Here is a 461,373-nt window from a genome sequence, read left to right as displayed (position 1 = left end):
AACGAACAACGGGGAACCAACATTTCCATTAAGCGATCCGGCATGCGGATGCTCGTAAAAGGCAAGAAAATCCTGATCAAGAAACGGAATAATTAAAGCATCTGCGCCGAAAAACCGTCGAGGTAGCGGCTATCATCATTTTCAACAACCTCAAAAAGGCTATCGATATTGAAGGCCAGCGCGCCAAACAGTTCCAGGTTACTCTGTTTATCCGCACCCACTGATGCTAAAACCTGCTGATGGATGTTGAGTGTTTTGGTGAATGCGATGCGATATTTTTCGCTAATCGGTTCGGATGGCGGGAATACCTGCGCTAGCGCGTCCACCTGCTTACCATGCTTCCAGAACCGATAGCATACGTGCGGTCCGGTAGCCAAGCCCGTGCTTCCCACGTATCCGATTACCTGTCCCTGGCTTACCCGCTGCCCTTTTTTCACGGCACGTTTGCTCATGTGCAGGTACTGGGTAGTATACACGTTGTCGTGTTGGACCTTCACGTAATTACCATTTCCCGAACCATAGCTCGATTCGGTCACTACGCCCGCGGCGGTAGCCACAATGGGGGTTCCATGCGGAGCAGCAAAGTCCGTCCCCAAGTGAGCTTTCCACCGACGCTGTACAGGGTGGAATCTCCGCATGGTATAACGTGATGATATCCGGCTGTACTTGAGGGGTGCCTTCAGAAACGTCCTCCGGAGGCTTTTCCCGTTTTCGTCATAATACGCACCCGGTTGCCCGTCATCGGGCTCAAAATAGTATGCTTCATATTCCTTCCCATTGTGGCCGAATACCGCAGATTCTATCCTCCCCGGTCCAACCGGCAGACCATCCACATACTTGCGCTCGTATACCAGCTTAAACCAGTCGCCCTTGTTGATGCGGTAGAAGTTGACCGCCCACCCGTAGATCTCCGCCAATTGCACGGCTAAATCAGGGCTTGCCCCATTTGCCTCTAGCGTTTCGTACAGCGAGCTCTGAATCGTACCGGCCACCGTCTCGATCCGCGTATCCACGGGCTTCTGTTCTTTGTACACGGTGATGCTGTCTCGGAGGTCATAGACCACGTAGTCAATCGCATTAGGTTGATAAACAAAATATGCAGCCCTTCCGGACCGATCTTTAAACACGGTATAATCATGGCCAGCGGCAATCTTGCGCACATCAAAAATTGGCTTCGATTTGTCGGCAAGTACCGCGATGCGTTGCAGGTCTATTTGGTAACGCTGCAAAATCCCCGAAAGGAACTCATTGCGAGCCACGGTTTTGGTTTCGATGTCATAACCGGCTATCGCCAATCCATAAAGCGTTTCGGAGGCATCCACGGTTCCCGCCGCTGATGCGTCGGGTGATATCCGTTCAGGTGTAGCGTCAAAAGAAGAAAGGAAAATGAAACTGGATCCCAAAGCAAGCACACCGAGCACCACCAGTGCAAGCACATTCTTTTTCAATGTCATTCGTTATTGTAGGTAGTAAGAAAATTCAACAGTTGACCCAATGTTATTCTAGTTAGTTGGCGACTTATCGCAGTGACCAAATAGCCCTCACATTTAGTAAAAACGCAAATAACGTATTTTTATTGAAAAAGTTTTAAAATTTAACATTTTTTTACACTTTCCATTCACCAGGTTTTCAATTGCTTCCGGTGACAAAACGGTAGATGCACGTACTCCGGTACGTTTCGCCGGGCTCCAGTACGGTAGACGGCCAATCCGGCTTGTTCGGCGCGTCGGGGAAATGCTGGGTTTCTAGACAAATTGCAGTCTGTTTGTCGAAGGACTGGCCATTCTTTCCTGTTTGCGAGCCATCCAGCATATTTCCCGTGTAAACCTGTAAGCCGGGCTCATCGGTATATACCTCCAAGGCGATGCCCCGCGCCGGCGAATACAGGCGGGCCGCCAGCTTGCTCATGTCGCCATCGGTATTCAATACCAAGTTATGGTCGATACCTTGCGCTATGTCCAGCTGCGCATGCATGCTATCCCGGGCCATGGCTTTGCCAATCGGTATCGGGGTTCTAAAATCAAGCGGCGTACCGGCTACGGGGAGCAATTCGCCGGTGGTAATGAGTGTCGTATCTAATGGCGTATATCGATCGGCGTTAACGTAGAGTACATCCGCCAAAATCGTGTTGCCCACATCGCCGGAAAGATTGAAGAAGCTGTGGTTGGTCATATTGATTACCGTCTTTTCAGTCGTGCTCGCCTCGTATGCGATGGCCAGTTCATTGCGCTGATTTACCACGAAAGTTACGGCTACGGTTACCTCACCCGGAAAGCCTCCTTCGCCATCCGGGGAACGGTAAGCCAACATCAGTGTGCTATCGTTCGGCTGGTCGGCCTTAAACACCTGCTGCCGCCATCCCGCCGCACCGCCGTGAATGGTATGGGCACCATTATTCCGGTCGAGCTGTATGGTATCGCCGTCCAGTACAAACCGACCCTGGTTGATCCGGTTGGTCACCCGTCCCATTGTTGCACCGAAAGACGAGGGCTGCGACACATAAGCATCGATGTTATCGAAGCCCAACACCACATCGTGGAATTCACCCGTGGTATCGGGCACCATCAGCGACACCACGCGCCCGCCATAGTTAGTGATGCAAGCCTCCATCCCAGCGGCGTTGGTGAGCACATACAAGTCGGTCAAGTCGCCATTAACTACCGTCTGGAAGTCATGCCTATTTAGCCCAGATTTGGTCGATTGCCCTGCGGGCTGGGGGGCGCAAGCAGCCCAAATTGCCAACCCGATGATCCCCCCAGTTATTGCTTTTTTTATGGTCCTCATCAATTTTCAGTTTACCTTGGAAGTACCAAAAGTACAAAAAAAACTAAGATTCCAGCTGCTTGGGTTAGACCTAAACCACAACTATCGATAATTAAATATATATAATTGATTATTAATAAATTATTAAGTTCACCTAAAGTTTGTGCCGTCCGCTTTATGACAACACCAAAACAACTTAAAAACCAATCATTTACGGCAGGAAAAACCTATTAATCATGCCACAACGGCAGGTGCAAAAAAAAACGCTTAGTATCGTATCCGGAAGTTTGATTTGGCCAAGGAAACGAGAGGCCGCCATCGCTAAATGATTTACAAGAATGCGTTCGTCAAAAACTATTCTAGCTATAATTGCTTATCTATTTAAACGGATTTCGAACCTGAATATGAAAACGACAAAACAAGTCAAAAACCTAATCATTGGTTTTGGCAAAGCTGGAAAAACGCTTGCAGCATTCCTCGCGAAGCAAAACGAATCCGTGGCAATCAACGGGGAATTCTTAAAGCGATAATTGACACTAAAACCAATAGGATTCTTGGATGCACACTTCTCTGTGCGGCATCGCATGAGGTGATAAACACCGTCCAATTGGCTATCGATGCGGGATGTTCTTATGATAGATTGAGAGACATGGTTTGTACCCATCCAAGCATGACAGAAGCGTTGAATAATCTGTTTTCTGACACATAACGTATTCAACAAAAAGAAACGAACGACAGCAATTAGCTAAACCATTGCTTTGGAAATGACTTCAAATCGCCTACTTTTGGCACATGACAATAGATCGTTTAAAGCTGAACAGAGCGCGTATCGCAACGATGTTAATTTTCCTCGTTTGCGGTATCGGGTTGGCCAGTTGGGCTCCGATGGTGCCTTATGCCAAGGATCGTATGGCATTGCATGAGGCACACTTGGGACTGCTCTTGCTTTTTTTGGGGTGTGGCGCATTGGTAACGATGCCCGTTGCGGGCATGCTGATCAACAGGCTAGGCACACGGATTGTTATCGTAGCTGCCGCGCTGGTCATAGCAACCATGCTCCCGTTGCTATTGTTGGTTTCGTCTGCCGCCGTGATGGCTCTGGTGCTTTTTGTCTTCGGTGCCGGTGTGGGCTCGATAGATGTAGCAATGAATGCCCATGGCGTACAGGTACAGAACCTGCATGGGCGTCCGATCATGTCTTCGCTCCATGGATTATTTAGTGTTGGTGGGCTGTTCGGTGCATTGGGCTTAGGTTTTTTGGTTAAGCTGGGGTTAGAGCCCTTGCATGCATCGTTGGGCATTGCAATATTGATAATTGGTATTGCGTTGAGCCAATACCGCTATTTCCTCGACCGGCGGACAGAACGGGCAGCCATTTCGGCATTTACGCCGATATCCGCCCACCGAGCAAAAAGCAGCCAATTCCCATGGTTGCGAGGGAATGTATTGTTTCTCGGATTTATGTGTTTCGCGGTCTTTTTGGCCGAAGGCGCTATGTTAGACTGGAGCGCTGTTTTCCTACGCGACGTCAAGGGTGTGTCTCCTGAATTCTCAGGAGTTGGATTTGCTGCATTTTCCATTGCGATGGCCTCCATGCGATTGATGGGAGACAGTCTCGTGGAACGATGGAGCGGTAATTTGGTCGTGCTGACTGGCAGCATGGTGGCTGCTGCGGGACTAGCCATTGCTGTGATGAGTCCTTGGATATACCTCGCACTTTTGGGATATGTCTTATTGGGAGTTGGGGCGGCCAACATTGTCCCGATTTTTTTTAGTGATGGTGGTCGACTGCCAGGCATATCCCCAACGGTAAGTATCCCCGCAATCACGACCATGGGATACGCTGGCCAACTGGTGGGGCCAGCGGCACTGGGTTTCATCGCCCACCACTACACCCTATCGGCAGCTTTGGGGCTTACCGCCGTATTGCTGGCTGTGGTCGGGATAGCCTACTTCAATTTTTCTGCAAGGTTATGGCAAAAGAATGAGCTTGCTACGCAGCCAACCATTCAGGACAAAGCCGACAGTACCGGAAAAACTAGCGTTTAAAAGCCCGCAAATTCGTTCAATTTACGGGCTTTTACTTTACTTCATGTACGTATTGTCGGGGTGGCGGGATTCGAACCCACGGCCTCTTCGTCCCGAACGAAGCGCGCTACCGGGCTGCGCTACACCCCGCTGACTAGGTTGATTCGTGGCGGACACAAAAATATCATTTCTCTTTGAAAAGAAAAAACGTATTGAATAATGTACTTACGCGGGCCTATTTCATCGAAGAAGCCCTTGCAAAACAAGGGCTCCATTTTAGTTGGTCGGGTTGGCGGGATTCGAACCCACGACCTCCAGCACCCCATGCTGGCGCGATACCTGGCTACGCTACAACCCGATTGAGGTGTGCAAAGATAAGAAAAATTATATGGATGTATCTAACCGAATTATGCATTTTTATCGCCAATATATTTATAAAATGTATCACGGTAGGTATCGCCTACCGGAATAACCTTATCCGCGATAAATATACGGCCACGCTCGATGCTGGCAATCTTATCGAGCGCCACGATATACGAACGATGTACCCGCACAAAACGATTGGTCGGAAGAATTTCTTCCATTTTCTTCATGTTCTGAAGGGTGACAATACGTTCGGAAAGTGTAAAGATAGAAATGTAATCTTTCAATCCTTCGATATACAGGATTTCATCAAGGTCCACTCGTTGGATTTTGTGTTCGGTCTTCACAAAAATGAAGTCTACAGCATCACTCTGCAGAGCTGCCAAAGTAGGCTGCTGGACTTTCTGTATTTTGTTATTCAGCACCTTCTGAACAGAGCGATAAAAACGATCAAAGGCAATGGGCTTCAATAAGTAGTCCACCACATTGAGCTCATAACCATCCAATGCATACTGCGGATAGGCGGTGGTAAGGATTACGTCGCATTTGCCATTGATAATCTTGAGGAACTGGATTCCGGTCAGTTCCGGCATCTGGACGTCCAGAAACACCAAATCGACATCACCATTCTGCACCAAAGTCAGTGCCTCTATCGCATTGGTCGTACTGGCCAAAAGTGTCAGTTCAGGCACTTTGGCCACGTAATCTGCAATGATATCCAATGCCAGCGGTTCGTCGTCTACTGCTATACATCTTACCATGGGCATATTCTTTAGGGCTATAAATATATGAAAAGTTCGCTACTGTAGTAGTTCTCCGATTCGACGATATTGATTGTATGCTTGCCGGGATAGCCCAACTGAAGCCTCCGCCTCAGGTTGGTAAGGCCCACCCCTTTCGTCTGATCTTTATTTAACTGGCTTTTGGCATTTTCGGCTTTGAAGTGCAAGCGACCATTTTGCACCTTTATATCGATACGAATTGGCTTAACTCCATCGGTAGACACCCCATGCTTGAACGCATTTTCGAGAAATGAGATTAATAGCAAGGGCATGATACGATGTTCTTTTTCATCCATCTCCACGTGTAGGTCTACGTATACTTTTTCCTTGAAACGCAATTTTTGTAATTCGATGTAATTTTTCAGATAATTGATCTCCTCCTCCAACAATACGACCTCTTCATTGCTTTCGTAAAGCATATATCGCATGATGTCGGATAGTTTGAGAATGGCTTCCGGAGTCTTTTCGGATTTCTGATAAGCCAGCGAATAAATGTTGTTTAGGGAATTGAATAAAAAATGCGGATTAATCTGTGATTTTAAGAATGCGAGCTCGGCGTTGAGCTTTTCGTTTTCCAGGCTTTTGCGATCTTGACGGGTTTTGAAATTGAAAGAAATAACGTATACGGAAGTACTCAGTAACATAAAAAACAATCCAGTAATCGATGCAGCAACGATATATTGAAGTGGGGTAAGCACTTGCTCTTTATTGTCGGCATCACGATATTGCAAAATGACATCCTCATAGTATAAAGCAATTCCATATTTGACAACGATAGAGACGATCAGTACAGCCGCCATGTAAAGCGCAGCACGCCAATAGTGACCCGTACCAATGAGCAGTGGATTGATTAAGAAATAATGCACATAAAAAATAATGATATTTATTGCGCCGTAAAACACGATGATTATGGCTGCATCTTCGGCATGATCCCTTACATTTACCAGCCATAAAACAGCAAGCAAAACCATCCACACCAAGATATGGATCCAAACAGCTCTATTTTTAAGCATAATTACAAATATAGGATTAGCTCCTCAATACCATCGACGCTTATAGACCAACAACCTGCTTCCATCGGCCAATCCTCTCTTTTGGCAGACGAATCTCGAAATCTCGTTGGTCTACAAAATCGCACCGTTGGTCTAAAATTTTTTTATTAAAAAATGGTATTCGGTTTCTTTGTACTGTGCATTTGGAATCGGTGTGATTGTATAACCTTGCAAACATAATGAAAATGAAAAAATTTATCGGCAACATTTCACCATTCTTATTACTTACCATTCCCTTTTTTGTAGGTTTGATTTTAGTGGCAGGCCATGCCGAAAGCGGGGTTATCCAGGAACGCATCCAAGTGAATGCCTCGTTCATCTCGCTGCCCGATATGAATGTTTTTAAGGCATTGCTTTGGCGATAATGTGGCGACTTGCTTACCTTTGCCCCTATGCAAAGCCCACTTCTGTCTCTACACAGCATATTTGACGCACTGGACCTCGATGTAGTATACATCCCTTTGTTCGAGCAGTCTCCTACACATGCCGATTTAATATCCGCAAACACCCCTGAAACCGTGTATAATGCGATCCAGGAAATAGGCAACACATTGAATGCGTCGCAAAAAGCCAATCAACTAGTTGAAAACCTTGAAGAGCGAATCAACATCATTTCCCATAAACTGAAATTCATTTTGGAAGAAAACAAGCCAAATGTACTTTTCTTGAATGATGTATCACCAGCGAAAACGATTTATAATGAATATCTTGGAAACATGGTCCAAGTTGCCGGAGGCCGTATTCAGCCTGGTACACGGGATAACCAAGTGGGGAATCCCGACATATTAATTATTGTCAACGACAAACCCATCCCTCAATTGTTAAATGAATTACCTAATGCACTTTCCACACCGGATTGGTCGCAAACCGCCGCGATAAGCAACGGTAACGTGTATATCATTCGGCATAGCGGGTTCCTGCGTCAACCCGGCGCCACCATTGCCGATGATGCGGAGATACTGGCAGAAATTATCAACCCCAAATACTTCGTCTTTGGGCGTGACGAAGATGCCTGGATGAAGTTTGAATGGCAATAAATTATCGGTTTCTCAACAAATAGCTTTTAAAGCTTTCGAAATCCGTTCCCAAAGCCGTCACCTGTTTTTCACGGCCTTCCAATAGGCTTACCTGTTGCGGCGTAACGATCCGCGCCGCGATATCCCGGGGAAATACTTCAGGAAATTTGCAGGGATGAGCGGTAGCGAGGAAAACCGCCGCATATTCTCCGGGGTTTTGTTTCCGGTAGTTCGCTGTAGCTAACCAGGCAATGGCCGTATGCGGACATGCGGTATAATCATACTGGTCCGATAATGTACGGATTGCTTCCCGGGTTTCGGCATCGGTAACTGTGTAGGATGAAACGACCTGTTTCAAAATCTCCTCGTTTCCATCGAACAAATCCATGATACGCACCCAATTGCTTGGATTCCCCACATCCATCGCGTTAGCCAAGGTCTGTACTGACGGTCGAGGTTCATAACGACCACTTTGGAGAAAACGAGGCACGGTATCATTGACATTGGTAGCTGCAATGAACTGCTTCACTGGCAGGCCCATTTTGTAGGCCAGCAGGCCGGCCCCAATGTTGCCAAAATTACCACTTGGCACGGAAAAGACCACCTCTCTAATGCCCTGCGCCTGCAATTGCGCATACGCATAGAAATAATAAAATGTTTGAGGAATGAGACGAGCTATATTGATTGAGTTTGCTGACGTAAGCCGAAATATCGATTTCAGCTCTTGATCATTAAATGCTTCTTTAACCAATGCCTGGCAATCATCAAATGTACCGTCCACCTCGACAGCCCGTATGTTATGACCGTTGGTGGTCAATTGCATTTCCTGAACGGGGCTTACTTTACCCTTAGGATAGAGTATCGTTACCCTTGTACCCGGCACACCCAAAAAGCCCAATGCTACCGCACCACCGGTATCCCCCGACGTAGCCACCAACACGTCCAGTACACGGTCGTCGTCTTGAGATAGAAAGGCCATGATCCTGCTCATGAAGCGGGCGCCAAAATCCTTGAAAGCTAAAGAAGGTCCATGAAATAGCTCCAATACTGCTGTTCCGCTATCCAACGGGCGGACGGGCGCTTCGAAGTCTATCGCTCCATTGACGATCTTGCGCAAATCATCTTCCGGCACATCGTCACCGATCAGTGCCGATGCTATTTTAAACGCAATCTCCTGCAAGGTATACTGCTGTAGATGCTGAATGAAGTAAGTGTCCAACACGGGGATTGTAACCGGCATATATAACCCTTTGTCTGCAGGCAAACTATTGAAAACAGCCTGTCTAAAAGATACACGTAGATCCTTATTGCTTGTACTATATAATTGCATTGCTTATAATTAGTCGTTTGTATCGCTATTTTTTATCACATGCGGACCGCCCGCATTTATACCGGAAACATATCCATTGCTGTCGATGCCTTGCTGTGTTAGCTGCGCTTGAATCACCGATGTAATTTTCCTGGCCGTTTCCTGACTTGTTGAGAAGGCGAAAACTGATGGCCCCGATCCCGAAATACCAAAGCCAAGTGCTCCGGAATCGATGGCGATACGGCGCATCTCGCGGAATTCAGGTATAAGAATCGCACGTGTAGGTTCAATAAGCACATCGTGCATGCTACGTCCGATAAGTTCGTAATCACTGCTAAAAAGCCCAGCCACTAAGCCAGCGATGTTGCCCCATTGGGTAACGGCATCCTTGAGGGCAACTTTCGAGCGGATCATCTGCCGCGCATCACGTGTAGGCACGTCTACATGTGGGAATACCACGGAGGCATATAACGACTGTGGGACAGGTATTGCCACGACATCGAGCGGATCGTAACCTCTGATCAACGTGATGCCCCCCAACAATGCCGGAGCCACGTTATCGGCATGACCATGCCCACACGCCAACTCTTCGCCTTGAATGGCAAACGGCAATAGTTCGCGCCGCGAAAGTGGATTACCCAATAACGTATTGACGGCAAACAAACCAGCCACGGTACTTGCTGCGCTTGAACCTAAGCCGCTACCAATGGGCATTTGCTTATGCAACGCTATTTCTACACCGATGTCTGCTTGCCCAATATGATTAAGAAAAGACATTACACTTGCACTTACTGTATTTTTTGAAGCCTCGCGGGGTAACCTCCCATTATCGCCGCTCACATTCACCAAATGAACCCCCGGCCTATCCACCTTTCGGATGAATACCTCATCGCCCGGCTCGTCGAGCGCAAATCCCAATACATCGAATCCACAAACCATATTGGCGACAGTAGCGGGCGCAAATACATGTACACAATCTTTTTCCATAGAATAGCTATTTAAGCATTAAGCACCAACATTAACCAAATCGGCAAAAACACCGGCTGCCGTCACCTCAGCACCAGCTCCGGGGCCTTTTACAACTAGTGGACGTTCACTATACCTTTCCGTCGTAAATGAGATGATATTGTCGCTTCCCGAAAGCGCAAAAAACGGGTGGTCATTACCCACCATTTCCAAAGCGATGTTTACTTGCCCCGCTTCCAATTTGCCCACATATCGGAGCACTTTATTCTCCTGTTGCGCCTTGGCTTTCAAGGCGTTGAAATAATCGTCTGCTGCTTGAAGTTCGCGGTAGAAATCATCTACAGACGTTGCCTGAACGCATGCATCAGGCAATATAGCGTCCAATTGCACATTTTCAGGCTCAAGTGCATAGCCCGCGTCTCTAGCCAGTATCAACATCTTACGCATAAAATCGGTGCCTTTCAGGTCGTCCCGGGGATCCGGTTCGGTATATCCTAATTGTTGGGCGGACTTGACGACATCATAGAATGATGCAGCACCTACGAAATTATTAAAAATATAAGAAATCGTACCTGAAAGGATCGCTTCGATACGGATTATCCGATCACCACTCAACATCAGGTCGCGAAGCACACGCACGATGGGTAAGCCCGCACCCACATTCGTTTCGTAGAAAAAGTCGACACCATGCTTGCGAGCGGTCTCCTTTAATGTTTTGTATTGATTGAAACGGCCCGAATTAGCAATTTTGTTACAGGTGACAACAGATATGTTGGATTGAAATATTTCTTCATAATAGCGAATAGGGTGCTCGCTTGCGGTATTATCAACAAATACACAATTAGGCAGGTTCATCAACTTCATCCGCGATACAAACGATGCCAAATCGGCTTCCTCGCCCGACTGTTGCAGTTGTTCTTTCCAATCTCCCAATGCGATGCCATCGCTATTAAACAACATCTTGCGCGAATTGCCAATTCCAACAATTTTAATTTCAATGTCATTATGATCCAATAGGAAACCGTGTTGTTCCCGAATCTGCCGAAACAACGTGGAACCAATGTTGCCCGTACCTACGTTGAAGACATGCAGCGTTTTATTCAGTTGAGCAAAAAAGGCATCGTGCACGGCATTCAAGGCTTTAGAGAGGTCCGATTGGGAAATAATCACCGAAATATTATATTCCGAAGAGCCTTGTGCAATTGCACGCACATTAATGCCGTTTCTGCCCAGTGAATGAAATAATTTACCAGATATGCCTGGTGTCTGTTTCATGTTTTCTCCCACAATAGCCAGCACGGATAGATTCTCCTCGATTTCCGGTTGTACTAATTTATTAGCGTGTAACTCCAGTTCGAATTCGCTTTCGATTAACGCCTTCGCCCTTGACGCTTCGGTGGGATGCACGGCAAACGTGATGCTGTGCTCGGATGATGATTGGGTGATCAATACCACGTTGATTTGTTCCCTTGCCAATAAGGTAAATAGCCGGCCGCTGAAACCAGCCCGGCCTATCATGCCGCCACCAACAAGATTGATGACACTGATTTCCGAAATGGAAGATATACCTTTTATGGGAAATGTTGTCCCGCCGCTATCGTATTGAATCATTGTACCTGAAAACTCAGGATTGAATGTGTTGCGGATGACAATGGGAATCTTCTTCAGAAAGGCAGGAATCATCGTGGGCGGGTAGATGACCTTAGCTCCAAAATAAGAAAGTTCCATTGCTTCGGTATAAGAGAGCACAGGTAGCGAAAATGCTTTCTTGACAATACGTGGATCGGCAGTAAGCATCCCATCCACATCGGTCCATATTTCGATAGCATCAGCGCCCACCGCCGCGCCTATGAGCGCCGCCGTGTAATCGCTCCCTCCTCTACCCAATGTGGTCACCCTCCCCTTCTCGTTGGCGGCGATGAATCCGGTAACAAACAACAACTTTGCTGGGTTTTCGGCTACGTATGTCCAGATACGCTGTTCAGAAAGTGCCTGATAAACGTGCGCGCTCCCAAAGTGGCTATCTGTCTGAATGAGCTGTGTGGCATCCACAAATAACACGTTGGGAAAATACTGCTCAGCGATTTTGCTAACCAAAAAGGTCGAGCACCGCTCGCCGTAGCTCAGTATCAAATCTCTACTTTGCGCGCTCAATTCACGGAGGTTAAAAACACCCTGCAAAAGATCATCCAGTTCATTAAGGTAAATTTTCAGTCTGGTGAACACCGGATTTTGATACTTTATTGCCATCAGTTGCTTCACGACCGAAAAATGGCGCGCTTCGATCTCTTCCATGCCCCCTGTAAAGTCTCTTCCTTCGGCGGCATCTGCCGCAAGTCGAGTAAGCAAATTAGTTATACCCGCCATAGCAGATAAAACAATGACCGGTTGCTCACCGGAATCTTGGGATTTTCGCACGATTTCAAGCACCGCGCGGATGCTATCGACAGAACCTACGGATGTACCGCCAAATTTGAGTATCTTCATTTGTCTAAATTAGCTTCAATTCAAATCCTATGAAACCAAAAACGCCTCCCTGTATTCGAGGAAGGCGCTTTATGGTTTTATCGTGATGACTACAACATAAATTACTTCCTCCGTGCTTTATCCCCGGTGGTAATAATTGTTGTAGTCGTCGTATATTTACTCACTTCTATTGATATTTCCGCGACAAAGGAAAGGGTTTATTTTGAAATTAGCAAGAAAAAAGTCCCATTTTTGCGATTACTATACTTTTTGAGTTTTTCAAAACAAAATTAACTTTCTTGCATTTTTTAACTTGCACTAATGGATTTTTTAACATAGCTTTGCCAGCTATCGGTCGTAAAACATGATATGCCGATAACAATCAACGTCTGCATGTTTTATTTAAAGGCAATTTAATGAAGAAAAAAACATCAATAGCTTGTATGCTATTTGCCTGCCTATTTGCCATATCGCAAGCTCAGACTTCATCAACCGACCAACCCGCCTCAAGTCCGTCAGACCCGGATAATCTAGCCAAAGATTACTTCTCGCAAATAATGGGTGTTGCCGTATCCGCATCCACTAACACGAAGCTGTATCAGTTCGTTTATGAATGGATTGGCACTCCTTATCGCTTGGGCGGGAAGACAAAGAAAGGTGTTGACTGTTCTAAATTTGCTTACGAGGTTTACCAAAATGTCTTCAACACCACGCTTGGCCACAATAGCCGTAATATCTACACACAGGTGGATCCTATCCGGAAGGATGAGCTGAAACCCGGGGATTTGGTTTTTTTCAAAATAAGAAGCCGTAATATCACTCACGTAGGCGTCTATATTGGCGATGATAAATTTGCCCATGCGTCGTCGAGTCGCGGAGTGATGATAAGCGATTTGAATGAAGCTTACTGGAAACGTTACTATTATAATGGCGGCAGGATGCTTACAGCAGCTACCCAAAATGCATCCGAGGATGAAGAAGGCCATCTAAGTTCAACCCCGGCACCGCCGATAAATTGAGTCGGGAAAAAAGTACCTGCAAACTGCATTTTCAAATCCGTGCTACGTAAATCGAATGCGCGTTTTTTTTTTTGCCGAATGGGTATTCATTTGCACTTGAAGGCTTGATGAATATTTCTTACTTTTACCAAACCGATTCACTACGAATTAAGTATGTCTGCAAAAAAAGTTTTAATCCTTAATCAGGAACAAATCGAGAAAAAGACCATTCGCATTGCTTACCAACTGGTGGAAGATAATTTCGAAGAGACATCATTGGTATTGGTGGGAATCGCGGATCGGGGCTATGTATTTGCGCAACGACTGAAGGCGTTGCTGGAAAAAATCTCCGTACTCGACATCCTGCTTATCCGTGTAACGCTGGATAAAACCAGCAGCATACTAAATGCGAAAACGGATATTCCTGTCGAACAGGCAAAAGGGAAAGTAGTGATATTAGTAGACGACGTATTGAATAGCGGACGTACACTGGCGTACGGCATGGGCGTATTTTTCGATGTACCACTTAAAAAGATGCGCTCCGTTGTATTGATAGATCGTAGTCATCATAAGTTCCCTATTTTCAGCGATTTCTCCGGGCTAAAACTTTCAACCATCCTGAAGGAACATGTTTCCGTAAACCTTCACGAATGTGATGGTGGCGAAGACGCGGCTTGGCTGGTGTAGTATAATAGGACAGGGTTTTGTTTTAAACTCAGTTCACCTTGATTTTCAGCATCATACCCGGCTTAATACTACTATTATTCAATCCGTTATCCGATTTAATTGCTGATACACTTGCACTACGATGGCGTTTTGCAATGCCCGACAATGTATCTCCTTTTTTTACTCGATAGGTAATATAGGAGTCCGATATCGTTTGGGACGGCCTGCTTGAATTGGCGTTATCACTCGGACTAAAGACTCGAAGGCGCTGGCCAGGAACGATCGTATTGTTCTTGATGCCATTCCAAGCGCGCAGGTCTTGTACCGTAACCTGATGCCGCTTAGCTATGATACCTAATGTTTCTCCCTTACGTACGCGGTGAGTAGTAACGTGAGCTGACGCGGGAGCAGCAGTCGCATTATTATTATCTCCGCCATTTACGGCGTTGACTACTGACGGTGCCGTATTAGAGGTATTCAACACCGCATACAAAGCTGGATACGTGCGTGGGGCTGCTTCGGGCAGTACCAACCTTTTCGGGAACTCCGGGCTACCATTAACGACACCTCTTTTGTACGCTGGATTTAGCGATTTGATCAACTCTTCTTCGACTTCAAGCGCTTTGGCAACACCACTTAACGGCACGAATTTTTGAACGGACACTGTTTCGGTTTCCGTCAATATTCCTGAATCCGCAGGCATTATTCCATGCTCTTCATGATAACCCAACATATAAGTGACAGCGATAAAAGCGGGCACATAGTTGCGGGTCTCGCGCGGCAGATAAGGGCTAATCGCCCAATAATCCGGACTACTTAGCCCAGATCGCTGAATAGCCCGCAATATGTTTCCCTTACCACAATTGTAAGAAGCTATGGCCAATAACCAGTCACCAAAATCATTATAAGCATCCATTAAATAGGCGGCAGCGGCATAACTTGCCGCCACAGGATCCTTGCGTTCATCGATATAATTATCGATAGCTAAATCATACATCCGGGCCGTCGCAAACATAAATTGCCACAAGCCTGTCGCCCCTACCCTAGATACCGCGTGAGGATTCAGTGCAGATTCTACAATAGATAGGTATTTGATTTCGTCTGGAATCCCCTGCTCCGCAAATACACGCTCATAAATCGGGAAGTAATATTGCCCCAACCCCATCATACGCGAAAGGTGTTTTTTATAACGATCCGTACTGTATACATCAATATAGGATTGTACTTGGGCATTGTAGGTAAGCGGGACGGTCTTTTGCAGGTATACTAACCGTCCTTCAACAGTCTCTGGCACAAATTCAAAAATCGGAGAATTGCCAAGTTCTTCTTCTAGGTATACAAAATCAATACTATCTGCAATCAACTCAAGCTGTATATCGATATGATTTGCGATGCTGTTTTCGCTGGTTAAGGTATCCAAAAGCGAATCACTGGGCGTAGTTTTCGAAAGCGCCAATTGGGCACACAACATACTACTCACGGCTATCGCCGAAACTTTCTTTAACACCATGTTTTCGTTAGTCGGTATGTATTTGCCATAAACCTACCTAACAGCTATAACCTTAGCTTGCTAGTGTAATCGATTAAATTTATTGTGGTTAAGTCTATCCTACGTTGAATAACGTAGCTATCAGATTATTATTGCATAGTATGCAAACAAAAAGGTGTGATTTACGCACAACATAATAGAACTCATACCAAATGGTAATTGATTTGGCATAAAGTTCTATCCACTATCTAACTAAGTCTATTGTTTGTTCTCTTCTAATTCTTCCTTCGGGCTTTCCTTGGGATTCTCTTTCTGACCCTCTTTGAATTCCCTGATGCCACGCCCCATACCGCGCATCAATTCGGGGATTTTCCGGCCGCCAAACAACAAAAGAAGCGCCAAAACAATCAGAATAATCTCTTGCGCACCGAGAAATAACAACACTGAATCTAACATAATCGTTGTTTTAATTTTAGTTACCCCCCTACTCCATTAGACGGGGCTATTTTACAAATGTACGTATAATATTTTATTTGCGTAATTATTTTGCCAACCAAGGTTCGGGATTTATCGGCGCCGCGCCCTCCCAAATTTCAAGATGCACTTCGGAGGTTCCGTCTTCTGGATCCACCAATGCGGTTCCCAATACCTGTCCTGGCTGTACGACCTGTCCACGTTTTACCGTTGGGCTACCTAATTTGGTATAAACAGAAAAATATTTACCATGTTGGATAATAATAGATATGTTCCCCTGCATATTTAAGACTGTATGTACGGTTCCATCAAAAATTGCCCGGACCGGCGCATTATTACCTGTCCGGATATCAATGCCGTCATTCTGCACGGTTACCCCCCTGCCTATTGTATGCCGGCCAAACCCCTGTGTAATGACACCCTGCTGGACAGGCCATGGAAGTCGACCCCGATTGCTGGCAAAGTCAGCCGAAAGCTTCGCTGCTGCGGGGGTATTGGCTAGTACTTCCGTATCACTCTTACGGACAGCGGGCTTCTCCGCCTCCACTTCCTTCACGGTTTTTCCCGTTCGTTCAGCTTCCAGCGCCAACGCTGCCTGACGGGCTTCCTCTTCAAGGCGCCGTTGCTCCGCTATTTCCCGTTGAATGGCTGTTCGTATTGCCCTCGCCAGACGTTCGTCTTCTTGCTGCTTCTTTTGAAGTTCTTGCTTGAATTGCTTTTCTTGATGAGTAAGCGCTTGCAAGACCTTAGATTGTGAGCCTTGCTCCTGTGCAATGACTTTACGTTCTTCCTGTTGTTCAGCGAGCAATACCGCCTGTTCCTTCTTGCTCGCCTCCAACTGTGCAACTTTAAGGGCAATTGCCTGCTGCGTATCCTCAATTTCAGTTGCACGTTCTTTTCGGGATTCATTGAATTGTTGTAAATACTTAACCCGCTTGAATGCTTGATTGAAATCCTTAGAGGCAAAGATAAACATCATTTTATTGTACGCATTTTTATTGCGGAAGGCAAACATAATCATGCTTTCGTAGTCCTTACGCAACTTTTCCAATTGGCTACGGAGGTTTTGGATGGTTTTGTTGTGGGATGCAATCTGATTGTTAATGAGCCTAATTTCACTGTTGATTGTACTGATTTTCTGCTCCCGTAGGCGCAGTTGGGTGTTTAACGCACTCACTTGCTTAAGCGAGAGGCTCCGGTCACTCGATGTAGTTTTAAGGCTTTGGTTGAGTTGTTCGATTTCCCTATTCAGGCGCTCCCGTTGTTTCTTGAGCTCAGCACTGCTTTGGGCATAACAGGAAACCAATGCCAAAAAAAACGCGACTACGCTTAACGTAACTCTAATAAAACTCATCAATATGCTACTTTATCTGACAAAGACGCTAATCAACCCCTTCACGTCCGGATCGCGCTACCGAGCCATTTATTGTCTGCGAAAGTAATAAATCTACGTCGATAATCATGCATCCTTTAGTATTATTGGATTTCCTTGTACCTCGAGGGCACACTGAACGGCATTTCCACTTCTTCGTTATAGACTACCCGACTATAATTCATATCAGACCGCAAATCCAAGTCTTGAGCAGTTATTGAGATTTTCACATGATGTGGAAAATCATATCCTACAGCTTTCCGATAATCGGAATAAAAAGCTTGCAGCCGCTGACCACGTCGGGTTTCATCCATCGAGGTATACATGGTACGATAACTGGTATCCAGAGCAGCTACATATAACAAATCATTTGAATCTCCTCGTAAAACGTAGCCCTCGTCATTTTTAAAAACCGCGGTATCCTCTTGATTCTCTTGCCCCATCACATTTCCAACCAGCAAATGTTGCAAGCTCGAAAAATCCAACCCATCGCTTGTAAAATTATAGAGGTACTCAAATGGTTTCTGCATATATTCGAATTGCAAACGATTAATGATCTTAATGCTATCAGGTGTAATCAATACCCGCCCCACTTCGATACCCATAAGCGCTGTTATGGAAATCCAAATTGCCTTGCTATGTTCAATACGCACATTAGCTGTTACGTCATAGCTGTCCTTATTAAGGACAATGCGGCTTTTGGCTCGGCCGCTGAATGTCGCATAATGCAACTGACGCTGAGCAATATTGCCGAGAATATTCAATCTTTCAGTACGCGACACACGTTTCTCCATACCCTCCGTCGGAGCCAGCCGCTTTTTGGAAGCGCATGAAAACAATACGGCCACTATTATACAGAAAATTGATCCCCTAATCAATGTAGCGCTTCGCATCAATTTTTTTTGATAACTTATCAATATTCTTGCCAACCGCCTGGGACATGGTCTTGGCCTTCTTCCACTGCACGATGGCCGACTCAATGTCCCCTACCTTGGCCAGGATATCACCATAGTGTTCCAATAGTGTATCCGAAACCGTATCGGAGCCCTTAATGGCCTTTTCGATCCAAAACAGTGCATCCTGGTACTCCCCTTGCTGAAAGCGTATCCACGCATACGTATCTTGGTAGGACGGGTAGTCCGGCGCTAATTCATTCGATCTCTTTGACATTTCGGCGGCTAGTGGCAATTTCTGTTTACGCAACGCCAGATAGTATGCATAGTTATTTAGTGCGTAAGCATTTGTGCTATCCAATGCGATAGCTTCCTCATACGCCACGTCGGATTCAGCATACATTCCCAACGTATTGTAAACATCACCAAGGTTACTATACAACTGTGTAAGCAACGGAGTATGCTCCTCACTCGCGTTGTTCAAAGAAGCCTCCAAATACTTCCGGGCCTCCTGGTAGCGCTGGTTACCCATGAAACCATGCCCGGTAAAGAAGAGAATTATTGGGTGGTTCGGAAATAGGGCCAACGCCTCTTTTCCATGCGCTTCGGCATCGTCATACTTTCCCAATTGGAGCTCTACTTGCAACAACTGTTGCCAAATGACATCAATATACCGATTAATATCTAAGGCTTTCAGATAGGCTTCACGGGCCTTGTCCAACTGGTTCAATTGCATGTAAATGTCACCCCTTACTGCATGTGCTTTTGTCTCCAAGGGATATGTCTCGGTGAGTAAATCCGCCAAACCCGTCAGGGAATTTGCAACAAGGGGGTGTTTGCGATTCGCAATGGCAGCGTATAATATGCCGGCTTTGGCATCGATATCCAATTTGTCGCTTCTGAACGCCTGCTGAAGAAAATCATTTGCATGTCGCTGTTTACCCATTGCCAAATAAGCATCTGATTTACTGAGTAAAACAAGCGGATCGTCCGGAAAAAGATCCGCCGCTTCATCCAACAAGGAGATTGCTTTTCTGCTCTCACCAATATCGGTATATAGCTCGGCCAGTAAGATATATCCTTTGCTCTCCATCGGCTTTTCGGAAATCAATAGCCGCAATTGTTCTATCGCTGAGTCCTTGTCGCCTTTCGCCAAATAAACTTGATACTTGAAAAGGTACTGATCGTCAGCTTCCCCAAACCGCGCACTTATCGTATCATACACAGCTAGCGATGCGTCGTATTGTTTATCTAAGTATAATACATGCGCCTTATCATGATAATAGCTTACACTATCCGGACGGAGCCTGATCAGCTCATCGAATATGACCGGAATTGCCTTCAAATTCCCAGTTTTTCGATAGGTATCCAACAACATGGACCAATACCATTCGTTATCCCCGTCGAGTTGAGTAGCACGTAACGCCGACTGTTCCGCCCGCTTGTAATCCTCGTTTTCGAGATAAATTCGGGCCAGTTCGAAATGGGCTGCATCGTTATCTGGCTGCAACAATATCAACCTATCAAACGTCTTTTCGGCGGCTGCCAACTGGCCAGAAGTTTTCTGCTGAATCCCTTTAAAATATAAATCCTTGATTAACAAGCTATCTCCCGCACTAAGCATCTTTGGCGCCCCACTTTTTTCCTGGGCAAAGGTGACGTTTCCAACCATCACTAGCCCGCCTACCATAACAACCCGCCAAAACGGAAGTATCTTAATCATTACTTGCCACATAACTTTGAAAAATCAATTTTATTATTGTACCTTTGCAGTCCCTTAAAATCAAGGGGCTAAATATATTTATTAATTATTTCAAAACAAAGCAAGTGAATACGTTAAGTTACAAAACTGTCTCTGCCAACAAAAACACCGTCACCAAGGAGTGGATTGTTGTTGACGCTGAAGGCGAGATTTTGGGGCGCTTGTCATCCCAGATTGCTAAGGTAATCCGGGGGAAACACAAGCCGTCGTACACCCCACACGTAGACTGCGGTGACAATGTGATTGTGATCAATGCAGACAAGGTTAAGTTGACTGGCAATAAGCTCAATGACAAGGTATATCAGCGATATACCGGCTATCCGGGCGGCCAGCGTTTCGAATCTCCTAAGCAGTTGCTGGCCAAGCATCCAACGCGTATCTTGGAAAAGGCGGTGCGTGGTATGCTGCCAAAAAACCGGCTGGGAAGCGCATTATTCAAGAACCTGTACGTATATGCAGGTAACGAACATCCGCATGCAGCGCAGAATCCAACAACTGTTAAATTCTAAGGAGCAAAGAAATGTCAACAACTAACACTTCAGGAAGAAGAAAAACCGCAGTTGCCCGCATTTACTTAACTGCTGGCGGCGGCAACATTACCGTAAACGGTAAGGATTTCAAAGAATATTTCCCAACATTGCCATTGCAATATATTGTAACCCAAAGCACAGAAGTAGCCGGCGCAACCGGTAACTATGATGTGAAAGTTAACGTAGCCGGGGGCGGCATCAAAGGACAGGCAGAAGCCGTTCGTCTGGCGATAGCCAAAGCGCTCATCACGCTCGACCCGGAAGTGAAACCTGCCCTGCGGGCGAAGGGATTGGTAACGCGCGACGACCGAATGGTTGAGCGTAAGAAACCAGGACGTCGTAAAGCGCGCAGGAAATTCCAATTCAGTAAACGTTAATCTTTTAAGGAGAACAAAAAAATGGCAAGAACAACATATCAGGAATTATTGGATGCGGGTGTGCATTTTGGACACCTTACCCGCAAGTGGGACCCGAAAATGGCCAAGTACATTTTCATGGAGCGCAACGGCATTCATATCATTGATTTAAATAAAACCCTCACCAAATTGGAGGAGGCTGCCTCCGCAATTAAACAGGTGGTAAAATCCGGCCGGAAAGTACTCTTTGTGGCCACGAAAAAACAAGCAAAAGATATCGTCTCGGATCAAGCCAAAGCGGTAAATATGCCTTTCGTGACCGAACGCTGGCTCGGAGGCATGCTTACTAACTTTGCTACTGTTCGTAAATCAATCAAAAAGATGTCGAACATCGACAAAATGACAAAGGACGGCACCTACGATGTATTATCGAAGAAAGAAAAATTGATGATACAACGTGAGCGCATCAAATTGGAAAGCCTCTTGGGAGGTATTGCTGACTTGAACCGTTTGCCTGCGGCACTTTTTATTATCGATGTTAAGAAAGAGCATATTGCGGTAAGCGAAGCGTTGAAACTGAATATCCCTACGTTTGCAATGGTAGATACGAATTCTGATCCTACCAACATCGACTTTCCCATCCCATCCAATGATGACGCGACCAAATCCATCAGCCTCATCACGGCAATAATAGGGAAAGCCATCCAAGAGGGACTTGAAGAACGCAAACGCGACAAAGAGGAAGAAGCTGAAAAAGAAGCCGCCGCTGCAAAAGCAAAAATCGATAGCGGGGAAGAAGTAGAAGCGGAAGTAAAAGACGCAAAAGCTGATTTCGATGCCTCAGGAAAACGCCCGCGTAAAGCGAAGGCCGAAGCGACAGCCGAAGCAGAAGGCACTCAAGACGGAGAATAACCGTCTATACGAAACCGGATGGTAAATGTGGGGCTTCGGAAGGACTGACTTTCCGCCAACCGATTGCCATCCGGTTTTTTCATCACTTGCCGGCGATCTTTGCAACAGGCAGAAAGGAAAGTAGATTCCACGTCATTTTTAGGGAGCTTTCCTAACGGAAAATACAAGTGACGGAATTCGAAAACAATACAATTGCAAATTACAAAATAAGGAAAATAAAATGTCCACAGTACAAATTTCAGCATCAGACGTAAACAAACTGCGACAACAAACCGGCGCAGGTATGATGGATTGCAAAAAAGCATTGATCGAAGCGAATGGCAATTTTGAAGCGGCTATCGATTATCTTCGAAAAAAGGGGGCGAAAGTGGCCGCTAGCCGTCAAGACCGCGATTCAAACGAAGGGGTAGTTATCGCTAAAACAACCGATGACGGTAAAACCGGCGTTATCATAGAGCTAAACTGCGAAACCGATTTTGTAGCGAAAAATGCGGATTTTATCGCATTTGGGGAAGGTATTGCGGACGTTGCGGTAAACCATGTTCCTTCTTCACTTGAAGCGTTGAAGCAACTTGAAATAAACGGCGTAAAAATCGCGGACTTATTACTCGACCAAACCGGTAAAATCGGCGAAAAAATAGATGTGTCCAAATATGAAATCGTAGCGGCGGAAAAAGTAGTAGCCTACATACATGGCAACTATCGATTGGGCGTATTGGTTGGTCTTAATCATGCGGTAGACAATGCCGATGAGGTCGGCAAAGACGTCGCCATGCAAATTGCGGCAATGAACCCCGCAGCCATCGACAAGAGTGATTTGGATGCCCATACCATTGAGCGAGAGTTGGAAATTGCCAAGGAGCAAATCCGGGCAGAAGGTAAGCCTGAGGAAATGGTAGAGAAAATTGCACAAGGAAAGCTCAATAAATTCTATAAAGAATCTACCCTACTGAATCAAGAGTTTGTAAAAGACTCATCTAAGAACATTGCACAGTTTTTAGATAGTGTTTCCAAAGGGCTCACTGTTACCGTTTTTAAGCGGGTACAATTGGGCGCTTAAGAGCTTAGCTTTCTTCGGAAAATCTTTAACGTAATTAGTCAGAATCATTGATAACGAACCACCCCCTTAGAATCCCAACTTCTAACGGGGTGGTCTCTGCAGTGCAATCAACCATCATTCATCTATTGCGCAATAAATATTGCTATTAGGATAATTGAGTCCGGGCATCCTGTCATTTTAATACAAAAAACTGATTTTCTCACGGTTTTAGCTCGAAATATTAATTATTGTTGTCCGATTAATAATAAAATCAGTAACTTGGAATCTGCGATTAAAGCGCTCACTTATTAGCGCCTAAAATCGAATCTTGCAAGGATGTGTCTGTTGGTGTCATAAATAAGAACACATTTACAAGGCTTAAAAAATCACCGAAATATGGAGACGAAAATTTCAGTTTTGTATGTGGATGATGAAGAGAATAATTTAATCTCTTTCAGAGCTACCTTTCGCCTAAAATATAAAATTTATACAGCGCTGAATGGCACCGATGCTATTCAAACTGTCAAGAATAATCCCATTGACATCATCATCACCGATCAACGGATGCCGCAAATGACCGGAGTTGAATTTCTCGAAGAAATCATTAAGGTGGATCCGGATCCTGTACGTATTCTACTCACCGGTTACGCAGATATGGGTGCTGTAGTCGATGCCGTAAATAAAGGCAAGATTTTCCATTATTTGAGCAAGCCATGGAGCGAGGAAGAGTTAGACGAGACCATTCAACGAGCTTATGATATTTATTCCGAAAGAAAAAAAATAAAGGAATCATTTTCGCAACTTGAAGTAACTAATGAGCAACTTGAGTTTCTCCTCAGGCAAAAACTACTTTCCTAACCATACCAAACTTTGCTATTTACCCGGTATTGTTACAGCAAACGTAGTCCCTTCTCCTTCTGTTGAGCTGACTTCAATTTCACCTCGTAATTTAGCCAACGCGCTTTTTACATTATACAACCCGAAACCCGTACCTTCCGCTTGATCACTTCCCCTAAAAAAGAGCTTAAAAATCTCTCCAATATCCTGCTCAGCAATACCGATTCCCGTATCGCTCACCTGTATGGTTGCTTTGCCGTTGTCTACAACTACCGATAGTTTCACGATTTTACCGTCGCCATCCTTTTTTTGATACTTGAAAGCATTTGATAGCAGATTGTGCAAGATAAGCTTTAAGGTCGTTTCGTCACTTTTGAATTCTTCCTTTTGACTACTATCGATCGTAAATTCAACGTTATTACTTTGCGTATAGACACTGTAAAAACTCCTCAAATACTCAAATAACGACTGAAAATCAATTTCAGAAATCGTAAGCTCACCCCGCTTTAACAAGTAATAGTCGTGTAGGCTGTTGATATAAGCGTTCAGCCTTAATACCGAACTCTCCATCAATGCCAGAATCTCGTGAATTCGCTCAACGGAATCAAACTCCAGCCCCAGTTTTATAGCAGATAGCACCCCGGTCAACGGATCACGTAAGTCATGGCTCACGCTGTAAGCAAACTTGTCCAGTTCATCGTATGCCTTTTGGAGTTCGACATTCCGAATATCCAACATGGAATTTGTGATATAGAACTTGTTGGCCTCTTCGATCGACGAGATAATCTCTTCTTCTACCCAAGGTTTACGTACGAACCTGAAAATATGCCCTTTATTTACCGCATCTACAACCGTTTCCATATCTGCATAGGCTGTTAATAGAATCCGCACAGGTCTTGGAAAATCGAGTTTTATATGGTGCAAAAAATCTATTCCGGTTTCTCCAGGCATCCGTTGGTCACAAAAGATAATCCTTATATTCGGATTTGAACGCAGTATATCACGGGCTTCATCCGTACTGATTGCGGTATATATTGGATATCGATACCTGAACGTAGCCTTAAAACTGACCAGGTTGTTGGCCTCGTCATCAATGTAAAGTATTTCCGGATACTGGAGCATCGTGAAGGAAAGTTTATAGGGCCAATGGACTAAAAAGCAAAATTAATATAAATGATTTAATAAAGAACACTTATTGTGTTTGTTGTTTGCGCGGCAGGACTATCAAAAACTTTACGCCTTCGCCTACCGAGGATTCGATCTTAATTTCCCCTTGGTGCTTCTTTATCGTATTGTAAGCAATTGACATCCCTAGCCCTGTTCCCTCTCCCACTTCCTTTGTTGTGAAGAACGGTTCAAATATTTTTTCCTTCACTTCGGTCGGCATACCAATGCCATTGTCCCTGATGGAAATATAGATATTTTCAGTGTCAGCTTCCGTCTTGATTTCAAGTATTCCACCGGAATTTCCATCGAATTTTTTGTTAATTGCGTACAGTGCGTTGGTAATGATATTCAAAAACACCTGATTGAGCTTTCCCGGGTAACATTCTACCAATGGTAATTCACCGTATTTTTTGTCTACGGCTACCCCCTCCTTCACCACGCTGTTAAGAATTACCAATGTCGACTCCAGTCCTTCATTGATATCTGCGAATTTCAATGAGTCCTCATCTACCCTTGAGAAAATACGGAGGCTTTTTACGATTTCGGCAGTCCGATATGCTCCTTCATGCATACCCTTTAACAGAAAATCTACCTCTACTTTAAGATACTCAAGATCAAGTTCTTCTTTATAGGCATTGATGCGCTGTTTTTTTTCCGACAACGATAAATCTGACAGTGCAATATTTTCAATCTCATCCATGGCATTCCAAACCATATCGACATCTCGTTTTAATGGCGCAACGTTGGAAGTGACAAAATTGATCGGATTGTTTATTTCATGCGCAACACCTGCCGTCAATTGGCCGAGAGAAGCCATTTTTTCGGCTTCCACCAGTTGTGCTTGTGTTTCCTTCAAATGGGTTAATGTGTTTTGCAGCGATTCATTCGATTCCTGCAATGCATGGGTACGTTCCTCCACTCGCTGTTCAAGGATAATATTTTGCTCGCGAATTAGCTTTTCGTTTTCTTTGGAAATTAATAAAGCCTCAGCTTGGGATTCTTCCTTCTCCTTTTTGTAAATATTTATTTTGTCAGCCAAAGCAAATGACAGCAGGGCAGCTTCCAGCGCCGACCCTATTAAAATCGAATTATTGGTAAAACTATTAAAGGGTAGGACACCCGCATCTTTCATTATATATATAATTACTCCGCCTAGAAAAAAAGACCAGGCTATGCAGAAAAATAATGCAGGTTTATACTTCTTTTTATAGAATATATAAAATCCGCTAAGTAAAACCAAAGCTGAGCTAAGGGCGGTATTTACCTGTAATATTTGCTGACCAATGATGTAATGCCCAAAAAGGTATAGAACAGCAGATATAACATAAATAGCAATTGTGGCGCATAAAGCGGCATAGACAGCCTTGAAAAAATGCTTGACATGTAAAAAATTAAACGTGAATAGAATTGAAAAAACCCCGGCTAAAACTGTAATAACATGGTTAGCCTTAACAATAAGCCACGTAGAATCAGGCCATAGAAATTTAGCAGCGTACCCCTTTAAGCAAGCTTGGGTAAGTCCAACTACTAAAATATACAAAACATAATATAGATATTGCCTATCGTTAGTTGATAAATAAAGAAAAAAATTATAAAGGAACATGACCGCGATAATCCCTGAATAAATACCAAAGTACAACTGGTCATTGGCTACCCATTCCAAAATAGTTGCACTCTTACCAATGGTAATGGGAATTTCCATTACACCATCTCCAGAGGCTTGAAAGAAGAACGCCGTACTAGAGTCAGGAAGAAGCTTAACTCTGAAAATAGGATATTGCGTATTAAACTCCCGCTGATAAACGGGGGTTGTATTTGGCAACTTTTGAACGCCAATTTGGCCATTTGTAATGCTGTAGAAAACCAAATTATTAATATTTGCATTTTGGACTTTAAGCAAAAAAACGCTGTCCCTACCGCGATTTACGGCCTCCACTTTAAACCAAAAGACGGATTCGCTTAATCCATAATTTGGAGAATGGTTTGATAGAGTTTCAAAATCTCTATGAATAAGGTCTGCAATTTTAAATTGACGATGCCGGTCTTCAATAACGCCTATTGTGAAGGAAACGTCGTCCCCATCCGCTAAAGCAGAGTCAATTTGAGCCGTTAAAATGCCAAAAGCAAAAAAAAAGATATATGAGAAGAACATCTTATATTATATTCAAATATTCTTATAATTTTCGCAAGAGTAAAATTATCTTACAAGAATAGTAATTTTTTATTTTATACTTTATCCAATGACAGGTCATACGCTATCATGATCTCGCCTTTCGGGCCTCTTTCTATTCTATCTTGGGTAGGGTTCTTGTCAAATTCCTTTACAAACAATTGATTATCTTCTGTAGCATGTGATAGCTCATTAACATCCCTGATGACCATCGCAGTAGCAACCAAATCCAGTTTGGGATAATTAAAAAAACCATCATTACCTAAAGCGCGTTCGATAACAAAACCAGCGCGCCCGCCCATTCTTACCGTCGCCGGGGCACAAAGTGCAAACAATGTTTTAACATTCAGTTTTCTTGCTAATACGATAATTGCTTTAGTTAAGTGAGCGCTACCTATCCCATATCCAGCAACCTCCCTTGAGTTCCATAAACCACATAGCTCCGCAGTCAGATGTTTTTCACTATGCTGCTTGACCAAATCATGTATCTTAGTATCAACTTTGCCTACCGCTTCTTCAATGGGCAACATTAACTCTTCATCAGCTATCTGGAGTCGCGCTCCACCAAAGAGCCGACCATCAATTTTAGATTCAACCAATACAACATAGGTGTTTTTATGATTGGTCCACAATGGCTTATTAGAGGTAATCATCGTAATTCCATAAATTTCTAGCACCTTCCGGTGTCCTTCTATAAAGCTTGCACATGACTTAGGTTCATCTACTGCACGAAAAGCTCGGAATGTAGCAGAAATCATATTCATTTGTCTCTCTGAAAAAAAACTTCCTCCAAATTTAACCTTAGTGAATTCACAGTTGGATCCTCGCCTTTGAACAGTCTGAAGAAGAATAAAGGCACTTCTTCTGTTAAGTTAATACTAAATATTGAATTAAACTCATCATCTAGTTGGGCAAACTGATTCTGAACGCTAGTAGGCATATCTTTACCCTTTCCAAACCTTAGCCTTGTAAAGTGCAATATAGGTGCTAGTAATGGCTGCAATGAAATATTATTTTTACTCGTAGTCATCCAAATCCGTTCTAGCGCCTTACCTGCTTCGAGACAATTGATTGCATCAAAGGTCGGCATAGTGATAAGTCCAACCGATGAAGAGGTTCTTATGAGGTTTGCTGTCATATTTTCCAGCGCCTTACCTAAACCCCAATCCGCAACTAGCTTTATCGCTTCCGGATCTCTGGCCACCCTAAAACCTATTGTATCTTTGGCACTCAACTCAAGTGTTCGCACATCTAATCCATCTTTCGTTTTTTCTGTCTCCTCCGTCGTCCATCTTAACTCCTTCTCAAATAATTCGTAATGGCCTTGCGGTATAAAAAGTCGCAATTTCTCAGATTTACCAGCAATTTCTGCCAATTGCTGTAAACCTTCCGCATCATCGATAAACCTAAGCGATGCTCCTTCAATTGGCTCTATCGATTGCTGTATTTCAACGAGATCTCTGAACTCCAATTTCAGTCCATTACCTTGATGTCTATTGGTACATCGTGTGTGAATATAGGGTGCCAGATTGTTATCGACTGGTTGAGAAGGCACAAATGAAATAACAGCTATCAGAAGAGGTACATCCGGTAATGGGAAAAATTTTTCTGCCACACCCACCCCTATAGCACTCGCTTTCAGGCTTAGATTTTCCATTGCGGCCCCAAATGTCATATAGGATGCCATGTTCTCAAAATCCCCGAACGATTCAGAACGCTCGATATCGTGAAATAGGTACAGTCTTACTCCATCAAAATACCATTTCCATGGTTGGTTATTTCCTGGAGAAGGCGCAACTATTGCTGCCTCAACCAACACTTTAAGCGTCTGTTTACTGATTGAATATGCTGTTTTTTCCTCAAACTTCGGCACCAGGTTAGCAATTCGAATCATTTCATCCTTGGTCAATGATTTCTTTGTATATGCAAAGCCGGGTGTCTGCATCTTAGGCTCACCAATCAATTCTTCTAAATCAATAAAATACCTCCCTGATTGATAGAATTGGTTTAATAGCACCCTTCTACATACGTCCGCTGTAATTCCTCCCCCCATGGTAACGGCACTGGCTAATTGCGGCCAAGTAGATATCGTTTGCCCTACTTCAATAGCCGATGCCTTCATTCTCACTGACAAAGTTTCCACACCGGCAAACGCAAGTATATATGGAAGTTTCTGTTCATTGGTTTTGAGATTCTTAAAATTTGAAACATCTAAATGTTCCACAAACCCATGCAATATTGGTCTATTTGGTTCCAAATCAAAGCGTTCTATATCAACTGTCCCTCTATCACTGGCTTCCATAAGTACCGGAATAGCGTGCTTCTTAGCCGCAATTCTACAGTTAATCTTAATATCCACGCCATCACATTCGTCGATAAGTAAATCGAGCTTACCACCCTGCAACAAGAAGCTGTCCAAGTTTTCAGCTGTTATGCCTTCATGGAAGCAGGTCACTTTCAAAAACGGGTCAATCTCAGCGATCTCTCGGGCAACAATAACGGTTTTTTTCAACCCCATATTTTGAACGCCGCTCCTTAGCCTATTTAAGTTGGTGATTTCCAACTCATCAAAATCCGCAATCCTCAATTCTCCGCAACCGCGCTCCATACAAAGCGTGAGCGACACCGATTGTCCTACAGACAGGCCAATAACTCCCACTTTCTTTTGCATCAACAGTAACTGCTCATCATCTGTAATTTTGTAACGATTGCGGTTGGTGCGCATGGCTATAAATTCGTCTTCATCCAGAATATGCACCAATGTTTCATTCCACGGATAATATACCCAGACTCCGTATTCCAGCTTGGGAATACCCGTTAGATGATCATTCACCAAACGCTCGATTTCGTCCGCCACCAATGTTTTTTTGGGATAAAACGACTTTACCAATTCTCGCAATTGCTGGTCTATCGTGTCAAAAATTCGGATGAAAGGTTTCTGTTGAAGCAAATTACGCAGATCGCTGCGGTCAACCTCATTCCCTAATCTAAAAAACAGCGGTACCACCACATCGTCTAGCAATGGGGTAACCGACGCCTTCTTCAAAATATCCTGCAGCAAAGCTTTGGTTGTCATATATCAAAATTAATCATTCAAATTAGAAGAAAAACGCTAGTTTATTAATATGTCGTTAGGTCTTTATAGTACATTAAATTACCAAATACCTTTGGTACATTCAGTGCATAAAGTTAAAGAAATAACCCTTTAGTTCAAATTCTTCACCGTCAATTTTGAAGCTGGTTCCCATTAAATATAATACACTGAAAACAAATTATTTGCAGCACATGTCGTTTCGAAAATCCCCCAACCTTCGGGCCGTAGCATCTTTATCTTATCTTTGTATTATCAGGAATTCGGGATTCAGGCGTGCTTACTCCCCGAACTTGTGCGGCTTCTGCAGAGCAACAGCCCTTAGGAGTTAGCTACTGCTAACGAAGCAATACTCTGCCAGCCGAAGGATGAAGCCAGGTAATAGGATAGCACGAAAGAACGGAAAGAAAAAGAGAATCCCTTAATCTAAAATCAGCAATAATGAAAAAAATAAAAAAACATCAACATACCAAATTGCAAGTGCTCGCGGTATCGCTGGGAATCCTACTGCAGACAAACGGCGCCTTTGCTCAAACACTCTTCTTTGAGCGGGTATTTGACGAAAGCCTTGCACAGGCAAGTTATGTAATTGGCAGTCTGAAAACACGTGAGGCAATCGTGATAGACCCCAAGCGGGATATTGACACTTACCTAAAAATCGCCGAATCGAACAACCTCCAGATTACCCGCGTCGCCGAAACGCATATCCATGCGGATTTCCTGAGCGGATCTCAGGAACTGGCAACCGCAACAGGCGCCGAATTGCTCCTTTCAGCAGCGGGCGGCAAGGAATGGCAGTACGAATTTGACCATATTCCGTTGAATGATGGCGATAGGATAGACATGGGTAAACTGCTACTGCAAGTCATGCATACACCGGGGCATACCCCCGAAAGCATCACCTTCCTGCTGATCGATCCGGCGATATCCGAAAAACCGCAAAAGGCCCTGACAGGCGATTTTGTTTTCGTGGGCGACGTGGGCCGCCCCGACCTTCTGGAAATGGCAAGTGGACAAATAGGCACAGCCGAAGAGGGTGCGAAACAGCTATATCGGTCAATCCAACGTTTTTCTGAATTGCCAGATGGGTTGGAAATCTGGCCAGGGCATAGCGCAGGGTCTTTCTGCGGTAGGTCGCTGAGCGACATCCCGCAATCGACATTGGAACAGGAAAAGTTACTAAACAAAGCATTTCAATACCATGGCGACGAAGGGGGCTTCGTGGATTATGTGCTTGATGGCCAACCCAGCGTGCCAACGTATTTTGCAGTGATGAAACAATTGAATAAGGCACGTCACCCACTACTGATCGAAATTCCAAATTATCCGAAATTAAGTGACGAAGCATTTCTCAGGGCTTGGAAAAACGGGCTACAGGTTGTCGATACCCGTAACAAGGACGAAGTGGCCAATGGATTCATCCCCGGTAGTGTCCACATCGAGGGAAGTAAATCGTTCGCTACGTGGGTGGGATCACTGTTGGATTACCAACAGCAACTTATTTTGGTGGTGGAGGATGAAAGGCTTGAGGCGATCACCCGCCAACTCATGCGTATCGGAATGGACAACATATATGGCTACGTATCTGAAATCGAGCGTCTGGGCATAGCATTGGAAAGACCGGATATTATCGATCTCCACACATTTAAGGCACTGAAGAACAAAAACAACGTTCAAGTCATTGACGTCCGTACCGAGGCCGAATATCAAGCAGGCCATATCCAAGGAGCGGAGAATATTCCCTTGCCAATGCTAGAAGCCAACCTCAACAAGGTGAGTAAGGAAAAGCAAATCATCGTCCATTGCCAAAGTGGTGCTCGATCAGCTGTTGCCTATTCCATACTAAGAAAGCACGGTTTCGAAAACATCAGCAATTTTTCGGGCGGCATGAATGCATGGCTAGCGAAAGACAAAGAGCGACTCCATCAATAGCAATACCCCAATACCGATCAGGCCAATATAAACGTAGGTAAAAAAAGAGGTGCCGTTCATTCGGCGGTTGACCGCCCTCCCCAAAAAAGTAGCCAAGAAGACAGCCGGTAGGCTCCAAAGGAAAAGCGAGGTAACCTCGGCCACCCATAGTCCGTTTATCCAATAGCCAATCATGCCCATTAGACTCGCCGGAAGAAAGTAGCCTTGCAGTGTAGCTCTGAAATGCTGTGCAGACCAACGCCGCATGGCACCATAGACAACCAAAGGAGGTCCATTAAGCCCGTACGCACCGCCAAACACACCTGCTAATAGCCCGCAAAGGAATAGTCCAAATTTAGTATCGGTTTCGAGCGTTATGCCCCGTCCAAATAGCGAGTAAAGTGAAAATCCGATGATGACCACTGCCAGTAATGCTTTTACCCATTGCTCTTCCACACTTGTCAGCAACCAAAGTCCCACTGGTATACCCAACATGGAAAAAAGCACCAACCATCCAGCGCTCTTGTAATGAATCTTTCGCCAATCTTGGGCAACAACAACCCCTGCTACCGCAACGGATACTAACACCGAAACTGGCACCGCAATTTCAATGGGCAGGTAAAACGCTAACAGTGGTACCGCGATAAGCGATTCACCGAATCCGAAAATAGACCGGACCAAGGTCGCCAAGAAAATAACTAATACCGTATATATTGTGATAAAGTCGATTACTGCTTAGTTTAACCCGTTGCCAACGGTAACACCTCCCTTTCAGCCATCCAATAGTTGCTGGATAACCTGGGCAAAAATAAGGTTTATGTGGCGGCAAACCTAACGCTACTAAATAGAAAAACCGACACATTATGTGCCGGTCTCGTAGCGGGGAGCAGGATCGAACTGCCGACCTTAGGGTTATGAATCCTACGCTCTAACCATCTGAGCTACCCCGCCAAAAAATTAGTTTGCAAATATAGTTTATTTTCCCTTTCTTTAGAAAAAAAGTTAATAAAGAACAACAAACGCAAATTATTACTATCTTCATTGGCATGGCAGAAAAAATCAAATTCCATTTGGAATACGAAATCAAGTCCTCACCAAAAATCTTATTTTCCTTCTTGCATGAGCCCAATGCATTGGCGCAATGGTTTGCAGACGATGTAACATACAAGGATGGCATTTATGAGTTTAGTTGGGACGACGAACAACATACTGCCAAGCTTATCAGCCTGAAAGAAAATAAATTGGTGAAATACAAATGGCTCGATGACGAACCCTATCATTTTGAGATGGAAATCGTACAGGATGAGCTCACCAATGACGTAGCCTTGGCAATCACTGATTTTGCGCGAGAGGAAATCCTCGGCGACCGCAGGTTAATCTGGGATAACCAGATAGAATACCTCCAAAGCGTGATAGGTGCCTAAAAAATACTACCTTTGTACATAAGGTAGTTTTGCGGTACTTGTCGATGAAAAAAATCCATATTCTTATCCTGAAATCATTTATCAGGCCGTTCATCGTCACCTTTTTCATTGTGATGTTCGTGCTCCTTATGCTTTTCCTCTTCAAGTATATCGATGATTTGATAGGGAAAGGGTTCGAGTGGTACGTTATCTTGGAATTACTGGCCTACCAATCCGCGGTGCAGATATCCATGGCTATGCCGCTATCCATGTTGCTTTCATCGATTATGACCTTTGGCAATTTGGGCGAAAGCTATGAATTGGTGGCCATCAAAGCCGCAGGGGTCTCCCTACGGAAAGCCATGTCTCCGTTGTTCATCCTTGTCGGATTATTTAGTGGCGGAGCATTCCTTTTCAGCGATTATATTCTGCCCGTGGTCAATCTCAAAATGGGTTCTCTATTATACGATGTTCGAATAAAACAGGCAGATTTCCTTATCAAACCCGGTATCTTCAACAATACCATTCCGGGATATTCCATCCGGGCAAAGGGAAAAAGCAAGGATGGAAAAATCCTTTATGACCTTATGATCTATGATCATAAATCAAGTACTACAGCGAATAATGTGTTATTAGCTGAAGAAGGATTCATTTATAACTCTCCCGACAACAACACCATGATACTTAAGCTTAAAGATGGTGTACGTTACGAGGACAGCAGGGCCCGAAACGCCCGTGTATATAACCCCCGACAGCAGTTCACGCGGTTTTATTTCGAGGAGACCGAACAGAAGTTCGACATGTCGGCCTTCCAAATGAAGCGCACAGACGAGAATTTGTTTAAGAGTCATCACGCCATGCTCAACTTGAAGCAGCTAAGGCATTACACCGATTCCAATGCCATTCAGATGGATAGCCTCCGAAACACCGTGCTCCGCGAAATAAAATCCTATTATTACTATTTCAATGACTATTACAAAGTAAAGGATAGTACTATTGCGATTGGGAATGCCATCACGTACAATCAGAATTTCACCGCAGCAATACCCAAAGAAAAACGGACAACAGCAATAAGCAACGCCATGAACCAAGTGCGTTATATCAAAGATGTACTTAACCTAAAAGCCAATGAGGACGAGTTTTATCGCAATAAGGACATACTCTATAACGTCGAATTCCAACGCAAATTTACGCTAGCTGTCTCCTGCCTTTTACTATTTTGCATCGGCGCGCCATTAGGGGCAATTATCCGTAAGGGGGGGCTGGGATTGCCCGTCGTTGTCGCCATTATCTTTTTCCTCATTTACCATATCATCTCCACCGTTAGCGAGAAGTCTGCAAAGGAGGGCAATATCGATACATTTTGGGGCATGTGGATGGCCATTTTTATTCTGTCGCCGCTAGCTATCTTCCTTACTTATAAAGCCGCCACAGACTCTGCGCTGTTCGATATTGAGCAGTATCGGATCAAGGCTGAAAAAACGTTGAATTGGATAAAGGCCCGATTTGGCATCGGTAATAAGAAGGCTACGCATCCAAGTAAATCTTTACATGACGATTATACGTTGTCTTCATAAGTAGTGTACCTTTGCATTGTGATATAAAAGCCTGTTAAATGAGCGTGAAATTAAATACGATTGAAGAAGCGATTAGGGATATAAAGTTGGGAAAGGTAGTTATCGTAGTAGACGATGAAGACCGCGAAAATGAAGGCGACTTCGTAACGGCCGCACGTAACGCGACACCCGAAATAATCAACTTTATGGCCAGTCATGGCCGTGGATTGGTTTGTGTCCCCCTTACCGAAGAGCGATGCAAAGCGCTCGATCTAAACCTGATGGTGGGAAACAATACGGCTGTCTACGAAACCAACTTTACGGTATCCGTAGACCTGCAAGGCTATGGTACTACCACTGGGATTTCGGCTTCGGATCGATCAAAAACCATCAAAGCACTCATCAATCCCGACATCAAGCCTGAGGAGCTTGGACGGCCAGGGCATATCTTCCCGTTAATTGCCAAAGATGGCGGGGTACTTCGGCGCGCTGGGCACACGGAGGCTGCGGTTGATCTCGCTCGGCTTGCGGGCTTCGAATCTGCTGGCGTTTTGGTTGAAATCCTCAAAGACGATGGAGAAATGGCGCGACTACCCGACCTGATGCAGGTGGCCAGTCATTTTGATCTGAAAATTATCTCCATTCAGGATCTGATTGAATACCGACTCGCCAAGGACACCTTGATTACTAGGGAAGTATCGGTAAATCTACCAACGAAATGGGGTCAATTTAATTTAATGGCCTATACGCAGAAAAACACAGGTGAACAACATATTGCCCTTTACAAAGGCGAATGGGCTCAGGACGAACCCATATTGGTACGAGTACATAGCTCCTGCGTTACGGGAGATATATTTGGGTCCTGCCGTTGCGATTGCGGACCCCAACTCCATCGCGCTATGCAGATGATCGAAGAGGAAGGAAAGGGAGTCGTTGTTTATATGAATCAGGAAGGCAGGGGTATCGGGCTCGTTAATAAACTGCATGCCTATAACTTGCAGGAAAATGGCTTGGATACCGTAGATGCAAATTTGGAATTGGGCTTTAAACCGGATCATCGCGACTATGGTATTGGGGCTCAAATATTAAGGGATCTTGGCGTCACCAAAATGCGCTTGATGAGCAACAATCCCACCAAGCGCGCAGGCTTAGTTGGCTATGGTCTGGAAATCGTCGAAAATGTCCCTATCGAAATCGAGTCAAACCCTTACAATGAACAGTATTTGCGTGCCAAGCGAGATCGGATGGGACATACCATCATGAAGGATCCGCGTCCATGACCTGGCGTAAAAGCCGCTTCACCAATAGTACCAAACAAATCAAGAAACCACCCAATAGACCACCGATTACAATGGCTTTGGCTTTCCCAAGGCGGTCATTTTCAAGGGGTAGAATAGGTCTGTCCAACACTTGTATTACCGGCTTCTCGTTCCGTAAGGTAATTTTGGCCAACTCCTGATTCTTCACCAGTTCTGTTAATATGGCGGTATTTGCCTGTACATCCACGGTCCGCAATTGCGATCCGACACGGAGACTTTGGAATGCCTTGTTGGGGCTCGGATTGGCATCCGTGGCTGCAGCCACCCCACTTATGGCTTGATTAAGTTCCTTGCGCACCGAATCAACCTGGTGGGTAAGTACTGCCAAATTTTCCTGGGCCTTTTGCGTTCGCGTCTGGATGTAGAAATCAGATGCATTTCTGATCAACGTTTCGGCAAAAGCTTTAGAAAAAACCTCGTCCCGCGTTTCCATCTTAATCGCGATAATATTAAGTTTCTTATCTGGTTTTTCAATTACCAAATTACCGTCTAAAATGTTTCTATAGAACCTTGCCATCAAACTATCCTGTAAAAAAAAACCGGTCGTGTCGCTAAATTGGATATTCGCCAGATGCTCTTTTTCGGCCCATTTTTCCCTAAGGTTATTATATTCGATATAGCGATTAACCAATAGCTCCTGCTTTCCGTCAATTTCCATTTCAGTAAGCAATGTTTTATCAATCATGGAACGGGATTTAAGGAATTCCATAATGTTGTCGCCTTGAAAGAACCCTCCTGACCCGCCAATACCACCCAGATTGAATCCGAATTGTGCCGCTATGCCCATGGCAGCTCCTAGCCCGCCTGATGGTGTGCTCTGCTCTTCCATCACAAAGCTCAGCGTGGCTGTATAGTTTATTTTCTTAAATATTGAATAAAAAAGGCCGAGGCTGGCGCCTAAAAGCGCAACGATCAATATAATCACCCATTTACTCCATAGATACCGAACCCATTCGGCTATCTTTACAATCACATCCTTTAAACTGACTCCCTCATCTTGCTTCCGGACAGTCCTGATATTGTTATCCACCATGTTATCTTCAGACTAGTTAACGCAGCATTGTCAATATAATCGCTGCGAGAGAAGCGGCACCCGTACTGATCCCCAGCCACTGTTGAGGACTCATCGGTATCCTTACTTCCCTTTGAGGTACAAAAATTTCTGCGCCCGGCTTAATTGGTGGATAGTTATTGAAAAACAGAAATCGATTCGTGCTTTTCACCGATCCATTTGCATACAATACGTAAGCACTTTTTCGCAATGCGCGTGATGAAAAACCTCCTGCCTGCGAAATATATTGCTTAAACCCTTTTGAAGGTCCATATACAGCTGTAGAAGGCGCCAGCACTTCACCTGAAATTTTGACGGTCTGTAATTCTTTGGGTATCCGAATAATATCCCCATCTGCTAAAATCAGGTCGCCTCGTCGCCCCGGCCTTTTAATAATGCGTTCCAGATTTATCCCTACGAATTCATTGTTGATGTTTCTACTTATGTTCACTTCATTAAACGTATTTGCGTCACTCTGCAATTGTCTTAATGCAAGCATCCGATTGTATTCATCCTGTTTACGGAGTTCTTTCTCGGCTTTTTCCGCACCTGTTTCTGCGGCTTTCGTTGAATCCAGCGTCCCCCCTCGCTTCAGCGATGCACCCTCCACGTAGGCAAACGGAGTAAAACCACCTGCCCGTTTGACAATGTCCGATATCCGCTCGTCTTTACTGACGATGGTATAGAGACCGGGATAAAGCACCTCTCCTTCTATCCGTATTGTCTTTTGTGTTTCATACCCTGTAGCGGTGCGTACCACCACTTTATCAAATGGCATCAATACAAAATCCTGATCCTCCTTGCTTAGTCCCTTATCGGCAAAAACCTGAAATACATCGGCGATTTGAGCAGATTGTGAAAGCACATCGGCGTTCTGTACACGCCTTGAAACCTCAATACGATTGCCCGTGGCACTCTCCCTAAATCCGCCCGCCTGCATAATGAGATCCTGCAATGTCATGCCTTCTGCATAAGTAAATTGCCCCGGCGACCGAATCTCTCCATCAATGTCTACGGTATATTGCTCGCGCAAATCGAAAATCGAAGAAATGGTGATAATATCCTCTCGCTTCAACTCCACATCCGGTGTCGTACCTGCAACGATGCCGGATACATTGAATGATAATTGCTCTTTCTGCATGTCATCCTTCAAACGGAGGATATAACCCCGGCTTAAAAAGGCGTCCTCTTTTAATCCATCTGCCTTTTTGATCAACATGGATAAGGTCAGTCCGGGACTCAGCTCGTACTCGCCCGGGCGAAACACGGCCCCTTCGATAACCACCCTATTTTCAAACCGGTTTAAGACGCGGCCCACTTTGTATTTATCCCCCGTTTGCGGTTCATAGTGCGCATACTGGCTACTTAAAACATCCTCAATCCGTTGTTCTTTAGCTGTCCGCTTGGTGACTTTGATCCGAGCTCGGTAAGCATCCTCCGTGAAACCACCAGCATACGTTAACAGCTTTTCGAAAGACTCGCCATCCTTCAATTCAAAAATAGCCGGACGTTTTACTTCCCCACTGATTTCTACCCGATTCTGGTAGGGTGGAATCATCAGAATATCCTGATCTTCCAAACGGACATTTTCTGAAAAGAACCCATTCATCAAGATATCATAAATATCAAGGGTCGCGATTACTTTGCCATTCCGAATTAGGTTGATCGCTCTAAATGAACCGTTTTCCGTAGGACCACCTGAAGAATACAATGCATTGAACACGGTGGCAACAGAAGGCAATGTGTACGAGCCCGGTTGGGTAACTTCGCCCGTTATGGTCACCTGGATGCTACGAATATTTCCCAATGCCACACTTACTTTCGTATCTCCGCTCCGTATTGCCGAGTAAACCGTCGATAGGCGTGACTCGATACGCGCCGTAGCTTGTTCAATGGTCATCCCTGCCAGTGGGACAATGCCAATATACGGGATATTGATGGTACCTTCGGGAGTAACGGATAAGGTGTGTGCCTCTTCAGATTTTCCATAAATATCAATTAAAATCTGGTCGCCGGGCCCAATTATATAATTACGGGGCGTCGCAATGCGCAAATCAGGTTGGAATACCGGAGTTGCGCCTTGAAACAAAGCGGACCCAAATACGCGCAAAGGAGCGTCGCTCGACGAGTCGGAAGTTGTCGTATCGCTTTTACTAGGGGCAAACAGCGTATCAACCACACGCCGCTCGGTGTCTCTCCTCGTAAACGGGGTCGTGCTTTGCCGTTCTGCGGTTCCATTCAAGCGCGCTATCCTTTCCCTTAGTTTTTGGATTTCAGCCTGAGGCATCCCCCGCTCCAACGCAACAATTTCCATTTGACTCTCACTTAGTCCTGAGGACTCAGCCTGCTGAAGATAAGTACGGATCTGATCGTCTGACAAGTCATCTACACGGATCGTGGAGAGGTCTGAAGAATTAATGCTTTGTCCCAAACTTGGGCTTCCAAGCAAACCAACAAAAACCAATACAAGAATACTGGCAAAATAAAAAAATCTATACTTCATCAACCCGATATGCATTCAATTAAATCCTTAAAATAATATTCATTATTCTTAGTTACCACAAATAAACTGTTTTTTTCTTACTTTGCATATAAGAGTCTCGCTATTTCCCACACCTATTTGAGCTATTACTGGGGACGGTCTTTAAACCGTGAGATTTCCGCGATCGTTTCACTGTAAATGGAAATAACCCGGGCAATCGAATATTCCGCTATCATTTTGTCTCTCCCGTTTTGCCCCATCGACTGCCGCTCGGTCGGTGTGAGATTAATCATCCGCTCCATACACGACACCAGACTGTCAACATCTTTTACGTGACATAAAAAACCACTCCTTCCATCATCAATCAATTCTTTGCACCCAGCTATATTAGTTGCTATCAAAGGCTTAGACATAGCCGCACTCTCCTGCAAAGTAGTAGACATCCCTTCCCGATACGATGGAAGTACAACACAATCACAATTTGCTATAACCGGGCGAACATCCGTCACGGCACCTAGATAGCTTACCCATCCTTCCTGCACCCAAGTATCCAATTCTGACTCTTGCACCGCGGTAGGATTATCTACGTTTAAGTACCCCACAATAGAGAATGTTACATTTGGGTACTTCATTTTAATCTGCCTACCCGCAGCGACATATTCCGCTATTCCCTTGTCGTACAGCAGCCTGCCGATAAATAAGAACTTGAATGTCAATGAACCCTCGCCATCCACCGTAACCAATTCGGGATTAAAGGTATCCAAACAATTTATCCCTTCACCAGGAATTATCAACGCTTTCTGCCGATTTACCAATCTACGCGTTACAAAAAAATCGAAATCATCATGATTGAGGAACCAAACTCGGTTTGCCTTACGAAAAGCCGATCGATACAGTTTCCGAGCTACAAAGGTAACGAACCCCTTATTAATGAACGCATATCCAAGCCCCGTCACGACAGCGATGGTAGGTATCTTGTAATGCCGCGCAGCCAAAGTGCTGTAGATATTTGGCTTGATAGTATATTGTATGATCACGTCAGGTTTTTCCGTCGCATAGATACGCCTGAATTCCCAATAAAGCATCATATCCTTTACCGGGTTGAGCCCTTTACGGGACAGCGATTTCAATAGAATGACCCGCGCACCCAACGATACCAGTTGCCCGGCAAACTCGTCTTCAGGTGCCAATAATAACACCTCATGATTCGCCTTTACCAGTGAAGTGATAACATCTGTTCGAAAGCGCACGAAACTCCACGCAGTGTTTGAAACAAGGCAAATTTTAAGCGCATTCATACACATACTATTTTGTCCTCCATTTCCTGACCATCTTAATCAATATATTATGCCCTTGTTGCCCAAACACCAATATAACGGACCTATGAATTAGATATTTGATGGTTAACAACGGTGTCTTTTCCACCCATTTTCCTTCAAAATGGTGAACACAAACAGTTTCTTCCTTAATATCATAACTCTTGGAAAATATGCTTTTGGGTGAAAAATAATAAAAAGGAAAAACGGCAATCTCATCATTGCTATGAGGTGTTCCCCTGTTGTTGTTAGCGATATTGAAACGCTCCTCGAATACCTTGCCAATCAAAAGCGGCACCGTGGACATATTGAGATGCTGGATCTCCGCTAAAAAACTTCTATCCTTATAAGCATCTAAGCAATTTTTAACCCACTCAGTACCCTTTTCTGCACCTATTACCGCTGCTTCAATATCACCCACATAATCATATCCGATAAAGGATCTATTAACTAATAATGAATCAAAAGACTTAAAGACCTCCACATCAGCATCCAAATAAATTCCGCCGACATGGTATAACGCATAAAATCTAACATAATCGGCAGCAAAAGCATATTTTTTGCTTTCATATGCCTCACTTATCCAAGGAACTTTCGGCGATGTTTCGATATCCCAACGACATAATTCATAGTCAACCAATTTTTCTTTCCAGCTATCCAAACACTTCTGGATGAGATCGGGATAGGGATCATCACTTAGCCAGCAATAATGTATTATCTTGGGTATTATATTTTTTTCTTCCGTCATCGTTAGCGTCTAAATAGTCAAAATACGGAATAAGGTCGCATAAGGTTGATATCAATCATATTCATCCCGTAATAAAAGACAAACACGAGAAAGGTAAAACGCAATAATAACGCTAAAGACTGCTCTTCTCGCTTTTGCTCCCATACCCTGAAAAGATAAGGCATGGCAAAAAGCATCGCACCAAACAGAAGCGAAGATAACCGTTGCATAATTGCAAACGAAATGAACATCAGATTTATAAAAGACGCCCAAGCCAAGCAAGCGTATAACACATCTATCGCCCGATTCGAATAATAACTGGCCAGGTTCTCTCTAAAAACCAGCAAACCCAACATAACCAACTGCGCCAAAATAGAAACAAGGTATCCGCCACGACCAAACTCATCTTGCATAACGTAATTGGATAGTGTCGGCGGTAGCCCCCCCAATTCGAATAGCTTCATTGTCGGATTGTAAAAGCCCAACACCAAACCCGCAATCGGCAGAAAAAACAAAAACCATCCGTTCCTCACAACAAGATAAGCCAACATGAAAAAAATCACAACAAGTACCGCACTATGGAAAAACACTGCAAAAAACACCAAAAGCAGGCATTTGACGTACTTCGCCTCAATAAACATAAAAATTGCCCAAAGCCCTATTCCAGCCGAAAGTGCATATCGGATTTGCGTAAAATCACGATAAAAGTAAAAAAAGCACACATAGATCAACAGTGAAGTAAATGGGAATGGACTCTTCTGGAAAATCAAGGTGAAATTGACAAATCCGGTTAATATCGCCATGATTAGAAAAACCACATGCACATTCCCATCCGTAGCGTAAATTACTTTATTGAGTAAAAGATACCCTCGTTCCATGGATTCATCATAATTGCCCGTGAGTAAATCAATCCATGGTATACTTCCTGCAATATCAAACGCATCTTCGTAATTTCTGCTATCATTGTCAACTCCAATTGACCGCAAACCGACGAATAGCACCAAAAACAAACAAAAACTCGAATAAACCGAGAGACGGATTACCTTGCCGTTTACAAAATCAAACGCGCAAAGTAAAAATGCTATGGATACAAGTAAATAGTATACCGCCATTCGATTCGATGAAGCTTTACTTTTTCAAACTTTCAAGACAATATAAAAAATAACTAGCAGGAAGAAAACACAATGCCCAAAGCTGCCTTATTTGGCGTTGCTTTTCAATCAACGAATGCCTCCGGTCATAAATCGCAAACCTCCAAAAATTCAAAGCTGCCCGTAGTTTATAACGCAACGATATACCCGGTGTATTCAGTAGTTCCGAATAAAAAAGCATCGCATAAGTCGGACTTTTTTTACGAAGTTGAAATGATTTGGCACTCAATCCGTCATTAAGGTACTCGGTAACATACAGCCCTTTATTGATAAACCTCATCTTGTAAGATCGGCCAATTCTGTTCCAAACTAGTCCTTCCGTACAAAAAGTTTCGCCAGTTAAGGCTGGAAAGGGGTAGCGCGACAGAATATTCGTAATAAAAACCTCCGCTTTATCCCCTTTATACCCGTATCGGTACCTATAGTCCAACATCGAAACATCTAACGTTTGGTACGCTACCTCACCACCGATTACTTTGCCGTTTTGAAAACAACGCAATCCGCAAATACCCGCAAATCCCTTAGCCTTATTCGCCGCATACAGCTCCCGCCAAGCTTCATTGATGATTTGCAATGAATCCGCCATCAAGAGGTCATCGCTATCAACAATGAAAAATAATTCTCCCTTCGCCGCCTTTACTCCCCTGTTGATTGCTATATGCTTCCCGGCGTTTTGCTGGAAAAAATACTGTATTTCAACCTTTCCTTCAGCTTGGAAGCCTTCCACTAATTTGCCGGTGCCATCCTCACTCCCATCATCCACTATTATCCATTCAAATCCATGGTAACGCTGTTGCTTGATACTTTCATACAACTTTGCGAGATGTGATCCTCTGTTATACGTGGGGGTAAAAATGGTAATCACGGTCGTTTCCATCAGTAATAGCCTATCCTTTCAGCCCATCGGTTTACGGATGAGCGTCTTCAAAAATAGCACACCTTTCTTATTTCCTAAGGAAAATCCATATTTTAGAATGATGAAAGCCCTCTTCAAACGCGAATTACTTTCACCATATTGGAAATATGCCCGAAATATCGATCTGCTCCTCGGCTCCAGCTTTTCGAAATAACGTTCATAAAATGCTCGATTTGCTTTGTAATGATATTGGCTCATCACGGGCTTGCCCCGTTTGAAGAAACTCGCTATCCGCGCATAAATGCCCAGCTGTTGATGTCCTGAAACATTCCCTTTATGTTGCCTATACCACATCAAAATTTCATCTACATAAAAGATCTTACCCAATGATATGGCGCCAAGTGTAAACAAATGATCATGCATTGCCAGAACTGACGGAAACGGGCGCAATAGGTCTACCAATTGCGCATTCATGATTATGGAACAACCCTGTATGCCTGAATTGAAAAACAGAAAATTGCGTAATGTACTTGGATGTATCAATGTTGCCTTTTGCTTTACAACGGAGCCGTCTTTATAAAAATAGGCATTTGCGTAAACCAGCATCGGCCCCTCGCGGTCTTTAATGGCCTCCACCATAACCGCCACTTTATTTTCCAACCAGATATCATCTTGATCACAGAACATGTATAGCGCTCCATGAGCACGGTTTATAAGATGGAGAAAGTTACCCGTTGCTCCCAAACCACTCACGGCGTCTGCCATCACTACAATCCGGGAATCTAAGGTTTGGTATTCCGAAAGTATAGCTAACGTGTGGTCCGTCGAACCATCATCATGAACGATGAGCTGCCAAGATTTGTAAGTCTGCCCAATCAACGAATCAAGCTGCGCTTTCAAGTAGGCTTCGCCATTGAAGGTGGCCATCAATATAGTTACTAACGGGCTAGCGTTCACGACCAATTAATTTCTTGAAATCCAAACCTGTGGTTTCTGCCATATACCGCGATACCAGCTCGGCGTTGATGTGGCTTTTCCTTGCCGGTAAACCATCGGATAAATTCTCACAGCTAACATACTCATATCCCATTTCTTTAAAATCGCCTATTTTACTGCTCTTCACAATAGGAATAATTCCGTAATAAAGGTACTCGACTAATTTGGTCGGACAGGCAACGCGATTGATCAACATATCATCCCGCAATATAAAGCCATAATGCGCCTTTCGATAATAGCGTTGTAATTCATTGGGCGACACGGTTAACACGGCTATCCCGTCACCTACACGAATACCTTCTGCGGCCAACCGCGCTGTCATTTCGACCGGTTGCCCTGTCATAATGGTATATTGTATACCGGCTGAACGGTTATTTTTGATAAGACGAATCATCAAGTCTATATTTTGCCACGCTTGGAGATTACCACTATATAACACATGCGTTTGTTCATCTCCAAGCTCCCTTATATTTGACAAGTCGGCTACACTGATATGTGAGGGTAATATTGGATACTTCAGGTAAGACTTATCCCATCTGGGGTATTTACGGCTAAAATGTACCGCCATCGCATCGGACACCGTAATTACCTTATTGACACGACCGAAAATCGAGCGTTCCGCAAGTTGATATAATTTACCCTTCATCGTCTTCCCTGTATGCAGAAGCTCTTCGGGCACCACTCCATGAGCATCAAGCACCACCTGTGATTGCTTCCGGATAAAGCACAAAAACGGCAAGAGGGGCAATACATTGATTACAGAATGGAAATATAGGATATCCGCCTGCCTCAATAGTCTGCTGATCAGGAAAAAGTGTTTGAACATGTTACATCGATATTGTGTCGCGTTGTGGGAGATACGGCGCGTTTCCATACGCCAGTACAACCTATAGGAAACAAAGAGGTAAGTACGATGCTCTTGTTCGCATAAGCTATCTATGGCGATCATTCGCTGGGACATCCCTTCGTGACGCCTGCTTTCATCAGGAAAATCGGCTAAAAACAACATCGAAAATCCGCTACAAATTCAAAATGATTTCGGCAATGCGCTCAGCGCTTTTTCCATCGCCATAAACATGCGACCTCGTGGCCATCCGTTGATAGCCTTCTCCCCCATCAAGTAAATCTTTTACCGCTCGGTAAATAACCTCGTTGTCAGTTCCCACCAACTTTACTGAGCCGGCTTCTATGGCTTCTGGCCGTTCGGAGAAATCCCGCATCACCAGCACGGGTTTTCCCAGTCCTGGTGCTTCTTCTTGTATCCCCCCACTATCGGTTATAATCAAATAGGAGTTGAGCATCAGCCATGTGAAGGCAGGATATCCCAGCGGCTCGATCAGCGTAATTTTTTCGTTGCCTCCCAGATATTGATGTACCGTCTGTCGCACTACAGGATTCAGATGTACTGGAAATATGATTTGAACATCGGGATATGAGGCAATCTGAAGCAATGCCTTACAAATATTTCGCAATCCTTCTCCAAGGTTTTCCCGGCGATGTGCCGTTACTAAAATATTTTTCTTCCCAGGAATTACCAAAGTCTGCAACATCGAAATCTCCGAATCCCTGTAATCGGTTAGCATTTCCTTAGCCCAATACAACGCGTCAATTACGGTATTTCCCGTCACAAAAACGGAGTCATCGGACACAGATTCGCTCAATAGGTTTTCTCTTGCTGTTTCAGTTGGTGCAAAATGATAAGATGCGATTCTGCTCGTCAATTGCCGGTTTACTTCTTCAGGAAAAGGTTCATATCGATGATACGTTCGAAGACCGGCTTCTACGTGCCCCACCGGAATCTGGGCATAAAAGGCAGCTAACGACGCTGCCAATGATGTCGTCGTATCGCCATGCACCAACACGAAATGTGGACAGAAAGTCTTTAAGATTTGCTCCATCCCCACAATGATATCCGCAGTCAGTCTAAACAAGCTCTGACCTTCACGCATTACATTAAGATCAAATTGAGGCTTTATCGAAAAAAAATCCAGCACCTTATCCAGCATTTGACGGTGCTGAGCCGTCACACAAATCCCTACCTCAACAGATGAGCTGTATTGAGCGAAGGCTTTAATAACAGGTGCCATTTTGATAGCTTCAGGACGGGTACCGAATACCAACAGAATTCTCTTCATGCCATTAATAACTCAGGATCTTACAATTATACGAAATAGTTTAAGGTAATGACTATCCCAATGCAGGCAAGCTCTACCGATGGCTTGTGATGCCAACAGCGTCTTGACCAACATTGCCGTTGCGCTGCCTTTGGTCTTTTTGAAAAATTTAAGTCGACTAGATTCAAAGTATTTCGACTTTCCAAGGTTTATACGTCCGGTTATTTGGTGAGATCCCCCTTCGAGATGTATAATTTGAACTTCAGGTAAAAGTACCGAATAATAACCAGCCTCTTTCATCCGATACGCAAACTCTGTTTCTTCAAAGTAAAGGAAAAAATCTTCATCAAATCCCCCAAGCTGTTTGAACACTTCCCTTCTAACAAACATATCGGCACCTGATATATAATCGACCACTTTCATCTCACCGCCCTCGTTTTTAACCCCTATCGAAAGCTGTTTTTCGAAATTCCGCCGAAAGAAACGATGAAGGCCCAGCTCAAAAATCACTCCTCGAAGTGAGGGGAAATTACCGTAAGAAACCTGCCTTTCCATCGCTTCGTCCAACAAATCCCCTCCACAACAACCCACTCCAATATTCGCCGAGTCATTCATAAAATCGGTGAAATAACGCGCAGCATCAGTCAATAGTAACGTATCCGGATTGAGGAAAAAGAAATACCTACCACGCGCAAATTTTGCACCTTGATTGTTAGCACCACCAAAACCCACATTGTTCGGATTTGCGATAAATGTAATTCCCGGCAAGTCACCAAGTTTTTCCGCGGAATCGTCGCCAGAGGCATTGTCTACCACGATAACCTCGTAGGAAAGTTCCTTGGTATGTTTCCGAATAGATTGGATACAACGAAGCACCAGATCCGCAGTACGGAAATTGACAATGATAAAGGACACCGATACACGCTCCATAAAACGTCAATCCTCCCTTGCATTTGATTTGTGCTTTCTCACTACTCGAAGCAATTTTCGCCAATACGTACTAATAAATAACCGTTCCTCCAAACGCAATACGAACAAAAATATCAACATAAGCATCACGATCAAACAGCCATTTACCGCTAGGGTAATGAATTCGTTTGGGTGATCAGCTAGAAGATCATCGAGCAAATAAATCCCGGTGATCACAAGCGCTAAATAAAACGCATATTTCACTGTGGTGACCAAAAGTATGCGTCGATTATAGGGAAAGCAGCTAAATAATGCAATAGCCGAAAAACTATGCGCTATAATGAAAGAAAGCGGAAAGGTAAAAGCGCCGAACGAACGATAGTATATGAAATTCAATCCAATCATGATCAGTTGAGCAATCACGCCAAAAAAAGCATATATCTTTCCCTTATTTGTAGCCAGCAGTGCCAAGCCAAAGATGATATAAATAAACGTGATTAATGCAGACCAGGCGTAATAATTGGATAACGTGCTGATTCTGACTATTGCGTCATGAGATAGCTGCCCTTTATGGTACAGAATCAATCCGATCAGTTCTACGCCGGATGAACAGAAAAAAGCGATCAGTGCGGTCACGATCAATAATCCGAATTGATATATCTGCCTAAAATCCCGCAAAAAGCCGGCCGTGTCCCGTTTCGCATAATGAGCGGAAAGCACGGGTACAAGCATAGTAAGCAGCACGCTGGTCAATACGTTTATGGGTATATCTACAAATTTACGTGAATAGTCCAAAATGGAAACGACGCCCTCCCCCAAGATATTACCCAATGACTTCTCAACAAGAAAATTGACCTGAATAAAAAAATAAGGGATGAAGAATGGCAATGCATAGACGAAAAAAGGCTTAAAATCAGCCAAATTGATATGGCGGAAGCTAAAAAAAACAGGAATCTTCCGCGAGCGGATTTGGTATGCGATAAGTGAAAGCATCAATACCAGTCCAATATAGTAAGACACCGCCAACGCATAGATACCGATATGGGGTGCCAATAATACCATGCTTAGTATATTCACCAATGCAGCTATGCAATTCGATATTTCGGGAACGAAAAAAGAGTCATAGGCATTGAGGATGCTGATGCCCAATTGGCTGAATTGATCAAACAGCAGAGAGGGAGCGACAATCAAAAGCATCATTACCAATGCGTTTATCTGGTCTGTATTATAGGCAGGGGCCAGCAAACGGGCTATTGGATACGGGAAAGCAACAATACAACCAACCAAAAACAACGAGATGACCATCGTAACGGCCAAAAGGGATCGAGCCCTGGCCAGTACCTTTGTCTCACCTTGCTCTTCCCGGAGTATGACAAACTTTGCTCTGAATGTCTCATTGATCGGCCCCCAAATCGCCAAATTCACCACCACAATGCAGTTCAGGGCGATTAGCCACATATCGCGATCAAGCGAAATACCAAAATACTTGGCCGCGAGCGATAACCCCACTACCGAAAAAGCCAATTTGGTAAATCGAAGAATGAATAATATGACCGTTTTACGTTTCAATACGTGGGCTTAAAGACTAAAAGTTCTGCAAAGAAAACGTTTATTTTGTTAAATTTGAGTATTGCAGGCATTCCCAGCGGAAAACATTCGCTGGGATAGACTGTTAATTCACAACATGCCATTACATACGTCCATATGAATAAAAATCTGATCCTGCGACAGGCTTACCTCAACGGCAAATTCATTAAAGGCCGCAAGACCTTCAATGTCATCAATCCCGCCACAGGAGAAACCATCGCTTCCGTAGCCGATCTCGGCGTAGCGGAGTGCCGCAAAGCGATCAACCACGCCCATAAAGCATGGCCGGCATGGCGAGATACCGAAGTAACCACAAGGAGCGATAAGGTACGCAAGTGGTATGATCTCATCATCGCGAACAAACAGGATATCGCCCGCATCATGACCATGGAGAGCGGCAAACCGCTGGCAGAAAGCCTGGCCGAAGTGGATTACGGTGCTTCCTTCGTAGCATGGTTTGCCGAAGAGGCCAAGCGGGCATATGGCGAGACCATACCGGCACCAAAGACAAGCCAGCGGCTCGTCACCATCCGTCAGCCTGTGGGAGTGGTGGCCGCAATAACACCATGGAATTTTCCGCTCGCCATGATCACCCGCAAAGTAGCACCCGCGCTGGCTATTGGTTGCACAGTCATTTTGCGGCCAGCGTCCCAGACACCCCTTACCGCATTAGCGGTAGCCAAGCTAGCCCATGAGGCGGGTTTTCCTCCCGGTGTGTTCAATGTGATTACGGGAAAAGACAGCAAAGGTATGGGAGAAGAGCTTGCAACCAACGATCGGGTACGCAAAATCTCGTTCACAGGATCTACGGAAGTCGGGCGCTCACTGATGGCCCAAGCGGCCACTACTATCAAAAGGGTATCGTTCGAACTGGGTGGAAATGCCCCGTTTATCGTTTTCGACGATGCCGATATTAACGCTGCCGTCGCGGGAGCGATAACCGGTAAATTCCGCAATTCAGGTCAAACCTGCGTGGCTGTCAACCGCTTTTTCATACAGGATAAGGTATTCGATAGTTTCGCCAAAAAACTGACGTCGGCAGTAAAGAAACTGAAAATAGGGAACGGCCTTGATGAAGGCGTACAGGTGGGGCCGCTGATTAATCAAGACGGACTGGACAAGGTAATCGTACACGTAAAAGATGCAATCGCAAATGGCGCAAAACTGCTCGCCGGTGGCAAGGCAAAAAAAGGGTTGTTCTATCAGCCGACCGTTTTGGCAGACGTTAACCCCTCATCATTGATTGCCCGTGAAGAGACATTCGGCCCGATATGCGCCCTATTCCGCTTCCAAAGGGAAGACGAAGGCATCGCAATGGCCAATGATACCGAGTTTGGCTTGGCCTCCTATTTTTACAGTACCGATGTGAATCGATGCTGGCGGGTATCCGAGCAACTCGAAGCCGGCATGGTTGGGATCAATACCGGACTCGTCTCAAACGCCATGGCGCCATTCGGTGGCATCAAACAATCCGGTATTGGTCGCGAAGGATCAAAACATGGGCTTGACGAATATACGGAACTGAAATACCTATGTTTCGGCGGTTAGGTGCGCTCCCTGACTTTCTTATACCATTTTACGGCAACCATAAGCATCACAGAAAACAGGATGAGACCGAGCACCCCATAAACCCAATTCACCGCATTCTTTAACACGACCAAAAAGACAATAGCAAACATCAACACGGTAGCCAATTCATTCCAAAGCCTTAATTGAATCGAGGTCCATTTATTCCCTCCCCCCTTCAGCGTGTACATGATTCGCTGGCAAATAAAATGGTACACGATCAGCCCGAGCACAAACATCAGCTTCACATGCATCCACGGAGCTTGCAGCCACGCTGGGTTAATATAGAGCATTACCGCCCCAGCAGCAACGGCCAGGTACATGGACGGCGTTGCGATGATCCACCAGAGCAGTCGTTCATTTTTGATATATTCTTCGTGCAAGATCTGATAGACCTCAGCAGGTCGCCGCCTCGCTTCCGTATGGTAGATAAATAACCGCACCATATAAAACAGCCCCGCCATCCACGTAATGACGAAGATGATGTGCAGTGCCTTGGCGTAGAGATAAAGCATCTTAATAATTAAATTCCTTCACTACCTCGATAGCATGCTTTACATTATCAAAAGGTATATCCGGCATAATACCGTGCCCCAAATTGAAGACAAAGCCTTCCTGCCCCCGCATACGCTCAAATAAATACAGGATTTTCTCTTTGATTACCTTTTTGTCAGCGTAAAGCACAAAGGGATCCAGGTTGCCTTGCACCGCTACCCCATGCGGCAGGCTATCTTTGATGTTGCGCAAATCCGCATTCCAATCTACAGACACTACGTCAGGGCCGGCCTCCGCCATCAGTGGAGCGAATACCGAACTTCCCTTACAGAATGAAATGACAGGGATATCCTTTCTATGGAGTTTGGAAATAATTTGGGTATTATAGGTATGGGCAAATGTCCGATAGTCATTCCACGACAGTGCCTGTGCCCAGCTATCGAACAGCTGAATTGCATTAACCCCGGCAGTTATCTGCATATTGAGGTAATCGATCGTTACATCGGCGATTTTCTGCAAAATAAGATGCGCCATTTCGGGTTCGTTGTTGAGCAACAACTTTGTACGTTTAAAATCACGCGAAGAACCGCCTTCTACAAGGTAGCTCAACACGGTGAACGGTGCACCTGCAAACCCGATGAGTGGAATACGCCCCTGCAAACGTTGTTGAATGACACGAATAGCATCACCTACATATTGCAGCTCACCCAACACATCGGTACGCAATGCTTCGGCGTCATCCCATGTGCGTACCGGATTGGCAAACAAAGGCCCAACGCCTTGTTCGAAGCTCAGCTTCCCGCCCATTGCCTCGGCAGTGACCAGGATATCCGAAAATAGAATCGCCGCATCCACGCCCAACAAATCCACGGGAAGCATGGTCACATCCGCAGCGATTTCTGGGGTCTTACACATTTCGAGAAATGAGTATTTGTTTTTGATGGCCCAGTATTCTTTCATAAACCGGCCAGCCTGGCGCATCATCCACACCGGGGGGCGCGGGATCGGCTGCGAAAATGCAGCACGGATCAGCAAATCGTTTTGTAAATTGTTAGTCACTCGTTACTTCTTAGGTATTTCGTTTTCAATTTTATTAATAATCTGTGCCACGCGAGACGTTACTTCTAATTTACGGGCAAGGGCGATATAAGCCCGTACGCGTTCAAAATCCTGCTTCCGGAGATTGATATTAGCCAAGTTCACCAAAACGATGGCCTTATCATTCGGCCTCCGGAACGGCAATCGAGACGCAATCTGGAAATGCCGTTCGGCTGCGTCATAGTCTTCAGCCTTCAACGCGAGGTTACCGCTCATAAACTCATAATAGTTACGCCGTCCCTTACGGAGGTAGTCGGGCTTCTTGATATCCGCAAGCAACTTCCTCACACGATCATAGTCTTTTTTCTGAAAAGCTTGGGTAGCAAGGAAGATGGTGCCTTCGCGGTAGTGACTCCATACCAAGTACCCTATCGCGCCCCCAACCAACACTGCAATCTGGTAAGCTTGTATATAAACCGCCCATACCAGTGAAATAAATGCAAGCACCAATACAATGGCACGTGCTTTGGAAGTCATCATGAAGCGTGGTTGTCCGTAAATTTATAACCTACACCACGGATCGAATGAAAGTATACCGGATGTTTTTGATCGGGTTCAAAGTACTTTCTGAAAGTTAGGATAAAGTTGTCAATGGTACGTGTAGATGGGTACACATCGTAATTCCAGACCGTCTCCAAAATCTGTTCCCGCGAGACGGCCTCATTGCGCCGTTCAACGAGCAGCTTAAGCAGCATGGTTTCCTTCTTTGTCAACGAAGTCACCGAGCCATCTGCATGGTGTAATTCAAAAGAATTAAAGTAGATGGTTTTGTCACCTATCTGGTAGGAATTGAGTTCCTTGAGATCATCTCCCTTCATCCCCCGGCGCACCAGTATTCCCACGCGGAGAATCAGCTCTTCCAGATTGAAGGGCTTAACAAGGTAGTCATCTGCCCCTTTTTTGAGACCGGTGATACGGTCCTCACTACTGTTTTTGGCCGTCAGGAACATGATAGGCACTTCGGTATTTTGCAACCGTATGGTTTCCGCCACTTGAAATCCATCGATTTCCGGTATCATCACATCCAGTATCACCAGATTGAATCGTTCTTCCTTAAATATTTTTAAGGCCTTTTTTCCATCAGTCGCGGTCGATACCCGATAACCCTCCAGTTCGAGGTTGAGTTTAATCGCATCCAGCAGGTGCTCCTCATCCTCTACCAATAAAATGCGTTGCTTAGTTTGTTGCATAATAGTTATTAAACTTAGATAAAGTTACTTTATCGATCTCTCCGCTGCCGCCAAAAAAGCGGTATTGGTTAACGGAAATACAACTTCAAAAATACTTCCCGAAGGGATATTGTCTTTTACCCTGATCTGTGCACGATGTCTTTCCAATACCGTTTTTACAATATACAACCCCAGACCAGTTCCCTTGGTTTTTCGGGTATCTTCATTGCCCACCCGATAAAATTTATTGAAGATCAACCTTTTTTCATTATCCGCTATCCCGATGCCATGGTCAGCCACGCTAAATACGATATTGCCCTGCTCGCTGGCGAGCTTTATCACCACATGCGCACATGGCGGGGAATATTTCACCGCGTTTTCAATTAAATTCGTCACCACATTAGTAATCGCAAAACGATCTCCTTCTATCTGAATGGCCGGTTGCAGCTCGGTTTTGATTACCTGCGTTGTACAGGAATGGATTTGCAGCCTTCCAGCGACGCTTTTCACTAATTCGCTTAAATCAATATTCTCTTTTGGAAAATTATAACGCAAATTTTCCAATTTCGTTGCAATCAATACATTGCCCACCAAATCATCCAACCGCTCGATATCCTTCAGGGAGTTGGAAAGGAATTGATTACGCTGCTCTTCGCGCAAATCTCTTTTGAGGATGGTTTGGATCGCCAACTTAATGGAAGCAAGCGGCGATTTGAGCTCATGGGTTACAGCCAAAAGAAAATTCTGCTGCTGTTGCTGTATTTTGTGTTCGCGTACAAATGCCTTTTTCAACTTTAGCGCTCCCACCACAAAGATAAGCATGAAGAAAATGCCCTCACCGATAATCATCACCTTCCTATCAGGCTGAGCCTCAATAAGCAATACTCCCCACCATATCAATTGCGCAGTGGCGTAAAAAACAAGGAAATAAAACAGCACTAAAGGCTTCCGCATACCATAAAATCAATAATCATACAAAAGTACCAATTTCAACGGATTGACGGATAGGCTTCTGGACATTTTGACCAAGGCATGAGAATGCAGCTAAATATACACCCTTGCCCCAGAGAAATTGTCACGGAACTCCTTAGGTGTACAGTTCTTTTTCCGTTTGAATATCCTATTGAAATTCGAAATGTTATTAAATCCACAGCCATAAGCGATTTCCGCAATGGTTTGACTGGTATCTATCAGTAGCCGCGTAGCATGTCCCAAACGGATTTCGTTCAAACTGTCGATGAATGTCTTGCCGGTACTTTTCTTCACAAATCTACTGAATGATGCCTCGTGCATGTTGGCAGCTGCAGCTATATCCGCCAACGTAATCGGCTCTTGGTAGTGCGCGTTCAAGTATTCAAAAACTTTCACAATACGACGGCTATTCGATTGTGCATGATGGTCGTCAAACCCCACGCTGCTCAGCATTCGGATCCCATCAGACTGCGAGAGTCGATGCAGGATCGCCATTAATTCCAGAACTGAATCAAAACCCACTTTGTCCTTAAGGTCAATAAGCCGGTCTTTAAGTGCAAGAACCGTTTCACGAGTAAATAGGATACCTTGTTGCGATTTATCGAACATATTACGGATAAAATTCAGCTGGTTTTTATGGAGAAACTCCTCGCCAAACAGCTTACGGTGGAATTGGATCGTCACTTCGGTGATTTGCCTATTGTCGCATGCATCGTCAAACCAACCGTGGTAGAGGTTCGATCCTACCAGCACCAATTCCACATCATCGATGCGAGCTACGTGGTCGCCCACTATACGTTTTGCACCTTTGGCGTTGAGTATCAGGTTGAGCTCATATTCATCGTGATAATGCAAGGGAAAATCAAAATGGTTCTTCACCCGCCAGAATAAGGTGAAGCAATCGCTATCGGTAAGCGGTGTTACTTCTCTCGTGATTCGCTGGTTCATGGCGTATTTCTGATAATCGGTAATACAAACTTACAAACAAAAAGACGAAATGTAAAAATAATACTATACAACAACAAAAAAACAATCGACCAATAAATGAAATGAATGGTGTAATTGAAGTCGTCCTGCAGCCAACTGCAAGAAGTTCATTATAAAATGCTAAAAAAGTATTACTTTCGAAAGACGGACATCCCGTATGTTTGCTTTTGTACATAAACCATTGTTGACCGATTATGAAGATCACCGAAAAAGCTCGTTTTTCGCTTATTGTTTGTTGCATGGTTGCGCAAGCTGCAGTAGCTGACCTGACACCACAGACAGCGGCTTTGCTAAATGCCCTTAAAACGATAAGTGGAAAGCACATCCTCTTGGGGCATCAGGATGCCACGGCCTATGGGGTCGACTGGTCTGCCGAACCGGGGAAGTCCGACGTAAAAAGCACGACAGGTTCATACCCGGCGGTGTACGGCTGGGATGTGGGGCATCTCGAAATCGGTAAAAGCTCTAATTTAGATAACGTCTCCTTCGATTCGATGCGCACTCGCATGATCGAAGCTTACGAACGTGGGGGCATCAATACCGTCAGTTGGCATTCAACCAATCCGGTCAATGGAAGCAGCGCTTGGGATACAACAAGATACAGTGTCAGCGAAATACTCCCCGGCGGCAAACATCACGACACGCTCAATGACTATCTGCGTCGTTTGGCTGTTTTTTTCAGCAGCCTAAAAACAGCAGACGGAACGCCGGTACCAATCATTTTCAGGCCGTTCCACGAACATACAGGCAGTTGGTTTTGGTGGGGCGCAGCTTTCTGTACGCCACAAGAGTATATTGCATTGTGGCAGTATACCGCCGACTATCTGAGAAACGAAAGCGGGTTGAAAAACCTGCTTATGGCCTATTCCAGCAGCACCATCGTTACCGAAGCAAATTATCTGGAACGCTACCCAGGAGACGACTACGTAGATATTGTTGGGTTTGACGATTATTGTATGGGTAACGAATTGTCATATAAGGACCGCATGGTTAGTAGTCTGCGTATCCTTACCAAGATTGCTGCAGACCGAAACAAAGTTCCCGCCATTACCGAAACTGGATACGAGCAAATCCCCAACCCCAAATGGTTCACACAAGTGCTCTATCCAACGATAAAAGAATATCCTATTGCTTGGGTGCTGTTGTGGCGTAATGCCATCAATCGCCCCAACCATTATTATGTGCCCTATCCCACACACCCGGCAGCAGAAGATTTCAGGGAATTCTACAGGCTGCAAACTATACTGTTTGAGGATGGGTTGACGTCACTGCACATTTATCAACCAACCAAACCATAGCCTTATATGAAGCTCCAGACCATTGACATTGTTGTCATCCTCGTTTATCTGATTGCGATGATTGTATTGGGGATTTTGCTTAAAAACCGGGCCCAACGCGATAAAGAATCCTATTTACTAGGAGGTAAAAAATTGCCCTGGTATATGTTAGGCATGTCAAATGCCTCAGATATGTTCGATATATCGGGTACGATGTGGATGGTTACACTTGCGTTCGTATACGGCATGAAAAGCATTTGGATTCCCTGGTTGTGGCCCGTATTTAACCAGATTTTTCTGATGATGTATTTATCGGTATGGCTGCGGCGAAGCAATGTAACCACCGGCGCTGAATGGCTGGCTACCCGCTTTGGCACCAAGGGATCTGGTGTAATGGCCTCACACACGATCGTAGTCATATTTGCATTGATCAGTTGCTTTGGGTTCCTGGCATATGGATTTGTGGGGCTGGGCAAATTTGTAGAAATATTCATCCCGTGGGCTAGTATCGAACCATACCTTCCATTTACGGTCGCTCCACCCTACGTACCCCATTTTTATGGCGTGGTCTTTTGCGTACTTACGATGTTCTATGCCATCTTGGGTGGCATGACCAGTATCGTCATCGGTGACGTCATTAAATACATCATCATGTCGGCCGCGGCCATCGTTGTGGCCGTCATTGCTTCGCAACACTTAGCTATCACACCGCTTCATGTTCCCGATGGTTGGTTCTCACCCTTTTTCGGACAGACTCTAGATGACTTGAACTGGACGGGCATCATCGACGAGGTAAATGACAAGATCCGTAGCGACGGGTTTGACCTGTTTACCGTGTTTTTCATGATGATGCTCTTCAAGGGTATTTTTGCCAGCCTCGCCGGACCGGCACCCAATTATGACATGCAAAAAATCCTATCGACAAAATCTCCGAAGGATGCGGCGAAGATGAGTGGGTTAGTGTCGGTCGTCTTGCTGCCTATCCGGTATGCCATGGTCATCGGCTTTGCTGTATTGGGTCTTTTATATTACGAACAACTCGATCTGGCTTCTTCATCCGGTGTCGACTTCGAAAAAATACTACCTTCGGCCATCCTCCAGTTTGTCCCAGTCGGATTGATGGGACTCCTGCTAGCCGGATTGATGGCCGCTTTCATGGGCACGTTCGCTGGTACACTCAATGCTGCTCAAGCCTACTTCACCAACGATATCTATCTCAAATACGTCAAACCTAACGCGTCAAATAGGGCCATCCGAAACACCAATTATATGGCAGGTGTCATCATCGCAATGATTGGCATCACACTTGGCTTTTTTGCTGAGGATGTCAACAGCGTATTGCAGTGGATTGTATCCGCGCTATATGGCGGGTATATAGCAGCCAACATGCTGAAATGGTACTGGTGGCGGTTCAATGCATCCGGCTTTTTCTGGGGAATGCTAGCCGGCATCATACCAGCACTGGTTTTCCCGCTGCTATTCGATTTTTTGGATTTATATTACTTCCCTTTGCTTTTTGTACTTTCATTGGCCGGCGCGATCATCGGCTCGCTATGCACCAAACCCACCGATACCGAAGTGCTCAAGAAATTTTACCGTACGGTAAAACCTTGGGGATTTTGGAAACCCATCCAACTGATGGTCCTTGCAGAAACGCCTGGTTTTACGCCAAATAAAAATCTCCCCAGGGACCTGTTCAACGTCATATTGGGTATTATCGGGCAGTTGTGCCTCACCATTTTGCCGATGTACCTCGTATTGATGATGGAAACCGAACTACTGGTTACCCTATTGATTTTAGTTGCCGTAGTCATTACCCTCAAAAAAACATGGTGGAACAAACTAGAAAATTAACGATCTCAAGATAACAATTGTGTCACTGTCAATAACCGATTTCGAGGCAAAAAAAACTGCACTCATGAAGCAGCACGAGGCGCTGCTTGTTCAGAAGAATGAAGCCGTGTGGCCAGATAACGGCGTATTTACGCGATTCAGACATCCTGTACTTACCGCCGCGCATGCGCCCTTGACATGGCAATATGATTTCGATCCGCACACCAACCCCTTTCTCATGCAGCGTATCGGTATCAATGCCACATTCAATGCAGGTGCGATCAAATGGGAGGGTCGCTACCTCCTGATGGTCCGGGTAGAAGCTACAGACCGTAAATCTTTTTTTGCAATTGCCGAAAGTCCGAACGGCATCGACAACTTCCGCTTTTGGAAATATCCCATCAGCATCCCGCAAATCGAAGAACCTGACACCAATGTGTATGATGTCCGACTTACCAGCCACCAAGACGGCTGGGTGTACGGCCTTTTCTGCACCGAACGGCGCGACACAACAGTACCCGAATCCGACCAATCTGCAGCAATAGCACAATGCGGGATCATGCGCTCCCGAGACATCGTCCATTGGGAACGCCTCCCCGACCTGAAAACCAAGTCTCCGCAGCAACGCAATGTCGTACTTCATCCCGAATTCGTTGATGGAAAATATGCGCTCTATACTCGCCCCCAGGATGGTTTCATTGAAACCGGGAAAGGCGGTGGCATTGCCTTCGCGCTAACCCACAGTATGGAAAATGCGATTGTGGACGAAGAGCTGCTGATACACGCCAAAAAGTATCACACCGTTTATGAAGCCAAGAACGGTCAGGGCCCCACACCACTAAAAACAGCGGAAGGCTGGCTGCACCTGGCACACGGTGTACGGCATACAGCAGCGGGTTTACGGTATGTACTTTACCTATTTATGACCGATTTGGCAGATGTTACCAAAATCACCCATAAGCCGGCCGGATATTTCTTGGCTCCCGAGGGTGACGAACGCATCGGCGACGTATCCAATGTAGTTTTCTGCAATGGCTGGGTGGCAGATGACGATGGAAAGGTATATATTTACTATGCATCATCAGATACCCGTATGCATGTAGCCCTGAGTTCCATAGCACAATTGTTGGATTACGTTAAAAACACACCTGAAGACGGGTTCTACTCTGCTTTATCTGTGGAAAAAATCAAAAAACTGACTGAAAAAAATGAACGTATCGAGCGACAAGATAAAGCCGTACCAGCTCAAGGGCGTGGAATTTGAAACGGAACTCCATCGTATCCTAGCGTATTGGGGTAGGGTCGTCTTCGACAACACCAACGCTCGCTTTCACCCGAAAGTAGACGTTGCAAATCGAGCGTATAACGAGGCCCCCGCTGGCTCAGTCATGTATGCGCGAATCCTCTGGGCCTTTTCTGCGGGCTATCTTCACGCAGCTACGCCGCATTACCTAAAAATGGCCAATACCGCCTACAGGTACATCCGGCAGCATTTTGTCGATCCGGAGTATGGTGGTGTATATTGGTCGCTACAACCCGATGGAAGCGCTGCAGACAGCCGCAAGCAAATCTATGCCATTGCATTCACCATTTATGGATTGGCCGAGTATTACAAAATCAATGCGGATCCTACCGTGCTGGCGCAGGCCAAGCAGTTATACCAATGCATCGAGCAATATAGCCTGGATAGGCAGCACGGCGGATATATCGAAGCATTCCATAGGGATTGGACCCCAACGAATCAATTGAGGCTGAGTGCGAAGGACGACAACGAAAAGAAGACACTCAACACCCACCTCCATATCCTGGAGGCTTATACCAATCTATACACGATATGGCCAAATGATACGTTGAAACAACGGATTGCCGGCATTTTACAGCTTTTCGAACAACATTTTATAACTGATCACGGTCATCTGCGCTTATTTTTTGATGAGCAGTGGCAATCAAAATCATCGCTCCAATCTTTTGGTCACGATATTGAAGCATCTTGGCTGATTTGCGAAGCATCGCAGGCTATCCATGGCGGGCAGGTTACGGACACCGTGCGCAGCTTATGCCTACGGTTAGCCCATGCAAGCCTGGAGTGGGTTGATGAATCCGGCGCGTTGCCCTACGAATTGAATCCCATCACCAACCAGCTGAACGCGGAAAAACATTGGTGGGTCCAAGCTGAGGCTGTGGTAGGATTCTACCGTGCGGGGTTATTGTCGGGGGATAACCGATATATAGCGTCTGCCGCGCGCTCGTGGCAATACATCACCGATTACCTCATCGACCATCAGCATGGCGAATGGCACTGGGGGCGGGATGAAACCGGGCAAATCATCGTATATGAAGACAAAGCGGGGTTTTGGAAATGCCCGTACCACAACAGTAGGTGCTGTCTACAGCTCATGCAATTAATGGGCTAACCGCAATAGGATGAATTTCATAACAATATGTTAAAAAAGTATTAATATATTTTCAGCGACCCGACTACTTTTGATGTTGTTTAACGACCAATTTTTAACCTTATGATTCCACATTTATTAAAAAAGGCAAAGCTACTTGTCTTGATCCTTAGTATCGCCCACCATACAATGGGGCAAGGAAATAATCAACGGCAGGTAAGCGGAAGGGTGACAAGCGAAGCCGGAGCGGCCCTATCCGGCGTTTCGGTCAACGTAAAAGGCCAAACACAATCAACTTCCACAGCGGACGACGGCAGTTACCGGCTGGCGGTACCGCCTGGAGACGTCACACTTGTATTCTCCTACCTGGGTATGGAAACCATGGAAGAAGCGGTGAGAGACCGCAATATCGTTAATGTGATATTGCTCAGCGCAACATCTTCTTTGGAAGAGGTGGTTGTCGTAGGATACGGCACCAATAAACGCGGTAATCTCACCAGTGCACAAACCACGGTTACCGCAGAAGACATCGGAAAAACGATAAACACTACAATTGAGCAAGCCATCCAAGGCCGAGCAGCGGGCGTTTACATTACTCAAAATTCGGGTCAGCCGGGAGGCGGGATATCGGTGAATATCAGAGGCATAAACTCCATCAATGGCACCAATGAACCGCTGTATGTCATCGATGGTGTACAAATTGCGGGTCAGGCGGTGGCCTTTGGTGAACAAAGCTCCTCCAATCCTCTCGCAGGCCTAAATCCTGCCGATATTGAGGATATCCAAGTATTACAAGGACCTTCCGCCACCGCCATTTATGGATCAAGAGCTACCAACGGGGTACTATTGATCACTACCAAGCGCGGCAAAGCAGGGCAGACAAAGATTGATTACGGCGGGCAATATACCATCCAAACCGGCCCACCGCGAATGGCAGTTATGAACTTGCGTCAGTACGCGCAGATGGTCAACGAGTACCATGATATTGCTGGCGGTGAAACGCCCCTCGAGTTCCTCGACCCCTCGCTATTGGGCACGGGTACGGACTGGCAGGGGGAATTGTTCAACAATGCACCGATGCACAAACACCAATTGAGCCTCAGCGGTGGAAATGAGAAGACCACCTATTACCTTTCGGGCGAATACCTCAATCAACAAGGCGTTGCTGCAGGGTCCGGATTCGATCGCTACGGCACGCGACTAAATATCGACACCAAACCCCGGGACTGGCTTTCACTAGGCACCAACCTTAGCTTCAGTCAGACGGACGAAAACCTCACCACCAGTCAAGAAAATATCATTTCGAATGCGTTGCAATTGACTCCGCAAATCCCGGTCAAGAACCTGGATGGTTCTTGGGGAGGTGGCGACGAAAACAACGGTGCCAATATTTTCGCTCCGGTAAATCCCTTAGCTATCGCCAGTCTGACCACCAATAACCTGATCAGGAGACAATTTATCGGCGGAATCAATTTGGGCATCAAAATTATCGAAGGACTCGAATTCAGGTCATCATTTAACACTAATTTCGGTTTTTCCAATTCGGCATATTACATTCCCGTCTATAAAATCGGCTGGGCTGAAAATGCCACCGCTTCCCTGCAAAGCAGGGCCAATCTCAACACCTATTGGAATTGGAATCAACTACTCGAATACAACAAGCAACTGGGCAAGCATCAAATCAACGTGATGGTTACCCATGAGTCGCAGGCATCCAACTGGAAGAACCTGGGCGGAAGACGAACCGGCTTCCTCACCAATGACATCCTCGACCTGGAAGCGGGGGATCCGTTGACGGCATCGGCCAACGGCGGCTCGGGCGAATGGGCAATGGAGTCATACTTGGGTAGGATCAATTACAACTATGCCGATCGGTACATCATTTCCGGCACCATTCGAAGCGATGGCTCTGTTAATTTCGGTCAGGATAATAAATGGGGTATATTTCCTTCCATATCCGCAGCTTGGCGGGTATCCCAAGAAGAATTTTTCAATATCCCCGGAATCAGCGAATTAAAATTAAGGTTTGAAACCGGAACCACCGGAAACCAAGGCGGGAGCGGATACATCTACTCCCCCATGTCGCCTGGGGCAACACCTACAGGTACCGGCTTCTTACCCAGCAGGTATAACAATCCGGCCTTGCAGTGGGAGGAAACACTCACTTACAACTTCGGATTAAATCTTGGCTTCCTTCAAAATCGCATTCAGCTGGAAGCAGACTATTACATCAAAAACACCGACAACCTATTGATGGAGAATCCATTGCCCTGGTATATGGGTACCAATGGCACAGGCGCCGTAGCCGCACCGCAAGTGAATATTGGCGCGTTGCAGAACAAAGGATGGGGGGTTACGATAAACACAACGAATATCAGAAACGAACACTTTACGTGGGAAACCAATTTCAATGTTTCCGGATTTAAGACGACGATCGAAAAATTCTATTCCGATGCCGCTCAAATAAACCGGACTTCCTGGTGGATGCAGGATTGGACGCAGCAGTCGGTGGTCGGCGTCGCGCCTTGGCAATTCCTTGGCTACATGGAGGACGGCATCTTCCAATCGGTGGATGAGATCAACGACAGCGCCGTACCAGCAGACAACAATGGTAACCGGTTGCCAACCAATGAAGCTAATATCTGGGTAGGTGATGTCAAATTCAAAGATATCAGTGGTCCCGAAGGGACACCCGACGGCATCATTGATGTCCACGATCAGACTTATATCGGCAATCCGTACCCCAAACTCTTTGCAGGTTTCACGAACTCATTTTCTTACAAGGGATTCGACCTGAGCTTTCTACTTACCGGCGCATTCGGAAACGACATCTATAACTACATTGCCCGAGTAAACTCCAATCCAAACAACATTAATCTCAGCCGGAACCTGATGTTGCACGCCATGGATTATGCTCGGCCTACCACAGGTGATGACGGCGCTGTGAGGCTCGAAAATCCAAACACCAATGTAGCACGGATTTCACTCGGCCCCAATGGGAACTATGCACGCCATACCGACAAATGGGTGGAAGACGGCTCCTATATCCGTATCAAAAACATCACCTTCGGCTACAATCTGCCAGCCTCGCTACTCGCCAAGCAGAAGGTTCTGCAAAGTGTACGGGTTTCCTTTAGTGCCCAAAACGTGGCTACGTTTACTCGATATTCCGGATTTGACCCTGAGGTTGGTGCGTATATCGGTCGGGATGCGAGCAATGCAAACCAAGCTATCGGCTTGGATTACGGCCGTTATCCCCTCACCCCCATCTACTCATTCAGTTTAGGGTTAAGTTTTTAAACACAACGATCATGATACACACCAAACATATTCCTATAGCACTGATTATCTTCCTATCGGCGCTTTCTTCATGCAACAAGAACTTCCTAGAAAAACCACCTACTGACGCCATTGTTGATGCCAACTTTTATCAGACAGACGACCAAGTGCTGGCTGCTACCGCGCTGCTCTACAGCAAAGTATGGTTTGATTACAACGACAAAGCTTCGTATAACCTGGGCGATTTCCGTGCCGGAACCGCATATTCGGCTTACAATGACCGGGGCAACGTGCTTTTTAACACGACGGGAGATACACCTGAGAACGGCGCGGCATGGCGTGCCTTCTTTATTGTAGTTGGCCAGTCCAATCTGGCCATTCAAAATATCCAAACTTATGCAGGTTCAGCGGTTTCGCCCTCTATAAAAAGCTTTGCTATTGCAGAGGCCCGGTTTATGCGGGCACTCGCCTACCGTTTCTTGGTCATGAATTGGGGGGCTGTGCCGATTATAGAGAACAATCTCACGCTCCTGTCAGATACCACTATCCAGCGAAATACGCCCGAAAGCGTATGGAAATTCATTACCGACGAAATGCGGGCTGTCGCGTTAGACCTTCCAGACGAACCCCTCCGTCCCGGAAGAATCACCAAATGGTCGGCAGAAGGGATGTTAGCCCGCTTTTACTTGACCCGTGCTGGTGTAGGGTCTGGAGGGTCAGGCAATCGCAACCAGGTTTTTCTCGATAGCGCAAAATACTATGCCGATCGCGTAATCAGCCTCAGTGGTGCGTCGTTGCTGACCAACTACGCCGATTTGTTTCTTTATCCCTACGATAACAATGCCGAGTCGCTATTTTCACTGCAATGGGCATTCTCGCCCGGTGCCTGGGGCACACAAAATTCCACCCCGGCATACCTGGCTTACAGCGGTGATATCGCCAATGGAGACGGCTGGGGTGGTGATAAGGGTGCTACGTGGTGGATGATGTCTTTATATGACGGTATAACAATTACTGAAACGGGTATGGAGGGTCGAACTCTCGACCAACGGCTGAAGGCAACCTTCATGTTGCCGGGAGCACATTATCCCGAAATCACGCAGAGTATACCGGGCGGCTCGCAAGAACTCGTATTTCCGCTCACTGGCACGGACGTCAATTTCATTTCTATCAAGAAATACGTTACCGGCAAAGCAGAAGATACGGACGGCCAAGCAGCATCCCAGAACTACGGACATGACACCTATATGCAACGCTTGGCAGAAATGTACCTCATTTATGCCGAAGCCGTACTAGGCAACAACGCCGCTACCACAGACGCTACCGCACTCGAATATTTCAATAAAGTACACACCCGGTCAGGATTACCGGCCTTCGAAGATCCGCTCACCTCGGATGTGATTTTCAAGGAACGCATCATCGAGTTTGCCATGGAAGGCATGGCTTGGTACGATTTGGTCAGCCTCCATTATTACAATGCTGCCAAAGCCTATGAGATCCTGAATGAGCAAGACCGCGAGAAATTCTTTGTCGGGCCCGACCAATTCCCGAATCCCACTTCGTGGACATTTACGAAAACGCCATGGGTTGATTCCGATACAAGAAACATCGATGCCAATTCCGGAAACTTTCTCTTGCCAATCCCTACCGCCGAGTTGAGCCAGGCGCCCAACTTGCGGAAACCACCCGTGGATTATGTCAAAAAGTAAAGACTATTAAACCGAAAGAAAATGAAATCGATATATAAACAACTACTGTTTCTTACGCTTGCTACTGCAATGACAGGGAGCTATACGTCATGTTCTGAAGACATCCTTCCCAATAACGGTAACCCCCGGATCAGGTACGTACGGATCACTGATCCGCTATCCGCAGATTCGCTTTTGATCGGCGCCGGGCAAGGCAATCTCATTGCCATCATTGGAGAGAATCTCGGCGATGCCCGCGAAATCTGGTTTAATGACCAGCAAGCCGTGTTGACCACCACATACATTACCAACACAACGATACTGGTCAGTGTGCCTAGTCAGGTTCCATTGGATATCACCAACCGAATGAAAATTGTTTTTGCTAAAGGGAATACCTTGGAACATGAATTTGAAGTGCAGATTAGCGAACCCTTTGTTAATTCCATCAACAATGAGTATGCCTTGCCGGGCGAAGTCGCCATCATAAGGGGTAACTATTTCTACGAGCCCCTCACCGTTACGTTTACCGGTGGCGCAATTGGCGAACTGGTTTCCGTTGAAGACGATATCCTCCAAGTGCGGGTCCCGTCGGGTGCTGAACCAGGCCCCATCACCGTGGCCAGTAATTTTGGGCAGACCCCGTCTGATTTCTGGTTTAGAGACAACCGCAACATCATCCTTAGCAGTGATCCGTTTACCGGTTGGTGGAATGCCGCCTTCGTAGTCAGTCAACCGGCAGCGGGTGATCCGCCAACCATCAACGGCAACTACATCCGTGTCACCCGTACCATTGGCGCTTGGGCATGGACAGAGGTGGCCGGTGGCCCTGCCGATGCCATGGGCGACATCAGTAAAAACATACCCGATGAAGCCATCCTTAAACCGGAGAATTACTACTTGAAATTCGAAGTCAATACCCTCAAACCTTACAACAACAACATGATCAAGTTCAACTTCGGTCTCCCAAGTGAAGTCAACGACGCTTATCAATGGGCCCCGCCTTTCGATACCAAGGGCCAATGGCAGACGGTAAGCATACCCTATGAAGCCATCAGCAAAAGCTACAAAGACTTGGGGGTCACACCGACAGTCAATCCCAATGGCTATTGGACACGGATTTTGATTCATGGTCCGGGCGATTGGGAGTGTGATATCGCATTCGACAATTTCAGGATTGTGCCCAAAGTGGACGAAAATAAAAATTGAAATAGGCCTAAAACAAAAAGACAATGAAACTGAAATCTGATATCAGGCTTACATTTGCGGTGCTGGCAAGTTACACCCTGCTTATTGCGTTCGTTTCCTGCAAGAAAACTGAAGCGCCTTCAACCACAGTTGAACTGCTGAGTTTCGGTCCGGCGGGCGCAACGCATGGTGAACAGATCCGCTTTATCGGCAACAACCTGGATAAGGTAACTGCCATCGACCTCACTGGTGCCAGTGTAGCGAGCAGTGCTTTTATCGAGCAGACCACCGAACTGATCGTAATTACTGTTCCCATCGATGCCGAACATGGCCCCGTTACGCTGAAAACGCCAACCGGGGATATTGTGTCGAAGTCGCCCCTTAATCTCGAGGTACCGGTTGAAATCTCCTCGATTACCGAAACGGTCAAACCCGGCGCAACGATCACCATCGTTGGCGAATACCTCAACTGGATATCTGCGGTAACCTTTGAAGGCGGCGCAATCATGGAAACCTTTGAAAGTCAATCGCGCACGGAGTTGGTCGTCCGTGTACCGCTTGAAGCAAAGACTGGCCCGCTTGTCTTCTCATGCGGAGGCACCGAACCTATCGAACTGGAAAGTGAAGAACCACTAACTGTTATATTGCCCACGATATCCGCACTCACGCCCATTCCGGTGCGACACGGCAGTGAACTGACGATTACCGGCAGCGACTTGGATCTCGTGGAAGGCGTAACATTTACTGGACTTGACGAGGCCGTTACCGAATTTGTCAGTCAATCCGAAACACAACTTGTTATTACGGTACCGAACGGCGCCAACAACGGCAATATTGCGGTGATGTCGTTCTCAGGAGTATCTGTAGCGAGCGAAGAAGCTTTGGCTGTTGTACTGCCTACAGTCACCGCCTTTAACCCCAATCCCGTAGCACGTGGTGCTGAGTTGACAATCGTCGGCACCGAATTAAATCTCGTCAAGGGCGTATTGTTTAAAGGAACGGATAACGCAATCACCGAATTCATCAAGCAATCCGACACCGAATTGGTATTAGCTGTCCCCGAGACCACAAATAAAGGTACCGTCACCCTTGTCACTCATCCATTGATTGACGTTGAATCGACAATCAGCTTGAACATTGTTGGTGATTTACCGCCCTTGGCCCCACTTGGTTACGCAATCTATGCAGATGCCATTGTAAATAGCTGGGGAGATTGGGGTTGGAACGGAACGGTCGACTTCAATAATACTGAAAACGTGCGCGATGGTTCCATGACAATCAAAAAGGGGTACGACGGCACGTACGGTGGTTTGCGATTTGGCGGCGGTAGTGTGTCCACATTGCCCTATACCGAGATTGTCTTCTCTATTTTCGGTACACCCGGCACAGGCGGACTAAAGATTAACGTTATTGCAAACGAACAATGGGGAGCACCGCATACCATCACGATTGTAGAAGGGGAATGGGTGGAGTTTAAACTATCCAAAGCTGACCTGGGCATTTCAGACGAGTTGAAGGATCTAATATTCCAGGATCAAGGTTGGTCCGGCACCATATATGTAGATCATGTCGGGCTAAGGTAGGACAATACATATGGCACGAAAACACGACTATCTTTTGTATATCGGATTTACATGGCTACTCCTTGTTGGTTTGGCATGCAACAAAGATTCAGTCGTAGCAGAAGAACAGACACCGCCAGCTCCGGAAGTGCCTCCCCCTACACTGGATGAAATCAGGCAGGGCTTGGCAGACAAAAGCGCGACCGACGCAACTACGGCGCTCTTCTATAACTTGAAAAAAATAGCGGAAGAGCATACGCTCTTCGGCCACCAAGACGCCACAAAGCGGGGAGTCGATGATAACGCCACGGAATGGGCCAATGAACAGCATTTGGCCATGGTTTCAAATGAAAAATCAGATGTCAAGACCGTTACTGGCGCTTATCCCTCGGTGTATGGACATGATTTCAACCACATCGCGGGGTTCTTTGAGCCCGACCATGGGTGGTTCGTCTATGAAAAAGAAATCGCCCGGCAACTGACGATTGATGCGTACAATAGAGGCGGCGTCAACACGTATAGCTGGCACTATGACAATCCCGTGTCCAAAGGCTCCTTCTATTGGGATGATTCGCCTGTCAAAGCCGTGTACAATATACTACCGGGAGGTAGCAATCATGACGTGTATAAAATGTCCTTACGAACAATTGCTGACTATGCAAAAACACTCGTCGGGACTGATGGTAAATTGGTTCCCGTTATTTTTCGGCCGTTCCATGAATTTGACGGGGATTGGTTTTGGTGGGGCCGTGCACACTGTACCGTTGCGGAATACAAGCAACTTTACCAATTTACGGTCACCTATTTACGAGACGAGCTTGGTGTCCATAATTTCCTGTATGCGTGGTCACCCGATCGTAATTTCAATTCCGAACCGGAGCTTCTACAGCGGTATCCGGGCGATGAATACGTTGATTTGATCGGCACCGATAATTATTGGGATCTCCAATCAGCTTCGACCGTAGTCGAGGCGGCCAATAAGTTCAAAATCATCTCCGATTATGCCAAAAAGAGAAATAAACTTGCCGCAGTAACAGAAACCGGACTGTTAAACCTGACACAAAATGACTGGTACACCCAAGTATTACTAAAGGCACTCCAACATCACGAACTGGCGGTTGCCTATGTGCTCGTATGGGCCAACCGAAAAGATGGCTTTTGGACGCCACACAAAGGGCATCCTGCCGAAGCAGACTTTGTTTCTTTCAAAAACAATGATTATATACTTTTCGGCGACGAAATGCCGGAGATCTATAAAATTCCATAAATGACCAAAATAACCATTCAATTCCGCTAATCATGAAAGCCTTATATCTCCTAATTTATCTGATGTGCTGTGTTACAGTGTCCACCTGTCAAACTGGTAGTCAAGAGTTCCACACACCAGTTGAACGGCACGGGTTCTTGAAAACAATGGGCAATCGCATAGTCGACCAGCACGGTGCCCCCCCGCAGCTGCGTGGAATCAGCTTCTCATGGAGCATATGGGGTGGAAAGAAATATTATAATAGCGAGGTAGTCGACTGGTTGGTAGATGATTTCAACGTTTCTCTTATCCGGTTATCGATGGCCATTGAGCCCGATGGGGGATACCTGCAACAGCCGGATGAGCAGGCTGCATTGGTCAGGCAGCTTACCGCACGCGCCATAAAAAGAGGGATTTATGTGATTATCGACTGGCATGATCACAATGCCGATAAAAACCTCGCACAAGCCAAGGACTTCTTTGCACATATGGCTCGTCTGTATGCCGGCACACCGAATGTGATCTACGAAATATGGAATGAGCCCGAACAGCAATCCTGGCCTATCATCAAAGCCTATTCCTTAGCCGTCATTGAAGAAATCCGAAAATACGATACCGAAAACCTCATTGTAGTGGGAAGCCCTCATTGGTGTCAAGATGTCGATCTGACGGCCAACGATCCCATCACGGACTACGACAACATTGCCTATTCCTTCCATTTTTACGCCAGCGATCCACATCATCAGGAAAATCTCCGGAAAAAAGCAGAGACTGCCCTCAAAAACGGACTTCCATTGTTCGTCACGGAATGGGGTGTCGGTGAGTCGAATGGCGATGGCGTATTCGACACCGAAAAAACAGCAGCCTGGATGACCTGGATGGAAGAACGCAAACTAAGCTGGGCAAACTGGAACATTACCGATAAAAAAGAGACAACGGCAATCCTCAAGCCCGGTGCACCCGACACCGGAAACTGGAGACAAGATCAGTTGACGCCGGCCGGAAAATATATCCGCCATCAATTACGGAAACTCAATACTCCCCCAAAATAGCTATCTTTGCCCCGATGCATTGCACCGGCAAAAAAGACATCTTCTTTGATTTGGATCACACCATCTGGGACTTCGAAAAAAACGCCTCGGAAACCCTGATGGAACTGTTTGACACGTACCGATTCAGCAATTTCGGGATCGGTTCCGCGGCGCTGTTCATCGAAACGTACAATCGCAACAACCACCGCCTATGGGCACTCTACCATCACGGCCAAATCACAAAATCCGAACTCCGCGAGGCCCGCTTTGCTGATACTTTCCGGGAATTGGGGATAGACCCAAAGTGGTTTCCTACGGCTTTTGAAGAAGACTATTTGCGGTTATGCCCACAAAAGACGCACCTCTTTCCCCATGCGCACGAGACGCTCGGCTATTTACAGGAAAAATACGTGTTGCATCTCATTTCAAACGGGTTTGGTGACGCGGCTGAATGCAAGGTTACGAAATGCGATCTGAAAAAGTACTTTTCTACCATCGTAATCTCCGAAGTGGTGGGTTTCCACAAGCCCCATCCGCAGATTTTCCACTATGCCGTTGCCAACGCCAATACCGCAATCTCACATAGCGTAATGATTGGCGATAGCCTCGATGCAGATATCCGGGGCGCACAGCAGGTAGGCATGGATGCCATCTATTTCAACCCCAATGAAACCGATATACCGCCTGACGTCAAGCGAAGTATCCGTACATTGGACGAGCTCCGGCGACTATTCTAAACAGGGCGCTATAGGTCAAAAGCTAGTATTGCTGTTCGCCGCCGCCCTCATACCCCTCTGTTCCCTGGTTTTGCTTTCTATCCTCGCGCTTCAGGCTCTGATTGCCGAAACGATAGTTGAAAGATAGCATAAATGTTCTACGCATCCAACGATGCTCAAAATATCGGTATACACCATTACTGGTCGTATAGCCCCCGAAACGCCGTTGGTTCAAGAGGTCACGGGCGTTGAACATCACGCTGCCCTTTCGGTTCAATACATCCAACTTCAGCCCGGCATCGATCACATAATTTTCGATTCCCTTGCCTTGTGCCCAGATGCGCGGCGCTTGATACTCAAACCGGGCTTGTAATGACAGTAACGGCGTAAAACGATAGTTCGTCGTTGCGTTGGCGTTCCAGCTAAATCCCTTGGATGCCGCGATATCAAACGCTTCACTGCCCTGAAAACGCGTATGGAAAGCATTCAGATTGGCCATGACATCCCATTTCTTTGACAGATCAATCCGCGAAATCAACTCCAAACCAGTCGATTCGTTGCGGCTGATATTTTGCCACTGCATCAGCGTAACGCCGGTGTTTTCATCCACTTCCTGGATAATGGGCTGGGCAACGTCGTTAACGATGCGATGGTAAACGGAAGAAGTAATTAATAAGGAAGGCCAAGTTTTCGTATAGCCTAGCTCAAACGAATGGATATCTTCCGGTAGTAGGTTTGGATTACCTTGTCGATGGTTCAGGTTGTCCGAAACATCCACAAAGGGGTTGACCTGCCAACCCCGTGGACGGCTCACCCGCCGTGTGTAACTCAATTGAAGCTGGTTCTTATTTCCAAATTCTTGCGTAAGAAACACACTGGGATATAAGCGAAAATAATCCAACCTCCCGGTTACATTACGCTCGTCTTCCGGCAGCCCCGGAGTAAGCAATCCCAGCTCGGTATCGAGATAAGCCTGTTCGGCACGAAGCCCTACCTGATAACCCAATTTGTCCGTCAATTTATTTTGATAGTTAGCATACAGGGCATGTACACTGCTGGTCATATCGAAGTCATTGCTCACCTGATAGTCCGGGAGGAGTCCATTGGTCGAATCTACCTGTGAATATTGACTCTCTAAACTGCCGCGGATAATGGTCCGATAACCGGCCTCAAACTTGTGATTATCGCCAAATGGCCGAACATAGTCCAGCTGAATATTGATATTCCGACCATCTTCCTCCGTATCATTCAGTCTCATACGCTCGTACAGTCCCGTAGGTGGTGTTGTATAATCTTGGTTAAACCTATTTACTCCCTCTTCACCGTCATATCCGAAAGCAATGTTAGCCAGCAGTTCTTCTCCTTCACGTTGGAAGCTGCGTTTTATATCTAGCGCCACCTCATAGCCAAGATCATCTTCATCCTGCCTGGAATATCGACTGCTATTTCCTGACAGTTGTGGATGGTTGATGTAGCGGTAAAATAGATCTTCGTTGCGTTCATTGCCGCGGAGGCTAAGGTTACCGGCTATCCCGATAAGCGTCTTCTCGCCAAGATAATAGTCTGCGCCAAGCTGTATACTGTGGTTAAGGCCAAGCCTTTCGCTTTCACTGACGTTGTTGGTCAGGCTATTATTGCTCAACAATTCGGTGTTGTTCACGCCATCACCAACCATATTCCGCCGATTGAACGTATAACCACCATAATAGTTGAAGTTTCGATTGCGAAAATTCAGGTTAGCGCCAGCCATGTAGTTGTTGTATGAACCTCCAGAGACATTAACCGATCCATTAAAGCCCAAGTAGGTATTTTTCTTCAATACGATATTGATGATGCCTGATTGCCCTTCGGCGTCATATTTTGATGAAGGGTTTGTCACTACCTCTATACGCTCCACTGCATTGGCGGGTAAAGACTGAAGAAACTGGGTCACATCACTTCCAGCCAGCGCCGACTCCCGACCATTGATTAAAATACGTACACTACTAGATCCGCGCAAACTCACCGTACCGTCCATATCAACCTGTAAAGAAGGAACGTTGGCCAACAGGTCGGTAGCTGTCCCACCAACACTCAATGTACTTTGTGCCACATTGAAAATTTTGCGGTCGATACCCATTTCCATTGCGGGCGGAGTCCCCTCTACAACGACTTCCTCAAGCAGCTCGCCCGAAGGTTCGAGCAAGATTTCATCTATGCTCATGTTCTTACCCGCTTCCACGACGATGTGTTCCTTCAAATAGCTTTCGTAACCCACATAGGTAACCCGGATCGCATACACACCGGGTGCCACATCCGTAAACAATATCTTCCCGTCATCTACAGTCTGCATTCCTTTGATGTAAGATTTAGATGCTTGATCTAACAGCGCGGCACTGGCAAACCCAACAGGTTCTTTTGACACTTCATCGACAACCACGGTCGATATCGATATCCCCTTTTCTTGCGCCCATGTACCCAGGGGCAACACCAAAGCCATTAATAAAACAACGTATCCAATCCTTACCTGCCGTATAAAACTCATCGGTTTGCTCTTAATAAATAGTATCTGAATATTTGGCCGCAAAGATTGTGCTTTTATTGCAATCGTTTATCGATGGTAACCGCTTTATTACAGCCTGGGCGCTGCTTCGCGTACATTGTTACCTTCATCGGCCATTTTTAGTCCACACTCACTGTAAGCCCTTCGGATTTAAGTATCTTCCGGTACACCTCCACCTCGGTATAGCTTCCTTCCAATACCGCACACTTTCCTTTTGTATGTACCTTCCATGCAATATCCTCCGCTTCATCCGCCGTATATTGGAGGTGCTTCATCAGGCAGTTGATCACATGTTCAAATGTATTGGTATCGTCGTTCCAAAGAATCAATCGGTGGCCCGGTGTGGCTGCGGCCAATACTTCGTCAATCGTATAGGTTTCTTCCTGCGTTTCGACCGTCATAACCGCAAAATTAGATAAACTTGCATATAAAAGCAAGTTATCGATCACTCATCGGCCGTTGAATGACAAGCTTCAAAGACGAAACTTACGTCCTTATCTAAAATTTCCGTACAATTGCATAAGGTACCATAGGGTGCCCCGACTTAAAAATTTTTGTATGTACCAATCCAAGATAGCAGGCATCGGATATTACGTTCCCGATCGCGTATACACCAATACGGATTTAACCCGGTTTATGGATACCAGCGATGAATGGATTCAGGAGCGGACAGGTATACGTGAGCGTCGCTTTGCCGACCGCAATGAAGAGACCACTACCACGATGGCCATCGAAGCGGCGAACATTGCCATTGAGCGGGCAGGCACTACGGCCCGGGATATCGACTTTATTGTATTTGCCACATTAAGTCCCGATTATTATTTCCCGGGATGCGGCGTATTGCTGCAGCGTGAAATGGACATGAATGAAATCGGCGCCTTGGATGTACGCAACCAGTGCTCTGGATTTATCTATGCATTGTCCGTAGCCGACCAGTTTATCAAAACCGGCATGTACAAGAACATATTGGTTGTAGGCAGCGAAAAGCACTCTTTCGCCATGGACTTCGAGACGCGCAGTCGTAACGTATCGGTTATTTTTGGTGATGGCGCGGGTGCAGTGGTACTCCAACCCACACAAGAAAAAGGCAACGGCATTCTTAGCACCCATCTTCACAGCAACGGTGCGGATGCTGAGCTACTGGCTATGTACTATCCAGGCGCACACGCCAACAAATGGATAAAAGATAAACCCGCTTTTCCAGACCAGGAGCTGGGCGGTCTTTTCCTGACTAGCGAGCAATTGGAAAGTGGTGCTGCATTGCCCTATATGGACGGCCCGGCGGTATTCAAAAAGGCTGTCGTCAAATTCCCAGAAGTCATTAAAGAAGCACTGGCTGCCAACGGCCTTTCGGAGAAAGACATTGATTTACTGATCCCACATCAAGCCAACTTACGCATTAGCCAATATGTTCAAAAATTACTGGGACTAACGGACAATCAAGTGTTCAACAATATCCAAAAATATGGAAACACTACGGCTGCATCGGTTCCGATTGCGTTATGTGAGGCGTGGGAAGCAGGAAAAATCAAAGACAATGATCTTGTCTGCCTTGCCGCATTCGGTTCGGGGTTTACTTGGGCGAGCGCATTGATCAGGTGGTAGCTAACCAACCGAATCCAATGCTTCGAACGGCGAGTTTTTACTGACAAACTCAGGAACGATTTCCTTCATTTTACGGACCACCCCGCTGCTGTTTTTTCGTTCATTCAACGCGACCAACTCATAGATCACGCGTTTTGCATACTCATAGTCCATCGAATTGACGCGGGCAATGTGGATCTTATCATGGTGCGTAGGCAGCACCTTTTCACCATCATTCAGCAATTCCTCAAACAACTTTTCACCACTGCGTAAACCGGTATAGGTAATCTCTACATCCTTATCCGGCTTCAACCCAGCTAGCTGAATCATCTTCCTGGCTAAATCCACAATTTTCACGGGCTTACCCATGTCAAACACATAAATCTCACCACCATTGCCCATGGTGCCCGCCTCCAGCACCAACTGCACAGCCTCGGGTATGGTCATGAAGTAGCGGGTGATTTCTGGATGTGTTACCGTCAATGGCCCACCCTTTTCAATCTGCGCCCTGAAACGCGGTATCACCGAGCCGTTGGACCCCAGCACGTTGCCGAACCGTGTAGTAATAAAACGCGTCCCCTTCACCATTTTACTCGTTCCGGTGGCAGTATCGATCAATTGTACGGACTGTTGACCATCAAGGCTCTGCGTATAAATCTCTGCGATACGCTTCGATGCCCCCATCACATTGGTCGGGTTCACCGCCTTATCCGTGGAAATCATGACAAATTTCTTCACTCCGAAAAGAACGGACAGGTCAGCGACATTCTTCGTACCCCCAACATTGGTACTTACCGCTTCACCGGGGTTACGCTCCATCATTGGTACGTGCTTATATGCCGCCGCATGGTACACCAATTCGGGTCGATAGTCATTGAAAATCTGGTGCATCCGCTCCAGGTTACGGATATCGGCAATGGCCACTACCGCATGGCAATTGGGGAATTTCTCTTCTATCTCCAATTGTATCTCGTGCATGGGTGATTCCGCCTGATCGCAAAGCACCAGCATCTGAGGCTCGTAACGCAATATCTGACGCACAATCTCAGAGCCGATTGAACCAGCGGCACCCGTAATCAAAATGCGTTTACCACAAAGGTCGTCACAGATTTTATCATTGTTAATCTTAATCGGTGCACGCTGCAACAGATCCTCGATGCGGAGGTTCTTGATCTGCTGCAAACGCAACCTGCCCGAGATCCACTCCGACGCGGGCGGTACGGTCAATACCTTAATCCCCAACCGCAGACAACGTTCAACGATCACTTTCTTATCCCTGCTGCCCAAATGGTCTTTTACGAATATCATTTGATCGATGGAATATCGGTCCTTCAAAGCCGGAAGATCCTTCACGTGGTACACCCGCTTCCGTTCGATATAACTATTCAACTTGCTCCGATTCGTATCAATGAAGCCGATGATAATGAATTTAGACTCTGTACTGTTCTCCAGTGCCTGCTTAGCCATGACCGCGTTCTGATCTGCTCCATAAATCAATACCCGCACCGTATCCACGTCGCGTGCTTTCCGCATCAGCATGAAATAGATACTTTTCACCGTGATGCGCAACATAATCAGCAGCGATGTCGCAATAAAAAAATTGATCAGCATCACCAGGCCCAATTCACCATCCCTGATATTCACAAGAGGCCCAAGGATTAAATAGGCTACCATGATATACGCTACGGAAGTAATGACCATAGCGGAGAATATCTTTAACATGTCGCGCGTATCCGAATAACGGATCAATCCGGTATGTATGCGCATCAAGAAAAACACCGGCAGGGCGATACCACTGTAAATTGCGGTATAGATAAAAAAATGACCGCGGATGATTTCGTGAAAATTAAATTGCTTGGCTATAAAATACGAAAGCGTAAAGGACCAAGTTAATATGAACAAATCCAACAATAGTATTGCCCACCGAGGTACTGTTTTGAAGCGAAGTATAAGTTCTTTCATGTAAGCTAGATAATGTAGCCGCATCCACCAACAACTAATCAAACGGGTTCAATCCACCTTTTGCTACAGTCAGGTGTTTGACAATTGACAATCACAGACCAAAACAGTCACCAACACGCTATGATTCCAACCACTCAATAACCTTGCCAAAGGGCCATTATCAGCCCTGTGATATAAACAACACAAATATAGGGGATTTGTTTATCAAAAACACATACCTAGTGATAGGTATTTTAACTGCCGGTAATGTCTATAAAAACAAAAAGGACAACAAGTGTCCTTTTTAACTGATATCAGTGACTAATCTATCCATTGGACAACGCCGCCGCCCCGCTTACAATTTCAGTAAGTTCGGTCGTGATAGCGGCCTGCCTAGCCTGGTTGTAAGATAATTTAAGTGATTTCAACAATTCCCCGGCATTGTCGGTGGCCTTATCCATTGCCGTCATCCGTGCGCCATGTTCGGATGCATGTGAATCCAATACTGCCTTATACAACTGTACCTTGATAGCCTTGGGGATCAACTCTTCGATAATCTTCTCCTTGGTGGGCTCAATGATGTAATCCACTTCAACACTAAGTTGCTCGGCTTCCACTTTAGTCGGAAGCAGAGGCAATAATTGTTCGGTAGTCAAAATTTGTACTGCGGCATTCCGGAATCGGTTATAAACCAATTCCACCCGATCATACGTGCCATCGGCAAATGCCGTCATGATAGCCTCGGTAACTTTCGACGTATTTTCGAAGTTGAGCGCTGCGAACAGTTCACTATTGTCGCCTATTACCTGATATTGCCGTCTAAGGTAGTAGTCTTGTGCTCTTTTTCCGATACCTACGATACTCACGTTCCCAGCGCGCAGCTGTTCGCCATACCGTTCAGCAATCAGCTGATTGGCCGCTTTAATCACGTTTGCATTAAATGCCCCAGCCAGTCCCCGATTGGAGGCGATCACCACCACCAACACCTTGTTAGGTTTACGGTCGACAATATAAGGGGAAGCACCGCCTTCCACACTGGCAGATACATTGGCCAAAATTTCGCGCAGCTTTTCCGCGTATGGGCGTAATTGCACAATGGCATTCGTTGCCCGCTTAAGCTTGGCTGCCGAAACCATTTTCATGGCTTTCGTTATTTGCTGTGTAGAAGTAACCGATGCAATCCGGTTCCTTACCTCTTTTAAATTTGCCATTCTTTAGACACTAGACTTTAGACACGCAGTTGTCCAACGATTAATACTTATCTGCCAATTCCTTCGCAACCTTGTCCAGTACACCCGTAAGTTCGTCATTGAATTTCCCTTCCTTCAAGGCCTTCAATACTTCCGGATGACGCTGTTCCAATTGCTGGAGGTACTCGGCTTCAAACGCTTTCACTTGGTTTACCGGAACACTGCGGAATAACCCTTTTACGCCGGCGTAAATAATTGCAACCTGCTTTTCAACAGACACGGGTGAAAACTGAAGCTGTTTCAGGATTTCCACGTTACGTACGCCCTTATCCAGCACGGCTTTGGTAGCCGCATCGAGATCGGAACCGAACTTAGAGAACGCTTCCAATTCGCGGTATTGTGCCTGATCCAACTTCAGCGTACCGGCAACTTTTTTCATGGATTTGATTTGTGCGTTACCGCCCACACGCGATACCGAGATGCCCACGTTGATCGCCGGTCGCACCCCAGCGTTGAACAGGTTGGACTCCAAAAATATCTGTCCGTCCGTAATGGAAATTACGTTGGTCGGAATATAAGCCGATACGTCCCCAGCTTGCGTCTCGATGATAGGCAGTGCCGTCAATGATCCGCCCCCCTTGACAAGTCCTTTGATGGATTCCGGCAAATCGTTCATCTTCTGGGCAATGGCATCAGATCCATTGATTTTAGCGGCACGCTCCAATAGGCGGCTGTGCAGGTAAAATACGTCACCCGGATAAGCCTCGCGACCCGGCGGCCGGCGGAGCAGCAACGATACTTCGCGATAAGCGACCGCCTGCTTCGATAAGTCATCATAAATAATCAATGCCGGGCGACCTGTATCCCTAAAAAACTCCCCAATGGCGGCACCCGCCATCGGCGCATAGAATTGCATAGGTGCTGGATCGGCAGCGGAGGCCGCTACCACAATGGTATAAGGCATCGCTCCGTTTTCCTCCAAAGTACGGACGATATTGGCGACGGTCGAATTTTTTTGCCCAACGGCCACATAAATACAAAATACTGGCTCTCCAGCATCGTAAAATTCCTTTTGGTTGATGATGGTATCGATACAAACGGCTGTCTTTCCCGTTTGGCGGTCACCGATTACCAACTCCCGCTGGCCTCGACCAATCGGGATCATCGCATCAATCGCTTTAATACCTGTCTGCAACGGCTCGTTTACTGGCTGACGGTAAATTACCCCCGGTGCCTTGCGCTCAATCGGCATCTCGTAGGTCTCGCCAATGATAGGCCCCTTGCCATCTATAGGCTGACCTAGCGTATTCACCACGCGGCCCAGCATGCCCTCGCCTACTTTGATGGAAGCGATACGGCGGGTACGTTTGATGGTGTCTCCCTCCTTAATCTCATCAGACTGCCCGAGCAATACCACACCCACGTTATCTTCTTCAAGATTCAATACGATGCCTTGCAATCCGTTATCAAATTCAACCAGCTCGCCAGACTGGACTTTCGTTAAGCCGTATATCCGCGCAATACCGTCGCCTATCTGCAATACGGTACCTACTTCTTCAAGCTCAGCTTCTGATTTGAAGCCCGACAATTGTTCTCTTAAAATTGCCGATACTTCATCGGGTCTTACCTCTATCATTTTATCTGTATTAGGGGTTTCTTTTATTATTTGCTATACTCAATTCACCACCTGCGTTTCAAAGTGACGCTCCAGCTTCTTCAGCTTACCTGTTATACTGGCATCAACTTGCTTATCGCCCACCTTTACAATGAATCCACCGATCAGCGATGGATCTACCGTATTTTGTAGGATCACCGCCGCATTGATCTCGCTCGCTATCACGCGCTGCAGGGCATCTAGATTTTTCGGGGAAAGCGCAACTGCTGAAACGACCGTAGCATGTACGATGCCTTTCACTTCGTTGTATTCCCGGACGAATTCGCGCGCAGTTGCGTACAGGATACCAGCACGTCCCTTTCGCACCATGATGTGGAAAAAAGCCGTGATGGACGGATGGATTCGTTGCGCAAACAACGCATCCAGGATATTACGCTTTTTATCCTGCTTCATAATGGGATTCTTGAGCACGGCTTGCAGTTCCTTGTTGGCATACAAAACGGCTACAAATTGATCCATATCCTGTTTCACCACTTCCAGGTTTCCCTGCTCCTGTGCCAAATCGATCAGTGACTTGGCATATCGCGACGCAACTTTAAACTCCGACATATCGTTATGCAGTTAGTTTCCGGGCAAGTTAATTCAACTTCACGTCCTTCAGCAAGTCAGCCACCAATGCCTCCTGCTTCTGTTCGCTTTCAAACTCTTTTTGGAGCACCTTACGGGCTATCTCCAATGAAAGTGACGAAACCTGGCTTTTCACTTCAGCCAATGCCCTTTTCTTTTGGTCCTCAATTTCGCTTCGGGCCTGTTCAATTAGTTTCGCACCTTCGGTTTGGGCGAGCACTTTGGCATCCGCTACCAATTGATCCTTCAGTTCCTTCGCTTCCTTCAGGATGACATCACGTTCGGCACGGGCTTGCTTCAGCAACTGCTCGTTCTCGTTGGTGAGGCGTGCCATTTCTTCCTTCGCCTTCTCAGCGGACGCCAACGCGTCTTCGATGGATCGTTCCCGTTCGCCGATGGCCTCCATGATGGGCTTCCATGCAAATTTCTTCAAAAGAACCAACAGCAGCAAAAATGCAATCAGTGTCCAAAATACCAATCCGTAACTCGGATTACCAATATCAAAATTCATATACGTATGTTGTCTTAAATCTGATTTCGTGTTAAAGAAGGCCGGACACCAGACCAACCGTCAGGCGTCCAGCCTTTTTTTCAGTAAACCTTAAGAAGGGTTGTTACCCATCAAGGCCACAACGATCGCAAACAGTGCAGCACCTTCGATAAGGGCCGCTGCGATGATCATCGCGGTCTGAATTTTTGAAGCAGCCTCAGGTTGACGAGCGATACCTTCCATCGCCTTTCCACCTACCTGTCCGATACCGATACCAGCACCGATTACTGCTAATCCGGCACCAATTGCCGCAATTGAACCTACCATAACAAATTTAATTTAATGTATATTAATATTATATTGCTGTACAACTCAATGATGTTCCTCTACCGCCATACCGATAAACAGGGCAGTAAGTAGGGTAAAAATAAAAGCCTGCAATGCAGCCACCAATAATTCCAGCACATTCATAAACAATACGAATGCCAGTGAAATCGGAGCTATCGCCAAAGACTGGAATACGAATATCAACGAAATCAAGCTCAAGATAATGATGTGCCCCGCCGTAATATTGGCAAACAAACGAATCATCAACGCAAATGGCTTCGATATCACGCCGACCAGCTCTACTGGAATCATGATCGGGTACAGCCACCACGGCACGTCAGGCAATAGGATATGTTTCCAATAATACTTGTTGCCATTGATATTGACTACGATCAAGACGACAAACGCCAACACGAACGTAACGGCTATGTTTCCCGTAACATTCGCCGCGCCCGGAAAAATTGGGATAAGCCCCAACAGGTTGTTAAACCAAATGAAAAAGAAAATTGTCAACAGCAGCGGCATGAAACGCGCATAGGTATGCCCGATATTAGGGCGGGCAATATCATCCCGCACAAAAAGGATAATCGGTTCGATAAACGACTGAAACCCCTTGGGTGCCTTGCCATCCCGCTTTTTGTATGCGCGGGCCACTGACGAAAAAAGCAACACCAATATAATCACGGATAGGAACATGGATGCCACATTTTTCGTGATAGAAAAATCCCATACTTTTTTCGATGCAGCTTCATCTACTGCCCCAGCTGCATTCACAACCTGGATTTTCTTTTTATCTACCAACCGGTAGGTATAGTATTTACCTACGTAATCCTGCTCACCATGATGAAATTGGGAAGAGAGGAAAAATTCCAGTCCGTTATCCGTGTACAGGATAATAGGGAGTGGTATGGAGGTATGCCCCCAAAGGTGCCAGTCGTGCGCATCGCTGATGTGCTCCATGATCACTTTAGTGGGCTCAAATTTTTCGTCACCATGTGCCCCATGGCTTGCTGCTGCGGTAGCAACAGTAGCGGAATCTGCAGTTTGCGCAACAGAAAAGGTTGTTAAAACGGCGAAAATTGCAATGAAGCTGATTTTTTTTGAGTCGAAAAAGTGCCTAAAATCCATCTATTCCCAATTTTTTACGTCTGATTTTGGTCGCGCAAGTTACGCAACAAACATATAACTTCAAAGACCGTAAACAAGAAATATAACGAAAAAAAGTTAATAGCCGTAAGCATCTTATTTTCAGGATATTTTATTATCAGTATCGCAACTACGGCCAAACAGCCAAACAGCTTGAGGAAAAGCCCTCCAATCAGGCTAAAAATGGACAGTTCGCCCCCCCGCCGGATACCCAGGTCGCTCAATAGGTAAGCGACAAACGTAGTGATTGCAATCACTACGAAAAGTAACCAGAAATAAGGGCTCAGTACTGGCTGACCAGCCAAAAAAAATTGCAGCACAATGGCCGAGCATGCCACCAGCGATGCAAATCCGAGAAAATATACGGAAAAACGAAGTAACGTCATCAACTACCAAGCTATTTCGCCCTTGAAAACAAATGTTGCAGGTCCCTCCAAAAAAACACGGGTAAAGCGCATTCCCTCCTTGACGAAACGAATAGTGAGGTTCCCCCCTTGCACTCGGATGGGCGTCTGGAATACGCCATCTACGCCATTGTGCCACGCCACGGCCAACGCAGCGGCTGTCGCTCCGGTACCGCAAGCCAATGTTTCGTCCTCAACCCCTCGTTCGTAAGTGCGCAAGTGATAGCCGTCCCCATCCACTTCCACAAAATTCACATTGATTCCTCCGTCACGATAAGCATGACTATAACGTATTTTTCGGCCTTCCTCCACTACCGCGAAATTTACAAGGGTATTCTTACTTACCAGTTTTACATAATGCGGTGAGCCGGTGTTCAATATATACGCATCACCATCCTGTTCGATCAGGTCGACGTCGTTCATCTGCAGGCTTATCCAGCCTGCCTGGCCGTGCACCTGGGCATGGTGTACGCCGTCCACTGCCAAAAAGTCAGCCTCTCTGTCTATAATTTTCAGGTCGCGCGCGAAGGCCACGATACACCGCCCACCATTGCCACACATGCTCCCTTGGCGGCCATCCGCGTTGAAGTATACCATTTCAAAATCATGGTCAGCCACATCCTGCAACAACATCAAACCATCAGCGCCGATTCCAAACCGCCTGTCACAGAGATGCTCCACTAAATCCACATTCCCACTGTCAAACAGCCCGTTGCGGTTGTCAATGACAACGAAATCATTGCCTGCTCCCTGGTATTTATAAAATGTATGCGTTACCATATCTTCCCCCATTAACGCCCCAAAGGTAATGATATCCTTTCAATAATTCAGCACGGGAATCCTGCACCGCTCACCTGCTTACTTTAACATTATTTAACAGAAAAACGGGCCTTTCCATTTGCTTTAGCAGGTTAAATGGTATTACATTTGAACAATCTTTTCACAGTAAAGATTGCTCGACTTATAACGATTGGAAATTATCATGAAAAAATTAGGATTAACATTACTGACCGCGCTGGTAGGCGGCTTGATAGCTGTAGGCGGTTATAAACTGTTTGAAAGCAAACAGGAGCAGAAAATGTCATTCGAGGAAAGGCAACAACTGCATTACGCAAATAATCCAGTGCCTGAAGTCGTATCCTCAACCGGAAATCCGGATTTCACCCAAGCGGCGGCTATGGTAGCGCCGGCGGTGGTCCACATCACCACTACTTATCCGGGACGATCCGGTTCAAGGGGCTATGGTGGTGGGAGCCCCATGGATTTATTTGAGGAGTTTTTTGGGATGCCTCGGCAGCAACAGCCGCAGCGTTCGCAACCGCCTGCACAGGCCACCGGGTCTGGCGTCATCATTTCGGAAGACGGCTATATCGTTACGAACAACCATGTTGTCGTAGACGCGAACAAAATAGAAGTGCAACTGACAAACAAACGTGTCGTTGAAGCTAAAATCATAGGGCGTGATCCAAACACCGACCTTGCCTTAATCAAAATCAACGAAAAAGGCCTTCCCTTCGTGCGATTTGGCAATTCCGACGAAGTGCGTATCGGCGAGTGGGTACTAGCCGTTGGCTACCCCCTGGGCTTGGAATCGACCGTAACCGCGGGCATTGTCAGCGCAACCGGGCGTTCCACGGGCATCATTGCGCGCGAATTGCAGCAAAGGCAATACCAACAACGTGGTGGCGGTTATCCGCAGTCGGATGAGGAACCGATGGTTAATACCGCCGTTGAATCATTTATCCAAACAGATGCCGTCATCAATAAGGGAAACAGCGGTGGTCCATTGGTCAATGCAAGCGGTGAGCTTATTGGCATCAATTCCAATATTATGACGCCAACGGGCACCTACGCAGGTTATGGTTTCGCTGTGCCTGTCAATCTAGTAAAAAAGATTGCCGATGATTTCATCAAATTCGGCCGGGTTAAACGCGGCCTGATTGGCATTACGTTCAGGGAACTCAGCCCTGCAGCGGCCAAGGAACTGGAAATAAACGATGTAAACGGCCTGTATGTAATTGATGTGGTTGACGGAGGCGCTGCAAAAGAGGCCGGACTCAAAGAAGGCGACATCATCACGAAGTTGGATGGCCGCCTCATCGCCTCCTCATCGGATCTACAAGAACGTATTTACAGGTTGCGGCCAGGCGATAAGGTAAAATTGACCTACAAACGCGAAGGTAAGGAACGCGATGTAACCGTCACCCTGAAAGAAGACACGAGTTCAGCTGAGAAGGCAGATGAAGCCGATAGCGAAGCAAAACGTAGTGCCACCGAAATCTACAACAAATTGGGTGCTGGTTTTGTACCGGCAGATAATGCTAAGAAGAAGGAATTGGGAATTTCTTCCGGTGTGGTAGTTACTCAAGTGCACCAAGGCGGATTGTTTGACTACTTTAATGTACAACGCGGATTGGTTATCACACACATTAATGGGCAGGCAGTAAACAGCGCCGATGATGTGGAATCCGCACTCGCCAATTCCGAACGGGGAATCATACATGTGGTGGGTGTACCGCAGCGTGGTAGCCGAGTGGAACTGCGGATACCAATTGAGTATTGATCTTGTTTTGCCTTCAGGCCAAAAAGAAAGCCGGTGCAATGTGCACCGGCTTTCTTTTTGGAATTAAAAAATCAAAAATTAGCAATACTCGTCAAATGCAGCCAATAAATTATCGGCAATCATTTGGGCAGGACGTCCTTCGATCTGGTGCCGTTCAATCATGTGCACCAATTTTCCGTCTTTAAACAAGGCCATAGCCGGCGACGAAGGCGGGTAAGGCAGCATATAGGCACGAGCCTTGTCAACCGCATCTTTTTCCATACCAGCAAAAACGGTAACGATCTTATCCGGATGCTTTTCATTTTTTACCGCCGCGACTGCAGCCGGGCGAGCATTGGCAGCAGCACAACCGCATACGGAATTAACCACTACAAACACAGTTCCCGGCTGTTTGATTATTGTATCAACTTCTTCGGGGGTTTTTAGTTCTTCAAAACCAACGTCAGTCAGTTCTTTGCGCATCGGCGCTACAAGGTATTCGGGATACATGGTATTAGTCCTTTCTGTTTGTTTAATTAAAATTTCAGCAAAGATACAGCAATATAGCGCGCTTCGCAAATGTAGCGCCTCACTGAAATGTCAGAATTCTATGAAACCACCTAGTTTAAAATTTTCCTAAAGGTCGCGATGAATCCCAAGAATGCGCTGCATCGCTGATGTAGTTCCTGCCCTCTACTCATCCTGTTCGTATCCAGTATATCTCCAGTATATACCCAGTATATCTTCAGTATTTATCCAGCTTTTAGTACTGTATAGATACTGGATATTAATTGAAGGACAACTTGATATCACTCGTATCTTAGGGGACTATCCTCCGGTTTTTCCCTGTAATACGGTAGGAGAAGAACCTGCGCAGCCAATCCAAGCGTTGCTGACCGAACAATATCACGGCCAGCCAAATATCCCGATTTGGAAAATCCGCTGCTAAAGCTGTATCTTTGTCGTCGATTTATTCATATAAGTTTATTATACCATGTCATCAATAGACACCGCTTACACTCCGTATAAAGTAAAGGATATCAGCCTCGCCGAATGGGGCCGTAAGGAAATTGAACTGGCCGAAGCCGAAATGCCCGGCCTCATGGCCCTGCGGGAAGAGTTTGGGGCCTCAAAGCCTTTGAAGGGAGCCCGCATTGCAGGCTGCCTGCACATGACCATTCAAACGGCCGTGCTCATCGAAACACTTATTGAACTGGGTGCCGACGTTACTTGGTCTTCCTGCAATATCTTTTCCACGCAAGACCACGCTGCTGCAGCGATTGCCGCTGCAGGCATACCGGTATATGCTTGGAAGGGCATGAGTGAGGACGAGTTTAACTGGTGTATCGAGCAGACACTGTTCTTCGGCGAAGAGCGCCAGCCGCTCAATATGATCTTAGACGATGGTGGCGACCTCACCAACATGGTCTTTGATAAATACCCCGAATTGATCGACGGAATCAAAGGGCTTTCCGAAGAAACCACAACCGGCGTGCACCGGCTGTATGAGCGCATGAAAAACGGCACCTTGCATCTTCCGGCTATCAATGTGAATGACTCGGTCACCAAATCCAAATTTGACAACAAGTATGGATGCCGCGAATCGCTGGTTGACGCCATCCGCCGGGCTACGGATCTCATGCTAGCTGGAAAGGTTGCCGTAGTTGCGGGATATGGAGACGTAGGCAAAGGTTCCGCCGAATCGCTAAGCAGCGCCGGCGTACGTGTCATCGTTACCGAAATCGATCCAATCTGCGCATTACAAGCTGCCATGGAAGGCTATGAAGTGAAGAAATTCGCTACGGCGGTCAAAGAAGCCGACATTGTCGTAACGACTACTGGTAACCGAGACATCGTTCGCGGCGACCACTTCAAAGCCATGAAAGACAAAGCCGTGGTCTGCAACATTGGCCATTTCGACAATGAGATCGACGTGGCCTGGCTCAACAACAATTACGGGCACACCAAAGTGGAAATCAAACCTCAGGTAGATAAATATACCATTGATGGCAAAGACGTCATCCTATTGGCGGAGGGTCGTTTGGTTAACTTGGGTTGCGCCACCGGACATCCCTCTTTCGTAATGAGTAATTCGTTCACCAACCAGACGCTTGCTCAAATTGAGTTGTGGGCCAACAGCGAAAACTACGAGAATAAAGTATATACGCTTCCCAAATTCCTCGACGAAAAAGTAGCCCGGCTGCACCTCGCCAAAATTGGTGTGGAGTTGGATACACTGGATAGTCATCAAGCCGAATATATCGGCGTTCCGGTAGAAGGTCCGTACAAGCCGGAGCACTACCGGTATTAAGCCCCAGATACTGGCTGCAAAATTTAATGAGAGAGCCGCTATCCGCGGCTTTTTTTACTTGACAGGTATTGCTGAACGGCTCCCAAAGCGTTCTGAAATCTATCCGCTCCCAACCCGGATATGACTTCATACTTGGCATCGATTGCCTGTAATTCGTGATGCCATACCTGCATGAAATGCTTCCTCAACTGCGGAAAATCACGCATGGGGTCATCCTCCCAAGGCAGGTCAATGTCCATCAATAGAAAAAAATCATATTGCTGTATTTTCAATGCCTCATGTACCTCTTCGGGCGTGTATCCAAAGAGGTGATCGCACCAAATCTTGATGGTAAGGAACATCGTGTCGCAGATCAGGAGGTTATGCTGAGCCAGGGGCATGAGGCTCCGCTCTAGTGCCAATTGCCCATAAAACATATTCATTTCATCCTGTTGCGTATATTCCCGATTGAGGTTGCGGCAATATTCACGCGCATATTCCGGTACGCATACGGTGTCGTAATCCCGGGCTAAGCGTTCGCCGACAGTCGATTTACCCGTCGACTCGGGGCCCACAACCGCTATTTTGATCAACTGATTTTCACGTTTCACCATCTACAAACATAAAAATTGCCATTGGCTTCTTCAACCAATGGCAATTACTTTACGGAATAAACCGCTTACTAAAATACGTAGCGAGCCGTTAAGCCACCGTTCGCATAGAAGCTATTGTAGTAGTCATAGCCACTTACAATCGTTATTGTAGGCCGGATATCAGCCGAAAAAGCAAAAGGTGCGTTTTTCAACTTGTAATCCACACCTCCTGTAGGGAAAATACCAGCATTAAATCCGCTCCTGTCATCAAAATCAGAAAACGTGTTAGATAAGACGAGACCACCGCCTACGAACCATTTGAATCCTTCAATATCACCAATAGGGAAATGGTGTTGATAAGCTCCAGACAAGGAAAGGTTTGTCCATTTCATTCCACCTACGGAATAGGGACGGACACCTAAATCAAACTCCAACGCGGCCGGTTGGCTGATAAATGTCTTGAAAGCAGCAGCAACAACATCATAATAACCGGAACCGAGACGCAGACCGATGGAGTTTTTGTAATCAGTCTGTGCAGACGCTGTCAATGCGAATGCCGCAAATACAGCCATTAATGTCAATTTAATTTTCATAGTTTTATCTTTTTGATTTTTCAACGCCCAAAAGTAAAACATTCCTTGGTTAGCAAAAAATTATTTAAACAAATAAGAAAAAATACCTAAAAACAGGTAGTGGAAAAAGGGCTTAATACAGATTAAACTGTTATCTGAAATTATTAACCAATTATTACATGAAAAAAACATACCTTTGCACTCCGACAAAACAGTCGGAATATCCTCCCGATTTATCCCAGGCTTTCCCGCTGTTTTGACATCAAGCGTATCGTTGAAAATTATTAACGTTTTTCACCATATAATGCCCAGAAACACTTCCATCAATTCGGTTTTAATTATCGGTTCAGGTCCCATCGTCATCGGACAGGCCTGTGAATTTGACTATTCGGGGTCACAGGCTGCCCTCTCGCTCAAGGAGGAAGGGATCGAAGTATCCATCATCAACTCCAATCCGGCGACCATCATGACCGACAAGGTGATTGCCGACCATGTGTACTTACTGCCTTTGACTTGCGAAAGTATTGAACAAATCCTACAGGAACAGCAAATAGATGCTGTACTTCCCACCATGGGTGGGCAGACCGCACTTAACTTGTGCATTGAGGCATCCGAACGGGGAATTTGGGAAAAATACAATGTCCAGGTTATCGGTGTGGATGTGGCCGCCATTGAAAAAACCGAAAACCGGGAAGCATTCCGTCAATTGATGGTCGATATCGGTGTCGGCGTAGCTCCTTCAAAAATAGCGAACTCATTCCTTGAGGGCAAAGAGGCGGCCCAGAATATCGGATTTCCATTGGTGATCCGCCCATCGTACACCCTGGGTGGTACCGGCGGCGGCTTTGTGCATAAAAAAGAAGATTTCGAAGCCGCGCTCAGTCGCGGGTTGCAGGCATCGCCTACCCACGAAGTGTTGGTAGAACAAGCGGTATTAGGCTGGAAAGAATTCGAGTTGGAGTTGCTGCGTGATGGTAATGACAATGTCATCATCATCTGTACCATCGAAAACTTTGATCCGATGGGTATCCATACTGGCGACTCCATTACCGTAGCACCCGGTATGACCTTGAGCGACCGCTGCTACCAGGAGATGCGCAACCAAGCCATTAAAATGATGCGCGCTATCGGTAATTTCGCCGGTGGATGCAACGTACAGTTTTCCGTCAACCCGGAAAATGAAGATATTATCGCCATCGAAATCAACCCACGGGTGTCACGCTCATCTGCATTGGCTTCCAAAGCAACCGGGTACCCTATCGCCAAGATTGCATCGAAGCTCGCGATCGGCTACAACTTGGATGAAATCGAAAATCAGATTACGAAAACCACGTCGGCCTATTTTGAGCCCACGCTCGATTATGTGATTGTGAAAGTGCCCCGTTGGAATTTTGCAAAGTTCAAGGGTGCCAACCGCGAACTCGGGCTACAGATGAAGTCGGTCGGCGAAGTGATGGCCATCGGCCGTACCTTCATCGAAGCATTGCAGAAGGCCTGCCAGAGCTTAGAAATCGGTCGCCATGGCCTCGGCGCCGACGGCAAACAATTACGCAATCTGGAGGAAATCATGTATAGCCTCGAACACCCGAGCAGTGATCGCCTCTTCCACATCAAGGATGCGTTTGAGCTTGGCGTCCCACTGGAATCTATTCGCAAAGCAACCCACATCGATAAATGGTTCTTACAGCAAATCCAGGAGTTGGTAACCTTAGAAACTGAATTACGGCGTTATCAACTGAACAACATCCCCAAGGATTTCTTCATTACATTGAAACAAAAGGGGTACTCCGATGAACAAATAGCGTGGCTGCTCGGCAATGTAACCGAAGATGAGGTTTATAACCGACGCAAGGAGCTGGGTATCCGAAGGGTATACAAGATGGTAGATACCTGCGCTGCCGAGTTTCCAGCGCAAACACCCTACTACTACTCGACTTTTGAAGAAGAAAACGAATCGATCGCATCCGATAGGAAGAAAATCATTGTACTCGGATCGGGTCCCAACCGGATTGGCCAAGGCATCGAATTCGACTATTCCTGTGTACATGGCCTGTTAGCTGCTAAAGAAGCCGGCTACGAGTCCATCATGGTCAATTGCAATCCTGAAACGGTATCCACCGATTTCAACATGGCCGACAAGCTCTATTTCGAGCCGGTCTATTGGGAGCACGTACGTGAAATCATCGAACTGGAAAAACCGGTGGGGGTAATCGTTCAACTGGGTGGACAGACCGCATTGAAGATGGCTGAGCAGCTCGAATCCAACGGTATCCGGATTATCGGTACGTCCTTCCAGGATATGGATCTAGCGGAAGACCGCGGCCGTTTCTCCGACCTGCTTAAATCACTGGATATCCCCTACCCAAAATACGGCGTAGCGGAAAGTGCCGAAGAAGCGCTCGAGGTGGCCAAGAATGTAGGTTATCCTGTGCTCGTACGGCCAAGCTATGTACTTGGCGGCGAACGCATGAGCATCGTTATCAATGACGAAGAACTCGAGACGGCGGTTGTGAAACTGCTGCGCAACCTGCCGGGTAACCGCGTGCTCATCGATCATTTCCTCGACCGCGCCGAAGAGGCCGAATCTGATTCTATCAGTGACGGTGACGATGTGCACATCATTGGAATGATGGAGCATATCGAACCTGCGGGAATCCATTCCGGCGACTCAAGTGCCGTGCTCCCACCATTCAGTCTGTCTGAAAATGTGCAGGAAAAAATGGCGGAATATACCATCAAGCTTGCCAAGGCACTTAACGTACGTGGTCTACTCAACATCCAGTTTGCCATAAAGGATGAAAAGGTATACGTCATCGAGGCCAATCCAAGGGCTTCCCGGACCGTTCCCTTCATTGCCAAGGCCTATGATGTCCCCTACGTAAATATCGCCACCAAGGTCATGCTCGGTACCAATAAGCTGAAAGACTTTACCATCGCGCGTAAACTGAAAGGCTATGCTATTAAAGAGCCGATATTTTCGTTCGATAAATTCCCGGATGTTGATAAACAGCTCGGTCCCGAGATGAAATCCACTGGGGAGGCCATTCGTTTCATCAAGGATTTGGACGACCCGTTTTTCAGGGAAATGGTTGCAAAGAAGTCAATGTACCTGAGCAAGTAAAAGCCCATCTTAACAATATAAACAGCCCCAGCACCCTAAAGGTAGTTGGGGCTTTTTTTTTAGCCGCGCTCCACCACCGCTATGCCATCGACCGATAGCTCCGAAAAATGCGCATATTTTATGGACCGACATAACTTGCCAAGCACAGGCACGCCGTTTACATAATGCTGTATATAATATGGGCCGCTATATGCATGCTGCTGTAGGAAGCCGACCATCGCCCGCAGGTCATCGCGTGTAATCAATTCACTGTGTACCGTGGTACGTAGCTCAAACGGCACGCTGGAGCAATTGAGCAACGACAGGCTCTCGGCGAATTCGGGAAATAGCGTCGATTCGGTAATTGCCTGATAGCGATGTTCCAGCGCCTTGAAATCAAGGGCGATGTAATCGACAAGTCGGCGGGCAATCAGCCTTTCCAGCACCTTTGGCCGCGAACCGTTTGTGTCTATCTTCACGTCAAAACCATATTCCTTGGCCGTTTCAAGCAACGGGAAAACCGTGGGATGCAAGGTACATTCCCCCCCACTCAACACTATACCCTGCAATAATCCTTTGCGCGACCGGAGAAACGTTAGTGCCTCCATTATGGACACAACGCCTTTACCCAACACGATATCCGGATTGTAACAATATGTACAACGCATATTACAGCCTGCAAACCAAAGAATGCAGGCTGTTTTGCCTGGGTAATCCAATAATGTAAACGGGGTAATGCTATAGATGGGCGTTGGCACTTCTTTCGGTAAAATGCGTGCGTTGCCGATGCTCCCCTTTCTTTCCGACATTGAAACTCTCTACGGGGCGGTGGTAGCCCATCACCCGGGTGTAAACCAAACATTTGTTACGTTTTTCCTGATATTGCTGCAATATCAGGTCATGTTGCTGTTGTATATTCATCACATACTAAATTTTGATAAGTTGTTAAAATCAAGTCATCGCATTTCGGGCAATACGTATGCTCGCCATCGAGATACCCGTGTTTAGGACAAATACTGAATACCGGCGTAACGGTGATATAAGGCAGTTTGAAGTTATTGATTACTGTACGCACGAAATTCCGACAGGCTTCCGGCGAGCTGATGCGCTCACTCATATACAAGTGCAACACCGTGCCTCCGGTGTACTTGCATTGCAAATCGTCCTGCAAAAGCAGGGCTTCAAACGGGTCTTCGGTATAGTCTACGGGCAACTGCGAACTATTGGTATAGTAAATGTTCTCGCCTTGCCCCGCTTGCAGGATCTCCCGAAAGCGCTTCTTGTCTTCCTTGGCAAAACGGTATGTTGTGCCTTCGGCTGGCGTGGCCTCCAGGTTATACAGATTGCCCGTATCTTCCTGGAATTCCCGCATGCGCATGCGGATATGTTCGAGGATGGCAGTGGCGAAAGTGATTCCGCCTTCGGAGACAATATCGGCGCGATCCGCTGAAAAATTCCGGATCATTTCATTCGTACCATTGACACCGATCGTGGAGAAATGGTTACGGAAATGCGACAAATAACGCTTGGTATAGGGATACAAGCCACGATCATACAAATCCTGGACAAATTTCCGCTTCTTCTCCAACGTCGATTTCGCGATAGCCAACCAATGGTCCAATCGCCGGTACAATCCGGTCTCATCGCCTTTGTACAGGTAGCCCAGACGCGCCATATTGATCGTCACAACGCCGATGCTTCCAGTCATTTCAGCACTGCCGAACAATCCGTTTCCCCGCTTCAACAATTCCCGCAAATCGAGCTGCAACCGACAGCACATGCTTCGTACTGCGTTGGGCTTATACGCCTCGGGATTTTCCACTCGGTTGCCCGACGCGTCCAGCAAATACTGGCTTCCGACGAAGTTCTGGAAATAAGAAGACCCGATTTTGGCCGTATTCTCAAAGAGCAACAGCGCATTTTCACTCTCCCAGTCGAAATCTTCGGTAATGTTGACTGTTGGAATGGGAAACGTAAACGGTTGCCCGTTGGCGTCGCCTTCTGTCATGACGATATAATACGCCTTGTTTATCATGTCCATTTCCGGCTGAAAATGTTTATAGCATAGGTCTTCCAACGCAGTCACGCCGCGCTGTTGGGCAAGTTGGATCAATTCCTCGTCCTTCAAACCCGTGAAGAGGTGGGCATCCCCTTTTGTCGGTACCTGTTCCTTCAGATCCTCCGGCACATTCCAATCCAGCGTAATATTCGTGAATGGCGACTGGCCCCAGCGCGCCGGCACATTGACATTATATACGAAACTGCGGATGGCCTTCAATACCTCGCGAAAGGGTAATTGATCCTTAAACACGTAGGGCGCCAAGTACGTATCAAACGAACTAAATGCCTGTGCCCCGGCCCATTCACTCTGTAAGATGCCTAGGAAATTAGCTAGCTGCCCCAATGCCGCGCGAAAATGGGATGGCGGCCGGCTTTCTACCCGTCCGCGTACGCCGTTGAAACCCTCATTGAGCAATACGCGCAGGCTCCATCCGGCACAATAGCCCGTCAGGCAATCCAAATCGTGGATATGGATATCGCCATTCCGATGTGCATACCCCTCCTCCTTGCTATACACCTTGTCTAACCAATAATTGGCTATTACTTTTCCCGCGGTATTGTTCACGAGCCCGGCACTGGAGTAAGAAACGTTCGCGTTAGCATTGATGCGCCAATCGGTCCTGCCGATATACTCTTCAATGGTTTGCGAGCTATCGATATACGTCGTGGCTTCACTTAACCCATACAGGTGTTCGCGCTGGAGTTTCCGCGTATGCCGATACAGCATGAAGGAACGCATCACTTCAAAGTGCTGCCGATGGTGGAGCACTTTCTCGATATAATCCTGTATTTCCTCCACGGCCCACGTATCTTGATGTGCCAGCAACTCCATCACGGCGTTGTACACCGCTCCCTCCGGCTGCTGGGATACACTTTCGAATGCCTTTTTTATGGCATCGCTTATCTTGTAAGGCTTGAACGACTCATAGGCCCCGCTTCGTTTGATGACATATTTTTCCATATATAAAACATTTGCATATACAAAACTAGCTCCCATCTTCGCTAGGCGTTATGACCATACGCACAATCCGCAAGGAATAGATATCCACAATACAGCCGCCGTGTGAATAACTTATGGTGGACCGATCGATAATACCATTGTCAAAATGCGCATTCGCCATTAACATCAAGCGAATTAACACTACTTTCGCCGGCACAGCATCGGGAGATATGTGATATGACGAAAGAAGAAACAGCAGGGACGACACGTTTGGGTAAGTTTATTTTGCTTACTGGCATTGTCTTCCTGGCAACCAACCTACGAGCGCCCATTACCAGCGTAGGTCCCGTGGTTCCGCAGATTCAGGGCGCACTTCATCTTTCCAATACGCTGACCGGCCTGATCACTACCATCCCGCTATTGGCTTTCGCGGTGCTCTCCCCGATTGCGCCCAAGCTGGCGGAAAAGTGGAATATCGAAATCGTACTTTGGGTAGCTATTTGGGCCATTGCCATCGGGCTACTGGTTAGGATGTCATCCACAATTGCGTTGCTATTTGGCGGAACCGCACTCGTAGGCGGCGGCATTGCCTTCGGCAACGTCCTTGTTCCCCCATTTATCAAGAAATGGTTTCCTCAAAAAATCGGATTGGTCACCGGCCTATACAGCGTAGCGATGAACATTACAGCATCATTGGCTTCGGGCTTTAGCATAGCAATTGGTCATTGGACCGGTATGGGTTGGCAGGGCTCCATCGGTGTATGGTTGGTTTTCGCGCTCATCGCCATCATCATTTGGATCCCACAGCTGATGCGGAGCAAGGCAAAATCACGGAGCGACGAGACCGCGGCCCAGCGCCAAAAGGACACCTCCATGCTGCGGTCTAGGCTTGCTTGGCATATCACCGTGTTCATGGGGCTTCAATCGCTACTCTTCTACTGCGCCGTAGCGTGGCTGCCAGTCGTACTGCAAGATTGGGGTATGGCCTCCGAAACATCGGGTTGGGTGCTCTCGTTCATCCAGTTTACCCAGCTCCCCGTTGTCTTTATAGCACCTATCGTTGCGGGGCGATTAAAGAACCACACCCCCCTACTTTGGTTTGTCGGGGGCACGCTGGCTCTCAGTCTATTGCTGATCATCGGGTGGCGGACGCAGTTCATCATACCGGCCGTCATCCTCTTTGGCCTGGGCACGGGCCTTGCGTTCAGTCTGGTGATGATGTGGTTCGTACTCCGCACGGGAACCACGCGGGATGCCGCTCGGATATCGGGCATGGCCCAATCCTTCGGATACGCGCTCGCTGCCGCGGGTCCGCCGCTATTCGGCGCATTGCACGACTGGGCTGGAGATTGGGAAACACCTTTCTTTCTACTTGTTGCAACTACGCTGATCTTGCATATCACAGGCATGAAAATTACCAAACCACAAATCATCACGGGTTAGGAACCGATAGATCAGGTTCAGCTGGCCGAAGTTGTATCTATCGGACAGGTTTGCGGCTGCACGATTGGCTTTTAACGTAAAAAACAGGCAGCTGAAGCAAGATGCGCTCCGCGTCGGCAATGGCCGCCTTCATGTCGTCTATGTTCGTTTCGGCATACGGTTGCATCGAAGGCATGATGGATCGGTAGTATTCGATGCCGAGCAGGAGATTATCCCGGAACGTCCGGAAGTAAGCATCTCGCTTTTCGGTAAAGTCGTGCTGGTGCTTCTCGATTTCCTTTTTTAGGTACGTGATGTACAACCGCAACTCATTGACGAACAGGTTTGAACGGAAACGATTGTTCAAGAGATTGATTTTGCCATAGATATGCCCTACCATTTCCTTCAGGGATACTATTTTCGAGAAGTAGGCCAAGTTGGGGCCCGGGCATATCGTTACCGCCCTAAGGTTGTGCTTGGGTGGCATATCGTTGACGAGCACCGCCGGCGCAGCGAGCCCCTCACATAGGCAGTCTTTTTCCACAATAGCGGCAGCGGCTTCTTGGTACGCCTGCTCATCGGTACTGTTAATCCGCGCTTCGTTGAGCTTCAGGTTTTGATACTGCCGGGAAGCTGTGCAGATAGGCCTGTCGGTAAACTCTGTATTGAAAGACAGGAACTTCTTATGGCACGGGCTGCCGGGGCGGTTTTTGGCGATCCGAAATTTACGCTGCTCCTCGGAACTGCTCGGCCGGAAGTTATGGAACGGCACGCCCAACGGTGAGGCATTACTGAGGTAAAAATCACTGGGCTGCGCATTCGCTAACTGCTGGAGCGTATCTTCATCGACATTGGTGGCCTCGGGCACCAACAGGAAGGGGCTACCCCAGCCGGTCCCATCCAACTGATAATAATCCAACAAGAAGCGGTCTTCGCCAGCTGTACCGATTCCGCCCTGCACCGTGATGCGCTGTTGGGGATCCGTTTTGAACCCCGGCCGGCTTTTACCGGCAAGCGCAGCCTCGCATAGCCGCTTTAATTCTCCATACAGGGCATCACGCTGCGTTTTGAACGCCTCCATGATTGGTCCCAACAATACGCCGTCGCTAACGAACGCATGCCCGCCACAGTTTAGGCCAGACTCGATCCGGAATTCCGACACCCAGAGCCCCTTTTTCGCCAACAGTTTACCTTGGATCAATGCCGATCGGTAATCACTGACCTTCAAAATGATCCGCTTGGCAAGCCTGCCGTCTTCATCCGGAAAGAAATCGTCGAAATTTTCAAAATAACTGTACAGCCGGGGATTCAATCCTGCCGACAAAATGACGGCCGAGCGAAGCCTGCTCCTGGCGAACCCCCGCAATGCGGCCGATGCATCCGAATACGCTGGCGGCAATGGTGTACCATCCGGAGCGTAATTGGTTTTGTCTACCTTAGTCATGATATTCACATCGATCGCCCCAGCCCTCACAGCGGCGCGAAGGCCCATGGCTAGTCGGTCGCGCGCTTCGCCGCTGCTGGCGCACATGGTAAGGTATTCGCTTCTCAATGGCGATCCTTCCGGTAGCAATTCGAAATAGCGGGTGAGATCGCTACCCGCCTCAAATCGGTTGCTACGTAGCTGGCACACCTGCTGATCCACAATATCGTATAGCAGGTTGAGGTATGCCGTGATCCGCTTAGCCCGATAGTCTTCGGATTTAGGTGAAATGGGACTAAAGGGACGATCGAATGCCCTTGCGTGGCATTCACGCATCTGTTCCACCAAGTGGTCGTCCGCCAAGGACAGCGCGGACGATATCCCAAACCGCGCCACTTTCAAAGGCGTATCGATCGTGAATCCCAACCCCATTACGGGTATATGAAAGGTATGTTGATTGGCTGTATTCATTTGTGTTTTTTCAATAGTTGACTCCGTCATGCATTCGATTCGATGCGTCCGTACAAATTTAGCGGTTCCATACCCAGGCAAGATGACGTTGGTCATCAGCAGAAATGACGGACGTCATAAATCGAAAAACCGGACCCTATTCCAGTCCCAATTGCGCTTTTCCTTCATCGGTAATCATGTGGTAGTTCCACCGAGGCTCCCACACGACCTCGACCTCCGTTTCGCGGTCGGAGAAGGCGGCCGTGAGCGCATTTTTCACGCCGCCGGTAATCGCTTCTCCCATGGGGCAGCCCGGCGTAGATAGGGTCATTGTCACCTTCACCTTCGTTGCATCGGTAAAATCGACGCCATAGACCAAGCCCAGGTCGACGACGTTGACGTACAGTTCGGGGTCAATCACCTGCATCAGTGCCGTCTGCGCTTTAACCAATTCCGCAGCAAACGGATCATTGAGTTTTATTTCCATCTGTAATCATGGGTTTGTGAAAAATTGTCTTGGCCACATTAGCGACATACACCGCCGCCAAAATCATCCACAAAATCAGCGCAACGCGGACTACCGGCGCACAGTCGGCGATCAGCCCGATAATCAGCGATACGAATGCCGATAGATACAGGTAAAACTGGTAGCCGATAAGCCGCTCATTATACAATTGCTTCGGCAGGGGTACGATCACTTTGCCCGTGAGGTGCCGGTAATGGCTGGTCCAAACAATGAAGGGCAATGTTTTGAAGGTCGTGCCCAAGATAATGGCCGTGATCCAACCTAAGAACAGGAACGTACCATACAGCGATACCCAACGGCTATCCGAGAAGTAGAAGGCCACCGGTAGTAGCACAAACCCCACCGCCAAGTTGAGGAACGATATAGCCGTATGCTTCATCAACGGCTCTATTTTCCGACGCAGGCGGTTGCGGTACACGTCGGCCAGGTAAATCAGCCACGCCAACGTACCCAACGCGACAATACCTGCATAAATCAGCATTTTTGCCGTGATGGGATTGAAGTAACCATCGGCGAGGAACAAGATCAATCCGATATTCTGTAGTACCAATGCGGTATAAAGTAGCCATTCCCGTTTCGACTTACCCAATAGGAACATCGGTACCAACTTGGTACTCACGCCGGTTATCAACTGAAGGAACCACCCTGCAAGCCCTGCATGCGCATGAAGTTTCAGCATATCGAGGTGATTGCGCGGAATGAACGTATGGCTTAGGTTGATAGTCAGTAACAGCCCGATGATGACGGTAATAAACAGCCACAAAGCCGAACTCACCAGGAATACCTGCTGGACGTTGACCCGTTGTTGCCGCGCTGCGGTCGCACAGGTATTGATGGCATAGAGCACGGCGGCAACTACGACCAGTGCACCACCGGTAATCATCAATACGCCGACTTCAAATACCCAAAATGACCAGACTAACAGCAGGGCACCAACGGTGAGCATGACGTACGAAGCGACAGCAAACGGTACGCTATACAAATCACGTTCGCAGATAACTGGCAGTAACTGATAGGCTGCCCCGAAGATGATCATGGTACCCCAACCCAATGCTGCGGCGTGGACAATCGCCAGCAAATGGGGACTGAAGTGATGCCCGGTCAATTCACCGGCAGCCACGAAAAGCAGCACGGTCAGCAAGGCAAAAAACAAGGCTCCCGTGCCATAAAACGGCAATACAGCCACGCGGTGAGGGGCCCTTCCGATATTGAGCGCTACCATGTCGATGTGTGATTAACGATCCCGTACTAAAGGCTAGCTACGCCTTACAATCAGCAGTTTTACGTCTCCCTCCCCCGCTTCGTGGATATGCGTCCGATAAGCCATATCGGTAAGTTCTTCCAACAGGTGCAGCGGTACCCGCTTATGCAGCACATAGAGCGCTTGGCCGGCCACCAGCGTAGGCAATGTCTCGAGGATAGTCTCCATCGGTTGCGGCATCGACAGGTGTCGGACATCGAGCCAAACAAGTTGTGTCTCGTTATACGCTGCCAGTACCCGGCCGAACGATGGGCTGTCGTGCATCATTACGCGATCCGATTGAGGCGCTTCCAACTTCCTCTCCGATACACCCTGCTTGAAAAACCATGTATGATACACCTGATCAGCCACGGTTTCCACGAATGTTTCAGCCCCTTGCTTTCCCAGCAAATTAATCAAGGGATAGGGAATAAACGTGTTGATGATGCACAGCAGGTTACCCATCGGCAATGCGCGGTAACGCTGCACAATCGCCTTCAATGGATCATTGCCCGATTCAATCAGCTCACGTACATCAAAAACAGCAACCGAAGCTTCATCCCCCGCAGCCAACCAGTCCGGACGCTGCTCTTTTCCCTCCTCCTTACGGTTATCGGCTAATTCCTCCTCTACAAACTGAAAGCCCAAAGGCTCCAACGCTGCCCGGATCGCTGCCAGGGAGCAGCCGCCAATCGCAGCTGCTTCAGCCAACGTGACCCGCGGGGCCATCACCCGGCGCAACAACGGATTCTTCAATTTGCGTAAGGGTTTCGCCAGCGCTGCAATTGCCGCGATGCTATCTGCGTTCGCCCTGATGACTTCAGCGACCCGGGTGTTTTTGTTGATCACCATTGCTTTTCCTCCTTACCAGGTTCCCGCACCGCTAAAGCGTTCCTTTTCAAGCTTCAAGGCTTTTGGAAACAGGATGTTGTTTTCCAAGTGGATATGCTGGAACAAGTCGCTTTCGAATTCCTTGATCTTCTGGAAAAGATAGGTATATGAATTGCAGGCATCGGCCGGAAGCTCGTAGTCTTTTGTCAGTTTCCGCAGCGTCTTGAGCTCATCGCCGGCCGACCCGTGCTCGGCTTCCATCATGTGAATGGGGCCTTTGATGTCAATACTTGTTTGTCCGCTCCCGCTACTTGCCAGCTCTTTAATTGCCGGAAACAGTACCCCTTCTTCCTTCTGTACATGGCTATACAATTCGTCCATGAGCCCCTTTAAGCCATTTGCCAATCCAACAAGTTCGGGATGCGAAGTGCCATGACGCGAAGCGACTTTCTCGGCAAGCTGTTCGATGATCGGCCCGCTTTCCCGGATATACTTGTGGTGGACATTGTAGATGTAGTCCGCCAAGAAACTCAAATCCCAGGAATCAAAATCGTGTGTAACTTGCCCTCCGGCCACCGATTCCGATCGGTCCAAAGCCGCTTGCACCTGCTCCTCCGTCAATCCCGCTTGATCGATTGCTTCCTTGAGGGTTTGCTTACCCCCACAACAAAAGTCGATACCCAGCCGCTTGAAAACCTCAGCCTTCCGCATGTCTTTGGCGGCAATCTCGCCTACAGTTTCTTCCGCGGCCGCGGGCTTGGCTAGCTGCACTTGCCAATGCCGGGGCCCTGCCTCCAGGTATTCCCATGTGAAGCTATTGCCCCGTTCTCCCAATAACTGGTAATAAAGCGGCTTCGGATCATGGTCGTTATGGATAATGAAGCTTTCTCCTTGCTCCAACGCGTCGAAGTGCTCAAAAATCGTCGGATGTTTCAGCCGAGGTTCAATCCGGGTAACATCTAATATTGCTGTTTTTATCATGATTATAATGTTTATTGTTAATGATTTACTAATATCGGATATTTTTGTCCTTTATTTACAATCAACGTTATTTTTGACATTCCGTTGTTAATTCATTCGAATTTGATTCGAGGATAATCTGTCCTTATCCTAAAGGTCCCGTCGATCAAAAAACCTCAGCGAAAACCACATCGGGGCAACCAGCCAAAGGAGCAGGACGACGCCAGTGATTGCCATCCCCCATCCGGTGCCAAAGAAATTCCGGAATACGGCACCGGTGTATCCCATCATCGCGGATAAATCGACCTGTAACAAAATCAATATCCTGCTGATATCAATAGGATTGAGCATGGATACGGCAATCATTCCATTTTCAATCGGATAGTCTGAAAACTGGAATAGGATGAAGAGTACCAAGGCATCAAACAGCAGTGCAAAATACAACCACAGCAGCATCGATAGCCCGATGCCTTTCGCCTTGTCGCGAATGCGTACCGCAGCCCACATGGCTATCGATACAAAGACGAGCGATAGCAGGACACCGCACGCCAATAGCACCATACCCGAAACTGTGAATGCATACAGGACAATGGGAATCCCTACGCCGATCAAAAAAGCCAATCCCAAGGCGCCGGCAAGCCCCGCGAAGACACTCATCCATATCATTCCTCGCTTCAACGGCTGGCTCACCAATAACTCAATGAACTCCGCACTATTATACAAGTATACCGTGGAAAAGACAATGCTCACCAAGGGCACGACAAACAACATGATATTCAACAGGCTAATCACCCCTTTGTCCGCATTGTCTTCGATATTGAACACGCTAAACGACAACACCAACAGCACCACCGCATATACCAAGACTGCCCGGCTCCGGAGCAAGTCAGCGATGACATATTTCATGATTTTGTTCATGCGATTACCTCTTTCATCATTTCTTGATTAGCCATGACCTTCGCGATCGCTTTGGCTAGTCGATCTGCCCCGGTTTCCTCCTTGAGGGTCTCCAACGACTTGTGAAAGAGCGGCCGGCCTTCGTGCATATAGATGACTTCCGTCGCCAAGTCATCCAAATCGCTCAGTACATGCGACGTGATGACGATCAATCGGTTTTTGCTTTTCTCGGCCAGGATCTTATCCTTCAATAATTCCGTAGCCACCGGATCAAGACCTGCGGTAGGCTCATCCAAGATGAGCACCTCCGGGTTGAACATAAATGCCAGACAGGCACTGACCTTCTGCCTCGTCCCCCCCGATAGCGTGCCCATGCGTTTTTGCAGCATCGCTTGCAGCCCGAAGACTTCGAACAGGTCACGGTCCAAGGTTTCTTCCGGAACTTTACGGATATCTTTCATCATGTCCAATACCTGGCCGATGGTCATATTCTCCGGATACCGACCGATTTGTGGCATATAGCCTATTCCGCGACGGTACTCCCACTGCCGGCCGACCGATTCGCCCTTGAAGAGCACCGTACCAGACTGCGGCATCACCATGCCCAATATGGCTTTGATCAAGGTGGTCTTCCCGCTTCCGTTAGGTCCGATCAACGCTACGCACTGTCCACCTCGCAAGTTGAGCGACACATCGCGAAGTACCTGAAAGTTTCCAAACCGCTTGGATATGTGTTGGATGGTAATCATAATCTACACGTCTATGGGTTTCATCAACGGAAAATCGTCCTTTAAGTTTTCGGGCGTGAGGCTGGGTATTACGCGCTCGGTACGATCAAGCAACATGACGATAAAACTCCGGAACAACAACATGGCCATCGGGAATTTCTCCACCACCATGGAATACAAGCTAACCGGCCGAAAAGGCACATCCCCCTCGTGGTCCTTATCCAAATCGTAGCCTTCATATTTATCCCAGTAGTTACGCGCGAACGTATTGAGTACCAATGAACCGTTGGTGGCGACATCGAAGGTGTTCTGCACGAAATTATTTTCCGTAACAACGTTATCCATACAGCTGGCCTGCATCTTCAATGCCCAGCCGTTCCCTTCGAACTGGTTGCGCTGCATCTGAACCCGATTACTGCCTTCCATCAATATCGCCGTCGTATTGCGGGAAAACACATTGTGCTCGATGTGACTATCGGTAATATCCTTGAGCAACAACCCATATGCCGCGTCACCCCAGTTTTCATTGAATGTATTATGCGCCATGCGAACGTGCTTGGTGTACATGACCGCTACCCCTGCGCCGTTTCCGGTGAAGGTATTGGCATAGTAGCCATTGTCGTGCGAAAACATGAAATGAAGCCCATAACGGCGATTATGCAATGCATGGTTATCCCGCACTTCGGTACGTGTCACAAACTCCAGGTATATGCCATCCCGATGACCAACTATGGTATTACCGGCAATGTAGAGACTGTCACTTTTCCAGCTGTGTATCCCGTTGCCGGTCAGCTGTTCGGTTTCTCCATATGCTGTAAGCTGGTTATTGCGTACGGTACACTGTTTGGCGTTCTGCATATAAATACCAAAGAAGTTGTCGTCGAGGATATTATCCGCAATCGTTGCATGGCGGGTGTCGTAAATTTTTATCGCGGCGATATCTCGTATCGACGATCGGCCTGATGCCTTAATCGTAAATCCCCTGATTGTCACGTTTGGCGCAAAAACAGAAAACGGCTCATGCTGCTTTTCACCGTCTATCACCGGATTACCCACACCAATAAGCACCACACGTTTCCGGATAGCAATATTGCCTTCACGGTAGACACCTGCGTGCACACGAATAGTGTCCCCATCAGCGACTAAGCCCAACGCATGGTTGATGGATTTGATGTGATACGATGCGCCCACCTGGATGGTAGCGGCATAGGACATGCCGCTTACCGCCAGGCAAACAAACACACAGAAAACAACATAAAAATACCTGGTCATGTTTATCCGTCACTTACTTCCAGAGATCTTCCCAGGGCAAACGCTCGCCGCCATGGACTTCCCATACTTTTTCCAGATCTGCTTCATTCGCAAATGCGGCCACATCTCCCCGCATGGGGCTTTTCAACGATTCGCTCCTCAACAGGAAAAGCCCTTCCGCCGGCAACAACTTATTTTCATTGGCGTAATCCGGCACGTAATAACGCGACACGTCTTCCGGTGCAATCGAGCCGGCTTTTACGAAAGCAACCATACATTGCACATCGTCGAAGTGGTACGGACGCCCTTTGGTCGTTACCAACTGGCTACCGAAGCGCGCGTCGCTGATGGTCATTTTACAATGAGCGCATTGATCTTTTCCGTAATTGATGGGCTTTGGCCCGTCACTTCCGCAAGCTTGCATGGTGAGCACCAGCGCCACACCCAAAATCAGCAGCCTTACTAATCCAATGTTTTTCATGATCCTTGTTTTACGTTTCCGATGCGCCATTCAGTGACCGAACAGTATGCCAATAACAAGCCGCAGGCAATGAATACCCACCCTCCGATATCCGGTATTGAAAACGCACCGAAATTGAGGAGCTGCTTGAATCCAATCATCGGCGGTTGATAGGCCATACCAGGCACCTTGATCGGTGCCGAAGGATCCAAGTCGTGGCCGTAGTTGTATAACCACTGCCAGAAATCGACCATGGATACGATCCCGAAAAGCAGGAATGCCCCAAGCAACACATACAGCCATTTCCGCCGGCCCAAGAGTCCTACGGCAATGAATGCCAACCCGTAAATTCCGATGAGATAGGGTAGCACCGTGAATTCGATGAAATCTTCGGCATGAAGCGTTTTCATCCCAATGTAATGGTTCAACCCATTGATTACATCGACCTGCCCATCCAGTTTATAGCTGTAAATCAACAATTCTAGACCTTCGGGGTACTGTGCCGCATCCAGCTCAATGCGCCATATCGGCAATGCGATGACGGCAAGCAGCGCCATACCACCGATGAGGAGTATGGCCCTGTGCAATGACTTTATGCGCTGATGATTCTCCATTAGAACAACTTTTACTAAGGCAATAAAGCCCTATTTATTACCTGTGTAGGATGTAAGGGCTACGTTACTTCCTTTGGGCGATACCCTAACATATCCCGACATCTCTTGGTGTAAGGCCGAACAGAAATCAGTACAATAGAATGGGAAAATGCCTACCCGGTCAGGTACCCATTTGATTGTTTGCGTTTCACCGGGCATAACCAGCAATTCCGAATTACCCGCACCTTTGATCGCAAATCCGTGTGGCATATCCCAATCTTGCTCAATATTGGTTATATGGAAGTACACCTCATCGCCCTGGTGTATACCTTCGATGACATCGGGAGTCAAGTGAGAACGGATTGTCGTCATGTATACACGTACAATATTTCCATCACGCTCTACACGCGCCTCAGCCTCACCATTCGTCTTGAAGGGGTGGTTGTTGTTATTGATATCGTATATCTTCAACGATTTATCCTTAATCAAATCAGCTGGTAATGACTGTGCATAATGTGGCTCGCCGATGGTCGGGAAGTCGAGCAACAGCTCCATTTTGTCACCACTGATATCAAACAGTTGCGCACTGTGGGCGAGCTCCGGTCCGGTAGGCAGGAATCGGTCTTTGGTGATTTTGTTGTAAGCAACCAAATACTTGCCATAAGGTTTTTTCGAATTTCCTCCAGCTACCATCAGGTGACCAACGGAATAGTAGGTGGGCTGCCTATCGAGGACTTCCAGTGTTTTGATGTCCCATTTCACCACTTCTGAAGAGACGAAGAACGAGGTATAGGCGTTTCCTTTGTCGTCAAACTCCGTGTGCAACGGGCCCAACCCGGGTTTTTCCACTTCACCGTGCAAGGCAGATTCGTACTTCATAACCGGAATGCCATCGTAGCGCTCGCTTTCAAAGTCACTATTGCCGATGGCGTTCTGCAGTTTCTCAAAGCTAAATACCGGAATCAACGCTGCTAATTTCCCACTACCTACGATATACTCGCCTGTTGGACTCACGTCAGCGCCATGGGGTGATTTCGGGCAAGGTATCAAATACGCCAAGTCATCAAAATCGGCGACGTCCAGTACGGTGACTTCGGTTTTGATTTCATGGGTAGCTGTGTGGGTATGTTCGTCATACTTATTGTGTGCGTAACGTACATTGGTTTGCTTTGTACCTTTTCCGGCTTTGAAATATTCTTCGGCTTTTTTCCAGTTGATAGCCATGATGAAGTCCTTGTCATTCTGAGATGCGTTGACTTCCAACAACGTGTGGGACTGCTCCGAGTTGTAGCAGCTGATAAAGAGCCAGCCATTGGACACGCCTTTTCCGGCACTGGACAAGTCGAAGTTCAGCCCTGGGGTTTTTAACTGGAAAGCGATATCAAACTCGCCTGTCTCTTTATCCACGCTCACAAAACTAATATGTCCCTTAAAATTTTCCTTGTAGGAGTCGATCGGCACATCACTGGCTGGTCCATCCGGTGGAACACTGAAGCGAGTTGCCGCAATGACATATTCCGAATTTTCAGTGGTAAATGGTGAACAGTGATTACCGCCCGTGTTGGGAATCTCAATAATCTCAGATGTCCGGTAAGTTGTGAGGTCTATCCTCGCCAAACGTGGGGTATTGTTGGAATTGGCAAATATCCACTTGCCATCGGGCATTCCGTCGGTAAAAGATGATTCGATGTGGTGCAGGTCATCCCAAGGAACGAAACCATGGGATGTCATCAACATAGGTTTCGTTTCCTCGCTGAATCCCCATGCTTTCTCGGGATCTACCGAGAAGACGGGAATCACGCGGAACAGGCGACCACTGGGCAGTCCATACACACTCATCTGCCCGCTGAATCCGCCCGAGGTGAACGTATAAAATTCGTCATACTGCCCGGGAGGTACATACGTCCGTTGTGCCGCATTTCCAGAGACAGCGCTTCCCGCACCTTTGGGTCTACATGCACTGAAGGATAGCGATACCGCGGTTGCGGCAGCCATCCATAGGAGATATTGTTTTGGTTTCATTATACGATATATTGAAGGTAATTAATAAAAAAGTATCGCTATTTAACACCATCGTTCTCACGCATGAATTCGAGGATCTTGCGAGCATCCTCGTCCGAAAGGTTCTGATTTGGCATACGCACCAAACAGATTTCAAGCTGGGCCTGCAATTCAGGATCCTTGTCAATCATGGGATCGGGGTTGGTAATGAAGTTCATGATCCATGCCGGTTGGTGTTTCGCGGTCACACCGGACCAACCCGGTCCAACCAAGCGTTCATCGGTATATTTATGGCAGCTTGCGCATTTCAGGTCAGCGATCACCTTTCCATCCTTAGCCATCGCGACATCCAACTTGTCTCCTACTTCCACGTTGTCAAACTTTCCCAACCCACGATTAGGATCATAATCCGACGGTTGTTGCTCAATCGAAGCCCTTGAATTATTTTCCGAACCTTGCTTTCCGCTTTGGGAGCATGCATACAGCGCTATCCCCAGCGTAAGTAAAACCAGTAACTTTTTCATTTTTGTTTGCCCATTTTGTTTGATATGTCGTTGATTTTCATCCTAGGCAAAACTACCCGGTACGGAGCGTCGATTTTATGCGTGTAGTCACAAAGTCACATGCGCCTTTGCCTACGGTCGTCCCGAAGAAATAAATCACTCTGACTTGCAACTAGTTAAATAGCAATATATGAATTTATGATCGTCGTCACCTGTAAGGATGACCAGGATCATACGACGCCTGCCCTTAGGCCGCTACCTTTGTGAAGAATTGGTTTACAATCAATATATTGTCACTGCTATCTTGATAAGTCATGATCGACATCAATCTACTGCTGAAAAAAGGGGCGACTTACCGACATGCCGAAGCAGGCGAAACCATCTTCAACGAAGGTGCACCGGCGGCATTCTACTATCAATTGGTTGCGGGTAGGGTCAGGTGGTCAAATTTCGACGATAATGGAAAGGAAATACTCCACAAGATTGTCGAACCCGGCGAAAGTTTCGGTGAATTTCCCCTCTTCGATGGGGAGCCCTACGCAGCCAGTGCCGTGGCCGACTCACCTTGTACGATATTACGGTTATGCACCGCATCCTTCCATGAATTATTGACCGAACGGCCTGATATCCACCTCGCATTCACCAAGGCGCTGGTTGCACACCTGCGCTTCAAATTCTTCGTGCTTCACGCCCTGTCCAAAAACCATCCACAGGCCGTTCTTTCAGCCCTCATCGATTACTTCAATCGGCAGGGTAAACTCATCTGCAAGGACTGCAACCGGCTGATGGTTACCCGCCAACAGCTGGCCAATATGGCCGGCCTGCGGGTAGAAACCGTTATTCGGGCAATCAAGCAGATGCAACAGGAAGACAAATTATGTATCGTGAAAGGGAAAGTTTTTATTCCGGCCGATGGCATATGATTGCCAGGCTCCGACATATCACGGTACGGCAATGGATGATATTGGCGTTATCCAACCTCTTATTGGTTGCCGCACTGGGCATGTTGATGCGGCTGAAAATGCTGCTTCCCCTACCCGCGATCAATCAAAAATTTCTACTTCACGCGCATTCCCACTTTGCCTTTTCAGGCTGGGTATCCCATGCGCTGATGGTATTGATGGCCGCCGTTATTGCTAACCGTAAAAGCCATGAAAACCTTTCCTTGAAGTACCAAGTCTTTCTCGTAGCCAACCTGCTCGCGAGCTACGGCATGCTGGTTGGCTTCTTTTTTCAGGGCTACGGCCCATTTTCCATCTTCACCTCATCTGTTTCGGTTGTAATCTCGTATGGTTTCGCGGTCTTATCGTGGCGGGATATGACAAAGGCCGATCGCAAATCAAGCGGCTATCGTTGGTTTCGGGCAGCGCTAGTCTTTCTTGTGCTCTCATCAATCGGCACCTTTTTTCTGGCCTACTTAATGGCGTCCAACAATACGGATTCCCGGTTACAGCTTGCCTCGGTATACTTTTACCTGCATTTCCAGTACAATGGCTGGTTCTTCTTCGCGTGTATGGGGTTGATACAGCATTGGCTTATTCAAAAGAAAGTAACCCTAACCCATACGAGGATGGTATACTGGCTGTTTGCATGGACTTGTCCCGTCACCTACCTGCTTTCCATACTTTGGTGGGATATGCCCGGCTGGTTGTACGCGATTGCCGTGGCCGCGGTAGTTGGGCAAGGCACCGCATGGATTGCCTGGATACGTGCTTGGGCGATTAAATTGCCTTTATTCCGGCACCACATCCCGATGGTTTCCAAATGGCTGTTTCTCGGAGTCGTTACCGCAGCGACCATCAAATTCACGCTCCAAGGGCTTTCGGTCATTCCATCCCTGAGTCAGTTGAGTTACGGTTTTCGCCCCATTGTCATCGGTTATTTGCACCTGGTACTGTTGGTTATCATCAGTCTATTTATCATCGCTTATGCCTATCTGAACCGGTCGCTGACAAGCAATCGGCCAGCCTTCGTTTCGACATTCATCTTGGTGGCAGGCATCGTATTGAATGAGCTGTTGCTGATGGCACAAGGGATTGCAGGATTGACGTACGTCTACATCAAGCATATCCCATTACTCCTCGCCTTCGCCGCCGCCATTATCCTGATCGGCCTGACTGGCCTGCTTTGGAGCCAGCGTAGCGAATAAGCCCCTTATTATTCCATTATATTTCCCTACATCTCCCATATCTTCTTAACTTTGCCTTGTAATCAAAAACAACGATTTCATGTCATATCGAATAGAACACGATACCATGGGTGAGGTACAAGTACCTGCCGACAAATATTGGGGCGCACAAACCGAGCGTTCGCGCAACAATTTCAAGATCGGTCCCGCAGCTTCCATGCCCCGGGAAATCATCGAAGCATTTGCCTACCTTAAAAAGGCCGCGGCTTACACCAATATGGACGCGGGTATATTACCTACGGAAAAACGCGATCTGATTGCGCAAGCGTGTGATGAAATCCTGGCGGGCCAGTTGGATGACCAATTCCCTTTGGTAATCTGGCAAACCGGATCGGGTACCCAATCTAACATGAACGTCAATGAAGTCGTATCCAACCGGGCGCATGTGCTGCAGGGCCATAAACTGGGTGAAGGGAAACCCTTTATTCACCCCAATGACGATGTCAACAAATCACAATCATCGAACGACACCTATCCCACGGCCATGCATATCGCGGCATATAAACGATTGGTGGAAACGACTATACCCGGTGTTGAAAAACTGCGCGATACACTGAAAGCAAAATCGGAAGCATTCGCCAACGTCGTAAAAATCGGCCGTACGCATTTGATGGATGCCACACCGCTGACACTCGGACAGGAGTTTTCGGGGTACGTAGCGCAACTCAATTACGGCCTCAAAGCGCTTAACAATACGTTGGCACATCTCGCGGAGTTGGCATTGGGCGGCACTGCCGTAGGAACTGGCATCAATACGCCAAAGGGCTATGCCGAAAACGTGGCCCAATATATTGCTGACTTTACTGGACTGCCTTTCCGCACGGCACCCAACAAATTCGAGGCGCTCGCTTCCCACGATGCCATCGTGGAAAGCCATGGTGCATTGAAACAGCTTGCTGTATCGTTGCATAAAATCGCCAACGACATCCGGATGCTAGCTTCCGGCCCGCGTTCCGGCATCGGCGAAATCCATATTCCGGAAAACGAACCGGGTTCATCCATCATGCCGGGCAAGGTAAACCCCACGCAATGCGAAGCGCTCACGATGGTGGCCGCGCAGGTTATCGGCAACGATGTGACCATCGCATTCGGCGGCGCCAATGGGCACTATGAACTCAATGTATTCAAACCCGTCATGGCCGCCAATTTCTTGCAATCTGCCCAACTGATCGGCGATGCCTGTGTATCCTTCAACGATCACTGCGCCATCGGCATTGAACCGAATGATGAAGGCATCAAAAAGCATGTAGAAAATTCGCTGATGCTTGTTACGGCACTTAATCCGCACATCGGTTACGAGAACGCGGCCAAAATCGCCAAAAAAGCACACAAAGAAAGCAAATCGCTACGGGAAGCCGCGCTTGAACTGGGATTACTCACCAACGAACAGTTTGACGAGTGGGTACGGCCAGAAGACATGATCGGTGGGTTGAAATGAGTTGCCGGTTATTTTTAGCCGTTGCGTTCCTTTTGCTGGCAGGAAGCTGCCGCTTCAATCCTGATATCCAATACGAAGGCGCTGATTATTTGCAAGGAGTATGGAAGCAAGACAGCATTCCCATGCAGCACGCGTTGTTGCGGTATACGCTGCATGAGCTGAAATTCACCTGCGACTCCGTCTACGCCACCATGCACGTTACCTCCAAAGCCAAAAATATCGCTGATTCCTGCTATAATGAAGGGCAATGGACAGAATATGCCAAAGGAATCTATGTGGTAAGGGGTGATAGTTTGATTGTGGATGGACTATACACCAAAGCCGATTGGCGCCAGAAAATCTCGGGTTGCTACCGCATCGGACAATACCTGCCCCGTTTCAAAATCGTCCGCTATACGGCCGACTCGTTGATGCTGGAAAACCGTTATGACCAACGGCCGCTCCTGTTGCGTAAAACGGCCGATATTACTTGTGTACCCAGGAAACGCTGGGAATGACCAGGCCGATCAAATCAATTTTTGCTCCAGTGCCATTTTCACCAGCACTGCTGTATTTTTTGCACCCAGCTTGAGTAACAGGTTCTTACGATAACCCTTGATGGTCTCAGGGCTCAAAAAAATCTGTTCGGCAATTTCACCGTTGGTTAGTCCCTCCGAAATCAAGCGGAGCAACTCGCGTTCCCGCGGGCTCAGCCAGATATTCTTCGATGATGGCTTCTTCATCAAGAGGTCGATTTCATGGCAGAGGAATGTCCTACCAGCGGCCACCGCCGCTATGCCGGCCAATACCTCATCGGCCATGGCATTCTTGACCAAGTAGCCCGAAGCACCATTGTCCAACATCTGTCGTACAATCGCATATTCGTTGTGCGTCGTCAGTGCCAACACGTTGATTTCCGGAAACTGCGCTTTCACTTCCCTGCAGAAATCCACTCCGCTGACGTCCGGTAAGCCGACATCGAGGAGCAATACATCCGGCCTCCAGAAGCCGAGGGAAAGCCGGCAATCCGCAGCGCTGTGTGCTACACCGATAACGGTCGCAATACCCGATTCATCAATCAGGTTCGCCAATCCCTCGGTAAGAATTTTATGATCATCTATGATGGCTACGCTAATCATTGCTGTCTTTATTTGTCAATTGCAATTCCACGTGGATTTCCGTCCCATGTCCGGATGAATAAATCGCCATTTTACCCTGAAAAGCCGCCACACGCTGGCGGATATTCTGCAATCCCATCCCTTCCGATACCGTATGCTCATCAAAGCCTTTGCCATCATCCTGTACGGTGAAGGATAGTCGCTCGGGCTCCTGAATCAATTGCACATTAATCTGCGTACCCTCGGCGTGTTTCAGCGCATTATTGACCAGCTCGTGGATACATCGGTAAACCATGATTTCCAGTTTCTCAGGCAGGCGTGCCTCATCCCCAAAATAATGGAATTGGGCGATCGGGATGGCGTCACAGAAATCCGAGAGGGAAATCTTCAAGCCATACCGCAGGAGTGACTCCGGCATCATGTGGTGCGCCACGCGGCGAAGCTCCTGAATGGAATCATCAAGCATACCCAACGCTGTCTGAAAGCGGGATACATCAACCGCTTCCAGCAACGCATCGCCCTTCACCCGTGGCAAATTGATTTTCACTGCAGACAGCATGCTGCCCAGTCCGTCGTGCAGGTCCTTGGCTAGGCGCGACCGTTCGGCCGCTTCACCATCCAGCGTGGCCTGTACCGCAACCAATTGCTGTTCCTGCTCCAAGCGTCGGGTTTCGGCTTCTGCCAATTTCCTCCGGCTCACCGCCAACCGGTACCGTATGAAGGCGAATGCCAGTGCGATAAGTAATACGGTTGCCCCTGCAACACCTAGCCAGCCATGCAATTGCCGTTGTTTTTCTAAAGCACCTATCTTGAGTTCTTTTTTTTCGGTTTCGTACTTTACCTCCATTTCGGTCAGGGAGTTTTGATACGTTTCATTGCTATAATTGTCTACAGCCGATTTGTATCGTGCAAAATACTCCTCCATCGCATCTAGCTTTCCCAAATGGGCATATATCAACGGTAGGTTGGAAAATACCGTTAGTTTCAGATGATGATCTGTCGAATCAGTTTCCAGCGCCACCAATGCAGCTTCGGCAGATCTTTCATATTGTTGCATGTAATAGCTGATACTGGAGATATCCGCATACGAATGGGCAATGAGGTTTGTATTGCCAGTCTCTTTTGCCAGATGAAGACCTTCTTCCGCATATTTCATCGCATTGAGGTAGTCGTCATACTGAAAATAAGCCCCGCAAAGTGTTTGCAACGCACTGATTTCGTTAGAACGACTACCTGATTGCCGATGGATTTTAAGTGATTCCTCCGCATAATGTATGGCTTTTTCTTTGCCGCCCTCTTCGTACTTATAGACACTGCTCAATGAGAGATAGATGTCGCCCAAGTTTTGACCGTTTTCATGCTTCAACGCAATTTTTTCTGCCTTGCCGTAATAATACAACGCTTGCGTATTATTCTGCATCAGGTGATAGGTTCCACCGATACCCATATAAACATCGCACAATTGTTGGTCATCTTCGAGTTGTTCGCCGATTTTCACCGCTTCGAGATACCGTGCCAGCGCTTTTTCGTATTGCCCTTGCCGTCGATACAGTTGACCGTACATCTTAAGGGTAGACACCTCGCTATCTTCATCTCCGTTTTGCCGCGCCAACGCCAACGCTTTGTCTAAATAAACGGCAGCGGAATCATACATGGTGCTCACGTAATAGGAAGACCCGAGGTAATACAGAAATGCCGACTCGGATTTTTGATCGCCTTCCTTTTTCGCTATGCTCAGCCCCTCCGCGCTAAACAACCTGGACCGGCTGGGATGGTCATTGATATACCCCAGCGCGAGCTCTTTATATACGTCTATTTTTTCCGCATTCGTCAACTCCGCTGTTGCCAACGCCTGCTCCAACGAATCCAGCGACTGCCCCAGCACCGGGGCAGCAATGCCAAACGCTAGGCAGATAAGCAACAGTCGCAGCCACGGGATATCTCGTCGTTCATGTTTTTCCATCAGCTTTTTTATAAAGGGGTTATCCAGTTGCGTTAGTTATTACGATAGCAAAGGTAGGTTGTTTATACCCAATTAAAAACCCCCTTTGGGGGGTAAGTACGGTGCCCGGTAACCGCGTACTTTTGTCTTGTAATAATATCAAAAACTAATTAACAAACACCATGAAGATGACCATTCGAAAAACCCTGTGGCTGCTACTGATTGCAGGAGTGTTTACTTCCTGTTCCAAAAATGACGGCGGTGAAGACACCGGCCCCGATAAAGAACTGTCTGGCGACTTATTACTGATCGAGCAAAAGAAAAACGGACAAACGCTATCCAAATTCGAATATGACGAGCGAAATCGCGCAACCGTCCATTACCTAATGACCGAAAACAGCGGTGACCTGCATACCGTTACATTCACCTACGACAGCCGGGATCGGCTCATTGCGCTAGAAAGGAAGGCTGACAAAGTTTATTTGAGGGAATCGTATACCTACGAGGGGGATAATGATAGGCCGACAGCGGGAGTCTGGACCGATGATAGCGATGTAGTTATTCCCATACAATACACCTACACCGAGAATACGGTTACCGAAACATTTTTTATCGAAGAGGCGACACAGACGTCCACGTACACCTTTGATACCAGGGGAAACCTGGCAACGGCCCTGATTGGGCAAGCGCTTCAGGAATACGGCGATTTTGACGACAAGAAAAGCACGCATACCAGTTACCCCTGGGCGTGGAAAATTCACTACGTAAACAACCCTCGGTCTGTGAAAATAGCCGGTGTGGTCGACCAAATCTGGGAATACACCTACAACGACGCCGGCTATCCGGTAAGCGCCAAGGTTTACAACCGGGAATCCAACGAGGTGGTGGAAACCCATGAATACCGCTACAAGAAGGCCAATTGACTATTTGGGATATGAGATTTCAATCCTCGCTGTGGGGTTGACTTTTAAATTCTGAACCGCAAATGGCTGCACATCCATAGGTCACAAAAACTAAACGTATACAAAAAAAGCGTCCTGACAGCTGTCAGGACACTTTTTAATTTACAATCAACTAAAACTATATTCGGTTAAAATGGCAAATCATCGTCTTTCCCATTGTCAGCGGCGATATCCACAGTAGGCGGCGCATCAAACGACTGCGGGCCGGGAGCAGACTGCCCTCCTGCTCCTACAGGTGAACCAGTGACCTTAGACACACGCCAGGCTACCAATGAATTGAAGTAGCTGGTTAATCCATCCCTATTGGTCCAAGGACGCCCACGCAGATTGAATGAAACTTCCACCTCATCACCCACATTCAAGTTATCAAATATCGCCGTCCGATCTTGGGTCGCTTCAAACTTGATATACTCAACGAACTGTGGATTCTCCGCATACTGCACAACCAGATCCCGTTTCTTAAAAGTATCGGTAACTTGCTGAACATCACCAATTTCGTGTACTTTTCCTCGTATTTCCATTACTTCTTTCTTTTTGTCGAAACCCAGGTTAGTAAGCAATCACCGACCCAAGCCCGCCGTTCCGTTTACTACAAATTACATGTTCTTAATGAAACGGTAAAATTACATATTTTTTACTTACGATAATAAGTACCTTTGCCAAAATCTTATGGAAGTTTTCAACACCCCCAGTAAAATCATCATTACCTGCAACAGAAGGCTCTCACCCTATCTGCAGGGTGAAATCCGCCAATTGGGATTCGAAATCAAGCGTGGTTTCGCAACGGGAGTTGAGCTGTCGGCGACAGTAAACGATTGTATCCGGCTCAATCTCAACCTGCATTGCGCCAGCCAAGTACTTTATTCCCTTCATTCATTTACCGCCAGCAATCCGGATGAACTTTATGAAGCCCTATCGGCAATTCCGTGGGAGGACCTTATCGCGTTCGACGGATACGTTTCCGTAACATCCAACGTAAACAACCCCACGATATCCACGCCATTATTTGCCAATCTAAAGGTAAAAGACGCCATTGCCGATCGTATAAAGAGCAAGAAAGGACTGAGGCCAAATAGTGGCCCCGATTTGCACAAAACCGTCGTACACCTTTACTGGCAGGACGACCAGGCCGAAGTCTTTCTCGACACATCGGGTGAAACGCTTGCTAAACATGGCTACCGCAAACATCCCGGCAAAGCACCGATGCTGGAAGCATTGGCCGCTGGGGTGGTCTATGCGACCGCATGGGACGGGCAGTCGGCTTTCGTCAACCCCATGTGCGGATCGGGCACACTGGCCATCGAAGCGGCACTTATCGCAACCAACCGCAAGCCCGGTCTATTCCGCATGAACTACGCTTTTATGCACATTATAGGGTATGACGAACAGGTTTTCTTTGCCGAACGGCGAAAGCTGAAAGAGCAGGTAAACAAAAAGACGGCAGCCAAAATCATCGCATCAGACTTGTCCAAGGACGCCATTGACATTGCCTTGATGAATGCCAAGACGGCGGGTGTGGATCAACTGATCGACTTCCATGTCTGCGATTTTGCCGACACGCCATTACCGGCGGGTACGGGTTTGGTGGTGTTCAACCCCGAATACGGGGAGCGTCTGGGCGTCCACACGAAACTTGAAGCCACGTATAGCCGCATCGGCGACTTCCTGAAGCAACAATGTGGTGGCAAACGTGGCTATGTGTTTACAGGCAATCCTGATCTTGCCAAGAAAATTGGCCTCCACACTTCGCGGCGGGTCGAATTTTACAATGGCAAACTAGATTGCCGCCTATTGGAATACGAAATTTATGCGGGAAGCCGCCGGGCAAGGGAAGAAAACACCGATTGATGCAACCTTACATTGATCAAACGGCCGATTTCGTACGCAGGCAGCTTACCCATGCGGAAGCCGGCCATGATTGGTGGCATATCCTCCGGGTGTGGAATAATGTAAAGTTCATCCTGCTCCACGAGCAAGCCGACCGGATGACATGCGAACTGGCCGCCCTGCTCCACGATATTGCTGACAGCAAATTCCATGATGGCGATGAATCCATTGGCCCCAGCATAGCGGGGGAGTTTCTGGCTAATATCAATGTAGCCACCGAGGTAGTGACGCACGTGCAGGCTATTATCAGCAACATGTCTTATAAAGCGAGTCTGGGCATCGTGTCTTTTCACTCCAAAGAACTCGAAATTGTTCAGGATGCCGACCGTCTGGACGCCATGGGAGCAATCGGCATTGCCCGTGCCTTCCATTATGGCGGATTTAAAAACAGGGAGTTATATAATCCCAACATCCCACCTCATGTCCACCAGGATAAAGAAGCCTACAAAAACAGTACGGCTCCCACCCTCAACCATTTTTATGAAAAGTTACTGCTATTGAAAGGCAAGATGAATACCGCAACGGCACGGCGGATGGCTGAGGAACGACATGTATTCATGGAGCAATACCTCACGCAATTCTACAAGGAATGGGAAGGCAATTAAAAGCCACCCATTACCATGTTCAGGCTCTCTCTCGCCATTCGTTGATTATACTCATCGGTCATGCTTTTATGATTGATGATGTCAACGATGGTACCGATCCAGCAAAAACCTAAAGTGAGAAAATAAATAACACCCATCGCTACTTGGTTGAGTACGAAACGTTGGATACCGGCAAATCCGAGGAATCCGATCAGTGTAAATAGCATGATATCCTGTGCGTTTTTCCGTTTCCCACTGTATAGAAACACGAAACTTTTCAGTTGTTCCTCACTTAACGTGGCGGTGGCGTGCTGAAGATACATCAATTCTTCGGGGGTAATCCCCTGGATGCTCATCAATATATTACGGTTGTTCATCGTGATTATGTTTTGTCCAACTACTATATGTTCTTTGTGATAACCTGTATATCCGGTGTGCGATGACGAAAAATGCCGGTATTCCCAACCAATGCATACGGAACGATGCTTGTATTTCCCCGTGCATAAATAACGAAATCGAACGTCCCAATCCGCATCCAGGGCACCAGTCTATCCCTGCATTTTCCAACGGGCATAACGTAAAATGGTGGCTATGCGGATTGGAAAAGTAAAGCAAGATAAGCGCCGACATCCAACAGGCCCATTCGATGGGCAGGTTCGAAAACGATAGCTTGCTGTACATTTCCATTATGATGCTCGATTGGTTATAAAGTTACAATAGATTTCCAAATTATCACAAGCCCAATTTCACTCGTTTAATAAAATGATTACCTTTACCCATCTTACGCTAACATAAATGTACGCAATTCGTGAAAATTTAGAAACATGAAAACTGCAATCCGTATTTTTTTGACATTAATCGTGTGTACCATGTGGCACGTATCTACTGCACAATCCATTCAAACCCACGTCATCGCCCATCGGGGGGCGTGGAAAGTGGAAGGCCTACCCCAAAACTCCATTGCCTCCCTGCACCGTGCCATCGAATTGGGATGTGCTGGCACCGAATTTGATGTACACCTCACGAAAGATGATGTGTTGGTGGTAAACCACGACAAGGATTTTTATGATATTGACATCGCTACCGCTACCTATGCGGAATTGTTAGCCAAGAAACATCCCAACGGAGAAGCCATCCCCACAGCGGAAGCCTATCTGCGCGAAGGGATGAAACAGAAAAAGACCAAGCTGATCTATGAACTCAAGTCTTCCGAACTGGGCAAGGAACGTACGCTGCATTCCGCTGATTTGGCCGTGCAGCTCGTGAAAAGTCTGGGCGCCGAAGAGCGGGTGGAATATATCGCCTTTGACTATGACGCCTGCAAACGCATCATTGAGCTTGATCCGGATGCCAAAGTGTATTACCTTAATGGCGACGTGACGCCGGCGCAGGCTAAAAAGGATGGTCTCACCGGGTTGGATTACCATTTCAGTGTATTCAAGAAAAACCCTACTTGGATAAAAGAATCGCACGACCTTGGCCTCGCCATCAACGCGTGGACCGTGAATACCGAAGATGAAATGCGCAACCTACTGCATCAAAGGGTCGAATTCATCACGACAGACGAACCGGCCTTATTGCTTGATGTCATTGAGCGGCATAGTAAAGATTAAAGAACTAGAATAAGGAGGAACTACCCGATGAACAGGAGCAGCTTAAAAACATGCATTTCCACGTCTTTCCTGCTGTTGGTGTTTACCCAGTGTGATACCCTTAACCAGCTCGGTAGCGCCAGCGGAACCGGTAGTTCCACGCCATCCGGCAACCCCACCACATCCGTTAGCTCCAGTGAGGCTGCATCGGGTATCAAGCAGGCATTGAGCCAGGGGCTGGACCGCAGCATCAAATCGTTAGCTGTTCAAGACGGTTTTTTGGGTAACGCTGCCGTGAAGATACTGATGCCTCCTGAAGCACAGAAAGTAGAAAGCACCCTCCGGAGTATCGGTTTAGGCTCGCTTTGCGACAACCTTATCCAAAGCCTCAACCGGGCTGCAGAAAGTGCAGTAAAGGAAGCAGCCCCGGTTTTTGTGTCGGCACTTTCGCAACTGACTATCCGCGACGCGACGAATATCCTGCTCAGCGGACAGCAGGATGCCGCCACTGATTTTTTTAAACGAACCACTACCAATGAGCTTGCAAAGCGGTTCAGCCCCATTGTGGAGGGTGCCCTTGGCAAGCATAACGTTGCCCAATACTGGAGTGCCGTGGTAACGCGTTACAATCAGATTCCCCTGGTAAGCGATAAAATAGAAACCGATCTGAACAAGTATGTCACCCAGAAAGCGATAGCTGGCCTGTTTTACCAGGTCGCGCAGGAAGAGTTGAAAATACGCGACAACCTCGGGGGTGCACGCACCACGCCATTACTGCAAAAGGTATTTGGATATGCCGATAAGCAAAAAAAATAAACCTTTGCCTATGAAGACGTTTTTGATTCCCATGGATTTTTCGGATGTGTCCTATACGGCAGCGCAATATGCCGTGGATATGGCCGCACACCTTGATGCAACAAAGGTGATTTTTTACCATTCCTATGCCCATAGGCCTTCTGATGGCTATGATGAACATACGGGATACCAGCAGTCGACCATTAAGCACCTTGAAAAAATACCGATAAAGCTGCACCTACCAACTGCGCGATCAATGGAGCGCTTTGTATTTTTGGCCGACGACAAATCCGTCGCGGCAGGTGTAGCGGCCATTGTCGAACAACATGCGGTGTCCATGATCGTGATGGGCATCGCCGGATTATCCGACATCGAAAATACGCTGATTGGCCGCAATACGATGGCCGTAGCCGAATCCGGAGCTGCACCCTTGCTCATCGTACCACGTAACCATGTTTTCAGGCCAGTTAATAAGGTGGTCTATGCGACCGATTTAAAAAACGTAGCGTATGTTACCCCGTCAGCAAGTATTATCCGCTTGGCCAGCCAACTTCACGCCGAAACGCATGTGGTGCATGTGGATGCGGCAACGCAAGGGCAGACACCCGATAAAATCCTGGGTAAGCAGGAAATCCTCAACATGCTGGAATCCCTCCACCCCATCTTTGAAGTTATCAGTGAACACATGGACAAGGCTGAAGGCATTTTTGACTACGTAAAAAAACACCAGATCGATCTTATCTTGATGGCATCACGGAACTACGGCTTTTTTCAACGGCTTTTCCATAGCAGCGTAAGCAAAAAACTCCTGAATATTGCCGATGTACCTGTTGTATTGCTGAAGAATAAACCCGTGGCTTGACACAACTACGGGTGCACGATGTTATGGAGTCCGTTCCTTTTTGTCCGGCCGTAAAATCAGTCGCAATGTCGGGTCGTTGGTAATAAATGACCATGCCCAATTCGTGGCCAGCACAAACTTATTGCGGAAACCGATCAATGGAATGATGTGGACGAACAACCAACTGACCCACGCAATCCATCCGCTTAGAAATCCGGTGGGCAAATCGACGACAGCCCGGTATTTCGAAATGATAGCCATTGTTCCCTTGTTGTGGTATACGAACGGCTTCATGGGCTTACCGTCAATCAAGCGCGACAGGTTTTTGCCCAGCAATGTTCCTTGCTGAATCGCTACCTGGGCTACCTGCGGGTGGCCTTCCGGATAATTGGCATCATGCATCGAAAGGCATTGGTCGCCCAAGGCAAACACCGTATCGGTTTCCGCCATCCGATTGAAGGCATCCACTTTAATACGCCCACCAGATATAACGACTTCTGGAGCAATCCCCTCAACACGGACGGCGGTCACGCCGGATGTCCAAACCAGGGTATCTGCGGGAATGGTCTCACCATTGCTCAATACGACATTGTTGGACACGTAATCAACAACCTTGGTATTTAGGATAATCCGGGCACCCAATTTTTCGAGCACCTTGTAAGCCTCCTGTTGTGCCTTTGTGCTCATTGGTGGTAGTAATACCGGTGCGGAGTTGACGATATACAGATGGGATTTGAGATCGCTTAACTCGGGGTACTCCTTAGCTAAAATTTCCCTGCCCATTTCGGCGAGAATACCTGCTAACTCCACCCCTGTAGGACCGCCTCCGGCAATGACAACATTCATCGCTTTATTCCGTTCGGCCAGATCGGTAGTCCGTACGGCACACTCCATGCGTAATAGGATGTGATTCCGCAGGTTCATCGCATCATCAAGCGTCTTCATCGGCATGGCATACCTGGCGATATTTTCAAAACCAAAATAATTTGTCGCGGTTCCCATAGCCAACACCAGATAGTCGTATACTAGCGTACCCGTCGTAGTCTCTACCTGTTTCGCCATCGGATCGATGCGTTTCAATTCACCCATATGAAACCGGACATGGGGCTTTTCCTGAAACAATCGTCGAAACGGATAGGAAATATTGGACGACTCGATAAACGCCGTGGAAACCTGATAAATCAATGGTGGGAAAAAGTGATAATTATTTCGGTCTACCAACGTGATCAAAAACCGCTTATCTTTTTCCAATTGCTTAACAAAATTGATCCCTGCAAATCCGCCGCCGATGACAATGACGTGTTTGGTATTATCTTTCATTCGGATTTTTTAGCTGAACTACCGCTCAAATTACATAAAGTTTTTCAGAATTCCCGGTAAACGTATAAAAACGGTCAAGTTAAACTCCATTTCGGCATGTAATTGGTGATAGCGAAGAATCGATTTACACAGCGGATATTTCCTATCTTTGGCACCACCATGAATGATTCGACAATAAATACACTGGCTACATCAACCGTATCTGACCGGTTCATCCGATACGTTCAGGTAGATACCCAATCAGACCCTTCATCACAAACTTATCCTTCCACCGAGAAGCAGAAGAACCTCGGGAGGCTGCTGGCAAGCGAATTATTGGCGATGGGCATCACTGACGCTCATATGGATGATTACGGCTATGTCTATGCGACCATTCCGGCAACCAGCGATAAAAAGGTTCCCACCATCTGCTTCTGCTCGCATATGGACACCTCCCCGGATTCCTCCGGAACAGACGTGAAGCCCATTGTGCATCGAAACTATCAGGGCGACGACCTGGTCTTGCCTGACGACCCTTCAGTCATTATCAAATACGACGAACATCCCGATTTATCAAACCAACTCGGCAACGACATCATCACGGCAAGCGGCACGACGCTTTTGGGTGCAGATGACAAGGCAGGCATTGCGGAAATCATGACTGCTGCTGAATTGCTGATGGCTCATCCCGAAATCAAACACGGCACCATCAAAATTCTCTTTACGCCCGACGAGGAAATCGGTCGTGGCGTGGACAGGGTGGATTTAGCTAAACTGGGTGCCGACTTTGCCTATACCGTAGATGGCGAAACGGCAGGTTCCATTGAAGATGAAACGTTTTCCGCGGACGGGGTTACTGTCACGATTAACGGCATCAGCGTCCATCCGGGATTTGCCAAAGGTAAGCTCCAAAGTGCCGTCAAGATTGCATCGGAAATCGTCAGCAAATTACCCCAAGAGCGGCTTTCACCGGAAAGCACCAGCGGCCGAGCAGGTTTCGTGCATCCGGTATCCATCAATGGCGGCGTAGAACAAGTTACACTGGATTTCATTGTGCGTGATTTTATCGATGAAAACCTACAGGCCCACGAACAGGAACTGGAAGACATCGTGAAAGCCGCGATTGCCCGATACCCGGGCTGTACCTATCAATTCCGGGTCAGCGAACAATACCGAAACATGAAACAGGTACTCGATAGCCATCCACAAATCATGGAAATCGGATTGGAAGCCATCCGTCGCGCAGGGATGCAACCACTTCGGCGAAGTATACGCGGGGGCACCGACGGTTCGAGGCTTTCATTCATGGGCCTCCCCTGTCCCAACATTTTCGCAGGCGGCCACGCCTTCCATGGCAGGCAAGAATGGGTGACTATACAGGATATGGAAAAGGCCATACGGACGATTTTACATATCACGCTATTGTGGGAGGAAAGATCATAAAATCTTCAAATACGGACTAATAACGGAACATATGCCCTCAAGCGATTTCGAAACAATCAAAAAGCTAATCACCTACCGGCGCTCGGTATTTCCTCCTAGTTACACTGATCAGGCAATACCAGCCGAATTACTGATTGAGTTACTGGATTGTGCCAATGCAGCGCCTACGCATAAACTCACCCAGCCCTGGCGATTCGTCGTATTCCGCGAAAGCGGATTGACCAGGCTAGCGGATCAGCTGGCCGCGTTATATCAAAGGCATACGCCTGCTGAGCAATTCCTGCAAAAAAAACAGGAGAATACACGCGAAAAAGTGCTTCGGTCGGGTGCAGTCATCGCTATTGTTGTATCCTACAGTGACACCGTACCCCGGTGGGAAGAGCTTGCTGCCACGGCATGCGCCGTGCAGAACCTATGGCTTGCCACGGCGGCCGCGGGTATTGGGGGCTATTGGAGCAGTCCCGGTACAATAAAGCATCTAGGCGATTTCTTAAGATTGGCCAATAATGAGGAATGCCTTGGTTTCTTTTACATGGGTTATCATGACGAATCGCCACGGAAGCCGACCCGCAAACCAATTGCTAAAAAAATAACATGGGAGGGTTGACACTTATTCAAACGTGATCGCCACCACTCCCCTCGTCCCGCTCCACAAAGGCCCCCCCACCAATAATCGCCGCGCGGCGCCCGAGAGCCGGTCATCTACATTTCCGGTTTCTCGAATGGAAGTCGGCTTTCCCTGCGCATCAATATCAAAGGCTAAGGTTACTTTTCCTGTTGCGCCGGTACCGCTTCCGGCGCTTGCAAGGTAGGCGTTGAACTTCTCCCATCCGCCTTCCGGCAACGCATCCAGCCCGTCGCCCTCCACGGCAGCTGCGTGAATCGCCACCCTGCTTCCAGGGGATGCCAACTCCACATGCACTTCTTTCTCGGTAGCCCGAGACGTCTCGGGATGACGGCGTATCCACAACAGCACCAGTACGAGCACCATCAGCACGCAGGCAGTAGCCGCCACGCCTAAGCGCTGCCAACCGAAATAAAACGCATTGCGTTCTTTCGCCTGCACGGCAATGCGGGCAGCCAAGCGTTGTTGTAACAGGCTCAACCGGCGATGGCTCACCTCATCTTGCATTCCATACCCATCAAGGGCGTCCTGAAGCAACGGGTCGTCCAGTGCTTCCCGCTCAAGTTGATACATCTCTTCACGGCTCAGTTTGCCATTGAGGTACTGTTGTATGCGAATTACGTGGTAGTTTTCGTTCATCCTTGTTTTTTCTCCATACAGATTTTCAGGTTACGTTTACCATTCTGAATATGGCTTTTCACCTTGTTAAGATCATAGCCGGTAATTTCGGCCACCTCCCGATAGCATTTCTGTTCCAGATAAAATAGCCGCACACATGTTTGCTGCTCGGCATTGAGCTCACCCAGGCAAGACTCCATCAGCACGAGCCGCTCCTCGGGAATACGCTCCCCACTATCATGTTGATGCAGAAATAGATCACTTTCCACAAGGTGTTCATCAATATCGACCACACTGATACGATTGCCTATCCGTAAATCCATCAAGCAATGGTTTCTCGCCAATGAATACAGCCAGCTCTTGAAATTACTGACCTCATGGATACGCAGTTTGGTGATAAGTGATTCGAAAATCTGCATCACTGCGTCTTCACTCTTTGCCTCGTCTTTGTAATATTTGAAGCACAGCCCATAGACAAGCGGCATATACGGTTCGTACAACCTGCCCAAGAGCTGCAAATTGCCAGTCTTTCTGTATTCCTGTACTAATTGTTGCTCTGACTGCACGGATCGCCGGATTTAAAATTCGGTACTATGTTACTGCCTCCAACCAAACATACAAAATTTACTTTTGATTGCAATTTTCCAAGCCCAAATTACCCACCTTGTTCTATGAAGATGCAACCGCCAATCCGTTTCCATAATGTCTAACGTTAACAAAGAGCCGGGACGAGTTTCCCCGCCCCGGCTCCGCCTTCATGTGTGTTTGTGAATTTCAGCTGAACGCTTAAAAACACCAGCCATTTGCTTCGATTAGCTGTTTGGCTACCCGTTGCCGGGCATCTTTGATGTTGTAGGGTTCGGCTTTTGTAAAACGCCGGAGCCCCACGAGCATCATTTTCAATTCATCCCCCTGTGCAAAGGAATGAAGTGCTTCTTTACCCGCCAGATATACGTTATCAATCGCGGTATGCAAGTAAATCCGTGCCGCATCAAGCTGCCCCTGCACGGCGCCCTCACCACGCAGCTTTACTAATTTTTCCGCGCGCAATAGGATCGATTCAGCGATATAAACATAACCGATCATATCTGCAATATTCATCAGGATCTCTTGTTCTTTCTGTAGGGTCATCATCAATTTCTGCACAGCCGCCCCCGCCACCAACAAACCTGCTTTCTTGAGGTTGGCGATGAGCTGTTTTTCGTAGGCGAAGGGCTTATCGTCCGGTTCTCCGAAATCAGGGATGGCCATCAGCTCACTGGCCACGGCTTGGGCAGGTCCCATCAGGTCGAGTTCGCCTTTAAGGGCACGTTTCAGCAACATATCCACGATGAGGAGTCGATTTACCTCATTCGTACCTTCAAATATGCGATTGATCCGTGAGTCGCGGTAGGCGCGCTCCATCGGAGCATCAGCGGAATATCCCATCCCACCATATATCTGTACGCCCTCATCGACCACATAGTCGAGCATTTCCGATCCCCATACCTTCAATATCGCACATTCGATCGCAAACGCTTCAGTTGATTTCAATTTAGCCTTTGCAGCATCCATCCCGCCAGCCACCAGTGCCTCATACGCATCGTCGATATTTTGCCCTGCCCGGTAGGCCGCACTTTCTATGGCGAAATTCCGTGTGGCCATCTCGGCGAGTTTATAACGGATGGCCCCGAATTTAGAAATGGATAGGCCGAATTGCACGCGTTCATTGGCGTAACCCACAGCCTGGTTGACTACCCGCCGGGAAGAACCAATTGTCGCTGCCCCCAGCTTGATACGCCCCACGTTGAGGATATTCACGGCAATTTTGAACCCATTTTCCCGTTCGGAAAGCATGTTCTCAACCGGCACAGGGCAGTCGTTGAAAAACACTTGCCGGGTAGACGATCCCTTGATACCCAATTTGTGTTCCTCGGGATTCATGGTAATGCCCCCAAATTCGCGCTCCACAATGAACGCAGTCAGGTTCTTGTCGTCCGCAATCTTGGCAAACACGATGAATACGTCGGCAAACCCACCGTTGGTGATCCACATCTTCTGCCCATTGAGAAGGTAGTGTGTGCCTTCATCATTGAGTTTAGCACTGGTGCGCCCGGAGTTGGCATCAGACCCCGAGTTGGGCTCCGTAAGGCAGTAGGCGGCCTTCCATTCGCCGGTAGCCAATTTCGGAATGTATTTTTCCTTTTGTGCGGCGTTACCATAGTAGAGAATCGGCAGCGTACCGATACCCGTGTGAGCAGAAAGTGCAACTGCAAACGAATGACCTGCTCCAACGGCATCAGCCACCAGCATCGACGTATTGAAATTTTTACCGAATCCACCGTATTCTTCCGGGATGGATACACTCAGCAGTCCCAATTCACCGGCTTTGTCGAGCAGGCTTTGCATCAGGCCCTCCTCCTGCGCATCAATCCGGTCGAGGTTCCCGAATACCTCGGCTTTCAAGAAGTCCTCGCATGTCTGCCGGATCATCACCTGTTCCTCATCGAATTCCTCCGGGATGAATACATCCTCGTAGGACGTTTCCCTAACCACAAACTCTCCACCTTTTATTGCCGATTTATTTCTCGTTTCCATGATCAACCTATTCAACTGTCTTCTTCCATTTATAATAGCTCAAAGATACCTGCCGCACCCTGTCCGGTGCCGACGCACATGGTTACCATGCCGTATTTTTGCTTCCTACGCTTTAGCTCATTGAAGAGCTGCACCGAAAGCTTGGCACCGGTACAGCCCAGCGGATGACCGAGCGCGATGGCGCCTCCGTTTACGTTCAAGACATCGGGATTAACACCCAGCTCACGTATAACAGCCAGCGACTGCGACGCAAATGCCTCGTTCAATTCGATTAAACTCAGGTCTTCCAGTTTCATTCCGGCCATCCTCAATGCCTTCGGAATCGCTTCAATGGGGCCAATGCCCATAATGCGCGGCGGCACACCAGCCACGCCATAACTCACCAAGCGGGCAATGGGCTCAACATTCAGCTCCTTCAGTTTCTTTTCAGAAACGATCAATACAAAAGCCGCTCCGTCTGATGTTTGCGATGAATTGCCTGCCGTGACGCTGCCACCGGCAGCAAATACCGGCTTCAATTTGGCCAATACATCTAAGTTCGTGTCTGCCCGCGGACCCTCGTCAGTATCTACGACATACTCACGGGTTTTTATTTTTTTACCATTTCCAGGATAGTTTGATGCGCCCCACTGCCCCGCATTTACGGCCGCATCGAGATAGTTTTCCCTTACAGTGATGGGCACCACGCCATCTTTAAGATGACCATTTTTGATTGCCGCCACCGCCTTTTGATGCGACTTCAACGCAAACTCATCCTGATCCTCACGGCTAACCTTGTATTCCTTGGCCACGGCCTCCGCCGTAAGGCCCATGCCCCAATACCAGTCGGGATGCCGCTTCGCCACTTCCGGATTGGGAACCAATTTCCACCCACCGAAGGGCATGCCCGACATCACTTCAACTCCCCCGGCGATAATCACATCCGCCATGCCCGCTTTGATCTTGGCCACAGCAGTAGCAATCGTTTCCAAGCCCGAGGCACAATACCGGTTTACAGTCACTCCGGGCACTTTCTCGGTATCCAGTCCCATCAGAGAAATCATCCGGCCGATATTAAGCCCTTGCTCCGCTTCGGGGGTGGCATTACCCACGATCACGTCGTCGATCTGCTCTTTATCCAAATTGGGCACGGAGGCCACGAGCTGCCTAATTACGTCTGTCGCCAAATCGTCCGCCCTGGTGAAGCGGAATACGCCCCGTGGGGCTTTACCTACCGCCGTTCTGTATCCTGCTATGATATATGCTTCCATGATATTAATTTCGTAAGGGTTTACCTGTAGTCAACATGTGTTGGATTCTTTCCAACGTCTTACGCTCCCCGCACAAAGACAGGAAGGCCTCGCGTTCCAAATCCAACAGATACTGTTCGGAAACATCTGTGGGCGACGACAGATCCCCGCCGCACATCACCCATCCCAACTTCTCGGAGATTTTCTGGTCGTGTTCGGAAATGTAGTTACCCGCCCGCATGGAATTGGCTCCGGCATAAACGATACCGAGCCCTTGTTTGCCCAACACGGTAATGTCTGTGCGTTGTACCGGCTGCGTGTAACCAGCTTCCGCTAGCTCCATCGCCTTGGCCTTGGCATCTGCGAGCAGGCGGCTCCTGTTCATGCTTACGGCATACTTACCCGCCTCCAAGTACCCCAGTTCAAACGCTTCCACTGCCGAAGTGGATACTTTGGCCTGTCCAATGGTGAGGAAGCGATCGCGTAGCACCTGTTGCACAATCTGCCCTTCGCGGAATTCATCCGATGCGCGGAGCGCAAACTCTTTGGATCCACCTCCTCCCGGGATAACCCCCACCCCGAATTCCACCAATCCCATATACGTTTCGGCATGGAGTTGCACGAAGTCGGCATGCATGGAAAACTCACAACCACCGCCCAAAGCGAGGTTGAAAGGGGCTGCCACGACCGGGATAGCCGAATAACGCAGCCGCATGGACGTGTTCTGAAAGGTCTTAACGGCGGTATTCAGCTCGTCATAGTCCTGCTCTACGGCCATCATGAAAATCATACCGATATTCGCACCTGCCGAGAAATTAGCACCGTCGTTTCCGATGACCAAGCCCCGGAAATCCTTTTCCGCCAGATCGATTGCCTTGTGAATACCTTGAATGACGTCGCCCCCTATTGTATTCATTTTGGTATGGAACTCCGCATTGAGGATGCCATCGCCAAGGTCTGTTATCGTTACGCCACTATTCTTCCAGACGGTCTTTTCACTACGGATATTGTCAAGAATGATAAAGCCATCGGTACCGGGAATGGGCTTGTATGATTTGCTTTGGATATCGTAGTAATGCTTTATGCCCCGTTCGATCTTGTAGAACGAGTCATGGCCGCTGGCCAGCATTTCGTGTACCCAGTTGGCAACCTCACCGCTGTGGCCGGGTATGCGCTTTTCCTCGGCCTCGATTTTCCCAAGCGTTTCCTTCACCCCCAATGCGTCCCATACTTCGAAGGGGCCAAGCTCCCAGCCAAAGCCAGCGCGCATGGCATCATCGATGCGGAAAAATTCGTCGGTGATTTCCGGTACCCGTCTGGCGACATATTCGAACAACGGATAATGCATCGCTCGGAAAAATGCACCGGCCTTGTCTGTCCCTTCCGCATAGACCTTCATCCGTTTACGGATGTCATCCACCCCTTTCGTGGCTTCCAGCGTTGCTGCCTTTACTTTATCCTGCTTACGGTACTCCAACGTCTTCAAGTCGAGCGCCAATATTTCACTATCGCCCTTGTCGTTTTTTATTTTCTTATAAAAACCCTGTCCGGATTTCTCACCCAACCATTTTTTTTCCACCATCTGCTGGATATAGCTGGGCAATTGGAATACACCCGCGGCCTCATCGTCTTTTGCATTTTCCGCCAATCCGTTGGCGACATTGACCAACGTATCCAACCCCACCACATCGGCAGTACGGAACGTAGCCGACTTGGGGTGGCCCATCGCCGGACCGGTAAATTTATCGACCTCTTCAACCGTGAGTCCAAGTTGCTCTACCAAATGGGTAAGCGCCAACATGGAATATACGCCAATACGATTACCGATAAATGCGGGCGTGTCTTTGCAAAGTACAGTCGTCTTGCCCAGGATTTTATCGCCGTAGTGCATGAGGAAATCGACGATTTCCTGCTTGGTATGCGCGGTGGGGATAATTTCGAGCAAACGCAGGTAACGTGGCGGATTGAAAAAATGTGTTCCACAGAAGTGTGCCTTGAAATCATCGCTGCGTCCTTCCGCCATCAAGTGGATGGGAATGCCCGACGTATTGGACGTGACAAGCGTACCGGCTTTGCGATATTGTTCTACTTGATCAAAAACCTGCTTCTTGATATCCAGCCGTTCCACCACCACTTCGATAATCCAATCCGCGGATGCAATGTCGGCCATGTTATCATCGAAATTCCCCGTTCTGATCAGTTTGACAACACGTTTACTGAATACCGGAGAAGGATTGCTTTTGATCGCAGTTTCGAGTGACTGGTTGACGACGCGATTCCGAACAGCCCTGCTTTCCAGCGTCAATCCTTTTGCCTCTTCAGCAGGCAGTAATTCACGGGGAACGATGTCGAGTAGCAACACGTCCACGCCTACATTGGCAAAGTGGCAGGCAATGCGCGAACCCATCACGCCCGAACCCAATACCGCTACTTTTGTGATGTGTCTGTTTGTCATGTCTATTGTTCTGGTTTATACTGTGTCGCCAATTGATTGATACGCTTCAGCGTATGGATAGTCGCTGCACGTTCTTCGTCAGATAGGTGCTCGTCCAGGTACGCGTTGAATTTCCGAACCACGTCCTTAGCCCGTTCGCGCTTTTCCTTCCCCAGTTCCGTCAAAAAAACTTTTACGGAGCGCTTATCGGCACTATTAGTCTCCCGATAAATCAACCCCAATCCTTCCAGATTGTTGAGTATTCGGGAGAGGCTTGTGGTTTTTACGCCCAAGAGGTTGGCAATCTGCGAGACTGGTGTACCCTCCCTATGGATGTTGATGAGCACATAACCCGTGGCCTGGGTTATCCCAAAGCGACCGGCGATTTGGTTATATTTATTGGCAGCCGACTGCCAAGCCGTTTTCAAATAATAGTCTATCGTATTGTCGTCACTCATACCCAGGGGCTACATGCAATTTATTATGCATGCATAGCAAATTTAAGTGTAATAATTTGAGTATGCAAATTTTGGAGTGTATTTTTTGGTTTTGCAGTTTTCCCAAAAGCCGCTATCTTTACTTAAAAAAAAATGTCTGCAATAAACATCCCCCGCTTAGATTTGCACGATTATACCCAAGGATCAACGGAGCAGCGCCACCGGTTTTCAGCAGCCATTGGCAAAGCGTTCCACGAAACAGGTTTTGTGACCATTGCCAATCATGGCATGGACAGCGGACTGATCGAAGAGCTCTATCAGGTTGTGCAAGCCTTCTTCACCTTACCGGAGGCGGTAAAATCGACCTATGAAATCCCCGGTCTAGCCGGGCAACGGGGGTATACCTCCAAAGGAAAGGAAAAGGCGAAAGATGCAAAGGTCCCCGACCTGAAGGAATTTTGGCAGCGCGGACAGGATGATAATCCCGTTGTGGATGAATTGCCCCGTTTCGATCAGGTGACCGGGGAAGTATTCCGGCGACTGGAAACTGCTGGACGTGAGTTACTCAAAGCGATTGCTGTTTACTTGGGCTTAGCCGAAGATTATTTCGAGTCAAAGGTCGTCCAAGGCAACTCTATCCTACGGGCCATCCACTACTTTCCCATCGAAGATCCGGATAGCCTTCCCGCAGATGCCGTAAGGGCCGGTGCCCATGAAGACATCAACCTCATCACCTTGCTCATCGGCGCCAGTGCCGACGGACTGGAGGTACTCACCCGCGATGGCACCTGGTATCCGGTTAAAGCTCACGGTGAGGATATCGTAGTCAATGTCGGCGACATGCTGCAGCGGCTTACCAACAGTAAGCTGAAATCGACCACCCATCGCGTGGTCAATCCTCCACGGGAGTTGATGAAAAAATCCCGGTTCTCCGTACCGTTCTTCCTCCATCCGAAAGCCGACATGAGCCTGGCCGCGCTGGAATCCTGTATCGATGCCGAACATCCCAAAGCTTATCCGGATGTCGCCGCTGGGGAATACCTCGATGAGCGGCTGCGTGAGATTGGTTTAAAGATGTAAATCAAACTTTTCGGTCAAATACCGCCAATACCGTTTGGGGATATGGCGGATATGGAGTTGGGTATTTTTACGGGCTGGAATGTTGGTGTGGTTAAAATACCCCTTCCAAAGGCGTTGATACAGCACCTCATCCGCTGCGAGTAGATTTTGGGGCAACGATACCCCATCTCCCTTTTCTACCCGCTCAGCAAGCTCAACCGCTACTTCTTCAGTGCAGTCTCCATTGTAATAGAGTCCGTACTTACGTCTACGATCATAAATGAGCCAACGCTGGTCGGCATACCGGTCTGTAAAGTGTTTCCGGATCAACGGTAAAACGTTGTAATCGGGCTCCATGGTCGCAGCAAACAATCCGTCTGCCATCTTTTGAAAACGGACAAAGGCCTCCATGCGATGTTTTTCGCGGTGTACCTTCCGCGCCAATTGGGAAACGAACAACACATGCGCATTGCCAAAATCTTCCATTACATCACCGCCGCGCTCGAAAACGTATCTCGAAAGGTCAAACAAACACTGATAGCCAGCCGCGTCCTCGCCAAGGAACGCAGCGTAGAACCTGTTCAACCCCTCCATCCCAATATGTTTTACCAACCCTTTCCAAACCCGGGCCGCCTTTCCGTGATCCGAATGTACTTCCACTTTGCCACCCAATAAATCCGGTTGGTAGTCATCCTCCCTCATCAGTTTCACGACAGCTGATTTTCGCTCATAGAAAGTAAAGACGGCGGAAAGCAACCCCACTAACGAACCATCAAACACATAGATTTCCATACTAAAATAACGTCAGTTGCGTCGGAGAAAATCGGCGGGCCTGTGCAGATAAGATATGTTGCCTAATCTCGTTTGGTGAAATCTCACGCATAGTCACAACGCTGTCGGGACACCTGATAAAATGACGTGCCCGGTTAAGTGCGACGCCGATTTTCCGCAACTGATCGAAACGCAGTTTGCCAAACTTGCGAGCCTGCACGATTTTCTGTGCGGAGCCGACGCCAATGCCCGGGACCCTCAGAATCATACGGTAGTCTGCGCTATTAACGTCTATGGGGAATTCCTGTGGATGACGGAGCGCCCAACTCAGTTTGGGATCGATCGCTGTATCAAGAAAAGGATGCGCATCATCGAGGAGTTCCGATACCTCAAAACCATAAAACCGCATCAGCCAATCCGTTTGATACAGCCGATTTTCACGCAACAACGGCGGAGGGCTCCCGATCCCAGGTAACCGGCTGTCTTTGCTGACGGGAATATAACCGGAATAATACACCCGTTTTAATCCGTAATCGCGGTAAAAGCGATCAGCTGTATACAAGATATCTTTGTCACTTTCTTCGGAAGCTCCGACCACAAGTTGCGTACTTTGCCCGGCCGGCACAAATTTGGGCACATGACGCATCACCCGGCGCTCTTCATTCAATTGGATCATGGATTTATTCACCCAGTCCAACGGCCTTTTTACTTCATCGTGCGACTTTTCTGGTGCCAGCAATTTTAGTCCTGCCTCCGTGGGCAATTCCAGATTGATGCTCATCCGGTCGGCATACAGACCCGCTTCCCTAACCAACTGCTCACTCGCTCCGGGAATTGTTTTTAAGTGAATATATCCATGAAAGCGCTCTTCTGTTCGGAGTTTCTTAACAATCTGCAAAAGCCGCTCCATGGTGTAGTCGGCACTTTTGAAAATACCCGAACTCAAGAACAGCCCCTCAATATAATTGCGCCTATAGAAATTAAGGGTTAGATCGACCACTTCCTGCACCTTGAAGGCAGCCCGACGGATATCGTTACTCCGGCGCGATACACAAAAGGCACAGTCATAAATACAATGATTGGTCAGTAAGATCTTCAGCAACGATACACAGCGACCGTCTTCGGTATAACTATGGCAAATCCCAGACACATGGCTATTTCCCAGTCCTTTTCCGACATTCTTGCGGGTACCTCCGCTCGACGAACATGAAACATCATATTTGGCTGCATCGGCCAGTATAGCTAACTTTTCTTCTATTCGCATCTCTTTCTTTTTACTAACAAAATTAGCAAAAAGGAAAAGATAATACAACTTGGATATTCAGATTCGCTATTTAAAATCCAACATGCGTTAGGTCCGCGCGATTAAGTCGCCGAGTTCCTGCTGTACGGATTGTCCCTTATCGGCATTGTACCAATTTTGAAGCGCAATTTTCTGGGTTTCAAAGTCTGCTTCGTCTGCTTTTAGCTGATCAAACAATTTTTGACATTCAACCGGCCGTGGCCCCCAAGTTGCCAGGTCATTGCCCTCGGCATCCCGTATAATCAATTTCGGAATCGACTTGCTTCCTTTGGTCAGGTATTCGTTGATACGGAACGGCTCACTATCACGCAGCTCATACACTACCGAAATCAATGGGTTTTGCTGAGCAGCCAACTGTATAAACGGAATGGAATGCGCAGCATCCCCACACCAGGGCTCGGTGATCACCGTCCATTGCTGCGGTTGTGAAATCTTTTTTACTGCATCCATCAGTTGTTCGGACAACTCCCCTTTCTTCAACCACCGATTCATCCGCGACCAATTGAGCTTGGTGTAGTCGAGATAGGCAGCATTGTCATAGGGGGCCTGGGGAACCGTATTATTCAGTATCCGCCCGAATATATCCAAATATGACTGAAAATCCATATATACCTTCTTTTAGTAATCGGCCACAAAGGTACAGCTCCAACCCAATGAATGGGTCGGCAGAATGTCAAATAAGAAGCGAAAAGGAATTCAATTTTTTTTAAAACAACTAAAAAACAATTTTTGTTTATAGCTTTGTTACGTTGAGAAATTTGAGCGCACATATCGGCTTGATTACCTTAGTTTGCTTGGGAATCTTTTTGACACCCACGCAAAGCCGTGCCTGTGCCGAAAAACCAACCAAAACCGAGCATGCGTCCTGTTCATCAGAACAGCCCAAAAAATCAGCACATACCGATTGTTGCACAACCAGCTCCAACGAGAAAGACAATCGTCACCACGATTGCGGGGATAACTGTGCGCACAGCGCTTGCAGATGCAGCACATCAACCTGTTCTTCCAGCTTGGCAATGGTCATCGAATCCAAAGAAAATGATCAGTTTGCTGACGCTGAAAAGAAACAATTCGATTTAAAATCCGCCTATTATTCCTCAGGCTTTTGCTCCATTTGGCTACCGCCTAAAATAAGCTAAATAGTTGGCTGACTAGCCATACGTGTGTCTTGTCGAAAGCGATATCCAGCTTTCGGGAATCCGTTATTCAAACTTATTTATTTAAAATTACTTTCAAATGAACCCGACATGATTAAGATAATCATTAAGCACACAGGGCAATGATTATCTTGATCATCAAAGGCTCCATTTGGCAGCTGAAAAACAAAAAAATAAACAGATGAAATCAATATCAAAACTAGTGATGGTGATCGCCGTATCACTATCATCCATAAACAGTTTCGCACAAATCAAAGATGCGGAAACAGCTACCGTAACGATCTATGGCAATTGCGAGATGTGCAAAGCGACCATCGAGGAAGCCGGGAATGTAAAAAGGGAGGCGAATGTACAATGGGATCAAAAGACCAAAGTAGCTACCCTTACCTATAATAGTGGCAAGACCGATCCAGACGAAATCCTGAAACGGATTGCCTTGGCAGGCTACGACAGTGAAAACTTCCTGGCACCCGATGACGTATATGCCAAATTGCCGGAATGTTGCCAGTATAACCGCGCTTTGAAACCAACCGGCCAAGCCGAAGCGGCACACGCACATCACCAAGCAGCTTCACCTGCAAATACAGCAGTAGAAAACGCATCGCAGCTGCAGCCGGTATTTGACTATTACTTTTCGATAAAAGACGCATTGGTAAAAACAGATGCTCCTACCGCATCCGCAAAGGCTGCTGAATTGGTTGCGGCAATCGGTGCCGTGGAAATGGATAAGCTCACCACAGCCGAACATACCGCGTGGATGAATGTGTTGAAAGGCTTGACGGCTAATGCGGAACGAGTCTCTACATCAAAGGACATTGCAAAACAACGGGAGGCCTTTGCCGCACTTTCCACTCAACTCTATGAACTGGCCAAGGTATCCAAGCAAGATATTGCTGTCTATCATCAACATTGCCCGATGTATAGCAATGGCAAAGGAGCAAACTGGTTGAGCAAGGAAAATGCGGTTAAAAACCCCTATTACGGTGCCCAAATGCTTACGTGTGGCGAAACGGTTGAAATTATTAAATAGTGCTACGCGAGCAAATCAAGAAAGGGTCTATGAACAGATATAAAAATATTTGCTTAAAACTGGCACAAGCCGCACTGCTGCTGCTCCTCTGCACACCAGCTCTATTTGCACAAAAGGTGGTACGCTACGATTTATACGTTAGCGATACACTCGTCAATTACGCAGGTAAAGAAAAACGGGCGATTGCCGTAAACGGGCAAATCCCCATGCCTACACTTACCTTTACGGAGGGTGATACCGCCGAAATCGTCGTACACAACCAGCTTAACGAAAGTACATCGCTGCATTGGCACGGTGTATTCCTGCCCAATAAAGAAGACGGTGTACCCCACCTTACCCAACAGCCCATCAAACCCGGAGAAACCTATACGTACCGTTTTCCCATTATCCAACATGGCACGCACTGGTACCACTCCCATTCGGGGTTCCAGGAACAGATCGGGATGTACGGCAATTTCGTCATGAAAAAACGAGACGAAGATAAAACCTTCAGAAAAGGAATTGATGATCTGCCCACCGTACCCCTGATGCTAAGCGAGTGGACAAACCTCAACCCCAACAACATCAACCGGATGCTGCACAATGCCAACGATTGGGCCGCCATCAAGAAGGGCGCCACGCAGTCCTACGTTGAGGCCATTAGGGAAGGCCAGTTCCACACCAAGGTAACGAATGAATGGAAACGGATGCTGGCGATGGACGTCAGCGATGTGTATTACGATAAAATCCTGATCAACGGTGAAAATGCGCTAGAGCTGAAAACGGTTGATGGTCAAACACTAAAGGCAGGGGATCGCGTACGGTTCCGCATATCCAATGGCGGTGCGTCGTCCTACTTCTGGTTGCGCTACGCGGGGGGTAAAATGACCGTTGTTGCGAGCGATGGTAACGACGTAGAACCGGTTGAGGTGGACAGGCTGATCATTGCCGTATCGGAGACCTACGACGTGGTCGTTACAATTCCGGAAGGCGGGGTGGCGTACGAGTTCCTGGCCACGACGGAAGACCGGACGCAATCCGCAAGCTATTTTATCGGTAACGGCATCAAGCAGCTCATTTCGCCGCTTCCCAGATTGAAGTATTTCGAAGGCATGAAGATGATGAACGATATGATGAAAATGAACGGCGACCTGGATGATATGGGAATGAACATGAGCTTGAACCGGATGGACATGAATGTGGTAATGTATCCCGAGATTACGGGGGAAGCGGGGGAGAAAGTGGATCATAGCAAGCACGGCATGGACACGAATAACGATGCTAATCGGTATGATGCAAACGCACTGGGCGATATCGTTACCTTGAATTATGCCATGCTCAAATCACCACATAACACCACACTTCCCAAAGATGCCCCAGTAAAAGAGCTGAAATTCACCCTCACGGGGAACATGAACCGCTATGTATGGAGCATGGACAATAAGATCCTGTCCGAAACCGATAAAATACCGGTTAAGAAAGGCGAAATATTACGCATCACCCTCTACAATAATTCCATGATGCGTCACCCGATGCACCTGCACGGGTTTGATTTCAGGATCATCAATGATCAAGGGGAAAATGCACCGCTGAAAAACGTGATGGATATTATGCCCATGGAGACCAACACCATTGAGTTTTTGGCAAATGAGGAGGGCGACTGGTTCTTTCATTGCCACATCCTGTATCACATGATGGCGGGCATGAACCGGGTGTTTGCAGTAGGTGATTATCAAAACCCCTATCTGCCCGACAAGGCGAAAGCCTATAACGCCCTGCAGATGGAAAGCAACATGCCGCATTTCATGATCCAGAATGATTTTGCCACCAACGGGAATGACGGTGAAGCCATGCTCCAGAATGCCCGGTGGTCGTTGGGTACCGAGTGGCGCTTGGGCTATAATGCGATGCACGGGTATGAAATAGAGACCCACCTGGGAAGATTTATCGGAAAGATGCAGTGGTTCATGCCGTTTGTTGGTTTTGACTGGCGATACCGGAAAATGGGAATTGACGAACACGAAACCAACTTGTTCGGGCAAAAGAATGAAAAAGATACCCGTCGGGCCGTTAGCTTGGGTTTTATGTACACGTTGCCGATGCTGGTCAATTTCCAGGCTGAAGTCTATCACGACGGCATCGTCAGGCTGTCGTTGATGCGTGAGGATATCCCCATCTCAAAACGGTTAAGGGCCGGGTTCATGGCCAATACGGATCTGGAGTATATGGGCGAGCTTCGGTATATCATCACCAAAAACATCGGTATCCGTGCCCACTACGATAGCGATATGGGTTTTGGTGGGGGGCTTGCGCTGACTTACTAATGCCATATCATCAGAAAAAGCGTCATATGTCCTTTATCGGTTCATATGGCGCTTTTCCCTTTATTCCGATTCCGTGGGCAATACCGGTGGAAACGGGTCAGCGATCACCAGTATGCATTTCGGCCTTTTTTGGGTCTGATCTTTCGACGGCACCTTCTTTTACATACAGGTCTTCCGGAAAGCATACCTCATTAACTTCTTGATCTAGGTTAATTTTCTTTTGAAGAATCCTATTTAATTTTGTTAGGATTGATTGAGCGAAAGTGAGGCAATTGAGACTATTTGATGGATCGTTGTCAATCCGAATTTGATAACTCAAAATTAAAAATATGGAAACAACAAACGTCGTATTAACCGGCAGGCACCGCGGAGAAGTTGAACTCTTTTCCGATGAGAGAAAGGCAGGAAAAATGGACATATCGGTTTCAGGAGATAAGTTGACCGTGTATCATACGGAAGTGGACACGGCATATGAGGGGCGCGGCTTCGCGAAGTTGCTGCTGAATAAGCTGGTATCCTACGCCCGGGAAAACCGACTCATGATTGTTCCTCTTTGCCCGTATGTGCATACGCAATTCAAGCGCCATCCCCAGGAATATGCTGATGTATGGGCTAAATAGAGCATTTACTCAAACACGTCTGCATGGCAGAAATCATAAATAACGGCAGCTGTTTTTGAACATTCTAAATTGAAAAGGTGCTCCGCACACGCTTTGGCAATCCAGCCACCACCAACTCATAACTGTGATCGATAAGTTCCTGAAGTTGTTGATCAGCCAGCTCCCCCTTGCAGATCACTTCGTTCCAATGGCGCTTATTCATGTGGTAGGCCCCCTTTACCGAATGGGGGTACTGATCGCGCAAAGCCACGGCGCGTTCAGGGTCGCATTTCGCGCTGAATGACAGGGGTAGGCTATCCAATCCGGTAAGCAGAAACATCTTATCCGCCACCTTGAATACCAAGGTGTCTGGCCCGAAGGGGCAGCTCTCCGATACTGCGGGTTTACTGAGGCAATAGTCTCGTAATTGTTCGATATGCATGGGATAAAGGTATCACGGAAAACGGAGAATTGGAAATGAAAAATGACACATTGTCATGATGACGTCATCAGTAACCGCCCCTTTTTCCTATTCCAGCTAGAATTGGCATCAAACCCGCGATTGGCATAAGGCTTGTTACATTGAATAAAGCAATTGATTTTATCATCAACGTAGAAAAGGAAATATAGATATGGCAAAAATTATTGGAATTGACTTAGGGACTACCAACTCTTGCGTAGCTGTGATGGAGGGTAATGAGCCGGTAGTCATCACCAACAACGAAGGGAAGCGCACTACACCTTCGATTGTGGCTTTTGTGGAAAATGGCGAGCGCAAGGTAGGTGATCCTGCCAAACGCCAAGCCATCACCAACCCCCAAAAAACCGTCTCCTCCATCAAGCGGTTTATGGGCACCACCTATGACGAAGCGGCGAAAGAGGCTAAGCGCGTGCCTTATAGCATCGTGAAGGGCGACAACAATACCCCACGTGTCGAAATAGATGATCGCAAATATACCCCACAGGAAATTTCCGCAATGGTCTTGCAAAAGATGAAAAAAACCGCGGAGGATTTCCTTGGTCATGAAGTGACAGAAGCCGTGATCACGGTGCCTGCTTACTTCAACGACGCACAGCGCCAAGCCACGAAAGAGGCTGGGGAAATTGCCGGATTGAACGTAAAACGAATCATCAACGAGCCTACTGCGGCGGCGCTTGCCTATGGATTGGACAAATCCAGCAAGGATATGAAAATTGCCGTATTTGACTGTGGTGGTGGTACGCATGACGTATCCGTATTGGAGTTGGGCGACGGGGTGTTTGAAGTAAAATCCACCGATGGCGATACGCACTTAGGTGGCGACGATTTTGACCAAGTGATTATCGATTGGTTGAATGACGAGTTCAAGAATGACAACAATGGCTTTGATTTAAGCAAAGATCCGATGGCATTGCAACGCCTGAAGGAAGCGGCTGAAAAAGCCAAAGTCGAGCTTTCGAGCGCCTCATCCACCGAGATTAACCTGCCCTATATCACGGCAGACCAAACCGGCCCCAAGCACTTGGTGCGCACGTTGAGTCGCGCTAAGTTCGAGCAATTGGCAGATAGCCTCATCAAGCGGACCATCGAGCCTTGCAAATCCGCATTGAAAAACGCTGGTTACTCGCCTGCTGATATCGATGAAATCATCCTCGTGGGTGGTTCCACCCGTATCCCGGCCATCCAGGAAGCCGTAAAGAAATTTTTCGGCAAAGAGCCTTCGAAAGGTGTAAACCCCGATGAGGTAGTAGCCCTCGGTGCTGCCATCCAAGGCGGCGTGTTAACCGGCGAGGTGAAAGACGTGTTATTGCTGGATGTAACCCCGCTTTCATTGGGTATCGAAACCATGGGCGGCGTAATGACCAAGCTCATCGAATCGAACACGACCATCCCGAGCAAGAAATCGGAAGTATTCTCCACCGCTTCGGACAGTCAGCCTTCTGTGGAAATCCACATCTTGCAAGGTGAGCGCCCCATGGCTGCGCAAAACCGCACCATAGGTCGATTCCATTTGGATGGCATCCCACCTGCTCCGCGCGGCGTACCACAAATCGAAGTAACGTTCGACATCGATGCCAATGGCATATTGCATGTTTCGGCGAAAGATAAAGCTACTGGTAAGGAGCAGAAAATACGGATTGAAGCGTCTTCCGGCTTGACAGACGACGAAATCCAAAAGATGAAACAAGAAGCCGAAGCCAATGCCGAATCGGACAAAAAAGCCAAGGAAGAAGTGGACAAGCTGAATGCAGCGGACGCCTTGATTTTTTCTACGGAAAAGCAATTGAAGGAATACGGCGACAAGATCGGTGCCGATAAAAAAGCGCCCATCGAAGATGGATTGAAGAAATTGAAGGATGCCTATGCAGCCAAAGACTTCACGGCCATCGATGCCGCCCAAACCGAATTGCAAAACGCCTGGAATGTGGCATCAGAGGATATGTACAAAGCGTCTCAAGAGGCGGCAGCCAACGGCCAGCCCGAAGGCGAAGCTGGCCAGCCAGCTGGCAACGCTGCCGATGACGTGACCGACGTTGAGTTTGAGGAAGTGAAAGACGACGACAAAAAGTAAGGTCTAGGTCGTTGATCTACATAAAAAAACCTCGCTGGGTAAATCCAGCGAGGTTTTTTTATGTTATATCGCTTTCTAAAACAGCTTTTCGGGATATACCCCGTCGCCGACCAATTTGGCGATACTGGCTTGCACGATGGGTTTATCCTCCGGATAAGTAACCCCAAACCATTTTTGCGAAGTGGGTAGGACCTTAAACGTCGCCTTACCGAGCTTAATCAATTCGTCAGCCACTTTGGGAATCAAAAACTCTGATTTTGGATTGGTTTCATTGGCCGGCACAAACGCCTTAAACAGTTCTTCACTCACTTCAAAAATCGCTGGAGTAAAACCCCAGAAATTCATCGAAACCCTGCTGCTTCTCGGCAGTTCGGTTTCAACCCCATCTTCCTCGAAAAAGATTCGACTTTCCCCGTCCACTTCCTTAAAGTACACCTTTAACCGTTCGTTGATCTCTGTCATGTTCCCCTCATCATCTACCTTACATACCCCGCGTGATACCGATCCGTAGTCAGAAAGGGTCTTGTCTATCTGATAGCCCATCAGCGAAAACTTGCTGTCCGTTACTTCATGGGTCAGGAATTTCGCCATTTTCTCAAATGCCTCATAGCCGTAGAAATCATCCGCATTGATTACGCAGAAAGGCTCATTGACCTGATTCCGTGCCGAAAGGACGGCATGAGCGGTACCCCAGGGCTTGGAGCGCTCAATCTGCTTATCGATACCAAACGGCGTCAAGTCGTAGCTCTGGTACACATAGTCCGTTTCGATTTTACCCGCCAGTTTCGGCTCAAAAATCTCCTTGAACTTGTCCGCAAATTCTTCCCGGATGATAAAGCTTACTTTTCCGAATCCGGCTCTTATCGCGTCATAGATGGAATAATCGATAATCGTTTCGCCATTCGGACCGAAGGGATCTATCTGCTTCATGCTACCGTAACGACTGGCCATTCCGGCCGCAAGAATCAACAAGGTGGGTTTACTCATTACTGAAAATTAAAGTTATCAAATTAACGTTCTTGAAACAGCCAAACTTAGCTAAAATCCGCTTGATATGAAATATAATCTCAACGTTTCCGCCGAAACATAGCCGCCAACAAGCCATTGGCAAGTTTAGCCAGCAATTTGGTCCCTTCTCGTGCCAATGTTGTTGTCGCCGCTTTCTGCGCCGCCTCCAATGGTGTCTGCCGGGTGCTTCTCCGGCCGATGGTTTTCGTATTTTGCTTCTCAACTTGCGCCTTGGCAGTTTCTGCAGCATGGGCCTGCATCTTCTCGTCGAGGATTTCAGCGGCGCTCCGCCGGTCTACTGCTTCGTGATACTTGGTATAGAAAGGCGAGGCATTGACCAATTGACTATAGCGCTGCGCATCCACGGGCCCCATCACCGCACGTGGCGGTATCAGGTGGGTGGCCACCACTTCCGTAGGAATACCTTTGTCATTAAGCACGGTGATCAGTGCTTGCCCCGTACCCAACGAGGTAAGCACCCTGTCGATTTCATAAAAGTCGGAGCGAGGATAAGTCTTTACCGTTTTGCGCAGCGCCTCGGCATCGTTGGGTGTAAAAGCCCTCAGTGCATGCTGCACCCGGTTGCCCAGTTGCCCCAATACACTTTCGGGAATATCGGTGGGTGCCTGTGTGCAGAAGAAAACGCCTACACCCTTCGAACGGATAAGCCGCACGATCTGCTCCACCTGGGTGAGAAAGGCTTTCGGCGCATCCTTGAACAAGAGGTGCGCCTCCTCAAAGAAAAATACCAGCTTAGGCTTATCCAGATCACCGACTTCGGGCAGACTTTTAAACAGCTGCGCCAAGAGACTCAATAGAAACGTAGAGAACAAGATAGGCTGATCCTGGATGTCCGAGATATTCAGCAAGCTGATTACCCCTTTTCCATCCACGCGTCCAAACAGGTCGTTAATATCGAATTCCCGTTCACCGAAAATATCCGACACGTCTTGTTGTTCCAATGCGACCAGTTTACGTAGCATTGTCCCTGACGTGCTGCCGCTGATGCGGCCGTAACTATCCTTGATCTCCTCAGCACCCGGCCCATCGGTGAGGTAGGTGAGCAATTTCTTCAGATCCGCAAAATCCACCAACGGCAATTGGGTATCTTCGGCATACTTAAAGACGGCAGCAAGTACCCCCGTCTGTGTGTCATTGAGATCCAAGATACGGCCCAGCATTACCGGACCGAAATCCTCGACAGTGAGCCGCATGGGATTACCCACTTTTCCAGTAAGCGAAAAAAGTTCTACCGGAAATCCGGATGGTACAAACGGCCACTCCAATGCCTCACCGCGTTCCACCAGTGCCGGGTTCGATTCACCCGGTTGGTCCAATCCGGAAAGGTCACCCTTCACATCCAAGAGGAATACCGGTACGCCAGCATCCGAGAGCTGTTCAGCGATCAGTTGCAAGGTACGGGTTTTCCCGGTGCCTGTAGCCCCCGCGATCAAGCCGTGGCGATTCATCATTTTAAGGGCAAGGTTGACCTTAGCCTGCGCTACGACCTCGCCATCCAGCAAACCCGCACCCAAGAAAATAAATGGTCCCTTCGGATTGTAGGAGGCTGCTATTTTTTCTGCAAACTTGGATTGGTCTCCCATAACGTATGTACTAGAAAATAAGGGGAAAACTACATACTTCCATGGGGAATTGCAAATCCTGTGAGCTAGAATTTCATCAGACTATTTTAACTTATTGTTTTGCCACTCCTTTCGCCTGCACGCCTATCCGGTAACCGTATACGGCATACCAACCAATCATTAAATAGCAAGGGATGACCAGCCAATACGCCTGATGGGCATCAAACCGGTCGGCCAGCCAGCCATAAAGCAACGGGATGACCGCCGCCCCCGAAATGGCCATCACCAACAACGAAGATCCCATCTTGGTAAATTTGCCCAACCCTTCAAGCGCCAACGGCCACACCGAAGGCCATACCAGGGAATTGGCCAACCCCAATAGCGCGATAAAAACGACCGATACGACACCATCGGTTGCCAAGGCGCCCAAACCGAACAAGACTCCGGAGATTGCACACACCTTCAGCGCGGTGCGTTGACTCATAAATCTCGGGATGCAGATAATACCAATCAAATAACCGACAAGCATCCCGACAAGGGTGAAGGAAGTGAAAAACTTCGCTGTGGACAATGGGATACCCAAAAATGCGCCATAACTGATGATGGTATTGCCAGCTATCACTTCCACACCCGTATACACAAAGAGGGTGAGTACACCCAGTAGCAGGTGAGCGAATTGGAAAACACTGGTTTTGGAGGTTTCTGCCTTTTCAGCCGGATTCCCTTCTTCCAACTCTGTCTCGTCAATTTCCGGCAGTTCCGAACGATAGACGAATACCGCGAGCAATACTAGTGTGGCCGTAATGACGAGATAAGGGAGGATAACTTTTCCGGCTAGCCCATCCAACAACGCTGTCTTTTCGAAGCCGCTCAGCATCTGCAACTGATCTTTGATACCGTCTGCATCACTCAAAATAATCGCGCCAAGAATTGCGGGAGCTAAAATACCTGCAACACCGTTACAAATCCCCATGACACTGATACGCCTGGCGGCACTGTCTATGGGCCCCAGAATCGTGACATAAGGATTTGACGCGGTCTGCAACACGGCAAGTCCGGCGCCCTGGATAAACAGTCCCAACAAGAACAACGTGTATTCCCGATAACTGGCCGCTGGTACAAACACGAGAGAGCCAGCCGCCACGAAAACTAATCCTGCCGACATCCCCTTCTTGAAACCGGTTATTTTCAATAACCATCCGGAAGGCACAGCCATCACAAAATAGGAGATGTAAAACGCAAACGCCACCAGATAGGACTGGAAATTATTCAGTTCGCAGGCAAGCTGCAAATAAGGGATCAGTACCGAACTCAGCCAGGTGATAAAACCGAAGATGAAGAATAAAGCGCCTATGATGAGCAGCGGATGGAGCGTACCCTTTTTTTTCTGCGTTGCGACATGAAGAAGTTCCTTCATTAGCTATTACCGGTTTTTTGATTGAATGGATTCAATGATCGTTTCGTAGACATTCTCGGGGAAGATATTCGGCTGGCCATACCAAAAAAATGAATCATATCCTTCATAAATACCAGCCTTAATGTGTCTGCTAGTGGGCAGATAGCTGGATACATCGTTGCAATAACCCGCTACGGTAACCAATTTGTCTGGCCACAGGGCCTTAACACCCAAGCTATACTCGGTCGTTGTTTCCCTTGAAATCCCCACCAACTTCCAGTTTCCGACATTAAATGTCTGGATAAACACCGGCATGGTAGCAGGCATATCGTCATTTTTAATATATTGCAGCATCAAATCGGCCCACCTCACATTTTTTTCTGCACCGACGTTGCCTTCCTGCCCTTCATTGGCCGCCCGGAATTCCCTGAGTTTAGCTTCTGGCCAAGGATGCGTATTAAACGCCACGGTATCCAGGAAAAAGTCAATTTCCCCCTTGATTTGCTGCATTGTTCCCCGATCGAGCATATCGGTCACCGCCGATGCTACTTTTTTAGCGGTCAGCCGATGGTCGGCATCGACGGGGTTAATATCGCCGCCACAACCCTGCAAGAACATGGCAGATCGTACATTCGACTGATGCAGCAACATTTCGCGGGCCACGCCCGGGTAATTCGGACTGATGGTTACACCTTCCAGTCCAGCGTTTTGGAATACAGGGTGGCATCCCGCCAGAAATACGATATCGTCCTTATTGAGGTGCTCGTAATCCACCCGGATCACATCGAGCGCTTTGTCATACGGCAAGTCAGTGCCCGGCAGATTCCGGTTATGACCAATTTCCACTTCCGATTTTCCGACATATAGGTTTGCGGGTTGTAGCGACTTCGTAGCATTCCGTACCGCATCCATAATAGCGCCTCTGACCACCGTATTGAGGTATGCACTATCCGGCTTTTGGCAATGCGGACCCCATGCGGGCCAATTTTGGGTAACAGGCCCAAAATGGGTATGTGATGCATTCACCATCACTGCATCGGGCGGTATCCCGAATGCCTGCTCGATATCGTGCTTCATGGTGTTTACAAAGCTGGTATCAAACCCACAGACATCCGCTCCCAATATGGCAACCTTGCCTTTCCCTTGCTGAATCACCAACGCATTCACCGCGAGCTGGTGCGTGCTGGCATGCTGCCCTTGATACAACACACCTGCGCCATCCATGGCCCAGAACCCCTCGCCGGACGCCATCAGGAACCGCATGTCGTGGTTGTAAGTAATCCCGTTATGTATGGCTACGCGGAGCCAGCCTTCCGGTCCTTCATACCGAAGGATTTCCTGCTTGGCCGTAAGTACATACAGGTGATGCCGATCCCCCATGATATCGATCACATCATCGCATGCCGCCAGGGGCTCCCAAGTTAACTGGCCGCGACGGTCTTCCGCGGTCCAAAGCATTCCGGCGGTATCCACCATGACAAACCGGCCCTTCCAATACGACAAAGACGTCGGTGTTTGTTGCAATACACCTTTTCGCCTCCAGCGCAACTCACGTTTGCCAGCTACCACAGCTTCCAGCAATTCGTTATCGGCACTCACCGCCAGCAAGCGGTTCCCGTTTGCAGCGAGCAGGCTGATGTTTGCCGACTGCCTAAGGGCAATCGCTTCACCTTTCAAATCATTCGACGCAAGCTGCCAAACCGAACCTCCCCGCAGCATGTACAGCTTGTCTGCCACCGTTGCGGCGTCGTCTGCTTTATCCAAGCTTGCACGCGCTACCCATTCGAGGGAAAAACGCCCTTCCCGGGGTGCACCGTAACCGGCCAGCGCCACGGAAAGAATTTGCTGGTCTGGTTCGATGGATGCCTGCCCCTTGCCGACACTGTATTCATACTGTGCGAATGCTGCCAGAGGGATTACGCCTAGTCCGGAAAGCCAAATCAGGCAGAAAAAAGGACTCAACCACCTCGGGCTTATCCGTTTAACTAGTTCTCGACACATGTTCTAATGCTTGTTTTACACTGCCGTGCGCTAATAGAATTGATTTTGCTGCTTCATAGTCAGCAATTCCAGTTTTTTCCATGAGCATCCGTACGGCGCGGTCGGTGATTTTATCATTAATCAACGCAACGTTAACCATGCTGTTATCCTCCACTCGGCCCAGTTGGATCATGGTTGTGGTACTGATCATGTCAAAAATCATCTTCTGGGCCGTACCACATTTCATCCGGGTACTGCCCGTAACAAACTCCGGTCCGGTTATAACCTCTACCGGGAATGTCGACGCTGCGGCAATGGGCGAATCCGGATTGCTGACGATACATCCCGTGGCAATGCCATGCTGCTCGCATTGATGCAGGGCCGCCAATACAAAGGGGGTGGTGCCGCTTGCCGAAATACCCACAACGATATCATTGGGGGTTACCGTGGCTTCTTGCAACTTCGCCCATGCTTCTTCGGTATCATCCTCCTTTTCTTCCAATGCATCCACCAACCGGTCGGCTCCGCCAGCCAAAATGACGTTGAATATTCCCTTGGGTACTCCATAGGTAGTTGGGAGCTCGATAACGTCCAATACGGAAAGCCTGCCGCCGCTGCCAGCACCCACGTAAAATAGGCGGCCACCAGCACTGGTTTTCTCCACAATCGCGTTGATCAGCCTGCTAAGCTGGGGCAGGGCTCCCTTTATCTGGGTCGCGACCGATTGGTCTTCCTGATTAATCAACCCGATAAGCTCGTCAACTGATTTTTTTTCTAAATGCCTGTGCACAGACGGGCTTTCCGTAATTCTCAAATTCATGCATTCTCCTTTTTGCTCAATTTAATATATCATTGTACGAGGCTTTTAACAGGTAAACACGGCTAGTCCCAACCACCGTGTACCCAAACCCCGCGCACATCACTATGCCTTCGCGATTTGTTTAGCGTACTGCTGGATTTTCCGTATCGCCGTTGCGATCTGTTCCATATTCTCCCGTGTACCGAGCAGCATCGTCTGGAAAAACCAAAGGGATTGCTCGCCGGTCAATTTATCATTTTGCGGGCACTGATTACGCTCCAACCATTCCTGCATGGTTTTTTCTCCATAAATACGCAGGTAATGCGGATTGGACGCCAGGCCGGTAACATAGGCATCACGGTTCATCTGACCATAGCCTTGACTGCATGGAATCCCCTCCGCTGTCAGCGCCTCCACAAACTTGTCGCGGCTCAACCCATTAAAATGTTCTTTCAGGTATCGAAACATATATAAGTGGTATGCACTCTGTGTAGTACCCGGATACCATTTTGCCGGTTCAATACCAGGGATATCGGACAATAGTTCGGTCAGGTATTTGGCATTTTCCGACCTCGTCTTCGCCTGCTGCTGCAGACGTGTCATTTGTGCCAGTAACAAATTGCCCTGAAACTCGGTAAGCCTCAGGTTTGTAGCCCGCGTACCCGAACCGGTACCATAAGAGATACCCGTGCCGCCCTGCCCCTGGTTATGGAAGGTGTAGCACGTACTTGCAAAATCCGCATCGTTGGTCAGAATAGCTCCGCCTTCCGCACAGTTGAGGTTTTTGGACGACTGGAAGCTGAAGGCACCTGCCAGTCCAAAGTTGCCCACTTTTTTACCATTCCACTCAGCAAGATGAGCTTGGCAGGCGTCTTCGATAATCGGAATACCTTTTTTCTGGCCAAGCGCCAAGAAGGCGTCGATGTCGGCTGGTGTTCCGCCGATATGCACCGGCATAATCGCTTTCGTCTGTGCGGTTACCGCAGCCTCGGCCTTTTTTGCGTCAATCTGGAACGTTTCAATATCCGTATCCACCAAAATCGGCAATGCATAGTTGAGCACTACGACATTATAGGTGGCAATGAACGTGTATACCGGAATTACAACCTCGTCTCCCGGACCGATCCCCAGTGCGCCCAGGATGGTTGTCAGTGCCGCTGTACCACTGGATACGCCCAAGCAATGGCCCGATCCGTTCAGCTTGGCATACGCCTGCTCAAACCCTCCCACTACAGGACCGTTAAGGCGGCCCCAGTTTCCACTTTTCAATACGGATATCAGTGCTTTCTCTTCCGTCTCATCATAAATAGGCCACGCGCTAAAACCACTGGTATAGGCTTTGCTACCGCCCAAGATGGCGGGTTTTTCTGACTGTTGCGCCCAGACAAATTGAGGGCCAACGAGCGTCAACCCTGCACCGGCTGCGGCGGTCATGCCAATAAATGCCCTTCTATTAAATTTCTGTTTCATACGACTATATTTACATTTAAACTTACCAAAAAATCGGATATTCTAAACTACAGATAAATTATTGGGTTGCTTTGAGCGGCCAAAACCCACGAGCCTCAAAGTCATAGCGCCACACGTCACCCGCGGCATCCAGGGCCAACAAATCGTCGCCCAATCCAATGACTGACTCATACATATCCCACCCGCTTCCAAGTTGCACGCGTGGCAGCGGCATACCGTTGTCTGCCATGGGTATCTGCCATAAAGTACCATCTTCTTGGATGCCGAGCAGTGAATTTCCATACGCAAACAGGTGTACATACCGATTCCAATCTGCAGCCAAATCACGAATATTCCCACCATCCAGATCGCCAAACTCACTATATGGATAAGCTGTCGCCAACCCCTCGGGCCGGACGCCGATCAAATAATGCTGATACGGTATAACGCGGTCAAAAATGTTCCAGCCCCAGCCGATTGTGCGGCTATCTCCGAAATTGCCCGCCGGATCCACTTGGTATTGAAACACATCGGCGGCAACCCCTACGATTCGGTTCGGCTGGAAATAGAAGATGTGATTAAAAATACCCCAGCCTTGGCCTATTGCCCTGGCATTGCCGAAGACGCCTTCATCGGCAGTGTATAGCTGCAAGGAACCCGCCGCATCTCGTACGATCAATTGTCCTTCTACAAAGGGTATTAACAACTCCTCATGATAACCGCCAAGTGACAACACCTTTTGGCGAGGTACTTCACCGGGTCCGAACGATGCGATTACCTCTACATACAATGTTTGCAGCGTCTCATTTACTGGCGCGCCCTCTGCCGTTAGTCTTATGGGTAAGAGGTAGGGCTTAAAAGGCTCCAGATGGCCCTTTGGCTTTACTACCACATCAAATACTGGGGTAGCCCGATGGCCAGGATCGATTGAAGCAGTTGGCTGAGACAGCGAAAAGCTCGCAGGCGGCAGGAACTGGTAATCCGTATCGTATTTCAAATTATATGCCTCCACCAAGTCTTCCTCGGGAGTAAATGACACCGAAATAGGCTTTTCTGCATTTTTGATACCTGCATAATAGGCACTATATCCGATGCGGAAATCTTCATCTGTTAGGGTCACAGCCAAAGCAAGTGGCTGATAATTCGCCTGTGGTATGTACACTTTGCCGAACCCTTTTACAGCGGCCATGTCTTCATCGATAGCGATATTACTGCTGCAGCCCATCATCAGCAACAGGAAGACCCCAACCATATAGTGATTTATTCTTTTCATTTTTATTAGTTTTTAGCCATTATTCTTACCATCCCGGATTCTGGACGAAACTGGGGTTTTTGTCGATTTCCGCCTGCGGTATCGGGAACAGGTAATGCTTAGGAGCTTGAAACACGCGCTTTTCAAACTCAGTCCGTTGATAAAAAGCATCGTCCTGCAGGTGTGTACCAGCGGCTACATTCATTCCATAAAACGATCCACTTTCTGTTTGATCAGCAATTTTCCAGCGATGGCAATCAAAGTAACGATGTGTTTCAAAAGCCAGCTCGATGCGCCGCTCATGCCGGATGCGTTCCCGCATCTGCTCCTTGGATAGTCCCGTAGGCAGGGTCGGCATACCAGCCCGTTCGCGAATGGCATTTACATACCGGTATACATCGTCTACCGGGCCGCTTGCCTCATTCAACGCCTCGGCATAGTTGAGGTAAATTTCACCCAATCGGAAAAAAATCCAAGTCTTCAGCGAAATTTCACCTTTCGAAAGGTTTACCGAAGGGTCCAGAAACTTCTTCAGCAGGTAGCCGGTGGTGTTGTAATCCCGGCCAGCATTGCCCCGGCCGTCGGCACCCGTCTGCCAGAACTCCATTCGGTGACCAGCGAACGTTGCTCCGTTAAAGTTAATCGTTGCATAGAAGCGCGGATCACGGTTTACATACATGTTGCGCACACCCGCCTGCCATCTTCCCTGCGGATCGTCCGCCGCCGCATAGCCAGTTTCCAGATACCCTGATGCACCATTGATAACAGGGCTGCCACTGCCTGTGTAGCTGGCTATTGGAATTTCGCCATTGGCCATCTCGTATGCATCGACGATGTACTGTGTCGGGTTCCAACCGTTCCACCCACCCAGACTACCAGGGAAAGCACACCGCTCCATCCATGCATCGCGGCCACTGTTACGGGCAAATAGCACTTCATCATTATGGTTCGTGATGAAAAGTTGCTGGTAATTTGCGATGGGGTCATTACTTGCCGACCGGAATAAACGATAGCCGGCCTCTTCACATTGATCGATGCATAGCTTGTTTGCTTCGGCAGCGATTGCCCACCGCTCAGGTGCATGCGATGAGGAAAACAATGGCGTTCCGTCATTGTCGGTAAAACCAGCATAGTCGGGATTCCCGTTCCATAACGGACTAGCATGATAAAGCAGAACCCTAGCCTTCAAAGCCAGTGCCGAGGCGGCGGTAGGCCGGCCGAGGTGGCGACTTTCTACAACCTTCATGGGCAGCCGACGGATAGCTTCGTCACATTGGCTGACTACAAACGTCACGCATTCATCCAATGGACGGCGTTTGATCTGAAGAAAATCTTCATCCAAATCTGCAGCGTAATCCATGATGGGCACAGGTCCGTATATCCGCATCAGCATGAAATGATAAAACGCCCGTAAAAACAATGCTTCACCAACCCAACGGTCCTTATCCACTTGAGTAAAGGTGTTATCCAGCGGTGTGAGCTCGATATATTTCAGAAATATATTAGCCTTCCGTATGCCCTCGTACATGTTTTTCCATATCTGCCCCGCCACATTAAATGCATTCCACGAGCCGCGGTTGACCAACTTGGCAAACTTCTCGGGCCATGGTACGTTTAACTCGTCGGAAGCGATGACAAACGGCTGGATTTCGGCCATGTCGGTAAAATAAATTTCATTCGGAACTCCGGCATAAATATCTGTCAAGAAAGCTTCTGCATACCGACGTTGCAGGAAAGCCTCTTCGATGGTAATATCTTCCTCTGGTGCTTTGTCCAAAAAACCTTTTTGACAGGATGCAATCATCAATTGAACAATGGCAGCAAACCCAAGTGTAACAAGCTTCTTCATCATTATTTGGTTGGTAATGGTTAATTAAAGTTAATCTGCACCCCGAAGTTGAAGGACCGCTGCAATGGGTACCCACCGGTCCCATCGTTTGACTCGGGGTCAATGATCTTCACATGGTCCCATGTATACAGGTTCATCCCGTTGACAAACAAACGTAAGTTCTTTACGTGCAACCTGCGAACCACGCTTTCCGGAAAATTAAAGCCGATTTCGGCGTTACGCAACCGGAGATAGTTGCCATTTCGCAGCCAAGTGGTCGAATTGAGAAAATTATTTGGATTATTTCCGCGGTCTATCGCAGGATATAGCGCATCGGTACGACCGGGCGTCCAACGATTATCGTAGTATTCGCGCAGCACGTTATTCACACCTTCCCCATCATAGAACGGCCACATAGAGTAGCCACTCAGGAAAATGCTTGATTGTGCTGCCCCTGTAAAATAAATACTGAAATCCAGCCACTTATAAGCCACTGTGCCACCAAAACCAAATGACATCTGCGGCAATCGCGGATAACCCACCGGTACACGATCGTACGAATCAATCACGCCGTCGCCATTTATATCGCGATACTTAACATCGCCTGGGCGGGCTACTGAAAACGTTTGGCGAGGCCAAGCCTTAATATCTTCCTCACTTTCAAAAAATCCTTCCGCAATATACGTATGGTGGGTGCCCACGGCCAACCCCCGTGATGACAAGTAGGGATAACGGCGCTCAGGCTCGTCATTTTCGACAATTTCATTTTTGGCAAAAGTGAAGTTGCCACGGAATGTATACATCCAGCCTGAAGTAGTGGCATTACGTACCTCCAACAAAGCGTCCACTCCCTTATTCTTCATCACACCGATATTAGCATAAGGGATAGACCATGGAAAGAAACCGGCCACATCCGGTACGGTAGACCGCCGCATGAGGATGCCCGACCGATGTTCATTAAACGCGTCTACCTGCAGCGTAATCTTATCATTCAGCAACCCCACATCGATGCCTAGATTATTTTTCGTTGCGCGTTCCCAAGTAATCCTGTCGTTCCCGATTTGATTTTCCTCCATCCCATAGTACAGCTGCTGGTCAGGCCCGAATAGGTAGGACTGTCCAGCCGTATTAATGGTGTTCAGGAACAAGAAGCGCTGGCCGATCTGATCGTTGCCCACCTTGCCGTGTGACCCGCGGATCTTGAAGTGATTGACCAACTCCCAATTCCAGAACGACTCGTTCGAAACCACCCAGCCTGCAGAAAACGCGGGAAAGAAGCCGAAGCGCTTGCCTTTGGGAAAGTTCTCCGATCCGTTGTATCCAAAGTTTACCTCTGCAAGGTATCGATCATGGAAGGCATAGGTCAGCCTTCCCGAAACACCCTGCTTCCGGAACGGCAGGTTCTGGATGGAGCTGCCCGCTGTGAGATCCACATAATCGCGCTGGTTGTACAACAGCATTGCCGTCACGTAATGTGCATCAAATGCCCGCTCGAAGTTGAGCTGACCTTCCATGTAAATGGCACGGTTGCCCGCATTAGCTATTGCATAGCCCAACGGCTTTTCCTCCCGGAAGGGCGTACTGTAGCGGTCCTCGCCAGTTTCCGGATCCTTGCCCAGGTACCGTTTCACTTCAAATTCCTTCGTACGCACGTTGTTGGTCAGGGCATAGCGATCGTATGAAAAAAGCCCGCGTACCGACAGCCCTTCCAACAACAACGACGAAAGATCCCACCGGCCGCCAAACGTCGCCTGGAGCGTGGTATGGTCTTGCGTAGAATAACCCGACTGTGTTGCGAGCCCCCATGGGTTGCCGCCGATATATGTGGAAGCGCCACCCGGTGTGCCATCCGGATTCAACACCGGATAAGCAATTGGAGAAATAACCCTTAGCATGTCGAAGATCTGTCCGGAGGAAGCTCCGGGATAATGGCCGTTTTGGATGATGCCACCTATCCCCAGCTGCATCGTCAGATTTTTTGCCAGATTGAGGTCTACATTGCTCCGGAAGTTGTAGCGTTTAACGTTAGCATTCGTATTGTATTTGTTTGCAGGATCCTGCTTATAAATACCGTTTTGTAAGGTATAGCCTACATTCGTATAATACTTGATGATTTCAGAGCCTCCCGTTACGCTGAGGTTGTTGATTGATTGCCAAGTTTTTTTATTCAATACGGACTCGGTCCAATCGGCATCAGGATATAGGTAGGGATCCGTCTGATCGAAAAACTTGGCAAGTTCTATATCCGACCATCGCGGATCCAAGCCCTGAAAACTGCGGGCCTCATTCATCAAGAGGGCATATTCGCCCCCACTGATATAATCGGGCAGCCGTAGCGCTGTCAATGAAGCCGTCTCGGTACGGAATGTGATTTCCGGTTTACCCACCACGCCGCGCTTCGTATTGATAATGATGACACCGTTGGCTCCTCGGACACCGTAAACTGCGGTCGCCGAAGCATCTTTTAGTATGGTAAAGCTCTCGATTTCCTGCGCGTTGATCTGATCCATATTTCGCTCCACTCCGTCAATGAGAATAAGGGGTGAATTGTTTCCAAACGTGGAAAGTCCGCGGATAAATACCTGTGCCGCATCTGCTCCTGGTTCACCGCTAGACTGCCTTGTAATAATACCGGGCATTTTCCCTGCAATCGCATTTGACATGGAGGGTGTCGAAGTCCGTTCCATCTCCCTGACGGAGATGGTTGACTGCGCACCCGTTACGGTAATTTTCCGTTGCGTGCCATATCCAACAACCGCAATCTCTTCCATCATACTGGCAGAAGCCGTCATGACCACATTAAAAACGATATTGTTTCCAACAAAAATCTCCTGAGGCTCGTAACTGATGTGTGTTAGCATCAGTGTGTCAATTTCTAAAGCTGCAATTGAAAACTGTCCTTCCGCATCGGTGGTCGCGGTTGCTTTGTCGCGATTCTTGACCGATACAGTGACGCCTGAAATCGCTTGCCCGGTATCGTCCGTCACTTTGCCGGAAACCGGCCGACCCTCCTGTGCAGCGGCAGACCAAGCCATGATTACCAATATCGATATCACACTCGCGATGCGGAACAACAAACGAATACCAGCTTGATTCAATGATACTGGAGTATAAATTCGATTCATAATTAAGAATTGGGTTAGTAAGTATTCTTCATTTAACGCATTAAAACAGCATAATTTTGCCAAATATAGATATTTGCTCAATAAATGCAATATTTTTTCTAATTTTATGAGTCAAAACACGCATTAACCAAGAAATCAAGGAACCGTGTTGCTTTAAAAGTTAGACCTCTAATCTGTTAAAACCTAGCAAAACACCCCTAACAACGAAGAAATCAGAAATTTAGTTAATTTTGCGGTATTGACAGGAATGCGTTTTCGCAAACCCGCATATCAAAACCAAACAGTAAACCATGAGAAAAGATAAAAGGCATGCCTTTATTTTGAGGGAAGTAAACCTACACAACAAAGTGCTTTCAGTAAATCTAAGCGAACAATTGGATGTTTCAGATGACACCGTACGCCGCGACATTAAGCAACTGGCCACTGAAGGAAAACTGATAAGGGTGCATGGGGGCGCTGTCGGTAAATCGTTTGTCACGCCTTTCAACGTTGATAATGTGGTTTATGCAGCTACTGCCAAAGCTCAAATCGCGTATAAAGCATTATCATTGATCAAGAACAATATGATTATACTGACAGAGGGTGGCACAACAATGCTAGAATTGGCCAAGATTATCCCTTCGAATCTGAAAGCAACCTTCATTACCATCAGTCCACAGGTCGCCATCACACTTGCCCAGCATGAAAGTATCGACGTGATCAGCATCGGTGGTAAACTTACAAAAAATGCTAACCTACATATCGGAGCAAGCGTCGTCAATCAGTTATACGGCCTAAAATCCGACCTGTGCATCCTGGGGGCAAATGCTTTCTCTTCGGAAGAAGGGCTGACCGATCTCGATTGGGAAGTGGTACAGGTAAAGAAAGCGCTTATCCGATCCGCGAAAAAAGTAGCCGTCGTCAGCATTTCGGAAAAGCTTAATACTGTAAAATGGCTCAATATCTGCCCGGTGGGTCAGGTCGATTACCTCATCACCGAACTGGACCCGGGAGATCAACGATTGAATCTCTTTACCCAGCAAGGCATTAAGGTTCTCTAAAAAGGCGTCATCGTGCGGTTGTCGGCCCCGACACGGTCAGTTTCCCCGCTCCATCGATTTTCATTTCATCGATGAAGACCACCCGCTCATCACCGGTTTTCTCGGTGCGGCCATGATAAACGCAGAGCATGCGTCCATCCGGCAGGAACACGACACTATTGTGGCCGGTGCCGCTCACATCGCCGCCCTTTGCCGTGTTTTTTTCCAGGATGGGGTTATTCGCTGCTTTGGTATACGGCCCCAGGGGATGAGCGGCAGTGGCGTAACCAACGGCATAGTTTTCTCCCGCAAAGTGATTGGCCGAATACATCATGTAATAGGTATCGCCATATTTGAATGTAAAAGAGCCCTCTGTCCAGCGGCGGTTCACCTCGCGGCTGGTCACCGAACGGCTTTCCCACTCCGCTTGCGGCTCATTCATCTTAACAGGTGGCCGCAACAATAGTACGGGTTCCCCTATTGTGCCGGAAAAATCCGGTTTTAGTTCTATTCCATACACCCAGCTTTCCTCGATTTCGTCAAACCAACCCTGCTGCTTTGCCCAGTCGGCTACTTCGCTCTCTACGGCGTGCTTATAGCAGCAACGGGAATAATAGAGAAATATACGGCCATCTTCCGCAAAGTAAACATTAGCATCGATAATCGGGTATCCGGGATCGAATACGGGGTGGTTTTGCAGGTCGATAAAAGGCCCCGTGGGCTTGTCGGCAACAGCAACGCCGATACGAAAGTTCTCCAGTTCCTTACCGGGATTGTCTTTCCATTGCGCGCTGTAGAACAGGTAAAACTTGCCGTTATGTGCATACACTTCAGGTGCCCAGTATGCTCCACCCCATGCGGCGGTGGAGTCGCTCCAGCCATTTTCGTTGCCGGCATGGTAAACCTGGCCTTCGTTCTTCCAGTTCGCCAGATCGGCAGAGGAATAGACCGCAAAACCGTTCTTGGCGCCTCCCCCCGTGCCATACATGTAATAACGCTCCGTCGCGTCGTCATAGATAACATACGGATCGCCGAAGGCGACATCAAGTGGGTTATTGAACGATTTGCCTATTTCTTGCGCGTGGGCGATAACCGGCAGTGTGAAGGTAAAAAGGGCAGCGATTGCAGTAGATAAATTCATCAGTCTCTTGTTGTATTCTTCGTCAGTTCGTTCACATAATGGAGCAGGATATGGAAAGCCGGCGCTGCCATGGCACCATGGTCAAAACCATCCAATTCGTAAAGGTGCACATCTTGATGACCGGCCACCTTCATCATGCGGTAAAAGTATGCATTTTCCTCGTACCTGCCGAGCATTTCTATTTCGCGGCCGCCGGTGATCAGCACGAGCAAGGGCGCGTCGCTGCGTACATGATATAACGGTGCCAGTTCATCAACAATGGGCTGTGTATCTTTTATCCCACGCTCCGCGCGCACCGTCATGTGTGTAATGGCATGGCCGCTGAAATCGATAATCCCAGCTAGTCTATCCGCATCCTGGCCATACCGCTGCAGCCAGGACTTATCAAGCCCGACCATCGCGACGAGATACCCTCCTGCCGAATGACCGGAAACGAAGATTTTATTCGGATCCCCACCGTATTCCCCGATATGCTTGAACGTCCAGGCAATGGCTGCAGCGGCATCGTCGATATACGCCGGCGCCTTCACTTTCGGGCTCAGCCGGTAATTGACCGCCACTACCGCAATCCCCTTCTCCTTCAACTCCTGCGGAATAAACTTCTCACCACCGGTGATTCCCCCACCGTGAAACCACACGACTGTCGCGTAGCCTTTGGTATTTTCGGGGTAATAGACATCCAATACACAACGCTCAGCGGCATAGGCATCGCCCTTATTTTCCGTTCTATACCCCATATTCTCGATGAGTTGATAGACTACGGGATTGGTAGTTTGTTGTGCATGTGCGGTATACATGAACGCGATTAGGCACAAGCCCACCACCAAGCGGTAAAATAATCTTCTCTTTTTGACCATATTAATTTTCTCGGCCCTGTTAATACCGGAGTCGCTAAAGTACACAATGCCGATGAAAACCGGAAACGCTCTGGAGGTATTTCGCCTGATGGGGTTCCCACCCAGCGCTTTGGACTCGCAAAAGCAACCTTGTGACGCGGACCGATAGGGAGCGTTACAGTTGCGTTGCGAATCCAAAGCGCACCCGTTATTCCCTGCGCGCACTTTGTGGACGGGATGGCATCGGTGCAGGATGCTGCGCCAGTATGGCTTGAAGCGCCTTCCGTACTTCCGGCTGTTCCTCCGCGATGTTCTTTACCTCCATCGGCCCGCTTTGGTAATCGTACAGCTCATATTGCACGTCTTCCGTGGTGTCACCGATTTTCTGCCATTCCACCAATCGGTAGCGATCGGTACGTATAGCTCTTCCGAGGCGGCCGCCACGTGGGAAGCAATGGTACGCATGGTCCCGGATATGGGTTTCCGGATTTTTAAGCACGGGCAGCAGGCTCAGGCCATCCAACGGCTGTGAGACCTGCGGAGCCGGCAACCCGGCAAGTTCCACCAAGGTAGGATAGATATCCACAGTTTCGGTTAGCTGCGTGGTATGGGTGCCGGGCTTTCCAACACCCGGTGCGGAGATGATTAACGGGATACGGTTTGCTAATTCATAATTGACATGCTTGGTCCACATGCCCATCTCACCAAGCATGTAACCGTGGTCGCCCCAAAACACCACGATCGTATGCTCATCGAGTCCTGAGGCGGTCAATTCGTCCAGCACCTTGCCGATTTGAGCATCCACATAGCTCACCCCTGCATAATAACCATGTATCAATTTTCGGGTCAGGCTATCCGGAAAAGGCTCTTCGGTAACGTCTGTAGGAATCGGGATATACTGATCGATTTCCGTGCCGTACTTCACCGCGTAGGGTGGCGCACCCGCTGGCCGCACGGTACGCCCGGGCAGGGGAAGCGTGTCTTCGTCATATAGATCCCAGTACTTCTTGGGTACGGAGAACGGAAGGTGCGGCCGGGCAAATCCAACAGCAAGGAAAAACGGCTGATTGGGCTGGGATTTCAGGTCACGCAACCGCTCAACCGCCCGCTCCGCGACACGGCCATCGGCATACGCATCGTCGGCAACATCTGGCGATTCCCACGCAAGGCCACGAGGTAACCCCCGGGCAGGCTGATTAGAAAACAACGCTTCCTCCCGGGTGAATCCCCCCTTCTTGCTTTCGGGATCTACGTACTCAATGACTAGCTCTTTGTGATGGGGCACGCTCCAGGAGCCTTCATCGGCATAGGTATTGTGACCAATGTGAAACACCTTACCCATGGATTCGGTATGATAGCCATGCTGCTTAAAATACTGGGGCAACGTTACCGCGTCGGGATAATAGTCGCGAAAATTTTGCCCAAACCCATAAATCCCAGACGAAGTAGATCGACTGCCTAGTAGCAGATTAAATCGCGATGGTGCACATACCGCTTGGTTGGAATACGCTTGCTCAAACCGAAATCCATTTGACGCCAGCTTATCGATATTTGGCGTATTGGCCACACCGTCTCCATAGGCGCCGATTGCGGGACGCAGATCGTCTACCAAGATCAACAATACGTTTGGTGGTTTGTTGTTCTGCGCTTCGTCGCCACTACACCCAAATAAAGGGAAGAAAAAGCCTAATATTCCCACAAAAAATCCTAATTGTACTTTTTTTCGACTTTCTACTAACATTTCTAAACGTATTGGAATCATGTAATTATTTAGCGTTTGGCATTCTTTTCTTTTCGAATCTGTAGGACCTCGTCATAAGGCAACACACCATTTTCCACGGCCCATTGGTCATAATATCCGGAAAGTTCGGCGACGGCATCGGGCATTTCGGCGGAGAGGTCATTCATTTCTGACCGATCTTTACTGATGTCATATAATTCCCAATTTGATGGATTGCCGGGTTGGTAGGCTTTAACCAACTTCAAGTTTCCATACCTCACGGCGCCGTTCCCTTCGTGTTCCCAGAAAATCGGCTCTTCATGAATCGGCGTGTCTTCTCCCTGTAACACGTGGCGCATACTTTGCCCCTGCAAGGGCGTAATCGACTCACCGTTATACTTCGTCGGATAATCTGCATCCGCGACGTCAATCGCAGTAGCCATAATATCCTGGAGGAAACCATACTGATCGGTAAAGTCTCCTTGGACACGCTTTACGATACCCTGTGGCCAGTGAACAATCAATGGCGTACCAATCCCGCCTTCATGCACCCAGTGTTTATAGGTCCGATACGGGGTAGCCGATGCATTTGCCCATGATTGCCCATAAGTGAGAAAATAACCACCTTTACCGCCCAACAATTCTTTTTCCCCGCCACCCAAAAGTCCACCCTCGGCACACGCGCCATTATCGGTCAGGAAGAAAATCAAGGTGTTTTCGAGCTCGCCTGATGCTTCAAGCGTCTCGATTAGCCGACCAATATTCTGATCCATCCGATCTACCTGGGCTGCATAAATGGCCATCCGGTAGTCCATTTCATCTTGTTGTTCGGGCGTGAGTTTGTCCCATTCTGCTCCATCGTCATCACTGAGCTGGGTAACCTGGCCATCAATCACTCCCATGCGCTGCATTCGTTCAAACCGTTCCCGCCGGAGCGTTTTCCAACCTGCCTTGTACGTTCCCCGGTACTTGGCAATATCTTCCGTTAAAGCATTAAGCGGCCAGTGTGGGCTGGTATAAGCTAAGTATAAGAAAAAGGGCGCGTCACTTTCGGCTTGACTTTCGTTCACGAATTGAATCGCATAGTCCGTGAATGCGTCTGTAACGTAAAAATCATTCCCCTCCGGTTCAATCGGGTCATTCATTAGGGTAAGCCCTCTTTTCCCCGAAGGCTCAAAAAAGTTCGATGCACCTGCAATTAGCCCGTAATACTTATCGAACCCACGCTGCAAGGGCCAGCGGCTTCGATCGTGGTACCCCAAATGCCACTTCCCGGTCATGAGGGTTTGATAGCCCGCCGATTTCAACACCTCTGCGATGGTCACGCTTTGGAAGTTCAGATCACCGGAATAAGCTGGTAGCCCGTAGTTAAACGCGGTACTATCCTCGGGGTCGTTGGTCATGTGCCCGATGCCCGTCTGGTGTGGATATAGTCCAGTCATTAATGACGCCCGGCTTGGGCAACACCGTGCATTATTATAAAACTGACTGAACCGCAGCCCCTCTGTAGCCAATCGATCCAAATTGGGCGTCTCAATCTCACCACCGTAACATCCGATATCGGAATATCCCATGTCGTCTGCCATAATCAGCACGATGTTGGGTCGCTTATCCTGCGCTCGGACAGCCTGGGATAACACCACCAGGCCCGCCATCATAAAAAAAAGCCTAACGTTCATCGCTGTCCTTTTTGTTTTCTTTTAATTGGCACATCCAATGCTGCACCTTTGTCTCCCTGATCTGCCATCCACGCCTTAAGCTGCGCGGAATAATCTGCTATCATTTCCTGATATGTCGACTTGCCGGCAAGGTTCTCCAATTCATAGGGATCATTCTCGAGGTCATAAAATTCAACCTCAGGCTTACGTACAATTCGTTCGGTGAGTTTTCGCGCTTCGTCATTATGCGTCGCCACCTGCAGCCAAGTCGGCCAATCCAAGTCTGGTTTTTCGTTATTCATTGAATACTTGATGTAGTAAGCCGAATCCGGGGTGAGATTCCAGATCAACTTATAGCGATTTCCCCTTATGCTACGCATAGGGTAGGCAGACCCTTCCGGAATGTTATTGTGTATACCAAAGGCGACCTCGCGATGTCCGGCGGCATGGTTTTTCAAAACCGACTTGAAACTGCTACCGTCTAACCCGGAGATGGGATCACCGCCAAGGATATCAATCAGCGTCGGCGTGACGTCTTCGTATTGGACAATTGCATCGGTTTGCGTATCCGGTTCTACCGTGCCCGGCCACTTGACAATCATGGAACTCTTCTGTCCGTTGTCATACAAGGTCCATTTTCCACCCGGAAACTGCGGTCCTTGCTCTCCCAAGAAGACGACGATGGTGTTTTTATCTTGCCCGGTCTCTTTCAGCAGGTTCATAATATCACCCACTTGATTGTCTAAGCGACGCACTTCTGCCAAATAAAGGCGGAAGTTTTCCCGGGTTAGCTCAGTATCTACCCAATGCGGTGGCAGTTTAAGCTCGCTCGCGTCAAATTCATCCGGATCGCCCACCGTCCATGGTCGATGCGGGTTGTTGCTCATCACAAAGAGGCAGTATGGTTCGTCTTGAACGATATAATTCCGCACACTATCCAAAAAATAGTTATCTGTCGGCGAGACGCAGTTGGGTTCAAAACCCGGCACGATGTCAAATGGGAAAATCGACTTCGGCCGTGTCATATGATCTTTTCCAGTGAGTCCAACCCGATACCCCAGGTCATTCAGGTAATGCACCACGCTTTTAAGGCCATCATAAACAGGTTTGTGGTTTTGGTAAGCCCCATGCCTTACCGGATAAAGTCCAGTAAACAATGAAGCACGTGTAGGCACACACATTGCTTCGGACGCAATCATGGCATTGAATTGCATCCCGTCGGCAGCAAGCTGGTCGATGTGCGTTGTTTTCAGGTTTTCGCCACCATAACAACTCAATTGCCGTGAATCCAGATCGTCAGCCATGATCAGAATGATGTTCGGGCGACCATCTCTCGGCTGTTCCTGTCCGTCTTGATAGGCCCCAGCGACCCGGCTTACAAATAGGCTGAATAGCAATACCGTAACTTTATACATCATCGCTTTGTTGTTTGTCTTGTCCTTTACTTTTATAACCATCTTATTTATTTCCCTTCTGACGCCCACGTTGCCGCTCAAATGCCTTCATTTCCGTTCCAACCCCTTCATCTCCTTGCTGCTTCATAAATTTAACCATTTCGTTTTTCAGTCGGGCTTTCACTTCTCCATAATTCGGATCGGCCGCCAAGTTAACCAATTGATAGGGATCGTTCACAACATGATACAGCTCTTCATGGGGTCGTTGGATATACTCCCGTGCCCGCGAAGCATCTGCTTCAGCCCACGATTCGAACAATTTCGAAATGGTGACGACGTTGGCATACCTATTCCCGTGGTTTAGATTTTCGATGTACAGGAAGGTGGTATCCCTTACCGAGCGACTAGCATAGGCTTCGCTGCCGTGATGAATACCACGCGTGGTATTCATCCCATGTACATAGGTACGTTGCTTCGTCCGCTTGCCTAGGAGCACATCCTTAAAACTTTGTCCATCAAACCCAACACCTCCATTCGCATCCGTGGAGCCGGTATTGACGGCTTCCGCACGGCCACCAGCAATATCAATCAACGTGGGCAAAACATCGAGGTATTGCAGCATCGCACCACTGCGAGCTGCCGGCTTCACCTTCCCCGGCCACCTGACGATAAAGCCTGAACGCAATCCCTGGTCGTAGAGTGTCCACTTGGAAAAAGGGAATGAGTTGCCCTGTTCGGTGGCAAAAATCACAATGGTGTTGTCGCCATGCCCCGAACGGTCGATGATAGCTAGGCAAGCACCTACCAGGCTATCCAAATAAGTAATTTCCGCAAAGTAATCGGCCATTTGCCGCCTCGTTAGCTCCGTATCGACCATATTAGGACCCAGCTCAATTTCCCCTGAATCATATACAGCACTGTTACCTCGGTTCCAGGGGCTGTGCGGCTGGTTGCTGGTAAACATCAGGAAGAAAGGGGTATTTCCAGCCGCTTGAATATAGCCTTCCGCTTTGGAAAGGTCTACATCCTGCCCATCGCCGTCATCATGTTCCCGCCCACCGAGGAAATCAAAGGGATACGATGCCTCCGGACTGTAATGCTTTTTTCCGATCAGCGCTGTGCGATACCCCAATTCCTGCAAGTATACGGGCAATGTCTTGATTCCGTCGTATATCACGCTGTGATTCGGGTATGCTCCATTGCGGACGGGCCCGAGGCCAGTGAGCAGCGACTGTCGCGTGGGCGAACAGATTGGCACAACGTTAAACATGTTATCCAGACACATGCCTTCCTCGGCCAACCGAGCAAGGTGGGGGGTGTGTACCTGCTTGCTACCATACGGCTCGATATCCCACAGGGTTAAGTCATCGGCCATAATAAAGACAATGTTTGGCCTAAAAGCCGGAGTCTGGGCGAACCCATTCTCCGGCAACACAATTATAAACACAAAACAACCCTTTATAAGCAGTGATATTGCTAACCCAAATCTTTTCATTAATAACCCTCCGTTTGAATAATTGCCGAATTGGCATCAACCTCGCTTTGTGGAATCGGGAAAACCACGTGGCGCTCATCGGCGTTTACCCCCCGTTCACGAGCGAAGGAAATAAACTTGCCGTGTCGGATCAGGTCCTCACGTCGTTTGCCTTCGGAAAAGAACTCCCAACCGCGCTCCCTAAGGATAGCGTCCCGAAAAGCTTCCGTACTCGGAAAATCACCTATCTCCAAATCGGCTAGCGATGACCGCCGCCTCACTTCATTCAGCAAGGTCAACGATTCCGTGTTCGGACCATTGATCTCGTTGAGCGCCTCGGCCCGCGTCAGCAGAATATCCGCATACCGGACAATCGGAACGTCGTTGCCATGTGCGTTGGATACTGCGTTGTTATCGAAATACTTAAGACTTCGGGTGTTATCTGTCGTGGCCGTTAGATCGATCGTCTGTCCGGCGGTATTCACATAAGTCCTCACCACCAATACGTACCGGTCATCTTCCTCGGAAAAGGTGTTGACGAACTGATCGCGCAATCGATATTGGGTGGCAAAATTCTGGATACCGGGTATCCACCGGTATTCGGGTAGCTGCGGTGTCGATACAAATCCAGGCGGCATGGCACCGGCCGGAAACCAATTCCCGAAATCAAATTGATTAATAGCCGGCGTCACCAAAATCATTTCGCTATTCCGCTCATTTTCCACCTTGAATAAATCCTTGAATACCGGAAACAACTCATAGTAATCCAAGTCCATGACCCGCTTCGCGGCGATGGCCGCTTTGTCCCATTGCTTGGTATTCAAGAGGAACTTACTGAGCACAGCCAGTGCTGCCCCCTTGTTTGCACGGCCCCAAAGCTCTTCCGCACCCGGATCCGGAAGGTCGGACACACAGGCCTCCAACTCGCTTTCGATGAACGCCTTTAGTTCGTCCTCGGAAGCACGGGCTAGGTCTTTTTCCTGCGCGCCGCTCGTGCGTAACGGTACCGGACCGTACCAATTGTGGAGGAAGGCGTAGCAATAGGCGCGCAAAAAGCGAGCTTCCGCTATAAACAGCCGCTTACTGGCATCCGATGCCTGTACCTGATCCATGTTTTCCAATACCGAATTCGCATCCCGGATTACCCGGTAATAGGGCCCCCAAATGATGCCCTGTAACTGCGTAACGGAAGGATCCCATGTAAAATTGATGAATTGAGTAAGGTATAGGTTTTCGTTCCCTCCGGTATTGAAAGCGATATCCGTAGTTACCTCCGAAAAGTTGATAACATCCTTCTTGGCGGTTTGTCCTTGAAAATTCAGGTAGGCCGAATAAAGTAAGGATCTAATCCCATTTTCCGTCGTCAATACATTGCTTGGAGCAAACTCAGACTCGGGAGAAATTTCCAGCATGCGTTCACACGCCATGAGTTGTATGACGAGAATCGCTGTAAAAATATATCTTATAATTTTCATCTGTCTATCTTTTTTTGTTAGTTGTCAGATGGATCCTTTGATATCCCTATCAATAGCCCTCATTCTGCACCATTAGCGTGTTGGCATCGACTTCGCTCTGCGGAATCGGAAAAACCAAGTGATGATCGTCCGCATTCACGCCACGTTCGCGAGCCGAAGAAATAAATTTGCCATGGCGGATAAGGTCTTCGCGGCGCTTGCCTTCGGAGAAGAATTCCCAGCCACGCTCACGCAAAATGGCATCCCTTAATGCCTCCTTGTTGGGAAAATCGCCCAAGTCGAACCCGCCCAAGGAAGACCGGCCGCGCACTTCGTTTAGCAAGTTCACCGCTTCCTGATTGGGGCCGTCGATCTCATTCAACGCCTCCGCCCTAGAGAGCAAGATGTCTGCATACCGTACAATCGGAAGATCGTTGCCATGCGCATTGGACACGGCATTATTGTCAAAGTACTTAAAGCTGCGTGTATTGTCTACTGTCGCCGTAAGGTCTATAGTCTGCCCTGCTGTATTTACATAGCTCCGTACTACCAATACAAAGCGGTCGTCATCTTCGGAAAATGTACGAATAAAGCTGTCACGGAAGCGATAATGGGTAGCAAAGTTCTGGATGCCCGGCACCCACCGGTATTCCGGTAGCTGGGGCGTCGATACGAATCCCGGTGGCATGGCGCCTGCAGCGTACCAGTTACCGAATTCAAACTGGTTTATACAGGGAATCACGAAAATCATTTCCCGGTTCCGCTCGTTCTCTACTTTGAACAAATCCTTATACACGGGAAACAGTTCATAGTAGTCCAAGTCGATCACCCGCTGTGCGGCTGCCGCTGCCTTCTCCCATTGCTTGGTATTGAGCAAAAACTTGCTCAGAACAGCCAATGCTGCGCCCTTGTGAGCCCGGCCCCACAGCTCCTCCGCGCCCGGTTCGGGCAAATCAGTGGCACTTGCTTCCAATTCGCTTTCGATAAAGGCTTCCAATTCATCCGCTCCAGCCCGTGGCAGGTCCTGTTCCTGTGTACTGGTGATACGCAGCGGCACAGTACCGTACCAACTATAAAGATACGCGTAGCAGTAAGCCCTTAGGAAGCGGGCCTCGGCTATTAACACTCGTTTGATCTCGTCAGACGCCTGCACATTACCCATGTTCTCGATTACTGAATTCGCATCGCGGATAACCCGGTAATAAGGCCCCCAAACGAGGCCCTGCAGTTGAGACAAGGACGGATCCCATGTAAAGTTGATAAACTGGCTGAGGAACAAATTAGCGTTTCCGCCCGTATTGTACATCATATCTGTCGAAACCTCGCAAACGGCAAGCACATTATTGATTTCCGCCTGCCCTTGGAAATTTTGATACGCCGAATACAAGAGGGTTTTGATACCGTTTTCGTTCGTTAACACATTATCCGGTGCAAATTCTGCATCTGGCGACAGCTCAAGTATGGATTCACACCCCGTCACTGCTAAGACGAAGCACCATAAAAATAGGCTTCTAACTATCTTCATCGTCCTAGAATTCTAAGTTAATACCCATCAAATAGCTCCTTGTAAAGGGGTACGCTGCAAAATCGATCTTCAGCACATCCCCACCGATGGAATTCACGGCCGGGTCAACGCCCGAGTACTTCGTAATGGTAAAGAGGTTTTGGCCCACCACGTAGACATTCAGGCTATTAAAAAACGCTACCTTAACCGGCAAATTATACGACAGTCGGGCCGATTGCAACCTGAGGTAGTCGGCGGTCTCGACTGTACGCGAATTCACCTGCCGTTGCCCCTGTGAAGTAGGGTTCACGAACGATGGATATTCGTTCGTCGGATTTGATGGCGTCCACCGGTTCAAATAAGGTTCCGCTACCTTATTCCGACGGAAACTGATCGGGAAATAGCTATCCACCAGCATGCTGTTCAAGATGCTTCCGCCCTTGGATCCCTCCAAATAAACCATCAGTGATAGATTTTTATAGCTAAACGTATTGGCCATGCCATAGGTAAAATCCGGCAGTGGTTTCCCGAGAATCATGCGGTCTACATCCGTTATTGTCCCATCGCCGTTTACATCGCGGTACTTGAGATCACCCGGCTTCACGTTATCTGTTGTGGTCGAAAAATCATCGCCTTCTTGCCATACGCCAAGTACTTCATAACCATAATAGGATGAGATGGACCTTCCTGGCATGATAATACTCGCATTGTTGATGAAGCCTGCGCCGCCCTGAATGATCCGGTTAAGCGGACCCAAATCTACGACCTTGTTTTTAAGGAATGAGATGTTACCGTCAATCCCCCAGTTGAAGCCGTCACCTTGCAGCACCCCTACCGACAGCTGGACGTCGACGCCGGTGTTACGCATACTACCGATGTTCTGTGTACGGTTGCCGAAGCCAGAACTGAGTGGTTGTGGAAGGCTCAGTAACAGGTCGGTGGTCTTCCGGTTATAATATTCTACGCTCCCCCGAATCCGGTTCTTAAAGAACGCGAAATCAATTCCGATATCGGTTTGTATCGCAGCTTCCCACTTTAGATCGGGATTGGGATTACGCGACGGGTTGATGGTTGTGTAACGGGTGTCGCCAAAGACAGCATCACCGCCGATTGAAAACGTCGGAATATACAAGAAATTAGCGATACTCTGGTTGCCTATCGAACCATAACTTGCCCGTAATTTTAGCTCGTTGATGAAACTATAATCGCTCAGAAAATCCTCTTCATGTGCTTTCCATGCCAATGCTGCCGATGGGAAGTAACCGAACCGGTTGTTGGGGCCGAACCGTGACGACCCATCCGCACGGAATGATGCAGTGATTAGGTATTTGTTGTCTAGTGTATAGTTCACCCGAGCGAGGTAAGACGCCAGTATCGTTCCTGCCCTGCCGCTACCGATCACATTCAATGCCTGCTCACCTGACCCGATAGCATCATAACCGAGATCCGGCAACGCGTATCCACGCCCATTTCCCGTGAACGAGTACGAACCGAAACGTTCATAGGTAACACCCCCTACGCCATTTATTGCATGACGATCGCCAATGGTTTTGTTAAAGTTCACCGTACCTTCTGCCATGTAGTAATTCCGGGTACCGGTCAGGATAGAAGCCACCCCACCCGGCAGTCCCTGCGTGGTAAAAGGTGCCACGAAAACATTCCGTTGGCTATTGTTGACATCACCGCCCAATTTGGCTTTGATCGATAACCCTGGGAGAACAAAGTACTCACCGTATATGGTACCAAAAGTACGGTACGAATCACTGTTTGCATTCTGCCCGTCACGAAGCGCCGCAGGATTATCCATGGTCATGAATGTGGACCGGTAATAGCTACCATCGGGTGCATAAATAGGCGAAGTCGGGTCGTAATAAATTGCGGAATACAAGGCACCGCTCTGTTCATTGATACCCGTACCAAAGGAATTGATACGGTCTTTGATATACGAAGTAGTCAGGTTGATTCCGAACCCGTATTTTCCGCTTACCGTGTTGTCGTAATTGATCCGGGCTGTATACCGGTCTACGGAGGAGGTCTGCACCACACCTTCCTGACCAAAATAGCCCAACGATACAAAGAACCGATTGTTATTTGCACCACCGGAGAACGAAAGATCATGGGTTTGCGTTTGAGCCCGTTGGAACAACAGGTTTTGCCAATCCGTATCCGCCTCATAATTGTCATCAACACGTTCGGAAGCCGAGCCGCCACCGTCGTCGATGATGGCATTCAGTACATCGTGATACTCACTTCCCGATAGTACGCGGACGCTATTAGCCACCTCTTGGAAGCCATAGTTGGCGCCATAATTAACTTTTAGGGCCCCTGAAGCGCCTTTTTTTGTTGAAATCAACACTACGCCATTTGCCCCGCGTGCTCCGTAGATCGCAGTTGCCGAAGCATCTTTCAGTATTTCAATAGATTCGATATCTGCTGGATTAAGGCTGTTCAGCGGATTCCGCTGATTGGGGTTAGCCACAAAGGCCGCACCTGAGCCGCTTACGGGCGGCGCGTCGTTCACCGGCATCCCATCGATGACATACAGGGGTTCATTTCCCGCTGAGATCGAACTAACACCGCGGATTTTTACGGACATGGCACTGCCCGGCTCGCCACTTTTCTGCGAAATCTGTACACCGGCGGCTCTACCCTGCATCAATTGCTGTACGTTCACGTTCGCGCCTGGTGTAAGGTCTGACGCTTTCAGCGATACAACCGATCCGGTAACGTCACTCTTTTTCACGGTACCATAGCCCACAACGATTACCTCATCCAAGTCCGAAACATCAGGGCTCAATGCGATGGCGGCCAGATTAACGGAAGCAGGAAGCTCCTTGCTTTCATAGCCCACAAACGAAACCACGATTATCGCCGATGGATCTACATTGGTGAATGAAAATCGCCCATCTGCATCGGTACTGGCTTGTTGCGAAGTTCCTTTAATACGCACGGCGGCCCCTTGCAACGGATTTCCTTGTTCATCGATCACCCTGCCAGTTACCGTCTGTTGTATCACTTCCAGCGCTGTCTCCTTTATTGACGAAGGTGACGACACGCGCGGCCTGCGTTTTTCCTTGATCACAATTTCTTTGTTAGCGATCGTGAAATCCAGCGGAAGTCCCGTTAATATCTGTTCCATCGCCCGCTCCAAGGGCACGTCGGCCAGTGAAACACTGACGGCCGGCATCCGTTCAATATGCTTCACGCTGTAGATCACCGAATAACCGGTTTGATTGTTGATTTCAGTAAAAATGGAACGCAGACTTGTACTGGCCTTTTTGATGGTCAGCCGCTGAGCCAATGTTTCGGCATTTGCTTGAAACAACAGCACTGTCAGTAGCAAATACGTGATTTTCATAACCCTTAATAACTGAGTTGGCGGGATCGCAGTCCTACTCCGACTACGTTTTTTAAACAAATATTTATTCATAAAATGGTTAACAAAGCGACAGACATATCAATTTAGCTTTTGAAAGCTAATCTTTGTTGGCTATGTTTGTCTGGTGTTTGATAATCGGACAGGCCTGTTTTCATCCACAGAGCGGACTGTCCGAACGTTAATTTGTCATCACAATAAGCCGGAGGTGGTGAGACATCTCCGGTGTTTTTTAGTCAGTTTACGGCGTAACTACAATCCTCCTTTCCGAAACATTAAAGTGAACTTGCCCCGTCAGTTCCAACCGTCGCAATACTTCGGACACATTCGCATACCGCGAAACGGTGCCCCCAAAACGAAGCTGTTTGTCCACGCCCTCAAAATGAACATCTATATCATACCAGCGACTGATATCGGCCATAATCTGTTCCAACGTCGCTTCGTTGAATGCGATAAAGCCAGACTTCCAAGCGACGAACGGCGCCGTATCCACTTTGCCTACTGCCACTTCATTTTCAGTAACTAATGCCTGTTCGCCCGGCGATAGTTGTTGCGTACGTTGAGATGTGGCTATCCGGATCTCTCCCTCCACCAATGTCGTCTGTTCAGACAGTTCACCCTCGTAAGCAGCAACGTTGAACGATGTGCCCAACACCGCAATCTCCTGTTCAGCAGTCCGCACGATAAAGGGATGGTTCTTGCTTTTCGCCACTTCAAAATAGGCCTCACCAACCAACGCTACTTCGCGCTTTGATTTGGCAAACCGCTGGGGGAACGTTAATTTGGACTCCGCGTTGAGCCAAACCCGTGTGCAGTCGCCGAGGACGATCTGATACGTTCCACCACGAGGTGTGACAATTTCGTTATTCAACGTTTCGTTGCCTTCAGCGTCACCGTTGCGGAGATTCCCCGCAAGTGTACTATCTGTATACAACAGCTTATCCGACAGGATCATCACGCCATTTTGGGCACTATCCAATGTCACGGTTTCCCCGTTTGCCATTTTCAGGATGGCTTTGTTACCCCCAGCAGCGATATCGACAAACTGGTGAACGGGAATAGGGTTGCTTTCCGAACGAAGTAGCCACACGATTGACGCTATAGCAATCAAAGAGGCAGCCGCAGCCAACCACTGAATCCGGCGTGCCTTTTTAGCACCATCAATTAGCAACTCTTTCCGTAGTCGGCGCCACGTACGCTGTTTAGCAGCAGCATCCTCAGCTATGGGCGCAACGGGATAGGTATGCAGATGCAAGCTCTCAACCAACCGGCGTTCGGCCGCTGTGCAGTTGCCCCGCTTATAGCGGTCCAATAGCTTTGTTAATTCCTTTTCGTCCATCAATAACATGGGTTTATGCTATGAAGACGGTTGGATGCGCGGTTAGGGTAAAAAATATTTTAAAATTAATGTAACGAACAGCAAACTCTTCTTCAAGAGGATCAGGGCATTCTTTATTTGCCGATTGACATTGTCACGCGAGATGTTTAAGTAGTCGCTGATCTGCTGATGGGTCAATAGGTGGGTTCGGCTAAGTGTAAAAATTGTGCGCATTTTGGGTGGCATTTTGCCGACACACGCCTCGAAACGACTCCTCAGTTCTTTCTCAAACAATGTTTCATCAATGCTATATTTTCCCTGCTCATAGGTTCGCTTCAGGTCTTCGAGGTACGAAAACCGATATTTGGTACGATCGCTACGATCGATCACTTTGTTTAACGTGGCGCGGTACAGATACGCCTTGAGCGAAATATTGATATCCAGAACTTCCCGCTTCTCCCACAACGTCATGAACAGTTCCTGTACAATATCCTCCGCATCGTCGGGATCCGCCATAGCATTACGGGCATAGCTCCATAACACATTCCAATGTCGTTCGTACAAAGCCCTAAACGCCCGCTGATCGCTGTCGCGAAGCAATTTCAACAAGGTATCGTCTGTGTCTTTGCTATAATCAGTCATTCCAAATCCATTATCCCAAGTCAGCTGTGAAGAATAACATCGCTAACGATCCAATACGGCTACCGCACAATTGATAAGAAACAGCATGTAAACGGTTAATAATTGCCCTTATTACAAAAGTAAGTATGAAAGCAAAGGCAAAGCAGCGATATATTATCCCTTTATAGATAGATTATATCATAATTTGCACATTTTTTTGTTAAGAAATGACAAATTTGGGATAAGCGTCCGATGACTACCATGCTTATTCCGAAATCTTCCACGCTTTCGGCGCCTCGAAATTTTCCCGTCCTGTGTCATACGAAGGCACAGAAACTTGAGACTGTATGGTTTCATAAACTTGGTTCACTTGTTTTAACATTTGACGATAGATCGCTGGATGTTGAGTTTTCAAGTCCTTTTTTTCATACGGATCTTGCTGAATGTCAAACAAAAAATCTTCTTTGATATCCATCCGTGGGTTTCCCGATTCGGCTTTGACCAATTTCCAGCGGTTATCTGCGATCAATGTACCGTATCCCAGGTAAAACTCCCGAGATATCGTCGCCTGTTCACCCGTTAACACCGACCAGATACTAACACCATCCAATGGCTTTGACAATGGTGACGACAGCCCCACCACATCGCGGACGGTGGGCACCACATCGATATAGCCCGTTACCTGATTAACCACTCGCTTACCGGCAAATCCCGCAGGCCATCTGATAATTGCTGGTGCCCTTACGCCTCCTTCCCACTCGGTAAACTTCGTACCCCGCAACGCACCGCTCGAACCTCCGAACCCGGGAGCTGCTCCATTGTCGCTGAAAAACAATACCAAGGTATGCTCGGCAATACCTGCCTCTTCGAGCGCGGACAAGATTTCTCCAATGCCGCGATCCATCGCAGTGACCATCGCCGAATAGGTTTGGCGCTTGGTATTCCCTCTTCCGATCAATTCTTGCTCAGCATTCCCATAAAGCGGCTTATCCTTCTCATACCCGTACTGCAGCAAATCATCTTCTTCGGCTTGTAACGGGCTATGAGGAGCGTTATAGGCAACATAAATAAAGAATGGTGACGCGTCACCGCCGTATTGCTTTATACTGGCGACTGCCGCTTTGGTAATCAAATCCGTGGCATATCCCTCGTCGTAACATGTTTCTTCGTCCCGATGCCAATCCAATTCGCCTTCACGCCTATGTGTAAAGTAGTCAATGGCCCCATTATAATGACCATAAAAATGGGTAAAACCTCGCTGTAGGGGTAGGTATGCGCGCTTTGAATGCCCCAAATGCCACTTTCCGAACGCAGCCCGGTGCACATATCCTGCCTCAGCCAGCATATTAGATAAGAAAACCTCTGTCGTATCGACACCGAAATCACTCCAAGGCGGAATGACCGTCTCCCGTAAGCCAAACCGATTCGGATACCTCCCTGTTAGTAGACCGGCACGTGTCGGCGAGCAAATCGGCGCTGTATAAAAGTTGTTCAGTATCACGCCTTCCTTCGCCAGGTGGTCAATGTAAGGTGTTTTGATGTCGCCGCCGTTGTACCCTACATCACCCCATCCCAGGTCATCGGCCAATATAACCACAATATTAGGCTTTTCTATAGGTTGCGCAACGCCAGGCAAAAGCCCGCTAAATAAAGCACAACATACTGCCGCCAACTTACCGAACACATTCATCCTGATCATTTTTTAGAATACATAGGGAGCGACAGGTCCTTTCCCTTTACCCCGGTTCTTATTTGGTGCACTTAAATCCTCCGGACCGGTTTCGTGATCGCCCTGTGCTTCCCTCGTCGCTTTCATTTGCGTCCGGAAACGGTCCAGCATATCAGCATACATCGGATCAGCGGCCAGATTCACCTGTTCCCAGGGATCGGTATCTATGTCGTAAAGCTCTTCTGCCGGCCGGTTATGGTATCGCCATAGCACCGCGGCGGCATGCGCATTGCGGAACGACGCGATGCGCCATGAAGGCCAATATTCCCGCCCCCCGTCATGGTCCGTGGCCCTATCCATATGGGTCGTGTATGGTATTTCAGGTGCCAGATTCAGAATGTATTTGTACTGGTCAGTGCGCAGCATGCGCATGGGCGAACGGTTCATCAACCGATCCCCGGTATGGGAAGCAAAAATCGTGTCGCGGTGTTTGGCACTGGGGGTTTTCAATACCGCCATAAAACTTTTGCCATCGATGTCCTGCGGAGGGACACCGTTGGCGATCTCCACCATCGTCGGTAAAATATCCACCTGAGATACCAGTGCGTCAGTCCGGGTTCCCGCACTGACCTCTCCGGGCCACCGTACGATAAAGGGAACTTGGATCCCATAATCGTATAGCCCCCACTTCCCGAATGCCCACTGCGGCCCTTGGTCTGCGGTAAACATCAAAATGGAATTGCCTGTCATCCCATGCTTATCCATCAAGTTCATCAGCTTACCCAAATTAGCGTCCATTTTGGTCACGTCGGTATAGTACCTTGCCCGGGCTTTCCGGGTGTCGTCGGTGTCAATGTGGATGGGTGGAATATCCACCTCTTCGGGCTTATAAATCGGATTTTCTGGCCAAATGACATGCGGGCTGTGGTCTGCGACAATCAATACAAACGGTTTTCCCGCCTCCTGCGCTCCGAGCCAGGTGTCGACGGGAGCCAACGTCAAATCATAACGTAACCCGGGATTGTTTTCGTAACCCCGTTCGGGTGTATTGGTTCCTGGGATGCGCTCGAAGGGAAATACTTCCTGGGGACCGACGTGGAGTTTACCTGCTATCGCCACCCGGTAACCCAGCGCGGAAAGCCGCTGCACCATGGAAGACAGGCCTTCATGGACCCCCGAATGATTACCGTGCGCTCCATGTCTCATCGGATACATCGCGGTAAATAACGAGCTGCGGGAAGGTCCACAGGTAGGTGAAGTGGCGAACGCTTGATCAAATACCAAGGATTCGCGGCTCAATTTATCCAAATGGGGTGTACGGACGACGTGGTTTCCATACGGCCCGATATCCCGGACCGCCAAATCATCACCGATGAATAGGACCATATTGGGCAGCGAAGCCCGCACTTGCCCGTGAGCAATTTCCAGCAAACAAGCAAACCAAAGGAAAAGGGCTATTCTTTTTTTCATCGCAATCGGTTATTAGTGGGCATACAGCCCCAAATCCACATCAGAAATCGTTCTCGTGTCGCTAATTTCCATCAGCAGGGTGTTGTTCCCTTCAACCAGAAAATCCTTAAACATGCTCAAATTGATTTCATCGTAGTGGCGTTTGGTATTTACAAACTTGGATACCACTTCGCGGCCATTGAGGAAAATCCGCACATCGGCATGTGCCAGAAGCCGAAGCTGCAACTGCTCGAAGGGCTCATCCAAGGTAAACTCCCTAAGCAATGCACCTTCCTGCCCTTTCTTAAACTGAACCGGACCACGTTCCCTGGAAAAAGCCGTTGCTTCAGGTGCACGTAATTGGGTGTCCGTGAGCTTTTGGCGCGTTACCATGACCGCTCCAGGCATCACCTCACTGTCTTCGGCCAACGCCCGCCATGATTGAGGGCGCCTATAAAGGGGCTCATGCAGCACCCGCATCAGATCGGGATCTATTTTTATCTGCTTTCGATCGTACGTAATCAATCCGTTTACTTCACCTTCCACGTCGGTGGTTTGCGTATAGACCGCTGCCGCCAATCCCCGCCCGATCATGGGTTGGAGATTATGCAACAAGCGGGCGTACTCCTTGATTAATTCCCCTTCGCTATAGTATGTCCGGTAACCCCAGTTTCGCATGCCTGGATTCCACAGGTGTTCTTCGATCGGCCATCCCAATCCGCCGAATTCCCCCAATGTGATGATCCGCCCTGGGTTCTGGGAAGCCGGCTCCATACCCGGACCGGGATAGTGATGCGCATCGTTCATGTGCCCAACGTTGCGATCTGTCCAACCGCTTACACCGTTGATGATACGGGAAGGGTCATAAGCCATGGTCCATTCCACCACGCGCTTCGTATCGTATTGCCCCCAACCTTCATTGAAAGGCACCCAGACCACAATGGATGGAAAGAAGCGCAGATGATCCATGATTGCTTTCCATTCGGCCTCAAACTGCATCGCAGACTCGGCCGGCCGGTCCCAATCAGTTTCAGCGGTAGCTTTCACATGCTGCACATCCCGCTCGGCCGTCGCAAACCCGCTGACCATATCCTGCCAGACCAATAGTCCGATGGAATCGGCATAGTAATAATAACGGGCGGGTTCGACCTTGATATGTTTCCGCAGCATATTGAATCCCATCTTTTTCAGCACCTCCATATCATACAACATCGCCTTTTCCGAAGGAGGAGTCAACAAACCGTCTGGCCACCATCCCTGATCAAGCGGTCCATATTGAAACAGTGGCTGGTTGTTCAACAGCATCCGCTCATAGCCCAGCTCATCCTTACCCTTGGCAATTTTGCGCATGGCAAAATAGGAATCCACGCGATCCAATACCCGACCGCCTTTTACCACACTGACATCCAATTGATAGCGATGTGGGTCCGCGGGAGACCACAGTCGGGCATCCGGCATGGCGATGGAAACGGGTTGGTTCGGAACCGCCGTAGCTTCAGCAACGGTTTTCCCATCATCAAGCACTTTAATCTGCAGCTGTTCTCCGCCCGAGATTCCTTCCACCGTGTTCTTCAAAACCACAACCCCGTTGTCGATATCCGGTTCAGGCAAAATTGTAGCAATGTACGTCTTTTCCACGGGCTCCAGCCACACCGATTGCCAAATACCTGTCACCGGTGTATACCATATTCCTTTGGGATCCAACACCTGCTTTCCCCTGGGTTGCGTTCCGGTATCGGTAGGGTCCCATACCGCCACTTCCAGGTGCTGATCGCCTTTTTTAAGAGATTTACTGATGTCAAAGTGAAACGGGTCACTTCCGCCGCGGTGCACGCCCAGTTTCTTCCCGTTTAACCAGATTTCTGCCTCCCAGTCTACGGCATCGAAATGCAGCAATACGGTTTTACCTTTCCAATCGTCCGCTATGCGGAATGTTCTCCGATACCAAAGCCTCTCGTCGGGCTTTACCGTTTGCTGTACACCGGAAAGCGCCGACTCAGGTGCAAACGGCACCAGGATCTTGCCGTCGAAATTCTTCGGCTTTGATGCATCGCGCGGCAGGATTGCATAGTCCCAAAGGCCATTGAGCGATGCCCATTGACTCCGTTTCAACTGTGGGCGCGGATAAGCGCGCCATGCATTTTCCGGCGTCACTTGTTCTCCCCACTCAGTCATCATTTTCCCTGGATTCAGCTTGGTATCCTGCGCCATTGCAGTCCCCTCCATCATCAATGCTGAAACCGCCAATAGCATCATTTTCCTGTTCATAAATATATTTCGGTTTTCTTTTTTTCGTTTACTTCTTGTTTGTTCTTTCAGCTTCCGAGTTTCGTTTTCAACAACGCCATATATTCCCTTGGCGAGCGTTTAAAATATTTCTGGAAATTCTGGCCAAACACAGCCTGCGAATTGTACCCTACCTTGTTGGCTACCTGGAAAATCTTCAAATCGTTTTCCGCGATGAGTTCAGCTGCCTTTTTTATCCGCACCTGATCCACCAATTCCTTTGGCGAAAGATTGGTCACCGCTTTTACCTTCCGATAGAAGGTAGGCCGGCTCATGCCCATGTAATCGGCCAACAGGTCCATGCTGAGATTGGCGTCGCGAATGTGTTCGTGGATGTAGTCGTTAAGCTTCCCTAGAAACTGTTCATCAGACTTAGACCTTACCGTTAGCTGAAGGTGTTCAAATGGTTTATTTTTTGCATGCTCGCGTATTTTATCCCTGTTTTTCAATAGATTATCAACCTGAACCAATAACAGTTCCGGCGAAAACGGCTTTGCGATATAGGCATCTGCGCCAAGCTGTAACCCTTCAATTTTTGAACGGAATGAATTTTTAGCCGTAAGCAAAATCACCGGGATATGACAGTAATCTACAGTCGTCTTCAACAAGTCACACAGCGCAAACCCATCCATCCCCGGCATCATCACATCACTGATGACCAAATGCACCACTCGGGTTTGCAACACCTCCAGCGCGGCTTTGGCGTTCAATGCGGTTAACACCTGATACCTATCGGCTAAAATTTCGTTAAGAAAATTCAGTATGTCTACCTGATCATCAATTATGAGCAACGTCTCTTTCATTTCCAACTTCATTTGTCTGTGGATTTAACCTAAACACTCCCTGTTGATTAGTCGGCAAGGTCAGGACAAAGATATTCAACGCCGTTTCGTCTACGATGACATCCAATGTACCGTCATGCAAATCAGCCAGTGAACGCGCCAATGAGAGGCCGATACCCGTCCCCTGTACTTCTTTCCGGCTAGGAATCCTGAAAAAAGGTTCAAATATCTTTTCCCGGTATTTCTCGGGAATGATTTCGCCGTCATTGGCAACGATCACCGAAAACTGCTGCGCGATGGCATCCTCCTCCCATTCGACGGACACATACTGGTCCGCATATTTAATCGCATTGGACAGCAAATTACTCACGATCTTAACAAAAGCCTCGCGATCGACAGCTGCCATCAATGGCATTTTCTGTCCGAAAGCCCGCAACACGATGTCCCGCTTCTCCGCTTCGGGCGTAAAATCGGCTATCAAGTTAGCGGTCGTCATGCCGATGTCCGTATGCGCAAAATTGAGCGAGAATTGATTGATCTCCGCTTTCCTGAAGTCGAGCAACTGGGTTGTCAACGCTACCAACCGATCCGTATAGCTTTTCACCAGCGTAAGATTTCGCTTTACCGCGCCAGCATCTTCGGCTTTGTCATACGCCCACTCAACCGGACCTTTTATCAGGGTCAACGGTGTCCGGATTTCGTGGGCGATATTCGTGAAAAACTCAATCTTTGATCGGTATGCCTCCTTCTCCATTTCCAGCTCACGGAGTTTGAGCCGCCTCGCATTCCGCCTTTTCACGTTGCGGTGATAGTAATATACCGTGCTAGCAACCAATAGCAATACTGCCAAGGCATAACAAACATAGGCTGGCCAACTCTTCCATAATGGCGGCAAAACGGTAACAACCAAGCTTTTTGGCTCCGTCTTCCAATAACCCACGTTGCTTTCAGCCGTTACAACAAACCGATAGGTTCCAGCAGGCAGACCGGTATAATATGCTTTTCTGTTGGATGACAAATACGTCCATTTATCCTCGAACCCCTCCATTCGGTACCGATAACGGATGGCAGACGGAGCAGCGAAGTCGAGCGCGGCAAATGCAATCTCAAAACTGGAGTGCTTATAGTCTAACGTAACGGAATCGGTAACTAAGGCAGACGTGCCCAATATCGCCAGACTATCCTTGGGTCTTATCTTTGTATCGCCCACCTGCAACCCCGTTATGTATAGTGGCGGGGGCTGCGTGTTTTTCACCAAGTTTTCGGGGATAAAGGCGACCATCCCTTTTACCGTACCGAAGTACATTTTCCCATCGGCGGTCTTATAGGCAGAACTATAGTTAAACTGATCGGTAATCAGTCCGTTGGCTTGCGTATACACGTTAATATCTTCCGTCTCGGGGTTAAAACAGATCAGCCCCTTCAGGCTGCTAATCCAGAGACGACCACTACGGTCTTCCAACATCCGGTAAGTGTATTCGGTGGGCAGTCCTTCCGCTTTGGTGTATCGGCGAAAACCGGTTCGGCTACTATCCAACCGGATCAATCCACCGCCCTCGGACGTAAACCAAAGGGTACGGTTACGATCTTCGTGGATACCTTGAATTGTATAGAACCTGCGGTCCGCACTATCGAGGCTGAAATTGACATTTCCATGTTCGCCTGTCTTAGGATTAAAATAGAAGACGCCGGAGGAGAGGCTTCCGGTCCATATCGTTCCGGCATGATCCTCAAAAACCGCATACACATAGGATTTTTGGGGTATTTCCTGTACTTGGGTCAACGTTTTGGAAACCGAGTCATACCAATGCAAGCCGGCACCGGTCGTACCCACCAAGATGCGACCGGAAGTGGTTTTGTAAATAGACATTACAAAATTACTTGCAAATAGGCTGTCTCGCGTGCGGATATCTGCGTATCGCTCTACGACTTTGCCACTAGCCAAGTCCATCACTTCAAGGCCATGCACGAAAGGACCGGCATAGAGCCGCCCACCATCAACCAGCAAGCCATGGATGTTTGGATAGGAAATCCCAGTACGCGGATCTCCGAAAACCAAGTGTTCGAAAAAACCGGTCTTCGGATTGAATTTGGTTATGCCTGCATCTTCTGTACCAATCCATACATTGCCTTCGTCGTCTCCACAGATTTCACGGACCGCGTTGCCGGAAATAGATGCATTTGCCGGTAGTGGACTATACTTTTCAAAACTACCGTTCTCTCGTGAGTAGAAATTAACGCCCCCAAAAAAAGTACCCAGCCACACACCGTTCCGGTTATCCACGCAAACCGTATACACCGCATTATCATTGAGCGAATAGGGGTCTCCTATCACTTTCTCAACCGATTCAAACCGATCCTTACCGTAATCGTAAACAAACAGCCCCGACTCCGTAGCGATGTAGTATTTCCCTTCGTTCTTGATAGCCTCGATATCCCGCACAAAGACATCTGCTCCCTGGCTGTTTTTCGTCAATAACGTCTTCCACTGCGCCGTACGCCGGTCGAGCCGCCAGAGGCCCTTCGTTGTACCGACAAGGAGGAACTGATTCACTGCAGTCATACACGTGATCAATCCACGGTTGATGGATTGGTGGCGTGGCTGCTCGATAGGGGTTGTTCGATTGGTTTCGGCATTGACATTTTTGACTGCTCCCTGCCGCCCCCCTATCCATACCCCGCCTTCGCTATCAATTTCAATGGCCGAAGCCTGCACGTTCAGTGCAGTGATACGGGAGGTCTCCCCGTTATATTTGTATAAGCGCCCACCAGCGATAAACCATACCTGATTCGCGGTGTCTTCACGGATATCGGCGACGCGTAAAGCGGGAGATTGCGGTACCCGTTCGCATCGCCCACTTCGGGGATCGAAACGGAATAATCCTGAAATGGTGCCTATCCAAATCTTTCCGTGACGGTCCTCATACAAGGACGTTATATGATTCGCACCCGCCGTTCCCGGATCAAGTGCAATATCTTCAAATTCATGCCCATCAAATCGGTCCAACCCACCTTTCGTGCCAACCCAAATAAACCCAAGACGGTCTTGGATGATGCACGTTACCGAATTGTGTGACAGTCCTTGATCAACCTGGAAATGCTTGAAGTAATGCGGTTGTCCCCTAAGGGCGAAGGAAGAAAATACCAGCAAAAAAACCGTTGACACATACCGAGGCATACCCAAATATACGTTTTACCGAACGACTTGCCACACCGGGGAATAAATATATTCCGGATGGCCGACCGTTTTGACGCCGATACGTGCAAAAAGGTAAGGCTCTGATGCGAGCAGGTCGGCATCAAGCGATTGGGTCAGTACCACTGGTTCATCCAGGTTGACCTGCCCACTGGGCTTCCTACTTTCGGTGATGCGGTACATGTGGTCTAGCAGCGCCCGCTTTCCTACCAGCAATACCACAGCCTCCAGCTGGCGCTCGGCAACATTCCTGGTAACCGAGCAACTTGCCGTCAACACCCCGTTGTCTACAGAAAACGCTGCACCCGAAATGGAAAAATAAGGGGTAACGGGTATGTCGACCGTTGTTGCGCCGTTCACCGCTACCATAATCGTATCCGGAATATGATTCCACGGACCATTGCCACCGATCCGCACCAATTGATAGCTACCGTCAAACAGCATGGACGAAAAACTCCCGTCTTGTCTTACCTGTATCGCGATAGGGGTGTTATTTTCGTAGCTGTTCTGGAAAAGCTGCAATACATTCATACCCTGACGGATCTCGATGGGTTGATCGTTGTGAACCAACCTGCCGTTCAAAGGCGAAGCAGGCGGATCGTAGTTATCCAACTCGCAGCCAGCAAGCAAAACAACAGGAAAGATCAATAAGCGATATAAATTTTTTCGATTCATCGTAGTAATGGTTTAATGAAATGGATTTCTAACAAGCAATGGATTCCCGTTCAACGCATTTTGGGGTATGGTTGAATAATAATTCCCCAACCGGAAAAAACGGGGCTGTGTAAACCGTGGAGCCACACGCTTCTCAAAAACGTATTTATTGTGTTTATCCGGGTCACCGGGCCGGACCACGCGGTAGGGCCATAGGGCATGAACCAGGGTATTCGCCGATTGGCGATTACCGTTAAATACCTCATGCGCAATACGCCAACGCTTCAAGTCCCACCAACGTTGTTCTTCAAAGGCAAGCTCTACGCGGAATTCTCCCCTTATTTTCTCGATGGTCAATGCGGTCAGGCTGTTCGCTGCAAACCCTGCCCGCTCCCGCAGGCGGTTCATGTAGGCGAGCGCTTGTGGCTCGTCTCCAAGCTCAAAAGCGGCTTCGGCAGCGTTAAGGTAAATCCCACCGAGCCTGAACCGGATCCACCACACATCGCTTCCCTGCCCCTGTTGTGCCGAGCCGACTCTTGCGTCGACATATTTCCGGAGGTAAAAGCCCGAATTGGTGACGTTCGCAGCATTGGGCAGGGGGCCATCGTGCCCCACCATCAGTCCGCCGTCCTCGAATTCGCGGCCTAGATCCGCATGGGTATGCACGATGTACCTACCGGATGCTTCATCCCATTCCATTACCCCTGCTTGAATATTGATGCGTTGTCCGCGGAAAGTAGATCCGGGGGTGATTACAGTACCCGCCATCCGCGCGTCCTTACCTTCAAAAACCGCTTCCGGACTATCGTAATAAATATAGTCCGAATTGTCGGGTGTGCGGGTGACCAGTGCCCCAGGACGACCATCCAGGTAGTCAAACGCCTCAACAATGTTGAGCGAAGGGGTAACCCCTGCCGCACCGCCAGCGCTCTCCCGCAGCGAACGTGGAATGTTCTCGAAGGTGAAACTATGGTATTTGCCGTCGAGTGTGTAATCAAACGCCCAGATGACCTCCGGATTATTGTTCTTGGTAGTGAACAGCTCGTAAAAATTCTGCGCGCGATCCGGATTTTCCTCGTAAAGCGCAAACGGACCATCGTTCAGAATCTCTTGAGAGGCGGCCAATGACTGCTCATAGTAGCCTGCCGCGCGGTCCGCGAGTATCCCCACTTCACCGTTAGTTGTGCGGATGGGATCGGTCATTAGGTTATTGTATTTTGCAATAGAGGCGGCGTAGAGCATGGCTTGTGATTTCAATGCCAATACGGTCCATTTGTTGGCTCGGGTTTTACTGCCTGCGGTCTGCGGCAACTGGTCTTTGATTTGATCCAGCTCCGTCGAAATAAAATCATACAAGCCAGCCTCCGTAGCACGGGGTTCGCGCATGGCTGGGACGCCTTCCGGCCCATCATATTGATAGGTACGCAAAATCAACGGAACACCGCCCATGCCACGAACGTGAAGAAAATAAACATACGCCCGTATAAACCGTCCTTCGGCCAGCAGCTGCTGCTTATCTTCAGCATCCATCACCGTTGATGCCTCAATGTTTTCAAGAAACAAGTTAATATCTCGGATCAAGCCGTAATCCCATAGCTGCTTAACGTCATACCCATAGTTTACGCGTGTGTTTCGCCCATTGTTTCCACCGAGACCGCCCGACCACATCCCTTCATCCACATCGGTAGGTGATAACAGCCCGCCCTCCAAACCGCCCGTAGGCTGCAGCCGGTTGTATAAGTTGGCCAACACGGAGCGTGCCATTTCGGGGTCGTTCCAGACCTGTTCCTCCAACAAGATTTCGGTTGGGTTTCGGTCCAGCCATTTTTCACAACTGGTGAGCTGCATTACCAAAGCAGCAACACCAATGCTCTTCGCTATATTTTTATAGATATACATCGTCATTAAAAGGTTAAATTTACACCCACGTTATACACGCGCACCGACGGGTAGTCCAAGCCATTATTCGACTGTGTTTCGGGGTCAACTCCCAGGTCACGGACATTGTCAATGGAAAATAGATTAAATCCGTTTGCATACACCCGCACTTTGGTAATGCCAGCACGTTTTAGCAGGGCTGCCGGAAGATTGTACCCCACCTGTACATCACGCAGCCGCAGGTAGGATGTATTCCTGAACCAAAACGTCGACGGACGCATATTGCTTTCGTTGTTCGATTTTTTGAGCGCAGGGTAGGTTCCGGGCACCCAAGGGCTCGTTGGGTCAAAAATGTCTTGGCGGTGCCAACGGTCATTGAACAGGTAATCCGGCGAATTGGCATCATTCTGGAACGGGGTTTTGATTTCAGCGGCCCGCCCGCGGCTTTGCATCGCTGCACCGGAAAAATTCAGTGTCAAGTCAAAGCCTTTATACGCCACACTCGTGTTCAACCCGAAGTTGAGGTAAGGCAGGTTTCCCTCGCTATAAGCATTCGGCCGTTCATCCAAGCCGTTTATTACCCCGTCATTGTTTTGATCCTTATAGATGAAATCACCCGGATTCAGCGTCGTGTTGTTCTGCCCGTCAATATTGACCGGGTAATTGGCGATTTCCTCTTCAGACTGAAACTGACCGATGTATTCGTAGCTCCAATTTATCCGTGCCCAGCGGTTTTCAGACGAATTCCGGTATTCATCCCAAGAATTGCCGAACCGTGGTCTATAGGAATACCAATTCTTCAACCTGGCCAGCGTCGCATTGGCACCGATGCTGTAAGATACGTTTCCTGCATTATTGGAATAATTCAAGGCAGTCTCCATGCCGAGCATTTTGTTTGCATTCAAATTTTCGGCCGGGAGGCCAAAACCGACTTCTGCGGGCAACAACAAATCGTAGCGGGAGGCCGGGATTCCCGTCAGGTTGCGCCTGAATACTTCAAAGCTACCGTTCCATTTGTTCCCTAACAGCGAGAAATCCAGGCCTACATTCATTATCTCGCTTTTCACCCACGTCAGTGTCGTTACGGGAAGGCCACGCGAAACAATTCCAGTGATCAGCTGATTATCCAGAAACGCGGTACCGGAATTCCAGTTATATCCGGGCAGGTAAGCGAACGGCCCAACGCCGTTATCTTCACTTCCTGTCTGCCCGTAAGAAGCCCGTATCTTCAAGTCGGTCAGCACCTGGGCTACCCCGCTGTTTTGCATGAATTTCTCTTCAGAGATCCGCCAACCGCCACTCACAAATGGGAAAAAGCCCCATCTATCTCCTTTCGGAAACCGCCACGAACCATCATAACGTCCTCCGAGCTCCAATAGGTATTTGTTGTCAAAACCATAGTTTGCCCGGAAAATAAACCCTGCACGTGCTTCTTCGATCACGCGGTCATCCACCGCCTGCAGTTCATTGAAACTATTGATCAGATCGATATAATTTGTAGCGGGTTGCGAACGGATAAAAAACAAGTTATCCAACCGCTCCTGAGCCTCCATTGCGCCGAAGGCACTGACATCGTGTTTTCCGAACGTACGCTTATAGTTCAGCTGTACGCGGTATACGTTGTCCGTGATGTATCCGTTGCTCCTTGACCGGAAAGGATTCTGTTGCCCTCCGGTAACCACGTATTGGTCGGTCTGTGCGTTATACGCATAGGTATCGAAGGTTTTTTCAAATATATTTTCGAAAAGGTTGTTATAGAAAAACGCATACATACCCGTAGCGGTCAACCCTTCTATCGGAAACTTGTATTCAACATCAAAACTCGTCTGCAACGTGCGGCGTTCCGTTTTGGTGTAACCAGAGTACGGAAACGTTGCGTAATTGCTCGCAAAATTGTTATTTGTTGCCGGATATTCCGGGTTTCCGTTGGCATACGGTTGCTCGGTTGGCCTGTTCCGGAATTGGCCCAGCAGTGATTGGAAATAATCATCTGCGCCCGGAAGCCCCAGCAAATCTCTCGCTTCCACCTTTCCGTTGATGCGGACGCCTGCTTTAAGCCGCTTGCCGATTCGGGTCTCGACATTGGTCTGCAGATTCGTCCGGTTAAAATTATATCCATCAAAAACGGCATCCTGGTTAAGACGGCTTACGGATACGTGGTAACTTGTCCGTTCGCCACCGCCCGAAGTATTCAGGTTGACGTAAGACTGTGGTGCGTTACTTTTCAGGTAGGTCGACCAGTCAAACCCTTCGTATCCTGGTTCTCCGCGCTGCCATTTTTCAACCTCTTCGCGCGTCCAGGTCGACTCACCAAACTCATTCATATCAGCTTCCGCATTAGCCCGTACATAATCGGCCGCACTAGCGGGGGTCGGGAAACGGAATAGGCTCTGCCACCCATGATATGCATTGACATTGATTCGATTTTCCCGGTTCAACCCGCCCTTTTTCGTGGTAACCAACACCACACCGTTGGACGCCCGCAGGCCGTATACAGCCGCCGATGCATCCTTCAGTATAGACAAGCTCTCGATGTCTTCTCCATTCAGGTTGTTGAATTGCTGAGCGCCGGAAGGGACCCCATCAATCACATACAACGGTGTACCCATATTCCGGATCTGCATCCGAGCCTCCGCGCCAGGCCTTCCGTCTGGCGCCCGCGAAGTCACGCCCGCCACTTTGCCGATCAGCGCCTGGGAAACCGTGGGCACCGGACTTTGGGTAAGTTCTTCTGAGCCGACGGTCGATATCGCGTTGGTCAGGTTCGCGCGACGTTGCTCACCGTAACCGACAACGACAACTTCTTCCAGCGAATGCGACACCGCATGAAGCTGCGCATCCACCACCGTGCGGTTGTCAACCGTTATTTCCAACGTTTCATAGCCTACCGAAGAGAAGCGGAGTACATCCGTTCCTTTTGCACGGATGGAATACTTTCCTTCGGGATTGGTAGAAACTGTTTGCACCCGGTCATTGACCGAAATCGTTACGCCCCCAATAGGCTCCCCGGTCACCGAGGAAACAATACCCGAGACCAAACTGTCTTGGTTCAACTCGCTCTTGTAAATGTCTAGCGATACTGGGAGACTCCCGTATGCCATACCGCAGAACGACATGATGATCAATAGCGGACACGTAATTAAAAGTTTCTGCATAGTCGTTAATAATTGGTTTATTCCAGCTGCAAAATAACGACGTGTTTTTACTTGATTTTATTCAATAACTATCGATTTTGTCTCAAATCCAGGGGGCGATTCCATCGATAACCTATACGAAACCAACGATGTAGACAAAAAAAGACTTGCCATCGGGTTACCAATGGCAAGCAGCAGGCGAAAACCAGTTTACGGGATAATGTATCAACGTATCACTCAACCGGCGGATTCGCGCGCCCTGTGGTCAGCTCCGGCAAATACGTACGCCAAGTGATTAATTTCGTACGCAATGCTTTGACAATATCGGGGTGTGCATCGGCCAAATTGGTCGTCTCATAGCGATCCTGTTCCATGTCATACAATTCGGGATTGTTCTTATGGTAATCCATGATCAGCTTCCACTTTCCCGATCGGATGGCTAGATTAGGGCTTCGATCTCTCCCCTTCGGATAGTTAAACGCATGGTCGTTCCTGCCATATTCCCAATACATATCCTTGGTCCGCGAAGCGGGTGTTCCCAGCCATACCGCCGACCGATCTTCACCATCCCCTTTATAGTTCGCGGGCAACTTAGCCGAAGCAATGCTGGTCAGCGTTGGGAAGAGATCAGTCGAGTTCAGTACCGAAAGACTATCCGTTGCGCCAGCAGGCACATGGCCGGGCCATCTGACAATGAACGGCATGCGGATACCGCCCTCGTATAACGAAAGCTTCGTACCACGAAGCCCACCATTACGACTGCCTTTGAAGCTCGGCAGTGCGCCGTTGTCGCTCGTAAAAATCACGATCGTATTTTCGGCAATACCCAACTCACGCAGTCCCTCGAAAAGTCTGCCTAGCTGTTTGTCAAATTCGGCCAGCACCAGTTTGAATGCATCCTCTTCCTTGGGGTTCATCGGAAACTGGCCTGATTGCCGCCGGTTTTCCTCGGGCACCCACGGATCATGCATGTCATCGGGCCACAGGTTCACAAAACAGGGTGTACCCCGATGCCGTCGCAAAAAACCCAATGTCTTATCCACAAAATAGGCAGTTCTATCCCAACGTTTTACGCTGTCCACGTCAGACCATATCCAGTCTGTAGCCGTCAATACCGGATCCGGCTCCGGGCTTTCATACGTGCTGGCATGCTCATCAAACCCATATTTTTCAAACTTCGGTGCATTTTTGATATCGCGGCCGCCACCCATATGCCACTTCCCGAAATGACCCGTTGCATAGCCTGCACTTTTCAGCACCTTGGCGATAGACGGTGCATGGACATTGAGGTAGTTGGCCTGTTCAGCCAACTCGTTGCTTCGCCTATTGTTAAGAAACGTGGTAAAATTCCATTCGGCCGGAAACATACCGGTTAGGATGCTCGTGCGCGAAGGGCTGCAAATCGGGGACGCGCTGTAATACTGGGTAAACCGAGTACCTTCTTCCGCGAATCGGTCTAGCTGCGGAGTCGGCACGAAATTCCCTCCGAATGCACCGATATCACTGAACCCCATGTCGTCGGTCAGGATCACAATGATGTTGGGTTGCTCCTGGCTCTGTGAAGTGAGGGATTGTAATAATAATCCAACGATGATTATACTTTTGATAATGGCTTTCATGTATTGATGGTTAATAATTGTCGCATCACAAAAATACTCCGTAACGCCCCCTTAAAACCACGATATGTTATCTCTTTGTAGTCAAATTATACCCCTTTTTGTAATATCAACAACAGCAAAATGGCAAATCATGTTTTATCAGCACAGGTTCAATCTGTCATATTTCTTTGAAAGACTTTCGGTTTCCTCAATGGATACGCAGGTACCTTTTAAACTCCAATACTTTTCGTATTTTTGTAGGTAACCTCAGTTTTCTCCTGTCTAAAGCATGGCAACGGATTAAACATGAGGAGAGATTATAGGGAAATAGAAAGGAGATATTAACTTGGCAAATATAACTGTACAACCACCGCTCAGCAACGTGCAAGCGGAATTGCTGAAACTCTTCTCGACGGGCATACCGGATAGCCAATTGTTGGAATTAAAAAAGGTTATGGCGAAGTTCCTATTGGATCAAGCAAGAGATAACGCAGATGCCATTTGGGATGCAAAAGGCTACTCCGACGAATCTTTGAAACAAAAGCTCGACAACGATTAGCGATGTCACTGCTGAAAGTCGTCCTTGACACCAATGCACTACTTCGATCAATTTCCCGAAGGTCGGAATATGCAATAATGATTGACAAATTGTACGACGGCACGTTTGAACTGTGGCTTACCAACGACATCCTGCTAGAGTACGAAGAAAAGATAACAGACATCTTCTCAAAGGAAACTGCCGAACTCTTGCTTGGTGCTTTTACGTTATTGCCGAATGTAAAGAAAACTGACATCCATTACCAATTGCAGCTAATCACGCAAGATGTAGATGATAACAAATTTTCGGATTGTGCTTTTGCCTGCAACGCCCATTACTTGGTTACGAATGATAAACATTTCAAAATTTTGAAGTCTATTGGTTTCCCGGCAATCAATACGATTACTTTAGAAGATTTCGTAAGAAGGCTCTAACCGCTGAGTGGGCAGAGAAATAGACAACCTAAATCCCGAACTATTCGCCAATCATCATTGCTGGCAAAAGTACCTCAGGCACGCCACCATACAACGTGAACTGAAAAGGAAGAGGCACAGCCCACTACGGACTGGGGCCTTCGCATGGGTACAATAACCACACTATTGCCCGACTTTCTCCTGACCTTGTTCTGCCATCCGCTATCCCCTAGGTAACCTCTATCCGTGCGGTGGCTAACGATTTTATAGCGACGGGTTAGCTAGGCGTTAGTCGATTCATAGCGGATGGCAGGAGAAAGTGGGAAGAAAGTACGGAGAAAAGCAAGTGGCGGCACGGCACTTACTGCCAAAAGGAGTCGCATCACGGAGGAGTCAGCTGGCTGTCTGGCTGCGGTCGCCTTGCTGTAAGGGTGCTGCAAACACCCGGCAGACAGCTAACCCACCGCAGGCAGACAGCCAAGCCACGCGCAGCAGTCCGGCAGCAGTCTAACAGCAGGTGCAAGGGCGCTAACCTAAGGATTTGCCCGGATTAACAATTACACTGTATGCAATCGGTATTTTCTACGTTATAACGCTTCATTCTTCACATCAAGATATTGGTGTAGGACGCCAATCCCTCCGAATAAATCCGTGCCCTGCACCACCACAACATACCCGCCTGCATTATCCGATGTATAGAAGGAGAACTCCGCTTCCCCGTTTTTATCCACCAACACCTCGGGATTCCAATACAGCGTCGCCCGCGTATCCGCCGGAGTCCCTTCCCTTTCCGGTGAGGTGTACTTCGGGCTGTAGAACTCCGGCGATACTACCGGAACCAGTGGCCGGAACCGGTACTCGCCCGGAATTTTGTTGAGGAACGGGCCGGTGCCTAGGCGCGTGGTAATCTCGATGAAAGCCAGGCCACGAGGACCTATCCCCTGAGTGGCTACGTTTTCTTTAATGCCCAAATGCCGGCTCTGGTAGCGCGACTTGTACCGCATGCTACTCATGACCTCCATTCCTAGGATATCCTCAGCCCTAAAATGCTCTAGGTACGGGCGCAGGTAATCCATGTACCCTTTTGGGTCAAAATCTTCGATCAGCGTTTCATCGGTGGGAAGCCAAAGTGTTGGGGGATCAGTAGGGGGTAAATACTCGCCAGGAGGATAATAAAATTGATTCAACGCGACACCGTCGATAATAAAACGTGCGTAATTTGTTCCTACAGTAAACACTTGTCCTCTACTTAGCGCACCGGTCCTTGGAATATATTCACCAGTACCTTCGACATATCGCATTCCAAACCCATCTACCTGCTCATGGATTAGATCGAATAGTGTTTTCTTCGGGGTATCCTCGAACAGCTTCTGCGGGATGACCTGGTCCGCGCCGCCGCCCTTGTTGAGGTTCTTCGAACCCGGAATCTGCGCCTGCGCCGTCACCACCGCCTCCTCCAGCATGATGCTGCCCGGGTCGATCCGCCCCAGCACCCGAGCCCGCGATTCCACCAGCCGCCGCGAAACCGTGTCGGCCAGCAACAGGCCGGGCGTGAAAACACGGCCCCAACCGATAGCCGACAGGGCCGGGAACGAAGGTTCATCCAGCTCCACCCGGATGCCGTAGTCCCAGTTCCGTTTGTTGAGCGCCTTGAGCACCATGCTCACCGTGTCCGTGATGAAAGGCCCGAAACCGTCGAAGCGGAACGCCCCCGCCGTGTTGGCCGAGGTATCCTGTACCAGGGCTCCGGCTGAACCCATCCGCGCCAGCAGCGTGACACCTGAATTCTTTATCGGCCGGCCCAGGGCGTCAACGACACGACCAGCAACCGAATAACCCTTTTCACGACTGAAAACCGGGGAGTCATGCCTTCGCACGTATCGCACCCATCCCTGCGTCAGCAGCAAAGCATCCATCGCCGGGGAATCCGGATGTTTGATGTAATAATAGGGATCCTCAACCCTTCCCCGAAGTTCTGCACCCAGCAGCATATAGCTTAGCAGGTTGCCTCCGTATGCGTCGAAGGCGACCTGCCCAGTGTCCAGCACCGCAACCGAAAAGCTACCCACCGGGATGGGCCTGCCGTCGGCGTCCCGCACCCGCAGCGTAAGACCCACGCTGTCCCGTGTACCGTACACCGCACGGTTGGTGTTCAGCTGCATGTTTAAATCATCACCGTGCCACACGAACACCGAGCGGCCGTTCAGTGGCGTCAGGTCGCTGTCGTAGGCCGTGAACCGGATTACCCCCGACGGGAAAAGGCTTTTCGGGAATGCACGTACATAAGGCCCGTCAAGCGGCGGCGTCGACCCGCGGATGCCCACCGACTCCCGCGCCTCCGCCGTGAAATGATACACCCGGCCGTGTAAGTCCGGCGTCGCGTCGATTACCACTGTCACGCTGTCCGACCCGGGATCGCTGACCACGCGTAGCATGGTGCCCGAGAGTTCCACTTCCGGCAGCGCATGCCGCGAACCGTCATCCAGCACCGCGGTATAACGGACACCCGCCTCCGGCGTGAAATCAACCACGCCCATGCCGCGGTGCGCCGATGCGAATGCACGGATCTCTTTTCCAGTATCATCAACGATAACCCCTTTGATGTCCGCCCCGTTGCCGTAGGCGTCCAGCGTCTTGAATCCCAGCCGCTGGTCGAACCCCGAAACAAAGCTCCCACCCTCGGGGAGGAACTGTACGTCGAGCCCGCCTTCGCTGAATGCGGACACCGGCGCGCGCCATCCCTTCGCCTTTGGGTCCACCACCCGGAAACGGTCCACGTACAGCAATGTATCGCCGTAGTTCCGCATCCAGTTTGTGTAGGCCCGCAGCGTGTATTCGCCTTGGGCATAGTCTCCCTCATCCAGTACGATACGGCCGCTGAATCCGCCCCAGTGGCCCGGCGCGCTCACCCTTTTCACAACCTTATCGTCACCGTCGATCACTTCCACATAGGCCACATCGATACTGTCGCCCGGCACGTGCGTGTCGGCACGCAATACATAACCCCGGTACCACAACGTGTCGCCCGACAGGTAGTCACTGCGGTCACGGTGGATAAATAACTTTTCGCGGGGGAAATCGGAACGAAAAGACGTCAAGCCGGAAACAAGGCTATCAATGGAATTCGATTGGCCATAGCCCAACTGGGCGACAACGGCACACCATAATAACAAACAGCCGACATACTTTATCCTCATTGGGTCTGGTTTATGCAACAACAACGTCATTGACAATTGGCTAGCGCATTTGAGAATCAATATACACTGAAAGCAAAAAACCGTTACCCATCTCAACGACGGGCAACGGTTAAAGATAAGATTTTTTATTACTTATCGCAATCTTACGACCTGCGAATAAATCGCCTGGTCTTTACCTGCCGGCCGCAACGCCACGCGGGCAAACACAGGTTTCCCTGCATTGAAATCGGCATTATCTGTCAGGTCAACCGTACCGGTGACGGTGGTCCCGGCGGTGACGCCATCGATGCGAAGTCGACCATTACTCGATACGTCGTCGACAAAAGACGTCTTACCGACCAATATCAATACATACTCAATGTCTCTACCACCCGCTACTTCTTCTATCTGAAAAGACGCATTGACACTGCTTCCATTTAACGAAAGCTGCACGTTCGACAAGGTATAGAATGGCGTTACTTCTTTGTCAACATTTGCCGTACCTTTCACATTAACTACGGTTGTATCTCGGTCGTTTACCCACGGGCCATTGTTATCACGCGTTACCAGTTTGTATTCTCCGTCGAATACTTTTGCTTCAAATGTACCGTCTTGTGTTACAAATACCTGAATCGGATTCCGCAATTCGTAACCATCTTGGTACAACTGAAGTTGCACGGCCTCACCTGTACCACGCACGCCTATCGGTTCGCCATTATAGACTACCCGTCCTCGTATCGTCGATTCCGGTGCGTCATAATTATCCAGTCCGCAACTGCTTACCGCCACTACTGCGGGAAGCAAGAACATATTTACATATTTTTTCATTATCGTAATCATAAAGGTTATTGAAACGGATTCAATACAATCTTGGGATTTGCATTCTGCCACTCCAGATCGATGAAGTTGTAATAATTCCTCAACTCAAAAAATCGGGGATGCAACGAGTTGCTAAACGTCAGCCTATCGAATACGTATTTGCCATCGTTTGCTGTACCGGGAGCAACTACTAAGTAGGGGAATAACGCCCACTGTTGAGCAGTTGGGCTATTAACTTCACCATTCCAGACAATGTGCGCGCGACGGAATCGCTTCAGGTCCCAGTAACGATGATCTTCAAACGCAAATTCGACCCGTCGTTCTTGGATAATGTCATCCAACGTCACGGAAGCCAACGGCTGGATGCCTGCTCGTTCGCGAACTTGATTGATGTACTCGACAGCTACCGGCTGCCTGCCCAATTCCATGGCTGCTTCAGCCGCAATCAGCACCGCTTCGGCAAAACGGAAACGGGGAAACCACATCTCACTATTACGCCCGCGGGTAGATGCTCCAGACGCTTCGTCCAAAAATTTACGGAAGAAAAAGCCTGTTTTATTGATATAGACGTCGTTGGTACGGTTTGGCCCGTTGGAGGCAGTGACCAGCCGTCCTCCTTGCATAGATCCAGGAGCTCCGGTAACGGTCTGCCAAGCACCATTGTTCCACACTTTTTGTCCGGCTTGCAGCGTTACTGGATCCCCCTTGAAAAGTGCATTCGGTAAAATTACCGTACCACCTAATCGGGCATCTTTGTTTGCAAAGGCATCCAAGGGACTGTCGTAAAAAACATAATCACCCTGCGCATCGCGGATACGGATATCACCGTTACGGTTGTCTGCGTATTCATAATCTTCAACCAAGTTCAGCAGTGGGCCGGCATACGCGCGATCGATGTCTTCGGCGTGGGATCCGGGGATGTTGATGGTCGTAAAATTAACCTGCTGACCAGTACCGGGATATTTATGGTCCCGCGCCCAAATCACTTCGGTGTTTCCATCCTTTACGCTTACCGCTTCGTAAAAATTGCGTTGCAGATCTTCTGCATTTCTCATTTGCAACGAATATGGACTGTTTTGGATGACGTCTTCCGCCGCTGTCAGGGCTTGTTCGTAATATCCCTCGGCTAAGTTTGCAGCGATGCCAACCTCACCGCCAGCCGTACGAATCGGGCTAGACATCTTGTTGTTGTAATTTGCTAATGAACCTGCATAGATGGCAGCACGAGCTTTCAACATCAACGCGACCCATTTGTTGGCGCGTGCAGAATTGGTATTCCGCGCATCGTCGAGCATTGTCGAAATGGTTTCGCATTCAGTGATGATGTAGTCATAAATACCAGCTTCCGTAGAACGGGGGTATTGCAATGCCGTTACATCCATGCCCACATGGTGATCGAATACCTCATCTCCCACGATCGGCATACCGCCCATACCGCGCGCCATATTGAAATACACCCACGCGCGAAGGAAACGGACCTCGCCTTCATAGAGCAGTTTTCTTTCATCATCGAGTGCAGTTGTTGCACGAACCCCTTGTAGAAACTGGTTCATGTTGCGGATCAACTCGTAGTCGTACACTCGCCAAAGGTTGTTGGCGTAACTTTGCATCACATCCGGGCCACCATCAGATTTCCCTGCTTCATCCAATATCGTATACTGATACGAATTGGCGATATGTTGCCCCCATGTAATAACCGGATCCGTGTTCGGCACGTTTGTTAGTCGACCATAGAAGTTAGATAGCACTGACTGGATCAATATTTCATCACCGAAAATATCTTCTTCGGGCAATATCGTGTCTGGCTCGCGCTCTAAGAAGTTGGAGCAACCGCTGAAGGAAGTTAGTCCGACCGCCAGCACCAACACCTTGAATATGGATATGCTTGACTTTTTCATAATTCTTTTTTTTTATAATATTTAACCTACTAAAACCTCACGTTGATTCCGAAGTTCATAATCCGATAAGTAGGATAACCCAAACCGTTCGTATCCTGCGTTTCGGGATCTATACCGATCAAGTTGGTGAACGTAAGCAAGTTTTGTCCAGAAAAGTACACTCGTACACCCGTGATAGAAAGCGGTTCCAAAATATGAGACGGCAACGAATACCCGAAATCCAAGTTACGAAGTTTAATATAACGGATTTTTTGCTTCCAGAAATCACTGTTCCAGTAATTACTATGTGCGCCGTTGCCAATCAATAACATCGGGTATTTACCCGGAATCAATTCACTATTGGCATCCCAGATGTCGGACAGCTTCCAAGCATCATCCGCATAGTACTGAGGAATGTTACCACCGTTTTGGAAAGGTGTACGCATTTCATGTTCCTTGTAGAAAGTATACATCGCGCCACCCGAGAAGTCGAGCCCCAAATCAAAGCCTTTGTAAGCAAAGGCAAAATTCAGCCCGAAGTTCAGTGCCGGTGTCGAGTCACGACGATACCCAATCGGACGTTCATCCAACCCATTGATTACCCCATCACCGTTCAAATCTTTGTATTTGACGTCACCAGGGCGTAATGTACGGTTACCTTGGCGATCATTATCAATTGGCCATTCTGCAATCTCATCCCAGCTTTGGAATTGCCCGTCGGATTGTAATCCCCAATTCAAATAACCATAACGTTGCACAAGGGAATTCCGATACTCATCTACCGAGTTACTAAAACGGGGTTTGTACCGATCCCAATCATAAAAGCGGGAAAACGTTATATTACCCCCCAGTGAATAGTTCAATTCGCCCGCACGGTCAGCCCAACGCACCACCGCCTCATAACCGCGGTGCATATCGGAATTCAAGTTCTCATTCGGTAAATTGAAACCAACTTCTTTAGGTATCAACACGTCATAACGTGAAGCAGGAAGTCCTGTACGTTTGCGTTGGAAGAATTCGACGGTCGTCGTCAATCGATTACGGAGAAACGCCGCGTCAAAACCGATATTGGTCATCTCTGCACGCAGCCATGACAATGTGGTTACCGGAAGTCCCCGAGGCTGTGCACCGATGAGGTACTCGCCATCGATTACCGACGAGGCGACATTCACCCAATCGCCATTGGCATTACGGAATCTTTTGTAATTATAACCGCCGAGGTAATCAAAGGGATTATAGCCCGCAGTGTTGTCATCGCCAACCAGACCGAATGACCCCCTGATTTTCAGATCATTGACAATATTTGCAATTTTGCTATCTTGCCAGAACGATTCCTGCGAAATCCGCCATCCTGCAGATGCCGCGGGGAAGAAGCCCCAACGGTCATTGGTCGGGAATTTCCAGGAACCGTCATAACGGCCCAACAACTCAAGCAGGTATTTTCCGTTATAATCGTAGTTCACTTTACCAATGTAACCCAAGCGCGCCTGCGGATTGTCACCCTCGTCATCGTACGTATCCATCGTTTCAAAATAAACAAGCTCCAACGCATTGGAGGTTGGAATAGAATGCAACCAGGTGGTGGGCGTTTTACGAAGAATACTTTCCACACCGCCAATTACCGAAAGATTATGTGATCCGAATGACTTGTTATAGTTCAGCTGCACATTGGAGGTTATTTCCTCTACGTGGCCCATCCGACGCTCGCGCCAAGGGTTGTTGTTCTCGAAAATCACCGGATAAGTATCCGTAGCTTCGTCATAACCGTACAACTTGTAGGTAAACTCATGATTGTCCATCCGTTGGTTTGCAAAATAATAACCCACCAATGCTTTGGCTTTCAGCCCGTCAACGATATCGTACTCCGCATCGAAGTTGAGCTGACTAACCCGCCAGGTCTCCGTACGCTCACCCGACAAGTCGTAATTCAACCAGCCGAAGTTCGTACCCGGATCGGTAGAAGTCAGCGTGGGGTACAACGGATTATCGTTTGCAAATGGGCGTACCGTGGGCAGGTTGCGGAATGTACCGTAGCGTGGTAACCACAAGTCATCACCACCCGGCACACCAGGGTTTTTCCGAAACTCGTGGCGGGCGTTATAGTTGGCTCCTACCCGGAAACGATCAGAAATCTGCGCGGTGATGTTCATTTGTACGTTCGTACGCTTGAAACCGCCATAGTTCACAATAACGTCATTCTGGTTGAGGTGCCCCAAACTGAAATAGTAGTTGATTTTGTCGGATCCGCCGGATACGTTGGCGTTGACGTAAACCTGCGGTGAGGTTTCCCAAATGTAATCATACCAATCAAACGGTACGTACCCTTTTTCGGTGCCTTGCCGCCATTTGGTCAAATCTTCGGGCGTATACCGATAGTTGCCGACCTCTTGTACGGTTTCTGACTGAATATAGCTTTCTACATACGTCACCGCATCTGCGGGCTTCGGAAATGTAGACAAGTTCTGGAAGCCGTAGTTGGATGTCAAACTGATTGTGTTCTTTGTATTCTGCTTACCCCGTTTAGTGGTCACAACAACGACACCGTTTGCCGCCCGTACGCCGTAGATCGCAGCAGACGCATCCTTTAGGATGGTGATGGATTCAATGTCGTTGAAATCCAAATTATTAAACTGGCCGGCGTCTTTCTGGACACCATCGATGACATACAGCGGAGTGCCCATATTTCGGATTTGGATAGCGGTGGATGACCCCGGCCGACCATCCGTCTGCCGGAAGTTCAACCCAGGCATCTTTCCCACCAATGCACCGGAAGTGGTGGAGGCTAATGATCGGCTGATGTCGTCGGCACCAATAGAGGAAATGGCACCCGTCAACGTCTCCTTTTTCTGCGCCATACCGAAACCGGTTACAATAACTTCTTCCAATGCTTCAGAAGATGAAGTCAGGTCGATCGTCACATTGCTAGCGTTAGCGCTTACAGGCACTACGGTCTGATCGTAGCCAATATAAGTAACCAAAAGGGAATCTCCACCGGATGCCACATCAATGGAGAAGGTACCATCGGCCGAGCTCGACGTGGTGCGCTGGCTGACCATCGCCTTGATGGTCGCGCTGCCGATGGGGGTACCGCCCTCCGCGTCCCTCACGGTCCCGGTGACAGACCGGGTCTGGGCCATTGCTATGGATAGTCCAACGCACCATAACAATGTTACAAGTAAAGCTTTACTCATAGTGTTGTTGTTTTGTTTTAAATTGTTTATAACTGTATTGATTAACCCTGTATTCGAACATTCCTATCCCAATCCCCACCAAAAAACATGCTTACACCTTCCAGGTAGAGACGGTAAACACATTGGTAAAATGCCGTGTAGCGAAGAGCTACCGCAGTAATTCCAGCCCAAATCCCGGTGCGTCAGGTGGGATCAGGTTCCCATCCTTGATCACATACCGACTGAGATCTACGTCGTCCGAAGTGCTCGTTACACCTTCGATCGTTACTGTATTTCCCAAACCACCGGCCATATGGGCGGTATAAAATGATTTTAAGAGCGAGCCCCATGCATGCGGAGATGCTTGTACACCGTATTGAATCAATGATGGCATCAGTTTCCGCCAATTGGTAAACCCAAGGCCCTCGATGTCGGAAATGTGTACATCCATGAGTTTTTGCTGCATCAGCGTATCCAACAACGCGGGATCCGGATCGGCTTCGCCTTCTGCAAGCAGGCTCTTTACGTTTGCCTTTGCCATCCATTCACGGAGCTTGCGGTAATCTTCAACGGTTTCATGAAACGGTTCCTCAATCCAGAAAAGCGGTGTATTACCGATTCCCTCGAGGTATGCCGTAAATTCATTTATCGTGAACCCATTGTTGCCATCTACCAAAATCTCGCAATCGGGAAAAGCTTTGGCAACGGCTTTGGTGACTTCAATATCCCGCGCTAATCCTTCTTTTTGGGCCATCCAGCGATGCCCTCGACCGATTTTCAATTTGAATTGGCGGTAGCCATAGTCGTAATCATAGCGACAGTTTGCAAGTACCTTATCGATACCTCCGGGTGCATGAGCGGGCTCCAGATCGTCGAAATAAATCATACCGCTGTAGTACTTGGTGGTAAATGGCTTATCACGGCCCAACAACGCGTATACCGGTTTGTTTAATGCGACACCGGCAAGATCATGCAAGGCGATATCGAATGGTAGGTAACGATCATCCGTAATGCCGACATTGACCTTGAATACGTCCGACAGTTTTTTGCCGACCAGTTCCGTAACGAGACGCTGTGCCTCATTACGGCCGCCCCGCAGCGAAGCCCAGCCTTTTGCGCCTTTATCCGTGGTGATGGTGCATATGCCGAGCCGAGGTCCAAATCCATGCACGTCCAACCGCGCATTTTTTCCGACAAAACGCGGATACTGCATCCGTACATCGTCAAACGTTACCGATTGTATCTTGTGGTAGGCTAATTCCTCTTGCATACGGCCCACTCCCGCCCCACCCTGAAATACACCGCCAATCGCTGTTTTAGACAGCAAACTTGCTGCTACGCCTGCATTCAATGTGTAAATAAATTCCCTTCTCCTCATAATAGTGGTGTTTTAATGGTTAAATTTTTACGCCGGTATCACGTTCGCGATGACGACGGGAATTTTATGCTTAGCCGCTAACGGACGACCGTTAACAAAACGTTTGTTTTAAAAATGCGAAACCCTCCTCAGCTAATTCATCTGCACTGTTGGCCAATGGCCGCCATATGCTAGCTGCTCTAGCTAATTCTTTCGAGGGTGCGCCAAAGGTCTCAATGACCAGGCTACCCCGATACCCGATGTCTTGAAATGCATCACGTATCCCTAGCCAATCCAAATGGCCTGTGCCCGGTGTTCCGCGATCACTTTCATTGGCTTGTACATGGATCAGCCTATCCCCAAGTTTGCGGATACTTGCTGGGATGTTTTTCTCTTCAATATTGCTATGGAAGGTATCCAGTAAGATCTTCAAATACGGGTGATTCACCTCATCGACAATCGAAATGGCCTGATCTACGGTATTGACCATGTCGGTTTCAAATCGATTTAGCGGTTCCAACGCTAGGGTCACCCCAAGCTCTTCCGCACGCTTGGTGGCTTCATGGAGGTTCTCCAAACACCATTGCCGCTCTTGTTTCTTTTGCTCCGCGGAGACCAGCCTGGTCTTTCCAACTGCCGAATAAAGTGGTCCGCCGAAAACGGGGCTTTCCATTTCATGGGCAATCTCCAGGCAATCGATGATATAGGAAAGCCCATTTGCCCGGTTTTCGGGCTGATCACTGGAAATATCCCGGTCCATACCAAAGGCCCCGCTCACCGAAATCTTCAAATTCAACTCTTGGCATGTTTTCTTCAACGCATTCCAATCAATCAGGTTCCGGTCTTCCACGGCAATCTCGATCAGGTCATAGCCCATGGCTTTGGCCTTACGCAAGACATCGAAGGATTGCGTGGAAAAGGGTGAAACCCAAACAAATGTGCTTATTCCTATGGTCATCTTCTGCAAACCTATTTATTCAAAACTTGGTATTTCTACCCGTATCCCACCTTTCATCGCCGATTCGTGTGCGCAAATCCCGGCGCACGTATAATTGGCTGCCTTTGCAGCATCTACGGCCGAATCTCTGCCTTCTACGATCGCTGCAACAAACTCCTGTACCAAGTGCGGATGCGAACCGCCATGTCCTGCTCCCTGTAGGAACGACACGTGATTGGGATCGTCAATTTTCTCCCGCTTGGTGAAATCAGCGATTTCCGGAATCAATAATTCATCGGTATCCGGCACGTCAATCCGTCTGGCGTTTTCACCACCATCAAAAATCACATGCTCTTCGTCTTGCAACTGCTCCCATTCAAATGACATTTTCGTGCCGTACACGTCGTAGCTTTCGCGATACTGACGCACTACATCAAACAGCGAACGCGTCGCTTCTGCTACCACATCCGAATCCTTCAACTTGAATGTAGCCGTCTCTACGGCGTATGGTGCATTGTAGCGGCTCGCCAAATCGTCGGATAGCCTACCGGAACCATGGCAAACCACAGACTCTGCAATGGTGTTATTGATGCGCAATAGCGGTGATATCGCGTGCGTACCATTCAACATGGGCGGATAGCCTTTCCAATACTCAGCCCATCCGTCCATACTCATATCTTGGATGTGGGATCCGCGGACAAACTGGATTTTGCCCAATTGCCCCGTCTCGGCCAATTTCAATCCATAAAGGAACTCACGGGTATACAGTGCTGTTTCCATCATCATGTATACCTTGCCCGACTTGCGCTTGGCAGCGACTATCGCTTCGCAATCTTCCACCGTCATGGCCATCGGGATGGTACATGCCGTATGCTTATTGGCGTTCAACGATGCCAACGTCATCTGTGCGTGTTCCGGAACGGGAGTGACCACATGGATGGCGTCCACATCGTCCCGTTTCACCACTTCATTGAAGTCGGTGAAAAGCAAATCCTCATCCAGGTTGAACTTCTCTTTTAGTTCATTAAGTGTATTTTCGTTCCGGGTACAGATTCCTACGGCTTTGATATTGGGGTGTTTCTGATAAATGGGAATAAACTCTTTCCCAAATCCCATACCTACGATAACGACAGTAATTTTTGACATGTTCTGATTCTTATTTAGCTAATTATACTTTCCAGTTAGTTTGCAATCCAGTTAACGGCATTGATCAATAATGCCCTATAGGCTTCATGTTCGTGGCTACGCTCATCGTGGCCGGTTGTAATTCCGGCAATTTTTGCCTTCTTGTGTTTTACCGTGAATACGCCTGGGAAAACGGCGTCGGTTTCCTTGGATTGGCCAATGACCAATACCTCAATCCCCTTCGCAGCCGGGTCTGGCACGAACCGATACAACTCATCCACAAAATCAAACTTGGCCGGAACGCCTTGTGTAATCGGATGTCCCGAGTTAACAACAAAGTTTTTTATATCCTGAAGCTTTTCATGGCTTTTACTACCACCCCCTACATAATTGAGGTTGTACGCCGGCCAGTCCGCCCAGTTATACCATACTGCGGCATGCAATAGTAACAGCCCATGTCCTTTTTCGACGAATTTGGTGATGGCTTGCTGTCCTTCGGCGGCAATCGGTTGATTGTTGGTCAAAATCAAGAGATCAGCCTGCTTCAGATAGGCCGGTATGGAGTCTGTCACTTCGGTATACGTCACGCTATACTTTCCGGTCGATTCGATGGTCTTTTTATCTTCCTGGCCATACCACCGACCGAAATCATGGGATCCGCCGCCGCCCACCATCAAAATCCGGAGGGGTTTCTGCGCTACCGCCATACCCGTGGTCATCAACAGCAGGGCAAATCCTGCCAATAGTTTCGTCATCTTGTTCATTCGTGAAAAATTTAGTATTATCAGTTAGTGCGCTATTTTACAACGTGCATAATGCCATTCATCCCCCGCCAATGCCCGGGGAAGGTACATACATACGGATAATCACCTGGCTCAGCGGGAGCCGTAAACTCCAGCGTAAAGCTTTCTCCGGGATTCACCAATGGCGTATGATGCAACACCTCGGGAATAGACGGAATGTATTGCTTATCAAACGCTTCTGATGAGCGTAACATATCATCCGCCGCTTTACCTACGATTTCCAATGTACCCGGCTGTATGATCAGCATGTTATGCTGCATACCATCGGGGTTTTCGAATACCAGTGTAATCCGTCTTCCTGCTTGCACGGTAAATGACTTCTTATCATACTGCATGATGTCCTTTACGGCCTTAATCTCAATACGTTCGGAAGGGGCTGTACTGCCCGCGTCGGACACTGCACCTTGATCGTGACCCGCATGGTCTTTCTTCGAGAACCGTACAGTGATGTTATTGACGTTGCCGGTGAACCTGGACGACTCGCCATATTCAGTAAACGCATGTTCGTCGTCAAAATCCTCTCCCGACCGCAGGTTGAATTTCAGTGGCGCAGCAAATAAATGCATGGCTTTTGCCTTACCTTGGCTGGTACCGTTTATGGAAAGCTCCACTGTTGCATCCGCGCTCATCCGTGCGTCGACGGTAAACGTGCTGGGCACACTGCCGCGCGAGGAAACAGTAGCCGTCTGGCCATGCTGATAGACTTCGAAAAACACGCGGTTGCTTTTCATGTAAAGCGCATAGCCTTCGGATTTATCGCCCTGACCTACGATCAAACCATTATAGGGCTGATTCTCACGCCTGCTTACTTCGGTTTGGATATGGATTTCCTTGTTCGATACATCAGGTGAAAACTGTAAACGGCTGCGGCGGCCGAGCACATATTGCTCATTAGCCAATGATTCGACGATACGCTTGGCAAAACTGCCGTTCGCTTGCGAAGCTACGTTGAAAAACTCGTCTTCTTGACTTGCAATCGCTCCGAACAATGCTTGCGACAACCACCGGTCGCGCTCGTTGACGCTATCGTTTGTCGCCTCAAGCAAGGCATTGGCAATTTCGGCAGAGGCGGGATACTCAGCTAACCGGACAAACGCTGCCAATCGCGTATTTAACGCAGTGTCGGCCAATATTGCGCTTTCCAGTATGGCATCCCTCGATTGATCACTTATCGAAAGTACCTGAACAGCTGCCTTGCGCACACCGGCAGACGGGTGGCTTAATGACTTGACTACAGCGTCGAATACATCTTTATTCGATTCGATAACGTTCAATCCCTGTAATGTCCAAAGTGCATGGATAGCCGGGGCATTCAGGCCAATTTTATCCACTTTCTTGTCCGATGCGATGCCAATCAGTTCACTTACAACATCATCTTTTTGCCGCTCGACCAAGAGGCGTTGGGCATGCATCCGCCAGAATTTGTTATCACTCTTTAACGCCTTCAATAATCCATTCGTATCGTCTTTGGAAAGCTTATACGATGATTTATGCATTGCATCTTTATAGACTAACCGATAAACCCGGCCGTACTTTTTGTCGCGCAGATCGCTTTCGAACGCATTACCCGGGCCGTGTGGCTGATCGACAAAAGGCAACACCTTATCGGACGGTGCTTGGGCAGGTACGAAGACGTTGTGCTGGATGATGAAATTGTACCAATCGAGTATCCAGACAGCGCCATCCGGACCAACCTCCGCGTGTACAGGGCCGAACCACTCGTCCGAGCTGGCCACCAAGTTCCACCCGTCATGTTCCTTAAAACCTGCGCCGTCGGGTTCGATGACAGCATTGTGGATCAACCGCACCGTAGGCTCGGTTACGAAAGCCACTTTATTCCAATAAGCTTGCGGATAATCACGCGCCGTGTATAGCTGGTGCCCTGCGGCTGATGTAAAGCCACCGACCACATCCACCTGCCGGAGGTTGGGTTGCATGGCATGCACTTCGTAGTGCCCATCGATCTTTTGCACCGCGTTGATATTGAGCTTCTGATCATCTTCCTGGAGCCGGCGCTGTACCAACTGCTCGGGCATGGAATAAAACGCGCTGTGGGTATTGTTTGCCGTGGAGATAAACACATTGTTATCTTCGGTCATTCCCAGCCCCCAAGTATTATTACTAGTTGTCGCCAAGTACTCGAAATCCGTTCCGTCTGGCTTGAAGTGGTATACCCCTTGGGCAAAAGCCATCCGCTTGCCATCGATTTGACCATCGAAGCCGGCATATCCCGTAACGCCCCAAATTTTGTTGTCAAACCCGTACTGCAAATTGGAAGGCCCTGCATGCGTGTCGTTTTTCCGCCATCCAGTCATAATAGTCTCCCTTGAATCGGCCACGTCATCGCCATCTGTATCTTTCAGGAAAATAAAGTCTGGCGCCATGGCAACGATAACGCCACCATTGGCAAAGGTAAGGCTCGTGGCAATGTTCAGCTTGTCGGCAAAAACCGTGAATTTATCCGCTACGCCATCCCCATCCGTATCTTCACAGATCTTTATCCGGTCGTTTGACTCTCCTTTCAGCTCCACGAAATTGTTGGGATAGTCCATGGCCTCGATGATCCATAACCGGCCTTTTTCATCCCAGCTCATGGCCATGGGATTGACGATATCGGGCTCTGCGGCAAACAACTGCAGCTCGAAACCGATAGGCACCTGCATCAATTTCTTCGATTCTTCCGACGAAAGTGGATCCTGCATCTTTGGCACGAAATGGCGTGCGGTGAAATCTGCAATGGTATCTTGATAGATGCTGACGCTCGGGATTTTCAACTGTGCGACTAATCCCATCACCTTGTCACCGATTGCCCATTGCACACCACTGTTGACCTGCCGTAGAAAGTCTAACTGCTTCCATACAGACTCCTCGCTTCCAGAAGCTGTTTGAAATACCCGGCCATCACCCTTCACCAACCTACTCATCGCATCGGAACCCGCATTATCAGAAGTTCCCTCCGGAGTGGCCCCTTCAACCAGCTTACTATACCAAGCTGGCCCGTTAGCCGGTGCAGCCCCCAGGGCTATTAGCCCTTTGCCGTCTCCGACAAAGCTTTTTAAAGCGCCTTCTTGCTCTGAAGATATGGACTCGGGCAGCGCGAATAAAACCAGCCCGTCATATACACGCAGATTTTGCTTGTTCAAGTCATTAGCATCAGCCGTGTACGTGAGGTTGATCCCGCTTTTGAACAGCTCTATCGCTAACCACGATGCATACTTACCCGACTCAACGGATTCATCTGCGCTACCCAAAAACAGCACCTCGGCACGACGTGGATAATTACGATCGTTACTCGTGCACTGGATAAAAAACAGGCAAAAAAGGACAATATACAAATAGGAAATTATTCTCATGTAATATAGTGCTATAATCGTTAACAATACAAAAGTAGAATAGATAACCAGCATAAAACCGCGTTATATTATCCCTTTATAGTCAAATTATATCCGAATTTTGTATGTTTGCTTACTTATAATGGTAAATCATGAAGAAAACCCACATTATTCCCAAGGCACTGATTCCTGACAATCGTTCGTTCGTGGTACGAAAGCAGGTCGAACCTTATTTTGATCCCACCTTCCACTTGCACCCCGAATTCCAGTTATCTTACGTCATGGAAGGTGAGGGTAACCGTTTTGTGGGCGACAGCATCAAACCGTTTAAAGCTGAGGACTTGGTACTCATTGGTCCTAACCTACCGCATGTGTGGCGTAGCCATAATCCCTATTTCGAGAAAGACAGTACACTCAGCACCACCGTTGTTGTTATTTACTTCCACGATCATTTTCTGGGCGAAACGATTGAGAATAAGGAAGAGTTTGAAAGCATCAGGCATCTTTTCCAGCGTTCACAATGCGGCATCGAAATCGCGGGCAAAACACAGCGGCAGGTTGGTCAGCTGATGAATGAACTACTGCACCTGAAAGGGGCGGAAAGCATTATCCAACTGCTCCGCATCCTGAACACCATCGCACTGTCCGACGAATGCCAGCTGATCACCGATACCCATTCAAAATCATACAATACCGAAGTCGAGACGGATCGCATGAACAAGGTATACGAATATATCATGAAAAACTTCCAGCAAAAAATCAACCTGGAAGACGTTGCCTCGATTGCCAGCATGACGTGTACCTCGTTCAGCAGGTACTTCAAATCGCGTGTCAATCAGTCCTTTTCAGACTTTCTCAAGGAAATCCGCATCGAATATGCCTGCAAGCTCCTGAAGGAAGACAAGATGAATATCGACCGTATCGGTTACGAATGCGGATTTCAGTCGGTCACCAACTTCAACAAACAATTCAAGAAAGTCACCGGCAAACAGCCCCACCAATATCGCAGCGAATACCAGAAAATGGCCATTGAACCCTACCATCAGTATCATTGAAACACCGGCGCGTCTTGTTGCGTCGTGCTGGGTATGCCGCCGGCAATCTCCGGCCAACCGTTGCGCCACGTCAGTTTATCAAGCATCAACATGCGTCGGCTCGCGCCGCTTGCCGCCTTACCTCGCGACGGATCAATTCCATGGTAGAGGAGCCAATCGGTTCCCTCACTATCGGTAACGATGCGAGCATTATGACCGGGGCCTACAATACGTTCATTGCCCTTTAAGAGCAGGGTGCCGTTACCGCGCTCGGCGATATCGTTTCCATTTTTGTCTAGGTATGGCCCCGCAAGGCTTGTAGACCGTGCAACCAGCACGTGGTATTGGCTTTCAGCGCCGTCGCAGCAACTCCCTTTAGAACCGAAGAAATAGTAATGGCCTTCCTTTTTATGAATCATCACTGCTTCGAAATCGCCCGCGGCGATTTTGAATTTACGGGTGAGGTCGGGTACCGACAGGCCGTCGCCAGCCAACGGCACTCCATAAGTGCCTTGTGTAGGTGCATTGCTAAAACTTCCCCAAAACAGATATTTTTCGCCATGCTCTTCGAAATAGCAAGGGTCAATCGAATTAGGAACATCAACCTCTTCACTGGTGAAAAGCTTGCCATGGTCTGTAAATGGACCGGCCGGATGGTCTGCAACAGCCACGCCGATGCCCGGATTTGGGTCGCCCCACGTGGAATAGGAATAGTATAGGTAGTATTTGCCATCGATGTGATTCACATCCGGCGCCCATAAGCCCCCGTTGTTTTTCCACGTAGGTTTTGCAGTGAAGGCTTGGCCCGACACCTTCCAAGATACCAGATCTGTCGACTTCAAAATGGGGATCAATCGGCTACCCTGGCCGTCGCCCCAATCATCTTGGGTGCCGTAGGCATAGAATTGGCCCGAGTTCGGATCGCGGATTACAGATGGGTCGGCTAAGATCGGTTCGAAGACAGGATTGGTGTATTGGATTACTTCAGTCGTATCCGGCTGCCCGATATCGTCGGTATCCGGCTGCGCATTGCAGCCCGCCAATAGCAGTGAAGCGGCAAAAAAACTGTAAATCAGCATTTCTTTGGCATTGAATAAAAAAATCATTCTTCTTCCAGTATGGGCACAATGACTTTATCGCTAGCGACGCTAAATTTGTAAAGGCCAGTCTCTGCATCCCACTGCTTAATCACGGGAACTATCCGTGTCCGCCTTGGGGTTACCTGTTGCTGGTCAAAGTGCACATGGTATACATAGTACAATTGCCCATCCAGCCCCTCGAACAAATCACCATGGCCAGAACCGTTCTCACCAACAATAGAACGGTGAAGAATCGGGCTGTCTTGCTGCTTAACCCAAGGTCCGTACGGGGAATCCGAAACAGCATAGCCAACAGCATAGTCGATATTCAGGTAGTGGTTGGCCGAATAGAACAGGTAGTATTTATCCTTCAATTTGATAACGGTTGGGCCTTCCATAATTGGTGCCGACTCATAAGCTGGGGTAGCTTCCCAGGGCTCAGTTTGGTCAAAGCATTTTTTCAGGGTTTCAGGTTTGATTTGCCCTTTTTCCAAGTCAAACTCCGCTACCCACAGGTAATTGCCCCCACCAAATCGGACATGGTAAAGGTAGTACTTGCCATCCTCATCTTTGAAAATGTAAGAATCGATATTTTTTTCCGAGCCATCAATGGGAGCAACTTTCGCTTGCGTATAGGGGCCGAGCAAAGAAGTGGACTGCGTCAATACGGTCTGTTCATTGGCGGTATAAGTCAGGTAATACCTATCGTTTGCTTGGAATAGTTGCGGTGCCCAAAAGCCTTCTGTACCGAAGGCCTGTTCCCCTTTGGTTAAGATCAAATGCGCCGAACCACTTGTACCGGCAGGCTTACTCCAGGTTTGCAGGTTTGTGGATTCCAAAGCGGCGAATCCAGATGCTGCCGACCCGCCGCTTCCTCCTGTGCCGGTCAAGTAGTACTTACCGTTGTGGACATATATCGTTGGGTCTGCAAAAAACAATTCGCGTTTTTCCTGTGCCATGAGTTGACCGCTGGGGATTAACAGCCCTGCCATCAGGAAGGCGCAGCAGAAGTTAATGTATCTCATCCTATTGCTCATTTCAAAAGGTTAGTATTGGATATGCTAATTTTTAACATCCAAAAGAGTTCAGCTAGTTACAACACAAAAATAGACCACTCAGCTTTAGGAAAACCGCGGTATGTTGCCTCTTTGTGGTCAAATTATATCAATACTTGGTATTCGCACTTATTTTAAATGACAAACAAGAAGAAAGCGTGCGTTCTTACCATCACTGCAGGAGTACCGGCGTAACGTAGCCCTTATCAATATGCATGACGACCTCCCCTTCTTTCTCCACAAAGTTTACGGTGCTTATATTCATGTACCGGGGGTGAATTGCCGTTTCACTATAGTGTGAATGGAAGACGATGCGTAACTGCCCAGCCTTATCGGTAAACATCGCGCTATGCCCTACACCAACCAAGTCGCCTGGTTTTTGTAGTATTGGATTTCCCTCGTATTTGGTCCATGGACCCGTAACCTGGTCGGCCGTTGCATAGCCTATCCCATAAAACGGACTTTCATAGCTATTGGCGGAATAAGTCATGTAGTATTTACCATTGTGTTGCATCACATATGGCCCTTCGTTCACACGGGGCCAAACTTCTTCCCATGGCTGAGAAACGTTTATGCATTTTTCCAGGGTTTCCATGCGAATCGTCATCAGGTCGTCTTCAAGCTCGGCTACCCAAATATTCAACCCATCATTAAACCGATCAAAAAACAAATATGGCTTCCCATCATCATCGATGAACAGTGAGTTATCGATACATTTCTCGCCCTCAAGCATCGGCTTCTTAACTGCTTGCCTGAATGGTCCGAGCGGGCTGTCACTGGTGGCCACGCAGATGTGCTCATCAGCCGAATAATACATATAAAACTTCCCATCCACTTGATAGACTTCAGGCGCCCAAAACCAACGGCCACCCCAAGAATCATTCTTATGTAGCGCCAACCGGTTGCCTGGAACTGCTTCCCAAGTGAGCAAGTCTTGCGAGATGAGGACCCCAATGCCATCATCCGCTGACGTACCATAGGCATAATAGGTACCTTCATGTAACAAAATAAAGGGGTCGCCAAAAGAGACATTGGTCTCTACTCGTTCTATGGGTACTTCGGGTGTCGGATCCGAGTCGCCTGATGAACAAGCCAACACCGACAAGCCGATCGCCATGGCCATAAGGGCCGTCTTTTTCACTTCAATAATCATCCGATTTATTCTTTAACTATTCCAAAATGTTTCACGAGTTCACCATATTCATCCTGCGAAATGGTAATCATGCAACCATGACGCACGTTGGCTGGAAGACTGTATTTATCCCAATCCGAATGAAATGTATACCCCGAAGCCTGATACCAAGGACCGTTTAGGTTGTCGGCAATCGATAGTCCGTATGAGACCCCCGGATATTGCTCGTAATATAGGTACCACGCCTGATCATCCGGCGACGGGATCAGCATCGGAGCTTCCCTAAAATTGGGGCTGATCGGTGCTGAAGGCTCCGAATACGGACCCGTGAGGGACGGTGCTCTTGAAATGCGAATGGTCTTACCTGTTGGCCAATACAATGTCGGGTACGATTCATCCTTGATGACAGCATAATACTGGCTCCCCACTTTGCGAAGAAATACATCGATCGTACCCATGTCCCAATCAAATAATTTGGTTGGATGATCCGAAAATGACCGGAGATCTTTCGACAGTACGTAAAGTGTGCGTTGGCTCGCCCAGTATCGCTCCGGGTCTTCTTTCGTCCCTTCCTTATGCGGCGTATGCCATGTCAGTATGTACTGGCTGGTCGATGCATCAAAGTACAGTTTTGGGGCTCCTATTCGCTGCAGTGCCTGCGCATAATCGGGTGTACTTCGCAGGTCGGGCGTGTAGGTATGGTGCTTATCCCATTTTTTGAGGTCCGTTGATACCCATATTACAATATCAGGTGACCCATCGCTTGTATTACCTGCAAGATAGTACCTACCATCGTGCCCTTTGCAAATATCAGGATGCCCCTGGTATTCTTCGGAAACCCGCTTTCCCCCGTTGAGGGCATGCCAATGGAGTCCGTCGATACTTACCGAATAATACAGCCGACCATAATCCTGGTGGGTCATATGGGCAAACAGATAAGCTTGGTTCACCGCGTCTTCCCTGCGGTGAACCTGGCCTGGCGGGTTGGGTTGCTGCCCTATGACGTCCACGAGGGCCGTCACAACCAGTGCCGAAACCAGCGCAGCCCTTTTAACTATCCCGTGGATGCTACACATAACGTTAATAATTAGGGTTCTGTGTTAGCTTGCCGTCACTGTTGTCTACTTCGATTTGTGGAATAGGCAACCGCTTATGCTTGTCGAGGATAAAGTTATTGAAATCAGGGTCCCTTGATTTTAATTCGTCGATCCCCACTTGCGTATCCAAAAGACCCCAACGCTTCAGATCCGCCCAACGCCACCCTTCAAAGCACAGTTCCAACGCACGTTCCATCTGCAGGCGTTTCAAAAACGCGTCCTTCGAATTCAACGCATTTGCAAACGCGCTGTTTTGTAGGGTTGGCAGATTGGTGGAAGGACGACGACGAACTTTGTCGACATAAACCGCCGCCTCTGTCGGCGAACCACCCGTTTCCACGATACATTCCGCATACATCAACAGTACGTCTGCATAGCGAATTATCCGGTAATTGTTTGGCGCAAAATAATCCTCCCGATCGCGGAAATACGACGTGGAATATTTCCTGATGAATAAATGATCCCCCCAGGCGCCATCGTCCCATTGCCTGCCGTAAATCAATGGATTTTCTTCGGGAAAATCCGTAGGGCTACTTTTGTAGTACAGATTATGATACAGACGGATGTCGTTGTTGCCATCCAGGTTCTTTTCACGTTTGTATTCACCGACCAGCCATGCCCGCGCCTTTCCGTCTTGCCAGCCTATTCCGCCGGGCGCATAGAACTGCGTGCGCTGAAAGCCCGTAGCCATGGAGGCATCATTGCCCGTGCCGCCCTTGTTTTCATCGCTAAACTGGATTTCAAACACGCTTTCCATGTTATTTTCGTTATAATGGGTGAAATTATCCATATAATCGTCCATCAGCCCATACATGGAATTTTCACGATCGATCAGCCATTGCAACTCCGACTTGGCCTCGGCAAACTTATGCTGTTGCATATACGCTTTGGCAAGCAAGGCTTTTGCAGCACCTATTGTTGCCCTACCCGTGTTATTCGCATCCCACGCGTCGGGCAGCTTCGCAGCGGCACTTGTTAAATCGGCCTCTATCTGCGCCCAAAGCTGCTCTTCCTGCACTTCTTCGGGTTTGTAGCTCCCGTCTTTGGGTTCCAGTACCAAAGCGCCCTTTTCCCAAAGGGTTACGATTTGGAAATACCATAATGCCCTTAGAAATTCCGCCTGTCCGATCACGTAGTCTTTGTCGGTCTGATTTTCAAACGTGATTTCTGGGACATACTTAAGCACTTGATTTGTGCGATAAATACTCACATAGAAATCTTCCCAGTGCCCGTTATTGCCTTCCCAAAAATTATAATTCACGTAATTGAACCGGGTCCAGTCGGCCAATTCGTTCCAGGGGCTGGAACTCCACCCTTCATCCGATGCCAGATCGTACCTAAAGGACAACCAACGCATCCAGGTACCTTCTTTATAAAAACGGCTGTAGGCAGCATTCAAGCCTTTCTGGGCATCGTCTTCTGTCTTCCAATACGTGCCTGTTGTAGGCTCGTTAGGATTTTCGATATCGAGCAAATCGTGGCTGCAGCTCGTAAAAATCAAGGTGGCGAGCAGCCCGAATAGTATGCTATTAGTACTTTTCATTGTCATCAATTTGAAACAGGTTAACACTAGAAATTCAACTGGAGGCCCATCATCACCGTCCGCGGGTTGGGGAATGCCATGTTGTCGGTACCCCGATCCCATACACTCGTATTGATGAAGTCTGGATCGAGGCCTTTGTACTTGGTCAGTGTAAGCAGATTGTTTCCACTTACGAAAATCCGCAGACCACTTAAGTGCAGGCGAGCCAGCGCGGCCTTATCAAACGTGTATCCAAGTTGGACATTACGCAACCGCAGGTAGGAACCATCTTCCAACCAAATGTCGCTGTCGCCCCTGGTATTGCGCGTGTCGCCATAGATAATACGTGGGAAATCACTGTTTGGATTTTCCTGATAGGGCTCATGACCTTTTTCAAAACGGATATAATTTGAATTGTCAGAAAAAAAGCGCCCCTGCCGCATGCCACCATTGAGTACATCGTTACCAAACTGGCCATTCCAAAACATGGAGAAATCGAAATTTTTCCAATTCACACCCGCATTTACCGATACCAAGGCATCGGCCCATGGATCACCCACGATCTGCCGGTCGTTGGTAGTGATCTGTCCGTTATCATCCGTATCGATGTACTTCAGGTCGCCCAATTGTGGCCGCTTGCCTTCAATGGTAATTGGAACACCCTGGGAATTTACATAGCCATCAATATCGGCTTGTGAACGGAATAACCCATTGGTTTTGAGCAGGTAATACTCGCCCAATGACCGACCAATCTCGCTCCGTGTCTGGCCGGTGTAAAACACCTCATTGCCATAACCCAGTTCGAGGATGGTATTCTTCTGTGTTGTAAAGTTGGCTCCTACGGTGTACCCAACCTCACCGACTTTATCCCGCCAGGTAGCCGAAAGCTCCACACCCGTATTTCGTAAACTTGCGGCATTGGCCAATGGTGCACCGCCCTGATTGCCGGTGGTCATCGAAATCTGCATACCCGTCAGGATATCGCTGGTCTTGGAATTGTAATATTCCGCCACCAACGTCAAACGGTTCGACAAGACGGCTGCGTCGATACCAATATTGATCTGTTCACTCTTTTCCCAACGCAGGTTGTCGTTGACAATCTTCACCTGCGTGGCACCGTTTACGATCCGCTGGTTATCGCCGAAAATGGTGATGATATTGGGGTTGATGGTACCCAAGTAATTCCAATCGCCATCGATGGCAGCATTTCCCAATTGGCCGTAGTTGGCTCGTAACTTTAGGTCGTTGATCCACGGCACGTTGAAAAATTGTTCGCCGCTGATCCGCCAAGCACCGGATACCGAATAGAAATCATCCCACCGGTTTGCGGGGCTTAGCTTTGAAGAGCCGTCCCTTCTGAACGTAAACGTCGCATAGTAACGATCATCGAAATTGTAGTTTGCCCGCCCCAAGTAAGAAAGCAAAACAGACTCCCCTATGCTATTCCAGTTGGTTTGGTTGGTCTGCCCTGCGTTAAGCACAGTGATATAATCACCTCCTAGAAAAGGAAACTTCAGCCGCTGTGCACCGACATCTTCAAAATAATAATGCTGATAGGTCATCCCCACTACAGCATCTACCCGATGCCGGCCAAAAGCTTTATTGAAATCGAGCGTGTGCTCAATAAGTTCTGTAGTTCGTTTTATCCGGTTTTTCTGACCGGTAGGATCGCGATATTCCTGGTTCATCGTCCAGTTGCCTTCCTTCCGGAAATACCGGTATTCATCGAACGTATAGTCTATACCGGCATTAAGCTTGTATTTGAGGTAGTCGGTAATCCGCGCCTCTCCCCAAAACGTACCCCGAAGCCGGTAAATCTTGGTGTTGGTATCTTCCAGCTCTTCCCGGGCGATTGGATTGGTACCAAACGTCCGCGCATTGGCTTCACTGCCATAGCCGAAGCCACCCAGGTTGTCTGGATCGTAGACCGGGATGGTCGGTACCATCCGGACAATGTCTATATAGGAGCTTGTCTGCAACGGATCGCGATCCGTCTGTGCAAAATTAAACGTCTGTCCGAATGAGAATCTTCCTTTGGTACCTGCCGTATTTACGCGGAACGTATACCGGTCGAACGAATTGCCGTACATTATCCCCTCATTGTTGTAATATCCACCCGAAACGAAGTAGTTACCCGCTTGTCCGCCGCCCGATAAGGAAACATTGTAGTCCTGCACAAGTGCTGTCTTCATGGTTTCCTTTTGCCAGTCGGTATCAAAGTCTCGGTGATCCTGCAGCGTCCCGCTCCAGGTGCCGTCCTTGATCCCCTCGCGATAGGCCATATCGTTATATTTTTTGAATTCCTCGGCATTCATTAGGTCATACTGAGGCGACCAATCAAACGATTCGCGCACGGAAAAGTCAACTACAGCCGGGCCTTCCTTCCCTTTCTTGGTGGTTACGATAATTACGCCGTTCGCTGCTCGCGAACCGTAGATAGCTGCTGCCGAAGCATCCTTCAGAATCTGGATGGACTCTACATCGTTGGGGTTGAAATCGGCGCCACCAGATGTGATCATACCATCAATGACCCACAGCGGATCGTTATTACTGAGTGTTCCAATCCCCCTTATTTCAATCGTTGCATCACTCCCCGCATTACCGGTATTCCGCACATTCACACCGGTAGCGAGCCCTTGAATGGACTGGCTAATTGTACTGGCTCCAACCTTGGCCATCTCCCGGGTATCGATCACAGATACCGCTCCTGTCAAGTCTTTCTTCTTGACAGTGCCATAGCCGATAACAACAACCTCCTGCAGTTCTTCCAGCCCTTCCTGTAAGGTGATATTCACCTGCTGACCCGCCGTCACCGCAACTTCCTGCGATTCAAAGCCCACCAACGAGAAAATCAGCAGCGCATTGTTGGCTGGTATCTGGATGGAAAAATTGCCATCGGCTGCCGTCGACGTCGTGGCGTCTCCGTCTTTCACCTTGACCGTGACGTCTGCCAGCGGATTACCACTCGCGTCAATCACACGCCCGGCCACACTTGACTGCCGCAATTCGACAACCTTGTTCCCACTAGGTACCTCCGGAAGATTTGAATCAACCGCGTATGCGCCCGTCAATGTACCGCAACAGGCAATCAAAAGCGCCATCGATTTGAATCGCGCTAGTACGCGACACATGTTTGTTAGTTTTGTATTCATAATCACAGCTTTCAATTTACTTAAATATGTGGCTTATGGCTATCAGTTAACCAAAAGCCGTTTGATTACATCCACTTCTTCTTGCTTATACGGCGTTCCGTCGCCCCTAAAGATATCATGAAACCACAGCGGTGGCTCAGCGGTATAGGTCTTCGTCCAGCTATCCCACGGATAGATCGTCTGTGTCTTGCCATCCACGAATCCCCAATTGAACATGGCTATGTTGTATTTCTTGGCAATCGGCAGAAAACCTTCAAATGTGCTGCCATTGGGGCGCGCCATGTACTCGGTGCACCACAGCGGTTTGCCATAGCGTTGGAGTTGTTCTATTCGCTTTTCGAAATCTTCGGGCGTATCGTAGTTGTGGAAACTGACGATATCGGATTGCTCGATCTGTAGCTTTTCGATGGGTTTCAACCCCTCATGTGTAGACCAATCGCCGGCCCAAATGCCCGAAGTCAATGGCTGTGATGGGTTAGCTGAACGCGCCCAATCGAAGGCCTGCTCCAGTAACGGTAATACATAGGCTACTTTGTCCTTGATTTCTACCGCCTCGTAGGATGGACCCGTCATATTATCCGGCTCGTTCCACACGTCCCAACCCAAAATCCGGTCGTCCTTGGCAAAATGCGTTACGACACCCTTGACATAGCGTTCCAGACGTGGGTACTGTGTGCTGTCTTTCAGCACATGCTGACCGGGGCTTTGTACCCATCCGGAATTGTGGACATGCGGTTTGGGTGCGCGTTGTTTACCCGCCACCGGAAACGGATCCCAGCAAGAATCGAAAAAAACCAGCAAGGGCCGGATGCCGTGCTTGTCGGCTATTTGCAGGAACTGGTCGATCCGAGCAATGAACCCCGCAGAATCCTGCTCATAAGGCAAGTCATGTAGGTAAACACGGGCAGTATTCATGCCGAGGTCTGCCGCCCAACCCAACTCTTTATCGATCGTTGCCGGGTCAAAGGTATCTTCCTGCCACATCTCGAGTTGATTGATTGCCGATGCCGGCGTATAATTAGGACCGACAAGCCATCCCTGCTTAGCTTGCCAGGCATTGGCCTCTTCGGCCGTCCAGATGCCGCGACTTGAATCACCGGCAACGTGTTCGTGTCCACGATTGCTATCGCAACCGGTTAATAAAAGCGTAGCTACTACAAAAAAAGTCGAAAATGCACTGAAAATTCGCATAGTAATTGGTATCCTTATTTGGTTATAAATGGCGCTTTGCCTTCCTCATCACAAAAGACGGAATAATGGCTGCCGCATCGGGCAACAATTTGTTTCAATCTTTCTCTAATTTGTCTCAATTAAGGGGTAAAGTCATCTTATGCGGACATAGCTGGTCTACTAAAAGAAAAACAAATACTGCCGCGTTGCCGATTTACCGCTATCTTTGGCTACTAAAAACCGTATTGGCCGTATTAGTCATGAGCGTGCGCTGGTTTACATATCTCCTAGTTGTTTGGGTATCCGTTGGCAACGCCTACGGGCAGCCCTTCTATTTCACGCACTATCAAGTGGAGAACGGGCTATCAAATAACGCCGTGCTATGCAGTGCACAGGATGCAATGGGATTCATGTGGTTTGGCACCAAAGATGGCCTCAATCGCTTTGACGGGTATTCCTTCAAGGTCTTCCAGAGCGACCCCGACAATCCCAACGGATTGGGAAGTAATTTTGTCAGGGCTTTATTTGTGGATGAAATGGGTCAGATATGGGTTGGAACCGATCAGGGAATTTACCTGTTTGATCCAAAATCCGAAACCTTTTCGCTATTCCATCCGTCCATTACCAATGAAACACTGGATATACAAGGCGACCATCAAGGCAACATCTGGTTTATCGATAACCTCACCTTATTCCGATACACCGTTGCTACCGATAGCTTGAGGCCCGTGACGGATCCTTCGAGCTATGCGGTGAGTTCATTCGGTTTGGCTGAAACCGGTGATGCCTGGGTAGGCACTGTAGACGGACAATTGCTGCAATACCATCCCACCAAGGGCCTTCAAAATCATTTTTTTCTTTTTGAGCGGTCACCTAAGGTGATATCCCAATGGATTGAGCGGGTGTTTTGTACGAATAAGGGCTACCTGCTTGTCGGAACTTCCAAGCAAGGTGTGAAAATCTTCGACACCGCCAAGGGTACTTATCAGGATGTATTGAGCCGGGATAAAAACGGGACGGATCTATTCATCCGGGATATCATCGAAAACAAGGCAGACGAATATTGGCTAGCAACGGAATCGGGGATTTTCATTTACGATCATTCTACGGGGAAATTCGCCAACCTCAGAAAAGAACGGGGCAACCCCTGGGCGCTATCGGACAATGCAGTGTACACGCTCTGCAAAGACAAAGAAAACAGCATCTGGGCCGGCACTTATTTCGGGGGAATCAATCACTACGCACGAACGAATACCTTTTTTGAGAAATTCTTTCCATTGGATGACGAAACGACCATATCGGGCAATGCAGTGCGGGAAATCTGCGCTGATGACTATGGTAATCTTTGGATCGGTACGGAAGATGAGGGGTTAAACAAATTGGAAACTGCCACCGGACGTATCACAAACTATCGATCTACAGGCAACCCACAAGGCCTCGCCTATTCTAATATACATGGGCTGCTGGTTACCGGTGATACGCTATGGGTGGGGACTTTCGAACATGGGCTAGACTTACTGGACGTCCGTACGGGAAAAGTTATCCGCCATTACGATGCGGAAAGCAAGGACGGTACCCTGCAGAACAATTTCATCTTCAATATCTATCGGACGAAGGGCGGACGGATACTGCTGGCAACCGGGCGCGGATTATATGAATACCTTTCGGCAAGCAAACGTTTCCAGCTTGTACCCGAATTCCCAACCCATATTTTTTACACCACTTTATTTGAGGATAGCAAAGGGACAATATGGGCTGGCACATGGCGTGATGGGCTATATTATTTCAATGCATCGTCGGGTCAGCGGGGCGCATTCATCCATCATGCCAATGGGCCGAATAGCCTGGCCAGTAATCGCGTGAACCGGATATTCGAAGACAGCAAAGGCAGCCTTTGGGTAGCGACCGAAGGCGGACTTGGGAAATTCAACCCTATTGCTGGAAACTTTCGCCGATATGGTACAGCCCAAGGGTTGCCGAGTAACTTGGTTCTAGCGATGCTCGAGGATACGGATGGCATGCTTTGGATAACGACATCGAAAGGATTGGTGCGATTTGAAGCCACTACGGGGGCGATCAAGGTGTTTACCAAAGCAAACGGATTGTTGAGCGATCAGTTCAACTACAATTCGGCCTTCCGAGCATCCGACGGAACGTTGTATTTCGGCAGTGTGAAGGGTTTGGTGAGATTCAATCCGGCACACTATCAAGAAAACACCTTCCAACCGCCGGTATACATTACGGGCTTGCAGGTATATAATCACGAACTTGCAATCAATAAGAATGGATCGCCACTCACGCAATCGATTACGTTTACCGATGAGGTTGAACTGGCGTACAATCAATCGTCATTCAGTATCGACTTCGCGGCACTAAGCTTTATTTCGCCCGACATGACCGAATACACCTACAAGATGGAAGGGCTGGATAAGGCTTGGACACACATTCGTACAAACCGGAAGGCTTATTTTACGGAACTGCCGCCCGGCGAATACTTGTTCAGGGTCAACGTAGCGGACAGCGGTAGTGGCTTCAGGGGAAAAGAAACACAATTGCGTATTACCATTCTTCCCCCCTTCTGGGCGAGCCTGCCGGCTTACGTGCTATACGCTTTGGTTCTTGCAGCCACGGCTTGGTATATCGTCAAGAGTTATCACAGGCGAATCCGGGAGCGGAACAAACGGAAATTGGAAATGCTACGGCACCATAAGGAGGAAGAGCTGTATCGGGCAAAAATCGATTTTTTCACGAATGTGACACATGAAATCCGTACCCCGCTCACCCTCATCAAAGCGCCACTGGAAAAGGTCATGAAGCGTGCGGATGAGCTGCCGACGGTAAAACGGCACCTGCAGACGATGGAGCGGAACACCGAACGGCTGCTGGAACTGACCAATCAGCTGCTTGATTTCCGAAAAACCGAGGTGACTGGCTATCAACTCCATTTTGTAGCGGTCGATATCGGTGCATTACTGCGTGAAAATTACCTTGGTTTTAAATTGGTGGCTGCACAGCGAAACATCCGAATCAAACTTATGCTTCCAAGCACGCCGTGTATCGCCTACGTAGACAAGGAAGCGGTAACGCAAATTGTCAGTAACCTCTTGACCAATGGCCTGAAATATGCCCAACGCATCATCCACATTGTGCTGCATGAGCGGTCGGCTAGAGACACTTCATTTACGGTCTCCGTTAAGAACGATGGAGCCCTCATACCCGCTGCCATGCGCGAGAAGATATTCGAGACGTTTGTGCGGCTCAAAACTGCCAAAAATCAACAGGGAATAGGATTAGGGCTGGCCCTGTCGCGTTCGCTTGCCCTGTTACACAACGGATCGCTCCAATTGGCTCCCCCCGAAAACGGCTTGAATGTGTTCGTACTACGGCTGCCTCTGGAACAACATCAAAATAGCAATAGCCATGGAACAACCGTTATCAAAAACTGAAACACCTACGATCTTGGTGGTCGACGATCATGCGGAAATCCTTGATTTCCTCGCTGACGATCTCAGCGAGGAATACACTGTATTGAAAGCGACGGATGGGCGGGAAGCCATGGCGTTACTTGCTACAAATTCGGTGCAGTTGATCGTGAGTGATATCATGATGCCCGAAATCGATGGCTATGAGCTCTGCCGGCTTATCAAGTCGGACGTGACGAATAGCCATATCCCCATTATCCTGCTTACAGCAAAGAATACGCTCCAATCGAAAATCCAGGGGCTGGAACAGGGCGCTGACGCCTACATCGAAAAACCGTTTTCGCCTGCACACCTCCACGCGCAGATCAATAGCCTTTTATCCAATCGGAACAAAATCCGGGAATACTTTGCCAGTTCTCCATTTGCCCATATCAATACGATGGCCCACACGAAGGCCGATGAACTCTTCTTGGAAAGCCTCAACCTCGTTATCCAAAATCACCTGGCTGAAGTCGGTTTTGACGTAGAACACCTGGCTGAAAAGATGAATATGAGTCGCCCCACACTGTACCGCAAAATAAAAGCCATCTCCGATTTGACACCGAATGACCTGATCAACGTGGCGCGCTTGAAAAAAGCTGCCCAGCTGCTTAGTGACGGACAGTACAAAATCTACGAGGTTTCTGATCGGGTTGGGTATAGCTCACAAACGCATTTCGGGAGAAATTTCCAGAAACAATTTGGGATGTCACCGAGTGAATATCTAACGAGGCACCGACCATCCTAAAAAAATCAACAGATGATCTCCTATAGGCTATTCCTTTTGTTCCAGCCATCCGTCCTCGATCTCTTCCAGCGACTTGCCTTTGGTTTCGGGCAACAGCCGATAAACGACCACAAAGGCGAGCACGCACCAAAAGGCGAAAAACCAAAATGTAATGCCGGCGCCAATGCTTTCCAGCAACACGGGCGTCAACTGCCCGATGACCGTATCGGCCACCCACATCACCATGATGCTGAGCGCTATCGCTCTACCGCGGATATGGGCGGGAAAAATCTCGGCTGCGACCACAAACTTGAGGGGGCCAATTGAAAAAGCGAAGCTCGCCAAAAATATGACGACCGAGAGCAGCAACAGCAAACCCTGGGTGTTTTCCGTATACATGCAGGCACCGACTGCCGTTAGGCTCAGTGCCGCCGCGGCCGTACCCACTAGGTAGAGCGGCCGCCTGCCTAGCTGATCTACCTTCCATACCGCGATTAATGTGAACGCGAGATTGGCGGCACCGAAAATGATCTGGCTTTGCAACGAATTCGATAGGCTTACACCTGCGTCGCTCAATATGCTCGGTCCGTAATAAATAATCGCATTGATCCCGCAGAACTGCGAGAAAAACGGTAGAAGCAACCCCAAGAGGAGCGGCTTCCGTAATCGCGGCGAAAATAAATCGCGGTACGAGGACTTACGTTGCCCTTGTTGGCGTCTGCTTTCCAAATCGGCTGTTGCCTCCGCTTCGCCCACAAACCGGGCGAGCAATGCCGCACCTGCCGCTGTTTGCCCCTTTTGCAGCAGCCACCGAGGGCTTTCCGGAATACCCAGCAATCCGAGCAAAAACACCAGCGCCGGCAACGCACCTACGATAAACATACCCCGCCACACTTCTTCCCGGAACCATACGCCGACCCGACCCGATAACTCCACCGCGCTAAACGTGGTTTGTACTAAAAAGGCGTTGCTGAGGTACGCCACCAAGATGCCCAATGTGACAGCCAATTGGTAATACGTCACCATCCTTCCTCGAATATTGGCTGGAGCGATTTCGGAAATGTACAGTGGCACCATGCTGGATGCGATGCCCACACCCACCCCACCCAATATACGCGCTACGATAATGGATGGGAACGTGGGCAGCAACCCACATCCCAATGCTGACACCACGAACAAAACAGCGGCCAAGAGTAGTACCCGGCGGCGGCCGTAGCGATCACCGAGTTCGCCAGACACCGCCACACCCGCTATACACCCCACCAGCGCTGAGGACACGAACCAGCCTTGTTGGAAAGCTGAAAGCGAAAACTGCTTTGCAACTAAAGGCAGTATCCCAGACACCACCGCCATGTCAAATCCGAACAGAAAGCCACCCAATGCCGCCACAGCACAGGCAAACCACAGGATTTTTGGCGGATTACGTTGCAGTTCCATAATCGTCTTTGACAAATGCTTTCACCACTTTGGCGGTACCCCCGCCCATATTGGCCAACGTGTACTCCGATACGGCTGCCGGAATGACGAACGTCTCCGCGTAGCGAAATGACTTTTCCTCGTTGCCAATCCGTACCGAAACTTCCGTGCCTTCCACCAACATCATGACATGAAACGCCTGTTGTGTCTGAACCGTTACCTCGCCTTCGAATTCAATCCGGTGCACATCATAGAAATGTACATCATGTGTGGGCAGATGTACGGTTTTCCAATCGGCTCCTTCTTCGAATACGTAAGGTTTGGAAATAAGTTCCTGCGGCACCCGTTGCCCTTTTCGGTCGAACCGGAGATTGTTAAAGGCATGTTCGATATTGATGGGACGCGACTCGCCATTGAGGTCCTTGCTGAGCCAATCGTACATCTTAAAGGTAAAGATATAGGGTGTGGCGCTGATTTCAAGAACAAGGTTGCCTTTCCCTGAGCTGTGCACGGTACCGTTAGGAATCAGGAACAGGTCGTGCTTTGTTGCCGGAAATGACTGCACATAATTGTCGATAGCCACTTCGTTGTTATTTTCCAGGCTGTTTTCCAGTTCCTGCCTGAACGCCACTGGGTCAATATCGTCCTGAAATCCGAGGTATACCTTCGCATTAGGAGCACAATCTAACATGTAATACGTCTCGTCCTGCGTAATCGTCTCGCCGAAGTTTTCGCGGATGTAAGGCAGCGAAGGATGGCATTGAATCGATAAGTTACCGCCTTCGAATGTATCGAGGAAATCGAACCGTATCGGAAATTCATTGCCGAACCGCTTATGGTGTTTTCCTAAAACCTTCGCTCCGGCAATGGACATCAGGCAATCGAACGAGACTTCCAGCTGGATGCCATCGCTCTCGAAAACCAGTCCGTTTTCGGGCGCAATCAGTTCGAACGACCACGCATAGTTGGGCTCCTCCTGATTAACCTGCTGGAAATGATCTTTTATCCATTGCCCACCCCATGACCCTGGTGTAAACCACGGACGGGGCCTGAACACCGATTGAGAAAGCGCCGTCAATCCACTCCGGATATCCGACCCGTAAGCCCACGTGATCCAATCGACTCCCTGGCCATCCACGACGACATCCGCCCGGTGCAGCAAGGATTCTTTATGCTGATTGCAGACCACCCAATCCACAAAATAAAACCGCTTATACATCGCTGTCGCCTTTTCAGGTGTCGCCTTGCCCAGGTTCGTGATCGAGCCAGCATTCATGCGGTGTTGCAATTCATTTTTGGGTAGGTCCACATAGACGGTTGATGCCTCCCATCCACATAAAGCAGCCCCCGGGCCTATCAGGACATTGACGGTATACGTCGAATCGGGCTCAATGCCAGCTATAGCTTCCAATTGGTAAAAATCCGCAAGGGTCAGTGAGGTTTTTGTACCCCATACCGAATCCTCATTCCCTAGAAAAGGGTTCACGAGCCGATCTATTTCCGCCTCTGGTTTTAGGAAATCATGCATCGTGAACCAGTTGACTTGGGCGCCCAACCTTTCCAGTTCGGTCGTTAGCCCAGCCGATAGGTCGTTCCAGAAATTCCCGACATAACCATCGATGATTACCGTTTTCTGTTCCACCACCCATTGCGCCAGCGTATCATAGCCGGCATGAATCTTTCCGTCTCCCAGTGGGTGCGCAGGATAGATCCGGTAACCACCAACATCACCGGCACGTACTTCTGCCGGCAAGATGTCCTGTTTGGTGTTCCGCAATGTGGCGGCATGCTTTGATGCCAGTGTTTCCGGTTCCTCACCGATTTCCTTCATTTCCATTCACTAAAAAAATTAAACGATTCAACCATGTATAAAATATATCAGATATACGAGTAAAGATGTGCCCGGTGATGCGAAGTCAGGGTCTTGCCGCAGCAAAATCCTCGAACATCAGAATGGCATCATAAAGAACACCCGCAGCGCCCCGGAAGGTTCCCGAGCCTTTCGGCTGGTTATCTACCGTATACCACTCGTAGAAGCCATTGTTATCTACTGCACGGCGCAACATAGGTTGAACCTGCTCATAGGCTTCGGCCACGAGACCGAATCGGATAAGCTGCTGGATCATCCGGCCACCAAACCAGTCCCAATCACCTCCATTTTGATAGCCATAGGGGTACATGCCCTTATTTTGGAAGGTACCCGCCGGATAGGTAGGGTATAGGGTAAGTCCGATCGTGGCAGCGCCAGACGCCCGCACATTGTCTACCATGCGGTCAAGTGCATCCTTCACCTGCGTTTTGGAAAGCAGGCCGGCCTCAATGGCTACGGCCGTGCCACCGTGGTAGTAAATGTCCCTTTCATTGAAATCGTCCGGAAATGGAGACCCGTCCAAGTAGATATGGGGAATGAATTGTTGCCATTCGCCATCCCATAGGTGCTCCATACAATACGCCGCAATCTGCTCACGGATAGGCTCCCATTTTGGCCTTGTGCCGGGCATGAGTTCCATCAGGTTATCTAACGCGATCAAGAACATCGCATTATCATAAATATCAATGGCATAGTGCGTGCTGTCGGTCAGGTAAACGCCCCACGGGTGTTCGGGCTGTACATCACCCCAGTCGGCCGTGGTAGCCCCCCAGAGCAGCCCGTATCGCGTATTGTAACGTTCCTCCATGAGAAAATCCATGGCGTTTTCCAATCGCTTGGCGACGGTTTGCCCGCCGACAGTATCCTGCAAGAAGGCCTTGTCTCCGCTTTTGATAACGTATTTATAAACCGCCTGTACCAACGAGCTTTCCTGGTCGGTTTCCACCGTGTTTTTGTGGCCGGCATAATCCGGCTCCAATTCCGTGTACCTATACGCGTACCCGCCGTCCGAGTCCCGGGCATGCACTTTTGGGATAAATCCGTCCACAATGTTTCCGTCTGCGCCCTGCAAGCGGAAAAAGACCCGGAGGTTTTCCCTGATGGTTTCGGCCGGGTGCAATTCCGTTGCCAGCGTGATAAAGGTATTGTAGTCACGAATCCAAACCTCGCCGTATCCGTCTCCCGCGTTAAAGCCGGACTTGACCGTCTCTTTCGCCATCGACTTAACCGCCTGCATCAAGGTATCTTGATTAATTCGCGCGGCTAACGTTTGGTCGGAACCCGATCGTGTCGCACAAGCCGCCAAAGCCGTCGCGATTATCATAGTCATCAATAGGTTCTTAATCATTCTCTTCATCTTGCAGTGTTATTAGTGGCTCACAGGTGGCGTAACGGTTGTACCCCATTCTTTATTGGGTTCGGGGCCCATGATTAGCTCCAGCTGTCCGCCTTTCAGCAGCTCGGACGCCGGAAACCAGCAATTTGTCAACGGCTTTCCATTGAGCCGGGCCTGTTGGACATACCGGTTTTCCCGGGATGTGTTTGTGGCAATGACCGTGAAACGTTTGCCCCTTCCGTAACGCTGCCCGAGGTCGATATCGACGCGCTCAAAAATGGGGCTTCCGATCTCGTAGATGGGATTCTCTCGAGCGCCACCGTCGACCTGGAATAACCCCAAGGCGCTCATCACGAACCACGCACTCATCTGGCCTTGATCTTCATCACCGAGGTAGGCATTAGAAACCCCGTAACCGTAATAGCGGTCGGTGATGGCCCGGCTCCAGTGTTGCGTAAGCCACGGCCTACCCACCCAGTTGAACAAAAAGGCAAAATGCATGGACTGTTGGTTGCCTTGCACCACAGGGTAGTCCCAGTATTGGTCGTTCGGCCCATTAAACCGCCATCTGTAGCTTTCTTCAAATCCCCATTGCAAACGGTTGATGAATGTGTCCTTACCGATGAGCGTTGCCAAACCGGGGATGTCCTGAGGCACAAAATACGTAAGCTGCCACGCATTACCCTCTACATAGTGCTTATTGGCACCGGATTTAAAAGGATCAAAATCAGGGAACCATTCGCCGGCAGCGTTTTTCATGCGGGCATATCCGGTTGCCGGGTCGATCGCGTTGCGCCACCACTGTCCTCGTTCCCGGAATTGCCGATACTCGGCCTGTTTACGCAGCGACTTGGCGAACTGTGACACCGTCCAGTCGTCATAGCTGTATTCCAGTGAATTGGAAAACCGGCCCTCATCGTGCGGCACATACCGATGCTTGAGGTAGGTTTCCAGGTCGCGATTACCCGTCAATCCGTTGCCGACACGTGTTGCCGGCGTTGTTTGCATTTTATAGGCTGCTTCGAATGCCTTCTCGGCGTCAAAATCGTTGATACCCATCTGGTATGCACCCACGATCAGCGGGATTTCATGCTCAGCCACCATAACGGGGATGTATTCCATACCGGCTGGCCCCTTGGCCAGCCAGCCACCGGCATCGTACATCGCCAATTGGGAGCGCGCCCAACGGCTGGACCATTCCGGCGTTACCAGGTTCCAGAACTGGTTGAGGTTCCAGAACGTGTTCCAAAAGGCGTCACAACCCAGGGCAACGTCGTCCGGGCTGCCTAGTCGCTGGACGCGTTCATCGGCATCCCGCCAGCTTCCGTCCACATCACTGAAGATATTTCGGCTGGCCAGACTGCGGTACATGTTCGTATAAAACCGCATTTTCTCCCGCCGGTCGTTACTGGTGATATCCACGCGGCCCAACAAATCGTTCCAAACATCGCCGTGGTGTTTACGCACGGCATCGAAATCCCAGCCGAAGGGTTTGGCAAGTTCGGCGTCCAGGTTGGCCGCCGCATTGGCGACGCTCACATAGGAGATACCTGTGCGTACCTGAACGGTTGGCGACTTCCGCGTGTCGAATTCGGCATAAACGCCTGCATCTTGCACGGCAGTTGCGTGCAGTTCGCCCATGGCTCCAACGTTGCCATCCAGCCAGTTGCCCATCCGGATGATCGGTTGGTCAAATTCCATGACGAAATGGACCACGTATTCCTGGTCCGCATCCCTGGACCATACGCCGGGCGACACTTGTTTGCTATACCCCTCGAGCCGGTAGGGAGACACCTGCTTGACATCCAGTTCTTCCACCTTATAGTGGTATTCGGCAGGAATGGTAAAATCGACCATCACGCGGCCGGTGTCCGCTTCGTGATACGTATACCGCTGCAAGCTGGCCCGCGTAGTAGCGGTCAGTTCCGCGGTGATGTTGTAGTCCGTCAGGTGAACCTTATAGTAGCCCAAGGGCGCCTCCTCGGTATGTTTGTCGATACGCGAGCGGTATCCCGAATCGGGTTCCGCCTGGTCGCCAATCTGGGTGATCAAGGGCCCGGTTACGGGAAAAGTACCCAGCCCGGCCATCGTCCACTCGTGGATATGGCTAAAGGTACCGATCGACTCAAAGGTCGGGTCGTAGCCGGCCTGCCAGCCGCTGTTCTGGTTATCGGGACTGACTTTGACCATACTGAATGGCATCCAGGGACCAGGAGCGATCATCCACCGCGAATGGCCAACCCCCATCAGCGTGTTGACATAATCGGCAGCCGTGATTAATCGTTGCGGTGTACGCACTACCTGGCCTTCGCCCACCGTCGTGCCGTCCAGGTACAAGGCATACCGGCTGGTTGTTTTGGCGGTTACCTGCGGCATGGGGACTTCGAATCCATACTCGCCCTGTTCAATGCGCTGGCTGAATACGGTTTCCCCGTCAATTTCAACCGTTAGCGTGGGATGGCCTTCCACGTGTACCACATCGACAAGCAGCGGTTGGTACCGCTGGCTATGTTGGCTTACTTCGTATTCGGCAACTGCTACCCGCTTTATGAGCGCATTGCGTGGCGCGGCAAGGGTAGCAGCGGAAGGTCCTTCCAACCGCACGTCGTCGAACACCGACCACCCGCCAATAAGCGTGGTCAATGTGACTTCGTTATGCCCCGACTGTATACTGCCTGCGGGCAGATCGATGGCTACGCGCTGCACATGGTTAGTTGTAAAAGGCCCTTGAGGTTCGTTGCTCCCGCTGCCTCCTTCAAGCTGGCGGGTCCACGAGCGGCCGTTGACGGTAAGCTTCAACAACGGCGTTGCCTGCTGTTCCACATCCAGTACATCGACAATCAGCCGGCAAGCTGCATCGGGCGAAACACCGTTCAGGCTGAAATAAACATTCAGCGCGTGCGACCGGATTCCGGCGGTATGGCCCGTGCCGCCCCAGCCGTTGGCCGGGCCGGGAAGTACATACGGCCAATCGGTCTCCGGCGCGGAATGGCCCACGAGGAAAAAGCGATCCTCGTAGCCGAAATCGTGCTCCACAAACCGGAGGTAATCACCGGGGGCAAGCGCCATGCCGCCGGGTGAACCGTCTTGCTGGCCGATTTGCCAGATAATCCGGTCTTGCGCAGTTGCCGACCAGGCGGCAAGTGATAGTAGTGTTACTAAAAAGAATGAGATAATCGTACTTTTCTTCATTTCTTGATCTCCGTTTTACTCGATATATCCCAAGTTTTGTTCGAGCGCAGGGTTACGCTGCATCTCATCATCAGGTATGGGATATAACAAATGCTTTTCGGCATAGACCGCGCCAAAATTGTTGCGGTGCCCCACCACGTTGACAAAATTGATCTCGCCATCTTCCGCTACGGGGAATTGGCGGGTGCGCTGGATATCAAACCATAGGTGGAATTCGAAGGCCAGTTCGCGCAAACGCTCTTTCCATACCTCAGCAACGAATTGCTGGACGCTGAGGCCGGTCAGACTGGCTTTTATTTGTTCGGTGGTTTGCTTCCAATACGCGCGGCCTCTTACCTGAGCCAGGTAGTCAACGGCTTCTGCGGTGACACCCTCCGATTGGGCGATGGCCTCGGCGGCGATAAGCAGCACATTGGCGTAGGTGTAGATGGGTAAGTCCTTATCGGATGTCGCCGTTTCGAATGCGGCCTGCTCATCGTACCAGAGGTGGGGGGCTTGCTGGAAATTGACCACCGTACCATCGGCCTTTGTGAATGAGGAATGGAAGTATTGCTTCTCTTGCCCCCGAAGATCGTCGGTAGAGCTGTAGGCTTCCAACAGGCCGGGCGTCGGCGCATAGGCGTTGTTGGCAATGGCGTACTCCAGGTCGGGCGAAATATTCGTCGGGAAGGCCCATTGCGCATAACCCGAATTGGCGATGCCAACGGTGTGTTCAAAATAATAGATGTGCTCGTTGGACAGGTGATCGGCAAGCCGCGCTTTGTTATAGGCACTGTTAGCTGGGTCTACTCCGCCCTGGGCGTTCGTCCCGTGTTGGGTAAGGCTATATACACCGCTAGCAATGAGTTCGCGCGCCTCCTTGGCCGCATCGGCGTAATGGTCGGCTTGCAGTGGGTATCCAGTCATGGAGAGGTATGCCTCGGCAAGAAGCGACTTTGCGATGCCCTGCGTAATACGGTTCCCGTTACTGGCCATTGTGGTGCTGGGAAGATTGCCAGATTGTGCCGCATAGTTCAAATCACTCACGATGAGGTCATAAATTTCCGCTACCGACGCCCGCTCGACATACAGGTTATCCAAGCTTTCGTACGGTTCGGTAATCAAGGGCACCCCTCCGAAGAAGCGTACGAGGTAGTAATAATTCAGTGCCCGGAAAAGCCGCGCTTCGGCCAGCAACCTATTCCCTTCTGTCTCTGAGAGGCCTGGGGTTTCGGGAATGTACTTGATGGCATTGTTCGCCCGCGAAATGCCGAGGTACAAATCGCGCCAGATCCCCCCGAGATAAGTCGACATGTTTACTGCATTCATGGTCAGTTGCTGCGTATGTTGCACATGCACCTCCTGTCCTTTGTATTCATTGTCTACAAGCCCCGAAGTATAGGGACCCAACATGATCCGCGAACCGGAATACACCCCTCCGCTAAACAAGGAAGGCACGCCCGACCGGTATAAGGCATTCACCGCGTTGTAAGCGTGGTCTGGGTTTTTGAAAAACTGGTTGGGGGCTATCTCATCTTTTGGCACTTCGGTAAGGAAATCTGAGCAGGAGGCTGCAAATGTCCCGAGCGCAACTAGAATGGTGAATATTTTTTTCATGATCTTGATGTTAGCGTTTAAAATTGGAAACTGGTGCCCAAAGTGAATGTTCTCGGATTGGGATATTGATGGAAGAAGACATTTTGCCCCCACTGGTTGCCGCTGTGGGAAGTTGCTTCCGGATCATACCCCTTGAATTCATCCGATTTGACAAGAAATGCATTCTGCACGCTGGCGTAGATGCGAAGCCCTTTCAGGTTAAGCGTATTTAACGAGACACCGCCGAAATTGTAACCCAGCGAAATCAAGTTGCCACGCAAATACGAACCGTTGGCGACCCAGTGATCGTCAATCTGACTGTTCTGTCCGGAATAGGGCCCGTTCCGGATTTGCTGGATCATGGTATTTTGGTTATTTTCCGTCCAGCTTTGATGCAATGTGGCACTCAGCCCATTGGAGTAACCCGTCCGGTCTTCCATGGAGTGCATGAACTGCTGCATGATATCCACTCCATAGACGAATTGGAGGTCAACGGTGAGGTCGAAGTTTTTGTAGCGTATGTTGTTTACAAAACTTCCCACCCAATCGGGAAGTCCGCTGCCGATGACATAACGGTCGGCGCTGCGTTTGGCCTCGCCTGGGATGGCACCTACCGCAGCCGCTTCGGCTGCCTCATGGGTACCCCAAGTGCCCAGGCGCCGATAGCCCCAGTAGGAGCTCAAGGGCTGCCCTACACGGAGTATGGTCATGCTACCAGATACAAAGCTTGGGCCAGGGAAGATGTCCTCGTCGTTTTCACCCAATGCTTCAATGCGGTTCTTGTTGAAGCTGAAATTGAGTGTAGACTGCCATGTTACCGTATTGTTGGCCACCGGCGTACCGCTAAGCATCACCTCAACACCCCGATTGGACACCGAGCCAATATTGTCCCTCACACCTGTGAAACCCGTGGATGTTGGCACCGGTTTGTCGAGCAGCAGGTCGGTGGTGAGCTTGTAATAGTAGTCGAAACTGGCGTTGAGACGACGGTTGAATAGCGCTAGGTCAAAACCCACATCAAACTGGTTGGTTTTTTCCCACTCCAGGTTGGGATTGGGCAGCCGGTTGATGAAGCTTTGGGAAACGCGGGTTCCGTTAAGCAATGTCGTACTGGTCGATATGGTACCCAGCGATTGATAAGTAGGGATTTCCGTATTTCCCGTGATGCCGTAACTCGACCGGATCTTGAGTTCGTCGAGCCCGGCGGCATCCCGCAGGAATGGCTCTTCAGAAACCACCCATCCGAGTCCCGCCGAGGGGAATATTCCGTATTTATTGTTTTCCCCGAAGCGTGAGGATCCATCGATCCGGCCCGTGACGGTAAGCAGGTATCGGTTTTTGTAGCTATAGCTGCCGCGAAGGAAATAAGAATTCATGGTCCACTTGTCGTGCGAGGAGCCGGGAGCGCCGGGCTGGCTGGCCGACTGAATCGCGTTGAAGCGGAAGAAGTCGTCTGCAAACCCCTGTGCGGTAATCCAATTATCCTGGTAGACACGCTGCTGCCAGCTTAACCCCAATACGGAGTTGATGCGGTGGTCACCGATTTCCTTATTATAGTTGAGGTAGGTTTCCTCCTGCCAGTAAAACGACTGCCGGTTTTCCAACCGAGCGGAGCCCAGGGGTTGCGAAATATTGATCAGGTCAGTAGGGCTGTACTCCTGGATGTTCGTGTCATGCTTGTCAAAGCCAAACTGCGTGCGCAGATCCAGCCCGGGCAGGATGTGAAATGTCAGGTAGGCATTGCCGAAAAGCTGCTGCCGTTTGCGGATGCGATCCTGCGTCTCCAGCACGTGTACCGGATTGGGTATCGCCTCCAGGCCGTATGAATCAGTGACCATGCTGCTGTTGGACCAGGTACCATCCGGGAATTTTACCGGAAATATCGGTGGCATCTCCAGCATCGACCGCCGCGGCATCTGGTAACCGCCTCCTTCATCCACTTCGTTATCGCGGGTGTAATTGGCCAACAGGTTGACACCAAGTGAGAGCCAGTCTTTCGGTTTCGCGTCATAGGCAACTTTACCGTTTATCCGCTCCAAATTGCTGTTGAGCATGACTCCTTGCATATCGGCATAGTTGAGAAATGCGCCGAATGAGGAATTATCGCCCTTTGTTTGCACGGAAAACTGATGGTTGTGCGACATAGCTGTGCGGGTAGCCTCCTCTTGCCAGTCCGTATCGTACAGCGGGTTACCCTGAGCGTCGAACAGCCTCGGATCGCTTCGCGTAAACGCTGGTATGTTACTGGTACGGTATTTCGAATGGTTGGCAAAGCCGCGCTCCAGCACTTCCATAAACTCCGCGGCGTTGAGCACGTCGAGCTTCCGGGGCAATACGCCTACGTTCACGAAGCCGTCATAGCCTACGATGGTGCCACCGATGCTTGCACCACGCCGGGTGGTGATCAGCACGACACCGTTGGCGCCCCGCGCACCATAAATGGCCGTGGACGAAGCGTCCTTGAGGACTTCCATGCGTTCAATGTCATTGGGATTGAGGAACTGGATGTTTTCCATCACCACGCCGTCCACCACGAATAGCGGATTAGACGACGAGTTGATGGTACCCAACCCGCGAATGAGGATGCGGGGACTGCTGGTTGGCGACCCCGAATTCAAAAATACATTTACGCCAGCAACTCGCCCTTTCAAGCCCTGCAACGCGTTGGTAACCGGTGCTTGAAGCAATTCCTTTCCGGATACCAGACCGACGGAGCCTGTGAGGTCGGACTTCCGCTGGGTACCATAACCAACCACGACCACTTCGTCGAGCTGTTGATCGCTGGGTGCAAGCAATACTTCGATCAGCCGGTCGTCACCTATCTGCACTTCCTGGGTTTGGTAACCGAGGTAATTGAACACCAGCACAGCCCCTTCCGCCGGAACTTCCATACTGAATCTGCCAGACTGGTCGGTTGTCGTACCCGTGCCCGTCCCTTTTAACGTAATGCTGACGCCCTGCAACGCCGGATTATTTAGCGATGCATCAGCTGACCTTACCGTTCCGGTAATGTTCACGCTGGTCTGCGCATAGCTGACCCATGGAAACCAACAGGCCAACACGACAACAAAATAGGTAATTAAATTCTGTCTCATAACTCGTCTTAATTGGTGAAATTAAAAAATAAATGTATATACATAACATAATAGTTATATATCTTATAAATCAGATAGTTACTACTAATAAGCTACACATAATATTTTAATGTACATTTGTGCGTACATACAAATGTATAGATTTGTTTCTAAATACCAAATCATTCTAAAAGTAACTAGATTGAACCCCTCCCTTACTCATATCGCTAAAGCTGATGGGCTGGATATGGAATTGGACTCTCGGGCCAGAGCCGAAGACCGTCATGAATTATCGTCCGTTTGTCCAAAATGAGAGTTCTGCAATCGTCATAAAGTGAGAATCACCCCAGTTTTCCAAAAGTTTAAATCGAAGGTAACGCACTTTCGGTGTGCCCTCGGGGAAAACAAATTCTTCGCCCGCTTGCGCATATGCGATATCTTCACTGCTACGCTCCCCAACGGGTAGTCCAGATGGTTTAACAGATTCGCAGGTCATCAGCTTGGTCCAGCTATCCCAACTACCGTCCATATGGGGATTTTCACTGCCCCATACCTCGAATTTCTTAACACTTTCCTTTTCGTAAAGGCGGTCATTGGCCTGCCAGATTTTGAACTTGCTAAGCGAGGTGGAGACTCCGAGGTCTAACGTAAACCATTGCGGTATGCCCGATTGCGTGGCGAATCCCGGCGGGTCGTAGTTTTCGTCCCATAGGTATTCGATAACCCAGCCATAGCCGCCATCTTTAACATCGGTAGGAAGGGAGAAATCCCTGAAACCCGCTTTATCAAGCAGTCGCTCAAACTTAGGGATTTCCACTGCGGTCGCCTCAGGAAAGAAAAAATCAATTGCAGTGGGGTCCGGTTTGAAAAAACTAAGATACGTGATTTCTGCACCCTCCTTATAGTTCTCGATTTCCGTTAGGATCTCGTTGGGAGAAACCATTAAGCTTTGGATCTCCTCGTTCCGGTCCTGATAACGCACTTCGGTATACACCTCGTTGGGAGGCGAGCTCTCCCAATGCAGTTGTAGTTTACCATCAGCGGAATAACCGATTTCTCCCAGCCTTCTGTTAAAAAGCGAACGCACATAATTTTCTCCATAAACCTCACCATTGACATTGACGGCAACAGATGAATTGTTCTTGTTATCAACAGTATAGACCACCAAATTATAGGTGCCTTCCGTTAGATTTTCAATGATCATGCGGACGGTGTCTTTATCAACGCCTTCCGATATTTGCATCTCAGCAGAATCACGGCGGTCGTTCCAAAAGACCTTGACCTGATTAACGTTAGGATCATTGCCAAGGATAATCACCAGCTGGATGCGCCCATTGCCGGGCTGTGCAATCACAGAATCCGCTCGACCGGCATAACTGATTTCGCCTCCCTTTAGGAATTCTTTATATGCATCTTGCTTAATGCACGATGCAAACGTCACGGCTATCAACACAACTGATAGACAACCAAACAATAATTTTCGTTTCATAACTAAAGCGCTATTCATCATCAATTTACAGGTGCCCCCCACATCATTAATTCATTGAAATTCACATACGTGCCGTCAGACCAATTGCGCAAGGTCTTGAACCGGATATACCGTACTTCCGGGGCGTCGATCGGAAAGATGACGGTTTCTCCCGCCTGCGCTGCGGCGATATCGTCTTGTGACAATTGCCCCGACGGCAACCCCGACGGTTTGACCTGTTCGTGAGTCAAGAGCAACTGCCAGCTATCGAAACTTCCATCCGGATCGGGATGATTCGACCCCCAGATTTCTATTCGCCGCGGGTTGTGCAACGAAAAGTAAAACCCTTCCCGCATGAAGTACGTCATCCGGCTTAATTTTGCCTGAACACCCATATCGTAAGTGAACCATTGCGGCATACGAGCGGCGTCACCCGTATGGTAATAGCCACCACTGTTGCCGATGGTTTCGTCAAATAAGGCCTCCACCCTACCGCTGTATCCCAAAGGGGCGTCGGTAGGCAGCACGTACGGCTTCATGCGGCTCGGATCTAAGCGAACTTCAAACAATGGCGTTTCGAACACATACAATGTGTCGGACAGGTTGCCCCACCGGTCCCGGACAAACAGACCAAACTGGGTTTCTTCGGATGGGAGGCCGCGAACAGCAAACTCGCCGGTTGGCAACCGGGTGTAATAGGTGTTTAAGGGCGCAAATTCACCCAGTGAATCATTTGCCAATACCACAAAGGCAAGATCATCTGCCGTACCGTTTTTGAAATTAACGCTGATACCGCCGAATGTCGGGACCACCTCCAAGCTATCGCATGCAAGCTGCATGGGAGGTATCTTAGGGTTGACGGTAATACGAACGGGTTCCGACGCATTTTCGCCGCGGTCTACCGCGTAAAGTGTCACCTCATACGGATCGGTATCTGCAAAGCCCTCTACCGTAAGGCTGCTATGGTGACGACTCACTTTGGTTTCACGAATTTCCCCCTGTTTGGTTGTGTAAATGGCCCTTATATACAGTAAATCGGGGTCGGACGGTACCTGATAGCTAATTTCAGCGGCGCCATTCAGGTTCGTGACCGCCAACTGGGTTACCGGACCGGGGGACACGCCGTCGTTCTCAATGGGTGCCGGTTCGGTATCTTCACAGGCGATTGCAAGGGCGAGAATGGCCATAAAAAAGATGCAATATTGTGATTTCATTGTCAGATTATTTTTTGTCATCATATTTCTTGGTTTCCATTTGGTCACCAGCCAGGGTTTTGCGCCAAATTCGGATTGATTTGAAGTGCATGTTCGTGGATTGGCCACAGGTAGTCGCGTAAATTATCAAACGATTGCCTGAAAAGCAGTATACGTCGATTATAGGCTTCGTAGGTCGATTGTTCGATGTCCCATCCATATATTGGCGCATTCAGGACGCGTGTTGCTGTCTTCCAGCGCCGCAAATCCCAGAAACGGCTCCCTTCAAATGCCAGTTCAATGCCCCGCTCCTGCTGGATAATGCTCCGCAGACCGACTACTGTCGTGTACTTGCTGGGGTTGGTGGAATATTCCGACCAAGCATGCTCAACGGAACGGAGACCGGCGCGCTCCCTAACTTTATTGATAAATACCAAGGCTTCGCTGGACTGGCCGCTTTCGTTGAGGGCTTCGGCATAAAGCAAGTAAAGATCAGCCAACCGGATAATCGGCCAGGGATAGGGCTCTACGGTAACCGCGCTCGATGTGGCCACGAGATTCCAGTTGACCACTTTCTTCGTGAAATAGCCGGTTACTGAGTATAAACGACTTTGACGTTTGGCACTATGCTGCCCGAGTTTGCTCTGGATATTGTATGTACCATTGCGCATCAGCCACGTGGAGCCATCGAATGCGATGGAAGCGTAGAAGCGTGGTTCACGGTCGAAGTGCATTCCTACTGTTTGGTAATTCGGCTGCATACCCACATCGTCACTGGTCGTGGTCCGCAGTTGATACCGGTCGGCATAATCCCAGGTTTTATCTTCGTCGATGGGAACGCCGTTGGCGGTGTAGAAGAGCTCGGCCATCTTGAGCGTCGGCGCAAACTTTCCTTTCAAGCTGAGGTTGGTTATCCCCGGATCGAGCTGGGGGCAAGCAAACAATTGAATCCAATAACTCGGGCGTGCATTATCGATATCATCGTTGGTAGCACCCCAAATCAATTCACTGTTCCACTTTTCCGTAACGGCACTGCGTATGCTCATCTCTTGCTTTTGTGCATCGTTGAGCACGACCTGCGACGAACTGAACGTATACAGCTGTACACCCGCTTCTTCTGCAGCCACTACCGCCACGCGGCATGCCTCTGCCGCACGTTCCCATTTGCCCGGGTCGTATGTGCTGTTAAAAAGAGCTGTTCCGTCGGGATTTTCCAACGACTGAAAGTCCGTATTTCCGTTAAACAATGGACTGGCTGCCGTAACCAACACCCGGGCCTTTATCGCCAATGCCGCAACGCTGGTTACCCTACCCAATTCTGTCGTACGGCTATCGATAACCGACGGCAGCCCGGAAAAGCCATCGCCCGCGGCTTCGTCAAGCAACGATGCAATGTAATTTACAACCGAGTCTACCGGCTGACGAACCACCTTGACCTCTTCTGGATCTGCGGTGATTACCAAATTTTCATCAGCAATTGGAATAGGGCCGTACATGCGGAAAAGATACCAGTGGAAATAGGCTTTCAAGAATTTGGCTTCAGCAATCCACCGCTGTTTTTCGAAGTCGGCAATATCCGGTACGTTATCGATGTTTTCGATGAAGATGTTGCACATCCGTATGCCTTGCCACATAGACCGTCCGTTGAACCCATCCCAATAGTTCATCAACGGGGTTGCCTTATTTTGCAGACCACGGGCGATGTTATAGGAATCTAGCGAAAAGTAGTCTTCGGTCATAGGCCAATAGGTCCACACCTCGTCGCCCGCGTTGAATGCCGGGTTATAATCGGGATTAGCCTCGTTGGGAAGGAAAGAATAACAGGTAAAGAGTGCTTTTTCAGCTTCATTCCGGTTGGCAAACGCGTGTTCCATGGTCGGCACGTTATCGGGCACGACATCGAGATAGTCCTGGCAGGCCGCCGATAGGAAAATCAGGGGTGCGATCAAGACTATTTTTATTAATCTGCTATTGTTCATAACATCTTGCTTTGAGGACGGTTATGGTTATAATTGTATATTCACTCCAATATTGAAAATTTTTTGGGGCGGGTACCCTAACCCATTGCTACCCAGCCGATCGCTATCGCGCCCGTTGCTTCCTTGCTCTGGATCCCATAGCTTAAAGCTACTAATCAAAAACAGGTTGACGCCATTGACATAGAGGCGCAGCCCGCTCACATTCATCCGTTGCAACGCTTTGCCGCTGAAGTTATATCCGAGTTCGACAGACTTAAGTCGCACAAAAGCCCCATTGCGCATCCACCATGTGGAGGCTTGGTTATTATTGCTATTGCCTGCTGCGCTGAGCCGCGGCCAAAACGCATAGCTATCTCGGTCGGTTTCCGACCAGTGGTCATCAGCGATGACCTGGAGCAAACCATTTTGGTTGGCTCCGCTCATCACAAATGGACTGATCGCTGCAGGGTCGATGAACAGGGAGGAACGGGCGGAACCTTGAAAAAAGGCACTGATATCAAACTTATCGGTACCGAAAGAGAACCCTGCACCGTAAATGATCTCGGGTACCATCGGATAACCGAGTCCATTGACCCGATCCAGGTTGGTAACTTCCCCGTCGCCATTGAGGTCGCGGTACTTGATATCTCCACCACGTACCTCGCCAAATGCCTGGGGCGGTGAACTCCTTACATCTTCGTCATCGATGAATAGCCGTTCAGCAATCAACCCCCAATATTGCTGGAGCGAGTGCCCTACGCGAGAAAGGTATTGCATGTTTGCCGGGTATGCGGGCTCTTCATTCACCAATAATTTGCTGGTGGCATACGTAAATGTGCCCCTTACCCTCAGCCAATTGGGACCGAAATTCGTACCGTAATCCATTTCCATGTCCACACCTTTCCCTTCGGCTTCACCCACATTGGCTGCGATGGGCGCGGTCAATCCCATGGTAGTGGGGATGTAACTGCGCGCCATTAAAATATTGGTCCGGCGTTCATGAAACACATCCACGATCATGTTCAACTGATTGAAAAGCCCCAAATCCAGGCCGATGTTGGTCTTATAGGCTTTTTCCCAGGTCACATCATCGTTTGCGTACCGCGATATGGAGACACCTGGGCGCACATAATCGTAGTTCTCGCCAAAGACCGCCCTTCGGCCGGCGTCGTTCATCGTCACGTTAGACATGTAAAAGAACCGATCGTCGGGATTGCCGATCTGATCGTTGCCTACTAACCCGTAAGTAGCGCGCAACTTCAGTTTGGAAATGACCGGGAGCAATGGCTCAAAGAACGGCTCGTTATTGATGTTCCATGCTACTCCGGCGGAAGGGAAGAAACCGAAACGATTGCTTTTTGCAAACCGTTCGGAACCATTGAAGCCAAAGTTCGCTTCAAATAGGTACCGATTGTCATAGCCATAGGTAAACCTACCCGAAAGGCCCTGGTTACGGAAAGGTAACGATAACTGCAAGCTACCCGCATTACCATTCAGGTGGTTTCGGAAGATACCGATGAGCATGCCACTGACATCGTGTTTCTGGCCAAATGTCCGATTGTAGTTCACTGCGGTTTCCAGGTAGGCCGTGGTATTCACGATTTTGTCGCCTTCGTTATAATTAAGGTATTCCGTAGCGCTATCTTCGTTTAGCAACCGGAGGGAATAACCCGAAGGCGAAAAACTATTCGGCGAGGCAAAATAGTAAAACGGGTTATACTGTCGTTCCAAACTGAAATAGGAGTGCCGCTGCGTATAAGCCATCAAACGGGCGCGCAGTCCTTCGGTCAGGAAATTGAAATCTTGCTTGATTTCCACCTGAACATTCAGCTGGGTACGGCTGTATTGTTGGAAACCCGAGACCATGGAAGCGTACGGGTTGGCGTAAACGTCTTCGCCATTGCCCCGTGGCGCATTGCCAAACAACGGATGTTTGGCATAAGAAATATCGGTAGCCGGGAAGACCGCGGGAAATAATACCGGATTAGCTGTTGCAGCACTCCGGAAAACCGCCGACCCACCGCCGACCGGGCCGGTATAATCGGTGAAATTACCCGATGTCCGCACGATGCCCTCTGTGGATGGCGTAAGCATTACGTTTACATTGGAACGCACCTCATAATTTTTCAGGTCGATGTTGTTATCAAAGTTGTTCGAGTTGTTTGATTTCAACATTCCATTGTCCCTGTTGTATGTACCTGATATGTAAAACTGAGCGACCCGACCGCCACCGTTCACGTTCATATTGAAGCGTTGGTTTAGCGTGTAATCTTTGATGAGCATGCCTATCCAGTCGTTGCTCGGGTATAGCAACGGATTTTCACCGGCTGCTGTTTTGTCGATTTTGTTTTGTGCATATGGCAATGCGCCGATTGGGTTCCGGGTGAGCACGGCTTCGTTGGCTAACTTCATATAGGTAATGTTATCGGCAAGATTGAAGTTCGTGGTGTTTTGGGAAATGGAGTTTTCCAAGCGGAAGTTAAAGCGTGTCCGATCGTTTATGCCCGATTTGGTAGAGACCAACACCACCCCATTGGCTCCCCTGGCGCCGTACAGTGAGGCGGCGGCAGCATCTTTCAGCACCGAGAATCCGGCAATGTCGTCGGGCTGGAGGCGGGCTAACGCATCTGACGTGGACTCCATACCGTCAATCAATATGAGCGGATCAATCTTGCCTGACCCGAAACTCGTGATACCACGAATGAAAAATTGTGCATTGTCGGCGCCCGGTTCGCCACTGCTCTGGTAGGCAATCATGCCGGCAACCCGTCCAGCCAGCATGGACGTCAGGTTACTGGTGGGTCCTTTTAACTCTTTGGGGCTAACGGTGGTAATGGAGCTGACCATGCTTTCCTTCTTTTGCTCACCGAAGGCCACAATCACTACTTCATCGAGTAAATCCTCATCAGGCTCCAATTCGACGTTCACAATCGGGCGCCCGCCGATAGACTCCTCCTTGGGTTTGAACCCTACGTAGGTGAACACGAGGATCCCGCGGTCATTCGAAACATTAATGGAATACTGGCCATCTTCGCCCGTTGCGACCGCATGCTGGGTATTTTTTGCACTTACACTCACACCTGCCAATGGCGACCCATCGGTAGCGTGCACCACAACACCGCTTATCTGATGTTGAGCCTGCACGGTGCAAACTCCAAGCAGATGGCACAGCAAATAGAATACTAATCGTTTTGGTTTGTTCATTCCGTTTCTTTTAAGCGTCAAAAAATAATCATTGGCTTTCAGGATCCTATTCGCAGATATACTGTATAATGTACATACATATATATTACACAATAGTCAGACGTTGCAAATTTTCGTTTAAAACCCCGAAATTCAAGATAATAATTAGTTTATATGTTAGTATGTTCATACAAATGTATAAACACATTTCTTAAATCCAAATCCTTTTTTTAAATTAGCTTACGTTTTTATCCATTATGACAAAATTAAATCTCAAAATCGATCATAAGAGTCCAATTCCTTTGCATGTACAGGCCGAGAATTTATTGCGGCAATTAATCGAATCCGCGGATTACCAAGACGGAAAGCTCCTACCCAACGAAGTTGATCTTGCCAAGCGGTTGGCGATATCGCGGGCAACGTTAAGACAAGCCATCAACAAGCTTGTTTTTGAAGAGCTGCTTGAGCGAAAAAGGGGAGTCGGCACTAAAGTCGTCAAGAAGCGATTCAGCTCGCGGTCCAACAACTGGCTCAGTTTTACACAAGAAATGGCCGCCCGCGGCATTCCCGTTAAAAACTTTGAACTCCATATTTCTTGGGAGATTCCCAATGAAGGGTTAGTCAGTTTTTTCGGGATCGACCCTGATCAGAAGATCTTGAAGTTAGAACGTGTTCGCGGCCGGGTAGAAGGGCCATTTGTTTATTTCGTCTCGTATTTTCATCCGCGTATCGGTCTCACGGGCGATGAGGATTTCAAGCGGCCCTTGTATGACATTTTGGAAACCGATCACCATACCGTAGCCGACCTATCCAAGGAAGAAATCAGCGCGATGGTCGCAGACAAATTCCTTGCGAATAAACTGGACACCCAGGTCGGCGCTGCCATACTCTTCCGCAAGCGGTACGTATTTGACCAAGCAGACCGTCCGTTGGAGTTTAACCTTGGCTACTATAAAGCGGACAGCTTTGTTTATACGGTTGAAAGCCGGCGGCAGGCTGCCCGGCCTTTGTCATAATAAGCGAAAAAGGGAGCTCATCGCCCCCTCCATCTTAATCGATCTTGATCTGATATAATTGTTGATGCCATTGATGCAGTTCCGTCTCCGGCATCTTCACCACGGCACGGTCATAGGTCATCAGCCCGTTGGTTTCCACTTCCACATCGGTGGTCTGCGTGTATACGGCAGCCGACAGTCCCATAGGTATCAGCCGGGCGAGGTCTTTCACCAGGCCCTGATAGCGGTGCTTGAGTTCATCGGCATTCTTGAAACTTTGGTAACCCCAGTTGTCCTTGTCCTGCCAAGTATGGCCCTCAACAGGCAATCCGAGTCCGCCGAATTCGCCAAGCACCAGGATTTGCTTGTTGCCAAACAATTTAGGCCTCGGCATCACCGCATCGGGATAATTATGGATATCAAAGATATGCCCTGTAGGGAAGAAATTACCACCACTTGCACTGTTCACGAGGCGTGAAGGGTCATACTTCATCGTCCACTCGGTGATCTCTTCGGTCTTGAATTGGCCCCAAGCTTCGTTGAACGGCACCCATACCACAATACTAGGGAAGTTGTGCAACGCGTCCATGATGGCCTTCCATTCTTTACGATAAATTGCTTCCGACTCGGGGCTGCGGTCCTTATCGTGTTGGCGGCCCGAGGTGATTCCTGGCCGCATATCCCAATGGTTGCCACCGAGATCGCCGCTTGGCATATCCTGCCAAACGAGTAGCCCCAATTTATCGCAATGGTAATACCAACGGGCTGGTTCCACTTTTATATGCTTACGGATCATATTGAATCCCATGGCTTTGGTCTTTTCGATATCGAACCGCAATGCCTCATCGCTTGGGGCGGTATATAGGCCATCCGGCCACCAACCTTGGTCAAGCGGCCCATAGTGGAATACAAATTCGTTATTGAGCAACATGCGTTGTATCCCTTTGGCGTCCAAGCCCATGGAAATCTTGCGCATCGCAAAATAAGACGATACCTCATCAACGACCTTTCCTTTGCGAAGCACCGCTACCTTGAGATCATAGAGGAACGGGTTTGATGGCGACCATAATTCGGCATCACTGACTTGCAGCGACACATCTGCACCTACCGCAACCGTTTGCTCGGCTATCTTTTCCTGCCCTTTCCAGGCTGATATCCGTAGCTGATCACCCGCTTTGGCACTTTCCACTGCGGTTTGCACAAACAGTTTGCCGTGGTCGATATCCGGTGTATGCTTTGTCGTTGTGATATGGGTTTCCGGTACGCCTTCCAGCCATACCGTCTGCCAAATGCCTGTAACGGGTGTATACCAGATGCCATGAGGCCTCACGACTTGCTTGCCATTGGGCTGCGGGCCCTCATTGGTCGGATCCCATACTCCCACCACAACCTCTTGGTTGGCCCCCTTCGTTAAGTGATGGGTGATATCTATGGAAAACGGATCGAATCCGCCGGCATGTGAGCCGGCTTTCTGGCCGTTTACATAGACATCGCATTGCCAATCTACGGCTCCGAAATGCAGGATTACACGCTGCTTCCGCAACTTTTTATCGAGCGTTACTGTCCTTCGATACCAAAGCGTGCTATCCTTGCCGACGGTACGCCCCACTCCCGAAAGTGCAGACTCAACAGCAAATGGCACCAATACCTGACCTTCGTAGCTCCCGGGTGCGGCCCCGAGTTTACCGGGTACGATAGCATATTCCCACAGGCCATTCAGGTTTTGCCAATGCTCCCGTACCAAATGTGGCCGCGGGTATTCGGGGAATGGATTTTTCGGATCGACGGTCGCTGCCCAAGACGACTTGATCTTATCGCCGACCGGGTGCCAAGCAGATGGCTCCTGAGCACTAAGCAGGCCGATCGTAAAGCAAGATAAAAAAAGCAATACTTGTGCATATCTGATTTGCGTTGACGTATTCATACGGTTATTATTTTGGTATTTTCTAATTTAGCATCTTTGATTGCCGAAGATAGGGAGATTCGACCGTCAAATCAATGGACACTTGTTTGTTTCTGTCATTTTAATCATTAAAATGTCAATTTGTTAAGCTATTGTTATTTCGTTACGTTTTTTGTAACATTTTAAACGCATTATTTATTGAAAAACTATGTTTTTCCTTACTTTTGCATCAAACGGTTTATAATTTTATGTCAACCGCAGTAACAAGGAAAATATACGCGAAGGTATTCTTTGCCATCTTTTTTGCAAAGATGGTGATATCGACCGCGCCTATTTTCATGCCGGGTTTTGACCGGGAAGCGGTGTTACAAGTCGTTTTACAACTCGAAATCGAAAATAACAACGGAAAGTCAGGACAAAGTGACCAAGCTAAGGATGTTTTCGCGAAAGGCTTTCAATTAGCAACTTACTTCAGCCTCCAACCGCCTACGGATTACACGATTGAGAGCAACTTCGTATCGAATGATGCGCAGCACGTGTGTGCTTTTTATCCCGCTGTGCCCACCCCCCCTCCTAACTGTTAATCCAACTTGTGATACCCGTCAACTTGATGGGGTATTTTAGCCATTGACCATTTGTCGATTCCCGTAGCATGCGCTTCTTGAGGTGTTTGCCTATGGACTAATCAATACAATGCGCTTTTGATGGCTACGAGTTATGCAAATGGAATACAGTTCATACTATTATTATCAATATGTTTGGTACACGTACGTCCGCGTTTTTGAAATTATCAAAACGGGACTTAAAATATGATTTACCGGCAAGTGTCGTGGTTTTTCTTGTCGCCTTGCCATTGTGTTTGGGAATAGCGCTTGCTTCCGGTGCTCCGTTATTCTCGGGTTTATTAACCGGGATTATCGGGGGTATTGTCGTCGCTTCCTTTAGCGGTTCGCAGCTCAGTGTCAGCGGACCTGCCGCGGGCCTTACTGTAATCGTGCTGGGCGCCATCCAGCAATTGGGAGCGTTCGAAACATTTCTGCTAGCCGTGTTACTCGCCGGCGCGATTCAGGTGGTGCTGGGCATCCTCAAAGCGGGGATGATTGGTAACTATTTCCCGTCGTCCGTTATTCTGGGCATGCTCGCCGCAATCGGCATCATTATTATTCTCAAGCAGCTGCCCCATGCGGTAGGCTATGATGCCAGTTTTTTTGGAGAAGAGAGTTTTATTCAGCTGAATAGCGAAAACACGTTTTCGGCGCTGCAGAAAGCTTTCGGCGCGATCAATTTGGGTGCGGTCATCATCTGCGCCATTTCGCTAGCTATTTTGATTGGCTGGCCAAAAATCAAGAAATTAAGCATTGTGCCCGCGCCATTGGTGGTCGTAATCATCAGTGTGCTATTGAGTCTGGCGTTCGTTGGCACCGACTTCGAATTGGCGGGGAATCACTTGGTCGTCATTCCAGTGGTCAATTCGTTCAACGAGTTCCTGGGGCTGTTCACCTTCCCAGACTTTACGCAGATTGCCAATCAGGATGTCTGGATAGTTGCATTTACCATCGCCATCATCGCGAGTTTGGAAACACTGCTGAGTCTAGAAGCCGTTGATAAGATTGATCCCTTTAAGCGGGTTTCACCGACCAACCGGGAGCTTCTAGCGCAAGGCGTTGGCAATATGACCTCTGGATTGGTGGGTGGCCTGCCGCTGACCGCCGTTATTGTACGGTCTTCGGCCAACGTAAATGCCGGTGGCCGCACCCGGCAAAGTGCCATCCTTCATGGCATCTGGTTGATTTTGGCAGTACTGCTTATCCCTTCCATCATTAACCTCATCCCCCTTGCCTGTCTGGCAGCCATCCTACTGCATACCGGCTATAAGTTGGCAAAGCCTGCGGCGTTTAAACAGATGTGGCATAAGGGGCTCGACCAGTTTGTGCCGTTTGTCGTTACGATTACCGCCGTAGTTTTCACCGATCTGCTCACCGGTGTAGGTATTGGTCTACTGGTAGCAATGTTCTACATCCTTAAAGATAACCTTTCCAATTCTTTTGAATACGATATCGAAGAAAATGAGGATGGAGCCAAAATAACTTTTACCTTAGCCGAAGAAGTGACATTCCTCAACAAAGCTGCCATACAAAAGGCATTGCATGGCCTTCCAAGACGCATCAATGAAATTATCATTGACGGATCGCAAAGCCGTTTTATTGACAAAGATGTGATCGAAGTGATCAAAGACTTTGAACAAAACGCGGTGAGCAAAGGAAAATCCTTGGAGCTGGTGGGTATCGTAAATAAAAAGAATGTACCCAATATCAGGCGCTTTACGCAAAGTATCCTGAAGAACGATTCATTAAAAAAACGGGCTGTAAAAAAGCCCTCAGAAACCATCTAATAAACAGATCAACTATGTTAAAAAAACAATTAAATAACCCCGAGTTAAAAGCAGGTTTTGAAAAACTATTGGCCGGCAATGCCGAATGGATGAACCAGGTGAAGGAAGACACGACCGGCAAGCTTAAGCAACTGGCCGAGGGCCAGAGCCCCGAACTGTTGTGGATCGGTTGTGCCGACAGCCGTGTTCCTGCCAACCAAATCACCAACACACAACCGGGAGAGGTATTCGTACACCGCAACATCGCTAATATGTGCGTGCACTCCGATATGAATATGCTTAGCGTGCTTGACTATGCTGTGAACGTATTGAAGGTGAAACACATTGTTGTAGCCGGACATTACGGGTGTGGTGGTGTTGCAGCGGCGCTGAGTCGCCAGCAATTCGGCATCATTGATAACTGGCTTTGCCACATCAAGGATGTGTACCGACTCCATAGTGACGAAATAGATGCCATCGAAGACCAAAAAGAGAAAGTAAGTCGATTGGTGGAGCTCAATGTAGCCGAGCAAGTGTTCAACCTGTGTACCACGTCTATCGTGCAAAATGCTTGGAAGGAACGCACCGACCTGGCAGTGCACGGTATGGTTATCGACATTGCCACAGGAAAGCTTATTGATCTAAACATCACGTTTACGGATAGCGTGGGCCTGGGAAAGGTCTTTGCATTCAAATAAATGCAGGCAAGTAAATAAACAAGAGGGGCGTCTACCGGTTGGCAGACGCCCTTCTTGTTTATTCCTGTTCCAAAAATGGATACCTGTAGTCCACGGGTGGATCGAAGGTTTCCTTAATGGTACGTGGCGACACCCAGCGCAACAGGTTAACCATTGAGCCCGCCTTATCGTTGGTACCCGATCCGCGCGCGCCACCGAATGGCTGCTGACCTACCACTGCTCCGGTACATTTGTCATTGATATAGAAATTGCCCGCCGCATTGCGGAGTACATGGGTAGCTTGGCTGATCGCGTAGCGGTCCTGTGCGATCACAGCACCTGTAAGTGCATAGATAGACGTACCGTCGATCACCTTCAGCGTATTTTCCCACTCGTCATCGGCATATACATAGACCGTTAATACCGGGCCGAAAAGCTCCTCGCACATCGTCACATAATCCGCACGCTTGGCCTGTATCACCGTGGGATGGATATAATAACCTTCGCGCTTATCATACGTGCCGCCCGCAATGATTTCGGCGTCTGCATCCTGTTTGGCAGCGTCAATATATTTCGCTAACTTATCAAAAGATTTCTCGTCGATAACCGCGTTGATGAAGTTACTGAAATCATCCGTCGGCCCAATCTTGAATGATTCGACATCTGCGACAATCAACTCCTTAAGCTCCGGCCACAGGGATTGGGGAATGTACACGCGCGAAGCTGCCGAGCATTTCTGCCCCTGGTACTCAAAGGCTCCCCGTACAATCGCTGTCGCGGCGGCCTTAATATCGGCCGACCGATGCACCACTATGAAATCCTTGCCCCCTGTTTCGCCTACGATGCGCGGATAAGTTCGATAACGGTGTATATTTTCTCCGATCGTCTTCCATATGTTTTGGAATACCGCCGTAGACCCGGTAAAGTGTATCCCTGCGAAGTCCGGGTGCTTGAAGATTACGTCGCCAGCCGTTGGTCCATCGACATACACCAGGTTGATTACCCCTGCCGGTACGCCAGCCGCTCTGAATACTTCCATCAACACATTTGCGGAGTAGATTTGCGTGTTTGCTGGCTTCCAAACCACTACATTGCCCATCATCGCCGCAGACGTGGGCAGATTGCCCGCAATAGCTGTGAAATTGAACGGTGTAAGCGCAAACACGAATCCTTCCAGTGGGCGCTGCTCTACCCGATTCCAATTGCCGCGGGGAGAAACCGGTGGCTGTTGCATATAGATTTCGCTCATGTACTTGACATTGAAGCGCAGGAAATCTATGATTTCACATGCGGAATCAATCTCGGCCTGAAACGCGTTCTTGGATTGCCCCAACATGGTCGCTGCATTGAGCTTATACCGAAACGGGCCGGCTATCAGGTCGGCAGCCTTCAGAAATATCGCCGCACGCTCTTCCCAGGGAAGGTTCTCCCAATCTTCCTTCGCATCAAGTGCAGCATCAATAGCTGCCTGCACATGGGATTTATCGCCCTCATGGTAATGTCCCAATTCATGCCCGTGCTGGTGAGGCGGGTGTATGGAAACGCGCTTGTCCGTGCGTACCTCCTTGCCTCCAATATACATCGGTATATCCGCTTTCTGCTCAAGAGCGACCTTAAGAGCCTCCTTCAGCAGCTTACGTTCCTTGCTGCCAACAGCGTATGATAACACCGGCTCGTTTACTGGCTCGGGAACATTAAAAAATCCTTTTAACATAATTTCATTCTTTTTGTGTGACGTTACAAAGCTACCAAAACCCGTAGGACCCTGCAATTTATTTGGGAACCAATCTGCCGTCATACGCCAAAGATCCATAGTCAATACGACTTGACCAAGAAGCTATTTAACTAAGTTTCGTTGAAAATTGACTAATCTTTTCTATTTTTATTAAAATGATTCGCTCATGAAACAAACACTACGTTCATATTTAATGGCATTTATCGCTTTTACGACCACTATCGCTGCTTACGGTCAGCAAAAATGGCACCATGGTCGATTGCAGGTTACACCCGATGGGCACTACCTACAATATGAGGACGGAACTCCTTTTTTTTGGCTGGGTGATACCGCTTGGGAATTGTTCCATCGGCTTAAAAAAGAGGAGATTATGCGATATCTCGACAACCGGAAGGCCAAGGGATTCAATGTCATCCAAGCCGTGGTGCTGGCCGAAATGGACGGTTTACGCCAACCGAATCAATATGGAGATATTCCATTGATTGATTTAGACCCCGAAAAACCAAATGAAGCCTATTTTAAGTTGGTAGACGATGTGATCACAGCAGCCTATGAAAGACAACTGTTTATGGGATTGCTTCCGACCTGGGGCGACAAAGTTACACGGATGTGGGGCACTGGCCCTGCTGTTTTTACCACCGAAAATGCCTACCACTATGGCCACTGGCTTGGTAATCGCTATAAAGATAACCAAAACATTGTTTGGATCCTAGGTGGCGATCGTCCAGCCCTTCATGATTCGGTTGATACCCGCCCCATATGGCGCGCCATGGCTAAGGGAATATTGGAGGCTACGAAAGGGAAGGCGCTACTCTCCTATCACATCTCAGGTGGCGAACATTCGACTTCTCAGCAAATCCACACCGAACCGTGGTTGCATATGAACATGATGCAATCTGGACATGGCTCGGGGCACGACGTCCCCGTTTGGGAATGGGTAACACGCGACCGTGCTTTGATACCGACCAAGCCCACCCTGGATTCAGAACCTAACTATGAGGATCACCCGGTAAACCCCTGGCCGAAATGGGATCCTAAAAACGGCTATTTCAATGACTACGATATTCGCAAACAAAGCTACCGTTCTGTCTTTGCCGGAGCGTGCGGGGTGACCTACGGCCACCATAGCATTTGGCAGTTTTGGAGTGAACGGGAAGAAAAAATCAATCACGCGGACCGGTATTGGAGCGAGGCACTCAACCGGCCTGGAGCATTTCAAGTCGGTTACCTGCGGCAGCTCATCGAATCACGCCCCTTTATCGATCGCATTCCCGATCAAACCATCATTGCGGACGGCCAAGGGGAAAAAGGACAGCACATACGTGCCTTTCGGGATCGTGAAGGAAGTTATTTCATGGCCTATATCCCCGAGGGGCGGACCATCGAGGTCGATTTATCGACGCTAAAGGCTGGTCCAGTGCGAGTGTGGTGGTTCAACCCTGCCACAGCGGAAACGACCGATTTGGGTATATTAAACCATGCTGGGAGACTTCAGCTGACGTCGCCGACGCAGGGCTTTGGCAAGGATTGGGTGCTGGTAATCGATCATGTGGCTAAAAGGTATCCCATCCCGACTTTCAAGCACCCATGATACCGGTTGCTCTTTTTTATAGCATTGTGATAAACAGGAAAAAATATGAAAACTTTTTTTGAAGAACTATTCGCGTATGGTTTCCATTGCAACCAACAATTGGCAAGTATCTTTGATCGGGAATCTGCGACGATTGACACCAAGTCAGCAACACTATTCAGCCATATATTGAATGCACACCAAATATGGAACAATCGGATTTTGGGGCGACCAATGGGCTGTACAGTTTGGGAAACCCGCCCGGAAACCGAGTTCGCGGAGATTGATCGGAATAACTACGAGGTAACGTTGACTGTTCTTGATACTATTGATCTAGGCAACGAAATTGCATACAAGACGAGTGGCGGCCAACCTTTTACCAACAGCGTTCACGACCTCTTATTCCATATAGTCAACCATTCTACCTACCACCGAGGGCAGCTAGCACTACTTTTCAGACAGAACGGAATAGAACCGTTGGTTACGGACTATATTTTTTACAAGCGCTAGCTGATCATTTTTTCCTCAATGACTTTTTGAATACTTGATTGAACTTCTCCAGCTATGCGCGCAAGCTGCATACCGCATCGTGCTACCAAGACTATGCAATTCTCAGGACGATTTTACCAAATTGGGCCGAATTATCCATTAGACGCAATGCACGTTCTGCATCTTCCAACGGATAAATGCTATCGATGACGGGCTTGATGCCGTGTTGATTCACAAAAGCCAGCATATCGGCAAAATCTGCGGGCGACCCCATGGTGGTGCCTAATAAAGAAAGTTGCTTCCAGAATATTTTTCGAGCATTCAATGCAGGAATGTTACCGGCAGTTCCACCAAAAAAAACAATCCTTCCTCCTGGATTAGCCAAGTCGAGGTGCTGGGCAAACCCTTCTCCTAGCGCGCTATCTACAATGACGTCAAAACCACCCGCTTTCTCCTGTAGCTGCTGCCGCCAATTGTCATCCGTATACAACGCACCGTCTTTAGCTCCGATGGTTACTGCTTTTTCAATCTTGGCTGCTGTACCGGATGTGACGTACACCGCTGCACCAGCATGGGCAGCCCATTGCAGGGCAAACGTAGCCACTCCGCCTCCAACACCCGCCACCAACACCCTTTCGCCCGCTTTCAAGGCAGCACGGCTAAAGAGCGCGCGATAGGCGGTAAGTCCACCCAGTGGCAATGCCGCCGCCTCTTCAAACGAGAGGTGGGCCGGCTTTTCGTGTAAGTTGGCTACGGGCACGCGTACATATTCAGCAAAAGTGCCATCCTGGGGCAGTCCCAATATCTGAAAAGCCTGCCCTTGAAAGGCTTCCGATTCGCCCCACGCCAAGGATGGATTGATTATCACCTCGCGGCCAATCCAACTACTGTGGTGATGGGCGCCTACCTGTTCCGCGATGCCCGCACCGTCCGAACCCAGTACAATGGGAAACTTTAACCCTCCGTACTTGCCCTGCCGTATCCACCAATCACGCCGGTTGAAAGCCGCCGCTTTGACACGCACCAACGCCTCATCCGGCCGTAATGCGGGGATAGGCACTTCACTCATCATCAACGGTTCTTGAATCCCGTGAAGGACAATTGCTTTCATATATGTAAAATATGGAGGATTATGATCTCTAGCGGTGATCTGGACCAAAAAAAGCGGCCCGCACCGCCGTGCATTGCCGCCTTTTTAATTAACCCCTCTCGGGACGTTGTCCGTTAGTTATTATTTTGCGTCTGCATAGCGCTTGGCGACAGCGTTCCAATCGATTACATTGAAAATTGCCTCCAAATATCCCGGACGTTTGTTCTGGTACTTCAGGTAATAGGCGTGTTCCCACACGTCGATACCCAAAATAGGGGTACCTTTTACTTCAGCGATGTCAAACAACGGGTTATCTTGGTTGGCTGTCGAAGTCACTTGCAGCTTTCCTGAACCATCCACGACCAACCAGGCCCAACCTGATCCGAAACGGGTAGCACCGGCTTCCTGCAGTTTCTTTTTCAGTTCATCGAATGAACCGAAGGTTTCATCAATTGCAGTAGCTAAGTCGCCGGTTGGAGTACCACCACCATTCGCTGACAAAATGGTCCAAAACAACGAGTGATTGTAATGTCCACCTCCGTTGTTGCGTACAGCAGCAGGGTATTTCGAAATAGTTGCGCAGATTTCCTCAATGGTCTGGTTTTCCGCATCAGTGCCAGCGATTGCTTTATTGAGGTTGTCTACGTAGGCCTGATGGTGCTTACCATGGTGGATTTCCATGGTTTCTTTATCGATATGAGGTTCCAATGCATCTGTGGCGTAGGGTAACGCCGGTAATTCAAAAGCCATAATATGTATTGTTTTAAATTAAAAATTAATAATTACTGTTGGACAAACTTAGCTAAAGTTGCAGATAAATGCAACCACTCCATCTGTCACCGGCCACTAAAAAGCGGCAACGCTGGCATAGTATAACGATTGAGGGAGTTGTTTTGTTTGAGCGATCGATTCAAATCATTAGCTACCCCCGTTTATTACGGAAAAATGACGATACAAGTTCCGCGCACTCTCGCTCTAAAACACCATTTACCACAGTCGTCTTGGGGTGCAGCAACCTACTCCCTATCGTCGAAAAGCCTCTTTTTTCATCCCGAGCCCCAAATACTACCCGGCTGATTTGTGTCCAATAGGCTGCCCCTGCGCACATGACACAAGGCTCGATGGTGACGTACAACGTGCAATCGCGCAAGTACTTCCCGCCGATATAATTTGCCGCAGCCGTAAAGGCCTGCATCTCCGCATGTGCCGTCACGTCATTCAATCGTTCAGTAAGGTTGTGCCCGCGCCCAATAATCCGGCCTCCCGAGACAATAACCGCACCGATGGGCACCTCATCCTGCTCCAGCGCTTTATGCGCTTCGTTGAGGGCCTCCTTCATATACACCTCATCCGAAATGGCATCGCCGGCATCTTCAAAGTTGACGTATTTCATGTTGGATAAGAACTAGTACAATTGTTCAAATCAGCTTCGCGCCATTGGGTACATTGCGTTCCACAGTGCTGAGCACAATTTCTCCATTGCTATCCGCAAATCCCGTAACCAAGCATTCAGACATGAAATCGGCGATCTGCTTCTGGGGGAAATTGACTACGCAGATGACCTGCTTGCCAAGCAATTCTTCCTCGGTATAGTGCTTGGTGATTTGCGCACTGCTTTGCCTGATGCCAATCGGTCCGAAATCGATCCGCAGTTTAAAGGCCGGTTTCCGAGCTTTCGGGAACGCCTCGACATCGATAATCGTTCCGGCACGCAACTCGACCTTCTCAAAGTCATGCCAAGAGATTACATCCATCAACACGTATTAAAGCCGATTACTTTCCAAATCCGCCAGTCCTTTTTTTAACGTGAACACGACGTAGTCACGTTTGCGCTTCACACGTTGGGCCAAACGGCCGATCAGCTCTTCTTCTTTACCCTGTTCAAAAGCCAGGTCATGATCCGAAAGGTGATTATATTTACGGCGAAACTTTTGTTTCAATATTTCCCATTCGTCGGAAGTCATCTTGATGTCTGCCATATGCCATTGATTTGCGGCAAATTTAGCTAAAGTTGCCCTGATGTACAAGTTTATTGATTGGTGTAGCTTACCAGAACATTACCTGTTGCTTACCACTCCCCTAGTGCTTCTTTAGTCTTCCGTTACTTTTTCTATACCGGTTCCTTACCATTTCCTTACCTGTTCTTTACCTTTTGCTTACCTATTCTTTACCTATTCCTTACCTATTCCTTACCTTTTGCTTACCAACGTGGTAAATGAAAGGTAAGTAAACCCTAAACCAAGCATAATAAAACCCCAAATGAGGCCCAGATACATCCTAAGCGACGTCTAGCGACAATTTCGGCTTGAATTTTGCTGTTGTCTCCACAGGGCATTTAAGAGCCCAACATTAAACGCTAAAAAATAATATGTCATGAAAAAGTACCTTATCGTTGTTTTATTAGTAACATCAACTATTTTAGGGGCAAATGCGCAGCTGCTACCTAGTTTCCAGTTTGGTGTCAAAGCTGGTCTTAACTTTTCAAACTTAAAGTCGGAAGATGGCAATTGGTTGGATGCAAGTACGCGTACGGGCTATCAAGCGGGTGTATGGGCACGCATCGGCGGTGCGGGAGTGCACTTCCAACCTGAGCTTTATTTGACGGGGAAGAGTTCTGAAGCGAAATTGGTCGAAGAAAATGAAGAAGGTAAAGTGACCTTTACTTCATTAGATCTTCCATTGCTCTTGGGTACCCGCATTGGCTTAGGCCCTGCCGGATTACGTATCGTTGCAGGCCCTGTTGTATCATTTGTTGTCGATAAAAATATCGGTGATGCATTGGCACAGGTTCCTGAATTCAGTGAATATAAAAACCAAGCTTGGGCGGTGACAGGTGGTCTTGGCCTCGACATCAGTAATTTCCGCATTGATGCGCGTTATGAACATGGATTGAGCGAGTTAAGCAAAAACGACGCCGCACCACAGAAAGTAAATCTCTGGACTATCGGAGTAGGCTATCGGCTATTCTAAAATTATTCCGGGAAACACAATACATTATCCCATCAAGCGTCACGCCTTAAAGATAGGCGTGACGCTTTTTTTTGACAGAAACTTAGAACAGTTCTAAATTAATGATTTTCCTTGTTTATCTTCAACGGTATTAAATCAATTGGTAGATTTGCTTACCAAAATTAAAATAATCGAGGAGAATGAGTAAGTCCAAACCTCTGCTTTTTTCAACGCTTGGAAAGAAGCTAATCATGAGTCTGACAGGTCTGTTTTTATGTTCATTTCTGATTGTCCACCTCATCGGAAATCTGCAATTATTCTACAACGACCAGGGCAAGGCTTTCAATGAGTATGCCTATTTCATGACCCACTTCACTCCGATCAAAATCGTCTCCTATTTGTTATACACGTCTATTGTCATCCATGCCATCTATGCGCTGGTGCTGACCATCCACAACAAGAAAGCGAGGCCGGTAGGCTATGCAGTATACCGTGGTTCGGCTAACAGTTCCTGGAATTCACGTAATATGGGCATTTTGGGTACGGTGCTATTGGTATTCATTGTCACGCACATGAGTCAGTTCTGGTGGAAGTTCCACAACGATCAGGTCCCTTATATCGAATATCGGACGGACTTGAATACTAACAAAACGACCGCCACGGAATTGGTGGCCGGCGAGTTTACCGATTACATGGAATATGTGGACAATGGGGTGGCAATCACTAAGGCCCGCGATTTATATAAGCAGGTTGCATTTACTTTCAAAGAATGGTATTGGGTGGCGCTATATGTGGTTTCCATGGCTGCGCTTTCCTTCCACCTTATCCACGGATTCAAAAGTGCATTCCAGACCTTGGGATGGGATCATAAAAAATATGCACCCATCATCCGCTTTGTGGGCATCTGGTTTTTCGGGGTAGCTATCCCTATTGGGTTCGCTGCCATGCCGGTGTATTTTTATCTTTCTAATTAAGCTATTTCTGGCGCAGGCGTATCGCTCGCTGGGCGCACTGATATAACAGACGTCATCATATGTTAGATTCAAAAGTACCTGTTGGGCCGCTGGCCGAAAAATGGTCGAAACATAAGTTTAACCTTAAATTGGTCAATCCCGCCAATAAGCGGAAATATACCATCATCGTTGTGGGCACGGGGCTGGCAGGATCATCTGCCGCTGCATCACTGGCGGAGCTCGGCTACAATGTCAAGGCATTTTGCTACCAAGATAGCCCGCGGCGGGCGCACTCGATCGCTGCCCAAGGCGGAATCAATGCTGCCAAGAACTATCAAAATGATGGCGACAGCGTATTCCGGCTGTTTTATGACACCATTAAAGGGGGTGACTACCGCTCCCGTGAGGCCAATGTACACCGTCTGGCCGAGGTGTCGGTAAATATCATCGACCAATGCGTGGCACAAGGCGTCCCATTCGCTCGTGAATACGGTGGATTGCTCGACAACCGTTCGTTTGGTGGTGCCCAGGTATCCCGTACGTTCTATGCCCGGGGGCAAACCGGACAACAGCTGTTGCTCGGTGCTTACTCCGCATTGAACCGTCAGATCAATAAGGGTACTGTAAAAATGTACAACCGGCATGAGATGCTGGATTTGGTGACCATCGATGGGCATGCTCGGGGTATTATCACCCGCAACATGGTTACGGGAGCCATCGAGTCTCACGAAGGGCATGCGGTGCTGCTCTGCACGGGCGGTTATGGCAACGTATTTTTCCTGTCAACCAACGCGATGGGCTGCAATGTCACCGCTTCGTGGCGTGCACATAAACGGGGGGCACTCTTTGCAAACCCCTGCTATACACAGATCCACCCTACCTGCATTCCGGTAACAGGCGACCACCAATCCAAGCTGACGCTGATGTCCGAATCGTTACGAAACGATGGCCGTGTTTGGGTACCTAAAACCGTCGAGCTCGCGCAAAGGCTCCGTAAAGGAGAGCTGAAGATAGCGGATATCAAGGAGGAAGATCGCGATTACTACCTCGAACGCAAATATCCATCATTCGGCAATCTTGTACCCCGGGATGTGGCCTCGCGTAATGCCAAGGAGGTAGTCGATGAAGGCCGTGGAGTAGGAGCTTCGGGCGTTGCCGTATTCCTCGATTTCGAAGACGCGATTAAGCGTCTGGGGGAAGATGCCGTGCGTGCTAAATACGGCAACTTATTTGACATGTACTACCAAATTACGGATGAAAATCCGTACAAGCAACCGATGCGCATCTATCCGGCGGTACATTACACAATGGGTGGCGTATGGGTAGATTATAATCTGATGACGAGTGTACCGGGATTGTACGCGCTGGGCGAGTGTAATTTCTCAGACCACGGCGCCAATCGACTGGGCGCATCGGCCCTTATGCAGGGGCTTGCCGATGGATATTTCGTTATACCGTATACCGTTGGTGATTACCTGGCTGGGCTTGGCTTTGCCCCGGTAGACAAAAACCATCCGAATTTCGAAAGCACGCGCAAAGCGGTAGAAGAGCGCGTACATAAGCTGCTCTCGCTCAAAGGGAATAAAACGGTGGATGATATCCATAAAAAGCTCGGTCATATCATGTGGGAGTACTGCGGCATGGCACGCAATGAAGCCGGGCTTACGAAAGCGAAGGGGCTTATACAAGAGCTCCGCAAGGAGTTCTGGAATGACGTGACCGTATTGGGTGAAAATGAAGAAATGAATCAGTCGCTCGAAAAAGCTGGCCGTGTTGCCGATTTCTTGGAGCTGGGTGAGTTAATGGTAGACGATGCACTTAATCGTCGTGAATCCTGTGGCGGCCACTTCCGCGAAGAGAGCCAAACCGACGAAGGCGAAGCCAAACGCGATGACGAAAACTTCAGCTATGTGTCTGCTTGGGAATATAAAGGTGACAACCAACCCGAAGTACTGCATAAAGAAGTATTGGAATTCGAAAATGTTAAATTGACACAACGGAGCTATAAGTAAAAAGCGACGGGTGTAAAGCATAAAATCATGAGCGGAAACATGAATCTGACGCTGAAAGTATGGCGCCAAAAAAACGACAACACCAGGGGTAAATTTGTAACCTACCAAGCCAATGGTATATCACCAGACATGTCCTTTCTAGAGATGCTGGACGTGGTCAACGAAGATTTGGTGCGGAAGGGGGAAGACCCTATCCACTTTGACCACGATTGCAGAGAGGGTATCTGTGGGATGTGTTCCCTGCACATCAATGGCAGGCCCCACGGACCGAAACAAGGTACCACAACGTGTCAATTACATATGCGTAGTTTCCACGATGGGCAAACGGTAGTGATCGAGCCATGGCGCGCGGCAGCTTTTCCGGTAATCAAGGATTTAGCCGTAGATCGTTCCGCTTTTGACCGCATCCAACAGGCCGGTGGTTATGTCAATGTGAATACCGGTGGAGTGCCCGATGCCAATGTCATTCCGATTCCCAAGATAATAGCTGATGAGGCATTTGAATCCGCTACCTGTATCGGCTGCGGCGCATGCGTGGCGGCCTGCAAAAATGCTTCGGCCATGTTGTTCGTTTCGGCTAAAATATCGCAGTATGCGCTGCTGCCGCAAGGACAAACCGAACGATACAGCCGGGCCCAGGCTATGGTTGCGCAAATGGATGCAGAAGGTTTCGGCAGTTGTACCAATACCGGTGCTTGCGAAGCAGAGTGCCCAGTAGGCATTAAATTGACTAATATTGCACGAATGAACCGCGAATACCTAAATGCTAAAATTTTCAAGGAAATAGAAGTACATTGAGGTAACCGAAGGCTAGCTTCAATTTTATCTTACCGTATTCGTAACTGCAGAAGCCTGATCCGTATCTCAAGATCGGATTACATCGGCTGACCGTAGGATTATTTTTCTTATTTTTACGTGAATTTACGAATGCCAAGGTGAGTACGGTTGTCAAAATAAGGTTATTGTTGTTGATGTTGACGTTATGCTTTATAGGCACAGCCGTTACCATCAACCTTACCTTCGACAACGAGGAAATCCTGCTCCTCGATAGCCGAACCATCCAAAGTAATCTTCATAAGAAAGAGCAGATTGTTTTCAATTTTCTCAACGATACCATCCATTACAATGCACTCAAGACGATGGAAACCGATGTTGAACTTGCGGAAGACATTCTCGATTATTTCGTTGGACAGCATAACATCTACCCTTTCATCTATGTAAATAACGAACTGGTTATTTGGGGTACCGATAAGATTGTTCCTAAAACAGACGCCGGCATTAACAATGGCGTTGGTATCATCAAAGCCGGAGACGGATGGTACGAATCCATCAAGAAAAGTGCTGGCAATTTTTCTGCTTTGTTTCTAATCCCAATAAAATCCGACTTTCAGCAGAACAACGAGTATTTGCAGAATGTTTTTTCCAAAGACCTCATCGAGACCAACAATCTCGAAATTGCCGAATACAGCGATCACCTTATCTATAATATCCGGAGCACGACCGGCGAATACCTGTTTTCGGTCAAGTTAACCGAGGGGCAACATGACACATTTTTCTCCAAATTGGAGCTTGCCATGTGGATGCTGGCAGGGTTTTCGGTCATCATATTACTTAATATCATCTGTGTGTGGCTGGCCGGACGAGGCTGGGTATGGTCATCCGTACTCTTGTTTAGCTGTTGCCTGGCTGGTATCCGCTATCTAGATCTCCACTTTGGTTGGCTGGCCACCCATTTCTATACCGGGCTTTTTGACCCCCGCTATTTTGCTTCCAGTTTTCTTTTTCCGCATTTGGGGGGGCTTTTGCTCAACATCATTGCATTTACGTGGGCAGTGGGCTACCTGTATTCATTCAGAAAACAGCTCCAAATCCCGACGGTGTGGCGCAGAAAAGCCGGAAGTTTCCTTTTCATTTTCCTATTCGGATTGCTCATCTACCTGGTAAGTTATGCGATAGCTGAAGTATTTGCTGGTCTGGTCATGAATTCAGCCATCAATTTCGACGTCACGAATATACTGGGTCTTAACCTATACAGCTGGATAGGGATACTTGCCTTGTGCCTAAGCATGATGTCTCTTCTTCTGCTTATCGACTTGCTGGTTGAGGCTGCCCACTCACTCATTCCCAATCCGAGGCGGTTGCTTTATGTCGGGATAATTGTTTTGTTTGTCGCCGGTGCATTTCAATATTTCAATGATTTTTCGCTTAGGCACTTCCCGGTCACCTTCTTTTTATTAAGTGCATTAATCGGATTACGGGCCTGGTACATAAAGCGCAGCGGGCAATTCGATTTGGCTATTTTTATCTCTACATTATTATTGTTGGCTGCGATAACCGCAATTAAGCACAGTCAATTCCTACATGATAAAAAGGAAGAGGAACAAAAATTAGCCATCTATCAATGGGAAGCAGTAGACGATGCCAATGCGCTTGCCTTATTCCGTGATCTGGAAAAGGAAATCGTAAAAGATCCCATCCTCATCGATTACTTCAAACAACCGAAAAATGAAAACCGCGAACTGCTCAATGAGCACCTAAAGAGGACCTACTTAAGTGGCTACCTTTCCAAGTACGAATTTGTCGCCAATGAATATGGTACAGACTGGGTACCGATTGGCAATAGTTCCGCCATCAAACGGGAAACCTACCGCAATAAAGTAATATCGGGAGCCATCAAGGTCTCCGAAAATTTCTACCGGGGTAATAGTCGATTCGGTAATTTCGAGTATTTCGCCCAACTTCCGGTGCAAGAAGACGGAAATTCATTGGGCATCCTGCTCATCGAATTGCAGAACCGATCCTTCGGCCAGTTAGCCTCCTATCCGGATATTCTCGCAGACAGCAGAATAGATCAGCAGCGAACCGCATTGATTTCGCAATATGCTTACGCCTTTTATCGATATGGAAACCTAGTAAGCCAATACGGAAACTATGTATATCCATTATCCGCTGAGGCTTACCCCCCCGAGCAACGCAAGTACGTTTCGTTGGGCAAAGACGACGGGTTTGAACACATGATGTATCGCCCAAATGACAGAACATTGATCGTCGTGAGCAGACCTCAGCAGAGCAGCTGGATGCAGCTTGCCGCACTCTCCTTCATTTTCCTCGTCTTTTTACTGTTTGCCATCTCGGCTTTTATCACGCGATGGCTGGTTCTGACACTAAACAGCAATGATTTCAGTTTAAGGAATCTCCGATGGAGTTTTTTGATCCTTACCAATAAAGTGTTATACAGTACGCGAATTCAGACATTTATGGTAGTAGCTGTTGTGCTCACCTTAATCGTGGCGGGCATTATCACATTCTTCAGCATTAGCAGCCAATTTAAAAAACAGCAGGAAAGCGGCGTATTGAAATATGTATCGGATATCGCCGGAAGATTCGAGTCGAGGTGGCTGAAGGAGGCTAACCTAAACCGTGGAATATCTACGGACGAACAATTCAATGCCATTGCGGAATCCATTGCCTCCGACCTCAACCTATATGACACAAATGGCCAGCTGATTTATTCCACCCAGCCACGGATATACGACCTTGCATTAACATCGCGTTACATGCATCCGCAAGCATGGCTTCATATGGCGCGATACCAGCGCTCTGAATTCATACAGCATGAACATATTGGCAGCCTAAATTTCATTGCAGCTTATGCCCCGATCAGAGATGACGGATATGAGCCGATTGCATTTCTCAGTTTGCCACATTACAGCTATCGAAAGGAATTTGGCCAGAATGTAGGGCTTCTCCTCAATACGCTTGTTAATATTTACGCCCTGGTTATATTGGTACTTGGATTATTCGCTGTATTTGTCGCCAACAAGATCACCGCCCCTTTGGCACTGGTGCAGCGCAGTCTCGCGAAGACCAGCATCGGTAAGCAAAATGAACCAATTTTCTGGAAAAGGCATGATGAGATCGGCAGCCTCATCAAAGAATATAATCTGATGATTGCTGCGCTCGAGCAAAGTGCAAATACCATTATGCGGTCCGAGCGGGAATCCGCATGGCGCGAAATGGCCAAACAGGTAGCGCATGAGATTAAAAATCCGCTTACGCCACTGAAGCTTGGTATTCAACAGTTGGAACGTTCATGGAAAGAAAAGGACCCCCGGTTTGATGAGCGATTTGCACGCTTCAGCGACTCGTTCATTGAACAAATCGATAGCCTTTCGCGTATTGCTTCGGAATTTTCGGAGTTTGCCAAAATGCCAGACACTCAACTTAAAGAGGTTGATGTATTGGATATTATGAACAAAGCTGTAGAAGTGTTTCGCAACAATGAAGGTGTGAAAATCAACATTGTTAATCTATGCACTCACCATAGCATCAACATACAAGGAGACCGCGACCAGCTACTCAGGTCGTTTAATAACCTGATAAAGAATTCGATCGAGGCAGCCCTCTCTAAGCGCAAATGCTACATTAATATCCGAATCAGTTACGACGAGAACAATCATGTCGCTATAGCCATACAAGACAATGGCTACGGCATAAACCCTGAAGTGCGGGAAAAGCTATTTCAGCCCAACTTCACGACAAAGAGTTCCGGAACGGGTCTTGGGCTTGCATTTGTAAAGCAGGCCATGGAAGGTATGGGTGGTAGTATACGCTATGAAACTTATGTGGGGAAAGGAACTACCTTCTATTTGCGCATTCCAGCTACGCCCGTCAGGCAGTCCACTGGCTAATCGTTGATAGGGGAGTTTATTTTAAGACGATGCTACTCTGTCCCATGACCGAGTTATCTGCATACAAAAGAATGGTATAGGTGCCTTTCTGAAACCCCTTCGTATCGGTCCATTCAATGGCGTAAGAAGCCCCGTCATTCTGGAAACTGATAGCTGTTTTATAGGTATACTGTATTTGATTGCCTTCCACCTCAAAGAGTCCATTATCCGTCGTCCGCAAATTGCCGTTGGGGTCTATTACTCGCAAGTAGACATCATGCATGCCCACTTCGGCCAGCGGATTATCCGCAATCGTGAAATCAATCTTGAACTTATCCACCCTCCGTGCGCGTGCTTCTACGCTTTGCTTATCGCCACTGCGTTCGCGGATCCCGTTTATGGAGATGTTCGAAACCTTAAGAGCCGAAGCAAGCCTTATCTTGCCCACCAAATCGGTATTTTGCTCTTCAAGTTCTGTTACGCGCTCGGACGAAGTGGAAATTTCCTCTTTTAAGTCGTCGCGTTCGGAGGTGAGTTTAGCATTTTCGCTCCGCAAATTCTCCACGTTCGTTAAGTAACTCGCCACCTGTTGTTTCAATTCGTTGATTTCCTGCTTTGCACTGGCCAACTGCTCTTTCGTAATATTGTTTTGTGCGAGCTCGCTGCGCAACGCTGTGATGGTAGACCGCACACTGTCTTGCGCGGTTTTAAGGGAAGCACTCAACTCGACATTCTCGCCTGTCAATCGGTCCAATTCGGCCTCTATCCGATCGATTTCAGCCTGCATATTCACTTTCTCATTGGTCAACTCGTAGACCTTATCCCCTGTATTTTTATACTTGATGTAAAAGTATATATTGGTTGCGAGTAATGCTGCTATAGCCACTACAAAGAAATAAATCTTGGTGGAATCCCTTCTTATCTCCTCAGGATTGGACTCAGTACCAGTTTCTTGCATCGTATGTATTTCTTCTTGCATGGTTTATACAGCAAAACTTTATCCTAACACAATAAAAACTGTAATGCAAAAATTGTTCCAACATCCATTTACCGGAGAAGTTGGACAAATACGATATATGATTATGGATTATTCGAAGTAATTCAACGATTGGAAACCACCGCTCTTAAGATACGCTTCTTTTCGCATGAAGTGCAAATCCGAATGAACCATATCCTGTACAAGGGCATTCAGGTCATACTTAGGTTGCCATCCCAGTTTCTGTTGGGCCTTGGTCGCATCTCCAATTAATAGATCCACCTCGGTGGGCCTGAAATATGCCGGGTCTACTTTTACCACGGTCTGCCCATATTTGATGTTTGCTGCAGGGATACCGAGTTCGGTGAGCCGTGCCTCGTCAGCGTCGATAACCACCCCTTTTTCGAGCTCGCCCTTACCGCTAAATTCAACAGCAATACCCAGCTCAGCAAAACTCATCCTCACAAAATCACGGACGGTAGTGGTGATGCCCGTAGCCACCACGAAGTCTTCCGGTATTTCCTGCTGCAACATGAGCCACATCGCCTCCACATAGTCCTTGGCGTGACCCCAATCGCGCTGGGCGGAAAGGTTACCCAAGAACAGTTTGTCTTGTAGGCCCAGGGCAATGCGTGCTACTGCACGGGTGATTTTCCTCGTCACAAAGGTCTCCCCTCGCACCGGACTCTCATGGTTGAACAAGATCCCGTTGCAAGCGTAAAGCCTATACGCCTCACGGTAATTTACAGTAATCCAGTAGGCGTACAGTTTGGCAACAGCATATGGGCTTCGCGGATAAAAGGGTGTATGCTCATTTTGGGGAACTTCCTGCACCAAGCCATACAACTCAGATGTGGCCGCCTGGTAAAATCGGCATTTATCCCCAAGCCCAAGTAAACGGATAGCTTCCAATAACCTCAACGTACCTAACCCATCTGCATTCGCAGTATACTCCGGGGTGTCAAAACTTACTTTTACGTGGCTTTGGGCTGCCAGGTTGTAGATTTCATCCGGTTGGGTCTCCTGAACTATCCGGATAAGATTTGTAGCGTCGGTAAGGTCGCCGTAATGAAGAGTAAACTGACGATTTACTTCATGGGGATCCTGATATAAATGATCGATGCGATCGGTATTGAACAACGAACTCCTACGTTTCAATCCGTGCACCTGATACCCTCTTTTTAACAGGAATTCAGCCAGATAGGCACCATCCTGCCCGGTTATCCCAGTTATCAGCGCTATTTTCGCCATGTTTTAACCATTCAGTTTCAATACCGATTTCAACAGGTATTGCCCGTACCCACTTTTTAATAAGGGTTGCGAGATGGCTTCGAGCTGTTGAGCATCAATGAACCCCATACGGTAGGCCACCTCTTCGATACAGCCGATCTTCAGTCCCTGCCGCTCCTCGATGACCTGTACAAATTGCCCCGCTTGCATGAGAGACGTAAAGGTACCCGTATCCAACCAAGCGGTTCCACGGCTAAACACACCGACCTTTAACTTCCCTTGCTGGAGGTACGCCCTGTTTACATCCGTAATTTCGTATTCACCCCGTGCCGACGGCTGGATGTTTTTGGCTATTTCAATCACCGAATTATCATAGAAGTACAAACCCGGCACGGCATAATTGGATTTGGGATGAGTCGGCTTTTCCTCGATGGAAACGACATCATGCTGCTCGTCGAACTCAACAACGCCATACCGTTCCGGATCGGAAACCGGATAGGCAAAGACTACGCCGCCTGTGGGGTCCGCACTTTGCTGCAGCAATCGCGACAGCCCATCGCCATGGAAAATGTTATCACCAAGTATTAATGCGATTTTTTCATTTCCAATGAAATCTTCTCCAATAACGAACGCCTGCGCCAGTCCATTAGGTACCTCCTGCACCGCGTAGGAAAATGAGCATCCGATTTGCGAACCGTCGCCCAATAGTTTTTGAAATGCGGGCAGGTCATGGGGCGTTGAAATAATCAACACATCACGGATGCCCGACAACATAAGCGTAGATAGGGGGTAATAAATCATCGGTTTGTCATACACCGGCATCAACTGCTTGCTCACAGCTAACGTCAACGGGTGTAATCGCGTGCCCGACCCCCCAGCCAAAATAATACCTTTCACCTTTTCTTTTTTATAACGTTGCGGGTAAAGCTATTAAATTTAAGGATGATTGCGAAAAAAGATTGGTGAATAATGGCTGCGGCAACCCTATTGCGCCGCTTTAACGATGAATGGCACCATGGCATCGCCCCAACGCAGCGTTACCGTTCCAGCCTTGTCTGCTTTGATGGTAAATTGTTCGACCAATTCCCCGCCGCCGGAGGGAGTAGCTGTCACACGCAGCGCATCTTGCGATTCATCATAGCGAGTGCCCCATTGATCCCAGACGTTATTGAAAATAATTGTCATGGTATTTTCTCCGGGTATGGAATACAACCCGTATTTCCCGGCCGGGAGCGGCTGCCCCTGTATCAAGACATCTTTATCCACCTCAAAGGTAGTGGCCTCGTTGGCCCCGGTGCGCCAAACCTTACCAAACGGCGCGATTTCTACACCGATCTGACGCCCCTTCAGCGACGGCTTGCTGTAATGGATGGCAATCGTAACGCCGTCGTCGGTCGTTACAATCGTACTATCCGGCGGACTTGCCCGCTGGCTTTTGTCTTGTTGAGCAATAGATAGTGCTGACACGGCCAATACCATCAGGAAAGATAAAATAGCTGCTTTCATAATCGTTAATTATTAAGTCTATAAATTATACTCATGATATGCTCCCGCATATACGCGCTATTGAAGTCGTTCAAAATTAAATGCCAGATAACCCGTTTGGCCGTCTAAATCCAAAGGCATGCGCAGTGTTAGCTGATCGGCATCCGCATAGGCCAAATCCAATCGGTAACCTGCTGTCACGTTGCTTGCCTTGTCCCCTGGATAGATTTTCTTAAATTGAAACTGGGGTTCCCCATTTCCTTTGCCGGGATTGTAAATCGACCAGACGATATCCCGCACCGCGCCCGGCGCGCATAATTTTCCATCGGCGTCGAACGTAATACTACCTTTTCCATTATTCGGCAGATTCCAAACACTACCGATAAAGCATTCCGCAGGGGCTTCCTCAAAAATGGTCTTGACGGAATAAGCCGTAGGGAAATTCTCTTTGTCAACCGACTGCAATACCCACTGCCCCTTCACTCCTTTGCGCCATGCAGAAGCAGCGGGACCACCGTCTACAGCTCCCTGTTGGGAGGAGCAGGATATCGAAAAAAATGAGCTAACTATTAGCGTTGCAAGAAAAAATACTGATTTATTCATAGTACATCAGATGATTGATAATCGTGCCTTTTTATGACGTAAAGGTAGTGAATCCATCTATAAAATGAACTATTTTTTACCCGTCATTTAGGATATTCACGTATGTTTGTTTTTTTAAGCTCCTTATTTGCTTTGTATGACGACACTGTCCAAAAACCATACCATCAGTAAATTCGCGGCAAAAACATTGGTTCGATTATTTATGTTACTACTGTTATTTGCATTTGCGCCCGTTATCCTCGAGAAGGAAACAGTAGGCCCTTTGAGCCAGACATTTGTATATATCAAGAATAAATGGGCCCTCCTATTTCCCGGCTTACTTTTCGCAAGTTTCCTCACTTTGCTGATACTTACCCTCCGCCACAAATATCAAAAGACGGATCTTAACTGGATGCTGTCATTGAATTCGGCCTTGCTGATCATCTATTTGATCATGCTGTATTCGAGGATATATCCAATCATCTTTAACTAACACAAATTACCACCTGCGATTCCTTTTTCATACCTTTGGTGCGTGAGCCGTTGTCGGCTACGTCTGCGGAACTTTGCTTTCAAACCCATGACTCGAAATAAAATTTGGCGTATAACCAAAACTGGTTTTAAGGTCTGCATCACGGCTGCTGCGTTGTATTGGGTGTTTAGTAAAGTCGAATCGGATTACCGGGAGCAGGCAATGGAGAATATCAAAGCGGGTTCCGACGAATTTCCACCCAGTTTTTGGCAGTTCATCAAAGAAGCTATACTGGGTTCCAATCCCGTATTCCTGCTCCTCGCGTTTACAGCCTATTGCTGCTCGATCTTCATCGCTTCATCCCGTCTTAATGGTTTTTTCAAAGGCGTAGGCCTAGATTTGTCTGAACGATATAATCTCAAGTTGTACCTATTGGGATTGTTTTACAACCTGTTCTTGCCCGGAGGAGTTGGCGGTGACGGATATAAAATCTATTTTCTGCGGCGCAAATTCAGGGTTAAGGGCCGCAAGCTTCTGTCCGCAGTTTTCTTCGACCGGTTAAGTGGCCTATGGGCGCTGTGCTTAATTACATCGACATTGGTGATTTTTATACCGCGCCTCCAGATCCCGAATGAAATCCCCATCGTTGTCGTTGTACTGGGCTCCGTGGCGTACTACGTTATTATCCATCGGTATTTTTCTGATTACAGCAAAAGGTTTGTACGAACACACTTTAAAGCGCTGGGCGTACAGTCCATGCAGGTCATCTGCGTCATATTTTTACTATATGCGCTGGGATTTGAGGGCAAATTCTCTCCTTATTTATTCATGTTCCTGCTCTCCTCCTTGGTAGCGGTGGTACCTTTCACCGTAGGAGGACTCGGTGCACGGGAGATGGTTTTTGTCTTTGGTGCGGAATACTTCCAAATGGACAAACACCTCGCTTTGCTTATCAGTTTGCTGTTCTACCTCACTTCCGCCTCATTGGCCGCATTCGGTTCCTATTTTATTCTCCATCCACAGGGTTTGGGTGAGGACCGGCTGCCTACAGCTGAAGAGGCCGAAATGGATAAAGAAAATGACGACGAAGAGCATCGCTAAAAACACGAATCAATGGCAAACATTATAGTCACCGGAGCAAGCAACGGTATCGGATTTGAAACGGCTTTGGCATTGGCCGAGGTAGGCAACCGCATTGTCGCGGTGGCCCGTTCACAAGATGGCTTGAACAAATTGCAAAAAGCCGCCATTCGGCGCAATCCTGAATCGATTATACATACGTTGTCCTTTGACATCGTTTATGGCGACTATGAAAACGACCTGCTTCCGCTCCTGATTGAAAAAATCGGACAGGTGGATATATTGATCAACAATGCGGGTACACTCATCAACAAACCATTTGCCGAGACCACCAAAGACGATTGCACAACCATGCTGGAAAGCAATTTCCTAGGGCACATACAGATGATACAACATCTGCTACCATTGATGCCATCCGGCAGCCACATTGTGAATATCGGCAGCATGGGTGGATACCAGGGCAGCGTCAAGTTTCCGGGCTTGGCAGCTTACTCAGCTAGCAAGGCAGCGCTCCATGCGCTTACGGAATGTTTAGCCCTGGAACTTGCGGAGCTCGCCATTAAAATAAATTGCTTAGCTTTGGGTTCGGCTCAAACAGAAATGCTTGCAAAAGCGTTTCCGCAATATGAGTCGCCGGTGACGGCAAAAGAGATGGGCGACTACATCGCCAACTTCGCCCTCACAGGCCATCGATTTTTCAATGGGAAAGTATTGCCAGTGGCAGTAACCACCCCGTAGTAGCGAATAAAAATGGAGATGAAAACTATTCACGAATGAAAACATTACCGTTATCGCTATCATTGGCGTTTTCCGCACTTATCCTATTTTCTTGCCGAAATGAATCACGGGAAAATGCAGGCGGAAAAACACAAAACGACCCGGCAACGGAAATTGCCGAGGATATGGATGCAGCGCTACCGTCACTACCTTATATTGCGGCTTTTGTTGATGGATCCGAGCAGTTGGAGGCCGAAAAAAATCCCGAATTCAATCGCGCATCGCTATCGCTCGACGCACTTACGCAAGCGTTGATCGCAAATTATCCGGAAATCAATCTGGAAGTAAATCGGGTTTCGAATGATACGCTTTTTGTTCAGATCATCGACGCCCGGTACCTCACGCAGCAAATGGGTTCTTCCGGAGCGCAGATGTATATCATGGAAGCTACCTATGCCTATACGGAATTACCCGACATCAATGTTGTCCACTTCGATTTCACTGAAGGGGACCACGCGTTGCCGGGCAGTTACACCCGTGATTATTTTCAGGAAACACGTATCATTCGATAAACAAGCCGATCATTCCGTGGCAAACCGCCGTTTGCGATACTACTTTTTAATCATATATTTGCGTTTTTCAGCACATATACCAGTGTATAGTTGTTCATGAGAAAATTTTTCGGGTACCTCCTTTCTCCTATTTTTTATTTGCTTTTTGGCATCATCATTACCATATTTCACCCCATACAATGGCTGTGCTTAAAATTGGGCGGCTATCAGGGCCACAAAAAATGCGTAGATGCCCTCAATCTGTGTTTACTTGCTACCTATTACGTATTAGGTAATACCATAAAATTCACAAACCGGCAAAACCTCCCTATGGATAGGCCCATTCTTTTTGTGGCCAACCATCAGAGCATGTATGACATCCCCCCGCTGATCTTCTTTCTACGCAAACACCATGGTAAATTCATTTCCAAGATTGAGCTGGCAAGGGGGATTCCAAGCATATCATTCAATCTCCGTCATGGAGGTGCCGCCAACATTGACCGAAAGGACCCCAAGCAATCCATAGCCGAAATCCTCAAGCTGGCCAACAACATGAAAGCAAAAAATTGGTCGGCATTTATCTTTCCCGAAGGCACACGCGCCAAAACCGGAAAAATCAAGCCATTCAACGTAGGTGGTATCGCTACCATATTAAAGAAAGTTCCCGATGTATTGGTGGTCCCCATTGCTATCCGTAATTCGTGGCAAATGGTCCGCTACGGTTTTTTTCCGCTCAATCCCTTTACAAGGATGTCTTGGGAGGTACTGGAACCCATCGAGCCCCGGGGCCTCAATGCGGAAGACCTGGTAGCCCGGGTAGAGGTAAGTATCAAAGAAAAGGTGGAGAATAACACTCGGGAAACTAAAATCTAGCAGGTTAAATCAATTCACCCGCCGCCCTTTCCATTGGTATTTCCCCATATTGCCCGCTATACCGATATATACGATGTAAACGATGTGCACGATGGTAAGCAAGGGCAAATAAGCCAATAACCCCGTGCGTTTGGCGAAATGGCAAAGCGGGTACAGAAAAGTGCCCTCCGCAATTAATTTTGCTACGAGTGCCGCCGTAAATACCGATACCAGCTGTGTTCCGTTGCCAAAAAACAACACAAAGACACCAGCGACGAGTAACATAAAATTGAAGGCCCATACCGCTACGCCCAGTGCAACGATTCCTTTATTTTTATAGTGTGTACTCTTTGACGCCCACCGCCTGCGTTGGTTAATGAATCCAATCAGGTCTTTTTTTGCATCGGTATAGACGATGGCATCCCTTGATTTGCAGAAACCAATTTTGTCGGGATATTTTGCTGCTACCTTATGCAGGAACAACTCGTCGTCTCCGGAAGCGAGGTGATCGATTCCATTGAATCCGTCCATTTCATAAAATACATCCCGGCGATAGGCCAGGTTGGCTCCATTGCAGGTGGATGGCCGTTTATTTCCGATGCCCGCCGCGCCCAATCCGATTAGGAAGAGGAATTCCAGCGTCTGCAACTCTTCGAAAAAGCCCCGCTGATTTGAATAGACAACTGGTGAGGAAACGAGAAAGCATCCATTTTCCTCCACATAGCTCACTACCGTGGCCAGCCAATTTGGGGACATCCGGCAATCTGCATCGGTCGTGACAATAAGATCACCGGTCGCCGTCGCAATGGCAACGGATATCGCTTTCTTTTTGTACGAATTCAATGGCTCAGACTCGTCCAGCTTCAGCAACTTCACACCCTGTTCCTCGAATGATTGCACGATTGCTGAAGTATTATCCGTAGAGTGGTCATCCACCACGATGACTTCGAGTAAATCCCGAGGAAATTGCTGTGCTAAGATATCCGAAAGCGTACGCCCGATATTAGCCTCTTCATTGCGTGCAGCGATAAGCACACTTACCTTCGTTTGGGGTGATTTTTTCCTGGAATAGAATGGCAATGCGAACCATCCCGCCCGCATATAACATACCAGCAATACATATATGCCAGTGAATATGGCCAGCGCAATACTAACTAGCTGTGTCGCCAAAGAAATTGATTTTTAAGACAAACACCGAACCCAAAATGGCGGGCAATATAAGGTTTATAAACCAAATGCAAGAAGCAATCGCCATCACCGCAATATCATGGTCTGTAATGTGCGCATACAGGTAACTTGCCGTAACACTTCGGACACCGAAATCGAACAGGTCGAGCGTAGGCAATGCGGCCTGTACAAAGAAAAGAATGAATATCAATAACAGCATGGGCAAGAATTCTATGTCGGGGATAATAACCAACATGAGGATACAATACTGTGAAGTGAAAATAACAAATCTCGCTATCGAATTAATGAAGACTACCATCAGCTCCTTACGGCTATAGTTGGTTAGAATTTCAAAAAACCGATGGAACTTACGCAACAACCCAATGCGCCTTATCCAGCTATTTATCCATTTCACATTAAAATAAAGGATCAGGAAAAAAGCCGAATACCCTGCTGCGGCCAACCATAACGCCAAGCCCCAAAGGGGGCCGATATCGAAAAACCGATTGAGGAACCAAGCGATACTGAGCGAACCGGCTACACTCGTTAAGACCAATTGCGCCAACGCGCCAACACCCATTGCCACCACCCCAAAAATGCGCTTTCGAGGTTTAAGAAACAGTACCCGTCCCCCATATTCACCGATGCGGTTTGGCGTGAAGACCGCCCACGTCAATCCGCAAAACACGGATTGAGTAGCTTTCCAAAGACTTATCCGCTCAATATGCCGACAAAGGTACCGCCACTTCACCACTTCCAAAAGCCAGTTGGCAAACATCAAGGCAATGACCACAGACAACGTCGTTACTACGATATCCGTACCTAAGCTGCGCATCAGCCGCTCAAATTCCCGCAGATTCTGGTGATTGTTGAGTTTGCGGTATAGTACCCAAGCCACTAGAAGCAGAATGGCCATCTTGAGTACAATACCCAGTATTTTTTTTGTCCTATTGCTCAAACTCGATGATTTAGCGTGCAATGTTACTAATTTTTCATAATAATAAGCTGTCTATTGATGCGGTAGTACGGCACCGGCAAGAAGCTGTTTATGGAATTAGCTGCAAAACATCATCAATAGGGTAACAGGAAAGCTTAGCTTCCATCGGATATACATAACGGCCGTTTTGTTCAATTTTTGTTCATTTTAATCCTCATCGTTATGTTTCATCCAAAACAGGATATTTTCAGCCAAAGCTGGCTGGATGTCATTTTCGAAGGGCGCAACAAACAATATGGCGCCTATGTGTTACGAAAGGATGCATCCAAAAATGCCTCCGTAGCATTATTCGTTTGCCTCCACCGTATTTGTCATTGCACTTCTTGTTCCATTAATCAAAAACAGGCTGTTCCCGGTCACGGACAGCCACGCCATCCTCGATCCTTTTGAAAGGGAGCGTATTATCGAATTAGCTCCGCCGCCTCCGGTTGACAGGTCTTTGCCTCTTCCTGCGATTGCCTTGCCATCAACACCCCGTACAAGCCGGGTACGCATGCCGCCCCCCGAAGTGGTCAAAGCTAGTCAAGCAACCGAAGAACCCCCTTCAGTAGCAGCGCTCAAACTGGCAGAACCGGCATCTCAAACCCTTACGGGCAATCCCGGCGCGACCATCCATATCGACAGGCCTGTCGGGCACGGTTATGGCGAAGCTGTCATTACAGAAACCACCGGGCAGCGTGATGAGCCGTTTATAACCGTAGAAATTGAACCGATGTTTCCGGGCGGCATGCAAGCCTTTTTCGATTATGTTCAAAAAAATTACCGATATCCGGCTGGTGCGATAGCCAATGGCGTGAAAGGAAAAATCATCCTGACGTTTATTGTGGAACGGGATGGCTCGTTAACGGATATTAAAATCGTCCGTGACCTCAAGTTCGGTACTGGGGAAGAGGCGATAAGGCTATTAAAATCTGCCCCAAAATGGAACCCTGGTATACAGAACGGCCGTGAAGTTCGTGTTGCCTATACGTTACCCATTGGACTCGATATCAGCCGGTAAACCTCGGAACGAGCGGATGGTGAATTGACCATCCGCTCGTTCCTCAAAAAAGCGTAATTTTGCAGGATGCAGCAGTCGATCAATAAGGAACGGGTTATATTAGGAATTGACCCCGGTACAACCGTACTAGGTTATGGTATCATCAAGGAAGCTGGCAAACAGCTTTCCCTTATTAATCTTGGCGTCATCAAATTGGATCACCTGAATGATCATGGACTTAAACTGCAACGCATTTTTGAAAAGGCCAGCACGCTCATCGAGCAATACCAACCGGACTGCATGGCACTTGAAGCTCCTTTTTATGGCAAAAACATACAGGTGATGCTTAAGCTTGGCCGTGCACAGGGCGTTGCCATGGCAGCAGCACTAAGCAAAAGTATCCCTATTTTCGAATACGCGCCGCGGAAAATCAAGCAGTCCGTTACAGGCAACGGTAATGCAACCAAAGAGCAGGTAGCGGCCATGCTCAAAACACTATTGAAATTCAACGAAACCCCCCAATTTCTGGATGCTACCGACGGCTTGGCAGCTGCGGTATGCCATGCGTTCCAAAACAACGTGACCGTCGGTTCTAAAGCAAACTACTCCGGATGGACAGCGTTCGTTAAGGAGAATGCCGACCGCTTAAAGTAGCGGGGACTAGAGTTTCACCTGCCGGATCACATTTTTCACATTCAGTTCAATGATATCGGTCATTGTATGGCATTTCAGGTAGTTATCGTTCTTGTAATAATACGCATAACCTTCCCGGAGTTTCTTCACATTGGCAGCAGTCGATAATTCCTCGGTATTGGATACATCACGCAACGCAGCGATGCGGTGGCGTTCGCTCCGTATCCGGTGAACAATGGAGGAGCGTTCTTCTTGTTGGTATTGTAATACAGTCCGGTCGGTCAGGTGTTCCATGCATAATTGTACATAAGACAGGTTGTCCTTGAAGAACTGAGGCATGTAAACCCTCGGGTTTCCCTCATAAAATTGCTGATCGAAATCGATTGCCCGGATCCGGAATTGAAAATCGTCGAAATCGGGCGTTATCTGTACCACAAAGTTATATGCGCGCATATCACCCAATAGCGTAATGATACATCGTTCATTGAATTTCACAAACTCTTTGGCGATTCGTTTGGGATTATAATCCGGATTATACATCAATGAATGCGTAAACACATCTCCGGGAATACCAACGATATGTTCTTCCACGAGTGTCTGCCCATCCACCAGGTAGTTTACCGGGTTGGGGGATATGATTTGCTCCAATTCCAGCCCATATATTCGCGATGCATCAGCTTGTTTCACATAAAAGTAGTCGTACACATCGTTCAATCGGTTTACTATGCGTATTCTGAAGGGATGCGTATTCCCGAAAGCACAGTATTCCACCCGTTCGATATATTTGTGCTCCACGATACGCGTATTGCCAGATGCCTTGAGCTCCGCGTAGATGATTTTCAACCCATTATACAGGTTCTCCTGAATATGGGGTGGGTAGATCGGGGTTTCCCACAACGTATCCCTGCCGTTTTTGTCGATCACCGGCAGGGTTTCGTAGAAATCCATCAGATTTGCATAGCCAACGGGCATGCGTGCGTCCCGTTGGTAATTGCGAAGGTATTTCTGCAACGCTGGACTGACAGGATATACTGGTTTTTTCCGGGAAATCTTCACATCTTCCATTTCCATATATAGGGGTACCTTTTCTATGTAAAGGTACGGTTTTGATTGACAGGTGTATAAAATTGAAAAATTTTCATAAATAAACCGAATATACTACCTAATTTTGAATAATTGGCAACAAACACCTATTATTAAAACCAAAATGAGTAAAAACTTAAAAACACAACTGCGATAAAAGGAAGAAGCTCCTTTGGGAGAGGAGCTTCAACGCTAACCAATTATAAACCTATATTAAATTGAGGGAGGGCATCATCACAATCAGCTATTTTCTAATTATTCAGCTGATTCATTGATACAAATATAACAACATTAGTCATTAAATGAAATTTTTTAATCGAAAAAATTGATTTTTTACCAAATTTTTAAATAAATTTGAAATTATTTGAAATAATCATCATTAACTATGGAAAAAAAGTACGAAAATTTAGACCTTGATAACTTAGATATACAGATTTTATCTATGTTGATGAACAATGCATCCATACCTTACACAGAAATAGCCAAAAAATTGATTGTTTCAGGAGGAACTATCCATGTAAGAATGAAAAAGATGGAAGAATTAGGTATAATAAGAGGCTCAAACCTTACAATAAATCCTCAAAAAGTCGGATTTGACATCACGGCCTTCTTAGGAATCTATCTGGAGAAAGGTTCTCAGTATAATAATGCCGTCGAACAACTAAAACAGGTAAAAGAAGTTGTCGAACTCCATTATTGCACGGGTACTTACAGCATGTTTGCGAAAATCATATGCCGGGATACGACGCATCTCCGCAAAGTATTGAACGAAGATATTCAAGCCGTCAAAGGCATACAACGGACTGAAACCATCATTTCATTGGAAGAAAGCATTAAGCGGCAGATTAGTTTAACCTAGGCCGGTATCGGCACTACATAGCGTGCGGAACTGCGATCTCAACGCTGGACAACGCCATCCATGCCCAACTTTACATCAAAGGGTTTGCAATAGGCATCTAACAATACCGCCACATGCCTACGTGTTGCAAGTTGCTGTTCATCGTATTCTCCTTCGAAATGGAAACGACGTTTCCAATACTTTTGCACCTGGCCCTCCAACTCATCGCCACGCTGGCCGACGAATTTGATATAACTGAACAGATTTGCCAACGTGAGGGTATCGACATCGGCGTGATTTACAAACCATATCTGGCTCCTTGAAAAGAGCTGGTTCAGCACCGGCTTTATCTCACCGGCTGTTACCGCCGTATCGGCGTCAAAATATAAGCGTCCACTCGCTTCTACCCTACCCAATAGCATCCCGGTAGCACATACACGTTGAATAGCAGAAAAATGCGGGTCCTCTACCGGGACATCCACCAAAGGCAGCAGCCTGCTCCCGTACTGCAGAAGTTCTCCCTGTACATTGCGGACATCCAGTTTATCGGAAGTAATTTTATAGAAGGCGGTGTATGCGGCGGCCGCGCCGACAGCCTGCCCTACGTGCATGAGCAGTGGAACATCATCCGCTGTACCGCTTAGCAGGCTCCGGACGACCGGCCCGCGTTGGGTCAAAAACAGGTTGCTATCATCCGCCGGCACCAATGCTGCCAATGGCAGCGTAAAGCCGCGACCATCCGACTCACCCACAGCGACTCCCGTACGCGAAAGCCCCTCATAAGGTGGCGACTGGAAATAATCACCTGAAATATCGGTCCGCACACGGATGCTATCCAAGCTGCCGTATGCCAGTTGGCACAGGTATGCATCTGAAGACGCATCGACGATGGCCCGAACCTTATAGTTGGTCCGATCCGTCAACTCGACCTGCCAATTTTTGCCCGATTTTTTCACGGAGCGGAGCTGCCCTTTTTCAATAATGGTCAGGTTTTTCGACACCTTCACTACGCTATCGACCACGTTCTGCACTATCCTCGGATTGATCCGCCGCTTCGCAACGGCAGAAAGCGAATCGCTGGGCTTATCCTTCTGCAACGTTCCTGCCAAAAGAGCCGCCCATATCCCCGCATCCAAGTCGGCACTCGAAGCTATTGAAACGAATTCTGATGTCAATTCCGGCATCATCCGATCTCCGTTGATAACCCAAACCGTATTCAGGTTTGACATCGATGACTGAAGCGCTGCGGCATAGGCATCCACCCCATGGCCATACACCAACACCTGGGGGCGCTTACTTTGAGGAAGACCATGGAATGGCAATGTTAAGAGCAGACAAAAGAGTAAATACCGTTTATTCATACCTGTCGATTTAGAGGAAAGACGTAAAATTAGACATAATTGCTTCACCAAGGTTTATTTTTTGATCAAAACTAATAATTACCTTTGCATCATGACAAATGACGAGAAATCTCTCAATTTCATAGAGGAGATCATTGAAGAAGATATTAAAAACGGCAAGCACGGTGGACGGGTATTGACCCGTTTCCCGCCGGAGCCAAATGGCTATCTGCATATCGGCCACGCAAAATCCATTGTACTCAATTTTGGATTAGCACAAAAATATAATGGCAAGACCAACCTTCGGTTTGACGACACCAATCCGGTAACCGAAGAAACCGAATACGTAGAAAGCATAAAAAACGACATCAAGTGGCTGGGATTTGAATGGGCCGAGGAGTTATACACCTCCGATTACTTCGATACGCTATACGGCTATGCGGTGAAGCTCATCGAAAAAGGAATGGCCTACGTCGACGACAGCACCTCGGAGGAGATTGCCGCGGCAAAAGGCACACCGACCGAACCAGGCAAGCCGACACCTTACCGCGACCGCGACATCGCGGAGAACCTCCGTTTGTTTGAAGAAATGCGCTCGGGGAAATACCCCGATGGTGCCAAAGTGCTCCGGGCCAAAATCGACCTCGCCAGCCCCAATATGCATATGCGTGACCCGCTGTTGTTTCGCATAAAACATGCACACCACCACCGAACGGGTGATAGCTGGTGCGTTTATCCCATGTATGATTTTGCACACGGGCAAAGTGATTCGATCGAACAGATTACGCACTCCGTCTGCACGCTGGAATTCATCCCTCATCGGCCATTGTACGATTGGCTGATCGACCAGTTGGAAATATTTCCCTCCAAACAATATGAATTTGCCCGGTTGAATCTGAATTACACGGTAATGAGCAAACGGAAATTGCTCCAATTGGTCAATGAACAGTATGTTGAAGGCTGGGACGACCCGCGTATGCCCACTATCAGTGGATTACGCAGGCGCGGATACACACCGGGGAGCATCCGCAACTTCTGTGAACGCATCGGGGTGGCCAAGCGGGAGAACATTATCGATGTAGGCCTGCTGGAGTTTTGTATCCGGGAAGACCTCAATAAAACCGCATGGCGCCGTATGGCGGTACTCGATCCGATAAAATTGACTATCATCAATTATCCGGATGGAAAAGAAGAAATGTTGACTGGCGAAAACAATCCGGAGGTCGAAGACGGGGAAGGTGAGCGCGAAATCCCCTTTAGCAATGCACTATGGATCGAACGGGAGGACTTCATGGAAAATCCGCCAAAAAAATTCTTCCGCCTCGGACCGGGACTGATGGTTAGACTCAAACATGCCTACATCGTCAGGTGCGAAGATTTCGTGAGGGATACGGACGGTCACGTCACGGAAATCCGTTGCACCTACCTGCCCGAATCCAAAAGTGGGGAAGACACCAGCGGCATCAAGGTAAAGGGAACGATCCATTGGGTGAGCATACCCCACGCCAAGACCGTGGAAGTAAGGCTATACGATCGGCTGTTTAATGTCGAAAATCCGGCTGCAGAAAGTGATTTTAAGGCAACCATCAATCCGGAGAGCCTGCAAATCATTGAAAAGGCATATGTGGAACCCGACTTGCTGAATGCGATATCCGGCAAAGGCTACCAGTTCATCAGAAAGGGCTATTTTACACTTGACACGAAATCGACATCGGATCGTCCGGTGTTTAACCGTACGGTAACCCTGCGCGACACGTGGGCGAAGGAGCTGGTTAAAACACCGCTTCTATGATCCGCTTGGTCGGCTTTGGATTACCCATTGTGTAAAAATGCAGCACCGGTGCTCCCATTTCCTTGAGCTCCCTACATTGCTGAATCATCCACTCGACGCCAACTTCACGGACCTCCTGCTCTGTTTTACAGGCCTGCACAGCCTCGCTCAGCTCCAGGGGGATATCCAGGTGGAATATCTTAGGTAGGCTTACCAGTTGTTTGCTGCTCGTTAGTGGTTTTAACCCCGGAATAATGGGCACATGGATACCGTTTGCCCGGCAGTTGTCGACAAAAGCCTTGTATTTGCTGTTGTCAAAAAACATTTGAGTCACTATAAATTCGGCACCCAATGCTACCTTATTCTTCAGGTATTTGAAATCCGTGTCTAAGTTTGGCGACTCGAAGTGCTTTTCGGGATATCCTGCCACACCAATACAAAAATCGGTCTTTTCCGAGTTTTCCATATCCTCATGCAGGTATCGGCCGTTATTCATGTTGACCACATGCTGGAGCAGCTCAGAGGCATACGCATGACCACCGGGTGTCGGGATAAATGAGCTATCGCTTTTACGCGCATCCCCCCTCAATACCAACACATTCTCAATACCCAAAAACTGCAAGTCAATGAGGGCATTTTCAGTTTCCTCTTTGGTAAACCCGCCACAAATCAGGTGAGGCACGGCATCAACCTTATATTTATTAATGATCGCCGCGCAGGTAGCAACCGTGCTTGGCCTTTTACGATAGGCCACCTTTTCCAACAGACCACTCGGATGCTGCTTATAGATATAGTCCTCGCGCAGATAGGTGACGTCGATAAAAGGTGGAGCGAACTCCATCAGCGGATCAATCGCATTAAAAATTGATTGGATACTCTGTCCTTTTATAGGAGGCAGTATCTCAAACGAGTAAAGGGTCTTTCCCTTTGCATTTTTAATGTGCTCAGTAATCTTCATATCGACAAGCCTAGTTTATGCAGCCGCCAAACTTAGACAAATTATTGATATTGGTCAATACTCTTTTTATGAATACACATCCACCAAGCCATCCGGCAAGTCGACCTGCAGGCTGTTATCCTTTCGGTCGATCGATACAATGAGTTGATCGGTTAATGGAAACAGCAATTCATTTTCTTTGTATATCACCGCAGCTACGTATTGTTGTGGATATTGGTGTACGGCTATAATTTCCCCCAATTTTCCATAGGTACGATCATATACGGCGAATCCCTTCAAATCGGTGAGGCGGAAATCATCCGCGTCACGTTCGGGTTTCTTATTATTTGGTAGATAAACTTTTTTGCGGACGAGCGCCTTTGCGCTATCGATATGATCCACATCTGCCAGGAAGAGGTAAGCCGTGCGATTGGATTGCATCTTGAGACTATCCACGAAAAAAGGCACGAGCTTACGATCGATTTCCAGAAATAGGGTATCCAACGCCAAAGCCTCATAATCATCAAACTCAAAGAACAGTTGCACCTCCCCCTTAAGGCCCCGGGTCTTACTGATATATCCGATATAAAAACTACCTGCTACTTCCATTTTCCCCTTATAACCTCTTGAAACCAGTCAAAAAAAAGCCGCTCCGAGCGGATTAATCTCCCCCCTGAGCGGCTTTCCTTGGTACTGGATGAATACGATATTATTCCTCAGTTTTTTTCTCTTCCTCAGCAGGTACCTCGGCTACCGTTGCCGCTGCTTCAGGAGTTTCAACGGCAACTGCTTCCTCAGCTACCGCTGCTTCTGCCGTTGGTGTTTCCTCTCCGGTCGCCACAACCTCTTCGTCACCTGCCTCTTCAGCTTCGGGAGCTTCCTCGGCAGGAGGTGTGTTTTTAGCGGCTACCGCTGCAGCAATCGCTGCTTTCTTTTTCGCTTCAGCGGCCAAAGCAGCTTTCCTGGATTCCTCTTTGGATTGCGCCAAGCCCTCTTCCTTACCTTGTATTTTTGCTTCTTTAGCTTTCAGCCATTCTTCAAACTTGGCATCTGCGGCTGCTTCATCAAAAGCACCTTTTCTCACTCCACCCAACAAATGCTTCTTATAGAGCACCCCCTTATACGATAGGATCGCGCGGGTGGTATCCGTAGGCTGCGCGCCTTTTCCCAGCCAATCAAGTGCCTTATCGAAATTCAAATCGATGGTAGCTGGATTAGTATTGGGATTATAAGAGCCGATACGCTCGATGAATTTGCCGTCACGGGGAGCACGCGAATCGGCTACTACTACATGGTAGAAAGGTTTTCCCTTTTTACCGTGCCTTTGCAATCTGATTTTAACTGCCATTTTTTCTTTGTTAATTATGTATCCAACATAGTTCCCGGAAGCCTTGTGCTGCGGGGCTGCAAAGATAATCAATTATTTGATAATTAAAGAGCCAGCCGCATTTTATTTTCAGCTACGGTTATCGCTCATAACCAAATCGTTTCAGGTAATTATCCTTCTTTCGCCAATCAGGAATTACTTTTACGAAAAGTTCCAAAAACACCTTCTTTTGCAGGAATTCTTCAATGTCTTGTCGCGCGTACGTTCCCACCTTTTTGATCATACTACCCGCCTTTCCAATGATGATATTTTTCTGTGAATCGCGCTCCACAATGATTTCACCGCTGATACGTGAGATGCTTTCCTCTTCCTTGAACGCCGTAATGATTACCTCGGTACTATAGGGGATCTCTTTTTCATACAGCTTAAACACTTTCTCGCGGATAATCTCTGATACAAAAAATCGCTCATTTTTATCGGTAAGGGCATCTTTTTCATAATATGGCGGATGTTCTGGAAGGTTGTCCAGGATAAACTGCATCACCGCTTGAATATTATGCCCATGTAGCGCGGATGTCGCCAACGCAATTTGAGGGCCTATCGTATCCTGCCAATAGCCGATTTTACGCTTTACCTCCTCTTCCGTGGATTTGTCTATTTTATTGATCAATACTGCGACTGGAGATGTTGTTTTCTTCAGCTTTTCGATGACGTCGCTTTCATCGTATTTCTCATTGATATCGGTGACCAATAGAATAATATCAGCATCGATCAGCGAACCCTGCACGGAACTCATCATCGACTCCTGCAAGGTATAAGCGGGCTTAATCACCCCTGGCGTATCCGAAAAAACAATTTGATATGCCGGATCATTCACGATGCCGATGATGCGATGACGAGTTGTTTGTGCCTTTGGCGTAACGATAGACATCTTTTCTCCTACTAACGCATTCATTAGCGTAGACTTACCTGCATTTGGCTTTCCAATGATGCTGACGAAACCGGCTTTGTGAGGCATTTTTTTACAATTTGATTTGTTTTGCAAAGAAACAAATTATATCTTTGCAGTCCAATTCGGAAAAGGAATTAAAAAAATCTGGCAGCGATTGCTGGATATGATATAAGAAGAAACATTGCGGGGTGGAGCAGTTGGTAGCTCGTCGGGCTCATAACCCGAAGGTCATTGGTTCGAGTCCAATCCCCGCTACATAGGGAAACACCATACCATGGTAGTTTCCCTTTTTTATGCCAATAAAATCCTGTTGCCCAAACTATTACAAGTCGGCCAAAGCCAGTTCGACAATCACTACAACGCTTCTTATACTTTTATCCCTATCAGTCTAAAAAGTAATATTATCAATGACCTGATGATGTTTTTAGGGAGTTCGACATCTCCTTTGGGATATAGGTTTCTTGTACAGCCTCTCTCTTTCTGTAATTCTTTGCTACTAGATAGAGAAAATCCAAGATGACGCCGGCTTATCTTTTCTATCGGCTGAGCCACTCGGTTGCGGTCGCAAGGGGGATCCCGCATTTCATTCGAGGACTGGATGACGGTACCCTTTCTTTATTATTCAACGTGATTTGATGGTTTTTCCTGACGAACTTCGAGGGCCCGACATGCTTGCTTTCGGGAAGTTGATAATCCGCAGCCACTTCAGTAACAGGACAATAGGGTATACCGGATCGATTTCGTGCCAGCGCCTACCGAAGTTAACCGAAGAAGGGTGTTTATGATGGTTGTTGTGATAAGACTCGCCGAGCATCAGTACGTCAACCACCAGCAGGTTGCGTGAAGTGTTTTTAAGCCTGAAATTGATGTAACCGTATTTATGCGCAAACCAATTGATCACAGCCCCGTGGAAGGCACCCATGGTAATGACGATGGGAAGCAGCAGGAACCACCACAAGCTGCTGGCAAACAGCAGAAAAAAGGCAATGTAGGCGGCTACCCATAGCACCCTCGAAAGCGGGGCATTGCCCCACCGATCAAGCCGCTCCCAGTTTGGTAGGTTTTTTGTAAATCGCTCCTCCACCTGCATACGCCTCCTGTCAATGTCGAGGTAGATGTTCCGTGTACGCCACATCATGGCAAAGATATTTGATGAGAAGTTAGGCGAATGGGGATCCCGCTCGGTATCGGTATACGCGTGATGCATACGGTGCATGATGGCGTAGGCCCGTGGGCTCATGTAGGAAGAGCCCTGTGTAATATATGAAAACACGAAGAAAAAACGTTCCCAGAACCGGCTCATCGTAAATGAGCCATGCGCTGCATACCGATGCTGGAAAAAGGTCTGCGAAAACAACGAGAGATACCATATCCCTATGAAAAAAAACAAAATGACCATGATAATGGGCTTTAAAATGTAAACGATGGATGCAGAGATCGAATATTAAAGCCCACTTTGGCTGCGGTAAGAGGAAAGTGGTAACCCGGAGACGTGTATCTGTATCTTATTAATTATCATAAAGGTAGGTTATTTAGTTGGAAAAACACCAAACTAATGCCTGTATTTATTTTCTGATCGCGCCCAGTCATGATACGATGCTGCCGTAGGGCTTTTCAAAGGTATGTTGCAGCGCCAGGTACGAAATAAGGTATGCGAGCGTGCTTTCCGCTCCCTGGTTGCGGTTAACGCCGTCGTGTTGCAGCCCATCACAGCAACCATGGGTATCGAAATCATAGACGCTCACGCGGAGGTCATTCTCACCCAAGAACCACATGAACGAGGTATACAGTCGGCTGAGGTAACGGGGATCTCCCGCATAGTTATAAGCCTGGAAGTAAAGCAGCACCATGGCCATGGCATCAACGGGCTGTTGGGCAAATGGCGAGGGAACACCGGTTTGCCTATACCAATTCTCGTTGCCGATGAGGCTCAAGTGACCTTTGGACAGCGTATGCGATTCCAGGAATTCCAGACTTTCAAATGCCACATCCCTGAACGATGCATCGTTTGTCACCTCGGCGGCACACAGCATGGCCATGGGCAGCAGTCCATTGTCGTAGGCCAAGAGCGATTCATACCAGTGCCAAGTGTCCGTACGGTGCTGTTGGTAGGCGTCATAAAGACGCTGGGCCAGCCTCCGCACGCATTCGGCAATCTCTTCGTTTGACGGATTGTCCTTCAAATAGTAATAAAGGCCTATAAGCGTATTGGCAATGCTCCGGATAGACTTCAGGTGTTCGAAATGGGGTACCGCATTGGCGAATAGCCGTTGCACGACCTGATAATAGGCATCCATCGGCGAATAGGCTGTCGCATAGCCAAGCGCCCAAATCGCCCTTCCGAAGGCATCTTCCGAGCTCACTTCATCGAGGAAACTTCGGTTGAACCCCATGAAGTTCCGGAAGGTGCCATCTGCATTCTGCGCGTAATTAAGGTAACCCAAGTAAACAGCGATGTGTTTGAGCGCCGCGTCACTGTTGGTCCGCCTGTAAGCCATCAGCATCATGAGCAGCGCGCGTGCATTGTCATCAAGGCAATACCCTTCGTTGTAATTCGGAATCCCGAAGTTGGCATGCTGGAATATACCCACATGGTCTGTGAGCCGTTCGATGTGGTCGAAGCGCAATGGCGGCAGTATGCTGCGGTCCAATGCCGGATCCTTTTTGAGGATCGCTTTGGGGGCGTTGGCCGCAAGATCCTGGCTAAGTTCATGGTATCTTGCGCCCGTTTTCGGCCAGGTGATGGATTTTCCGTATTCCCCGGCCTTGCGCCGTAAAGTCTCTGATTTATCGGGATGTCCAAGTAAATCCAGCAACAGCCCGGCCAATTGCGTATCGTCGGCGAAGTTGAACAACTCCCCACGCCCTTCGGCCAGCAGCTCGGCCGCATGCCAATACGGAGTGGATACGACAGCGGAACCGACACCAACTGCATAAGACAGAGTGCCACTGGTAATCTGTGCCTCATTGAGGTAGGGCGTGAGGTAAATATCAGAAGCGGCGAGGTATTTGAACAGATCGTCCTCCGATGCATACTGATTGAGGAATACCACGTGGTCTTCGAGGCCCAGTTTCTTGACCAGCCGGTGCAAAAACAGCCGATATTCTTCTCCCGCGTGCTTGACCACATTCGGGTGTGTTTTGCCTAGGACAATGTAAACGACGTCGGGATATTGGGCTACCACCTGCGGCAAAGCGCATATGACGGTTTCGATACCTTTGTTGCGGCCAATGAAGCCGAATGTCAATAACACCCGTTTTGCCTCCAGCCCCAACTCAATCCGGGCTGCCGTCCGATCGTACCGGATGGGCGGCACACCGTGGGGCACCAGTTCGATTTTTTCTGCAGGTACCCCGTACGTTTGCCGTAGTATCTCCACCGCTTTGTGGGCCATGACGATTAGTTTGCCGGCAACCCTGGTGATTTCTTTCATCACCGCCAACTGGTTGTAGGATGGTTTATTCAGCACCGTGTGGAACGTAGCCATCACGGGAACCTCCAGACTATGCAGCAACGTCAGGATGAATATGCCGTTCTGCCCGCCGAAAATTCCAAATTCGTGCTGGACAATACATACATCCACCTGGTTTTGGTTAATGAACTCAGCCGCCTTGAGGTACGTGCCATGGTCATCCTGGTCGATGATAAATTTCACTTCCGGAGGATACATATAAGTACTGCCGGGATCATTGATGGCGACGACAAAATTGCCTGATGTCCCGGAACCGCCGCCGGTGGATTGGAAGAGGTGCTGCGTAAATGACCCGATACCGCATTGGCGGGGGGCGTAAGTGCCTATAAAAGCGATTTTCATCTGATTAAATTATTTATGAGTGTAGGTTTAAGTCGGACAAATTGGAGAAACCCCGATAATACGCTACCGTTGCGCCATCCCTTCTGAATACCCGTGCTCAACCAGGTGTGAGTGCTATTGTGTGCTAACACTTATAAAACAAGTCATCGCAAGTTACATCATTCAATGACTGTAAATAGTCAATAACTAAGAACTCGTACACTTTGCGTCCTGTAAGCGCGGAGTGGAAGGAACAAAAAAACCACCAGGGTTAATGCCCGGTGGTCTTCATACAATATCTGAAAAATAGAAATTAATTCAATTTTACGTTTACTGCGTTGAGGCCCTTTTGGCCCTGCTCGACTTCAAATGAAACATCATCATTTTCGCGGATCTGGTCTTTCAACCCGGAAGAGTGAACAAATACCTCTCGTCCACCGTCTTTGGGGGTGATGAAACCGAAACCCTTAGTCTCATTGAAAAATTTTACTACGCCTTCTTGCATGGCTTTTGAATAAAAAATTAATTGAATTATTAATTGGCTTAAAGGTAAGAATAAAATATTGTAATTCAGCGTTTTTTATTTCGGTCGAGCAAGATCGTATAATATGCAACACCTATTGCACAAGCATAGACCTGCGCGACACTGATAATGGAGCAGGCGGTCACGCGGTAGGTATTTTATACGCCACGGCGTTCATATTCACGCCAGCGCCCATGGAAGCAAATACAATCACACTTCCTTTCTGCAGGACTTGATCAATTAATTTCCCTTTATGCATCAAGTCGTATAAAGTGGGTAATGTTGCTACAGAACTGTTCCCGAGCCATGAAATCGTCATGGGCATCATGTCTTTTGGCGAGCTATACAGGTCGTATAGTTCAAATAGGTTCCTCAGGATCGCCTCGTCCATTTTTTCATTTGCCTGATGGATCAGCACTTTATCGACTTCCGTGACTATTAGGCCCGCGCGGTCAAGACACTGCTTCATGGTTTGTGGCACGGCTTTTAACGCATACTCGTATAGCTTCCTGCCATTCATTTTGAGAAACAGGTGATCATGGCCGTATTCAGGATTGGAAGATTTGCCCATTCGTAATACATAGGCCAGTTCGGCAGCGTAAGACTTAGTGGCATGGCTCAGCACGCCTACCGGTGTGTTACTCTGCCTGGCTTCCAAGACGACAGCCCCGGCTCCATCGGCGTAGATCATACTATCCCGGTCGTGCGGATCAGAGATCCGTGACAGCGTTTCCGTTCCGATAACCAATACCCGTTTGGCACTGCTGTTGCGGATGAAACTATCTGCCTGGATCACACCTTGTAACCAGCCGGCACAACCGAAAGGCAAATCATAGGCGATGGTTGACGGGTTTTTGATAGTTAAACGATGCTTGACCCGGGATGCCAATGCCGGCACGAATTCGCTTCTGCGGTTATCTGCCCTGATGTCGCCAAAGTTATGGGCAACGATGATATAATCCAGCGTTTCCCCGTCTATCCCGCTGGACACCAGTGCCTCCTGTCCGGCGAATGCGGCAATGTCAGACGCTACCAGGTCATCTGTCACGTACCTTCTTTCCTGGATACCGGTAATCCGGCCAAATTGCCTGATGATCTCCGCATTCATTTTTTTCAGCCTAGTACCATCTTGATCATAAAAGGCATGTTCAAGGAAATCTTCGTTTCGTATCTTTCTCGTCGGAATATAACTGCCGCTTCCAACGATAACGGCATAAGTCGGATGATCCATTGCGTTGTGATATTTGAATTATTCCTTTCCAAGGAGCTTTAGCATTTTTGCATGCAGAAGCAGGGCTTTCATAAATGTTTCCTGTTCGTGATAAGGCAGCCCGAATGCTAATGCTGTTGATTTGACAATTGGTGCAATTTTGGGATAATGAACATGACAAATTCCCGTAAAAAGGTGGTGTTCGATCTGAAAATTGAGGCCCCCAATAAACCAGGATAATACTCGGCTCTTCGGTGCAAAGTTAGTCGTATTGCCCAATTCATGTATTGCCCAACTATCTTCCATGTGCATCTTTCCTTCCGATTTGACAGGTGCTGCAAAGGCGGATGTCTCCATGATGTGCGATGGCTGGAAAACACAGGAAAGGAATAACCCTGCAGTAAAATGCATGAGCAGGAATCCGGCCAATACCAAGTACCAGGGCATGCCGGAAAATAAAATCGGCAGGACCAGTATATACCCGTAATAAAACAGCTTGTACATGGTAATGCGGAATATGGCCTGGCCAAAAGAAACTTTCTGATTGGCCAGCAAGTCATGCTTTTTGTAGCGTATAATCTGCAGGTAGTCCTTTGCTGTCATCCAGAAAAGGGTCATGTTCGTATAAAAAAACCATGCGAAAAGATATTGGTAACGATGGAACCAATACCAGGGCTGCCGCGGAGAAAAGCGCAGCAATTTGATGCTACTGATGTCATCATCTAAACCTTCAATGTTGGTGTAGGTATGATGCAATAGATTGTGCTGGATTTTCCATGTTGCCGAATAACCACCCACGATCTCCAGGATGTGTCCGATCAGACTGTTTACTTTTTTATTGGGCGAGTAGGTTCCATGATTGGCATCATGCATGACTGCCGTGCCTATGCCTACCATTCCCCACCCCATCAGGAACCAAAGCGCGAAATACAGCCAATAATTACCAGCTGCCTGGCCCGTAACCATCAGGACATAGGGCACCACGTAAAGCAGTAACATGAAATATGTTTTTATCCACATGGTTGTATTTGCATAAGGTGAAAGCTGATTCTTTTCAAAATAGGCGGAGACTTTCTCTGTTACAGCTTCGTAGAAGCTATCTGCGCCTCTGGGTGCGAAACGTACAATGGGTAGCTTTTCCGCCTTCATCTGAACAACATTTTAATTTGCAGATCGGATTATTTGCCCATTAAAGGAAACAAGCTTGCAAAAGTATTGTTTAGAAAAAATTAAATCGGCCTGGATTTTCATTTTGATTAGGGCTTGTGTTGCGGAGATACCGCGAAAGCACCATGGGTGGTTTTTAACTTCGTCCCAATATTCATATCAAAATCCCGCTACGATTTCTGTTAAGATATCACGTTAAAAAAACGCGGACTCTTTTCAAGAAATCATCAAGATCAAAAGGTTTCAGGATAATATCGTCGGGACCTCCCTCTTTGTCCAATGACGCATAAAGGTTGTCAACTGCGGATACCAGTATAATCGGGATTACCTCCATCCCAGCGGTTTGCTTGATGCGCTTGCACAGGGTGCGGCCGTCAATATTCCCTATCTTCACATCAAGTAAAACCAGATCGGGGGAAAATTTAGCCATGGTTTCAATAACCGATTTGCCATTACGGAGACAACAGGTTTGATAACCGGCATCCCCCAGGATTTGGGCGAGCAGAAATTGTAGCTCAGTATCGTCATCCACAATCAATATTTTCTTTCCCATGGTTTAATCCTGTTGATCCGCAGTTTTCAGGTATAATGTAAATGTGCTCCCTTTTCCCTGCTCGCTATCTACCGTGATTTTCCCTCTTGCCGCCGTTACGATCCGTTTGGTCAGGTAGAGGCCAATGCCGTTACCTTCGATCTCCTGGTTGACTCTCCCGTGGACGTCGAAGATTTTTTCGGTATTCGTCTTTGCTATCCCGATTCCGTTGTCAGAAACTGTCAACACCATGTATTCGGCGTCCTTACGTGTATTGATCCGGATGATGGGGGCTTGCGCACTTCTGAATTTAATCGCATTCGAAATCAGGTTGTACAACACGCTCCTCAGGTTGTTTTTTGAGAGAAAGCAGTGGCTGACTTCAAAATCTCGCAGGATGACCGCTCCTGATAGGTTAATTTTGTTTTCCAGGCTCCATTCGATATGATCGATGATTTCCTCCAGGTCGACCTGTTCGGCGGTGATGGGTTCACTTTCGATTTTAGCGACGTGACCTATATCCTTGATAAGCGAGCTGAATTTCCGTATGGATCGGTTGATGACCTGCAGGTATTCGTTCAATGCCGGATCGGTGACTTTCTGATTGATGATGGTAATGCCCAATTCGACATTTCCCAACGGACCCAACAGGTCATGCGAAGCGATATGCACAAAGTTTTCCAGGTCGGCATTGATGCGTTGCAGACGCTCATTCCTTTCATCCAGTTCCAGCTGCAGTATTTTCAATTCGGTGATGTCGTTGAATGTAACGATGGCCCCGGCAATTTGGTTGTGTGCCTGTAAATACGGCATCGTCATCACTTGGTACCATTTGCCGTCTGCTTTTTCGACTTCCTTGGTCAACACGTTTCCCTTGGCAATCACCGCTTTGATATCACTTATTATCGTATCAAATTTGATATTACTTGAAATATGGTGGAGTGGCCGGCCAATGTCGGTTTCACGTAAATTCATTTGGTCGATGGCACCGGGCGAAAATTTCATCAACAATAAATCCCTGTTTACGAATAGCTGGCCAGTAATGTTGCTGCGGAAATAATTATTCAGGTCATCATTGAGTTCGAGCAATTCCCTGTTTTTCAGCTCGTAGTCCGAATTGATGGTATGGAGTTCCTCATTTACCGATTGCATCTCCTCATTGGTGCTCTGCATTTCCTCGTTAGCGGAAATCAGCTCTTCATTGTACGATTGCAGGTTCTCATTGGAGGTGTCCAGCATCTCGTAAACGGTTTTGAGCTTTTCTTTGGCGTCCTTCAACTGCGCCTCAAGGTCGAGCAGGTACTGGTCGTAATACGCTTTCTCATCAAATACCGGACGCTTACCAGGGAAGGATACATTGGATCGGTCTTCACAGAACGTAGCCACCACAAACCGTTGCTTGTCTAGAATACGGGTAAGCGGACTGATGGACAGGCTCACGGTCGTCGGTGCATCCCCATGATGGATGACGATGCCGTCTACGGAAGCTCGCTGGTTGGTTTGCATGACACGTGCATGCAACGTGCCGAATGCCAATGCAAGTGGTTTTGGCATGAGCGTGAGGATATCCGAGTTGAAATTCTCCTGGTGCAGGAATTTGGACGAATCGCCATAGGATTTCAGCACCCGATGTTCGTCATCGAGGCAGACAACGAGGTAGTCCATTTGGGACGCCAATTCGTGGTGCATGAGCTCAAGCAGACCCTGGTTGGAATTGATGGGGTTTTCTTCCCTGACCAAATTATTTATTCGTTGTTGCCCGGGTACTTGGGGCAGGACAAGCATGTCAAGGGATACTGATTTCCTAGCCTTGAGGTTTCTGTATATCCGCCATTTTTTATGTACCTCCTCTAAGGAAGCGCTGATGGGGACGGGGGTTTCGCTGGCACCGAGGAATAGATAACCCTGCACCTTAAGGCCAAATAAGAAAATGTTGAACACCCTTTCCTGCAAGGGAGGGTTCATGTAGATCAAGAGGTTGCGGCAACTGATGAAATCCATGTTGCAATAGGGTGGATTTTTGCTCAGATCGTGCTTCGCGAAGATGACCATCTTGCGTATAGCCGGAGAAACCATATAATGGCCTTCTTTTTTTATGAAAAATTTCCCCAATCGTTCCGCGGACACATCTTTTTCAATATCCTGAATGTATTCCCCTTTCCCGGCGCGCAGCAATGCCTCTTCGTCAATGTCCGTGGCAAAAATTTTCACGGGGTTTCGCTCTGGATCCCATGTTTCCTGCTCAGCGATCAATACGGCCAGGGAATAAGCCTCCTCGCCGGTGGCGCAACCTGCCACCCACATTTTCAGCGGTTCCCCCGCCCGAAGCCTTTTCAGGATATCGGGCAATATCCGGCTTTTTATGAAATCAAATGCCTCCATGTTCCGGAAAAACGAAGTCACGCTGATCAGGAAATCCTTGGCCAGGATTTCCACCTCTTGCGGTGTTCTCCGCAGGAATTCCACATAGTTTTCCAGGGACTCGAAGTTGTTTTGCGCGGCCCTCCTCAGTGCACGCCTCATGAGTGTGGTCCTTTTGTAATCGGTAAAATCCAGCGAGGAGCGTTCCTTGATTAGGTCGGCGATGTCGATGAGGTATTTCTCATTTGCTTGATGGTCTGTTTTTTTGCTGAGCTGATGTGTTACGTATTGCTCGATGGCTTTCGGCATTTTTTCGGGATCCAGTACCTGATCGACCAACCCGGTGGCAATTACATTGGAAGGCATGCTGCCGAATTGTGAGTTTTCCGGATTGCGGGCGAGGACCATCCCCCCAGATTTCTTGATGGCCATACTGCCCTGGGTGCCATCGGAACCTAACCCCGACAGGACGACACCGATTGCCCTGGGGCCAATATCCGCGCCGAGGGAGCCGAAGAACATATCGATGGTGAGGTGCGGCCCGGCTATGTCTTCTTTGCTCTCCAAATACAAGCGCCCACCGCGGATGGTCATGAATTTGTTGTTGGGAATGAGGTATACCTCATTGGTTTTTACCATCATTCCGTTTTCGGCTTCCATGACGGCCAGCTTGCTGTGCTTCGACAGTAATTCGACCATGCGGCTTTTGAAGTTTGCGGACAAATGCTGGACAATGACATACGCGACCCCGTCAAGGGGCGTATGGTCGAAGAAGGTATTGATTTCCTCCAGTCCACCGGCGGACGCGCCAATGGCAATGATGTAATCGGGGATTGTTGTTGCCATATTCGTTGGTGATTAGGGTGCAATAACGCAACCTATTTCGTGAATCAAAAGTGGGGCGTGTTCGCGTTGTCAAGGTGAGTCATGGCCGCCGGTTCTACAGCTGAGCCTTTTGTTTGCATGACTTTCAGGAATAACCAAACTGGAAGTGTGGAGATGGTTACCTTTTTTGTTATTTCTTATGCCTCCTTTTGTGTAAAAATAATGTAAATTAACTGGAAATCAAAATTTTATTTCGGAACCAAGGACGAATGGATTGGTCTGTTAGGGTAATCTGCTGCTGGTGGCATCAGGCCAACGATGATGAAAATATATATCGACGGGCGGTAAACAAATGGCGTTGCCGACAGTTATTTACTATGTACGATCATTAATAAAGATGATTAAAATAAAAGAACATGCAAACAAATGCAAAAACAACGGGTACCGCAAAGGCGGCTCCCAAATCAGCTAAACCTACAGGAAAGACCGGCAGGATGGAAGACTCTGATTTTCATAAGTTTTTTGTGGATGAACTGAAAGACATTTACTGGGCCGAAAAGCACCTGATGAAAGCCTTGCCCAAAATGAAGAAAGCGGCCACGAGCAAGGAACTGGTAGCGGCATTTGAAAAGCATACCGGCGAAACAGAAACCCATATCACGGCATTGGAGCAGGTATTTGGACTGCTCGATGAACGGGCGGCCGCTAAAAAATGTGAGGCCATGGCGGGTTTGCTGGAAGAGGCGGAGAGTATCATTGACGACACGGATAAGGGTACGCTTGTACGTGATGCAGCACTCATCATCGCTGCCCAGAAAGTGGAGCACTACGAGATAGCAACCTATGGAAGTTTACGGACTTTTGCCCATGTCATGGGGCATTCCGACGTGGAACAGTTGTTGCAGGACACCTTGGACAATGAGAAGGCAACGGATATGGCACTGACAGCGATTGCTGAAAACTTTGTCAACAAACAGGCCGCAAGCGAATAAAATTCGGACAGGTCTAGTGCTTATTGTAGAAAAAGCTGCCCCGCCATTAACTGGGACAGCTTCTTTTTTGTTCGCCCATGTGACAGGTTCCAACACCTGTTTGCATCATAAAATAGCTTCCATGCAACGTTTCATCCCCCTATCTTCGTGGCACTGTATATCAAATACATGGTCAGCCACAGGTGCAGGCTGATGGTCAGGGAGGCACTAAGCAAGCTTGGCCCACACGATGTTTTGGTAGATTTGGGAGTGGTAGAGATTCGCCAGGACCTCACAGATGAACAACTTCAGCAACTGAAGGAAAGGTTACTATTGATCGGCCTGCAATTACTTGACGACAAAAGAAGCATCTTGATTGAAAAGATTAGAACAATATCGCTGGCCAAAGAACGACGAAAGGTACACCGCTTAATCTTATAAAAAAGCGCTTTGCCTCAGGCCAAATCACCAAAGAAGAATACCTGGAAAAGAGGAAAATCTTGGAAGGATAATTCGTCTTCTACAGCTTTAACCTATGCATCATTCTGTATTGGAAAGCGTGTTTATTCCGCATGTGGGCAGCAGACGCCACTTGAGAGAGTGAAACAGGCGGGTTGATTGAAATATGATATTCAGCTTATTTAATTATTCGATCAAATTCGTTGCATTTAATATGGCTTCATAATCTTCCAAAAAGTTCGACATTTGTAAACTTGCCTCTACTTATTAGGGAAACACCATATGATGGTCGTTTCCCTTTTTTATGCCAATAAGAATTTGTGAAAGCCGATTATTCCGTTCCTGCCGCAGAGCTCAGCGTGAGGGTGCCCAAGTCAGCAATGATGCCAAACCGAACCGGCACTGCGGCTATGGTATCCGCAGCAAGTCCTGATGCTTCATCGGGCGCTGCCACGACCGTGTAGTCGCCCTCGGGTAAACCAGAGAGGAGAAAAAAACCATCTTCGGCAGGGAGAGCAGTTGCGGTATCCTTTTCATTGAAGGCATACACGATGGGATCAGCCGACATCGGACCAACCATACCCTTAATACGCCCATTCGTAAGCTCCGTAAACACCCGGATAACGGGCTTCAGTGTGTATGATCCATTACCTGTCTGCACAATCGACCGGGCCGCATCAAAGTCTGTCCATACGGTGTATGATCCATCGGGCATAAGCTCTTCGTGAACATTAAATTTCAATCCACTTTGCTCGCCGGACGGAACCTTCAACGCGTGTTCGCTGCCATCGACGACGATGGAATTATCATCTCCCAAGATAAAACGCACCTGCGAGAGCTTTCCTGCAGGAAGCGTGGTCCGGGCAATCAACGTATCCACACCATTACGGAATTCCAGCAGGTTGTAGACTCCGGGTAAAACCGCATCAACCGTTGTCCACCCGGCCCCATCGGTATGAAATTCCACACCACGGATATCCAAGTTCAGGGCATCGAATGCCGCAGGTGCGTCTGTTAACCGAAGATCTAACTGTGCCTTCCCTCCACCAGATTCGGTTTTACTGCATGCACCGAAAAATAGGACGGCGCATAGCCCGACCAACACGGGCAATACCAATTGCTTCTTCATCATTTCTAGAATTTATTAAACAAAAGCTCTTTTTTCCGGTGACCGGGGGCGTGGTCACGTGCGGATTTCTTTCCGGTAATTTTCTTAGCCTGTCCTGGGGGAACTTTTCCGCTTCTTCCGGCGGTGTGCACCGCACAGGATCCCAGCCAAAACACCGTTAGACTGAGCATCAATATTTTCAATAACCTTTTCATCATAGACCTCACATACACCGATCAAAAAACCTACCTAAATAAATAAGCTATTGAAAAACAAAAGCTTAGTAGAACAACAAACGAATATACCGCTGTATATTTTTAACTACAACGGACGCTTGCCAACGCAACCGGCAACCCTTCAGAAAAGCTAACCCTTAAACCCCAATCCTACTTGGCTAAGTGCATCCTTTAGCAACGGGATGGACGTTTTTCCTATGCCATGTAGCGCTAGGATTTCCTTTTCACTATACGTCGATAGTTGTTTCAATTCGGTGATGCCGATACTCATCAACGCGCGCCGCGCTGGAGCGCTCAATAAGGAAAGAAATCCTTCCGATGGTTTTCTTGCGGCTTCGCAAACGGGACAGGTCGGGCAATCGGTGCTCTTATAATAAGTGTGTCCATTTGGACAAACTTTCATTTTCTTCATCCGGTTCAGTTATGTTCACAGATTTCCCTGAGCTTTTCCAGCGCTTTGGGATACGTATTCCGGAAGTATTCAACCATCTGATCGTTCACGTCAATATCAACGGTCACCGTGGTTGAGCCGTTTTTTTCTTTAAACGTGTAGTTTTCAAATCCCTGCCAATCTTCGGCCATGGGTCCTTTGGTAATTTCACGCTCGCCATCCAAAATGCCTGCGTACTCGATAGAAACGAATTGATTGGGTGTATTTTCCCGGATGTAACCGACCATTCCTTCCCGTTTACCCTGTTTATCCGTACCCACAAACAACACCTTTGAACCTTTCGTCCAGCTTCCCTCCATATCGCCTCCTTCATAGTCCGAGCTGGGATTAAATATCGATGTCCACTGTTTGAATGTTTCCTTACCAATCATCTTGTCATACACCGTAGCCACTGGAGCGTTAATCGATGTGGTGAATTGCATCCTTTCCATGTCTATTTACTTTTAATGTTTCAAAACTAACAACACAAAGGTACTACCCATTCGTCGATTCCCGTATTGGTATAATGCGCCATTATGAAGGGGTATTTACGACAAAAGAGCAAAGCTACCTTCCAAACAACAGGGCCAGTAATTCGTCTTTCCGTTGCGGTGACACTTCGATTTCCATCCCGTCAGCCATTTCCAGCGTTCCGCCATTGCCTTTTCGATATCGATTGATGTAGTGAAGGTTGATCATCGAAGAGCGGTTGACCCGCAAAAATGCATCAGCCGATAATGCACTCTCAAACTCCTTCAATGTTTTTGATACCACGATTTTCTTGCCTTCGATTAGGTAAAACGTACAATAATTGCTCATGGCCTCAATGCGGATGATGTGGGATTTATCCACAAAGTAGACGCCTTCGGCTGTGGAAAGCGACAACCTTCTGCTTGCAAATTCACCTGAAGGCTTCGCTGTGGCCACCGCTTTTTTGGCGACGCGGCTTTTCAACCGGGCAATCGCCTGACTTAATTCGTCGTCTGCAATCGGTTTGAGTAGGTAATCTACTGCACTCAGGCGCAATGCGTCCAACGTGTACGAATCATACGCTGTCGTAAAGATGACCTCAAAAGCAAAGCCGGAAAGCCGCTCTAAAAACTGGAAACCATTCATGCCCGGCATTTCTACGTCCAGAAAGAGAACGTCCGGCCTGTGGTTATTAATTTCAGCCAGTGCAACTTCGGGATCGTAGAACGTGGCGACAAGGGAGATATCTGCTTCAAAATACTGCAGCTTGTGAGCCAACAACTTACATCCCCGGGGTTCGTCATCCAAAATAACTGCTTTAAGCATACTTAATAAGGTTTAGTTAATCCAATATACTAAAAGGCGTCAACACAAGCGGAATACACAAAACCGCCTTTGTCCCGCTTAATCCGTCGACCTTCAGACTCGTTAACTCCAGCCTGCCCGTGGTACAACCTGCGTTTCGGTTGATCAATTTAAGGCGCTCTTCTATCGTTGCCAGTCCCATAGATGTCTTCTTATAGGGATGGTTGGGCTTCGACCGCGATTTTTCCAATCCAGCTCCGTTATCAACAACGGTAAAGCAGATACAATCCCCGTTCTGCTGTGCGGCAACCTGTATCCTGCCACGTTGGCCCACGTGCTGTCGTATCCCATGGTGGATGGCATTTTCGATCAATGGCTGGACCAACATCGGCGGGATAAAAAGGTTCTTCATGTCCATATTTCCTGCCACCGAAAAGTCGTAGTCGAACTCGTTATTGAACCGTAGCGCTTCCAATTCCACATACAGATTCAACGCTTCCCATTCCCGTGCAACACTCACATAACTATACGCTGAATTTTCGAGCACCAGCCTATTCAGCTTGGCAAATTTCTGCACCAAACGACTTGCCGCTTTCGCATCTTTCTCTAGAATATAGGATTCGATAGAATTAAGCACATTGAACATAAAATGAGGGTTCATCTGCGCACGGATCGCCTTTAGCTCACTTTCGGATAGGCGTTTTCGGTAATCCGATTCCAATTTTTCCTTCCGCTCCGATTCAATGCGTTCCACCTGTGCGGTTACTTCGGCTGTCTTCAATGCGAGCTGCCGCTTCAGATCCTCGTTGAAGGCAGATTGCATGGCATTGAGTTTTTTCGATTGATTAAGCCGATACCGGAAGACACCGTAGGCAATCAAAAACAACAGGATCACAAACACGCCGTAAAACCAGGGTGTTTGCCAATACGGACCGTTAATACGGATCGGCACCTCATTGGCTTGTTCGCTCCAATTCCCCATATCATCACCTGTACGTACCAAAAACCGGTAATCGCCCCGGCTGATATCGGTATAGGCGACTGAAAAATCTGCTTTTGCCAAACGCCAATCTTTATCTACCCCTTCCAGCATAAATGCGAATTGCATTTCATGCGGATCAACAGCGCCAGGCGCAGATAGGGTGAAGGTAAAGAAATTCTGCTCGTGATTCAGTTCGATAGGCCCCGATCGCAGCAGGTGGGAAAAATCGTGGTCATGCACAAAAAATGAGTTGATCACAGCGGTTGGAAGTGCCCTTTTTACCACCACATCATTGGCATGTCCCATCACAAACCCCCGATCGGTAGCCATCAAGATGGTGGAGTCCGAAGCAGCGGCAAAAGTCTGCATGTCGATGTAGGATGGAGGCACAACGCCTTGCCCGGATTGTAATTGTTTGAATTTCTTGGAACGCTTATCAAACACGATCAGCCCATCTTCCATCGAAATCCAAAGGTTGCCTAGTGCGTCTTCCAGCGCTACCTGCGGGTTTTGCCAAGGCGTAGGATTAGTATTTGGAATGTTTTGAAAAACAAAGCTGTTTCCTGATTTTCTGACGTTTGAAACCCCCAGGTACTCGGTCACCACCCATACCGATCCATCGGTTGATGGTACAATAGCCCGAACCGTGTTCGATGGAATGGCATCAGGCATTTCAGTCCTGAACCGATCCATCGCAACCGACTCCTTATCCGAAATGCGCAACAAACCGAAGCCGTCCGTACCCACCCATACATCCCCATTCATGTCTTTGGCCATACAGATCAGTTTGTTATCCGGCAACCCATTACCGGCATTCGTTAAGGTTAGGGTTTGGTTTGCGCAGTTGTATTTATAGAGACCGGAATTCCACGCTGCAATCCACAAATGGGGTACCCCCCCAATGGTATCCGGCACAATGTTTCCACAATCGGCTTGGCGGAAGCCATACGTGTCGCCTTGGATGGGTAAGGGGTACGGGCGTGTGCTGCCATCATGCACCCAAACCCCCTTATCATAGGTAGACAAGTAGATTTGTCCGGCAATTTCGGTAAAATTACTCACCCACAAACCATTTAGATCATATGTCTTGACCGGCTTTTTCTCGCGCTTGTCATACAAATGTATATGGGATGCTGTACGATACCACCAACGCCCGCCATTTATCATGGCCAGTTGTTCGATCGGCTGTGAAAGCGTCAGGGGATAGAAAGTGGAAAAGCGGTTTTGATAATCCGAATAACGGATCAATCCTTTATTTCGTGTACCGATCCATACCATACCCCCTGCGTCCACGTTTATGGTCGCGATGATATCACTTGTGGGGTCTTCCGGTGTCAGCGTTTTCCAATCCAACAAGCTTCGGGTGCCGGTAGTCCGATCATAGCAATATATTCCTTTTGATTGATGCCCCGCTAATACCGTATTTCCACGAATAGCGACCGCGTGGATCGCATTGTCGTATACGCGCTCATTGGGGCCGATGCCCAGCAAATTCGTCTTCAACTCGCCAGAATTTAAATTCAGGCTGCAAAGGTTGTAATCGTAATAGGAAAACCACAAAATACCATCACGCTCTGCAAAACTGCCACAACCATTTTCCTCGACCCATGGCTTCGCGTCCGGTTTTAAGTTATATGCCTTTATTGTTCCGGTTGTTGGGTCGACGCAAAAAATACCATGATGCCGGGTACCGACCCATATTTTGCCATCACTGCCCCGAAAAAGGTCGTAGATGGACAGTGGCCCCAAGGAATCGGCCACCATGGCAACCCGTGAAATCTGCTTCGTGGAAGCGTCCATCTTCAGCACATCGGTGTCTTGTCCACCAAACCAAATATTACCGTCCGCATCGGATACCACATCGTTAAGCATCCGTATCGAAACGGTATCGCGACCGTCCCAATAGGACGTGTAATTGGTAAATGCCTGCGGATTAGAAAGTGATTTATCATAATAACTCAGCCCCCCCGTGTAACTGGTAATCCACATTCCCCCCGCCGCATCTTGGTAAATGCCCGAGAGGTTATTACTGGAAATAGACTTCGGATTTAGGTGGTCGTGGGTAAAATTCTTACTATTGACCAGATCGAACAGGTAAAGCCCCTTGTTGGTGGCCAACCACACAAACCCTTCGCTGTCGGTCACGATTCTTCGGATGGCATTACCGGGAACAAGTCCTTCTTCGGTAAACCACTCAAAATTATAAAGGCGTTCTTGTGCACTGCTCACGTGTATGAGCATCACTATCATCAGCCAACCGGGTAATATCTTTGTTATCAACGCTTATCAACCTACGTAAATATCCAAATTTTTCATTCAAATAAAAAGAAAATAACATCCTGCTATGTAACCAGTGCGCAGACACCCGCTTTGAATGAGTGAAACGAATCTACTATTGAGGGAACGGGCGAAAAGGTCTTCGCTCATTATAAAGCGCTCCCCACTCGTTCAACTTCGCCCTTTACACATCGTTAAAAAATACACACTCCATTGCCTTTAGTTTTGGAGAACAGTTGAAACGAGTGTTTATCAAAACAATGTAACATGAAAAAGAAACTGTTTCATTAACTTTCCCATCGATTAACAAGACTGCCATGAAACCGCTTCTACGAGTGATTTGCTTGTTTTGGATAACCAACTGGATCAGTGCTTTTTCTTTAAATGCGCAACTTCCGGCCCAAGATTCGCTGTTACGGCTACTCGATGCCCATCCGCAGCAAGACGACCGCCGCGCCGAATTGCTCAACGGCCTCGCGTTTTTGTTGCATACCTCCCAGCCCGACCAAACCCTGGCGTATGTCGATGAAGTAATTGGTTTTGTGGATAAACTCAAGGATAAAAAAAAATTATCCAGTGCCTATTCTGTGAAAGCAATCGCCTATATCGTAAAATCGGACTTGCAAAATGCAGAAATGTGGGCCAAAAAATCCTTGGAAATTGACCAACGAATCGGCCACAAACCGGGGATTGCTTCCAACACCAGTAATCTCGGACTCATTTATTATCGGCAGAACAACTACCCTTTTGCACTGTTAAGATTTCAGGAAGCCGCCCAGTTGTTTAAAGAAACCAGCAACCCGAACGAAATCATGATGTACCTGAATATGTCTGCTATTTACGCCGAGACCAAGAATTTCAGGAAAGCGGAAGAATATATACAACTAGCTCGCAGCCGAAACAAACAGGTGAACGACCCAAGATTAGACGGATACGCGCTGCTCAACTTGGGAACACTTTATACGGATGAAGGAGACTACCAAAAAGGGCGAATATACCTCGACAGTGCGTTGGCGGTGAACCAAAAGACAAACGATCAGAGCAACATTGCGAAAGCGTATGGCAATCTTGGTTCGAGCTATGCCAAAACACACGATTACCAACGATCAAAAATCTACTACCAACAGGCGTTGGCAATCAATACTACATTGGGCAACAGCCGGAGCATCGCCGTCAATCATTGTGGAATAGGGGAAAGCTACCTCATGCTGGATAGTTTACTCCTGGCCTACCATCACCTGTCAGTCAGTCGCGCAACCAGCGAACAGCTCCATGCCATAGATATACAACGAGACGTATCCCAGAACCTTAGCCGATACTTTGAAAAAACCGGTCGATTGGACAGCGCTTTGTATTATCACAAGCAGTTTTTGTTACTTAAAGACAGCCTCGACAACGAGGCCAACAGGAAACAGCTTACACGGCTCGAACTGCAGTATGACTTCGATCTGAAAGAACAGGAATACATCCAACAGCAGGCCATCAGCAAACTTCAGATCAAACAACTTTGGTTGTATGGTGTCCTATTGGTCGTGTTGCTTATTTCACTCACCGGGTACCTGCTCAATCGTTCTCGTATCCGCGGGATCCGCCTACGCAATGAGATGCGCGAAAAAGAACTTAGCCAACAGGCAGAATCGCTGCTTCTTCAGCAACAGCTTTCCGAAAGCGAGCTGAAAGCCATCCGTTCGCAGATGAACCCCCATTTTATCTTTAATGTATTGAATTCCATTGAATCGTATATTCTGGAGAATGATGCGAAGTCCGCCAGCCAGCTCGTGCAACAGTTTGCCAGGCTCACCCGACTAGTCTTGGAAAATTCCACACAAGCGCTGGTTTCGGCCGATAGGGAATGGATGTGTATACAGTTATACACCCAATTGGAGGCGACGCGCTTTGAGCATTCGTTCGACTATGATTTTCAGGTTGAGGCAGACCTCAACCTAACCGAAATCGTCCTTCCTCCCATGCTTATCCAGCCGCTCATTGAAAATGCGATCCTGCATGGGCTCCGACATGCACGGGGTTACCGGGGCATGCTGTCGGTATCCATCGCCACGGAAGCCCCTCAGACCGTAATCATCTCGGTTAAAGACAACGGCATCGGTCGTGAAAAAGCACGGAAATTGAAAACAAACGTGGGTTACAAACAAAAATCCATGGGTCTCGAAGCCATCCATGAACGACTTGCACTATTTAAACTAAGCAACCCGACCAGTACGACCCAATTGGAATACCTGGATCCGGAAGAGAACGGCACCGAAGTGCGATTACGATTACCGCTAATCCGTCGCGAACAATACCCTATCGGTGGGGTTAAGGCATCGTAATCGAAACTTCCTCGCTGACGTCACTTTCAATGCCGTGCTCATCGATACTCGACACATAATAGTAATAGCGATTGCCTGATTTCACCGCCTTGTCCATGTAGCCTAGCTGCTCGCCGGTGGATTCAACCTCAGCAATGGTTTCGGTGCCACCGTTGACCAGCGCCCGGTAAATACGATACGAATGGATTTTGCTCGATTCGCCATCGGTATCCCAATTGACGACTATTCCATCGTCACTTACCACCAGCCGCACATTCCCCGGCGGCAGAGGTCTGTGGTATTGGGAAGCTATCGCCACTACCGGACTCGGCGCGCTTAGTGCGCCGCTGGCATCAACGGATCGGATGGTGTACCAACGCTGTTTTCCAGAAGATAGTGTATCGACAACTTCGTTCATATCGGTTTCCAACCATGCTTTTTCCTCGAATTCGCCTTCCTCGGCATCCTTGCGGTATATCCGGTAGGCCATTACCTTGTCTGACCGCGCAAGCAAATCCAACCACGTGATTGAAACGGTCGTATCCGTGAGCCACAGTGGCCTGAGTTGACTGGGAGCAGTTAGCCGTACGGCTTCGCTTTTTCCGGTCCGCAACACTTCGATGATGTCAGCAGGCGGGCTCAGCGATTGGGTCGTCGATACCGCAGCGACCGTGTAGTACGCGTGGCCATCCGCTGCCAATTGCGCACTGTCTATATAGGTATTGAGTCCGGCCGTAGGTGGCAACAGTCCACTAACTTGTTCCAATGGCAATGTGGTGGACAACGTGCGATACACGTAAAAACCCCGTAGATTGGTGGTATCGGCATAGTACCACGACAACCGTCCGCCTTCGTGTGTATCTTTTCCCTCCAGGTTTTGGGGCGGTAACAGTTTCACGATTCCCTGATAAATTCCGGAAACCCGCGGGGAAGCCTGGGAGAAATTCGCCTCACCCTGTATCAGCAACTGGTAGTAATAATTCTTTCCCCCCAACACATCCGGATCGATGTAGGCCGTATCCGTCACGGGTACCGTCGCGATGGTTTCGTACCCACCGTCGTAAACTGCACTCCGTAGGATAACAATATTCTGTAACGCATAACGTTGTTCCAGTGGCTCCCAATACAGTCGTATTCCATTGTCTACGGCCTGCGTCTGGACATTGAAGGCCGCTTCGATATTCCGGCGTCCACCTACCTGCAGCGTAACGGTATCCGAGGGATTACCGGGATTACCGAAAACATCCCGACCCGAGAGGTAATAGTCGTACCGCACGCCTGAAAGCGCCGTGGTATCGGTGACCAGATACGTCAACGAATCACCTTTGGCGTTAACCACCATACCCGACGGCGTCAACAGCTTTTCGAAATCGGCAGACGAGCCACTTATCCTCCGCCATACGTCAAACTGCATCGCCCCGTTCGCTCGGTCGGACTGCCATTCCAGGTGCGGCCGACTTTCTCCGGCGTCGACAACAGTGCTTTTCATGGGCGAAAATAAAGGCAATGTCCGTTCATAAATCACCCGCTCTGATTCAAAATGAGCGCCATCGGTTTCGCTGACGAATTGATAGAGATACGTCTGGCTGGTTACCACACCCGTATCTAAAAAACCCAACCCCAATGCCAAATGGATAATCGGACTACGGGCGCCCAACAAAGAAGCGGCATCCTCACCATTCCACACCTGCCACAACGAATCTGTAAGCTCCAGAGCGGGTAAGCTGTATCCCGGAAACAAATCGACCGCCTCGCTCATCCTCCGGTGAAAATCAGCACTGCTTGTCGGCCGGGTCGTTTTTCCGACAGGAATATAATCGGTATCCGCCTTGCCTTTACGCATAACGGTCAGCCCCATCCGAGCCACCGTTACCTCGTTGAACTCCATATAGAGTCCAGAGGCCGTTCCGGTAAAATAAACCGGACCACTATCCTTGCGCTGCTGAGCCCGCCCGCCCAATATGCTAATCAGACCGGTCAACAAAAGCATCCATACAGGTTTTACCACAACACATTTCATTGCTTTATCGTATTAATAATCAAAATCATTGCTTTCACTGCAACTTTCATCGGAGAGGCGGGCGTTGAAGTTCACAGTCTTGGTGCAATCTGCGCCGACGCAAAGATCAAGCAGCGCCAGGAATCCGATACCTACCGTTTTCTTGGCCACCAACATACACGTAATTTCGGCACTCACATTGAAAGAACCGCATGCGCGGGCATTGAACGTGACCCCCGCCGGGCTATTGGTAAAGGTAGTCTTCACACCCAGCTCCGCTTTGGCCTCTCCCGATATCCCACAGCCCATCAGAAGCTGGGAAACTGGCGACATGCGGGCGTAAGCACGCCCAAAGGCCATAGCCCCGATGCCCAGTTCCTGTGTACTGCCACCGAAATTAGCATAGATACGGGCGTCAAGGCCCGCCATGGCTCCTACTTCGATCCCGATCCCTGGCACCTCAAATTTCACTTCCTCGATGATATCTTTTCGCCCTGTCAGGAAGAATCCCTGAATGCCGTTGGTCTTATAGGTATTCGGAAGCCGCTTCACGTAAGATACTTCCGTAATCCGAGCTTCCAATGCCGGCGAAATCTCGGGGTACGACCCCACGCACATCCCTACACCCAGCGGGAAAATCAACGGTACCCCGCGTACATTGACATTGGCTCCGGTATAAAAATACCAGCCTTTGGTATCAAACAGCATTTCAATACCGAGTTTGGTCAGCGTCACGGCGCCGGCCTCCAGCTTAGGCATGCTAAGCGACCCGAAAACACGGCCGTTGGCAAAGTCAAAATCGAACTTCATGTTGGAAAAGCCACCATCGCCTCCTGCCGCTCCATCCGCTATTTTTTGCACCGGTATTTCATCCTGTATCCCCTTCAGCGCTTCCATGGCCACCATCTTGGCCGTTTGCTTGGCCTTATCGGCGATGTCGATACCCGAGAAGCCCTTGATGATGCCATTGATCTGCATGGCGGCCCCGATGGGATTATGATCAATACCATTATTGATGATATCCATCCCCTCGCCGATCAGTCGCCATTTGCCCGCAAGCTCCTGCATCGCCTGCGCGGAGGATCCCCCCATCTGAAGCAACTGGTTGTAGGTATCGTTTACACCGCCCAAGGCTTCTTCGAGTGTACGGCGCGCTTCGGCCAGAGCCGGATCGTTGGCTACTTCATCCACTAGGTTCGCAGCCATCCGGCCCGCTTCTTCCTGATAAGCGCCCAATACAATTTCTGTTTGCCGCCGCGCTTCGTTGGCTGCCCCGTTGAGGCCACCAGTGACCATGCTGACGAGGTTTGCCTTTAGCGTGTTGGATTGCCCCGGCAGCTTTACCGTACCTGCAATCCCGATACCCTTTTCGTAGAACAGCTGCGCGTTGTCTTGCTTCAAGGTCGTGAAGGTGGTACCTCCGCTTCCCATAAAGGAAAATTCCAGCGGACTTACCACCATACGGTTCGTCCCATTGCCTTCCGGATAGTAGGCAATGGTAGCCGATAGGTTGTCTGGCACATTGGGAATGTGCAGACTAGCAGCTCCTGAAATGACCAACCGGTCAAACGCGCTGTAAATGCTTTGCGGTTTGAATGACAGCTGGTTTTGGATGGCAATACCCGCCGCATCCGTACTGAAACCGAACACTTCTTCGTTGTTGCTCAACAGCGACATGTACTGGATCTCCAAACGGTCATTCGGATTGGTCATCCCGGGAAGCCCTTTCAGGTGTGCCGCTTTTCCATCATCGCTCCGCAGCGTAAATTTGAAATGCCCTTGTCCGGGTATGCGGCCGACATCCGGATCGTAGGTAAATGCGATGTCTGTCCGGGGATTGACATGCAGCTTGATGTTGGCTTTGCCGCCAACAGTCAGGTTGTTGCGGAGGTTGGCTGCCTCCGCTCCGGTAGCGTTATGGAAAATGAGCTCGCCGGGGATAAGGGAAATCTTGTTCAGCTTAATGTCCGCTTTCCCGGTATAGAGGGTATTGTTGTTTAGCACGATACCTCCCGATGTATTGGACAGCGTCCAAGACGAGCTGTGCACCTCCCATTCCTCTAGTTTGAAACGCACCTCATTGTCGGTCACCACCGGCTCCATATGGTCGTGCCGCACCACAGCTTTCCCCGCTTTGAGGTCGAGGTTTATGCCACCCTGTATGCGTGCGGTGAGGTTCATAAATAGGTTCACGCTATCGCCCATCACGAACGATTCCCGTTCGCCAGTCGTTTCCGTCTGTCCGTTGAAGCCGAGATACTTGAACCGGATCGGATCACCCTGGGTCGCCGTAATCGAAAATTTCGTCAGCGGATAGGCCGCACCCGTGCGGAAGACAGGAATATTCAGCTTGTCTGCCCCATTGGCAACACCATAATTACCCAAGAAAAAGTCTTCGCTACTGATCGTCATGTAGCTGGTGGGGAAGTTGAACGAATTATCGACGATGCGCACCCGCCCATTGAGCACACCCGTAGTATCCGTCTGGCCTTTGGCCATCGTCAAGTTGCCACCACCTTGTTCCGCCAGCTGTCCGTTGAAGACTTCGAACACACGGATACGCAACTGCTTTTGTTCAAATTGGATTTCATCGGTCGTCGGCACAGCCAATGGGATTCCGTTGGCATTTTTGATGGTGGACGCTCTGACCTGAAGGTTTTCAAAGGCCAGCACTTTCGGTCCCGACGCTGATCGGAAGGCAAAATTCGGATTATCCTCCACATCGTACAGTTCACCACTAACGGTGTACCCGCCATCCGTCGCCCGCAGGGCATTCAACCGGACCGGAAATCCGTACAACTTGCTGACATCGATGTCATTCGCCTCACGGATCACAAAATCAATGGAAGTGGGAGCCGATTGGGTACCTTTCCCACGCTTGGCCAACGACACGGTCTGTCCGATATAGGTCTTGCCCGGTGCCGAATAAGCCGCCGTAACCGCCTGTGGGGTGCCCCCTGTATTGCCGATCGGCAATAATCCATTGCCCGGAGCAGCGCCCGGTGCCGGGACAATCAGTTCGTAGGTACCATCCGAGCGGGTTTCCGCCCGCATGTCAGACTCGCTGCCCCGTCCCTGATCGACATAGACCACTGCGCCCCTTACCGGCAGACTATCTGCGGCAAAGACCACCCGGCCGGTCATTACGGTGGCAGGCTGGACGACGACCGTAATCCGGCGCACCACATTGTCGTCGTTGCTTTCAAAATTTTGCGTGCGGGGCACGAAAAGTGTGTTTTGCTGCGTCAGGCTGCCGATGTCGGGCTGGCCATTTCCCGCCCCGTTGGCGTTGCCCGTATTTCCATCCGGCAGACGCAATCCCGGAGTTTGCTGCGGCTGCCCACCTTTCGTCGGTGGCGTATCAGCGCCTGTTTTCCGCGTTTTACCCGTTTGGGAACGGGACTGTGCCCCGTTACTTACCCGCACGGTAAAGTTGTCGGTGGAGTTATTCACATAGGTAAACGATGCAACCCCCATGCTGTTCGTTTTACGGGAATTGTCGTTGCCAGCACCCTCTATTTCCACATTCGCATTGGTAACCATACCTCCGGTAGTTGTTTTCACCAGAACCTCCACCCGATGCTTCCTTCGCTGTAACTTGAAATCACCGAGATAAGCATCCGGCCCCGCCGCGTTTACGGCCACTGTAACACCGATGTAAGCAGGGTCATAGGGCAGAATCATGATCGAGTCGGGTCTTGCCGGTAGGTCGATGTCAAACCGCTGCAGGTCGGTCACCCGGTTGAGTGCTGTGATACCCATCGAGGGATCCACCTGCATTTCCCGCACGGCACCCGTCACTTGAATAGTGCTTCCCGATTCTTCCGACCGGGCCAACGCTGCCTGGATAATCGGCGAAAAACTGGCTGCGGGATTCGCATTGAAAGTTGTCCGCGGAACCTGGTTTACCAACTTGGTCACCAACGTTCCGGCGTTGCCCAATGGTTGTGATGCCGATTGATTGCCACTTTGCGTAGCCCGCTGTACATTCGCCTGCACCGCGGCTTCCAGGGAACTCGCATAGTAGCCGTTGTATTCCATGTAGCTCTTCTCCCTTGCCGGCTCATCCTTCTTGCCGGTGTAGGCATAGGTATCTACCCAACGGCCCCGATCTTTAATTTTCACGCGGGCAGTAACGCCCGTAGTTGGGTTTTCGGCATCCACCACGTAGCCAAAGGCATTTCGCCCAAGCGGCTTTAATGCCGTGGTATAATCTTCACGCCGCCCGGTGATTCCCGGAGCGATCTGCACGCTATAGGGTTCGGCCGGTACTTCATAACCCGGTGCCGAAACGACACGCACATGGAGGTAACCGGTTTTGCCAGTTTTTTCTTCCCCGTCATTACCCGCGTTGATCAGGAAATCCTTAATTTTCGACGAAAAATCGTAGTACCCATCGGCATTCGTTTCGGTAAATTCAGAAAGGTAGTAGACGTTGTTGTTTACCCCGAAACTGATACTCACATGGAGCTTGACCCCTTTGATCCCCAATGTGGTAAAATCATCCGTGATCCGTCCGCGTACCTCGGTAGGCTTGGCCAATACGCGAAAAGCAACGGATTGCGTTACGCTGGGATCAAACTCACTGTTGAAAACAACGCCGTACTGATCCATACGGATAATTCCCTTATTCTCCGATTCAATTGCGGGATTTTCCACTTCTTGCCGCGTAGGGATATTCTTAGTGGCCGGAAATTCGAGGTAGGCAGTTTCAAACGCGGCTTCGGTAAGCCGGTCACGGCCATCTGCTTCCAGCATAATCATATCCTGAGTGACCGCCAGTGACTTAGGCACGTTCTCAAAGCGGATGTTCCCCTGTTCGTCGCTGGCGCCTTGCCGATACAGCACATAGGTTTGGAAATTCGTCATCACAGCAGACGATACCGAAGGCGCCGCAGACTGCGATACGCCATACTGTGGCCGCATTTGCATCGCATTGGAAACTGCGTTTCCGGTATTCGACGTGCGGTTGGTAAGCGCAACGAGATTTCCTCCACTATAGGTGGCATTGTAGTTGGGCGTAAACTGCACGGTTTGGAATGCATTGTTTGATGCATTTGAACTACCTGTATTACTCGCGCCGGTCGAAACCCCGGTCGCCATCGTGGCCGTGCCCGCTAACATCATGTTTGTCCCGCTATTGAACGGATTTACTTCCCTGTTGATATCGATTCCCTGTACCGTTGGCCAATACTTCCGCGTGGCACTATAGGCGGGCTTATACAGGTTCACCGGTACGTTGGCAAACGCGCCCAATAAATCCGGCTTGTCCAGCGTGTTGACTTTTTGGACATGCACATCGATATTGACCGTTTGCACATACGACGTTAGCGTACCACAGTCGGCATCCTCCCAGGGCTGCACGACGATATTCTCGTCCGGCGCACAATAATACCGTACATCTGGGACGATGCGATATACCCGCTTTACTTTTCCATACTCCCTCCTGCCCGTCTGATCCGGTACTGGGGCCGCGACCGACCCGTCCAGTTCCGTTCCTGTAAATTCGCTGTTGGGGAAATCAAAGGTAAAGCGACCTTCTGCATCCGTATACACGGTTTGCAACACCTGCATATTATCCTGGATGGCTTTGCCGCCAATTTCGATATCGTTGCCGAGCAACCGTTCATAGTCGCTGTTGCTTCCTGCCAGAACACCGCTACCCATCACGCCTTGCACAACGGAAGACCCGCTGATCGCTGCAGATCCGGCCACGGCATTGATTCCGGTAATAAACGGCTTAGTGCTGTAGTTCATGCCTCCAGACACCCCGTTCTGCGGGCGCTCCAGATCTTGATTGGCATACCGCGTTGCCGCCGTTGAATAGAACGACGTTGCCGTTGCGGCAATGCCTTGTAATGTAGCACCTGTGTTGTTACGGCCCGAATTGTTATTTGTTGGTGGTTCGTTTTCGTCCATCAGGTAGAATACCACCAACTTAACGGGCATGTTCGCATAGGGCGTAGCGGGTACACTGCGGTCGGTTTTATAAGCATACTGCAATTTACCGGTTAGCTTGGTCCTTGGCGGCGTCACCAAGTTCTTATCGAGTGTCAGCTTTGCGGTGTCCGGCGTGTCGTTATACCGATAGCTCAGCCAGCTATCTTTATTTCTACCCGTCTTTGAAAGCGTAGAAATCCCGTTCAACTTGGATGCCCTGTTGGTGGTTTGCCCCTGATTTGCCGTCGGTTTATCCGCCGGCGATGTTCGGAGTGCAGCCTGGAGTTGGTCCAACGATGTTTCCATCAGCACGGCATTTCCATTTTCCAAGCTGATCCGGTACCGGTAAGCCTCTGCATCCAGGTTTTTGAACAGTCGCTCGAAATTGACGCGGAATGCTTCCGAATCGGAGGAGCCCGATGGGGATGGTGTCTCCCGTTCTGCAATCAATACTTTGTCGGTGTTGGCAGCAGCGTTTAACCGCCCATCGTCCAACAGGTCGCCTTCGTATTTCGGGATACCGAGCCGTTCGTTGTTCTTGTTGGCCATATCCCGGTAAATCCGGACCTTGGCACCCGCCACATAATCACCCCGGAGTTGATTGAACACTTCCTGCACATTGACACTCAGGGTATAGCTATTGGCCTCGACCACCACATCCGACAAGTCGCGTGTACCACCTGGAGTGATGGCCAGGTATTCTTGGTACGATTTATAGTGGGGATTGGTCGTTACGAGCTGATACATCAGTACCAGCCCTTCTGGCGCCTGGGTTAATCGGCTAAACCTCGAAGTCGTTGCCTTCGCGGCAGCCCCGCCAACAAACCAATCCATCTTCTCATCGGGAACCACACCTGCACTGTCCAAGGCCGACATCAGGCAGGTCAGCGTGAAATTGCCTTCCGCATCGGTTTCCACAGCAACGCCATCGAGCATGGCGGACTGATCCTTGATAGCCCACGATTCGCGGGCTGATAACGGCCGCAATCGGGCTACCCCATCGTCATCCAGCTCCTGCCGCGCAAACACTTTTTTGAGATATACCCGCTCGTTGGCTACGGGAAAGGTACGCCCTTCGGTATCACCCGCAAAGTGGTACCGAAGCCGCCCCCGGATACGCGTGGTATCTTTCCGCAGGGTATCCCCCTGATAGACGACCACGGGCGCCGCTTGTTCCGTAACGCCGTAGGTAAACATAATTACCTCGCTCATCCCCTCGTTGCGGAAACTGAGCGTATGGAATGGATCAATAGCCTGTACCATCAATGCGTATTGCCTGCCTGGTGTAAGCTGCGGGTACTGCGGCCCGTAGAGCAGCATATTGGTATTCACCGTTTCTTCAAAAAAGGGCGGCGTGGTGGCCGATTGCATCGCGTCGTTGGGATTGCGCGGGGCGATCATTTCTACCAGCTTTACCTTATACTGCGTCATGGGTGAGGACCCCGGCGGTGTACTCCACGTAATGGGAAATGCTTGAGGGCCGTCGGCACGCAGCTCCTGCTCGTTAAACGGCTGGATAATGGTGGGCGGCTCTACGCTACTGATGATCAACTGGGTACAGCCGATTGGCTCCTCAGCGCTCAATGGTTCGTGCGTATCGTAGTCCAATGCCCGGATACACAACTGATAGGTACCCTCCAACAAGCCCCGCCCGCGGGTAAAGTCGGCCTGGCTGATACCCGTGTATTGAATCTGGTTATGGTCAAATAAGTATGCAATATCACTACCGTTGAGTGAAACCACTTGCCCCGGTGCCAGCTCAATGGGTTGCGGACTGCGATAGCCGGGCTTTACCCAAGCGCCTACACCATTGTCGCCACTGATGGCGGCTGTTAGTTGTATTCGCCGGGGAGTGGTCGATGTATTAGTCAGTGTAAGCAGCATCAAATCCGGTCGCGATGCATATTCGGTAATACGGCTTTGGTAGGGTGGCAGCACCCGCACCGTTACATTCACTTGGGCAGTCGCCATCTGCACGGCTGCCAACACCAGCAAAAAAAGAACAAAACGATAAACAAAGGATAACGTCTTCATAGCCCGAAATTGATTTGATACGCCAACTCACCACGGGTTTCGGTAAATGCCGGATTAATACCCGTTACCACACTGCCCGGATTGTTGTTGGTTAAGAAGAATGACGCCCGGATGGACTGCCAGCCGTTGATGCGGTAATTTAGGTTCAGTGATCCGTTGATGATCATGCTCTTTCCTGTGGGGGTTTTCCCCTGCATCAGGCTGGTATTCACACCCGCCTGCAGTTGCTGCTTCGCCAAACTGTAATTACCTCCCAACGTAACGCCGCTATAGCTTGTTTCCGTTCCCGCACCTTCCATCGCGGTGTAGCTTACACTGGCAAAAACGCTCAGCAGCTTAGCCGGGAAGCTTAAGTTGTAGTTCATCAGGTATTGGCTGGTATTGATATCGCGGTTTGCCGCGTCCTGCTCAAAATAACTGTTATAGTCTTTCATGCCGCTCAGGTTTACCGACAACATCACCATATGCACTATATGCTCACTGACCACGGTATAACGCGGCATGATGTTGAGTGTCTGGGTGGTCTGCACGATCTTCAGCGAGTCGGCAAACCGCAGGGTATTGGGACGCTGATTGTTGGAAAAATTGCTGTAGTTGATATCGACACCCAGTTGATCGGTAATTTCCGCACCGATGGTGCCTGCGCCGATGATGCGCTTATTTGTCGCCTCCTTCTGCAGGTTCACATTATCCTGCTGAATGCCCAAACTAGCATTCACCCGGAGCTTTCCGTTAGGCAGTGTGAAATTCGGATTGATGGTGATGTTTTCCACATCGTTGGCAAAGAAATAGGCTCCCATCGTTTTAAAATCGGGTTCAATTCGGCGGTAATTCACCTTGATGCCGTAATTTTTCTCGCGGTAGCCGATGCCCGCGTTGAAGGCCAGAAACCATTCCGTCGAACCATTTACATCCAGCAATCCCTTCAGGCGCTTCAACATCGGGTCGGCAATTGAATCAAACGTAATCGGTGAATTGAGATCGCGCGTGTAGATACTCGCCGCTCCGTCGCTCTCAATGGATAGTTTTTTGAATAACAGGAATTTCATGCTGTACCCGAGTACGGTATTGGCCGCGGCCAGCACCCGCGTGCTGTCGTGCAGCGGAATACCCGGACCGGAGGTGCTATCGTCCTTCGCATGAAGGAAATTCAGGTCGAAGTGATTGGTCTCCGTACCATAGCCCAGCTTGGCCGCCATGCCTTTGCGGCTGAACGAAAAGGGCACCAATGACTGTGTTGTGGTATCGATGACCGTCGCGCGGTTGAGCCGACCGTACATAAAGCCTGCGCGCAGCTTGCCCGGGTTGATTTCGAACCCGCCGCCCAGCATCGTGTGTCCGGCTAGCGTGTACGGAGAAAACGTCACGTTGCGGTAGCCGGCATGCAAAGTAATCCACTTGTAGGTTGGGCTCATGCCAAATTGATTAAACGGCTGCCGGAAAGAACGTTCATCCTTACTGATCATGAAGCTAAACGGGATACTCCAACCGTACAGACTGATTGTGGGACTCCCGCTGAGCAGGTAGGTGAAAGGCTCCCGGCGGTTGGCAATACCGTTAGCGTTATAATAAATACCGCGCAGTTCCAGCCCCCCGTTGAAGCCTATGGGCTTTTGACGCTTCAAGTCACTAAAATCCTGGGCGATTATCGATAATGGGAAAACCCATAAAACGACACCAATGAATACAATTTGGCATGTTTTCATAAAAGTGATTAATCGATAATGCCATACGCTTGTTTGACGGCCTGATAGTTGGCAGTGTTTACATTAGCTTGGGCCGATATCCCACCCGGGATTAAAACGTAGCGATAGGAATAACCATTCAAGGACGTGTTTTCAGACGTCAACACAAGGGATCCCACCCTGGCCCGGTATCCGATTTTATAGGTTGCAGAAGACAACCAACCTTCACCCAATTGAACAACTTCATAAGTACCGTGATTATCTACACGCATGTATACGGCAATTTGGCCGCGATCGAAAATAGCTTGCGTTAATTTAGGAGCAGCAATCTCATAGCTTGTAACGGATGGTGTACTTGGCAAAGTAATCCAACCGCTGTAAATCACATTGGCTGACCCAGGGTCACCCTTCGGGCCTTGGGAGCCGGTAGCACCTCTGGGTCCTACAGGTCCTTGCGCGCCGGTGGCCCCTGTATCGCCCTTATCTCCTTTTGCACCGGTAGCACCGCGGGCCCCTGTTTCCCCCCGGTCTCCTTTATCTCCTTTGGCACCGGTGGCCCCACGGGCTCCTGTTTCCCCCCGGTCTCCTTTATCCCCTTTGGCGCCAAGCTCACCTTGTTCACCTTGAGGACCTACCGCACCTTCTTTGGTACAGCTGATTGACATCCCGGCAATAGCGATCGTAATCACGCAAACTTTGATAAATAACATACTTTTCATAGTCAATGTATTTATTTTCGTAAATGAAATGCTGTATGGACAGCTGTATAGTCTAACCGAAGTAACTGACAATTTATAATGTGATACATGCGAATGAGTGAACAGCCTGTTTTATTGAGTGAACCCCGGGGTTCGGTAAGTTACCGTAACGGAAAACGCCCACACATTACATGCGGGTGCTCCGTATCAGTCGTTGCAAGGCCGGATGCTGGAAAGCATCACAGGTTGTCCAGCCAATCGATGTTCTCCTGGCTGGCGGGTTGCGGCGTAAGCGTGTAGAGATCGTTTGCGGCAATCGTAATTCCCTCCTGCTTGGCAAAATACAAGTTATCCTGCACATCTTTGGCGATGACTACAACCGATATGGATTCGCCGATGGGCAAATTAGGCGTCAGCGAAAAACTTTCCGTTCCGAACCACTGCATGGCAGGGTCGTAATTGAGCCCGATGACCGCATTCAGGTTTTCGAACACCACCATCACCGCAACATCCTGCAGGCCAGTGGCTGAACCGGGGGTGAGCCGTACATGTACATAGGTAAGTTGACTGGGCGGATACGATAGAAACTTATCAACGTTGATCCATCCGAAATTCGGGATATTGAAATCATACGAATACGGACCAACCAACGCTTGTGGCGACTCGTCAAATACCAGCCAGGTAAACGAATCGTCGTCCAATAGGTTGCCATCATAACGGGGCCCTTGATTGAATAAGATCATTCCATTGGGATCGGCGTCTGTGTCGCGTGGTAGTTTTACCGTTACCGGATTGGCACTCGACTGCCCATTAGCTGGATTAAGTTGCAACGTATCCCCGCCCTGCAATACCTCGATGTACAATTCACCGCCAGATTCCAACAATTGGCCGTTGGATTCGGTTGCAACTCCCGACAGCAGCAAATCGCTTTTCGTCAGAATTTCAATGATTCCGATCTCCACTTGCCCCGTAACGAGTACTCCATCTACATCCACGAATGCATCTGCAGGAAAATGGATTTCGGTGCCGCGTTCTCCGGTGATGATAAAGCCGGTAGCCGCATCGCCCTGAAACCGCTGTAAAGGCGAACCATGAGTAGCCATAAAGTCGGCGATGTTAATGGGCTGGGTGGCTGGGTTGAGCTGTTCTTTGTGACAAGCGGAAAACAATCCAGCAAATAATACAATTGATACGATAGGGGATAAAAACGTTTTCATGATTTCTAAATTTAATTAACCATTGTGGCGATGTCTGTCCATAGCCATTGCTTTTATCCGTATATCAACGGAACAAGACGATTGTTACCCTATTCGGAAAATTAATTGGTCAATTTTTGGCGTAGTTTTTCGGCTTTGCCATGGTATTCGCTAGTTTCGGAAACCCGATTGGCTTGATAAACCGCTTCCTCTATCTTACCCAACCGCCATAGCGCTACCGCAAGGAAATAACGTGCATCATCTGCAAATACGGATGTCCCTTCGGCGACGGATTGCAATCGCTCAGCAGCCTGTCCGTAGTCTTTTTTCCCGATGTAACTCAATCCCAGGTAGTATGAATAACGGGTCGTGGCCGAGTCGGTCGCCATCAATGTTTGGAGTAAATCGATACTTCGGGTATAGTCTTCGGCATTGTACGCTTCGGCAGCCAGCAATATGGTGTTTTCCTCGACCGTGCCACGCATCACGGATGAAGGCATATCAGGAAGCGCTTCATAGTCTGTCGCAAACCAACCCAAGAAATTGTATACCAATAAAAGGGATGCAGCCACCGCTACGGGGGCCAGCCACCGCAAGGTGGTGATTTTCTTTCTTTTGCTTTTGTTGCCGAAATGCTGGTTACTCGCCTTCTTTAATGTGGCTTTCAATGCTGGAATCATCGGTATCGCGGCAAGCTGCTTTTCGAGTGTATCTCTGAGCGTCCGTTGGTGCGCCGTCTCCGAATGCAGGGCCTCGTTGTGTTCCAACTCGTGCTCAAAACGGCGGTGTTCCTCTGGCGATAAGGTTCCGTCCAAATAGTCCTGGATGTATTCAAAATAGTTATCCATGTCGTTTACTGTTCACGGTTAAACAACGGATGCGCTTTTACTAATCTTCCCAGTTGTGCCATACACTCGCTTTTTTTCTTACGCAGGTACGCATAGGTCAGGCCCAATTGTTCTGCTATCTTCTCCTGATGCTCCTTGCCCATGCAAGCCTTGATGATGTCACGACAAGTCGAACCCATGGTTTCGAGCACTTGCATCACCGTATTTTCCCGCTCTAACTGATCGGCAATCCCATTGGCTTCCGTTTCGTCATTCTGTTCAAACGTAAATCCGTCGTCCAATGACTTTGTTACCGGATTGCCCGACTTTTTTTTCAATACATTGAACCATTTACGCTTGCAGACAGTCACCAAAAAAGCCTCAAAAGGACAGGTCAACACAAATTTCCCATCGGCACTCAGCCGATAGATGTCGATCAGCGCTTCCTGAAGAATATCGGCAGCATCCGCTTCATCCCCATTGTTGTGCCGGATCATCCGCACGATCTTGTCGGCATATAAGTGGTAGATCTCCACAATTCCCCGACTGTCGTTATGCTGTAAATAGTTAATAAACCGTTGATCGGGATGCATTGCGTAATTGGGTATGATGGTCGTAAAAATAAAAAAAATTCTTATTTTTCACCCAAAACACCAATTGACGGCTATGGAATTAAAACACTACCTAACACTCTGTACATTGCTGATTTGCTGCGCAACCGCCCATGCCAATGGCATAGACACCGTCGAGGCAAAGATTGACGTACAATTCCTCGGCAGTCGAGCAACATTCCAAGCAGAATTACCTACGCTCACCGGGATTCCCGGCGGACGCCAGCCGTTTTACACCTACCTATGGGATTTCGGTGACGGGCATTTCAGTACGGAGGAGACTCCAACGCACCAATATGTTAAACCCGGCGATTATGAGGTCACCCTCTATACCGTTAACAATTACGACAATGGACCGCGGCCCAAACGCCCGACAAGAAAAATCAATGTAGACTCGGCCAAGACAGCCCCCACGCCGATTGCCTCTGCAGCTGAGAAAAACTTCTTCAACGCAGACGGCCTCTTCAAGCTTTCCAAAAATGCCAATGCACTGCCCGGACAAGACATGGTGGTCATCGCGGGGGTCAACACCGCCGAAAGAGGCAGGGTATTCTTGCTGACCAACGAAAAGATCTTCGGCACTGAGGGATTTGTATATGCCGGTCAAACGACTTATAACGACGAAGTCGTCACTTCCCTCGATGATCCGAAAAATCTCGAAAGCCTGTGGGCGACCATACCAAGCGTAACCGTGACACAGAGTGGTAGCCCCGACTACGGCATCCGCGAAGAGCTCGATTTCATGGGCAGTGATGCGATCGACTATTTCGCCGAGCTATACGGCAGCTACAAAACCGTGACGTCTTATGAAGTAGCTGGCAAGAACAGCGCACAGTTTTCTTTGGTCAACCTAGACATTACTCCCGAAATGCTGACAGACACGAATGCGACGGTAACCATCACCGGCGTATTCATTCCCGAAAAAGGCCCCGCCCGTGTGCACCGATTGGATGTGCCGATCGTCACTTCACATGACCCGAACAAGATGTCGCTCAAGCAATCGCGCCTGAGCTATCGCCTGCTATCCAAGCGCAAGGAACTAATGTATAAGGTGCAGTTCCAGAACGACGGCGAAGGTGATGCCAAAAATATCCGATTGGAAATCAAATTGCCCGAAGTGCTCGACCCCACCACCTTCAACTTACTCAACCTATACCCCGAAATCGACTCCTGCGGTATCGATGGTCAGGGTCCATGCTATCAATATAACACCAAGGGACCCGATACGCTGGTATTCCATTTTAAAAACATCGCGCTGCCCGGCTCGAAAGCGCCCGATGTACATGACAAAGACAGCACACAGGGATTTATCCGCTTTACCGTCCGCCCAAAAAAGAAATTGCCTAACCGGTCGTTTAAAGGTCAGACTAATATCTATTTCGACAAAAACGAACCAATTACGACCAATTTTGCGACCGGCAGGTTCCGAAAGGGTTTATCGCCGATTGTATTTGCGGGCTACTCTCACTTCATCCAGCAACCAACGGAAGGTGATAAAGAACGTGTATGGAAAAACGGTCCGATGCTGGGCGTCGGGCTTGCGCCAATCGCTCCTTATCGCAAGCTCTATTGGCAAGTGGAGGTATATGTCAATGCTTACCGTGCTAGCGAAACAACCACGGTATACGAACCCGGTGTGATTGAGTACACCGAACCCGGAACGGACCGCAGGCAAAGATATGAATACGAACGGTATGACCGAGATGTCCACTCCCGATTCATCCAATTGCGGATTGTGCCATTGCACCTCCGATACAACTTCAACAGTTGGGTATCCGCGGGAGTGGGTGCACTTGCCGAAACGGCTATCAACACCAAGCATACCGAAGAACGAACGTACCACTTACTCGCAACCAATGGGGACATCGCGGCACGATTACCATACTCCAATGAACGACTGGCAATGAGCAGGTTACACATCCAATCGTTTGCCGATATCAACTTCGGGCGCACCTATTTGGGCCCTGTTCTAGGTCTGCGCTATGTATACGGCGCCAATCAAGGGCAATTTGGTCAGTTGTATGCAGCATGGCGGCTTTAGTGAAAACCGCACTGGGGTGTTTTGCCCTATGGGTGGGTCTGCTCATGGGGTGCCGGGATACCAAGCGCGATACCCTACAGGCCCCTCATGCCGCAGATGTTGCAGTGGATACATTGGTATTGCTCAGGCAACTTGAACAATTGGGTAATATTGCTTACGACCATCCAGAGCGATTCGTTCACAACCCCGACTCATTCATCAAGCTATTAGCAGCCGAACCCACCACTGCAGAGGGTAAAGAAATGTACGCCTGGCTGTTGCTCAATATTGGCTATGCGCTGCGCGAAAACGGCAATATCCTAGCGAGTGTACGTTATTATGAGCTGGCAATGGACTATTGCATCACTAGTCGGCTTGACGATCCGGATTTTGTACTGTATATCGCCAAACCACTTGGCAATCTCTACACCCAAATCGGCGATCTGCAAAAAGCTTTGCATATTCATCAACGTGCTATTGACCTTTCGAAAGCCCGGCAAAATCTGCAATACCTTCCGGCCCTATACGGCAACATGGCTATCACCTACCAGCAAATCGGATGGCCCGACAGCCTCCGGGCCGCCTGTACACATGGATTGTTGTACGTCCGGGAAAATGATATTCATGCTGCACTGCTTTACAACACCTTGGCACGCAGCCATCAGGAAGTTGATCAGTTGGATAGCGCAGCCTATTATAACGAGCTGGCACTGTCCCTGTTTTCGGGCCGGCCTCTGCAGGGTGACACGCTCATCTGGTATACCGCCGCATTGCACCAGCAGAGCTTTTTGGCAGGCGAACGGCGGCAGCTTCCAAAAGCCCTACAAGCCATCAACCAAGCCCTGGCACTTGCGGAAACCCATCTCCCCAATGGCAAACAGCGCGAAAAAGCGAAGTATTATTATACTCGAGGCAACCTCCATTTCCTGTGCCAACGGCCATTCGATGCCATTCAGGATTTCCAAAAAACACTGTTTCTGTTTTCACCTGATCCGAGATCACCGCACAGTTTTCCCGATTATACCTTCACGGAGGCACTTTGGGGATTGGCGAGGACACATGCCCTTCAACAGTCCGATTCCGCTGCTCATTATTATGTCAAGGCCATCGAAAACGCATATTACAGTCAACAGCTTATTGCAAGCAGTGCAAGTCACTATCAAAATTCCGCCTGGAATCGTAAGCTGCTTCACGAAGCAATGGCCCATCTCTGGCAACGTTACGAACGTACAAGCGACTACACCACTAGCCAATCATTAGCTATGCTCATGCTGTGGATTACTGAATTATCCAAAGGCAGGCAATTACATCAGGAAATCAACCGTTCCAATCAATGGGCTCAGGATAGCGTGAGCAGTGTCCGTCAGCGCCAGCGCCAACGGCTGCAATACCTTTTGCAAGCCCAGACAATGGCAGGAAACCCCCAAGAAAAACTGCGATTACAGCAAGAAGTCGAACAACTTGCTTTTGAGCTTCAACTCGCCGAAAACCATTTTGACCAGTCGTTTGCGCCGCCTGATTTCGATGCGTTTACTACGTCAATCACAGCGCGCTCAGATTCGGCAACGCTGGTGAGTTATTTCATCGATTCCGGGGGGGGTGCCTACTATACCGCAACGGTACGGGGTCAATCGGTTGCGAATCATATTCCGGCTGCATCCCTAAGTGATTTACCCCATTTCATGGAGACCTATTTCGGATATAGCCCCACGGCTTATGACAACGATCCACTAAAATATCAAACGACGGCTTCAGCGATTGCCAACCTATTGCTCCCCACTGCCGGAGGAGCGACCTGCCGGATGATCGTCTCGCCCGATGGCCCATTGTTTACTTTACCGTTTGACGCTTTGGTGAAAGATGGTCATTTTCTTGGCGAGCGCAACACCATCAACTACACGTACACCTTCCTCCTGAATATGCAGGAACACAGTCCCTCACCGCGCCATACCTCCATTGCCGTGCTGGCCAAACAGGATTACCAGGGCACAGGTTTACGGGATTTGCATTTTGTCTCGCATGAAGCGGCGTATCTTGCTACACATTTCAATGCTGACACTTATTTGGACGATGCCGCTACCGATAGCGTTTTCTTTGAGGCATTGGCAAATGGCCAATTCATCCACGTGGCCGCTCATGCCATCGCCGACGGCGTTGGCGGCCCGTATCTAGTCTTAGACCATCCGGTGACTCTTGACAAATTGCAATATATACACACCAGCTCGCCATTGATATTCCTTTCCGCTTGCCAAACTGCTTCTGGCCAGCTACTGCCGGGCGAAGGGGTGGAAAGCCTAAACAAAACTTTTCTGAGCAAGGGCATCCACAGTGTCATTGCTTCCTACTGGACCGTGGATGATCAAACCACAGCCGCACTTGCCCAGCTGTTCTACGACGCACTTGCCGAAACGGGACAACCCGCTCAGGCACTTGCAATAGCCAAAAGGCGATACTTGGCTACCTCACCGCCGCTGTTGCAGAATCCGTGGTATTGGGCATCGCTCCAACTTACCGGAATCGACTCACCGATCTATCTTGAACCTCGGCGGGCGTGGGCAATATGGTCATACTGGACCTTGGGCATCGTAGCCTTCGGCGCGTTGCTGTGGTGGCTAGTAAGGGCCCCTAAACGCCGACTTCAATGCAAAAACGATAAAACCTATTAAATGCTTACAGAATATTTTCATGATGTGCTACCGTGTAGTTTAACCAAGCCAGAACGGTGGCACGGATATCCGCGCAACCGTTCTGGCATTGTTTTTTCGATAGGTTTATGTAGGATTTAATAGCTCAACACATTGATTTCCGTCCGGCGGTTCTGTTCATGGTCTTCTTCCGAACAATCCATTCCGTTTGCGCATGCATTGATTAACCGTGTTTCACCGTATCCCCTTGCCACCATCCGATCCCGGCTAATCCCTTTTGAAACCAGGTAGTCTACGGCCGCTTCAGCCCGGCGTTGCGACAAACGAAGGTTATAGGCATCATTACCCCGGCTGTCCGTATGCGAAGACAATTCGATCCGTAGGGTTGGATTCTGCCGCAGAACGTTGACTACATTGTCGAGAACAAGTGCGGCATCGTGCCGGATATCGCTCTTATCAAAGTCATATAGGATATTTTTTACAATCCAAGAGGTACCCCGCTCCAATGCACAGACCCCCAGTTTAAGCGTCACATAGAGCGTTTTACTACGATCCAACCCTATAGTACTCACGCGTTCGGTCTGCGAATATTTTCCGGATTGGTTGGCTACTACATTGTACGCGGATTGCTGCTCCAGTTGGAAAATAAACTTCCCCTCAACATCCGACACTTGGCTGATGTTCGCTGCTGTGGTTTCATTGGTAAGCATGGTGTTGATGCCGGACATGTACTGCTCGGTTTCACATTCTACGGTTTCCCCTACGAGTGTAAACCGTGGGTCATCGTGCAACAATTCTTTGTAGATGGTTTGGCCTGCCCGCTCAAAGTCGACGGGAGTGATAGTGGCTATGGTTGCTTCGATGCCGTTTTTCTCACCCGAAACATGATAGGTTCCATTTGCGACTGCCACCAACCGTTCCGTTTCGCCAATGGCGTTTGTCGTCGTTGTATGTTCAATACCCGCTCCTTCCACCGTTACTTTCACGCCGCCCAATGCCAACCCTGTCTGTTTATCCTTCACCACCACCACGATATCTTTTGACTCCTCCTGCTTGGGCTTCAATGCAACCACTTCCGCGGGCGGCGGTGCCACCAGCGGCTTGCTGTCCCGTCTCTTCCCAAATGCGTACTTAATCCCCGCAGCGATATTGACAGCTTGTGCAAACGCGCGTCGGATCTCTAGTTTTTCAGCAAAAAACTCGTAAGGATTCTCCACGAAATGACCTTCCGTGAGGGGCTGAGTTATCGGCAGTTCTTCGATGAAAAACTCACTCGGCTTGCCGCCGAAACGTGTGCCTAATGTACTTAGATAATCTCCCTGCACAAAGACACTCAAATTGCGTGCAAGCTCATAGTTGAGTCGCAGTCCACCTACCCCCATCCAGGCAAGTGCCTTGTCAGCTGAGTTGGCGGTACGGCGGATGACCACCGATTGCGTAATCATTCCGCCGCGCACATCGGCCGTCTCATAAACCAGTTCCCTGGTATAATTGGGAAACTGTTGAAATAAAATCCCTCCTTTGGCAAATAATTCTAATTCAAACTTACCCGTTCTGAACCGATAAGTAGGCCCTACAGCCAGTCCCATGTGCTGAAAACGCTTCGCATTGTGGTATGTGGTAGCCGTATAGCCATTCCGGAAAAGCACGCTATCGCCACCCCACAATGGATGCTGAATCATCCGTACATCGATACCCGCGCCGAAATCACCGCCTCCGAAATAGTGGTCGGCAAAAAACCCACCGACATACCCTAAATTGGCTTGGGCCGTGTCTCCGTGATACGTACCTAAAGTAGGACTAATACCACCGAACACCCCCACCTGCCACGGAAAACGCTCTTGCGATTTTACCTCATGATTCCACATCAGCCAAACAAACAGTACAGCCAATGCGACTCGTAAACTATTCTTCATAACAATCTCCATTAATGATTAAACCTGTATTATCTATCGGTATATCACGGGGGGCTTCGGTTTGTTACCCGTTAAAGCCAGATTTAATTTTGATTTAACCGGTAGTTGTTTAAATTAGCCTACTATAGAATCCTTACTAATTATTTTTATGTAAACCAAAAGCATCAGAATCATGGGAAAATTTGTAATTTCAAAACGTAAGAATGGAGAGTTTCAGTTTAACCTTAAAGCCGGCAATGGCGAGATCATCTTGACAAGCGAAGGGTATTCCGCTAAAGCGTCCTGCCTAAATGGGGTCGAATCGGTACGCAAAAATGCGACCGACGACAACCGCTATGAAAGGAAGGAAGCTAAAAACGGCAAATTTTTCTTCAATCTGAAAGCCAGCAATGGCCAAGTGATTGGCAGTAGCGAACTATACGAGTCTGCTTCGGGCCGCGACAAAGGTATCGAATCAGTGAAACGCAATGCCCAGGATGCTACCATAGACGATCAAACAGCCTGATAAGCAAAGCGGATCGGAATGAAATCTTTTCTTCCAATCCGCTTTTTTTCCTAACTTGCACACCTAAGATGATACAGCTATGAACGAGGCAGAAACTACAGCAATCCGGGTGGAGCAAACGCAACAATCGAGGCTCCCACAAGTCGATTTCAACAACCTGAAATTTGGTCAAATTTTATCCGACCACATGCTGGTGGCGGAATATGCGAACGGGCACTGGGCGGATGTGAGCATCGTGCCTTACGGAAACCTGTCGTTGAGCCCTGCCACATCGGCATTGCATTATGGCCAGGCGATTTTTGAAGGCATGAAAGCCTACAAATTTGCTGATGGCACGGTGAGCGTATTCCGGCCTGACAAAAACAACGAGCGGTTCAATAAATCTGCCCTTCGACTGGAAATGCCGGAAGTACCGGAAGAACTATTCATCGGCGGACTCAAGACGTTGCTCGACCTCGACCGCGATTGGGTACCGAATACAGATGGCGCCTCGCTCTATATCCGACCATTTATGTTCGGAACGGAAGCCGCATTAGGTGTTCACCCCTCCGATTCGTACAAATTTATCATTATCACCGGCCCGGTAGGTGCCTATTACAACAAACCCTTGCGGCTAAAGGTAGAGACACATTTCACCCGTGCAGTCGAAGGAGGCGTAGGATTCTCCAAGAATGCGGGGAATTATGCCCTCTCGCTCCATCCCACCCGGCTTGCACAGGAAGAGGGATTTGACCAACTGATGTGGACGGATGCCATAGAACACAAGTATGTGGAAGAGGCGGGCACAGCCAATCTGGTATTTCGCGTAGGCGATACAATCATTACCCCCTCTGCTGACACCATACTTCACGGGATCACACGCCGTACAATCGTCGAAATCGCCCGGCATTGGGGTTATCAGGTTGAAGAACGCAAGGTCTCGGTCAAGGAATTGGTTGATGGTATCGAAAATGGAAGTGTCACTGAGGCATTTGCTGCTGGTACAGCGGCCACGCTTACGCCAATCACAGAGCTTGGATATGAAGGTAAACGGTATATACTATCGGATCCCACCACGCGCGAATTCTCCAACAAGGTCCTGCAATACCTCAACGATTTGCGTTACGGCCGCATCGAAGACGAATTCGGTTGGAATCTTATCGTAGATTGATTATATACGGTTACCAGGTTGTACCCTCGAAGCAATATAGTCAGCAATCTGCACCATATCTCCCGGTTCAAACCACTTGGTTTCCGCATCCTTCCTGAACCAAGTGAGTTGACGCTTGGCATACCTTCGCGTATGCTGTTTAATTTTTTCGACAGCTTGCGGCAACGTATACTCGCCATCGAGGTGATCGAATAATTCGGCATAGCCGACCGTTTGAAGCGGGAGTTTATATCGATAGGGTAGCAACGATTCTACCTCTTCCAACAAACCTGCCTCCATCATGGCGTCGACCCGTGCGTTGATGCGTTGATAAAGACACTCGCGATCCATATTCAAACCTATTTTCAGCACCTTGAAAGGGCGCTTAGCAACCTGTTTGCGTCGGAAATGAGAAAACGGCACGCCTGTACTTTCGTAGACCTCAAGTGCGCGGATAACGCGCTGTGGATTATGGATATCCACTTCGCTATAATAAAAAGGGTCGACTTGTTTCAACAGGTGTTGGAGGTATTCCAAACCCCGTCTCCGATAGGCGGCATTCAGTTGTTCCCTAACGCCTGCCAATGGTTTGGGCAAATCATCTAATCCTTGACATACCGCATTGACAAACAACCCCGATCCCCCTACCAGGACAACAATGTCATGCCTCGAAAACAAATCTTCCAGCTGCTTCAGCGCATCGCGTTCGAAATCGCCAGCGGAATAGTCGTCCGTTATCGAATGAGAATCGATAAAATAATGTTGTATAGCAGCCAACTCGTCTTTGGAGGGCTTCGCCGTACCGATGTTCATTTCACGGTAAAGCTGTCGGGAGTCGGCGGAGAGCACAACCGTATCGAAATGCGTTGCCAGTCGGACACCTACGGCCGTCTTTCCGATGGCAGTAGGCCCCACCACACAGATCAACGTCTTTTCCCGCATCACCCATTAATAGTCTTCAAACCCGCCGTTCCCCTCTTCTTTATTTTCTTCCTGCTCCTCTTCATCCAACATATCGAAATCTTCCTCTTCATTGATGCCATACTCCGTTTCTTGAAGGAAATCATATTCATCTCCTTCCTTTTTGGTAGATGCTTCCGCAGGTACAATCGGTGCACCGGGCAATTTGGGGGCCTGCCCCACGCTTCTAAACAATGCCGGATATACTTTGCCCGCGTCTTCGGCCAGAATCTTGATTAGTTGTACGTGAAAATCAAGTGGGCGATCGAAGTTGTACACGTAATAGAACTTCTGATGGGGGTCGTCGATGAACTTATTCAATCTCGACTCTTCCATCATTGCAATACCACGTTCTTTCTTCCTTTCGTCGGGCAAATAAGCAATCTCGGTTCCTTTCTTCCATTGGTCATTGCTCACATAAAATGATGATTGCACCTCAGGATTATAACCTGTGGCTGCATGCAGCGCATTGTGTAAGTCCAGAAAAGTTTGCTTCGGTAATACATCGATCTCACGGATCACGTCATCATAGTCTTCGAATGAAATTCTAAAACGGTAGATTGCCATAACGTTCCCTTATAGTTTGTTTTACGTGAATTTTTTATGCGAATATCCGAAAATAAGTACGAAGTACAAAGTGAGCGATCAAAAGCTGTGTTCCCATTAGTTCAGCCCCAATTGCTTTCCTTTTTCCAGCATGAACCGATAAGCCTCGTCTCGGCTGTTGGGAATATCGCCCTCCAATATCGCCTCGCGAATTGCGCTTTTTATCGTACCCACTTCTCTGCCCGGCTTCAATCCGAAGGCATTCATAATATCTTCACCTGTCACCGGAGGCTGCCAGTTCCTGATTTGATCCCGCTCCTCTACGTCCTTGAGCTTTTGCTTGACCAGCTCGAAATTTTGCCTGTATTTTTTCTTTTTATAGTCATTCTTCGTTGTCACATCCGCATGGCAGAGCGCCATCAGGCTATCGATGTCATCGCCCGCTTCGAACAACAACCGTCTTACTGCCGAATCGGTTACAATATCTTGCGCCAATACAATTGGCCGCAGATGCAGCAGTACCAACTTCTGCACAAACTTCATTTTATCATTGAGCGGTAACTTCAGATCCGCAAAAAGCTTGGGCACCATCCTTGCACCTTTATCCTCATGGCCATGAAATGTCCATCCATGGCGTTTATCGAAGCGCTTGGTAGCCGGCTTAGCGATGTCATGCATGATGGCCGCCCAGCGAAGCCATAAGTCATCGCTTTGCTCGGCAACGTTATCCAAGACTTCTAAAGTATGGTAAAAATTATCTTTATGCCCCTTACCATCAACGATTTCCACGCCGTGGAGATTGGCCATTGCCGGAAAAACCAAATGAAGCAACCCGGTATCAAACAGGTAATTGAATCCAATAGACGGCTTGGCCGCTGAAACAATCTTATTTAGCTCATCGGCTACCCGTTCACGGGAAATAATCTTAATCCGCTCGCTATGCTCCACTATCGCCTTAATGGCCATTACATCAATCTTGAAATTCAATTGGGTCGCGAAGCGGATTGCACGCATCATACGCAACGGATCATCTGAAAAGGTCTCCTTGGGGTCCAGCGGTGTACGAATTGTCCGGCATTGGATATCCGTACGGCCATCGAAAGGGTCGAGCAGCCGTCCGAAATCATGCTTATTGAGTGACAGTGCCATCGCATTGATGGTAAAATCACGCCGGTTTTGGTCGTCATGCAAACTGCCGTCTTCCACGATGGGCTTACGGGAATCCGCTCGATAAGATTCTTTCCGTGCTCCAACAAACTCGATTTGCAGTGCGCCGTAGCTAATCATTGCGGTCCCAAAATTTCGGTAGGTGGTTACTTTCGTATCCAACCGGTTGCCAATACGTGTAGCAAAGTCGATTCCACTGCCTACAACCAGGATGTCGATATCATTTCTGAAATCACGGCCCATAATTTGGTCTCTTACGTACCCGCCGATGACATAACATTCCGTTTGGGATTCATCGGCAACATCGCTAAGCAACGAAAATATGGGAAGTTGCAAAAATTCTTTCATGATTGTCTCGGGCATCGCCAACTCGTATTTTGACGGCAAAAATACATATTCGGTCGGTAATCCCCTATTACGCAAAGGCGGATTAGTCCCGATCGCGAGACAATCGCCTCATCACCAACGGATTTGACAACAGTTCTTCTTGTTCTCGCCTACGCGCTACAATATGGATAGCTGCAAATATCGCCTCCCCAAACGAAGCTTCGGAAGCAACATTTTTGCCCGCGATATCGTATCCTGTGCCATGGTCTGGCGATGTACGTACAACAGGCAGGCCAGCAGTGAAATTGACGCCGCTGCGCGCGGCAATATGTTTAAATGGAATCAGCCCTTGGTCGTGATACATGGCCAATACCGCATCAAATTTGGTATAGGTTTCCGAAGCGAAGAAACCATCGGCCGGATAAGGACCGAAACAAAAAATACCTGCTGACTTAGCCTGCTCAATTGCCGGCGCAATGATCTGTTCGTCTTCCACGCCGATAAGACCTTTGTCCCCAGCGTGGGGATTCAATCCCAACACGGCAATCTTGGGCTTTTGAATCCAAAAATCCTTCTTCAGGCTTGCATCCATCAATCGCAATTTGGAGACAATGGCTTCAATCGAAATATTCGATGCAACATCCTTCACTGGGATATGGCCCGTAACCACGCCTACGCGCAGATCCTCACTAATCATAAACATCAATACATCGCCATTTTCCGTGCGAGTCTGCAAGTACTCCGTATGGCCTGGAAAGTCAAATTCCTCGCGCTGGATGTTATGCTTATTTATGGGGGCGGTAACCAATGCGTCGATCTTGCCCGCCAACAAGTCATCCACAGCATGCTTCAATGAAAGAAATGCATACCTACCGCCTGTTTCGTTTTCCTCGCCCAATGTAATCGTGACATCTTCCTGCCAACAATTTATCATGTTGGCCCGCTTGGGATGTGCATGCTCTGGAGAATTGACGATATTGAAATTAAAATCATTAATTCCCAACGCCTTCCTGTGGAAGGAGGCGACCTTGGTATTCCCATATACAATCGGCGTAAAGTATTCCAGTATCCGGTTGTCCAACAGGGTCTTAATAATCACCTCTAACCCAATACCATTTACATCACCGATAGAAATCCCAATTTTCAGTTTGTCGCTCATGTCCGCTTTTTATTTTGGCTACCAAACTTAGATAAAATTGCCTTTATATGCAAGTTTACCATGCGCTCATCTGCCGCTAAAGAACATGTCAACACGCCACACCGCTTGCATTTCAACCGTCGCATACCCCTGGTCCCATAACAAAAATTGGCAACTTAATTTAAATAGGTTATTTTTGCCCGGTTTGCCATAAATCCAATTCATCGATGAACAGCGTCCGCGCAAAAAAACACCTGGGCCAGCATTTCCTGACCGACAAAAATACAGCCGCCAAAATTGTGGGTGCGCTGCGTCCTCAGCTTGGCTATGACGCGGTGTTGGAGGTAGGGCCTGGCATGGGGATACTTTCGGAAGTGCTCCTGCCCAATGAAATCTACAGAACATGGCTCATCGACGTGGATGACGAGTCGATACAATACTTACAGCATAAATATCCGAATCTGGGCGAAAGGCTCATACACGGAGATTTTCTAAAGCTAGATTTTGCTGACCACTTTGAAAGCAAATTGGCTATCATCGGCAATTTCCCTTATCATATATCTTCCCAGATCTTATTCAAAATATTGGACGAACGCCATCGCGTCGTCGAAGTGGTGGGTATGTTCCAAAAAGAAGTAGCGGAGCGCTGTGCTGCCCCTCCGGGCAACAAAGCCTACGGAATATTGAGCGTGTTCGTCCAAGCCTATTATCACGTCGAATACTTATTTACGGTCAAGGCTGGAGCGTTCAACCCACCACCCAAGGTACTTTCGGGTGTTGTCCGGCTCACCCGCAACGCCGTCGAAACATTAGAATGTGATGAACGGTTGTTTTGGCGCGTTGTGAAAGCAGCCTTTAATCAACGACGTAAGACCTTGCGCAACGCACTTGCTGTCGTTATTCCGAAGGACAAAATGAGTGATCATCCCTACTACGATCTACGGGCCGAGCGCCTATCTGTAGCAGATTTCATCTTATTGACAAACGATATTGCACAACATATATGACCACACATTCCACCAAATTGCTCATTGTGGATGATATTCATCCCGTGTTTATGGAAAAACTCCAAGCCAATGACATTGCGTTCGATTATAAACCTGCGTTTACCCTTGAAGACACGCTCCTGCGGATTTCAGGTTACACCGGCTTGGTGATCCGCTCTAAGTTTAAGGTCGATGCGGCTTTCATTGATGCCGCGCCGCGCCTTACCATTATCGCACGCGGTGGGGCAGGTATGGATAATATTGACGAAGACTACGCCATCGCTAAAGGCATTACCCTACTCAACGCACCAGAAGGCAACCGTGATGCGGTTGGTGAACACATGATTGGCATGTTGCTGTCCCTCATGAACAACCTCAACCGCGGCAATTCGGAAGTCAAAAACGGCCTATGGCGGCGGGAGGAAAACCGCGGACTGGAGCTCGGTGGTCGCACTGTGGCCCTTATTGGTTATGGAAACAATGGCCAAGCCATGGCCCGCAAACTATCGGGGTTCGGTGTAACAGTCATTGCCTATGACAAATACAAAACGGGCTATTCTGACGCGTATGCAACAGAGGTGAGTATGGAAGAGGTGGTGAAACGGGCCGATGTACTTAGCCTACACATTCCACTTACCCGCGAAACCCGGAGCATGATTGATGATGAATACCTCTACCACTTCCGCAAACCGATCTTCTTCCTCAACGGTGCCCGCGGCGGAATCGTGGACGTCCCCTCGGTACTGAAAGCCGTGGACGAAGGCCGTATATTGGGTGCTGCCTTTGATGTGCTACCTGTAGAAAAATTCCCAGCATTGAAAGATACCGATTGGTATAGCCAGCTGGCACAAAACGAACGGATCATCTTAAGTCCGCACGTAGCGGGATGGAGCGTGGAAAGCTATTTCAAAATTGCAGCTATTCTCGTAGACAAGTTAATTGCAGTTTTGGCAAAGAAATAATGTTTAAAGGTATAAAGCCAAATAGACAGCAAGAAACTGCAACAACATCGTGCCATCCAACAGTAGAAAGTAATAGTATTCGTTTTTCTTCACGGGCGAGAACAGAATAAAAAATAGCGTTATTAATGACGCGATGCTCAACGCCAATCGGATATCCAACGAATAATTGCTAAACCAAACCCAGCCGATATGCAGCACCAACAGCATGGTAGATAAGGTGAGCGCTTTGCGTTCGCCAAATAAAACCGGAATCGTTTTCAATCCATAATACTTATCCTGATAGATGTCGCGGATATCGAACGGGATCGTAATGGCCACTACAAACAGGAATACCCATCCCATCAACTGGACAACCTGTGGCCAGACAATCTGAAAGTCGTCATGATAAGCTTCGGCCACCGGAAGCAATACGCTACTCATCAACCACACCAACCCGATATAGAATAATTTCAAACCGGTGATTTGACGTAATCCGGCCCGACGCTGCCTGCCCGCTACCCGCATAATGGGCATATTATAGGCCAACCCCATCACGCCCATAACTCCTAGCAATATAAATGAGGGCATATGAAGCTGTAAGCCAAGCACAAACGCCACAATCAACGCTACGCCGGTCCATACCCAAAGCGACCGCTCATGCCGGAAGACCCAACGCACGCGCCGATAGGGAGAAGTCTCGGGATGCTGTGGCTTAGCCAATATCATACTGAAATTGTATAATGCTAAGGTTGCACAACCCAAAATGACCAATACGATGTAATCGACGGGTATCAACAGCAGCAGATATGTCATCCAACCCTGTGCGACAGCGCAGCCAGCGATAAAGACGTTGCTGAAGAGTAATGTGTCCAAGAATCTACGGTTATTATCCAATAGCATTTGGCAGAAAATTCTCTTTTTTGCAAAAAGTATGTAAATTAGCCAGCTTTAAAAACCAAGTGTAGGCCAATGTGCTGTCCAACAAAATAACGCAAAAAATTAAACTTAATATGAACTTACAAATCAAATCATTTGAAGAATACCAAGAGGTTTATCAACGCAGTGTCGAAAAACCTGAGGAATTCTGGGCGGGGATAGCCGATCATTTCTATTGGCGGCGCAAGTGGAATAATGTGTTGGACTGGAATTTCAAAGAGCCCAAAATCAAATGGTTCGAAGGCGCTAAGCTCAATATTACCGAAAATTGTTTAGACCGCCACATTTACCAACTGGGTGATAAACCAGCCATCGTATGGGAGCCAAATGATCCCAATGAGGCACACCGGGTGCTTACCTACAAGCAGTTACTGGAAAAGGTAGAGCAATTCTCCAATGTGCTCAAAAACAATGGCGTACGTAAAGGGGACCGTGTATGTATCTACCTGCCCATGGTTCCTGAGTTGGTCATTACCGTCTTGGCTTGTGCCCGTATCGGCGCCATTCATTCCGTCGTCTTTGGAGGGTTCTCGGCGCAATCCATTGCCGACCGTATCAACGACACGGGCTGCCGGCTGGTCATCACCTCGGATGGCGGGTATCGCGGCACCAAAACCATCGAACTAAAAAGCATCGTCGATGATGCATTGGTGCAATGCAAGGCAGTCGACCGTGTTATTGTACTTACCCGCACCCGCACCCCCGTATCCATGATCAAAGGTCGCGATGTGTGGTGGGAAGACGAAATCAAGAAAGTAGAGACCCAGGGCAATCCAACATGCCCCGCGGAGGAAATGGACGCCGAAGACATGCTTTTCATCCTTTATACCTCTGGTTCCACCGGCAAGCCCAAGGGAGTCGTACATACCTGTGGGGGCTATATGGTTTACACGGGCTACACGTTTGCCAATGTTTTCCAGTATCAACCCGATGAAGTTTATTTCTGTACCGCCGACATCGGCTGGATCACCGGACATTCCTACATCATCTACGGTCCACTGTCGCAAGGTGCAACATCGTTGATGTTTGAAGGCGTACCCACTTGGCCTGATGCAGGTCGTTTTTGGGATATTGTTGAAAAACACAAAGTGAACATCTTATATACCGCTCCTACCGCTATCCGTTCGCTGATGGCGTCGGGCGATAGCTATGTTGATGGAAAAGATCTCAGCAGTATCCGCAAGCTCGGCAGCGTAGGCGAACCCATCAATGAGGAAGCTTGGAATTGGTACAACGAAAAAATTGGCAAGGGGAAAGCGCCCATCGTGGATACGTGGTGGCAGACCGAAAATGGTGGCATCCTAATCTCCCCCATCGCAGGCATCACCCCCACTATTCCAAGCTATGCTATGCTTCCACTACCGGGTATACAACCCGTCTTGGTTGATGAAAAGGGAAATGAGCTACAAGGCAACAATGTGAGCGGAAACCTCTGTATTAAATTCCCGTGGCCTGGAATGATCCGTACCACCTACGGCGACCACGAACGCTGCCGGCAGACCTACTTTGCTGCCTATGAAAACATGTATTTCACGGGCGATGGCTGTCTTCGCAACGAAGATGGCTATTACCGTATTACAGGGCGTGTAGACGATGTTTTGAATGTTTCCGGCCATCGCATCGGCACGGCAGAGTTGGAAAACGCGATCAACATGCACAGTGACGTGGTTGAATCAGCGATCGTGGGCTACCCCCATCCAGTAAAAGGTCAGGGGATTTATGCTTATGTGATAGCCTCAGGACACCATGTAGATGAAGATCTTACCCGTCGGGACATTAACCAAACTGTAAGCCGCATCATCGGGGCCATTGCCAAACCGGACAAGATCCAGTTTGTAAGTGGTCTTCCTAAAACGCGCTCGGGCAAAATCATGCGACGTATTCTAAGGAAAATCGCAGAGGGTGATACCTCTAATTTAGGAGATATTACGACGTTACTTGACCCGGGAGTCGTGGAAGAGATTAAGGCCGGCGCAGAGAAACTGAGGGGGTAACGTGGCAATAGCGTGGTCTGACATTGCAATGTCGACCACGCTATCCCATCATTTACTTATCCAGTTCAAAGCTAAACTCATCGTATGCTGCTGTGCGCCACGCCAGGTGTTGCGTAGTTGGGGAAATGGCGAATAGCGGTGAAAAGGTCTTCACCTTCACCGTCTTCCCATCCGGCATAAACTCCAAATACCGCAACCAGCCATCACCGCCATTGCCGTGCCAGCCTCCACCAAGGGCCTGTGCGTTGAAGACCATCTGTTGCACGTGCTTCCCTCCAGCATTGGTATCCGTCCGGAAACCGATATGTCCCAGCACATCATCCGGTTTACCGATATGCCCACTGAACACCAGTTGGATATTCTTCGAGGGTTTTACCAGCTTTTCCCATATCGCTGCTCCATAATTGCCGTCTGTAATCGGATACCCCTCCTTAACAATGTGCTCACTGTTGGAATTAAGGTAAGAGTGGGTAAGTAAGATCACCGTGTGTTCGGCATATTTTTCTTGGTTGACCGTTTGGAGCGCCCATCGCAACACGGTGTCCCGTGGTGCAAATTCGATCACCATGAAAAGCAATTTACGGCCATGGGGGGTCGTAAATTCATACGTAGCATTGGTCAACGACGGATAGCCGTCATTATCGATTCCCACATCACGCAACAGTTTTTGAGACAGCGGATTTTTATCGACGGGGAAATAGTGGTTATAATTCGTTCGGCGGTATTCTATACTCTTCACACCATAGTCGTGATTGCCTGTCGCAGCTATATAAGGAACCCGACCATCTAATCGGTTAAATGCCCTTGCAACAGCCTCCCATTGTTTCTTGCCGGGTTGGTTGGCTTGGGTACCGTTCGGATTCAACCAATCGTTATGTTCCACCAAATCTCCTGTGCATAGCACCATGCCGATATTCAACGGTTCGATTTGCTCACTGATCCATCCCGTCATCAATTCTAGGGCTCCCTGGTTACGCTCAAACTTTACATAGGTCTGCGGATCGGGCATCAACACTAATGACCAAGACTCCGGATCGCTTAATTGGGGGGGCGTGTATTGTGCCTCCTGTGCATAACTACCGACAAACAAAAAGCAAACAAAACACAGCAGTACAAAACGGTTGAAACGATAATCTTTCATTTTAGTATCTTAAAGGGTTACACATACAAACATAAGGATTCACAATTAGTTAACTACATTCACCGGCTTACCTGCTAAGTAAGCCGACAAGTTCGCATCGGCTATTTCCATTAAGCGAGATCGGGCCTCTTGTGTAGCCCAGGCGATATGTGGCGTAATCAGGCAGTTTTTCGCCCCAAACAACGGATTGTCCGGATCGGGCGGCTCTACGGACAATACATCGAGCCCGGCTCCGGCTATCTTGCCCCTATTCAACAGCTCTTTCAGATCTTTCTCCACCACAAGAGGCCCTCTTGACGTATTGATGAGAAAGGCAGACGGCTTCATCTTTGCCAACGTATCCTTATTCATCATGCCGTTGGTCTGCGGTGTAAGCGGACAATGCAGGCTGACCACATCCGAATGTGCCAACAGCTCATCCAGCCCAACCCATCTAAAATTACTTCGATGGGATTGATCTGTCTCGGTTCGACTATACGCCATAACCTGCATACCGAATGCCGTGGCGATGTCCGCAACCTGCCCGCCGATATCGCCAAAACCTACAATGCCGATGGTTTTCTCCGAAAGTTCGATCAGCGGGTAGTCCCAAAAGGAAAAATCGGGCGATTGTGCCCATTTTCCTTCCATCACCCGGTCACTATGGTACTGCACATGGTGACAGAGCTCCAATAAAAGTGCGAATGTCAGCTGCGCTACTGACCGGGTACTATATCCAGGTACATTGGTCACGACAATCCCTTGCCGATTGGCTTGGTTGATATCGATGATGTTGTATCCCGTGGCCAGTACCCCAATATATTTCAACTTGGGCAACTGCTTCAACGTATCGGTATCCAACGGCACCTTGTTCGTCAATACCACATCGGCCTCTTTGGCCCGCTCGACAATTTCGGTCGACGGCGTGCGGTCATAGACCATCACTTCGCCGTAGCGGTTCAGGTATTCCCAGCTCAAGTCGCCTGGATTCAGGGCGTATCCATCCAATATGGTTAGTTTCATAGTGATCAATTTTAATTAAGACATTTCGATGAGCATCCAATATTAAGAAGAACCTTTAATAAATCCTATTTTTTCAACTTTTATGCAATTCCCTTGTAGAAATTTATATATTTTAGTGCCCTCCGAGGACTAAATGAACTTGATAGATGCTGATAGCTGTACTTGCAGGCCTGATTGTTTCCATCTTATATATCCCATTCGGGAAGTATCTTCGCGGCCGGCTGGCTATCCTAGTCGCTTTGTTGCCGATTACCTTATTTGCTTATTTCATCAGTTTCATTCCTGCAATCCAAGACGGTCGCCATGTCCATTCCCATCATCCTTGGGTGCCCAGTTTGGGAATCAATTTTGATTTCCATTTAGATGGGCTCTCCCTGTTGTTTAGCCTGTTGATTACGGGAGTTGGTTCACTGGTATTTTTATATGCTGCGCCGTATCTGAAGGGGCACCGGTACCTCGATCGATTCTACGGCTACCTTAGTCTGTTCATGGCAGCCATGTTGGGCGTAGTATTGGCCGACAATGTATTGCTCCTTTTCATCTTTTGGGAGCTCACCAGCATTAGCTCGTTTTTCCTCATCGGATTCAATAATGGCAATGGGGCGTCTCGCAAAAGCTCGTTGATTGCCCTAGGTGTAACCGGGGGTGGCGGCTTCTTGCTGATGGCTGGATTGATTCTGATGGGCCATTTATCGGGTAGCTACTCGATACAGGAAATGTTGGGCAGCAATGAATTTCTTAAAAGCCATACCCTATATGGATTAATCCTGATCTTGGTATTTGCCGGTGCATTCACGAAATCGGCCCAATTCCCCTTCCACTTCTGGTTGCCCGGAGCCATGAAAGCGCCCACCCCCGTGTCGGCATACCTGCACTCGGCCACCATGGTCAAAGCGGGCATTTACCTATTGGCCAGGCTTCAGCCGGTTTTGGGTGGCACCGATTATTGGATGTACCCACTCGTCGTGATCGGTGGCATCACCATGCTCTACAGCGCATTTCACTCCATTTTCCGGACGGACCTAAAATCGATTCTGGCGTATTCGACCATTGCAGCGCTGGGAATGCTGGTTTTCCTCATCGGAATCGGCACCGCCGAGTCATTACTAGCGGCTTCCGTATTCATTCTGGTACATGCGCTGTACAAAGCCTCGCTATTCCTGACAGCTGGCGTTATCGACCACGAGACCGGCACGCGCGATGTGACACAGTTGTCGGGTCTGCGCAAGGTATTGATGCCTCTTTCCGTTGCAGGCATATTGGCGGCATTATCCAGTGCTGGCCTGCCGCTCACCTTTGGATTTATCGGCAAAGACCTCATATATGAGGCTACGTTGCAGACTACCGGTTTCTGGATGATCGCCCTCACTACGCTGGCCCTGCTCACTAACGGCTTGCTCTTATGCGCCGGCTTTATGGCGGGCATCAAGCCCTTCACGGGTAACCTGCCCGACAGTTTTGCCCAGGTACACCTTCCCAACGGCCTCATGTGGGGCGCCCCGCTACTCTTAGCGATACTGGGCATTATTCTTGGTTGCGCCCCTTGGTTGGTCGACGACGCCTTGCTCAACCCCGCCGCCTATGTGATGCACCAATCGGCTATCGACTCCCCGTTGAAAATATGGCATGGCTTCAATTTGGTGTTACTGTTGAGTGGTGTCACCCTCGCGTTGGGTACACTATTGTATATTGTACGGAAACCCTCGGCCGCGAGTCTGGCCAGTATCGAACGGTACAACAACCTGGCACCAAAGCATATTATCGGTAGCCTGGCACGGTATGCTCGTAAGATCTCCATTAGATACACCCGCACGTTGCACAATGGTTACCTTCGGGTATACCTACTACGCATCATCATATTCGCCATATTATTGTTGGCATTTCGATTGTTTACGGGTGGGCCGATCAAGTTGACGTTCGACACCCTTTCGCCGATAAGCATCTACGAAGTGGTGGTGGTGGGAATACTCATTGCTGCTATTTACATCACCGTCACGGCCCCTTCGCGCCTTACGGCTGTGGTGGCAACGAGCGTCATCGGCTACTGCATCTGTCTCTTATTCGTATTTTACAGCGCTCCCGATTTGGCGATGACCCAATTCACCATTGATACGCTTACCGTCGTACTGTTTGTACTGGTCCTATTCAGGCTGCCGCCGTTCCTCAATTTTGCCAACCGTGGGGTAAGAATACGCGATGGCATCGTGGCCTCGGCATTTGGATTGGTCATCGCGCTGGTTGCCATACAAGTTTTAAACCAACCCGTAGACGGCACGGTAAGTAAATTTTATGGAGACAACGCGTACCTACTGGCCAAGGGGAAAAATGTTGTCAACGTTATTCTGGTCGACTTCAGGGGTCTCGATACGATGTTTGAAATCGTGGTATTGAGCATCGCTGCAGTGGGGGTAGTCAGTTTATTGAAATTGCGACTTAAGGCATCGGAGAAAGAATAATTATGAAGAGTACGATATTAAAAACAGCATCGAATTACTTGCTACCTATTTTATTGCTTTTTTCGATATTCATTTTGCTACGGGGGCACTATTATCCGGGCGGAGGTTTTGTTGGTGGGCTTATCGCTGCCATCGCCTTTGTACTCCATAGCTTTACCCACAACACGGACGCGACGCTGAAGCTGCTCCGCATCCACCCCAGCTCCTTGATTCCAATGGGACTTGCACTTGCTGCACTCAGCATGTTTGCGCCCATGTTCGTAGGGATGCCCGTAATGACGGGCCTGTGGTTTGATGAACCTTTCCCGGTTATCGGGATGATTGGCTCTGCATTATTTTTTGATTTAGGGGTATATCTTGTCGTCATCGGCGTAGTACTTACGATATTGTTTACCATTTCCCAATACAGCGAATAGCCATGGAATTAGTACTTGTCATCTTGATCGGCGTATTGTATGCTTCCGGCATTTTCATGCTACTTCGGCGGAGTATGGTAAAATTATTGATCGGGTTGATCTTATTGGGCAATGGCGCGAACCTGTTGATTTTCTTATTGGGGGGGATCACGAAAGGCAAACCCCCGGTAATAGACAATGCCGCCAAGTTGTTTACCGATATCTATGCCGACCCTATCCCGCAGGCGTTAATTTTGACGGCTATTGTTATCAGTTTCGGCATACAGTCGTTTGCCATCGTTTTATTGAAACGGGTTTATGTATTGGTCAATTCGGACGACCTTGATGATTTGAACACACCGGAAGAAGAAGATATATGATTGACAACGCCATCGTTTTCCCCGTAGTCGTCCACCTGTTTACGGCCATCCTATTGCTCTTCTTTTGGCGTAAAACAATTGCGCAGCGGATGATCAGCATCGCGGGCAGTCTCCTTGCTATGCTGGTGGCCATCGGGTTGTTTGCCCAAGTGTGGGACGGTGGTATCCTCACCATGCAGGCTGCGGGTTGGGAAGCCCCCTTCGGTATTTCGTTTGTGGCCGATGTATTTAGCAGCAGCATGGTATTACTCACCTCATTCTCGGGGCTTGCCGTTTCCATCTATTCCGCCACTGGTATAGCACGCGGCCGGATGATATACGGTTATTTTCCGATATTCCATTTCCTGTTGATGGGACTCAATGGTGCTTTCCTCACAGGTGATATCTTCAATCTATATGTATGGTTTGAAGTGGTTATCATCGCCTCTTTTGTATTAATGACGCTGGGGGGCAGGAAGGCGCAAATCGAAGGATCTGTGAAGTACATGGCCATGAACATTCTGGCTTCTACCTTCTTCCTTACGGGGATCGGCATTCTCTACGGCATTACCGGCACGCTTAATATGGCTGACCTATCGCTTAAAGTAGCAGCATTGGAGAACCGAAAACTAGTCGACATCACGGCGATTTTCTTCATCATTGGCTTTGGGATCAAATCAGCTGTATTCCCCCTATACTTCTGGTTGCCGTCTTCTTACCACACACCGCCATCGGCAGTGGCCGCTATATTTGGCGGCCTGCTCACCAAGGTTGGCATTTATGCGCTGTTCCGGATATTTACACTGATATTTATTCCCGATGATTTCATCCGGACACTATTGGTTTTTCTCGCGATATTTACAATCCTCACAGGCACCTTTGGTGCTGTTATCAAAAACAACATCCGGCGGATGTTTTCCTACCTTATCGTTTGCCATATCGGCTTCATGGTTGGTGGCCTGGGTATGTATTCAGAGGTGGCGATAACCGGGGCCCTATTTTACCTATTCCACGATATTATGGTGAAGACCAACATCTTCCTGATTGCCGGCCTCATCCGAAAGTTACGCGGAACCATGAATATGGATAAGTTGGGCGGGCTGTATGCGGAGTATCCGCTGTTGTCGCTATTGATGGCGATTGTCCTCTTTTCCCTGGTAGGCATCCCGCCGTTATCGGGATTTTGGCCCAAAATCCACCTGTTTGAAGCGGGATTCATGGGTGGTCATTATGCATTGATAGCGGCCCTTATTATTGGTAGCTTTGCTACGCTATATGTTATTTCCCTGATGTGGTCAAAGGTTTTTTGGAAAGACCGGCCCATTATAGAAGACGAAGGAGTACTTACCGATGATTTCCAGCCTTTAAGCAAGTTCAGGAAATCGCTTTTGGTCACACCCATTGTCTTTTTAGCTGTCATCACGCTATACATCGGGTTGGGCGCCGAAAATATCGCGTCAGTGGTCAAGCACATCGCCCGCGAGATGAAAGACACCTCACCCTATATCGAGGCTGTTTTGGGAACGAATGAATTACAGTAAACGGTACGACCATGGTTAAACAATTTTTGATGAACCTGCTGCTCGCCTTTACTTGGGTAGCATTGACAGGCGTGTTATACTATTCAAATTTCCTGTTTGGTTTCGCCATCGGGTTTTTCCTGCTGTGGCTGATGAACCGCAATGAACGCGATCAACGTTATTTCAATCGTGTGCCCAAAATCATTGGATTCGTTTTGTACTTCCTTTACGAAATGGTAAAAGCGAATATCCAGGTAGCCTATGATGTGATCACGCCGAAATTCTTTATGAAGCCCGGCATTGTAAAATACCCGATGGAAGCCGAGAGCGATTTCGAAATCAACATGTTATCTACCATGATTGCATTGACACCCGGCACGCTCGTCATCGATGTCAGTGAAGACCGGAAAGTACTTTATATCCATGCCATGTACATGAAGAGCAAGGAACAGTTTATCGAACAGATTAAGGAACGGGTAGAGCGGAGACTATTGGAGATTATACGATGACATTAGATAGTTACATCGACTACGTGATTTTGCCGATCCTGGCAATATCGCTGCTTTTGGTATTTATCAGGCTCTTCAAGGGACCCGATATCGTCGACCGTGTGATCGCGCTGGATTTATTGATTACCATTGGCATCAGCGTGATTACGGTCTATAGCATAAGTACTGGTAAATCAACGTTTATCGATGTTGCCATGATCCTTGCGCTCATTGCGTTCCTAGGCACCATCGCATTTTCTTATTATATCGAAAAAAGGGGGCGAAAATGATCAATATCATCATCGGCGTATTGTGTACGATAGGCGCACTGGCCATTCTTGTTGCCGCCATCGGCATCCTGAGGATGCCCGATTTCTATCTCAGGTTGTCCGTAACGGTAAAAGCAGCAACACTTGGCGGTGGTTTGTTATTGTTAAGTGCGGCGTTCTATTTTCCCGAAGAAGTTTCCGTAACAACAAAAGCGCTGGCGATTATCTTCTTTCTCATCCTTACCGCTCCGGTAGCAGCGCACCTCATAGCCCGGTCGGCCTATTTTATCGGCACCGCACAATGGGAAGGAACTGCTGATGACGATCTAGCCGGCATGTACGACAAGGAGACACATCAACTCAGTAGTGGCAATACCCCCGTGAACGCGTTACCTCCGAAAGCAGAACCTGAATTGGGCACCGATGACGAGACCGTTTGAAAAAACATGGGCTTTGGGGAGTTTCATAGGCGGATAATTGCTTAGAACACCAAGCAAACCGGCGATCCTACGGCGATACGATGCCCTGTATCCGTAAGCAAACCGCTATTGGCCGACCTTGCAAACACCACCACTTCGTCTGTATTTTGGTTGGCCACCAACAGATACCTGCCATCGGGAGACATCGTAAAATTACGTGGCCCACTTCCCAACACGGATTGATTGCCTATTTTCGTGAGCTTGCCGGTTGCCGTATCCACGCCATAAATCGCCAACGTATTGGCATCACCCCGGTTGGACGCGTACAGGAACTTCCCATCGGGCGATAATTTGATATCAGCCGCCCCGTTTTTACCTTCGAAGCCGGCCTCATTCATGGCAATTTCTTGGATGGTAGCCCATGTCCCGGCACGTTGCTGATAAACCATTACATGGGCTGTCAGCTCCTGTAACAGGTAAATAAACCTGCCATCAGCAGACAGCGCAATATGCCGCGGACCGCCGCCCGGAGCGCCCGCTAAAGCCGGTTGCGCTGCCGGAGTCAGTGGATTGGTCGCATTTTCGGGATGGTAATCATAAATATTGATTTTATCCGTGCCTAGATCCTGTACATATAGTTGCTTCTCATCCGGGCTAAAAAAAGCGGAATGCGCGTGGGGGGCTTTTTGCCTGCTTTGGTCAGGACCGCTACCCTCATATTGAATCAATTGCTTTAGTGGCCCAAGGCTGCCGTCGGATTGAATGGGAAATATACCGACATTCCCACCCGAATAGTTGGATACCACAACGTGTGTGCCTTTACTGTCCGTAACGATGTGACAAGGGTGATCACCTCCGGTAGCCCGTTGGTTCAACAGGGCGAGCTTTTTTGCTGCATCATCATATGTATATGCGCTTACTGTCCCATTGCCATCTCCATTTTCGTTCACCGCATAGACATATTTCCTGTCTGTGCTTACGGCCAAAAAGGAAGGGTTCTCCGCCGCGACGGTGCCTTTTAACGAAGCCGTACCCGTAGCAGTATTAAAATCATACAAGTGAATACCCTTACTTTTACCGGAATGCGTATATGTACCGACAAATAGATCGACGGATTGTTCCTGTGCAAGAATCATAAACGGCAATATAGCTAATAGCAATGTGGTTAGTGTTTTCATTTTCGAAAATCATGAATCGTCAATGTTAACAAAAATCCCGGTATATTTCCCGTTCTTTTTTACTTTTGCTCCCTATGTCGCTTTTCCACGATTTTTACTCGATAGCAGCATTTACTGCAGATGGCCCAAAGGTGTCGGCATCAATTTCCATCAACAAAACACATCCCGTGTTTAAAGGCCATTTTCCAAACAACCCGGTTACGCCCGGTGTATGCATGATGCAAATCATCAAGGAGCTGGCGGAAAAATGGGCGGAATGTTCATTAGTGTTGAAAAAAGCCAGAAACGTCAAGTTCATGGCTATCATTAATCCGGATAATCATCCAAACATTCAGGTAGAATTGGATGTTGAAGAAGAAGACGGATTGCTTTCTGTCAGGAGTACGACATCATTTGAAGACACTATGGCACTTAAATTCAGCGGCGTCTTCCAAAAAGTATAGGTTATGAAGATGCTATTTTCTCTGCTTGCGGTATTTTTGTGTGGCGTACTTGTTCACGCGCAGGATCTCAATGCGCTCAGGCTCCTTTATAAGGAAGCGACTAAGTCGGAAGCGCAGGCACGGGCATTTTATGAACCTTTGGAACATGTCACCAAAAATGACAAGCCTGTTTTGGTAGCTTACAAGGGTGCGGGACTTGCGCTTCTAGCAAGATATGAAAAGCTGACCGAACGTGGACCGAAGGTCAAAGAAGCGGTACAATGGATCGAGCAGGCTGTAGCGGATGACCCTGACAATGCCGAAATCCGGCTTATTCGCCTCAGTGTACAGGAACACCTTCCTAAATTCTTGAAATATAACCAACAAATCGAAGACGACCGGCAATTTATCCAACAAGCACTGCCTTCGCTAGCAGACGATGGACTGAAAGCCATGATCAGTGGGTACTTCGAAGAGTTTTCAAAAAAATGATGAATCTACCTGCATGGCCAGCAACGAGGTATTAGCATCCATCAATGCTTGCGTGGTCGTTCCCACCTACAACAATGCCAAAACACTTTCTCGTGTATTGGACGGTGTTAGCAGCTATACCTCGCAGATTATCGTCGTTAACGACGGTTCTACAGATACTACTCGCAATATATTAGGTCATTATAACAACCTGACCATTATTCACCTGCCACATAACGGTGGCAAAGGGAATGCCTTGAGAAGGGCTTTTCGCGAAGCAAGCACGAAAGGCTTTGACTATGCGATTACGATCGACTCGGACGGGCAGCATTTTCCAGAAGATATTCCCGCGTTTATCCACGACATTCAGAAAAACGGCCCAGCATTGCTTATTGGTGACCGCAATATGAATCGGGCCGGCATCCCTGGCCGCAGTAGCTTCGGCAACCGGTTTTCCAATTTTTGGTTCCGGTTCGAAACCGGTATCGCGCTTTCAGACACGCAGTCTGGCTTCCGGCTATATCCACTAAAAAAGCTGCAAAACACCCGCTTCTATACAACGAAGTTTGAGTTCGAAATAGAAGTAATTGTCAAAGCAGCGTGGCGAGGTATTGCTATACGGAATATCCCGATAAGCGTGCACTACGATCCTGTCGATCGGGTATCCCACTTTCGGCCATTCCGCGACTTTACCCGTATCAGTATCCTCAATACCTGGTTGGTATTGGTTACGTTGTTTTATATCCGCCCCCGCGACTATTTCCGCACCTTCAAAAAAAAAGGATTCAAGCGTTTTTTTTTTGAAGATCTGTTGCATAGCGAAGACTCCCCTCAGAAAAAAGCTTCATCCGCGGCTTTGGGTGTATTCGTCGGATTATCGCCATTTTGGGGCTTTCAAACCGTCATCGTGCTGTTTTTTGCCGTGGTGCTACGGCTCAATAAATTGATTGCTTTCGCTTTCTCGAATGTAAGCCTGCCACCACTCATCCCGTTCATCATCTTTGCCTGCATCCAAATTGGCGCATCCCTTACAGGTTCTGTTGCCCACCAAGCCTTTCAATGGCGTGAAGTCAGCACGTACCGTACATTTATCCAGCAACACCTCTTCGAATATATTCTTGGCAGCCTGGCGTTAGCAACGATCAGCGCCGGAATTGTTGGTTTTACAAGCTATTTCATACTGATACGACGAGATCGCCTCCGTACTCTTTAGTGCTTCGCACTCCATTTGCCACTCCTTCCACATCCAATTGATTCTTCGTTCATATTTACATAGATTAAACATGGTATTTACAAAAGTTTAATAAATGGTTAACAAGGGTATTACCGCTATTAAACTTCTATTGATTATCTGTTTATACTTGGGTAATATGATATTATTATCAAACAAGCCCTAACTCAATCTGGAAGGGAAAGGGATGGATACCGCTATTGGCAAACAGCATGGGTCGGTCGCAAAAATCTGCTACCTTTGCCAGAAATAATTACGCACCCATTGGCTTCGTTTTTCTATTCCATATACCGTTACTTTCAAAAGCATAAAGCCGCTTTCTACTTTTCCATTCCGTTAGTCCTCATCGTGCTCACCTATTGGGCCAGCCGCATTCGGTTTGAAGAGGATATTACTAAACTTATCCCTGCAGGTGAAGGTTCGGAACAAATCAATGATGTCTTGCAATCGGTTAAGTTTGCTGATAAGACCATCATCAACATATCCACATCGCAGGAAGACAACATCGCGGCATTACAGGAATATGCCGATGCGTTTGCAACGACCATCGAAAGGAAAGCCGCTCCTTATATCCAGCGGCTCCAAGTACGGCTGGAAGAAGACCAGCTCACCGACCTAATGGATTTAGTGAGCCGCAATCTGCCGCTCTTTCTAGACGATGACGACTATCAAAGAATTGACTCCCTACTTCAACCCGATTCCATTGCAGCGAATGTTAACGAAGCTTACCAAGCCATTACGGCCCCCCAGAGCTTGATTACGATACCGCTTTGGCGGCAAGACCCACTCGGCCTATCCTACATGGGGTTGCGAAAATTCCAGCGCCTGCAATCCAACGGCTTGGTTACGCTGGAAGACGGATACCTTATTGCCCAAGGCCGAAAAAATCTACTGGCGTTCATTACAACGGCATCAGGTCCGAGCGAAACTTCCCAAAACACAGCATTCATCAAGATTCTTGGACAAACCATCAAGGAATTAAACGTCGACTTTAACGGCCGTGCCTCCGCCGAATATTTCGGTGCTACGGCCATGGCGGTCGCCAACGCCGAGCAAATCAAGCAAGATATCCGCGTCACGCTGTCCATCGCACTCGTTGCATTGGTCGCGTTGTTCATCTATTTCTATCGACGAGCAACCATACCGTTGATTATCCTTTTCCCGGCCGTGTTCGGAAGTCTCCTAGGTGTAGCAGCCTTGTATTGGCTCAAGGGCACGATTTCTGCCATATCTATTGGCATCGGCTCCGTGTTATTGGGTCTCACACTGGATTACTCGCTGCACATCCTGAGCCACTACCGCGGCACGGGCGACGTGAAACGGCTGTTTGAAAGTACGACCAAGCCGCTACTCATGTGTGCGGTCTTTACCGCTGTCGATTTCCTTTGCCTGCTATTCCTGCACTCTGACGTATTGAAAGACCTCGGTATTTTCGCGGCTGTCAGCGTATTAGGAGCTGCCCTCTTTGCCCTCATCTTCATACCACAGGTATATTCGCCCCGCAAGGGAATCGCAGTACGGCAAAACACGTTCGTCGATGCCATTGCCCGGTATGACTTCAGCCGAAACAAATGGATTTTATTTGTTGGTATCGCCTGTACACTCATCAGCCTCTTTACCTTCCAGCGGGTTGGCTTCAATGACGACCTAGCTGCTTTGAACTACCAACCCAAACACCTCAGGCAAGCAGAACAACGGCTCGATACCCTCACCGACTACTCCGCAAAGTCAATCTACCTCGTTGCATACGGCGACACCTATGACGACGCCTTAGCCCGGAATGCCGTACTCTTCCAGCAATTGGAACAGCAGGAGGCCCAACGCACCATTCTTGGCTTTCAGTCAGTCGGAAGCGTCGCGTTCCCCGTGGCTGAGCAACGGGAACGGATCAATCGATGGAACCGGTTTTGGGCGGCAGCTAGAAAAGAGCGACTGATGGAGCAACTCGTCAGCGAAGGCCAGAAGGTCGGCTTTAAGGAAAACACCTTCGAGCCTTTTTTTGAGAAGCTATCACAGCCATTTTCCCCACTGAACACAACCGACCAAAATTTACTAAACACCTTGTTTTTAGATGAATTCATCGCGTCAGGAAAAAATCTCACAACCATCACTACGGTTGTGAAGATCGAAAATGGTGACACCAGCCCGCTAATCCAGTCACTCTCCGATGAAGATGGCGGCGTACTTGCCATCGACCGCAAACACTTACAGGAAAAACTGCTTAGTAATTTAGAAGCTGATTTCAACACACTGTTTTTCATCGCGTCGATAGCTGTTTTTGTGGTTATTTTCCTGTTTTTTGGCAGCTTGGAGCTCACGTTGGTCACTAATATTCCCATTTTTCTGGGCTGGCTGGTCACCTTGGGCCTGATGGGCATGTTCGGCATACAATTCAATGCATTCAACATCATCATCACCACACTGATTTTCGGATTGGGTGTTGATTACTCCATCTTTATGACTAAGGGATTACTGGAACAATACACCTACGGCAGCAGGGATATGCCAGCATATAAATCCGGTGTGGTCATGTCTGCTTTGGCAACCATCCTATGTTTCGGCATCTTGATTTTCGCCAAGCACCCTGCTATTCAGTCTATTTCGATCATACCTCTTATTGGTCTATTGGTGGTGGTATTGATGTCTTTTTCCATACAGCCTTGGCTTTTCCGTCTTTTTATCAGTGGGCCACAGGATAAGGGGAATACACCGTGGCGTATCATCAATCTTCTCCTAACTGGTCTTACCTTTGGCTATTTCTTTCTAGGCGGATTAACCGTAAGCCTGCTGGCGCGGTTGCTTATTCCCATCATCCCTGTAGGTAAAAAGAAGAAATTCAAGGTGTTTCACCGGGTATTGCAGTTGTTTTTCCATAACCTCATGTACCGCACACCAGGTATTCGCATGAACGTGATCGGAAAGGCCCCCTCCAATTATGATCCACCCGTAATGATCATTGCCAACCATACATCCATCTTGGATACACCCACCATGGGACTTTTGCATCCCATGCAGATCTTCATGATGAACGACCGCCAGTTACGTTCGCCTTTCTTTGGCCATGCCATGCGCATGGTAGGCGCTCACCCAGCCACGGAAAATCAACCGGAAAGTCTGGAAAAGTTACGCAAAAAAGTCAGGCAAGGGTATTCCATCATTGTATTTCCTGAGGGTACCCGGTCTATGACCACCGCTATCCAACGCTTTCACAAAGGTGCCTTTTACCTAGCCGAGCAGTTAAAACTGGATATTCTTCCTGTTTTGATCCATGGCAACGCACATTCCCTGCCCAAAAACGACAACATGCTAAAGCCCGGCCCGATTACGATGAAGTTTCTCCCAAGAATCAAACATAACGATGTTAGATTCGGCAATACCTATTCCGAGCGGACGAAAAAAATAGCCGCCCATTTCAAGGCGGAGTTCAGGGCGTTGCGCAATGAACGGGAAACTGCCGATTATTTCTGGCGAAAAATCGCCTTCAACTACGTTTATAAACCAAAATCTATCCAGCGCGAAGTAAAAGCTGTTTTCAACATCAACAAAGCATGCTATCACCGGCTTTTACGGGTCCTACCAGCAAATGGCCGGTTCCTGCACTTGGGGTGTGGTTATGGCGTGCTGGATTTCTTGTTGGTGTACGACAGTGCCGAACGTAGGGTTACGGCCTGGGATAACGACGGGGAGAAAATAAGTGCTGCGCAACATACCTATACGGTAAACCGATATTCGCTACAATTCGTGATGGACATCCCGCCATACGCCGGATATGATGTGCTCATCGTATCCAACAGCACGATGATCGACCGGCAAGCGGATCAGCAAATCCCCGACTGGGTGGTGCTGTTAACGACCGACCCGATCGTATCGGCGTTCCTTACGGAGCAGGGTTTTGAATTTATCTCAGGCGAGGGTAAGCTGGCTATTTTCAGGAAAAGGTGAAGCCATTTGTACCTGAAAAATTAGGTTTGCGAAAAAATTCAACTTTGCCTAAGTTTGGTTCGCAATTAGTGGAGATACTAGCTACTAGGATTACATGAGCGACGAAACGAACCCCATACCCGAAGAAAACAGCAACAATAGCACTGAAAACCAACAAACAGGCAATAGTCAATCTGTCCTTTTATCGGGATTATACGAAAACTGGTTTTTGGACTATGCCTCGTACGTCATCCTTGACCGAGCCGTACCGCACATCAATGATGGATTCAAGCCGGTACAACGCCGTATTTTACATTCGCTAAAGGAAATGGACGATGGCCGGTTCAACAAGGCTGCCAACGTAATCGGCAATACGATGAAGTATCATCCGCACGGGGATGCTTCCATCGGTGACGCTATGGTACAGCTCGGACAAAAGGATCTGCTCATCGATTGCCAAGGTAACTGGGGAGATCCGGTTACGGGTGATTCGGCTGCAGCTCCACGCTATATCGAAGGGCGCCTCTCCAAATTTGCCAACGATGTGGTATTTAATCCAGACACGACGGAGTGGCAATTAAGCTATGATGGACGAAATCGTGAGCCCGTTACTTTGCCAGTCAAGTTTCCATTGCTGCTGGCCCAGGGTGCAGAGGGTATCGCTGTCGGACTGGCTACCAAGATCATGCCGCATAACTTCATTGAGTTGATCGACGCATCCATCGAGGTGCTACGAGGTGAGCGGCCCAACCTCCTCCCCGATTTCCTCACGGGTGGTTTGGCCGACTGCTCGGCGTATAACGAAGGGCAACGCGGCGGTAAAATACGAATACGGGCCAAAATCGAAGAGCGCGACAAGAAAACCCTCGCTATCACAGAAATCCCTTATGGCACAACAACCGGTGGTTTGATTGATAGTGTGGTAACTGCCAATGAAAAAGGCAAAATCAAGATTAAGAAAATCGAGGATAATACGGCGCAAAGTGTTGAAATCATTATCCATCTTGCTCCTGGTATCTCGCCCGACGTGACCATCGATGCATTGTATGCATTCACATCATGTGAAGTATCCATATCGCCCAATACGTGTGTTATCCGGGATGATAAGCCTCATTTCATGAGTGTAAATGATGTGCTCATCGAAAACACCAAACAGACGAAGGCTTTGCTCAAACAAGAGCTCGAAATCCGTCTCAACGAACTACAGGAAAAGATTTTCTTCAGCAACCTGCTTAAAATATTCATCCAGGAAGGGATGTACAAACATCCCGACTATGAAAATTCAGGCGATTTTGAAACCGTCGTGCAGGTGCTTACTCGACTGTTCACGCCTTTTTTCGATCAGTTCTACCGCGAAATATTACCGGAAGACTACAAGAAGCTCATTGAAAAACCCATGAGTAGCATCACCCGCTTCGACGTCAAAAAGGCGGATGAACAGATGGCAGCGCTGGAGGGAGAGATAAAAAAGGTACGCCACCACCTCCGCCATCTTACCGACTATGCAATCGATTGGTTTGTAAGGCTAAAGGAGAAATATGGAAAAGGCCGCGAACGAAAAACAGAATTGCGGGCATTTGACCGTGTCGAAGCTTCTCAAGTTGCCCTTGCCAATGTGAAACTCTATGTGAACCGAGCGGATGGGTTCATTGGCACGGGCATGCGAAAAGACGAATATGTAGGCGATTGTTCAGACCTCGACGATATCGTTGTCTTCCGTGCCGACGGCAAATGCATGGTCACCAAAATCCAAGACAAAGTATTTGTAGGGAAAGACATCATTCACGTCGCGGTATTCAAAAAAGCGGATGACCGTACAGTATATAACCTGATCTACCGGGACGGGAAATCAGGTACCTCGTACCTGAAACGTTTTTCTATACTGGGCGTTACGCGCGACAAGGAATACGATCTAACCAAAGGTGAAAAAGGATCCAAAGTACTGTACTTCACAGCCAACCCCAATGGCGAGGCCGAAGTAGTGACCGTGCAGCTCAAACCCCATTCCAAACTCCGCAAACTACAACTTGATTTGGATTTCGCCGAAGTTGCTATCAAAGGCCGTGCTTCTCAGGGCAATATCGTAACGAAATATCCAATCAAAAAAATCGTTCTCAAAAGCAAAGGTGTTTCCACCCTATCTGGTCGGAAGCTTTGGTTTGACGATGTGCTCAAGCGACTCAATGCCGATAGTCGAGGCAAATACCTTGGAGAATTTGATGGCGACGACAAAATCCTCACTGTAATGACCGATGGCACCTATGAATTAACGAGTTTTGACCTGAGTAATCACTTTGATGATAAGCTGCTCCGCATTGAAAAGTACAGCCCAGATCAGGTTTATAGCGTTATACATCGCGACGGCAAGACGGGCATTTACTATGTAAAGCGCTTTTCCTTCGAGGATATTCCGATTGGCAAACGCACCACCATCATCAATGATGAACCGGGCTCCAAGTTGCTGCTCATCACCAACGCAGTGACCCCTGTGGTCAGCCTTGACGTATTAAAAGGTAAATCGCGAACACCCGAAACCATGGAGCAGAATCTTACTGAACTCATCGATGTAAAAGGCATGAAGGCACAAGGTAATAGATTGAGCCCGCATGAAGTAAAAAAGGTGGTATTAATGACTGTCGAAGCCGAGGAAATTCGTCCTGCAATATCGGATAACGAACCTGTAACGGAAATTCAATCCGAAGAAAAAGAAGCGGACACCGACGTTGACCAATCTGTAGTTGAGGATACAGCTAGCGATGAAACTCCATCAGATCAGCCGATTACGGCAGAAGACAACGCCATCGAGCCTGACAACCAGCCAAGCAAATCGCAGGATGAAGAGATCCAGCAAACCAAGGAGCGCCCCAAGGTCGATTTTGAAATCACCAACCCCGATGATATACGGGTAGACGACAAAGGGCAGATGGGGTTGTTTTAAGCATCCCTATATTGGCTGTTCGAGCGTTTCCTGACTTGCTAACCTGACCGTCTTGATAGGACGGTTAGGAACCGTAGTGCCGTCGCTCATCGGGTTGCCTCAAAAACAACGCAGATAACCAATCAATATTTTAAACCTATAGCTAAAAAAATATATTAAACACCCCAAAATTCGACGTAAAACCCTAAAACAAAGCATAAATTATACCTTTTCGTTTTTTTTGAATTCCATTTAGGAATAAATGGCATGTTTTTTGAAAAGTTCCTAATTCATCTACCGGTTCTTTCAAAGAATCACTAACAAAACAAACAAAACGTTAATAATATTTTAACACCAAACACGCTATTATTGACGTTACTAGTACTAAAGACAATTGGTTCTACCGTTTTAGTAACAAAAACATGCAAACGCGCTACATTTTCCTTCTGAAATTTGTATTAGCCTTCACTGATTTGCTCTTTTTAAACGCAGCATTCGTTGTTGCGGGTGAAATCACCCATATATATTTCTATGCGGATACCACAACGCTATATCGGTACTACCTGCCTGTGGCCAACTTGCTCTGGTTACTCTCAGGCGGAATTTTCTGTCTGTATTTACAGACAACAATGGAGAGTTTAGAAAACATCTATCGCGCGACATTACGCGCGGTGATGCTGCATGGCATATTATTTTCCGTATACCTATTGCTCGCTCATGGCGAAGGAATTGATGCCAGCGCATTTCTCATTGGCTTCTATCTCCTGCTGGCGATCTGCCTGGTATTTAGCCGCTTAGTTGGCACATACATCCAACACTTGTTATTGCGGCATTTCCATATCCGCAAGACGGTAGCCATTATAGGCAAAAACGAGGGTGGACGCAGTCTGGCAAACTATTTCCGGGCACACGAACGCAACTACCACTTCGAAGGATACTTAACGGAGCGTGACGACCAACTCTTCACCGATCGAGGAGAAATCGCCGAAGCCACACGAAAACAATTCCAGCGAGCAATTACCGAGGGAATCCAGGAAGTCTATGTCTCTCTTCCTCCCCACCGCATCGCTCAAGCAGCTATCTTGGTGGAAGAAGGAGAACGCTACTGCCTTCGGGTGAAACTTGTACCTGATTTGACTCGTGAAGATAAAGTACCGTACAGCATCAGTGTCCTTGGCCCCGTGCCTGTCATCAGTGTACGGCAAGAACCTGTGTACGATATCGAAGGCCGTTTCAAGAAGCGATTGTTCGATTTGGCATTCAGCGCCGCAGTCATCGTCTTTATACTTAGCTGGCTTTATCCGATAATAGCTTTACTTATCAAAATGGAAAGTCGTGGTCCGGTTCTGTTCAAGCAACAGCGAAGCGGGCGCGACAATCAATCTTTTCTTTGTTACAAGTTTCGCAGCATGCGGGTAAATGCTGACGGTGATAAGCGACAGGCCACTCGCGATGACGATCGCGTTACGCGTATCGGTCGCTTTCTTAGAAAGACCAGTCTCGACGAATTACCACAATTTTTCAATGTATGGCAAGGTCATATGAGCGTGGTAGGCCCCCGCCCGCACATGCTCAAGCACACCGAGCAATACCGTTCGATGATTAATCAATATATGGCTAGGCAGTTTCTCAAACCCGGTATTACAGGCTGGGCTCAGGTCAATGGTTACCGCGGTGAGACCACCGAGCCCCGTATGATGGAACGGCGCGTAGCCCATGATCTCTGGTACTTAGAAAACTGGACGTCGATGCTGGATGTACGCATCGTCTTTCTAACCATCATTAACGTGCTTACCGGTGAGGAAAACGCCTATTAACACGATCTTTTCCTTAGCCGCTGAAGTGACACACAAGCAACAAAATTTCGTTTATTGATTACCGGGATGTTTACGTTTTTGAATAAAGCAAAGAATCACACCAGCCTAGACTGGTTAGGTGTGGATATACACTCCCACCTGTTGCCGGGCATAGACGATGGTAGCCCAGATGTCGAAACGTCCTTGACGTACGTCGACCGATTGGAAGCATTGGGCTTACGCCATTTTTATGCTACCCCCCATATCTATATGGAACTGTATCCTAATACCGCTGCTACCATTCAATCTGCGCTAGACCGGTTGAGGCAACAGCTGCCACCTGGCGTACAATTGGAAGCGGCGGCTGAATACATGGTGGATGACACCTTCGAAACACGCTTTACCGATGGAAAAAAACTCATGACGTTACCTGGCAATCACGTGCTCATCGAGATGTCATATATTGCCGAGAATGCACGTATTGAGCGTATTATTTTTGAGTTGCAGGTACACGGTTACAAGCCTGTACTAGCCCACCCCGAGCGGTATCTCTTTTATCATGGCCACCTAGGGCGCTATGAGCAGCTCAAGCGCCTCGGATGCCTGTTTCAGATGAACATACTTTCACCCACAGGCTATTATAATCCCCAAGTTAAGAAAGCCGCACAATACCTGTTGAAGCGGGGCATGGTAGATTTTGTAGGCACCGATCTACATCATCAGAAACACCTTACTGCTATTGAAAAGTTTGTGCTCAGCGGGGAGGCACACGGTGCGTTTAAAAAAAATCCAATAAAAAATAGTGCTTTAATAACATGATAAGAAAAAACAAAATAATTTTCCTACTCATCCTGTTAACCACTGTCTCGTTAGGTGCTTGCGTATCCACCAAGAAAACGGTTTATTTTGGCAATATACCGGCTGACGACCCAACAATCCAGCTGCCTGAGTACCGGGAACCAGTTGTTCAAGTCGATGATATATTACATATCACCATTCAAACGATTGACGGGGGAACAACAACAGCCATTAATCGATTGTCGGGTGGAACTGCCGATGCCGGGAATCCCGCCCCGGTAGCCAATAGTAATGCGCCAAACGGCTATCTGGTGGATGAAGAAGGCCAAATTACACTGCCCATGCTGGGTACACTCAAGGTCGCTGGGCTAACTACACCGGAGGTACGCACACTCATCGGCGACGCGGCCGCGAAATATTTCAATGACCCCACTGTGCAAGTCCGGTTCGCTAATTTTAAAATTACGGTGATTGGTGAGGTCTCTAAACCGGCTACCTATACGGTGCCTAATGAAAAGGTCACGCTGCTAGACGCGATTGGGATGGCAGGAGATTTGACAATTTACGGCAAGAGGCAAACCGTTCTGCTGATCAGGGACATCAAGGGCAAAAAGGAATTCGTACGTTTTGATTTGAACGATTACAGTACATTCACGTCTCCCTATTTTTACCTTAAACAGAACGATGTCGTATATGTTGAACCTACACGCAGCAGAGCGAACGCGAATAACGCAGCCACTTTTCAAATCGTGTCTCTTGCTCTTTCGGCATTATCCGTTATTACCCTGGCAATTACTCGGTTATAGTCTAAAAATAGATTTACTGTGAAGGAATCATACGAAGAACGACTTGAACAAACCGGACGGCCAGCAACCAATAGCTTTCTCGAAACGGTAGATCGATACAGACAAAATTGGATTTGGTTTGTCTTATGTACCTTACTTGGTCTGTTTATCGCGTATATGCAGTTGAGGTACAGTACGCCCGTTTATAAAATACAGGCTAAAGTTATGGTTAATGGCTCAAAAGCAGGCTCTCCGCTCTCGACGGAACAAAGTGCGTTTGGAGGGGGTTTTGGCACACTGCTAGGAGGTCCAAGCTCAGTGGATAACGAAGCAGAAATCATCAAAACCCGGTATCTAATGGAGCAGGTCATAAGCGACCTCAATGAACAGGTGACTATCTTCCGACCAGGAACCGTACGTGACGTTGAAGTATACCCTAATCCACTTGACATTAAGCTGTTATCACGAAAAGACTCCGTGCGAGGCGGCGTGTTTACCGTAGAAATATTAAGTAAAACGGGAGGGCAAATTTTTCAAAATGAATCCTTTTCCGTGGATTTTACTTTTGGACAAATAATTGATTTGCCGAGGATTGGTCAAGTGATTATCAATCGTACTGAATTAACCGACAAGGACAGTCAGCAAACTTATAAAGTAAGGATAGCTGAATTTGACAGCCGCGTGAGCAATTTCATCGGGCGACTCGGCGTATCTATAAAAAACAATTTAGTTTCAGTGATAGACCTCAGTTTCGACTATCCGCTACGGAATCGGGGAGAAGAAATCCTCAACAAAGTCATTGAAGTGTATATGGAAAATGACTTAATCCATAAAAACATCATTGCAGATAGTACGATAGCTTTTGTCGACAATCGACTCGGCATTGTTGAGAAGGAGTTAGATGCTATCGAACAGGAGATTCAAAGCTTTCGTCAGCACGAAAATCTAGCAGATATGTCTACGCAGGCGCAGATATTGCTGGAAAACTCAAGTGTATATGTCAACCAGTTGAGTGAAGTGCAAACCCAGCTCAATATTTTAGCTGATATTGAGGAATACCTCAACGACGAAACCAACCAACGCGTGCTGCCGAATGCGGTGTCGACCAATGACGTGGTTTTCAACGATCTAATCACGCGTTATAACGAAGTGTTATTAGAGCGTGGTCGAAGATTACTAAGTGCTACCCCAAACAATCCAACAATCATTAATTTGGATCAGCAGCTTAGCACCTTACGGCATGATATGCTTGCCAATCTGCGTAGCACGCAAAGTAGGTTGAATATCACGAAATCCGACATCGAACGAAAAACAAGAGAACTCGAATCGGAAGTGAAGCACGTACCGGCTACTGAGCGTATCTTCCTTGACCTTTCCCGCCAGCAGCAAATCAAACATGAGCTATACCTGTATCTCCTACAAAAGCGAGAAGAAACCGCTATTAGCAAGACGGCTACCGTTTCGAACAGTAGGATTATCGATCCACCGAAAGCCGCAGCTTCGCCCTTTAGTCCCAAGCGTACGGCGACCCTATTAGCCGGCCTTTTAATCGGGCTCATCATTCCTTCAGCCCTCATCTACTTTCAGGATGTGTTGAATACGAAGCTCCAAAACCGGACTGACATCAAAAAACAAACATCGACTCCTATAATCGGCGAAATTATCCGCAGTCGACATAAAGAACCACTTGTTGTCAGTAAGCACTCCCGTTCGGCTATTGCTGAACAATTCCGTACGTTAAGAACAAATCTTGCATTTTATCTGACCGATCCCAAACAAAAGACGATTCTGCTAACATCCAGTATGAGCGGGGAAGGCAAATCATTTGTTGCGCTAAACCTAGCCACCATCTTGGCCATGACAGGCAAAAAGGTCGTACTCATGGAAATGGATCTTCGTAAACCCAATCTTTCTGAAAAGTTGAATCATGCTAATAAGATTGGCTTCACCAACTATGTCCTCAACACAAAGCTAATGCCTGGAGAAATCTATGCAGCTTCCGGAATACATGAAAATTTATTGCTTATCGGATCCGGCCCCATTCCACCTAATCCGGCAGAGACTATACTTAGTCACAGACTCGACGAGCTGATGGAGCATCTAACTGACCATTTTGACTATGTCATCATCGACGCTCCGCCAATTGGTTTAGTTACAGATGCTCAGTTACTGAGCCGACATGCCGACCTGACATTGTATCTAGTTCGACTTGGCTACACACATAAAGCGCAGTTACAGATTGTCGAAGACCTTTACCGGAATCAGAAAATGAGTCAGCTGGCCATTTTAGTCAATGATATCGACCCAAAAGGAGGATATGGTTATGGTTATGGAAGCAGCTATGGTTACGGATACTATGAGGATGAAAATAAACAACCTTGGTGGAAATTTTGGGCAAAAAGTTAATTAAAACCACTGCATGAAATCAACCAAAAAGCAAACTACTACACGAGACACAGTATGAATACAACAAGCAAATTGTACGTCGCAGGTCACCGAGGAATGGTTGGCGGTGCCATCAAACGTTATTTGGAAAATACGGGCCACACCAACCTCCTCCTACGGACTTCTGAAGAACTTGATTTGCGTAATCAAGATGCTGTAAATAATTTCTTCGCGGCAGAACGTCCTGAATACGTCTTTCTTGCGGCCGCCAAAGTAGGTGGGATCGTGGCAAACAATACCTACCGGGCAGATTTCATCTATGACAACCTGATCATGGCGACGAATGTCATCCATGCCGCTTACCAACATGGAGTAAAAAAATTACTTTTCTTAGGAAGCAGTTGTATTTACCCGAAAATGGCACCACAGCCATTAAAAGAGGAATACCTCTTGACAGGCCCCTTAGAGTCTACCAATGAGCCTTATGCTATCGCCAAAATTGCAGGAGTTAAGTTGTGTGAGGCTTACCGTGACCAATACCAATGCGATTTTATCAGCGTGATGCCAACCAATCTCTACGGCATAGGTGACAACTACCACCCAGAAAATTCACATGTATTACCAGCGCTCATCCGCCGCATCCATGAGGCCAAAGAAGCAAACCTGCCTAACGTCACCATATGGGGGAGCGGTACGCCAAAACGCGAATTCCTGTATGCTGATGACCTTGCCGAAGCCTGCGTATTTCTGATGAATAACTATAGTGAACGCCAGCTGATCAATGTCGGTACCGGCCAAGATTTAACTATCAAGGAATTAGCCGAATTGATCAAAAGGATAGTTGGGTATGATGGCGACCTGTTGTTCGATACCAGCAGACCAGATGGCACGCCCCGCAAGCTCATGGACGTTAGTATGCTTCATAGTCTAGGGTGGCAACACCGTACGGCGCTGGAAAATGGAATCGCTAGCGCGTATCACGATTATCTTCAAAACACCTATGCAGAACGATAGACAATAAGTCCACAATAAAAAAGCTAAAAAAGAAATATGAAAACAGCACTCATTACCGGAATAAATGGACAGGACGGCGCTTATCTAGCAGAATTGCTCCTCGAAAAGGACTATATGGTACATGGCGTCAAACGCCGCTCTTCCCTCATCAATACGGACCGTATTGACCACCTCTATCAAGATCCGCACGACGAAAATGTTCGGTTCAAGTTGCATTACGGTGACATGACGGACAGCACGAATCTCATCCGCATTATCCAGGAAACGCAGCCGGACGAGATATACAATCTTGCGGCTATGAGCCATGTCAAAGTTAGCTTTGACACCCCGGAGTACACTGCCAATGCAGATGGTATCGGTACGCTCCGCATACTCGAAGCCATTCGGATACTGGGGTTGGAGAAAAAGACACGCATCTACCAGGCTTCAACGTCCGAATTATACGGCTTGGTGCAAGCCGTCCCTCAAAGTGAGACCACCCCCTTCTATCCGCGTAGCCCCTATGCCGTGGCCAAGCTATATGGATACTGGATTACGGTGAATTACCGGGAAGCATACGGTATGTTTGCCTGTAACGGCATCTTGTTCAATCACGAAAGCCCTTTGCGTGGCGAGACATTCGTCACCCGAAAAATCACACGGGCGGTCGCCGCAATCGCACTGGGTCTACAGAAAAAAATGTTTCTCGGCAATCTGGACGCCCGTCGGGACTGGGGCCATGCCAAGGACTATGTAAGGGCTATGTGGCTGATTTTGCAACAAGAAAACCCCGAAGACTACGTGATTGCCACAGGAATAACCACACCCGTGCGCGATTTCGTGAAAATGGCCTTTGCAGAGGTAGGCGCGGAAGTCGAGTTCAGCGGTAGTGGCGTAGACGAAAAGGGAGTGATAAAATCTATATCCAATTCCGAATTTTCCCTAGCGGTAGGCCAGGAGGTAGTGCGCGTAGACCCCGCTTACTTCCGCCCAACCGAAGTAGAACTGCTCATCGGCGACCCAACCAAATCGAAAACCAAACTGGGTTGGGAACCAGAATATGATCTTCCCGCGCTTTGTAAGGAGATGGTTGCCTCTGACTTGGAAACCTTCCGTAAAGACCATAAAACGCAATGGGAGCATTTGGCGGGATAATGTAAGCGTAAGAGATGAAGCCGGGGAACAAGATTGTTTTTAATACAGCCATTCTTTATGGAAGAATGCTGATCACTATTGGCATCAGCCTATATACTACGCGGTTGATTCTAGGCAACCTGGGTGCCAGTGATTATGGGCTATACAATCTTGTAGGCGGCGTTGTTGCGATGCTGTCGTTTCTCAATGCTGCTATGACCACCTCCACGCAACGTTATCTTTCGTTCAATATGGGTTCTGGCGATATGGATATGATCAAACGCATTTTGGGCAATAGCATGCTTGTGCATACATTGCTCGGCTTTCTATTGGTCATTATTTTTGAACTAGTTGGAATATTTCTCCTGGAAACAAAATTGAACATTGCTCCCGATAGGTTATCCGCCGCCAGGTTAATTTTTCATTTTACGGTGATTGCAAGTTTTATTTCAATCATTTCAGTTCCATATGATGCAGTGATTAACGCCCACGAAAACATGGCGTTCGTGGCATTAGTCAATATCCTGGAAAGCGTTTTGAAACTTGCGATTGCCGTGCTCCTCGCTTTTGTACTCCAAGATAAATTGGTGGTCTACGGCTTTCTCACCATGGTTAGCACGATTCTCCTCCGGGCGATCAAACAAGTCTATTGTCGTAAGAAGTACAAAGAATGCTCGGTACGCGCGTTACAGGTATATGATCGGAGATTAATCAAGGAAATGGGAGCGTTTGCAGGCTGGAATCTGTTCGGCATTATCTGCGGCTTATCCAGAAGTCAGGGCGTGGGAGTGGTCCTAAACCTTTTTTATTCGACCGTTATGAATGCTGCGTACTCCATTGCTAATCAGGTAAACAATCAAATGTCATTTCTTTCCATGACGATGATGAAAACTGTGCGTCCTCAAATGATGAAAAGTGAAGGAGCCGGCAATCGGCAGCGGATGCTTCGGCTATCTGTATTTGCCGGCAAATTTTCGTTTTACCTCAATGCGATCGTCTCAATCCCCATGTTTATCGCTATGCCACAAGTACTGGAATTTTGGCTGGGCGATGTGCCTGCCCATACGACAGCGTTTTGCAGGTACATGCTGGTGCTTAACCTGACACAGCAATTCAGTATGGGAATCATGGCTGCCACACAAGCCATCGGAAATATCAAGCGATACCAGTTTGTCGTAGGCACCATCCAAATATTGACCGTCCCGATAAGTTATTTCGCATTGAAGGCTGGCTATCCGCCTGAATCCGTTATGATAAGTACGGTTGCACTAGAATTTGTTGCCAGTTTCTTCAGGGTCTATTTTTTCCATTCTTTGACGGCCTTTTCAATAGCTACTTTCCTGAAAGACATTGTGTTAACCCCATTAATACCATCGGTTGTCCTTTTTCTGGCTGCACGTTTGATCTATGAGCAGCTTACATTAAACAGCAGCATATGGCACCTAGCTCCTTTTTTTACCATTACCATTCTCTTCTACTTGGGATTGATTTACCTGGCTGGGATTGCACCGCAGGAACGAACAATGATCCATAACTTGATAAGAACGGTATTCGGAAAAATGGTTAAAGCGAAAAGTTAAAGAAACAAGAGATGAACTATTTTTTATATAATCCGGTAACTCAATATGACAATACTGGCGATTTGTTGATTAATCAATCCCTAGTTGGTTTGCTGCGAAAGCATGGACAAGTCATTATTGATGACAGCAACAAACCGGAAAAGTTCGTTACAGCAATTTCGGCTGAAGGGGATCAACGGCTTTCAGCGATTTCCAGCCAACGCCTCTTTGACTTTCTTGAACATATGCTTCAACGACCACGGATAGCGTCGAAAGACACTTACTACCTGGTTTTGGTTCCGGGCGACCTATCGGTCGTCGGTTTTAACAAAGCAATATCTCGGGTTCGTTTTTTCTACCGGAGACTGCGTAAATTAAAGCGCTTGGGGTGCCGGATACTACGGTTGGGCATTTCTTTAAATACCTTTGACTTACCTAACATCATTGCAGAATCCCTATACTCACGTGCTTTCTACGTCTACGGCGTCCGAGATAAACAGTCTATGGCTAAGGCCACTCGCTTCCGCTTTTCCCATGTCCATTATTTCCCCGACTTAGCATGGGCTTACCGGCCAAACTTCGTTGAGATAAAGGCAGCCGAAAGGAAAAAAAGTGTCTTGATAAGCTTTAGAGCCAACCAATCTGGAACGGTTCACAATGTCGATTATTTCGCCGGCATAAAAAATCACCTACTGGAGCTGCTCAGGTATCCCGCCTTTGAAAATTATAAAATAATCGTTTCCTATCAGGTTAAATATGACCGAGAGGCAGCCCAAGAGCTTGCCGATTTATTCTATGAAACGTTTGACGTAGAATTTATAGACACCTTATTATCATTGGAAGAAGCGATACAACTATATGCAGGAGCCGACTTAATAATCAGTAACCGCCTCCACGTTTTGTTGCTCGGGAGTATCTGCAAGACCTTGTCCGTTCCTTTTATTAACCCGTTAGAAAACAAAAAAATTGCCGGCATATATGAAGATAACGGGCTATATGACATGGTGCTTGACTATAGAGATGACATCGGGAAACTTAACAATAAATTGGCTGATTTGATGGGTAGAAGTACCGATATCCTCAACCTGTTGGAGGAACAGCGCAAATACAATGTCCATGTTATTGAAAATGTCATGGAAGATATTGTCGATACCACTGGTATAGTTAACCACTAATTCACATAACTGGTGATGAAACCCGCAATAGTTATCGTTGCTTTTAATCGACCCCAATCTCTTAAAAGGTTGTTGTCAAACATCAAAAATGGTGTATATCATCGGAACGACATTGATTTAATCATTAGTGTTGACTACCAAGAATCTGATGCGAGAAACCAGGTAGTGAACATCGCAACTAGTTTCTCATGGAACCATGGCCAAAAGACAGTGATCACTCACCGCACAAATCTAGGACTTAGAAAACACATCTTACATTGCGGTGATCTGACAGCTGAATACGGCAGTATCATCCTTCTAGAAGACGATTTGGTCGTGAGCAGCCAATTTTACTCATATGCTCAGGACGCGTTGCAGTTTTACAATGAGGATGAAAGAATAGCAGGTATTTCGTTATACAACCACCGAAGGCACCCGCTAAACAGATTCGATTTCGATACCATTCCTGATGATAGTGATGTTTATTTCTTACAATTTGCTTCTTCATGGGGCCAGGCGTGGACTTCCGGTCAATGGAAAGGATTTAAAGATTGGTATAAAAATGCTACCATCCTACAGAACGATTCCATCCCGGAAAAAGTAAAAAGCTGGCCAGAATCATCATGGCTTAAATTTTTCATTAAATACCTGGTTGTCCATGATAAATATTTTGTGTATCCAAACAAGTCTTTTACCACCAATTTCTCGGACAGCGGTACACACAATAAATCAAAAAACACGGATTTTCAGGTCCCGCTTTTTTCTGGTGAAATGAATTCTTTGAGATTCAAAGAAATTGATCACGCTATAAATATCTACGATGCCTTTTTTGAATTGATACCCGATGTGATTAAAACGCTGAATAAGGATTTGGAAGGCATCGACTTCACGGTGGATTTGTGGGGAATGAAACCTTTACGTGTAGTCAAAACAAATTATTTACTATCAACCAAACCACTGAAAAATACCGCCAGCGGACACCGAAAAGGGTACGCATTGGAAATGAAGCCTCCGGTTTTGAATGTTATTTCCGATCTACCCGGCAACGATATCAAGTTAAGTGAAGCCAACCTATTCGAGAACGATTTCAAGGGACTTGATATCTCCAAGAACCTGGTTTGGGATTATTTTGTGTTCAAATTAATACCTAGCGTGTATGTAAAAATATTCATAAAAAAAGTGCTTTTAAAACTAAGAAAAAAATAGATGCTAAGGTTCATTAAAGTCTGTCTATTACCGTTTTACAATTTTTTCGTGTCGTATCGTACGACCATTAGGGTACAAATGAGTAATAAAACCCTTAAAGTACGGGGACTGATACATGCCAATAATTCAACATTTGGCAGGCATAATTCATTGGGCCCAGGTGTTTCGTTCAATAACTCAAGTTTAGGTGACTACTCATACATATCTGCCAATTCCTATATAAATTCTACTGCAATCGGAAAGTTTACCTGCATCGGTCCTGAAGTGAAAATTGGATTGGGAACCCACCCTACCAGCGTCTTTGTTTCGGTTCACCCTGCTTTCTATTCCGGTAAGGGACGGATGGGAAAAACATTTGCCGACGGAGAATACTTCAAAGAATTTCGACACACCGATATAGGTAATGATGTATGGATTGGAGCCAATGCCATCATCAAGGGTGGAATAACGATCGGAGATGGAGCTATAGTAGCCGCTGGTGCGATAGTAACGCGAGATGTAGCGGCATATTCGATTGTCGGCGGTACGCCTGCACGACTTATTAAAATGAGATTTGATGCGGAGCAAATAACGTCTCTGCTGGAAACCAAATGGTGGGATAAAGACGACCTATGGTTATCAGCGAATTTTAAAAACATGCATGATATTACTAAATTCAATGATGAGCGTGAATAACGGCTCTCTTTTAATTAACTGATAGGCAGTGAGCTATTTATTCTTCGACATACAGATTACGGGACATCACACCGAGTACATCGGCCATCTGATCAATTACTTCAAGGATAGTCCGACAGAACGTGCTATCGTATTCATTGTGCATCCTCATTTTAAAGAAAGCGTGCCACACCTGGCGAACGAAGCCTGTAAAATCAGCCCTTTAAAACTAATCGAGGTGTCAGACGAGGAATATCGAAAAGCCACTTCAGGCAATCTTTTTAAACAATCCTTTACGATGCTGAAGCTCGTAATACGATATGCCAAGCGTTATCAATCAACCCATGTTTTTCTTTTATCATTCAATGTTTTTCAGCTGTGCTTAATTTTCATTAGGCCAGCCTTTAAAATTAGGGGCATCCTCTTCCTTCAATTCTATCGGATGAGTAAAGGTAATTTGAAAGAACGCCTTAAATACCTCCGAAAATATTTAATCACCAAACTTTATTCAAATAACAGGCAAATCGACCGAGTTTTCATCCTGAATGACCCGAAAACAGCAGATTATTTAAATAATCGATTCCGAACGGGCTTATTCCACGTTTTAAATGACCCTGTCCCTCTTTTAACACCACTTAGCGGCTTCAATAGCTATACGCACTATGATATAGCGCCTGAGCGGAAAATTCTGTTGCACTTAGGTGCGTTGGATGACCGCAAAGGCACCTTGGAATTTATCCAGTCGGCGCTACACATCGATGTGAAGCGGCAGGGCGAACTCGCGTTTTTGGTAGCGGGATCGGCCAGTAGCCCTAAAATGTCAGAAGAAATTAATAATCAGATCCGGCGGGTCAACGAAGCTACGCAGATTAAAGCAATCTATGATCCAGGGTTTTTGCCCGACGCAAAAATGAAGAGCATACTCGACCAATGTTATGGGATTGTCATCCCTTACAAAAATCCCGAGGCATCCAGTGGAATCTTGGGACATGCCGCCGCATCGAACAAGCCCGTGATCGCGACAGGGAAAGGGCTGCTGAAGGAACTGATTGAACAATATAACTTAGGCTTGTTAATTGATGAGGTTAGACCCGAACTGATCGCCGATAAAATCGAATCGCTCCTTAGCGCTGGCATTTGGGTGAGCGAATCCGCAAAATTTTTAGTTGAGCGGACACCGGTAACTTTCGCATCGACCATCGTTAAAAACGAAACCTGTCCCCCATTCAATAACCATTTACAGCGATGAAACGTGAGAGATATTGAATTTAAATACCAGGATACGGCGTCATCGCCCAAAACAATAGTAGACAGCAAAGTCATCGTTATCTATTGTTTGACTGCTATTATGGTGTTCTTTGCTTCGTTTAGGGCGCCAAATGCGGAAGACATGGCAGTCAGCTACTCGGTACCTACCGCCATCCGCATTTTACAGAATTTTTCATTGCCAATTGTAGCGTTCTGCGCATTTGCCGCGCTGTACATTAATTTCGTACATAGAAAACCCCAAAATGTACTCCGGTCTAAGTTTTTAGTTTTTTACTACATCTTCCATCTTATTGTTCTTGGATCGGACTTTGCCCATTCAGGAACCTTTGACGAATTTGTTACCAGGGTGACTTTTACCACGGTAATCTTTCTCTTCTTTTACCACGTGGTTTCCTCTTTGCCTTTTTACAACTCAACCAGGTATCATGTTTTGAATACCTTTTTCTTGGGAAGCTTTTTGTTCCTGTGCCTAAATATTCTTTTGCATCAAACGGGGTTAGGGGCTGTTTCATGGAAGGGTCGCTTACTGGGGCTAACGACCCACCCCAATTTTATAGGCATGTGCGGCTCGATCGCCACGGCACTGTCCTTTGGGCTGCTTTATCGAGAAAAGGACCGACTAGCAAAAATGATATATTTCAGCGGAGTCTTGTTAGGCGTCTGGGTATGTATCTTATCCATGTCGCGGACGTCCATGCTTGGTGCAGCGACTGCGATCGTGATTATCTTGCTTTTTTCATTGAAAAACAATTACCTAAAACCATTGATTGTTTTATTGATCGTCTTAGGTGCAGTTTTAGTGATTTCATACATCGATCTACAGTCGCTTGACTATGCTAATCGTGGAAATACACGTGAAGAGACATGGGCTTCGATGTATGAAGAGGCATCGAAACTGCCATTTTTCGGCAAAGGTCGATCAGGCGCTACCACCAATGCGTATCTATTTGCCATCGTCGCCGGAGGCTTGTTGGGCGCTTTTTTCTTTTTCCGTACAGTCCTCGCCTCGATCGCTGTCTTTTTCACGAGGAACATAGCAAGATACCACCAGACAATCATCCTTTGTGCGCTCATCGGCTTGATTTTGATCACGTCGATGCTAGAGGGGTATTTATTGGACGCTGCAGGCATTCCTGTATTCACGTATTGGATGATATTGTGCTACATTAAATAAGAGCGAATGAAGCATATTGCATTAGTGAACCCTTTCGTTCCCCACTACAGGGAAGAATTTTACCGCAAACTGAGCCAACGGTATCGCTTAGACGTCTTTGTCTACGATGGAATCCAAAGCGGCAAAAACGGTTTCAACATAAGCCCGTTTCCCACTACCGGCTTGAAAGTCGCTTCCTTTCTAAAAAAGCGTTTTATCGCGTACGATATCCGCCCTTTCCTATCGCCAAAATATGATGTGATTGTCCTGATGCTTCATTTTGGGCATCTGTCTACGTGGCTATTGCTGTTCTTGAACTTGTTCTCCAGAAAGCGTGTCATCCTATGGGGACAAGGGATCTCTGTTAAAAGGTATCTTAATGAAATAGATGAGCCGAGCTTGTTGCTCCGTTGGATGATAAAAATGAGCGATGGTATATGGATATATACTGAACCTGAGGCTAAGCTGTGGCGAAAATTATTCCCCAGCAAGCCGATCCTGGCGATAAACAATACCGTTTCGGGCCTTACAGGTATACTCAACGATAATCGTGTTGTGCCTAAGTCTGTATTAAAAGAACAGTTCGGCATTAAAGAGCAGGTTTGTTTAATCTTCTGTGCTAGGTTCAACAACTCATTTCGGCGGATCGACCTCCTTATTGAAACCATCGCGAGATTGGACAATAAAAGATATGGCTTTATCATTATCGGCGACGGAGCGTTGAAGCCGGATTTTTCAACGTATACCAATGTACATGATTTTGGTGCCGTATACGATGAAAAAATAAAGTCACAGCTTTTTGGCATCGCCGACATCTATTTTCAACCCGGGTGGATTGGATTATCCGTGGTGGAGGCGATGGCATATGGAAAACCAATCCTCACCTTCAGAAGATCAGCAGATACTCACCAATGCGTAGAGTATCATTACATCGAAGATGGAATCAATGGCTACATCGAAGATGACATCGAACACTTACTGGATCGCGTAAATCATACATCGTTGACGGTGTGGTCGGAAATGGGGAATGCCGCTAGGCAAATTGTTGCAGCGCAGCTGTCGATGGAACAGATGGTAGATCGTGCAGCAAAGGTCGTTGAAGCCGTCACCAGTAATCAAGTTGCCAGCATTCAACAATAAGTAGCGATATACAAAATTAGAAATTATGCTAACGGAAATACGTGCGAATAAGTGGACTAAAAAAATGGCGGGAAAGGTCATGATATTCGGCCAATATCACCGATTGATCAAACCTTACCATGTAAACCTAATGTACTTTAACGAAAAAATAGGTCCGGAAAAGAAACCAAATGTTGGTGACCTGCTTTCTAAAGTCATCTTCGATTACCTACTGACATATAAAGGTGTAAAATCGCTGCGATCAAAACGGACCTTACGAATAACCTTCATCGGATCGGTCATTCAATTTTTGACAGCAGATGCGATCGTTTATGGAAGCGGTTTTTTATTTGAATACGTGGCCCAGCAATTTGCGAAAAAGAATCTAAAGCTTGATATCAGGGCCGTTCGGGGGCCGTTGACGAAAGCTAAACTGGAAGAAATAGGATATGAGGTACCCACTGTTTTTGGCGATCCTGCCATCTTATTACCTATGTTTTATACGCCTCCAACCGTTGGTGACAAAAAGGATTTCTTGGTCATTCCCCATTGGAAAACAGTTGATAAGTATATCGAAAAAGGGTATCCGGTGCTTTCCCCTTTAACAGCTGATTGGGAAAATTTTATCAATGAGATTGCATCGGCCAAATTGATTATTAGTTCGTCATTGCATGGAATCATACTAGCGGAAGCATACGGTATCCCGGCTATTTTGCTGGATGAAGTTGAAAAGGGAAACCTATTCAAATACGAGGATTATTACCAGAGCACAGGGAGGAAAGAATTCACGAAGGTAAAAACGGTTGAAGAAGGGCTTCGTGTTCCTCCTCCTTCAATACCGGACCTGGAGTCGATGAAACAGGGGTTACTCCATGCATTCCCTGCGGAGATATTTATGAAACGGTGACATTTTTTCATCATATGGAAGACAGAAAGAAAATCGCATACTTGATTGCCGCACACAATGATCCCGCACACCTCGAACGCTTAATCCGTGTGTTGGATGACCGTGCGGATTTTTTTATACATATCGATAAGAAGCAATCCATTGCGCCATTTACAAAACGGATTAACGGTCCCAATGTCTTCTTCTTAGCCAATCAAGATCGCATAAAGGTGTATTGGGGAGGGTTTTCACAAGTACAGGCTACGTTGAATTTACTGGAACGTTGCTTGGACACAAACGACCGCAACCCTTCGCCATACAAAAAGGTGGTATTTATGTCTGGCGCTGACTATCCGATTAAGAACAATGATTATATCCACCGCTTTTTTGATGAAAACAAGGCCACCAACTTTATACGGGGCATGAATGTTACGAAGGCAGACACGAAAAAATACAATTATTGCATCCGTAATTACCTGTTTTTCAATTTTGCCCTTTATACACCCAGCCTGACGAGGTTGGTACGCAAGGTATTGAATGTGACGGTAAATTGGGTGAAAAAGAAACCAAACTATATCAGCATGCATCGGGGCAAACACCTTGACGTATTTCATGGTTCTTCATGGTGGGCACTGAATATTGATGTTATCAAGTACATCCGGCAGTATATTTCCGATTACCCCGAAATCGGCAACTATTTCAGGTATTCCCTAGCTTCAGACGAAAAATTTTTCCATACCCTATTTTTCAATTCGGTTTTTGCCAATACCAATTTATATCGTGGTGAAGAACCGTATACCCCGTTTACGTCTGCATTTGCTAATCTCCATATCATCGACCAGTCGTTACAAAAATGGTTCGATCTGGTTGATTTTGATCAACTAAAAAATGCCGACCAGCTATTTGTAAGAAAAGTATCTTCTACCCGCTCCAAAACACTGCTGGATAGAATTGACCGTGATCTCTTGGGAAGACAGCATAGATACGAAACCTAGGAGATCTTTAACGATTAGTGTTGAATGATGACGATACTACATATAATATCAGATATGGACCCCAAGGCAGGCGGCGTCAGTCAAGCCGTCAGAACCATGATTAAAGGTTTGACCGAATTGGCTACCTCAAATGCGGTGGTCTGCCTGAACGAGCCGACAAGCGACTTTTTAGCCAAAAGCGAATTCCCCGTGTTCGCGTTGGGCCGAGGGTCGACAGCCTGGAATATAAACAGCCAATTGAGCCGTTGGTTAAAGGTAAATATCCATCAATACGATGCGGTCATTCTGCATGGCTTATGGCAATATCAAAGTTATGCGCTGCTCAAAAAAACACGACTTGTTGTCAATACACGTGTCTTTGTGATGCCCCATGGCATGCTCGATCCGTATTTTCAACGGGCACCTGACCGGAAGTTAAAAGCTTTACGAAACTTGTTTTTCTGGCATTTTGTCGAGCGTAAAATGCTCAAAGAGGCCGATGGGGTTTTGTTTACCTGCGAAACCGAAAAGCTGCTGGCGCAAGAAACATTCCAGGGCTACAAGCCACAGCAAGAAATCGTCGTTGGGCTGGGAGTCGAACCGCCGCCTCCTTATACCGAATCACTGGTGGCAGGCTTTCTTTCGACTTTTCCTAAGCTAGCAGATACCGGAGGCTATCTACTTTACATCAGCAGAGTCCATCCCAAAAAAGGTCTAGACATCTTAATTAATGCTTACCTCAAGTTGAAACGCTCGGAATTTGCACTTCCCAAATTGGTCATCGCCGGGCCCGGCCTTGAAACCGACTATGGCAGGCAGATGAAGCAACTGGCCGCCGATGAGCCGACCATTTGCTTTACGGGGATGTTGACGGGCGATTTAAAATGGGGCGCCTTCTATGGTTGCAGTGCATTTATACTTCCCAGCCACCAAGAGAATTTCGGGATTGCCGTAGTAGAGGCATTGGCCTGTGCTAAGCCGGTCTTGATCAGTAACCAAGTCAATATTTGGAGAGAAATCGCACAAGAACGCGCAGGACTGGTGGCTGATGACACATTAGCGGGCGTTGCCACATTGTTGAACCGCTGGGTGCAATTAAATCCGGACCAGCAAATCGAAATGAGTAAAATGGCCTTGGAGGCCTACCGCAAGCATTTTACCATCGATGTAGCAGCGGACCGGCTAAAGAACACGGTATACGAAGCCTATGCAAACTAGTAACGATTCATATAAGGAAGCATCGTTTCCGTTGAGTAACCGGATACTTCGAGTACTCTGGGGAATAGTTTACCAAATTTTCTTCCGGTACTCGCCCCGTCCGTTTCACGGTTATCGTGCATTCATACTGCGCTGTTTCGGTGCAACCGTCGGAAAAGGCACGCATGTTTACCCAGGTGTAAAAATCTGGGCACCCTGGATGCTCGAACTGGGCGACGAATGTGGCATAGCCAGTGGTGCTGAACTGTATTCGCAGGGTAAAATCACCATAGGATATCGGGCCATCATTTCACAGGGAACCTATGTATGCACCGGAACGCACGACTACACGAAAAGAGGGCATCCCCTGTATACTAAACCCATCGTAATCGGAGACAAGGTGTGGCTAGCCGCCTATTGTTTTATCCATCCCGGTGTAACTATTGGGCAAGGCGCTGTGATTGGCGCACGCTCGGTGGTTACCAAAGACATGCCAGCATGGATGGTCTGTGCCGGCCATCCGTGCAAACCGTTAAAAGAGCGGGTTATGGAAAACGAGTGAAATACCGACATGAACTGATATAGATAAAGTGAACATGATTTCCCTACTGATACTTACTAAAAACGAAGAACAGGACTTACCAGGATGCCTCGATTCCGTGTCCTGGTGTGATGACATTCACGTTTATGATTCCTATAGCGACGATAGCACCGTAGAAATTGCAGCGCGTTACCACGCAACCGTAACGCAACGGAAATTCGACAATTGGTCAGCCCATCAAAATTGGGGCTTGGGTAATATTCCCTTTAAATATCCTTGGGTACTCTATATCGACGCGGACGAGCGGGTATCTGACAGCCTGCGAGAACAGTTGCTGGGTTTTGACAGCGCCAAAACCAACCATGTAGCGTACGAAATCCAACGCCGCGATTTTGCATGGAACGGCAGGTGGCTAAAACACGCCCAAATATCCCCTTATTACCTCCGTTTGTTCCGTCCGGAAAAAATGCGTTATGAGCGCCTGGTGAATCCGGTTTCGATACCCGACGGCACAGCAGGCAGGTTACCTGGATACTTGGATCATTACCCATTCAGCAAAGGAATCCGCTATTGGCTACAACGGCATTTGGGCTATGCCGATATGGAAGCAGCCATGCGATTGGAAGATATGAATAAAGGTGTCGATTTTTCCTGGAAAAAAGCACTGTTCAGTAAAGATTTCACAGAAAAACGCTATCATCAAAAGGGCATTTTTTACAAGATGCCAGGAAGGCCGTTGATCAAGTGGTTATACATGGTGATTGGCCGTAGGGCATTCCTGGACGGCAAAGCGGGAACGACTTATGCAACCCTTCAATCCATATATGAATATTTCATCGTACTAAGAACACAGGAACTCCTGCATCGAGGGACCAAAGAAAAATAAGGCTCATGCGCATCCTCATTTTCGGCATCAATTACACACCAGAACTCACGGGCATCGGTAAGTACACCGGTGAAATGGCCAATTGGTTGGCTTCCAGGGGACATGAGGTGGCGGCAGTTACGGCCAAACCCTATTACCCGGAGTGGGAAGTACACTCTGCATATCAAAAGACGGGATGGCTGACTGAACACATTAATGGTGTAACCGTATACCGAGTACCCCTGTATGTGCCCAAAGATGTCACTTCTAAAAAACGTATCCTTCATGAATTTTCGTTTCTAGGCGGCGTTCTTCCAAAATGGTTCGGCCTATTACTTAAAAAGCGATTCGATGTGGTAATTCATGTATCGCCGCCGTTCCACCTAGGCCTTTTTGCCTTACTTTACGCGAAGTTGAAAGGAGCTAAACTGATTACCCATATTCAGGATCTGCAGGTTGATGCTGCGAAGGAATTGCAGATGATTAACAACAAACGTTTGCTTGATGGTTTATTCAAGGCAGAGAAATACCTGCTCAACCGGAGCGCGGCCGTTTCATCCATCAGTTTGGGCATGAAAAAAAAGATTATGGATAAGGGTGTGCCTGAAGCAAAGTATATCATGTTTCCAAACTGGGTCGACGAGGATATCATTAAACCGTTGACGAAGGAACAGTCATTGCGACGGGAATGGGGCATTCCAATCCTAGACAAGGTTGTCCTATATTCAGGAAACCTTGGCGAAAAGCAGGGATTGGAGATTATCATAGATGCTGCCAAGCAATTTCATGATCGTCCAGACGTCCATTTCATTATTTGCGGTTCGGGTGGCTCACGCGACCGCCTTAAGGCCATGGCCCAACAGACAGGCTTAAGCAGATTGTCTTTTCACCCGCTACAGCCTTACGAAAAGATGTCAGCGCTGTTGGCCACGGCCGATATCCATTTGGTATTGCAAAAAAAATCAGCCTCAGACTTGGTCATGCCAAGCAAACTCACTGGAATATTTGCGTCAGGCGGATTTTCGCTTGTTTCGGCCTTACCAGGCACTTCGCTTTATGAAATCGTAGACAACTATCGTCTAGGTGTCCTCATCGAACCGGAGTCTTCCGAAGCACTGATATCGGGACTGCAACAAGCGCTTACCACCGACCTAACTTCCTACCGCAAACGGGCACGGCAATATGCGGAGCAATTTTTGAGCAAAGAACAGGTACTGCATGATTTTGAACGAAATTTGACAAAGATAACTGGACATGAAAAGCAAACTTAGTATCTGCTATCTCCTTTTCCTACCAACTTTCTTATCCGCGCAACAGTGGGCAGATTCACTAAATGTGGAAGTAGGTACCACCCTATCGATAGCGTCCAAGGGCTTCCAGCCACTTTGGATTGAATCTAACCGATTTGGGTTAATCAGCGAAAAAAAGTCAGACATGGCCACGCATATTGGGGCGTGGAATTCCCACACCTTTCCCGCCGGGAAACACAGTTTTCGCTTGGAATATGGGGTGAATCTGATAAATAACCGCCATTTCGATCAGTTTATCGTTCAACAGGGCTATCTAAAAGCCCGATATGGCGCACTGGAGTTTCGTGCAGGACGGTTCAAGGAAATATTAGGAGAAGTAGACCGGCTATTATCTACCGGCTCGCTGGGCGTTAGCGGCAACGCAATCCCAATACCGAAGATTGGTTTTGCTTTCCCTGATTGGGTAAATGTACCCTTTACAAACGGCTGGCTACAGATAAAGGGACTTATCAGCCATGGCTGGATGGGCAATGAGCAATCCATGAAACGGGCGTGGTTACATGAAAAGACTTTCTATGTCAAATTAGGCAACGGACCATTCAAGATATATGGCGGCATGCAACATTTTGGTATCTGGGGCGGTCAGCGAGCACACATCAGCTTAGATCGATCGCTTCGGGGCTTTTTTGATGTACTTTTTGTCAAGGAAGCAAATGACGGGTATGATCCCGATGGGGTACACCCCAATCGAGCTGGCGATCAGCGGGGGGTACTGGAATTCGGGGGTGATCTAGAGACCAATAGTGCACTATGGCATATGTATTTCCAGGTACCATTTGAAAGCGGCATGGGTATTGATTTTCGCAATATCGATCGGGTCGGCGGACTAAATGTTACGCTGAGACAACATCGTTGGCTGGATCGCTTGATGTTTGAATTTATCTACACCAAGCAGATGGAAAGTTTTCAGCACGCGGAACTCCAGAGCTATTACAACAATGGTCTATATGCAAGCGGCTGGGAATACCTCTATCGAAGTATCGGTACACCATTATTCCTGAATCGCTTCCGAGGCTCCAATTTCCTTCCCTACGACGCTGTGGATTGGTCGACTAATAACGACCGGGCAATGGGCAATATGAATTTTATCAATAACCGCATAGTAGGCGGGCATATTGGTATGCTACATCGGTATGCACCCAACATCACGGCAAGGACGATGCTAACATACACGCGCAACTTTGGCACACATCAGTCCAGCAATCCAATAACGGCTTCTCCAAGAAACCAGTTTTATAGTTTGCACGAAATATCGGTTGATTTACAACGTGTACCCGGCTTGCAGTTGTCCGGTGGAATAGCATTTGATGCAGGTGGATTATATGATAATGTAGGCGGATTACTGGGGTTAAAATATAATATCCTGAACAAGTGATCCCAATGTGACCGTGGTACGGTAATCCTGAAAATTGCATTTAACTGATACAATGTGTAAGTTTGAACCGAGCCTCACAGCACGAAATTGTCATGAACAATTATCGCTATTTTTTCAGGGACGACTACAGCGAAGGTTGCCATCCGCGTATCGTGGCCGCGCTTCTGGAAACCTCGTTTACGCAACAGATTGGCTACGGCAACGACGACTACTCGGCAGAGGCCAAAAGGCTCATCCGAGCACAGCTACCGGGCCACGATGTGGACATTCACTTTGTTTCTGGCGGCACGCAGGCTAACCTTGTTATAATAGCCGCTGCGTTGAAGCCTTATGAGTCGATTATTTCCGCGCGGACAGGCCATATCAATGGTCATGAGGCAGGAGCCATTGAAGCTATCGGCCACCGCGTTGAGACCGTCGATACGGAAGATGGCAAGCTGAATGCTGACCAACTCACTCCGTTTCTTACCCAATTGGGCCATCCCAATAGCACTCAGCCCAAGATGGTGTATATTTCCAATACAACAGAACTCGGCACGGTGTACAGCAAAGCCGAACTCACCGAGTTATCAGCCTTTTGCCGGGCCCACGGTTGGTACCTTTTCCTTGACGGGGCACGGTTGCCATCGGCGCTTGCAACCCCTGACAATGACCTCTCATTAGCGAACATCGCTGATTTGACCGATGTGTTTTACATCGGCGGCACTAAAAATGGGGGATTATTTGGCGAAGCCATCATCATCAGTCACCCTGAACTTAAAAAAGGATTCAGCTACCACCTCAAACAACGGGGTGCTATGCTCGCCAAAGGCAGGGTATTAGGATTGCAGTTCCGTGAATTATTCCGGGATAACCTGATTTTTGAACTTGCTGCCCATGCCAATACGCGAGCACTGGCCATGGTGCCTGGCATCGAAAAACTGGGGTATCATTTTCTGGTACCACCTTGCTCTAATCAATTATTCCCGACATTGCCCAATGCGGTAATCGAGGGTCTTGCAAAAAAATACGTATTCCATACGTGGCAGCAGATCGATGCGCAACATGCGGCGATACGATTGGTCACATCGTGGGCAACACCCGGGGCGGCCTGCGAGCAGTTCGTGACGGATCTTACCATGCTAAGTGGCACAGCATGAAAATTGATGAGACATGAGTAAGTTGCTTGAAATAGGCACATCCGTAATCACAACTGGGGGCCTTGCCTAGATTTTGTCTCTTCAACGCGATCTTCCTGTCCATCCTTTACCTTATCTATTAATTCTTTGCCTGCCTTTCCCGCGTGGCCAGCCAAATCAACGATTTTACTACCCGCACCGGAAAACAATTGCTTGAGTCGTTCGCCGTCATCCGTCTTGAAATCCTGCAACGATGTAGTCTCATTCATTCCCGATACATCGAATTGTAGATAGGGTGCTTCAGGGAAACCCAATGGTTTCGCAATAAATACCGTAGGGATCCGTAGCCGCTTGGTATTGTATTCTTTTACCGCATGGTTATACCGCTCACGGCTGTCCTGAATGTTCTGTTCGCATTGTTGGATACTGTCGACCAAACGGTGATACTGCTCGTTTGCCTTCAGGTTGGGGAACTTCTCGGCTATACCTTGTACGGTAGCCAGCACGTTTCCGGATTGCTGGTAAGAACCGGCTAGATCGGAAGCCGACGTATCTTGTGATACCTTGAGTTGAACCAACTGCTCACTTTCTTGATAATTCTTTACTACATCAATCAATTGATTGATGAGTGCCAGCTTCTTGCTGATGGCTACCTGAGCATTCGATGCCGCCTCGCGCACGTGCTGTGCTAATTTTTGCAGGGCGTTGTATGAACCTGCGGAAAACAAGAGAATGACTACGATCAGGGCGATTAAAAAAAACATAATAACAGCTGCTATGGATTTATGGATTGTTTGAAGCCAGTATTGGCACGTAAAATTCTCCGTCGGTGATCGCCACTTCTTTCAATTCGGGATAGGTGGTAAGCGCCCGCATAGAGAATGTACCCTTTACGGTCTGATCGGTGATCTGACTGAACCGGGCCTCTGCGGCGTCTTTAACCTCAAAAGGAAGCGAAGGGAGTGGATACAATTGGGCAAAATATTTTTCGCCGGCGGGACTATAATATGAACCGAAAACCCGCAAAAAGCTTTGATTATGTTCAGGCCAATTGAGCCGTTCCGACAGCCGATAGGTTGTTCCCTCTTGGAGGGGATCCGTATCCGTAACGGTAAAGAATATGGCATCCTTGTTCTCGTCATTTTTATGCAATCGTCCTTGGATGAGGCACTGGTTGGCCCCAGTTTCGGGCAGCGTAAGGGCGAACGCGTAGACCAGCATGTCACCAGTGTATTCGTGAGGCACTCCGTTGGCTTTGTATCGGATGTAATAACTCCCCGTCGGACTTTCCTTTGGCGGTCCGCCGTCGGATTTACCGCATGACAAACAAAAAAAGAGCGATGGTAAAACGATGGTGAAAAGTAACCCGTAAATTTTCATGATCATTATCTTGATGCAACACCCAAATTGACGGTATATTCCAATAAATTGCAACAGGGAATGATTAACTGCGGCGATTAAATGATTAACCGCTGAGATAACCCTACAGTTGCATTTAACTACAGCTTTCTGTAAGTTTGATTCAGATTTGTTTCGTATGAAGAAACTAACAACCTTTATCTGCATAGCGATGACCTGTTTATCCGCCACTGGACAAACATTGTTGGATTCGCTCAAAACTGAACTGACAGCGTCATCCACGCAGGATACGCTCCGTGTAAGTCTATTACTGAAAATAGCCGATGCGTTGGTGTGGAATGACCCCGATGAGGCTTTGGACTATGCACATCAAGCCCGTGAACTGGCGAACACCCTAGACTGGCAAAAGGGAATCGCTCGAGCATTACGCCAGGAAGGCATCGTCCATTACGAGCAGTCTGACCCTGTACGGGCAATGGATTTCTTCCAAAAGGCGCTAAAGACCGCCGAACCGCTCCATGACAGACGGTTTAATGCTTCCATCTATAACAACATCGCAAACATCTACAGTGACTTAAAGCAATACGACAAAGCATTGGCGCATTACCAGCATCTGCTTTCCATTGCAAAAGAACTGAATGACACCACTAATCAAGTTATCGCCATGGTGAATATGGCGAGCATATACATTGAACAGCAGCATATGGCCGAGGGCATCTCCCGGCTAACACAAGCACTGTCCATGACCAAACGAATAGGTAACCAGCGATTTGAAATGGCCATTCACAATAATCTGGGCAGGGCATTGGCCAAACAAGGGAATGATGAAAAAGCACTTCAACATTTCAATGCCTGTTTAGCACTGGCTGAGCAGCTGGGCAGCACAGGAGTCAAAGCCAATGTGCTCAATAGTGTCGGTGAGCTCCTGATAAACCAACACCGGTATGCCGAAGCGGAGCGCCACAGCAAGGAGGCGCTGGCCCTGGCCGAAAATGTGGGCGCGCTGGAATGGCAAGCCAATGCCTGGCAGACGCTGAGCCGCACCTATGAGGAGCTGGGCAAAGCTACCGAAGCGCTGCATGCTTACCAAAGCTTTATACAGCTTCGTGACAGTGCGGTAAACGAAGAAAAAAAAGCGGAAATCACACGTAAGGAAATGCAGTTTACGCTGGAAAAACAAGAGGCTATCGCTGCCGCGGAACTCGACAGACAACGTATGCTTATGTATGCCACAGTCGGAATAGTGCTAATCTTGCTGGCCGCCGTGATCTTGGGATGGCGGTTTTATAAGCGCAGACGCGACAGTGACGAGCGCAAACGGATAGCCGAATTTGAAGCGTTGGTGGCCGATACGGAAATGAAAGCACTGCGTGCACAAATGAATCCGCACTTCATCTTCAATTCATTGACAGCCATTGGCAACAGCATCGCAGAAAAAGATTTCACCATCGCTGGTGATTACCTCCGACAGTTTGCCAAGCTCATCCGATTAATCCTCGAGAACTCAGAGTATAAGGCGATTCCCTTGGCAACCGATTTGCAAACGCTTGAACTATACATGCAATTGGAAGCTAGACGCCTGAAAGGGAAATTCACCTACGAAATCGATATGGGTTCGGGTATCGACCCCGAAAATACACTGGTGCCACCGCTCATCCTCCAACCGCTGGTAGAGAATAGCATTTGGCACGGACTGATTCCGAAAGATGGCCATGGCCAAATTTGGATAAAGATTCGACAGGAAGGAGAATCCCTATGTTATATGGTAGAAGACAACGGTGTGGGCCGGGCAATCAAAAGTGGCAGTACGACAACAGCAAAACAATCTATGGGTATCGCCTTGACACGAGCACGTGTTGCCATTACCGGCAAGGAACAGCAATCAGAAGGCAACATTTCCTTCCATGACTTACCTAACGGGCTATCGGTATCAGTCAGGCTACCCCTCGCTTTACAATTTTAACCTTATACTGGATGATTAACGCCATCATAATCGACGACGAGCCGCACTGCATCGACCATTTAAAACGGACCTTGCGGCTGCTGGCGGCCAGCAAAGTGCGGGTTTTGGGAGCATTTGAGGGAGTTAACGAAGGTTTGGCGGCTATTGAGGAATTGAAACCTGATTTGATTTTCTTGGATATTCAATTAAAAAACGAAACAGGGTTTGATCTACTACGTCAAATCGATCCAGCCCGCCTTTCCATCATTTTTACCACAGCGTATGATCAATATGCTGTGCAAGCGTTCAAATTCAGCGCCATTGACTACCTTCTCAAACCCATCGATGAGGACGACCTCCTAGACAGCCTTCATAGAGTTTCGGATAGCATGGACAGAAAACGGACCCTGGCTCGCTATGATGTCCTATTCGAGCATCTTAATCGAATGCCTAACACACCCCCAAAGATTGCATTGCCCTCCATGGAAGGATGGGATTTTGTGCCCATAGCCGATATCATAAGGTGCCAGGCACAAGGAAATTACACGTTATTCATTATCAGCGAAGGGAAGCAGATGCTCGTATCTCAAACGTTGAAAGGTTACGAAAAGCTACTTGAAGAGCATGGGTTTTTCCGGGTTCATCACGCACACCTCGTCAATCTTTCCCGTATAGCAAAATACCATAAAAGTGGATTTGTGACCATGGATGACGGTACGACAATCGACGTATCGACCAGACGAAAGGAAGCTTTCCTTTCAAAAATTGCCGCGCGGCACCGGTAAAGCATTTACTTCCGATGGTCAAAAAGCGTTACGCTTTTCCGCGAGTTTTCAGGAAACCTGATGCAATTGATTTCTTGAATGGAGACAAAAATGATTCTTGGGCTCACCCGCAACTTAGCGCGGAAGCGATCCTTGATTTTCAGTAGCAACTCTTCTGAACCATCCTTGGCACCTACTTTTACGGTAATCTCATCTTCTCCAAATTCATCGTTTGCGATTTCAATCACATAATTCTCAACTTCTTCCATATCGTTCAACAAATCGAATAATGCAGGTGGGTAAAGTGTAGTTCCCTTGTATTTTACCATTTGGTTTTTGCGTCCGATGACCGGGCCAAGCCGCAAGGTGGTACGCCCACATGCACAAGGCTCATAATGAGGCTGCACGATATCACCTGTTTTGAAACGTAGCAAGGGCATACCTTCCACGCCCAAGGTAGTAACAACCAACTCGCCCGCTTCGCCATAAGGTATCGGATTGTCATCCTCATCTACAAATTCGGTGATGATCAGCTCCGGGTGATGATGTCCACCTACGCCATGTACACATTCTGTAAAGGCTGTGCCCATTTCCGTGGAGGCATAGGTAGAAAAAAGCGCAATATCCCACTTTCCTTGTATACGGCTTGCTAGTGCATTGGGTGAAAAATCCGGGTTACGTATGGGCTCCCCGATGCAAAGGGCCTTTTTCACGCTACTCCGCCGATAGTCGATACCATTTGCTTCGGCAAATTCCACCATTTTGAGTAAAAACGATGGCACGCACACGATGACCTGTGGATTTATGCGTGCAATCGTATCCCATTGCAGCTCTGGCACGCCCGATCCTACCCGCACAACCCCCATCCCCGCCTTTCGAGCACCGAGGAAGTAAGCTAATCCAGCCATGAAACGCCGGTCCATGGTCGTGGTGAGCTGAACGGTTTCGCCCGCAGCCATCCCCATGCATTGATAGGACAATGACTCGTTATACGCCAAACGATCGAGATCTTTATCGGTCAGCGCCAATAGCACTGGATCACCGGAAGTACCCGATGTCGTCACATAGTCAGCGGCCTGCGCGGCGTCCACACAGCGGAATTCCATGTTTTTATGTTGGAGATCTTCCTTTGTGGTGAAGGGAAGCCGTGCCAAGTCTTCCAACGTCTTGACGGTACTAATGTCAATACGATGGGCTGTGAAAAGCTTTTGGTAGAAGGCTGAATGAGCCTGGAGATATGCCAAAAACTGCCGTAACTTTTCCTCCTGAAAACGTTGGATTGTCTTTCGATCTGCTTGCTCGAGGGTGGGTATCGGAATCATTGTTTATCGTTTTCGTTCGCATTTCCTAATCCGTTTCCGAATTAGATCCTTATCTCTGAGGGTAGCCACCTCTTTACTGGCCGATACTTGGAAGTAATGTAATGCCCTGTCGTACTTCCGTTGCTCATACAGGTATTCCCCGATCAAGAAACTGGTTTTCCAAAACGCTGGATTGAGTTGCATAAAATCGTTAAGCGCTTCGTCCGGTACCGCCAGCCCTTTCTCAATAGCGGTTTCCAAATTACGCATTTGAACACGAAACTCTTCATAGTTTTCGAAATCGGTTGACTCCACAAAGGCATCGCTGGCTATATTCAACGTATCAACTGCCAGTGTAATATCTTTTTCACGCGAGCCCAGCTGCCTGAATACCGCATCCAGATCATAGGCGACAAACTCCCCCAATTGATAAGGGGTACTGGATACCCACATCAGCCGGTCTTCCGGCTGGAAGACAACTGCATGGTGTGCAAGTAGCTGGTTGATGGCTTTTTCATTGCCGTAACCCAATTTCGCACCGCTTATCCCGTCCTTGTCGCGCAATAGCGTTGCTGCCGCTGTCGGCGTAAGTGGTGGGGCAGATGCAATCAGTTCATTCATGCGGTCGAAACGGTATTGCGAATGGCTTTCAGCCAGCTGCCGCATGTTGTTTTTGTCCGATTGGTATACCTGGCTTTGGAAATGGTTGGTGCAGATCAGCAAATTTTGGCTGGATGTGACTTCATAAACTCCAAATTTCTTTGGCGATACTTCGATAAGCACAGCCTTTCCATCCGCAGCACTGCCCACCATGATGGCTTCGGATACGAAAACCGCTCGCCTTTTTGCGATACGGACGGCGTCATCGATATTTGCTGCATACTGCAAGATCTCTCGGGTAAGCAAGCCGATCGGTGTCTTCGCTTTGTGGGGAATGTCCGACTTACCCGCATTGATGGTCACGGTAAGCCCCATTTCATTCATACCGGAAACCGCACCTACCATACCGGCCCACGTCACCATGGCGTGTTTATAGCCTTGCTGGGGGTTGATAAAGGCCATGATTTTCTCCTCGGCGAATTCGTCGCCGGCATAAAAGTCAAAGTTGCGCCCAATCAGCAGCTTACCGTCAGCCGTATGTTCGCCCCACGCTGCAAACGAGGTACAACCCACCAACGCCAAGTCTCGCAGTGCGTGTCCAATATCGTGGGCACCATGGAAATACATGAGCCGTTGGTAGGGTGGCGCAAGGAAACTAAAGGTATCCGAGGCGGACCGCGATAAACCATATATTTCCACTTGGTATTCAGCGGGTACATGGTCGATCAGACGCCGGTTGAAAAAACGGAGGAATCTGCGCAACAGCCATTGGCGAAACCGCGAAGGCACCAGTTCCTTGACTTGTGCTACAAAGGCGGTTTCCTGTCGGTAAAGCAGCTCTTTGGTAAGCACACCATTTGCCAACCCCCGTTGCAAGGGGTCGCCTGCTACGTACAGCTCCCAGATTCCCTGATCATTTTTACGAAGTGTCCCGTTTGGCATCACGTAAGAATCCGGGGCTATCTCCGTACGTTTACCGGTTTCGTTTTGGTATTGGTTAATTTGCGGAACCTGCTTTATCCCGCCGCATGACGAACCAGACAGCATGAGGTAAGACCCCGAAAGGAAGCCCAGCACACGATAAAACAGTTGTATATTCATGATTAAGTTGGCAGTGAGTACTAACTACTACCTACTAAATACTAATCTACGGCAACAGGTGCGTTACCGCCCTTACCGCACGGTCATGCTTCTTTACAAAGGGGTTTTCCTTATCCCATACGTACCCCGCCAATACCGAACATACTTTACGGCGTACCTCTTCATTCACTTCCTTGTGAAAAAAGAACTTCTGCAAATCACCGGAATACCAATCGCGGATGTATGAACGGAACACACTTACCCCCCACAGCATATGTTCTTCGTATTCCCGTTTCCAATCCACTGCTTCGCCATTTAGTTGTCTCACTGCCAGTTTGGCTGCCAGTGCTCCCGACTCCGTAGCAAAGCAGACACCGGAGGAAAAAACCGGGTCCAGAAACTCTGCACTATTGCCCGTAATGGCAAAACCATCTCCGTACAAGGTCTTCGATGCCTTGGCGTACGATACGATCTGCTTAGGCTCAAACAGAAAATCAAGGCCATCAAACCGTTGCCTATAATATTCAGACTGACGAATAATATGCTTGAAGGTGTCGGTATGATTTGCCTGTTGAATGGCTTCCAAATGTTCTTTTGGGCAAACCAGCCCCAATGACGAACGGCCATTGGAAAACGGAATCACCCAAAACCACACCTCCTGCTCGAGAACATCAAAGGTGATCAGTGTACCTTCTTCACCTGCGGGTCGCCTGATATCATCCAAATGTACAAATGTGGCCGCCATAGGTGGAAATGAGGAGGGCGCATCCAAATCCAGGAGCCGTGGCAATACCCGGCCATATCCACTGCAATCGATCAGGAAGCGCGCATGTATTTCATATCGGTCTCCGGCTTCATTGCGTACGGTGGTTACGGAATCCGTACCGTCAAATACCACACTTTCCACGGTCGTACCAAAAGCAATATCCACTCCCCGCTGCTGCAAGACGTCAGTGAGGGTTTTATCAAATTCCGCCCGTGGGAGCTGCCAGGTCCAATCCCATCCTGCCGAGAATTTCTTACTGAAATCAAACCAGCATACTTCATCTCCTCGGAGGAAACGGGCGCCGAATTTTTTTTCAAAGCCCTTGGCCTCCACCGCTTCGACAAAACCGGCTTCGTCAAAGTGATCCATACAACGGGGGATCAGGCTCTCGCCGATGACAAACCGGGGAAAATGTTCCCGTTCAACTACCTTCAATGTAATTCCCTTTTTCTGTAAGATGGAGGCCGCTACTGCTCCCGAAGGGCCGGCTCCAATTACCAAGACATCAACATGTTCTGCAATCATTTCTATCAAAATGGCGTATGGACGGCTCAAACTTAGGTAAACTTGTATTTAAATACAAGTTTACCTAAGTTTGCAACCGCTTTAATTTTAAGCGTTGCTAATAAGAATGATAGAACTAACGGACCCGATTGCACTTGCCGATTTTTATGCGGTGTTGTTCGAAGACCAACAGGTCAATTTAGCCAACAGCACCTCGGATCGAATAAAGCAAAGCCACGATTTCCTGAAACGCTTCGCAACCGATAAAATCATCTACGGTGTAAATACCGGGTTTGGGCCCATGGCCCAATACCGAATTGCAGAGGGCGATCAAATCCAGTTGCAGTACAACCTCATCCGCAGCCATGCGGCTGGTATGGGTGACGTGCTTGATCCTATCTACGCCAAATCGACCCTATTGGCTCGTTTACACACCTTATCATTAGGCTATTCAGGCGTGCATTCCAACGCCGTGGAATTGATGCTAGAGATGCTAAACCGCGGTATCCTACCGGTTATCTATCAGCACGGCGGTGTTGGTGCCAGTGGAGATTTGGTACAGCTGGCCCACCTTGCGCTCAACATGATCGGGGAGGGAAACGTCTTCTATCAAGGTCAGAAAATACCGGCTGCTGTTGCATTGGCCAATGAAGGATTGCAACCGATGCAGATACACATCCGTGAAGGGCTCGCGCTGATCAATGGAACATCCGTCATGACGGGCGTCGGTATTGTCAATGTCATTTATGGCAAACGGTTGCTAAACTGGTCCATAGCCTGCTCAGCATTGATGAATGAGCTGGTAAGCGCTTATGACGATCACCTCTCAGAGACGCTCAACAGCACGAAAAAGCATGAAGGGCAACAACAGGTCGCCGCAAAAATGCGGGACATTATTGCAGACAGCAAACTCATCCGCAAACGTCACGAACACCTCTATAGCCGAAGGATAGAAGAAAGTATCTTCAAAGATAAACTGCAAGAGTATTATTCCATCCGCTGTGTTCCACAGATTTTGGGCCCCATATGGGAGGCCCTACAGCATTGTACAGCAACACTTATTAGAGAGGTCAACTCTGCTAATGACAATCCCATCATCGATGTAGCGTCAGCGAGCGTTTATCATGGCGGCAATTTCCACGGTGACTACATCGCATTCGAGATGGACAAATTGCGTATTGCCATCGCCAAACTGACCATGCTTATGGAAAGACAGCTTAATTACCTGCTCAATTCCTCCTTGAATGAGATACTTCCTTCTTTCGTCAACCTGGGTAAACTGGGATTGAATTTCGGTATGCAGGGTGCTCAGTTTACTGCAACCTCGACGACCGCGGAAAACCAAACCTTGGCTACGCCCATCTACACCCACAGTATTCCCAATAACAAGGACAATCAGGACATTGTAAGCATGGGAACCAATTCGGCTTGGCTTACTAAAAAGGTTATTGACAACGCGTACGAAGTGCTCGCCATCCAACTGCTCTCGCTGGTCCAAGCTGTAGAAGCCCTAGATTGCCAAGCAAACCTTTCGACAAAAAGCAAAAAGGTTTATACGGACATCCGATCAATTGTTCCTATCTTTAAAGAAGATATGGTATTATCGCCGTATTTGACCGCGATTAAGGACCATGTAAAAGCAAACGATTGATGGAAGGCAAAAAGTACGCATTGGTAAGCGGCGGGTCTCGGGGAATCGGCAGGGCGATATGCATCGCATTGGCACGCGAACTCCACTACCCGATATTGATAAACTATCAGGCGAACACCGCCGCTGCGGAGGAAACCAAAAGCCAGATTATCAAGACCGGAGGTGAAGCCGAATTGCTCCAATTTGACGTGTGCAACCAAGCCGAAACTCATGCCCAACTGGCTACGTGGAAAGAACAGCATCCAAATGACCTCATCGAGGTGATTGTCAATAACGCCGGTGTCACACGCGACGGGTTGTTTATGTGGATGGAAAACGATGACTGGAACACGGTTATCAACACCACGTTGAGCGGCTTTTACAACATTACCAAACCGTTGATCCAAGAGCTCCTGCGGCACCGTTATGGCCGCATCATCAATGTTTCTTCGGTGTCGGGAGTGAAAGGCACCCCAGGACAGACCAACTATTCCGCTGCTAAAGCAGGTCTTATTGGGGCTACAAAGGCCCTTGCACAAGAGGTAGCCAAGCGTAATGTGACAGTCAACGCCGTAGCACCGGGGTTCATCGAAACGGACATGACCAGCACATTGGATACCGGAGAATTAAAAAAATTAATACCTTTAAATCGTTTTGGGAAAGCCGAGGAAGTGGCCGAATTGGTGTGCTTCCTTGCTTCGCGGAAAGCATCTTACATCACAGGCGAGGTCATCAATATCAATGGCGGGATTTATTCCTAGCACAACGCAAAAGGCAAGGCATCATGCAACGCAGAGTGGTCATCACTGGAATGGGAATCTATTCTTCACTGGGCAAGAACCTCAGTGAGGTGAAAGACTCGTTGTATCATGGCCGCTCAGGTATCGTCTTTGCTCAGGATCGGAAAGATTTCGGTTACCGTTCTGCACTGACCGGTTTTGTGGAACGGCCGGACCTGACAAAAGCGCTATCTCGCCGGCAGCGCATCAGTATGGGCGAAGAAAGCGAATATGCCTATGTAGCCACGCAGGAAGCATTGCGGAATGCCAAGATTGACGAGGCATACTTTGACGAACGTATCTTAGGACTGATTTATGGCAATGACAGCGTATCTCAGGCGGTGATGGAAGCCCTTGACATCGTTCGACAAAAAAAAGACACCACATTGGTGGGGTCGGGCGCAATCTTCAAGTCGATGAACTCATCGGTAACCATGAACCTATCGACCATCTACCGCATCCGTGGCATCAACATGACAATCAGCGCAGCCTGTGCAAGTGGTTCGCATGCCATCGGACTGGCGTACCTATTCATCAAACAAGGGTTGCAGGATTGCATCATCTGCGGTGGTGCGCAGGAAACCAATAAATATGCGATGGCCAGCTTCGATGGCTTGGGCGTGTTTTCTAATCGGGAGGACGAGCCCACCAAGGCGTCGCGCCCATTTGATAAGGACCGCAATGGCTTAGTGCCCGGCGGCGGGGCTGCTACCATCGTACTGGAGGAGTACGAATCCGCGATAAAACGGGGAGCGCCCATCCTAGCCGAAGTACTCAGCTACGGCTTCTCATCCAATGGCGATCACATCTCAACTCCTAACGTGGAGGGACCCGTACGGGCTATGGAAATGGCATTGCAGCAAGCCGGCCTCTCTCCGGCCGACATCGAGTACATCAATGCGCACGCTACATCCACGCCCATGGGCGATGCCAACGAAGCCCGGGCCTTGTCGCAACTGTTCGGCGCCGATCCCATTATCAGTTCCACCAAATCGATGACCGGCCATGAGTGTTGGATGGCGGGGACTAGCGAAGTCATTTATTCACTCCTTATGGCGCAGCATGGCTTCATCGCGCCCAATATAAACCTGGAGGAAGTAGACGAACCCGCCCGAGGCCTGACTTTGGCAAAAAATACAATAAACCAAAATTTTAATGTATTTTTGTCCAATTCTTTTGGATTCGGCGGAACAAACTCCGCGTTAATTGTAAAAAAACTGTAATAGCGCAGCAGCCATGAGCAGGGAAGAGATTATTGATATTACCAATAAGTTTTTGATCGAAGAATTTGAGGTGGAGTCTGAAATTATTCAGCCTGATGCGGATTTGAAGGAGTCGCTGGATTTAGATAGTTTGGATTATGTGGATCTGGTGGTCATTATCGAATCAAATTTTGGCATAAAGCTGGAAAGCAAAGATTTTACCAACGTCAACACATTTGACAACCTTTACGACTTAATTGGCAGTAAGCTGCATGCCGTCGCCTAATCACGTCCAATGGCTGAATGGGAAGGAAAATCAAGGGGAACCGTTTCCGGATACAAAATTTTTATTTTCCTGATTAAGCATGCAGGAATAAATGTTGCGTACTCGCTGCTGGTCTTCGTCTCCTTATATTATTTCCTGTTTTCACCGCATCAAACTGTAGCGATATACCGATATTTCCGTAACCGCCGAAAGAACGGCATACTCGGCAGCGTCATCGATACCTATCGGAATTACTTTGTTTTCGGGCAAACGATTATCGATAAGATCGCAATCACCGCCGGTCTGGAGCATAAATACACGTACGAATTCGATGGGATTGACCATATCCGCCAATTAGCCAAGGATAACAGTGCCGGCATCCTCATCAGTGCCCATGTCGGTAATTTTGAGGTATCTCAGTATTTTATGGGCGAATTCGACAAGCAGATTCATTTGGTAACCACCGATGAGGAACAGCGCGCCATTAAATCGTACCTCGCCAATATCATGGCCAAGCCCAAGACGAGCTTTATCGTAGTTAGGGACGACTTGTCGCACGTATTTGAAATCAATCAAGTCATCAACGAAAAAGGGATGATCTGTTTCACAGGTGACCGTTTTGTTGAAGGAAGCAAAACGATGATGGCCAATTTTATTGGGCAATCCGCCCGTTTTCCTGCAGGTCCTTTCCTGATTAGTTCCAGGCTAAGCACGCCGGTGCTATTCGTATATGTCATGCGTGAACGCCGTCGGCACTACCACCTCTACGCCCGTATAGCTGACTTCAAGCATCGCGACGCGCAGTCGCTGCTCCACGCTTATACACAGAGTATGGAACATATGCTAACGAAATATCCTCGGCAATGGTTTAATTATTACGATTTTTGGAAAGCCTGATGAAACGCGTTTTAGTCGTTTATTACACCCAAACCGGGCAACAAAAGGAAATCTTGGATCAAATCCTATTTCCATTGGAAGCCGACCCACAGGTGGAGCTGACATACCATCGGATCCAACCTGTATCCAATTACCCCTTTCCATGGGATGGCCACAGCTTCTTTGATGCGTTCCCCGAGTCCTTCCTTCAGATTCCGTGCCCTTTACAGCCAATCGATGACCAAATACTCCATACGAACTATGACCTCGTCATCCTTGGCTACCAAGTTTGGTACCTCTCCCCCTCCATTCCATTTAATTCTTTTCTGAACACCAAAGAAGCTAAGCGGCTTTTGAATGACACACCGGTCATTACGGTGATCAACTGTCGTAACATGTGGGTGATGGCACAGGAGAAAGTAAAAAGCTTGCTTCATGGAATCGGTGCCAACCACGTAGGGAATGTGGTATTGGTAGACCGGCACCTCAATCACGTCAGCGTCATTACCATCGTGCACTGGATGATGACGGGACGCAAGGATTCCTATCTTGGACTATTCCCGAAACCGGGGGTATCGGAGAAAGACATCTCTGAATCGCGTAGATTTGGTGAACCGATCGCCACCCATTTAAAAAACAACGACTATTCGACCCTGCAAACATCGCTGGTTGGGCTGGGCGCGGTATTAGTGAAACCCCTGCTTGTATTCACGGATAAAAGGGCCAATACCCTATTCGCAAAGTGGTCCCAACTTATCCGTAGCAAGGGATTGCCAGGCGAGGCCGCACGTCGTCCGTGGCTGAAAGCTTTCAATTATTACCTGCTTTTCGCGATATGGGTACTCGCACCAGTCGTCAGTTTACTATTTTTAATACTACATTTGCCGTTCCTTTCCCTAATCCGGAAAGAGAAGCGGTACTATCAGTCTGTCAATTTCAAAACACCCCGGTAATGCCAACGGTATATATCAATGCAATAGCGAAGTTTCTGCCCAACGAGCCTGTCCCAAATAGCCGTATGGAGGAGGTTTTGGGCGTGGTCAATGGCTCGCCATCTAGGGCGCGTGCTATCGTACTGCGCAACAATCGGATTACCTCCAGGTACTACGCCATCGGTGCGGATGGACATCCTACGCACAACAATGCCGAATTGACCATCGAGGCTATCAATAGGCTGATGGCGCAATCAGGAGCCGATCGGTCCGATATCGATATGCTATCGTGTGGCACCTCCACGCCCGACCAATTGCTCCCTTCTCATGCCAGTATGGTGCATGGATTATGGCAAAACAAACCTATCGAACTCAATTCCGCTTCGGGCATTTGCACGTCCGGCATGAACGCCCTTAAATACGCATACATGGCCGTAGCTACCGGGAGCGCAAAACAAGCAGTGTGTACGGGTTCTGAACGGGTATCGTCGTGGTTGCGAGCCGACAAATTCAACTCCGAATCCGAGCGGCTTGCTGCTTTAGAACAAAATCCCATCATTGCATTCGAAAAGGATTTCCTACGCTGGATGTTATCCGATGGAGCGGGCGCCATGCTGCTTAGTGACAAGCCCAATCGGCAACGCACCTCGCTTGCCATCCATTGGGTCGATGGCATTTCCTACGCCCACGAACTGGAGCCTTGCATGTATGCAGGGGCGCTAAAAAAGGATGGGAAACTACTCCCATGGAGTGACGTACTACCGGAGCAATGGCTTGAGAAATCGATGTTTGCCATTAAGCAAGATATTAAGCTGCTTGAGTCATACGTCATTCCCAAGGGGGTACAGAGTATCCAGGAAGTACTCCGACGCCATCAGCTTGCTACCGGCGACATCGACCATTTCCTCCCGCACATCTCTTCCTATTTCTTCAAAGATCGTCTTTTCGAAGCGTTTACAAAAGCCGGAATCGATATTCCTGAAGAGAAATGGTTTATCAACTTACATAAGATCGGCAACGTGGGATCAGCATCCAGTTATATCCAATTGGAAGAGCTTTTCAACGCACGCGAGCTCAAAATCGGGGAAAAAATATTACTATCCGTGCCCGAAAGCGGAAGATTTTCTTATGTTTACGCGTTGTTGGAAGTAACCTAATGCTATGACGCTCATCTCATCGCAAGAAGCGATAGGGAAATTGATTCCCCAGCAACCACCCTTTGTATTGGTGGATAAACTCATTACGTATGAAACCGACTGTATCATCGCCGGTTTTGATATTCCTGAACAGCATGTCTTGGTAGAGGAAAGCGGCTTCCTCTCGGAAGCCGGTGTTATCGAACATTTCGCCCAGACCATTGCGCTGCACCAAGGCTATGATTATGCGTTGCGCAACATGCGCCCTCCAGTCGGGTATATTGGGTCGGTCAAGAACTTCGAAATATACGAGTTGCCCCGCACCGGCGATCAAATCCATACCCGTATATCCATTTTGCAACGATTATTTGGGGTCACTGCTGTACGCGGAGAAGTCAAACTCGGCGAAAAGATCATCGCCATAGGCGAAATGCGAACCGTCATTGCCAAAGAAACCGAGTAATCTCATGCCTTTCCCCGCCATCGAAGAACTCATCCCCCATCGGCCGCCAATGGTTATGGTAGACCATGTAGTGAAGGTAGATGGCCTGAAAACGGAAACGTCCTTTGTGGTAAAACCCGAATGCATTTTCGTTAAACAGGGTTTGCTTTCGGAGATGGGCATGCTTGAAAATCTCGCACAAACCAGCTTCGTATTCCTCAATTATTTTTTCATCAAACCGGATGAAGTGCTCTGGGATAAAGAGAAGAATAACCTTGGTGTCATCAGCACGATTCTTAACCTTGAAGTATCGGCACTCCCGAGCGTAGGTGACCAGCTATTAACCTGCACACACACCGAGCTTGTTTTTACCTCAGATTTTTTGAAAATTTGCAACATTCAAGGTCACGTACTCGTGGATGGAAAAACGGTGCTGGAAGCAACCATGAAAATGCTATTGCAGACCAAAGATCAGTGAGGTAAACATGAATAAAAACGAAGTGCCCCAAGATAAAGGAAGCCTAGCTAAGAAAAACGTGCATGAGCTCTGCTATGCCGTGGACGAGAACGGTCGTTACACCGCGGTACCCAGCAGCGGCTGGGAAGCGAAAACCTTGGCACTAAATGAATCACTCAAACTAATCGACGAGCGGATAGCGATGACCAAAAGTGCCGTCTTAGCTGGCGAACTCAGCCCTATCGCTTACTATATGGAGCTCAACCGCATGGATTTACCATTGCTCGCGAACTATGTGGGTATGCACCGTTGGTTTGTCAAGCGGCACTTCCAGCCACGCCGTTTCGACAAACTCAGCACGAAAACACTTCAGAAGTATGCTGATGTTTTTGGAATCACCATGGCACAGTTGAAATCACCTATTCGTTAACGCATACATGAGCATACTTTTCGAACACCGCCAATCTGCCCACTGCGAGAATGGGGTAGTTTCAAATTTACTGCATCACCAAGGCATGACCTTATCCGAGCCGATGGTCTTCGGTATCGGCAGCGGCCTATTCTTTGTGTACTTGCCATTCCTTAAAGTTAATTTTGCGCCGGGATTCAGCTATCGCCCCATGCCTGGCAGGATTTTCAGAAAGTTGGCCAAGAGATTGGGGATACGAGTGAGACACCAACGTTTTTCATCGCCAGAGCGGGCTAAGGCCGTACTGGACGAAAAACTCGATCAGGGCATCCCGGTAGGCTTGCAGGTAGGTGTCTATCACCTCACCTATTTTCCCGACGAGTACCGATTCCATTTCAATGCCCACAATCTAGTCGTATATGGCAAAGCGGCCGATGACTACCTCATTAGCGATCCGGTGATGGACTACACAACCAAACTCAGCACACAAGAGCTCCAGCGGGTCCGTTTTGCCAAAGGAGCATTGCCGCCCAAGGGACACCTCTATTATCTGGAACGGTTACCGGAAGTATATGATCTCGAAAGGGCAATAAAGAAAGGCATCCGGCAGACCTGCAATGACATGCTTGCGCCGGTACCCATCATCGGTGTAAATGCGATGAAATGGGTTGCACGAAATATCCGGAAATGGCCGAAGACGATCGGCGTAAAGAAAACCAACCATTATTTGGGCCAGCTCGTACGCATGCAGGAAGAGATCGGTACCGGTGGCGGTGGATTCCGCTTCATCTATGCAGCCTTTCTACAAGAAGCCAGTACATTGCTCCGTAACCCGGCCCTCGCCCAGCGATCGGAAGAGATGACCGCAATCGGTGACGCTTGGCGAGATTTTGCATTGAACATTTCCCGTATCTACAAAAACCGTAAATCCGGAGACGATGTGTATGAACAGCTTGCCCAGCAATTGCTGGATCTCGCCACGCGGGAAAAGCAATTTTTCATGAGGCTCAAAAATGACATTTGACCAAAACGGAGTATTCATCTCCGATAAACCGTACCGGGCAATGACGTGCTCATTGCCTCGGCATGTATAAGAAATTTAGGGCAAACATCTTCATTTGAACAAGTTTCCTTATTTTCGCCCCATGGAGGAAATCATCCGTATCCGCAATTTGTCCAAACGCTATACGGGCAGTGATCGGTATGCATTGAAAGACCTGTCACTTTCGATCGGGAAAGGCGAGATTTTCGGCTTACTTGGTCCAAATGGGGCCGGTAAGACTACTTTGATTTCTACGTTGTGCGGAATGATTAAACCAACATCGGGTGAATTGTGGTTCGATAACCTGAATTATCGACAGCACAGTCGGAAAGTGCAACGGCAGATTGGTGTGGTACCGCAGGAATATGCGCTCTACCCTACCCTCAGTGCAGAAGAAAACCTATACTACTTCGGCAGTCTGTATGGACTTTCTTCCCGGGAACTGAATCGTCGGATTGCAGACGGGTTACACCGCGTCGGACTGGCGGATTTCGCTAAAAAACCCATTAAAACATTCTCCGGTGGGATGCAACGGCGAGTCAACTTATTGGCCGGCACATTACATCAACCCAATGTGCTGTTTCTCGATGAACCCACCGTGGGTGTGGATGTGCACTCCAAGGAGGTCATTATGACCTTGCTCCATGAGCTCAATACACAGGGTACCACCATCATCTATAGCTCGCATCACCTAAACGAAGCGCAGCATTTCTGTACCCGGATCGCTATCATTGATGAAGGAAAAATCGTGGTGGAGGGCAAACCCGAAGAACTCATCGCATCCGTAGCGGGGGCCACCACTTTGGAAAATGTCTTTATCCACCACACGGGAAGCCAGCTTAGAGATTATGCGTAAACTCATCGTATCGGCCTACAAGGAAGTCCTGCTCCTACTCCGCGACTGGGGTGGGCTTGCCATCCTGTTTTTCATGCCATCGGTCTTGATCATTACCATAACGCTCATCCAGGAAAGCACCTTCAAAGCCGTGGGTGAATCCACACTACCCATTATATTGGTAGACCAAGATGCAGGCGAAATTGGCCAGTTGGTGGCCAAAAACCTCGCGGAAGCGCCCCACGTGCAGTTGGTTACCGAGGTAGACGGCCAACCGATTGATGCGGAACGAGCTCGGGAACTGGTCAGCGATGGCGAATATCAGATCGCACTAGTTATCCCAAAGGGCATCAGCAGCGAGCTGAATGAAAAAGTAAACCACAATGTCAATCATATCTTGGGTGAATTTGCAGTCACGGAACCAGATAGTGCAGCACAACCGAAAGAAAAGACATGGAAAGCAAAGGAAATCAACATTTACTTCGATCCAGCTGCCGGGCATACGTTTCGAAATAGCGTAAAGAACAACATCGAGCGGATGCTCTCTAAGGTAGAAGTACAGAAAATATACGAGGTATTCGTCAATGAAATGGGATTGAATGAAGATCCCGGCCTATTGAACGGCGAAATCATCACCTTCAAAGAAACGATTGCCCAAAAGGGAAACGATGGCATTATACCCAACGCCGTGCAGCACAATGTACCGGCATGGATCTTGTTTGGCATCTTCTTTATCGTCGTTCCCCTAGGCATCAACTTAGTAAAAGAAAAAAATCTCGGCACGTATATCCGATTACGGACCAGCCCGGTATCGTATGCCATCATCCTGGGAGGTAAGATCATCACCTATACCGTTATTTGCTTGATCCAGTTTATGCTGATGTTGCTGATCGCCAAGTATATTTTCCCGCTCATTGGGCTTATTGAATTCGATCCCGGCACCCAACTCCCGTTAATGGTACTGATCGCCTTCGTATCGGGCCTCGCCGCGATCGGATTGGGTATCCTTATCGGCACCGTTGCTGAAACACAGGAACAGTCCGCACCGTTCGGTGCTATTTTCGTCATTATACTTGCCGCCCTTGGCGGTGTTTGGGTACCCACGTTCATCATGCCGGAATTGATGCAAAAGGTATCGGCATTTTCTCCCATGAATTGGGGCATATCTGCCTTTTATGATGTTATCCTGCGCAATGGCACCGCTATCGATATCGCACAGCCATTGGCCTATCTGCTGGCGTTCTTTGCCACTACACTGCTGGCCGCTATTTACTATGACAAAAGAAACCGAACAACCTGATGGATCAAACACTCCGCTATACCACCCGTTTCCGCGTTCGGTTCAATGAGACCGATCCCCTTGGCATCGTGTGGCATGGGCATTACATCACGTACTTTGAAGACGGAAGGGAAGCATTCGGTGAGGCATTAGGCATCGCTTACCGGCACATCAGCGACCAGGGATACCTTGCACCGGTGGTGAAATGCTGCTGCGAATACAAATTACCGCTTCGGTACGGTGACTGGGCCGATGTCGAAACAGTTTTCATCAACAACCCGGCCGCCAAAATGATTTTCCGGTATACCATACGCAATGCTGCGGAGCAAGTGGTGGCCACGGGTGAAACCATTCAGGTCTTTACAGACACCAACGGGGACCTGATGCTGACCAATCCCCCATTCTTTGCCGAGTGGAAGGGAAAACATGGATTGCTATGAAGGATGATGTGTTTATTGTCGGCGACGAGGCTATTACTCCCCTCGGCTTAGGGAGCCAACTGAATTTTAGACACGTGGTAGACGGCCATACGGCCGTAACGGAGATAAGCGATCTCCAGCTCGCCGACCAGCCTATATATGCGGCTCGGATTGACGAAGCGCATTGGGTAGGCAACATCAAGGATGAACACCGCTACACACGTCTTGAAAAGCTGTTCATCCTTGTCTTAGCATCGCTGATCGCCGAATACGAGATTCCATTAGACGAGCGCACGTTGGTGGTACTTGCAACCACTAAAGGTAATGTGTCGTTGTTGCACAACCCCCTACGGACTTTTGCGGAAGAACGGGTACATATTTCAACAATGACCAACGAAATCCAACGCTATTTTGGATTCAAAAGCCAAATTATCCCCCTTTCAAATGCCTGCATATCGGGCTCCCTAGCAATATCCGTGGCACGGCGGCTGCTCCAATATGATACCCGATACAAGCGGGCTATCGTAATCGGTGGCGATGAACTCTCGAAATTTATTGTATCGGGCTTCCATGCATTCCAAGCCTTGGCCGATGGACATTGCCGCCCGTTTGACCGTGACCGGAAGGGACTGAATCTTGGCGAGGCTGTCGCTGCGGTGTACCTCTCCAAAATACCGACCAACGATGCCGTCTGGATAGCAGGCGTAGGTTCGCATAACGATGCCAACCACATCTCCGGCCCGTCACGCACGGGCGAAGGGTTATACCAAAGCATCCAGGAGGCAATGCAAGAGGCCGGTGAGCCGGCACTTGACTTCATTTCGGCTCACGGTACCGCTACATCTTACAATGACGAGATGGAAGCCATAGCCTTACAACGAAGCGGTTTGTCCACCACCCCTTTACACAGCCTCAAAGCATACTATGGTCATACCTTAGGTGCCAGCGGTTTGCTTGAAACTATCCTTGGCATCCATTCCCTGAAAAACAATCGACTGATTCCCTCCCGCGGTTTCATGCATCAAGGCACTAGCCAAAGGCTGAATATGATTACAAAAAGCACGCAACTACCGTTAAATTCTTTCCTGAAAACCGCGTCGGGTTTCGGTGGTTGCAACATCGCTACCATTTTCCAGAAAGTGTGACGAATGGAAAAGCATCAATATCATATCCAATCATATTGCCGCATCCGTGGTTGCGCTATCCAGATAAATGGAAAGCCATTCTTCAACCTCGTACCTTCAGTGCCAATAGGTGACTTCCTTAAATCCGCGTATCGACATCTGAACATCGACTACCCCAAATTCCACAAGATGGATGGCCTTTGCAAGGCAATTTTCATAGCCGTAGAGCTGATGGCACTTGAATCGGGACCTTATCAACGCGATACGGCGCTCATCTTTTCCAACCGTTCTTCCAGCCATCTTTCCGATAGCCGGCACGCGACGGGCATTTTCGACACGATCAACCCCGTCGCCAGCCCCTCCACATTCGTGTATACCCTACCCAATATCGCCATGGGTGAAATCAGCATCCGCCACCAATTGCAAAGCGAAAATGTTTTCTTTATTTTTGACAGCTATTTGCCGGAGTTTCTCGTTCCATTTACGGCCTCGATGCTGGAGGACGGAAAAGCAGGAAGCGTCCTCTGCGGTTGGACGGAAATAACAGCGGAAACGTGCGATTTGCTGCTCTATCACGTTGGTATATCAACAGGACCGCTGCACAACGTTGAGCAATTAAAAAGACTATATAACGAAGAAGATGAGTGAATTGACACAAGAGCTGAAAGCTAAAATCATTACCCAGCTGAACCTGGAAGACCTGGCCATAGAGGACTTGGCAGACGACACCCCCCTTTTTGGCGATGGGCTTGGTTTGGACTCCATCGATGCCCTGGAGCTCATCGTGATGCTCGACAAGAGCTATGGCATCAAGCTAGCTGACCCTAAAGAAGGACGGAAAGTTTTTGAAACCATCCAAACCATGGCTGATTTCATCGAGGCAAGTCGCAAATGAAGGAACCTATCCCGATAGCCATTACCGGAATGGGCGCCATCTCCGCCATCGGCAACGATGTGGCAAACCATTACAGCTCGTTACGGAGTTCCAATCCTGGAATCGGACCCATCACGCAGGTGCAAACCCACCATCGTGGCAACCTGTTAGTCGGTGAAATCAGTATGGACAATGGGGCACTCTACGACTGTTTGGCAATCCCTGCCCATGAAGCCTATACCCGAAGCACTTTGCTCGCCCTAGTGGCGGTAAGAGAAGCCCTGGTCAACGCCGGTATTGATCCGGCAGATGGGTATCGAACAGGATTAATCTCCGCTACAACGGTGGGTGGTATGGACGCAACCGAGACCTATTATGAGGACTATCTGGTATCCAAATCACATCAGCATTTCATCCCTACGCACCCGAGTGGATATTCAACCGAACAATTGGCCCGCCACATTGGGGTAACGGAATTTGTGACCACCATCAGTACGGCTTGTTCATCGGCGGCGAATGCCATTATGCTGGGAGCACGGATGATCAAGGCTGGGCTGTTGGATCGGGCCATCGTGGGTGGTACGGACTGCCTGTCCAAATTCACGATCAACGGCTTCAACGCACTGATGATTTATACCGACAGCTATTGCCGCCCGTTTGATGAGCACCGCAACGGATTGAATCTGGGGGAAGCGGCAGCCTATCTGGTATTGGAGTCGCCTGAGTTGGTTAAACAGCGAACCCAGACGCCGATCGCTTACCTGACTGGCTATGGAAATGCCAATGATGCCTTCCATCAAACCGCCTCGTCAGATGACGGCGAAGGCGCTTACCTGGCGATGAAACAGGCATTGAAAGTGGCAAACCTGGACGCCGCTGATGTTGATTACATCAATGCACATGGAACAGCCACACCCAATAATGATCTGGCGGAAGGCCAGGCATTACTACGCATCTACGGCTCCGTGGAGGCGGTGCCGGCGTTCAGCTCCACCAAAGCTTTTACGGGGCACACCTTGGCAGCGGCTGGAGCCATTGAGGCCGTCATTTCCATATTGGCATTGCAGCACCAAGTGGTTTTTCCCAACCTGAACTTTTCGCAACCCATCACAACGTTGGGTATCGTGCCGCAAACCCAGTTATTGCCGAAAAAGATTGACCATGTGCTGTCCAACTCGTTCGGCTTTGGCGGTAATTGCAGTACCCTGCTATTCTCAAACGCCCATGATTAAGCCCATTTACGTCCACGGCAGCGGCAGCATTTCCATCCAGCCCACCTTTGAACCGGGTTATTGCTTCGATTCGATCCTTTCTTTTGCACAAAATCCTGTGCCGGCTTATGAGCCCGATTACAAGGCGCTCATCCCCGCGATGCAACTCCGGCGCATGAACAAAAGCATGCGTATGGCGATCTTCGCCTCCCGGCTTGCCTTACAGCAAGCAGATAGAACGGCAGTCGACGCCATCATCACGGGATCGGGATTGGGCTGCCTGAAGGATTCCGAGCGCTTTGTGGAAGCCCTATTGGCCGAAGAAGGGCAATCCTTAAACCCCACGCCATTCATCCAGTCTACCCACAACATGGCTGCAGCAGCCATCGCACTCGTCCTCAAATGCAAGGGCTACAACATGACTTATGTCAACAATGCTAATTCATTTGAATCCGCACTGCTTGATGGAATGGTATATTTAACCGAACACCCCAACGACACCATGCTATTGGGGGGAGTAGATGAGGCTGGCGAGCGGACCACCCAATTTTGGGACATTGCCGGTTACCTGAAGCGCGAGGTTCCCACAATCCCGACACCACTCGAAGGGGCCGCCACTCCCGGCGAAATCGCTGCCGAAGGCGCTACGTTCTTTGTTGTATCGGGCCAACCCGGAGCACGAACATATGGAAAAGTGACGGCCGTAGAGACCAGCCTTGAAACCGATGACACCGTGGTTCTTCTGAGCCGATTTCTTCAAAAGAACGGTTTGGACGCAGACGCGATCGATGCGGTATTTATGGGTTTCAACGGCGACTCGCGCTATGACGGCATTTACCGCAATTTAGGCCATTCCTTATTTCCGGCAACGCTGCAACTGGGCTTTAAGCATCTCTTGGGCGAATACGATACCGTTGTCGCATCGGCACTAGCCATCGCTCTGCAACTGCTCAACGAGCAACGTATCCCATCGTCACTCCGACTAAACGATGTGGAGCCAAAAGAATTAAAGCGCATACTCATTTACACCCAACGACGTGGAAAAAACCACGGCTTGATACTGGTGGAACAATAATCGCTCACAAGCCCACCAGCAACATCCTGAAAAACAACCACAAAGCTTACAGTTATGCAAAATTTGTAACATAAGCGCCCTTTTTTCATCTAAGAATGGTAAACTTGCATTACGTTTTATCAACGTTTACAGACTGTTAACCATATCACAGCACAATGAATAAATCCCTAACCATTTCCGCATTTTTGGGCGCAATATTTTGCGCGAATACTATTGCAATTGCCCAAAACCGTATTGAATTCAAGGAATTCAAGCTTGAAAATGGCCTCACCGTACTGATGCATCGCGATAATAGCACACCTATCGTGGCGGTATCAGTGATGTACCATGTGGGTTCCAAAAACGAAAACCCGGAGCGAACCGGATTTGCGCACTTCTTCGAGCATCTGCTTTTCGAGGGCACCGAAAACATCGGTCGCGGCGAATACATGAAAAAGATCGAATCCATCGGCGGTACACTAAACGCTTACACGTCAAATGACATTACCTACTACCATGAGGTGGTACCGTCCAATTACCTCGAAACGGCCCTATACATGGAAAGTGAACGGATGCTGCATGCCAAAGTCGACACCATTGGCGTAGAAACACAGCGCAGCGTGGTGAAGGAAGAAATGCGGCAACGTATAGATAATCAGCCCTATGGAACAATCCTACAGGAAACATTCAAACGCACGCATCAGGTTCATCCATATCATTGGCCAGTGATCGGCTCCCTCGATCACCTGAATGCCGCTGCGCTGGATGAGTTTATGCAGTTCTATAAGACGTACTATGTACCCAACAATGCGGTGCTGTCCATTGCCGGAGATATCGATTATGAACAGGCGGAAAAATGGGTGAGAACATACTTCACAGAAATACCGGTAGGTGCCGGCACCATTAACCGCCCAACGGCAAAGGAACCAAAACGTACCGAAGAAATACGCGACATCGTGTATGACAACATCCAGCTGCCAGCTGTCATCCAGGCATATAACCTTCCGCCCAAAAAACACGAAGATAGCCACGCGTTGAGTATGCTCTCCACCTACCTTACCGGCGGCAATAGCTCCCTGCTTACTAAGGAAGTGGTAGACAAGCAACAGAAAGCCGTTGCCGTGGCAGCATTCCCTTTAGACCTGGAAGATGGTGGCTTGTTCCTACTCTATGGAATTGCCAATATGGGGATACCGGCCGATACCCTAGAGCAGGCGATAGATGAACAACTCGAAAAGGTGATTGCTAATGGAATTTCGGAGCGTGATTTCCAGAAGCTCCAAGCCCAAATCGAAAATGCAGTGGTGAGCCGACACGCTTCCGTGGCCGGAATAGCCGAAAGCCTTGCCGAAGCGAAAACCTTTTTCGGTGATGCCGATGAGATAAATAGGGAAATGGACAAATACAACCGGGTGACCCGGGCTGACATCCAGCGCGTGGCGCAGGAATACCTCAGCAAAAACGGACGCGTAGTCCTGTACTATTTACCCAAATCCGCCCAAGCTCAACAATAAGCCGATTGTGAATACTTAATTAAGAAAGCAATGAAGAAAACCAGCATATTCCTCTTAGCCATTTTGTGCAGCACCACGGTCGCCTTGGCACAAATAGATCGCACCAAATACCCCGAACCTGCACCCGCACCACAGATCAATATCGGGGATCCCGCCACCTTCACCTTGCCTAACGGCTTGACGGTGTTCGTCGTTGAAAACCATAAACTACCCCGGGTCACCTATTCACTGGTGTTGGACCGCGATCCGATTTTGGAAGGCGACAAAGCGGGCCTTACCTCTTTTGTGGGTGATATGCTTATGGGCGGTACCGCAAGTCGCAGCAAAGACGAGCTCGACGAGGCAATCGACCGAATAGGGGCGCGTATCGGGGCCTCTTCCACTTCGGCAAGTGCCTCCTCCCTGAAAAAATACAATGCCCAATTGCTCGAATTGTTTGCTGATGTATTGTTCAACCCGGCGTTTCCACAGGCGGAGCTTGACAAACTAAAAAAACAGGCCATATCGGGCTTGGCTGCAGCCAAGGAAGATCCCAACAGCATCGCCGATGTCGTTCGGAATGCAGCCATGTACGGCAAAGACCACCCCTACGGCGAGACCGAGACTGAAAAAACGGTCGAAAACGTCCAGGTCGAGGACGTAAGGAACTATTATGACACCTACTTCAAGCCGAACATCGCGTACTTAGCCATCGTAGGCGACATTACGGTTTCCGAAGCGAAAGATTTGGTAAACCAATACTTTGCAAGTTGGCAAAAGGGTGAAGTTGCCAAGCACCAATGGCCTGCTCCCCAAGCACCGCAAGGCAATAAAGTGGTGCTCGTAAACCGCGCTTCAAGCGCACAGTCGGTCATCAACGTAGGTTATCCCTTTGAACTGAAACCCAATAACCCCGATGTCATTGCTGTCTCGGTCGTCGCTGAAATCCTCGGTGGCGGGGCATCATCAAGGCTCTTTCAAAATTTACGCGAAGATAAAGGGTATACCTATGGCGCCTATGGCAATATCAACCCCGGTAAGTTGGTTGCTACATTAAATACCAGTGCCAGTGTACGCAACGCCGTGACCGACAGCGCCACGCAGGAATTTATCCACGAGCTGAAAAAAATGGGTGAACGAACCATCACGCAAACCGAACTCGACTTGGCCAAAGCTTCGCTTGCCGGAAGTTTCGGTCGTTCGTTAGAGCAGCCATCAACCATCGCTAATTTTGCCATCAATACCGAATTGCAACAGCTCCCAAAGGATTACTACAAAAACTACCTGAAAAACCTGGATGCCATCACGTTGGACCAAATCAATGCGATTGCCGCCAAGTATGTGCACGGTGATAACCTACAGATTACCGTCGTAGGCAAAACGGATGACTTTGCCGAGCAAATGGCTCGTTTCGGTGATGTACAATTTTATACCGTCACCGGCGATCCGGAAGTAAAGGTAGCGATTACTGATGCCAATGTCACCGCCGAAAGCGTTGTGGATCGTTACCTAACGGCCATCGGCGGACGAGCACAATTAGCCGCGGTAAAAACGCTGAAATCGGTCAGCGAAGCGGAAATACAAGGAATGACCATCACTATCGAACAATTGGTAGACCAAAATAAGGGCATTGCGGTGCAAAACACAAAATTAGGTACGCAAGTATTATCGAAGGTGTTGATTACAAAAGATCGCGTAACCGTTACGGCACAGGGGCAATCCCAAGAGTTACCGGCCGACGCAGCAACAGCCTATCAGGCATTGTTAGCTATTTTTCCTGAACTCAACTATGCGACGAACAATACGAAGCTCGAATTGGACGGCATCACCAAGGTAAACGAAGAAAATGCCTACAAAATAAAGGTGATCCAGGGCGACAACACATCGGTTGATTATTTCAGTGTTGAATCGGGCCTTAAACTAAAAACGGAAAGCGAATTATCGGGGGAAACAACCGTGGAAAAATATGATATCTACGACGGCATTAAACTTCCCGAAACCATTACCATCGTCAACAAGATGGTACCCATGCCGCTGAAAGCCGTAACCAAGGCAGTGGTCATCAACGGAGAAATCAGCGCCGACGAGTTGAAATAAGGATTAAAACGTACCCCTGTTTTCGGGGTACGCTTAAAACCTGATAAACTCTTCGATCTGCTCGCCGGTAAACCGCAGGGTATCTTCTTTGTACAGATTGCCATCGGCATCAAGTTCATGGAAGATGTGTGGAATATGTATACGCAAAGGCAGTACATGCAGGCGTACATAATGGCAAACACCCGTGAAATGGTCCACCCCCCGCACATTGCCGTACTTGCCACTGGATAGGCCTACCAATGCCGCCTTTTTATTAAAAAAACTATCTGGGAATTTACAGGCATCCACAAACGTCTTCAGTATCCCAGGGAAACTTCCATTGTATTCCGGGATGACAAAAATAAATTTTTCCGTGGCCATGATGCGATCTTGGTAGGGCTGGAAAGCATCGCTGCGACTTTTGTACATATCAGCCGATATAAAATCCGCTGATAAATCGGCAAGCGAAAGGATATGCGAGGCCACCCCTCGCTCCAATAGCTTGTGCTGATAATAACTGGAAAGTTTAAGCGTATTACTATATGGACGGTTTGTACCGGATATGATGGTAATCATGATGGATTAAATTAAAAAGCGTATCTTAGCCCCTCGCATTCAGTATGCACTGAAATGCCCAAATGTACGAATAAAAGGATATTTTCATCACCCATGGGTAAAATCATTGCAATAGCTAATCAAAAAGGAGGAGTAGGCAAAACAACCACCTCCATCAACCTCGCTGCCAGTTTGGCCGTGTTGGAATATAAGACCCTGTTGGTCGACGCTGACCCACAAGCCAATTCGACGTCTGGAATCGGATTTGATCCACGTACCATTAAATCTAGTGTATACGAATGCTTGATAAACGACCTCAATCCGCATGAGGCCATCCAGCGAACCGATACCCCAAACCTCGACCTGCTGCCAGCACATATCGACCTGGTCGGTGCCGAGATTGAAATGATCAACCTGCACGAACGGGAATATAAAATGAGGGGCATACTGGATCAGGTGAAGGACGAGTACGATTTCATTGTTATCGATTGCTCACCTTCATTGGGACTTATCACCATCAACGCGCTATCGGCATCCGACTCCGTCATTATTCCGGTACAATGTGAATATTTTGCACTCGAAGGATTGGGCAAACTCCTCAATACCATTAAAATCGTGCAAAATCGGCTTAATACCGCGTTGGAAATCGAAGGCATCCTATTGACCATGTATGATGTACGGCTTCGGCTTTCCAATCAAGTGGTCGAAGAAGTAAGAACACATTTCCATGAGCTGGTCTTCGATACGATCATTCAGCGTAACACCCGGCTCAGTGAGGCCCCGAGCTTCGGTATATCCGTAATCATGCACGACGCGAACAGCAAAGGAGCGATCAACTACCTCAACCTGGCTCGGGAAATACTCCAAAAGAACAATCTGCATAAAGAAGAAAAAGTACACGTAGGCGTATAGCATATAATATGGCAGCACAACAACGGAAAATAGGTTTGGGTAAGGGATTAAGTGCACTGCTCGACGATTCGGATGAGGTAATCAAGCGACCGGTTGATAACACGGAAGTAGGCGACATAAAGGACCAGAAAATACCAGCCAATATGAGCGATGTGCGTATCTCGCAGATCGCCGTCAACCCCTTCCAACCGCGGACCGATTTTGACGAAGAGGCTCTGCGCGAATTGGCGGACTCCATAAAATTACAGGGACTGATACAGCCTATCACAGTTCGGCAGGCCGAAAACGACACCTATCAGCTCATCAGTGGCGAGCGACGGCTACGCGCGGCGAAGCTGGCCGGGCTGAATACGATACCGGCGTATATCCGTACCGCCAATGACCAGCAGATGCTGGAAATGGCGCTTATTGAAAACATTCAACGCGAAAACCTGAATGCCATCGAGGTAGCCCTGAGCTTCCAACGGATGATCGAAGAGTGTAACCTCAAGCAGGATGAGCTTGGCGAACGCGTGAGTAAAAATCGCTCTACGGTGACGAATTACTTGCGGCTACTTAAATTACCCCCAGTCATACAGGCTGCGATTCGCGACGGCCAACTCAGCATGGGGCACGCCAGGGCGCTGATCAATGTACCCGAAACAGACAAGCAACTTTATATTTTCCGCGAGATTATCAAAAACGGGCTTTCCGTTCGGAAAACAGAAGAACTGGTCCGCGACATTCAGCAACGGGCTGGTAAACAGGGTAAAAAAAACAATAAGCCCACGGCCTTGTCTTTCCAGTACCAAAAAGTGGAGGACGACCTCGCATCCAAGTTTGCCACACGGGTGCGGCTAAAGGTTTCCGACAGAAAGGGTACCGGTGCCATCGAGATTCCCTTCCACTCAGAAGACGACTTAAACAGAATCCTCGAATTATTAGACTGGTGATGAATCGCGTGCTAATCATCTTGCTGTTGGCGTTAGGGACTGCAAGTACCTTGAAGGCACAGGAGCCTGACAGCCTCCAGCGCGATAGCACCCAAAAAACCGCCGATAGCCTTGCCGTGGGAACCGCTGACACGACAGCTAGCGAAACCCGACGGGAAAGGCGACAACGGGAAAGAAAAGAACAGGAAGCCAAAGAGCAGGAACAGGTGGTATTCAAAGATTCCGCAAGGTTGGCCCTTGAAGCCCTATCCAACAGGCCTTGGAAACAGTCGCTGATGGTACCGGGATGGGGTCAGATCACCAACGGTGGTTGGTGGTGGATCAAAGTTCCTGTAATCTATGGTGGGTTTGTCAGCGCTGTATTGGTCTTCGAGTTCAATAATCGATATTACCATGATATTTTAAAGGAAGTGCAATACCGCGTCAACAACAATAATGCTATCCCACCAAACACGAAATATCCGTGGCTAAAGGCGGATCAATCGACAACCGACTACATGATCAGAGCCAAGGACAATTACCGTCGAAATCGGGACCTCACTGTATTAGTTACGCTGGGTTGGTGGGGTCTCCAAGCCGTAGAAGCGTATGTCAATTCCATGCTCAAAAACCGGTGGGACATTGGAGATGAATTAGGCGTAACCGTCTTCCCTACGCTACTGAATAATCCGGCCTCTCCGTTGGCCTACCAGCCTTATGCCGCCGGCGTCAAAGTGAGTTTTAGTTTTTAGATAGGAAATCGTAGACGTGTACCGGACTTTAACTTTTTGGCTTTTGACTTTTAACTTCTTAAGTTTGCGAACTAGCTAGTTGACTTACATGAAAATAGCATTACTTGGATATGGCAAAATGGGGCGACTTATCGAGCGTTTTGCCCAGCAGCGCGGTCATCAAATCCAGCTCGTCGTCGATGAAAATAACCGCGAAGATATCAGCGCAGCGGACTTGGCTGGAGCGAATGTGGCAATCGATTTTAGCAGACCGGAGGCCGCTGTAGCCAACATCGACCTGTGCTTTGAAGCAAACATCCCGCTTGTGGTGGGTACCACCGGTTGGTATGACCAGCTTGACCATGTAAAAAAAAGATGCCTGGACGGTAACAAAACCTTACTCTATGGCTCTAATTTCAGTATTGGAGTGAATGTGTTTTTCCACATCAACAAATTGTTGGCAGCTGCAATGAATCCGTATAAACAGTATGATGTACAGGTGGAGGAAATCCACCATACGCAAAAGCTCGATGCACCAAGTGGCACTGCCATTACGATTGCGGAGGGCATCATCGGACATACCGATTCCAAAACTGAATGGATAAACAATCTCATTGGCGAGGGTGACGAAGCCATTGCTAAAACCAACCAATTGCTTATCGAAAGCCATCGTATCGATGAGGTACCGGGCACCCATACCGTTCTATATAGCTCTGAAGTCGATCAAATCGAGTTTAAGCACACGGCGCATAGCCGTGCAGGCTTTGCGTTGGGAGCAGTTGTAGCGGCCGAATGGCTGGAGGGAAAGACTGGATTTTATCAAGTAACTGAAATGTTTAACTTTGGCGGGCGCATTTAGCACATCAGATAAACGAATTTAAAAGAAAAACCTAACTATGGGATACCTAGTTTTTGCCATCATCCTCATTCTGATACATTTTGGGCTTTGGAAACTCTTCATAAAAGCTGGTCGTAAAGGCTGGGAGTCCTTGATACCGATTTATCGGGAGTACGTCGTGACCAAGATAACCGGACATCCCGGCTGGTGGATAGCGTTGTTGCTTATTCCCATCGTCAATATTTTCATTTTCTTCGGGCTGTACCTCGATTTGGCAAAGAGTTTCGGCAAGCGCCGGTTTTGGGAATATACCGCCACCGTTTTGCTGCCTTTTGTCGTACTCCCCTGGTGGGGAAACGACTCCAAAGTCGTTTACCTCGGCAAAGCTTTTTCGCCCGAGTTCAAAGAGAAATACCCCTATAAGAAGACCGTAGCCCGTGAATGGGCCGATGCCATCGTGTTTGCCGTAGTGGCCGCCACACTGATCAGGGGATTCCTGATCGAAGCCTATATGATCCCTACCGGCTCGATGGAAAAAAGCCTACTCGTAGGCGACTTTCTCTTCGTAAGTAAGCTGAATTACGGACCACGCGTGCCGATGACCCCCGTGGCCTTCCCCTTTGCACACCACACCATGCCCCTCATTGGTGGCAAAGCCTATTGGGAGGGCATAAAAATCGGATATAAGCGGTTGCCGGGATTCCAGCAGATTGAACGCAATGATGTGGTTGTATTTAACTATCCGATGGAGGCCGATCCGCCATTCAACAGGCCCATAGATAAGCGCGAGAATTACATAAAACGTGCCGTGGGCATTCCCGGCGATACCATTTCGTTGATTGGAGCTCAATTATACGTCAATGGAGAGCCAGGATTCGAACCACCACATAGCCAAATGGATTACTATGTCTATACGGATGGTACCGGTCTGAATCCGCAGCGTTTACTGGATATGCGTATTGAATACAGTCCGTATGCACGCGAACCTTATCAGCTTTTCTTGACCAAAGAGGCTTATGAAGAAGTAAAGGGCTGGGCCAATGTAACTAAAATCGTTCCCAATATCAGGCACCAGGATACCGACGAGCCCGGCGTATTTCCGAACACCGCGCTGTATCATTGGAATATCGATAACTTTGGCCCACTCATTATTCCGAAAACGGGGTGGACTGTTCCCCTTGATAGTTTAACCATGCCCCTCTACGAACGCGCCATCCGCGTGTACGAAGGCAATACCTTGGAGAGCCGTGATGACGGCATCTATCTCAACGGTACCAAGGCTGATAGCTATACGTTTAAAATGAACTATTATTGGATGATGGGTGACAACCGCCATAATTCTGAAGATGCGCGGACATGGGGGTTCGTACCTGAAGACCACATCGTTGGTAAGGCATTGTTCGTATGGCTCAGCTGGGATAAAGACGGCACATTCTTCGATAAGATCCGCTGGAACCGGATCTTCATGGGGATTAATTAACGAGTCGGGGGAACAGCTGAACGTTAAGCCAACTGTTCCAGATATTGCCTGATTGTTTCTTCCAAACCCAGGTAAAGCGCGTCAGCAATCAGCGCATGGCCAATACTCACCTCTAGCAATCCAGGTATGTGTTGATTGAAATACCGCAGGTTGTGCAAGTCGAGGTCATGCCCGGCATTCAAACCTAGGCCTACCTGCTGCGCTATTTTAGCCGCCTCCAGGTAAGGGGCCAGCGCTAGTTCTGGGCTATCAAGATAATCCCGGGCATATGCTTCCGTATATAATTCTACACGATCGGTACCCGTACCTGCCGCTGCTTCAATCATTTTCGGATCGGGGTCCACAAATATGGAAACCCGAATACCTTCGCTCTTGAAAAGCGCACATATATCCATGAGATAAGCTTGGTGCTTGACCGTATCCCAACCGTGGTTTGAGGTAATCTGGTTCGGGTCGTCAGGTACCAACGTAACCTGAGCGGGCTGCGTATCTAACACCAGACGGACAAATTTATCCTCACGGCTATTGCCCTCTATATTCAATTCAGTTTTGATAGCTGTCTTCAAATCATAGACATCCTGATACCGGATGTGCCGTTCATCGGGTCGCGGATGTACGGTGATTCCCTGTGCACCGAACCGTTCGCAGGCTAGTGCTGTCTGGAGTACATCCGGATTGTTGCCTCCTCGCGAATTGCGGAGTGTTGCGATTTTATTGATATTGACTGAAAGTCTTGCCATGGCACTCGTTTTTTATACATGACAAAGGTATAAATTTCTTAAATTGCGAAGGTTATGGACTTGCAGAGCTTCGATTTTAATTTCCGGTTGCTGGACATCGTTGACATCCTCTTGGTAGCCGTCATCCTGTACTACGTTTACAGCCTCATACGGGGTACCATTGCTGTCAATATTCTCATTGGACTGGGGCTCATCTACGTCATTTTTCTGCTCGTCAAGCAGTTTAACATGCATCTGCTTACCGAAATTTTCGGTGGCTTCATCAGTGTAGGCTCTTTAGCACTCGTTGTGGTCTTCCAGCAGGAGATCCGACGTTTCCTTATCCATATTGGCAAAAATATTTCTGTACGGCGCAAAAATTTCCTGTGGTCTGTTTTTGTGAACAAGAAGACCGCCGAGAGTGACCACCACGCACATCTCAAGCCTATCATCGATGCATGCAGGAACCTGTCCAAATCCTCAACGGGAGCGTTGATTGTCTTTGCCAAGTACTTTGATGAGGAATATTATCAAACCAGCGGGGAATACATGGATGCCCACCTATCCAAACGATTGCTTGAAAGTATCTTTCAAAAAAACAGCCCGCTTCATGACGGTGCAGTGGTCATCGTAGATTTCAAAATCATGACAGCCAGTTGCGTGCTACCGCTTTCAGAGAGTGAAGATTTGCCCCTCCATTTCGGGCTGCGCCACCGTGCTGCCATTGGCGTAACCGAAGTGAGTGACGCGGTCGCCGTGGTGGTTTCCGAAGAGACCGGAGAAATCTCTTTCGCTAAGGACGGCAACGTGAATATGAATATCAGCCACGAAGAATTGGAAGAATTACTGAATGCTTCGCTATAACGAAAGAATCCCTGAAAGCCCGGGTCCGGGCTTTCAGGGATTCTCCATAGTATCTTCGTCTTTTATTGCTGCGCCGCTTCGGCAATCACTTGGCCATTCAGTTTCACGTATTCGGGGTTATTTTGCTGCTTGGCAATTTCAACACCTTGTCTCGCTATTCTAATCGCCCCCCGCTTGTCGCCCGCCTTCAGATGAATCCGTGCCCTCCAATACTTGATGTAGGGTGCCGGATTAGCCGCTGCTTGGTCAGCTTCGTTCGCCCACTCAAGCGCCTTTTGGATGTCTTTATCGTTATTGTAGTAATACTGTGCCGCCTGGAAATATGGTTTCTTCTCGCTCTTCATCGCTTCATCGATGGAAGCCATGATTTCCGCATCCTGATCAACCATCAAATCGAAGCTGATTTTCGTGTTTTCCCAAGCGATGTTCAACCGGGCACTTTGGGGCTTTACATCTGAAAAAGAAATCGTAAAAGTCTCCACCGGTTTGTCTAGCTGCTCCGGCTTTACCTCAAAACGGAATAAATCTTCCTCTTGCTTGTAGGTATAGGCACCCCATTGCTCACTGTTTTTGCTTAAAATAACCGTCCATTTATCAGTACCCGGTATGGTCAGCAACCCGTAGGTGCCCGCATCCACCTTCGTGCCCGCGATTGTCACGGCGCCATCAAACGTTAGCTTAGGAATCCCGTTTGCTCCGGTGCGCCATACCTGGTCATAGGGTTCGAGCCCACCAAATATTTTTCGACCGTTCAGATTTGGACGGCTGTAAGTAAGCGTCACCGTGCTGATGCCCAGACTTTGGGTAACGGTCTGCGAACTGCTCGCCGGAGGCAACCTCAGTTGAGCTTTTGCAGGCTGCCAGCCCATGGCAACCGCTACGGCAATCATCGCCGTAATAACTAGTGGTTTCTTCATATTGCTTGTCATTGTTTATTAAGGTTCGAATTTAATAAATATCGCCAAGCAACACTCATCATTACCGAAATATTACAATTCCAGCATACTAGATGAAATACACACAGCGTTAATAGGTTATTATTTCACCAAGTCCTGGTTTCCTGCACCGTAGTAAAATTGGTGCAGGAAAATCAGGCACAAATCCCGTTAACGGGATTTGGCCTTCCCTACTTTGTGACCACTTACGGCGTAATAAAGGATAAATAGATAACAGGGTATGGTAACCCAATAAGCTTGATGCGGCGTAAAATGATCCGCCAAGGCACCGTACGCTAACGGAATAATGGCTCCCCCTGCAATACCCATAATCAGCAATGAGGAGGCTGCCTTGGTAAACCGACCTACACCGGCAAGCGCGAGTGGCCAAATAGCGGGCCACATTAACGAATTTGCCAGTCCGAGTAACGATATGAATGCGACGGACGTGATACCGGACGTGGCCAATGCCCCAAATGAAAACAGCAATCCCAAAATCGCACAGATAACGAATGCGCGCTCTTGCTTAATGTACTTAGGGATCGTAATGATTCCTACCACGTAACCAACGACCATCGATATCATCGTTGCCGTTGTAAAGAACTTGGCTTGTGTAAGCGGTATTCCTTGGCTAGACGCATAGCTTACGATCGTATCGCCAGCGATAACCTCCACACCGACATACAAAAACAGGGTAAATACGCCAAGCAATACATGGGGAAACTCAAAAATACTCTTCTTGCCGGTATTGGAAGCCGCAACCTCTTCATCTTCCGCGTCGGTATCAACCTCCGGCAACGACGACTTGAAGATCACAAATGCCAAAATAACCAATACCGCCACAATCCCTACATATGGAGCAATGACTTTCGCCGCCAACGCATCCAGCTCAACTGCACGTTCAACCGCCGATAAGGAAGCGATCCGTTCGGTCAGTCCATCGGTATCACTCAACAAGAAAAATCCCAATACAACTGGCGCCAGCCCGCCTGCAAATTTATTGCAAATGCCCATAATACTAATACGTTGGGCGGCACTTTCCGGCGGGCCGATAATAGTGATGTAAGGGTTAGAGGCTGTTTGCAGTATTGCCAAACCACCACCCTGTACAAATAAACCGATTAGAAATAACAAGTAGGTACGGCTCATGGCCGCCGGAATAAATAACAGCGCACCTACAGCCATGACAATCAACCCCACGGCCATTCCGTTCTTAAACCCAAAAAACCGCAATGTAATTGTGGAAACCGGGGCCATTAGCAGATAGGCGATGTAAAAGGCAAATGTAACCAAGTAGGATTGAAAATGATTGAGCTCACAGGCAATCTTCAAATAGGGTATCAGCACCGAATTTAACCAAGTGACGAAACCAAAAATAAAAAAAAGGGCTCCGATGATTACCATGGGACCCATTGTGGACTTAGGAGTGTTGGAATTTACGTTCATATTGGATCAGTAGTTGTTGTTTTATTGCAAGACTATAAAATAAAATTAACAATTGAAACAAAAAAGATTATGCAAACGGTTGTTTTCTTTTTAGTGCGTGGCGAACGGTGGTCATGGGACGGTCGTCGGTTAATTCAAAAAAATAGGAAACGCCCCGAATAAGACGGGGCATTTCCTACACCTAAACCGTATCATAAAAACCATGGAAATGGTTTCGTAGATACCATAACTACAAAATGGAATTAAAAAGGTTTTTTTATGCTCCATTTTTTTTATTTCTTCATCAAAGACCAACCGCTTGCTCATCACAAATCACCGATCACTCTCCCAGGTACCGCTCCCGGATGATATTCCGGTGGTGATTGAGGTGACCAGCGATGATGTACATAAAAGCCCGCACACTAATCAACCGCTCGGACGCAATCCCTTTGCGGGATAGTTCATGGTCATTGAGGTATTTGAAAAGTAGCAGGTTCGATTTTCGTACCAATACAAACTCCTCGGCAAAACTCTCCAATGACCGCTCATTGAAACGTGCATTGGCAACGAAGTCTTCGGGCTCGAAACCAATCAGTTCTTTGGTATCATTACGTGCAAAGCGTAAGGCCCGGTAAGCCATGACACGTTCGGTATCAATGACGTGGCCTACCACCTCCTTAATTGTCCATTTGCCTTCGGCGTAGGCGTATTCCGATTTGCCGGGAGGGATATGTTTCAGAAATTCCGGGAATGTTAAAATTTGCTCTTCGAGCAATTCCGTCACGTCTCCCGTGATGGTTTCAACATAGGCGGAATAAATTACTGGATAGTCGTCAGATTTGAGCGGGTTCATACGTTTGGCTACTTGGTAATATAATTCTAAATGTGGTTCCTTTGTCAATTTCCGACTCTTTCACAAAAATCTGCCCTTTGTGGTATTCGATCATCCGCTTGGTAAGGCTCAACCCCAAACCCCAACCACGTTTTCTGGTGGTGAATCCTGGTTGGAAAACAGCTTCAAACTTGGCCCGCGGTATTCCTTTTCCCGTATCGCTAATATCGATAAAAATTTGCTCTTTCGCAATGTTTTCTGAGATAACGATATCTATCCTACCCGCTGACTCGATGGCATTTGCCGCGTTTTTCAATAAATTTTCAAGCACCCAATCGAACAACGGCACATTGAGCATGGCCTGTACCTTGGTTTCACCGGATACGTTAAACACAATCTTGTCGCTCGTCCTCACCTTGAAATAATTAACGAAATCGACCACCACCTTATACACGGCTTGGCTTTTCAGCACCGGTGTTGAGCCAATTTTTGAAAAGCGATCTGCAACGACCTCCAAGCGCTTTACATCACTTTCCATTTCGATGAGCAATGGGTCGTTTTCGGCATCGAACTTCGCCCGGACCAGTTCCAGCCAGGCCATGAGCGAAGATATTGGCGTGCCCAATTGATGTGCCGCCTCCTTGGCCATACCCACCCACACCAGGTTTTGCTCCGACTTGCGAATGGAATTGAATACGGTGTATGCGATGCCCAGGAAAATCGCGATCAATGTGAGTTGTACGTAAGGAAAAAATCGCAACTGATTCAACAACAGGGAATCTTTGTAATAGACAAACCATCGGGTCCCATTTGGAATGTCGATAACAATAGGCGGATGGCTTTTTTTCATGATGGCCAGCTGCCGATTGAAGTATGCCGGGTCATATTGTAGATTTTCATCACCATCTTCTTCAAAAATATTGGTTTTGGTGGAATCCAGATCACGCCAATAGATGATGCTATCCCGGGCGTCAGCAATAATGGCGGGCAACGCAAGGCTGTCACGGACAGCGTAAATGAAAGTAATCATCTCATCATCCACATCAGGCATGGTAATGATACTCCGTGTGCTCATTGCCCAAACCTCTGCCTTAGTCCGCTCGGATTTCGAAAGATTCCGGACCAGGTAATTGGTATAGAGCAACGATGCCGCCGCGATGAGCGCCGCAAATATCAGCAATGCAAATTTCCATCGCTGCTGGTTATACTGATAAGGATTCATCTACAATGTCGACGCCTACTGATTTTCCGGCAAAATACATAATTCTCCTTGAATGGTGGTTTGGGTAGGTGTATATTTTATATTTCCGATGTAAAAAGCCCGTCAAAGATCGCTGAGAGACCGACAGATTTTGATAAATTTATCTAAGTTTGCGCCATGGATCAAGACAGGAAGGTAAGGGTGCGTTTCGCACCAAGTCCCACCGGCGGGTTGCACTTGGGTGGCGTGCGCACGGCATTGTTCAATTACTTGTTTGCCAAACAACACAGCGGCACATTTGTACTTAGAATTGAGGATACCGATCAGACTCGCTTTGTTGCTGGCGCAGAAGAATACATCCAAGACTGTCTTAGGTGGTGTGGCATACAGCCCGATGAAAGCCCCTCGCATGGTGGTGATTATGGCCCCTACCGCCAAAGTGAGCGTAAGGCAAGCTACCGCACCTATGCAGAACAGCTTGTTGCAGATGGTTATGCCTACTATGCTTTCGATACCACCGAAGACCTGGAAGCACAACGTAAGCTACACCCGAATTTCAGGTACAGCTATGAAAACCGGTTGCAATTACGCAACTCCCTCAACCTGACCGCTGCCGAGACCCAACAGCTTTTGGCGTCGGGCCACCCCCACGTTATTCGCATCAAGATGCCCGAGGGCGAGACCATCCATTTTGACGATATGATTCGCGGGATAGTGAGTTTCGAATCGTCATTGATAGACGATAAGGTTTTGTTGAAAGCCGATGGCATGCCCACATACCACCTTGCGGTGGTGGTAGACGACCACCATATGGCTATTAGCCACGTCTTTCGCGGGGAGGAGTGGCTACCATCTGCGCCGGTACATATTCTCCTGTGGGAGTACCTCGGTTGGCGTGATACCATGCCGCAATGGGCACACCTTCCACTCATCCTTAAACCCGATGGTCATGGCAAATTGAGCAAACGAGATGGCGACCGTCTTGGATTTCCGGTTTACGCGATGAATTGGCAGGATTCCGAGACTGGTACAATCACCAAAGGCTTTCGCGAAATGGGCTTCCTTCCGGAGGCATTCGTCAACATGCTTGTCTTACTGGGTTGGAATGATGGCACCGATCAAGAGCTCTTCGGCCTCGACGAACTGGTGCAAAAATTTTCGGTGGAGCGAATCAGCAAGGCGGGTGCGAAATTCGATTACGAGAAAGCGAAATGGTTTAACCATGAATGGATAAAGCGGAGCGCTGACACCACGCTGATCCCGCAGCTCTATAGCCTATTGATAGGCAAGGGTATTCACGGTATAGACGAAAAGTACCTCACGGATGTACTGGGTCTGATTAAAGAACGCCTCACCTTCATTCCCGATTTCTGGGAACAAGCGGTATTTTTCTTCAAACGCCCCGAAAACTATGACCTGCAGGCTGTCCAACCTAAATGGAATGGTGAAAAAGCCGCTTTCTTTTCAGACATTATTACAAGGCTTGAGACTTTCGAACCATGGCACGGTGCCGAACTCGAAGATTTCTACAAATTGGCCATCCAGGCTTCCGGCATGAAGATCGGCGAATTGATGTTGCCTTTCCGCATCATGCTGGTTGGTGGCAAATTCGGTCCACATGTATTCGATATCGCTACGCTATTGGGTCGTGACGAAACCGTGGCACGGATGAAGGGCGCACTGGAGGTATTTAACCAAGTAACTCCTTAATATCATCTTGTGAGAGCGACTTGATAAAACTCTCCTCTGTGGTGATAAGCGTATCGGCAATGGTTTTCTTGCGGTTCTGCAACGCTAGTATCTTCTCCTCTACGGTATCCTTGGTAATGAATTTATAGATAAAGACATTTCGGGTCTGTCCAATACGGTGCGTGCGGTCAATAGCCTGCTGTTCTACTGCCGGATTCCACCAAGGATCAAGGATAAACACATAATCCGCCTCGACCAAATTAAGTCCAACACCGCCGGCCTTAATGGATATCAGAAATAGCCGGGTATCCTCATCCTCCCGGAATTGCTTGACCACCTCATCACGGTTTTTGGTGGCGCCGTCCAGGTAGGCATATCCGATATTATGCCTGTCGAAATACTGCTTGAAAATGACCAGTTGTTTGACAAATTGTGAAAAGACCAGCACTTTATTGCCCCGTTGCAGCACATTTTCGAGCGTATGGATCACGCTCTCGAATTTGCCCGATTCCCCCTCGAAGGTACTATCTACCATCCGGGGATGATTCGCCAACTGGCGGAGCTTCGTGAGTCCTTGCAACAAGGCAATCTGCGGTGTTTTGGCTCTCTCGTCGCCGAGATTCTCCAATATGGCATTCCGGTATTCGGATTTTACCCGCTCGTAGCGTTCGGCTTGCTCCTCGCCCATCGTGCAGTAAAATAGTTGTTCCGATTTGGGCGGGAGTTCGGTGGCCACCTGATTCTTGGTTCGCCGAAGTACGAATGGTTTGATCATGGCCTGCAACCTCCTCGCCTTCTCCTCATCCTTTTTCTTTTCAATGGGTTGTACAAATTCTTGCTGGAAATAATGGTAACTGCCCAACAATCCCGGATTCAGAAAAGCCATCTGCGCCCATAAGTCCGCTACGGAGTTTTCGACGGGTGTACCGCTCAGCACCAACCGGTGCTTACTTTTAAGCCCTTTTACAGCCTTGAATGACTTCGATGTTGGGTTCTTGATGGTCTGGCTCTCATCGAGGATAATATAATTAAAGTAAAACCCTCCCAATAAATCCTCATCGCTACGTACGATACCGTAGGTGGTGATCACCAGGTCATAGTCTGCAAAGACCGCGGGATCTTTTGACCTCGCGACCCCCGTATGGATCAATAAACGTAGGTCGGGTGCGAATTTCTCTGCTTCGTTTTGCCAATTGTACACCAGTGATGTGGGCATGACAATGAGCGATGCCAACGTTTCGTCATCCGGAGGCCCTACTTCCTTTTGCTTTTGGAGTAGCGCTAATGTCTGAATGGTTTTGCCGAGGCCCATATCATCTGCCAGGCAACCACCGAACCGATATTTCTGCAAAAAGTGGAACCAATTATAGCCAGCTTGTTGGTATGGGCGCAGCGAGCCCGAAAACCGCTTCGGTTTTGATACCTCCTCGATGGCATCAAAGCCGGCCAGCCGTTCCACTTTACGATCCATCGTCAAGGCAGCGTGTTCAGAGATATCGTTGAGCAATCCAATATGGTACTTGCTTAGCCGGATGCTTTTTTTATCTTCCGATAGTTGAAAAAGGTGGTTATACCGCGCAAACCATTCTTCAGGTATCACAGCCACCTCGCCGTTTGGTAATACAAATTCTTTGATATTACTAAGAATATGATTGCGCAATTGGGCAAACGGAATCTCATAGCTTCCAAAACGTGCTATGGCCTCTACATCAAACCAATCGTTGGTTTCCTTGACGGAAAGGTCGAGTTCAGTCCGGCCAAAGAAAAATCGCTTATTAGGGTCGTCCTGTACGATACCGTAACCCAAACGATGAAGCTCGTCATTTTTGTCGCGAAGCCAATCCATTGCCGATACGGCTTCTACGCCATTAGGTAAAGGCTCTAGATTACTGAAGAGCGCACTGGTTCTATGCAAGCCCATACTCAATAACTCGTGCATCCTGCTTTCTTCCCATTTTAACGACCGCTTGATGCGGTGGAAAGTATAGTTGTCGGTAGCCTCGTCATATTGCATTCTCACCGTTACTTTATGCTCACTACCCGATGAGAACAGGTAGGGACCATAACGAAAATTCAGCTGCAATTGCGATATCCCGTTTTCCACGTAGAGCAGTTTAATCACAGGTATGGCATCGTGTTGGTAGGTTTCGATATCAAAACCTTCCGCGTATACATGATGCTTCTCAATCAATCCACGTACAAACGTTTCGAAATATTTACGTTCGGTAGCCCGGGCCACGGAGATGTATCGCTTTTGCAAAAAAGGCGATAGCTTTTTCCCTTCCAAGGGTTGATCAAAATGGTAGAGTACGTTTTCGAGCAGCAGCCAGGCTTGTTGATTAACGACTACCTGTGCATCTTTATACATAAACTCAATACGCTGCCCGTCGTACTTGATGGTGGGGAAATAGCGGGTTTCTTCTTCATCACGCCTGAAATGGAACAATATAGACGCGGGTTTCGGAGCGATTTCAATCCGTTGGTCGGCGGCATAGCCGTCTTTACTCATCAGGAACAAGGGCTTACTTCCTATCAATGCCAATGCCTGTAATAAGCGTAACTCAATTTTAGGCCGGATATATTCAAACAGCTTTTTATCAAAGACCTTGGAAAAGAAATCCGCAGGCCTTATCTGCTTTTTGTAATAACGTTTGATAATATGAGTCTGCTCAACCTCTTCCAGCAGCTTGATGAGCTTATAATCCGTATCATCCAGTATCGATGCATAATCGACCGCAGTATGACTGAAAACGCGGCGATGGGTCAATGAATGTCCGCCGTTGGCATTGAGCTGCACCACATGCGGTTCTATCAGGTAGCCCAGATAGGGGTGTTCACAGACAGAATAGACCAATTCATGGGACTGTATAGTATCAACTTGCTGCATTTAACGACGGTAGTATCTAAAACTTTCTCTCATCTGCCATTAAAGACTTACTTTATAGATGAAAAATAAAGGCACTAAAGATACGGGAAATTAGTGAATAATGGACGCTTGAGCAATGCGAATTTCGTAGTATTCTACGTTGTTGTTCAATATCGACCGGATTGCCGAGGAAGATTTATCCGGATTTTTCCGCAATGCCTCATGAATGGCCTCCAATTTGGATGCGGCCATCAACTGGGTAGGCTCTACTCCCCTACCGATGAAATCAATGAGGTGACCAATGATGGTACCACGAGTCAATCCACGTTCGGTGGAAATTTCGTCAATGGATTGGCCGGATTTGAAGAGTTCGAAACTGATTCGTTTCGTTTCGCCTTTGGTAGTTCTGCGAGCGGCGGGCGTATCGGGCAGCTCGGCAGGTGCGATGGCAATGGCGCTCAGTCCCGCCGCGCTAACCATGATTTCCTGCAGGGCACCCCCCTTTGCAAGTGCTTCGGTAATGGTACTGCATTGTCGCAACTGCTCCCTTTTTCGTTTGAAATCGACCAATAGACTATTCAATTCCACCACGTACTTCTTTGTCCGTTTCTTAATCGCCCATACGTTGATGTGATGCTCCATGGTTTTAATCAATTGTTCATCTATCTTGGGCAGGAACCATGCAGCGGCTTTGGATGTGCGTTCATGGATCCGGGGATAATCCACATGATCTTGCTGATTGAGCAGTCTATGCAGTTCGTTCCGGAATTTATTGGCCACTTCCAGCAGTGTCTCACAGGCGAGGCATACAACCTGTAAGAATTTCATGGCTTCCTCCTGATCTGCGACGTTTCGGGCAGCCAAGTCGGTACGGAGCATCGCCGATGTTTCGACGACCCTGTCCCACCTAAAGGCCTGCAGGAGCAGGTGCCCGATATAATTGCGCTGCGATGCCTCCAGCAAGGCAATCACATCATCCTCCGGCACGGCATTATTCGAAAAGCGGATCACTTGTTGGTCTGTTCGAATGCTATGCGGGCTAATACGCGAGTGCAGTACCAATCCATCCAACGTACGCAATCGGCTCAATGCCACGTATACCTGTCCCGCTGCGAAGGAAGCACCGGCATCAATAATGGCCCGATCGAACGTTAGTCCCTGACTCTTGTGGATCGTAATGGCCCAAGCCAATCGCAACGGGAATTGTGCAAAGGTGCCCAGTACCACCTCCTCTATTTTATCCTGTGATTTATCGTAATTATAGCGGATGTTCTCCCATTCTTCCCGCTTTACTTCCACGGAATCACTTCCATCTTTAAATGCAACAATCAGGTTATCTCCCGCTGAATCGATGTGTTTTACATGCCCGATTTTACCATTGTAATACCGCCGTTCGTCGCCACTGTCATTCCGGATAAACATCACCTGCGCACCTATTTTCAACGCAAGCTCCATCTCAGCAGGATACAGGGTTTCCGGAAAATCGTTTGATACCTTGGCCTTTAGCGCCACTGTTTTTCCGACCAATGTATCGAGTTCCCGTTTGTTAATGGTATCTGCCCGGTGATTATGGGAAGTAAGTGTGATGTAGGCCTCGTCTGCAGGAGGCATGAAATCATGCTTATAATAGCCATTAAGCAAGTCCAATTGCTGCAATGTACAGCAATTATTACGAATGTCGTTGAGGATGTTGATAAAGGTCTGCTCGCTTTGCCGATAGATTTTCTTTAGTTCCAGTAAAACAGGTGGATATTCGCGCAACACCTTGGCGTCAAAGAAAAACGGACTGGGATAATACTGACCCATGATCTCCCGTTCACGATCTTTCACGACGGGTGGCAGTTGATACATATCACCGATAAAGAGTACCTGTGTTCCGCCGAAAGGGCGTGCATCACGGCGGACATTCTTCAGAATGGCATCGATGGCATCCAGGGTATCCGCCCGAAGCATGGATACTTCGTCAATGACCAGCAAATCTATTTCTTGCAGCAATGCACGCCGTTGTTTGGTTAATTTTACTTTTCCAAACAGTCGTCGGCGATTGTAAATATGGTTATCATCATCGTTCCAAGCCAATTCGTAATCCTCGATATATAGACCAAACGGCAACCAAAACAGCGCATGCAACGTGGTTCCTCCTGCATTCATCGCTGCGACGCCGGTCGGTGCCGCCACAGCCATTTTCTTATAACTGTGCTGCCGTATATATTTCAGGAATGTGGTTTTCCCCGTTCCGGCTTTGCCAGTAAGGAAAATGTTGCGGTTGGTATGGTTTACAAAAGATACCGCCTGCATGAAAGCCGTGTTTTGCACGTCTAATTCGGACATGATGCTGAGAAGGTTTAACTATTTATGTTAAAAAAACACAGGATAAACAACAAAAATAAGATATTTTTCTGTAAGCGCCGATAGCCTATCCCAATTTCGTCGTTTAGATTTATTATAAATTAGTACGGAATTAGTACCTTTGGGGATTATTTATGACTATGCGTGCAATTTCCCAGAATAAATCCATTAGCCACTTAAAAAAAGGAGAAGTGGCTACCATCACCGGATATGTTTCCAATGAGGTCCCTTTAAAGGTTTATGAGATGGGGCTTCTACCGGGAGTAGTTTTCACTGTAAAGCAGCAATTGCCATTCAACGGCCCGATTTGCATCGGCATTGAAGGGAACCCCAATTTTGTCGCATTACGCAAAACCGAAGCAGATCTTATTTTAATCGAATCCTTATCATAAACTATGACGGAGCTGAAAATTGCCCTGGTTGGAAATCCGAATGTAGGCAAATCCACTTTGTTTAATAAACTGACTGGACTGCGACAGAAAGCGGGCAACTATCCTGGGGTGACCATAGAAAAGAAAACTGGCAATTTCACCCATCAAGGTATAAAATATCACCTAATCGATTTGCCGGGAGCGTACGGCATTCATCCGTCTTCAGTAGACGAGGAGGTTGTATATCAAGTGCTGGTGGATGAAACCAATCCCAACCATCCCGATTTAGTGGTCGTAGTGGGCGACCCATTCAACCTGAAGCGGGCGGTGCTGCTATACCAGCAAATCAGGGAGATGGGACTACCGGCCATTTTTGTGGCCAACATGCTTGATGAAGCCGAGCGCGCGGGGGTTGCTATCGACGTAGGGAAACTGGAAAAAGCTCTGTCCACGAAAGTGATCTTGACTGACGCCCGTTCGAACAAAGGCATTGAGGCGTTAAAGGACGCATTGCAGTTCGAACCAACTACCTATACAGCGTCATTCCCTATCCCAGACGAATATTCTTCTGCAATACAACAGGTCAAAGAACGGACTGGCGAGCGGAATGACTATCTTGCATGGCTTTACTTATCTCAGAAACATAATAGACACCTGGATCCGGCTGTATCCGCTGAAATCAGCACGATTCGCGAAGCACACCACATCAATTACCACCGGCTTCAGGTACAGGAGACCATGGCGAGGCATACCATGCTCGACACCCATTTCACCAATGTGGTGAAAGATCCGGCTAAAAAGCGTGAGAATTTTACGGAACGTTTGGATAAGCTGCTCATCCACTCCTTTTGGGGCTATATTATTTTCTTTGCCTTGCTGCTATTGATTTTCCAAGCTATTTATAGCTGGTCGGGCCCCTTTATGGACGCGATCGATTCCGCTTTCGCATGGTTGGCCGCAAGCGCCAGTGGATGGTTTCCACCCGGACCAATTAATGGCTTGCTCACCGATGGCATCATTGCCGGCATTGGCGGCATCGTCATTTTCATTCCCCAGATTGCCATGCTATTTATCTTTATTTCCCTCATGGAGGAATCGGGTTACATGAGCCGGGTAGTTTACCTGATGGATCGTTGGCTCAAACCATTTGGGCTCAGTGGGAAAAGCGCGGTACCCCTGATGTCTGGCGCTGCATGCGCTATCCCGGCAGTAATGTCTGCCCGGACCATTGAAAACGATAAGGAACGGCTCATTACCATATTGGTTACCCCGTTTATGACATGCTCCGCCCGGTTACCCATTTACATCGTCATCATCGGCCTTGTCATTCCGCAAGACCGGTTTTTAGGACTCGAGCTACAAGGCCTTGTTCTTTTCGGGATGTATGCGTTAGGTGTATTGGCTGCATTGGGAAGTGCATGGGTACTGAAGCAGCTGATGAAAACCAACTACAAAAGTTTTCTCATCATGGAAATGCCCACTTACAAATATCCCGTAATCCGGAATGTTTTATTGAATGTTTGGGATAAGACCATGGGTTTTGTGGTCGGCGCAGGTAAGATTATTCTTGCAATCAGTGTCATCCTCTGGGTATTGGGATCTTTCGGAGTGAGCGAACGGTTTAATAATGCCGAAGAACTTGTACGCGTGGAAAACCCCGGAATCTCAGATGAAGCTTTTGACAATGAAGTTCAATCCCAAAAGCTCGAATATTCACTATTGGGCACACTGGGGCGATTCATTGAACCGGCCATCGAGCCCCTAGGCTATGACTGGAAAATGGGCATCGGACTCATTGCATCTTTTGCCGCACGGGAAGTATTTGTCAGTACGATGGCCACCGTGTATAGTTTAGGGGGCACCGATGATGAATTGACTATCAGAGAACGTATGGCCAGCGAAATCAACCCCAATACGGGGCGTCCATCGTATAACTTTGCGTCCGGCATATCGTTGCTTTTATTTTATGCGTTTGCCATGCAATGCATGAGCACCATTGCTATTGTCCGAAAAGAGACCAATTCCTGGAGATGGACGGTTATCCAACTGGCATTTATGACGGGATTTGCTTATTTTGCTGCGTTATTAGCTTATCAATTTCTGAAATAATATGGACTCAATTACCATCCAGTACCTCATCATCGGCACCTTGTTTTTTGCAGCGGTGGTTTTCCTCGCCCGGCGGACCAAGCGATCAATCAAGGGTGATAAGGGCTGCTCGAAAGGTTGCAATTGTGCGTTTGATGGAAAACCAAATTCATTAAAAACTGAATAGGTCTTTGAAATCCTATCCGGATTCTGTTATATTAGCCGGTTCAAAAGATAACCCATGACTTACCAAGCAAAGGAAGAGCTCTTTAAAGAAATAGAAGGAATTCTTGACGGCCAAGGATTTCAGATCGTACAGCAAGATCAAACCCGCCCATGGGGTGGATTTTTTGTCATCGAGGAGTCGCAAGCACAACAGTTTGCCAACACCTATTTTAATGGGCTCGACGTACAGGAACTCAAGATATCGGGCAAACTAAGTCCGAAGATTCTGGTTGTTGCACCCGGAAAGCGCCTGTCCTGGCAATACCACCATCGCCGTGCAGAGATTTGGCAAGTTGTGCGTGGTATCGTAGGTGTGGTGACCAGCGATACCGATGAAGAGCATGAATTGCAAATCCTGAATCCAGGGGATGTGATCCGACTCAACCAAGGAGAGCGCCACCGTCTTGTAGGGTTAGATGAATGGGGCGTTTTGGCCGAGATCTGGCAACACACCGATGCAAATAATCCATCGGATGAGGATGACATCGTACGGGTACAGGACGATTTCGGCCGATAGTCGCCGTAGCCTATAAGTTTCCTTTTTTCAGCTCAGCCACCGCATGATCCACTGCGCGCGCTGTGAGTGCCATATAAGTCAGTGTCGGATTCTGCGTTGCCGTAGACGTCATGCAAGCTCCATCGGTGACGTATACGTTATTGCAGCCATGAAGCTGGTTCCACTTATTCAATAGCGAGGTTTTCGGATCGTGCCCCATGCGTACACCACCCATTTCGTGGATATCGTTGCCCGGTCGGCGTGGATCATCCGTCGTCTTGATGTTGGTAAAGCCGGCCGCTTCATACATCTCGGTCATCTGCTCATAGTAATCCTGGCGGCGCTGCCAATCGTCGTCAGCGTATTCGATGGACACATGCAGTAGCGGAACGCCCCATGCATCTCTCCTATTAGTATCCAGCCAAACGCGATTGCTTTCCTTGGGTATGGTTTCGGCCATCATATGGGAATGTACGCGCCAGTCACCCAGCCTTGGCAGCTGAAGGGCTTCTTTCAAATCGGCCCCTACTCCCCCGGTATCGCGTACCTCAGGCCTACTGGCGCCAAACGCCGCAGCCCAGCCCCGAAGAAAGTCGGTCTCTTGTCGATGTACGTTTCTAAAATTGGGTATATAACCGCCGCCGGCCGGATTCCGCCCATCGGTTTTATATTGGGACAAACCATGGTATTCCGCACTGATCCGCGCGGTATAGTTATGAAAAGCGACATATTTACCCAATAAGCCATTATCATTACCCAATCCTTCGGGGAAACGATCCGACAGCGAATTCATCAGGATAAGATTGGTGTTCAGCGTAGATGCATTCACGAAGATTACCTGGGCATAGAACTCCATTTCTTCTTTCGTATTGGTATCCACCACTCGCACGCCCGTGGCCTTCCCAGATTCCTGATCGTATAAGATGGAATGGACTACCGAAAAAGGCCTGAGCGTCAGATTTCCTGTTTTCTGGGCCCATGGAATGGTAGATGCATTGCTACTGAAGTACCCCCCAAACGGGCATCCCCGCTGGCACAATGTGCGGTTTTGGCACTGTACCCTGCCCTGTTGGATATGGATGGGCTGCGGTTGCGATAAGTGAGCACATCGTGCACTGATAATATGGCGCCCCTGGTAATGCTTACTAACCACTTCCCTAAAATGGTCTTCAGCGGCATTGAGCGGATATGCCGGCAGGAATTCGCCGTCAGGCAACGTAGCCACACCGTCGCGATTACCGGCAATGCCGACAAAACGTTCCACATAGCTATACCATGGCGCGATATCGTCATAACGGATTGGCCAGTCCACCGCAAATCCGTCCCGTGCCGGTCCTTCAAAATCATATTCACTCCATCGTTGGGTTTGCCGAGCCCATAAAAGTGTCTTCCCCCCTACTTGGTACCCCCTTATCCAATCAAATTCCTTTTCCTGGATATAAGGGTGTTCATCGTCTTTGACAAAAAAATGTGCGGTATCTTCCTTATAAGCGTAACACCGGTTCGCAATAGGATTCAATTGTTTGTCTTCATAGGTCACCTCCCCCCGGTGGTCCAACTCGTAGGGATACAGATTGGTCGTAGGGTAGTCCTTCACATGTACAACGTCACGGCCCCGCTCCAATACTAATGTTTTCAATCCTTTCTCGGTAAATTCCTTTGCCGCCCACCCGCCACTCGCACCGGAGCCGATCACAATTGCATCAAAGGTGCGGTCTTTTATACTGTCTATTGCCAGATTTGCCATATGTTGTTAGTCTTTTTCCACTGGGAAATATCCGTTATACCGGCCGGGGATGAGCTCGTATTTGACGAGATTGGTCATTACATACTGGGAGTTCAGGTAACCTTGGATGGCCCTTTGCTTGAACATCGCGTAAAATTTGGCAATATCGTCGTCCGCCCGCGTCTGAATCGCCTCAACTAGCGCGACTTGTTCGTTGGGAGCAGCCAGAGTAAACGAATGCCCCAGCTTGCCGTGGGACCACTGGATAAATGCCGATAACCCGTCGGAAAAAGCCCGTTGGTCTTCAGGGCCGTGGCAATCGTCTACCATTTTCAGTACAAAGAGATGTAACAGTAGCTCCTTACCACCCGGTGTATCAGTGGTTGGAAAAAGTGTTTCGGCAAGCTCCGCAAGGAGTTGTTCTTCCGCTTCGCTCACCGATAGCTTTTGCAATGCAATACTTGGCGCGCCGGATTGGCGGAAACAAGCGGGCAGCACCAATGTGCCGCCCGCTATGTATAATAGTGTTCGTACAGCCCCTCTGCGGTTCATGAATTACGTGTTCTGAAAATCCAATATTACGAAATAATACTGACAAGTGCAATCACAAGTACCGGCATTTACCATAGTTTATGTGGAAACTTTTAATTATCGAACGCTGATATCCGCGCATACATTCCCAGCATTGCTGCTTGATCAGTTAACGATGAAAATCTCCTCATATCATTATTACATTTATCAAAATATGCTTTGCTTCTAGTGTCATACGTGCATTTGCCTGCGCTGTCATTTCGTCACGAAATGGATCACAAAAATTAAATCGAACCAATAGGTCCTTTTCTTCTTCGTGGCAATGTCCGGGCATCTCGACTGAATTGGTTCAAACAAACGAAGGTAGCTACGAAACAGTGTAAATGCAAAAAAGCTGCCTTAAGGGGCAGCTTCAATGAAAACCAATCCAATTGACTTTCTGTTAGATAAGCTTTACGTTCACCGCGTTCAGCCCTTTTTTTCCTTTGGCGATTTCAAAAGACACATCGTCTTTTTCGCGAACTTGGTCGATCAGACCGGATACGTGAACGAAAACATCCTCACCACCATTTATCGGGGTGATGAATCCGAAACCCTTGGTCTCATTGAAGAATTTTACTACGCCTTCTTGCATTGTGATATATTATAAAATAAATGATAGCGATTTTCCGCATTATTCGTGCCAAGTATCCTGCGAAATAAAAATATTCTCAGTGAGCTCATCTTTTGTACACACGTTATAGTGCCTATTTTTGAAGATTTCCGGCCCAATAAAAACAAACAACGCCAAAAGCGGCTTGTCCTTAAAAAAATCACTAAATATTTTTTATGGAATTTTATTTCCTGTAGCATCCCTGTACCACAATGCGTCATTATAGCGCGCCATATGACGCAATTTTAGTTAAGTTTGCATACATACATTGAGAGACGTTAATTTTTAATCACCATGATTCGCAGCACCTTATCCATATTATTAGTCTTTTCCATCACGATGACCATCGCACAACAACATCACGATGACCCATTCAGGAAAGAATGGAAACAGATCGATTCACTCATAGAAAAGGGACTACCCCAAACGGCCTCGAAGATAGCCAACAAGATACTAGCGGAAGCACAGCGGAAAGACGATGGCCCCAATACCATCAAAGCGCAACTGTTCTTGATGGGTACAGACGAGACCGTCCAGGAAAATGCTGCGATAGGGAACATCCAGCGGGCAGATTCGATGATCTCGGTAACCGACGGTGCCGAAAAGGCGATCTGGCAGAGCATCAACGCTGAGTTGTATTGGCAATACTATCAGCGTAACCGCTGGATGATCCTTAACCGCACCCCCATCACTGGCGAACCGCCAGCAGATGTAGCCACTTGGGATGCCGGCACGTTAATCGCCAAGGCCAGTGACCTATACCAAGCATCCATCCTTGACGGCGAACCGCTCAAGGCCATCGCGGTGGAACGTTATGCGCCCCTGCTTCTTGAAGGGAAAAACACACGTCACCTGCGCCCCACACTATATGACTTTCTGGCATTTAGGGCAATCACGTTTTTCCAGAACGACGAGAAAGATGTGATCAAACCGGCGTACCAATTCCAAATCGACGGCACACTGTGGTTCGAGCCGGCAGCGCGCCTCGCCGATGTGAAAGTAAACCCGGCCACGCCAGAAGCGCTGCACTTCCGTGCACTGCATGCCTACCAGCAATTGTTGGCCTTCCACCTGGGTGATGATCAGCCCGATGCACTCATTGATGCCGATTTACAGCGTTTGCAGTTTGTGTACCAATATGCTGTGCACCCCGATAAGGACAGCCTTTATCGTGTCGCGCTGCAAGCACTTGCCACAGGCTATCCCGATAATCCTGCAACGGCACAAGTAACCTACGTGCTATTACAATTTGACTATAATCAGGCCATAGGCAAGGACTCATTAGACTTGCGCAACCTGCTTAAGCAACTTGACGCACTCATTGCCCGCTTTCCGAAATCGGAGGGTGCCCGCAATGCAGAACAGCTGCGTTACTCCTTGTTGAGTAAATCACTCGGCATGCAGACCGAATCCGTCTTGCTACCTGATGAAAACAATAAAGCGTTGGTGACCTATAAAAACCTGGACAATGCATATTTCCGTATCTATCCATGGCCAAATGCGCTGTCCAATCCCCAGCGCGAATTAGATAGCACCACGCAAAAAAAATTAATAAACAGCAAGCCGCTTTCATCATGGGAAGCGTCGCTGCCTGGTGCAGACGATCTATACGAACACCGCACAGAAATAAAAATCGATCCGCTGCCCACCGGACGCTATTTACTGGTCGCGTCGGCAACCGCCGATTTCTCATCGAGAAACACGATCCTTTCGGTAGTACCCATTCAGGTATCTTCATTGAGTCTTGTCACAAACAATTTTGAAAACCAGCGCATGTTGTTCGCACTGCACCGCAAATCGGGCATGCCCATACGCGGCGCACAGGTAACCTTCCTGGATGAACGTTGGGACGACACGTTTGATACCTATCGATATGACGCTGTCGGCAATACAAGGACAGATGAAGACGGCAAAGCAATTCTCCGTATCGACAAGCGCCAGCACAACATCCGCCGTATCGTGCTATCATCACATGGCGACACGCTACGGACCGATGGCTATTTCGGGTCATATCAAAGCGAAGACACCGACTCGAAAAAATCAACCGAGCATACTTTTCTGTTTACCGACCGTGCACTTTATCGCCCCGGCCAGACGGTGCATTTCAAAGGAATTGTCGTTGAAAATGCCGCTGACGGAAAAACCAACCGTGTGCTGGCGGACCACCAGTCGGAAGTAACCTTATTTGATGCCAACGGCCAAAAAGTAACTTCGATGCAGCTAACTACCAATGCTTATGGCTCATTCTCCGGCAAATTTACTGCGCCGGAGAGCGGACTCACCGGACAAATGCACATCGGCACAAAAAATGGCAATGTATATTTTTCGGTGGAAGAGTATAAGCGGCCGAAATTCCAGGTCGTTTTTGACACATTGAAAGCCAGCATCGCGCTCAACGAAGAAATCAAAGTAAAAGGCCGCGCCTTAGCTTATGCAGGCAACAACATCGATGGTGCCGTCGTGAAATACCGCGTGGTACGCCAAGCGCGCTTTCCCTATTTCTGGGCATTCTACCGCTGGGGGCAACCGCAATCTCCACAACTGGAAATCACCAGCGGTACCGTGCAGACACAGTCCGATGGTACCTTTGAAGTGATATTCACAACCCTTCCCGATAAGCATATCGACCCGCAAACCTTGCCGGTATTCAGCTATACGGTATATGCAGATGTGACGGATATCAACGGTGAAACGCAAAGTGGCAACCAACAGGTGCAAGCGGGCTATCGCTCGTTGCAACTAACGGCCACTGCTGCGCAACAACTTAACGCCACCTTGGAAAACCGATTGGCCATCACAACACAGAATCTAAACGGGATACCGATCCCGGCGGATGTCGCCGTATCCGTCGCACCACTTAAATTCCCGGGCAAGCTATACCGCATGCGAATGTGGGAAAAACCGGATCGCTATACAATGAGCGAAGCAGAGTTCAGGCAGTTCTTCCCCGATGACGAATACGCCGAGGAAGCCAATTACTTGAGCTGGCCTGCGGCTGAGGCAAGTTGGTCGACCAATGTCAATACCGGAAAACAACAGTCTGTGGAGCTTCCAGCCTCGCTCTGGAAAACAGGGGGTTGGCACCTCATCACGTTAAAAACGGCAGATTCCCATGGCAATGAAATCACCGAAAAGGTGTACACCTACGCTACCAAACCTGCGGCGGAAGAAAAACCGCAGCAGCCGCTACTGATATTGGCAGACAGCACCTCACTGGAACCTGGAGGTGTATTGAACTTGACTATAAAAACAGGATTTGATAGTACGTATGTGCTCGAAACAAACACCGACATCAAAACCGAATTTACCGCCTTTTCCGAACAGCGTCGGATTAACCGGCCCATCGGTGAAGATGACCGCGGTGGAATTGGTTTTGGATGGCTATATGTACATAACAATCGGGTATATCAAGGCAACCAGCAGGTGGATGTACCTTGGTCGAACCGTGATCTCCAACTAGAATGGGCGACACACCGCGATAAATTACAGCCGGGGGCTGCCGAGGAATGGCGGCTCACCATCAAAGGCAATAAAAAGGACGCTATAACGGCTGAGTTGCTGGCGGGATTGTATGATGGTTCGCTGGATGCATTGAAACCTCATCATTGGAATTGGAACCGATTATCGCCGACCCGTTGGCTGGGGCTGTATTGGACAACCGACCAAACCTTTGGAACGATTGCTGGCAACATTTGGCTAAACACAATCAACAGCGCCGAGCCCACCGAGTATGAAAAACGATATGATGAATTGGTAAATTATTTCACACTGCAACAGCGAATACATTATGCGGGCTCAAACATCCAAATACGCGGCAGAAAAAACGTTGCACGAGCCGCTGCACCTAGCGAGGAAGCGGCTGACGCAGTGCAAGAGGTGGTGGTAGTTGGCTATGGAACACAGGAAAAGCAAAGCCTAACAGGCGCTGTATCCGAACCTGAAAATGCAGCGGAAGAAACCACGTCTCCCCCGCCTGTACGCACCAATCTGCAAGAAACCGCTTTCTTCTTGCCGCAACTCCAAACGGATGCTGAGGGCAACGTTACGGTCAAATTTACCATGCCGGAAGCACTTACCGAATGGAAGCTCATGGCCTTTGCCCACACAACAGATTGGAAAACTGGCTACCTCCAAGGCGCAGTAAAGACTCAGAAAGACCTGATGGTGGTACCCAATCTCCCTCGGTTCTTCCGCCAAGGCGACGATATCCGTATCAGTGCGAAAATAAGCAACATTAGCGTACGGGAGTTACAGGGCGTAGCGCATATCGATTTGCTGGATGCGACTACCCTGCAACCGCTTGCTAATTTCGGAAACGGCTTGGCAGATCAAGATTTCTTGGTTGCGGACAACCAAAGTACGGATGTCAGCTGGCTTGTATCCGTCCCCGATGGGCATTTCGACCCAGTGGTAGTACGCATCTCGGCTAAAGCAGGCAATTTTACCGATGGTGAAGAGACGACCTTGCCGGTCATTACCAACCGTATGCTGGTAACGGAAACCCTACCCTTACCCGTTCGAGGTAATGAAACCAAGACATTCGCACTGGAGAAGCTGGCCAGTACGACAAGCGGAAGCCGCATAAACCACGCACTCACCGTAGAATTTACCGGCAACCCGGCGTGGTATGCCGTGCAAGCGCTGCCTTACCTGATGGAGTATCCCTATGAGTGTGCCGAGCAGGTTTTCAACCGGTTTTATTCCAATGCGCTGGCCGCCCACATCGTAGGGCAGTCGCCCCGTGTGAAAGCCATCTTCGACCGATGGAAAACAAGCGACACCACCGCCCTGCTTTCCAACCTCGAGAAAAACCAGGAACTCAAGTCGGCCCTCTTGGAAGAAACTCCCTGGGTGATGGAAGCTAAAGACGAACGCGAACAAAAACACCGCATCGCACGCCTTTTTGAGAGCCATAAGCTGGCACAGGGCCTGCAACAGAATCTATCCAAATTGGCCGAAATGCAAGTATCGGATGGCAGTTTCCCCTGGTTCAGGGGCATGACGAGCAACCGCTACATCACGCAATACATTGTTACCGGCATCGCTCGCTTGAAACACCTCGGCGTAGACGCCGCAAATAGTGAAACAGCAAACAATATATTAAATCGTGCAGTAAACTATCTCGATAGGCAGCTTAAAATCGACTACGATGGATTACTGAAAGGCAAAGCCAGCTTGAAAGATCAGCAGCTCGGCCATACGCATATCCAATACCTTTACTTGCGCAGTTTCTTGGATAGCCCTGTAGCCAAAGAAAGCAAAACGGCCTATTCCTACTATGTATCGCAAGCAGCCAGCTACTGGCCCAAATTCAATCCGTATCTCCAAGGCCAGATCGCCTTGGCGCTCAGCCGTGGCGGTGATGTAAAGACTGCCAACGAAATCATGGCGTCGTTGCGCGAGACCGCTATCCAAAACGAGGAAATGGGTATGTACTGGAAAACGATGCCCCGTGGCTATTGGTGGTACGAAGCACCCATCGAAGCACAGGCCCTGCTCGTTGAGGCTTTTGCCGAGGTAGCCATGGATACCAAAGCGGTGGATGACCTAAAAGTATGGCTGCTCAAACAGAAACAAACTCAATACTGGACGACCACCAAGGCTACAGCCGATGCCATATACGCCCTGTTGTTGCAAGGAAGCGATTGGCTGATTAACGAGCCAACGGTAACCATCAACGTAGGACAGGAAACCATTCAGTCCACTACGGAGCAGACCGAAGCTGGAACCGGCTACTTCAAGAAACGCTACAACGGTGACACCGTAACGCCTGATATGGGAAATATCTCCGTGCAGGTAGACAAAGCCACGAACGAAGGGGTGGCCTGGGGTGCCGTATACTGGCAGTATTTTGAAGAACTCGATAAGATTACCGCTGCAGAAACACCACTCAGCTTGCGCAAGCAGCTCTACATCGAACGCAATACAGACCGCGGCCCGGCGCTAGAAGAAATCACACCCGGCAATCCGTTAAAGGTCGGCGACAAGGTAACGGTACGTATCGAGCTCCGTGTAGACCGCGACATGGAATACGTGCACCTCAAAGACATGCGTGCCGCCTGTTTCGAGCCAACGAATGTGCTGAGTGGCTACCGTTACCAAGGCGGGCTGGGTTACTACGAAAGTACACGCGACGTAGCGACCAACTTTTTCTTCGATTACCTACGCAAAGGCACCTACGTATTTGAATACCCGGTATTCGTATCACAAGCGGGTGAATTCTCCAACGGCATTAGCACCATTCAAAGCATGTATGCACCTGAATTCAGTAGTCATAGCGAGGGGATACGAGTGAAGGTGGAGTGAGAAGAACGAGCGGCAGGGAGATTGGCGATGTAAAATCATCAAAATTCCGTATCATTGCATGGCTTTGGAATTAATGTCTAACAGCTAAGAAATGACAACATACAACGAAGATAGTATACGTTCGCTCGACTGGAAAGAGCACATCCGGTTGCGTCCAGGGATGTATATAGGCAAACTAGGGGATGGCTCGGCATACGATGACGGTATCTATGTACTGCTCAAGGAGGTGGTAGATAACTCTATTGATGAGTTTGTGATGGGAGCCGGAAGGACGATAGACATTACGATGAATGAGCAGAAAATCTCCGTGCGCGACTACGGCCGGGGTATTCCGTTGGGTTCAGTCGTAGACGTGGTATCTAAAATCAATACAGGTGGCAAGTACGATAGCAAGGCCTTCCAGAAGTCGGTCGGTCTGAATGGTGTGGGCACCAAAGCCGTCAACGCACTTTCCGCTTCTTTTACCGTGCAATCTTACCGCGATGGAAAGACGCGGATTGCTGAATTCAGCAAAGGGGAGCTATTAAAAAACGACGAGAAAACCACCACCCAACGCAACGGAACAGCGGTAACGTTCTATCCCGACGATAGCATTTTCCGGAATTACCATTACCGTGCCGAATTCGTGGAAAACATGATCTGGAATTATGTCTTCCTCAATTCAGGACTGACCATTAATTTCAATGGTCAGAAATTTATTTCGGAAAATGGACTTAAAGACCTGCTCGAACGCAACATCGATGCCGAATCAATGCGATATCCCATCATCCACCTTAAAGGGGATGATATCGAGATTGCTATTACCCACGGCCAGCAATACGGCGAAGAATATTATTCGTTTGTAAACGGCCAGCATACCACACAGGGCGGTACACACCAGGCAGCCTTTCGTGAAGCATTAGCAAAAACCGTCCGTGAGTTTTACAAAAAGGATTTTGATGCTTCCGACATCCGGTCGTCCATCATTGGTGCGGTAGCCATCAAGGTTCAGGAACCGGTCTTTGAATCGCAAACGAAGACCAAACTGGGCTCACAGAACGTAGGCCCAGAAGGGCCTACTGTACGGACGTTCATCAATGACTTTATTAAAAAGGCGCTCGACGATTACCTTCACAAGCACGGAGAAACAGCGGATGCCCTGCTGAAGCGCATCCTCCAATCTGAACGTGAGCGCAAGGATATCGCCGGCATCAAAAAACTGGCCAACGAACGTGCCAAGAAGGCTTCGCTACACAACCGCAAACTGCGCGACTGCAAAGTCCACTATGGAGATAAACACGAACTGGCTCAGGAAACTACCCTTTTTATCACCGAAGGCGACTCGGCAAGCGGCTCGATTACCAAATCGCGAAATGTACATACACAAGCGGTATTCAGCCTCAAGGGCAAACCGCTCAATGCGTTTGGACTAACCAAGAAGGTGGTTTATGAAAATGAAGAATTTAACCTGTTACAACATGCCCTCAATATCGAAGACGGGCTCGATGGACTGCGTTACAACAACATCGTCGTCGCCACAGATGCCGATGTAGACGGCATGCACATTAGGCTATTGTTGATGACCTTTTTTCTTCAATTCTTCCCCGATCTTGTCAAGGCCGGCCACGTATCTATTTTACAAACGCCGTTATTTCGCGTACGCAACAAGAAAGAAACCATCTACTGCTACAGCGATGAAGAGCGCCAACGTGCCATCCAGAAATTAGGGGGTAAACCGGAAATTACGCGCTTCAAGGGCTTGGGGGAAATTTCCCCGGAGGAATTTGGATTGTTTATCGGCGAAGATATACGGCTGGATCCGGTAATCCTTTCCAAGGAACAGAAAATCATCCAGCTGCTCGAATATTATATGGGCAAAAACACACCCGATAGGCAAAAGCATATCGTCAATAACCTGCGTGTCGAAGTCGACATCGCGCAAGAATCAAAACCAGTGGCAGAAGAACTAGTGGCCTGATAACGAATCATGACGAACCAAACCCTCATTCTCATCCAATGCGACGATGCCGTAGGCTTGGTGGCACGGATAGCCAATACCGTTGCACGCCACACCCTCAACATCGTGACCATGCGTGAATACGTCGATGAAGTGGCTAATCGCTTCTACGTCCGTATCGTATGTGCTGGGAAAGCCGAAAATAACGAGCAGCTGACGGACGACCTTATCGCGGCATTGCCCAGTGGGGCAACGGTGACCGTAAACCCGCCACAACAAAAGCGGTTGGCTATCCTGGTGACTAAGGAACATCACTGCCTGGGCGATATCATTGTTCGCTATTTCTTTAATACGTTGGGAGCCGAGGTATGCTGTGTGATAGGCAATTACGATGAATTAAGGGCATTCACCGAACGCTTCGATATCCCCTTCCACTATGCAGACCACGAAGGAAAATCCAAAGCGGATTTCGAAACCGAAATTGCTGATATCCTGGAATCCCATCAGCCGGATTACCTGATCTTGGCCAAATTTATGCGAATACTCTCGTCCGATTTTGTCGACCGATACCGCGACCGGATTATCAACATCCATCACTCCTTTCTCCCCGCATTCGTTGGTGCCAGCCCATATAAGCAGGCCCATGCCAGGGGCGTCAAGCTTATCGGGGCTACCGCTCATTTCGTAACGGGCGACCTCGATGAGGGGCCAATTATTGCACAGGACATCAGGCCGGTAAATCACAGCTATACCGTCAGAGATATGGTACGTGCCGGAAAGGAAATTGAAAAATCGGTGCTGAGCAAAGCGATCCGGTTGGTAATCGAAGATCGCGTAATCATCACCGGAAATAAAACGGTGGTGTTTGAATAACGGTATTAATTCATTTTTCTAAATTTACCAAATACCCCCAATGGTAGTTTGCTTCCTGCGGTAGCCTGTAGGGATAATTCACCCGTTTCGAGCTGTTGGGCACCGGGCAATGCTGCTCTGATCAGATTTTCGACAATAACCGATGAAAAACCAAGTGAATAGGTGTTCAAAATCAAGAAATGCTCGTGTGGATCCAGTAACTGTACCACGTCGCGCATCATTTCGGCAATGTGGTCTTCCAATTTCCATTTCTCCCCTTTCGGCCCATGTCCATAGGCGGGCGGATCAAGGATAATGCCATGATAGCTATTACCCCGCTTCAACTCGCGTTTCACGAACTTCAGTGCATCTTCCACCACCCAACGGATATCTGAAAGCTCCGATAGCTCCTGGTTCTCATTGGCCCAGGTGACCACCTGTTTGATGGAATCGACATGTGTCACATCTGCACCTGCCGCCCGCGCGATTAACGAAGCCCCCCCCGTATAAGCAAAAAGATTCAAAACCTTGGGTCGGCCAGTGGAGAATGATTTTACCGTATCCGAAATGTAATCCCAATTGACCGCTTGCTCTGGAAAAACGCCGACGTGTTTGAATGAAGTAAGTGCGAGGCGGAGTTTGATGGCGACCTCCGGATTGCGGTACCCTACATGCCAGCGGTCTGGCAATTTGAGGTTCTTTTTTATCCACTCACCGCTAGTAGCCGATCGCCCCCGGAAACGGATATCGTGCCGTTTGGTCCATTCCGACTCGGGCAATCCCTTCGGCCATACGGCCTGCGGCTCAGGGCGGATCAGTATTACATTACCAAAGCGTTCTAGCTTTTCGAAACCACCACAATCAATGAGTTCATAATCGGTCCAATGCCGGGGAGTAAGAAGTTGGATACTATTTGCCAAGATTTATCTAATTTTTGGGCAAAGATAGGTATTTAAAACTGCCCCTTTGCTACTTTCATAAACGGACTGGCAAACACAAAATTATTCAGCTCTTCGACATCCGAATGGGCAATTTCTTTATTCGAGCCTTCCCACCATTTTTGGCCCTTATACAAAAAGATGATATAGTCTCCAATACCCATTACCGAATTCATATCGTGCGTCACCACGACAGTAGTGCATTGGTATTCTTCAGTGAGCTCCGAAATCAATTCATCGATGAGAATGGCAGTTTCGGGATCAAGGCCAGAATTGGGTTCATCTACAAAAAGGTACTTCGGGCTCATGCTGATGGCGCGGGCAATACCCACACGCTTTTTCATCCCACCGGAAAGTTCCGCTGGATACAGCTTGTTCCTACCCGCAAGATTCACGCGCTCCAGACAAAAGTTAGCCCGGTCGATTTTTTCGCTCCGGCTCATATCGGTAAACATCTCCAAGGGGAAGATGATGTTTTGTTCAACGGTCATCGAGTCAAACAACGCCGAATTCTGGAACAGCATGCCAATTTCCTTCCGGATAGGAATACGATCCTCAAAGTCCATCCGCGTGAAATCTTCGTCCTGATATAGCACTTTGCCTTTTTCGGGCGTATGCAAACCCACCATGCATTTCAGCAATGTACTTTTCCCAGATCCCGATCCACCGATTATTAGGCTTATTTTCCCGGCTTCAAACTTGGCGTCGATGCCTCGCAACACATGGTTATCACCAAAAGACTTATGGATATTTTGAACTTCAATCATATAGTTACAGCTGGTAAAATAGCTAAAGCATCAGCGCCGTGATAATATAATCCGCGACCAAAATAGCGATGCAACTGATGACCACCCCGCGCGTGCCGGCCTGCCCCACTTCCAAGGCTCCACCCCGCACATAGAAGCCCTTGAAGGCGGAGACTGAGGTGATGATAAATCCGAAAACAAATGCCTTGACCAAAGCTACCGCTACGGTATAACCGATGAAGCCATCGGTGATACCGTTGATATAATCGGCAGGAGTAACAGCACCGGAAATCGCACCACCAAAAAGCCCACCAGTTAAAGCAAGGAAAATGGACATGATCACCAATGCCGGAATCATCGTAATGCCCGCCAGAATTTTGGGAAGGATAAGGTATCCCGGGGCATTGATTCCCATAATTTCAAGCGCATCGATTTGCTCGGTCACCCGCATGGAACCGATTTGGGAAGATATGGAAGAACCCACTTTACCGGCTAGCACCAAAGCGGTAATGGTAGGACTAAGCTCCAAAATGCTCGAATCCCGATTTATTTGTCCAATTACAGACGTCGGAATCAAGTCAGAAACCAATTGAAACGCGATTTGCATGGTCATTACCGCACCGATAAATGTAGAAATAATAGCAATCAACCCCAATGAACCGACACCTATTTCATTCATTTCATGGATGATTTCCTTTCGGTAGATTTTCCATTTCTCCGGTCGCCGGAAGACCGATTTCAATAACAAGAGGTATTGTCCGAAGTAGGTGAAAAACATATATTAATCGAATACGTACACAATAGCGCGTGCAATGCACTGGTTAAAGATACGGGTTTTTAAAGAATATGAACGAAAATAAGCGTTGTATTGTTTGACCATCCTGCCGATAAACTTCCTAACTTTGATAGCCAAAGAAGATAGTTATGTCAATGCTTACCAATCAAACAGCCTTAATTACTGGCGCCACCAAAGGAATGGGCCGTGCCATCGCCGAAAAACTTAGCCAGAACGGCTGCAACTTATTGCTTTCCGCCCGCAACGACGACGCCCTTGAAGCCCTCAAAATGGAATTGGAAGCGCATAACCCTGCAATCAGTGTGCGTTATTTTGCATGCGATTTTTCCGAAGGCGATCAACTCGAGCAGCTGATACAATGGGTTGAACGTATCGCATCCCATTTGGATATTCTCGTCAACAATGTGGGGATATTCAAGCCCGTTTCCATACTGGATGAATCGACTGCAGATTTTGAGCTGCAAATGCGCATCAATTATTATACACCCCATATCCTGTCGCGCGCGGTAGGCCGCAACATGCGCAAGAATCGTCGCGGTCATATCTTTAACATCAGCTCTATCGCCAGTAGAATACCTGTATCATCGGCAGGTACCTATACTGTAACAAAATATGCGGTGAGGGGTCTAACTCAGGTATTGCGGGATGAATTACGGCCGTTTGATGTTAAAGTAACCGAAATCATCCCCGGTTCGACGTTGACGTCCTCATGGGAGGGCACCACCATCCCTGCCGACCAGTTCATACTGCCGGCAGATATCGCAGCAGCAATCATCGCCTGCCTGCAAATGAGTGAGGGTGCCAGTGTGGATGAAATGGTGATAAAACCCAAATATGGTAATAGTTAAATAGATAGATCATGGAAAAGAAACTTCAACGCATACCACACGAAGGCGCCGTAGCAGGTGTCTGTGCGGGCCTGGGGGTATATTTTGGTGTAGACAAGACCTGGGTGCGGCTTGCCTTTATCATCAGTGTCTTTTTTTCGGGATATATGGGCATTGGACTATTGGGCCCAATCGTTTACATCGTACTATGGATCGTGCTACCGATAAAATCATTTGCGCTACCCCATGATCCATTTAATGTAGACTACCGTACAAAGGAGGGCCAGCCTTCCGCAGCTTTTGAAGGATATAACCCCTACGCTTGGGACGCAGCGGCGAAGCCAAACCGACCTGCACCTAGCGCGTCAAAAGACCGGTATATTGCAGGGCTGATCCTATTGGCGGTGGGTTTATTCTTCCTGTTGCATCAGTTGGACGTGTTCTATTGGCGCGATTTCGCCCGCTATTGGCCCGTATTAATTATCATCATTGGGTTGGCTACTGTTTTCGGTGCCTTTAATAGCCGGAAACGGTCGGCATTTCCTACTGAAGATGTAGAAGAAAAGACGATGGAGCCCGGCCCCGATCAGCCGGCTGATGACGACGGAGAACCGCATTCTTACACGAAATAAGCAAATGTGTCATGAACAAAGAAAAATTGAGTTGGGGACTCATCCTACTGTTTGTAGGCGGCGTCTTATTATTGGATAACCTTGACGTTATCAATTTTTACTGGCGGTCCGTATTCAGCATGTGGCCGGTCATTCTCATTGTCATCGGTGTAAACCTATTGGTACCGCGACGTGGAATCGGCAATGCGGTTTCGATTGTGGTTACGCTCGCCGCTTTGGCTTTCCTTGCCTATCGGGGCACATTCCCGCCCCGCAGCAATTGGTGGGTATTCAACAACAAAAGCTGGGATACAGAGCGCCGGTTTTCCGATGATAATGAAAAACGCACCGAAAAATCCAGTGGAACATTTTCCCATGAATACGATAGTTCCATCACTACGGCCCACCTACACATAAAAGGCGGCGCTGTTGAATATGAGATTGAAGGCCACACCGATAAGCTGTTCAATGCGGAAGCCACGAGCACCATCGGTCTACACCACCTGGAAACCACAACCACAGGTTCCAATGCCGATCTTACCTTTAGGATGAGGGATTCCAAAAAGGGCAACTGGAACGTAAATGGTGATGAGAACTGGGCTAAGATTAGCCTCAATCAAAATCCTACTTGGCACATCTCCTTGGATATGGGAGCCGGCTCGGCCGAGTTTGACCTGACGGAATACAAAGTTGCCAGTCTCCATTTCAACGGTGGTGCCGCATCATTCGAGGCGAAGCTCGGCATGCCGTTGGAAGAAACCACCATCACAGCCGAATCAGGAGTGGCCAGCGTAGAAATCGAAATACCACGTGCCGCTGCTTGTAAGATTATCGTTAAGTCAGGGCTTTCATCCAAGGACTTTCCAGGTTTTACTAAACAAAGCGATGGTTCTTACATCACCGATGGCTATGAAAACGCCGGCAACCGGTTTACGGTCAATCTCCAAGGCGGATTGAGTTCGTTCACCGTAAAACGTTATGACTAAGTGGCAAACAGTTCCGCTGACCGGTATGAGGTGGTCATCCAAGGGAAACCGCAAGGGCCGTTCACCTTGGATGAACTGCAGGGCATGAACCTCCAGCCTACGGACTTTGTAAAGCCCGTAGGCCATCCCGAGTTTAAGGAACTCCGGGAAATAGCCGGATTAAGCACACTCTTGAATGTAAAACACGAGATCACACCACCCCAATACTTCGCTTCACTGGATATGCGTCTGCTCTCCACAGCCATTGACTATTTCGTCGCTTTCTGTATGTATGCGGTATTGGTTGCGGTGTATCTTGGCGGGACAACCGATGTCCAGGGAAGCACGCCGACACTGCTCGTGGGCCTGGTGTTTGTCCCCGTTTTTAAGTTTATCCTCTGCGTGATCGCTGAGGGTTCGAAAAAACACGCTTCCATTGGCAAAATGCTTATCGGTGTGAAAGTGACTGATGAACAAGGCAGGCCGATCGGTTATGGAAAGGCTTTCTTACGAAACATCGGGAAGTTGATAGGTGTCCTTACACTAGGCATTGGGTTTTTCACAGGGTTTTTCGACCGCCGCCAACAATGCCTTCACGATAAGATTGCCGGCACATTGGTCGTTAAGGATAGACTAGTTTAAAAAGTAACTTGCTATACATTTCCAACAGCCAATATATTAATCATTATCCCTAACTTTGCATCGGATATGGATGCTAAAGTCGGAAACTCATTACCAGGTGGTTATTGCAATTCGCTGATGGAATATTCAAGGTGGCATACACGTGAAGTGGCCATCGGCAACGTGCCCATGGGCGGCGATAACCCCATCCGCATCCAAAGCATGACCACCGTGGATACGATGGATACCATTGGCTCCGTTGAACAGACCATCCGTATGGTGGAGGCTGGTTGTGAATATGTACGCATTACGGCCCCAAGCATCAAGGAAGCAAACAACTTAGCCGAAATCAAAAAAGAGTTACGTAGGCGAGGATACGACGTACCCCTGGTTGCCGATATCCATTTCACGCCAAATGCCGCAGAGGCGGCCGCACGTATCGTCGAAAAAGTACGGATCAATCCGGGGAATTATGCTGACAAGAAAAAATTCGATCAGCTTAATTATACGGAATCGGCCTATCAGGCCGAATTGGAACGCATTTACACCAAGTTTGCACCCCTGGTCAAGATCTGTAAAGAATATGGTACCGCGATGCGAATCGGCACGAACCACGGCTCACTTTCAGACCGCATCATGAGTCATTATGGTGACACGCCGGAGGGCATGGTCGAATCAGCCATGGAATTCATCCGCATTTGTGAAGACCTCCAATACTACAGCATTGTTGTTTCCATGAAATCCAGCAACCCTCAGGTGATGGTGCGCGCTTATCGACTATTGGTGGAAAAAATGGTAGCCGAAGGGATGAACTATCCGCTGCATCTTGGCGTTACGGAGGCTGGTGACGGGGAAGATGGGCGCATCAAATCGGCCGTGGGTATTGGTACGTTACTCGAAGATGGGTTGGGTGATACGGTCCGTGTGTCCCTTACGGAAGAACCCGAATTTGAAGCGCCTGTAGCTATTGCCCTGGTAAATCGGTATCAGGCCCGAGGTGCCGAATCGCCGAAGGAATCGGCTATTCCTATAGCAGGCACCGTCCATCCAAAGCCAGCCGCTTATCCCACCAAAGAGGTAAACACGTTCATCGGCGGTTCACTGGTGCCACGCGTGGTGGTGGATATCTCGTGCAAAAATCTGAAGGACCCCAATATACTCACCGAGGTGGGGTATAAATACGACCCTTGGCTCGATAAATACCACATGGGCGAACAATCTGTGGATTTCGTGTATTTGGCCGATAAACTACCTTCATTCACCATGCCGGGCAACCTCAAACAGCTGTACAATTATCACACATGGCTCGGCATCCAGGATAAAGCCAACATCCACCCCTTATATACACTACGTGAGTTCGTGGAGAGCCGCTTACGCGACCCGAGCATGAATTTAATACGGATTCGAAACGCGGATTTATGCACAACCCTTTTTGAAGCATTGCCGCTCGATCGTACCATCGTATTCGTGTTAGAAACCGACGAATCACATGGAATGGCAGATCAACGTCAGTTTTTTTCAGCCCTCTTGGAGTTAGGCCTTGACAATCCCGTTATTATTCGACGACACTATCCCGTAGCGGAATTCTCCGGCCCCGAAGGCAATCTGATGGATCCTGAAGAACCATTGTCAAAACTCCAACTGTATGCAGCCACCGATATGGGTGGATTGCTTGTCGACGGGATGGGAAATGGAATATGGATAGATTCACCCGCAACTCCTGCGGACAAATTGGTGTCTGCTGCGTTCGGGATTTTACAGGCTACGCGATCACGCATTTCAAAGACGGAATACATCTCTTGCCCCAGTTGTGGCCGCACACTATTTGATTTGCAAGTGACCACCCAAATGATACGGGCGCGTACCAATCACCTCAAGGGACTTAAAATCGGGATAATGGGATGTATTGTGAATGGACCAGGAGAAATGGCAGATGCAGATTATGGATACGTAGGTGCCGGGCCTGATAAAATCACCTTATACCGCGGTAAAGAAGTGGTCAAACGCAATGTTAGTTCTACCAAGGCGTTGGATGAACTCATCGAAATCATAAGGGAAGATGGGCGTTGGATAGACCCCGAATAATTACAATACCGAAATCCGCTTCACTACAGTTTCTGTACCCGCAGATACCCGAATAAAGTAAAACCCGTTTGTCAGCTTATTACTTGTCTCGAAGACGTGGCTTTGAGGTCCAGCATCCAGTTCTTGATTAAGCAACGTCATTACCTCGTTTCCCAGAGCGTCCATTACCTTGATGGAAACCGAACTCTGCTTGCCAAGCCGATAGGAAAGACTAATTTGATCGACAATTGGATTGGGGAAAACCTTCACACTGCTCAACAGCTTATCACTATCTGTGTTATTTGCACGAAACGGGAGAAAATTCCTAAATGATGAGAATAAAGAGCGCTGAGCCCGTTTTTCTGAAGCGGAAATTTGCAATGCGCTTGATTGAGCTTCACTGACCTTCACCACACCACTGGTATCCGCCATGGCTACCGAAGATAGCGCAGCATCAGCACCGCCCACGAATATCACGGTACTAATTGTCAATGCTATAATGGTGTGGTGTAAAAACTTCCTCATATATTATTTAGTTCGACTGTGGCATTGTCGCGTATCAACTCAAGCTTTTAAAGCCATCCTATACCCGCGCCTCTTACAAAGGTAGAATAAAGTGCGAAATGCACCTATACAAAAGTATAATTTTTTCATTAATTTAACAATTTTTAACAGGTTGTAACGTTACGTCGTGTTGCATCGCCTTGGCGTATCTTTCAAATGCCCTATTAACACGACGATGACACTTATGGGGCATCTGCCTTATTGAGCTTAGAGTGCCTATAACCATAACCAAAATAAACCACTAACCCAATAGCCAACCAAACCAGGAAAATAAACCAATTGCTTGCACCGAGCTGCGACATCAAATACAAGTTTACGAGAATCCCCGCAACAGGCAACAACGAAAAACGGTAGATATATCCCATAATACACAACACAATCCATACTAACCAGAAGATAATGATAAGGAGTTTGTGTTCAATGATTTCCGGTATCGACAAATGACGCCATTCCATGATGGCCTCCTGTCCGTAGCGGTAAATGCCCCATACGGCTACTAATAGCCCTATCGTAATCAGGTACCGTCCATTGATATAGGGCACCTTAAATTTGGATTGTTTGGAAATACCTGAATAGTCCATATATAACACGCCGGCACACACCAATATAAAGGCGAAAAAAGTACCAACACTCGTCAGATCAACAAAAAAATCCATCTTGAAAAACAAAGCAGGCACGGCAACCATAAACCCGGTAACGATCGTCGCAAACGAAGGCGTTTTATGCTTGGGATGTATGGTGGCAAACCGCTTCCACAGCAGGCCATCCCGGCTCATCGTCATCCAGATCCGGGGTTGAGCAAGCTGGAAAACAAGCAACGCACTGGTAATCGCCACCACCGAGGTGACCGATACGATCCCAGCCATATAATCGACGCCTACGTATTCGAACACGAAGGCCAACGGGTCTTTTACATTCAGCTCGGTATAGTTGACCATACCGGTCAGCACCAACGTAATCAGGATATATAGTACCGCACAGACCAACAAGCAAATAATCATCGCTCTGGGCAGATCCCTTTGCGGGTTTCTACACTCTTCTGCTGTTGTAGATATCGAGTCAAATCCGATGAATGCGAAGAAGACAGCCGCTACTCCGCTAAGTACGCCTTCGACTCCATTTGGTGCAAATGGCGTCCAATTCTCGGGCTTTACAAAAAAAATTCCGCCAAAAATTACAAATAAAATAACACCGATTTTGATCGCCACCATGATGTTACTTGCCGTCCGGGACTCTTTTATGCCAATATAAACCAGCCAGGTAACCAAAAACGTAATCAGGCCAGCCGGCAAGTCAAAGATGATTGGGATATCGCCCAACCGAGGAGCGTGTTCGTAAGCCATCGCGGCAACTTGGTCCGCCTTCGACAACGATTCCAGTCCTTGCTCCTGCAATTTCACATAAGCTTCAGATGCGTAGGCTGGTGCCATCGTAAGCCATCCTGGCAGTTGAATACCAAACCCACCGAGCATGCTCACGAAGTATTGCGACCATGAAATGGCAACGACCATATTGGATACCGCATACTCCAGGATTAGTGCCCAACCGATAATCCATGCGAACAGCTCTCCAAACGCTACATAAGCATAGGTATATGCACTGCCGGAAACTGGCACGGTACTGGCAAACTGCGCGTAGGACAATGCAGTAAAAACACATGCAACGGCCACGAAAACAAACAACAGGGAAACTGCTGGACCTCCGTTGAAACTGGCCAGTCCGATGGTACTGAAAATCCCCGCCCCCACGATTGCGGCCACGCCCAACGAAACCAAGTCGCGTACCCCCAAAACCTTCGCAAGCCCAGCTGTCTTAGTTGATGCACTTATAATCTGTTCTACGGTCTTTTTCCGAAAAAGTCTGTTTGCCATACACCGATAACTATGGGGTTCGATTGATTGTCAATCGGTCAAACTTATAAAAAAAATTTGATGGTGCGGATTCCAGGGGGATTAATTTGTAACCCAACGGGCGGTGTCACGAAAGATGGGATTGGATATCATCAAAAATCGGCAGGAAATTCCCATCTAGCTCCGACGCATAACGGGTGATTATCGCCGTTATTTGATCCAGTTGCTCGCTACTCAATTGCACATCCCAAAGTCGGCGGCAGATATTAATCATGGCTGAGGTTAGCTGGTCAAATAGTCGGTAGCTGCCTATATAGTGAGCCCGCATGAAACTATTAAAATATGTAAAAAAGAACGCGGTATCCGATACGCCGCATAGCCTAAGAAACCGATCCGTCATCACCCGGTCGGCTGCGGCCAGGCACTCATAAAAATCCGATTCGTGCACCAATTTGTTCTCAAGAAGCAAATGATCCAGCAGCAACTCAAGCGCAATGTGCGACAGAAAGGAAGGCCTGATTAACGTACCTGCTATAGCGGGTGTAAGCAATACTTTCAGTTCATGCGTATGGCCATAAAAAAAAGAGGAGTTGTGAAAGTAACGATCCGTTTCCATATGCCGCACCCAACCGTGGTAAATACTTTGGATTTTCGGATTATTGCCAAAAAGACCCTCATGTTTCTGCGGAAAGACATTGGTATCCCTATCCGCATTTTTAAACAAATCAGGCAACACGCACCCCAATACCAACTCCGGGTTACGGCTATACCGTTCAAAATAATAATGCGAAAGGAAATTCATGCGCCACGCTTTTCAATCGTTCAACACTTATTGTGCCAAGGTAATGAATTTAACTGACAATTTACGGTGCATTCTGCTATCTTTGCCCTCAGATTAATCACAAATTTGAATAGTAAAATAACGATGGGTTTTGTTGAAGAATTACGTTGGCGGGGCATGCTGCATGACATGATGCCCGGTACCGAAGAACAATTACTCAAAGAGAAAACAGCGGGATATATTGGTTTTGATCCTACCGGCGATTCGCTGCACGTTGGGCACCTAACCCAAATAATGACGCTTATCCATTTCCAAAATGCGGGCCACCGGCCCGTTGCTTTAATAGGTGGTGCAACCGGTATGGTAGGTGACCCCTCGGGAAAGTCCAGTGAGCGTAATCTACTGGATGAAAAAACTTTACAACACAACATCACCTGCCTAAAAAACCAACTGGCAAAATTCCTTGATTTTTCAGATGATGCACACGGTGCCATCATGGTCAACAATTACGACTGGTTCAAAGATTTTCGATTCCTGGATTTTATACGCGATGTTGGCAAGCACATCACCGTCAACTATATGATGGCCAAAGACTCGGTAAAAAAGAGACTTGAAGGAGAAAATGGCCTTTCATTTACCGAATTTTCCTACCAGTTGATCCAAGGCTATGATTTTTACTACTTATGGAAAAATCATGGCTGTGCCCTTCAAATGGGCGGATCCGACCAATGGGGCAATATCGTCACCGGCACGGAATTTATCCGCCGTAAAGACGGTGGTACCGCGCACGCGCTCACTACGCAGCTTATAAAAAAGGCGGATGGCAATAAATTCGGAAAAACCGAGAGTGGCGCAGTTTGGCTGGATCCCCACAAGACATCCCCTTATCGGTATTATCAGTTTTGGCTTAATGCAAGTGACGAGGATGCCAAAAACTGGATCAAGATATTCACGTTAAAGTCCAAAGAAGAGATAGCCGCACTTATCGCCGAACACGACACGGCACCGCATCTTCGGGTCGTTCAAAAGGCGCTGGCCAAAGATATAACCATCCGTACCCATACTGAATCGGACTACGAAACGGCAGTAAAGACCTCTGAATTCCTGTTTGGCAATGGATCGCTGGATTTTCTTAATGAAATGGACCACACAGCAGTACTGGATGTTTTTGACGGCTTACCGCAGTTTCAGATTACCAGGGATCAATTGTCAGCAGGCATCAATGTAATTGATCTCCTAGCGGCATGCTCGTCGGTATTCCCGTCAAAGGGGGAGGCTCGCAAAATGATTCAGGGAGGCGGGGTATCCATCAATAAAATCAAAATCAGTGATGCCGATCAGCTGTTCCGTCAGGATGATTTGATCAATGATCGATACCTGATTGTTCAGCGCGGAAAAAAGAACTATTTCTTGCTCACCTTCTCGTGATACCGATGGCCAAGGGCTGAAAAAACATAAAAAAACCGCTCCCGGGGAGGGAGCGGCATCCGTCTCTCAACGGATTCAATCAACCTAAACTTTATGGAGAAAATCGTATTGCTAATGGGTAATAACACCGTGGCCAAAATCCAATGCTGCATCACCCGTGTTCTCCAGCAACCCTTTGATCCATATGGTATAAATCATATCACGTTCCGGAGCAAACTCAAAAGTATGTAATACATCACCGCTGCTGTGTTCAATGACATTAAACGTATACGTCTCGCCCACATCGATTGTAGCAAATCCAGCAGCTTCCTTAAATGCCTTATCACTCGCAATAAGCGTATCCACACCATCAACACCGAAATCCAATGACGGTGCGTCTGGGCTCAGGTGAATAAACCGAATCTTAGCCTTCCCTTCGGAAGGCGGTGATAAGTCGTCCGTTGTTACGACCAATTCAATTTTCTCATACCCTACGATATACAGCGAATAAAACTGGCCCGGAATGAAATTAACGGTTCCCTGGGCCAAAGGCTTGGCGTTGGGATAGTCTGCCGGATCTAGCGCCCTGACTAACCGATTTCCTGGCCAGGCATTCTTATAAGGTAATGTATCGGTATAGGCAAATTCTTCACTTTCTCCGGTCACATTGTCAAAATTGAGCTTATTCTCATCCAAACCAATATCAAGCGATTCGGATCCCGGCACGGCGTTCAACGCACGGACCGCCGAAATCTGGTATCCGGCATTATCATCATCCTTCAGGCATCCACTTAAAGTCATCATACCTGCCCCCATGGCCACTACTGCGAAAATCCAACTACCCCTTTTCATTTTTCCCAAATCGTTCCAATCATTTTTGATAATAATCCCCAGCACACACTTCCGAAAAAACTGGTCTCTACCCGTTTTGCTGAAGATAACGACCGTCGCAAGCAGAATGCTACATCTATACAAAAAAATAACCATTAAAATCCGTCAGCTGTCCGTGGGAATCAATAATCTATAAAAAATCCGTAAGTTTGTCTCAAACAAAACGTGTGCTTTAAATGTCTGGAAAAGGGAATTCATTCAGAAGAAATGTTCGAAATGATACGGAAGGCAAACCCTCCCTACGAAAAAAAAGCGAACGGAAATCAACATCAGCAAACCCATCCGGTCGTGCGTTGGGCAGCAAATTAATAAAAATTGCAGGGCTGTTTCTGCTTATATTATCCGTATATTTCCTAATCGCCTTCATCTCGTATTTATTCACCTGGACAGAAGATCAAAGCTATGTATCCGCCGCCAATGGTGGTTGGCACACCCTCTTCAAAACACGCGAGGAGCTGGAGTTGGCTGGAATCGACCCCCCGGTCGTTCAGAATTGGATGGGTAAGTTTGGTGCATTACTTGCGCATCAATTCATCTACAAATGGTTCGGGATTGCCTCATTTCTTTTCGTGGGTATCTTCTTTGTTATCGGCTATAGGTTATTATTCAAAATAAAAATCATTTCCACTTGGAAGGCACTGGGATACACCTTATTTTCCCTAATTTTCGTATCGGTCACACTGGGCTTCATACATGGATTCATCAGTGACTACCCTCACTTCCTGGAAGGTGAATTCGGCTTTTGGTCTAACCAGCTACTTCAAGCACAAATCGGCACACCCGGGGTAGCGGGCTTATTGATCTTCACGATACTTACGATCCTGATTGTGGTCTACAACCTGGATTTCAAATTTACCCCACGTCGTAGCAAGGACGGTGATTCCCTTACAGCGGCAGATTCAACAGCAAACACGTTACGCAATGAAGAACGGTATACACGTGAGTCAGAATATCGTATAGACCCCGTTGAATTCAGTCTCAACAGTGTAAAGGAAGCCGAGCAGCGCGACGAGAAATTGCAGCAAAACATCAGCATTACCAAATCTCAGCCTAAGGAAGAAGATGCGCAGGCCCCTGATTTTACGGTAGAAGCGCTACCCGAAAAACCCGATGTAAAAAACGAGCTGAAAGCCGCGCCTCAGCTGACTGTTTCTGCCATCAAAGAGGAAAAACCCAGTACGGCAGACGAACTGGTCGAAAAAATAGGGCGGTATGATCCCAAACTGGATTTATCGGGTTACCAATATCCCCCGCTTGACCTACTTCGTGATTACGGTTCGGGAAAAATAACAGTTAATAACCATGAGCTCGAAGCAAATAAGGATAAAATTGTAGACACCCTGGGTAATTACAATATCGAAATAGCCAAAATAAAGGCCACTATCGGGCCAACGGTCACCCTCTATGAAATTATTCCGAAGCCCGGCGTCCGTATTTCCAAAATCAAGAACCTGGAAGATGATATAGCCCTGAGTTTGGCAGCTTTAGGTATCCGTATCATTGCGCCCATGCCGGGTAAGGGTACAATTGGTATCGAAGTACCCAATAGCCATCCTGAGATGGTATCTATGCGATCGGTGTTGGCAACGGAGAAATTCCAGCACACCGATATGGATTTACCTATCGCATTGGGCCGGACCATATCAAATGAGGTATATATCGCGGATTTGGCCAAAATGCCGCATTTACTGGTGGCTGGTGCTACCGGGCAGGGTAAATCGGTCGGCATTAATGCTATTCTCACTTCCCTGCTTTATAAGAAGCACCCAGCAGAACTGAAGTTCGTACTGGTCGATCCAAAAAAAGTAGAGCTCTCCTTATTCAAGAAGGTAGAACGGCATTTCCTCGCCAAACTGCCCGGTGAGGAAGATGCCATCATTACGGATACCAAAAAAGTCATCAACACGCTCAATTCCCTGTGTATAGAGATGGATGCGCGTTATGACCTGTTGAAAAACGCACAGGTACGCAACCTTAAGGAATATAACGTCAAATTCGTCAATCGAAGGCTCAATCCGGAGGAAGGCCATCGGTATCTTCCTTTTATCGTACTCATCGTAGACGAGTTTGCCGATCTCATGATGACAGCCGGCAAAGAAGTGGAAACGCCTATTGCCCGGCTAGCACAGTTGGCCCGTGCTGTGGGCATCCACTTGGTCATCGCGACACAACGTCCCTCGGTAAACATCATTACCGGTACCATAAAAGCCAATTTCCCTGCCCGCCTCGCATTCCGGGTGCTTTCCAAGGTAGACTCGCGCACCATCCTCGACTCTGGAGGTGCGGATCAATTAATCGGCCGAGGGGATATGTTGCTGGCCACAGGAAGTGATTTAATACGAATACAATGTGCCTTCGTGGATACGCCGGAAGTGGAGGAAATATCCGATTTTATCGGCAATCAACGTGGATATCCATCCGCTTTTCTCCTGCCCGAATATGTGGGTGAAGATGGTGAAGGGGGCATTGGAGATTTTGACATGAGTGACCGGGATTCGATGTTTGAGGATGCCGCCCGCTTGGTGGTCCTCCATCAACAGGGATCAACATCGCTCATCCAGCGCAAACTTAAGCTTGGATATAATCGAGCCGGCAGGATTATCGACCAATTGGAGGCCGCTGGCGTTGTCGGGCCATTTGAAGGCAGCAAAGCACGTGAGGTATTGTTTCCCGACGAATATTCATTGGAACAGTTTTTGGATGGATTGAAGAAAGACTGATAAAAAATGATTAAGTCCATATACATTGTCCAACTACTGCTCCCGATCCTATTGGGCTTTTCATTGCAAGGACGTGCGCAAACCGATCCGGCCGCTAAATCACTGCTCGATAAGGTTAGTGAGACGTATGAAGGTTATAAAACCGTTCAAGCTGACTTTACCATCACCATCCAGCAACCACAGCAAACAGACCATACGGAATCCGGCACGATTTATATGGCGACATCAGCTGGTAAATATCACATTACGATGAACAGTCAGGATCTGATCAGCGATGGAAAAACGCAATGGATGGTTCTCAAAGAAGAGGGAGAAGTGCAAGTAACCGAAGCAGACCAATCTTCAGACGCCATCTCTCCGGTCAATATCTTTTCGTTTTATAATAAAGGCTATAAATATGTCGCGGCTCCCAACGAACGGGTTGGCAATAATCAATTACAGGTAGTAGAGCTTACTCCAGAAAACACCCGTGCCCCATATTTCAAAATCAAGCTACGTGTTAATGAACGTACCCTCCTGATAAATGACGTGACGATTTTTGACAAGGGTGGAAATAAATACGTTTATGCTATCAAGAATACGAAAACCAATCCCCAAATTGCCGGCGACAAATTCGTATTCAAACAAGCCAACTATCCCGGAATGGAGATCGTTGACCTTCGGTAAGGTCGCTACAGGATATAATGAGATAACTATAACCTATTCGTCTGGGATTCGGTGGTTCCCGCATCCGCCAGAAGTTCCTGGCTCCTACGATAACCGTGCAAATTGGGATGTTCGATGATTTCCTTGACGGAGATAAGCTTATAGACGTAGCTCCCGGTCTCTTTGTTGAGTTTCAGCCTGAAGTAGTTATCTTCACGCTGCCTGTTAATGGCTCGTTGAAGATTGCCTTCGCCAATGTTAAACGCGGCAGCAACCAGAGTCCAACTATTAAACTCCCTATACAATGCCTTGATGTATTTCGCTGCAGCCACCGTCGACTTTTCAATATGCTGACGTTCATCTACAACCCCGTCTACCCGTAGTCCAAAAGCCATTGCTGTACTTGGCATAAATTGCCAATAACCCGATGCGCCCCGATGCGAAGTGGTGCCACTGGTAAAGCCGCTTTCAACCAACGGAATGTACTTGAAGTCTTCAGGAATCCCATGGGCGCGCAAGATGGCCGCCACCTTAGGTAAAGCATTCAATGCTTTGCGATGCAATAAATGCGAACGCCGTTTGGCGTATGAGTATTCTCGGAGGTAGCGCATCATCTTAAGCTCGATTTGCCGATCGCCCAAAGGCAAGTTCTCGTCAGCAAAACTCAAAGACGCAAAATACGGAGTGTTGCGGATATCGCTTATATCTGCTCGCATCGGCCCCCCTTGGGATAGGGTATCATGTGCCTCTGCATAAGCTGGTACCCCACTGGCCGACACGTGATACGTGTACAGCTTTGAAAGCAACACCAGTAATAAAACCGCACTACAACAGAGCAGTTGTTTTTTTATCATTTAAACCCTTTTCTGCAATGTATGGGCTATTAAAAAGTACA

The 461,373-nt window shown here is 48.1% G+C and carries 372 protein-coding genes and 4 tRNA genes (1 of these 376 only partly in view); 167 read left to right on the top strand and 209 right to left on the bottom strand.

The genetic code is table 11. The features are described from left to right. Nucleotides 1–96: the end of a chloride channel protein gene (locus tag IEV98_RS09150; RefSeq protein WP_188505545.1), read on the top strand. The gene continues 1,782 nt to the left of window position 1, outside the view; 96 of the gene's 1,878 nt are visible here — the last part of the coding sequence; the start codon falls outside the window, past its left edge; its stop codon occupies nt 94–96. On the opposite strand, the gene IEV98_RS09145 is transcribed toward IEV98_RS09150, so the two are convergent. Both IEV98_RS09145 and IEV98_RS09140 read right to left on the bottom strand, forming a co-directional pair. Continuing rightward, nucleotides 93–1,454: a M23 family metallopeptidase gene (locus tag IEV98_RS09145; protein WP_188505544.1), complete on the bottom strand. Its 1,362-nt coding sequence runs from the start codon at nt 1,452–1,454 to the stop codon at nt 93–95. The genes IEV98_RS09150 and IEV98_RS09145 overlap by 4 nt on opposite strands. Before the next feature lie 175 nt (nt 1,455–1,629). After that, nucleotides 1,630–2,784: an aldose epimerase family protein gene (locus IEV98_RS09140; protein ID WP_188505543.1), complete on the bottom strand. Its 1,155-nt coding sequence runs from the start codon at nt 2,782–2,784 to the stop codon at nt 1,630–1,632. A gap of 451 nt (nt 2,785–3,235) precedes the next feature. Here IEV98_RS09140 and IEV98_RS24690 point away from each other — a divergent pair, with 451 nt between their 5' ends. After that, on the top strand, nt 3,236–3,472 hold the full coding sequence (locus tag IEV98_RS24690; RefSeq protein WP_188506184.1) for an oxidoreductase dimerization domain-containing protein: 237 nt from the start codon (nt 3,236–3,238) through the stop codon (nt 3,470–3,472). An 83-nt stretch (nt 3,473–3,555) separates the two neighbouring features. Beyond that, on the top strand, nt 3,556–4,812 hold the full coding sequence (locus IEV98_RS09130; RefSeq protein ID WP_188505542.1) for an MFS transporter: 1,257 nt from the start codon (nt 3,556–3,558) through the stop codon (nt 4,810–4,812). A 55-nt stretch (nt 4,813–4,867) separates the two neighbouring features. Here IEV98_RS09130 and IEV98_RS09125 read toward each other — a convergent pair. The 4 genes from IEV98_RS09125 to IEV98_RS09110 all read right to left on the bottom strand — a co-directional run bounded on the left by IEV98_RS09125 (nt 4,868) and on the right by IEV98_RS09110 (nt 6,949). After that, nucleotides 4,868–4,941: transfer RNA gene (locus tag IEV98_RS09125), tRNA-Pro, on the bottom strand. A gap of 131 nt (nt 4,942–5,072) precedes the next feature. After that, a tRNA-Pro gene (locus IEV98_RS09120) sits at nt 5,073–5,149 on the bottom strand. A gap of 49 nt (nt 5,150–5,198) precedes the next feature. Then, nucleotides 5,199–5,915, bottom strand: coding sequence for a LytR/AlgR family response regulator transcription factor (locus tag IEV98_RS09115; RefSeq protein WP_188505541.1), 717 nt, complete (start codon nt 5,913–5,915; stop codon nt 5,199–5,201). Between the two features lie 17 nt (nt 5,916–5,932). Continuing rightward, nucleotides 5,933–6,949: a sensor histidine kinase gene (locus IEV98_RS09110; RefSeq protein ID WP_188505540.1), complete on the bottom strand. Its 1,017-nt coding sequence runs from the start codon at nt 6,947–6,949 to the stop codon at nt 5,933–5,935. A gap of 224 nt (nt 6,950–7,173) precedes the next feature. On the opposite strand from IEV98_RS09110, the gene IEV98_RS09105 reads away from it, so the two are divergent. Both IEV98_RS09105 and IEV98_RS09100 read left to right on the top strand, forming a co-directional pair. Next, nucleotides 7,174–7,353, top strand: a complete 180-nt coding sequence (locus IEV98_RS09105) for a hypothetical protein (protein WP_188505539.1) — start codon at nt 7,174–7,176, stop codon at nt 7,351–7,353. Nucleotides 7,354–7,380: 27 nt separating this feature from the next. Then, the gene (locus IEV98_RS09100) at nt 7,381–8,025 is read left to right on the top strand and encodes an ABC transporter substrate-binding protein (protein WP_188505538.1); all 645 of its coding nucleotides are present in this window, start codon (nt 7,381–7,383) and stop codon (nt 8,023–8,025) included. A gap of 1 nt (nt 8,026) precedes the next feature. On the opposite strand, the gene thrC is transcribed toward IEV98_RS09100, so the two are convergent. Genes thrC through thrA form a run of 3 tightly spaced genes read right to left on the bottom strand, consistent with a single transcriptional unit; the run spans nt 8,027 to nt 12,766 of the window. Then, nucleotides 8,027–9,334: a threonine synthase gene (gene thrC, locus IEV98_RS09095; protein WP_188505537.1), complete on the bottom strand. Its 1,308-nt coding sequence runs from the start codon at nt 9,332–9,334 to the stop codon at nt 8,027–8,029. Nucleotides 9,335–9,343: 9 nt separating this feature from the next. After that, on the bottom strand, nt 9,344–10,300 hold the full coding sequence (locus IEV98_RS09090; RefSeq protein ID WP_188505536.1) for a homoserine kinase: 957 nt from the start codon (nt 10,298–10,300) through the stop codon (nt 9,344–9,346). Nucleotides 10,301–10,318: 18 nt separating this feature from the next. Beyond that, a complete protein-coding gene (gene thrA / locus IEV98_RS09085; protein ID WP_188505535.1) occupies nt 10,319–12,766 on the bottom strand; it encodes a bifunctional aspartate kinase/homoserine dehydrogenase I in 2,448 nt (815 codons plus the stop codon). Nucleotides 12,767–13,161: 395 nt separating this feature from the next. On the opposite strand from thrA, the gene IEV98_RS09080 reads away from it, so the two are divergent. After that, the gene (locus tag IEV98_RS09080; RefSeq protein WP_188505534.1) at nt 13,162–13,764 is read left to right on the top strand and encodes a C40 family peptidase; all 603 of its coding nucleotides are present in this window, start codon (nt 13,162–13,164) and stop codon (nt 13,762–13,764) included. A 153-nt stretch (nt 13,765–13,917) separates the two neighbouring features. Beyond that, nucleotides 13,918–14,430 carry a phosphoribosyltransferase family protein gene (locus IEV98_RS09075; RefSeq protein ID WP_188505533.1) on the top strand — a complete coding sequence of 171 codons (513 nt, stop codon included), beginning with the start codon at nt 13,918–13,920 and terminating at the stop codon, nt 14,428–14,430. Between the two features lie 28 nt (nt 14,431–14,458). On the opposite strand, the gene IEV98_RS09070 is transcribed toward IEV98_RS09075, so the two are convergent. The 5 genes from IEV98_RS09070 to IEV98_RS09050 form a co-directional block, all read right to left on the bottom strand. Further along, nucleotides 14,459–15,919 carry a LysM peptidoglycan-binding domain-containing protein gene (locus tag IEV98_RS09070; protein WP_188505532.1) on the bottom strand — a complete coding sequence of 487 codons (1,461 nt, stop codon included), beginning with the start codon at nt 15,917–15,919 and terminating at the stop codon, nt 14,459–14,461. 237 nt (nt 15,920–16,156) lie between these two features. Then, nucleotides 16,157–16,354 (bottom strand): twin-arginine translocase TatA/TatE family subunit, encoded by a 198-nt coding sequence (tatA, locus tag IEV98_RS09065; protein WP_188505531.1) that lies wholly within the window; start codon nt 16,352–16,354, stop codon nt 16,157–16,159. An 85-nt stretch (nt 16,355–16,439) separates the two neighbouring features. After that, nucleotides 16,440–17,726, bottom strand: coding sequence for a murein hydrolase activator EnvC family protein (locus tag IEV98_RS09060; protein WP_188505530.1), 1,287 nt, complete (start codon nt 17,724–17,726; stop codon nt 16,440–16,442). A gap of 122 nt (nt 17,727–17,848) precedes the next feature. Beyond that, nucleotides 17,849–18,592 carry a lipoprotein insertase outer membrane protein LolB1 gene (gene lolB1 / locus IEV98_RS09055; protein ID WP_188505529.1) on the bottom strand — a complete coding sequence of 248 codons (744 nt, stop codon included), beginning with the start codon at nt 18,590–18,592 and terminating at the stop codon, nt 17,849–17,851. A gap of 22 nt (nt 18,593–18,614) precedes the next feature. Then, nucleotides 18,615–20,360 carry a tetratricopeptide repeat protein gene (locus tag IEV98_RS09050; RefSeq protein ID WP_188505528.1) on the bottom strand — a complete coding sequence of 582 codons (1,746 nt, stop codon included), beginning with the start codon at nt 20,358–20,360 and terminating at the stop codon, nt 18,615–18,617. A gap of 104 nt (nt 20,361–20,464) precedes the next feature. Between IEV98_RS09050 and rplM the strand changes: the two genes are divergently transcribed. The 5 genes from rplM (at nt 20,465) to IEV98_RS09025 (ending at nt 24,094) form a co-directional block, all read left to right on the top strand. Then, the gene (rplM, locus tag IEV98_RS09045) at nt 20,465–20,908 is read left to right on the top strand and encodes a 50S ribosomal protein L13 (protein ID WP_188505527.1); all 444 of its coding nucleotides are present in this window, start codon (nt 20,465–20,467) and stop codon (nt 20,906–20,908) included. 11 nt (nt 20,909–20,919) lie between these two features. Then, nucleotides 20,920–21,306 carry a 30S ribosomal protein S9 gene (gene rpsI, locus IEV98_RS09040; protein ID WP_188505526.1) on the top strand — a complete coding sequence of 129 codons (387 nt, stop codon included), beginning with the start codon at nt 20,920–20,922 and terminating at the stop codon, nt 21,304–21,306. A gap of 21 nt (nt 21,307–21,327) precedes the next feature. After that, complete coding sequence (gene rpsB / locus IEV98_RS09035; RefSeq protein ID WP_188505525.1) at nt 21,328–22,197, top strand: 30S ribosomal protein S2; 870 nt, start codon at nt 21,328–21,330, stop codon at nt 22,195–22,197. A 220-nt stretch (nt 22,198–22,417) separates the two neighbouring features. Then, nucleotides 22,418–23,257, top strand: coding sequence for a translation elongation factor Ts (tsf, locus tag IEV98_RS09030; protein ID WP_188505524.1), 840 nt, complete (start codon nt 22,418–22,420; stop codon nt 23,255–23,257). A gap of 375 nt (nt 23,258–23,632) precedes the next feature. Beyond that, nucleotides 23,633–24,094: a response regulator gene (locus IEV98_RS09025; RefSeq protein ID WP_188505523.1), complete on the top strand. Its 462-nt coding sequence runs from the start codon at nt 23,633–23,635 to the stop codon at nt 24,092–24,094. A 15-nt stretch (nt 24,095–24,109) separates the two neighbouring features. Here IEV98_RS09025 and IEV98_RS09020 read toward each other — a convergent pair whose 3' ends face one another. The 4 genes from IEV98_RS09020 to IEV98_RS09005 all read right to left on the bottom strand — a co-directional run bounded on the left by IEV98_RS09020 (nt 24,110) and on the right by IEV98_RS09005 (nt 30,486). After that, nucleotides 24,110–25,195, bottom strand: a complete 1,086-nt coding sequence (locus IEV98_RS09020; RefSeq protein WP_188505522.1) for a hybrid sensor histidine kinase/response regulator — start codon at nt 25,193–25,195, stop codon at nt 24,110–24,112. 70 nt (nt 25,196–25,265) lie between these two features. Continuing rightward, on the bottom strand, nt 25,266–27,392 hold the full coding sequence (locus tag IEV98_RS09015) for a sensor histidine kinase (protein ID WP_188505521.1): 2,127 nt from the start codon (nt 27,390–27,392) through the stop codon (nt 25,266–25,268). A 74-nt stretch (nt 27,393–27,466) separates the two neighbouring features. Continuing rightward, nucleotides 27,467–28,174, bottom strand: a complete 708-nt coding sequence (locus IEV98_RS09010) for a GNAT family N-acetyltransferase (RefSeq protein WP_188505520.1) — start codon at nt 28,172–28,174, stop codon at nt 27,467–27,469. After that, on the bottom strand, nt 28,171–30,486 hold the full coding sequence (locus IEV98_RS09005) for an Rv1355c family protein (protein WP_188505519.1): 2,316 nt from the start codon (nt 30,484–30,486) through the stop codon (nt 28,171–28,173). Before IEV98_RS09005 ends, IEV98_RS09010 begins: the two co-directional genes overlap by 4 nt. A gap of 456 nt (nt 30,487–30,942) precedes the next feature. Here IEV98_RS09005 and IEV98_RS09000 point away from each other — a divergent pair, with 456 nt between their 5' ends. Continuing rightward, entirely contained in the window at nt 30,943–32,433 is a 1,491-nt protein-coding gene (locus IEV98_RS09000; RefSeq protein WP_188505518.1) for an MBL fold metallo-hydrolase, read from the top strand. Here IEV98_RS09000 and IEV98_RS08995 read toward each other — a convergent pair. Together IEV98_RS08995 and IEV98_RS08990 are read right to left on the bottom strand one after the other, a co-directional pair. Beyond that, on the bottom strand, nt 32,401–33,126 hold the full coding sequence (locus IEV98_RS08995; RefSeq protein WP_262892480.1) for a sulfite exporter TauE/SafE family protein: 726 nt from the start codon (nt 33,124–33,126) through the stop codon (nt 32,401–32,403). The two genes, IEV98_RS09000 and IEV98_RS08995, sit on opposite strands and share 33 nt — an antisense overlap. Nucleotides 33,127–33,289: 163 nt before the next feature. Further along, nucleotides 33,290–33,363: transfer RNA gene (locus tag IEV98_RS08990), tRNA-Met, on the bottom strand. 95 nt (nt 33,364–33,458) lie between these two features. Between IEV98_RS08990 and IEV98_RS08985 the strand changes: the two genes are divergently transcribed. From IEV98_RS08985 to IEV98_RS08975, 3 genes are read left to right on the top strand one after another with little or no spacing between them, the layout of a single operon-like run. Continuing rightward, nucleotides 33,459–33,836 (top strand): START-like domain-containing protein, encoded by a 378-nt coding sequence (locus IEV98_RS08985; RefSeq protein WP_188505517.1) that lies wholly within the window; start codon nt 33,459–33,461, stop codon nt 33,834–33,836. 44 nt (nt 33,837–33,880) lie between these two features. Continuing rightward, the gene (locus IEV98_RS08980; protein ID WP_188505516.1) at nt 33,881–35,392 is read left to right on the top strand and encodes an LptF/LptG family permease; all 1,512 of its coding nucleotides are present in this window, start codon (nt 33,881–33,883) and stop codon (nt 35,390–35,392) included. Nucleotides 35,393–35,430: 38 nt separating this feature from the next. After that, the gene (locus IEV98_RS08975) at nt 35,431–36,651 is read left to right on the top strand and encodes a bifunctional 3,4-dihydroxy-2-butanone-4-phosphate synthase/GTP cyclohydrolase II (protein ID WP_188505515.1); all 1,221 of its coding nucleotides are present in this window, start codon (nt 35,431–35,433) and stop codon (nt 36,649–36,651) included. Here the strand turns inward: IEV98_RS08975 and IEV98_RS08970 are convergent. The 11 genes from IEV98_RS08970 to IEV98_RS08920 form a co-directional block, all read right to left on the bottom strand. Beyond that, entirely contained in the window at nt 36,629–37,723 is a 1,095-nt protein-coding gene (locus IEV98_RS08970) for a Wzz/FepE/Etk N-terminal domain-containing protein (RefSeq protein WP_188505514.1), read from the bottom strand. The two genes, IEV98_RS08975 and IEV98_RS08970, sit on opposite strands and share 23 nt — an antisense overlap. 16 nt (nt 37,724–37,739) lie before the next feature. Then, a complete protein-coding gene (locus tag IEV98_RS08965; RefSeq protein ID WP_188505513.1) occupies nt 37,740–40,244 on the bottom strand; it encodes an SLBB domain-containing protein in 2,505 nt (834 codons plus the stop codon). A gap of 125 nt (nt 40,245–40,369) precedes the next feature. Beyond that, nucleotides 40,370–41,521 carry a glycosyltransferase family 4 protein gene (locus tag IEV98_RS08960; protein ID WP_188505512.1) on the bottom strand — a complete coding sequence of 384 codons (1,152 nt, stop codon included), beginning with the start codon at nt 41,519–41,521 and terminating at the stop codon, nt 40,370–40,372. Nucleotides 41,522–41,528: 7 nt separating this feature from the next. Beyond that, on the bottom strand, nt 41,529–42,287 hold the full coding sequence (locus IEV98_RS08955) for a glycosyltransferase family 32 protein (RefSeq protein WP_229738640.1): 759 nt from the start codon (nt 42,285–42,287) through the stop codon (nt 41,529–41,531). A 17-nt stretch (nt 42,288–42,304) separates the two neighbouring features. Beyond that, the gene (locus tag IEV98_RS08950) at nt 42,305–43,378 is read right to left on the bottom strand and encodes an EpsG family protein (protein WP_188505511.1); all 1,074 of its coding nucleotides are present in this window, start codon (nt 43,376–43,378) and stop codon (nt 42,305–42,307) included. Between the two features lie 16 nt (nt 43,379–43,394). Continuing rightward, the gene (locus tag IEV98_RS08945) at nt 43,395–44,294 is read right to left on the bottom strand and encodes a glycosyltransferase family A protein (protein ID WP_188505510.1); all 900 of its coding nucleotides are present in this window, start codon (nt 44,292–44,294) and stop codon (nt 43,395–43,397) included. 18 nt (nt 44,295–44,312) lie between these two features. Then, complete coding sequence (locus IEV98_RS08940; RefSeq protein WP_188505509.1) at nt 44,313–45,200, bottom strand: glycosyltransferase family 2 protein; 888 nt, start codon at nt 45,198–45,200, stop codon at nt 44,313–44,315. 19 nt (nt 45,201–45,219) lie between these two features. Then, nucleotides 45,220–46,095 carry a glycosyltransferase family protein gene (locus tag IEV98_RS08935; protein WP_188505508.1) on the bottom strand — a complete coding sequence of 292 codons (876 nt, stop codon included), beginning with the start codon at nt 46,093–46,095 and terminating at the stop codon, nt 45,220–45,222. A gap of 193 nt (nt 46,096–46,288) precedes the next feature. After that, nucleotides 46,289–47,404: a non-hydrolyzing UDP-N-acetylglucosamine 2-epimerase gene (gene wecB / locus IEV98_RS08930; RefSeq protein WP_188505507.1), complete on the bottom strand. Its 1,116-nt coding sequence runs from the start codon at nt 47,402–47,404 to the stop codon at nt 46,289–46,291. A 12-nt stretch (nt 47,405–47,416) separates the two neighbouring features. Continuing rightward, nucleotides 47,417–48,313 carry a glycosyltransferase family 2 protein gene (locus IEV98_RS08925; RefSeq protein ID WP_188505506.1) on the bottom strand — a complete coding sequence of 299 codons (897 nt, stop codon included), beginning with the start codon at nt 48,311–48,313 and terminating at the stop codon, nt 47,417–47,419. 6 nt (nt 48,314–48,319) lie between these two features. Then, a complete protein-coding gene (locus tag IEV98_RS08920; RefSeq protein WP_188505505.1) occupies nt 48,320–49,861 on the bottom strand; it encodes a lipid II flippase MurJ in 1,542 nt (513 codons plus the stop codon). Between the two features lie 135 nt (nt 49,862–49,996). On the opposite strand from IEV98_RS08920, the gene IEV98_RS08915 reads away from it, so the two are divergent. Next, entirely contained in the window at nt 49,997–51,427 is a 1,431-nt protein-coding gene (locus IEV98_RS08915) for an NAD-dependent succinate-semialdehyde dehydrogenase (protein ID WP_188505504.1), read from the top strand. Here IEV98_RS08915 and IEV98_RS08910 read toward each other — a convergent pair. From IEV98_RS08910 to IEV98_RS08885, 6 genes are all read right to left on the bottom strand, one after another. Beyond that, nucleotides 51,424–51,960, bottom strand: coding sequence for a CopD family protein (locus tag IEV98_RS08910; RefSeq protein ID WP_188505503.1), 537 nt, complete (start codon nt 51,958–51,960; stop codon nt 51,424–51,426). The genes IEV98_RS08915 and IEV98_RS08910 overlap by 4 nt on opposite strands. Before the next feature lies 1 nt (nt 51,961). Further along, nucleotides 51,962–52,999, bottom strand: a complete 1,038-nt coding sequence (gene hemE, locus IEV98_RS08905) for a uroporphyrinogen decarboxylase (protein ID WP_188505502.1) — start codon at nt 52,997–52,999, stop codon at nt 51,962–51,964. Between the two features lie 3 nt (nt 53,000–53,002). Beyond that, entirely contained in the window at nt 53,003–53,518 is a 516-nt protein-coding gene (locus tag IEV98_RS08900) for a hypothetical protein (protein WP_229738639.1), read from the bottom strand. Further along, nucleotides 53,515–54,228, bottom strand: a complete 714-nt coding sequence (locus IEV98_RS08895; RefSeq protein ID WP_188505501.1) for a response regulator transcription factor — start codon at nt 54,226–54,228, stop codon at nt 53,515–53,517. Before IEV98_RS08895 ends, IEV98_RS08900 begins: the two co-directional genes overlap by 4 nt. A gap of 24 nt (nt 54,229–54,252) precedes the next feature. Beyond that, entirely contained in the window at nt 54,253–55,161 is a 909-nt protein-coding gene (locus IEV98_RS08890) for a sensor histidine kinase (protein ID WP_188505500.1), read from the bottom strand. A gap of 90 nt (nt 55,162–55,251) precedes the next feature. Next, nucleotides 55,252–56,127: an AraC family transcriptional regulator gene (locus IEV98_RS08885; protein WP_188505499.1), complete on the bottom strand. Its 876-nt coding sequence runs from the start codon at nt 56,125–56,127 to the stop codon at nt 55,252–55,254. A gap of 233 nt (nt 56,128–56,360) precedes the next feature. On the opposite strand from IEV98_RS08885, the gene IEV98_RS08880 reads away from it, so the two are divergent. From IEV98_RS08880 to IEV98_RS08830, 11 genes are all read left to right on the top strand, one after another. Further along, nucleotides 56,361–57,464, top strand: coding sequence for a glycoside hydrolase family 26 protein (locus IEV98_RS08880; protein ID WP_188505498.1), 1,104 nt, complete (start codon nt 56,361–56,363; stop codon nt 57,462–57,464). A gap of 6 nt (nt 57,465–57,470) precedes the next feature. Then, nucleotides 57,471–59,297 carry a sodium:solute symporter family protein gene (locus IEV98_RS08875; RefSeq protein WP_188505497.1) on the top strand — a complete coding sequence of 609 codons (1,827 nt, stop codon included), beginning with the start codon at nt 57,471–57,473 and terminating at the stop codon, nt 59,295–59,297. A gap of 64 nt (nt 59,298–59,361) precedes the next feature. After that, a complete protein-coding gene (locus IEV98_RS08870) occupies nt 59,362–60,540 on the top strand; it encodes a glycoside hydrolase family 130 protein (protein WP_188505496.1) in 1,179 nt (392 codons plus the stop codon). Continuing rightward, nucleotides 60,485–61,690: an AGE family epimerase/isomerase gene (locus tag IEV98_RS08865; protein ID WP_188505495.1), complete on the top strand. Its 1,206-nt coding sequence runs from the start codon at nt 60,485–60,487 to the stop codon at nt 61,688–61,690. The genes IEV98_RS08870 and IEV98_RS08865 overlap by 56 nt, the downstream gene beginning before the upstream one ends. A gap of 102 nt (nt 61,691–61,792) precedes the next feature. Further along, entirely contained in the window at nt 61,793–64,969 is a 3,177-nt protein-coding gene (locus IEV98_RS08860; RefSeq protein ID WP_188505494.1) for a SusC/RagA family TonB-linked outer membrane protein, read from the top strand. Between the two features lie 11 nt (nt 64,970–64,980). Next, nucleotides 64,981–66,657 (top strand): RagB/SusD family nutrient uptake outer membrane protein, encoded by a 1,677-nt coding sequence (locus IEV98_RS08855; RefSeq protein ID WP_188505493.1) that lies wholly within the window; start codon nt 64,981–64,983, stop codon nt 66,655–66,657. Between the two features lie 21 nt (nt 66,658–66,678). Further along, nucleotides 66,679–67,842 carry a glycan-binding surface protein gene (locus IEV98_RS08850; protein ID WP_188505492.1) on the top strand — a complete coding sequence of 388 codons (1,164 nt, stop codon included), beginning with the start codon at nt 66,679–66,681 and terminating at the stop codon, nt 67,840–67,842. A 23-nt stretch (nt 67,843–67,865) separates the two neighbouring features. Next, nucleotides 67,866–69,404 carry an IPT/TIG domain-containing protein gene (locus IEV98_RS08845; RefSeq protein ID WP_188505491.1) on the top strand — a complete coding sequence of 513 codons (1,539 nt, stop codon included), beginning with the start codon at nt 67,866–67,868 and terminating at the stop codon, nt 69,402–69,404. 10 nt (nt 69,405–69,414) lie between these two features. Beyond that, nucleotides 69,415–70,650: a glycoside hydrolase family 26 protein gene (locus IEV98_RS08840; protein ID WP_188505490.1), complete on the top strand. Its 1,236-nt coding sequence runs from the start codon at nt 69,415–69,417 to the stop codon at nt 70,648–70,650. 146 nt (nt 70,651–70,796) lie between these two features. Continuing rightward, on the top strand, nt 70,797–71,681 hold the full coding sequence (locus IEV98_RS08835) for a glycoside hydrolase family 5 protein (protein ID WP_229738638.1): 885 nt from the start codon (nt 70,797–70,799) through the stop codon (nt 71,679–71,681). Between the two features lie 14 nt (nt 71,682–71,695). Next, nucleotides 71,696–72,397: a YjjG family noncanonical pyrimidine nucleotidase gene (locus tag IEV98_RS08830; RefSeq protein WP_188505489.1), complete on the top strand. Its 702-nt coding sequence runs from the start codon at nt 71,696–71,698 to the stop codon at nt 72,395–72,397. Between the two features lie 22 nt (nt 72,398–72,419). Here IEV98_RS08830 and IEV98_RS08825 read toward each other — a convergent pair whose 3' ends face one another. Beyond that, the gene (locus tag IEV98_RS08825) at nt 72,420–74,900 is read right to left on the bottom strand and encodes a TonB-dependent receptor (protein ID WP_229738637.1); all 2,481 of its coding nucleotides are present in this window, start codon (nt 74,898–74,900) and stop codon (nt 72,420–72,422) included. Nucleotides 74,901–75,037: 137 nt separating this feature from the next. Further along, complete coding sequence (locus tag IEV98_RS08820) at nt 75,038–75,319, bottom strand: ATP-dependent Clp protease adaptor ClpS (protein ID WP_188505488.1); 282 nt, start codon at nt 75,317–75,319, stop codon at nt 75,038–75,040. 157 nt (nt 75,320–75,476) lie between these two features. Here IEV98_RS08820 and IEV98_RS08815 point away from each other — a divergent pair, with 157 nt between their 5' ends. Further along, a complete protein-coding gene (locus IEV98_RS08815) occupies nt 75,477–76,523 on the top strand; it encodes a 3-oxoacyl-ACP synthase III family protein (RefSeq protein ID WP_188505487.1) in 1,047 nt (348 codons plus the stop codon). Here the strand turns inward: IEV98_RS08815 and IEV98_RS08810 are convergent, their stop codons facing one another. The 9 genes from IEV98_RS08810 to dapF form a co-directional block, all read right to left on the bottom strand. Next, entirely contained in the window at nt 76,524–78,464 is a 1,941-nt protein-coding gene (locus IEV98_RS08810) for a polysaccharide biosynthesis protein (protein WP_188505486.1), read from the bottom strand. Between the two features lie 305 nt (nt 78,465–78,769). Then, nucleotides 78,770–79,654, bottom strand: coding sequence for an ATP synthase F1 subunit gamma (gene atpG / locus IEV98_RS08805; RefSeq protein ID WP_188505485.1), 885 nt, complete (start codon nt 79,652–79,654; stop codon nt 78,770–78,772). A 40-nt stretch (nt 79,655–79,694) separates the two neighbouring features. Further along, nucleotides 79,695–81,269, bottom strand: a complete 1,575-nt coding sequence (gene atpA / locus IEV98_RS08800; RefSeq protein WP_188505484.1) for a F0F1 ATP synthase subunit alpha — start codon at nt 81,267–81,269, stop codon at nt 79,695–79,697. 39 nt (nt 81,270–81,308) lie between these two features. Then, nucleotides 81,309–81,857 carry an ATP synthase F1 subunit delta gene (atpH, locus tag IEV98_RS08795; protein WP_188505483.1) on the bottom strand — a complete coding sequence of 183 codons (549 nt, stop codon included), beginning with the start codon at nt 81,855–81,857 and terminating at the stop codon, nt 81,309–81,311. Nucleotides 81,858–81,885: 28 nt separating this feature from the next. Further along, nucleotides 81,886–82,386, bottom strand: coding sequence for a F0F1 ATP synthase subunit B (locus IEV98_RS08790; protein WP_188505482.1), 501 nt, complete (start codon nt 82,384–82,386; stop codon nt 81,886–81,888). A 90-nt stretch (nt 82,387–82,476) separates the two neighbouring features. Continuing rightward, complete coding sequence (gene atpE / locus IEV98_RS08785) at nt 82,477–82,692, bottom strand: ATP synthase F0 subunit C (protein WP_188505481.1); 216 nt, start codon at nt 82,690–82,692, stop codon at nt 82,477–82,479. A gap of 45 nt (nt 82,693–82,737) precedes the next feature. After that, a complete protein-coding gene (atpB, locus tag IEV98_RS08780; RefSeq protein WP_188505480.1) occupies nt 82,738–83,820 on the bottom strand; it encodes a F0F1 ATP synthase subunit A in 1,083 nt (360 codons plus the stop codon). 14 nt (nt 83,821–83,834) lie between these two features. Then, nucleotides 83,835–84,224, bottom strand: a complete 390-nt coding sequence (locus tag IEV98_RS08775) for a hypothetical protein (protein WP_188505479.1) — start codon at nt 84,222–84,224, stop codon at nt 83,835–83,837. Nucleotides 84,225–84,227: 3 nt separating this feature from the next. After that, the gene (gene dapF, locus IEV98_RS08770) at nt 84,228–85,022 is read right to left on the bottom strand and encodes a diaminopimelate epimerase (protein WP_188505478.1); all 795 of its coding nucleotides are present in this window, start codon (nt 85,020–85,022) and stop codon (nt 84,228–84,230) included. A gap of 202 nt (nt 85,023–85,224) precedes the next feature. Between dapF and IEV98_RS08765 the strand changes: the two genes are divergently transcribed. Further along, on the top strand, nt 85,225–86,805 hold the full coding sequence (locus IEV98_RS08765; protein ID WP_188505477.1) for a Do family serine endopeptidase: 1,581 nt from the start codon (nt 85,225–85,227) through the stop codon (nt 86,803–86,805). Between the two features lie 78 nt (nt 86,806–86,883). Here the strand turns inward: IEV98_RS08765 and IEV98_RS08760 are convergent, their stop codons facing one another. Then, nucleotides 86,884–87,294 (bottom strand): BrxA/BrxB family bacilliredoxin, encoded by a 411-nt coding sequence (locus IEV98_RS08760; protein ID WP_188505476.1) that lies wholly within the window; start codon nt 87,292–87,294, stop codon nt 86,884–86,886. A 484-nt stretch (nt 87,295–87,778) separates the two neighbouring features. On the opposite strand from IEV98_RS08760, the gene ahcY reads away from it, so the two are divergent. Next, nucleotides 87,779–89,095, top strand: coding sequence for an adenosylhomocysteinase (gene ahcY, locus IEV98_RS08755; RefSeq protein WP_188505475.1), 1,317 nt, complete (start codon nt 87,779–87,781; stop codon nt 89,093–89,095). A gap of 38 nt (nt 89,096–89,133) precedes the next feature. Here the strand turns inward: ahcY and IEV98_RS08750 are convergent, their stop codons facing one another. Together IEV98_RS08750 and IEV98_RS08745 are read right to left on the bottom strand one after the other, a co-directional pair. Continuing rightward, the gene (locus tag IEV98_RS08750) at nt 89,134–89,688 is read right to left on the bottom strand and encodes an AAA family ATPase (RefSeq protein WP_188505474.1); all 555 of its coding nucleotides are present in this window, start codon (nt 89,686–89,688) and stop codon (nt 89,134–89,136) included. A 68-nt stretch (nt 89,689–89,756) separates the two neighbouring features. Continuing rightward, a complete protein-coding gene (locus IEV98_RS08745) occupies nt 89,757–90,260 on the bottom strand; it encodes a hypothetical protein (protein ID WP_188505473.1) in 504 nt (167 codons plus the stop codon). Nucleotides 90,261–90,543: 283 nt separating this feature from the next. Here IEV98_RS08745 and carB point away from each other — a divergent pair, with 283 nt between their 5' ends. Then, entirely contained in the window at nt 90,544–93,360 is a 2,817-nt protein-coding gene (carB, locus tag IEV98_RS08740; protein ID WP_188505472.1) for a carbamoyl-phosphate synthase large subunit, read from the top strand. Between the two features lie 59 nt (nt 93,361–93,419). Here carB and IEV98_RS08735 read toward each other — a convergent pair whose 3' ends face one another. Genes IEV98_RS08735 through IEV98_RS08725 form a run of 3 tightly spaced genes read right to left on the bottom strand, consistent with a single transcriptional unit; the run spans nt 93,420 to nt 96,361 of the window. Beyond that, nucleotides 93,420–94,148, bottom strand: a complete 729-nt coding sequence (locus IEV98_RS08735; RefSeq protein WP_188505471.1) for an anaerobic ribonucleoside-triphosphate reductase activating protein — start codon at nt 94,146–94,148, stop codon at nt 93,420–93,422. Continuing rightward, on the bottom strand, nt 94,078–94,260 hold the full coding sequence (nrdD, locus tag IEV98_RS24580) for an anaerobic ribonucleoside-triphosphate reductase (RefSeq protein WP_188505470.1): 183 nt from the start codon (nt 94,258–94,260) through the stop codon (nt 94,078–94,080). Before nrdD ends, IEV98_RS08735 begins: the two co-directional genes overlap by 71 nt. Then, nucleotides 94,238–96,361 (bottom strand): ribonucleoside triphosphate reductase, encoded by a 2,124-nt coding sequence (locus IEV98_RS08725; RefSeq protein WP_188505469.1) that lies wholly within the window; start codon nt 96,359–96,361, stop codon nt 94,238–94,240. Before IEV98_RS08725 ends, nrdD begins: the two co-directional genes overlap by 23 nt. A gap of 216 nt (nt 96,362–96,577) precedes the next feature. Here IEV98_RS08725 and IEV98_RS08720 point away from each other — a divergent pair, with 216 nt between their 5' ends. Beyond that, nucleotides 96,578–97,783, top strand: coding sequence for a CynX/NimT family MFS transporter (locus IEV98_RS08720; RefSeq protein WP_188505468.1), 1,206 nt, complete (start codon nt 96,578–96,580; stop codon nt 97,781–97,783). Nucleotides 97,784–97,820: 37 nt separating this feature from the next. Here the strand turns inward: IEV98_RS08720 and IEV98_RS08715 are convergent, their stop codons facing one another. The 12 genes from IEV98_RS08715 to IEV98_RS08665 all read right to left on the bottom strand — a co-directional run bounded on the left by IEV98_RS08715 (nt 97,821) and on the right by IEV98_RS08665 (nt 109,646). Continuing rightward, nucleotides 97,821–99,656, bottom strand: a complete 1,836-nt coding sequence (locus IEV98_RS08715; protein ID WP_188505467.1) for a hypothetical protein — start codon at nt 99,654–99,656, stop codon at nt 97,821–97,823. A gap of 136 nt (nt 99,657–99,792) precedes the next feature. After that, nucleotides 99,793–100,122, bottom strand: coding sequence for a metal-sulfur cluster assembly factor (locus tag IEV98_RS08710; protein ID WP_188505466.1), 330 nt, complete (start codon nt 100,120–100,122; stop codon nt 99,793–99,795). Beyond that, nucleotides 100,103–101,383, bottom strand: a complete 1,281-nt coding sequence (locus IEV98_RS08705; RefSeq protein ID WP_188505465.1) for a hypothetical protein — start codon at nt 101,381–101,383, stop codon at nt 100,103–100,105. The genes IEV98_RS08710 and IEV98_RS08705 overlap by 20 nt, the downstream gene beginning before the upstream one ends. A 33-nt stretch (nt 101,384–101,416) precedes the next feature. Beyond that, the gene (locus IEV98_RS08700) at nt 101,417–102,253 is read right to left on the bottom strand and encodes a DUF2249 domain-containing protein (RefSeq protein ID WP_188505464.1); all 837 of its coding nucleotides are present in this window, start codon (nt 102,251–102,253) and stop codon (nt 101,417–101,419) included. Between the two features lie 12 nt (nt 102,254–102,265). Then, the gene (gene ric, locus IEV98_RS08695) at nt 102,266–103,213 is read right to left on the bottom strand and encodes an iron-sulfur cluster repair di-iron protein (RefSeq protein WP_188505463.1); all 948 of its coding nucleotides are present in this window, start codon (nt 103,211–103,213) and stop codon (nt 102,266–102,268) included. A 129-nt stretch (nt 103,214–103,342) separates the two neighbouring features. Then, complete coding sequence (locus tag IEV98_RS08690; protein WP_188505462.1) at nt 103,343–104,110, bottom strand: ABC transporter permease; 768 nt, start codon at nt 104,108–104,110, stop codon at nt 103,343–103,345. Continuing rightward, nucleotides 104,107–104,838: an ABC transporter ATP-binding protein gene (locus IEV98_RS08685; protein ID WP_188505461.1), complete on the bottom strand. Its 732-nt coding sequence runs from the start codon at nt 104,836–104,838 to the stop codon at nt 104,107–104,109. Before IEV98_RS08685 ends, IEV98_RS08690 begins: the two co-directional genes overlap by 4 nt. Nucleotides 104,839–104,841: 3 nt before the next feature. Next, nucleotides 104,842–106,089, bottom strand: coding sequence for a nitrous oxide reductase family maturation protein NosD (locus tag IEV98_RS08680; protein ID WP_188505460.1), 1,248 nt, complete (start codon nt 106,087–106,089; stop codon nt 104,842–104,844). Between the two features lie 13 nt (nt 106,090–106,102). After that, nucleotides 106,103–106,549: a nitrous oxide reductase accessory protein NosL gene (locus IEV98_RS24445; RefSeq protein ID WP_229738636.1), complete on the bottom strand. Its 447-nt coding sequence runs from the start codon at nt 106,547–106,549 to the stop codon at nt 106,103–106,105. Next, nucleotides 106,546–107,142 carry a hypothetical protein gene (locus tag IEV98_RS24440; RefSeq protein WP_229738635.1) on the bottom strand — a complete coding sequence of 199 codons (597 nt, stop codon included), beginning with the start codon at nt 107,140–107,142 and terminating at the stop codon, nt 106,546–106,548. The genes IEV98_RS24445 and IEV98_RS24440 overlap by 4 nt, the downstream gene beginning before the upstream one ends. A 30-nt stretch (nt 107,143–107,172) precedes the next feature. Beyond that, a complete protein-coding gene (gene nosZ / locus IEV98_RS08670; protein ID WP_188505459.1) occupies nt 107,173–109,143 on the bottom strand; it encodes a Sec-dependent nitrous-oxide reductase in 1,971 nt (656 codons plus the stop codon). Nucleotides 109,144–109,181: 38 nt separating this feature from the next. Next, nucleotides 109,182–109,646 carry a c-type cytochrome gene (locus IEV98_RS08665; protein ID WP_188505458.1) on the bottom strand — a complete coding sequence of 155 codons (465 nt, stop codon included), beginning with the start codon at nt 109,644–109,646 and terminating at the stop codon, nt 109,182–109,184. Between the two features lie 293 nt (nt 109,647–109,939). Here IEV98_RS08665 and IEV98_RS08660 point away from each other — a divergent pair, with 293 nt between their 5' ends. The 4 genes from IEV98_RS08660 to IEV98_RS08645 all read left to right on the top strand — a co-directional run bounded on the left by IEV98_RS08660 (nt 109,940) and on the right by IEV98_RS08645 (nt 113,748). Beyond that, nucleotides 109,940–110,548: a Crp/Fnr family transcriptional regulator gene (locus IEV98_RS08660; RefSeq protein ID WP_188505457.1), complete on the top strand. Its 609-nt coding sequence runs from the start codon at nt 109,940–109,942 to the stop codon at nt 110,546–110,548. Continuing rightward, the gene (locus IEV98_RS08655; RefSeq protein ID WP_188505456.1) at nt 110,545–111,774 is read left to right on the top strand and encodes a hypothetical protein; all 1,230 of its coding nucleotides are present in this window, start codon (nt 110,545–110,547) and stop codon (nt 111,772–111,774) included. Before IEV98_RS08660 ends, IEV98_RS08655 begins: the two co-directional genes overlap by 4 nt. 79 nt (nt 111,775–111,853) lie before the next feature. Next, nucleotides 111,854–113,251 (top strand): class II fumarate hydratase, encoded by a 1,398-nt coding sequence (gene fumC / locus IEV98_RS08650; RefSeq protein ID WP_188505455.1) that lies wholly within the window; start codon nt 111,854–111,856, stop codon nt 113,249–113,251. After that, nucleotides 113,248–113,748 (top strand): fumarate hydratase, encoded by a 501-nt coding sequence (locus tag IEV98_RS08645; protein WP_188505454.1) that lies wholly within the window; start codon nt 113,248–113,250, stop codon nt 113,746–113,748. Before fumC ends, IEV98_RS08645 begins: the two co-directional genes overlap by 4 nt. 9 nt (nt 113,749–113,757) lie before the next feature. Here IEV98_RS08645 and IEV98_RS08640 read toward each other — a convergent pair whose 3' ends face one another. Then, nucleotides 113,758–114,369, bottom strand: a complete 612-nt coding sequence (locus IEV98_RS08640; protein ID WP_188505453.1) for a response regulator — start codon at nt 114,367–114,369, stop codon at nt 113,758–113,760. Further along, on the bottom strand, nt 114,362–116,311 hold the full coding sequence (locus tag IEV98_RS08635; protein ID WP_188505452.1) for a tetratricopeptide repeat-containing sensor histidine kinase: 1,950 nt from the start codon (nt 116,309–116,311) through the stop codon (nt 114,362–114,364). The genes IEV98_RS08640 and IEV98_RS08635 overlap by 8 nt, the downstream gene beginning before the upstream one ends. 161 nt (nt 116,312–116,472) lie before the next feature. Between IEV98_RS08635 and IEV98_RS08630 the strand changes: the two genes are divergently transcribed. Beyond that, nucleotides 116,473–117,213: a hypothetical protein gene (locus tag IEV98_RS08630; protein ID WP_188505451.1), complete on the top strand. Its 741-nt coding sequence runs from the start codon at nt 116,473–116,475 to the stop codon at nt 117,211–117,213. 167 nt (nt 117,214–117,380) lie between these two features. Here IEV98_RS08630 and IEV98_RS08625 read toward each other — a convergent pair whose 3' ends face one another. Next, nucleotides 117,381–117,773 carry a DUF3127 domain-containing protein gene (locus IEV98_RS08625; protein ID WP_188505450.1) on the bottom strand — a complete coding sequence of 131 codons (393 nt, stop codon included), beginning with the start codon at nt 117,771–117,773 and terminating at the stop codon, nt 117,381–117,383. A gap of 148 nt (nt 117,774–117,921) precedes the next feature. Here IEV98_RS08625 and IEV98_RS08620 point away from each other — a divergent pair, with 148 nt between their 5' ends. Both IEV98_RS08620 and IEV98_RS08615 read left to right on the top strand, forming a co-directional pair. Beyond that, entirely contained in the window at nt 117,922–119,100 is a 1,179-nt protein-coding gene (locus tag IEV98_RS08620; RefSeq protein WP_188505449.1) for a THUMP domain-containing class I SAM-dependent RNA methyltransferase, read from the top strand. Next, entirely contained in the window at nt 119,100–119,744 is a 645-nt protein-coding gene (locus IEV98_RS08615) for an HD domain-containing protein (RefSeq protein WP_188505448.1), read from the top strand. Before IEV98_RS08620 ends, IEV98_RS08615 begins: the two co-directional genes overlap by 1 nt. On the opposite strand, the gene IEV98_RS08610 is transcribed toward IEV98_RS08615, so the two are convergent. Both IEV98_RS08610 and IEV98_RS08605 read right to left on the bottom strand, forming a co-directional pair. After that, a complete protein-coding gene (locus tag IEV98_RS08610) occupies nt 119,741–120,100 on the bottom strand; it encodes an NINE protein (protein ID WP_188505447.1) in 360 nt (119 codons plus the stop codon). The genes IEV98_RS08615 and IEV98_RS08610 overlap by 4 nt on opposite strands. Beyond that, on the bottom strand, nt 120,087–120,353 hold the full coding sequence (locus tag IEV98_RS08605) for a DUF2752 domain-containing protein (protein WP_229738715.1): 267 nt from the start codon (nt 120,351–120,353) through the stop codon (nt 120,087–120,089). The genes IEV98_RS08610 and IEV98_RS08605 overlap by 14 nt, the downstream gene beginning before the upstream one ends. A gap of 194 nt (nt 120,354–120,547) precedes the next feature. On the opposite strand from IEV98_RS08605, the gene IEV98_RS08600 reads away from it, so the two are divergent. Genes IEV98_RS08600 through IEV98_RS08590 form a run of 3 tightly spaced genes read left to right on the top strand, consistent with a single transcriptional unit; the run spans nt 120,548 to nt 122,972 of the window. Continuing rightward, nucleotides 120,548–121,336 (top strand): glycerophosphodiester phosphodiesterase, encoded by a 789-nt coding sequence (locus IEV98_RS08600; RefSeq protein WP_188505446.1) that lies wholly within the window; start codon nt 120,548–120,550, stop codon nt 121,334–121,336. A gap of 27 nt (nt 121,337–121,363) precedes the next feature. Further along, on the top strand, nt 121,364–122,131 hold the full coding sequence (locus tag IEV98_RS08595) for a DUF4197 domain-containing protein (protein ID WP_188505445.1): 768 nt from the start codon (nt 121,364–121,366) through the stop codon (nt 122,129–122,131). 10 nt (nt 122,132–122,141) lie between these two features. Beyond that, nucleotides 122,142–122,972, top strand: a complete 831-nt coding sequence (locus tag IEV98_RS08590; protein ID WP_188505444.1) for a universal stress protein — start codon at nt 122,142–122,144, stop codon at nt 122,970–122,972. Between the two features lie 21 nt (nt 122,973–122,993). On the opposite strand, the gene IEV98_RS08585 is transcribed toward IEV98_RS08590, so the two are convergent. Then, nucleotides 122,994–124,271, bottom strand: a complete 1,278-nt coding sequence (locus IEV98_RS08585; RefSeq protein WP_188505443.1) for an NAD(P)/FAD-dependent oxidoreductase — start codon at nt 124,269–124,271, stop codon at nt 122,994–122,996. Between the two features lie 159 nt (nt 124,272–124,430). Between IEV98_RS08585 and pepT the strand changes: the two genes are divergently transcribed. Further along, nucleotides 124,431–125,693 (top strand): peptidase T, encoded by a 1,263-nt coding sequence (gene pepT, locus IEV98_RS08580; protein ID WP_188505442.1) that lies wholly within the window; start codon nt 124,431–124,433, stop codon nt 125,691–125,693. Nucleotides 125,694–125,724: 31 nt separating this feature from the next. Beyond that, nucleotides 125,725–126,300 carry a nitroreductase family protein gene (locus tag IEV98_RS08575; protein WP_188505441.1) on the top strand — a complete coding sequence of 192 codons (576 nt, stop codon included), beginning with the start codon at nt 125,725–125,727 and terminating at the stop codon, nt 126,298–126,300. Nucleotides 126,301–126,303: 3 nt separating this feature from the next. Here IEV98_RS08575 and IEV98_RS08570 read toward each other — a convergent pair whose 3' ends face one another. The 6 genes from IEV98_RS08570 to IEV98_RS08545 form a co-directional block, all read right to left on the bottom strand. Next, entirely contained in the window at nt 126,304–126,957 is a 654-nt protein-coding gene (locus IEV98_RS08570; protein WP_188505440.1) for a hypothetical protein, read from the bottom strand. Continuing rightward, a complete protein-coding gene (locus tag IEV98_RS08565; RefSeq protein ID WP_229738634.1) occupies nt 126,954–127,502 on the bottom strand; it encodes an RNA polymerase sigma factor in 549 nt (182 codons plus the stop codon). The genes IEV98_RS08570 and IEV98_RS08565 overlap by 4 nt, the downstream gene beginning before the upstream one ends. A gap of 220 nt (nt 127,503–127,722) precedes the next feature. Then, nucleotides 127,723–129,513 carry an acyl-CoA dehydrogenase FadE gene (locus IEV98_RS08560; protein WP_188505439.1) on the bottom strand — a complete coding sequence of 597 codons (1,791 nt, stop codon included), beginning with the start codon at nt 129,511–129,513 and terminating at the stop codon, nt 127,723–127,725. Between the two features lie 29 nt (nt 129,514–129,542). Beyond that, nucleotides 129,543–130,763, bottom strand: a complete 1,221-nt coding sequence (locus IEV98_RS08555; protein ID WP_188505438.1) for an acetyl-CoA C-acyltransferase — start codon at nt 130,761–130,763, stop codon at nt 129,543–129,545. 4 nt (nt 130,764–130,767) lie between these two features. Beyond that, the gene (locus tag IEV98_RS08550) at nt 130,768–133,197 is read right to left on the bottom strand and encodes a 3-hydroxyacyl-CoA dehydrogenase/enoyl-CoA hydratase family protein (protein WP_188505437.1); all 2,430 of its coding nucleotides are present in this window, start codon (nt 133,195–133,197) and stop codon (nt 130,768–130,770) included. A gap of 2 nt (nt 133,198–133,199) precedes the next feature. Then, the gene (locus IEV98_RS08545; protein ID WP_188505436.1) at nt 133,200–133,634 is read right to left on the bottom strand and encodes a MarR family winged helix-turn-helix transcriptional regulator; all 435 of its coding nucleotides are present in this window, start codon (nt 133,632–133,634) and stop codon (nt 133,200–133,202) included. A 132-nt stretch (nt 133,635–133,766) separates the two neighbouring features. On the opposite strand from IEV98_RS08545, the gene IEV98_RS08540 reads away from it, so the two are divergent. Beyond that, nucleotides 133,767–134,693, top strand: coding sequence for an isopenicillin N synthase family dioxygenase (locus tag IEV98_RS08540; protein WP_188505435.1), 927 nt, complete (start codon nt 133,767–133,769; stop codon nt 134,691–134,693). Here IEV98_RS08540 and IEV98_RS08535 read toward each other — a convergent pair. The 3 genes from IEV98_RS08535 to IEV98_RS08525 all read right to left on the bottom strand — a co-directional run bounded on the left by IEV98_RS08535 (nt 134,682) and on the right by IEV98_RS08525 (nt 137,352). Next, nucleotides 134,682–135,464, bottom strand: a complete 783-nt coding sequence (locus tag IEV98_RS08535; protein ID WP_188505434.1) for a TIGR03915 family putative DNA repair protein — start codon at nt 135,462–135,464, stop codon at nt 134,682–134,684. The two genes, IEV98_RS08540 and IEV98_RS08535, sit on opposite strands and share 12 nt — an antisense overlap. Before the next feature lies 1 nt (nt 135,465). Beyond that, nucleotides 135,466–136,707, bottom strand: coding sequence for a putative DNA modification/repair radical SAM protein (locus tag IEV98_RS08530; protein ID WP_188505433.1), 1,242 nt, complete (start codon nt 136,705–136,707; stop codon nt 135,466–135,468). Between the two features lie 87 nt (nt 136,708–136,794). Then, entirely contained in the window at nt 136,795–137,352 is a 558-nt protein-coding gene (locus IEV98_RS08525) for a thioredoxin family protein (RefSeq protein ID WP_188505432.1), read from the bottom strand. A 732-nt stretch (nt 137,353–138,084) separates the two neighbouring features. On the opposite strand from IEV98_RS08525, the gene IEV98_RS08520 reads away from it, so the two are divergent. The 3 genes from IEV98_RS08520 (at nt 138,085) to IEV98_RS08510 (ending at nt 141,856) form a co-directional block, all read left to right on the top strand. Then, nucleotides 138,085–138,933: a DUF3347 domain-containing protein gene (locus tag IEV98_RS08520; RefSeq protein ID WP_188505431.1), complete on the top strand. Its 849-nt coding sequence runs from the start codon at nt 138,085–138,087 to the stop codon at nt 138,931–138,933. 29 nt (nt 138,934–138,962) lie between these two features. After that, nucleotides 138,963–141,236, top strand: coding sequence for a multicopper oxidase family protein (locus IEV98_RS08515; protein ID WP_188505430.1), 2,274 nt, complete (start codon nt 138,963–138,965; stop codon nt 141,234–141,236). Nucleotides 141,237–141,565: 329 nt separating this feature from the next. Continuing rightward, nucleotides 141,566–141,856 carry a GNAT family N-acetyltransferase gene (locus IEV98_RS08510; RefSeq protein ID WP_188505429.1) on the top strand — a complete coding sequence of 97 codons (291 nt, stop codon included), beginning with the start codon at nt 141,566–141,568 and terminating at the stop codon, nt 141,854–141,856. A 64-nt stretch (nt 141,857–141,920) separates the two neighbouring features. Here IEV98_RS08510 and IEV98_RS08505 read toward each other — a convergent pair whose 3' ends face one another. After that, nucleotides 141,921–142,277, bottom strand: a complete 357-nt coding sequence (locus tag IEV98_RS08505; protein ID WP_188505428.1) for an MmcQ/YjbR family DNA-binding protein — start codon at nt 142,275–142,277, stop codon at nt 141,921–141,923. Nucleotides 142,278–142,467: 190 nt separating this feature from the next. On the opposite strand from IEV98_RS08505, the gene dnaK reads away from it, so the two are divergent. Continuing rightward, nucleotides 142,468–144,387: a molecular chaperone DnaK gene (gene dnaK / locus IEV98_RS08500; protein WP_188505427.1), complete on the top strand. Its 1,920-nt coding sequence runs from the start codon at nt 142,468–142,470 to the stop codon at nt 144,385–144,387. A gap of 75 nt (nt 144,388–144,462) precedes the next feature. Here dnaK and IEV98_RS08495 read toward each other — a convergent pair whose 3' ends face one another. The 9 genes from IEV98_RS08495 to IEV98_RS08455 form a co-directional block, all read right to left on the bottom strand. Beyond that, entirely contained in the window at nt 144,463–145,374 is a 912-nt protein-coding gene (locus IEV98_RS08495) for a nucleotidyltransferase family protein (RefSeq protein ID WP_188505426.1), read from the bottom strand. A gap of 80 nt (nt 145,375–145,454) precedes the next feature. Beyond that, nucleotides 145,455–146,999, bottom strand: a complete 1,545-nt coding sequence (locus IEV98_RS08490; protein WP_188505425.1) for a helicase HerA-like domain-containing protein — start codon at nt 146,997–146,999, stop codon at nt 145,455–145,457. 91 nt (nt 147,000–147,090) lie between these two features. Continuing rightward, entirely contained in the window at nt 147,091–148,395 is a 1,305-nt protein-coding gene (locus IEV98_RS08485; protein WP_188505424.1) for a sugar MFS transporter, read from the bottom strand. A 6-nt stretch (nt 148,396–148,401) separates the two neighbouring features. Further along, a complete protein-coding gene (locus IEV98_RS08480) occupies nt 148,402–150,375 on the bottom strand; it encodes a hypothetical protein (protein ID WP_188505423.1) in 1,974 nt (657 codons plus the stop codon). Continuing rightward, nucleotides 150,356–151,174, bottom strand: a complete 819-nt coding sequence (locus IEV98_RS08475; protein ID WP_188505422.1) for an N-acetylmuramic acid 6-phosphate etherase — start codon at nt 151,172–151,174, stop codon at nt 150,356–150,358. The genes IEV98_RS08480 and IEV98_RS08475 overlap by 20 nt, the downstream gene beginning before the upstream one ends. A gap of 102 nt (nt 151,175–151,276) precedes the next feature. Beyond that, nucleotides 151,277–152,623 (bottom strand): DegT/DnrJ/EryC1/StrS family aminotransferase, encoded by a 1,347-nt coding sequence (locus IEV98_RS08470; RefSeq protein ID WP_188505421.1) that lies wholly within the window; start codon nt 152,621–152,623, stop codon nt 151,277–151,279. 58 nt (nt 152,624–152,681) lie between these two features. Beyond that, complete coding sequence (locus IEV98_RS08465; protein WP_188505420.1) at nt 152,682–153,875, bottom strand: BT_3987 domain-containing protein; 1,194 nt, start codon at nt 153,873–153,875, stop codon at nt 152,682–152,684. Between the two features lie 25 nt (nt 153,876–153,900). Continuing rightward, nucleotides 153,901–155,706, bottom strand: a complete 1,806-nt coding sequence (locus IEV98_RS08460) for a RagB/SusD family nutrient uptake outer membrane protein (protein WP_229738633.1) — start codon at nt 155,704–155,706, stop codon at nt 153,901–153,903. 17 nt (nt 155,707–155,723) lie between these two features. Further along, nucleotides 155,724–158,807, bottom strand: coding sequence for a SusC/RagA family TonB-linked outer membrane protein (locus IEV98_RS08455; RefSeq protein ID WP_229738632.1), 3,084 nt, complete (start codon nt 158,805–158,807; stop codon nt 155,724–155,726). 290 nt (nt 158,808–159,097) lie between these two features. Between IEV98_RS08455 and IEV98_RS08450 the strand changes: the two genes are divergently transcribed. After that, nucleotides 159,098–159,847, top strand: coding sequence for a DeoR/GlpR family DNA-binding transcription regulator (locus IEV98_RS08450; protein WP_188505419.1), 750 nt, complete (start codon nt 159,098–159,100; stop codon nt 159,845–159,847). A 7-nt stretch (nt 159,848–159,854) separates the two neighbouring features. On the opposite strand, the gene IEV98_RS08445 is transcribed toward IEV98_RS08450, so the two are convergent. The 20 genes from IEV98_RS08445 to IEV98_RS08350 all read right to left on the bottom strand — a co-directional run bounded on the left by IEV98_RS08445 (nt 159,855) and on the right by IEV98_RS08350 (nt 192,989). Continuing rightward, complete coding sequence (locus IEV98_RS08445) at nt 159,855–160,967, bottom strand: glycoside hydrolase family 43 protein (RefSeq protein ID WP_188505418.1); 1,113 nt, start codon at nt 160,965–160,967, stop codon at nt 159,855–159,857. Further along, nucleotides 160,967–161,824, bottom strand: a complete 858-nt coding sequence (locus tag IEV98_RS08440; protein ID WP_229738631.1) for an alpha/beta hydrolase — start codon at nt 161,822–161,824, stop codon at nt 160,967–160,969. Before IEV98_RS08440 ends, IEV98_RS08445 begins: the two co-directional genes overlap by 1 nt. Nucleotides 161,825–162,011: 187 nt before the next feature. Continuing rightward, entirely contained in the window at nt 162,012–163,544 is a 1,533-nt protein-coding gene (locus IEV98_RS08435) for a sulfatase (RefSeq protein ID WP_188505417.1), read from the bottom strand. Between the two features lie 29 nt (nt 163,545–163,573). Then, a complete protein-coding gene (locus IEV98_RS08430; RefSeq protein WP_188505416.1) occupies nt 163,574–165,202 on the bottom strand; it encodes an arylsulfatase in 1,629 nt (542 codons plus the stop codon). Then, nucleotides 165,199–166,599, bottom strand: a complete 1,401-nt coding sequence (locus IEV98_RS08425) for a sulfatase family protein (protein ID WP_188506173.1) — start codon at nt 166,597–166,599, stop codon at nt 165,199–165,201. Before IEV98_RS08425 ends, IEV98_RS08430 begins: the two co-directional genes overlap by 4 nt. Before the next feature lie 40 nt (nt 166,600–166,639). After that, nucleotides 166,640–168,070: a sulfatase family protein gene (locus IEV98_RS08420; RefSeq protein WP_262892475.1), complete on the bottom strand. Its 1,431-nt coding sequence runs from the start codon at nt 168,068–168,070 to the stop codon at nt 166,640–166,642. Continuing rightward, the gene (locus IEV98_RS08415; protein WP_229738630.1) at nt 168,070–169,524 is read right to left on the bottom strand and encodes a RagB/SusD family nutrient uptake outer membrane protein; all 1,455 of its coding nucleotides are present in this window, start codon (nt 169,522–169,524) and stop codon (nt 168,070–168,072) included. The genes IEV98_RS08420 and IEV98_RS08415 overlap by 1 nt, the downstream gene beginning before the upstream one ends. Nucleotides 169,525–169,573: 49 nt before the next feature. Then, nucleotides 169,574–171,028, bottom strand: coding sequence for a RagB/SusD family nutrient uptake outer membrane protein (locus IEV98_RS08410; RefSeq protein ID WP_188505414.1), 1,455 nt, complete (start codon nt 171,026–171,028; stop codon nt 169,574–169,576). Nucleotides 171,029–171,032: 4 nt separating this feature from the next. Continuing rightward, nucleotides 171,033–174,365 (bottom strand): TonB-dependent receptor, encoded by a 3,333-nt coding sequence (locus IEV98_RS08405; protein WP_229738629.1) that lies wholly within the window; start codon nt 174,363–174,365, stop codon nt 171,033–171,035. Nucleotides 174,366–174,624: 259 nt separating this feature from the next. Beyond that, nucleotides 174,625–175,722, bottom strand: a complete 1,098-nt coding sequence (locus tag IEV98_RS08400) for a FecR family protein (protein WP_188505413.1) — start codon at nt 175,720–175,722, stop codon at nt 174,625–174,627. A gap of 42 nt (nt 175,723–175,764) precedes the next feature. Then, nucleotides 175,765–176,343: an RNA polymerase sigma factor gene (locus IEV98_RS08395; protein WP_188505412.1), complete on the bottom strand. Its 579-nt coding sequence runs from the start codon at nt 176,341–176,343 to the stop codon at nt 175,765–175,767. Nucleotides 176,344–176,587: 244 nt separating this feature from the next. Continuing rightward, nucleotides 176,588–178,021: an arylsulfatase B gene (locus IEV98_RS08390; RefSeq protein WP_229738628.1), complete on the bottom strand. Its 1,434-nt coding sequence runs from the start codon at nt 178,019–178,021 to the stop codon at nt 176,588–176,590. Nucleotides 178,022–178,024: 3 nt separating this feature from the next. After that, nucleotides 178,025–179,461 (bottom strand): sulfatase family protein, encoded by a 1,437-nt coding sequence (locus IEV98_RS08385; RefSeq protein WP_188505411.1) that lies wholly within the window; start codon nt 179,459–179,461, stop codon nt 178,025–178,027. Between the two features lie 12 nt (nt 179,462–179,473). Continuing rightward, entirely contained in the window at nt 179,474–181,708 is a 2,235-nt protein-coding gene (locus IEV98_RS08380) for a glycoside hydrolase family 2 protein (protein WP_188505410.1), read from the bottom strand. A 47-nt stretch (nt 181,709–181,755) separates the two neighbouring features. Then, nucleotides 181,756–182,529: a response regulator gene (locus IEV98_RS08375; RefSeq protein WP_188506169.1), complete on the bottom strand. Its 774-nt coding sequence runs from the start codon at nt 182,527–182,529 to the stop codon at nt 181,756–181,758. Then, complete coding sequence (locus IEV98_RS08370) at nt 182,504–185,686, bottom strand: ligand-binding sensor domain-containing protein (RefSeq protein WP_188505409.1); 3,183 nt, start codon at nt 185,684–185,686, stop codon at nt 182,504–182,506. Before IEV98_RS08370 ends, IEV98_RS08375 begins: the two co-directional genes overlap by 26 nt. Before the next feature lie 15 nt (nt 185,687–185,701). After that, complete coding sequence (locus IEV98_RS08365) at nt 185,702–186,379, bottom strand: DUF3823 domain-containing protein (protein ID WP_188505408.1); 678 nt, start codon at nt 186,377–186,379, stop codon at nt 185,702–185,704. A 12-nt stretch (nt 186,380–186,391) separates the two neighbouring features. After that, a complete protein-coding gene (locus IEV98_RS08360) occupies nt 186,392–188,257 on the bottom strand; it encodes a RagB/SusD family nutrient uptake outer membrane protein (protein WP_188505407.1) in 1,866 nt (621 codons plus the stop codon). 5 nt (nt 188,258–188,262) lie between these two features. After that, nucleotides 188,263–191,391, bottom strand: a complete 3,129-nt coding sequence (locus IEV98_RS08355) for a SusC/RagA family TonB-linked outer membrane protein (RefSeq protein ID WP_188505406.1) — start codon at nt 191,389–191,391, stop codon at nt 188,263–188,265. A 212-nt stretch (nt 191,392–191,603) separates the two neighbouring features. Next, entirely contained in the window at nt 191,604–192,989 is a 1,386-nt protein-coding gene (locus IEV98_RS08350) for a sulfatase family protein (RefSeq protein ID WP_188505405.1), read from the bottom strand. A gap of 325 nt (nt 192,990–193,314) precedes the next feature. Between IEV98_RS08350 and IEV98_RS08345 the strand changes: the two genes are divergently transcribed. The 3 genes from IEV98_RS08345 to IEV98_RS24575 all read left to right on the top strand — a co-directional run bounded on the left by IEV98_RS08345 (nt 193,315) and on the right by IEV98_RS24575 (nt 194,348). After that, nucleotides 193,315–193,527 (top strand): DUF8507 family protein, encoded by a 213-nt coding sequence (locus tag IEV98_RS08345; RefSeq protein ID WP_188505404.1) that lies wholly within the window; start codon nt 193,315–193,317, stop codon nt 193,525–193,527. Nucleotides 193,528–193,529: 2 nt separating this feature from the next. After that, nucleotides 193,530–193,940, top strand: a complete 411-nt coding sequence (locus IEV98_RS08340; RefSeq protein ID WP_188505403.1) for a putative toxin-antitoxin system toxin component, PIN family — start codon at nt 193,530–193,532, stop codon at nt 193,938–193,940. A 285-nt stretch (nt 193,941–194,225) separates the two neighbouring features. Continuing rightward, the gene (locus IEV98_RS24575; protein ID WP_262892474.1) at nt 194,226–194,348 is read left to right on the top strand and encodes a hypothetical protein; all 123 of its coding nucleotides are present in this window, start codon (nt 194,226–194,228) and stop codon (nt 194,346–194,348) included. A 158-nt stretch (nt 194,349–194,506) separates the two neighbouring features. Here the strand turns inward: IEV98_RS24575 and IEV98_RS08335 are convergent, their stop codons facing one another. The 9 genes from IEV98_RS08335 to IEV98_RS08295 form a co-directional block, all read right to left on the bottom strand. Then, nucleotides 194,507–197,116, bottom strand: coding sequence for a carboxypeptidase-like regulatory domain-containing protein (locus IEV98_RS08335; RefSeq protein WP_188505402.1), 2,610 nt, complete (start codon nt 197,114–197,116; stop codon nt 194,507–194,509). Between the two features lie 132 nt (nt 197,117–197,248). Beyond that, nucleotides 197,249–197,923, bottom strand: a complete 675-nt coding sequence (locus IEV98_RS08330) for a DUF3823 domain-containing protein (RefSeq protein WP_188505401.1) — start codon at nt 197,921–197,923, stop codon at nt 197,249–197,251. A 17-nt stretch (nt 197,924–197,940) separates the two neighbouring features. Then, nucleotides 197,941–199,812 (bottom strand): RagB/SusD family nutrient uptake outer membrane protein, encoded by a 1,872-nt coding sequence (locus IEV98_RS08325; protein WP_188505400.1) that lies wholly within the window; start codon nt 199,810–199,812, stop codon nt 197,941–197,943. 29 nt (nt 199,813–199,841) lie between these two features. Further along, nucleotides 199,842–202,982, bottom strand: a complete 3,141-nt coding sequence (locus IEV98_RS08320; protein WP_188505399.1) for a SusC/RagA family TonB-linked outer membrane protein — start codon at nt 202,980–202,982, stop codon at nt 199,842–199,844. 148 nt (nt 202,983–203,130) lie between these two features. After that, nucleotides 203,131–204,339: an enolase C-terminal domain-like protein gene (locus IEV98_RS08315; protein WP_188505398.1), complete on the bottom strand. Its 1,209-nt coding sequence runs from the start codon at nt 204,337–204,339 to the stop codon at nt 203,131–203,133. A 91-nt stretch (nt 204,340–204,430) separates the two neighbouring features. Then, nucleotides 204,431–205,276, bottom strand: a complete 846-nt coding sequence (locus tag IEV98_RS08310) for a sugar phosphate isomerase/epimerase family protein (protein ID WP_188505397.1) — start codon at nt 205,274–205,276, stop codon at nt 204,431–204,433. A 15-nt stretch (nt 205,277–205,291) separates the two neighbouring features. Further along, the gene (locus IEV98_RS08305; protein ID WP_188505396.1) at nt 205,292–206,401 is read right to left on the bottom strand and encodes a Gfo/Idh/MocA family protein; all 1,110 of its coding nucleotides are present in this window, start codon (nt 206,399–206,401) and stop codon (nt 205,292–205,294) included. 35 nt (nt 206,402–206,436) lie between these two features. After that, nucleotides 206,437–207,144, bottom strand: coding sequence for a ThuA domain-containing protein (locus IEV98_RS08300; protein ID WP_188505395.1), 708 nt, complete (start codon nt 207,142–207,144; stop codon nt 206,437–206,439). A gap of 32 nt (nt 207,145–207,176) precedes the next feature. Next, nucleotides 207,177–210,536 carry a PVC-type heme-binding CxxCH protein gene (locus IEV98_RS08295; RefSeq protein WP_188505394.1) on the bottom strand — a complete coding sequence of 1,120 codons (3,360 nt, stop codon included), beginning with the start codon at nt 210,534–210,536 and terminating at the stop codon, nt 207,177–207,179. 131 nt (nt 210,537–210,667) lie between these two features. On the opposite strand from IEV98_RS08295, the gene IEV98_RS08290 reads away from it, so the two are divergent. Next, entirely contained in the window at nt 210,668–211,570 is a 903-nt protein-coding gene (locus tag IEV98_RS08290) for an AraC family transcriptional regulator (protein WP_188505393.1), read from the top strand. Here the strand turns inward: IEV98_RS08290 and IEV98_RS08285 are convergent. From IEV98_RS08285 to IEV98_RS08255, 7 genes are all read right to left on the bottom strand, one after another. Then, on the bottom strand, nt 211,564–212,655 hold the full coding sequence (locus tag IEV98_RS08285; protein WP_229738627.1) for a family 43 glycosylhydrolase: 1,092 nt from the start codon (nt 212,653–212,655) through the stop codon (nt 211,564–211,566). The two genes, IEV98_RS08290 and IEV98_RS08285, sit on opposite strands and share 7 nt — an antisense overlap. After that, nucleotides 212,652–213,653 (bottom strand): glycoside hydrolase family 43 protein, encoded by a 1,002-nt coding sequence (locus IEV98_RS08280; protein WP_188505392.1) that lies wholly within the window; start codon nt 213,651–213,653, stop codon nt 212,652–212,654. The genes IEV98_RS08285 and IEV98_RS08280 overlap by 4 nt, the downstream gene beginning before the upstream one ends. Nucleotides 213,654–213,855: 202 nt before the next feature. Then, complete coding sequence (locus IEV98_RS08275; protein ID WP_229738626.1) at nt 213,856–214,836, bottom strand: glycoside hydrolase family 43 protein; 981 nt, start codon at nt 214,834–214,836, stop codon at nt 213,856–213,858. A gap of 5 nt (nt 214,837–214,841) precedes the next feature. Then, nucleotides 214,842–215,891: a glycoside hydrolase family 43 protein gene (locus tag IEV98_RS08270; RefSeq protein ID WP_229738625.1), complete on the bottom strand. Its 1,050-nt coding sequence runs from the start codon at nt 215,889–215,891 to the stop codon at nt 214,842–214,844. Between the two features lie 4 nt (nt 215,892–215,895). Beyond that, nucleotides 215,896–217,455, bottom strand: a complete 1,560-nt coding sequence (locus tag IEV98_RS08265) for a RagB/SusD family nutrient uptake outer membrane protein (protein WP_188505391.1) — start codon at nt 217,453–217,455, stop codon at nt 215,896–215,898. Between the two features lie 26 nt (nt 217,456–217,481). Beyond that, nucleotides 217,482–220,565 (bottom strand): SusC/RagA family TonB-linked outer membrane protein, encoded by a 3,084-nt coding sequence (locus IEV98_RS08260; protein ID WP_188505390.1) that lies wholly within the window; start codon nt 220,563–220,565, stop codon nt 217,482–217,484. Between the two features lie 63 nt (nt 220,566–220,628). Further along, a complete protein-coding gene (locus IEV98_RS08255) occupies nt 220,629–221,777 on the bottom strand; it encodes a cellulase family glycosylhydrolase (protein WP_188505389.1) in 1,149 nt (382 codons plus the stop codon). Between the two features lie 239 nt (nt 221,778–222,016). Here IEV98_RS08255 and IEV98_RS08250 point away from each other — a divergent pair, with 239 nt between their 5' ends. Next, nucleotides 222,017–225,202 (top strand): sensor histidine kinase, encoded by a 3,186-nt coding sequence (locus IEV98_RS08250; protein ID WP_188505388.1) that lies wholly within the window; start codon nt 222,017–222,019, stop codon nt 225,200–225,202. Continuing rightward, entirely contained in the window at nt 225,177–225,965 is a 789-nt protein-coding gene (locus IEV98_RS08245) for a response regulator transcription factor (RefSeq protein ID WP_188505387.1), read from the top strand. The genes IEV98_RS08250 and IEV98_RS08245 overlap by 26 nt, the downstream gene beginning before the upstream one ends. A gap of 27 nt (nt 225,966–225,992) precedes the next feature. On the opposite strand, the gene IEV98_RS08240 is transcribed toward IEV98_RS08245, so the two are convergent. The 10 genes from IEV98_RS08240 to IEV98_RS08195 all read right to left on the bottom strand — a co-directional run bounded on the left by IEV98_RS08240 (nt 225,993) and on the right by IEV98_RS08195 (nt 246,230). Beyond that, a complete protein-coding gene (locus IEV98_RS08240; RefSeq protein WP_188505386.1) occupies nt 225,993–227,381 on the bottom strand; it encodes a sugar porter family MFS transporter in 1,389 nt (462 codons plus the stop codon). Then, entirely contained in the window at nt 227,365–229,197 is a 1,833-nt protein-coding gene (locus tag IEV98_RS08235) for a class I mannose-6-phosphate isomerase (protein WP_229738624.1), read from the bottom strand. The genes IEV98_RS08240 and IEV98_RS08235 overlap by 17 nt, the downstream gene beginning before the upstream one ends. A 79-nt stretch (nt 229,198–229,276) precedes the next feature. Beyond that, nucleotides 229,277–230,587, bottom strand: a complete 1,311-nt coding sequence (locus IEV98_RS08230) for a GH36-type glycosyl hydrolase domain-containing protein (RefSeq protein ID WP_229738623.1) — start codon at nt 230,585–230,587, stop codon at nt 229,277–229,279. A 12-nt stretch (nt 230,588–230,599) separates the two neighbouring features. Then, nucleotides 230,600–233,758, bottom strand: coding sequence for a GH92 family glycosyl hydrolase (locus tag IEV98_RS08225; RefSeq protein WP_188505385.1), 3,159 nt, complete (start codon nt 233,756–233,758; stop codon nt 230,600–230,602). A gap of 15 nt (nt 233,759–233,773) precedes the next feature. Beyond that, complete coding sequence (locus IEV98_RS08220; protein ID WP_188505384.1) at nt 233,774–235,354, bottom strand: RagB/SusD family nutrient uptake outer membrane protein; 1,581 nt, start codon at nt 235,352–235,354, stop codon at nt 233,774–233,776. A gap of 17 nt (nt 235,355–235,371) precedes the next feature. Next, complete coding sequence (locus IEV98_RS08215; protein ID WP_188505383.1) at nt 235,372–238,428, bottom strand: SusC/RagA family TonB-linked outer membrane protein; 3,057 nt, start codon at nt 238,426–238,428, stop codon at nt 235,372–235,374. 268 nt (nt 238,429–238,696) lie between these two features. Beyond that, nucleotides 238,697–239,896, bottom strand: coding sequence for a DUF4998 domain-containing protein (locus tag IEV98_RS08210; RefSeq protein ID WP_188505382.1), 1,200 nt, complete (start codon nt 239,894–239,896; stop codon nt 238,697–238,699). Between the two features lie 20 nt (nt 239,897–239,916). Then, complete coding sequence (locus tag IEV98_RS08205; RefSeq protein ID WP_188505381.1) at nt 239,917–241,089, bottom strand: DUF5000 domain-containing lipoprotein; 1,173 nt, start codon at nt 241,087–241,089, stop codon at nt 239,917–239,919. Nucleotides 241,090–241,133: 44 nt separating this feature from the next. Continuing rightward, nucleotides 241,134–243,047: a RagB/SusD family nutrient uptake outer membrane protein gene (locus IEV98_RS08200; protein ID WP_188505380.1), complete on the bottom strand. Its 1,914-nt coding sequence runs from the start codon at nt 243,045–243,047 to the stop codon at nt 241,134–241,136. 27 nt (nt 243,048–243,074) lie between these two features. Beyond that, a complete protein-coding gene (locus IEV98_RS08195) occupies nt 243,075–246,230 on the bottom strand; it encodes a SusC/RagA family TonB-linked outer membrane protein (protein ID WP_188505379.1) in 3,156 nt (1,051 codons plus the stop codon). Nucleotides 246,231–246,466: 236 nt separating this feature from the next. On the opposite strand from IEV98_RS08195, the gene IEV98_RS08190 reads away from it, so the two are divergent. Continuing rightward, nucleotides 246,467–247,225, top strand: coding sequence for a GntR family transcriptional regulator (locus IEV98_RS08190; RefSeq protein ID WP_188505378.1), 759 nt, complete (start codon nt 246,467–246,469; stop codon nt 247,223–247,225). 34 nt (nt 247,226–247,259) lie between these two features. Here the strand turns inward: IEV98_RS08190 and IEV98_RS08185 are convergent, their stop codons facing one another. Continuing rightward, complete coding sequence (locus IEV98_RS08185) at nt 247,260–249,128, bottom strand: glycoside hydrolase family 2 protein (protein WP_188505377.1); 1,869 nt, start codon at nt 249,126–249,128, stop codon at nt 247,260–247,262. Between the two features lie 227 nt (nt 249,129–249,355). On the opposite strand from IEV98_RS08185, the gene IEV98_RS08180 reads away from it, so the two are divergent. The 3 genes from IEV98_RS08180 to IEV98_RS08170 all read left to right on the top strand — a co-directional run bounded on the left by IEV98_RS08180 (nt 249,356) and on the right by IEV98_RS08170 (nt 252,176). Further along, complete coding sequence (locus IEV98_RS08180; protein WP_188505376.1) at nt 249,356–249,691, top strand: hypothetical protein; 336 nt, start codon at nt 249,356–249,358, stop codon at nt 249,689–249,691. A gap of 170 nt (nt 249,692–249,861) precedes the next feature. Further along, nucleotides 249,862–251,499 (top strand): SulP family inorganic anion transporter, encoded by a 1,638-nt coding sequence (locus IEV98_RS08175; RefSeq protein ID WP_188505375.1) that lies wholly within the window; start codon nt 249,862–249,864, stop codon nt 251,497–251,499. A gap of 14 nt (nt 251,500–251,513) precedes the next feature. Beyond that, a complete protein-coding gene (locus IEV98_RS08170; protein ID WP_188505374.1) occupies nt 251,514–252,176 on the top strand; it encodes a carbonic anhydrase in 663 nt (220 codons plus the stop codon). A 58-nt stretch (nt 252,177–252,234) separates the two neighbouring features. Here the strand turns inward: IEV98_RS08170 and pruA are convergent, their stop codons facing one another. Next, nucleotides 252,235–253,869: an L-glutamate gamma-semialdehyde dehydrogenase gene (gene pruA / locus IEV98_RS08165; protein WP_188505373.1), complete on the bottom strand. Its 1,635-nt coding sequence runs from the start codon at nt 253,867–253,869 to the stop codon at nt 252,235–252,237. Nucleotides 253,870–254,056: 187 nt separating this feature from the next. On the opposite strand from pruA, the gene IEV98_RS08160 reads away from it, so the two are divergent. Then, nucleotides 254,057–255,481 (top strand): glycoside hydrolase family 140 protein, encoded by a 1,425-nt coding sequence (locus IEV98_RS08160; protein WP_229738622.1) that lies wholly within the window; start codon nt 254,057–254,059, stop codon nt 255,479–255,481. 45 nt (nt 255,482–255,526) lie between these two features. Then, nucleotides 255,527–255,970, top strand: a complete 444-nt coding sequence (locus IEV98_RS08155; protein WP_188505372.1) for a DinB family protein — start codon at nt 255,527–255,529, stop codon at nt 255,968–255,970. 91 nt (nt 255,971–256,061) lie between these two features. Here IEV98_RS08155 and IEV98_RS08150 read toward each other — a convergent pair whose 3' ends face one another. The 5 genes from IEV98_RS08150 to IEV98_RS08130 form a co-directional block, all read right to left on the bottom strand. Continuing rightward, the gene (locus IEV98_RS08150) at nt 256,062–257,060 is read right to left on the bottom strand and encodes a zinc-binding dehydrogenase (RefSeq protein WP_188505371.1); all 999 of its coding nucleotides are present in this window, start codon (nt 257,058–257,060) and stop codon (nt 256,062–256,064) included. A 120-nt stretch (nt 257,061–257,180) separates the two neighbouring features. After that, nucleotides 257,181–257,789: a superoxide dismutase gene (locus IEV98_RS08145; RefSeq protein ID WP_229738621.1), complete on the bottom strand. Its 609-nt coding sequence runs from the start codon at nt 257,787–257,789 to the stop codon at nt 257,181–257,183. A 172-nt stretch (nt 257,790–257,961) separates the two neighbouring features. Further along, nucleotides 257,962–258,432 (bottom strand): nucleoside deaminase, encoded by a 471-nt coding sequence (locus IEV98_RS08140; RefSeq protein ID WP_188505370.1) that lies wholly within the window; start codon nt 258,430–258,432, stop codon nt 257,962–257,964. A 25-nt stretch (nt 258,433–258,457) separates the two neighbouring features. Continuing rightward, nucleotides 258,458–258,793 (bottom strand): tRNA-binding protein, encoded by a 336-nt coding sequence (locus tag IEV98_RS08135; RefSeq protein ID WP_188505369.1) that lies wholly within the window; start codon nt 258,791–258,793, stop codon nt 258,458–258,460. Nucleotides 258,794–258,802: 9 nt separating this feature from the next. Then, a complete protein-coding gene (locus IEV98_RS08130) occupies nt 258,803–259,018 on the bottom strand; it encodes a hypothetical protein (RefSeq protein WP_188505368.1) in 216 nt (71 codons plus the stop codon). Nucleotides 259,019–259,412: 394 nt separating this feature from the next. Here IEV98_RS08130 and IEV98_RS08125 point away from each other — a divergent pair, with 394 nt between their 5' ends. The 5 genes from IEV98_RS08125 to IEV98_RS08105 all read left to right on the top strand — a co-directional run bounded on the left by IEV98_RS08125 (nt 259,413) and on the right by IEV98_RS08105 (nt 267,644). Continuing rightward, nucleotides 259,413–260,009 (top strand): porin family protein, encoded by a 597-nt coding sequence (locus IEV98_RS08125; protein WP_188505367.1) that lies wholly within the window; start codon nt 259,413–259,415, stop codon nt 260,007–260,009. A 179-nt stretch (nt 260,010–260,188) separates the two neighbouring features. Beyond that, entirely contained in the window at nt 260,189–260,962 is a 774-nt protein-coding gene (locus IEV98_RS08120; RefSeq protein WP_188505366.1) for a succinate dehydrogenase cytochrome b subunit, read from the top strand. Between the two features lie 59 nt (nt 260,963–261,021). Continuing rightward, a complete protein-coding gene (locus IEV98_RS08115) occupies nt 261,022–262,953 on the top strand; it encodes a fumarate reductase/succinate dehydrogenase flavoprotein subunit (RefSeq protein ID WP_188505365.1) in 1,932 nt (643 codons plus the stop codon). A 27-nt stretch (nt 262,954–262,980) separates the two neighbouring features. Next, nucleotides 262,981–263,751, top strand: a complete 771-nt coding sequence (locus IEV98_RS08110; protein ID WP_229738620.1) for a succinate dehydrogenase/fumarate reductase iron-sulfur subunit — start codon at nt 262,981–262,983, stop codon at nt 263,749–263,751. Between the two features lie 173 nt (nt 263,752–263,924). Beyond that, nucleotides 263,925–267,644: a sensor histidine kinase gene (locus IEV98_RS08105; protein ID WP_188505364.1), complete on the top strand. Its 3,720-nt coding sequence runs from the start codon at nt 263,925–263,927 to the stop codon at nt 267,642–267,644. A gap of 16 nt (nt 267,645–267,660) precedes the next feature. Here the strand turns inward: IEV98_RS08105 and IEV98_RS08100 are convergent, their stop codons facing one another. From IEV98_RS08100 to IEV98_RS08080, 5 genes are all read right to left on the bottom strand, one after another. After that, complete coding sequence (locus IEV98_RS08100; RefSeq protein ID WP_188505363.1) at nt 267,661–268,602, bottom strand: DUF8428 domain-containing protein; 942 nt, start codon at nt 268,600–268,602, stop codon at nt 267,661–267,663. A 108-nt stretch (nt 268,603–268,710) separates the two neighbouring features. Continuing rightward, complete coding sequence (gene gmd / locus IEV98_RS08095; RefSeq protein ID WP_188505362.1) at nt 268,711–269,850, bottom strand: GDP-mannose 4,6-dehydratase; 1,140 nt, start codon at nt 269,848–269,850, stop codon at nt 268,711–268,713. A 3-nt stretch (nt 269,851–269,853) separates the two neighbouring features. Continuing rightward, on the bottom strand, nt 269,854–270,726 hold the full coding sequence (gene rfbA / locus IEV98_RS08090; protein ID WP_188505361.1) for a glucose-1-phosphate thymidylyltransferase RfbA: 873 nt from the start codon (nt 270,724–270,726) through the stop codon (nt 269,854–269,856). A gap of 87 nt (nt 270,727–270,813) precedes the next feature. Continuing rightward, entirely contained in the window at nt 270,814–271,335 is a 522-nt protein-coding gene (locus IEV98_RS08085) for a DUF2911 domain-containing protein (RefSeq protein ID WP_188505360.1), read from the bottom strand. Nucleotides 271,336–271,392: 57 nt separating this feature from the next. Beyond that, nucleotides 271,393–271,917: a hypothetical protein gene (locus tag IEV98_RS08080; protein WP_188505359.1), complete on the bottom strand. Its 525-nt coding sequence runs from the start codon at nt 271,915–271,917 to the stop codon at nt 271,393–271,395. 136 nt (nt 271,918–272,053) lie between these two features. Here IEV98_RS08080 and IEV98_RS08075 point away from each other — a divergent pair, with 136 nt between their 5' ends. From IEV98_RS08075 to IEV98_RS08055, 5 genes are all read left to right on the top strand, one after another. Next, on the top strand, nt 272,054–272,389 hold the full coding sequence (locus IEV98_RS08075; protein WP_188505358.1) for a hypothetical protein: 336 nt from the start codon (nt 272,054–272,056) through the stop codon (nt 272,387–272,389). 87 nt (nt 272,390–272,476) lie between these two features. Continuing rightward, nucleotides 272,477–273,469, top strand: a complete 993-nt coding sequence (locus IEV98_RS08070) for a lysylphosphatidylglycerol synthase transmembrane domain-containing protein (RefSeq protein WP_188505357.1) — start codon at nt 272,477–272,479, stop codon at nt 273,467–273,469. A gap of 12 nt (nt 273,470–273,481) precedes the next feature. Continuing rightward, nucleotides 273,482–274,186, top strand: coding sequence for an SDR family NAD(P)-dependent oxidoreductase (locus IEV98_RS08065; protein ID WP_188505356.1), 705 nt, complete (start codon nt 273,482–273,484; stop codon nt 274,184–274,186). Nucleotides 274,187–274,221: 35 nt separating this feature from the next. Next, nucleotides 274,222–274,737: a hypothetical protein gene (locus IEV98_RS08060; protein WP_188505355.1), complete on the top strand. Its 516-nt coding sequence runs from the start codon at nt 274,222–274,224 to the stop codon at nt 274,735–274,737. Between the two features lie 96 nt (nt 274,738–274,833). Continuing rightward, nucleotides 274,834–275,589, top strand: a complete 756-nt coding sequence (locus tag IEV98_RS08055) for a lysophospholipid acyltransferase family protein (RefSeq protein ID WP_188505354.1) — start codon at nt 274,834–274,836, stop codon at nt 275,587–275,589. 9 nt (nt 275,590–275,598) lie between these two features. Here the strand turns inward: IEV98_RS08055 and IEV98_RS08050 are convergent, their stop codons facing one another. Together IEV98_RS08050 and IEV98_RS08045 are read right to left on the bottom strand one after the other, a co-directional pair. Then, complete coding sequence (locus IEV98_RS08050; RefSeq protein WP_307726852.1) at nt 275,599–276,738, bottom strand: glycosyltransferase family 2 protein; 1,140 nt, start codon at nt 276,736–276,738, stop codon at nt 275,599–275,601. Beyond that, on the bottom strand, nt 276,719–277,693 hold the full coding sequence (locus IEV98_RS08045) for a lysylphosphatidylglycerol synthase transmembrane domain-containing protein (protein ID WP_188505353.1): 975 nt from the start codon (nt 277,691–277,693) through the stop codon (nt 276,719–276,721). The genes IEV98_RS08050 and IEV98_RS08045 overlap by 20 nt, the downstream gene beginning before the upstream one ends. A gap of 201 nt (nt 277,694–277,894) precedes the next feature. Here IEV98_RS08045 and IEV98_RS24800 point away from each other — a divergent pair, with 201 nt between their 5' ends. The 3 genes from IEV98_RS24800 to ruvC all read left to right on the top strand — a co-directional run bounded on the left by IEV98_RS24800 (nt 277,895) and on the right by ruvC (nt 279,365). Continuing rightward, the gene (locus tag IEV98_RS24800; RefSeq protein ID WP_503826834.1) at nt 277,895–278,122 is read left to right on the top strand and encodes a hypothetical protein; all 228 of its coding nucleotides are present in this window, start codon (nt 277,895–277,897) and stop codon (nt 278,120–278,122) included. 70 nt (nt 278,123–278,192) lie between these two features. After that, on the top strand, nt 278,193–278,732 hold the full coding sequence (locus tag IEV98_RS24435) for an energy transducer TonB (protein WP_229738619.1): 540 nt from the start codon (nt 278,193–278,195) through the stop codon (nt 278,730–278,732). Between the two features lie 66 nt (nt 278,733–278,798). Then, nucleotides 278,799–279,365, top strand: coding sequence for a crossover junction endodeoxyribonuclease RuvC (gene ruvC / locus IEV98_RS08035; protein WP_188505352.1), 567 nt, complete (start codon nt 278,799–278,801; stop codon nt 279,363–279,365). A 6-nt stretch (nt 279,366–279,371) separates the two neighbouring features. On the opposite strand, the gene IEV98_RS08030 is transcribed toward ruvC, so the two are convergent. Continuing rightward, the gene (locus IEV98_RS08030) at nt 279,372–280,415 is read right to left on the bottom strand and encodes a hypothetical protein (RefSeq protein WP_188505351.1); all 1,044 of its coding nucleotides are present in this window, start codon (nt 280,413–280,415) and stop codon (nt 279,372–279,374) included. A 397-nt stretch (nt 280,416–280,812) separates the two neighbouring features. Between IEV98_RS08030 and IEV98_RS08025 the strand changes: the two genes are divergently transcribed. Next, a complete protein-coding gene (locus IEV98_RS08025; protein WP_188505350.1) occupies nt 280,813–281,286 on the top strand; it encodes an Lrp/AsnC ligand binding domain-containing protein in 474 nt (157 codons plus the stop codon). Nucleotides 281,287–281,324: 38 nt separating this feature from the next. On the opposite strand, the gene IEV98_RS08020 is transcribed toward IEV98_RS08025, so the two are convergent. Beyond that, nucleotides 281,325–282,626 (bottom strand): FAD-dependent oxidoreductase, encoded by a 1,302-nt coding sequence (locus IEV98_RS08020; RefSeq protein WP_188505349.1) that lies wholly within the window; start codon nt 282,624–282,626, stop codon nt 281,325–281,327. A gap of 91 nt (nt 282,627–282,717) precedes the next feature. Between IEV98_RS08020 and IEV98_RS08015 the strand changes: the two genes are divergently transcribed. Then, nucleotides 282,718–284,397 carry a glutamine--tRNA ligase/YqeY domain fusion protein gene (locus IEV98_RS08015; RefSeq protein ID WP_188505348.1) on the top strand — a complete coding sequence of 560 codons (1,680 nt, stop codon included), beginning with the start codon at nt 282,718–282,720 and terminating at the stop codon, nt 284,395–284,397. Here IEV98_RS08015 and IEV98_RS08010 read toward each other — a convergent pair. From IEV98_RS08010 to era, 4 genes are all read right to left on the bottom strand, one after another. Next, a complete protein-coding gene (locus tag IEV98_RS08010) occupies nt 284,378–285,334 on the bottom strand; it encodes a methylenetetrahydrofolate reductase (protein WP_188505347.1) in 957 nt (318 codons plus the stop codon). The two genes, IEV98_RS08015 and IEV98_RS08010, sit on opposite strands and share 20 nt — an antisense overlap. 66 nt (nt 285,335–285,400) lie before the next feature. Beyond that, entirely contained in the window at nt 285,401–285,922 is a 522-nt protein-coding gene (rimM, locus tag IEV98_RS08005) for a ribosome maturation factor RimM (RefSeq protein WP_188505346.1), read from the bottom strand. 100 nt (nt 285,923–286,022) lie between these two features. Continuing rightward, nucleotides 286,023–286,661, bottom strand: coding sequence for a 30S ribosomal protein S16 (locus tag IEV98_RS08000; protein WP_188505345.1), 639 nt, complete (start codon nt 286,659–286,661; stop codon nt 286,023–286,025). A 118-nt stretch (nt 286,662–286,779) separates the two neighbouring features. Then, nucleotides 286,780–287,658 carry a GTPase Era gene (era, locus tag IEV98_RS07995; protein WP_188505344.1) on the bottom strand — a complete coding sequence of 293 codons (879 nt, stop codon included), beginning with the start codon at nt 287,656–287,658 and terminating at the stop codon, nt 286,780–286,782. A gap of 116 nt (nt 287,659–287,774) precedes the next feature. On the opposite strand from era, the gene IEV98_RS07990 reads away from it, so the two are divergent. Further along, nucleotides 287,775–287,847, top strand: a tRNA-Met gene (locus tag IEV98_RS07990). 367 nt (nt 287,848–288,214) lie between these two features. Here the strand turns inward: IEV98_RS07990 and IEV98_RS07985 are convergent. The 7 genes from IEV98_RS07985 to IEV98_RS07955 form a co-directional block, all read right to left on the bottom strand. Beyond that, complete coding sequence (locus tag IEV98_RS07985) at nt 288,215–288,991, bottom strand: acyl-CoA desaturase (RefSeq protein WP_188505343.1); 777 nt, start codon at nt 288,989–288,991, stop codon at nt 288,215–288,217. Between the two features lie 187 nt (nt 288,992–289,178). Continuing rightward, nucleotides 289,179–291,407, bottom strand: coding sequence for a glycosyltransferase family 4 protein (locus tag IEV98_RS07980; RefSeq protein ID WP_188505342.1), 2,229 nt, complete (start codon nt 291,405–291,407; stop codon nt 289,179–289,181). 292 nt (nt 291,408–291,699) lie between these two features. Beyond that, nucleotides 291,700–291,891 carry a cold-shock protein gene (locus IEV98_RS07975; protein ID WP_188505341.1) on the bottom strand — a complete coding sequence of 64 codons (192 nt, stop codon included), beginning with the start codon at nt 291,889–291,891 and terminating at the stop codon, nt 291,700–291,702. A gap of 160 nt (nt 291,892–292,051) precedes the next feature. Further along, nucleotides 292,052–293,140 (bottom strand): 3-oxoacyl-ACP synthase III family protein, encoded by a 1,089-nt coding sequence (locus tag IEV98_RS07970; protein ID WP_188505340.1) that lies wholly within the window; start codon nt 293,138–293,140, stop codon nt 292,052–292,054. A gap of 18 nt (nt 293,141–293,158) precedes the next feature. Beyond that, nucleotides 293,159–294,268: a fatty acid desaturase family protein gene (locus IEV98_RS07965; RefSeq protein ID WP_229738618.1), complete on the bottom strand. Its 1,110-nt coding sequence runs from the start codon at nt 294,266–294,268 to the stop codon at nt 293,159–293,161. 208 nt (nt 294,269–294,476) lie between these two features. Continuing rightward, entirely contained in the window at nt 294,477–294,839 is a 363-nt protein-coding gene (locus tag IEV98_RS07960) for a response regulator (RefSeq protein ID WP_188505339.1), read from the bottom strand. 3 nt (nt 294,840–294,842) lie between these two features. After that, entirely contained in the window at nt 294,843–298,025 is a 3,183-nt protein-coding gene (locus IEV98_RS07955; RefSeq protein WP_188505338.1) for a chemotaxis protein CheB, read from the bottom strand. A gap of 395 nt (nt 298,026–298,420) precedes the next feature. Here IEV98_RS07955 and IEV98_RS07950 point away from each other — a divergent pair, with 395 nt between their 5' ends. The 3 genes from IEV98_RS07950 to IEV98_RS24635 all read left to right on the top strand — a co-directional run bounded on the left by IEV98_RS07950 (nt 298,421) and on the right by IEV98_RS24635 (nt 299,487). Then, the gene (locus tag IEV98_RS07950) at nt 298,421–298,996 is read left to right on the top strand and encodes a YciE/YciF ferroxidase family protein (RefSeq protein WP_188505337.1); all 576 of its coding nucleotides are present in this window, start codon (nt 298,421–298,423) and stop codon (nt 298,994–298,996) included. Nucleotides 298,997–299,164: 168 nt separating this feature from the next. Beyond that, nucleotides 299,165–299,416 carry a hypothetical protein gene (locus tag IEV98_RS07945; RefSeq protein WP_188505336.1) on the top strand — a complete coding sequence of 84 codons (252 nt, stop codon included), beginning with the start codon at nt 299,165–299,167 and terminating at the stop codon, nt 299,414–299,416. After that, nucleotides 299,371–299,487, top strand: coding sequence for an SHOCT domain-containing protein (locus tag IEV98_RS24635; RefSeq protein ID WP_188506158.1), 117 nt, complete (start codon nt 299,371–299,373; stop codon nt 299,485–299,487). The genes IEV98_RS07945 and IEV98_RS24635 overlap by 46 nt, the downstream gene beginning before the upstream one ends. Before the next feature lie 278 nt (nt 299,488–299,765). Here the strand turns inward: IEV98_RS24635 and IEV98_RS07935 are convergent, their stop codons facing one another. The 5 genes from IEV98_RS07935 to IEV98_RS07915 form a co-directional block, all read right to left on the bottom strand. Next, nucleotides 299,766–300,566, bottom strand: coding sequence for a DUF4382 domain-containing protein (locus IEV98_RS07935; RefSeq protein ID WP_188505335.1), 801 nt, complete (start codon nt 300,564–300,566; stop codon nt 299,766–299,768). Nucleotides 300,567–300,908: 342 nt separating this feature from the next. Then, on the bottom strand, nt 300,909–301,190 hold the full coding sequence (locus IEV98_RS07930) for an RNA polymerase alpha subunit C-terminal domain-containing protein (RefSeq protein WP_188505334.1): 282 nt from the start codon (nt 301,188–301,190) through the stop codon (nt 300,909–300,911). A 5-nt stretch (nt 301,191–301,195) separates the two neighbouring features. Next, nucleotides 301,196–301,660: an SRPBCC family protein gene (locus IEV98_RS07925; RefSeq protein WP_188505333.1), complete on the bottom strand. Its 465-nt coding sequence runs from the start codon at nt 301,658–301,660 to the stop codon at nt 301,196–301,198. A 115-nt stretch (nt 301,661–301,775) separates the two neighbouring features. After that, nucleotides 301,776–302,504, bottom strand: coding sequence for a LytR/AlgR family response regulator transcription factor (locus IEV98_RS07920; RefSeq protein ID WP_188505332.1), 729 nt, complete (start codon nt 302,502–302,504; stop codon nt 301,776–301,778). Nucleotides 302,505–302,520: 16 nt separating this feature from the next. Next, the gene (locus tag IEV98_RS07915; RefSeq protein ID WP_188505331.1) at nt 302,521–305,715 is read right to left on the bottom strand and encodes a two-component regulator propeller domain-containing protein; all 3,195 of its coding nucleotides are present in this window, start codon (nt 305,713–305,715) and stop codon (nt 302,521–302,523) included. Nucleotides 305,716–306,059: 344 nt separating this feature from the next. On the opposite strand from IEV98_RS07915, the gene IEV98_RS07910 reads away from it, so the two are divergent. Next, nucleotides 306,060–308,072 carry a tetratricopeptide repeat-containing sensor histidine kinase gene (locus tag IEV98_RS07910; protein ID WP_188505330.1) on the top strand — a complete coding sequence of 671 codons (2,013 nt, stop codon included), beginning with the start codon at nt 306,060–306,062 and terminating at the stop codon, nt 308,070–308,072. Here the strand turns inward: IEV98_RS07910 and IEV98_RS07905 are convergent. From IEV98_RS07905 to IEV98_RS07875, 7 genes are all read right to left on the bottom strand, one after another. Beyond that, nucleotides 308,059–310,041 (bottom strand): fibronectin type III domain-containing protein, encoded by a 1,983-nt coding sequence (locus IEV98_RS07905; protein WP_188505329.1) that lies wholly within the window; start codon nt 310,039–310,041, stop codon nt 308,059–308,061. The two genes, IEV98_RS07910 and IEV98_RS07905, sit on opposite strands and share 14 nt — an antisense overlap. A gap of 42 nt (nt 310,042–310,083) precedes the next feature. After that, nucleotides 310,084–318,024 (bottom strand): hypothetical protein, encoded by a 7,941-nt coding sequence (locus IEV98_RS07900; RefSeq protein ID WP_188505328.1) that lies wholly within the window; start codon nt 318,022–318,024, stop codon nt 310,084–310,086. After that, nucleotides 318,021–319,730: a hypothetical protein gene (locus tag IEV98_RS07895; RefSeq protein WP_188505327.1), complete on the bottom strand. Its 1,710-nt coding sequence runs from the start codon at nt 319,728–319,730 to the stop codon at nt 318,021–318,023. Before IEV98_RS07895 ends, IEV98_RS07900 begins: the two co-directional genes overlap by 4 nt. A gap of 8 nt (nt 319,731–319,738) precedes the next feature. Continuing rightward, nucleotides 319,739–320,428, bottom strand: coding sequence for a collagen-like protein (locus IEV98_RS24630; RefSeq protein ID WP_188505326.1), 690 nt, complete (start codon nt 320,426–320,428; stop codon nt 319,739–319,741). A gap of 218 nt (nt 320,429–320,646) precedes the next feature. Further along, a complete protein-coding gene (locus tag IEV98_RS07885) occupies nt 320,647–321,624 on the bottom strand; it encodes a hypothetical protein (protein ID WP_188505325.1) in 978 nt (325 codons plus the stop codon). 101 nt (nt 321,625–321,725) lie between these two features. Continuing rightward, nucleotides 321,726–322,451, bottom strand: coding sequence for a tetratricopeptide repeat protein (locus IEV98_RS07880; protein ID WP_188505324.1), 726 nt, complete (start codon nt 322,449–322,451; stop codon nt 321,726–321,728). A gap of 5 nt (nt 322,452–322,456) precedes the next feature. After that, nucleotides 322,457–323,023, bottom strand: coding sequence for an RNA polymerase sigma factor (locus IEV98_RS07875; protein WP_188505323.1), 567 nt, complete (start codon nt 323,021–323,023; stop codon nt 322,457–322,459). A gap of 73 nt (nt 323,024–323,096) precedes the next feature. Here IEV98_RS07875 and IEV98_RS24570 point away from each other — a divergent pair, with 73 nt between their 5' ends. Beyond that, on the top strand, nt 323,097–325,082 hold the full coding sequence (locus IEV98_RS24570; RefSeq protein ID WP_262892473.1) for a PKD domain-containing protein: 1,986 nt from the start codon (nt 323,097–323,099) through the stop codon (nt 325,080–325,082). After that, entirely contained in the window at nt 325,070–327,727 is a 2,658-nt protein-coding gene (locus IEV98_RS07865; RefSeq protein ID WP_188505321.1) for a CHAT domain-containing protein, read from the top strand. The genes IEV98_RS24570 and IEV98_RS07865 overlap by 13 nt, the downstream gene beginning before the upstream one ends. 116 nt (nt 327,728–327,843) lie before the next feature. Here IEV98_RS07865 and IEV98_RS07860 read toward each other — a convergent pair whose 3' ends face one another. Next, nucleotides 327,844–329,622: an OmpA family protein gene (locus IEV98_RS07860; protein WP_188505320.1), complete on the bottom strand. Its 1,779-nt coding sequence runs from the start codon at nt 329,620–329,622 to the stop codon at nt 327,844–327,846. Between the two features lie 172 nt (nt 329,623–329,794). Here IEV98_RS07860 and IEV98_RS07855 point away from each other — a divergent pair, with 172 nt between their 5' ends. Together IEV98_RS07855 and IEV98_RS07850 are read left to right on the top strand one after the other, a co-directional pair. Beyond that, nucleotides 329,795–330,127 carry a YegP family protein gene (locus IEV98_RS07855; protein ID WP_188505319.1) on the top strand — a complete coding sequence of 111 codons (333 nt, stop codon included), beginning with the start codon at nt 329,795–329,797 and terminating at the stop codon, nt 330,125–330,127. A gap of 79 nt (nt 330,128–330,206) precedes the next feature. After that, a complete protein-coding gene (locus IEV98_RS07850) occupies nt 330,207–331,277 on the top strand; it encodes a branched-chain amino acid aminotransferase (RefSeq protein ID WP_188505318.1) in 1,071 nt (356 codons plus the stop codon). Here the strand turns inward: IEV98_RS07850 and miaA are convergent, their stop codons facing one another. The 4 genes from miaA to pdxA all read right to left on the bottom strand — a co-directional run bounded on the left by miaA (nt 331,278) and on the right by pdxA (nt 335,415). Continuing rightward, a complete protein-coding gene (gene miaA, locus IEV98_RS07845; RefSeq protein ID WP_188505317.1) occupies nt 331,278–332,198 on the bottom strand; it encodes a tRNA (adenosine(37)-N6)-dimethylallyltransferase MiaA in 921 nt (306 codons plus the stop codon). It abuts the gene before it with no gap. 6 nt (nt 332,199–332,204) lie between these two features. Further along, nucleotides 332,205–332,783 carry an IS1096 element passenger TnpR family protein gene (locus IEV98_RS07840; RefSeq protein WP_188505316.1) on the bottom strand — a complete coding sequence of 193 codons (579 nt, stop codon included), beginning with the start codon at nt 332,781–332,783 and terminating at the stop codon, nt 332,205–332,207. A 96-nt stretch (nt 332,784–332,879) separates the two neighbouring features. Further along, on the bottom strand, nt 332,880–334,277 hold the full coding sequence (locus IEV98_RS07835; protein ID WP_188505315.1) for a CCA tRNA nucleotidyltransferase: 1,398 nt from the start codon (nt 334,275–334,277) through the stop codon (nt 332,880–332,882). Nucleotides 334,278–334,359: 82 nt separating this feature from the next. Continuing rightward, entirely contained in the window at nt 334,360–335,415 is a 1,056-nt protein-coding gene (pdxA, locus tag IEV98_RS07830) for a 4-hydroxythreonine-4-phosphate dehydrogenase PdxA (protein ID WP_188505314.1), read from the bottom strand. Between the two features lie 206 nt (nt 335,416–335,621). Between pdxA and rsmA the strand changes: the two genes are divergently transcribed. Together rsmA and IEV98_RS07820 are read left to right on the top strand one after the other, a co-directional pair. Continuing rightward, nucleotides 335,622–336,401, top strand: coding sequence for a 16S rRNA (adenine(1518)-N(6)/adenine(1519)-N(6))-dimethyltransferase RsmA (gene rsmA / locus IEV98_RS07825; RefSeq protein WP_188505313.1), 780 nt, complete (start codon nt 335,622–335,624; stop codon nt 336,399–336,401). Next, the gene (locus tag IEV98_RS07820) at nt 336,398–337,342 is read left to right on the top strand and encodes an NAD(P)-dependent oxidoreductase (RefSeq protein ID WP_188505312.1); all 945 of its coding nucleotides are present in this window, start codon (nt 336,398–336,400) and stop codon (nt 337,340–337,342) included. Before rsmA ends, IEV98_RS07820 begins: the two co-directional genes overlap by 4 nt. Nucleotides 337,343–337,345: 3 nt before the next feature. Here the strand turns inward: IEV98_RS07820 and IEV98_RS07815 are convergent, their stop codons facing one another. Further along, nucleotides 337,346–338,194 carry a UbiA family prenyltransferase gene (locus IEV98_RS07815; protein WP_188505311.1) on the bottom strand — a complete coding sequence of 283 codons (849 nt, stop codon included), beginning with the start codon at nt 338,192–338,194 and terminating at the stop codon, nt 337,346–337,348. Between the two features lie 137 nt (nt 338,195–338,331). Here IEV98_RS07815 and acs point away from each other — a divergent pair, with 137 nt between their 5' ends. Continuing rightward, the gene (acs, locus tag IEV98_RS07810) at nt 338,332–340,251 is read left to right on the top strand and encodes an acetate--CoA ligase (RefSeq protein WP_188505310.1); all 1,920 of its coding nucleotides are present in this window, start codon (nt 338,332–338,334) and stop codon (nt 340,249–340,251) included. 52 nt (nt 340,252–340,303) lie between these two features. Here acs and IEV98_RS07805 read toward each other — a convergent pair whose 3' ends face one another. Then, nucleotides 340,304–341,392 carry a metallophosphoesterase gene (locus IEV98_RS07805; RefSeq protein WP_188505309.1) on the bottom strand — a complete coding sequence of 363 codons (1,089 nt, stop codon included), beginning with the start codon at nt 341,390–341,392 and terminating at the stop codon, nt 340,304–340,306. Between the two features lie 45 nt (nt 341,393–341,437). Further along, complete coding sequence (locus IEV98_RS07800; protein WP_188505308.1) at nt 341,438–342,394, bottom strand: D-2-hydroxyacid dehydrogenase; 957 nt, start codon at nt 342,392–342,394, stop codon at nt 341,438–341,440. A gap of 146 nt (nt 342,395–342,540) precedes the next feature. Between IEV98_RS07800 and IEV98_RS07795 the strand changes: the two genes are divergently transcribed. From IEV98_RS07795 to mnhG, 7 genes are read left to right on the top strand one after another with little or no spacing between them, the layout of a single operon-like run. After that, on the top strand, nt 342,541–344,850 hold the full coding sequence (locus IEV98_RS07795; protein ID WP_188505307.1) for a putative monovalent cation/H+ antiporter subunit A: 2,310 nt from the start codon (nt 342,541–342,543) through the stop codon (nt 344,848–344,850). A gap of 2 nt (nt 344,851–344,852) precedes the next feature. Then, on the top strand, nt 344,853–345,266 hold the full coding sequence (locus IEV98_RS07790) for a Na+/H+ antiporter subunit B (protein WP_188505306.1): 414 nt from the start codon (nt 344,853–344,855) through the stop codon (nt 345,264–345,266). Between the two features lie 2 nt (nt 345,267–345,268). After that, complete coding sequence (locus IEV98_RS07785) at nt 345,269–345,625, top strand: Na+/H+ antiporter subunit C (RefSeq protein WP_188505305.1); 357 nt, start codon at nt 345,269–345,271, stop codon at nt 345,623–345,625. Next, entirely contained in the window at nt 345,622–347,145 is a 1,524-nt protein-coding gene (locus IEV98_RS07780; RefSeq protein WP_188505304.1) for a proton-conducting transporter transmembrane domain-containing protein, read from the top strand. The genes IEV98_RS07785 and IEV98_RS07780 overlap by 4 nt, the downstream gene beginning before the upstream one ends. An 11-nt stretch (nt 347,146–347,156) precedes the next feature. Next, on the top strand, nt 347,157–347,633 hold the full coding sequence (locus tag IEV98_RS07775) for a Na+/H+ antiporter subunit E (RefSeq protein WP_188505303.1): 477 nt from the start codon (nt 347,157–347,159) through the stop codon (nt 347,631–347,633). Then, nucleotides 347,630–347,902 carry a cation:proton antiporter gene (locus tag IEV98_RS07770; RefSeq protein WP_188505302.1) on the top strand — a complete coding sequence of 91 codons (273 nt, stop codon included), beginning with the start codon at nt 347,630–347,632 and terminating at the stop codon, nt 347,900–347,902. The genes IEV98_RS07775 and IEV98_RS07770 overlap by 4 nt, the downstream gene beginning before the upstream one ends. Further along, nucleotides 347,899–348,321: a monovalent cation/H(+) antiporter subunit G gene (gene mnhG, locus IEV98_RS07765; RefSeq protein WP_188505301.1), complete on the top strand. Its 423-nt coding sequence runs from the start codon at nt 347,899–347,901 to the stop codon at nt 348,319–348,321. The genes IEV98_RS07770 and mnhG overlap by 4 nt, the downstream gene beginning before the upstream one ends. A gap of 41 nt (nt 348,322–348,362) precedes the next feature. On the opposite strand, the gene IEV98_RS07760 is transcribed toward mnhG, so the two are convergent. Further along, nucleotides 348,363–349,478 carry a lactonase family protein gene (locus tag IEV98_RS07760; protein WP_188505300.1) on the bottom strand — a complete coding sequence of 372 codons (1,116 nt, stop codon included), beginning with the start codon at nt 349,476–349,478 and terminating at the stop codon, nt 348,363–348,365. 74 nt (nt 349,479–349,552) lie between these two features. Between IEV98_RS07760 and IEV98_RS07755 the strand changes: the two genes are divergently transcribed. From IEV98_RS07755 to IEV98_RS07630, 26 genes are all read left to right on the top strand, one after another. Then, complete coding sequence (locus IEV98_RS07755) at nt 349,553–349,921, top strand: ApeI family dehydratase (protein WP_188505299.1); 369 nt, start codon at nt 349,553–349,555, stop codon at nt 349,919–349,921. Nucleotides 349,922–349,924: 3 nt separating this feature from the next. After that, complete coding sequence (locus tag IEV98_RS07750) at nt 349,925–350,392, top strand: hypothetical protein (protein ID WP_188505298.1); 468 nt, start codon at nt 349,925–349,927, stop codon at nt 350,390–350,392. Between the two features lie 13 nt (nt 350,393–350,405). Further along, nucleotides 350,406–351,584, top strand: a complete 1,179-nt coding sequence (locus tag IEV98_RS07745; RefSeq protein ID WP_188505297.1) for a DUF2062 domain-containing protein — start codon at nt 350,406–350,408, stop codon at nt 351,582–351,584. Between the two features lie 258 nt (nt 351,585–351,842). Then, the gene (locus IEV98_RS07740; RefSeq protein WP_188505296.1) at nt 351,843–355,544 is read left to right on the top strand and encodes a 1-acyl-sn-glycerol-3-phosphate acyltransferase; all 3,702 of its coding nucleotides are present in this window, start codon (nt 351,843–351,845) and stop codon (nt 355,542–355,544) included. A 94-nt stretch (nt 355,545–355,638) separates the two neighbouring features. Next, nucleotides 355,639–358,461: a DNA gyrase/topoisomerase IV subunit A gene (locus IEV98_RS07735; protein WP_188505295.1), complete on the top strand. Its 2,823-nt coding sequence runs from the start codon at nt 355,639–355,641 to the stop codon at nt 358,459–358,461. Nucleotides 358,462–358,862: 401 nt separating this feature from the next. After that, nucleotides 358,863–360,257, top strand: a complete 1,395-nt coding sequence (locus tag IEV98_RS07730) for an undecaprenyl-phosphate glucose phosphotransferase (protein ID WP_188505294.1) — start codon at nt 358,863–358,865, stop codon at nt 360,255–360,257. Between the two features lie 66 nt (nt 360,258–360,323). Continuing rightward, a complete protein-coding gene (locus IEV98_RS07725; protein WP_188505293.1) occupies nt 360,324–361,055 on the top strand; it encodes a tyrosine-protein phosphatase in 732 nt (243 codons plus the stop codon). Beyond that, nucleotides 361,052–361,840: a polysaccharide biosynthesis/export family protein gene (locus IEV98_RS07720; protein WP_188505292.1), complete on the top strand. Its 789-nt coding sequence runs from the start codon at nt 361,052–361,054 to the stop codon at nt 361,838–361,840. Before IEV98_RS07725 ends, IEV98_RS07720 begins: the two co-directional genes overlap by 4 nt. An 18-nt stretch (nt 361,841–361,858) precedes the next feature. Beyond that, complete coding sequence (locus IEV98_RS07715; protein ID WP_188505291.1) at nt 361,859–364,225, top strand: GumC family protein; 2,367 nt, start codon at nt 361,859–361,861, stop codon at nt 364,223–364,225. 54 nt (nt 364,226–364,279) lie between these two features. Next, nucleotides 364,280–365,218: a GDP-L-fucose synthase gene (gene fcl / locus IEV98_RS07710; RefSeq protein WP_188505290.1), complete on the top strand. Its 939-nt coding sequence runs from the start codon at nt 364,280–364,282 to the stop codon at nt 365,216–365,218. 36 nt (nt 365,219–365,254) lie between these two features. Next, nucleotides 365,255–366,352 (top strand): GDP-mannose 4,6-dehydratase, encoded by a 1,098-nt coding sequence (gene gmd, locus IEV98_RS07705; protein WP_188505289.1) that lies wholly within the window; start codon nt 365,255–365,257, stop codon nt 366,350–366,352. A 14-nt stretch (nt 366,353–366,366) separates the two neighbouring features. Continuing rightward, on the top strand, nt 366,367–367,911 hold the full coding sequence (locus IEV98_RS07700; protein ID WP_188505288.1) for a lipopolysaccharide biosynthesis protein: 1,545 nt from the start codon (nt 366,367–366,369) through the stop codon (nt 367,909–367,911). Nucleotides 367,912–367,922: 11 nt separating this feature from the next. After that, nucleotides 367,923–369,065 (top strand): polysaccharide pyruvyl transferase family protein, encoded by a 1,143-nt coding sequence (locus IEV98_RS07695; protein ID WP_188505287.1) that lies wholly within the window; start codon nt 367,923–367,925, stop codon nt 369,063–369,065. Between the two features lie 15 nt (nt 369,066–369,080). Then, nucleotides 369,081–370,250, top strand: coding sequence for a glycosyltransferase family protein (locus tag IEV98_RS07690; protein WP_188505286.1), 1,170 nt, complete (start codon nt 369,081–369,083; stop codon nt 370,248–370,250). Between the two features lie 78 nt (nt 370,251–370,328). Next, nucleotides 370,329–370,925 carry a CatB-related O-acetyltransferase gene (locus tag IEV98_RS07685; protein WP_188505285.1) on the top strand — a complete coding sequence of 199 codons (597 nt, stop codon included), beginning with the start codon at nt 370,329–370,331 and terminating at the stop codon, nt 370,923–370,925. 28 nt (nt 370,926–370,953) lie between these two features. Continuing rightward, nucleotides 370,954–372,153, top strand: coding sequence for a glycosyltransferase (locus IEV98_RS07680; RefSeq protein WP_188505284.1), 1,200 nt, complete (start codon nt 370,954–370,956; stop codon nt 372,151–372,153). A gap of 3 nt (nt 372,154–372,156) precedes the next feature. Further along, nucleotides 372,157–373,347 (top strand): O-antigen ligase family protein, encoded by a 1,191-nt coding sequence (locus IEV98_RS07675; protein WP_188505283.1) that lies wholly within the window; start codon nt 372,157–372,159, stop codon nt 373,345–373,347. A gap of 6 nt (nt 373,348–373,353) precedes the next feature. Beyond that, nucleotides 373,354–374,466: a glycosyltransferase family 4 protein gene (locus IEV98_RS07670; RefSeq protein WP_188505282.1), complete on the top strand. Its 1,113-nt coding sequence runs from the start codon at nt 373,354–373,356 to the stop codon at nt 374,464–374,466. Between the two features lie 25 nt (nt 374,467–374,491). Then, entirely contained in the window at nt 374,492–375,352 is an 861-nt protein-coding gene (locus tag IEV98_RS07665) for a polysaccharide pyruvyl transferase family protein (RefSeq protein ID WP_188505281.1), read from the top strand. Between the two features lie 14 nt (nt 375,353–375,366). Then, on the top strand, nt 375,367–376,326 hold the full coding sequence (locus IEV98_RS07660; protein ID WP_188505280.1) for a beta-1,6-N-acetylglucosaminyltransferase: 960 nt from the start codon (nt 375,367–375,369) through the stop codon (nt 376,324–376,326). Nucleotides 376,327–376,350: 24 nt separating this feature from the next. Beyond that, on the top strand, nt 376,351–377,523 hold the full coding sequence (locus tag IEV98_RS07655; RefSeq protein ID WP_229738617.1) for a glycosyltransferase: 1,173 nt from the start codon (nt 376,351–376,353) through the stop codon (nt 377,521–377,523). Continuing rightward, the gene (locus IEV98_RS07650; RefSeq protein ID WP_188505279.1) at nt 377,513–378,064 is read left to right on the top strand and encodes a WcaF family extracellular polysaccharide biosynthesis acetyltransferase; all 552 of its coding nucleotides are present in this window, start codon (nt 377,513–377,515) and stop codon (nt 378,062–378,064) included. The genes IEV98_RS07655 and IEV98_RS07650 overlap by 11 nt, the downstream gene beginning before the upstream one ends. A 34-nt stretch (nt 378,065–378,098) precedes the next feature. Beyond that, nucleotides 378,099–378,929 carry a glycosyltransferase family 2 protein gene (locus tag IEV98_RS07645; protein WP_188505278.1) on the top strand — a complete coding sequence of 277 codons (831 nt, stop codon included), beginning with the start codon at nt 378,099–378,101 and terminating at the stop codon, nt 378,927–378,929. Nucleotides 378,930–378,934: 5 nt separating this feature from the next. After that, the gene (locus IEV98_RS07640) at nt 378,935–380,179 is read left to right on the top strand and encodes a WcaI family glycosyltransferase (RefSeq protein ID WP_188505277.1); all 1,245 of its coding nucleotides are present in this window, start codon (nt 378,935–378,937) and stop codon (nt 380,177–380,179) included. Next, nucleotides 380,163–381,593, top strand: a complete 1,431-nt coding sequence (locus tag IEV98_RS07635) for a capsule assembly Wzi family protein (protein ID WP_188505276.1) — start codon at nt 380,163–380,165, stop codon at nt 381,591–381,593. The genes IEV98_RS07640 and IEV98_RS07635 overlap by 17 nt, the downstream gene beginning before the upstream one ends. 92 nt (nt 381,594–381,685) lie before the next feature. Continuing rightward, on the top strand, nt 381,686–382,732 hold the full coding sequence (locus tag IEV98_RS07630) for a threonine aldolase family protein (RefSeq protein ID WP_188505275.1): 1,047 nt from the start codon (nt 381,686–381,688) through the stop codon (nt 382,730–382,732). Between the two features lie 47 nt (nt 382,733–382,779). Here the strand turns inward: IEV98_RS07630 and IEV98_RS07625 are convergent, their stop codons facing one another. Together IEV98_RS07625 and IEV98_RS07620 are read right to left on the bottom strand one after the other, a co-directional pair. Further along, complete coding sequence (locus IEV98_RS07625) at nt 382,780–383,475, bottom strand: LemA family protein (RefSeq protein WP_188505274.1); 696 nt, start codon at nt 383,473–383,475, stop codon at nt 382,780–382,782. 19 nt (nt 383,476–383,494) lie between these two features. After that, complete coding sequence (locus tag IEV98_RS07620) at nt 383,495–384,091, bottom strand: hypothetical protein (protein ID WP_188505273.1); 597 nt, start codon at nt 384,089–384,091, stop codon at nt 383,495–383,497. Between the two features lie 157 nt (nt 384,092–384,248). On the opposite strand from IEV98_RS07620, the gene IEV98_RS07615 reads away from it, so the two are divergent. Then, on the top strand, nt 384,249–386,033 hold the full coding sequence (locus tag IEV98_RS07615) for a tetratricopeptide repeat protein (protein WP_188505272.1): 1,785 nt from the start codon (nt 384,249–384,251) through the stop codon (nt 386,031–386,033). An 11-nt stretch (nt 386,034–386,044) separates the two neighbouring features. Next, a complete protein-coding gene (locus IEV98_RS07610) occupies nt 386,045–386,797 on the top strand; it encodes a LytR/AlgR family response regulator transcription factor (protein ID WP_188505271.1) in 753 nt (250 codons plus the stop codon). Between the two features lie 5 nt (nt 386,798–386,802). Here IEV98_RS07610 and flxY read toward each other — a convergent pair whose 3' ends face one another. The 3 genes from flxY to IEV98_RS07595 are packed head-to-tail and all read right to left on the bottom strand — an operon-like array spanning nt 386,803 to nt 391,048. Further along, nucleotides 386,803–388,098 (bottom strand): flexirubin biosynthesis putative acyl-CoA ligase FlxY, encoded by a 1,296-nt coding sequence (flxY, locus tag IEV98_RS07605; RefSeq protein ID WP_188505270.1) that lies wholly within the window; start codon nt 388,096–388,098, stop codon nt 386,803–386,805. Between the two features lie 3 nt (nt 388,099–388,101). Then, nucleotides 388,102–389,778 (bottom strand): C45 family autoproteolytic acyltransferase/hydrolase, encoded by a 1,677-nt coding sequence (locus tag IEV98_RS07600; RefSeq protein ID WP_229738616.1) that lies wholly within the window; start codon nt 389,776–389,778, stop codon nt 388,102–388,104. Between the two features lie 46 nt (nt 389,779–389,824). After that, nucleotides 389,825–391,048, bottom strand: a complete 1,224-nt coding sequence (locus IEV98_RS07595; protein ID WP_188505269.1) for an NAD(P)/FAD-dependent oxidoreductase — start codon at nt 391,046–391,048, stop codon at nt 389,825–389,827. Nucleotides 391,049–391,154: 106 nt separating this feature from the next. Here IEV98_RS07595 and flxA point away from each other — a divergent pair, with 106 nt between their 5' ends. The 21 genes from flxA (at nt 391,155) to IEV98_RS07490 (ending at nt 410,583) form a co-directional block, all read left to right on the top strand. Next, nucleotides 391,155–392,678, top strand: a complete 1,524-nt coding sequence (gene flxA, locus IEV98_RS07590; RefSeq protein ID WP_188505268.1) for a flexirubin biosynthesis tyrosine ammonia-lyase FlxA — start codon at nt 391,155–391,157, stop codon at nt 392,676–392,678. After that, entirely contained in the window at nt 392,678–393,418 is a 741-nt protein-coding gene (gene flxB, locus IEV98_RS07585) for a flexirubin biosynthesis SDR family reductase FlxB (RefSeq protein ID WP_188505267.1), read from the top strand. Before flxA ends, flxB begins: the two co-directional genes overlap by 1 nt. A 23-nt stretch (nt 393,419–393,441) precedes the next feature. Next, nucleotides 393,442–394,659, top strand: a complete 1,218-nt coding sequence (locus IEV98_RS07580) for a beta-ketoacyl-[acyl-carrier-protein] synthase family protein (protein WP_188505266.1) — start codon at nt 393,442–393,444, stop codon at nt 394,657–394,659. Between the two features lie 13 nt (nt 394,660–394,672). Next, complete coding sequence (locus IEV98_RS07575; RefSeq protein WP_188505265.1) at nt 394,673–394,924, top strand: phosphopantetheine-binding protein; 252 nt, start codon at nt 394,673–394,675, stop codon at nt 394,922–394,924. Nucleotides 394,925–394,933: 9 nt separating this feature from the next. Next, nucleotides 394,934–395,800 carry a lysophospholipid acyltransferase family protein gene (locus IEV98_RS07570; protein ID WP_188505264.1) on the top strand — a complete coding sequence of 289 codons (867 nt, stop codon included), beginning with the start codon at nt 394,934–394,936 and terminating at the stop codon, nt 395,798–395,800. After that, nucleotides 395,800–396,732 (top strand): dialkylrecorsinol condensing enzyme DarA, encoded by a 933-nt coding sequence (locus IEV98_RS07565; protein ID WP_188505263.1) that lies wholly within the window; start codon nt 395,800–395,802, stop codon nt 396,730–396,732. Before IEV98_RS07570 ends, IEV98_RS07565 begins: the two co-directional genes overlap by 1 nt. After that, complete coding sequence (darB, locus tag IEV98_RS07560; RefSeq protein WP_188505262.1) at nt 396,732–397,868, top strand: dialkylresorcinol biosynthesis protein DarB; 1,137 nt, start codon at nt 396,732–396,734, stop codon at nt 397,866–397,868. Before IEV98_RS07565 ends, darB begins: the two co-directional genes overlap by 1 nt. Before the next feature lie 4 nt (nt 397,869–397,872). Beyond that, the gene (locus IEV98_RS07555) at nt 397,873–398,310 is read left to right on the top strand and encodes a hotdog family protein (RefSeq protein WP_188505261.1); all 438 of its coding nucleotides are present in this window, start codon (nt 397,873–397,875) and stop codon (nt 398,308–398,310) included. Further along, nucleotides 398,291–398,767 (top strand): ApeP family dehydratase, encoded by a 477-nt coding sequence (locus IEV98_RS07550; protein ID WP_188505260.1) that lies wholly within the window; start codon nt 398,291–398,293, stop codon nt 398,765–398,767. The genes IEV98_RS07555 and IEV98_RS07550 overlap by 20 nt, the downstream gene beginning before the upstream one ends. Before the next feature lie 7 nt (nt 398,768–398,774). Beyond that, nucleotides 398,775–399,176, top strand: a complete 402-nt coding sequence (gene DarG, locus IEV98_RS07545) for a flexirubin biosynthesis protein DarG (RefSeq protein WP_188505259.1) — start codon at nt 398,775–398,777, stop codon at nt 399,174–399,176. 7 nt (nt 399,177–399,183) lie between these two features. Further along, entirely contained in the window at nt 399,184–400,179 is a 996-nt protein-coding gene (gene darH, locus IEV98_RS07540; RefSeq protein ID WP_188505258.1) for a BtrH-related acyltransferase DarH, read from the top strand. A 121-nt stretch (nt 400,180–400,300) separates the two neighbouring features. Beyond that, nucleotides 400,301–401,053: an ABC transporter ATP-binding protein gene (locus tag IEV98_RS07535; RefSeq protein ID WP_188505257.1), complete on the top strand. Its 753-nt coding sequence runs from the start codon at nt 400,301–400,303 to the stop codon at nt 401,051–401,053. Continuing rightward, nucleotides 401,046–402,332, top strand: coding sequence for an ABC transporter permease (locus tag IEV98_RS07530; protein WP_188505256.1), 1,287 nt, complete (start codon nt 401,046–401,048; stop codon nt 402,330–402,332). Before IEV98_RS07535 ends, IEV98_RS07530 begins: the two co-directional genes overlap by 8 nt. After that, complete coding sequence (locus IEV98_RS07525) at nt 402,332–402,751, top strand: acyl-CoA thioesterase (RefSeq protein ID WP_188505255.1); 420 nt, start codon at nt 402,332–402,334, stop codon at nt 402,749–402,751. The genes IEV98_RS07530 and IEV98_RS07525 overlap by 1 nt, the downstream gene beginning before the upstream one ends. Then, the gene (locus tag IEV98_RS07520) at nt 402,748–403,875 is read left to right on the top strand and encodes a beta-ketoacyl-[acyl-carrier-protein] synthase family protein (protein ID WP_188505254.1); all 1,128 of its coding nucleotides are present in this window, start codon (nt 402,748–402,750) and stop codon (nt 403,873–403,875) included. Before IEV98_RS07525 ends, IEV98_RS07520 begins: the two co-directional genes overlap by 4 nt. A 3-nt stretch (nt 403,876–403,878) precedes the next feature. Then, nucleotides 403,879–404,502 carry a 3-oxoacyl-ACP synthase gene (locus tag IEV98_RS07515; RefSeq protein ID WP_188505253.1) on the top strand — a complete coding sequence of 208 codons (624 nt, stop codon included), beginning with the start codon at nt 403,879–403,881 and terminating at the stop codon, nt 404,500–404,502. Next, the gene (locus IEV98_RS07510; protein ID WP_188505252.1) at nt 404,495–404,749 is read left to right on the top strand and encodes a phosphopantetheine-binding protein; all 255 of its coding nucleotides are present in this window, start codon (nt 404,495–404,497) and stop codon (nt 404,747–404,749) included. Before IEV98_RS07515 ends, IEV98_RS07510 begins: the two co-directional genes overlap by 8 nt. Then, nucleotides 404,746–405,960: a beta-ketoacyl-[acyl-carrier-protein] synthase family protein gene (locus tag IEV98_RS07505; RefSeq protein ID WP_188505251.1), complete on the top strand. Its 1,215-nt coding sequence runs from the start codon at nt 404,746–404,748 to the stop codon at nt 405,958–405,960. Before IEV98_RS07510 ends, IEV98_RS07505 begins: the two co-directional genes overlap by 4 nt. Further along, a complete protein-coding gene (locus IEV98_RS07500) occupies nt 405,953–407,014 on the top strand; it encodes a beta-ketoacyl synthase chain length factor (protein ID WP_188505250.1) in 1,062 nt (353 codons plus the stop codon). The genes IEV98_RS07505 and IEV98_RS07500 overlap by 8 nt, the downstream gene beginning before the upstream one ends. A gap of 155 nt (nt 407,015–407,169) precedes the next feature. Further along, on the top strand, nt 407,170–408,507 hold the full coding sequence (locus IEV98_RS07495; protein WP_188505249.1) for a M16 family metallopeptidase: 1,338 nt from the start codon (nt 407,170–407,172) through the stop codon (nt 408,505–408,507). Nucleotides 408,508–408,537: 30 nt separating this feature from the next. Next, nucleotides 408,538–410,583, top strand: coding sequence for a M16 family metallopeptidase (locus IEV98_RS07490; RefSeq protein ID WP_188505248.1), 2,046 nt, complete (start codon nt 408,538–408,540; stop codon nt 410,581–410,583). A gap of 33 nt (nt 410,584–410,616) precedes the next feature. On the opposite strand, the gene IEV98_RS07485 is transcribed toward IEV98_RS07490, so the two are convergent. Next, nucleotides 410,617–411,138 (bottom strand): NADPH-dependent FMN reductase, encoded by a 522-nt coding sequence (locus IEV98_RS07485; protein WP_188505247.1) that lies wholly within the window; start codon nt 411,136–411,138, stop codon nt 410,617–410,619. A gap of 93 nt (nt 411,139–411,231) precedes the next feature. On the opposite strand from IEV98_RS07485, the gene IEV98_RS07480 reads away from it, so the two are divergent. The 5 genes from IEV98_RS07480 (at nt 411,232) to lepB (ending at nt 415,989) form a co-directional block, all read left to right on the top strand. Further along, nucleotides 411,232–412,029 carry a ParA family protein gene (locus tag IEV98_RS07480; RefSeq protein ID WP_188505246.1) on the top strand — a complete coding sequence of 266 codons (798 nt, stop codon included), beginning with the start codon at nt 411,232–411,234 and terminating at the stop codon, nt 412,027–412,029. Nucleotides 412,030–412,037: 8 nt separating this feature from the next. Then, nucleotides 412,038–412,961, top strand: a complete 924-nt coding sequence (locus tag IEV98_RS07475; protein ID WP_188505245.1) for a ParB/RepB/Spo0J family partition protein — start codon at nt 412,038–412,040, stop codon at nt 412,959–412,961. Then, nucleotides 412,961–413,692: a DUF5683 domain-containing protein gene (locus IEV98_RS07470; protein WP_188505244.1), complete on the top strand. Its 732-nt coding sequence runs from the start codon at nt 412,961–412,963 to the stop codon at nt 413,690–413,692. The genes IEV98_RS07475 and IEV98_RS07470 overlap by 1 nt, the downstream gene beginning before the upstream one ends. 88 nt (nt 413,693–413,780) lie before the next feature. Then, nucleotides 413,781–414,530, top strand: a complete 750-nt coding sequence (gene dapB, locus IEV98_RS07465; protein ID WP_188505243.1) for a 4-hydroxy-tetrahydrodipicolinate reductase — start codon at nt 413,781–413,783, stop codon at nt 414,528–414,530. A gap of 37 nt (nt 414,531–414,567) precedes the next feature. After that, nucleotides 414,568–415,989, top strand: a complete 1,422-nt coding sequence (gene lepB / locus IEV98_RS07460; RefSeq protein WP_188505242.1) for a signal peptidase I — start codon at nt 414,568–414,570, stop codon at nt 415,987–415,989. A 23-nt stretch (nt 415,990–416,012) separates the two neighbouring features. Here lepB and IEV98_RS07455 read toward each other — a convergent pair whose 3' ends face one another. After that, nucleotides 416,013–416,729 (bottom strand): pyridoxine 5'-phosphate synthase, encoded by a 717-nt coding sequence (locus IEV98_RS07455; protein ID WP_188505241.1) that lies wholly within the window; start codon nt 416,727–416,729, stop codon nt 416,013–416,015. A 54-nt stretch (nt 416,730–416,783) separates the two neighbouring features. Here IEV98_RS07455 and cdaA point away from each other — a divergent pair, with 54 nt between their 5' ends. Further along, the gene (cdaA, locus tag IEV98_RS07450) at nt 416,784–417,572 is read left to right on the top strand and encodes a diadenylate cyclase CdaA (protein ID WP_188505240.1); all 789 of its coding nucleotides are present in this window, start codon (nt 416,784–416,786) and stop codon (nt 417,570–417,572) included. A 62-nt stretch (nt 417,573–417,634) separates the two neighbouring features. On the opposite strand, the gene IEV98_RS07445 is transcribed toward cdaA, so the two are convergent. From IEV98_RS07445 to IEV98_RS07430, 4 genes are all read right to left on the bottom strand, one after another. Continuing rightward, a complete protein-coding gene (locus IEV98_RS07445) occupies nt 417,635–418,489 on the bottom strand; it encodes a DUF2911 domain-containing protein (protein WP_188505239.1) in 855 nt (284 codons plus the stop codon). A gap of 189 nt (nt 418,490–418,678) precedes the next feature. Beyond that, nucleotides 418,679–419,953 carry a sugar MFS transporter gene (locus tag IEV98_RS07440; protein ID WP_188505238.1) on the bottom strand — a complete coding sequence of 425 codons (1,275 nt, stop codon included), beginning with the start codon at nt 419,951–419,953 and terminating at the stop codon, nt 418,679–418,681. 319 nt (nt 419,954–420,272) lie between these two features. Continuing rightward, nucleotides 420,273–420,785 (bottom strand): DinB family protein, encoded by a 513-nt coding sequence (locus IEV98_RS07435; protein ID WP_188505237.1) that lies wholly within the window; start codon nt 420,783–420,785, stop codon nt 420,273–420,275. Continuing rightward, nucleotides 420,766–421,986, bottom strand: coding sequence for a sensor histidine kinase (locus IEV98_RS07430; RefSeq protein WP_188505236.1), 1,221 nt, complete (start codon nt 421,984–421,986; stop codon nt 420,766–420,768). The genes IEV98_RS07435 and IEV98_RS07430 overlap by 20 nt, the downstream gene beginning before the upstream one ends. Before the next feature lie 156 nt (nt 421,987–422,142). On the opposite strand from IEV98_RS07430, the gene gltX reads away from it, so the two are divergent. Beyond that, the gene (gene gltX, locus IEV98_RS07425) at nt 422,143–423,675 is read left to right on the top strand and encodes a glutamate--tRNA ligase (RefSeq protein WP_188505235.1); all 1,533 of its coding nucleotides are present in this window, start codon (nt 422,143–422,145) and stop codon (nt 423,673–423,675) included. Here the strand turns inward: gltX and IEV98_RS07420 are convergent. Together IEV98_RS07420 and IEV98_RS07415 are read right to left on the bottom strand one after the other, a co-directional pair. Further along, nucleotides 423,656–426,541 carry a DEAD/DEAH box helicase gene (locus IEV98_RS07420; RefSeq protein WP_188505234.1) on the bottom strand — a complete coding sequence of 962 codons (2,886 nt, stop codon included), beginning with the start codon at nt 426,539–426,541 and terminating at the stop codon, nt 423,656–423,658. The two genes, gltX and IEV98_RS07420, sit on opposite strands and share 20 nt — an antisense overlap. Nucleotides 426,542–426,631: 90 nt before the next feature. After that, nucleotides 426,632–428,851, bottom strand: a complete 2,220-nt coding sequence (locus IEV98_RS07415; RefSeq protein ID WP_188505233.1) for a helix-turn-helix domain-containing protein — start codon at nt 428,849–428,851, stop codon at nt 426,632–426,634. A gap of 152 nt (nt 428,852–429,003) precedes the next feature. On the opposite strand from IEV98_RS07415, the gene IEV98_RS07410 reads away from it, so the two are divergent. The 3 genes from IEV98_RS07410 (at nt 429,004) to IEV98_RS07400 (ending at nt 432,070) form a co-directional block, all read left to right on the top strand. After that, entirely contained in the window at nt 429,004–429,261 is a 258-nt protein-coding gene (locus tag IEV98_RS07410) for a FeoA family protein (protein ID WP_229738615.1), read from the top strand. A 3-nt stretch (nt 429,262–429,264) separates the two neighbouring features. After that, on the top strand, nt 429,265–431,349 hold the full coding sequence (gene feoB / locus IEV98_RS07405; RefSeq protein ID WP_188505232.1) for a ferrous iron transport protein B: 2,085 nt from the start codon (nt 429,265–429,267) through the stop codon (nt 431,347–431,349). A gap of 220 nt (nt 431,350–431,569) precedes the next feature. Continuing rightward, the gene (locus IEV98_RS07400; RefSeq protein WP_188505231.1) at nt 431,570–432,070 is read left to right on the top strand and encodes a cupin domain-containing protein; all 501 of its coding nucleotides are present in this window, start codon (nt 431,570–431,572) and stop codon (nt 432,068–432,070) included. A gap of 10 nt (nt 432,071–432,080) precedes the next feature. Here IEV98_RS07400 and IEV98_RS07395 read toward each other — a convergent pair whose 3' ends face one another. The 3 genes from IEV98_RS07395 to IEV98_RS07385 all read right to left on the bottom strand — a co-directional run bounded on the left by IEV98_RS07395 (nt 432,081) and on the right by IEV98_RS07385 (nt 434,940). After that, nucleotides 432,081–433,796 carry a GMC oxidoreductase gene (locus IEV98_RS07395; protein WP_188505230.1) on the bottom strand — a complete coding sequence of 572 codons (1,716 nt, stop codon included), beginning with the start codon at nt 433,794–433,796 and terminating at the stop codon, nt 432,081–432,083. A gap of 6 nt (nt 433,797–433,802) precedes the next feature. Next, nucleotides 433,803–434,327: a gluconate 2-dehydrogenase subunit 3 family protein gene (locus IEV98_RS07390; RefSeq protein WP_188505229.1), complete on the bottom strand. Its 525-nt coding sequence runs from the start codon at nt 434,325–434,327 to the stop codon at nt 433,803–433,805. Nucleotides 434,328–434,748: 421 nt separating this feature from the next. Then, nucleotides 434,749–434,940 carry a cold-shock protein gene (locus tag IEV98_RS07385; RefSeq protein WP_188505228.1) on the bottom strand — a complete coding sequence of 64 codons (192 nt, stop codon included), beginning with the start codon at nt 434,938–434,940 and terminating at the stop codon, nt 434,749–434,751. A gap of 312 nt (nt 434,941–435,252) precedes the next feature. On the opposite strand from IEV98_RS07385, the gene IEV98_RS07380 reads away from it, so the two are divergent. The 3 genes from IEV98_RS07380 to purU all read left to right on the top strand — a co-directional run bounded on the left by IEV98_RS07380 (nt 435,253) and on the right by purU (nt 444,073). Then, nucleotides 435,253–441,264, top strand: a complete 6,012-nt coding sequence (locus IEV98_RS07380; RefSeq protein ID WP_188505227.1) for an alpha-2-macroglobulin family protein — start codon at nt 435,253–435,255, stop codon at nt 441,262–441,264. Between the two features lie 91 nt (nt 441,265–441,355). After that, nucleotides 441,356–443,221, top strand: a complete 1,866-nt coding sequence (locus tag IEV98_RS07375) for a DNA topoisomerase IV subunit B (protein ID WP_188505226.1) — start codon at nt 441,356–441,358, stop codon at nt 443,219–443,221. Nucleotides 443,222–443,230: 9 nt separating this feature from the next. Beyond that, on the top strand, nt 443,231–444,073 hold the full coding sequence (gene purU / locus IEV98_RS07370) for a formyltetrahydrofolate deformylase (RefSeq protein ID WP_188505225.1): 843 nt from the start codon (nt 443,231–443,233) through the stop codon (nt 444,071–444,073). A 5-nt stretch (nt 444,074–444,078) separates the two neighbouring features. On the opposite strand, the gene IEV98_RS07365 is transcribed toward purU, so the two are convergent. Genes IEV98_RS07365 through IEV98_RS07355 form a run of 3 tightly spaced genes read right to left on the bottom strand, consistent with a single transcriptional unit; the run spans nt 444,079 to nt 446,514 of the window. Next, on the bottom strand, nt 444,079–444,975 hold the full coding sequence (locus IEV98_RS07365) for a class I SAM-dependent methyltransferase (RefSeq protein WP_188506154.1): 897 nt from the start codon (nt 444,973–444,975) through the stop codon (nt 444,079–444,081). 29 nt (nt 444,976–445,004) lie between these two features. After that, nucleotides 445,005–445,757, bottom strand: coding sequence for an ABC transporter ATP-binding protein (locus IEV98_RS07360; RefSeq protein WP_188505224.1), 753 nt, complete (start codon nt 445,755–445,757; stop codon nt 445,005–445,007). A 22-nt stretch (nt 445,758–445,779) separates the two neighbouring features. Further along, nucleotides 445,780–446,514, bottom strand: coding sequence for an MlaE family ABC transporter permease (locus tag IEV98_RS07355; protein ID WP_188505223.1), 735 nt, complete (start codon nt 446,512–446,514; stop codon nt 445,780–445,782). Between the two features lie 146 nt (nt 446,515–446,660). Here IEV98_RS07355 and IEV98_RS07350 point away from each other — a divergent pair, with 146 nt between their 5' ends. From IEV98_RS07350 to ispG, 5 genes are all read left to right on the top strand, one after another. Further along, entirely contained in the window at nt 446,661–447,380 is a 720-nt protein-coding gene (locus IEV98_RS07350) for an SDR family NAD(P)-dependent oxidoreductase (protein WP_188505222.1), read from the top strand. Nucleotides 447,381–447,391: 11 nt separating this feature from the next. Then, on the top strand, nt 447,392–447,991 hold the full coding sequence (locus tag IEV98_RS07345; protein ID WP_188505221.1) for a PspC domain-containing protein: 600 nt from the start codon (nt 447,392–447,394) through the stop codon (nt 447,989–447,991). An 11-nt stretch (nt 447,992–448,002) separates the two neighbouring features. Then, on the top strand, nt 448,003–448,956 hold the full coding sequence (locus IEV98_RS07340; RefSeq protein ID WP_188505220.1) for a toast rack family protein: 954 nt from the start codon (nt 448,003–448,005) through the stop codon (nt 448,954–448,956). Continuing rightward, a complete protein-coding gene (locus IEV98_RS07335; protein ID WP_188505219.1) occupies nt 448,957–449,577 on the top strand; it encodes an RDD family protein in 621 nt (206 codons plus the stop codon). 117 nt (nt 449,578–449,694) lie between these two features. Next, entirely contained in the window at nt 449,695–451,641 is a 1,947-nt protein-coding gene (gene ispG / locus IEV98_RS07330) for a (E)-4-hydroxy-3-methylbut-2-enyl-diphosphate synthase (protein ID WP_371870651.1), read from the top strand. On the opposite strand, the gene IEV98_RS07325 is transcribed toward ispG, so the two are convergent. The 3 genes from IEV98_RS07325 to IEV98_RS07315 all read right to left on the bottom strand — a co-directional run bounded on the left by IEV98_RS07325 (nt 451,642) and on the right by IEV98_RS07315 (nt 454,836). Next, nucleotides 451,642–452,145: a T9SS type A sorting domain-containing protein gene (locus IEV98_RS07325; protein ID WP_188505217.1), complete on the bottom strand. Its 504-nt coding sequence runs from the start codon at nt 452,143–452,145 to the stop codon at nt 451,642–451,644. A gap of 221 nt (nt 452,146–452,366) precedes the next feature. Beyond that, entirely contained in the window at nt 452,367–454,055 is a 1,689-nt protein-coding gene (locus IEV98_RS07320) for an amino acid permease (protein WP_188505216.1), read from the bottom strand. A gap of 106 nt (nt 454,056–454,161) precedes the next feature. Beyond that, nucleotides 454,162–454,836: a hypothetical protein gene (locus IEV98_RS07315; protein WP_188505215.1), complete on the bottom strand. Its 675-nt coding sequence runs from the start codon at nt 454,834–454,836 to the stop codon at nt 454,162–454,164. A gap of 123 nt (nt 454,837–454,959) precedes the next feature. Between IEV98_RS07315 and tyrS the strand changes: the two genes are divergently transcribed. Beyond that, nucleotides 454,960–456,243, top strand: coding sequence for a tyrosine--tRNA ligase (tyrS, locus tag IEV98_RS07310; protein ID WP_188505214.1), 1,284 nt, complete (start codon nt 454,960–454,962; stop codon nt 456,241–456,243). Nucleotides 456,244–456,354: 111 nt separating this feature from the next. Here the strand turns inward: tyrS and IEV98_RS07305 are convergent, their stop codons facing one another. Beyond that, nucleotides 456,355–457,074: a DUF4397 domain-containing protein gene (locus IEV98_RS07305; protein WP_188505213.1), complete on the bottom strand. Its 720-nt coding sequence runs from the start codon at nt 457,072–457,074 to the stop codon at nt 456,355–456,357. 215 nt (nt 457,075–457,289) lie between these two features. On the opposite strand from IEV98_RS07305, the gene IEV98_RS07300 reads away from it, so the two are divergent. Both IEV98_RS07300 and lolA1 read left to right on the top strand, forming a co-directional pair. After that, entirely contained in the window at nt 457,290–459,833 is a 2,544-nt protein-coding gene (locus IEV98_RS07300; RefSeq protein ID WP_188505212.1) for an FtsK/SpoIIIE family DNA translocase, read from the top strand. Between the two features lie 6 nt (nt 459,834–459,839). Next, nucleotides 459,840–460,499 (top strand): outer membrane lipoprotein periplasmic chaperone LolA1, encoded by a 660-nt coding sequence (lolA1, locus tag IEV98_RS07295; RefSeq protein WP_188505211.1) that lies wholly within the window; start codon nt 459,840–459,842, stop codon nt 460,497–460,499. Between the two features lie 26 nt (nt 460,500–460,525). On the opposite strand, the gene IEV98_RS07290 is transcribed toward lolA1, so the two are convergent. Beyond that, a complete protein-coding gene (locus IEV98_RS07290; protein ID WP_188505210.1) occupies nt 460,526–461,332 on the bottom strand; it encodes a lytic transglycosylase domain-containing protein in 807 nt (268 codons plus the stop codon). Nucleotides 461,333–461,373 lie beyond the last annotated feature (41 nt).

It is taken from the genome of Parapedobacter pyrenivorans, assembly GCF_014636865.1.
In the GTDB taxonomy this organism is placed as follows: domain Bacteria; phylum Bacteroidota; class Bacteroidia; order Sphingobacteriales; family Sphingobacteriaceae; genus Parapedobacter; species Parapedobacter pyrenivorans.
The sequence above is the reverse complement of the archived record's forward strand: the minus strand, read 5'-3'. Positions and strand labels throughout refer to the sequence as shown.

Excerpts from the sequence above, each read along its gene's own strand:
- IEV98_RS09145 (WP_188505544.1), bottom strand. The coding sequence starts at position 1,454 with ATGACATTGAAAAAGAATGTGCTTGCACTGGTGGTGCTCGGTGTGCTT.
- IEV98_RS09140 (WP_188505543.1), bottom strand. The coding sequence starts at position 2,784 with ATGAGGACCATAAAAAAAGCAATAACTGGGGGGATCATCGGGTTGGCA.
- IEV98_RS09130 (WP_188505542.1), top strand. The coding sequence starts at position 3,556 with ATGACAATAGATCGTTTAAAGCTGAACAGAGCGCGTATCGCAACGATG.
- IEV98_RS09115 (WP_188505541.1), bottom strand. The coding sequence starts at position 5,915 with ATGGTAAGATGTATAGCAGTAGACGACGAACCGCTGGCATTGGATATC.
- IEV98_RS09110 (WP_188505540.1), bottom strand. The coding sequence starts at position 6,949 with ATGCTTAAAAATAGAGCTGTTTGGATCCATATCTTGGTGTGGATGGTT.
- IEV98_RS09105 (WP_188505539.1), top strand. The coding sequence starts at position 7,174 with ATGAAAAAATTTATCGGCAACATTTCACCATTCTTATTACTTACCATT.
- IEV98_RS09100 (WP_188505538.1), top strand. The coding sequence starts at position 7,381 with ATGCAAAGCCCACTTCTGTCTCTACACAGCATATTTGACGCACTGGAC.
- thrC (WP_188505537.1), bottom strand. The coding sequence starts at position 9,334 with ATGCAATTATATAGTACAAGCAATAAGGATCTACGTGTATCTTTTAGA.
- IEV98_RS09090 (WP_188505536.1), bottom strand. The coding sequence starts at position 10,300 with ATGGAAAAAGATTGTGTACATGTATTTGCGCCCGCTACTGTCGCCAAT.
- thrA (WP_188505535.1), bottom strand. The coding sequence starts at position 12,766 with ATGAAGATACTCAAATTTGGCGGTACATCCGTAGGTTCTGTCGATAGC.
- IEV98_RS09080 (WP_188505534.1), top strand. The coding sequence starts at position 13,162 with ATGAAGAAAAAAACATCAATAGCTTGTATGCTATTTGCCTGCCTATTT.
- IEV98_RS09075 (WP_188505533.1), top strand. The coding sequence starts at position 13,918 with ATGTCTGCAAAAAAAGTTTTAATCCTTAATCAGGAACAAATCGAGAAA.
- IEV98_RS09070 (WP_188505532.1), bottom strand. The coding sequence starts at position 15,919 with ATGGTGTTAAAGAAAGTTTCGGCGATAGCCGTGAGTAGTATGTTGTGT.
- tatA (WP_188505531.1), bottom strand. The coding sequence starts at position 16,354 with ATGTTAGATTCAGTGTTGTTATTTCTCGGTGCGCAAGAGATTATTCTG.
- IEV98_RS09060 (WP_188505530.1), bottom strand. The coding sequence starts at position 17,726 with ATGAGTTTTATTAGAGTTACGTTAAGCGTAGTCGCGTTTTTTTTGGCA.
- IEV98_RS09050 (WP_188505528.1), bottom strand. The coding sequence starts at position 20,360 with ATGATTAAGATACTTCCGTTTTGGCGGGTTGTTATGGTAGGCGGGCTA.
- rpsI (WP_188505526.1), top strand. The coding sequence starts at position 20,920 with ATGTCAACAACTAACACTTCAGGAAGAAGAAAAACCGCAGTTGCCCGC.
- rpsB (WP_188505525.1), top strand. The coding sequence starts at position 21,328 with ATGGCAAGAACAACATATCAGGAATTATTGGATGCGGGTGTGCATTTT.
- tsf (WP_188505524.1), top strand. The coding sequence starts at position 22,418 with ATGTCCACAGTACAAATTTCAGCATCAGACGTAAACAAACTGCGACAA.
- IEV98_RS09025 (WP_188505523.1), top strand. The coding sequence starts at position 23,633 with ATGGAGACGAAAATTTCAGTTTTGTATGTGGATGATGAAGAGAATAAT.
- IEV98_RS09020 (WP_188505522.1), bottom strand. The coding sequence starts at position 25,195 with ATGCTCCAGTATCCGGAAATACTTTACATTGATGACGAGGCCAACAAC.
- IEV98_RS09015 (WP_188505521.1), bottom strand. The coding sequence starts at position 27,392 with ATGTTCTTCTCATATATCTTTTTTTTTGCTTTTGGCATTTTAACGGCT.
- IEV98_RS09010 (WP_188505520.1), bottom strand. The coding sequence starts at position 28,174 with ATGAATATGATTTCTGCTACATTCCGAGCTTTTCGTGCAGTAGATGAA.
- IEV98_RS09005 (WP_188505519.1), bottom strand. The coding sequence starts at position 30,486 with ATGACAACCAAAGCTTTGCTGCAGGATATTTTGAAGAAGGCGTCGGTT.
- IEV98_RS09000 (WP_188505518.1), top strand. The coding sequence starts at position 30,943 with ATGAAAAAAATAAAAAAACATCAACATACCAAATTGCAAGTGCTCGCG.
- IEV98_RS08985 (WP_188505517.1), top strand. The coding sequence starts at position 33,459 with ATGGCAGAAAAAATCAAATTCCATTTGGAATACGAAATCAAGTCCTCA.
- IEV98_RS08980 (WP_188505516.1), top strand. The coding sequence starts at position 33,881 with ATGAAAAAAATCCATATTCTTATCCTGAAATCATTTATCAGGCCGTTC.
- IEV98_RS08975 (WP_188505515.1), top strand. The coding sequence starts at position 35,431 with ATGAGCGTGAAATTAAATACGATTGAAGAAGCGATTAGGGATATAAAG.
- IEV98_RS08970 (WP_188505514.1), bottom strand. The coding sequence starts at position 37,723 with ATGGTGGATAACAATATCAGGACTGTCCGGAAGCAAGATGAGGGAGTC.
- IEV98_RS08965 (WP_188505513.1), bottom strand. The coding sequence starts at position 40,244 with ATGAAGTATAGATTTTTTTATTTTGCCAGTATTCTTGTATTGGTTTTT.
- IEV98_RS08960 (WP_188505512.1), bottom strand. The coding sequence starts at position 41,521 with ATGAATGCGCTTAAAATTTGCCTTGTTTCAAACACTGCGTGGAGTTTC.
- IEV98_RS08955 (WP_229738640.1), bottom strand. The coding sequence starts at position 42,287 with ATGACGGAAGAAAAAAATATAATACCCAAGATAATACATTATTGCTGG.
- IEV98_RS08950 (WP_188505511.1), bottom strand. The coding sequence starts at position 43,378 with ATGGCGGTATACTATTTACTTGTATCCATAGCATTTTTACTTTGCGCG.
- IEV98_RS08945 (WP_188505510.1), bottom strand. The coding sequence starts at position 44,294 with ATGGAAACGACCGTGATTACCATTTTTACCCCCACGTATAACAGAGGA.
- IEV98_RS08940 (WP_188505509.1), bottom strand. The coding sequence starts at position 45,200 with ATGGCCACCTTCAATGGCGAAGCCTACTTGAAAGCGCAGCTTGATTCG.
- IEV98_RS08935 (WP_188505508.1), bottom strand. The coding sequence starts at position 46,095 with ATGTTCAAACACTTTTTCCTGATCAGCAGACTATTGAGGCAGGCGGAT.
- wecB (WP_188505507.1), bottom strand. The coding sequence starts at position 47,404 with ATGAAGAGAATTCTGTTGGTATTCGGTACCCGTCCTGAAGCTATCAAA.
- IEV98_RS08925 (WP_188505506.1), bottom strand. The coding sequence starts at position 48,313 with ATGGAGCGTGTATCGGTGTCCTTTATCATTGTCAATTTCCGTACTGCG.
- IEV98_RS08915 (WP_188505504.1), top strand. The coding sequence starts at position 49,997 with ATGAATAAAAATCTGATCCTGCGACAGGCTTACCTCAACGGCAAATTC.
- IEV98_RS08910 (WP_188505503.1), bottom strand. The coding sequence starts at position 51,960 with ATGCTTTATCTCTACGCCAAGGCACTGCACATCATCTTCGTCATTACG.
- IEV98_RS08900 (WP_229738639.1), bottom strand. The coding sequence starts at position 53,518 with ATGATGACTTCCAAAGCACGTGCCATTGTATTGGTGCTTGCATTTATT.
- IEV98_RS08895 (WP_188505501.1), bottom strand. The coding sequence starts at position 54,228 with ATGCAACAAACTAAGCAACGCATTTTATTGGTAGAGGATGAGGAGCAC.
- IEV98_RS08890 (WP_188505500.1), bottom strand. The coding sequence starts at position 55,161 with ATGCGGAAGCCTTTAGTGCTGTTTTATTTCCTTGTTTTTTACGCCACT.
- IEV98_RS08885 (WP_188505499.1), bottom strand. The coding sequence starts at position 56,127 with ATGAACCAGCGAATCACGAGAGAAGTAACACCGCTTACCGATAGCGAT.
- IEV98_RS08880 (WP_188505498.1), top strand. The coding sequence starts at position 56,361 with ATGAAGATCACCGAAAAAGCTCGTTTTTCGCTTATTGTTTGTTGCATG.
- IEV98_RS08875 (WP_188505497.1), top strand. The coding sequence starts at position 57,471 with ATGAAGCTCCAGACCATTGACATTGTTGTCATCCTCGTTTATCTGATT.
- IEV98_RS08870 (WP_188505496.1), top strand. The coding sequence starts at position 59,362 with ATGAAGCAGCACGAGGCGCTGCTTGTTCAGAAGAATGAAGCCGTGTGG.
- IEV98_RS08865 (WP_188505495.1), top strand. The coding sequence starts at position 60,485 with ATGAACGTATCGAGCGACAAGATAAAGCCGTACCAGCTCAAGGGCGTG.
- IEV98_RS08860 (WP_188505494.1), top strand. The coding sequence starts at position 61,793 with ATGATTCCACATTTATTAAAAAAGGCAAAGCTACTTGTCTTGATCCTT.
- IEV98_RS08855 (WP_188505493.1), top strand. The coding sequence starts at position 64,981 with ATGATACACACCAAACATATTCCTATAGCACTGATTATCTTCCTATCG.
- IEV98_RS08850 (WP_188505492.1), top strand. The coding sequence starts at position 66,679 with ATGAAATCGATATATAAACAACTACTGTTTCTTACGCTTGCTACTGCA.
- IEV98_RS08845 (WP_188505491.1), top strand. The coding sequence starts at position 67,866 with ATGAAACTGAAATCTGATATCAGGCTTACATTTGCGGTGCTGGCAAGT.
- IEV98_RS08840 (WP_188505490.1), top strand. The coding sequence starts at position 69,415 with ATGGCACGAAAACACGACTATCTTTTGTATATCGGATTTACATGGCTA.
- IEV98_RS08835 (WP_229738638.1), top strand. The coding sequence starts at position 70,797 with ATGGGCAATCGCATAGTCGACCAGCACGGTGCCCCCCCGCAGCTGCGT.
- IEV98_RS08830 (WP_188505489.1), top strand. The coding sequence starts at position 71,696 with ATGCATTGCACCGGCAAAAAAGACATCTTCTTTGATTTGGATCACACC.
- IEV98_RS08825 (WP_229738637.1), bottom strand. The coding sequence starts at position 74,900 with ATGAGTTTTATACGGCAGGTAAGGATTGGATACGTTGTTTTATTAATG.
- IEV98_RS08820 (WP_188505488.1), bottom strand. The coding sequence starts at position 75,319 with ATGACGGTCGAAACGCAGGAAGAAACCTATACGATTGACGAAGTATTG.
- IEV98_RS08815 (WP_188505487.1), top strand. The coding sequence starts at position 75,477 with ATGTACCAATCCAAGATAGCAGGCATCGGATATTACGTTCCCGATCGC.
- IEV98_RS08810 (WP_188505486.1), bottom strand. The coding sequence starts at position 78,464 with ATGAAAGAACTTATACTTCGCTTCAAAACAGTACCTCGGTGGGCAATA.
- atpG (WP_188505485.1), bottom strand. The coding sequence starts at position 79,654 with ATGGCAAATTTAAAAGAGGTAAGGAACCGGATTGCATCGGTTACTTCT.
- atpA (WP_188505484.1), bottom strand. The coding sequence starts at position 81,269 with ATGATAGAGGTAAGACCCGATGAAGTATCGGCAATTTTAAGAGAACAA.
- atpH (WP_188505483.1), bottom strand. The coding sequence starts at position 81,857 with ATGTCGGAGTTTAAAGTTGCGTCGCGATATGCCAAGTCACTGATCGAT.
- IEV98_RS08790 (WP_188505482.1), bottom strand. The coding sequence starts at position 82,386 with ATGAATTTTGATATTGGTAATCCGAGTTACGGATTGGTATTTTGGACA.
- atpE (WP_188505481.1), bottom strand. The coding sequence starts at position 82,692 with ATGGTAGGTTCAATTGCGGCAATTGGTGCCGGATTAGCAGTAATCGGT.
- atpB (WP_188505480.1), bottom strand. The coding sequence starts at position 83,820 with ATGGATTTTAGGCACTTTTTCGACTCAAAAAAAATCAGCTTCATTGCA.
- IEV98_RS08775 (WP_188505479.1), bottom strand. The coding sequence starts at position 84,224 with ATGACGTTACTTCGTTTTTCCGTATATTTTCTCGGATTTGCATCGCTG.
- dapF (WP_188505478.1), bottom strand. The coding sequence starts at position 85,022 with ATGGTAACGCATACATTTTATAAATACCAGGGAGCAGGCAATGATTTC.
- IEV98_RS08765 (WP_188505477.1), top strand. The coding sequence starts at position 85,225 with ATGAAAAAATTAGGATTAACATTACTGACCGCGCTGGTAGGCGGCTTG.
- IEV98_RS08760 (WP_188505476.1), bottom strand. The coding sequence starts at position 87,294 with ATGTATCCCGAATACCTTGTAGCGCCGATGCGCAAAGAACTGACTGAC.
- ahcY (WP_188505475.1), top strand. The coding sequence starts at position 87,779 with ATGTCATCAATAGACACCGCTTACACTCCGTATAAAGTAAAGGATATC.
- IEV98_RS08750 (WP_188505474.1), bottom strand. The coding sequence starts at position 89,688 with ATGGTGAAACGTGAAAATCAGTTGATCAAAATAGCGGTTGTGGGCCCC.
- IEV98_RS08745 (WP_188505473.1), bottom strand. The coding sequence starts at position 90,260 with ATGAAAATTAAATTGACATTAATGGCTGTATTTGCGGCATTCGCATTG.
- carB (WP_188505472.1), top strand. The coding sequence starts at position 90,544 with ATGCCCAGAAACACTTCCATCAATTCGGTTTTAATTATCGGTTCAGGT.
- IEV98_RS08735 (WP_188505471.1), bottom strand. The coding sequence starts at position 94,148 with ATGTCGGAAAGAAAGGGGAGCATCGGCAACGCACGCATTTTACCGAAA.
- nrdD (WP_188505470.1), bottom strand. The coding sequence starts at position 94,260 with ATGAATATACAACAGCAACATGACCTGATATTGCAGCAATATCAGGAA.
- IEV98_RS08725 (WP_188505469.1), bottom strand. The coding sequence starts at position 96,361 with ATGGAAAAATATGTCATCAAACGAAGCGGGGCCTATGAGTCGTTCAAG.
- IEV98_RS08720 (WP_188505468.1), top strand. The coding sequence starts at position 96,578 with ATGACGAAAGAAGAAACAGCAGGGACGACACGTTTGGGTAAGTTTATT.
- IEV98_RS08715 (WP_188505467.1), bottom strand. The coding sequence starts at position 99,656 with ATGAATACAGCCAATCAACATACCTTTCATATACCCGTAATGGGGTTG.
- IEV98_RS08710 (WP_188505466.1), bottom strand. The coding sequence starts at position 100,122 with ATGGAAATAAAACTCAATGATCCGTTTGCTGCGGAATTGGTTAAAGCG.
- IEV98_RS08705 (WP_188505465.1), bottom strand. The coding sequence starts at position 101,383 with ATGGTAGCGCTCAATATCGGAAGGGCCCCTCACCGCGTGGCTGTATTG.
- IEV98_RS08700 (WP_188505464.1), bottom strand. The coding sequence starts at position 102,253 with ATGGTGATCAACAAAAACACCCGGGTCGCTGAAGTCATCAGGGCGAAC.
- ric (WP_188505463.1), bottom strand. The coding sequence starts at position 103,213 with ATGATAAAAACAGCAATATTAGATGTTACCCGGATTGAACCTCGGCTG.
- IEV98_RS08690 (WP_188505462.1), bottom strand. The coding sequence starts at position 104,110 with ATGAACAAAATCATGAAATATGTCATCGCTGACTTGCTCCGGAGCCGG.
- IEV98_RS08685 (WP_188505461.1), bottom strand. The coding sequence starts at position 104,838 with ATGATTACCATCCAACACATATCCAAGCGGTTTGGAAACTTTCAGGTA.
- IEV98_RS08680 (WP_188505460.1), bottom strand. The coding sequence starts at position 106,089 with ATGACCAGGTATTTTTATGTTGTTTTCTGTGTGTTTGTTTGCCTGGCG.
- IEV98_RS24445 (WP_229738636.1), bottom strand. The coding sequence starts at position 106,549 with ATGAAAAACATTGGATTAGTAAGGCTGCTGATTTTGGGTGTGGCGCTG.
- IEV98_RS24440 (WP_229738635.1), bottom strand. The coding sequence starts at position 107,142 with ATGGAGAATCATCAGCGCATAAAGTCATTGCACAGGGCCATACTCCTC.
- nosZ (WP_188505459.1), bottom strand. The coding sequence starts at position 109,143 with ATGAAACCAAAACAATATCTCCTATGGATGGCTGCCGCAACCGCGGTA.
- IEV98_RS08665 (WP_188505458.1), bottom strand. The coding sequence starts at position 109,646 with ATGAAAAAGTTACTGGTTTTACTTACGCTGGGGATAGCGCTGTATGCA.
- IEV98_RS08660 (WP_188505457.1), top strand. The coding sequence starts at position 109,940 with ATGATCGACATCAATCTACTGCTGAAAAAAGGGGCGACTTACCGACAT.
- IEV98_RS08655 (WP_188505456.1), top strand. The coding sequence starts at position 110,545 with ATGATTGCCAGGCTCCGACATATCACGGTACGGCAATGGATGATATTG.
- fumC (WP_188505455.1), top strand. The coding sequence starts at position 111,854 with ATGTCATATCGAATAGAACACGATACCATGGGTGAGGTACAAGTACCT.
- IEV98_RS08645 (WP_188505454.1), top strand. The coding sequence starts at position 113,248 with ATGAGTTGCCGGTTATTTTTAGCCGTTGCGTTCCTTTTGCTGGCAGGA.
- IEV98_RS08640 (WP_188505453.1), bottom strand. The coding sequence starts at position 114,369 with ATGATTAGCGTAGCCATCATAGATGATCATAAAATTCTTACCGAGGGA.
- IEV98_RS08635 (WP_188505452.1), bottom strand. The coding sequence starts at position 116,311 with ATGGAAAAACATGAACGACGAGATATCCCGTGGCTGCGACTGTTGCTT.
- IEV98_RS08630 (WP_188505451.1), top strand. The coding sequence starts at position 116,473 with ATGAAGATGACCATTCGAAAAACCCTGTGGCTGCTACTGATTGCAGGA.
- IEV98_RS08625 (WP_188505450.1), bottom strand. The coding sequence starts at position 117,773 with ATGGAAATACGAGGAAAAGTACACGAAATTGGTGATGTTCAGCAAGTT.
- IEV98_RS08620 (WP_188505449.1), top strand. The coding sequence starts at position 117,922 with ATGGAAGTTTTCAACACCCCCAGTAAAATCATCATTACCTGCAACAGA.
- IEV98_RS08615 (WP_188505448.1), top strand. The coding sequence starts at position 119,100 with ATGCAACCTTACATTGATCAAACGGCCGATTTCGTACGCAGGCAGCTT.
- IEV98_RS08610 (WP_188505447.1), bottom strand. The coding sequence starts at position 120,100 with ATGAACAACCGTAATATATTGATGAGCATCCAGGGGATTACCCCCGAA.
- IEV98_RS08605 (WP_229738715.1), bottom strand. The coding sequence starts at position 120,353 with ATGTCGGCGCTTATCTTGCTTTACTTTTCCAATCCGCATAGCCACCAT.
- IEV98_RS08600 (WP_188505446.1), top strand. The coding sequence starts at position 120,548 with ATGAAAACTGCAATCCGTATTTTTTTGACATTAATCGTGTGTACCATG.
- IEV98_RS08595 (WP_188505445.1), top strand. The coding sequence starts at position 121,364 with ATGAACAGGAGCAGCTTAAAAACATGCATTTCCACGTCTTTCCTGCTG.
- IEV98_RS08590 (WP_188505444.1), top strand. The coding sequence starts at position 122,142 with ATGAAGACGTTTTTGATTCCCATGGATTTTTCGGATGTGTCCTATACG.
- IEV98_RS08585 (WP_188505443.1), bottom strand. The coding sequence starts at position 124,271 with ATGAAAGATAATACCAAACACGTCATTGTCATCGGCGGCGGATTTGCA.
- pepT (WP_188505442.1), top strand. The coding sequence starts at position 124,431 with ATGAATGATTCGACAATAAATACACTGGCTACATCAACCGTATCTGAC.
- IEV98_RS08575 (WP_188505441.1), top strand. The coding sequence starts at position 125,725 with ATGCCCTCAAGCGATTTCGAAACAATCAAAAAGCTAATCACCTACCGG.
- IEV98_RS08570 (WP_188505440.1), bottom strand. The coding sequence starts at position 126,957 with ATGAACGAAAACTACCACGTAATTCGCATACAACAGTACCTCAATGGC.
- IEV98_RS08560 (WP_188505439.1), bottom strand. The coding sequence starts at position 129,513 with ATGGAAACGAGAAATAAATCGGCAATAAAAGGTGGAGAGTTTGTGGTT.
- IEV98_RS08555 (WP_188505438.1), bottom strand. The coding sequence starts at position 130,763 with ATGGAAGCATATATCATAGCAGGATACAGAACGGCGGTAGGTAAAGCC.
- IEV98_RS08550 (WP_188505437.1), bottom strand. The coding sequence starts at position 133,197 with ATGACAAACAGACACATCACAAAAGTAGCGGTATTGGGTTCGGGCGTG.
- IEV98_RS08545 (WP_188505436.1), bottom strand. The coding sequence starts at position 133,634 with ATGAGTGACGACAATACGATAGACTATTATTTGAAAACGGCTTGGCAG.
- IEV98_RS08540 (WP_188505435.1), top strand. The coding sequence starts at position 133,767 with ATGTCTGCAATAAACATCCCCCGCTTAGATTTGCACGATTATACCCAA.
- IEV98_RS08535 (WP_188505434.1), bottom strand. The coding sequence starts at position 135,464 with ATGGAAATCTATGTGTTTGATGGTTCGTTAGTGGGGTTGCTTTCCGCC.
- IEV98_RS08530 (WP_188505433.1), bottom strand. The coding sequence starts at position 136,707 with ATGCGAATAGAAGAAAAGTTAGCTATACTGGCCGATGCAGCCAAATAT.
- IEV98_RS08525 (WP_188505432.1), bottom strand. The coding sequence starts at position 137,352 with ATGGATTTTCAGTCATATTTGGATATATTCGGGCGGATACTGAATAAT.
- IEV98_RS08520 (WP_188505431.1), top strand. The coding sequence starts at position 138,085 with ATGAAATCAATATCAAAACTAGTGATGGTGATCGCCGTATCACTATCA.
- IEV98_RS08515 (WP_188505430.1), top strand. The coding sequence starts at position 138,963 with ATGAACAGATATAAAAATATTTGCTTAAAACTGGCACAAGCCGCACTG.
- IEV98_RS08510 (WP_188505429.1), top strand. The coding sequence starts at position 141,566 with ATGGAAACAACAAACGTCGTATTAACCGGCAGGCACCGCGGAGAAGTT.
- IEV98_RS08505 (WP_188505428.1), bottom strand. The coding sequence starts at position 142,277 with ATGCATATCGAACAATTACGAGACTATTGCCTCAGTAAACCCGCAGTA.
- dnaK (WP_188505427.1), top strand. The coding sequence starts at position 142,468 with ATGGCAAAAATTATTGGAATTGACTTAGGGACTACCAACTCTTGCGTA.
- IEV98_RS08495 (WP_188505426.1), bottom strand. The coding sequence starts at position 145,374 with ATGAGTAAACCCACCTTGTTGATTCTTGCGGCCGGAATGGCCAGTCGT.
- IEV98_RS08490 (WP_188505425.1), bottom strand. The coding sequence starts at position 146,999 with ATGGGAGACCAATCCAAGTTTGCAGAAAAAATAGCAGCCTCCTACAAT.
- IEV98_RS08485 (WP_188505424.1), bottom strand. The coding sequence starts at position 148,395 with ATGAAGGAACTTCTTCATGTCGCAACGCAGAAAAAAAAGGGTACGCTC.
- IEV98_RS08480 (WP_188505423.1), bottom strand. The coding sequence starts at position 150,375 with ATGTGTCGAGAACTAGTTAAACGGATAAGCCCGAGGTGGTTGAGTCCT.
- IEV98_RS08475 (WP_188505422.1), bottom strand. The coding sequence starts at position 151,174 with ATGAATTTGAGAATTACGGAAAGCCCGTCTGTGCACAGGCATTTAGAA.
- IEV98_RS08470 (WP_188505421.1), bottom strand. The coding sequence starts at position 152,623 with ATGAAACAGAAATTTAATAGAAGGGCATTTATTGGCATGACCGCCGCA.
- IEV98_RS08465 (WP_188505420.1), bottom strand. The coding sequence starts at position 153,875 with ATGAAAAGAATAAATCACTATATGGTTGGGGTCTTCCTGTTGCTGATG.
- IEV98_RS08460 (WP_229738633.1), bottom strand. The coding sequence starts at position 155,706 with ATGATGAAGAAGCTTGTTACACTTGGGTTTGCTGCCATTGTTCAATTG.
- IEV98_RS08455 (WP_229738632.1), bottom strand. The coding sequence starts at position 158,807 with ATGAATCGAATTTATACTCCAGTATCATTGAATCAAGCTGGTATTCGT.
- IEV98_RS08450 (WP_188505419.1), top strand. The coding sequence starts at position 159,098 with ATGAGAAAAGATAAAAGGCATGCCTTTATTTTGAGGGAAGTAAACCTA.
- IEV98_RS08445 (WP_188505418.1), bottom strand. The coding sequence starts at position 160,967 with ATGAATTTATCTACTGCAATCGCTGCCCTTTTTACCTTCACACTGCCG.
- IEV98_RS08440 (WP_229738631.1), bottom strand. The coding sequence starts at position 161,824 with ATGGTCAAAAAGAGAAGATTATTTTACCGCTTGGTGGTGGGCTTGTGC.
- IEV98_RS08435 (WP_188505417.1), bottom strand. The coding sequence starts at position 163,544 with ATGTTAGTAGAAAGTCGAAAAAAAGTACAATTAGGATTTTTTGTGGGA.
- IEV98_RS08430 (WP_188505416.1), bottom strand. The coding sequence starts at position 165,202 with ATGAACGTTAGGCTTTTTTTTATGATGGCGGGCCTGGTGGTGTTATCC.
- IEV98_RS08425 (WP_188506173.1), bottom strand. The coding sequence starts at position 166,599 with ATGATGTATAAAGTTACGGTATTGCTATTCAGCCTATTTGTAAGCCGG.
- IEV98_RS08420 (WP_262892475.1), bottom strand. The coding sequence starts at position 168,070 with ATGAAAAGATTTGGGTTAGCAATATCACTGCTTATAAAGGGTTGTTTT.
- IEV98_RS08415 (WP_229738630.1), bottom strand. The coding sequence starts at position 169,524 with ATGAAAATTATAAGATATATTTTTACAGCGATTCTCGTCATACAACTC.
- IEV98_RS08410 (WP_188505414.1), bottom strand. The coding sequence starts at position 171,028 with ATGAAGATAGTTAGAAGCCTATTTTTATGGTGCTTCGTCTTAGCAGTG.
- IEV98_RS08405 (WP_229738629.1), bottom strand. The coding sequence starts at position 174,365 with ATGAAAATCACGTATTTGCTACTGACAGTGCTGTTGTTTCAAGCAAAT.
- IEV98_RS08400 (WP_188505413.1), bottom strand. The coding sequence starts at position 175,722 with ATGGACGAAAAGGAATTAACAAAGCTATTGGACCGCTATAAGCGGGGC.
- IEV98_RS08395 (WP_188505412.1), bottom strand. The coding sequence starts at position 176,343 with ATGACTGATTATAGCAAAGACACAGACGATACCTTGTTGAAATTGCTT.
- IEV98_RS08390 (WP_229738628.1), bottom strand. The coding sequence starts at position 178,021 with ATGATCAGGATGAATGTGTTCGGTAAGTTGGCGGCAGTATGTTGTGCT.
- IEV98_RS08385 (WP_188505411.1), bottom strand. The coding sequence starts at position 179,461 with ATGAAAAAAAGAATAGCCCTTTTCCTTTGGTTTGCTTGTTTGCTGGAA.
- IEV98_RS08380 (WP_188505410.1), bottom strand. The coding sequence starts at position 181,708 with ATGAACAGGAAAATGATGCTATTGGCGGTTTCAGCATTGATGATGGAG.
- IEV98_RS08375 (WP_188506169.1), bottom strand. The coding sequence starts at position 182,529 with ATGAAAGAGACGTTGCTCATAATTGATGATCAGGTAGACATACTGAAT.
- IEV98_RS08370 (WP_188505409.1), bottom strand. The coding sequence starts at position 185,686 with ATGCCTCGGTATGTGTCAACGGTTTTTTTGCTGGTATTTTCTTCCTTC.
- IEV98_RS08365 (WP_188505408.1), bottom strand. The coding sequence starts at position 186,379 with ATGAATCGAAAAAATTTATATCGCTTATTGATCTTTCCTGTTGTTTTG.
- IEV98_RS08360 (WP_188505407.1), bottom strand. The coding sequence starts at position 188,257 with ATGTATATCTATAAAAATATAGCGAAGAGCATTGGTGTTGCTGCTTTG.
- IEV98_RS08355 (WP_188505406.1), bottom strand. The coding sequence starts at position 191,391 with ATGCAGAAACTTTTAATTACGTGTCCGCTATTGATCATCATGTCGTTC.
- IEV98_RS08350 (WP_188505405.1), bottom strand. The coding sequence starts at position 192,989 with ATGAAAGCCATTATCAAAAGTATAATCATCGTTGGATTATTATTACAA.
- IEV98_RS08340 (WP_188505403.1), top strand. The coding sequence starts at position 193,530 with ATGTCACTGCTGAAAGTCGTCCTTGACACCAATGCACTACTTCGATCA.
- IEV98_RS24575 (WP_262892474.1), top strand. The coding sequence starts at position 194,226 with ATGGCAGGAGAAAGTGGGAAGAAAGTACGGAGAAAAGCAAGTGGCGGC.
- IEV98_RS08335 (WP_188505402.1), bottom strand. The coding sequence starts at position 197,116 with ATGAGGATAAAGTATGTCGGCTGTTTGTTATTATGGTGTGCCGTTGTC.
- IEV98_RS08330 (WP_188505401.1), bottom strand. The coding sequence starts at position 197,923 with ATGAAAAAATATGTAAATATGTTCTTGCTTCCCGCAGTAGTGGCGGTA.
- IEV98_RS08325 (WP_188505400.1), bottom strand. The coding sequence starts at position 199,812 with ATGAAAAAGTCAAGCATATCCATATTCAAGGTGTTGGTGCTGGCGGTC.
- IEV98_RS08320 (WP_188505399.1), bottom strand. The coding sequence starts at position 202,982 with ATGAGTAAAGCTTTACTTGTAACATTGTTATGGTGCGTTGGACTATCC.
- IEV98_RS08315 (WP_188505398.1), bottom strand. The coding sequence starts at position 204,339 with ATGAGGAGAAGGGAATTTATTTACACATTGAATGCAGGCGTAGCAGCA.
- IEV98_RS08310 (WP_188505397.1), bottom strand. The coding sequence starts at position 205,276 with ATGACCATAGGAATAAGCACATTTGTTTGGGTTTCACCCTTTTCCACG.
- IEV98_RS08305 (WP_188505396.1), bottom strand. The coding sequence starts at position 206,401 with ATGTCAAAAATTACTGTCGTTATCGTAGGTATGGGATTTGGGAAAGAG.
- IEV98_RS08300 (WP_188505395.1), bottom strand. The coding sequence starts at position 207,144 with ATGAACAAGATGACGAAACTATTGGCAGGATTTGCCCTGCTGTTGATG.
- IEV98_RS08295 (WP_188505394.1), bottom strand. The coding sequence starts at position 210,536 with ATGAGAATAATTTCCTATTTGTATATTGTCCTTTTTTGCCTGTTTTTT.
- IEV98_RS08290 (WP_188505393.1), top strand. The coding sequence starts at position 210,668 with ATGAAGAAAACCCACATTATTCCCAAGGCACTGATTCCTGACAATCGT.
- IEV98_RS08285 (WP_229738627.1), bottom strand. The coding sequence starts at position 212,655 with ATGATTTTTTTATTCAATGCCAAAGAAATGCTGATTTACAGTTTTTTT.
- IEV98_RS08280 (WP_188505392.1), bottom strand. The coding sequence starts at position 213,653 with ATGAGATACATTAACTTCTGCTGCGCCTTCCTGATGGCAGGGCTGTTA.
- IEV98_RS08275 (WP_229738626.1), bottom strand. The coding sequence starts at position 214,836 with ATGATTATTGAAGTGAAAAAGACGGCCCTTATGGCCATGGCGATCGGC.
- IEV98_RS08270 (WP_229738625.1), bottom strand. The coding sequence starts at position 215,891 with ATGTGTAGCATCCACGGGATAGTTAAAAGGGCTGCGCTGGTTTCGGCA.
- IEV98_RS08265 (WP_188505391.1), bottom strand. The coding sequence starts at position 217,455 with ATGAAAAGTACTAATAGCATACTATTCGGGCTGCTCGCCACCTTGATT.
- IEV98_RS08260 (WP_188505390.1), bottom strand. The coding sequence starts at position 220,565 with ATGTGTCGCGTACTAGCGCGATTCAAATCGATGGCGCTTTTGATTGCC.
- IEV98_RS08255 (WP_188505389.1), bottom strand. The coding sequence starts at position 221,777 with ATGCGAATTTTCAGTGCATTTTCGACTTTTTTTGTAGTAGCTACGCTT.
- IEV98_RS08250 (WP_188505388.1), top strand. The coding sequence starts at position 222,017 with ATGAGCGTGCGCTGGTTTACATATCTCCTAGTTGTTTGGGTATCCGTT.
- IEV98_RS08245 (WP_188505387.1), top strand. The coding sequence starts at position 225,177 with ATGGAACAACCGTTATCAAAAACTGAAACACCTACGATCTTGGTGGTC.
- IEV98_RS08240 (WP_188505386.1), bottom strand. The coding sequence starts at position 227,381 with ATGGAACTGCAACGTAATCCGCCAAAAATCCTGTGGTTTGCCTGTGCT.
- IEV98_RS08235 (WP_229738624.1), bottom strand. The coding sequence starts at position 229,197 with ATGGAAATGAAGGAAATCGGTGAGGAACCGGAAACACTGGCATCAAAG.
- IEV98_RS08230 (WP_229738623.1), bottom strand. The coding sequence starts at position 230,587 with ATGAAGAGAATGATTAAGAACCTATTGATGACTATGATAATCGCGACG.
- IEV98_RS08225 (WP_188505385.1), bottom strand. The coding sequence starts at position 233,758 with ATGAAGAAAAGTACGATTATCTCATTCTTTTTAGTAACACTACTATCA.
- IEV98_RS08220 (WP_188505384.1), bottom strand. The coding sequence starts at position 235,354 with ATGAAAAAAATATTCACCATTCTAGTTGCGCTCGGGACATTTGCAGCC.
- IEV98_RS08215 (WP_188505383.1), bottom strand. The coding sequence starts at position 238,428 with ATGAGACAGAATTTAATTACCTATTTTGTTGTCGTGTTGGCCTGTTGG.
- IEV98_RS08210 (WP_188505382.1), bottom strand. The coding sequence starts at position 239,896 with ATGAAACGAAAATTATTGTTTGGTTGTCTATCAGTTGTGTTGATAGCC.
- IEV98_RS08205 (WP_188505381.1), bottom strand. The coding sequence starts at position 241,089 with ATGAAATCACAATATTGCATCTTTTTTATGGCCATTCTCGCCCTTGCA.
- IEV98_RS08200 (WP_188505380.1), bottom strand. The coding sequence starts at position 243,047 with ATGAACAATAGCAGATTAATAAAAATAGTCTTGATCGCACCCCTGATT.
- IEV98_RS08195 (WP_188505379.1), bottom strand. The coding sequence starts at position 246,230 with ATGAACAAACCAAAACGATTAGTATTCTATTTGCTGTGCCATCTGCTT.
- IEV98_RS08190 (WP_188505378.1), top strand. The coding sequence starts at position 246,467 with ATGACAAAATTAAATCTCAAAATCGATCATAAGAGTCCAATTCCTTTG.
- IEV98_RS08185 (WP_188505377.1), bottom strand. The coding sequence starts at position 249,128 with ATGAATACGTCAACGCAAATCAGATATGCACAAGTATTGCTTTTTTTA.
- IEV98_RS08180 (WP_188505376.1), top strand. The coding sequence starts at position 249,356 with ATGTCAACCGCAGTAACAAGGAAAATATACGCGAAGGTATTCTTTGCC.
- IEV98_RS08175 (WP_188505375.1), top strand. The coding sequence starts at position 249,862 with ATGTTTGGTACACGTACGTCCGCGTTTTTGAAATTATCAAAACGGGAC.
- IEV98_RS08170 (WP_188505374.1), top strand. The coding sequence starts at position 251,514 with ATGTTAAAAAAACAATTAAATAACCCCGAGTTAAAAGCAGGTTTTGAA.
- pruA (WP_188505373.1), bottom strand. The coding sequence starts at position 253,869 with ATGTTAAAAGGATTTTTTAATGTTCCCGAGCCAGTAAACGAGCCGGTG.
- IEV98_RS08160 (WP_229738622.1), top strand. The coding sequence starts at position 254,057 with ATGAAACAAACACTACGTTCATATTTAATGGCATTTATCGCTTTTACG.
- IEV98_RS08155 (WP_188505372.1), top strand. The coding sequence starts at position 255,527 with ATGAAAACTTTTTTTGAAGAACTATTCGCGTATGGTTTCCATTGCAAC.
- IEV98_RS08150 (WP_188505371.1), bottom strand. The coding sequence starts at position 257,060 with ATGAAAGCAATTGTCCTTCACGGGATTCAAGAACCGTTGATGATGAGT.
- IEV98_RS08145 (WP_229738621.1), bottom strand. The coding sequence starts at position 257,789 with ATGGCTTTTGAATTACCGGCGTTACCCTACGCCACAGATGCATTGGAA.
- IEV98_RS08140 (WP_188505370.1), bottom strand. The coding sequence starts at position 258,432 with ATGAAATACGTCAACTTTGAAGATGCCGGCGATGCCATTTCGGATGAG.
- IEV98_RS08135 (WP_188505369.1), bottom strand. The coding sequence starts at position 258,793 with ATGGATGTAATCTCTTGGCATGACTTTGAGAAGGTCGAGTTGCGTGCC.
- IEV98_RS08130 (WP_188505368.1), bottom strand. The coding sequence starts at position 259,018 with ATGGCAGACATCAAGATGACTTCCGACGAATGGGAAATATTGAAACAA.
- IEV98_RS08125 (WP_188505367.1), top strand. The coding sequence starts at position 259,413 with ATGAAAAAGTACCTTATCGTTGTTTTATTAGTAACATCAACTATTTTA.
- IEV98_RS08120 (WP_188505366.1), top strand. The coding sequence starts at position 260,189 with ATGAGTAAGTCCAAACCTCTGCTTTTTTCAACGCTTGGAAAGAAGCTA.
- IEV98_RS08115 (WP_188505365.1), top strand. The coding sequence starts at position 261,022 with ATGTTAGATTCAAAAGTACCTGTTGGGCCGCTGGCCGAAAAATGGTCG.
- IEV98_RS08110 (WP_229738620.1), top strand. The coding sequence starts at position 262,981 with ATGAGCGGAAACATGAATCTGACGCTGAAAGTATGGCGCCAAAAAAAC.
- IEV98_RS08105 (WP_188505364.1), top strand. The coding sequence starts at position 263,925 with ATGTTGACGTTATGCTTTATAGGCACAGCCGTTACCATCAACCTTACC.
- IEV98_RS08100 (WP_188505363.1), bottom strand. The coding sequence starts at position 268,602 with ATGCAAGAAGAAATACATACGATGCAAGAAACTGGTACTGAGTCCAAT.
- gmd (WP_188505362.1), bottom strand. The coding sequence starts at position 269,850 with ATGGCGAAAATAGCGCTGATAACTGGGATAACCGGGCAGGATGGTGCC.
- IEV98_RS08085 (WP_188505360.1), bottom strand. The coding sequence starts at position 271,335 with ATGAAAGCAGCTATTTTATCTTTCCTGATGGTATTGGCCGTGTCAGCA.
- IEV98_RS08080 (WP_188505359.1), bottom strand. The coding sequence starts at position 271,917 with ATGAATAAATCAGTATTTTTTCTTGCAACGCTAATAGTTAGCTCATTT.
- IEV98_RS08075 (WP_188505358.1), top strand. The coding sequence starts at position 272,054 with ATGACGACACTGTCCAAAAACCATACCATCAGTAAATTCGCGGCAAAA.
- IEV98_RS08070 (WP_188505357.1), top strand. The coding sequence starts at position 272,477 with ATGACTCGAAATAAAATTTGGCGTATAACCAAAACTGGTTTTAAGGTC.
- IEV98_RS08065 (WP_188505356.1), top strand. The coding sequence starts at position 273,482 with ATGGCAAACATTATAGTCACCGGAGCAAGCAACGGTATCGGATTTGAA.
- IEV98_RS08060 (WP_188505355.1), top strand. The coding sequence starts at position 274,222 with ATGAAAACATTACCGTTATCGCTATCATTGGCGTTTTCCGCACTTATC.
- IEV98_RS08055 (WP_188505354.1), top strand. The coding sequence starts at position 274,834 with ATGAGAAAATTTTTCGGGTACCTCCTTTCTCCTATTTTTTATTTGCTT.
- IEV98_RS24800 (WP_503826834.1), top strand. The coding sequence starts at position 277,895 with ATGTTTCATCCAAAACAGGATATTTTCAGCCAAAGCTGGCTGGATGTC.
- ruvC (WP_188505352.1), top strand. The coding sequence starts at position 278,799 with ATGCAGCAGTCGATCAATAAGGAACGGGTTATATTAGGAATTGACCCC.
- IEV98_RS08030 (WP_188505351.1), bottom strand. The coding sequence starts at position 280,415 with ATGGAAATGGAAGATGTGAAGATTTCCCGGAAAAAACCAGTATATCCT.
- IEV98_RS08025 (WP_188505350.1), top strand. The coding sequence starts at position 280,813 with ATGGAAAAAAAGTACGAAAATTTAGACCTTGATAACTTAGATATACAG.
- IEV98_RS08020 (WP_188505349.1), bottom strand. The coding sequence starts at position 282,626 with ATGAATAAACGGTATTTACTCTTTTGTCTGCTCTTAACATTGCCATTC.
- IEV98_RS08015 (WP_188505348.1), top strand. The coding sequence starts at position 282,718 with ATGACAAATGACGAGAAATCTCTCAATTTCATAGAGGAGATCATTGAA.
- IEV98_RS08010 (WP_188505347.1), bottom strand. The coding sequence starts at position 285,334 with ATGAAGATTACTGAGCACATTAAAAATGCAAAGGGAAAGACCCTTTAC.
- rimM (WP_188505346.1), bottom strand. The coding sequence starts at position 285,922 with ATGGAAGTAGCAGGTAGTTTTTATATCGGATATATCAGTAAGACCCGG.
- IEV98_RS08000 (WP_188505345.1), bottom strand. The coding sequence starts at position 286,661 with ATGGCAGTTAAAATCAGATTGCAAAGGCACGGTAAAAAGGGAAAACCT.
- era (WP_188505344.1), bottom strand. The coding sequence starts at position 287,658 with ATGCCTCACAAAGCCGGTTTCGTCAGCATCATTGGAAAGCCAAATGCA.
- IEV98_RS07985 (WP_188505343.1), bottom strand. The coding sequence starts at position 288,991 with ATGGTCATTTTGTTTTTTTTCATAGGGATATGGTATCTCTCGTTGTTT.
- IEV98_RS07980 (WP_188505342.1), bottom strand. The coding sequence starts at position 291,407 with ATGAAAATCGCTTTTATAGGCACTTACGCCCCCCGCCAATGCGGTATC.
- IEV98_RS07975 (WP_188505341.1), bottom strand. The coding sequence starts at position 291,891 with ATGCAAGAAGGCGTAGTAAAATTTTTCAATGAGACTAAGGGTTTCGGT.
- IEV98_RS07970 (WP_188505340.1), bottom strand. The coding sequence starts at position 293,140 with ATGGATCATCCGACTTATGCCGTTATCGTTGGAAGCGGCAGTTATATT.
- IEV98_RS07965 (WP_229738618.1), bottom strand. The coding sequence starts at position 294,268 with ATGAAGGCGGAAAAGCTACCCATTGTACGTTTCGCACCCAGAGGCGCA.
- IEV98_RS07960 (WP_188505339.1), bottom strand. The coding sequence starts at position 294,839 with ATGGGAAAGAAAATATTGATTGTGGATGACGATACTGAGCTACAATTT.
- IEV98_RS07955 (WP_188505338.1), bottom strand. The coding sequence starts at position 298,025 with ATGGCAACAACAATCCCCGATTACATCATTGCCATTGGCGCGTCCGCC.
- IEV98_RS07950 (WP_188505337.1), top strand. The coding sequence starts at position 298,421 with ATGCAAACAAATGCAAAAACAACGGGTACCGCAAAGGCGGCTCCCAAA.
- IEV98_RS07945 (WP_188505336.1), top strand. The coding sequence starts at position 299,165 with ATGGTCAGCCACAGGTGCAGGCTGATGGTCAGGGAGGCACTAAGCAAG.
- IEV98_RS07935 (WP_188505335.1), bottom strand. The coding sequence starts at position 300,566 with ATGATGAAGAAGCAATTGGTATTGCCCGTGTTGGTCGGGCTATGCGCC.
- IEV98_RS07930 (WP_188505334.1), bottom strand. The coding sequence starts at position 301,190 with ATGAAGAAAATGAAAGTTTGTCCAAATGGACACACTTATTATAAGAGC.
- IEV98_RS07925 (WP_188505333.1), bottom strand. The coding sequence starts at position 301,660 with ATGGAAAGGATGCAATTCACCACATCGATTAACGCTCCAGTGGCTACG.
- IEV98_RS07920 (WP_188505332.1), bottom strand. The coding sequence starts at position 302,504 with ATGCTTAAAGCAGTTATTTTGGATGACGAACCCCGGGGATGTAAGTTG.
- IEV98_RS07915 (WP_188505331.1), bottom strand. The coding sequence starts at position 305,715 with ATGATAGTGATGCTCATACACGTGAGCAGTGCACAAGAACGCCTTTAT.
- IEV98_RS07910 (WP_188505330.1), top strand. The coding sequence starts at position 306,060 with ATGAAACCGCTTCTACGAGTGATTTGCTTGTTTTGGATAACCAACTGG.
- IEV98_RS07905 (WP_188505329.1), bottom strand. The coding sequence starts at position 310,041 with ATGCTTTTGTTGACCGGTCTGATTAGCATATTGGGCGGGCGGGCTCAG.
- IEV98_RS07900 (WP_188505328.1), bottom strand. The coding sequence starts at position 318,024 with ATGAAGACGTTATCCTTTGTTTATCGTTTTGTTCTTTTTTTGCTGGTG.
- IEV98_RS07895 (WP_188505327.1), bottom strand. The coding sequence starts at position 319,730 with ATGAAAACATGCCAAATTGTATTCATTGGTGTCGTTTTATGGGTTTTC.
- IEV98_RS24630 (WP_188505326.1), bottom strand. The coding sequence starts at position 320,428 with ATGAAAAGTATGTTATTTATCAAAGTTTGCGTGATTACGATCGCTATT.
- IEV98_RS07885 (WP_188505325.1), bottom strand. The coding sequence starts at position 321,624 with ATGAAAACGTTTTTATCCCCTATCGTATCAATTGTATTATTTGCTGGA.
- IEV98_RS07880 (WP_188505324.1), bottom strand. The coding sequence starts at position 322,451 with ATGGATAACTATTTTGAATACATCCAGGACTATTTGGACGGAACCTTA.
- IEV98_RS07875 (WP_188505323.1), bottom strand. The coding sequence starts at position 323,023 with ATGCATCCCGATCAACGGTTTATTAACTATTTACAGCATAACGACAGT.
- IEV98_RS24570 (WP_262892473.1), top strand. The coding sequence starts at position 323,097 with ATGGAATTAAAACACTACCTAACACTCTGTACATTGCTGATTTGCTGC.
- IEV98_RS07865 (WP_188505321.1), top strand. The coding sequence starts at position 325,070 with ATGGCGGCTTTAGTGAAAACCGCACTGGGGTGTTTTGCCCTATGGGTG.
- IEV98_RS07860 (WP_188505320.1), bottom strand. The coding sequence starts at position 329,622 with ATGAAGAATAGTTTACGAGTCGCATTGGCTGTACTGTTTGTTTGGCTG.
- IEV98_RS07855 (WP_188505319.1), top strand. The coding sequence starts at position 329,795 with ATGGGAAAATTTGTAATTTCAAAACGTAAGAATGGAGAGTTTCAGTTT.
- IEV98_RS07850 (WP_188505318.1), top strand. The coding sequence starts at position 330,207 with ATGAACGAGGCAGAAACTACAGCAATCCGGGTGGAGCAAACGCAACAA.
- miaA (WP_188505317.1), bottom strand. The coding sequence starts at position 332,198 with ATGCGGGAAAAGACGTTGATCTGTGTGGTGGGGCCTACTGCCATCGGA.
- IEV98_RS07840 (WP_188505316.1), bottom strand. The coding sequence starts at position 332,783 with ATGGCAATCTACCGTTTTAGAATTTCATTCGAAGACTATGATGACGTG.
- IEV98_RS07835 (WP_188505315.1), bottom strand. The coding sequence starts at position 334,277 with ATGAAAGAATTTTTGCAACTTCCCATATTTTCGTTGCTTAGCGATGTT.
- pdxA (WP_188505314.1), bottom strand. The coding sequence starts at position 335,415 with ATGAGCGACAAACTGAAAATTGGGATTTCTATCGGTGATGTAAATGGT.
- rsmA (WP_188505313.1), top strand. The coding sequence starts at position 335,622 with ATGAACAGCGTCCGCGCAAAAAAACACCTGGGCCAGCATTTCCTGACC.
- IEV98_RS07820 (WP_188505312.1), top strand. The coding sequence starts at position 336,398 with ATGACCACACATTCCACCAAATTGCTCATTGTGGATGATATTCATCCC.
- acs (WP_188505310.1), top strand. The coding sequence starts at position 338,332 with ATGAACTTACAAATCAAATCATTTGAAGAATACCAAGAGGTTTATCAA.
- IEV98_RS07805 (WP_188505309.1), bottom strand. The coding sequence starts at position 341,392 with ATGAAAGATTATCGTTTCAACCGTTTTGTACTGCTGTGTTTTGTTTGC.
- IEV98_RS07800 (WP_188505308.1), bottom strand. The coding sequence starts at position 342,394 with ATGAAACTAACCATATTGGATGGATACGCCCTGAATCCAGGCGACTTG.
- IEV98_RS07795 (WP_188505307.1), top strand. The coding sequence starts at position 342,541 with ATGCTGATAGCTGTACTTGCAGGCCTGATTGTTTCCATCTTATATATC.
- IEV98_RS07790 (WP_188505306.1), top strand. The coding sequence starts at position 344,853 with ATGAAGAGTACGATATTAAAAACAGCATCGAATTACTTGCTACCTATT.
- IEV98_RS07785 (WP_188505305.1), top strand. The coding sequence starts at position 345,269 with ATGGAATTAGTACTTGTCATCTTGATCGGCGTATTGTATGCTTCCGGC.
- IEV98_RS07780 (WP_188505304.1), top strand. The coding sequence starts at position 345,622 with ATGATTGACAACGCCATCGTTTTCCCCGTAGTCGTCCACCTGTTTACG.
- IEV98_RS07775 (WP_188505303.1), top strand. The coding sequence starts at position 347,157 with ATGGTTAAACAATTTTTGATGAACCTGCTGCTCGCCTTTACTTGGGTA.
- IEV98_RS07770 (WP_188505302.1), top strand. The coding sequence starts at position 347,630 with ATGACATTAGATAGTTACATCGACTACGTGATTTTGCCGATCCTGGCA.
- mnhG (WP_188505301.1), top strand. The coding sequence starts at position 347,899 with ATGATCAATATCATCATCGGCGTATTGTGTACGATAGGCGCACTGGCC.
- IEV98_RS07760 (WP_188505300.1), bottom strand. The coding sequence starts at position 349,478 with ATGAAAACACTAACCACATTGCTATTAGCTATATTGCCGTTTATGATT.
- IEV98_RS07755 (WP_188505299.1), top strand. The coding sequence starts at position 349,553 with ATGTCGCTTTTCCACGATTTTTACTCGATAGCAGCATTTACTGCAGAT.
- IEV98_RS07750 (WP_188505298.1), top strand. The coding sequence starts at position 349,925 with ATGAAGATGCTATTTTCTCTGCTTGCGGTATTTTTGTGTGGCGTACTT.
- IEV98_RS07745 (WP_188505297.1), top strand. The coding sequence starts at position 350,406 with ATGGCCAGCAACGAGGTATTAGCATCCATCAATGCTTGCGTGGTCGTT.
- IEV98_RS07735 (WP_188505295.1), top strand. The coding sequence starts at position 355,639 with ATGAGCGACGAAACGAACCCCATACCCGAAGAAAACAGCAACAATAGC.
- IEV98_RS07730 (WP_188505294.1), top strand. The coding sequence starts at position 358,863 with ATGCAAACGCGCTACATTTTCCTTCTGAAATTTGTATTAGCCTTCACT.
- IEV98_RS07725 (WP_188505293.1), top strand. The coding sequence starts at position 360,324 with ATGTTTACGTTTTTGAATAAAGCAAAGAATCACACCAGCCTAGACTGG.
- IEV98_RS07720 (WP_188505292.1), top strand. The coding sequence starts at position 361,052 with ATGATAAGAAAAAACAAAATAATTTTCCTACTCATCCTGTTAACCACT.
- fcl (WP_188505290.1), top strand. The coding sequence starts at position 364,280 with ATGAATACAACAAGCAAATTGTACGTCGCAGGTCACCGAGGAATGGTT.
- gmd (WP_188505289.1), top strand. The coding sequence starts at position 365,255 with ATGAAAACAGCACTCATTACCGGAATAAATGGACAGGACGGCGCTTAT.
- IEV98_RS07700 (WP_188505288.1), top strand. The coding sequence starts at position 366,367 with ATGAAGCCGGGGAACAAGATTGTTTTTAATACAGCCATTCTTTATGGA.
- IEV98_RS07695 (WP_188505287.1), top strand. The coding sequence starts at position 367,923 with ATGAACTATTTTTTATATAATCCGGTAACTCAATATGACAATACTGGC.
- IEV98_RS07690 (WP_188505286.1), top strand. The coding sequence starts at position 369,081 with ATGAAACCCGCAATAGTTATCGTTGCTTTTAATCGACCCCAATCTCTT.
- IEV98_RS07685 (WP_188505285.1), top strand. The coding sequence starts at position 370,329 with ATGAGTAATAAAACCCTTAAAGTACGGGGACTGATACATGCCAATAAT.
- IEV98_RS07670 (WP_188505282.1), top strand. The coding sequence starts at position 373,354 with ATGAAGCATATTGCATTAGTGAACCCTTTCGTTCCCCACTACAGGGAA.
- IEV98_RS07665 (WP_188505281.1), top strand. The coding sequence starts at position 374,492 with ATGCTAACGGAAATACGTGCGAATAAGTGGACTAAAAAAATGGCGGGA.
- IEV98_RS07660 (WP_188505280.1), top strand. The coding sequence starts at position 375,367 with ATGGAAGACAGAAAGAAAATCGCATACTTGATTGCCGCACACAATGAT.
- IEV98_RS07655 (WP_229738617.1), top strand. The coding sequence starts at position 376,351 with ATGATGACGATACTACATATAATATCAGATATGGACCCCAAGGCAGGC.
- IEV98_RS07650 (WP_188505279.1), top strand. The coding sequence starts at position 377,513 with ATGCAAACTAGTAACGATTCATATAAGGAAGCATCGTTTCCGTTGAGT.
- IEV98_RS07645 (WP_188505278.1), top strand. The coding sequence starts at position 378,099 with ATGATTTCCCTACTGATACTTACTAAAAACGAAGAACAGGACTTACCA.
- IEV98_RS07640 (WP_188505277.1), top strand. The coding sequence starts at position 378,935 with ATGCGCATCCTCATTTTCGGCATCAATTACACACCAGAACTCACGGGC.
- IEV98_RS07635 (WP_188505276.1), top strand. The coding sequence starts at position 380,163 with ATGAAAAGCAAACTTAGTATCTGCTATCTCCTTTTCCTACCAACTTTC.
- IEV98_RS07630 (WP_188505275.1), top strand. The coding sequence starts at position 381,686 with ATGAACAATTATCGCTATTTTTTCAGGGACGACTACAGCGAAGGTTGC.
- IEV98_RS07625 (WP_188505274.1), bottom strand. The coding sequence starts at position 383,475 with ATGTTTTTTTTAATCGCCCTGATCGTAGTCATTCTCTTGTTTTCCGCA.
- IEV98_RS07620 (WP_188505273.1), bottom strand. The coding sequence starts at position 384,091 with ATGAAAATTTACGGGTTACTTTTCACCATCGTTTTACCATCGCTCTTT.
- IEV98_RS07615 (WP_188505272.1), top strand. The coding sequence starts at position 384,249 with ATGAAGAAACTAACAACCTTTATCTGCATAGCGATGACCTGTTTATCC.
- IEV98_RS07610 (WP_188505271.1), top strand. The coding sequence starts at position 386,045 with ATGATTAACGCCATCATAATCGACGACGAGCCGCACTGCATCGACCAT.
- flxY (WP_188505270.1), bottom strand. The coding sequence starts at position 388,098 with ATGATTCCGATACCCACCCTCGAGCAAGCAGATCGAAAGACAATCCAA.
- IEV98_RS07600 (WP_229738616.1), bottom strand. The coding sequence starts at position 389,778 with ATGAATATACAACTGTTTTATCGTGTGCTGGGCTTCCTTTCGGGGTCT.
- IEV98_RS07595 (WP_188505269.1), bottom strand. The coding sequence starts at position 391,048 with ATGATTGCAGAACATGTTGATGTCTTGGTAATTGGAGCCGGCCCTTCG.
- flxA (WP_188505268.1), top strand. The coding sequence starts at position 391,155 with ATGATAGAACTAACGGACCCGATTGCACTTGCCGATTTTTATGCGGTG.
- flxB (WP_188505267.1), top strand. The coding sequence starts at position 392,678 with ATGGAAGGCAAAAAGTACGCATTGGTAAGCGGCGGGTCTCGGGGAATC.
- IEV98_RS07580 (WP_188505266.1), top strand. The coding sequence starts at position 393,442 with ATGCAACGCAGAGTGGTCATCACTGGAATGGGAATCTATTCTTCACTG.
- IEV98_RS07575 (WP_188505265.1), top strand. The coding sequence starts at position 394,673 with ATGAGCAGGGAAGAGATTATTGATATTACCAATAAGTTTTTGATCGAA.
- IEV98_RS07570 (WP_188505264.1), top strand. The coding sequence starts at position 394,934 with ATGGCTGAATGGGAAGGAAAATCAAGGGGAACCGTTTCCGGATACAAA.
- IEV98_RS07565 (WP_188505263.1), top strand. The coding sequence starts at position 395,800 with ATGAAACGCGTTTTAGTCGTTTATTACACCCAAACCGGGCAACAAAAG.
- darB (WP_188505262.1), top strand. The coding sequence starts at position 396,732 with ATGCCAACGGTATATATCAATGCAATAGCGAAGTTTCTGCCCAACGAG.
- IEV98_RS07555 (WP_188505261.1), top strand. The coding sequence starts at position 397,873 with ATGACGCTCATCTCATCGCAAGAAGCGATAGGGAAATTGATTCCCCAG.
- DarG (WP_188505259.1), top strand. The coding sequence starts at position 398,775 with ATGAATAAAAACGAAGTGCCCCAAGATAAAGGAAGCCTAGCTAAGAAA.
- darH (WP_188505258.1), top strand. The coding sequence starts at position 399,184 with ATGAGCATACTTTTCGAACACCGCCAATCTGCCCACTGCGAGAATGGG.
- IEV98_RS07535 (WP_188505257.1), top strand. The coding sequence starts at position 400,301 with ATGGAGGAAATCATCCGTATCCGCAATTTGTCCAAACGCTATACGGGC.
- IEV98_RS07530 (WP_188505256.1), top strand. The coding sequence starts at position 401,046 with ATGCGTAAACTCATCGTATCGGCCTACAAGGAAGTCCTGCTCCTACTC.
- IEV98_RS07525 (WP_188505255.1), top strand. The coding sequence starts at position 402,332 with ATGGATCAAACACTCCGCTATACCACCCGTTTCCGCGTTCGGTTCAAT.
- IEV98_RS07520 (WP_188505254.1), top strand. The coding sequence starts at position 402,748 with ATGAAGGATGATGTGTTTATTGTCGGCGACGAGGCTATTACTCCCCTC.
- IEV98_RS07515 (WP_188505253.1), top strand. The coding sequence starts at position 403,879 with ATGGAAAAGCATCAATATCATATCCAATCATATTGCCGCATCCGTGGT.
- IEV98_RS07510 (WP_188505252.1), top strand. The coding sequence starts at position 404,495 with ATGAGTGAATTGACACAAGAGCTGAAAGCTAAAATCATTACCCAGCTG.
- IEV98_RS07505 (WP_188505251.1), top strand. The coding sequence starts at position 404,746 with ATGAAGGAACCTATCCCGATAGCCATTACCGGAATGGGCGCCATCTCC.
- IEV98_RS07500 (WP_188505250.1), top strand. The coding sequence starts at position 405,953 with ATGATTAAGCCCATTTACGTCCACGGCAGCGGCAGCATTTCCATCCAG.
- IEV98_RS07495 (WP_188505249.1), top strand. The coding sequence starts at position 407,170 with ATGAATAAATCCCTAACCATTTCCGCATTTTTGGGCGCAATATTTTGC.
- IEV98_RS07490 (WP_188505248.1), top strand. The coding sequence starts at position 408,538 with ATGAAGAAAACCAGCATATTCCTCTTAGCCATTTTGTGCAGCACCACG.
- IEV98_RS07485 (WP_188505247.1), bottom strand. The coding sequence starts at position 411,138 with ATGATTACCATCATATCCGGTACAAACCGTCCATATAGTAATACGCTT.
- IEV98_RS07480 (WP_188505246.1), top strand. The coding sequence starts at position 411,232 with ATGGGTAAAATCATTGCAATAGCTAATCAAAAAGGAGGAGTAGGCAAA.
- IEV98_RS07475 (WP_188505245.1), top strand. The coding sequence starts at position 412,038 with ATGGCAGCACAACAACGGAAAATAGGTTTGGGTAAGGGATTAAGTGCA.
- IEV98_RS07470 (WP_188505244.1), top strand. The coding sequence starts at position 412,961 with ATGAATCGCGTGCTAATCATCTTGCTGTTGGCGTTAGGGACTGCAAGT.
- dapB (WP_188505243.1), top strand. The coding sequence starts at position 413,781 with ATGAAAATAGCATTACTTGGATATGGCAAAATGGGGCGACTTATCGAG.
- lepB (WP_188505242.1), top strand. The coding sequence starts at position 414,568 with ATGGGATACCTAGTTTTTGCCATCATCCTCATTCTGATACATTTTGGG.
- IEV98_RS07455 (WP_188505241.1), bottom strand. The coding sequence starts at position 416,729 with ATGGCAAGACTTTCAGTCAATATCAATAAAATCGCAACACTCCGCAAT.
- cdaA (WP_188505240.1), top strand. The coding sequence starts at position 416,784 with ATGGACTTGCAGAGCTTCGATTTTAATTTCCGGTTGCTGGACATCGTT.
- IEV98_RS07445 (WP_188505239.1), bottom strand. The coding sequence starts at position 418,489 with ATGAAGAAACCACTAGTTATTACGGCGATGATTGCCGTAGCGGTTGCC.
- IEV98_RS07440 (WP_188505238.1), bottom strand. The coding sequence starts at position 419,953 with ATGAACGTAAATTCCAACACTCCTAAGTCCACAATGGGTCCCATGGTA.
- IEV98_RS07435 (WP_188505237.1), bottom strand. The coding sequence starts at position 420,785 with ATGAACCCGCTCAAATCTGACGACTATCCAGTAATTTATTCCGCCTAT.
- IEV98_RS07430 (WP_188505236.1), bottom strand. The coding sequence starts at position 421,986 with ATGAATCCTTATCAGTATAACCAGCAGCGATGGAAATTTGCATTGCTG.
- gltX (WP_188505235.1), top strand. The coding sequence starts at position 422,143 with ATGGATCAAGACAGGAAGGTAAGGGTGCGTTTCGCACCAAGTCCCACC.
- IEV98_RS07420 (WP_188505234.1), bottom strand. The coding sequence starts at position 426,541 with ATGCAGCAAGTTGATACTATACAGTCCCATGAATTGGTCTATTCTGTC.
- IEV98_RS07415 (WP_188505233.1), bottom strand. The coding sequence starts at position 428,851 with ATGTCCGAATTAGACGTGCAAAACACGGCTTTCATGCAGGCGGTATCT.
- IEV98_RS07410 (WP_229738615.1), top strand. The coding sequence starts at position 429,004 with ATGACTATGCGTGCAATTTCCCAGAATAAATCCATTAGCCACTTAAAA.
- feoB (WP_188505232.1), top strand. The coding sequence starts at position 429,265 with ATGACGGAGCTGAAAATTGCCCTGGTTGGAAATCCGAATGTAGGCAAA.
- IEV98_RS07400 (WP_188505231.1), top strand. The coding sequence starts at position 431,570 with ATGACTTACCAAGCAAAGGAAGAGCTCTTTAAAGAAATAGAAGGAATT.
- IEV98_RS07395 (WP_188505230.1), bottom strand. The coding sequence starts at position 433,796 with ATGGCAAATCTGGCAATAGACAGTATAAAAGACCGCACCTTTGATGCA.
- IEV98_RS07390 (WP_188505229.1), bottom strand. The coding sequence starts at position 434,327 with ATGAACCGCAGAGGGGCTGTACGAACACTATTATACATAGCGGGCGGC.
- IEV98_RS07385 (WP_188505228.1), bottom strand. The coding sequence starts at position 434,940 with ATGCAAGAAGGCGTAGTAAAATTCTTCAATGAGACCAAGGGTTTCGGA.
- IEV98_RS07380 (WP_188505227.1), top strand. The coding sequence starts at position 435,253 with ATGATTCGCAGCACCTTATCCATATTATTAGTCTTTTCCATCACGATG.
- IEV98_RS07375 (WP_188505226.1), top strand. The coding sequence starts at position 441,356 with ATGACAACATACAACGAAGATAGTATACGTTCGCTCGACTGGAAAGAG.
- purU (WP_188505225.1), top strand. The coding sequence starts at position 443,231 with ATGACGAACCAAACCCTCATTCTCATCCAATGCGACGATGCCGTAGGC.
- IEV98_RS07360 (WP_188505224.1), bottom strand. The coding sequence starts at position 445,757 with ATGATTGAAGTTCAAAATATCCATAAGTCTTTTGGTGATAACCATGTG.
- IEV98_RS07355 (WP_188505223.1), bottom strand. The coding sequence starts at position 446,514 with ATGTTTTTCACCTACTTCGGACAATACCTCTTGTTATTGAAATCGGTC.
- IEV98_RS07350 (WP_188505222.1), top strand. The coding sequence starts at position 446,661 with ATGTCAATGCTTACCAATCAAACAGCCTTAATTACTGGCGCCACCAAA.
- IEV98_RS07345 (WP_188505221.1), top strand. The coding sequence starts at position 447,392 with ATGGAAAAGAAACTTCAACGCATACCACACGAAGGCGCCGTAGCAGGT.
- IEV98_RS07340 (WP_188505220.1), top strand. The coding sequence starts at position 448,003 with ATGAACAAAGAAAAATTGAGTTGGGGACTCATCCTACTGTTTGTAGGC.
- ispG (WP_371870651.1), top strand. The coding sequence starts at position 449,695 with ATGGAATATTCAAGGTGGCATACACGTGAAGTGGCCATCGGCAACGTG.
- IEV98_RS07325 (WP_188505217.1), bottom strand. The coding sequence starts at position 452,145 with ATGAGGAAGTTTTTACACCACACCATTATAGCATTGACAATTAGTACC.
- IEV98_RS07320 (WP_188505216.1), bottom strand. The coding sequence starts at position 454,055 with ATGGCAAACAGACTTTTTCGGAAAAAGACCGTAGAACAGATTATAAGT.
- IEV98_RS07315 (WP_188505215.1), bottom strand. The coding sequence starts at position 454,836 with ATGAATTTCCTTTCGCATTATTATTTTGAACGGTATAGCCGTAACCCG.
- tyrS (WP_188505214.1), top strand. The coding sequence starts at position 454,960 with ATGGGTTTTGTTGAAGAATTACGTTGGCGGGGCATGCTGCATGACATG.
- IEV98_RS07305 (WP_188505213.1), bottom strand. The coding sequence starts at position 457,074 with ATGAAAAGGGGTAGTTGGATTTTCGCAGTAGTGGCCATGGGGGCAGGT.
- IEV98_RS07300 (WP_188505212.1), top strand. The coding sequence starts at position 457,290 with ATGTCTGGAAAAGGGAATTCATTCAGAAGAAATGTTCGAAATGATACG.
- lolA1 (WP_188505211.1), top strand. The coding sequence starts at position 459,840 with ATGATTAAGTCCATATACATTGTCCAACTACTGCTCCCGATCCTATTG.
- IEV98_RS07290 (WP_188505210.1), bottom strand. The coding sequence starts at position 461,332 with ATGATAAAAAAACAACTGCTCTGTTGTAGTGCGGTTTTATTACTGGTG.